General features: G+C 61.9%; 451 protein-coding genes, 1 tRNA gene, 3 pseudogenes and 5 riboswitches (3 of these 460 only partly in view). Of the genes and pseudogenes, 216 read left to right on the plus strand and 239 right to left on the minus strand.

The features are described 5' to 3' along the window. The 8 genes from CPI83_RS21340 to CPI83_RS21375 all read right to left on the minus strand — a co-directional run. Positions 1-9: the 5' end (the start) of an alpha/beta hydrolase gene (locus CPI83_RS21340; RefSeq protein WP_097387669.1), read on the minus strand. Its footprint begins 1,011 nt before the window's first position; the window shows 9 of its 1,020 coding nt (coding positions 1-9); its start codon is at positions 7-9; its stop codon lies off the left edge, out of view. A 68-nt stretch (positions 10-77) separates the two neighbouring features. Further along, positions 78-1,718, minus strand: a complete 1,641-nt coding sequence (locus tag CPI83_RS21345) for a class I adenylate-forming enzyme family protein (RefSeq protein WP_020906734.1) — start codon at positions 1,716-1,718, stop codon at positions 78-80. Positions 1,719-1,727: 9 nt separating this feature from the next. Continuing rightward, positions 1,728-2,432 (minus strand): ATP-binding cassette domain-containing protein, encoded by a 705-nt coding sequence (locus CPI83_RS21350; RefSeq protein ID WP_042951161.1) that lies wholly within the window; start codon positions 2,430-2,432, stop codon positions 1,728-1,730. A 1-nt stretch (position 2,433) separates the two neighbouring features. Continuing rightward, positions 2,434-3,207 carry an ATP-binding cassette domain-containing protein gene (locus CPI83_RS21355; protein ID WP_046378188.1) on the minus strand — a complete coding sequence of 258 codons (774 nt, stop codon included), beginning with the start codon at positions 3,205-3,207 and terminating at the stop codon, positions 2,434-2,436. Then, positions 3,204-4,163 (minus strand): branched-chain amino acid ABC transporter permease, encoded by a 960-nt coding sequence (locus CPI83_RS21360; RefSeq protein WP_223257992.1) that lies wholly within the window; start codon positions 4,161-4,163, stop codon positions 3,204-3,206. Before CPI83_RS21360 ends, CPI83_RS21355 begins: the two co-directional genes overlap by 4 nt. Before the next feature lie 68 nt (positions 4,164-4,231). Continuing rightward, positions 4,232-5,107, minus strand: a complete 876-nt coding sequence (locus CPI83_RS21365; protein ID WP_046378187.1) for a branched-chain amino acid ABC transporter permease — start codon at positions 5,105-5,107, stop codon at positions 4,232-4,234. Between the two features lie 15 nt (positions 5,108-5,122). Continuing rightward, positions 5,123-6,307, minus strand: a complete 1,185-nt coding sequence (locus CPI83_RS21370) for an ABC transporter substrate-binding protein (protein WP_021343387.1) — start codon at positions 6,305-6,307, stop codon at positions 5,123-5,125. Positions 6,308-6,433: 126 nt separating this feature from the next. Then, positions 6,434-7,228: a TetR/AcrR family transcriptional regulator gene (locus CPI83_RS21375; RefSeq protein ID WP_097387670.1), complete on the minus strand. Its 795-nt coding sequence runs from the start codon at positions 7,226-7,228 to the stop codon at positions 6,434-6,436. A gap of 267 nt (positions 7,229-7,495) precedes the next feature. Between CPI83_RS21375 and urtA the strand changes: the two genes are divergently transcribed. From urtA to CPI83_RS21405, 6 genes are read left to right on the plus strand one after another with little or no spacing between them, the layout of a single operon-like run. Next, on the plus strand, positions 7,496-8,752 hold the full coding sequence (gene urtA, locus CPI83_RS21380; RefSeq protein ID WP_019744446.1) for an urea ABC transporter substrate-binding protein: 1,257 nt from the start codon (positions 7,496-7,498) through the stop codon (positions 8,750-8,752). 54 nt (positions 8,753-8,806) lie between these two features. Then, complete coding sequence (gene urtB / locus CPI83_RS21385) at positions 8,807-9,691, plus strand: urea ABC transporter permease subunit UrtB (RefSeq protein WP_003941514.1); 885 nt, start codon at positions 8,807-8,809, stop codon at positions 9,689-9,691. Further along, positions 9,688-10,794, plus strand: a complete 1,107-nt coding sequence (urtC, locus tag CPI83_RS21390) for an urea ABC transporter permease subunit UrtC (protein WP_021333894.1) — start codon at positions 9,688-9,690, stop codon at positions 10,792-10,794. The genes urtB and urtC overlap by 4 nt, the downstream gene beginning before the upstream one ends. After that, positions 10,791-11,627, plus strand: coding sequence for an urea ABC transporter ATP-binding protein UrtD (gene urtD, locus CPI83_RS21395; RefSeq protein ID WP_019744448.1), 837 nt, complete (start codon positions 10,791-10,793; stop codon positions 11,625-11,627). Before urtC ends, urtD begins: the two co-directional genes overlap by 4 nt. A 3-nt stretch (positions 11,628-11,630) precedes the next feature. Next, a complete protein-coding gene (urtE, locus tag CPI83_RS21400; protein WP_097387671.1) occupies positions 11,631-12,323 on the plus strand; it encodes an urea ABC transporter ATP-binding subunit UrtE in 693 nt (230 codons plus the stop codon). Between the two features lies 1 nt (position 12,324). Beyond that, entirely contained in the window at positions 12,325-13,014 is a 690-nt protein-coding gene (locus CPI83_RS21405) for a GntR family transcriptional regulator (RefSeq protein ID WP_097387672.1), read from the plus strand. On the opposite strand, the gene CPI83_RS31020 is transcribed toward CPI83_RS21405, so the two are convergent. The 4 genes from CPI83_RS31020 to CPI83_RS21425 are packed head-to-tail and all read right to left on the minus strand — an operon-like array spanning position 13,015 to position 16,282. Next, a complete protein-coding gene (locus CPI83_RS31020) occupies positions 13,015-14,412 on the minus strand; it encodes a hypothetical protein (RefSeq protein WP_097387673.1) in 1,398 nt (465 codons plus the stop codon). Next, a complete protein-coding gene (locus CPI83_RS21415; RefSeq protein WP_030535532.1) occupies positions 14,409-15,017 on the minus strand; it encodes a signal peptidase I in 609 nt (202 codons plus the stop codon). The genes CPI83_RS31020 and CPI83_RS21415 overlap by 4 nt, the downstream gene beginning before the upstream one ends. A gap of 10 nt (positions 15,018-15,027) precedes the next feature. Next, positions 15,028-15,645, minus strand: a complete 618-nt coding sequence (locus tag CPI83_RS21420; RefSeq protein ID WP_020906724.1) for a hypothetical protein — start codon at positions 15,643-15,645, stop codon at positions 15,028-15,030. A gap of 7 nt (positions 15,646-15,652) precedes the next feature. Continuing rightward, positions 15,653-16,282 (minus strand): SipW-dependent-type signal peptide-containing protein, encoded by a 630-nt coding sequence (locus CPI83_RS21425; RefSeq protein WP_019744453.1) that lies wholly within the window; start codon positions 16,280-16,282, stop codon positions 15,653-15,655. A 227-nt stretch (positions 16,283-16,509) separates the two neighbouring features. On the opposite strand from CPI83_RS21425, the gene CPI83_RS21430 reads away from it, so the two are divergent. The 6 genes from CPI83_RS21430 (at position 16,510) to atzF (ending at position 22,644) form a co-directional block, all read left to right on the plus strand. Beyond that, positions 16,510-17,499, plus strand: coding sequence for an LLM class flavin-dependent oxidoreductase (locus CPI83_RS21430; RefSeq protein WP_020906723.1), 990 nt, complete (start codon positions 16,510-16,512; stop codon positions 17,497-17,499). Between the two features lie 9 nt (positions 17,500-17,508). Further along, positions 17,509-18,705: an MFS transporter gene (locus tag CPI83_RS21435; RefSeq protein WP_097387674.1), complete on the plus strand. Its 1,197-nt coding sequence runs from the start codon at positions 17,509-17,511 to the stop codon at positions 18,703-18,705. Between the two features lie 97 nt (positions 18,706-18,802). After that, positions 18,803-19,609: an SDR family NAD(P)-dependent oxidoreductase gene (locus CPI83_RS21440; RefSeq protein ID WP_097387675.1), complete on the plus strand. Its 807-nt coding sequence runs from the start codon at positions 18,803-18,805 to the stop codon at positions 19,607-19,609. After that, a complete protein-coding gene (locus CPI83_RS21445; protein ID WP_097387676.1) occupies positions 19,606-20,139 on the plus strand; it encodes a carboxymuconolactone decarboxylase family protein in 534 nt (177 codons plus the stop codon). The genes CPI83_RS21440 and CPI83_RS21445 overlap by 4 nt, the downstream gene beginning before the upstream one ends. A 76-nt stretch (positions 20,140-20,215) precedes the next feature. Continuing rightward, positions 20,216-20,917 (plus strand): GntR family transcriptional regulator, encoded by a 702-nt coding sequence (locus CPI83_RS21450; protein WP_024487732.1) that lies wholly within the window; start codon positions 20,216-20,218, stop codon positions 20,915-20,917. A gap of 17 nt (positions 20,918-20,934) precedes the next feature. Continuing rightward, the gene (gene atzF, locus CPI83_RS21455) at positions 20,935-22,644 is read left to right on the plus strand and encodes an allophanate hydrolase (RefSeq protein ID WP_097387677.1); all 1,710 of its coding nucleotides are present in this window, start codon (positions 20,935-20,937) and stop codon (positions 22,642-22,644) included. 3 nt (positions 22,645-22,647) lie between these two features. Here the strand turns inward: atzF and CPI83_RS21460 are convergent, their stop codons facing one another. Next, a complete protein-coding gene (locus tag CPI83_RS21460; protein WP_019744460.1) occupies positions 22,648-23,223 on the minus strand; it encodes a TetR family transcriptional regulator in 576 nt (191 codons plus the stop codon). 68 nt (positions 23,224-23,291) lie between these two features. Between CPI83_RS21460 and CPI83_RS21465 the strand changes: the two genes are divergently transcribed. Continuing rightward, on the plus strand, positions 23,292-24,893 hold the full coding sequence (locus CPI83_RS21465) for an MFS transporter (protein ID WP_097387678.1): 1,602 nt from the start codon (positions 23,292-23,294) through the stop codon (positions 24,891-24,893). 52 nt (positions 24,894-24,945) lie between these two features. On the opposite strand, the gene CPI83_RS21470 is transcribed toward CPI83_RS21465, so the two are convergent. Beyond that, positions 24,946-25,797 (minus strand): SDR family oxidoreductase, encoded by an 852-nt coding sequence (locus tag CPI83_RS21470; protein WP_097387679.1) that lies wholly within the window; start codon positions 25,795-25,797, stop codon positions 24,946-24,948. 118 nt (positions 25,798-25,915) lie between these two features. On the opposite strand from CPI83_RS21470, the gene CPI83_RS21475 reads away from it, so the two are divergent. Then, positions 25,916-26,365: a helix-turn-helix domain-containing protein gene (locus CPI83_RS21475; RefSeq protein WP_020906720.1), complete on the plus strand. Its 450-nt coding sequence runs from the start codon at positions 25,916-25,918 to the stop codon at positions 26,363-26,365. On the opposite strand, the gene CPI83_RS21480 is transcribed toward CPI83_RS21475, so the two are convergent. From CPI83_RS21480 to CPI83_RS21490, 3 genes are all read right to left on the minus strand, one after another. Continuing rightward, a complete protein-coding gene (locus tag CPI83_RS21480; protein ID WP_019744462.1) occupies positions 26,341-27,333 on the minus strand; it encodes an iron-siderophore ABC transporter substrate-binding protein in 993 nt (330 codons plus the stop codon). The two genes, CPI83_RS21475 and CPI83_RS21480, sit on opposite strands and share 25 nt — an antisense overlap. Before the next feature lie 182 nt (positions 27,334-27,515). Then, positions 27,516-28,919 (minus strand): dihydrolipoyl dehydrogenase, encoded by a 1,404-nt coding sequence (lpdA, locus tag CPI83_RS21485; RefSeq protein WP_003941477.1) that lies wholly within the window; start codon positions 28,917-28,919, stop codon positions 27,516-27,518. Between the two features lie 49 nt (positions 28,920-28,968). Continuing rightward, positions 28,969-29,955: a membrane dipeptidase gene (locus CPI83_RS21490; RefSeq protein WP_060939301.1), complete on the minus strand. Its 987-nt coding sequence runs from the start codon at positions 29,953-29,955 to the stop codon at positions 28,969-28,971. 233 nt (positions 29,956-30,188) lie between these two features. Between CPI83_RS21490 and CPI83_RS21495 the strand changes: the two genes are divergently transcribed. The 3 genes from CPI83_RS21495 (at position 30,189) to CPI83_RS21505 (ending at position 34,646) form a co-directional block, all read left to right on the plus strand. Next, the gene (locus tag CPI83_RS21495) at positions 30,189-31,238 is read left to right on the plus strand and encodes an alpha/beta hydrolase family protein (RefSeq protein ID WP_021343370.1); all 1,050 of its coding nucleotides are present in this window, start codon (positions 30,189-30,191) and stop codon (positions 31,236-31,238) included. 255 nt (positions 31,239-31,493) lie between these two features. Further along, positions 31,494-32,510, plus strand: coding sequence for an alpha/beta hydrolase family protein (locus CPI83_RS21500; RefSeq protein WP_046378180.1), 1,017 nt, complete (start codon positions 31,494-31,496; stop codon positions 32,508-32,510). 84 nt (positions 32,511-32,594) lie between these two features. Next, positions 32,595-34,646, plus strand: coding sequence for a prolyl oligopeptidase family serine peptidase (locus CPI83_RS21505; RefSeq protein ID WP_029254801.1), 2,052 nt, complete (start codon positions 32,595-32,597; stop codon positions 34,644-34,646). Between the two features lie 4 nt (positions 34,647-34,650). Here CPI83_RS21505 and CPI83_RS21510 read toward each other — a convergent pair whose 3' ends face one another. Both CPI83_RS21510 and ppk2 read right to left on the minus strand, forming a co-directional pair. Next, on the minus strand, positions 34,651-35,484 hold the full coding sequence (locus tag CPI83_RS21510) for an alpha/beta fold hydrolase (RefSeq protein WP_020906717.1): 834 nt from the start codon (positions 35,482-35,484) through the stop codon (positions 34,651-34,653). A 51-nt stretch (positions 35,485-35,535) separates the two neighbouring features. Further along, the gene (ppk2, locus tag CPI83_RS21515; protein WP_024487730.1) at positions 35,536-36,450 is read right to left on the minus strand and encodes a polyphosphate kinase 2; all 915 of its coding nucleotides are present in this window, start codon (positions 36,448-36,450) and stop codon (positions 35,536-35,538) included. Positions 36,451-36,595: 145 nt separating this feature from the next. On the opposite strand from ppk2, the gene CPI83_RS21520 reads away from it, so the two are divergent. Then, positions 36,596-36,799, plus strand: coding sequence for a PspC domain-containing protein (locus tag CPI83_RS21520; RefSeq protein ID WP_003941534.1), 204 nt, complete (start codon positions 36,596-36,598; stop codon positions 36,797-36,799). Between the two features lie 94 nt (positions 36,800-36,893). On the opposite strand, the gene CPI83_RS31025 is transcribed toward CPI83_RS21520, so the two are convergent. The 10 genes from CPI83_RS31025 to CPI83_RS21560 form a co-directional block, all read right to left on the minus strand. Continuing rightward, positions 36,894-37,037, minus strand: a complete 144-nt coding sequence (locus tag CPI83_RS31025; protein ID WP_003941503.1) for a hypothetical protein — start codon at positions 37,035-37,037, stop codon at positions 36,894-36,896. Between the two features lie 63 nt (positions 37,038-37,100). Continuing rightward, a complete protein-coding gene (locus tag CPI83_RS21525) occupies positions 37,101-37,286 on the minus strand; it encodes a hypothetical protein (protein ID WP_223304379.1) in 186 nt (61 codons plus the stop codon). Positions 37,287-37,498: 212 nt separating this feature from the next. Then, the gene (locus CPI83_RS21530; RefSeq protein ID WP_097387680.1) at positions 37,499-38,944 is read right to left on the minus strand and encodes a wax ester/triacylglycerol synthase domain-containing protein; all 1,446 of its coding nucleotides are present in this window, start codon (positions 38,942-38,944) and stop codon (positions 37,499-37,501) included. Between the two features lie 136 nt (positions 38,945-39,080). Then, positions 39,081-40,541 (minus strand): wax ester/triacylglycerol synthase domain-containing protein, encoded by a 1,461-nt coding sequence (locus CPI83_RS21535; RefSeq protein ID WP_097387681.1) that lies wholly within the window; start codon positions 40,539-40,541, stop codon positions 39,081-39,083. A 375-nt stretch (positions 40,542-40,916) separates the two neighbouring features. Then, the gene (locus tag CPI83_RS21540; RefSeq protein ID WP_020723597.1) at positions 40,917-41,111 is read right to left on the minus strand and encodes a hypothetical protein; all 195 of its coding nucleotides are present in this window, start codon (positions 41,109-41,111) and stop codon (positions 40,917-40,919) included. A gap of 298 nt (positions 41,112-41,409) precedes the next feature. Then, positions 41,410-41,541, minus strand: a complete 132-nt coding sequence (locus tag CPI83_RS31345; protein ID WP_255246887.1) for a hypothetical protein — start codon at positions 41,539-41,541, stop codon at positions 41,410-41,412. Positions 41,542-42,263: 722 nt separating this feature from the next. Next, entirely contained in the window at positions 42,264-43,043 is a 780-nt protein-coding gene (locus CPI83_RS21545) for a hypothetical protein (RefSeq protein WP_157920620.1), read from the minus strand. A 585-nt stretch (positions 43,044-43,628) separates the two neighbouring features. Further along, complete coding sequence (gene groL, locus CPI83_RS21550; RefSeq protein ID WP_003941476.1) at positions 43,629-45,254, minus strand: chaperonin GroEL; 1,626 nt, start codon at positions 45,252-45,254, stop codon at positions 43,629-43,631. 273 nt (positions 45,255-45,527) lie between these two features. Then, on the minus strand, positions 45,528-46,085 hold the full coding sequence (locus tag CPI83_RS21555; protein WP_019744475.1) for a DUF6764 family protein: 558 nt from the start codon (positions 46,083-46,085) through the stop codon (positions 45,528-45,530). An 81-nt stretch (positions 46,086-46,166) separates the two neighbouring features. After that, positions 46,167-46,952, minus strand: a complete 786-nt coding sequence (locus CPI83_RS21560; RefSeq protein ID WP_019744476.1) for an HAD-IIA family hydrolase — start codon at positions 46,950-46,952, stop codon at positions 46,167-46,169. Between the two features lie 82 nt (positions 46,953-47,034). Between CPI83_RS21560 and CPI83_RS21565 the strand changes: the two genes are divergently transcribed. Together CPI83_RS21565 and CPI83_RS21570 are read left to right on the plus strand one after the other, a co-directional pair. Then, a complete protein-coding gene (locus CPI83_RS21565) occupies positions 47,035-48,180 on the plus strand; it encodes a PucR family transcriptional regulator (RefSeq protein WP_019744477.1) in 1,146 nt (381 codons plus the stop codon). Between the two features lie 156 nt (positions 48,181-48,336). Then, the gene (locus tag CPI83_RS21570) at positions 48,337-49,590 is read left to right on the plus strand and encodes an FAD-dependent oxidoreductase (RefSeq protein WP_019744478.1); all 1,254 of its coding nucleotides are present in this window, start codon (positions 48,337-48,339) and stop codon (positions 49,588-49,590) included. Here the strand turns inward: CPI83_RS21570 and CPI83_RS21575 are convergent. Then, positions 49,562-50,953, minus strand: coding sequence for an amino acid permease (locus tag CPI83_RS21575; RefSeq protein ID WP_019744479.1), 1,392 nt, complete (start codon positions 50,951-50,953; stop codon positions 49,562-49,564). The genes CPI83_RS21570 and CPI83_RS21575 overlap by 29 nt on opposite strands. Positions 50,954-51,142: 189 nt before the next feature. Between CPI83_RS21575 and CPI83_RS21580 the strand changes: the two genes are divergently transcribed. From CPI83_RS21580 to CPI83_RS21610, 7 genes are all read left to right on the plus strand, one after another. Beyond that, entirely contained in the window at positions 51,143-51,613 is a 471-nt protein-coding gene (locus tag CPI83_RS21580) for an SRPBCC family protein (RefSeq protein WP_003941500.1), read from the plus strand. A gap of 34 nt (positions 51,614-51,647) precedes the next feature. Next, complete coding sequence (locus tag CPI83_RS21585; protein WP_019744481.1) at positions 51,648-52,100, plus strand: hypothetical protein; 453 nt, start codon at positions 51,648-51,650, stop codon at positions 52,098-52,100. Further along, positions 52,090-53,109, plus strand: coding sequence for a MerR family transcriptional regulator (locus tag CPI83_RS21590; RefSeq protein WP_097387683.1), 1,020 nt, complete (start codon positions 52,090-52,092; stop codon positions 53,107-53,109). The genes CPI83_RS21585 and CPI83_RS21590 overlap by 11 nt, the downstream gene beginning before the upstream one ends. Before the next feature lie 72 nt (positions 53,110-53,181). Continuing rightward, on the plus strand, positions 53,182-53,895 hold the full coding sequence (locus CPI83_RS21595; protein WP_003941540.1) for a phosphatidylserine decarboxylase: 714 nt from the start codon (positions 53,182-53,184) through the stop codon (positions 53,893-53,895). A 59-nt stretch (positions 53,896-53,954) separates the two neighbouring features. Beyond that, entirely contained in the window at positions 53,955-54,785 is an 831-nt protein-coding gene (locus tag CPI83_RS21600) for a phosphatidylcholine/phosphatidylserine synthase (protein ID WP_029254795.1), read from the plus strand. 21 nt (positions 54,786-54,806) lie between these two features. Next, on the plus strand, positions 54,807-56,984 hold the full coding sequence (locus CPI83_RS21605) for an AAA family ATPase (RefSeq protein ID WP_003941536.1): 2,178 nt from the start codon (positions 54,807-54,809) through the stop codon (positions 56,982-56,984). A gap of 9 nt (positions 56,985-56,993) precedes the next feature. Further along, positions 56,994-58,616 carry an amidohydrolase gene (locus tag CPI83_RS21610; RefSeq protein ID WP_097387684.1) on the plus strand — a complete coding sequence of 541 codons (1,623 nt, stop codon included), beginning with the start codon at positions 56,994-56,996 and terminating at the stop codon, positions 58,614-58,616. A 90-nt stretch (positions 58,617-58,706) separates the two neighbouring features. Here the strand turns inward: CPI83_RS21610 and CPI83_RS21615 are convergent, their stop codons facing one another. After that, on the minus strand, positions 58,707-59,615 hold the full coding sequence (locus CPI83_RS21615; protein ID WP_097387685.1) for an aminoglycoside phosphotransferase family protein: 909 nt from the start codon (positions 59,613-59,615) through the stop codon (positions 58,707-58,709). A gap of 251 nt (positions 59,616-59,866) precedes the next feature. Here CPI83_RS21615 and CPI83_RS21620 point away from each other — a divergent pair, with 251 nt between their 5' ends. After that, positions 59,867-61,105 carry an HNH endonuclease signature motif containing protein gene (locus CPI83_RS21620; protein WP_097387686.1) on the plus strand — a complete coding sequence of 413 codons (1,239 nt, stop codon included), beginning with the start codon at positions 59,867-59,869 and terminating at the stop codon, positions 61,103-61,105. Between the two features lie 88 nt (positions 61,106-61,193). Here the strand turns inward: CPI83_RS21620 and CPI83_RS21625 are convergent, their stop codons facing one another. The 3 genes from CPI83_RS21625 to CPI83_RS21635 are packed head-to-tail and all read right to left on the minus strand — an operon-like array spanning position 61,194 to position 64,283. Continuing rightward, a complete protein-coding gene (locus CPI83_RS21625; RefSeq protein ID WP_019744487.1) occupies positions 61,194-62,213 on the minus strand; it encodes a DUF2804 domain-containing protein in 1,020 nt (339 codons plus the stop codon). Positions 62,214-62,215: 2 nt separating this feature from the next. Next, positions 62,216-62,968 (minus strand): isocitrate lyase/phosphoenolpyruvate mutase family protein, encoded by a 753-nt coding sequence (locus CPI83_RS21630; protein ID WP_097387687.1) that lies wholly within the window; start codon positions 62,966-62,968, stop codon positions 62,216-62,218. A gap of 46 nt (positions 62,969-63,014) precedes the next feature. Continuing rightward, entirely contained in the window at positions 63,015-64,283 is a 1,269-nt protein-coding gene (locus CPI83_RS21635) for a cytochrome P450 (RefSeq protein WP_019744488.1), read from the minus strand. A gap of 128 nt (positions 64,284-64,411) precedes the next feature. On the opposite strand from CPI83_RS21635, the gene CPI83_RS21640 reads away from it, so the two are divergent. From CPI83_RS21640 to CPI83_RS21660, 4 genes are read left to right on the plus strand one after another with little or no spacing between them, the layout of a single operon-like run. Next, entirely contained in the window at positions 64,412-65,047 is a 636-nt protein-coding gene (locus tag CPI83_RS21640; RefSeq protein WP_020968862.1) for a TetR/AcrR family transcriptional regulator, read from the plus strand. Positions 65,048-65,056: 9 nt separating this feature from the next. Further along, positions 65,057-66,469 (plus strand): hypothetical protein, encoded by a 1,413-nt coding sequence (locus tag CPI83_RS21645; protein WP_097387688.1) that lies wholly within the window; start codon positions 65,057-65,059, stop codon positions 66,467-66,469. Between the two features lie 13 nt (positions 66,470-66,482). Then, entirely contained in the window at positions 66,483-67,895 is a 1,413-nt protein-coding gene (locus CPI83_RS21650) for a hypothetical protein (RefSeq protein WP_097387689.1), read from the plus strand. A gap of 48 nt (positions 67,896-67,943) precedes the next feature. After that, a complete protein-coding gene (locus CPI83_RS21660; RefSeq protein WP_020906696.1) occupies positions 67,944-69,323 on the plus strand; it encodes a hypothetical protein in 1,380 nt (459 codons plus the stop codon). On the opposite strand, the gene CPI83_RS21665 is transcribed toward CPI83_RS21660, so the two are convergent. Then, positions 69,280-69,705 (minus strand): NUDIX domain-containing protein, encoded by a 426-nt coding sequence (locus tag CPI83_RS21665; protein ID WP_007730102.1) that lies wholly within the window; start codon positions 69,703-69,705, stop codon positions 69,280-69,282. The genes CPI83_RS21660 and CPI83_RS21665 overlap by 44 nt on opposite strands. Positions 69,706-69,895: 190 nt before the next feature. Here CPI83_RS21665 and CPI83_RS21670 point away from each other — a divergent pair, with 190 nt between their 5' ends. Genes CPI83_RS21670 through mnhG form a run of 6 tightly spaced genes read left to right on the plus strand, consistent with a single transcriptional unit; the run spans position 69,896 to position 76,250 of the window. Further along, positions 69,896-72,733, plus strand: a complete 2,838-nt coding sequence (locus tag CPI83_RS21670) for a Na+/H+ antiporter subunit A (RefSeq protein ID WP_019744494.1) — start codon at positions 69,896-69,898, stop codon at positions 72,731-72,733. Next, entirely contained in the window at positions 72,730-73,362 is a 633-nt protein-coding gene (locus tag CPI83_RS21675) for a Na(+)/H(+) antiporter subunit C (protein WP_019744495.1), read from the plus strand. Before CPI83_RS21670 ends, CPI83_RS21675 begins: the two co-directional genes overlap by 4 nt. Further along, positions 73,359-75,074, plus strand: coding sequence for a Na+/H+ antiporter subunit D (locus CPI83_RS21680; protein WP_019744496.1), 1,716 nt, complete (start codon positions 73,359-73,361; stop codon positions 75,072-75,074). Before CPI83_RS21675 ends, CPI83_RS21680 begins: the two co-directional genes overlap by 4 nt. Then, positions 75,071-75,643, plus strand: a complete 573-nt coding sequence (locus CPI83_RS21685) for a Na+/H+ antiporter subunit E (protein ID WP_003945063.1) — start codon at positions 75,071-75,073, stop codon at positions 75,641-75,643. Before CPI83_RS21680 ends, CPI83_RS21685 begins: the two co-directional genes overlap by 4 nt. Beyond that, positions 75,640-75,909: a monovalent cation/H+ antiporter complex subunit F gene (locus CPI83_RS21690; protein WP_003945061.1), complete on the plus strand. Its 270-nt coding sequence runs from the start codon at positions 75,640-75,642 to the stop codon at positions 75,907-75,909. Before CPI83_RS21685 ends, CPI83_RS21690 begins: the two co-directional genes overlap by 4 nt. Then, the gene (gene mnhG / locus CPI83_RS21695) at positions 75,909-76,250 is read left to right on the plus strand and encodes a monovalent cation/H(+) antiporter subunit G (protein WP_085989592.1); all 342 of its coding nucleotides are present in this window, start codon (positions 75,909-75,911) and stop codon (positions 76,248-76,250) included. The genes CPI83_RS21690 and mnhG overlap by 1 nt, the downstream gene beginning before the upstream one ends. Here mnhG and CPI83_RS21700 read toward each other — a convergent pair. The 5 genes from CPI83_RS21700 to CPI83_RS21720 all read right to left on the minus strand — a co-directional run bounded on the left by CPI83_RS21700 (position 76,216) and on the right by CPI83_RS21720 (position 80,701). Then, a complete protein-coding gene (locus tag CPI83_RS21700) occupies positions 76,216-77,583 on the minus strand; it encodes a phosphatase PAP2 family protein (protein ID WP_021333973.1) in 1,368 nt (455 codons plus the stop codon). The two genes, mnhG and CPI83_RS21700, sit on opposite strands and share 35 nt — an antisense overlap. 105 nt (positions 77,584-77,688) lie before the next feature. Further along, positions 77,689-78,813, minus strand: a complete 1,125-nt coding sequence (locus CPI83_RS21705; RefSeq protein WP_003945034.1) for a glutamate--cysteine ligase — start codon at positions 78,811-78,813, stop codon at positions 77,689-77,691. A 90-nt stretch (positions 78,814-78,903) separates the two neighbouring features. Further along, positions 78,904-79,605: a superoxide dismutase family protein gene (locus CPI83_RS21710; RefSeq protein ID WP_097387690.1), complete on the minus strand. Its 702-nt coding sequence runs from the start codon at positions 79,603-79,605 to the stop codon at positions 78,904-78,906. A 95-nt stretch (positions 79,606-79,700) separates the two neighbouring features. Beyond that, positions 79,701-80,297, minus strand: coding sequence for a LytR C-terminal domain-containing protein (locus CPI83_RS21715; RefSeq protein ID WP_097387691.1), 597 nt, complete (start codon positions 80,295-80,297; stop codon positions 79,701-79,703). A 53-nt stretch (positions 80,298-80,350) separates the two neighbouring features. Beyond that, positions 80,351-80,701, minus strand: a complete 351-nt coding sequence (locus CPI83_RS21720; protein ID WP_007730120.1) for a DUF3263 domain-containing protein — start codon at positions 80,699-80,701, stop codon at positions 80,351-80,353. 244 nt (positions 80,702-80,945) lie between these two features. On the opposite strand from CPI83_RS21720, the gene CPI83_RS21725 reads away from it, so the two are divergent. Genes CPI83_RS21725 through CPI83_RS21735 form a run of 3 tightly spaced genes read left to right on the plus strand, consistent with a single transcriptional unit; the run spans position 80,946 to position 83,314 of the window. After that, the gene (locus CPI83_RS21725) at positions 80,946-81,545 is read left to right on the plus strand and encodes a peptide deformylase (protein WP_019744501.1); all 600 of its coding nucleotides are present in this window, start codon (positions 80,946-80,948) and stop codon (positions 81,543-81,545) included. 40 nt (positions 81,546-81,585) lie between these two features. Beyond that, positions 81,586-82,497: a GNAT family N-acetyltransferase gene (locus CPI83_RS21730; RefSeq protein WP_097387692.1), complete on the plus strand. Its 912-nt coding sequence runs from the start codon at positions 81,586-81,588 to the stop codon at positions 82,495-82,497. Positions 82,498-82,513: 16 nt separating this feature from the next. Further along, positions 82,514-83,314, plus strand: coding sequence for an exodeoxyribonuclease III (locus CPI83_RS21735; RefSeq protein ID WP_019744503.1), 801 nt, complete (start codon positions 82,514-82,516; stop codon positions 83,312-83,314). A gap of 44 nt (positions 83,315-83,358) precedes the next feature. On the opposite strand, the gene CPI83_RS21740 is transcribed toward CPI83_RS21735, so the two are convergent. Next, the gene (locus tag CPI83_RS21740) at positions 83,359-83,790 is read right to left on the minus strand and encodes a GNAT family N-acetyltransferase (RefSeq protein WP_223257849.1); all 432 of its coding nucleotides are present in this window, start codon (positions 83,788-83,790) and stop codon (positions 83,359-83,361) included. A gap of 149 nt (positions 83,791-83,939) precedes the next feature. Beyond that, a riboswitch (TPP riboswitch) is annotated at positions 83,940-84,048 on the plus strand. Here CPI83_RS21740 and thiC point away from each other — a divergent pair. After that, entirely contained in the window at positions 84,039-85,670 is a 1,632-nt protein-coding gene (gene thiC / locus CPI83_RS21745) for a phosphomethylpyrimidine synthase ThiC (protein WP_097388227.1), read from the plus strand. Its footprint overlaps the riboswitch before it by 10 nt. Continuing rightward, positions 85,667-86,509 (plus strand): bifunctional hydroxymethylpyrimidine kinase/phosphomethylpyrimidine kinase, encoded by an 843-nt coding sequence (thiD, locus tag CPI83_RS21750; protein WP_003945044.1) that lies wholly within the window; start codon positions 85,667-85,669, stop codon positions 86,507-86,509. The genes thiC and thiD overlap by 4 nt, the downstream gene beginning before the upstream one ends. A 4-nt stretch (positions 86,510-86,513) precedes the next feature. On the opposite strand, the gene CPI83_RS21755 is transcribed toward thiD, so the two are convergent. The 7 genes from CPI83_RS21755 to thiO form a co-directional block, all read right to left on the minus strand. Beyond that, on the minus strand, positions 86,514-87,365 hold the full coding sequence (locus tag CPI83_RS21755; RefSeq protein WP_019744506.1) for an adenylate/guanylate cyclase domain-containing protein: 852 nt from the start codon (positions 87,363-87,365) through the stop codon (positions 86,514-86,516). Between the two features lie 97 nt (positions 87,366-87,462). Next, a complete protein-coding gene (locus CPI83_RS21760) occupies positions 87,463-88,917 on the minus strand; it encodes a M20/M25/M40 family metallo-hydrolase (RefSeq protein WP_198586311.1) in 1,455 nt (484 codons plus the stop codon). 132 nt (positions 88,918-89,049) lie between these two features. After that, positions 89,050-89,820: an ABC transporter permease gene (locus CPI83_RS21765; protein WP_019744508.1), complete on the minus strand. Its 771-nt coding sequence runs from the start codon at positions 89,818-89,820 to the stop codon at positions 89,050-89,052. Next, positions 89,820-90,824, minus strand: a complete 1,005-nt coding sequence (locus CPI83_RS21770; RefSeq protein WP_097387693.1) for an ATP-binding cassette domain-containing protein — start codon at positions 90,822-90,824, stop codon at positions 89,820-89,822. The genes CPI83_RS21765 and CPI83_RS21770 overlap by 1 nt, the downstream gene beginning before the upstream one ends. A 129-nt stretch (positions 90,825-90,953) precedes the next feature. After that, a complete protein-coding gene (locus CPI83_RS21775) occupies positions 90,954-91,706 on the minus strand; it encodes a thiazole synthase (RefSeq protein ID WP_097387694.1) in 753 nt (250 codons plus the stop codon). After that, entirely contained in the window at positions 91,699-91,914 is a 216-nt protein-coding gene (gene thiS / locus CPI83_RS21780; protein WP_003944402.1) for a sulfur carrier protein ThiS, read from the minus strand. The genes CPI83_RS21775 and thiS overlap by 8 nt, the downstream gene beginning before the upstream one ends. Further along, positions 91,911-92,990, minus strand: coding sequence for a glycine oxidase ThiO (gene thiO / locus CPI83_RS21785; RefSeq protein WP_060939860.1), 1,080 nt, complete (start codon positions 92,988-92,990; stop codon positions 91,911-91,913). Before thiO ends, thiS begins: the two co-directional genes overlap by 4 nt. Then, a riboswitch (TPP riboswitch) is annotated at positions 92,990-93,136 on the minus strand. (Overlaps the previous gene by 1 nt.) 26 nt (positions 93,137-93,162) lie before the next feature. On the opposite strand from thiO, the gene thiE reads away from it, so the two are divergent. Both thiE and CPI83_RS31350 read left to right on the plus strand, forming a co-directional pair. Beyond that, a complete protein-coding gene (thiE, locus tag CPI83_RS21790; protein ID WP_019749516.1) occupies positions 93,163-93,858 on the plus strand; it encodes a thiamine phosphate synthase in 696 nt (231 codons plus the stop codon). Between the two features lie 248 nt (positions 93,859-94,106). Next, positions 94,107-94,238: a hypothetical protein gene (locus tag CPI83_RS31350; protein WP_003944354.1), complete on the plus strand. Its 132-nt coding sequence runs from the start codon at positions 94,107-94,109 to the stop codon at positions 94,236-94,238. A gap of 79 nt (positions 94,239-94,317) precedes the next feature. Here CPI83_RS31350 and CPI83_RS21795 read toward each other — a convergent pair whose 3' ends face one another. Continuing rightward, positions 94,318-94,962, minus strand: coding sequence for an NUDIX hydrolase (locus CPI83_RS21795; RefSeq protein ID WP_070797253.1), 645 nt, complete (start codon positions 94,960-94,962; stop codon positions 94,318-94,320). A 158-nt stretch (positions 94,963-95,120) separates the two neighbouring features. On the opposite strand from CPI83_RS21795, the gene CPI83_RS21800 reads away from it, so the two are divergent. The 3 genes from CPI83_RS21800 to CPI83_RS21810 are packed head-to-tail and all read left to right on the plus strand — an operon-like array spanning position 95,121 to position 99,818. After that, positions 95,121-96,482 carry a hypothetical protein gene (locus CPI83_RS21800; RefSeq protein WP_097387695.1) on the plus strand — a complete coding sequence of 454 codons (1,362 nt, stop codon included), beginning with the start codon at positions 95,121-95,123 and terminating at the stop codon, positions 96,480-96,482. A 14-nt stretch (positions 96,483-96,496) separates the two neighbouring features. Then, positions 96,497-97,483 (plus strand): glutamate ABC transporter substrate-binding protein, encoded by a 987-nt coding sequence (locus CPI83_RS21805; RefSeq protein ID WP_198586379.1) that lies wholly within the window; start codon positions 96,497-96,499, stop codon positions 97,481-97,483. Between the two features lie 7 nt (positions 97,484-97,490). After that, on the plus strand, positions 97,491-99,818 hold the full coding sequence (locus CPI83_RS21810; protein ID WP_097387697.1) for a serine/threonine-protein kinase: 2,328 nt from the start codon (positions 97,491-97,493) through the stop codon (positions 99,816-99,818). Positions 99,819-99,833: 15 nt separating this feature from the next. Here CPI83_RS21810 and CPI83_RS21815 read toward each other — a convergent pair whose 3' ends face one another. From CPI83_RS21815 to CPI83_RS21840, 6 genes are all read right to left on the minus strand, one after another. Next, the gene (locus CPI83_RS21815; protein ID WP_097387698.1) at positions 99,834-101,033 is read right to left on the minus strand and encodes an acetate kinase; all 1,200 of its coding nucleotides are present in this window, start codon (positions 101,031-101,033) and stop codon (positions 99,834-99,836) included. A 2-nt stretch (positions 101,034-101,035) separates the two neighbouring features. Then, positions 101,036-103,114 (minus strand): phosphate acetyltransferase, encoded by a 2,079-nt coding sequence (pta, locus tag CPI83_RS21820; RefSeq protein WP_003944313.1) that lies wholly within the window; start codon positions 103,112-103,114, stop codon positions 101,036-101,038. A gap of 146 nt (positions 103,115-103,260) precedes the next feature. Then, positions 103,261-104,274 carry a glucose-6-phosphate dehydrogenase (coenzyme-F420) gene (gene fgd / locus CPI83_RS21825; protein WP_003944371.1) on the minus strand — a complete coding sequence of 338 codons (1,014 nt, stop codon included), beginning with the start codon at positions 104,272-104,274 and terminating at the stop codon, positions 103,261-103,263. 108 nt (positions 104,275-104,382) lie between these two features. Further along, positions 104,383-104,730, minus strand: coding sequence for a DUF202 domain-containing protein (locus CPI83_RS21830; protein WP_019749510.1), 348 nt, complete (start codon positions 104,728-104,730; stop codon positions 104,383-104,385). Next, positions 104,727-105,200: an RDD family protein gene (locus tag CPI83_RS21835; protein ID WP_019749509.1), complete on the minus strand. Its 474-nt coding sequence runs from the start codon at positions 105,198-105,200 to the stop codon at positions 104,727-104,729. The genes CPI83_RS21830 and CPI83_RS21835 overlap by 4 nt, the downstream gene beginning before the upstream one ends. Beyond that, positions 105,200-105,907 carry a hypothetical protein gene (locus tag CPI83_RS21840; RefSeq protein WP_019749508.1) on the minus strand — a complete coding sequence of 236 codons (708 nt, stop codon included), beginning with the start codon at positions 105,905-105,907 and terminating at the stop codon, positions 105,200-105,202. Before CPI83_RS21840 ends, CPI83_RS21835 begins: the two co-directional genes overlap by 1 nt. A 115-nt stretch (positions 105,908-106,022) precedes the next feature. Here CPI83_RS21840 and CPI83_RS21845 point away from each other — a divergent pair, with 115 nt between their 5' ends. Further along, positions 106,023-106,964 (plus strand): alpha/beta hydrolase family protein, encoded by a 942-nt coding sequence (locus CPI83_RS21845; protein WP_029538606.1) that lies wholly within the window; start codon positions 106,023-106,025, stop codon positions 106,962-106,964. Between the two features lie 30 nt (positions 106,965-106,994). On the opposite strand, the gene CPI83_RS21850 is transcribed toward CPI83_RS21845, so the two are convergent. The 14 genes from CPI83_RS21850 to CPI83_RS21915 all read right to left on the minus strand — a co-directional run bounded on the left by CPI83_RS21850 (position 106,995) and on the right by CPI83_RS21915 (position 121,725). Next, positions 106,995-107,360 carry a nucleoside deaminase gene (locus CPI83_RS21850; protein WP_153210914.1) on the minus strand — a complete coding sequence of 122 codons (366 nt, stop codon included), beginning with the start codon at positions 107,358-107,360 and terminating at the stop codon, positions 106,995-106,997. Positions 107,361-107,388: 28 nt separating this feature from the next. Next, positions 107,389-108,531, minus strand: coding sequence for an LLM class flavin-dependent oxidoreductase (locus CPI83_RS21855; protein WP_097387700.1), 1,143 nt, complete (start codon positions 108,529-108,531; stop codon positions 107,389-107,391). Then, positions 108,528-109,352 (minus strand): DUF1684 domain-containing protein, encoded by an 825-nt coding sequence (locus CPI83_RS21860; RefSeq protein WP_097387701.1) that lies wholly within the window; start codon positions 109,350-109,352, stop codon positions 108,528-108,530. The genes CPI83_RS21855 and CPI83_RS21860 overlap by 4 nt, the downstream gene beginning before the upstream one ends. Then, positions 109,349-110,719 (minus strand): NtaA/DmoA family FMN-dependent monooxygenase, encoded by a 1,371-nt coding sequence (locus CPI83_RS21865; protein ID WP_029254772.1) that lies wholly within the window; start codon positions 110,717-110,719, stop codon positions 109,349-109,351. The genes CPI83_RS21860 and CPI83_RS21865 overlap by 4 nt, the downstream gene beginning before the upstream one ends. Positions 110,720-110,743: 24 nt before the next feature. Continuing rightward, positions 110,744-111,862, minus strand: a complete 1,119-nt coding sequence (locus CPI83_RS21870; protein ID WP_019749502.1) for an LLM class flavin-dependent oxidoreductase — start codon at positions 111,860-111,862, stop codon at positions 110,744-110,746. Further along, the gene (locus CPI83_RS21875; RefSeq protein ID WP_097387702.1) at positions 111,849-113,471 is read right to left on the minus strand and encodes an ABC transporter ATP-binding protein; all 1,623 of its coding nucleotides are present in this window, start codon (positions 113,469-113,471) and stop codon (positions 111,849-111,851) included. The genes CPI83_RS21870 and CPI83_RS21875 overlap by 14 nt, the downstream gene beginning before the upstream one ends. Continuing rightward, positions 113,468-114,358: an ABC transporter permease gene (locus CPI83_RS21880; protein WP_007726838.1), complete on the minus strand. Its 891-nt coding sequence runs from the start codon at positions 114,356-114,358 to the stop codon at positions 113,468-113,470. The genes CPI83_RS21875 and CPI83_RS21880 overlap by 4 nt, the downstream gene beginning before the upstream one ends. After that, positions 114,351-115,349, minus strand: coding sequence for an ABC transporter permease (locus CPI83_RS21885; protein WP_003944382.1), 999 nt, complete (start codon positions 115,347-115,349; stop codon positions 114,351-114,353). Before CPI83_RS21885 ends, CPI83_RS21880 begins: the two co-directional genes overlap by 8 nt. 2 nt (positions 115,350-115,351) lie before the next feature. Then, complete coding sequence (locus tag CPI83_RS21890; protein WP_003944291.1) at positions 115,352-116,989, minus strand: ABC transporter substrate-binding protein; 1,638 nt, start codon at positions 116,987-116,989, stop codon at positions 115,352-115,354. Between the two features lie 235 nt (positions 116,990-117,224). Then, positions 117,225-117,319, minus strand: a riboswitch (SAM riboswitch). Positions 117,320-117,336: 17 nt separating this feature from the next. Continuing rightward, the gene (locus tag CPI83_RS21895) at positions 117,337-117,912 is read right to left on the minus strand and encodes a GNAT family N-acetyltransferase (RefSeq protein ID WP_020968836.1); all 576 of its coding nucleotides are present in this window, start codon (positions 117,910-117,912) and stop codon (positions 117,337-117,339) included. 23 nt (positions 117,913-117,935) lie between these two features. Continuing rightward, positions 117,936-119,045 (minus strand): FAD-dependent oxidoreductase, encoded by a 1,110-nt coding sequence (locus CPI83_RS21900; protein WP_097387703.1) that lies wholly within the window; start codon positions 119,043-119,045, stop codon positions 117,936-117,938. Between the two features lie 10 nt (positions 119,046-119,055). Beyond that, positions 119,056-120,027, minus strand: coding sequence for an ABC transporter substrate-binding protein (locus tag CPI83_RS21905; RefSeq protein WP_020968834.1), 972 nt, complete (start codon positions 120,025-120,027; stop codon positions 119,056-119,058). A gap of 34 nt (positions 120,028-120,061) precedes the next feature. Then, positions 120,062-120,820, minus strand: coding sequence for an amino acid ABC transporter ATP-binding protein (locus tag CPI83_RS21910; protein ID WP_269456395.1), 759 nt, complete (start codon positions 120,818-120,820; stop codon positions 120,062-120,064). A 23-nt stretch (positions 120,821-120,843) separates the two neighbouring features. After that, on the minus strand, positions 120,844-121,725 hold the full coding sequence (locus tag CPI83_RS21915) for an amino acid ABC transporter permease (RefSeq protein ID WP_153210940.1): 882 nt from the start codon (positions 121,723-121,725) through the stop codon (positions 120,844-120,846). 285 nt (positions 121,726-122,010) lie between these two features. Then, positions 122,011-122,105: riboswitch (SAM riboswitch) on the minus strand. A 199-nt stretch (positions 122,106-122,304) separates the two neighbouring features. Between CPI83_RS21915 and CPI83_RS21920 the strand changes: the two genes are divergently transcribed. The 8 genes from CPI83_RS21920 (at position 122,305) to CPI83_RS21955 (ending at position 128,756) form a co-directional block, all read left to right on the plus strand. Continuing rightward, entirely contained in the window at positions 122,305-123,072 is a 768-nt protein-coding gene (locus tag CPI83_RS21920) for a sulfite exporter TauE/SafE family protein (RefSeq protein ID WP_003944404.1), read from the plus strand. A gap of 37 nt (positions 123,073-123,109) precedes the next feature. Further along, entirely contained in the window at positions 123,110-123,925 is an 816-nt protein-coding gene (locus CPI83_RS21925) for an HAD-IIA family hydrolase (RefSeq protein ID WP_029254768.1), read from the plus strand. Positions 123,926-124,212: 287 nt separating this feature from the next. Next, a complete protein-coding gene (locus CPI83_RS21930) occupies positions 124,213-124,770 on the plus strand; it encodes an alternate-type signal peptide domain-containing protein (RefSeq protein WP_020906667.1) in 558 nt (185 codons plus the stop codon). Positions 124,771-124,774: 4 nt separating this feature from the next. Continuing rightward, on the plus strand, positions 124,775-125,341 hold the full coding sequence (locus tag CPI83_RS21935; RefSeq protein ID WP_097387704.1) for a hypothetical protein: 567 nt from the start codon (positions 124,775-124,777) through the stop codon (positions 125,339-125,341). Further along, positions 125,338-125,982 carry a signal peptidase I gene (locus tag CPI83_RS21940; protein WP_097387705.1) on the plus strand — a complete coding sequence of 215 codons (645 nt, stop codon included), beginning with the start codon at positions 125,338-125,340 and terminating at the stop codon, positions 125,980-125,982. The genes CPI83_RS21935 and CPI83_RS21940 overlap by 4 nt, the downstream gene beginning before the upstream one ends. Before the next feature lie 28 nt (positions 125,983-126,010). Then, positions 126,011-126,568, plus strand: coding sequence for a SipW-dependent-type signal peptide-containing protein (locus CPI83_RS21945; protein ID WP_157920621.1), 558 nt, complete (start codon positions 126,011-126,013; stop codon positions 126,566-126,568). 5 nt (positions 126,569-126,573) lie between these two features. Then, positions 126,574-128,160 carry a signal peptidase I gene (locus CPI83_RS30755; protein WP_198586312.1) on the plus strand — a complete coding sequence of 529 codons (1,587 nt, stop codon included), beginning with the start codon at positions 126,574-126,576 and terminating at the stop codon, positions 128,158-128,160. Further along, on the plus strand, positions 128,160-128,756 hold the full coding sequence (locus CPI83_RS21955) for an alternate-type signal peptide domain-containing protein (protein ID WP_046378152.1): 597 nt from the start codon (positions 128,160-128,162) through the stop codon (positions 128,754-128,756). Before CPI83_RS30755 ends, CPI83_RS21955 begins: the two co-directional genes overlap by 1 nt. A 44-nt stretch (positions 128,757-128,800) precedes the next feature. On the opposite strand, the gene CPI83_RS21960 is transcribed toward CPI83_RS21955, so the two are convergent. The 3 genes from CPI83_RS21960 to CPI83_RS21970 are packed head-to-tail and all read right to left on the minus strand — an operon-like array spanning position 128,801 to position 130,921. Then, the gene (locus tag CPI83_RS21960) at positions 128,801-130,024 is read right to left on the minus strand and encodes an O-succinylhomoserine sulfhydrylase (RefSeq protein ID WP_020968824.1); all 1,224 of its coding nucleotides are present in this window, start codon (positions 130,022-130,024) and stop codon (positions 128,801-128,803) included. Beyond that, complete coding sequence (locus tag CPI83_RS21965) at positions 130,021-130,449, minus strand: rhodanese-like domain-containing protein (RefSeq protein WP_007726822.1); 429 nt, start codon at positions 130,447-130,449, stop codon at positions 130,021-130,023. Before CPI83_RS21965 ends, CPI83_RS21960 begins: the two co-directional genes overlap by 4 nt. Positions 130,450-130,495: 46 nt before the next feature. Then, positions 130,496-130,921 (minus strand): hypothetical protein, encoded by a 426-nt coding sequence (locus tag CPI83_RS21970; protein WP_019749485.1) that lies wholly within the window; start codon positions 130,919-130,921, stop codon positions 130,496-130,498. A gap of 230 nt (positions 130,922-131,151) precedes the next feature. Here CPI83_RS21970 and CPI83_RS21975 point away from each other — a divergent pair, with 230 nt between their 5' ends. Together CPI83_RS21975 and CPI83_RS21980 are read left to right on the plus strand one after the other, a co-directional pair. Next, positions 131,152-132,549, plus strand: coding sequence for an FAD-dependent oxidoreductase (locus tag CPI83_RS21975; protein WP_019749484.1), 1,398 nt, complete (start codon positions 131,152-131,154; stop codon positions 132,547-132,549). 109 nt (positions 132,550-132,658) lie between these two features. Beyond that, the gene (locus CPI83_RS21980; RefSeq protein WP_024487914.1) at positions 132,659-133,498 is read left to right on the plus strand and encodes an amidohydrolase family protein; all 840 of its coding nucleotides are present in this window, start codon (positions 132,659-132,661) and stop codon (positions 133,496-133,498) included. Here the strand turns inward: CPI83_RS21980 and CPI83_RS21985 are convergent. The 6 genes from CPI83_RS21985 to CPI83_RS31360 form a co-directional block, all read right to left on the minus strand. Beyond that, entirely contained in the window at positions 133,402-133,884 is a 483-nt protein-coding gene (locus CPI83_RS21985; protein ID WP_019749482.1) for a DUF456 domain-containing protein, read from the minus strand. The two genes, CPI83_RS21980 and CPI83_RS21985, sit on opposite strands and share 97 nt — an antisense overlap. Then, positions 133,881-135,116, minus strand: a complete 1,236-nt coding sequence (gene purT, locus CPI83_RS21990; RefSeq protein ID WP_020906658.1) for a formate-dependent phosphoribosylglycinamide formyltransferase — start codon at positions 135,114-135,116, stop codon at positions 133,881-133,883. Before purT ends, CPI83_RS21985 begins: the two co-directional genes overlap by 4 nt. A 40-nt stretch (positions 135,117-135,156) precedes the next feature. After that, a complete protein-coding gene (locus tag CPI83_RS21995) occupies positions 135,157-136,662 on the minus strand; it encodes a GGDEF domain-containing protein (RefSeq protein WP_232816781.1) in 1,506 nt (501 codons plus the stop codon). Between the two features lie 240 nt (positions 136,663-136,902). Continuing rightward, a complete protein-coding gene (locus CPI83_RS22000; protein WP_003944356.1) occupies positions 136,903-137,049 on the minus strand; it encodes a hypothetical protein in 147 nt (48 codons plus the stop codon). A 362-nt stretch (positions 137,050-137,411) separates the two neighbouring features. Beyond that, positions 137,412-137,534 (minus strand): hypothetical protein, encoded by a 123-nt coding sequence (locus CPI83_RS31355; protein WP_258955654.1) that lies wholly within the window; start codon positions 137,532-137,534, stop codon positions 137,412-137,414. Between the two features lie 210 nt (positions 137,535-137,744). Then, entirely contained in the window at positions 137,745-137,867 is a 123-nt protein-coding gene (locus CPI83_RS31360) for a hypothetical protein (RefSeq protein ID WP_003944443.1), read from the minus strand. Positions 137,868-138,187: 320 nt separating this feature from the next. Here CPI83_RS31360 and CPI83_RS22005 point away from each other — a divergent pair, with 320 nt between their 5' ends. The 3 genes from CPI83_RS22005 to CPI83_RS22015 all read left to right on the plus strand — a co-directional run bounded on the left by CPI83_RS22005 (position 138,188) and on the right by CPI83_RS22015 (position 143,192). Continuing rightward, the gene (locus CPI83_RS22005; RefSeq protein WP_019749475.1) at positions 138,188-139,921 is read left to right on the plus strand and encodes an ABC transporter ATP-binding protein; all 1,734 of its coding nucleotides are present in this window, start codon (positions 138,188-138,190) and stop codon (positions 139,919-139,921) included. Continuing rightward, on the plus strand, positions 139,918-141,984 hold the full coding sequence (locus tag CPI83_RS22010; RefSeq protein ID WP_019749474.1) for an ABC transporter ATP-binding protein: 2,067 nt from the start codon (positions 139,918-139,920) through the stop codon (positions 141,982-141,984). Before CPI83_RS22005 ends, CPI83_RS22010 begins: the two co-directional genes overlap by 4 nt. 107 nt (positions 141,985-142,091) lie before the next feature. Further along, positions 142,092-143,192: a CaiB/BaiF CoA-transferase family protein gene (locus CPI83_RS22015; protein ID WP_097388229.1), complete on the plus strand. Its 1,101-nt coding sequence runs from the start codon at positions 142,092-142,094 to the stop codon at positions 143,190-143,192. Between the two features lie 59 nt (positions 143,193-143,251). Here CPI83_RS22015 and CPI83_RS22020 read toward each other — a convergent pair whose 3' ends face one another. Both CPI83_RS22020 and CPI83_RS22025 read right to left on the minus strand, forming a co-directional pair. Further along, entirely contained in the window at positions 143,252-144,355 is a 1,104-nt protein-coding gene (locus CPI83_RS22020; RefSeq protein ID WP_020906655.1) for a class I SAM-dependent methyltransferase, read from the minus strand. Positions 144,356-144,402: 47 nt separating this feature from the next. After that, a complete protein-coding gene (locus CPI83_RS22025) occupies positions 144,403-145,878 on the minus strand; it encodes a PLP-dependent aminotransferase family protein (RefSeq protein WP_019749471.1) in 1,476 nt (491 codons plus the stop codon). Between the two features lie 61 nt (positions 145,879-145,939). Between CPI83_RS22025 and CPI83_RS22030 the strand changes: the two genes are divergently transcribed. Both CPI83_RS22030 and CPI83_RS22035 read left to right on the plus strand, forming a co-directional pair. Beyond that, positions 145,940-146,170, plus strand: a complete 231-nt coding sequence (locus CPI83_RS22030) for a hypothetical protein (protein WP_021343262.1) — start codon at positions 145,940-145,942, stop codon at positions 146,168-146,170. 45 nt (positions 146,171-146,215) lie between these two features. Then, on the plus strand, positions 146,216-146,686 hold the full coding sequence (locus CPI83_RS22035) for a hypothetical protein (RefSeq protein ID WP_092765806.1): 471 nt from the start codon (positions 146,216-146,218) through the stop codon (positions 146,684-146,686). Between the two features lie 51 nt (positions 146,687-146,737). Here the strand turns inward: CPI83_RS22035 and CPI83_RS22040 are convergent, their stop codons facing one another. Next, positions 146,738-148,027, minus strand: coding sequence for an adenylosuccinate synthase (locus CPI83_RS22040; RefSeq protein WP_097387707.1), 1,290 nt, complete (start codon positions 148,025-148,027; stop codon positions 146,738-146,740). A 283-nt stretch (positions 148,028-148,310) separates the two neighbouring features. Here CPI83_RS22040 and CPI83_RS22045 point away from each other — a divergent pair, with 283 nt between their 5' ends. The 3 genes from CPI83_RS22045 to CPI83_RS22055 all read left to right on the plus strand — a co-directional run bounded on the left by CPI83_RS22045 (position 148,311) and on the right by CPI83_RS22055 (position 150,311). After that, the gene (locus CPI83_RS22045; protein WP_019749469.1) at positions 148,311-148,985 is read left to right on the plus strand and encodes a hypothetical protein; all 675 of its coding nucleotides are present in this window, start codon (positions 148,311-148,313) and stop codon (positions 148,983-148,985) included. After that, complete coding sequence (locus CPI83_RS22050; protein WP_019749468.1) at positions 148,982-149,752, plus strand: site-2 protease family protein; 771 nt, start codon at positions 148,982-148,984, stop codon at positions 149,750-149,752. Before CPI83_RS22045 ends, CPI83_RS22050 begins: the two co-directional genes overlap by 4 nt. 70 nt (positions 149,753-149,822) lie before the next feature. Then, entirely contained in the window at positions 149,823-150,311 is a 489-nt protein-coding gene (locus tag CPI83_RS22055; protein ID WP_007726792.1) for a GNAT family N-acetyltransferase, read from the plus strand. 97 nt (positions 150,312-150,408) lie between these two features. Here the strand turns inward: CPI83_RS22055 and CPI83_RS22060 are convergent, their stop codons facing one another. Together CPI83_RS22060 and CPI83_RS22065 are read right to left on the minus strand one after the other, a co-directional pair. Next, positions 150,409-151,647 carry an HNH endonuclease signature motif containing protein gene (locus CPI83_RS22060; RefSeq protein ID WP_097387708.1) on the minus strand — a complete coding sequence of 413 codons (1,239 nt, stop codon included), beginning with the start codon at positions 151,645-151,647 and terminating at the stop codon, positions 150,409-150,411. 92 nt (positions 151,648-151,739) lie between these two features. Continuing rightward, complete coding sequence (locus CPI83_RS22065; protein WP_003944415.1) at positions 151,740-152,237, minus strand: helix-turn-helix domain-containing protein; 498 nt, start codon at positions 152,235-152,237, stop codon at positions 151,740-151,742. Between the two features lie 58 nt (positions 152,238-152,295). On the opposite strand from CPI83_RS22065, the gene CPI83_RS22070 reads away from it, so the two are divergent. Both CPI83_RS22070 and CPI83_RS22075 read left to right on the plus strand, forming a co-directional pair. Next, entirely contained in the window at positions 152,296-153,711 is a 1,416-nt protein-coding gene (locus tag CPI83_RS22070) for an MFS transporter (RefSeq protein WP_029254758.1), read from the plus strand. Then, positions 153,708-154,877: a thiolase family protein gene (locus CPI83_RS22075; RefSeq protein WP_097387709.1), complete on the plus strand. Its 1,170-nt coding sequence runs from the start codon at positions 153,708-153,710 to the stop codon at positions 154,875-154,877. Before CPI83_RS22070 ends, CPI83_RS22075 begins: the two co-directional genes overlap by 4 nt. A gap of 28 nt (positions 154,878-154,905) precedes the next feature. Here the strand turns inward: CPI83_RS22075 and CPI83_RS22080 are convergent, their stop codons facing one another. Beyond that, complete coding sequence (locus tag CPI83_RS22080; RefSeq protein WP_097387710.1) at positions 154,906-155,562, minus strand: methyltransferase domain-containing protein; 657 nt, start codon at positions 155,560-155,562, stop codon at positions 154,906-154,908. A gap of 240 nt (positions 155,563-155,802) precedes the next feature. Here CPI83_RS22080 and CPI83_RS22085 point away from each other — a divergent pair, with 240 nt between their 5' ends. Next, positions 155,803-156,744 (plus strand): DUF808 domain-containing protein, encoded by a 942-nt coding sequence (locus CPI83_RS22085; RefSeq protein WP_097387711.1) that lies wholly within the window; start codon positions 155,803-155,805, stop codon positions 156,742-156,744. Here CPI83_RS22085 and CPI83_RS22090 read toward each other — a convergent pair whose 3' ends face one another. Beyond that, positions 156,745-157,695, minus strand: coding sequence for a YafY family protein (locus CPI83_RS22090; RefSeq protein WP_097387712.1), 951 nt, complete (start codon positions 157,693-157,695; stop codon positions 156,745-156,747). A 64-nt stretch (positions 157,696-157,759) separates the two neighbouring features. On the opposite strand from CPI83_RS22090, the gene CPI83_RS22095 reads away from it, so the two are divergent. Next, positions 157,760-158,224 carry a pyridoxamine 5'-phosphate oxidase family protein gene (locus tag CPI83_RS22095; RefSeq protein WP_029254754.1) on the plus strand — a complete coding sequence of 155 codons (465 nt, stop codon included), beginning with the start codon at positions 157,760-157,762 and terminating at the stop codon, positions 158,222-158,224. Here the strand turns inward: CPI83_RS22095 and CPI83_RS22100 are convergent. From CPI83_RS22100 to CPI83_RS22110, 3 genes are all read right to left on the minus strand, one after another. Continuing rightward, on the minus strand, positions 158,214-159,143 hold the full coding sequence (locus tag CPI83_RS22100; protein ID WP_019749454.1) for a cation diffusion facilitator family transporter: 930 nt from the start codon (positions 159,141-159,143) through the stop codon (positions 158,214-158,216). The two genes, CPI83_RS22095 and CPI83_RS22100, sit on opposite strands and share 11 nt — an antisense overlap. 91 nt (positions 159,144-159,234) lie before the next feature. Beyond that, complete coding sequence (locus CPI83_RS22105; RefSeq protein ID WP_019749453.1) at positions 159,235-160,380, minus strand: FUSC family protein; 1,146 nt, start codon at positions 160,378-160,380, stop codon at positions 159,235-159,237. Next, a complete protein-coding gene (locus tag CPI83_RS22110; RefSeq protein WP_003944361.1) occupies positions 160,367-160,783 on the minus strand; it encodes a DUF3151 domain-containing protein in 417 nt (138 codons plus the stop codon). The genes CPI83_RS22105 and CPI83_RS22110 overlap by 14 nt, the downstream gene beginning before the upstream one ends. 125 nt (positions 160,784-160,908) lie before the next feature. Between CPI83_RS22110 and CPI83_RS22115 the strand changes: the two genes are divergently transcribed. Then, complete coding sequence (locus CPI83_RS22115; protein WP_097387713.1) at positions 160,909-161,814, plus strand: nuclear transport factor 2 family protein; 906 nt, start codon at positions 160,909-160,911, stop codon at positions 161,812-161,814. A gap of 79 nt (positions 161,815-161,893) precedes the next feature. Here the strand turns inward: CPI83_RS22115 and fbaA are convergent, their stop codons facing one another. After that, the gene (gene fbaA, locus CPI83_RS22120) at positions 161,894-162,931 is read right to left on the minus strand and encodes a class II fructose-bisphosphate aldolase (protein ID WP_019749450.1); all 1,038 of its coding nucleotides are present in this window, start codon (positions 162,929-162,931) and stop codon (positions 161,894-161,896) included. A 180-nt stretch (positions 162,932-163,111) separates the two neighbouring features. Here fbaA and CPI83_RS22125 point away from each other — a divergent pair, with 180 nt between their 5' ends. Both CPI83_RS22125 and CPI83_RS22130 read left to right on the plus strand, forming a co-directional pair. Next, positions 163,112-163,849, plus strand: a complete 738-nt coding sequence (locus tag CPI83_RS22125) for a VTT domain-containing protein (protein WP_029254751.1) — start codon at positions 163,112-163,114, stop codon at positions 163,847-163,849. 29 nt (positions 163,850-163,878) lie between these two features. After that, positions 163,879-164,541: a DedA family protein gene (locus CPI83_RS22130; protein ID WP_019749448.1), complete on the plus strand. Its 663-nt coding sequence runs from the start codon at positions 163,879-163,881 to the stop codon at positions 164,539-164,541. An 11-nt stretch (positions 164,542-164,552) separates the two neighbouring features. Here CPI83_RS22130 and CPI83_RS22135 read toward each other — a convergent pair whose 3' ends face one another. After that, on the minus strand, positions 164,553-165,680 hold the full coding sequence (locus tag CPI83_RS22135; RefSeq protein ID WP_047888713.1) for a GTP-binding protein: 1,128 nt from the start codon (positions 165,678-165,680) through the stop codon (positions 164,553-164,555). A gap of 44 nt (positions 165,681-165,724) precedes the next feature. Next, positions 165,725-167,077: an LLM class flavin-dependent oxidoreductase gene (locus CPI83_RS22140; protein ID WP_097387714.1), complete on the minus strand. Its 1,353-nt coding sequence runs from the start codon at positions 167,075-167,077 to the stop codon at positions 165,725-165,727. Positions 167,078-167,168: 91 nt separating this feature from the next. On the opposite strand from CPI83_RS22140, the gene CPI83_RS22145 reads away from it, so the two are divergent. After that, the gene (locus tag CPI83_RS22145) at positions 167,169-168,167 is read left to right on the plus strand and encodes a GNAT family N-acetyltransferase (protein WP_230091106.1); all 999 of its coding nucleotides are present in this window, start codon (positions 167,169-167,171) and stop codon (positions 168,165-168,167) included. On the opposite strand, the gene CPI83_RS22150 is transcribed toward CPI83_RS22145, so the two are convergent. The 5 genes from CPI83_RS22150 to CPI83_RS22170 form a co-directional block, all read right to left on the minus strand. Next, positions 168,130-168,837 (minus strand): alpha/beta hydrolase, encoded by a 708-nt coding sequence (locus CPI83_RS22150; RefSeq protein WP_097387715.1) that lies wholly within the window; start codon positions 168,835-168,837, stop codon positions 168,130-168,132. The two genes, CPI83_RS22145 and CPI83_RS22150, sit on opposite strands and share 38 nt — an antisense overlap. Positions 168,838-168,848: 11 nt before the next feature. Further along, the gene (locus CPI83_RS22155) at positions 168,849-169,970 is read right to left on the minus strand and encodes a glycoside hydrolase family 76 protein (RefSeq protein WP_019749443.1); all 1,122 of its coding nucleotides are present in this window, start codon (positions 169,968-169,970) and stop codon (positions 168,849-168,851) included. 57 nt (positions 169,971-170,027) lie between these two features. Next, positions 170,028-170,720, minus strand: coding sequence for a TrmH family RNA methyltransferase (locus CPI83_RS22160; RefSeq protein WP_069146150.1), 693 nt, complete (start codon positions 170,718-170,720; stop codon positions 170,028-170,030). Further along, complete coding sequence (locus CPI83_RS22165; protein WP_020968805.1) at positions 170,720-171,319, minus strand: DUF6636 domain-containing protein; 600 nt, start codon at positions 171,317-171,319, stop codon at positions 170,720-170,722. Before CPI83_RS22165 ends, CPI83_RS22160 begins: the two co-directional genes overlap by 1 nt. 67 nt (positions 171,320-171,386) lie before the next feature. Beyond that, positions 171,387-172,169, minus strand: coding sequence for an SDR family oxidoreductase (locus CPI83_RS22170; RefSeq protein WP_097387716.1), 783 nt, complete (start codon positions 172,167-172,169; stop codon positions 171,387-171,389). Between the two features lie 34 nt (positions 172,170-172,203). Between CPI83_RS22170 and CPI83_RS22175 the strand changes: the two genes are divergently transcribed. Further along, positions 172,204-172,647, plus strand: coding sequence for a hypothetical protein (locus CPI83_RS22175; protein ID WP_097387717.1), 444 nt, complete (start codon positions 172,204-172,206; stop codon positions 172,645-172,647). A 4-nt stretch (positions 172,648-172,651) separates the two neighbouring features. Here CPI83_RS22175 and CPI83_RS22180 read toward each other — a convergent pair whose 3' ends face one another. Both CPI83_RS22180 and CPI83_RS22185 read right to left on the minus strand, forming a co-directional pair. Then, positions 172,652-173,365, minus strand: coding sequence for a lysoplasmalogenase (locus CPI83_RS22180; RefSeq protein ID WP_097387718.1), 714 nt, complete (start codon positions 173,363-173,365; stop codon positions 172,652-172,654). A gap of 49 nt (positions 173,366-173,414) precedes the next feature. Next, positions 173,415-174,095 carry a lysophospholipid acyltransferase family protein gene (locus tag CPI83_RS22185; RefSeq protein ID WP_003944312.1) on the minus strand — a complete coding sequence of 227 codons (681 nt, stop codon included), beginning with the start codon at positions 174,093-174,095 and terminating at the stop codon, positions 173,415-173,417. 63 nt (positions 174,096-174,158) lie between these two features. Here CPI83_RS22185 and CPI83_RS22190 point away from each other — a divergent pair, with 63 nt between their 5' ends. Genes CPI83_RS22190 through CPI83_RS22200 form a run of 3 tightly spaced genes read left to right on the plus strand, consistent with a single transcriptional unit; the run spans position 174,159 to position 176,479 of the window. Continuing rightward, the gene (locus CPI83_RS22190; RefSeq protein WP_097387719.1) at positions 174,159-174,722 is read left to right on the plus strand and encodes a TetR/AcrR family transcriptional regulator; all 564 of its coding nucleotides are present in this window, start codon (positions 174,159-174,161) and stop codon (positions 174,720-174,722) included. Positions 174,723-174,755: 33 nt separating this feature from the next. Continuing rightward, a complete protein-coding gene (locus CPI83_RS22195; protein ID WP_019749435.1) occupies positions 174,756-175,199 on the plus strand; it encodes a MarR family transcriptional regulator in 444 nt (147 codons plus the stop codon). Positions 175,200-175,222: 23 nt separating this feature from the next. Next, complete coding sequence (locus tag CPI83_RS22200) at positions 175,223-176,479, plus strand: MFS transporter (RefSeq protein WP_097387720.1); 1,257 nt, start codon at positions 175,223-175,225, stop codon at positions 176,477-176,479. 51 nt (positions 176,480-176,530) lie between these two features. Here the strand turns inward: CPI83_RS22200 and pyrE are convergent, their stop codons facing one another. The 5 genes from pyrE to clpB form a co-directional block, all read right to left on the minus strand. Further along, the gene (pyrE, locus tag CPI83_RS22205; protein WP_019749433.1) at positions 176,531-177,064 is read right to left on the minus strand and encodes an orotate phosphoribosyltransferase; all 534 of its coding nucleotides are present in this window, start codon (positions 177,062-177,064) and stop codon (positions 176,531-176,533) included. A gap of 74 nt (positions 177,065-177,138) precedes the next feature. Next, positions 177,139-177,939, minus strand: a complete 801-nt coding sequence (locus tag CPI83_RS22210; RefSeq protein WP_029254745.1) for an SDR family oxidoreductase — start codon at positions 177,937-177,939, stop codon at positions 177,139-177,141. Between the two features lie 46 nt (positions 177,940-177,985). Further along, the gene (locus tag CPI83_RS22215) at positions 177,986-178,873 is read right to left on the minus strand and encodes a hypothetical protein (protein ID WP_030535971.1); all 888 of its coding nucleotides are present in this window, start codon (positions 178,871-178,873) and stop codon (positions 177,986-177,988) included. 86 nt (positions 178,874-178,959) lie between these two features. After that, entirely contained in the window at positions 178,960-179,931 is a 972-nt protein-coding gene (locus CPI83_RS22220) for a hypothetical protein (RefSeq protein WP_060939127.1), read from the minus strand. 158 nt (positions 179,932-180,089) lie between these two features. Then, a complete protein-coding gene (gene clpB, locus CPI83_RS22225; protein ID WP_020906630.1) occupies positions 180,090-182,642 on the minus strand; it encodes an ATP-dependent chaperone ClpB in 2,553 nt (850 codons plus the stop codon). A gap of 182 nt (positions 182,643-182,824) precedes the next feature. Here clpB and CPI83_RS22230 point away from each other — a divergent pair, with 182 nt between their 5' ends. Both CPI83_RS22230 and CPI83_RS22235 read left to right on the plus strand, forming a co-directional pair. Continuing rightward, entirely contained in the window at positions 182,825-184,021 is a 1,197-nt protein-coding gene (locus tag CPI83_RS22230; protein ID WP_046379818.1) for an FAD-binding oxidoreductase, read from the plus strand. A gap of 16 nt (positions 184,022-184,037) precedes the next feature. Further along, positions 184,038-184,784 (plus strand): FAD-binding oxidoreductase, encoded by a 747-nt coding sequence (locus tag CPI83_RS22235; RefSeq protein ID WP_030535968.1) that lies wholly within the window; start codon positions 184,038-184,040, stop codon positions 184,782-184,784. Between the two features lie 3 nt (positions 184,785-184,787). On the opposite strand, the gene CPI83_RS22240 is transcribed toward CPI83_RS22235, so the two are convergent. Next, positions 184,788-185,948, minus strand: a complete 1,161-nt coding sequence (locus CPI83_RS22240; protein ID WP_029254742.1) for a globin domain-containing protein — start codon at positions 185,946-185,948, stop codon at positions 184,788-184,790. A gap of 235 nt (positions 185,949-186,183) precedes the next feature. Here CPI83_RS22240 and CPI83_RS22245 point away from each other — a divergent pair, with 235 nt between their 5' ends. After that, positions 186,184-187,371 (plus strand): nitric oxide synthase oxygenase, encoded by a 1,188-nt coding sequence (locus CPI83_RS22245; RefSeq protein ID WP_020906627.1) that lies wholly within the window; start codon positions 186,184-186,186, stop codon positions 187,369-187,371. 6 nt (positions 187,372-187,377) lie between these two features. Here the strand turns inward: CPI83_RS22245 and CPI83_RS22250 are convergent, their stop codons facing one another. Continuing rightward, on the minus strand, positions 187,378-188,763 hold the full coding sequence (locus CPI83_RS22250) for a citrate:proton symporter (protein WP_003944372.1): 1,386 nt from the start codon (positions 188,761-188,763) through the stop codon (positions 187,378-187,380). Positions 188,764-188,856: 93 nt separating this feature from the next. Next, positions 188,857-189,864, minus strand: a complete 1,008-nt coding sequence (locus tag CPI83_RS22255; RefSeq protein WP_232816782.1) for a tripartite tricarboxylate transporter substrate-binding protein — start codon at positions 189,862-189,864, stop codon at positions 188,857-188,859. 179 nt (positions 189,865-190,043) lie between these two features. Here CPI83_RS22255 and CPI83_RS22260 point away from each other — a divergent pair, with 179 nt between their 5' ends. Both CPI83_RS22260 and CPI83_RS22265 read left to right on the plus strand, forming a co-directional pair. Next, a complete protein-coding gene (locus CPI83_RS22260; protein WP_230091105.1) occupies positions 190,044-191,696 on the plus strand; it encodes a sensor histidine kinase in 1,653 nt (550 codons plus the stop codon). Further along, complete coding sequence (locus tag CPI83_RS22265) at positions 191,693-192,376, plus strand: response regulator (RefSeq protein ID WP_020906624.1); 684 nt, start codon at positions 191,693-191,695, stop codon at positions 192,374-192,376. Before CPI83_RS22260 ends, CPI83_RS22265 begins: the two co-directional genes overlap by 4 nt. Before the next feature lie 24 nt (positions 192,377-192,400). Here the strand turns inward: CPI83_RS22265 and CPI83_RS22270 are convergent, their stop codons facing one another. Beyond that, positions 192,401-193,975 (minus strand): AMP-binding protein, encoded by a 1,575-nt coding sequence (locus CPI83_RS22270; RefSeq protein ID WP_080910223.1) that lies wholly within the window; start codon positions 193,973-193,975, stop codon positions 192,401-192,403. Between the two features lie 222 nt (positions 193,976-194,197). Between CPI83_RS22270 and CPI83_RS22275 the strand changes: the two genes are divergently transcribed. The 5 genes from CPI83_RS22275 to CPI83_RS22295 all read left to right on the plus strand — a co-directional run bounded on the left by CPI83_RS22275 (position 194,198) and on the right by CPI83_RS22295 (position 199,264). Then, on the plus strand, positions 194,198-194,743 hold the full coding sequence (locus tag CPI83_RS22275; RefSeq protein ID WP_020968793.1) for a hypothetical protein: 546 nt from the start codon (positions 194,198-194,200) through the stop codon (positions 194,741-194,743). A 126-nt stretch (positions 194,744-194,869) separates the two neighbouring features. After that, on the plus strand, positions 194,870-196,066 hold the full coding sequence (locus CPI83_RS22280) for a Rieske 2Fe-2S domain-containing protein (protein WP_097387721.1): 1,197 nt from the start codon (positions 194,870-194,872) through the stop codon (positions 196,064-196,066). Positions 196,067-196,117: 51 nt separating this feature from the next. Continuing rightward, positions 196,118-197,299, plus strand: coding sequence for an acyl-CoA dehydrogenase family protein (locus CPI83_RS22285; RefSeq protein WP_019749417.1), 1,182 nt, complete (start codon positions 196,118-196,120; stop codon positions 197,297-197,299). Between the two features lie 39 nt (positions 197,300-197,338). Beyond that, complete coding sequence (gene bphC / locus CPI83_RS22290) at positions 197,339-198,250, plus strand: biphenyl-2,3-diol 1,2-dioxygenase (RefSeq protein ID WP_020968791.1); 912 nt, start codon at positions 197,339-197,341, stop codon at positions 198,248-198,250. A 231-nt stretch (positions 198,251-198,481) separates the two neighbouring features. Next, positions 198,482-199,264: an IclR family transcriptional regulator gene (locus tag CPI83_RS22295; protein WP_020968790.1), complete on the plus strand. Its 783-nt coding sequence runs from the start codon at positions 198,482-198,484 to the stop codon at positions 199,262-199,264. 1 nt (position 199,265) lies between these two features. Here CPI83_RS22295 and CPI83_RS22300 read toward each other — a convergent pair whose 3' ends face one another. Further along, positions 199,266-199,967 (minus strand): PadR family transcriptional regulator, encoded by a 702-nt coding sequence (locus tag CPI83_RS22300; RefSeq protein ID WP_020968789.1) that lies wholly within the window; start codon positions 199,965-199,967, stop codon positions 199,266-199,268. Positions 199,968-200,206: 239 nt separating this feature from the next. Here CPI83_RS22300 and CPI83_RS22305 point away from each other — a divergent pair, with 239 nt between their 5' ends. From CPI83_RS22305 to CPI83_RS22315, 3 genes are all read left to right on the plus strand, one after another. Next, a complete protein-coding gene (locus tag CPI83_RS22305; protein WP_020906617.1) occupies positions 200,207-200,707 on the plus strand; it encodes a flavin reductase family protein in 501 nt (166 codons plus the stop codon). A gap of 115 nt (positions 200,708-200,822) precedes the next feature. Next, positions 200,823-201,209, plus strand: a complete 387-nt coding sequence (locus CPI83_RS22310) for a nuclear transport factor 2 family protein (RefSeq protein ID WP_020906616.1) — start codon at positions 200,823-200,825, stop codon at positions 201,207-201,209. Then, positions 201,209-201,454 (plus strand): hypothetical protein, encoded by a 246-nt coding sequence (locus CPI83_RS22315; RefSeq protein WP_020906615.1) that lies wholly within the window; start codon positions 201,209-201,211, stop codon positions 201,452-201,454. The genes CPI83_RS22310 and CPI83_RS22315 overlap by 1 nt, the downstream gene beginning before the upstream one ends. Here CPI83_RS22315 and CPI83_RS22320 read toward each other — a convergent pair. Continuing rightward, positions 201,427-201,912, minus strand: coding sequence for a flavodoxin family protein (locus tag CPI83_RS22320; RefSeq protein ID WP_020906614.1), 486 nt, complete (start codon positions 201,910-201,912; stop codon positions 201,427-201,429). The two genes, CPI83_RS22315 and CPI83_RS22320, sit on opposite strands and share 28 nt — an antisense overlap. Then, the gene (locus tag CPI83_RS22325; protein WP_020968788.1) at positions 201,909-202,109 is read right to left on the minus strand and encodes a hypothetical protein; all 201 of its coding nucleotides are present in this window, start codon (positions 202,107-202,109) and stop codon (positions 201,909-201,911) included. Before CPI83_RS22325 ends, CPI83_RS22320 begins: the two co-directional genes overlap by 4 nt. Before the next feature lie 92 nt (positions 202,110-202,201). Here CPI83_RS22325 and CPI83_RS22330 point away from each other — a divergent pair, with 92 nt between their 5' ends. The 3 genes from CPI83_RS22330 (at position 202,202) to CPI83_RS22345 (ending at position 205,091) form a co-directional block, all read left to right on the plus strand. Beyond that, positions 202,202-202,636, plus strand: coding sequence for a nucleotidyltransferase domain-containing protein (locus tag CPI83_RS22330; protein ID WP_046379814.1), 435 nt, complete (start codon positions 202,202-202,204; stop codon positions 202,634-202,636). After that, positions 202,633-203,244, plus strand: coding sequence for a uridine kinase (locus CPI83_RS22335; protein WP_046378131.1), 612 nt, complete (start codon positions 202,633-202,635; stop codon positions 203,242-203,244). Before CPI83_RS22330 ends, CPI83_RS22335 begins: the two co-directional genes overlap by 4 nt. Positions 203,245-203,648: 404 nt before the next feature. Then, a complete protein-coding gene (locus CPI83_RS22345) occupies positions 203,649-205,091 on the plus strand; it encodes an FAD-dependent oxidoreductase (protein WP_046378130.1) in 1,443 nt (480 codons plus the stop codon). 1 nt (position 205,092) lies between these two features. Here CPI83_RS22345 and CPI83_RS22350 read toward each other — a convergent pair whose 3' ends face one another. From CPI83_RS22350 to CPI83_RS22365, 4 genes are all read right to left on the minus strand, one after another. Further along, positions 205,093-205,395: a hypothetical protein gene (locus tag CPI83_RS22350; RefSeq protein ID WP_020906608.1), complete on the minus strand. Its 303-nt coding sequence runs from the start codon at positions 205,393-205,395 to the stop codon at positions 205,093-205,095. 82 nt (positions 205,396-205,477) lie between these two features. Next, positions 205,478-206,308 carry a mycofactocin-coupled SDR family oxidoreductase gene (locus CPI83_RS22355; protein WP_046378129.1) on the minus strand — a complete coding sequence of 277 codons (831 nt, stop codon included), beginning with the start codon at positions 206,306-206,308 and terminating at the stop codon, positions 205,478-205,480. 4 nt (positions 206,309-206,312) lie between these two features. After that, positions 206,313-207,110, minus strand: coding sequence for a mycofactocin-coupled SDR family oxidoreductase (locus CPI83_RS22360; protein WP_046378128.1), 798 nt, complete (start codon positions 207,108-207,110; stop codon positions 206,313-206,315). After that, a complete protein-coding gene (locus tag CPI83_RS22365) occupies positions 207,107-208,732 on the minus strand; it encodes an NAD(P)/FAD-dependent oxidoreductase (protein WP_046379813.1) in 1,626 nt (541 codons plus the stop codon). The genes CPI83_RS22360 and CPI83_RS22365 overlap by 4 nt, the downstream gene beginning before the upstream one ends. Before the next feature lie 218 nt (positions 208,733-208,950). On the opposite strand from CPI83_RS22365, the gene CPI83_RS22370 reads away from it, so the two are divergent. Next, positions 208,951-209,391 (plus strand): hypothetical protein, encoded by a 441-nt coding sequence (locus CPI83_RS22370; RefSeq protein ID WP_019749394.1) that lies wholly within the window; start codon positions 208,951-208,953, stop codon positions 209,389-209,391. Positions 209,392-209,398: 7 nt separating this feature from the next. On the opposite strand, the gene CPI83_RS22375 is transcribed toward CPI83_RS22370, so the two are convergent. Continuing rightward, on the minus strand, positions 209,399-210,058 hold the full coding sequence (locus CPI83_RS22375) for a response regulator transcription factor (RefSeq protein ID WP_019749393.1): 660 nt from the start codon (positions 210,056-210,058) through the stop codon (positions 209,399-209,401). A 176-nt stretch (positions 210,059-210,234) separates the two neighbouring features. Between CPI83_RS22375 and CPI83_RS22380 the strand changes: the two genes are divergently transcribed. Continuing rightward, positions 210,235-210,696: a hypothetical protein gene (locus CPI83_RS22380; protein WP_019749392.1), complete on the plus strand. Its 462-nt coding sequence runs from the start codon at positions 210,235-210,237 to the stop codon at positions 210,694-210,696. A 91-nt stretch (positions 210,697-210,787) separates the two neighbouring features. Here CPI83_RS22380 and CPI83_RS22385 read toward each other — a convergent pair whose 3' ends face one another. From CPI83_RS22385 to dnaK, 9 genes are all read right to left on the minus strand, one after another. After that, positions 210,788-211,963: an NADH:flavin oxidoreductase gene (locus tag CPI83_RS22385; protein ID WP_024487410.1), complete on the minus strand. Its 1,176-nt coding sequence runs from the start codon at positions 211,961-211,963 to the stop codon at positions 210,788-210,790. A gap of 132 nt (positions 211,964-212,095) precedes the next feature. Beyond that, on the minus strand, positions 212,096-212,815 hold the full coding sequence (locus CPI83_RS22390; protein ID WP_097387722.1) for an ABC transporter ATP-binding protein: 720 nt from the start codon (positions 212,813-212,815) through the stop codon (positions 212,096-212,098). Then, complete coding sequence (locus tag CPI83_RS22395; protein WP_097387723.1) at positions 212,815-214,665, minus strand: branched-chain amino acid ABC transporter ATP-binding protein/permease; 1,851 nt, start codon at positions 214,663-214,665, stop codon at positions 212,815-212,817. The genes CPI83_RS22390 and CPI83_RS22395 overlap by 1 nt, the downstream gene beginning before the upstream one ends. Position 214,666: 1 nt before the next feature. Further along, complete coding sequence (locus CPI83_RS22400; RefSeq protein ID WP_020906602.1) at positions 214,667-215,524, minus strand: branched-chain amino acid ABC transporter permease; 858 nt, start codon at positions 215,522-215,524, stop codon at positions 214,667-214,669. Continuing rightward, complete coding sequence (locus CPI83_RS22405) at positions 215,521-216,735, minus strand: ABC transporter substrate-binding protein (protein ID WP_047890168.1); 1,215 nt, start codon at positions 216,733-216,735, stop codon at positions 215,521-215,523. The genes CPI83_RS22400 and CPI83_RS22405 overlap by 4 nt, the downstream gene beginning before the upstream one ends. Positions 216,736-217,069: 334 nt before the next feature. Continuing rightward, positions 217,070-217,477, minus strand: a complete 408-nt coding sequence (locus CPI83_RS22410) for a helix-turn-helix domain-containing protein (RefSeq protein ID WP_020906601.1) — start codon at positions 217,475-217,477, stop codon at positions 217,070-217,072. Then, positions 217,477-218,649, minus strand: a complete 1,173-nt coding sequence (gene dnaJ, locus CPI83_RS22415; RefSeq protein ID WP_019749386.1) for a molecular chaperone DnaJ — start codon at positions 218,647-218,649, stop codon at positions 217,477-217,479. The genes CPI83_RS22410 and dnaJ overlap by 1 nt, the downstream gene beginning before the upstream one ends. Positions 218,650-218,671: 22 nt before the next feature. After that, on the minus strand, positions 218,672-219,268 hold the full coding sequence (gene grpE, locus CPI83_RS22420; protein WP_019749385.1) for a nucleotide exchange factor GrpE: 597 nt from the start codon (positions 219,266-219,268) through the stop codon (positions 218,672-218,674). Then, positions 219,265-221,118 (minus strand): molecular chaperone DnaK, encoded by a 1,854-nt coding sequence (dnaK, locus tag CPI83_RS22425; RefSeq protein ID WP_097387724.1) that lies wholly within the window; start codon positions 221,116-221,118, stop codon positions 219,265-219,267. The genes grpE and dnaK overlap by 4 nt, the downstream gene beginning before the upstream one ends. Before the next feature lie 262 nt (positions 221,119-221,380). Here dnaK and CPI83_RS22430 point away from each other — a divergent pair, with 262 nt between their 5' ends. After that, positions 221,381-221,956 carry a hypothetical protein gene (locus tag CPI83_RS22430; protein ID WP_019749383.1) on the plus strand — a complete coding sequence of 192 codons (576 nt, stop codon included), beginning with the start codon at positions 221,381-221,383 and terminating at the stop codon, positions 221,954-221,956. Next, positions 221,953-222,675 (plus strand): annotated as a pseudogene (locus CPI83_RS22435) (TIGR03617 family F420-dependent LLM class oxidoreductase); the annotation flags it as partial. The gene CPI83_RS22430 and the pseudogene CPI83_RS22435, both read left to right, overlap by 4 nt. 215 nt (positions 222,676-222,890) lie before the next feature. Here the strand turns inward: CPI83_RS22435 and CPI83_RS22440 are convergent. From CPI83_RS22440 to CPI83_RS22460, 5 genes are all read right to left on the minus strand, one after another. Then, positions 222,891-223,535: an NAD(P)H-dependent oxidoreductase gene (locus tag CPI83_RS22440; RefSeq protein WP_019749381.1), complete on the minus strand. Its 645-nt coding sequence runs from the start codon at positions 223,533-223,535 to the stop codon at positions 222,891-222,893. 23 nt (positions 223,536-223,558) lie between these two features. Next, a complete protein-coding gene (locus CPI83_RS22445) occupies positions 223,559-225,142 on the minus strand; it encodes an MFS transporter (protein WP_019749380.1) in 1,584 nt (527 codons plus the stop codon). Between the two features lie 104 nt (positions 225,143-225,246). Continuing rightward, the gene (locus CPI83_RS22450; RefSeq protein ID WP_097387725.1) at positions 225,247-226,731 is read right to left on the minus strand and encodes a dynamin family protein; all 1,485 of its coding nucleotides are present in this window, start codon (positions 226,729-226,731) and stop codon (positions 225,247-225,249) included. Continuing rightward, on the minus strand, positions 226,728-228,596 hold the full coding sequence (locus CPI83_RS22455) for a dynamin family protein (protein ID WP_097387726.1): 1,869 nt from the start codon (positions 228,594-228,596) through the stop codon (positions 226,728-226,730). The genes CPI83_RS22450 and CPI83_RS22455 overlap by 4 nt, the downstream gene beginning before the upstream one ends. Before the next feature lie 123 nt (positions 228,597-228,719). Beyond that, positions 228,720-230,999 carry an IniB N-terminal domain-containing protein gene (locus CPI83_RS22460; RefSeq protein WP_097387727.1) on the minus strand — a complete coding sequence of 760 codons (2,280 nt, stop codon included), beginning with the start codon at positions 230,997-230,999 and terminating at the stop codon, positions 228,720-228,722. Positions 231,000-231,333: 334 nt separating this feature from the next. Here CPI83_RS22460 and CPI83_RS22465 point away from each other — a divergent pair, with 334 nt between their 5' ends. The 5 genes from CPI83_RS22465 to CPI83_RS22485 all read left to right on the plus strand — a co-directional run bounded on the left by CPI83_RS22465 (position 231,334) and on the right by CPI83_RS22485 (position 239,849). Next, on the plus strand, positions 231,334-233,055 hold the full coding sequence (locus CPI83_RS22465) for an Hsp70 family protein (RefSeq protein WP_097387728.1): 1,722 nt from the start codon (positions 231,334-231,336) through the stop codon (positions 233,053-233,055). A 14-nt stretch (positions 233,056-233,069) separates the two neighbouring features. Then, positions 233,070-235,505: a LuxR C-terminal-related transcriptional regulator gene (locus CPI83_RS22470; RefSeq protein WP_097387729.1), complete on the plus strand. Its 2,436-nt coding sequence runs from the start codon at positions 233,070-233,072 to the stop codon at positions 235,503-235,505. Positions 235,506-235,616: 111 nt separating this feature from the next. After that, positions 235,617-236,864, plus strand: a complete 1,248-nt coding sequence (locus CPI83_RS22475) for a hypothetical protein (RefSeq protein WP_097387730.1) — start codon at positions 235,617-235,619, stop codon at positions 236,862-236,864. A 109-nt stretch (positions 236,865-236,973) separates the two neighbouring features. After that, positions 236,974-238,314: a S1 family peptidase gene (locus tag CPI83_RS22480; protein ID WP_020906592.1), complete on the plus strand. Its 1,341-nt coding sequence runs from the start codon at positions 236,974-236,976 to the stop codon at positions 238,312-238,314. Between the two features lie 224 nt (positions 238,315-238,538). Then, positions 238,539-239,849, plus strand: coding sequence for a S1 family peptidase (locus CPI83_RS22485; RefSeq protein WP_054187117.1), 1,311 nt, complete (start codon positions 238,539-238,541; stop codon positions 239,847-239,849). 79 nt (positions 239,850-239,928) lie between these two features. Here the strand turns inward: CPI83_RS22485 and CPI83_RS22490 are convergent, their stop codons facing one another. Next, positions 239,929-240,579 carry a hypothetical protein gene (locus CPI83_RS22490; RefSeq protein WP_097387731.1) on the minus strand — a complete coding sequence of 217 codons (651 nt, stop codon included), beginning with the start codon at positions 240,577-240,579 and terminating at the stop codon, positions 239,929-239,931. A 359-nt stretch (positions 240,580-240,938) separates the two neighbouring features. Between CPI83_RS22490 and CPI83_RS22495 the strand changes: the two genes are divergently transcribed. Next, the gene (locus tag CPI83_RS22495) at positions 240,939-244,136 is read left to right on the plus strand and encodes a (Fe-S)-binding protein (RefSeq protein ID WP_097387732.1); all 3,198 of its coding nucleotides are present in this window, start codon (positions 240,939-240,941) and stop codon (positions 244,134-244,136) included. Between the two features lie 177 nt (positions 244,137-244,313). Here the strand turns inward: CPI83_RS22495 and CPI83_RS22500 are convergent, their stop codons facing one another. Both CPI83_RS22500 and CPI83_RS22505 read right to left on the minus strand, forming a co-directional pair. Continuing rightward, on the minus strand, positions 244,314-244,769 hold the full coding sequence (locus tag CPI83_RS22500; protein WP_029254716.1) for a hypothetical protein: 456 nt from the start codon (positions 244,767-244,769) through the stop codon (positions 244,314-244,316). 60 nt (positions 244,770-244,829) lie between these two features. Beyond that, a complete protein-coding gene (locus CPI83_RS22505) occupies positions 244,830-246,107 on the minus strand; it encodes a DUF6745 domain-containing protein (RefSeq protein ID WP_097387733.1) in 1,278 nt (425 codons plus the stop codon). A 245-nt stretch (positions 246,108-246,352) separates the two neighbouring features. On the opposite strand from CPI83_RS22505, the gene CPI83_RS22510 reads away from it, so the two are divergent. Then, positions 246,353-247,285, plus strand: coding sequence for a hypothetical protein (locus CPI83_RS22510; protein WP_097387734.1), 933 nt, complete (start codon positions 246,353-246,355; stop codon positions 247,283-247,285). Here the strand turns inward: CPI83_RS22510 and CPI83_RS22515 are convergent. Next, positions 247,275-249,215: a prolyl oligopeptidase family serine peptidase gene (locus CPI83_RS22515; RefSeq protein ID WP_097387735.1), complete on the minus strand. Its 1,941-nt coding sequence runs from the start codon at positions 249,213-249,215 to the stop codon at positions 247,275-247,277. The two genes, CPI83_RS22510 and CPI83_RS22515, sit on opposite strands and share 11 nt — an antisense overlap. A 76-nt stretch (positions 249,216-249,291) precedes the next feature. Here CPI83_RS22515 and CPI83_RS22520 point away from each other — a divergent pair, with 76 nt between their 5' ends. Together CPI83_RS22520 and CPI83_RS22525 are read left to right on the plus strand one after the other, a co-directional pair. After that, the gene (locus CPI83_RS22520) at positions 249,292-250,545 is read left to right on the plus strand and encodes a pyridoxal phosphate-dependent aminotransferase (RefSeq protein WP_019747413.1); all 1,254 of its coding nucleotides are present in this window, start codon (positions 249,292-249,294) and stop codon (positions 250,543-250,545) included. A gap of 488 nt (positions 250,546-251,033) precedes the next feature. Next, positions 251,034-252,296, plus strand: a complete 1,263-nt coding sequence (locus tag CPI83_RS22525; protein ID WP_019747414.1) for a YibE/F family protein — start codon at positions 251,034-251,036, stop codon at positions 252,294-252,296. A gap of 9 nt (positions 252,297-252,305) precedes the next feature. Here CPI83_RS22525 and CPI83_RS22530 read toward each other — a convergent pair whose 3' ends face one another. Beyond that, entirely contained in the window at positions 252,306-253,982 is a 1,677-nt protein-coding gene (locus CPI83_RS22530) for an Hsp70 family protein (protein ID WP_232816783.1), read from the minus strand. A gap of 149 nt (positions 253,983-254,131) precedes the next feature. Further along, on the minus strand, positions 254,132-255,451 hold the full coding sequence (locus CPI83_RS22535) for a UDP-glucose/GDP-mannose dehydrogenase family protein (protein ID WP_029254713.1): 1,320 nt from the start codon (positions 255,449-255,451) through the stop codon (positions 254,132-254,134). Between the two features lie 108 nt (positions 255,452-255,559). Here CPI83_RS22535 and CPI83_RS22540 point away from each other — a divergent pair, with 108 nt between their 5' ends. Next, a complete protein-coding gene (locus CPI83_RS22540) occupies positions 255,560-256,084 on the plus strand; it encodes a protein-tyrosine-phosphatase (protein WP_020906582.1) in 525 nt (174 codons plus the stop codon). Here the strand turns inward: CPI83_RS22540 and CPI83_RS22545 are convergent. From CPI83_RS22545 to CPI83_RS22655, 23 genes are all read right to left on the minus strand, one after another. Continuing rightward, positions 256,056-257,480, minus strand: a complete 1,425-nt coding sequence (locus tag CPI83_RS22545) for a polysaccharide biosynthesis tyrosine autokinase (RefSeq protein WP_021333832.1) — start codon at positions 257,478-257,480, stop codon at positions 256,056-256,058. The two genes, CPI83_RS22540 and CPI83_RS22545, sit on opposite strands and share 29 nt — an antisense overlap. A gap of 130 nt (positions 257,481-257,610) precedes the next feature. Next, a complete protein-coding gene (locus CPI83_RS22550; protein WP_020906581.1) occupies positions 257,611-258,936 on the minus strand; it encodes a UDP-glucose/GDP-mannose dehydrogenase family protein in 1,326 nt (441 codons plus the stop codon). A gap of 53 nt (positions 258,937-258,989) precedes the next feature. Continuing rightward, positions 258,990-259,958 (minus strand): GDP-L-fucose synthase, encoded by a 969-nt coding sequence (locus tag CPI83_RS22555; protein ID WP_020906580.1) that lies wholly within the window; start codon positions 259,956-259,958, stop codon positions 258,990-258,992. After that, complete coding sequence (gene gmd, locus CPI83_RS22560; protein WP_019747421.1) at positions 259,955-260,986, minus strand: GDP-mannose 4,6-dehydratase; 1,032 nt, start codon at positions 260,984-260,986, stop codon at positions 259,955-259,957. Before gmd (CPI83_RS22560) ends, CPI83_RS22555 begins: the two co-directional genes overlap by 4 nt. A gap of 97 nt (positions 260,987-261,083) precedes the next feature. Then, positions 261,084-261,881 (minus strand): WecB/TagA/CpsF family glycosyltransferase, encoded by a 798-nt coding sequence (locus CPI83_RS22565; protein WP_019747422.1) that lies wholly within the window; start codon positions 261,879-261,881, stop codon positions 261,084-261,086. Between the two features lie 5 nt (positions 261,882-261,886). Continuing rightward, positions 261,887-263,053, minus strand: a complete 1,167-nt coding sequence (locus tag CPI83_RS22570; RefSeq protein ID WP_042951023.1) for a glycosyltransferase family 4 protein — start codon at positions 263,051-263,053, stop codon at positions 261,887-261,889. Continuing rightward, positions 263,050-263,946: a glycosyltransferase gene (locus CPI83_RS22575; RefSeq protein ID WP_019747424.1), complete on the minus strand. Its 897-nt coding sequence runs from the start codon at positions 263,944-263,946 to the stop codon at positions 263,050-263,052. Before CPI83_RS22575 ends, CPI83_RS22570 begins: the two co-directional genes overlap by 4 nt. Beyond that, positions 263,943-265,154 carry a hypothetical protein gene (locus CPI83_RS22580; protein ID WP_069146126.1) on the minus strand — a complete coding sequence of 404 codons (1,212 nt, stop codon included), beginning with the start codon at positions 265,152-265,154 and terminating at the stop codon, positions 263,943-263,945. Before CPI83_RS22580 ends, CPI83_RS22575 begins: the two co-directional genes overlap by 4 nt. Then, positions 265,151-266,362: a glycosyltransferase family 4 protein gene (locus CPI83_RS22585; RefSeq protein ID WP_069146279.1), complete on the minus strand. Its 1,212-nt coding sequence runs from the start codon at positions 266,360-266,362 to the stop codon at positions 265,151-265,153. Before CPI83_RS22585 ends, CPI83_RS22580 begins: the two co-directional genes overlap by 4 nt. A 1-nt stretch (position 266,363) precedes the next feature. Continuing rightward, positions 266,364-267,674 carry an O-antigen ligase family protein gene (locus CPI83_RS22590; protein ID WP_097387737.1) on the minus strand — a complete coding sequence of 437 codons (1,311 nt, stop codon included), beginning with the start codon at positions 267,672-267,674 and terminating at the stop codon, positions 266,364-266,366. Beyond that, positions 267,661-269,184, minus strand: coding sequence for a sugar transferase (locus CPI83_RS22595; RefSeq protein WP_180279671.1), 1,524 nt, complete (start codon positions 269,182-269,184; stop codon positions 267,661-267,663). The genes CPI83_RS22590 and CPI83_RS22595 overlap by 14 nt, the downstream gene beginning before the upstream one ends. Positions 269,185-270,009: 825 nt before the next feature. Next, positions 270,010-270,387: a GNAT family N-acetyltransferase gene (locus CPI83_RS22600; protein WP_326839287.1), complete on the minus strand. Its 378-nt coding sequence runs from the start codon at positions 270,385-270,387 to the stop codon at positions 270,010-270,012. 418 nt (positions 270,388-270,805) lie between these two features. Then, positions 270,806-272,251: a polysaccharide biosynthesis tyrosine autokinase gene (locus CPI83_RS22605; protein ID WP_097387739.1), complete on the minus strand. Its 1,446-nt coding sequence runs from the start codon at positions 272,249-272,251 to the stop codon at positions 270,806-270,808. 682 nt (positions 272,252-272,933) lie between these two features. After that, positions 272,934-274,259 (minus strand): UDP-glucose/GDP-mannose dehydrogenase family protein, encoded by a 1,326-nt coding sequence (locus tag CPI83_RS22610; protein WP_029254704.1) that lies wholly within the window; start codon positions 274,257-274,259, stop codon positions 272,934-272,936. Between the two features lie 52 nt (positions 274,260-274,311). After that, positions 274,312-275,280: a GDP-L-fucose synthase gene (locus CPI83_RS22615; protein WP_019747431.1), complete on the minus strand. Its 969-nt coding sequence runs from the start codon at positions 275,278-275,280 to the stop codon at positions 274,312-274,314. Continuing rightward, a complete protein-coding gene (gene gmd / locus CPI83_RS22620) occupies positions 275,277-276,308 on the minus strand; it encodes a GDP-mannose 4,6-dehydratase (protein ID WP_020968749.1) in 1,032 nt (343 codons plus the stop codon). The genes CPI83_RS22615 and gmd (CPI83_RS22620) overlap by 4 nt, the downstream gene beginning before the upstream one ends. A 100-nt stretch (positions 276,309-276,408) precedes the next feature. Beyond that, the gene (locus CPI83_RS22625; RefSeq protein ID WP_020968748.1) at positions 276,409-277,473 is read right to left on the minus strand and encodes a polysaccharide pyruvyl transferase family protein; all 1,065 of its coding nucleotides are present in this window, start codon (positions 277,471-277,473) and stop codon (positions 276,409-276,411) included. After that, on the minus strand, positions 277,466-278,677 hold the full coding sequence (locus tag CPI83_RS22630) for an oligosaccharide flippase family protein (protein WP_198586313.1): 1,212 nt from the start codon (positions 278,675-278,677) through the stop codon (positions 277,466-277,468). Before CPI83_RS22630 ends, CPI83_RS22625 begins: the two co-directional genes overlap by 8 nt. A 70-nt stretch (positions 278,678-278,747) precedes the next feature. Beyond that, complete coding sequence (locus tag CPI83_RS22635; RefSeq protein WP_080910161.1) at positions 278,748-279,287, minus strand: DapH/DapD/GlmU-related protein; 540 nt, start codon at positions 279,285-279,287, stop codon at positions 278,748-278,750. Then, positions 279,284-280,573 carry a glycosyltransferase gene (locus CPI83_RS22640; protein ID WP_097387741.1) on the minus strand — a complete coding sequence of 430 codons (1,290 nt, stop codon included), beginning with the start codon at positions 280,571-280,573 and terminating at the stop codon, positions 279,284-279,286. The genes CPI83_RS22635 and CPI83_RS22640 overlap by 4 nt, the downstream gene beginning before the upstream one ends. A 17-nt stretch (positions 280,574-280,590) precedes the next feature. Beyond that, positions 280,591-280,929, minus strand: a complete 339-nt coding sequence (locus tag CPI83_RS31240) for a DapH/DapD/GlmU-related protein (protein WP_024487404.1) — start codon at positions 280,927-280,929, stop codon at positions 280,591-280,593. A gap of 215 nt (positions 280,930-281,144) precedes the next feature. After that, on the minus strand, positions 281,145-282,302 hold the full coding sequence (locus tag CPI83_RS22650) for a glycosyltransferase (RefSeq protein WP_157920623.1): 1,158 nt from the start codon (positions 282,300-282,302) through the stop codon (positions 281,145-281,147). Between the two features lie 116 nt (positions 282,303-282,418). Beyond that, the gene (locus CPI83_RS22655) at positions 282,419-283,915 is read right to left on the minus strand and encodes a sugar transferase (protein WP_202023107.1); all 1,497 of its coding nucleotides are present in this window, start codon (positions 283,913-283,915) and stop codon (positions 282,419-282,421) included. A gap of 874 nt (positions 283,916-284,789) precedes the next feature. Between CPI83_RS22655 and CPI83_RS22660 the strand changes: the two genes are divergently transcribed. Together CPI83_RS22660 and CPI83_RS22665 are read left to right on the plus strand one after the other, a co-directional pair. Then, complete coding sequence (locus CPI83_RS22660; RefSeq protein WP_232816784.1) at positions 284,790-286,256, plus strand: hypothetical protein; 1,467 nt, start codon at positions 284,790-284,792, stop codon at positions 286,254-286,256. After that, positions 286,250-287,701 carry a glycosyltransferase gene (locus CPI83_RS22665; protein WP_029254697.1) on the plus strand — a complete coding sequence of 484 codons (1,452 nt, stop codon included), beginning with the start codon at positions 286,250-286,252 and terminating at the stop codon, positions 287,699-287,701. The genes CPI83_RS22660 and CPI83_RS22665 overlap by 7 nt, the downstream gene beginning before the upstream one ends. A gap of 2 nt (positions 287,702-287,703) precedes the next feature. Here CPI83_RS22665 and CPI83_RS22670 read toward each other — a convergent pair whose 3' ends face one another. After that, entirely contained in the window at positions 287,704-288,879 is a 1,176-nt protein-coding gene (locus CPI83_RS22670) for an O-antigen ligase family protein (RefSeq protein WP_097387742.1), read from the minus strand. A 348-nt stretch (positions 288,880-289,227) separates the two neighbouring features. On the opposite strand from CPI83_RS22670, the gene CPI83_RS22675 reads away from it, so the two are divergent. After that, positions 289,228-289,551, plus strand: coding sequence for a helix-turn-helix transcriptional regulator (locus CPI83_RS22675; protein ID WP_020968738.1), 324 nt, complete (start codon positions 289,228-289,230; stop codon positions 289,549-289,551). A gap of 99 nt (positions 289,552-289,650) precedes the next feature. On the opposite strand, the gene CPI83_RS22680 is transcribed toward CPI83_RS22675, so the two are convergent. The 4 genes from CPI83_RS22680 to CPI83_RS22695 form a co-directional block, all read right to left on the minus strand. Continuing rightward, on the minus strand, positions 289,651-290,574 hold the full coding sequence (locus CPI83_RS22680) for a UTP--glucose-1-phosphate uridylyltransferase (protein WP_020968737.1): 924 nt from the start codon (positions 290,572-290,574) through the stop codon (positions 289,651-289,653). Positions 290,575-291,145: 571 nt separating this feature from the next. Further along, positions 291,146-292,294 carry a beta-mannosidase gene (locus tag CPI83_RS22685; RefSeq protein WP_097387743.1) on the minus strand — a complete coding sequence of 383 codons (1,149 nt, stop codon included), beginning with the start codon at positions 292,292-292,294 and terminating at the stop codon, positions 291,146-291,148. 46 nt (positions 292,295-292,340) lie between these two features. Continuing rightward, positions 292,341-294,074 carry a glycosyltransferase family 39 protein gene (locus tag CPI83_RS22690; RefSeq protein ID WP_021343189.1) on the minus strand — a complete coding sequence of 578 codons (1,734 nt, stop codon included), beginning with the start codon at positions 294,072-294,074 and terminating at the stop codon, positions 292,341-292,343. Then, positions 294,071-296,032: a hypothetical protein gene (locus CPI83_RS22695; RefSeq protein ID WP_047890187.1), complete on the minus strand. Its 1,962-nt coding sequence runs from the start codon at positions 296,030-296,032 to the stop codon at positions 294,071-294,073. The genes CPI83_RS22690 and CPI83_RS22695 overlap by 4 nt, the downstream gene beginning before the upstream one ends. 306 nt (positions 296,033-296,338) lie before the next feature. On the opposite strand from CPI83_RS22695, the gene CPI83_RS22700 reads away from it, so the two are divergent. Next, complete coding sequence (locus tag CPI83_RS22700; RefSeq protein WP_097387744.1) at positions 296,339-297,061, plus strand: hypothetical protein; 723 nt, start codon at positions 296,339-296,341, stop codon at positions 297,059-297,061. A gap of 33 nt (positions 297,062-297,094) precedes the next feature. Here CPI83_RS22700 and CPI83_RS22705 read toward each other — a convergent pair whose 3' ends face one another. The 9 genes from CPI83_RS22705 to CPI83_RS22745 form a co-directional block, all read right to left on the minus strand. After that, a complete protein-coding gene (locus CPI83_RS22705; protein WP_019747449.1) occupies positions 297,095-297,292 on the minus strand; it encodes a CsbD family protein in 198 nt (65 codons plus the stop codon). A gap of 100 nt (positions 297,293-297,392) precedes the next feature. Continuing rightward, positions 297,393-297,656 carry a GlsB/YeaQ/YmgE family stress response membrane protein gene (locus CPI83_RS22710; protein WP_003943661.1) on the minus strand — a complete coding sequence of 88 codons (264 nt, stop codon included), beginning with the start codon at positions 297,654-297,656 and terminating at the stop codon, positions 297,393-297,395. Between the two features lie 409 nt (positions 297,657-298,065). Beyond that, the gene (locus tag CPI83_RS22715; protein WP_097387745.1) at positions 298,066-298,650 is read right to left on the minus strand and encodes a hypothetical protein; all 585 of its coding nucleotides are present in this window, start codon (positions 298,648-298,650) and stop codon (positions 298,066-298,068) included. Continuing rightward, positions 298,647-299,216, minus strand: a complete 570-nt coding sequence (locus CPI83_RS22720) for a DUF6286 domain-containing protein (RefSeq protein WP_019747451.1) — start codon at positions 299,214-299,216, stop codon at positions 298,647-298,649. Before CPI83_RS22720 ends, CPI83_RS22715 begins: the two co-directional genes overlap by 4 nt. Then, the gene (locus tag CPI83_RS22725; RefSeq protein ID WP_019747452.1) at positions 299,213-299,605 is read right to left on the minus strand and encodes an Asp23/Gls24 family envelope stress response protein; all 393 of its coding nucleotides are present in this window, start codon (positions 299,603-299,605) and stop codon (positions 299,213-299,215) included. Before CPI83_RS22725 ends, CPI83_RS22720 begins: the two co-directional genes overlap by 4 nt. Beyond that, positions 299,598-299,777, minus strand: coding sequence for a hypothetical protein (locus CPI83_RS22730; RefSeq protein WP_003943629.1), 180 nt, complete (start codon positions 299,775-299,777; stop codon positions 299,598-299,600). Before CPI83_RS22730 ends, CPI83_RS22725 begins: the two co-directional genes overlap by 8 nt. Before the next feature lie 38 nt (positions 299,778-299,815). Next, positions 299,816-300,004 (minus strand): hypothetical protein, encoded by a 189-nt coding sequence (locus CPI83_RS22735; protein WP_223258031.1) that lies wholly within the window; start codon positions 300,002-300,004, stop codon positions 299,816-299,818. Positions 300,005-300,074: 70 nt separating this feature from the next. Continuing rightward, entirely contained in the window at positions 300,075-300,359 is a 285-nt protein-coding gene (locus CPI83_RS22740; RefSeq protein WP_021343181.1) for a hypothetical protein, read from the minus strand. Continuing rightward, complete coding sequence (locus tag CPI83_RS22745; protein WP_003943699.1) at positions 300,356-300,820, minus strand: Asp23/Gls24 family envelope stress response protein; 465 nt, start codon at positions 300,818-300,820, stop codon at positions 300,356-300,358. Before CPI83_RS22745 ends, CPI83_RS22740 begins: the two co-directional genes overlap by 4 nt. Before the next feature lie 186 nt (positions 300,821-301,006). Here CPI83_RS22745 and CPI83_RS22750 point away from each other — a divergent pair, with 186 nt between their 5' ends. Further along, positions 301,007-301,585 (plus strand): RNA polymerase sigma factor, encoded by a 579-nt coding sequence (locus tag CPI83_RS22750; RefSeq protein WP_020968728.1) that lies wholly within the window; start codon positions 301,007-301,009, stop codon positions 301,583-301,585. Then, on the plus strand, positions 301,582-302,073 hold the full coding sequence (locus CPI83_RS22755; protein WP_225989303.1) for a hypothetical protein: 492 nt from the start codon (positions 301,582-301,584) through the stop codon (positions 302,071-302,073). The genes CPI83_RS22750 and CPI83_RS22755 overlap by 4 nt, the downstream gene beginning before the upstream one ends. 220 nt (positions 302,074-302,293) lie before the next feature. Here the strand turns inward: CPI83_RS22755 and CPI83_RS22765 are convergent, their stop codons facing one another. Further along, complete coding sequence (locus tag CPI83_RS22765; protein ID WP_019747457.1) at positions 302,294-302,542, minus strand: hypothetical protein; 249 nt, start codon at positions 302,540-302,542, stop codon at positions 302,294-302,296. A 165-nt stretch (positions 302,543-302,707) separates the two neighbouring features. Between CPI83_RS22765 and CPI83_RS22770 the strand changes: the two genes are divergently transcribed. From CPI83_RS22770 to CPI83_RS22785, 4 genes are all read left to right on the plus strand, one after another. Then, positions 302,708-302,896 carry a PI-type proteinase gene (locus CPI83_RS22770; protein ID WP_228117918.1) on the plus strand — a complete coding sequence of 63 codons (189 nt, stop codon included), beginning with the start codon at positions 302,708-302,710 and terminating at the stop codon, positions 302,894-302,896. A 259-nt stretch (positions 302,897-303,155) separates the two neighbouring features. Next, complete coding sequence (locus tag CPI83_RS22775; protein ID WP_019747460.1) at positions 303,156-303,575, plus strand: STAS domain-containing protein; 420 nt, start codon at positions 303,156-303,158, stop codon at positions 303,573-303,575. Then, positions 303,572-305,059, plus strand: coding sequence for a trehalose-6-phosphate synthase (locus CPI83_RS22780; RefSeq protein WP_019747461.1), 1,488 nt, complete (start codon positions 303,572-303,574; stop codon positions 305,057-305,059). Before CPI83_RS22775 ends, CPI83_RS22780 begins: the two co-directional genes overlap by 4 nt. Before the next feature lie 136 nt (positions 305,060-305,195). Beyond that, on the plus strand, positions 305,196-305,573 hold the full coding sequence (locus CPI83_RS22785; protein ID WP_019747463.1) for a hypothetical protein: 378 nt from the start codon (positions 305,196-305,198) through the stop codon (positions 305,571-305,573). Positions 305,574-305,597: 24 nt separating this feature from the next. Here CPI83_RS22785 and CPI83_RS22790 read toward each other — a convergent pair whose 3' ends face one another. Further along, entirely contained in the window at positions 305,598-305,900 is a 303-nt protein-coding gene (locus CPI83_RS22790) for a MerR family transcriptional regulator (RefSeq protein WP_003943719.1), read from the minus strand. A gap of 358 nt (positions 305,901-306,258) precedes the next feature. On the opposite strand from CPI83_RS22790, the gene CPI83_RS31030 reads away from it, so the two are divergent. The 5 genes from CPI83_RS31030 (at position 306,259) to CPI83_RS22810 (ending at position 308,477) form a co-directional block, all read left to right on the plus strand. Beyond that, positions 306,259-306,417 (plus strand): hypothetical protein, encoded by a 159-nt coding sequence (locus CPI83_RS31030; RefSeq protein ID WP_003943664.1) that lies wholly within the window; start codon positions 306,259-306,261, stop codon positions 306,415-306,417. An 84-nt stretch (positions 306,418-306,501) separates the two neighbouring features. Continuing rightward, positions 306,502-307,047 (plus strand): DNA starvation/stationary phase protection protein, encoded by a 546-nt coding sequence (locus CPI83_RS22795; protein ID WP_097387746.1) that lies wholly within the window; start codon positions 306,502-306,504, stop codon positions 307,045-307,047. Between the two features lie 73 nt (positions 307,048-307,120). Then, a complete protein-coding gene (locus CPI83_RS31365) occupies positions 307,121-307,255 on the plus strand; it encodes a hypothetical protein (RefSeq protein WP_020968725.1) in 135 nt (44 codons plus the stop codon). 48 nt (positions 307,256-307,303) lie between these two features. After that, on the plus strand, positions 307,304-307,975 hold the full coding sequence (locus tag CPI83_RS22805; RefSeq protein WP_097387747.1) for an ANTAR domain-containing protein: 672 nt from the start codon (positions 307,304-307,306) through the stop codon (positions 307,973-307,975). A 190-nt stretch (positions 307,976-308,165) separates the two neighbouring features. After that, positions 308,166-308,477 carry a WhiB family transcriptional regulator gene (locus CPI83_RS22810; protein WP_037120154.1) on the plus strand — a complete coding sequence of 104 codons (312 nt, stop codon included), beginning with the start codon at positions 308,166-308,168 and terminating at the stop codon, positions 308,475-308,477. A 9-nt stretch (positions 308,478-308,486) separates the two neighbouring features. On the opposite strand, the gene CPI83_RS22815 is transcribed toward CPI83_RS22810, so the two are convergent. After that, positions 308,487-308,924, minus strand: a complete 438-nt coding sequence (locus tag CPI83_RS22815) for a hypothetical protein (protein ID WP_029254688.1) — start codon at positions 308,922-308,924, stop codon at positions 308,487-308,489. Between the two features lie 236 nt (positions 308,925-309,160). Here CPI83_RS22815 and CPI83_RS22820 point away from each other — a divergent pair, with 236 nt between their 5' ends. After that, complete coding sequence (locus CPI83_RS22820; protein ID WP_097387748.1) at positions 309,161-309,595, plus strand: anti-sigma factor; 435 nt, start codon at positions 309,161-309,163, stop codon at positions 309,593-309,595. Positions 309,596-309,690: 95 nt separating this feature from the next. Then, positions 309,691-310,410 carry a SigB/SigF/SigG family RNA polymerase sigma factor gene (locus tag CPI83_RS22825; RefSeq protein WP_223258034.1) on the plus strand — a complete coding sequence of 240 codons (720 nt, stop codon included), beginning with the start codon at positions 309,691-309,693 and terminating at the stop codon, positions 310,408-310,410. A gap of 15 nt (positions 310,411-310,425) precedes the next feature. On the opposite strand, the gene CPI83_RS22830 is transcribed toward CPI83_RS22825, so the two are convergent. Beyond that, complete coding sequence (locus CPI83_RS22830; protein ID WP_020968722.1) at positions 310,426-310,674, minus strand: hypothetical protein; 249 nt, start codon at positions 310,672-310,674, stop codon at positions 310,426-310,428. A 317-nt stretch (positions 310,675-310,991) separates the two neighbouring features. On the opposite strand from CPI83_RS22830, the gene CPI83_RS22835 reads away from it, so the two are divergent. The 3 genes from CPI83_RS22835 to CPI83_RS22845 all read left to right on the plus strand — a co-directional run bounded on the left by CPI83_RS22835 (position 310,992) and on the right by CPI83_RS22845 (position 313,013). Beyond that, complete coding sequence (locus CPI83_RS22835; protein ID WP_019747471.1) at positions 310,992-311,429, plus strand: STAS domain-containing protein; 438 nt, start codon at positions 310,992-310,994, stop codon at positions 311,427-311,429. A gap of 86 nt (positions 311,430-311,515) precedes the next feature. After that, positions 311,516-312,493 carry a YhjD/YihY/BrkB family envelope integrity protein gene (locus tag CPI83_RS22840; RefSeq protein WP_003943713.1) on the plus strand — a complete coding sequence of 326 codons (978 nt, stop codon included), beginning with the start codon at positions 311,516-311,518 and terminating at the stop codon, positions 312,491-312,493. Positions 312,494-312,809: 316 nt separating this feature from the next. Then, positions 312,810-313,013 (plus strand): cold-shock protein, encoded by a 204-nt coding sequence (locus CPI83_RS22845; RefSeq protein ID WP_003943666.1) that lies wholly within the window; start codon positions 312,810-312,812, stop codon positions 313,011-313,013. A gap of 128 nt (positions 313,014-313,141) precedes the next feature. On the opposite strand, the gene CPI83_RS22850 is transcribed toward CPI83_RS22845, so the two are convergent. Beyond that, complete coding sequence (locus CPI83_RS22850) at positions 313,142-313,381, minus strand: CDGSH iron-sulfur domain-containing protein (RefSeq protein WP_019747472.1); 240 nt, start codon at positions 313,379-313,381, stop codon at positions 313,142-313,144. On the opposite strand from CPI83_RS22850, the gene CPI83_RS22855 reads away from it, so the two are divergent. Then, positions 313,382-314,431 (plus strand): iron-containing redox enzyme family protein, encoded by a 1,050-nt coding sequence (locus tag CPI83_RS22855; protein WP_029254686.1) that lies wholly within the window; start codon positions 313,382-313,384, stop codon positions 314,429-314,431. On the opposite strand, the gene CPI83_RS22860 is transcribed toward CPI83_RS22855, so the two are convergent. Next, positions 314,388-315,086 (minus strand): HemK2/MTQ2 family protein methyltransferase, encoded by a 699-nt coding sequence (locus CPI83_RS22860; RefSeq protein WP_060939089.1) that lies wholly within the window; start codon positions 315,084-315,086, stop codon positions 314,388-314,390. The two genes, CPI83_RS22855 and CPI83_RS22860, sit on opposite strands and share 44 nt — an antisense overlap. Before the next feature lie 110 nt (positions 315,087-315,196). On the opposite strand from CPI83_RS22860, the gene CPI83_RS22865 reads away from it, so the two are divergent. From CPI83_RS22865 to CPI83_RS22885, 5 genes are all read left to right on the plus strand, one after another. Next, positions 315,197-315,964: a GAF and ANTAR domain-containing protein gene (locus CPI83_RS22865; protein WP_047890189.1), complete on the plus strand. Its 768-nt coding sequence runs from the start codon at positions 315,197-315,199 to the stop codon at positions 315,962-315,964. A gap of 220 nt (positions 315,965-316,184) precedes the next feature. Beyond that, positions 316,185-316,889 carry a glycosyltransferase gene (locus CPI83_RS22870; protein ID WP_019747476.1) on the plus strand — a complete coding sequence of 235 codons (705 nt, stop codon included), beginning with the start codon at positions 316,185-316,187 and terminating at the stop codon, positions 316,887-316,889. Next, complete coding sequence (locus CPI83_RS22875) at positions 316,886-317,824, plus strand: acyl-CoA dehydrogenase (RefSeq protein ID WP_019747477.1); 939 nt, start codon at positions 316,886-316,888, stop codon at positions 317,822-317,824. The genes CPI83_RS22870 and CPI83_RS22875 overlap by 4 nt, the downstream gene beginning before the upstream one ends. Then, positions 317,821-318,576: a PIG-L family deacetylase gene (locus CPI83_RS22880; protein WP_232816785.1), complete on the plus strand. Its 756-nt coding sequence runs from the start codon at positions 317,821-317,823 to the stop codon at positions 318,574-318,576. The genes CPI83_RS22875 and CPI83_RS22880 overlap by 4 nt, the downstream gene beginning before the upstream one ends. Next, complete coding sequence (locus tag CPI83_RS22885) at positions 318,573-319,187, plus strand: SAM-dependent methyltransferase (RefSeq protein WP_019747479.1); 615 nt, start codon at positions 318,573-318,575, stop codon at positions 319,185-319,187. The genes CPI83_RS22880 and CPI83_RS22885 overlap by 4 nt, the downstream gene beginning before the upstream one ends. 52 nt (positions 319,188-319,239) lie before the next feature. Here CPI83_RS22885 and tatA read toward each other — a convergent pair whose 3' ends face one another. From tatA to CPI83_RS22900, 3 genes are read right to left on the minus strand one after another with little or no spacing between them, the layout of a single operon-like run. Continuing rightward, a complete protein-coding gene (gene tatA / locus CPI83_RS22890; protein WP_019747480.1) occupies positions 319,240-319,416 on the minus strand; it encodes a Sec-independent protein translocase subunit TatA in 177 nt (58 codons plus the stop codon). After that, a complete protein-coding gene (locus CPI83_RS22895; protein ID WP_020968713.1) occupies positions 319,416-320,087 on the minus strand; it encodes a Rid family hydrolase in 672 nt (223 codons plus the stop codon). The genes tatA and CPI83_RS22895 overlap by 1 nt, the downstream gene beginning before the upstream one ends. A gap of 39 nt (positions 320,088-320,126) precedes the next feature. Beyond that, entirely contained in the window at positions 320,127-321,707 is a 1,581-nt protein-coding gene (locus CPI83_RS22900; protein ID WP_092764911.1) for an FAD-dependent oxidoreductase, read from the minus strand. Between the two features lie 238 nt (positions 321,708-321,945). Here CPI83_RS22900 and CPI83_RS22905 point away from each other — a divergent pair, with 238 nt between their 5' ends. Next, positions 321,946-323,457 carry an APC family permease gene (locus CPI83_RS22905; protein WP_097387750.1) on the plus strand — a complete coding sequence of 504 codons (1,512 nt, stop codon included), beginning with the start codon at positions 321,946-321,948 and terminating at the stop codon, positions 323,455-323,457. Beyond that, positions 323,457-324,209, plus strand: coding sequence for an IclR family transcriptional regulator C-terminal domain-containing protein (locus CPI83_RS22910; RefSeq protein ID WP_021333867.1), 753 nt, complete (start codon positions 323,457-323,459; stop codon positions 324,207-324,209). The genes CPI83_RS22905 and CPI83_RS22910 overlap by 1 nt, the downstream gene beginning before the upstream one ends. A gap of 3 nt (positions 324,210-324,212) precedes the next feature. Here the strand turns inward: CPI83_RS22910 and CPI83_RS22915 are convergent, their stop codons facing one another. The 4 genes from CPI83_RS22915 to dcd form a co-directional block, all read right to left on the minus strand. Next, the gene (locus CPI83_RS22915; protein ID WP_097388230.1) at positions 324,213-325,736 is read right to left on the minus strand and encodes a hypothetical protein; all 1,524 of its coding nucleotides are present in this window, start codon (positions 325,734-325,736) and stop codon (positions 324,213-324,215) included. A 29-nt stretch (positions 325,737-325,765) separates the two neighbouring features. Further along, complete coding sequence (locus tag CPI83_RS22920) at positions 325,766-325,972, minus strand: hypothetical protein (RefSeq protein ID WP_097387751.1); 207 nt, start codon at positions 325,970-325,972, stop codon at positions 325,766-325,768. A 91-nt stretch (positions 325,973-326,063) separates the two neighbouring features. After that, on the minus strand, positions 326,064-326,348 hold the full coding sequence (locus tag CPI83_RS22925; RefSeq protein ID WP_019747487.1) for a hypothetical protein: 285 nt from the start codon (positions 326,346-326,348) through the stop codon (positions 326,064-326,066). Positions 326,349-326,373: 25 nt separating this feature from the next. Then, positions 326,374-326,943, minus strand: a complete 570-nt coding sequence (dcd, locus tag CPI83_RS22930; RefSeq protein WP_019747488.1) for a dCTP deaminase — start codon at positions 326,941-326,943, stop codon at positions 326,374-326,376. A gap of 306 nt (positions 326,944-327,249) precedes the next feature. Here dcd and CPI83_RS22940 point away from each other — a divergent pair. The 4 genes from CPI83_RS22940 (at position 327,250) to CPI83_RS22960 (ending at position 331,620) form a co-directional block, all read left to right on the plus strand. Continuing rightward, positions 327,250-327,323: transfer RNA gene (locus CPI83_RS22940), tRNA-Gly, on the plus strand. Positions 327,324-329,588: 2,265 nt separating this feature from the next. Then, positions 329,589-329,951: a GntR family transcriptional regulator gene (locus CPI83_RS22950; RefSeq protein ID WP_019747490.1), complete on the plus strand. Its 363-nt coding sequence runs from the start codon at positions 329,589-329,591 to the stop codon at positions 329,949-329,951. Continuing rightward, positions 329,948-330,883, plus strand: coding sequence for an ABC transporter ATP-binding protein (locus CPI83_RS22955; protein ID WP_020968709.1), 936 nt, complete (start codon positions 329,948-329,950; stop codon positions 330,881-330,883). Before CPI83_RS22950 ends, CPI83_RS22955 begins: the two co-directional genes overlap by 4 nt. After that, positions 330,880-331,620, plus strand: a complete 741-nt coding sequence (locus CPI83_RS22960) for a hypothetical protein (protein ID WP_020968708.1) — start codon at positions 330,880-330,882, stop codon at positions 331,618-331,620. Before CPI83_RS22955 ends, CPI83_RS22960 begins: the two co-directional genes overlap by 4 nt. Before the next feature lie 142 nt (positions 331,621-331,762). Here the strand turns inward: CPI83_RS22960 and CPI83_RS22965 are convergent, their stop codons facing one another. Together CPI83_RS22965 and CPI83_RS22970 are read right to left on the minus strand one after the other, a co-directional pair. Next, positions 331,763-332,254: an FBP domain-containing protein gene (locus tag CPI83_RS22965; RefSeq protein WP_029254674.1), complete on the minus strand. Its 492-nt coding sequence runs from the start codon at positions 332,252-332,254 to the stop codon at positions 331,763-331,765. A gap of 228 nt (positions 332,255-332,482) precedes the next feature. After that, complete coding sequence (locus tag CPI83_RS22970; protein ID WP_031331749.1) at positions 332,483-333,100, minus strand: hypothetical protein; 618 nt, start codon at positions 333,098-333,100, stop codon at positions 332,483-332,485. 182 nt (positions 333,101-333,282) lie between these two features. On the opposite strand from CPI83_RS22970, the gene CPI83_RS22975 reads away from it, so the two are divergent. From CPI83_RS22975 to CPI83_RS31035, 4 genes are all read left to right on the plus strand, one after another. After that, complete coding sequence (locus CPI83_RS22975; RefSeq protein ID WP_232816786.1) at positions 333,283-334,947, plus strand: hypothetical protein; 1,665 nt, start codon at positions 333,283-333,285, stop codon at positions 334,945-334,947. Between the two features lie 46 nt (positions 334,948-334,993). Further along, positions 334,994-336,271 carry a wax ester/triacylglycerol synthase domain-containing protein gene (locus CPI83_RS22980; RefSeq protein WP_069146113.1) on the plus strand — a complete coding sequence of 426 codons (1,278 nt, stop codon included), beginning with the start codon at positions 334,994-334,996 and terminating at the stop codon, positions 336,269-336,271. A gap of 280 nt (positions 336,272-336,551) precedes the next feature. Continuing rightward, positions 336,552-337,013, plus strand: coding sequence for an Hsp20/alpha crystallin family protein (locus tag CPI83_RS22985; RefSeq protein WP_069146275.1), 462 nt, complete (start codon positions 336,552-336,554; stop codon positions 337,011-337,013). Positions 337,014-337,071: 58 nt separating this feature from the next. Next, a complete protein-coding gene (locus CPI83_RS31035) occupies positions 337,072-337,215 on the plus strand; it encodes a hypothetical protein (RefSeq protein ID WP_175413820.1) in 144 nt (47 codons plus the stop codon). A 375-nt stretch (positions 337,216-337,590) separates the two neighbouring features. Here the strand turns inward: CPI83_RS31035 and CPI83_RS22990 are convergent, their stop codons facing one another. The 4 genes from CPI83_RS22990 to CPI83_RS23005 form a co-directional block, all read right to left on the minus strand. Beyond that, positions 337,591-338,007 (minus strand): hypothetical protein, encoded by a 417-nt coding sequence (locus CPI83_RS22990; protein WP_021343163.1) that lies wholly within the window; start codon positions 338,005-338,007, stop codon positions 337,591-337,593. A 12-nt stretch (positions 338,008-338,019) separates the two neighbouring features. After that, entirely contained in the window at positions 338,020-338,781 is a 762-nt protein-coding gene (locus CPI83_RS22995; RefSeq protein WP_019747504.1) for a pentapeptide repeat-containing protein, read from the minus strand. 243 nt (positions 338,782-339,024) lie between these two features. Then, positions 339,025-339,831 (minus strand): peptidoglycan DD-metalloendopeptidase family protein, encoded by an 807-nt coding sequence (locus CPI83_RS23000; protein ID WP_020968700.1) that lies wholly within the window; start codon positions 339,829-339,831, stop codon positions 339,025-339,027. Positions 339,832-340,529: 698 nt separating this feature from the next. Then, positions 340,530-342,227: a 3-ketosteroid-delta-1-dehydrogenase gene (locus tag CPI83_RS23005; RefSeq protein WP_020906521.1), complete on the minus strand. Its 1,698-nt coding sequence runs from the start codon at positions 342,225-342,227 to the stop codon at positions 340,530-340,532. Between the two features lie 187 nt (positions 342,228-342,414). Between CPI83_RS23005 and CPI83_RS23010 the strand changes: the two genes are divergently transcribed. From CPI83_RS23010 to CPI83_RS23030, 5 genes are all read left to right on the plus strand, one after another. After that, a complete protein-coding gene (locus CPI83_RS23010) occupies positions 342,415-342,873 on the plus strand; it encodes a hypothetical protein (RefSeq protein ID WP_081328981.1) in 459 nt (152 codons plus the stop codon). Between the two features lie 64 nt (positions 342,874-342,937). Then, complete coding sequence (locus tag CPI83_RS23015; RefSeq protein ID WP_069146112.1) at positions 342,938-343,486, plus strand: hypothetical protein; 549 nt, start codon at positions 342,938-342,940, stop codon at positions 343,484-343,486. Between the two features lie 122 nt (positions 343,487-343,608). After that, positions 343,609-345,003: an FAD-binding oxidoreductase gene (locus CPI83_RS23020; RefSeq protein ID WP_069146111.1), complete on the plus strand. Its 1,395-nt coding sequence runs from the start codon at positions 343,609-343,611 to the stop codon at positions 345,001-345,003. Positions 345,004-345,167: 164 nt separating this feature from the next. Beyond that, positions 345,168-345,590: a hypothetical protein gene (locus tag CPI83_RS23025; RefSeq protein WP_069146110.1), complete on the plus strand. Its 423-nt coding sequence runs from the start codon at positions 345,168-345,170 to the stop codon at positions 345,588-345,590. A 98-nt stretch (positions 345,591-345,688) separates the two neighbouring features. Beyond that, positions 345,689-346,939: an amidohydrolase gene (locus tag CPI83_RS23030; RefSeq protein ID WP_069146109.1), complete on the plus strand. Its 1,251-nt coding sequence runs from the start codon at positions 345,689-345,691 to the stop codon at positions 346,937-346,939. A 21-nt stretch (positions 346,940-346,960) separates the two neighbouring features. On the opposite strand, the pseudogene CPI83_RS23035 reads toward CPI83_RS23030, so the two are convergent. Further along, positions 346,961-348,181: pseudogene (locus CPI83_RS23035) on the minus strand (MFS transporter); the annotation flags it as partial. A gap of 49 nt (positions 348,182-348,230) precedes the next feature. On the opposite strand from CPI83_RS23035, the gene CPI83_RS23040 reads away from it, so the two are divergent. From CPI83_RS23040 to CPI83_RS23085, 10 genes are all read left to right on the plus strand, one after another. After that, positions 348,231-348,680 (plus strand): helix-turn-helix domain-containing protein, encoded by a 450-nt coding sequence (locus CPI83_RS23040; protein ID WP_097388231.1) that lies wholly within the window; start codon positions 348,231-348,233, stop codon positions 348,678-348,680. 62 nt (positions 348,681-348,742) lie between these two features. After that, positions 348,743-349,306 carry a hypothetical protein gene (locus tag CPI83_RS23045; protein ID WP_069146273.1) on the plus strand — a complete coding sequence of 188 codons (564 nt, stop codon included), beginning with the start codon at positions 348,743-348,745 and terminating at the stop codon, positions 349,304-349,306. Positions 349,307-349,807: 501 nt separating this feature from the next. Then, the gene (locus CPI83_RS23050) at positions 349,808-351,034 is read left to right on the plus strand and encodes an aminotransferase class I/II-fold pyridoxal phosphate-dependent enzyme (protein WP_007726454.1); all 1,227 of its coding nucleotides are present in this window, start codon (positions 349,808-349,810) and stop codon (positions 351,032-351,034) included. Then, the gene (locus CPI83_RS23055) at positions 351,031-352,230 is read left to right on the plus strand and encodes an MFS transporter (protein ID WP_097387752.1); all 1,200 of its coding nucleotides are present in this window, start codon (positions 351,031-351,033) and stop codon (positions 352,228-352,230) included. Before CPI83_RS23050 ends, CPI83_RS23055 begins: the two co-directional genes overlap by 4 nt. After that, positions 352,217-353,818 carry a carboxyl transferase domain-containing protein gene (locus CPI83_RS23060; RefSeq protein ID WP_069146106.1) on the plus strand — a complete coding sequence of 534 codons (1,602 nt, stop codon included), beginning with the start codon at positions 352,217-352,219 and terminating at the stop codon, positions 353,816-353,818. The genes CPI83_RS23055 and CPI83_RS23060 overlap by 14 nt, the downstream gene beginning before the upstream one ends. A 4-nt stretch (positions 353,819-353,822) precedes the next feature. Next, entirely contained in the window at positions 353,823-355,790 is a 1,968-nt protein-coding gene (locus CPI83_RS23065) for a biotin carboxylase N-terminal domain-containing protein (protein WP_097387753.1), read from the plus strand. 61 nt (positions 355,791-355,851) lie between these two features. Beyond that, entirely contained in the window at positions 355,852-356,682 is an 831-nt protein-coding gene (locus CPI83_RS23070; protein ID WP_042950994.1) for a rhodanese-like domain-containing protein, read from the plus strand. Then, the gene (locus tag CPI83_RS23075; protein ID WP_030535905.1) at positions 356,679-357,983 is read left to right on the plus strand and encodes an NtaA/DmoA family FMN-dependent monooxygenase; all 1,305 of its coding nucleotides are present in this window, start codon (positions 356,679-356,681) and stop codon (positions 357,981-357,983) included. The genes CPI83_RS23070 and CPI83_RS23075 overlap by 4 nt, the downstream gene beginning before the upstream one ends. Before the next feature lie 14 nt (positions 357,984-357,997). Beyond that, on the plus strand, positions 357,998-359,608 hold the full coding sequence (locus tag CPI83_RS23080; RefSeq protein WP_157920624.1) for an ABC transporter substrate-binding protein: 1,611 nt from the start codon (positions 357,998-358,000) through the stop codon (positions 359,606-359,608). Positions 359,609-359,667: 59 nt separating this feature from the next. Then, a complete protein-coding gene (locus CPI83_RS23085) occupies positions 359,668-360,645 on the plus strand; it encodes an ABC transporter substrate-binding protein (protein ID WP_097387755.1) in 978 nt (325 codons plus the stop codon). A gap of 30 nt (positions 360,646-360,675) precedes the next feature. Here CPI83_RS23085 and CPI83_RS23090 read toward each other — a convergent pair whose 3' ends face one another. Beyond that, positions 360,676-362,127 (minus strand): APC family permease, encoded by a 1,452-nt coding sequence (locus CPI83_RS23090; RefSeq protein WP_097387756.1) that lies wholly within the window; start codon positions 362,125-362,127, stop codon positions 360,676-360,678. Between the two features lie 157 nt (positions 362,128-362,284). Between CPI83_RS23090 and CPI83_RS23095 the strand changes: the two genes are divergently transcribed. Beyond that, positions 362,285-362,905 (plus strand): TetR/AcrR family transcriptional regulator C-terminal domain-containing protein, encoded by a 621-nt coding sequence (locus tag CPI83_RS23095; protein WP_020968683.1) that lies wholly within the window; start codon positions 362,285-362,287, stop codon positions 362,903-362,905. 23 nt (positions 362,906-362,928) lie between these two features. Here CPI83_RS23095 and CPI83_RS23100 read toward each other — a convergent pair whose 3' ends face one another. Next, positions 362,929-364,542 carry an amidohydrolase gene (locus CPI83_RS23100; protein WP_097388232.1) on the minus strand — a complete coding sequence of 538 codons (1,614 nt, stop codon included), beginning with the start codon at positions 364,540-364,542 and terminating at the stop codon, positions 362,929-362,931. A 122-nt stretch (positions 364,543-364,664) separates the two neighbouring features. Continuing rightward, positions 364,665-365,228, minus strand: coding sequence for an RGCVC family protein (locus CPI83_RS31415; protein ID WP_306305299.1), 564 nt, complete (start codon positions 365,226-365,228; stop codon positions 364,665-364,667). On the opposite strand from CPI83_RS31415, the gene CPI83_RS23110 reads away from it, so the two are divergent. From CPI83_RS23110 to CPI83_RS23120, 3 genes are all read left to right on the plus strand, one after another. After that, complete coding sequence (locus CPI83_RS23110) at positions 365,125-365,469, plus strand: nitroreductase/quinone reductase family protein (protein WP_019747516.1); 345 nt, start codon at positions 365,125-365,127, stop codon at positions 365,467-365,469. The genes CPI83_RS31415 and CPI83_RS23110 overlap by 104 nt on opposite strands. A 234-nt stretch (positions 365,470-365,703) precedes the next feature. After that, positions 365,704-366,435: a response regulator transcription factor gene (locus tag CPI83_RS23115; RefSeq protein ID WP_020906512.1), complete on the plus strand. Its 732-nt coding sequence runs from the start codon at positions 365,704-365,706 to the stop codon at positions 366,433-366,435. Beyond that, complete coding sequence (locus CPI83_RS23120) at positions 366,425-368,125, plus strand: GAF domain-containing protein (RefSeq protein WP_021343146.1); 1,701 nt, start codon at positions 366,425-366,427, stop codon at positions 368,123-368,125. The genes CPI83_RS23115 and CPI83_RS23120 overlap by 11 nt, the downstream gene beginning before the upstream one ends. A gap of 3 nt (positions 368,126-368,128) precedes the next feature. Here CPI83_RS23120 and CPI83_RS23125 read toward each other — a convergent pair whose 3' ends face one another. Beyond that, a complete protein-coding gene (locus tag CPI83_RS23125) occupies positions 368,129-368,509 on the minus strand; it encodes a VOC family protein (protein WP_020906510.1) in 381 nt (126 codons plus the stop codon). Between the two features lie 198 nt (positions 368,510-368,707). On the opposite strand from CPI83_RS23125, the gene ctaD reads away from it, so the two are divergent. Next, a complete protein-coding gene (gene ctaD / locus CPI83_RS23130; protein WP_097387757.1) occupies positions 368,708-370,450 on the plus strand; it encodes a cytochrome c oxidase subunit I in 1,743 nt (580 codons plus the stop codon). 233 nt (positions 370,451-370,683) lie between these two features. Beyond that, positions 370,684-371,535, plus strand: a complete 852-nt coding sequence (locus CPI83_RS23140; protein WP_020906508.1) for a universal stress protein — start codon at positions 370,684-370,686, stop codon at positions 371,533-371,535. Positions 371,536-371,552: 17 nt separating this feature from the next. Here CPI83_RS23140 and CPI83_RS23145 read toward each other — a convergent pair whose 3' ends face one another. The 4 genes from CPI83_RS23145 to CPI83_RS23160 form a co-directional block, all read right to left on the minus strand. Then, positions 371,553-371,690, minus strand: coding sequence for a hypothetical protein (locus tag CPI83_RS23145; RefSeq protein WP_019747522.1), 138 nt, complete (start codon positions 371,688-371,690; stop codon positions 371,553-371,555). 87 nt (positions 371,691-371,777) lie between these two features. Then, entirely contained in the window at positions 371,778-374,000 is a 2,223-nt protein-coding gene (gene katG, locus CPI83_RS23150) for a catalase/peroxidase HPI (protein ID WP_097387758.1), read from the minus strand. 36 nt (positions 374,001-374,036) lie between these two features. Next, entirely contained in the window at positions 374,037-374,480 is a 444-nt protein-coding gene (locus CPI83_RS23155) for a Fur family transcriptional regulator (protein ID WP_019747524.1), read from the minus strand. Positions 374,481-374,596: 116 nt separating this feature from the next. Beyond that, entirely contained in the window at positions 374,597-374,929 is a 333-nt protein-coding gene (locus CPI83_RS23160) for a hypothetical protein (protein WP_037119238.1), read from the minus strand. 73 nt (positions 374,930-375,002) lie between these two features. On the opposite strand from CPI83_RS23160, the gene CPI83_RS23165 reads away from it, so the two are divergent. Further along, positions 375,003-375,311, plus strand: coding sequence for an amphi-Trp domain-containing protein (locus CPI83_RS23165; RefSeq protein WP_024487387.1), 309 nt, complete (start codon positions 375,003-375,005; stop codon positions 375,309-375,311). A 27-nt stretch (positions 375,312-375,338) separates the two neighbouring features. Here CPI83_RS23165 and CPI83_RS23170 read toward each other — a convergent pair whose 3' ends face one another. The 10 genes from CPI83_RS23170 to CPI83_RS23215 all read right to left on the minus strand — a co-directional run bounded on the left by CPI83_RS23170 (position 375,339) and on the right by CPI83_RS23215 (position 388,935). After that, positions 375,339-377,636 carry a serine/threonine-protein kinase gene (locus tag CPI83_RS23170; RefSeq protein ID WP_069146096.1) on the minus strand — a complete coding sequence of 766 codons (2,298 nt, stop codon included), beginning with the start codon at positions 377,634-377,636 and terminating at the stop codon, positions 375,339-375,341. An 84-nt stretch (positions 377,637-377,720) separates the two neighbouring features. Further along, positions 377,721-379,133 (minus strand): FAD-dependent oxidoreductase, encoded by a 1,413-nt coding sequence (locus CPI83_RS23175; protein WP_097387759.1) that lies wholly within the window; start codon positions 379,131-379,133, stop codon positions 377,721-377,723. A 76-nt stretch (positions 379,134-379,209) separates the two neighbouring features. Next, entirely contained in the window at positions 379,210-379,989 is a 780-nt protein-coding gene (gene nagB, locus CPI83_RS23180; protein WP_020968669.1) for a glucosamine-6-phosphate deaminase, read from the minus strand. After that, positions 379,990-380,907: an N-acetylmuramic acid 6-phosphate etherase gene (gene murQ / locus CPI83_RS23185; RefSeq protein WP_070797291.1), complete on the minus strand. Its 918-nt coding sequence runs from the start codon at positions 380,905-380,907 to the stop codon at positions 379,990-379,992. It abuts the gene before it with no gap. Between the two features lie 71 nt (positions 380,908-380,978). Further along, entirely contained in the window at positions 380,979-381,854 is an 876-nt protein-coding gene (locus tag CPI83_RS23190) for a MurR/RpiR family transcriptional regulator (RefSeq protein WP_019747531.1), read from the minus strand. Further along, entirely contained in the window at positions 381,851-383,044 is a 1,194-nt protein-coding gene (locus CPI83_RS23195) for an anhydro-N-acetylmuramic acid kinase (RefSeq protein WP_019747532.1), read from the minus strand. The genes CPI83_RS23190 and CPI83_RS23195 overlap by 4 nt, the downstream gene beginning before the upstream one ends. Before the next feature lie 46 nt (positions 383,045-383,090). Beyond that, on the minus strand, positions 383,091-384,422 hold the full coding sequence (locus tag CPI83_RS23200; protein ID WP_019747533.1) for an MFS transporter: 1,332 nt from the start codon (positions 384,420-384,422) through the stop codon (positions 383,091-383,093). Between the two features lie 104 nt (positions 384,423-384,526). Beyond that, a complete protein-coding gene (locus CPI83_RS23205; protein ID WP_047890143.1) occupies positions 384,527-385,507 on the minus strand; it encodes a linear amide C-N hydrolase in 981 nt (326 codons plus the stop codon). Between the two features lie 17 nt (positions 385,508-385,524). After that, the gene (locus CPI83_RS23210) at positions 385,525-387,432 is read right to left on the minus strand and encodes an alkyl sulfatase dimerization domain-containing protein (protein ID WP_046378066.1); all 1,908 of its coding nucleotides are present in this window, start codon (positions 387,430-387,432) and stop codon (positions 385,525-385,527) included. A 96-nt stretch (positions 387,433-387,528) separates the two neighbouring features. Continuing rightward, positions 387,529-388,935 carry an MFS transporter gene (locus tag CPI83_RS23215; protein WP_097388233.1) on the minus strand — a complete coding sequence of 469 codons (1,407 nt, stop codon included), beginning with the start codon at positions 388,933-388,935 and terminating at the stop codon, positions 387,529-387,531. A gap of 110 nt (positions 388,936-389,045) precedes the next feature. Here CPI83_RS23215 and CPI83_RS23220 point away from each other — a divergent pair, with 110 nt between their 5' ends. Then, positions 389,046-389,648 carry a helix-turn-helix transcriptional regulator gene (locus CPI83_RS23220; protein WP_070797293.1) on the plus strand — a complete coding sequence of 201 codons (603 nt, stop codon included), beginning with the start codon at positions 389,046-389,048 and terminating at the stop codon, positions 389,646-389,648. Here the strand turns inward: CPI83_RS23220 and CPI83_RS23225 are convergent. Next, on the minus strand, positions 389,645-390,424 hold the full coding sequence (locus CPI83_RS23225; protein ID WP_021333887.1) for an IclR family transcriptional regulator: 780 nt from the start codon (positions 390,422-390,424) through the stop codon (positions 389,645-389,647). The genes CPI83_RS23220 and CPI83_RS23225 overlap by 4 nt on opposite strands. A 167-nt stretch (positions 390,425-390,591) precedes the next feature. On the opposite strand from CPI83_RS23225, the gene CPI83_RS23230 reads away from it, so the two are divergent. The 3 genes from CPI83_RS23230 to CPI83_RS23240 are packed head-to-tail and all read left to right on the plus strand — an operon-like array spanning position 390,592 to position 393,214. After that, positions 390,592-391,359: a CoA transferase subunit A gene (locus CPI83_RS23230; RefSeq protein WP_153211317.1), complete on the plus strand. Its 768-nt coding sequence runs from the start codon at positions 390,592-390,594 to the stop codon at positions 391,357-391,359. Continuing rightward, entirely contained in the window at positions 391,356-392,018 is a 663-nt protein-coding gene (locus CPI83_RS23235) for a 3-oxoacid CoA-transferase subunit B (protein WP_020906493.1), read from the plus strand. Before CPI83_RS23230 ends, CPI83_RS23235 begins: the two co-directional genes overlap by 4 nt. Continuing rightward, positions 392,015-393,214, plus strand: a complete 1,200-nt coding sequence (locus tag CPI83_RS23240) for an acetyl-CoA C-acetyltransferase (RefSeq protein ID WP_097387760.1) — start codon at positions 392,015-392,017, stop codon at positions 393,212-393,214. The genes CPI83_RS23235 and CPI83_RS23240 overlap by 4 nt, the downstream gene beginning before the upstream one ends. Before the next feature lie 72 nt (positions 393,215-393,286). Here the strand turns inward: CPI83_RS23240 and CPI83_RS23245 are convergent, their stop codons facing one another. Beyond that, on the minus strand, positions 393,287-393,502 hold the full coding sequence (locus tag CPI83_RS23245) for a BldC family transcriptional regulator (protein ID WP_019747227.1): 216 nt from the start codon (positions 393,500-393,502) through the stop codon (positions 393,287-393,289). Between the two features lie 111 nt (positions 393,503-393,613). Here CPI83_RS23245 and CPI83_RS23250 point away from each other — a divergent pair, with 111 nt between their 5' ends. Further along, positions 393,614-394,021, plus strand: a complete 408-nt coding sequence (locus CPI83_RS23250) for a Rid family hydrolase (protein WP_021333208.1) — start codon at positions 393,614-393,616, stop codon at positions 394,019-394,021. A gap of 22 nt (positions 394,022-394,043) precedes the next feature. Here CPI83_RS23250 and CPI83_RS23255 read toward each other — a convergent pair whose 3' ends face one another. Beyond that, positions 394,044-394,313, minus strand: a complete 270-nt coding sequence (locus tag CPI83_RS23255; protein WP_007734706.1) for a DUF4235 domain-containing protein — start codon at positions 394,311-394,313, stop codon at positions 394,044-394,046. Positions 394,314-394,495: 182 nt separating this feature from the next. Between CPI83_RS23255 and CPI83_RS23260 the strand changes: the two genes are divergently transcribed. After that, positions 394,496-394,711, plus strand: coding sequence for a hypothetical protein (locus tag CPI83_RS23260; protein ID WP_019747225.1), 216 nt, complete (start codon positions 394,496-394,498; stop codon positions 394,709-394,711). Between the two features lie 7 nt (positions 394,712-394,718). On the opposite strand, the gene CPI83_RS23265 is transcribed toward CPI83_RS23260, so the two are convergent. From CPI83_RS23265 to CPI83_RS23280, 4 genes are all read right to left on the minus strand, one after another. Beyond that, complete coding sequence (locus tag CPI83_RS23265; protein WP_097387761.1) at positions 394,719-395,876, minus strand: AI-2E family transporter; 1,158 nt, start codon at positions 395,874-395,876, stop codon at positions 394,719-394,721. Positions 395,877-395,940: 64 nt separating this feature from the next. Then, positions 395,941-396,417, minus strand: coding sequence for a hypothetical protein (locus CPI83_RS23270; RefSeq protein WP_097387762.1), 477 nt, complete (start codon positions 396,415-396,417; stop codon positions 395,941-395,943). 136 nt (positions 396,418-396,553) lie between these two features. Beyond that, entirely contained in the window at positions 396,554-396,709 is a 156-nt protein-coding gene (locus CPI83_RS31040) for a DUF6131 family protein (RefSeq protein ID WP_003945564.1), read from the minus strand. 164 nt (positions 396,710-396,873) lie between these two features. Further along, on the minus strand, positions 396,874-397,275 hold the full coding sequence (locus CPI83_RS23280) for a nuclear transport factor 2 family protein (protein WP_029537656.1): 402 nt from the start codon (positions 397,273-397,275) through the stop codon (positions 396,874-396,876). 99 nt (positions 397,276-397,374) lie between these two features. Between CPI83_RS23280 and CPI83_RS23285 the strand changes: the two genes are divergently transcribed. Beyond that, a complete protein-coding gene (locus tag CPI83_RS23285; protein ID WP_097388234.1) occupies positions 397,375-398,712 on the plus strand; it encodes a DUF1254 domain-containing protein in 1,338 nt (445 codons plus the stop codon). 52 nt (positions 398,713-398,764) lie between these two features. On the opposite strand, the gene CPI83_RS23290 is transcribed toward CPI83_RS23285, so the two are convergent. Beyond that, positions 398,765-399,556 (minus strand): SDR family oxidoreductase, encoded by a 792-nt coding sequence (locus CPI83_RS23290; RefSeq protein WP_020906486.1) that lies wholly within the window; start codon positions 399,554-399,556, stop codon positions 398,765-398,767. Positions 399,557-400,038: 482 nt separating this feature from the next. Between CPI83_RS23290 and CPI83_RS23295 the strand changes: the two genes are divergently transcribed. The 5 genes from CPI83_RS23295 to CPI83_RS23315 all read left to right on the plus strand — a co-directional run bounded on the left by CPI83_RS23295 (position 400,039) and on the right by CPI83_RS23315 (position 404,749). Beyond that, positions 400,039-400,896, plus strand: coding sequence for a siderophore-interacting protein (locus CPI83_RS23295; RefSeq protein WP_019747219.1), 858 nt, complete (start codon positions 400,039-400,041; stop codon positions 400,894-400,896). 40 nt (positions 400,897-400,936) lie between these two features. Continuing rightward, a riboswitch (cobalamin riboswitch) is annotated at positions 400,937-401,118 on the plus strand. A 57-nt stretch (positions 401,119-401,175) separates the two neighbouring features. Further along, positions 401,176-402,189, plus strand: a complete 1,014-nt coding sequence (locus CPI83_RS23300) for an ABC transporter substrate-binding protein (protein WP_021343124.1) — start codon at positions 401,176-401,178, stop codon at positions 402,187-402,189. After that, positions 402,190-402,942 carry a class I SAM-dependent methyltransferase gene (locus tag CPI83_RS23305; protein ID WP_097387763.1) on the plus strand — a complete coding sequence of 251 codons (753 nt, stop codon included), beginning with the start codon at positions 402,190-402,192 and terminating at the stop codon, positions 402,940-402,942. Further along, the gene (locus tag CPI83_RS23310; RefSeq protein ID WP_020906481.1) at positions 402,939-403,979 is read left to right on the plus strand and encodes an iron chelate uptake ABC transporter family permease subunit; all 1,041 of its coding nucleotides are present in this window, start codon (positions 402,939-402,941) and stop codon (positions 403,977-403,979) included. Before CPI83_RS23305 ends, CPI83_RS23310 begins: the two co-directional genes overlap by 4 nt. Then, complete coding sequence (locus CPI83_RS23315) at positions 403,976-404,749, plus strand: ABC transporter ATP-binding protein (RefSeq protein ID WP_019747215.1); 774 nt, start codon at positions 403,976-403,978, stop codon at positions 404,747-404,749. Before CPI83_RS23310 ends, CPI83_RS23315 begins: the two co-directional genes overlap by 4 nt. A 15-nt stretch (positions 404,750-404,764) precedes the next feature. Here CPI83_RS23315 and CPI83_RS23320 read toward each other — a convergent pair whose 3' ends face one another. After that, the gene (locus CPI83_RS23320) at positions 404,765-407,125 is read right to left on the minus strand and encodes an arylsulfatase (RefSeq protein ID WP_097387764.1); all 2,361 of its coding nucleotides are present in this window, start codon (positions 407,123-407,125) and stop codon (positions 404,765-404,767) included. A gap of 177 nt (positions 407,126-407,302) precedes the next feature. Between CPI83_RS23320 and CPI83_RS23325 the strand changes: the two genes are divergently transcribed. From CPI83_RS23325 to CPI83_RS23335, 3 genes are read left to right on the plus strand one after another with little or no spacing between them, the layout of a single operon-like run. Then, positions 407,303-408,280, plus strand: coding sequence for an HAD family hydrolase (locus CPI83_RS23325; RefSeq protein WP_051253136.1), 978 nt, complete (start codon positions 407,303-407,305; stop codon positions 408,278-408,280). Between the two features lie 12 nt (positions 408,281-408,292). Further along, entirely contained in the window at positions 408,293-409,159 is an 867-nt protein-coding gene (locus tag CPI83_RS23330) for a hypothetical protein (protein WP_097387765.1), read from the plus strand. Between the two features lie 55 nt (positions 409,160-409,214). Continuing rightward, positions 409,215-409,628 carry a PPOX class F420-dependent oxidoreductase gene (locus tag CPI83_RS23335; protein WP_030537614.1) on the plus strand — a complete coding sequence of 138 codons (414 nt, stop codon included), beginning with the start codon at positions 409,215-409,217 and terminating at the stop codon, positions 409,626-409,628. Positions 409,629-409,646: 18 nt separating this feature from the next. On the opposite strand, the gene CPI83_RS23340 is transcribed toward CPI83_RS23335, so the two are convergent. After that, entirely contained in the window at positions 409,647-411,023 is a 1,377-nt protein-coding gene (locus CPI83_RS23340; protein ID WP_031331360.1) for a wax ester/triacylglycerol synthase family O-acyltransferase, read from the minus strand. 369 nt (positions 411,024-411,392) lie between these two features. On the opposite strand from CPI83_RS23340, the gene CPI83_RS23345 reads away from it, so the two are divergent. The 5 genes from CPI83_RS23345 (at position 411,393) to CPI83_RS23370 (ending at position 416,117) form a co-directional block, all read left to right on the plus strand. After that, entirely contained in the window at positions 411,393-412,265 is an 873-nt protein-coding gene (locus CPI83_RS23345; protein WP_097387766.1) for a hypothetical protein, read from the plus strand. 70 nt (positions 412,266-412,335) lie between these two features. Beyond that, the gene (locus tag CPI83_RS23350; protein WP_097387767.1) at positions 412,336-413,124 is read left to right on the plus strand and encodes a hypothetical protein; all 789 of its coding nucleotides are present in this window, start codon (positions 412,336-412,338) and stop codon (positions 413,122-413,124) included. Positions 413,125-413,173: 49 nt separating this feature from the next. After that, complete coding sequence (locus CPI83_RS23355) at positions 413,174-413,788, plus strand: hypothetical protein (protein WP_097387768.1); 615 nt, start codon at positions 413,174-413,176, stop codon at positions 413,786-413,788. A gap of 646 nt (positions 413,789-414,434) precedes the next feature. After that, positions 414,435-415,310 carry a haloalkane dehalogenase gene (locus CPI83_RS23365; RefSeq protein WP_097387769.1) on the plus strand — a complete coding sequence of 292 codons (876 nt, stop codon included), beginning with the start codon at positions 414,435-414,437 and terminating at the stop codon, positions 415,308-415,310. Positions 415,311-415,478: 168 nt separating this feature from the next. Next, positions 415,479-416,117, plus strand: a complete 639-nt coding sequence (locus CPI83_RS23370; RefSeq protein ID WP_019747203.1) for a PAS and ANTAR domain-containing protein — start codon at positions 415,479-415,481, stop codon at positions 416,115-416,117. Between the two features lie 150 nt (positions 416,118-416,267). Here CPI83_RS23370 and CPI83_RS31045 read toward each other — a convergent pair whose 3' ends face one another. Beyond that, complete coding sequence (locus CPI83_RS31045; protein ID WP_019747202.1) at positions 416,268-416,414, minus strand: hypothetical protein; 147 nt, start codon at positions 416,412-416,414, stop codon at positions 416,268-416,270. 185 nt (positions 416,415-416,599) lie between these two features. Here CPI83_RS31045 and CPI83_RS23375 point away from each other — a divergent pair, with 185 nt between their 5' ends. From CPI83_RS23375 to CPI83_RS23390, 4 genes are read left to right on the plus strand one after another with little or no spacing between them, the layout of a single operon-like run. Next, positions 416,600-417,787, plus strand: a complete 1,188-nt coding sequence (locus tag CPI83_RS23375) for an alcohol dehydrogenase catalytic domain-containing protein (RefSeq protein WP_097387770.1) — start codon at positions 416,600-416,602, stop codon at positions 417,785-417,787. A gap of 50 nt (positions 417,788-417,837) precedes the next feature. After that, positions 417,838-418,365 (plus strand): SRPBCC family protein, encoded by a 528-nt coding sequence (locus CPI83_RS23380; RefSeq protein ID WP_020968645.1) that lies wholly within the window; start codon positions 417,838-417,840, stop codon positions 418,363-418,365. A 51-nt stretch (positions 418,366-418,416) separates the two neighbouring features. Then, entirely contained in the window at positions 418,417-418,992 is a 576-nt protein-coding gene (locus CPI83_RS23385) for a TetR/AcrR family transcriptional regulator (RefSeq protein ID WP_020906470.1), read from the plus strand. 8 nt (positions 418,993-419,000) lie between these two features. Then, positions 419,001-419,771: a glucose 1-dehydrogenase gene (locus CPI83_RS23390; RefSeq protein ID WP_097387771.1), complete on the plus strand. Its 771-nt coding sequence runs from the start codon at positions 419,001-419,003 to the stop codon at positions 419,769-419,771. Positions 419,772-419,815: 44 nt separating this feature from the next. Here CPI83_RS23390 and CPI83_RS23395 read toward each other — a convergent pair whose 3' ends face one another. Beyond that, the gene (locus CPI83_RS23395; RefSeq protein WP_021343112.1) at positions 419,816-420,301 is read right to left on the minus strand and encodes an RNA polymerase subunit sigma; all 486 of its coding nucleotides are present in this window, start codon (positions 420,299-420,301) and stop codon (positions 419,816-419,818) included. Between the two features lie 49 nt (positions 420,302-420,350). Then, the gene (locus CPI83_RS23400; RefSeq protein ID WP_021333190.1) at positions 420,351-420,689 is read right to left on the minus strand and encodes a hypothetical protein; all 339 of its coding nucleotides are present in this window, start codon (positions 420,687-420,689) and stop codon (positions 420,351-420,353) included. Between the two features lie 285 nt (positions 420,690-420,974). On the opposite strand from CPI83_RS23400, the gene CPI83_RS23405 reads away from it, so the two are divergent. The 4 genes from CPI83_RS23405 (at position 420,975) to CPI83_RS23415 (ending at position 425,784) form a co-directional block, all read left to right on the plus strand. After that, positions 420,975-421,862: an SAM-dependent methyltransferase gene (locus CPI83_RS23405; RefSeq protein WP_198586314.1), complete on the plus strand. Its 888-nt coding sequence runs from the start codon at positions 420,975-420,977 to the stop codon at positions 421,860-421,862. 184 nt (positions 421,863-422,046) lie between these two features. Next, the gene (locus CPI83_RS23410; RefSeq protein WP_069147091.1) at positions 422,047-423,453 is read left to right on the plus strand and encodes a serine hydrolase; all 1,407 of its coding nucleotides are present in this window, start codon (positions 422,047-422,049) and stop codon (positions 423,451-423,453) included. 257 nt (positions 423,454-423,710) lie between these two features. Then, positions 423,711-424,097 carry a hypothetical protein gene (locus CPI83_RS30760; RefSeq protein WP_139148492.1) on the plus strand — a complete coding sequence of 129 codons (387 nt, stop codon included), beginning with the start codon at positions 423,711-423,713 and terminating at the stop codon, positions 424,095-424,097. 517 nt (positions 424,098-424,614) lie between these two features. Further along, positions 424,615-425,784, plus strand: a complete 1,170-nt coding sequence (locus CPI83_RS23415; RefSeq protein ID WP_097387773.1) for a glutamate--cysteine ligase — start codon at positions 424,615-424,617, stop codon at positions 425,782-425,784. Here the strand turns inward: CPI83_RS23415 and CPI83_RS31050 are convergent. After that, positions 425,778-425,933 carry a DUF6131 family protein gene (locus CPI83_RS31050; RefSeq protein ID WP_003945912.1) on the minus strand — a complete coding sequence of 52 codons (156 nt, stop codon included), beginning with the start codon at positions 425,931-425,933 and terminating at the stop codon, positions 425,778-425,780. The genes CPI83_RS23415 and CPI83_RS31050 overlap by 7 nt on opposite strands. Positions 425,934-426,078: 145 nt before the next feature. Here CPI83_RS31050 and CPI83_RS23425 point away from each other — a divergent pair, with 145 nt between their 5' ends. The 3 genes from CPI83_RS23425 to CPI83_RS23435 all read left to right on the plus strand — a co-directional run bounded on the left by CPI83_RS23425 (position 426,079) and on the right by CPI83_RS23435 (position 428,678). Then, the gene (locus CPI83_RS23425; RefSeq protein WP_003945456.1) at positions 426,079-426,282 is read left to right on the plus strand and encodes a hypothetical protein; all 204 of its coding nucleotides are present in this window, start codon (positions 426,079-426,081) and stop codon (positions 426,280-426,282) included. Positions 426,283-426,359: 77 nt separating this feature from the next. Then, a complete protein-coding gene (locus tag CPI83_RS23430; protein ID WP_019747189.1) occupies positions 426,360-427,442 on the plus strand; it encodes a M48 family metallopeptidase in 1,083 nt (360 codons plus the stop codon). A gap of 201 nt (positions 427,443-427,643) precedes the next feature. After that, positions 427,644-428,678: a hypothetical protein gene (locus CPI83_RS23435; protein WP_097387774.1), complete on the plus strand. Its 1,035-nt coding sequence runs from the start codon at positions 427,644-427,646 to the stop codon at positions 428,676-428,678. 37 nt (positions 428,679-428,715) lie between these two features. On the opposite strand, the gene CPI83_RS23440 is transcribed toward CPI83_RS23435, so the two are convergent. After that, entirely contained in the window at positions 428,716-429,882 is a 1,167-nt protein-coding gene (locus tag CPI83_RS23440) for a MinD/ParA family protein (RefSeq protein ID WP_092765029.1), read from the minus strand. Between the two features lie 385 nt (positions 429,883-430,267). Next, positions 430,268-430,438 carry a hypothetical protein gene (locus tag CPI83_RS30765; protein ID WP_155277946.1) on the minus strand — a complete coding sequence of 57 codons (171 nt, stop codon included), beginning with the start codon at positions 430,436-430,438 and terminating at the stop codon, positions 430,268-430,270. Positions 430,439-430,825: 387 nt separating this feature from the next. On the opposite strand from CPI83_RS30765, the gene CPI83_RS23450 reads away from it, so the two are divergent. The 4 genes from CPI83_RS23450 (at position 430,826) to CPI83_RS23465 (ending at position 434,631) form a co-directional block, all read left to right on the plus strand. Further along, the gene (locus tag CPI83_RS23450; protein ID WP_097387775.1) at positions 430,826-431,356 is read left to right on the plus strand and encodes a hypothetical protein; all 531 of its coding nucleotides are present in this window, start codon (positions 430,826-430,828) and stop codon (positions 431,354-431,356) included. Positions 431,357-431,464: 108 nt separating this feature from the next. Beyond that, positions 431,465-432,895, plus strand: a complete 1,431-nt coding sequence (locus CPI83_RS23455; protein WP_097387776.1) for a PepSY domain-containing protein — start codon at positions 431,465-431,467, stop codon at positions 432,893-432,895. 25 nt (positions 432,896-432,920) lie between these two features. Next, positions 432,921-433,421 carry a copper chaperone PCu(A)C gene (locus tag CPI83_RS23460; RefSeq protein WP_097387777.1) on the plus strand — a complete coding sequence of 167 codons (501 nt, stop codon included), beginning with the start codon at positions 432,921-432,923 and terminating at the stop codon, positions 433,419-433,421. Then, positions 433,414-434,631, plus strand: a complete 1,218-nt coding sequence (locus tag CPI83_RS23465) for a Dyp-type peroxidase (protein WP_019747181.1) — start codon at positions 433,414-433,416, stop codon at positions 434,629-434,631. Before CPI83_RS23460 ends, CPI83_RS23465 begins: the two co-directional genes overlap by 8 nt. 80 nt (positions 434,632-434,711) lie before the next feature. Here CPI83_RS23465 and CPI83_RS23470 read toward each other — a convergent pair whose 3' ends face one another. Next, a complete protein-coding gene (locus tag CPI83_RS23470; protein ID WP_020968635.1) occupies positions 434,712-435,848 on the minus strand; it encodes a GIY-YIG nuclease family protein in 1,137 nt (378 codons plus the stop codon). A 45-nt stretch (positions 435,849-435,893) separates the two neighbouring features. Continuing rightward, a complete protein-coding gene (locus tag CPI83_RS23475; protein WP_232816787.1) occupies positions 435,894-436,481 on the minus strand; it encodes a TetR/AcrR family transcriptional regulator in 588 nt (195 codons plus the stop codon). Positions 436,482-436,659: 178 nt separating this feature from the next. Between CPI83_RS23475 and CPI83_RS23480 the strand changes: the two genes are divergently transcribed. The 3 genes from CPI83_RS23480 to CPI83_RS23490 all read left to right on the plus strand — a co-directional run bounded on the left by CPI83_RS23480 (position 436,660) and on the right by CPI83_RS23490 (position 439,865). Continuing rightward, positions 436,660-438,225: a hypothetical protein gene (locus CPI83_RS23480; RefSeq protein WP_097387778.1), complete on the plus strand. Its 1,566-nt coding sequence runs from the start codon at positions 436,660-436,662 to the stop codon at positions 438,223-438,225. After that, a complete protein-coding gene (locus CPI83_RS23485; protein WP_097387779.1) occupies positions 438,222-438,878 on the plus strand; it encodes a DUF305 domain-containing protein in 657 nt (218 codons plus the stop codon). The genes CPI83_RS23480 and CPI83_RS23485 overlap by 4 nt, the downstream gene beginning before the upstream one ends. Positions 438,879-438,941: 63 nt before the next feature. Then, positions 438,942-439,865 (plus strand): DUF2797 domain-containing protein, encoded by a 924-nt coding sequence (locus CPI83_RS23490; RefSeq protein WP_097387780.1) that lies wholly within the window; start codon positions 438,942-438,944, stop codon positions 439,863-439,865. Between the two features lie 7 nt (positions 439,866-439,872). Here CPI83_RS23490 and CPI83_RS23495 read toward each other — a convergent pair whose 3' ends face one another. Then, the gene (locus tag CPI83_RS23495) at positions 439,873-440,343 is read right to left on the minus strand and encodes a hypothetical protein (protein WP_020906455.1); all 471 of its coding nucleotides are present in this window, start codon (positions 440,341-440,343) and stop codon (positions 439,873-439,875) included. A gap of 704 nt (positions 440,344-441,047) precedes the next feature. Here CPI83_RS23495 and CPI83_RS31055 point away from each other — a divergent pair. The 3 genes and pseudogenes from CPI83_RS31055 to CPI83_RS23510 all read left to right on the plus strand — a co-directional run. Beyond that, positions 441,048-441,416: a hypothetical protein gene (locus tag CPI83_RS31055; protein WP_020906454.1), complete on the plus strand. Its 369-nt coding sequence runs from the start codon at positions 441,048-441,050 to the stop codon at positions 441,414-441,416. A gap of 112 nt (positions 441,417-441,528) precedes the next feature. After that, positions 441,529-441,894, plus strand: a complete 366-nt coding sequence (locus CPI83_RS23505; protein ID WP_269801276.1) for a pyridoxamine 5'-phosphate oxidase family protein — start codon at positions 441,529-441,531, stop codon at positions 441,892-441,894. Between the two features lie 78 nt (positions 441,895-441,972). After that, a pseudogene (locus tag CPI83_RS23510) lies at positions 441,973-442,707 on the plus strand (HNH endonuclease family protein); the annotation flags it as partial. 81 nt (positions 442,708-442,788) lie between these two features. Here CPI83_RS23510 and CPI83_RS31060 read toward each other — a convergent pair. The 4 genes from CPI83_RS31060 to CPI83_RS23525 all read right to left on the minus strand — a co-directional run bounded on the left by CPI83_RS31060 (position 442,789) and on the right by CPI83_RS23525 (position 446,359). Continuing rightward, positions 442,789-442,959: a hypothetical protein gene (locus CPI83_RS31060; RefSeq protein ID WP_020906453.1), complete on the minus strand. Its 171-nt coding sequence runs from the start codon at positions 442,957-442,959 to the stop codon at positions 442,789-442,791. A 354-nt stretch (positions 442,960-443,313) separates the two neighbouring features. Beyond that, positions 443,314-443,682 (minus strand): hypothetical protein, encoded by a 369-nt coding sequence (locus CPI83_RS23515; RefSeq protein ID WP_232816789.1) that lies wholly within the window; start codon positions 443,680-443,682, stop codon positions 443,314-443,316. Positions 443,683-443,970: 288 nt separating this feature from the next. Then, positions 443,971-445,089: an Ig-like domain-containing protein gene (locus CPI83_RS23520; RefSeq protein ID WP_020906452.1), complete on the minus strand. Its 1,119-nt coding sequence runs from the start codon at positions 445,087-445,089 to the stop codon at positions 443,971-443,973. A 55-nt stretch (positions 445,090-445,144) separates the two neighbouring features. Continuing rightward, positions 445,145-446,359 carry an Ig-like domain-containing protein gene (locus CPI83_RS23525; protein ID WP_097387782.1) on the minus strand — a complete coding sequence of 405 codons (1,215 nt, stop codon included), beginning with the start codon at positions 446,357-446,359 and terminating at the stop codon, positions 445,145-445,147. A 297-nt stretch (positions 446,360-446,656) separates the two neighbouring features. Here CPI83_RS23525 and CPI83_RS23530 point away from each other — a divergent pair, with 297 nt between their 5' ends. Genes CPI83_RS23530 through CPI83_RS23540 form a run of 3 tightly spaced genes read left to right on the plus strand, consistent with a single transcriptional unit; the run spans position 446,657 to position 449,264 of the window. Next, positions 446,657-448,156 (plus strand): SulP family inorganic anion transporter, encoded by a 1,500-nt coding sequence (locus tag CPI83_RS23530; protein ID WP_198586315.1) that lies wholly within the window; start codon positions 446,657-446,659, stop codon positions 448,154-448,156. A gap of 35 nt (positions 448,157-448,191) precedes the next feature. Next, positions 448,192-448,617, plus strand: coding sequence for a MerR family transcriptional regulator (locus tag CPI83_RS23535; RefSeq protein ID WP_020906449.1), 426 nt, complete (start codon positions 448,192-448,194; stop codon positions 448,615-448,617). Positions 448,618-448,643: 26 nt separating this feature from the next. After that, positions 448,644-449,264, plus strand: a complete 621-nt coding sequence (locus CPI83_RS23540; RefSeq protein ID WP_019747165.1) for an L-threonylcarbamoyladenylate synthase — start codon at positions 448,644-448,646, stop codon at positions 449,262-449,264. Positions 449,265-449,300: 36 nt separating this feature from the next. Here CPI83_RS23540 and CPI83_RS23545 read toward each other — a convergent pair whose 3' ends face one another. From CPI83_RS23545 to CPI83_RS23555, 3 genes are all read right to left on the minus strand, one after another. Continuing rightward, a complete protein-coding gene (locus CPI83_RS23545) occupies positions 449,301-451,214 on the minus strand; it encodes an alkyl sulfatase dimerization domain-containing protein (RefSeq protein ID WP_097387784.1) in 1,914 nt (637 codons plus the stop codon). A 99-nt stretch (positions 451,215-451,313) separates the two neighbouring features. Then, complete coding sequence (locus tag CPI83_RS23550; RefSeq protein WP_019747163.1) at positions 451,314-451,877, minus strand: TetR/AcrR family transcriptional regulator; 564 nt, start codon at positions 451,875-451,877, stop codon at positions 451,314-451,316. Beyond that, the gene (locus CPI83_RS23555) at positions 451,874-453,109 is read right to left on the minus strand and encodes a cytochrome P450 (protein WP_047889146.1); all 1,236 of its coding nucleotides are present in this window, start codon (positions 453,107-453,109) and stop codon (positions 451,874-451,876) included. Before CPI83_RS23555 ends, CPI83_RS23550 begins: the two co-directional genes overlap by 4 nt. Before the next feature lie 107 nt (positions 453,110-453,216). Here CPI83_RS23555 and CPI83_RS23560 point away from each other — a divergent pair, with 107 nt between their 5' ends. Then, positions 453,217-454,062: a glycosyltransferase family 92 protein gene (locus tag CPI83_RS23560; protein ID WP_097387785.1), complete on the plus strand. Its 846-nt coding sequence runs from the start codon at positions 453,217-453,219 to the stop codon at positions 454,060-454,062. Positions 454,063-454,175: 113 nt separating this feature from the next. Here the strand turns inward: CPI83_RS23560 and CPI83_RS30770 are convergent, their stop codons facing one another. Then, positions 454,176-454,334, minus strand: coding sequence for a hypothetical protein (locus tag CPI83_RS30770; RefSeq protein ID WP_019747160.1), 159 nt, complete (start codon positions 454,332-454,334; stop codon positions 454,176-454,178). 205 nt (positions 454,335-454,539) lie between these two features. On the opposite strand from CPI83_RS30770, the gene CPI83_RS23565 reads away from it, so the two are divergent. Beyond that, positions 454,540-455,301 (plus strand): SDR family oxidoreductase, encoded by a 762-nt coding sequence (locus tag CPI83_RS23565; RefSeq protein ID WP_060938327.1) that lies wholly within the window; start codon positions 454,540-454,542, stop codon positions 455,299-455,301. On the opposite strand, the gene CPI83_RS31065 is transcribed toward CPI83_RS23565, so the two are convergent. Then, entirely contained in the window at positions 455,283-455,420 is a 138-nt protein-coding gene (locus tag CPI83_RS31065; protein ID WP_003945592.1) for a hypothetical protein, read from the minus strand. The two genes, CPI83_RS23565 and CPI83_RS31065, sit on opposite strands and share 19 nt — an antisense overlap. A gap of 219 nt (positions 455,421-455,639) precedes the next feature. On the opposite strand from CPI83_RS31065, the gene CPI83_RS23570 reads away from it, so the two are divergent. The 3 genes from CPI83_RS23570 to CPI83_RS23580 all read left to right on the plus strand — a co-directional run. Next, positions 455,640-456,584 carry an alpha/beta hydrolase gene (locus tag CPI83_RS23570; protein ID WP_060938328.1) on the plus strand — a complete coding sequence of 315 codons (945 nt, stop codon included), beginning with the start codon at positions 455,640-455,642 and terminating at the stop codon, positions 456,582-456,584. A gap of 261 nt (positions 456,585-456,845) precedes the next feature. Next, positions 456,846-457,619: a VOC family protein gene (locus CPI83_RS23575; RefSeq protein WP_019747156.1), complete on the plus strand. Its 774-nt coding sequence runs from the start codon at positions 456,846-456,848 to the stop codon at positions 457,617-457,619. A 135-nt stretch (positions 457,620-457,754) separates the two neighbouring features. Beyond that, a protein-coding gene (locus CPI83_RS23580) for a nucleotide pyrophosphatase/phosphodiesterase family protein (RefSeq protein WP_042452555.1) crosses the window boundary here: on the plus strand, positions 457,755-458,897 show its 5' portion. 12 nt of this gene lie beyond the right edge of the window; the window shows 1,143 of its 1,155 coding nt (coding positions 1-1,143); it begins with the start codon at positions 457,755-457,757; the stop codon falls past the right edge of the window. Beyond that, a protein-coding gene (locus tag CPI83_RS23585) for a lipid II flippase MurJ (RefSeq protein ID WP_232816790.1) crosses the window boundary here: on the minus strand, positions 458,895-458,897 show its end. Its footprint extends 1,614 nt past the window's final position; only the last 3 of its 1,617 coding nucleotides appear in the window; the start codon falls outside the window, past its right edge; its stop codon occupies positions 458,895-458,897. The genes CPI83_RS23580 and CPI83_RS23585 overlap by 15 nt on opposite strands.

Here is a 458,897-nt window from a genome sequence, read left to right on the forward strand (position 1 = left end):
GTTCGTCATCGGGTTTCCTTCACTCTCGGCAAAATGTCCGGATCAGCGTAACGCGACGCCGGTACTGTCAGGCGCGATCAGCCGAGTTCAGCGATCCGCCGCTGCGCGAGTGCCTTGACTTCGCCCTTGGCTACTTTGCCGCCTGCCGCCATCGGCAATTCGGCGACCGTCATCACGTACTCGGGTATGTACTCGCGGGTCACTCCTCGGCTCTGCAGCCAGGCGGTCAGGTCCACCGAACTCAGATCGTCATCGGCGGACACGACGACCGCACAGACCTTCTCACCGAACAGCGGATCGTCGACTCCGACCACGGCGACCAGTTCCACCGAAGGATGCGCGCGCACGTACTCCTCGACCTCGACCGCGGAAATGTTCTTGCCGCCTCGAATGATGATGTCGGCTTTGCGCCCGACCACACGCACCCGCCCGGTCTCGTCGATCTCGACGATGTCGCCGAGAAGCATCCAACCGTCGTCGGTGTACAACTCGTCGTTTGCATCGACGTCGCCCCAATAACCCTGGCACATCAGCGGGCCGTTGACCGCAGGCTGACCGCGACGGACGGAGCCGGTCACTTCCTTTGCCGCATCGTCGAATACACGAACTTGCATGCGATCGATGACGTGGCCGCACGTCTTCAGTCGGGTATCGGAACCGTCCGAAACCGTCGTCACCGAGACGGCGCCGGTTTCGTTTGATCCGTAGAACTGCAGGACAGCCGCTCCGGTACGTTGTTCGAAGGCCAGTGCCTCCGAATACGGCACGGCTTCACCACCGGTGAACATGAAACGAAGTGACGAGAGATCGGCCGATTCCGCGGCCTCCGAACGCAACAGCATCTTGAATTGTGTACTCACACAATTCAAAGCAGTCACCCGTTCGCGCTCGATCAACTCGATCATCACCGAAACGTCGAAGCGTTCCATGACGACATTGCGAGCACCGAGTAGCGCCGGCAGGAAATGCGAAGTCCAGAGGCCGAATCCGAAAGGTGCCGGAACCGCGCCGAGGAACACCTCATCCGGACCGATCGCCGCCGCCTCGGCGGCAATCTCGGAGAAACCAACCCAACGATCCTCGGTTTGTGTGACCAGTTTGGGTAGGCCCGTTGTGCCGGACGTCGAGTTCAGCATCGAAACGGCTGACGTGACAAAACACGGACTGGTTGCGGGGAACTGCTTTAGCTCGACCGGCAACGAGGTGAGTTCGCCGTTTGCACTCACGCGTTCGAAACTCACGTCGGCGCGTTCGTCGGCGAAGACGACGTCCAGTCCGGGATGCTCTGCCCGCAGACTCGCCACGAGTTCGGCGGTATCGACGCCGCGCAGCGTGCGAGTGGTGACGAGTACGGAGGCTTCCGAGCGGGCGATCAGATGAGAGATCTCGCGAATGCCCGAGCGCGAACCGATTCCGACCGCGACGCGGCCGGTACGAAATGCTGCGCAGAGAGCCGCATGGAATACAGCGGTGTCGGGGAGCAACACGGCTACATGTCCGTATCCCTCACCAGCTAGATCCAGCGCCGACGCGATCGCATCGGCAGCCGCGTCGTACTGTTTCCACGACACCCTCGATTCCGGAGTGACAAAGGCGGTTTCGTCCGGGATGGTCTCAGACCAATGCCTGACCATTTCGCTGATGCTGACGCCGGCGAACCGGTCCGGATTCGTGGCGAATTCACCGACGGTGAAGTCGAGTGTCTTCGTTTCAAGCATGATCGTCGATCATCTCCCGTCGGCGCTGAGTACGCCCATCGATTGTTTGTACGCGTTGTCCAGTGTCGCTGCGGAATCGCATTCGCGGACGAGTTCGCCGCGCTGCATGACATATCCGCGGTCGACAACCGATTTCAGTGCAGTAAGTGCCGGTTCCGTCACGATGACGGTCACACCCTCGGCGGCCAGACCCCCGACCAGCGCTCGCAGCTCCGCGACGATTTTCGGTGCCAGTCCTGTCATCATCTCGTCGAGGAGCAACACCTTCGGGGTTTCCAGAAGGGCCCGCCCCAGAACCAACATCTGCTGCTCACCACCGCTGAGGACCCCGGCATAACTCTCGGAGCGTTCATGCAGGATCGGGAACCTCTCGAAAGCTGTTTCCACGGCTTCGGCTTTCAATCCCAGCAGGTCTGCGCCGACGCGTAGGTTCTCGCGAACGGACATTCGCATGAACAGTTGCCTGCCTTGGGGTACGTAGGCAAATCCGCTGCGGACACGATCCAGTGCCGATAATTTCTGGATCTCTCGACCATCGAATTTGATTGTCCCGGTGGCGGGAACCGAGCCGTAGATGGATCCCGCCAAGCTGGTCTTGCCTGCACCGTTCGGCCCGACGATCGCTGTCACTTCACCGGCGGGGGCGACAAGGGAGACTTCCCGGACGGCGACAGCGGATCCGTATCGAACTGTGACTCTGTCGAGTTCGAGCATGTCAGGCGCCTTCCTCGTATTCGGAACCGAAATAGACTTCTCGCATCGCGTCGCTGGCCAAGCACTCCTGCGGTGGTCCGTAGAACGCCACTGATCCGAAATTGAGCAGCACGATCTTGGTGGCGAGCGCCGCGATGAGATCGACGTTGTGATCGACCAGGACTACTCCTTTGCCCTGCGCGGCAATCGATCGCACGGCACCGGAGATGGCAGCGATGCCGTCGTGATCCGCGCCGGCAAACGGTTCGTCCAACAGGAGAACATCGGGTTCGGTCGCCATCGCCCGCGCCACCTCGACCAGACGCTGCGCCCCCAAACTGAGATCCCCGCAAGCACTCTCGACGTCGGTGACCGAGTATCGCGCAGCAATCTCCCGGGCCCGCTGTGCTGTCCGGTCCCAGTTCTCGAAAGGTCCTTTGATCGCCCACCACAGCGAGTGCAGAGGTGAGGTGATCTTGTGCCCGTACAGTCCCGGGATGATGTTGTCGACGGCGTCGAGTTCCGCCGCGAGCTGCGGATGTTGAAACGTGCGCGAGAGCCCTTGCCGTGCACGGCGCTCCGACGGCCCGGTCAAGGCAGCACCCGCGAGCGCGACGGTTCCGGAGTCTGCTTGCTGTGTGCCGAAGATGCAGTCCACCAGTGTGGTCTTGCCTGCCCCGTTCGGGCCGACCAGGCCGATCACCTCTCCCGGTCCGACGCTGAACGAGACATCGTCGACAGCGCGGACGCCGCCGTAGGACTTGTGGAGCCCGCTCACTTCGAGTAGCCGAGTCATCGATTGCCACGCTCCTTGTACAGACGGTTCATTCGACCCAGAACGTTCTGACTCCACCCGATCACCCCACCAGGCGCGACGATGAGGATCACCAGGACGGCTCCGGCAAGCAGGAGTTCGCCGCTTCCCTGGTAGCCGGGCATGTTCAGCGTCACGATCACCACGATCAATGCACCGAGCGGAGCACCCCACGCCGAACCGCGACCGCCGATGATCGGCATGAAGATTGCAAGGAAAACAATACTGAGAGTGAAGGTTTCAGGAGTGACAGCTTGCACCGACACGGTGAAAAGCGATCCGCCGGTCGACGCGATCGCGGCACCGATCGCCAGCGCCACGACGGTCAGGTGCGCAGGATTGACGCCGGAAGACCGTGCGACATTACGATTGTCGCGGGCAGCTTGCAACATCAGCCCCCACACCGATTTCCGGAGTCGATCGACAGCGACCGCGATCAGACACACGAACAAGATCGCGAACACGACCAATGCGTAGCGCGGTGGCTCCCAGCCGAACATCGTCACAGTCTCGACGCCCGAGATACCGGCCGATCCGCCGGTGAAACTCGGTCCGTCGATCAACCAGTGCTCGAAAGCGATACCGAACAACAAGGTCACCGCGGCAAGGTAGAAGCCGGAGAGTTTCTGTGTTGCCAAGCTGAGGAGTACTGCAACCGCTGCAGCGGCGAGGGCGCCGAGAATCCATCCCCACCACATCGACAACCCGGTCCGAACCGAGATCAGCGCAACGGCATACGCGCCGATCGCCGCATACGCGCTGTACGCCATCGACAGTGATCCCGCGAGCACGAATGGCACGTACATGCCGAGTGCGATCAGCGAATACGTCGCAGCGAGGAACACCAGATCCTGCCGGTACAGACTCGGCCCCATCCACAGCAGCACGGCAGCAACCACGACCACGGTGATCAGTGCTTCTCGTGACACGGCGAGCATCCTCGTCCGGGGACCGCCGGATGTAGCGGGCGGATTTGACGTCAGCGGACTGGTAGAAAGCGAGGCCATCAGACGCGAACCTTCCTCGAGAGCAAGCCTTCCGGACGGAAAGCGAAGAACACCAGGGCAATCAACAGAATCGCGGTTTGAGCAGCACTCGCACCGAAGTAGTACGGGGCGAATACCTGGACGACGCCCAACACCATTCCGCCGATCAGCGGAGCCCAACTCCGGCCGGTACCACCGATGACGAGTGCGATGAATGCCGTCAGCGTCCATGACAGACCGCTCGTGAACTGAACACCGGCCTTGGGAGCGAACAGAAGTCCGGCGACGGCGGCGATCACACCCGCGAGGGTGAACGCGATGAGGCGTACCCGATCCACCGGCAAGCCCAGGACGCGGGCGGCATCCGGACTGTCGCCGACGGCGCGAAGCAGACGGCCCGAGGTGGACCGGTTCAGCCACAGTCCGATACCGACGAAGATCCCGGCAGTTCCGACGACGAGTACAACGGTCGAACTGTCGACGGTGGCACCGAGCACCGATATCGGATCGAAGTCGAAGATCTTCTGCCCGGGAAGTGGTGTGCGGCCGAAGACAGTGCCGGCGAGCTGCTGGATCCCGAACAGTACTGCGGTCACAGCCACCAACGCCGGTAGTTCCCCACGACCCGATCGCTTCTGAACCTGTTTGACCACAAGCTTTTCCGTCAGGATCGACAGCGCCACCGCTACCGCGATCCCTAGCGGCATGGCAATCCAGAGAGCGAGCCCGTAATTGATCGCGACCCAACTCGACGCCATGGCCGCGGCCATCGCATACGGGCCCATCGCAAAATTGAAGAAATCGGCGCCGACCACCACGAGATACATTCCGAGGGCTATCAGTGAAAAGAATGCACCGATCTCGATGGCAGCGAGCCACAGTTGTGCGTCTGTCATGTCAAGGCTCCTCGGTTATCCACACGGGGGTTGGTAGGAATCCCACGGATGGGCCGGCTTGTTGTCCTCACCGAATTCGACGAGCACCAGTCCGCAGAGGCTGTCCGGAGCCAGGTGATCCTGCGAGGAGAACGACAGTGTCAATCCGTCCTGGCCGAAGCTGGCGGGAAGTGCCGAAACCTGTTGAAGAGCATCACGAACGGCCGTCCGATCTCGGTGGTCGCCGGCAATTTCGATTGCCTCGGCCAACATCATGACGGCGTCGTACGCCTGTGCGTCGTAGGCAGTCAGTTGATAATCAGGCCCCTTCACTGCCTGCACCTTGCGACGCAGTTCGGCGGTTCTCGGGTTGTTCTCACTGAGCGAGCCCATGTACACCATGCCGCTCAACGCCTTCGGGTCCGCCAAAGCCCAAGATGCGGGCTGGTTTCCGATGGAAGCGAGTGAGAAGCGTTGCGTCTGCGGGGTGATCTTCGACAAGGTGTTGTGCGCGAGGATTTCGAAGTGCCCGCCGATACTGGCGACCAGAATCGCGTCCGGTTCGGTTTCCGCGAGACGTGAGACCTGTGCGGTGATGTCCGCGGCATCGACCGGCGCCTTTTCGACGCCCGTCACTCTCGCGCACTTCTCGAGCGCCGGCCGCAGGGTCTTGATGATTCCGTCGATGGACGCACTCGCGTCACCGAGAATTCCCAGGGACTTGTACCCCATCTTCTCGAAAGCCCCGCAGTACACCTGCGCGTACTGCTTCAAGGAGTTCGGAATCATGAACGAGTAGTCGTTGTCGGGCGCCGAGGCAAAGGCGTCGCTGAGAACGACCGGAGCTATCGCGGGGATCTTCGACTGCTGGAGAATCGACTTGGCCTGCAGCACCGACCCGCTGCCGGTGGCGAGGATGACCGCACTTGATCCGTGATCGACCAACTTCCGAATGATCGACGGGGTCTTGGTGGGACTGCTCTCGTCATTCTCGACAACCAATTCCACCTGCTTGCCGTTGATTCCGCCGGCCTGGTTGATCAGGTCGACAGTCATACGCACGGTCTTGCCGGCGATCGTGCTGTACGACGCACCGGGCCCGGTGGAGTCCTCGTCCAAACCGATGACGATGGTGTCTTCGGGAATGACACCGGCAGATGCGCACGCGCTCGCCCCGAGGACCACTGCCGCGCAGACGGCAATCGCCTTTCCGAGTCTCACATCAATCTCCCGTCCAAACTCTGCTTGGTAAATCAAACAAGCGCTTGATTTACGAGTGTGGACAGAAGTATGCACTGGGTCACACCGATAGTCAAAATTCGAACTACACGCGCAGGAACTGCGGTGTTACGGCTTCTGCAGCTGCCGGATCGAGGAGCTGAGTTCGCGAATGACGGACTTCAATTCGTCGACGTCCGAACGGAGTTCGGCCATTTGGGAGTCCGAACGGAGTTCGGCCATTTGGGAGTCAGAGCGGAGTTCGGCAAATTCGGAGGCAGGAGATACGGTCTGCGCTTCCTTCTTCGTCGTGCGCCGCGCAATGCGTGCCACCGGCTCGCCGTCGACGGAACGTGCGGCGAAGCCGTCCAGGAATACCGAAATCAGATTGCGCTGCAGATCATCCGCCAACTCGGAAAGCTGCGGGCGATACTGCGCGACGGTGGACCAGACGGATTCACGCAGGAGACGGTGAAACTGTTCGGGATCGATGTCTTCCCGAAACTCCGCGTCGGCAATTCCGCGAGCGATAGCCGATCGCCAGTAGCTGTGTGCCTTCTGAACCAGGATGGTGATGGGCGCGTCCGCCGGTTGCGACGAAAGTATGGCTTCTCCCTGATAGACCTCCGTGGCATACGGGTGATCCACCGCCGATGCAAAAGACACCGAGACCATCGTTGCCAGGCGATCTCGGGCCGAACCTCCCGACTCGATCGAGTCTTCGTACCTGACGTTGAGGTCTTCGAGAAACCGGACGACGATCTCGTTGGCTATCGCATCCTTGGAGTCGAAGTAGTGGTAGAGGCTGCCGGAGAGAATCCCGACTTCGTCGGCGATGTCGCGTACCGTCGTCGCGGCGATTCCCCGCTCACTGAACAGCTTGGCCGCATGAGCGAGTATTTCGTCCCGTCGGGTCGAGCGCACGAGAAGATCCTTCCGACGTTCCGATCGTCAAGCGAGTGCTTGATCAATTTCTCGTCGATGCTAACACCGCACCCTCGCTGACCTGCGGTGTGAGGTCCTGGACATCCAATCGAAACACCGGACACACACTTGTCACCGACAGTCATTCCACCGCAACAACTTCCACCTACTCTGTGCACTCGACGAATACAGCGTTGTATACGCACTCCGGATACAGATCTGTCAGAGCCATTGTCTGCCAGAGCCATCGACACGAAAGGCCCGTACATGCGAACCTTCTCGAAGCGCACCCTTGCCGCGCCGGCCGCTCTCGCCGCGCTGGGCTTGGTTCTCACCGGCTGCGGAAGCAAGGCGACAGACACCGCATCGGGAGATTCGACGGCTACGTCGTGCGTCGACACCTCGGGGGACACGATCAAGGTCGGTTCTCTGAATTCACTCTCGGGCACCATGGCCATCAGTGAAGTGACGGTCCGCGACTCCATCTCGTTGGCGGTGCAGGAGATCAACGATTCCGGCGGTGTGCTGGGCAAGAAGATCCAGATCGTGGCAGAGGACGGCGCGTCGGAGCCGACAGTGTTCGCCGAGAAGGCCGAGAAACTGATCAGCAGCGATTGCGTCGCAGCAGTTTTCGGTGGCTGGACTTCCTCGAGCCGCAAGGCCATGCTGCCGGTGTTCGAGGACAACAATTCCTTGCTCTACTACCCGGTCCAGTACGAGGGGCTGGAAGATTCGAAGAACATCTTCTACACGGGTGCAACGACCAACCAGCAGATCATCCCCGCTCTGGATTACCTGAAGGAGAAGGGCGTCAAGTCGCTGTATCTGGTCGGCAGCGACTACGTGTTCCCGCAGACCGCCAACCGCATCATCAAGGCGTACGCGGCAGCGAACGGCATCGAGATCAAGGGCGAGGATTACACGCCATTGGGCTCGACCGACTTCTCCACCATCGTGAACAAGGTCCGCACAGCCGACGCCGATGCCGTGTTCAACACACTCAACGGTGATTCCAACGTCGCGTTCTTCCGTGAATACTCGAATGTCGGCCTGAAGCCCGCCGACATGCCCGTCGTCTCCGTCTCCATTGCGGAGGAAGAGGTCGGCGGTATCGGAGTCCAGAACGTCGAAGGCCAGCTGACGGCGTGGAACTACTACCAGACCATCGACTCCCCCGAGAACAAGAAGTTCGTCGAGGCGTACAAGGCGAAGTTCGGCCAGGACAAGCCCACGTCCGATCCGATGGAAGCGGCGTACACCTCCGTCTACCTCTGGAAGAACACAGTCGAGAAGGCCAACTCGTTTGCGGTCAAGGATATTCAGGACAACGCCGACGGTGTGACCTTCCAGGCACCCGAAGGACTCGTCACCATCGACGGCGACAACCACCACATCACCAAGACTGCCCGAATCGGCGAAATCCGTTCCGACGGACTGATCTACACGGTCTGGGATTCGGGACAGCCGATCGAGCCGGATCCGTACCTGAAGAACTACCCCTGGGCCGAGGGACTCGGCAGCTGATCGACGAAAGGCGGAATTGACGGAATCGACGAGTAGAGAGGTGGAGCGTCTGTCATGGATGTTGTGATCGGACAGTTGTTCACGGGTTTGAGTATCGGATCGATTCTCCTGTTGGCAGCGTTGGGATTGTCTCTCACGTTCGGGCAGATGGGTGTCATCAACATGGCACACGGCGAGTTCATCATGGCCGGCTCGTACACCGCATACGTAGTGCAGCAGGTGATCTCGAATGCAACGGGATCGTTGATCATTTCTCTGCTCGTCGGTTTTGTCGTCGGCGGACTGATGGGTGTCGTGCTCGAAGTGGTCCTGGTATCGCGGATGTACCACCGACCCCTCGATACCTTGTTGGTGACATTCGGCGTCGGATTGATCCTTCAGCAGTTGGCGCGCGACATCTTCGGCGCGCCGGCAGTCAATGTTTCGGCGCCGAGCTGGCTTTCGGGCGGGGTCGATATTTTCGGCGCCGTGGTACCGAAAACCCGCATCTTCATTCTGGTGTTGGCGATCGCAGCGGTGATCGCGCTTTCGGTCGCACTGAAGCAGTCGTCGATGGGTAGACGCATCCGGGCCGTCGTCCAAAATCGCGATCTGGCCGAGACGAGCGGAATCTCTTCTCGTCGTACGGACATCACGACCTTCTTCCTCGGTTCCGGACTCGCCGGCGTCGCGGGTGTCGCGTTGACACTCATCGGTTCCACCAGCCCGACCATCGGCCAGTCGTATCTGATCGACGCCTTCCTTGTTGTCGTCGTCGGCGGTCTCGGTCAGATGAAGGGAGCCGTGATCGCAGCCTTCGCCCTCGGCATCTTGAACTCGTTCATCGAGTACTCGACGACAGCGTCGATCGCGAAGGTGATCGTGTTCGTCATTATCGTCGTCTTCCTTCAAGTTCGGCCGCAGGGCCTGTTCGCAGTCAAGACGAGGAGCCTCGTATGAGCATCCTGAACAATTCCCGAATTCGGGTGTGGGGCGGTTTTGCACTTGCCGCGATCGTGCTGTTCGCCATCGCTCCGGCTGTGCTCTCGGACTTCAGGCTGTCACTGTTGGCCAAATTCCTGTGCTTCGCCATAGTCGCTGTCGGCATCGGCTTGGCTTGGGGCAGAGGCGGAATGCTCACGCTCGGCCAGGGCGTCTTCTTCGGAATCGGCGCATATGTGATGGCGATGCACCTCAAGATCGCCGATGCCGAACTCAAGGGCGACGCGGTACCGGACTTCATGTCCATCGCGGGCAAGACCGAACTTCCGGGATACTGGCAACCGTTCGCCTCGCCATTCGTGGCGATCTTCGCCATCCTTTTCCTGCCGGCCGCTGTTGCCTTTCTCCTCGGACTCGGTGTGTTCAAGCGGAGAGTCAAGGGCGCATACTTCGCGATCCTCTCGCAAGCACTCGCCGCGGCTTTCGCGATCCTCTTGATCGGCCAGCAGTCGATCGGTGGCAGCAACGGCCTCAACCGCTTTCGCACATTCTTCGGTTTCAACCTCAACGATCCGGCGAACAAGCAGATGTTGTTCTTCATCGCCGCCGGAGTTCTTCTCGCATCGGTCGCTCTGATTCGCCAGCTGATGAACTCCCGATACGGCGAACTCCTCGTCGCCGTCCGCGATCAAGAGGAGCGCGTACGTTTCCTCGGATACGATCCGGCGAACATCAAACTGGTCGCCTACGTGACCGCGGCGTTCCTCGCCGGTATCGCCGGTGCGCTGTTCGTTCCGATCGTGGGCATCATCTCCCCCGCCGACGTCGGGATCGTTCCGTCAATCGCCTTCCTCATCGGGGTCGCGATCGGTGGCCGCGCAACGCTTCTGGGTCCGGTACTCGGTGCGATCGGCGTCGCGTGGGCGCAGTCGACATTCTCGGAGAAACTCCCTTCGGGATGGATCTACGCACAAGGGTTGATGTTCATCGTCGTGGTCGGGTTCTTCCCGGCAGGTGTGGCCGGATTGTTCGCCCTGATGCGCCACCGCAAGAAGCGTGAGACCCCGGCCGACCCGCCGGTCAAGGTCTCCCAACCCGAACCAGTGGAGGTGTCGTCATGACCAACACAACCGCCACCAGCGAACCCACACCGGCACTGGGCGGCAACGCCGGAATGTCGTCCGAGTACCTCGAAGTACGGAACCTTTCGGTCAGCTTCGACGGTTTCAAGGCCGTCGACGGCGTCGACTTGACCCTCATGCAGGGCGACCTCAGGTTTCTCATCGGCCCGAACGGGGCTGGAAAGACAACGCTGGTCGACGCCATCACCGGACTCGTTCCCGCGACGGGTTCGATCACGAAGTCCGGCGAGCAACTACTCGGCAAGAAGGTTCACAAGATCGCCCGCCTCGGCGTCGGGCGAACCTTCCAGACGGCAAGCGTCTTCGAAGAACTCTCGGTGCTGCAGAATCTCGACATCGCGGCGGGAGCCGGTCGCTCGGCGTGGAACCTGCTCCGAAGGCGCAAAGGTGTGCTCCCCGAGATCGAGGAGGCTCTGGAGACAACCGGCTTGGAGCACCTCAGAGACACTCCCGCGGGCATTCTGGCGCACGGGCAGAAACAGTGGCTCGAAATCGGAATGTTGTTGGTGCAGAACTGTTCCGTGCTACTACTCGACGAGCCCGTCGCTGGGATGAGCCTGGAGGAGCGCGAGGAGACCGGAAACCTTCTGCGTCGCATCGGCGGTGCACGAACCGTCGTCGTGGTCGAGCACGACATGGACTTCATGCGATCGTTCGCCACGTCCGTCACAGTGCTCGCCGCTGGGAAAGTACTCGCCGAAGGAACTGTGGCGGAGGTTCAAGCCGACCCCAAGGTGCAAGAGGTCTATCTCGGCACAGCCGCTGCCGGAACCGATCTCGGCGCCGACACCGAACCGACCCCGGAGGACTGAATCATGCTCGAGCTCGTCGACATCCGCGCCGGCTACGGACGCACCGAAGTAATCCACGGCGTATCCTTACTGGTTCCCAGTGACGGGGTTGCGGCAGTCATGGGTCACAACGGTGCGGGTAAAACCACCTTGCTGCGCGCCGCCGTCGGTCTGATCAAACCTACGCGGGGAAAGGTACTTCTGAACGGTGAGGACATCGCCGGACTACGACCGAGCGCCCGCGTCGCTCGCGGACTTGCCTACGTACCGCAGGGTCAGCAGTCGTTCGGACAACTGACAACTGCCGAGAATCTTCGGGTGGTCGCCGACGGGCGCAAACGCGGAAAGGCACTCATCGCAGAGGCATTGGATCTGTTTCCCGCGCTCACCACACTCCTCGACCGTCGCGCGGGACTTCTCTCCGGCGGGCAGCGCCAACAACTTGCCATCGCCCGCGCATTGATCACCGAGCCCAAGATCCTCATCCTCGACGAACCAACCGAGGGCATTCAGCCCAACGTGGTCGCCGAAATCGAAAGAACCGTCATGGAACTCACCGAGCGCGGCGATCTCGGTGTCCTCCTTGTCGAGCAGCACATCGGTTTCGCGCTCCAATCTGCTCAGCATTACAGCATTCTCGCGGCCGGACACGTGACCTCGACCGGTGAGGGCGGCACCACGTCCACCGAGGCGGTTCGTCGAGCGATGGCAATCTGACATGAGTGTGCGGCCGCCGCTGCGCGAACAGGTTTACCGGTCGATCCGAAACGATCTGATGTCCGGTCAGATCGCGCCCTCGGAACGACTGGGCGAGGAACGCCTGGCCCATCTCTACGGTGTCTCGCGAACACCGGTGCGCGAAGCGCTCGCAAAGTTGGAATCCGACGGGCTGGTCGAGCGCGACGAACATGGACTCTTTCCGTACCGACCGCACCTCGACGAGTTGGGTGGCCTCTACGAGCTGCGCATACTCCTCGAGGTGCACGGGCTTCGTCGGGTACTCGACGGTGAGGCCCCCGCTCATGATCGAGACGCGCTCGGTTCCGAACTCGACAAGTGGTACGCATTTCTCAAACAGATGCCGGTACCGGACGCCGGTTTCGTGACGCTCGACGAGGAGTTCCACATCGCGCTCCTCGCCTCGTCCGGAAACCACGCGTTGGTCGACGCCTTGCAGGCCGTCAACGCGAAGCTGCGCCCCGTGAGGATGTTCGACTACCTGACTCCCGACCGTATGAAGGCCACCGTGGAGGAACATATCTCCGTCGTCGAACTGGTTCTGGACGGCAAGATTCCGCAAGCACACGAGGCACTGGCATCGCACATCGACATCTCTCGTGCGGTTGTCCTCGACCGTGCTCGTCAGGCCCTCTCGTTGGCCGCCATGGCCAATGCCGTGCGTAACTGATCAGCGTCGTGTCGCTGAGTTCAGGGTGACGACTCCGGTGACGTGGTCTCTCGTCAGGGGGATCCTGAGGTACTCCCCCGGTGCGGTTGGCTTCGGGCCGAGTTCAGAACCGGGGACCGTACCCGTTGTGCCGTCCGAGCATTCGACTGCAACTTCGCTCGTGTAGTCCGCATCAGGCGCAACGTCGCAGGTGAGTCCGTCATCCGTGGTGAAGGCGGAGATACTCGAACCGACGGGCCCCTGGATTACTGTCCCGATTGGGTCCGCCGGAGCCGGTGTACTCGTGGTTGGTGTAGCCGTCGTTGTCGGCGTTGCTGTCGATGTCGGCGTTGCTGTCGATGTCGGGATTGCTGTCGGTGTCGGCACAGACGCGGTGGTCGTCATCCCTGCAGTGTTCTCAGCTGCCGTGGTCTCAGCTGCTGTGGTCGAAGAATTCGTCGATGACGGGGGTTCGCTCACCGAAGTAGGCGTCGGGCTGACCGCACGCGCAGCAAATCCGGTTGGGAGGCTCAGCGGCGTGACCGGGTATGTCGCGTTGCCAATTCCGCATTGGGCCGTTACAAGATTGAACGTCACGTTTGTGGTGCCCAGTATCTGCGCCCCCAGAATCGCAAAAGCTGCCATCGAAAGACTTACGCTCAGCGTCGATTGCGCCGTTGTTGCCGTGGACGTTCGCGTGCTCACGAGCTTGATGTTCGTGTATTGAATCGTCGCCAAGCCAGCGGCGTTCACAGTGGCGTCCGCCCCTGTCACCGTCACCGATGCGTTCTCGGCAGGCTGTGGAATCGTGAGGACGCGAGATCCCACCGTCACCTGATTCGTGGGGCTACTCGCCGATACCGATGCCCTGTTCGAGGTATCGCACGCAGCCCCTGCCGTAATCGGCGATGCCACAGTGACTATCGGCGCACTGACCAGATCAATCCCCAGTAGGGACAGCAAGTTCACTGTCACGGTCATCGAGGTGAGTGTCGACGTCGCATCGGTATCCGAAACAATTGCCGACTGGCAGCGGCCGCTCGCAGGCTGCCCGACCGAGTAGGCAGCGCACGACGAGATCGATCCGGTCCGGGACAACGAGTTGACGCCCAGCAGCTTTGCAACCACAAGATTGGTTGTGTCCAGGTCCTTTCCAATCGTGTTCTGTTGTGAGACACCTTCGAACATCGAACTGCCGAAAAGATCTATCACGATTCCGCCACTGGACAACCCGAGCCCGCCGGCGCCTCTGCCGTACCCACTCGTCGTCCATGAACCGGTGGAAATCGGACCGGTCACGTATTCGGAGTCTGTCCACGCCGCTTCGGTCTCTCCGAACAGCGGGTGAGACGAGAAACCGGAGCCCAGAACAACCGCAACTGCCAATACGATGACTGAGAACAGGTGGCGACGCTTCATTGCCTCCCGCCGTCCGGCGGTAGAAGAACCTGAATGGGTTCGGTTTTCGGTTCGGCCAATTCGGCATCATCGTCGTCATCGGTATTGCGCGGCCAGAATACCGCAACCACCAAAGCGGCCATGGTCAGCGTGATCGCCCCCAGAACAAGAGGATTCGAGAAGTAGACGATCACCCGCGCCAATCCCGGAACGTGCCAGAGCACCTTTCGGACCGTGGTGACCTCGTATACCGCGGGATCAGCCGAAGCGTTGGCATCACCCTTGAGATCGAGAATCGTGATGCCGTTGTCCTGGGTACGAGCGGAGACGACCCGGTGGGTCACCGGCAGTTCGGACACTCCCCGATCGACGGTGACGACGTCGCCCACCTCGACGGAATCTGCCGGTACTTCCCGTACAACTGCCAGAGATCCGGTCGGAATGGTCGGCGACATCGATCCGGTCTTGAACATGATCAGTGTGATGTCGAAGGCGACGGCACAGATCACCAAAGCGATACAAACAACCCCACCGGCAGCGAGAACCTGAAGGATGCAGTCCCCGATGATCGTGGGGACCGAACGCTTCTTCGTCCGGGCATGTGTTGCCCGGGCATGTGTTGGCATTGCAGCTCCTTCAGGGTGTTGCACTGAACTGCCAAGTGGGAGTTGCCGTTTTACCGATCAACGCCGAGTTACTCCAATTAGCCGAGGTTCCGGGCAGCGAAATCTCGAAGCACAGCGCCACCGCGGCGCCCGGGGACGCTCCACCGGCGGGTAGCGCGATGGCCCCGACTGCGGAACCAGTTGAGAGCGACGGAAACACCGTCGCACTTCCCACCACGAATTGTGGTGTTCCCGTGGAGAAGGCTGACGCATCACAGGTCGTCGACTTGACCACCCGATACCGAAGCGCCGACGCCAGAGTGGAGTCGCCGGCAACCGTGGCCGCCTGCAGAGTGACGGATGCTGCCGGCGAGACCGGCACTGTTCGAAGAGATATCGGGCCGTACGAGAACGCACCGGGGCGAATCAGGAGCGCCGAGGGTGTGTACGTGAAAATGCCAGGGGCACTGGATGCATGCGACGACCATCCACCGCCGACGTTCGACTCGATTCCGAAGGTTCCGGTGCGAAACGATGCATCGCCCATCGTGCTGTCCACCCAACTGGCAGCCACGGTGGTTGCACCGATACCCAGGACGAGTCCCGAGGCCGCCAGTGCGTACACCTGACGCATTCGCCGTGTGACCACGCAGGCGTCAGGGGGTGGACTGGCCGGTGAACTGCCAGAGCAAGCGCCCGGTGTCCTTGCCCGACACGATCGAGGGGTCGACTCCGGCGGGCAGCGTGACCGCGAAGCACAGTTCGACCGGCACACCCGTGCCTAGCAAGGCGACATCCGAACCCGAACCTGCCGTCAAGGCCACCGGACTAGCTGTCGTGCCCACCCATGCTGTGCCTGCTCCAATTCCCGCCGCCGTGCAGGCCGTGGAGGAGACACCTCGATACACCGAGTACCGCAGGGCGGGTTTGAGATCGGCATCACCGCCCGTCGCACCGAGTAGTTGTACCGTCGCGCCGAAAGTGCTGGCCGTGGGACCGATCCGTAGCGCTACCGGCGCATATACCGTCGTTCCGGGTGCGAGTGTGTTGAATCCCGTGCTGAATTGGAAGTGGCCGGCGGAAGCGTCGACTTGATACTCACCCCAGGTCGTCAGTCCGTCGAAACTGCCCTGGAGATTCCAACTTCCCGTCTTGAACTGCGCGTCGCCGAAAACATTGTCTGTCCACGCTGCCAAGGTGACAGCGGCGCCGATACCGAGGACAAGTCCTCCGGCTAGTAATGCACGTACTTTGCGCTTGTTTACAGCCTTCCGATCAGTGGCCATGCTGGTCTCGATTCACTTGGAATGCGAAAGAACCTCCGATTCGGGAAATCTAGCCCCCACTTTCACCCGAAATATCCGAAATGACCGAAATTGAGACAAAGACTTGACGCCTTCTCCTCCTCGCCGCCATCTGTGGGCGTTGACCAGGGGGAAATAGGAAAGCCGGCCAGATGGTTGCACCTTCCAACGACGCTTGCGTTCTATTCGCTGAGAAAGGCTCCACCTCCATGGCCGTACCACTTTCCATCCTCGACCTCGCCCACATCGGGGACGACGAAACCGCCAAAGACAGCTTCGACGCCAGCGTGACCTTGGCGCAGCGTGCCGAGGAGTGGGGCTACAAGCGAATCTGGTACGCCGAGCACCACAACATGGGTTCCATCGCGTCTTCGGCAACCAGCGTTCTGATCAGCCACGTCGCCGCGAACACCAGCAAAATCCGCCTCGGCGCCGGTGGAATCATGCTGCCCAACCACGCACCGCTGACGATCGCCGAGCAGTTCGGCACCCTCGAGACTTTGCACCCCGGTCGAATCGATCTCGGTCTCGGCCGCGCGCCCGGTAGTGATCAGAAGACGATGCAGGCTTTGCGACGCGACCCGAGTTCTTCGGACAGCTTCCCGCAGGACGTACTCGAGCTTCAGGGCTACCTCGGCGACACCTCGCGCGTCCCCGGAATCAATGCCGTTCCCGGTAAGGGCACTCACGTTCCGCTCTACATTCTCGGATCGTCACTGTTCGGCGCCAAGCTCGCCGCGATGCTCGGCCTGCCGTATGCATTTGCCTCGCATTTCGCCCCCAACGCCCTGCGCGACGCCGTCGCAATCTACCGACGCGAGTTCAAGCCGTCGGAGCAGTTGGCGGAGCCGTACGTCATCGCCGGCGTCAACGTCATCGCCGCCGACACTCATGAGCAGGCTCAGCAGGACTTCCTCGCAGCCAAGCGTTCGCGCGTCAGTCTTCTTCTCGGGCGTGGACGCAAGTTCACGGACGACGAAGCGGACATGCTGCTCGACTCCCCCGCCGGTCAGCAGGTTCTGCAAATGACCAAGTACAGCGCCATCGGCACGCCCGCCGAGGTGCGTGCGTACCTCGACGAATTCACCGAGCATGCGCAGGCCGACGAGCTGATCACGGTGTCGACCGGCACCAACCGCGAGGCATGGTTGCGCACGTTCGAACTCCTCGCCGACGTGAGCGATCTGGTGCCCGCCTAAGCTGCCGGTATGGGCGATCCATCCCGTCGCGGGTTCATCTCAGTACTGGCCGTACTACTTTCGACGGGTTGGGCCGCCAACCACTTTGCTTCGCTCATCCCGGTTCTCCGGGTGGACGAGGGCCTTTCGCATACCGTGCTCGACGGTGTTTTCGGTATCTATGCGCTCGGACTCCTACCCGGCCTGTTGACCGGTGGAGCAGTGTCGGACCGCGTCGGCCGAGCTGTAGTCGTCCTTCCCGGAGCACTCATAGCCTCGCTCGGAACCTTGATTCTTCTTCTCTGGCACGACGCGCCCGGGCTCATGGTCGGGCGCCTCGTAGTCGGTATCGGTGCCGGTCTGGCAATCGGCGCGGGTACCGCGTGGGCGGCCGACCTTCGCGGCAAGTCCGGAACCGTGATGGCGGGCGTCGTACTCACCTCGGGTTTTGCACTGGGACCACTGTTTTCGGGTCTGTTGGCACAATTTGCCGCCTTCCCACTCGCTACGCCCTTTGTCGTCTCGGCCGTCTTGTCGGTGGGTTCGGTTGCCGCGGCAGCTGTGTGGAGTCGTACTCCTGCTCCCACCAAAGCTGCGATGTTCACACAGATTCCCGACCGTGCAGAGCGGTCGGGAGCCGGTGTGAAGGTCGCACTGCTCTGGGCACTTCCGTTGGCGCCATGGGTGTTCGCCAGCGCAACAGTGTCTTTCGTGACCATGACGGCCAGGCTCGGGGACCGCTACTCAGGTCCTCTCCTTCCGGGTTTCGCCGCGGCGCTGACTCTGGGTGCTGGAATCCTGGTTCAAACCGCTGCGCGCCATCGCAATTGGGGTCCTCAGGCCGGCACGGTCGGCGCCGCACTGGCGGCACTCGGATACTGCCTGGTCGCAGTCGGCGGCGCGCACCCCGCGCTCGGGTTGTTCATCGTCTGCGCGCTCGTCCTCGGTACGGCCTACGGACTGTGTCTGCGTGAGGGACTGCTCGACCTCGAGTCGCTGGCTCCCCCGGCCTCGCGGGGCGCTTTGACCGGGATCTTCTACGTCGGCACCTATCTCGGATTCGGACTGCCGGTGCTACTGGTTGTCATCGAACCCACGATGGGTCCGTCACTGCCGTTGGTGATCCTCGCCGCTGTTGCCGCCGTCGTTGCCGTGGTCCGATTCCGTCGATTGCGGTCGACCCAGGCTTCCACGTCACATCCGCGTCTCGAAGCCGCATCGGTCTGAACACCCGTTCGGACGGAGTTGGCGGTACTTGCAGTCGCAGCTACCCGGCGGTGTTAGCGTCGGAGGACCAGAAGGTAACTGCGTAGGGATACAGCACATGGGTAAGAGCGAGGCGGGCAAGGCCGAATCGGGCAAGAGCAGTGCCGACGATCTGACGGGTCGGCGCATCCTGATCACCGGCGCTGCCCGCAATATCGGTTCTTCGCTGGCCAGACGCCTGTACGACCGTGGCGCGTCCGTGGGACTGCTCGGCCTCGAGCCGGAACTTCTCGAGCAAGTCGCCACTTCCTGCGGCCGCGCGCCGTGGCAGTTGTGCGATGTCGCCGATCTCGAGCAGGTATCTCGCGGCGTCAGCTACATCGCTGAGCAGCTGGGAGGCATCGACGTAGTCGTGGCCAATGCCGGCGTGGAAGCGAACTCGTCGATCCTCGGCGGAGACGTCGAAGACATGCGTCGCGCAGTCGAAGTCAACCTCATGGGCACGTACTACACCCTGCGCGCAGCCGGTCCCCACATCAGTCACGAAGATGGTTACGCCCTGGTGGTCGCCTCGGCCCACGGCGCGGCGAAGCACCCGTTCCGCGGACCGTTCGGTGCTTCGCGCGCCGGTGTCGAAGCGTTGGGCGACGCGTTGCGCCTGGAAATGAAACACCTTGGTACCAAGGTGGGCGTCGCGTATATCGGAGACATCGACACCGATACCACCGCACTCTCTTTCGACGGCGCTCGCGGAACCCTCGCCAGCGCCGGCACCACGACCGTCACTGACGCCGTCGACGCGTTCGAGCGCGGTATCGTCGGCCGGAAGTCACGCGTACACGCGCCCCGCCGCAGCGCTGCGGTTCGCCACATCGCGCAACGAGCTATCGACCTCCGTCCCTCTCACATCCGTGGAGTCGCATGAACCCCCGCATCCAGCCCGGCCGATTCAAGGACCTCGGTCCGATCAACTGGGGAATCTGGCGTGTCCTGTCGAAGGCTGCCGGAGCACCCGATGCGCATCTGTTCAGCACCTTGGGGCGCACGGGTGGACTCTTCCGCGGTTGGCTGCACTACTCCGGCTCACTCATGCCCGGCGGCAAGATCTCTCGCCACGACACCGAACTGATCATCCTGCGGGTCGCGCACCTGCGGGACTGCGGTTACGAGATGGATCACCACATCAGGCTCGGCCGCAAAGCCGGAATCGACGCAGAAGAACTGGCCCGAATCATCGAGGGCCCTGGCGCTTCCGAGTTGAGTCCGCGTCACCGTGCGATCTTGACTGCGGTCGACGAGTTGGTCACCACCAAGGACATCACCGACAACACGTGGGGAACGCTCTCGCAGCATCTCGACGATCGTCGGTTGATCGAATTCACCTTGCTGGTCACTCAGTACGACGGCCTGGCCACCACGATCGGAACCTTGCGGGTTCAGCGCGACTTCTCCTGAAGTTCCGCGGCGGCCGTAACTCAGCTCTTACCCGAAGACATCTGGACGAAACACCTGATCAATAGCGTATACAGGTATGTCGACAGGGATGAATACGGCGCCGGAGCCACTGCGTGAGGTGGTCTACCGGGAACTACGCACCGAACTGGTCAACGGGACCATCGGGTTCGATCAGCGCCTGACGGAACCGAAGCTCTCCACGCGTTTCGGCATTTCTCGCACACCAGTACGGGAAGCCTTGACGATGCTGTGCGCCGATGGACTCCTGCGCCGGGAAGAGTACGGGTTCTCCGCCGTGCGCCCGAGCATCCCGCGGATCCGAGATCTCTACGAACTCCGAATCACTCTGGAACTACAAGGAATTACCCGGGCGATCGCAGATCCGACGATCCGGCACGACCGAACAATCCTCGACGACGAATTAGTGCGGTGGCGTGCCCTGGCTCTCGATCCGCCCGCTCAGGAACCGGGGTTCGTCGAACTGGACGAGGAATTCCACGTCGCCGTACTGAGGGCGTCGGGAAACAATGAACTGGTCGCGTCGCTGCTGTCGGTGAATTCCCGTATCCGGCACGTTCGGATGTACGACTTCATGGTCAACGGCCGCATCGACACCTCGATCGCGGAGCACATTCGAATCCTCGAAGAACTACGTGCCGGCAATCTGCCCGAGGCCCGCACGCTTTTGCACCAGCACATCGGCGAGTCTCTCGACGTCGTCCTCGACCGGGTGACCCGCGCGATCACCGCGCTCTCACTCGCCACCATCACGGACTGATCGGAGCAGTACACACCATGACCATCGCAGCAGAAGTTTTCACCCCGACAGCCCGGGTCGAGCAGGCATTCCAGCGGATCGAGGAAGTAGATCGCCCCGAAATCTGGATCACGTTGCGCCGCAAGGAAGATGTGCTTGCCGATGCCGCCTCGGTGGAGGCCAGAATCGCCGCGGGCGAGCATCTTTCCCTGGCTGGGCGCCTGGTCGCCGTCAAGGACAACGTCGACGTCGCCGGTCTGCCGACCACAGCGGCGTGCCCCGAATTCGCGTATGCGCCGGATGAAACTGCCAGTGCCGTTGCACGGTTGATCGAGCACGGCGCTGTTGTTCTGGGGAAGACCAATCTGGACCAGTTTGCCACCGGGCTGGTCGGAACGCGTAGTCCGTACGGAGCCGTTCGCTGCGCCTGGGACGAGAAGTTGATCTCGGGCGGTAGTAGCTCCGGATCCGCCGTCGCCGTGGCACTGGGGATTGCGGATATCGGAATCGGCACCGACACTGCCGGTTCGGGCCGGGTGCCGGCAGCGTTCCACGGGATCTACGGACTCAAGCTCTCGCTCGGCGTCATTCCCGTCCACGGAGTAGTGCCCGCCTGCATCGACTACGACGCTCTGACGGTGTTCGCCGGCCACCTCGAATCGGCAACCGCGGCAGCGGCAATCATGGTCGGCCACGAACCTCGAGATCCCCGCAGCCGCGTCTGGCCTTCCGACGTTCGTCTCGCGGCGGCGCCGAATCCCCGCGTCGCGGTGCCCCGAATCGAGGATCTCACTCAACTTAGCCCGTCGTATCTGGCAGCATTTCAGGACACTGTGACAGCTCTGGTAGCCGGCGGCGCCGAGACCGAGACCGTCGACATTTCCGGGCTGCTCGACGCGGCCCGATTGCTCTACGACGGCGCCGTGGTGGCGCAGCGGTACGCCGCTGCCGGCGAGTTCCTCGAAACCCGCCCTGCCGGAGCAGATCCCGCGGTGTCCGACATCGTGCTCGGCGCGAAGCACCCCACCGGATACCAGCTAGTCGACGATCTCGACGCTCTCACCCGCGCCAAGGCAGCCGCCCGGGCACTCCTCGCCGGGTTCGACGCCCTGCTGCTTCCCACCACCACCGAACATCCGACGATCGCCGCCGTGACCGAGGATGCGTTCGGAATCAACCGCCGGATGGGAACTTTCACCAACTTCTGCAACCTGCTCGACATGGCGGCCGTCGCGGCGCCCGGACACCGCACTGCCGAAGATCACCCGTTCGGCGTCATGTTCGTCGTACCCGCTTTCGACGACCAGATCGCCATCGACCTCGCTGCGCGACTCGGTGGTGTGCCTTCACCCGCCCTCGTCAATACCGGAATCGACCTCGCAGTATTCGGCGCTCACCTGCGCGGGCAACCGCTCAACACACAGTTGGTCGACCTCGGCGCGCGGTACGTCGAAACCGTCACGACCTCGGATGCCTACCGGCTCTTCGCTCTCGACACGACGCCCCCGAAGCCCGGCCTGGTCCGCCGTGGACCCGGCCTCGGGGCACCGGTCGTCGGCGAGATCTTCCGGATCTCACCGGCTGGCCTGGGAACGTTCCTCGCCGCCTTGCCTGCACCGATGGCGCTCACGAGCGTCGAGTTATCCGACGGCAGAACGACAGTCGGTTTCAGCTGCACTCATGACGCCGTAAACGGCGCAGCTGACATCACCGGCTACGGCGGTTGGGCCGCGTACCTCTCTCGCTGACAGTCAGGGCTTGCAGATTCGAGTGACGGCCTCGCGCACCACTTCACGGCGGCGCGCGATCTCGTCGGCGTCGACGTTCTGGTTGTCGGCCACACCGGGGGCCACTACCCAACCGAACACGAGGCCGAACAGCATCGTGATCAGGTCCTGGGGATCCCAGTGCTTCGAGATGAGGCCGTCTTCTTGAGCCTTGCGGATCGTGGCCATTCGCGGAACCCAGCTGGAATGTTCCTCGGCCAGCTTCTTCATCCGTGGTGCCTCACCCTGCAATTGACCCCAGATCATCATCCGTTGAATCTGTGGTTTGGCGAGCATTGCGTCGAACAGTTCGACGGCATGCGCGGGCATGTCTTCACCGGTGAACTCGACAGACTCCATCGCCTGCTCGAAGTCGACGTCGAGCACCGCGTGGAACAACGCGACCTTGTCACCGAAATAGGCGTAGAGGCGCTCCTTACTGGCGTTTCCGTTCTTCGCAATCCGATCGATGCGCGCACCGGCAAGCCCGTAGGTACCGAATTCTTCTTGCGCAGCGTCGAGGATTCGCTGTTTCGTCGCGGTCACGTCAGTGGGAGCCATAGTGATGATGGTAACCGAACGAACTATTTCGTTTGACTCACCTGAGAAGGCTGGAATACCTTTTTCCAATGACCACCACGTCCCACGTCGACGGCGGCACTCTGCCACCGATCCCGGCTGTCTCCGAGAATCCGAATCATCAACGTCGCTGGCTGGTGCTCTGCATCGTCGCGTTCGCTCAACTCATGGTGGTGCTCGACGGCACCATCGTCTCCATCGCCCTACCGGCAGCCCAGGAGGAACTGGGCATCAGCGACCTTGACCGCGCGTGGGTGGTCACGTCGTACGCCTTGGCGTTCGGTGCGCTGCTGCTCCTCGGCGGACGTATCGCAGACTACTGGGGCCGAAAGCGATCCTTCATCGTCGGCATGGCGGGCTTCGCGGTTGCCTCCGGCATCGGCGGCATCGCGCAGAGCGGTATCGAACTGTTCATCGCCCGCGCCGGCCAGGGCGTCTTCGCAGCATTGCTCGCGCCCGCTGCGCTGTCGATGCTCACCACCACCTTCATCGGAGAGAAGGAGCGCGCCAAGGCTTTTGCCGTCTACGGCGCGATCTCCGGCGGTGGCGCTGCCATCGGCCTGCTCCTCGGTGGAGTGCTGACGCAGTACGTCGACTGGCGTTGGTGCCTGCTCGTCAACATCCCGATCGCGCTGATCGCCATCGCTGCAGCCGTCCCGATTGTCAAGGAAACCAAAGCGCACGGCGACACGAGCTACGACCTTCCCGGCGCTGTCCTCATCGCCCTGGGGCTCGGCTCACTGGTCTACGGATTCACACGCGCCGAGCACGGCTGGGGTCAGGCGGACACTTTGCTGTTCATCGCACTCGGTCTGGTCTTCCTCGCGATCTTCGTGGTCGTCGAGAGCCGCAGCAAGAATCCGCTTCTACCGCTGAGCGTTCCGTGGCATCGTGATCGCGGCGCTGCTCTGATCGGCTCCATGCTGGTGGGCGCCGCCCTGCTCGGCGGCACGTTGTACCTGACGTTCTACCTGCAGATCGTGCTCGGATTCAGCCCGGTCATGGCCGGCGTCGGATCGCTGCCGATGGCATTCTTCATCGTCTTGGCGTCGACCATCGCAGCGCAGTTGTCCACCAAGATCGGCCCCAAGCCGCTCATGGTCGCCGGCCCGCTGGTGGCAGCAGTAGGACTGCTCATGCTGACCCAGATCGAGGTACACAGCTCCTACTGGACGCACGTGTTCCCCGGCCTCGCGATCTTCGGCTTCGGACTCGGTCTATTGATGGTGCCGATGCAGAACCTCGCACTGATCGGCGTTCCCGACCACGACGCCGGCGCTGCCAGCGCCCTGGTCAACGCCACCCTGCAGATCGGCGGCGCACTCGGAACCGCACTGTTCACCACGATCTACGCTTCGGCCAAGACGGCCTTCACCGCCGACAACGCGGCGCCGATCCCGCCGGAAGGCATTCCTGTCGACATGTCGAATGCGACCATCCCGACCGGGGACCAATTGGCGCTACTCCCCGAGCCGGTGCAGGACTTCGTCGCCTCGATGACGGACTACTTCTTCGGCGCCGAGGTATCCGGATACTCGGCCGCATTCGGTTGGGCGGCAATCCTGTTGGCGATCATCGCACCGGTAGTGCTGGTTCTGGTCCGCGCCAAGAAGGGTGATCTGCCCGCCGAGGGTGCAGTCCACATGGGATAACCCCCTGTGCGCCTTTATTAACCGCCCGCGGTTAATAAAGGCGCACAGCAGGTCAGGCCTTCCTCAACACCTCAGCCACCGGAGTGCTGCTGCGGCCGATCAACTTCTGCAGGTCACCAGACTCGGTGTCCAACGCCCCCTTGGCAATTGCAGCATCGGAATCCGCGAGAATCTCTGCGACCGGGGCAGGCAGGCCGACGCTCTCGAGAATCCCCTTGTATGCGTCCTCGCTCACGAACTGGTACGCGACAGGCTTGCCGGCAAACTCGCTGATCTTCTCGGCCAATTCGGCGTAGGTGAGCCTCTCGTCACCGCCCAACTCGTACACTGCACCTTCATGACCATCGGTGGTCGCGACTACTGCTGCGGCGTCGGCGTAATCCGCACGCGCCGCAGCCGCGATCTTGCCTTCCGCTCCCGCACCGACCAGTGCGCCGCGTTCGATCACACCGGCCAGGTCGTTGGTGAAGTTCTCCCAGTACCAACCGTTGCGCAACAGCGCGAACGGAATACCGCTCCGAGTGAGCACGTCCTCGGTCGCCTTGTGCTCGGCAGCAAGCTTCATCGGCGTGTCCTGAGCATTCAAGATGCTCGTGTAGGCAACGAATCCGACGCCGGCAGCCTTCGCCGCGTCGATGATGTTGGTGTGTTGCGCGAGCCGTGACCCCACTTCACTTCCCGAGATCAGCACCAGCTTGTCGACGCCCGCCAATGCGGTTTCCAACGCCGAGGCAGCCGCATAGTCCGCTTGACGTACAACTACTCCGCGGGCGGCGAGGCTTTCCGCCTTCTGTGGATTGCGGACGACTGCGACGATGTCGGACGCGGCGGTTCCCCGCCCGATCAACGACTCGACTACCAGTTGTCCGAGGTTTCCGGTTGCGCCGGTGACTGCAATGCTCATGCGAACTCCCGATCCAGGTTGAAGCGTAAATGCGTTCTGCAACCATCATGCACTTATTTTTCGTAAGTGCAACACGTCGAGTTAGCGCTATGGGATCGTGCAGTAGTAGCCTGGGTTCATGACCAGCACCGACTCACCTTCATGTGCTGCCCAGACTCCTGATCCGAATGCCGACGTCGTGGACCCGACGCTCGAGGCTGACGTCTTCGCTCGCGGGTGCAACTCTCGGGCGGCATTGCAGAATGCAACCGGACGCTGGGGCGCACTCGCGCTGGCAGCACTGAACGAGGGTCCGTACCGGTTCAGTGCCCTGCGCCGACGCGTCGACGGAGTCAGCGAGCGCATGCTCTCGCAGACCCTGCAAACACTCGAGCGGGATGGCCTCGTGCACCGTGAGGTACTCGAAACCATCCCGCCCAAAGTGGAATACAGCCTGACCGAACTCGGCGCCGACGTCGCCGCAAAGATCACGGCCCTGATCGAACTACTCGAATCGCAGGTGCCGAAAATCGTTGCGTCACAAGCGTCGTACGACGCCCGGAATCAGCTCAACTTGTCCGAAAGCTGAGCGATGAACTCGTCGAATGCGTAGGGAACGCTCAGCACCGTCGGAGCGGACGTAGCCATCGCGTAGTCCATTCCGACCAGACGAACCAGACGGCCGTTCGACACCGAGGTCATATTCGCGAACGGACCGAAGGACATCAGCTTGTCCAGGTTGGTGCCGTCGGCGTCGACGAGAATGAAGACGTCGGCGTCGAGTGTGTCGATGGATTCCATGCCCACGGACACCGAACTGTCGCCGGAAGTGCACACTGCGTCGACACCGGGCGAGGTCTTCACCCCGAGCTGGCCGAGAAGACGGATCCGCGGGTCGGTGCCGCAGAAGACGATCAGGCCCTCGTCGGTGCGCATTGCATACGTTGCGGTTTTGCCCTGGAACTGTGGGTGATCAGCGGCCTGCTTCTCGAAGTACGCCCCGGTTTCGTCGATCAGCGTCTGAGCCTGCTCCGGCTGTCCGAGCGCTGCACCGATCATGCTCATCTGCTTGTCCCACGCCGTATCCCACGGCTGGTCGGGGAACGCGACGGTCGGCGCGATGTCACTGAGACGCTTGTACTCGCCCTCGTCGATGCCGGAGTAGACGGCGAGGATCACGTCGGGATCGAGCCCGAGGATCTGCTCGAACGGGATATCGGGATTGGTCGTCATGAGAACGGGCTTGGCACCGTTCAGACGCGAAGCGTCCCAGGGCAGGATGTTGTTCTCGATGCCGTCGCCGGAGAAGCTCTCCATGGCGACCGGAACCTTGTTCAGCGCGATCACCGCATCCTGGCCACTCCATCCGATGGTCACGATGCGCATAGGCTCCGCGTCGATCGTCGTCGAACCGTAGGCGTGGTCGACGGTCACGGGGAACGCCCCCGCCTCGGCGGCACCCGAAGCTTCGGTGTCCGATCCGGAGTCACCTGAGGTTCCACAGGCGGAGAGCGTCAGCGCGACGCAAGCCGCGAGCAGTACGGAACGAGTTTTCATGAGTGGTCCTTCGAAAGCCGGATGGTCGACTCGGGACGCTAATGCGTTGCGCGCCTACACCCCGACTCGAAGGCCTCAGATGGCGGTTTCGCAACACAACTCGACACAAAAGACGAAAACCCCGTGTGCCTTTCCGGTAGTGCGAACTACCGAAAAGGCGCACGGGGCCGAAGGCCCTGCCGTCAGAAGTTGATCATGTGGCCGGCGAGGCCGTGGATCGCTTCCTGCAGTGCCTCACTGAGTGTGGGGTGGGTGTGGACGTTGCGTGCCAACTCGTTGACCGTGAGGTCCCACTTCTGGGCCAAGGTCAGCTCGGGCAGCAGTTCCGAAACGTCCGGTCCGATGAGGTGCCCGCCGAGCAGTTCGCCGTACTTCTTGTCGGCGATCAGCTTGACGAAACCGGTCGGGTCACCGAGACCGTGTGCCTTGCCGTTGGCGGCGAACGGGAAGTTCGCGACCTTGACGTCGTAGCCCTCGGCTTTGGCCTGCTCCTCGGTCAAACCGAACGAGGCGACCTGCGGCTGGCAGAACGTCGCACGCGGCATCATCCGGTAGTCACCGAGTGTCTGCGTCTCCGCGCCGCCGATGGTCTCGGCAGCGACGACAGCCTGAGCTTCTGCGACGTGCGCGAGCTGCAGCTTGGCGGTGACGTCACCGATGGCGAAGATGTGCGGGACGTTGGTGCGCATGTAGTCGTCGATCGCGATGGCGCCGCGATCGGTCAACGCGACACCGGTGTTCTCGAGACCGAAGCCCTCCACGCGCGGTGCGAAGCCGACGGACTGCAGAACCTTGTCGACGACCACGGTCTCGATCTCGCCGGACTTGTTGTCCTTGATCGAGACGGTGACCTTGCTGCCGTCGTCGCTGATGGACTGCACAGCGGCACCGGTCTTGATGGTGACGCCGAGCTTCTTGTACTGCTTGGCGATTTCCTTCGAGACGTCGGCGTCCTCGTTGGGCAGTGCCCGATCGAGGAACTCGACGATCGTGACGTCGACGCCGTAGTTCTTGAGGACGTAACCGAACTCCATGCCGATCGCGCCGGCACCGACGATCAGGATCGAACCCGGAAGGTCACGGGTGAGGATCTGCTCTTCGTAGGTCACGACGTTCTCGCTCAGCGAGGTGCCGGGCAGCAGCTTGGTGTACGAACCCGTCGCGATGATCGCGTTGTCGAACGTGATCGTCTCGGTGCCACCCTTGCTCAGCTCCACGCTGATGGTGTTGGCGTCGACGAACGTGCCCTTGCCGTCGTACTCCGGGATCTTGTTCTTCTTCATCAAGAAGTGAATGCCCTTGACTCGCCCGTCCGCGACCTTGCGGCTGCGATCGAAAGCGGAGCCGAAATCGAAGGACACGTCTCCGGACATGCCGAACGTCTTCGCTTCTTTCGTGAAGATGTGCGCGAGTTCGGCGTTACGGAGAAGCGCCTTGGACGGAATGCAGCCGACATTCAGGCATACACCGCCCCAGTACTTCTGCTCGATGATGGCGGTGCTCAGGCCCAGTTGTGCCGCGCGGATAGCAGCGACGTACCCACCGGGGCCGGCTCCGAGGACAACGACGTCATAGTGTGAGGTCACGATTCACCAGGGTAGTCCTGCATCGTTTCGCTGTCCCCAGATGGTCGCATTACCCGTCGGTAGCCCACACTTCTCGGGCAACTCGGGCGAAATTTCCGCCGTACACGGCCTCGATCGACGGCTCGTCGAAGCCCCGCTCACGCAATACCTGATCAAGTGTCAGCACGTCCTCCGGAGGAGTCCACTGCAGTGGCCCCCACGCGGTGTACGCCTCGGAGAACGACGACGGGTTCTGCTCGATCTCTTCGCGGAAGTCGTCGGCGTCGAAGGAGAAGTCGGAGCCGATCCCGACATGATCGATGCCGACGAGTCCCACAGCCTCTTCGATGTGGTCGGCCATCGCGGACAGCCGAGCCTGGTCGTCATCCGGTCCGTTGACGCCGAGGAATATGCCCACGCCGTTGATCCCGATGACGCCGCCGGTCTCCGCACACGCTCTGGCCTGATCGTCGGTGATGTTGCGCGGATGCTCCCACAACCTTCGGAGGTTCGAGTGGCTGTAGATCATTGCTCGCTGGGTGATAGCTGAGATGTCCAACCCCGTCTGTACCGAACAATGTGAGCCGTCGACCGTCATTCCGACGCGATTCATCTCGGCAACCAGGTCACGGCCGTATCCACTCAACCCCGTGTCCGCCAGGTCCAAGCAGCCGCAGCCGGCAGCGTTCATGTAGTTATACGTCGGCAACATCGAGCGGACTCCGAGGTCGTAGAAGTACGAGACGTTGGCCAGGTCTCCCTCCAGCGGATTCGAGTCCTCCAGGTCGAAGGCCAGGGCGATTCCGCCGGACTCCTGAATCTCGACGACGCCGTCGACGGTGAAGACAGGGGTTATCTCCGGGAACTCGACCCGCGCCTGCCACGCGAAACTCTTGGCGATTGCCGTCGAGTCCGCGCGAGTCTGCGGCGAGTAACCGACGTTCACCGAAACGTAACTCCCCGCTGGGCGCTGATATCGGAGAAGATCTTCGACAGACGCGTTCGACTGCAGAGGTAGGCAACAATGTTGTTCCCATAGTGGATATGTCCGGTTCACTCACTAATCCCGTCGATGATCAGGGAAATTCACCTGAAACTGGTCGTACGTTCAGCAAATCTCTGGTTCACTGGCGGATAACGCACCGATGCGGTAGAACTTACAAGACTCACACGCCCTGTACCTATCGACAGAGCATGTACCCAGCATGAATTCCCGCACGGGAACAGCAACAAAGGACCGTTCACTCCTGGGCGGATTCGAAGGAATTTTAGGTGGAGGTTTCTGAACGTATGCGTGCTCGCACTTTCAAGCGTGGCCGTCTGGTCGCCGCTGTAGCCGCAGTATCCGTGCTGCCGATGCTGATCAGCCCTGCAGTGTCGTCCGCAGGCGGAGATCCGTCGACCACCACGGCAACTGTTGCCAAGGCAAACACAACGGGTTCCAAGCTCTCGAGCCGCACGGACAACGGGCGCATCGCCACCATCAAGGTGTACTCACCTTCCATGGGACGCGACATTCCGCTCGAGGTCATCCTCCCAGCAGACGGCAGCGAACCCCGCCCGACGCTCTACCTGCTCAACGGTGCAGGCGGCGGCGAAGACCGGGCGACGTGGCAGCGTCAGACCGACGTCAACGAGTTCTTCGCTGACAAGAACGTCAACGTCGTCACCCCGCTCGAAGGTGCATTCAGCTACTACACCGACTGGGTGAACGACGACCCGTCCCTCGGCCGTCAGAAGTGGCAGACGTTCCTGACCCAGGAACTCCCGCCCGTCATCGACGCCGAGTTCAACACCAACGGCGTCCAGTCGATCTCCGCGATCTCGATGACCGCGACCTCGGTCCTCAACCTCGCCATCGCAGCTCCGGGCCTCTACAAAGGCGTCGGTGCATACAGCGGATGCGCCGAGACCAGCACACCGGTCGGCCAGTCCTCCATCGAACTGGTTGTGGGCATGCGCGGCGACGCTGACGTGACCAACATGTGGGGCCCCCTCGACGGCCAGGGCTGGATCGACAACGACCCCGTCGTCAACGCCGAGAAGCTCCGCGGCACCGAGCTCTTCATCTCCACCGGCTCCGGACTCCCCGGCCCGCACGACACCCTGAACAACGAGGCGATCAACGGACAGGTCGGCACACTCGCCAACCAGGTGATCGTCGGCGGCGTCATCGAGGCAGCAGTCAACTACTGCACCCACAACCTCGCCTACCGCCTCAACGATCTCAAGATCCCGGCCACCTTCGACTTCAAGCCGACCGGCACCCACTCGTGGGGCTACTGGGAAGACGATCTCCACAACTCCTGGCCGATGCTCGCTCGTTCGATGGGCATCTGACCGAAATCGTTCCGACTCGACCCCGCTCCCTGCACTTCCGGGAGCGGGGTCGAGTGCTTGTCTGGGCCGATTCGGGGGTTAATTCGGGGGTTAATTCCGGGGCCAATTCAATTGTCAGGCAATCGAATCGCGTCACTTTCTGCGCTCGCTCTGCTTTACTGACACATAACAAAAAGTGAACCTGTTCCAGTAAGGGCTCACAGGCACTTCGATCCGTTCCGGATCCGAAGACATTCAGGTGGAGGATCCGAACGTATGCGTGCTCGAATTTTCAAGCGTGGCAGTGTGATCGCAGCTCTCGCAGTGGCCACGGTGCTGCCGATGCTGATCAGTCCGGCGACAGCTTCTGCGGGCGGTGACACGTCCGGATCGCACGTCGTGAGCAACACCAAGACCGGCGACCGCAAGGTCACCATCTCGGTCTTCTCCCCGGCGATGGATCGCAACATCCCGCTCGAGGTCATCCTCCCAGCAGATGGCAGCGAACCCCGCCCGACGCTCTACCTGCTCAACGGTGCAGGCGGCGGCGAAGACTCGGCGACCTGGCAACGCAAGACCGACGTCATGAACTTCTTCCAGGACAAGAACGTCAACGTCGTCACTCCACTCGAAGGCGCATTCAGCTACTACACCGACTGGGTGAACGACGATCCGGTTCTCGGTCGCCAGAAGTGGCAGACGTTCCTGACCCAGGAACTCCCGCCCGTCATCGACGCCGAGTTCAATACCAACAAGGTCCAGTCGATCTCCGCGATCTCCATGACCGCGACCTCGGTCCTCAACCTCGCCATCGCGGCTCCCGGCCTCTACAAGGGCGTCGGCGCGTACAGCGGATGCGCTGAGACCAGCACCCCCGTCGGTCAGAGTGCGATCGAACTTGTCACAGGTACCCGCGGTGGAGCTGACATCACCAACATGTGGGGCCCGCTCGACGGGCAGGGATGGAAGGACAACGATCCGGTCCTCAACGCCGAGAAGCTCCGCGGCACCGAGCTCTACGTCTCCACCGGCTCGGGACTCCCCGGCCCACACGACACTCTCGCCAACCCCGCGATCAACGGTCAGGTCGGTGCGCTCGCCAACCAGGCGATCGTCGGCGGCGTCATCGAGGCAGCGGTCAACTACTGCACCCACAACCTCGCCTACCGCCTGAGCGATCTGAAGATCCCGGCCACCTTCGACTTCAAGCCGACCGGCACCCACTCGTGGGGCTACTGGCAAGACGATCTCCACAACTCCTGGCCGATGCTCGCTCACTCCCTGGGCGTCTGACCCGATTCGTTCTCACTCGACCCCGCTCCAGTGTTTCGGGAGCGGGGTCGAGTGCTGTCGGGAGCGAGCAGTAAGAATGGACGTATGACTTCCGATCAGCAGCCCACCACCGGCGACGACCCCTACCTCTGGCTCGAAGACGTGACCGGTGAGTCTGCACTCGATTGGGTCCGTCAGCACAATGCCGTGACCGAGGAGCAGCTCACCGACAACGAGCGCTTCGATCGACTGCAGAGCGACGTGCGCGAGATCCTCGATACCGACGCGCGAATTCCCTACGTCCGCCGTCGAGGTGAGTTCCTCTACAACTTCTGGCGCGACAGCACCCACGTTCGCGGATTGTGGCGACGCACGACGTTCGATCAGTACGTCACCGACGACCCGGAATGGGACGTCCTGGTCGACCTCGACGCCCTGGCCGAGGCCGAGGGCGAGAACTGGGTCTGGAAGGGCACGCAACTTCTACGGCCACACCGCAACCGTGCATTGATCAGCCTCTCCCGCGGTGGGGCAGACGCGGCGGTCGTTCGCGAGTTCGACATCGACAAGCGCGAGTTCCTCGCTCCCGAGGGCGAGAATCCCGGCTTCTACCTTCCCGAGGCCAAGACCGACATCGACTGGATCGACATCGATACCGTCTACGTCGGAACGGATATCGGACCGGGGTCGCTCACCGATTCCGGATATCCCCGTCTGGCCCAGCGGTGGAAGCGCGGCACTCCCCTCTCCAGCGCCGAGACCGTCTACGAGGGCCAGGCCACGGACGTGGCCATCTCGGCTTCGCACGATCCGACGCCCGGGTTCGAACGAGACTTCGTCACTCGCTCGGTCGATTTCTACAACTCTCAGCATTTCGAAGTTCGCCCCGACGGTGAATTGGTGCTCGTGGACGTCCCCGAGGACGCCGGGATCTCGATTCACCACGAGTGGTTGTTGATCCGCACCAAGTCCGTGTGGGCCGTCGAGGACACCGAATATCCGACCGGCGCACTGCTTGCCATCCGTTACGACGATTTCCTTGCCGGCTCACGAGCACTGACATCGATCTTCGAACCCGACGCACATTCCTCACTCGAGCACTACACCTGGACACGCGATCATCTGATTCTCGTGGTACTCACCGACGTCCGCACCACGCTGCGCATCCTGACACCGGGCGAAAACGGCTGGGAGGATCGACCTTTCGAAGGGCTTCCAGAACTGACCAGTATCGAAATTCTCGACACCGACCCCGATGTCAGCAATGAATACTTCGTCAACTCGAGTGGATACACCTCCCCTGCAACTCTTTTGCACGGCGTGATCGGCGAAACCGAACCCACTGCCCTCAAGCAGGCTCCCTCGTTCTTCGATGCCGAGGGCATCACCACAGAGCAGTTCTTCGCCACCTCTGCCGACGGCACCCAAGTTCCGTACTTCGTGGTGCGCAGTCCGCGTAACGAGCCCGGCCCCACCCTGCTCTACGGGTACGGCGGATTCGAGATCTCGCTGACGCCGTCGTACAGCGGTTCTCTGGGCCGTGCCTGGCTGACGCAGGGCGGCACCTACGTGGTTGCGAACATTCGTGGTGGCGGCGAGTACGGACCCGGTTGGCACACACAGGTTCTCAAGGCCGGTCGCCACAAGGTGCACGAAGACTTTGCTGCCGTCGCGAGGGACCTCGTCGATCGCGGAATCACGACCCCGGATCTTCTGGCAGCTCAGGGCGGAAGCAACGGCGGCCTGCTGATGGGCATCATGCTGACCAAGTACCCCGAGCTCTTCGGCGCCATCGTCTGCCAGGTTCCGCTGTTGGACATGCGGCGATTCCATCTCCTGCTGGCCGGCGCTTCGTGGATGGCCGAATACGGTGACCCCGATGTCCCGGAGGAGTGGGCATTCATCTCGGAGTACTCGCCGTATCAGAACATCGACGCCGCCGCGTCGTACCCACCGATCCTGATCGCGACGTCCACCCGCGACGACCGCGTCCACCCCGCGCATGCCCGCAAGATGGCCGCACGGCTGGAAGAGCTGGGCAAGCCGGTGCTGTATTTCGAGAACATCGAGGGTGGCCACGGCGGCGCCGCGGACAATGCTCAGCTGGCCTTCAAGACTGCGCTGACCTACGAGTTCCTCTGGCAGAAACTCGGCTGATCTTTCAGCGGTCGCGCAACCACGCGACGACGCGCTCGCTCACAGCGGTGGGATTGCGTATCCAACCGTTGTGACCGAGTGGTTCGTCGATGTGCGTCATCGTCACTTGGGCCCCGGAGAGCTTGTCCACCAGGTTCTTTGCCGACCGGCGTGGAGCGAGATCGTCCCCTTCGATCGTGATCGACAGAACCGGCAAGGTCAGGCGAGCGATCCGCTCCTCGTAGTCGATATCCGCACCGACGGGTTCCATGCGACCGGTCCTGGCGAACCGGGCCCAATCGGTGATCAGTACTTTCGACTGTCGACCGAAGCCGCCGACGTTGACCCGGTCTCCCGGCCAGAAGCCGGCGATGTTGGCTGTCACCGACATCGCGGACGAGCCCAGATAGAGTCCGGGCGCACGGATTCCGGGGAATCCGCGGTGATACGGCGATCCGGAGGCAACCAGGATCAGTCCGCCGAGCCGGCCCCGAATCCTGGACGCGTACATGACCCCGATCTGGCCGCCCATGCTGTGCCCCATCAGAAATGGTGTGCTGGCCGGAAACCGCTCACGCACCACCTCGAACGTCGCCGGACAATCGATCGAGACCAGTTCCTGATATCCGAAAACACTCGACGCGCTCGGGCGCGGTTTGCTGTCACCTTGGCCACGCAGTTCACCGATGGCCGCATTGAAGCCGGCTTCGACCAGGGCCTGCGCCACCGGATCGTAGAACCCGGCGGGAACTCCGAGCCCGGGCAACATCACCACCACGGGTGCGTCGTCGTTCGGTCCGGGAAACAGACGGATCGGGGTCACGGTGCCGTCGGGGAGTTGGATCGGTACGGTCTCCATTCAACTCACACTAACCACCCACGCCGCGGATGGGCAGAGCCCACGCGCCGACTATTCGAGGCTTCCCACGATCAGCGGATCCGGAGTACCCACGATCTCGTAATCCTTGTTGTCGTAATCGAACTGACTGAGCACGTGACGCATCGCGTTTATCCGCGCGCGTTTCTTGTCATTGCTCTTGATGACGGTCCACGGAGCGGTGTCGGTATCGGTGAACCGAATCATCTCTTCCTTCGCCGCTGTGTACGCATCCCACTTGTCCAGAGAAGCGATGTCCATCGGCGAAAGCTTCCACTGCCGAACGGGATCGACCTGTCTGATCGCGAACCGCGTGCGCTGCTCCAGCGGTGAAACCGAGAACCAGAACTTGATCAAGCTGATGCCGTCGTCGACGAGCATCTGCTCGAACAACGGCACCTGGCGCAGAAAACGCTCGTGCTCCTCGTCGGTGCAGAAGCCCATGACCCGCTCGACCCCGGCCCGGTTGTACCAAGACCGATCGAACATCACCAGTTCCCCGGCTGCGGGAAGGTGCTGCACATAGCGCTGGAAGTACCACTGCGTCGACTCGCGAGCCGACGGCTTCTCCAATGCGACGACCCGTGCGCCGCGAGGATTGAGGTGCTCCATGAATCGTTTGATCGTTCCGCCCTTGCCGGCGGCGTCGCGTCCTTCGAACACTATGGCGTGCCGTGCGCCGGTTTCTTTCGACCAGTTCTGCAGCTTGAGGAGTTCGATCTGCAGCAGACGCTTGGACATTTCGTACTCGTCCCGAGGCATCCGTGCGTCGTACGGGTAGCCCTCCCGCCAGGTGTCGACCTCGAAACCGTCCGGCGACGTCAGCAGCACCGGATCGTCGTCGTCATTGTCGTCGACGGTGAAGGCGGCGGTGTCGGCCAGATCGACGGCGGTCGAGAGATCCGCGAAGGCGCTGAGGAACGGTCGGCGTTCTGCTAAATCGGTCACCGCCGACAAGTTAGTCTCCCGCAGCAACTGTTCGGTGAAGCTGGGATGAACTACCGGGGTATGACACGGCGGCCTCAAAAGATCAGGGTGCAGATGGGGGTCGTCCCCGATGGTGCGCGGCGCCATCTCGCTTCAGAATTGAAGCATGACATTCGAAAGCAACACACCTCGCCCCTTCACCCGTTCCAACGACAAGAAAATGTTCGCCGGAGTGTGCGGCGGAATTGCAGATTACTTCGGCGCCGACGTAAATCTTGTCCGTCTACTCGCGGTTATCGCCGCTATTTGCACGGGTGGAACCGCGGCTTTGGTATATCTCGCCGCCTGGATGCTCATGCCGTTAGGTTGAGAATTCCGGCAATTGACATGGCGAGAATTACGCGCCGACAAAAAGGTATTTCGGGGCCTACGCGCCAACACGAGCAGGCCCCGAAATCGACAATCTACTTGGCGGCCTTCAACTCTCCACCGCTGAGCGCAGCGAGGGCCTCGAGACCCTTGACGGCCAGGCCACTGACGCTGCCCAACCCCTGACCGATGATCGCACCGACTGAGCCGGCAGCGTCCATGACAGATCCTTCAAGCATGACGTTCTCCTTTAGATGTTCAGTGGTTCACTTGGGACGAGCAAATGACGCCGATCAGAAAACTCAGGGAACGACAGGCGGCGTAAAGCTGAGGGTGTCGAGAGATCCGAAGATTCCACCGGCGGTGTCAGCCAGTGAACCGAAGAGGTTTGCACCGACATTGTCCAATCCCAGCAGCATTGTCAGCAAAGCCTGCATCGGTGCACCGTCCCCATTCGGACCACCGAGAATATCCATCAACGAACCCATGTTCAGCTCCTCGCGTAGGTGATTCTTTTTACCGTCGGTGACGATTATCGAACCAGTCCGGCGGTAGACACTCGACGTGTCGACAGTCACATTAATCCGCGAGATAACGACTCGACACCACTACGGACAATTACCTTAATTAGGATGAATTCGACAGAAATTTCCCGAACACAAATCGTCGATTCACCACAAGTTCCGACGCAAGTTGCTCTTTATCGTTCGCCTACCTCACGATTTTGGTCAGAAACTGCCTGCAGAAGCGTCGTGAACCCCACCCGCAACAATTCGACGTAGTGCTCGATATCCGGCATCGTCTCTTGCGAGACGATGACATTGAGCGTCAGAGAACCTCCACGCGCGGCAATGAGGAAGTGGCGCAGAATGTCTCCGTCGACCGGCGCCTGCCCGCCGAGAACTGCCACCGCCGGCGCACCTTCGAAAACATTGCCGTCGACTGATACCGGGACATTGCTGATCGTCGTGTTCTGAATGACCTTGTGCGAAGGGTCCAGCTTGTTGAGCCGACGCGAGAGACCGGTGAGTCTGAGCAGAGCCGCAGGCGAGGTTTCGATGCGTGTGCCGTAACGACGGACGGCTGGGTGTGAACTCCGCCCTTTGGCCCTCAGCGCCGAATCTCTGATTCGTGTCAGCCGCTCGACCGGATCTTCGACGTCTGTGTGCAGATCGACCGTCAACAGCGCCAGTTGGTTGGCCGATTCCCATTCGGCTATCTTCCGCATTGATCGGGGAACCATCGCCGCCAACCCACTGGCCGATTTCTCGCCCTTCTCCGACAGGTATGCGTCGAGAGCACCGGCGACGACGGTCAGGAAGATGTCGTTGACCGTCACGTCCGGAACGGCCGCTCGGATCGCTTTGATGTCTGCGCCGTCCAGCGTCAGGAAATCGATCGTGATGTCTCCGCCCAGCACGCCGTTGAATCGGGTCGGTAGGCGGTCGGCCGAGTACGTAGGTAGCTCTCCGGCCTCTTCCGCCTCCCGAACCGTCTCGGCCGCAACCTTTGTCACGGACAGACCCCGGCCGAAGCGGATCGCCTGGCCGGGCAAACCGACGACCGTGCGCCCGATCAAATCCAGCGACGAAAGCCCCGAACCGGCACGCTTCGTCTCCGGCTTCGGCGGACCGGAGAACAGAAGGTTGGTCAGATCGCGGATCGCCAGACCGTCACCGGCCCCGTGGTGGGTCTTGAGCATGATCAGCGTCAGATTGCCCGGCAGCTCGTGGATCCCGTGCACGCCGGTCATGACGTGCAACTCCCAGGGCGGCCGGGACAGGTCCATCGGCTCCCCGAGCGAGCGCCCGAGCAATTCACGAACCGGCGCCCACCCGGCAACAGGGGCACGATGGACGTGCACGTGATCATCGACGTCGAAATCGGCCGGGACCCAATAGGGATAGTCCAGATCCAGCGGAACTCGCTGGAGTCGACTCGTGAACAGTGGCCAGTAGCCGAATCTTTCGGTGATCCACCGAACCGCGTCGTCGTGCGTCATCTCTGCGAGCGGATGGCCCGTCGTGTCGAAGAAGTAGGCGCAGACCATGTGGCTCAGATGTCCGCCGGACTCGTTGTAGACGAACTCCGCGTCTCGCGGTCCCATCTGAGATACCGCGGCTGGCAACGAGTTCCGAAAGATCATACATGCCCCTCAATTCCGACGCTGAACGAATGTCCGAATTGTAGCGAGCTGACATGCAGATCCTCGGGGTTCTGCTCGGAATCGTTGGGTATCACCGGATCCAGCAATCAGAGAAGGTGCCTGCGATTCCGATCGATCAGGAGGCGACCTCTTGGTTAGGTGAATCCGCCGTCTGCATTGCGGCTGCCGCCGCCAAATCATCGAAACTTGCTCGCAGTAGTTCGATGTAATGGTGGAGATCGGGCATGGTCGCGGTATCCGCGATGACGTTGAGGGTCAGTCCCCCACCTGCTGCGGCGACCATGAAATGCCGTAGCCCGTCGCCGTCAACCGGGGGCTGGGTTGCCAGCACGGCTGCACCCGGTGCACCGTTCAATGTCAGCCCTTCAACAGAGAGCGGAATATTGCTCACCATTGTGTGCTGGTAGCGGGGACGAGTGACATCGTGGGAATTCCTACTTCGCGCAAAAGCAATGAATCTCAGCAGGAATGCCGGCGCCGTTTCGATCGCGGCGTCCACACGGCGCGTGGCAGGGTGGGAAGTGCGTACCTTCTCCGAACGCGAGGATTGCGCGATGAGTGCCAATCGTTCCAGCGGCGCCGCAACGGACGTGTGCATATCGACTGACAAGGTCACCAGTTGATTGGCAGACTGCCACTCCTCGACCTTGCGCATCGAGCGAGGCACCATTGCCACCAAGGATCCCCCTGGCGGCTCACCATTTTCTGTCAGATACCGCGACAGCGCACCACCGACGATCGCCAGGAGAACATCGTTGACAGTGGCGCCTGGAACCGCGTGTTTGACCCCACCGATTACGGCACCTGGAAGGGTTAATTGCTGCAGCGTTCCCGATCCGCTGACTTTGCCGTTGAACCTGGTAGCCGGACGTTCGTTGAGGCTCTCGAACCATTCACCGGCCGATTGGGCCGCGTTCGCACTTCGTTGAGCAGCGCGATTCCCTGGAACGCTCCGGGCGAATCTGAACATCTGGCTGGGAATGCTCGCCAACGATTCGAGGAGTACACGCACCTTCAATAGTCGAGGTACTGGAACGTGTCGGGCGGCTCGCTCTTCACCAGAGAAGATGGATTCCCCCAACATCCGGATTGCTATCCCATCCGCTGCGCTGTGGTGGGACTTGAGCACTACGGCGGTCAGCCTCCCGTCCAGATCGTCGAGACCTTCGATTCCGTTGAAGAAGTGCAACTCCCATGGCGGACGGGTCAAGTCCATCCGTGAAGTCATCAAAGCACTCAAAGGCTTCTCTAGTGACGCCCAACCAGGCTCCGTGAGGTCTGTGACGTGTACGTGGTCACGGATGTCGAAGTCATTGACTGGCATCCAGTACGGATGATCGAGTCCGAGCGGGATACGACCTACCTTGTGGGTGAACATGCGATGGTGGCCGAGCCGTGCGGTCACCCATTCGACTGCTTGCTCGCGCGAGAACTCCGACTCAGGGCGCTGAGAAGTATCGAAGAAATACACCCCTATCAAATGCCCCAGATGGCCGTCCGCCTCGTTGTAGATGAAATCGGCATCACGCGGGCTCAACCGCGCCACCTGCACCTCAAATTTGCTGGGCAATCGCATCGACAATACCTCGTCTCACTGCATCGGTGATCGTGACCGGAACTCGAAACCGAATGATCCCCGAGGCGTACGTCAGCCTCGGGGATCATTCGGACTCGGTGGCGTATTCCAATTCAGACTCCACCAAGAATTTCCTACTTCGGATTCTGAAGCATCTTGCTTCCGGCGGAGGTGAGGCCCGCTGTGTCGATAACCCATTGCACGATCGAAGTCAGGTATCTTTCAAGCATTGTGCATTTCCTTTCATCACACTGGGAAGGACGAAAGCGCGTTCAGGTATTTCCCGATCGTGCCCACGAGATCAACCGACCCGAAACTGACGAGATCGGACAGGTACGTCAATGATCCGTTCAACATTTCTTTCTCCTCTTCGGATTAGGTGCCGGCTATGGAGCCGAGGCCGGATTGGATCGATCCGGCTGACGCAGCGGATCCTGTGACACCCAGTTCAATGAAAGAAGAGATAGCTGCGAAAACTCCCTCGATGATTCCCTTGAGAGCCGCCAAAGGCAACTGGACCGAGTTCGCGTCGATGCTGCCGACCGCGTCGATCAAACTTGCTGTATCCACTGTACTTCCACACTCCTTGGAATTCGTTCGTTCGGGTTTCGAAAAGAAAAACAGCGGAGTCCATCAGATCTGCGTGGCCGTTATCCAAACACGCGGGTCTTGACGATTCCGAATTACGGCAGAGGGGGAACCTGCCATCCCAGGTCGATCGACGACATTATCGGCGCGAAAATGATGCCCGCAATGACCGACTTGATCAACCCTCCCATTTCGCCTTCGAGCACATCAGCGACCGATCCCAAACTACCCATCATTCACTCCCACTGTCAGAAAGATCCTCGGAAATTGAAACTATCGATCAGCTGAGTTCGATAGCGGATACCAACGAGCCTGTGCCGGCCTCTACGCCCGGCAGCATCGACCCGCTCCATGTGTTGGCCAGCAGATCGGTGAACAATTGCGCAGTCGCTTGGAGGAACATGACGATCATACTGATTCCCACCCTTTCGTAGGTCTTGGATTACTCATAGGACGTTTACATCGGACCGCTTGCAGTAGCCCACAAAGAACTGGTCCGAGCAGCAGAGAGAAAGATTTTGCAAACCAGGTAACCGATATTCTTCGGGGCGTACGCGCCCTTTCGCGGCTGTGGGGTGACATCAAGGTAGTGCAGAAGAGCCCGATTTGGGGAACTTTCGGCTAAACATTTTGAAGCTTTCTGAAACCTGTTCCATTTTTGCAGGTCGCGGGCCCGAGCCGGCCACAATTTCTACTGAAATCCATCAACACACCGCACTCAATAGCTTCGGCAACGCGGCACTACACACTGCAACGTATCTGCCGACGAGTGCAATCGATCTGCCCACCAATACTTTTCGACGGCAACGCGCTGCAGTCGCCGCAGAGCAAAAGTACTAGTACTCGAGGAGGTACCCCTCCCGAAATACCGCCGAAAGTGCTAGCGCCCGTGTAGATCTCACACGGAACAGATTTGAACGTGCCCATGCGTCCGATCACCCCTGGGCATGCAGACCCTCCCAGCCAAATTGCCCTAGTGCGCGCTCCCACCTCACCTGAGAGCCGGAAGCGCCACATCGGTTGCGCGCACCCGATATTTAACTTCCTCCACAATATGGTTACCTTCATCCAGAAATTGAATGAAGGTAACCATTTCATTGGTGTGTACTAATACTGTCGATCACCAATCTTCGTTCAGGGGTGCAGGTCCCCGCCCAAATCGTTGGTTGCCAACACACTTCCGATATCGGAGTCGGAGCGAGCACTGACATCAGTAGCGAGACACATTGTCGCGGCTTTTTGCTCGAAACCAAGGAAAGTTGCGACCGACGTGAAGGTCAGGAAGTTCTTCGAATTGGCATACTTTCCTGCATCGCCATCACGGTTGATCTCCAGGTACAGATCGGCATCGTCAGTCTGATTGATCGTGATCCCGGGCTGAACGAAAGACGTTGTCGCTCCTGCTACCGCAGGCACGGTGATTCCACTCAAGAGCAGATAGGACCCCGTCGCGCTGGGCGCGAGGGTAGCGTCAACACGAGTGACGGCGGGCGTCCCTGTGTAGCCGCTTCCTGCAGTACCCACCGCGGCCGACACAAACTTGGACGTGTCGGTGATCTTGTACACCATTCGCACATTTTCAAGTCGCTTCATGGCAAAGGGGGTGGAGTTGTTGAAAACCTGCGTGCCTGGCTGCACATGAAAAGTGTTTGCCGTGGGATGCGTGACATTTTCAGTGAACGCGACCAAACTCTGGTGAACATTCGCAATTCCGGACGCTACCGGATCACCCATGCACGCCATGTTATCCGTGGTGGCAACCGTGTGAGCCGATGCGGGCGAAACTGCAGCAAGCACCAGCCCTATCGCAGCTGCGGGTATTGCGACGCTGGTAGCAATTTGACGAACAGCTGAATGACGCATCTTCTTCATCGTTCCTTCATCTCTCTCGAATTTAATTCCAGATTTCATCATGAAGTAATCCCCAATAAAAGGGATAGACGGATGAAGCAGTTGAAGGTATCAGGATATCTTCAACTACCGAAAGCATGCTTCACTCTCTGCAGCACACAATCACTGCTATCGAGAACCGAGCATGTGCATCAAACATTCGAAGAAACTGAATCAGAACCGCGCGCACCGGCCTGTTCGAATTTTGACGCCCGATCCGCGTTGCCCGAAGCGTCGACTCTGGGGGCTATGCGGCATTTGCGAGCGTAGACCATACTTCTGAAACGTGTACCAGTTTTCCTGGAGCAGCTCTAAACTCCCGAATTCTCGACAACATTAGCGAAAGCAAGGGTATCCGTTTAGCTAGACTTAAGTAGCAAGAAAATTCGCCGTCAAGGCCCAGAATATCCTACAAAAGTACGAACCTGAGGGCATTTATCGTGGCCTTACTACTTTTGTACGAACTTGAATTTGATCCGGAATCGGTGGACAGCCAAACAGCGCAATCGCGTCGCAGTAGTCGACAAAATGCCCGCATTATCTCCAGACAAGCAAAAGCCCGGCCCACCGAATGGTGGGCCGGGCTCTAGGAGCTAGGTGGAGATGGACTCAGAAGTCCATGCCGCCCATGCCGCCGGTCGGATCGCCTGCAGGCGCTCCGGCCTTCTCGGGCTTGTCAGCGACAACGGCTTCGGTCGTCAGGAACAGAGCCGCGATGGACGCTGCGTTCTGCAGTGCCGAGCGGGTGACCTTGACCGGGTCGTTGATGCCTGCAGCGAGCAGGTCGCCGTACTCGTTGGTCGCAGCGTTGAGGCCGTGACCTGCGGGCAGGTTGGAGACCTTGTCCGCAACAACGCCGGGCTCGAGGCCTGCGTTGAATGCGATCTGCTTGAGCGGAGCGGACAGTGCAACGCGAACGATGTTCGCGCCGGTTGCCTCGTCACCTTCGAGCTTGAGGTCGTCCAGTGCGGGAGCTGCCTGGAGAAGTGCAACGCCACCACCGGCGACGATGCCCTCTTCGACGGCTGCCTTTGCGTTACGCACTGCATCTTCGATGCGGTGCTTGCGCTCCTTGAGCTCGACCTCGGTAGCAGCGCCGGCCTTGATGACTGCAACGCCGCCGGCCAGCTTGGCCAGACGTTCCTGCAGCTTCTCACGGTCGTAATCCGAGTCGCTGTTCTCGATCTCGGCGCGGATCTGGCTGACACGACCGGCGATTGCGTCGGCGTCGCCGGCACCCTCGACGATGGTGGTCTCGTCCTTGGTGATGACGACCTTGCGTGCCTGGCCGAGGAGCTCGAGGCCTGCGGTCTCCAAGGAGAGTCCGACCTCTTCGCTGATGACCTCGCCACCGGTGAGGATGGCGATGTCGGCGAGCTGAGCCTTACGACGGTCACCGAAGCCGGGAGCCTTGACGGCAACAGACTTGAAGGTGCCACGGATCTTGTTGACCACGAGGGTGGAGAGAGCTTCGCCCTCGACGTCCTCGGCGATGATCAGGAGCGGCTTGCCGGACTGGATGACCTTCTCCAGCAGGGGCAGCAGGTCCTTGACCGTGGAGATCTTGGAGCTGACGAGCAGGATGTACGCGTCTTCGAGGACGGCTTCCTGACGCTCTGCATCGGTGGCGAAGTACGCCGAGATGTAGCCCTTGTCGAAGCGCATGCCCTCGGTGAGCTCGAGCTGCAGGCCGAAGGTGTTGGACTCCTCGACCGTGATGACGCCTTCCTTGCCGACCTTGTCCATAGCCTCGGCGATGAGCTCACCGATGGACGGGTCGCCGGCGGAAATACCGGCGGTAGCAGCGATCTGCTCCTTGGTGTCGATCTCCTTGGCGGTCTCGAGCAGGCGAGCTGTGACAGCCTCGACAGCCTTCTCGATGCCGCGCTTGAGGCCGAGCGGGTTCGCGCCGGCTGCGACGTTGCGCAGGCCTTCACGGACCAGAGCCTGTGCGAGAACGGTAGCGGTGGTGGTGCCGTCGCCAGCGACGTCGTCAGTCTTCTTGGCGACCTCCTTGACGAGCTCGGCGCCGATCTTCTCGTACGGGTCGTCGAGTTCGATCTCCTTGGCGATGGAAACACCATCGTTGGTGATCGTGGGGGCGCCCCACTTCTTTTCGAGAACGACGTTGCGACCCTTGGGGCCCAACGTCACCTTGACAGCGTCGGCGAGGGCGTTGAGCCCTCGCTCGAGGCCACGACGTGCCTCTTCGTCGAACGCGATGATCTTTGCCATTGCGAAGTGATCCTCCGGATAGGGGGTGACACACAAGGTGACCGCTCGTCGGGTCACCTCATCGGCACAAGGCGACCGTTTGACCAGTCACCTCATTACACGGGCGACCGATTTGCCTGGTCACCCATCTACGCCTGTGGTCTAGTCAGTGCCCGCGACGGACGACCGGGGGTGTCTATGGTTCCCGGTCTCACTGCCTCGACCTGGCACTCACGGTTCGCGAGTGCCAACTGCATTTTTAGCACTCGAGCGTGCCGAGTGCAAGGTTGAGCCTCAGCCCGCGATGCAGAACTGTCCGTTACTCAAATTGACCGCAAACGAGAGCACTCCGACGCAGTCGACGCCGTTGGCATCGGCCGTAGCGCCCGCTCCGTAACCGGCGATGGCGAAGGTGACGTTGCCGTCAGCCGCCCCGGCCCGCGCGATACCGCCGCCGAGCGCAAATGCCTGCGCCTGACCGTTACCGCGAGAAGCCCCCAGCGCGGTTCCGAAGCCGTTTGCATATGAATTGGAGTAGCCGTTGTCGGCGGCGACGCTCACAGCGGTACCGCTCTCGGCAGCACCGGCCTGCGAACGGCCGGCTCCGACGGACTGCGCGCCGCAGCTCGCGGTCTCTGAGACCTGGATATCATTGGCCGACGGCGGCGAGACACACGTGACGGGGGCTGCCGAAGCAGCTCCCGCACCGGTCAGCGCCAGCCCGGCGGCGAGCCCCATACCTACAGTCATCACAGCCCCTGTTCTCGCCAGGCGGCCCCCCAACCGACTACTGGAAATTCCGCTGACTCGAGAGGATGAGCGACGGAACCAGACTGACGAGATCAAGGGCATAGAAAACTCCTTCGTGGAACAAGTTCATTGGATTCGGGCGCGAGAGTACCCGCTCGAGTGAAGTCCGTCACCCCCGCCTGGTCAAGCCTCGAGGACGACCCCGAGAAGGGCCGGAAGATCCGCGACCGAATCGATGACATGATCAGGCTTCTGAACCGACAGGTCGAGCACTGTTTGCCGAAACTTGCCTGTGCGCACCAGAACTCCGGTCAGGCCGACCCGCTGTGAGGAGAGGACGTCCCCGATCAGGTCGTCGCCGACCATCACCGTCGCCTCAGGTTCGACATGCATCAGCTCCGTGGCTGTCAGGAACCCCGTGAGAGACGGTTTACCCACTGCGGCGATATTTACACCTGCCACTTCCTCGAAGCCCGGCAAGTACGTTCCGGTGTCGATCCGAAGGCCGTCTACGGTCTCCCACATCATCCCGCGGTGCATCGCGACGACGGGCACACCGGCGAGCAGAAGTTCGAGCACTCGGCTCAGCGCCTCGTGGCTGAACTCCGGGCCGGCGCCGCCGAGAATCACGACCTCCGGATCGGCGTCGTCGAATTCGATTCCCTCGAGATCGGCAGACACGTCACCGTGATTGAGGACCCACGCCCGCGCGTCCGGGTACGTCGCCCGCACGTACTCCCCTGTGAGCCTGGCGGCAGTAACTATCTGGCTCGCCTCGACCTCGATACCGGCGTCGCACAACCCCTGCGCGATGAGCGTCGAACTGCGCGAGGTTGTGTTGGTCAGAAATCCACAGGCCAATCCGCGCCGCCGAACTTCGCGTACTGCTTCCCCTGCTCCCTCGATCGGCTGCCAGGACGTGAGCAGGACTCCGTCGATATCGAACAGAACACCTTCGATGTCGGCCATTGCACCAGCCTATATTCGCCATCGAGGTCCTGCCGAGGCGTCGTAACCCGAAATCCGTCGATCGCTCAGTAGGCTCCCACCCATGGACCTGCGCGACGACGACCTCTTCTCCGTTGCCGGTTCTCTGGCCGAATTGCTCGGCGCTCCCGTCACGATCGAGGACGAGAACTCGACTGTCCTCGCGTACTCCGGCGGCGAGCAGGCCGTGGACGAAGCTCGCATCGGCACGATCCTCGGCCGGCAGGTACCCAGCCGATTCCGCCAATTACTCTCCGATGCAGGAGTATTCGATCGCCTCCACCGAGAGAGCGACCCCATCTACGTCGATCTCGAAGACCCTGCGATCACGCCGCGACTGGTCATCGCAGTTCGCGAGAACGATCACCCCGTCGGCTCGATCTGGGTCGCACTCGCCGGAACACCGACGCCCACACAGGAATCGATACTTCGATCCGCGGTATCTGTCGTGGCCGAGAGAATCGCCTCGGAGCGTGACCGGGTCGACAGCACACGCCGTCGTCAATCCCAGCGCGTCCAGGCTCTGATCGGTGGTGGCGAACCCGCATTCCGCGCCGCCGACGACTTGCGGTTGGCAGGCCCGCTCACCGTCGTCGCCGTCGGAACCGTTGCGGGACCACTGCCGGCGGGGTTGGTCGCGTCCTTGAGCTTGTACCTCGACACTCTGGCCGTCGACGCCGTTGCCGCTCAACTGTCCGAGACCATCTACCTTGTCATCGCGACAGACGAGACCAACGCTCGCCGATTGTCCGCCGACTTCCTCACCCGCGCCCGTGGCCGCGAATTCCTGGCAGTGGCCGTCGGCCGGACCGTGAAGTCTGCAAGCGAATCACATCTTTCGCGCTCGGACGCCGACCATGTTCTCGGAGCGCTTCGTCATGGCCGGTCCGGCGGAACCGTCGCGGGAATGAGGGACACGTTGGCCTCCGTTCTCGCCCTGCACGTCGCCGACATCATCGACGGACTCGGCGACTCCACACCACTCGGAAGCCTCGAACGTCACGACTCTCAGCACGGCAGCGATCTGGTCGCGACGGCAAAGGCCTTTCTCGAGCACGGCGGTGACGTGGCGAATTCTTCTGCCGCACTGCATGTTCACCCCAACACGCTCCGCAACCGCCTGCGTCGAGGCAAGGAGATGTGCGGCGTCGATCTCACCGATGCCGACACCCGCCTCATTCTCATGTTGCAGTTCAAACTCGCTCGCTGAGCAGGCGTGGCGGCGCGTTGTGCGAATCCACAACGCGGCAGCTCCGACGATGGCCGAACGGCCAGTCCTTTTGCCGCCCCCGCGATTCATGCTTGAGAGAAGAGCCGGATGTGACCGGCGTCTCGGTTCGAGCAGAGTCTGTAGAAGGAGTGCGTCATGGGAACTCGTCAGAGCCCCGATCGTGTGGTCGTGGTCGGTGCGGGTGTTGTCGGATTGTCGACGGCCTGGTTCTTGCAGGAACGTGGAGTCGAGGTCACCGTCGTCGATCGCGACGGCGTCGCAGCCGACGCGAGCTGGGGCAACGCCGGTTGGCTTGCCCCCGCATTGACGCTTCCGCTGCCCGAACCCGCAGTGCTCCAATACGGCTTGCGCGCGATGCTCAGCCCGTCGTCCCCGGTGTACGTGCCACTGACCACCGATCTGAAGCTGATTCGGTTCCTGGTCGGGTTCGCGCGCCACTGCACGCCGTCGAAGTGGCAGGAAGCGATGTCGGTCTACACCGAGGTCAACCGAACAGCCTTGGGCGCGTACGACGAACTCGCCGACGGTGGCGTCAAAGAGCTGACCCGCCTGGCCGATCCTTTCCTCGCCGCGTTTGCGTCCGAGAAGGACCGACAGACTTTGGTGGACGAGTTCCATCACGTCGAGGCCGCGGGCGGCGAGGTCGACTTCGACCTCCTCGACTACGACGCGATTCACTCGCTCGAGCCTTCACTCGGTCAGGGTGTGAAAGCCGGTTTGCGTCTGCGTAATCAGCGTTTCATCGATCCCCCGTTGTTCGTGAACTCGTTGGCGGACGCGGTTCGTGAACGTGGTGGAGAAATCGTCAGCGGTTTCGACGTCACGCAGATCGACGATCGGGTCGGCGGAGTCACTGTTCGCAGTGCACACGGTGATTCACGCGACGGCGACGCCGTGGTCATCTCGAGCGGTGCCCGCTTGAACAAGCTCGCAGCAACGTTCGGTGTGCGCAAACTGGTGCAGGCCGGACGCGGATACAGCTTCAGTGTCAAGCCCGAGCACCTCCCCAAGAACCCTGTGTATTTCCCCACCCAGCGCGTCGCATGCACTCCGTTGCACGATCGCTTCCGAGTGGCCGGAATGATGGAATTCCGCAGCCCTGACGCGCCGCTGGATCCGCGCCGCGTGCAGGCGATCATCGATGCGGCCAAGCCGATGCTCAGCGGCATCGACTGGACTGCGCGGGAAGAGGAATGGGTGGGATCACGACCGTGCACTACCGACGGCTTGCCGTTGATCGGAGCCACGAAGTCGCCGCGGGTGCACGTCGCCGGTGGTCACGGGATGTGGGGAATCGCCCTGGGTCCGTTGACCGGAAAGATGGTGGCCGACTCGATGACCGGCGCTCAGACGCCGACCGTCATGCGCCACTTCGATCCGCTGCGCTGACAGCCGGTTTCACCCACTTGTAGTACGCGCCCGTCAGCAGAACCAGCCATCCGGCACCGACGAGCAGCGCAACTCGGGTATCGGCGATGACGCCGAGCAACACGATGACAAAAGCCAGGAACACGATCGCGAAGATCTGACCGTACGGCCACAGCGGCACTGGAAACTTCAGTGCCGCTGTTTCGTCTGCACTCATCTGAGCGCGGGAACGGAACTGCGAGAGCAGGATCATGATCCAGACGAAAATCGTGGCAAAGGTGGCCAGCGAGGCGATGACGAGGAACACCTGGTCCGGGATCAGGTAGTTGAGCAGTACTCCCACCAACAGGGCACCGGTCATGATGACAACGGTCATCCACGGAACACCGTTGGCGGAGACTCTCTTCATCACCTGCGGGGCCTGACCGGCATGCGACATTCCGAACATCATGCGACCCGCACCGAAAACGTCGCTGTTGATGGCGGACAGGGCCGCGGTGATGACAACGATGTTGAGGATCGATGCGGCCGTTCCCAATCCGAGGTTCTCGAAGATCTGGACGAACGGGCTGTTGTCGGAGTTGATGGTCTGCCACGGAATGATCGCCATGATGACGGCGAGGGTGCAGATGTAGAAGAGAATGATGCGCACCGGGACCGTGTTGACGGCTTTCCTGATGGTCTGCGCCGGATCCTCGGCTTCGCCCGCGGTGATACCGATGATCTCGGTGCCACCGAACGCGAACATGACGATCGCGAAACACGCGACGAATCCGCCGAAGCCCGTCGCGAAGAACCCGCCGTCCGACCAGAGGTGGCTGATTCCGGCATCGGTGTCGTGAACGCCGAATCCGAACACGATGATCGCGATGCCGCCGGCGATCATCGCGATGATGGCGGTGATCTTCACGAGCGTGAACCAGAATTCCAGTTCGCCGAACACCTTGACGCTCAACAGGTTTATCGCGCCGATGAAGAAGACGACAGCCAGAACCCAGATCCATCTCGGTACGTCCGGGAACCAGAACTGCATGTACAGCCCGAAGGCGGTGACGTCGGCGAGGCACACGATCACCATCTCGAACGTGTACGTCCACCCGGTCATGAAACCGGCGAGTGGTCCGAGGTGCTTGTTCGCGTACTCGCTGAACGAACCGGAAACCGGGTTACGGACCGCCATCTCGCCGAGCGCTCGCAACACCAGGTAGACCGCGATACCGCCGATCAGGTAGGCCAGGAGCACCGACGGGCCGGCTCGTTTGATGGCCTCGGCGCTGCCGTAGAACAGTCCGGTTCCGATGGCTGATCCGAGGGCGATGAAGCGGATATGGCGCGCTGTCAGCCCTCGCTTGAGGCCATCCTGCGTCGCGGCGTCGCTGTTCACTTCTCGGTACTCCAGTCGGATGGATCGTCATACGTGCGCGAACCATTGTCCGCTACCACCGCGCGTGTTCCCGCACGACCCTGTTGGACGGCCGTACAGTGACCTGACACACATGGTCCATTGACGGATCGCTTACGATCGACAAAAGTGTTTGTAACTTTACGTAGCATCAACTCGACTGGAGAGACTGTGTCCAACACCCTCGAAGCAAGCATCGACATCGACGCATCACCGCAGGACGTGTGGGCAATCGTCGCCGACCTGCAGCGCATGGGCGAATGGAGCCCCCAGTGCAAGGTGATGAAGGTAATCGGCGGGACCGTGCGTGAGGGCGCCAAGACGATCAACGTCAACCGCAAGGGCCTGCTGGTCTGGCCGACGTCGTCGAAGGTCGTTCGCTTCGAGCCCAACAAGTCGGTGGCGTTCCGCATCGCGGAGAACCGCACGATCTGGTCCTACGAACTCGAGCCGACCGCTACCGGCACCAAAGTGACCGAGCGTCGCGAGGCTCCCACCGGAACGTCGAAGGTCTCGCAGTTCCTCGTCAAGACCGTCCTGGGCGGAAACGCCGACTTCGAGGTCGAGCTCGTCGAAGGCATGAATGCCACCTTGAAGCGTGTGAAGAGCGAGGCCGAGGCGGCTGCACGCACCTCTGCTTGACCCTCGACCTGGTCGAGGCATCAGGATCCGTTCCATGGATCCCGTGATGACACAGATAGCGCAGGCACAAGAATTGGCGAGCTCCGGCGATCGAGCCGGGGCTCGCTCTGCGTTCGAGAAGATGTGGGAAGAGATCAGCGCCGCCCCCGATGCGCTCCACATCGTCTCCCTCGCGCACTACATGGCCGACGTTCAAGACGATCCGGCTCAGGAGCTCTGCTGGGACCTGCGCGCCCTCGACGCTGCCGATTCGTTGACCGACGCGCGAGCCCAGGAACACCACGCATCGCTGCAGGTCGCCGGTTTCTATCCATCGCTGCACCTCAACCTGGCTGCCGACTACCGCAAACTCGGACGCGACACCGAGGCCGTCGAGCATCTGACGAAGGCCGAGGCGTCGGTCGGCACACTCGCCGACGACGGTTACGGCCGGATGATCAGGGGCGCTATCGAGCGACTGCGGGCAGAATTGATCCGTGACCACTAGTTCCGCCCTCTTGACGATCGGCGAGATGTCCAGGGCGTCGGCGCTCCCGATCAGCGCTCTGCGGTTCTACGACAAGGAAGGCGTGCTCGTCCCGCATTCCGTCGATCCGCACACCGGTTACCGCTGGTACACCGACGATCAGCTCCGCGACGCCCGCATGATCGCCGGTATGCGACGCGTCGGTGTTCCGATCCGCGACATGATGGCCGTCCTGACCGGGCCGGAACCGCATTCGTGCCTGGACGCCCATCTGCGCAACCTCGAGGACGGTCTCGCCGACGCCCGCGCCGAACTGGGGCGAATTCACCGGCTGATCGATTCGCTACCTGCCTCCGGCGGCGTGGACATCGACTCGTGGGATCTACGACGCGCACTCGACGCCGTGCTGTTCGCCGTGAACGAGGAATCGGAGTTCCCGATACTTCGCGGCGTCCACCTCGACATTCACGACGGCGTCGCTGCGTTTGTCACCACTGATCAGTTCCGGCTCGCGGTCGCCGAGGTGAAAGTTCACTCTGCTCTGACGGTGTCCGCTGTCGTTCCCGTGGCCTTCGCGCGATTGTTGCGCGATGTCGCCGGCGTCGTGACGCTGACTTTCTCCGCGCGCACGGTGACTGCGTCGTATCCGGGAGGTGAGGTGTCCAGCCCGCTGATCGAGGACGGCGAGTTCCCCGATCACCGAATCCTGCGCGAGCACCACGACGCGGTCGAACTGAGCGGCGACCAACTTGCCGCCCTGCTCAACGGCACCGGACACGGAGCCGTCGTCAGCATCGGCGAAGACGGTGGTGCCCGGGTGGATCCGGGTGGAATGGATCCCCGTGAGAGGTTCCGCGTACTGGTCGACCGGCAGCGACTGCGCGACGCCGCCGCAGCCCAACCGGGGCGGCAACTGGTGATCCGAGTAAGCGGCGCGACGCTCCCGCTGGCGATACGCACAGGCGACTGTGTCGGGTACTACTCGTACTTGATGCCACTACAGCCTGTAGGAGAGAAGGCGTTCACGTAATCTATGGATGCTCTACCACCCCGTACTGTCAGTGCGACCAGCAGAAGACCTACCGAGTAGTTAGAGGAGCCTGTGGCACGCCGACCCACACCCCCCGGAACCCCGCAACCCACCGGGATCGGACATATCGTCGATCTGGTTCGCCATGCGATTCCGCCACTTCATCCCGCCGGCCTGCCGTTCGTGCTGGCCCCGCTGGGAGTTGCAGCTCTAGGCCGCAACCGTAAGTGGGTGCGCCGAGCCGGTCTGACCACCGCCGCCGCATGCGCCACGTTCTTCCGTCACCCGCACCGGGTGCCGCCGAACCGCATCGGCGTCGTCGTCGCGCCCGCCGACGGCGAGGTGGCGCTGGTCGACAACGCCGTTCCGCCCGCCGAGCTCAATCTCGGAAGCGAGCCGCGCCCGCGCGTCAGCATCTTCCTCTCGGTTCTCGACGTGCATGTCCAGCGCAGCCCTGTCGGTGGAACGGTCAAAGAGGTCGTTCACCAGGCAGGCAAGTTCCTCTCCGCAGATCTCGCCGACGCCAGCGAGGTCAACGAGCGCAACAGCATGCTGATCGAAACCGCCGATGGTCACGACGTTGCGGTTGTCCAGATCGCGGGACTGCTCGCGCGCCGCATCGTCTGCTACGCCGGTGTCGGTGACGTCCTGCCGATCGGCGACACGTACGGACTGATCCGTTTCGGCTCACGCGTCGACACGTATTTCCCCGCCGGAACCACACTCCTGGTCGAGCCGGGACAACGCACGATCGGTGCTGAAACAGTTATCGCGCAACTGCCGTGAAGACGCCGAAGATGAAGTCAGCCGTGAAGAAGCCGGGAGCCGCCCAACCCGGCGCGAAGATGCCCAAACGCACCCAGGCGGTGCGGTTGCTGCCGTCCGTCATCACCATCCTGGCGCTGTGCGCCGGGCTGTCCGCCGTCAAATTCGCTCTCGATGGACAACCCGGCACCTCGCTCGCGATGATCGGCGCCGCTGCCGTCCTCGATTCACTCGACGGCCGCATCGCGCGACTGCTCGACGCCACCAGCAAGATCGGCGCCGAACTCGACTCACTGGCCGACTCCATCTCCTTCGGCGTCGCCCCGGCCCTGGTCCTGTACGTGACCTTGCTGGACGGCACCAGCATCGGCTGGATCATCGCGTTGATCTACGCGGTCAGCATCGTGTTGCGACTCGCACGTTTCAACACTCTGCTCGACGACGACGACGTCCCCGCGTATGCACGTGAGTACTTCGTCGGCGTTCCGGCTCCGGCCGGCGCACTCATCGCCCTCACTCCCCTGGCCGCGACGGCTCAGTGGGGTGACGGCTGGTGGTCTTCGCACTTCGTCGTCATCGTGTGGACGCTCTTCTCGGCTGCACTGATCGTCAGCCGCATCCCGACGCTGGCGATGAAGTCGGTATCCGTGCCGCCGCACATGGCGGCCGGCCTGCTCGTCCTGGTGACGTTGGCTGCGGCCGCACTCATCACCTACCCGTACATCCTGCTGATCGTTCTCATCGCGATCTACCTGGTGCACATCCCGTTTGCCGTGCACTCGAAGCGGTGGGTGGCAGCACGTCCCGAAACCTGGGACATCAAGCCTTCCGAACGCCGCGCGATCCGACGCCAACCCAACGTCGGTGGCCGCCGCTCGGCCGCTCGTCTCGGATTGCGGCGACCCCGCTAGTCCACGACGTACTCTCGAGAGGTGACTTCGCCGGAACTCGCCCTCACCGTTCGACTCAACACCTCTGCCGCCGACCTACGCCGCGGGGTCGTGCGCTTGCACCCCGAAGCGTTGGCGGCGTTGGGCATCCGCGAATGGGATGCCATCGCACTCATGGGAGCCCGCGGCACCGCGACCGTCGCGGGCCGTGCGCCCACCGGAACCCCGGCAGGCACGATCCTTCTCGACGACGTCACCATGTCGAACGTCGGCCTGACCGAGAACTCATCCGTCGTGGTCGGTCCGGTGACGGTGTACGGAGCGCGATCCGTCTCCGTCACCGGCTCGTCCATGGCAACAAATTCGATCAGCTCGACGGTTCTGCGACAAGCCCTTCTGGGCAAGGTCGTCAGCGTCGGCGACACGGTCTCGCTCCTCCCCCGCGATCTCGGTCCGGGTACGAGCACTTCCGAAGCCACCCAAGCGCTTTCCCGTACCTTCGGCGTCGCGTGGACATCCGAACTGCTCACCGTCACGGCCGTCGAACCTGCCGGTGGTCCGGTCAGCGTCCAGCCGAATTCGGCGGTCAACTGGGGTTCCGGCTCGGCGGGCACACTGACACCGAGTGCGCTTGTTTCCAGTCCGGCCGCCGTCGCAATCGAGCCTGCACCGTCGGTTCCGCTGGATCACCTCGTCGGCGCGCAAGCGCAGGCAGCCAAGCTGACCGAGTGGCTCGGCCTGGCACTCGACGAACCAGAACTGCTCCGTACGCTCGGCGCCTCCCCGCACCTCGGCGTCCTCATCACGGGCCCCGCCGGCGTAGGCAAAGCCACGTTGGCCCGCTCGGTCCTGTCCTCGCGCAAACTTGTCGAACTCGACGGCCCGGGAGTCGGTGCCACCGAGGCGAATACCCGCCTGCAGCGAATCGTCGACGCCGTTGCTGCCGTGCGCGGCGGTGGTGTACTGCTGATCAGTGACATCGACGCTCTGCTTCCAGCCACCGCGGAACCGGTGTCCGCACTGATCCTCGAACAATTGCGCAGCGCCGTCGCAACCCCGGGCGTGGCATTCGTCGCGACCTCCGCCCATCCGGAGACCGTCGACGCGCGCCTTCGCGGCCAGGATCTCTGCGACCGGGAACTCGCACTTACCCTGCCGGACGGCGCAACCCGCAAGGCGTTGCTCGAACTCCTGCTCCGCCGCGTGCCCACCGGAACCCTCGAACTCGACGCCATCGCCTCGCGCGCACCCGGATTCGTGGTCGCCGACCTCGCGGCGCTCTGCCGTGAAGCCGCTTTGCGAGCGGCGACGCGGGCGTCCAAATCCGGTGATTCCCCGGAGATAACGCAGGAAGATCTTGTCGGCGCCCTCGAAGTGATTCGGCCACTGTCTCGTTCGAGTACCGAAGAACTGTCGATCGGCAGCGTCACCCTCGACGACGTCGGCGATATGGTCGAAACCAAACAGGCGCTCACCGAAGCAGTTCTGTGGCCGCTGCAGCACCCCGACTCCTTCGCACGCCTCGGTGTCGACCCACCCCGCGGCGTGCTCCTCTACGGCCCTCCCGGCTGCGGCAAGACGTATCTCGTTCGTGCCCTTGCCAGCTCAGGTCACCTCAGCGTCCACGCCGTCAAAGGTGCTGAGCTGATGGACAAGTGGGTCGGCGCCTCCGAAAAGGCCGTGCGCGAGTTGTTCCAGCGCGCACGCGATTCGGCGCCCTCGCTGATCTTCCTCGACGAGATCGACGCCCTTGCACCGCGTCGTGGTCAAAGTTCCGACTCCGGGGTGTCGGATCGCGTCGTAGCCGCGTTGTTGACCGAACTCGACGGCGTCGAACCGCTACGCGACGTCGTGGTGTTGGGCGCAACCAATCGACCGGATCTGATCGACCCTGCCCTCCTGCGCCCCGGCAGACTCGAACGTCTCGTATTCGTACCGCCGCCGGATGCGGAGGCTCGCAAAGCGATTCTGCGTGCTTCCGGCAAGTCGGTACCGCTCGCCGAAGATGTCGATTTGGACATTCTGGCCGTCGATCTCGAGGGATACTCGGCAGCAGACTGCTCGGCTCTCCTGCGTGAGGCTGCACTCGCCGCCATGCGTCGGAGCATGGACGCGGCCGACGTGACGGCCGCGGACGTGGCAACCGCCCGTGAGAAGGTACGTCCCTCACTCGATCCCGAGCAGGTGGCACACCTACAGGCGTACGCGGACAACCGATAAGGACTGACCATGGCTGCTGATCTGGTTCTGTACGGCGACATCGTGACCATGCACGAGGAATCACCACGCGCCCAGGCGCTCGCCGTGACGGGCGGCCGGATCACGGCCGTCGGCGCGCGCACGGACGTCGAGAAACTGGTGGGGCCGGATACCCGCGTCGTCGACGTCGGAGGTGCCGCTGTTCTGCCGGGGTTCATCGAACCGCACGGTCACCCCCTGGAAGAAGCCATCGTGCTCGGGCCTGACGTCGTCGACATCCGGCCTGCCACGATCGCCGAGGCGGATGCCGTAGTTGCTGCCGTCGTCGACACGGTTCGTTCGCGAGGCGCTGCCGGCGCTTCTTTGAACGGTTGGGACCCGTTGCTGCAGAAGGGCCTACCCGATCCGACCATCGACTGGCTGGACTCCGTAGCGCCGGAGTACCCCCTCGTGATCATGCACAACTCGGGACACGTCGCGTATTTCAACACGGCGGCAGCAGTGCAGGCCGGCATCACCCGCGATACCCCCGATCCGATCGGCGGATCGTACGGCCACGACGCGACGGGCGCACTCGACGGAGCCGCGTACGAAATGCCTGCGGTGTTCGCAGTCGCGGGCCACGCAGTCACCATCGGTGACGACTTCCCCGCACTGGTGGCGGCCGAATGCGCCCGGCTGAACGCCGCGGGTATCACCACCATCGCCGAATTGTCGTTCGACCCCAAGATGCGACCGGCCCTTGCAGCGATAGCCGACGCCGGACTGCTCACCACACGCTTGCGGCTCTACGAAATGTCCAACGACGCACGCACTACCGAGGCGTCACCGGGCGACGGAAACGACCTGGTGCGCCAGATCGGCATCAAGGTCTGGTCCGACGGTTCACCGTGGGTCGGCAACATCGCCACCAGCTTCCCGTATCTCGATACCGAAGCCACCCGCGCGCTCGGGATCGCCTGCACGCACGGGCACGCCAACTACACCGGCGAACAAATCCACGACATCAGTTCCGCCTACTTCGCCAAAGGGTGGCAGATGGCGTGCCACGCGCACGGCGACGACGCGATCACCATGGTTCTCGACGCGTGGGAGCAGCTACTGAAAGAGCATCCCCGGCCCGATCACCGGTTGCGTCTCGAACACGTCGGCGCGATGCGTCCGGATCAGTTCGCCCGCGCAGCGGAACTGGGCGTCACGGTCAGCATCTTCATCGACCACTTGCACTACTGGGGTGACGTTCTGGTGGATGACCTGTTCGGCCCCGAATACGGATCCGTTTGGGCCGCAGCAGGTTCTGCACTCGCGGCCGGGCAACGGTTCACCTTCCACAACGACGGTCCCGTCACCCCCGCCAATCCGCTACGGAACATGCAGGACGCTGTCACCAGGCTTTCGCCCAGCGGCCGCGTCGTGGCACCCCAGGAACGGATCCCCGTGGACGCCGCCGTGCGCGCCCATACGGTCAATGCCGCGTGGCAGCTGTTCAGCGAAGATCACATCGGGTCCATCTTTCCCGGCGCCTACGCGGATCTTGTTGTGCTGTCAGCAAATCCCCTCGACGTCGAGCCGACCAGGCTGGCCGACATCACGGTGCTCGCCACCATCCTGGAGGGTCGGGCGGTGTACGGAGACCTGAGCGCGATCGGCTGATCGGTCGCCGAACGCCGTGGACAAAGGCCGATAACCTTCTCTGCTCGAGTTCCAAGGATTGTTGCGAAAACGGAGACGGCACAAGTGGTCTCAGGGTTCAGTGCGGATGTCGTCAATGACCTGGGCAATCGCATGTTTCGCCCAGGCCGTGATCTGCTCGTTCGTGTCGCGGTAGTACGGCAAGGCAACCAATGCAATTGACAGAGCCCATGCGCGGCCACGCGTCCAAGTGCCCTCGTCCACGTCAACACGAAGCCGGAATGTATGCCGAGTGCTCGGCGTCAGCAGAGTCCATGCAATGAGGCAGTCGATTGCCGGGTCTCCGAGAGCGAGTCCACCCCAATCGATCACGGCCGAAAGGCTGCGGTCGCTCACCAAGATGTTTCCCGGGTGCAGATCCGAGTGCATCCACACCGCTGGGCCTGCGTAGTCGATGACGTGGCGCGCCTTTTCCCACGCCGCCTCCGTCAGCGCTCCGTTCAGCAGGTCGCCACACGCTGCAATACTCGCTCGAGTCGCTGAATCTCGTCGCTCAATCGGATCGGCCCGGTAGGAATGCAGCGATCCCTGTGGGCGCAATCCGATTGTGTCGATCCGACGTAGACTGTTCACGAAGTCTGCGAGTTGGATGGCCAGGTGGTCATCGACCATGCCGGGCACAGGGTTTCGCCCTGGCACCCACGGGTGCACCGACCATTGCCACGGGTATCCGAAGGCCGCCTCACCCACACCTACCGGAACGGGCACGGGGACCGGTAGGTGTGGAGCCAGATGCGGCACCAACTGTTGCTCCTTCGTGATTCCCTCTGCCGCACCTGGGGTGCGGGGCATACGGATTACGAGTGAATCGCCTACTCGGATCATGACGTTGTCGGTGCCGATCGACTCGACCAAGCGCAACGGCAGATTGGCCCACTGTGGCATCTGACTCGAGAGCAATCGCCGCACCAACGCAACATCGATGTCTGGTTCCTCCATGTGCAACTTCCGAATCTGCATGACATGAGCAAACCACTCCCGCACATTCCGGCGATCAAGAAGTCATGAAGAAGACAGCAGTCGCACAGTGCCGACAATGTCCGTCCGCATCACCCACCGCGACACATCCAGACCTCCTTCGCCGTGACTGCCGCAGATCGAATGAAGATTCGAAAAGTCCCAAAAATCGGAATTGTCGAAAATTATTGCATAGGAACAGTTTTCGAGATACAAGTCTTGTGTTCGAAACTTTGTTCGATTAGACTTTCGGCATGAACAGTCGGGAAGCATGGCAGCTGGATGGTGAGGACCTCAAGAGTGAGGTTCTGGATCTGGTGCGCGCCCGGCACGAGTTGCAATCGCGGATGGTGTTGCTGATCGTGGAGATGTTTTCCCGGGAGGTTCTCGGTGGGAAGGGTTTTCGGGCGATCGCGCAGTGGTTGCATGGTTCGACGAATTTGGAGATCGGTGAGTGCAGTCTGCTGGTCGGGTTGGCGCGGTTGTTGATGCTCGAACCTGTTGTGGGCGATGCGTTTCATCGTGGTGATGTGGATGCGTTGAAGGCGCGTCAGGTGGCGTCGTTTTGTCAGCATCCGCCGAAGAACATGACGCTGGCGGATGTCGGCAAGGCTCGCGGGATTTTGTTGGGGTTGGCGTCGAAGAACATTGTGGATTGTGATGCGGTGCGGGCGGCGATTCGGCGGATCGAGAAGCAGTACGGCAAGCGTGAGGACGGTGTTCCGGTCGGGGAAGATTCGGAGCGGAACGAGTTCTACGCCTCGAAAGGCCTGTACGGCAGAGTAACTGTGAAGGGTGATCTGGATGCGGTCAACGGGGCCCGTCTGATCACGCTGTTGTCGAGCCTGTCTGCTCCGACACCGGAGAAGGACGGTGTCAAGGACACCCGCACGCCAGCACTACGGCGCGCGGACGGGTTCTGCGAACTCCTGCGCCGCTACGAGCGAGCGGGGTTGGGCCCGATCGAAGGCGGAGTGAAACCACACATCACGGTCACTGCCAGTGCGAAAGACATGACGGACCTGCAAGCTTTGAAAGACCTCCTGCCGTCCACGGAGGAACTCGGGTTTGCGTGGACGGATTGGGTGGGTCCGATCAGTATCGACACTGCCCGGATGTTGGCGTGCGACTGCACCGTGACGCGGATTTTGTTGGATGAGAATGGTGTTCCGCTCGAGTGCGGTAAGGAAGCGAGAACGGCGACGGTGCCGCAGCGGCGGGCGTTGGCGGTTCGTGATGGTGGGTGTGCATTTCCGGGGTGTGGGACTCCGTCGGGGTGGTGCGATGCTCATCATATTGTTCACTGGAACGATGGTGGCCCAACGGATCTCGACAACCTGGTTCTGTTGTGCGGTCATCATCATCGGACGATGCATCACACGGAGTGGCGGGTGGAGATCGGCCCGGATCGAAAGACGGTGTTCTATCCGCCGATGTCGGTTGATCCGTATCAGCAGCCGATCGGCGGGAACAGCCCACCAACAGCAGCCTGAAGTGAAATAACTCGAGACGCGAGCACCGGGGCACGATCATGCCCCGGTGCCCATGCTGCGTTCCGTCATCTTCGCGGAGATGTACGGCCTACCAGCGGTTCCGAACCTCCTCGGCAAATCCGAGGAGATCTCGAACGACCACGGAGGTACCGTCGTCGAGGATCACTGTGCCGGAGAACTTTCCGAACACCTGATGCTGAATCGAACGCAGTACCCCGACGTCGAAAGTCGCGGCACGGTCGATGATCGGCTCGAAAGTCATCTCGAAGCGACCATCGTTGCTCGAGAAGTTCCACGGCGCGCCGTCGTACTTTCCCTGCGGGATGCCGAAGTCGATCCTGTCCAGTTTGTGTGCCCGACCGCCGACAAACACGATGTTCTCGCTGGCCGCCGTAGTGTCGCCGAAGCCGTAACCGATGTTGAATCCGAACCGCTCGCCGTTCACCAGTCCGGATGCAGAACCCCAGTACCAGGTGTTGTCGTAAGTCCAGACTCCCCTACCCCAATCGAGAACGCCGAACGAGTCTTCCGAGCGAAATGTGAAGTCGTCGCTCCCGATTCGCACAGTCCCGGCAGCGGGCAGGCAGTTGATCTTCTGGTTGTAGTAAAACGATCGGGACGCCTTCGGAAACGGTGTGGCGATCACCATCCGGTCATCGGCAGGACTCGCCAGGAACAAATCGGCATGAAGGCCTCGCCCACCGTCGAAAGCCGGGTAGTCGACAATCAGGTGGCGCCCACCGTCCACATGGCGAAACTCGAAGCGAGCTTTACCTTTCGACACCACCACATCACCGTCGTCCGCGCTTTCGGGCAGACCGAGCCTTCCCATCGGGAACGGCAGCATCACGTTTTCGGTGATCTCGTGTGGTGTTCGGAAATCGAGCCAGGAGACTCCGAGCAAGCCCATGTACCCGTTGTCGGCGACGGTCAACGCGATGCCGTAATCCGCAGTGAGAACGCAGTAGTAGTCCCACTCCTTGATCCGGAACTTGGGAGCGGTGATCGCAGAGCGTCGATACTTGCGAATCTCCGATGGGGCCCAACCCGTCTCGACCAAATGTCCGCGATCGTCGAGAAGCGGGCCGGGCGACATCAGTGTCTGCATTCTTACTTCCAGCGTCCCAAGATCTCGTTCGCACGGTTGGCCAATGCCATCTGGAAGAACGGACCGAAGCTCACACGTGCCACTCCGAGCGGACCGAAACTTGCCGGATCGTCCTGGTCCGGGATTCCGATCGCATTGATCGGAAGTGGAAGTTCGGACGTCAGGCGGCGCTGGGTCGCGTCGTCATGCCGCCCGACGGGGTAAAGAACGTCGGCGCCGGCGTCGGTCGCCAGCTTGAGGCGTGCGATGGCGCGATCGACACGATCGGACTCGTCACCGACCTGCTTCACGAACAGGTCGGTGCGCGCGTTGACGACAACGTGAACTCCGGCTGCGTCGGCGGCCTGACGAAGCCCACCCACGAAGTCGGCGTGCTCCTGCGCCTCACGCAAGCGTCCGCCTTCACTGTGGACGGTGTCCTCGATGTTGAGTCCGACAGCGCCGGCATCGATCAACCCGTCGATGAGAACTGCCGGCTCGAGCCCGTAACCACCCTCGATGTCCACCGAGATCGGGGCGTCGACCGCACCGGTGATCTGCTTGATCCGGTGCAAAAGTTCGTCGAAGGTGATGCCCTCGTTGTCCGGCTTGCCGATGGAATCGGAAACCGGGTGGCTGCCCACCGTCAGGGCTGCAAAACCGGCAGCCACCGCAAGATTCGCCGACCACGCGTCCCAGACCGTCGGGAGAATGACCGGGTTACCTGGCTGGTGCAACGCCAGTAGAGCAGTTGCCTTGTCGTTGATCGAAGTCATGCGGTGGCTCCTCGAGATCGTGGGGTGTACCTCTCACCTACCGACTCTAGTGAGCGACCGGGCAGCCTGTGCTCTTGTAATCGACCTGGAACTCCTTGATGCCGTTGATCCAACCCGAGCGCAGACGGCGCGGATCACCGATCTTGGTGATGTCCGGGACGTTGTCGGCGATGGCGTTGAACATCAAGTCGATCTCCATGCGAGCGAGGTTGGCACCGATGCAGAAGTGCGCGCCCGTTCCGCCGAAGCCCAAGTGCGGATTGGGGTTACGAGTGATGTCGAACGTCATCGGGTTCTCGAACACGTCCTCGTCGAAGTTCGCGGAGCTGTACAGCATCACCACGCGCTGCCCCTTCTTGATCGACACTCCTGCCAGCTCGGTGTCCTCGAGCGCGGTGCGCTGGAACGCGGTGACCGGTGTCGCCCACCGGACGATCTCGTCGGCCGTCGTCTTGGGACGTTCCTTCTTGTACAGCTCCCACTGCTCGGGGTTGTCCAGGAACGCGATCATTCCGTGCGTGATGGCGTTGCGGGTGGTCTCGTTCCCTGCGACCGCCAGGATGAGCACGAAGAACCCGAACTCCTCCGGGCTCAAAGCGTCGCCGTCGATGTCGGCCTGGACCAGAGTCGTGACGATGTCATCTGCCGGACAGGTACGACGCGCGTCTGCCATTTGGTACGCGTATCCGAGGACCTCGGTGGACGCGACTGCCGGATCACCCTGGTATTCCGGGTCGTCGTAGCCCATCATCTCGTTGGACCACTTGAACAGCTTGTCCCGATCGTCCTGCGGGACACCGATCAGATCCGCGATCGCCTGGAGCGGCAGCTCGCTGGCAACCTGCTTCACGAAGTCGCCCGGGCCTTCGCTCACAGCGGTGTCGACGATGCTGCGCGCACGACGATCCAATTCGTCGCGCATGCCGTTGATCGCGCGCGGCGTGAACAGCTTCGAAATCAGCTTGCGGAGCTTGGTGTGCTCCGGCGCATCCTTGTTGAGCAGAAGATGCCGGAGCATCTCGACGGCCTCACGTGGCATGTCGTCGGCGAAACGCGCGATCGCGGTGTTCTCCCAGCTCGAGAACACATCGCTGCGCTGGCTGACCTCTTTGACGTCAGCGTGACGCGAGACCACCCAGTAGCCCTCGTCCTGGAATCCACCAACGGTCGGCGGCTGCTCACACCACCACACGGGCGCGCTTCGACGCAGTTCGGCGAATTCTTCGAAAGGGATCCGCTCCCCGAGGACAGCAGGATCGGTGACGTCGAATCCGGCCGGTAGGTCAGGCGTGCGAGTTGTGTCCGAGATGGTCATGGCGTCCTCTGATCGGTCGATTGTGCGCTACACCACAGAGTAGCTTTCACTAACAGACTGTCAAGTGAAAGACGGAGAGTCTCGTGCAACTGACCCGTGAGAGCCCCCGCGGCACTAGGATCCCGGTAATGACAGATACCTCCGGCAGACTGACGCTGCGAGAGAAGCAGAAGCAGCGAACCCGCGCAGACCTCGTGGATGCCGCCGGCGCGCTCTTCACCGAACGCGGATACGCGGCTGTCACCGTCGAGGACATCGCCGGCCGGGTCGGTTGCAGCCGCGCCACCTTCTACCTGCACTTCCCCGGCAAGATCGACATACTCAAGGCCCTCGGCTCGAACACGGTCGTATCCAGCACGCTCGCGATATTCCAGGATCTCGACCACGTACTCGATTCCGGTTCGCGCGAAGAATTCGCCGGCTGGATCAACCGCGCTCTCGACTGGTGCCGCGATCACCACCACATGATGCGGGCGTGGGACGAGGCCATGGTCCTCGAACCCGAATTCCGAACACTGGCACGTGAAGGCATCTCCGCACTGCCCAACGCGATGCCGTCGTACCTGGCACGCTGGCCGCAGAGCCGACACGACGAGGCGAAACTCCGGGTCGAGCTCCTGCTGACACAGATCGAGCGCTTCTTCATTCGGTGGGCGGAACAGGGCGCGATCACCGCGGGTGCGGACGTCGCAGCAGACGTTCTCACCGACATCTGGTTTCCGGCACTCACGCCGCCCACGACCGATGTTGCGGCGCCGCGATAGGTTGGCCCGATGCCACTCGACCTTCGAGCGATCCTCACCACCGTCGCTGCACTCCTGTCCGGGATACTCGCGGCGCTGGCCCTGACCAATCCCGTTCTTCGCGACTGGGCCATCGTGGCCTCCCCGTCGGAAGTAGATCGCTGGATCAGCAGCGGACCGACTGCTGTCGGCCTCGGCGCCGTGATCGCCGTGCTTGCCTGCGCCATCTCACAGCGTCGCGGGTCCCGTCGGGCGGCGTGGATCGCGATCGCCGTCGGCGTCGCCGTCATCGCGATCGTTCGGGCAGTCGTACCCGAAGTTGCGTCACTGGACCTGCTGATCGCATTGATCATCGTCAAAAGTGTTGCAGCCGGCACCATTCTGGGCTGCGTGGTTGCCGTCAGTTGGGACCGCACTGCCACGAAGAACGCGACACTCCTCGGCGTGCTCGCCACCTTCCTCGCGATCCGCACGTTCGCCGGTGGGACAGCCAGGATGACGACTTCTTCGGTGGGCGAGCCGTCGTGGTGGCTGATCGGCGCCACGGCCGCAGCAGCAATCGCCTGTGCAGTGACCGCGCAAGCCGGCTTCCGGATTCGCAAGCCGGACTCGGGTGAAATCCGCATCGCTCTCGTGGTGATCACCGCGCTGGCGATCGGGCATCGAGTGCTCGGCGCCGTGATCGACCGCCAGCAATACGCGTCCGAGGCGACCGCCTGGATCGTCATGGTTTTGGCGGCAGGCGCTGCGCTCGCCTTGACGTGGATCGCCGCTTACCGCCTCGGCGACGCCTCCGGTGCTGGTGGCAAGTTCCTCTGGGCGGCAACCGCACTGGCCGCTGCGTCGGCCCCGCTCTTCGTCGACATCGCGAAGGGTTCCGGCCACTGGGGAGACCTGAAGTCCCCTTGGGTACTGGTGCTTTTCGCGGCCCTGCCGGTTGCCGTCGGATTGAGACTGCACAAGCAGGTGCCAAACCTAGTGCCCATCGCCGTTCTCGTTGCGGTTCCACTGTCGGAACTACTGCCCTTCGACTCCGCGCACGGCGTCTGGTCAATCGCGCTGAAGATCGCCGCGCTGGGCCTCGCCGCCGGTTTACTGTTCGGTTCCCTTGCTCCCGGCAGCCTGGTCGACGCCACACTCGGACTCGCCATTCCCTTTGCCGCGATGACCTTCTCGTCGATCGCCATTCTCACCGATCAGCTCTCTTTCCCACCGATGATGACGTCGATATACATCCAAGGCCAGCTCGACATCGATGCGGTCTCTCCCCACGGCGACGGAGGATTATTCGAACGCGGCATCGGAATCACCGTCGACTACGTCACCGCTCAGACTGTCGGCACTGCAATCCTCTTCGCCCTGATCATCGGCTTCTGTGGTGCGGCGATCCTTCGACGATCCCACCCACCCGTCGAGGTATCGGAACCCACCGAGACCGCCTGATCGGGACAGACCGATGACCATCGACCTCCGGTCATGGACCGGCGCCCTCGCAGCCTTTCTCTCGGGAATCCTTGCCGCCCTGGCGCTGACGAACCCAGCGCGAATGAGATGGCCTGTTACCGAGCCGCAGTCGAAGATCGACCAATGGATCAGCAGCCAATCCACCAGCGTCGTGGTGGGCGCCATCGTCGCCGTAGGGGCCTGCGCGTATCTCCAGCACCGCGGTTCTCGCAGGCGTGCGTGGGCGTTTGTGTACTCGGGCGTCGTCGTGTTGATTCTGATCAGATTCCTCGTCGCCGAAGAAGTCGGTCTTGATCTGCTGAGCGTTCTGGGTTTCGCCAAAACCATTGCAGCCGGACTCATCCTGGGCGGCGCTGTCGCCGCATCGTGGGACAGCCGCCTCGGACGCAACCTGCTGATCATTGGCGTGGTGTCGACGTGGTTGGCCGCGCAATCGTCCACCGGCGATTTGATACCCGTCAGCACGTCGTCCATCGGCGAACCTGCCTGGGCACTTCTGTTGCTGACCCTGATCTGCGCAGTGGCGTGCGCAGTGACAGACGACTCCGAATTGCGGATCAGCGAAAGCGAACCGGGCGTCGCCGCAGCCGCTCTGGCAGTTGTCACCGGCCTCGCCCTCACCCAACGGATTCTGAGTTCGGTCGTCGACCGGCAAGAGAACCCACCGACGTTTTCGGGTTGGCTGGTCATGGTCGCGTCCACCGTCGCCGTCCTCACCCTGACCTGGTTCTGCGTGAGGAGACTGGACACAACTTCAGGCAGTGGCGGATTCCTTTGGGCTGCAACCGCTGTTGGAGCCGCCGCCACGACGGTGTTCGCGGATCTGACCGACCGCTTCTTTCTCGACGGTGACCGAACCTCGCCGTTGGTGATCGCTGCCCTCGCGATCATCGCGGTCGTCTTCGGATTGTCGCGTTCCCGACACCGAGATCGCACGATCGCAGGCCTGGCACTGCTGGCCGCGATCCCATTGTCGGAGTGGATCTTCGACGGCGAACACGAACTGGCTCTGTTGCTCCGCATTGTCGCGCTGGGCGTCGGGTCGGGATTGCTGCTCGGATCCGTTCTGCCCTCGAATCCCGTCATCGGGGCGCTGGGGTTGACGATTCCTTTCACTGCCCTGGTCTTCATGTCGATCGGGCAGCACGAGATCGAGACAGTGTCGTCAACGTACGTCCGGCACGATCCGCCCTCGACGTACGTCGAGTACAACTCTGAATTGCGAGCCTACGTCGACGCGAGCGAGCCCGACGCAGCCTTCCGGGCCGAGGCCGCGACCATTGCCTACGCGTACGAGGCGCCGCCACGCTCCGACGGCGCGGCACTCCTGATGTGTGTAGTCGTCGTCGCCACCGGGATCGCGCTCCGCCGCCGCAGCCCCGTTGACACACCGTCACCGGACTGAGACCTCCTATTGCGGTGCAACTGGTACCGGATTGACTATTTTGGAGCAGTGCCCATCGCCCGCAGGACGCTGCTCGTCGCACTGAGTGGTGTGACGGCATTCGTCGTCACCGTCGTCGCTTTGGCACCGTTCGTGAACAGCCAGTCGACGTCGATTTCGACGGGCGACCGATTCTGGTCCATCTCGACCATCGGCGCCGGCGTCTTGGCTGTCGTCGCGGTCGGTACAGCCGCGATGATGGCCCGTTGCCGATTGCGGACCGCGGCCATGACGGTCTTCGGCGGCCTCCTCCTCGAACTGCCCGGGCTCTACGATCACAACTTCGAGGCACTCTCGCCCGTCGGTGCGGGAGTCGCTGTCGGCGCGGTCACGGTTGCCGCCGCTCCTCGGGTTCGAGCTGCCTCGGTCGCGGGAACGATTGTGGCTGTGCATGTCTCGGATTCACTCCTGGACGAAGACGCAATTCCTCGGCGGTACGCGGACTACATCGCCGACAACACCAACCAGTTTCAACCACCGGTGTTGGGGGCAACACTGCTCGCGCTCGCTTTGGCCGCCGCCTGCGTCGCCGCGTTCTGGTTCCACGATTTCGACAAGGACCACCCCAAGGAACGGATGGCCGTTCGGCCGGTGACTATCGCGGCGGTGCTCACTCTCTTCGGGGTCGCGGCAAATTGGTGGTTCGAGATCACCACCGTCACCGCGGCCGTACCCCTTCTACTCGTCGCGCTCGTAATCACGGTGATCTGCGCGCGGGTGCTGGGCGACGGCGGTCGAATCCTGCTGATGTGTACCGCCGCCGTCGCAACTCTGGCGGCGGTGTCGGCGAACCGTCCTGCAACCGAAGCCATGGAATGGTCGAAAACCCCCGCCTCGACCGCCGTCGTGATCGGCGTCGTCATCGTCGCCGCGGCAGCAATCGGCGCGATCGCTCCCTCGCGGGTCGTCGGCTACGGATTGCTCCTGACGGTGACGGTCGCCGGGATCGTCAGCTACGCCACGTCGCCGTCGCCGAAGATCGGTGACGTTCTCACGATCAGCGATCTTCTTGTCGCCTTCACCTCTGCGGTCGTCACGTACGCGATCGCCAGCGCGATGTACCGAGAGCCACCGCGGACCGGAGCGTCACGAGCCCTCGTCGGACTCGGTGTCATCTTCGGCCCGACGGCGCTGGCCCTGCTCGTCTATCCGCAGTTCGACTACGGATGGACCGCGTACACGCCGCTCGACGAGAACAAGCCCTTCAACGGCATCACGACGGTCGGCCCGTTCGAAATCTCGACCGACATCCTGATACTCGACGCCGTGGCACTGATCATCGTGGCCGTCTGCGCCTATGCAAGTCTGCGCTTGGGGCGAGTCAATCGATCCGTACCTCCGCCGATCAGTCGATCAGATCCATCGACGCCAGGCGATGGAACACTTTGAGTGATCCCGGCGCCACCTCGTCCATCGCTGCGTACTCGGCGAGCGTGAAGTAGCGGAACTCGGCGATCTCGCTGGTCGGGTGCGGGTCTCCGGCCATCTCCGCCAGATAACAACTCATGTGCAGGCCCGTGTCCGCGGAATGTCCGAAAGCGTGAGCCTCGAAAACGTCGAGGAACGTCACCGTCCCGTCGACCAGATCGACGTCGAGTTCCTCCCGAATTTCGCGGTGCAGTGCCTGCTCGGGCGTCTCACCCGGGTCGATCTTTCCGCCGGCCATGTAGAACGCGGTCTTGCCCACGGAGCGGGTCTGGATCAGCTTGCGGTCACGAATGTGCGCAAGGGCGGCGGTACGGATGATCGTGGTGGGAGTCGACGAATTCACGTCGTCCAACTTACGTGTATCAGCGAGTGCCGATGATGTCCGAATCGACTCGCTGCACATCGAAACTGCCACGCCCGGTAATATGTACGCAAAGACAACCTCTCCGACAAGGTGAATTGTCTCGTTAATCCGATAGGTTCGATTTTGTTCGGACACCCCGCCGCCCGCTGACAACACGACGGAGTGCCTTTTGCTCGCTATCTTGCTTGCCCATGCCGTTGCCGCCCTCTTGGCTCCGCTTGTGGTGCGCAGGTTAGGGCGAAACGGCTTCTTCCCCCTCGCGATAGTCCCCCTCGCCAGCCTCGGCTGGGTCATCGACAAATGGGGCACCGTCGAGACGCTGCACATCACCTGGGTTCCCGGCCTGTCGATGGACATCGACTTCAGGTTCGACGCGCTTTCCGCCATCATGGCCGTGCTCGTCCTGGGCGTCGGCACGCTGATCCTGATCTACTGCGCCCGCTACTTCAACGACGACGAACCTCGACTCGGCATCTTCGCCGCCGAGATGGTCGCCTTCGCGGGTGCCATGTTCGGACTCGTGACCAGCGACAACATGCTGCTTCTCTACGTGTTCTGGGAACTGACGACGGTCTTGTCGTTCCTGCTCGTGGGTCACTACGCCGAACGCGCCACCAGTCGCCGCGCCGCGACCCAGGCACTGCTGGTCACCACCGCCGGTGGTCTGGCGATGTTGGTCGGCATGATCATCCTCGGCCAGGTCGGCGGCAGCTACAACCTGTCCGAACTGGTCGCGAACCCGCCGACGGGGTGGCTCCCGTCCGTCGCGATCGTCTTGATCCTGATCGGTGCGCTCTCCAAATCGGCAATCGTGCCCCTGCACTTCTGGCTGCCAGGTGCGATGGCCGCGCCCACCCCTGTCAGCGGTTATCTTCACGCGGCAGCAATGGTCAAGGCCGGTATCTACCTCGTCGCTCGCCTGGCTCCCGGGTACGCCGATTCGCCGCCGTGGCGCATCACCATCATCAGTTTGGGTCTGCTGTCGATGATCCTCGCCGGTTGGCGAGCCATGCGCGCTTACGACCTCAAACTCGTCCTCGCCTTCGGAACCGTCAGCCAACTCGGCTTCATGATGGTCCTGGTCGGCATCGGCACGCGTGACGCCGCCCTGGCCGGCATGACGATGGTCGTGGCGCACGCGATGTTCAAGGCCGCACTCTTCATGGTCGTTGGCATCATCGATCACACCACCGGCACCCGTGACCTGCGCAAACTTGCTCACCTGGGTAAAGCGGCACCCGCTCTCGCGATCATCGCGAGCCTCGCTGCCGCCAGCATGGCCGGTCTACCACCGCTACTCGGATTCGTCGGCAAGGAAGCCGCACTCGAATCAGTTCTCGAAACGAACGCGCTCGGCCACTGGTCGTCGATCGCCGTCGTCACGGTGATCGTGTTGGGCTCGATCCTGACCGTCGGCTACAGCGTCCGGTTCATCTGGGGAGCCTTCGGGCGCAAGACCTTGAGCAAGCCGAGTCCGGCCGTGAGCAAGATGCACAAGCCGGGTTGGCTGTTCCTGTTCGCGCCCGGCCTACTCGCGGTTCTCGGTCTGGCCGCCGGCATTCTCTCGCCCCAACTCGAGAAGCTGCTGACGCCGTACTCGACCACACTGGCCCCCGGACCGCACGCCGATTACCACCTCGCGCTGTGGCACGGATTCAACACTCCGCTGCTGCTCACCTGCATCGTCATCGCCGGCGGCATCGCGCTCTACATCGCGCAGCGTCAGATCAGCCGCCTGCACTTCGAGCACCCGCCGCTCGGCAACGCCGACCGCATCTACGACGCGACCCTGCGCGGCATGGACACCATCTCGATGCGCCTGACCGGTGCCACTCAGCGTGGTTCGCTCCCCCGCACGCAGTCGACGATTCTTGCGACGCTGGTCGTGGTGCCACTGTTCCTGCTGATCATCGACACCGATGGCGGCGGAGTCGACCTTCGGATGTGGGATTCACCCATCCAGTTCACTATCGCGCTGATGATGATTTCGGCCGCCATCGCCGCGACGCTGATGCGCAACCGACTCGCCAGCGTCATCCTCGTCGGACTCACCGGCTACGGCTGTGGCGTGTTGTTCGCGCTGCACGGCGCACCCGACCTCGCGCTGACCCAGTTCCTCGTCGAAACCTTGACCCTCGTGATCTTCGTGCTGGTACTGCGGAAGTTCCCCGCAGAGGTCGACGAGAGCAAGGCAATCGGCTTCAAGTGGCCGCGTGCCGCACTCGCCGTCGCCGTCGGTATCACCGTCACCACCATCGCGGCTTTCGCGACCAATGCGAGAAACACTCGTCCGATCTACGAACTGCTTCCCGACGCGGCCTACGACCTGGGCAACGGCAAGAACGTCGTCAACGTCCTACTCGTCGACATCCGCGCATGGGACACGCTCGGTGAGATCTCGGTCCTGCTGGTCGCGGCAACCGGCGTCGCCAGCCTCGTGTTCCGCAACCGCCGCTTCGGTATCGCGCCGCGAGTCGCGGACGCCCCCTCCGTCATCGTCGACAAGGCAGCGGCCAACTCGGACACGACGTGGTTGCGCGGCGGAGACCTCATCGATCCTCGACACCGTTCGCTGGTTCTCGAGGTCACCACGAGGTTGATCTTCCCGACCATCATGGTGTTGTCGATCTACTTCTTCTTCTCCGGTCACAATGCCCCCGGCGGCGGTTTCGCCGGAGGCCTGACGGCGGGCCTCGCCCTCGTGCTGCGTTACCTCGCCGGTGGCCGCTACGAACTCGGTGAAGCCGTACCCATCGACGCGGGCAAGATTCTCGGCCTCGGTTTGGCACTGGCCGCGGGCACCGCCCTGGTGTCTCTGTTCCTCGGCGCCCCGGCACTCTCGTCCGCCGTCTTCGAGTTCACGCTCCCGCTCATCGGCCATGTCAAACTGGTCACCGCACTGTTCTTCGACCTGGGCGTCTACCTCATCGTGGTCGGCCTGGTCCTGGACGTACTCCGAAGTCTCGGCGCCCGCCTCGACGCAGAAATCGAGGTGAAAGCACCATGAGCGCAAATATCGGAATGCTGATCCTGATCGGCGTCCTCACGTCGGCCGGTGTCTACCTGCTGATCGAACGAAGCATCACCCGGATGCTCCTCGGACTGCTCCTGTTCGGCAACGCCATCAACCTCTTGATCCTGACCGTAGGTGGATCGGACGGGAATCCGCCCATCGTCGGCCGAGATTCCGTCCACGAGGAGATAGCGGATCCGCTCGCCCAGGGCATGATCCTGACGGCCATCGTGATCACGATGGGTATCGCCGGCTTCGTTCTGGCACTGGCATACCGGTCTTACAAGATCAACACCGCCGACGCCGTCGAGGACGATCCCGAGGACACCAAGATCCTCAAGCGTCGCCTGCCTGCCGACGCTCCCGACCACGACCGCTCCGACGACCCGGTCACCGGTGCCCCGAGCATCGGCGGCGACGCATTCGACAAGGACGGAAACCCTATTCCCCTCGAACAACTGGTCAACCTCGAGGACATCGAATGCTACGACGACCTCCACGACGGCGACTTCGAGGACGAACCGGTACCCGACTGGGCCACCGACCTTGCTCGTAAGAAGGAATCCGAGAAGCGGCGCAAAGACGCTCGCCAGACCAAGATCGAGGGAGGTGGCGGCGCATGACCATCTCGGACAACCTGATGGGAGCCCTTGCGCCCCTGCCCGTCCTGATCCCGATGCTGGCCGCAGCTGCGACGCTGGTTGTCGGCCGACGTCCGCGTTTCCAGCGTGTCATCACACTGATCGCGCTCATCGGCGTCGTCGCGGTGTCTGGCTTGCTGCTCTACCTCGCCGACCGCGACGGTACGACGGCCGTTCAGGTCGGCGGCTGGGACTCCCCCATCGGCATCACACTCGTCGTCGACCGTCTCTCGGCGATGATGCTCGTGGTCTCGTCGGTGGTGTTGCTCGCCGTCATGATCTACGCGATCGGTCAGGGTATTCGCGACGGTAGCGAGGCCCAGCCGGTCTCGATCTTCCTGCCGACCTATCTCGCATTGACCGCCGGTATCTCGAACGCGTTCCTCGCCGGTGACCTCTTCAACCTGTACGTCGGATTCGAGGTTCTGCTCGCCGCGAGTTTCGTGCTCCTGACGCTCGGTGCCAGCGCCGACCGCGTTCGGGCCGGTGTCTCGTACGTGATGGTCTCGATGGTGTCTTCGCTGATCTTCCTGGCGGGCATCGCCTTCGCCTATGCGGCGACCGGCACCCTCAACATGGCCGACATGGCCCTGCGCTTCGACAACATTCCGCCGGGCACACGAACCGCCATCTTCGCTGTCCTGCTGGTGGCGTTCGGCATCAAGGCTGCGGTCTTCCCGCTGTCGGCGTGGCTACCGGACTCGTATCCGACCGCGCCCGCACCGATCACCGCCGTCTTCGCCGGGTTGCTCACCAAGGTCGGTGTGTACGCGATCATCCGCGCGCACTCGTTGCTGTTCCCGCAAGGAGAACTCGACAACGTACTGATGGTGTGCGGTCTGCTCACGATGGTGGTCGGCATCATGGGTGCCATCGCGCAGAGCGACATCAAACGTCTGCTCTCGTTCACACTGGTCAGCCATATCGGTTACATGATCTTCGGTATCGCACTGTCCACGACGTCCGGGCTGTCCGGCGCGATCTACTACGTCGCCCACCACATCATCGTGCAGACGACTCTCTTCCTCGTCGTGGGTCTGATCGAACGACAAGCCGGGTCGTCGTCGCTGCGCCGACTCGGCGGTCTGGCGGCCGCCAGCCCGATCCTCGCGATCGTCTTCCTGATCCCGGCACTGAATCTCGGTGGTATCCCGCCGTTCTCGGGCTTCATCGGCAAGGTCGCGCTCCTGCAGGCCGGTGCGGCCGACGCCAGCGCGCTGGCCTGGATCCTCGTCGCCGGCGGCACGATCACCAGCTTGCTGACGCTCTACGCCGTCGCCCGCGTGTGGACCAAGGCCTTCTGGCGAGCCCGCGCCGACGCGCCCGAAGGTGACCTCGCCGACGTCAGCCCGTCAGCACTGATCGACGAGTCCGAAGAGGACATCGCGTTCGTCGACCGCGAGGACGTCGGCAAGATTCCGGTCTTCATGCTGATTCCGACGGTCGGACTCGTCATCGTCGGCCTGGCACTGACGGTGTTCGCAGGCCGGATCATCGACATCAGCGACAGAGCGGCGAAGGATCTGCAAGACCGGTCCATCTACATCGACGCGGTTCTCGGCAACCACCGACCCGTGCCGGTCGACGAAGCTCCCGTCGCTGCAGACGACCCTGCTGTAGCTCCCAGTACCGATGCCCCGAACAGCGATGTCCCGAACACCGACGCCCCGAACACCGAGGAGGCTCCGCGATGAAACGCGAACAGGTACTCCGCGTCGGGATCCTGCTGTGGCTGATGGTCGTATGGATCCTGTTGTGGGGCAACATCAGTTTCGGCAACATCTTCGGCGGACTCGCCGTCGGCCTGATCATCATGGTCCTGCTTCCCCTCCCTCGCGTACCGGTCGAGGGTCGGGTACATCTGTTGTCGATTCTGCGCCTGCTGTGGATGATCGTGTACTACGCGATCCAGTCGAGTATCCAGGTCGCGTGGCTGGCGATCCGTCCGTCGCCGCCGCCGGTCACCGGAGTTCTGCGGTACCAACTCGGGATCAAGTCCGACCTGGTTCTCACGCTGTGCATCGACGTACTGAACCTGATCCCGGGCACCATGGTTCTCGAGATCGACCAGAACCGGCGCATCGTCTACGTCCACGTGCTCGACGTCGGATCGCAGAAAGCCGTCAGCGCGTTCTACCGCTCGGTGGAGGATCTCGAGCGGTTGTTCATCGCGTCGTTCGAACGTGATTCGGACTGGCAACCCAGCCCATGGCACCAGCGCGACTACGAATTCGATGCACCCCGGCAGGAGGACCAACCATGAACGGGTTCATCACCACGATCTTGATCATTTCCGGAGTGATTCTGCTGATCGCCGCCGTACTGACCACGTTCCGATTGCTCGACGGTCCGAGCTCACTCGACCGCCTCGTCGCTCTGGACACGATCATCGCGGTCTCGATGTGTGGACTCGCCGTCTGGGCCGCGTACAGCAAAGACACCACGATCGTTCCCGCGATCGTGGCGCTGGCACTGGTCGGCTTCATCGGTTCCGTGTCCGTCGCGCGCTTCCGGGTGAGTGACCAGTGATCGGCAACATCCTCGACACGATCGGGGCCATCTCCATCTTCCTCGGCGCGCTGCTCGCGCTGACCGCCGCGGTGGGAATCGTTCGCTTCCCCGACACCCTGCGTCGTATGCACGCGGCCACGAAACCTCAGGTGGTCGGACTGATCCTGGTGCTGATGGGCGCCGTGTTCCTGCTTCGTGGGAGCGTCGACATCTGGATGTTGGTCCTGGTGGGCATCTTCACGCTGCTGACCGCGCCCGTGATCGCGCACAGCGTCGGCCGAGTCGCCTACCGCGAACAGCGCGAAGAGGACGACCTCATGAAGATCAACGAGCTGGAAGACCCGGACTCTCTCCTGTAGCGGCATCCCACTCGCCGTCGCGCTCGCCCCACACCGCAAGTGCAGTGCCGGGGCGGGCGAAGAAGGTGGCGAAGTACGCGACCGACATGAGAACCAGGACAGCCATCAGCAGCGGCCCGAAGATCGCCGGGTACTCGGCCATCTGCACCGCAGCGAACCGGTACGAGAGCAACAACCCCGCGAGTAGTGCCGAGCCACCGATCAACAGACGCACTCGGAACCACCCCCAGCCTCGCTCCGGATCCCGTAGCGCCGCATCGAGGGTCAAGCACAGGACGGCACCGGCAATGAGGTCGACGCCGTAGTGGAATCCGAAGCCGAGCGTCGCGGTCAGGGTCGCAACGAGCCAGAACGATCCCAGGCTGCGAATCCACCACGGTCCGCTGCGCGAGTGGATGAACAATGCGACCGCCCACGCGGTGTGCAGGCTCGGCATGCAGTTTCGCGGTGCGGCGTCGTCGAACGGCAGCGACGACGGTGATGCGAAGTCGAAGTTGGGCACGATGTTCGGCCAGTAGTCACCGATCTGGAATCCGAACCCACGCGGACCGAAGGCGAACACCGGGCCGACCACCGGGAACAGGACGTAGAAGATCGGGCCGATCAGCCCGATGAGCAGGAACGTGCGCAGCAGGTGATGCGACGGCCATCCCTTACGTACTTGATAGAGAGCAACCACGATCACCGCGACCGGCAGTTCGACGTAGATCCAGTCGAGGGCTGCTGCACCGACGGGGCCCATGGCGTCGACGATCTGGCCCATAACCCACGACGGATTCCCGAGAGCCTGGTCGGCGAGGAACACGTACTCGTCCCACACGTCGGTGCCGACAAGAATGGTGATCTCCAGCCACGTCTCGGCAACCTTGGCGGCGATGATGAGCAACGCGCCGAGAGCGACGCCGTGCAGAACGCTGAGTCGACGCTCGCCGGACAACTTCCACACCGCGTACACCGCGATGGCCGTCAGCACCCAGGTGCCGCCGGTGCCCATAGTCAGCGGTCCACCCGAGAACCAACGGATCGCGCCAACGACCACGTCGATGACAACGGCCGCGGATACCGCGTAGATGCGTTCTTTGTTGTTCAGTCCAACCAGCGCGAGAGCGAGACCCACCCAGGGCATGGTCGCCGAGCGAGGAACGAGGAAGTAGTCACCGAACAGGCTTTCCACCGGACCGAGATAGCCCTTGTACGACGCGAACGCCTGCACACCCAGGACCAGCACGGTCAATGCTGCTGTGCCGATCAGAAGGAGTCGATGAGAACTCGACCACGAACGATCCGACTGTCCGGGTACGCCCCCTCGTTGGGACCAACTGTCTATCAACACCGGACAATAGTAAACGCCGTGTGAACCGAATATGGACGCAGACTGGACAATCGGTCTGTATGCCCGTATTTCGACCCTACGAAACCATCGGCAACACGGAGTGCTCTAAGTACCCAACTCCGCGACCAATGCGTCGACTACCGCAACCAGATCGCCGCCCGTCGCTTCCGCGACACGGCGTTGACGCTGGTAGGAGGCACCGCGACGGGGAATGTCCGCCACCGACGCCAACTCGTCCGCGCAGCCGAGTGAGACCGCAATCGGCGCCAAGTCGTCGAGCAGGCGATCCAGATCGTCAGTGACGAGGCACTCGTTTGCGTCGGAGTCGAGGATGATCTCGGCGTCCAGTCCGTATCTCGCTGCGCGCCACTTGTTTTCCTTGACGTGCCACGGCTGCATGTTCGGCAGAGTCTCACCGGCACTCAGTCTGCGGTCCAGATCGACGATGAGGCAGTGGACCAGAGCAACGAGAGCACCCAGTTCAGCGCGTGTCGAGACGCCGTCGAACACCCGGACCTCGATGGTTCCCCACTTCGGCGCGGGACGGATGTCCCAGTGCATGCCACCGATCTTGGTGATCACACCGGTCTTCATCTGGTCGTCGATGAACGACTCGTATTCGGCCCAGTTCTCGAACTGGTACGGAAGGCCCGCGGTGGGCAGCTGCTGGAACATCAACGCGCGATTGGACGCATAGCCGGTGTCCACACCGGCCCACATCGGCGAGGACGCCGACAGCGCCAACAGGTGCGGATAGCGCTGCAGCAGTGCGTTGATGATCGGGAAAACGCGATCCGCGGACGAGACACCCACATGAACGTGCACGCCCCAGATCAGCATCTGCCGACCCCACCACTGCGTGCGTTCGATGAGTTCGTCGTAGTCGGGTGTCCGGGTGACCAGCTGCGTCGACCATTGCGCGAACGGGTGCGTGCCCGCGCTGATGAGGTCGACGCCGAGCGGATTCGCAGCGCGGCGAAGCAGATCCAGTGACCTGTCGAGATCACTCATCGCCTCGCCGACCGTCGAGTGAATACCCGTGACGAGTTCGACGGTATTTCGCAGTAGTTCCTTGGTGATGTGCGGGGTTTCCGAGCCGGCAAGCTCTTCGACCGCCGAAAACACCTCGGCTGCTGTGTTGGAGAGATCTCTGGTCTTGCGATCGACCAGCGCGATCTCCCACTCCACGCCCAGCGTCGGGCGCGGCGAACCTGGAAATGGAACTACCACGCAGAGAATCCAATCACAGTGTCGGTAAAAACACCGTGCTGGCTACTGCGTGGTAGTCGCCGGAAGTGATGCAAAACTCAGGTGAGTTTGTCAGCTCTTGGTGATGACACCGCAAGCAACGCGTCCGCCGGCGTCACCGGTGTCGAGCGTCTGCTGATCCGGTGCCGGCGCGTAACGCGTCGGGATGTTGCCGAAGTTGTCCGCACCGGCGTGGATCATGACGGATGTTCCACCGTTTGCGACCAGTTCGTCGACGGTGAACGCGTCGGTCGTGGTGACCAGCGTGGCGGTGCCGTCTTCGAGGACCTGAACCGAAGTGAGGTCACCGCTCGCCGGGTGGCCCGTGTGACCCTCGGCCTGGAAGTGTCCGCCTGCCGAGAGGAAGTTACCCGGCTCTCCGCCGCTGGGGGCTACGGAATTGGTCTCGCACTTGGCGACCTGGTGAACGTGGAATCCGTGGAAGCCGGGGGTCAGGCCCTTGGCGTCGAGGGTGACCTTGACGTCGCTACCTTCCTGCGCGAACGTCACCGTTCCGACCTTGGCGCCGTCGGTGCCGTTCAGCGTTGCGGTGACAGTCTCGGCAGAAACGCCGGCGTGAGCCGTCTCGGAACCGTGGCCGCCCGCGCTTTCGTGCGCGCTGGGATCGGCTGCACCGGTCCACACCGGAGGAGTCGTGCCGGGGACGCTGCTGGGCTCTTCGCTGTTACTGCAAGCGGTCAAGCCGAAAGCGGCAATCGCGACTACAGGGGCAACGACGCGCCAGGACATACGCCGGGTGCTGCTGGGGGCCATCGAACCGCTCCTTTGAGGTGGCGAGAAAGTGCTTCTGATCATAACGGCGCGTGTAGTAGCTGGAACCGACGGGTCAGTTCCACCTTCACGACCGGTCAGTTGGAGGTCACGATCACGATCACGCCAGGTGACGCGTTCGCGATGCCGGCGAATCGAGGTTCTGCGGTGACTCCGAGTTCAGCTGCGATCTTCTGCGCCGCTGCCTTCTCCGCCGCGGACGATCCGTAGTACACCGTCGTCGTACTGACGGTGCCCTCGCTGTAGTTACCCGTCTCCTCGACGTTCCAACCTGCAGCCGTCAATTCCTCGGCAGTGCCTGCTGCCAGACCCGAGACGGTGCTGTTGTTGAGAACTCGAACGCTGATATTCGACGTGTCGACGCCGCTCGCGGAGCTGGAAGTCGTGGTCGTCGAAGATCCAGAGGGACGCGACGTAGTGGTGGTATCGCCCGAAGCGGGTTGCGTCGTCGCTGCCGGCTTGGAAGTGGCAGGTGCCGGCGCGGGGGCGCTCGTCGTGGCAGACGCCGAGGATTCGGTCTGCTCTGCTGCGGTGTTCTCGTCGCCCGATCCACCGTCGCTCGATCCACCCAGTGAGGCTGCTCCGAGACCGATGAACACGATCGCCAACGCGATCAACACCATGGCGATTGCGCGAAGCGGAGGTCCGGACGGCTGCTCTTTCGGGGTACTCACGATGTCGACCTTATCGCCAGTGTGTGGACTGCCCGATCATATGTACGCGTGATTCAGGTGACCTCGAAGCCGAGGCGACGGGCGGCCCTGGCCTTCTGACGGCTGGCACGCAGACGACGCAGGCGCTTGACCAGCATGGGATCAGCCGCCAAGGATTCGGGGCGATCGACCAAGGCATTGAGAACCTGGTAGTAGCGGGTTGCCGACATGTCGAACAACTCCTTGATGGCTTCTTCCTTCGCACCGGCGTACTTCCACCACTGGCGCTCGAAGGAGAGGATGTCGTGCTCCCGGCGGGTGAGGCCGTCTTCGCCCACCTCGTGCATGCCTGCTGTATCTACTACCGAATCGTCGGCGCCAGTGCCTTCGGACTGGTTCCGACTACGCGCGGTTGCGCCGTCCATGTCACTCCTCGACTGCTGTGCTCGGCGTCAGCGAGACTCGTATGCCCGGTGTTCTTTTCCGACCGATATTCTCGCGGCCGTGAGTTTCCCGGTCCCCTGGCCCGAAGGTAACTCACAATTTCCCCCGCGGCCCACGTTCCGACCGAGCAACGAATTACATCGCTGTTCTTCAGCAACCATTGAACCATGATCGAGTGTGCGGGCCGTGATAACTACGCGGGCGCGCCGCACTATCCTTGTCCGCATGGCTATCCTCCCCATCCGAATCGTCGGCGACCCGGTACTGCACAAGGCGACAGAGCCGGTCACTCAGTCCCCGGCCGAGATCGCCGAACTGATCGCAGACATGTACGAGACGATGGACGCCGCCAACGGCGTCGGTCTGGCGGCCAATCAGGTCGGCGTTTCACTCCGAGTCTTCGTCTACGACTGCCCCGGTGACGACCGCAGCAGCGAGCGTCGTCGCGGCGTCGTCGTGAACCCGGTACTCGAGACGTCCGAAATCCCCCAGACGATGCCCGACCCGGAAGAAGACTTCGAGGGTTGCCTTTCCGTTCCCGGCGAGCAGTTCCCGACGGGCCGCGCCGATTGGGCGAAGGTCACCGGCACCGACGCCGACGGCAACCCGATCGAGGTCGAGGGCACCGGATTCTTCGCACGGATGCTCCAGCACGAGACCGGGCATCTCGACGGTTTCCTCTACACGGACGTGCTGATCGGCCGCAACGCGCGCGCCGCCAAGAAGATCATCAAGCGTTCCGGTTGGGGCAAGCCCGGTCTGACCTGGACGCCGGGCACCGTCGACGATCCGTTCGGTCACGACGACGACGATTACGAAGACTGAGAATTTCGCTCTGAACGGCAACATTTCGATCGGTAGCCGGGTGGTTTTGCGATACAAGCTCCCACCCGGCTATTCGCATCCCATGACCGACGTCATCGGCATCCTCGAGGGTGCCGATCCCATCGCCGTCCGCAGCGGCGACGGTCGGCTGGTCCAGGTCTCCGCCGATCAGGTGATTGCACTCAAGACTCTCTCGGCCCGTCCGATTCGCATCGGCGAGATTCGAAACCTCGAAACGGCTGCTGCGGCGGCGTGGCCGGGGGTCGAGCAGGCGTGGATCGACGGTTGGTTGCTGCGCGCCGGTCACGGCTTCACCGGCCGCGCCAATTCGGCTTTGCCGCTCGGTGGTGCGGGGACGGTTGCCGGCTTCGACGCGAGCACCATCGAGCGGATACGCCAGTGGTTCGGTGACCGCGGCCTGCCGACCCTGCTGCTCCTCCCCGATCGACTCGGCACCGCTCCGGACGGGTGGACCAGCGAGAAGGAAACCATCGTGATGGCCGCCGATCTGGGCAGTGTCACGCTGCCGCTCGGTCCTCCGGTCACCTCGTTCGCCGACCGCCCCGACCACAACTGGCTGTCGACGTACGACGCCCACGGAGATCCGGCGTACGTCGAGGCGGTCCTCACGGCTGTCGTGGGCAGTGCAACTTTCGGCGCGATCGGAAACACCGACACGACGCTTGCCATCGGGCGCGCTGCGCTCACCGAGGCACCCGATGGCAAGCGCTGGGTAGGACTGACCGGCATTCACGTCGCCCCTGAACACCGTCGTCACGGAATCGGGTCGCTGATCTGCGGAGATCTACTCTCCTGGGGTCTCCAGAACGGTGCGACGCACGCGTACCTCCAGGTTTCGGCGGAGAACTCCGCGGCGATCGCGCTCTACGAGCGGCTCGGATTCGTCGAACACCACCGCTACCGATACGCCACCGATCCTGTCGGCGGCTGACGCTAGGCTTGCCCTCGTGCGCATCGCTACTTGGAACGTCAACTCCGTCCGTGCCCGTACCGACAGGATCATCGACTGGCTCGGTCGATCCGACGTCGACGTCCTGGCAATGCAGGAAACCAAGTGCAAGGACGAGCAGTTTCCGTACGAACGCTTCAAGGAAATCGGCTACGAGGTCGCCCACGTCGGGTTGAGCCAGTGGAACGGTGTCGCCATCGCTTCCCGCGTCGGCTTGGACGACGTGCAGATCGGATTCGAGGATCAGCCCGGGTTCGACAAGGATCCCGAGGCAGACCCGGTCCGTGAGGCCCGTGCGATCGGTGCCACCTGTGGTGGTGTGCGGGTGTGGAGCCTGTACGTCCCCAACGGCCGTGAGCTGGAAGACCCGCATTACGCCTACAAGCTGGATTGGCTGGCCAAACTGCGCGACGACGCGGAGGGCTGGCTCAAGCAGGATCCCGACGCGCAGATCGCCCTGGTCGGTGACTGGAACGTCGCTCCTACGGACGACGACGTGTGGGATCCCGCTTTCTTCGAGGGCAAGACCCACACGTCGGAGCCGGAACGAGCTGCGTTCACCGCCTTCGCCGAGTCCGGGTTCGCGGACGTCGTTCGCCCGTACACCCCCGGCCCCGGTGTGTACACGTACTGGGACTACACGCAGCTTCGCTTCCCGAAGAAGCAGGGCATGCGAATCGACTTCATCCTCGGCTCTCCGGCATTCGCAGCGCGCGTCGAGGCGGCCGAGATCGATCGAAACGAGCGAAAAGGCAAGGGCGCCAGCGATCACGCTCCGGTGATCGTGAATCTCGGGTAGTTGTAAAGCTCGGAGCCTGATCGTCTGTTTGCAACCTCCGGCGGCTAGTCCTCGACGAGCAGTTCCAGATACTCGGGATGCTCGCCGAGGTACCGCTGAACATAGGTGCACACAGGCCGCACCGACCATTCACGTTCACGGGCGCAGTCCATCGCGAACTGCACGAGTACGGCTGCCAGTCCCTGCCCGCCGTACTCCTCCTTGACGACGGTATGCATGTACGCAACCACGTCGCCCGCTTCGGCTCCGCTCCCCGAAATCTCGTCCTCGTCGCGGTATCCGAGGATGCCGACCAACTCGTCGTCGGAGAGCAGTTCGAATCGTTCGTGCGACGGATTGTCCACGAGCGTGACTTCCGGTGAGGTTCCGGTTCTCGAGTTTTCGATGTCGTTCATTGCGGCGACCTCCACGGCACGATCTGCAACTGCGCGATCTGCGACTGCTGCGTTCGCACGCTCTCCATAACTGTGATCCATGCCACTCATAGAATCAGCTACCGACGACGCTGTCCCGGGTTCGACCAATTTTTGCACCGCGAACGACTCCACCGCAATCGCAGTGAAACGCTTTTTCGGGGTTGAGATAGAGTCGCCCGGTGCCGCTGTGACAGCGGGCACAAATTTCATACAACCACCACGGGGGCTCGCACCAGCGGGCTGAGAGGACGGCTAGGGCCGTCGACCGGATGAACCTGACCGGATAATGCCGGCGTAGGGAGCGCACCATGCAGGAGAAGTCTGTCCGTACGGCTGTTCACGCGACTGTCCACACCGCTGTGACAACCGGCCCGATCGAGGGCAGTAGCAAGCATTACGTCGAATCGGATTCTCTCCGGATCCCACTTCGACGCGTCACTCTCACCAATGGTGAGCATCTGGACCTGTACGACACGTCAGGTCCTTACACCGACACGGACGCCGACATCGACCTCGATGCAGGGCTCCCGACGACCAGGGACACCTGGGAACGCCCGGAAAGCAATCGGACGCAATTGGAATGCGCCCGAGACGGTGCGATCACCCCGGAGATGCGCTATTGCGCTGCACGCGAGGGCGTTTCAGCCGAACTGGTGCGTTCCGAGGTGGCTCGCGGGCGGGCGGTAATTCCCGCGAACCATCGCCACGGCGAGCTGGAGCCGATGATCATCGGCAAGAAGTTCGCCGTCAAGATCAACGCGAATATCGGGAACTCGGCCGTAACCTCCTCTGTTGCAGAGGAAGTCGAAAAGATGGTGTGGGCGATCCGCTGGGGCGCCGACACCATCATGGACCTGTCCACCGGCAAGGACATCCACCTGACCCGTGAATGGATTCTGCGCAACTCACCCGTACCGGTCGGCACGGTACCGATCTACCAGGCACTCGAGAAAGTCAACGGAGATCCCACTGCTCTGACATGGGAAATCTACCGCGACACGGTAATCGAGCAGTGCGAGCAGGGCGTCGACTACATGACCGTGCATGCCGGTGTAAGAATCGGTTACATCGCTCTGACTGCTGGTCGCGTCACGGGAATCGTCTCGCGCGGCGGCGCGATCATGGCCGCGTGGTGCATGCACCACAGGCAGGAATCGTTCCTCTACACCCACTTCGACGAACTGTGCGAGATCTTGCGCCGATACGACGTCACGTTCTCCCTCGGTGACGGGCTTCGACCGGGATCGATCGCCGACGCCAACGACGCCGCCCAATTCGCGGAGCTTCGCACTCTGGGAGAACTCACGAAGATTGCGAAATCCGCAGGAGTCCAGGTCATGATCGAGGGCCCCGGACACGTTCCCATGGACAAGATCGAGGAAAACGTCCGCCTGGAAGAAGAGCTCTGCGACGAGGCACCGTTCTACACCCTCGGACCGCTCGCTACCGATATCGCGCCGGCGTACGACCACATCACCTCCGCCATCGGTGCGGCGATGATCGCACGGGCGGGAACGGCGATGCTCTGTTACGTCACACCCAAGGAACACCTCGGCCTGCCCAACCGAGACGACGTGAAAACCGGTGTGATCACCTACAAGATCGCTGCCCATGCAGCAGACCTGGCAAAAGGGCACCCGAATGCACAGGCCCGCGACGACGCACTGTCCAAGGCGCGCTTCGAATTTCGCTGGTTGGACCAGTTCGCTTTGTCACTCGACCCGGACACCGCCAGGGAGTTCCACGACGAGACACTACCGGCCGAGCCCGCCAAGACCGCACATTTCTGCTCGATGTGCGGGCCGAAGTTCTGCTCGATGCGGATCTCGGCGGACGTACGTCAGTACGCGGAAATCCTGGAAGCGGAAATCCCGGAAACCGAGTCCATCCGGACCGAGCTGCCGTTTCCCCAGGTCCGGTCGGTAGGCTCGTCGTCGTGAAGCTGCTGCCCCTGACCCCCGCCGGACAGACCCCGATTCGGGCATTGACCATCGCCGGAACCGACTCCGGCGGCGGAGCCGGCATTCAAGCCGATTCCCGCACGATGGCGATGTGCGGAGTACACGCCTGTGTGGCCGTCGCCGCTGTGACGGTCCAGAATTCGGTGGGCGTCAGCGGATTCCACGAGATCCCGCCGGAGATCGTCGCCGACCAGGTGCGCGTCGTGGTCTCGGACATCGGCGTCGGCGCAGCGAAGACGGGAATGCTGGCCTCGACAACGATCATCGAAGCGGTAGCCGCAGTTGCCGCCGAGGTGGGGATCGGCCGCGACCGACCGATTCCGCTGGTGGTCGACCCCGTGTGCGCGTCGATGCACGGCGATCCACTGTTGCACGAAGAAGCTCTCGACGCGGTCCGCAACACCTTGATTCCGGCTGCCACGGTGGTCACTCCGAACCTCGACGAGGTTCGGTTGATCACCGGCATCGAGGTCGTCGACGACAAGAGCGCCCGCCAAGCGGCAGAAGCGTTGCATGCGCTCGGCGCTCAATGGTCCATCGTCAAGGGCGGCCACCTTCGTACTTCGGAGTTGTCCACCGATCTGTTGTTCGACGGCGACCGTTTCCTCGAATTCAGCAGTGCCCGGATCGACACCGGCAACGATCACGGCGGCGGAGACACGCTGGCCGCTGCGATCACTTGCGCTCTCGCACATGGCTATTCCGTTCCGGACGCGGTGGCGTTCGGCAAAGAGTGGGTGACCAAGTGTCTCGAGGCGTCGTACGACCTCGGCGCGGGACATGGTCCGGTGTCCCCGCTCTGGCGGCTCCAGGTCTAGTGCGCTAGTTCCGGCGCACGCGCCAGATTCCCAGGTCGACGGGAACTCCGTTTGGCGTGGTCGCGAAAAACCCTCGCCGCCATGGCCGGATCGTGAGATCGAGATCCTCCAGGGTGCCGGCTTCGAGTTCCTCGAGAGTTGTCGCCGACATCATGACGTTGCCGTCGCCGCCCAAGCCCATCATCCGGGCGGCGATGGTCACGTCGACGCCGAGCCAGTCGTCGCCGATCTGGCGCGGAGTACCCGTGTGGAGGCCGACGCGCATTCGTGGGGTGTATCCGTCGAGGTCGACTTCCGCGAGTGCGTCCTGCGCGGTGAACACCGCCTTCAAAGCCGCATCCGGGCGAATGAACACGGCCATCAGACCGTCGCCCATCCGTTTGACGACGTGTCCGCCGTTGTCGGTGATCGGGGTTTCCACGGCCTGCGCCACGGCACGCAGGAGCGTCAGCGTGGCGCCGTCACCGGCTTCGAGTGACCAGGTGGAGAAGCCAACCAGATCGGTGAAGACGATGGTCAGTTCTTGATCACCGCGGCCGCGGCCCATCTTTTCCAGCGCCGCCTGCCACACCTGCAGTGCTCCGAGGCTCACTTCGCGAGTGGCCGCCGGCTTCTGATCGAGCAATCTGTCAGCGACGCGGGCCACGGCGCGGGCACCGCCAGGACCTGCCAGCGAGAGCGGATCTCCGAAGCCGGGATCACCGGGTAGTGCCCGCCTCAGCCGTCGTAGCGCGTCGATGAGCTGCTGCCGACGGTTCAGTTCTGCCGCAGAGTTCAAGACGACGTCGACGACGCCTCGAACCGAGGAGGAAGGAGCACCTGTCGTGTCGGTGCCCTCCGGGGACAGATCAGCCATAACTCAAGCGTAACTCAGAGTTACAGACAGTGTGCTGCCGCCGTTCTCGCACAGTGGCCTCCTGGTCGCTCGCACAGTCGATCATTCGGTCAGTCGATCATTCGGTTCTGGCCTGCGTTCGAGCATCGCCGACGGGAACGCCGTTCGGCCCGCTCAAATCCTGGGCATACGTCGCAACTCCGAAGGCTACTGCAGAAGCGTTGGCCGCGAGCGCTTCGCGATCGATGTTCGCGAGGTTGTCCTGTGCACTGTGGTAGTTCGGGTCGAAGGTCTCGTCCGCTTCGCCGCCCCACTTCTCGGCCTGAGCCGGCGTCTTGCGTTCGTCCGCGCCGCTGAACACTCCGCCCGCCGGGATTCCGATCTCGATGAACGGGCCGTAGTCGGAACGCCCGTCGAAGTCAGTTCCGTCCGCCGCAATCCCTCGCCCGCCGAGAAAATCGACGAAGGTGCGCTCGATGCCCGCCGACCCCTCGGGCCCTGGCCCCTCCCCGACGGCATCCGAGTTGTCACCGTCGTAAGCCAGGTATCCGGCATTGGGCGAACCGAGCATGTCGAAATTCAGATACAGGGCGATGTCGGCCCGTTCCTGATCGCTCAGACCTTCCACGTAACGGGTGGAGCCGACCAATCCCACTTCTTCCGCTCCCCAGAAAGCGAAACGCACGGCATTCTCGATGCTCGGTGAGCTTCCCATCTGCAGCGCGGTTTCCAGCACGGCTGCGGTGCCGCTTCCGTTGTCGTTGATTCCGGGACCTTCCGGCACACTGTCCAGGTGGGCGCCCACGACAACCACGTTGTCGGTCGCGCCGGTCTTGGTCTGTGCAATCACGTTGCGCGACTTCGTCGTTTCCGTCGACGTGTCGAGAATCAGCGTGAGGTCTCCGGGCGCTACGGCAAGAGCCTCGCCCGACGCCTTGCTCACCCCGCCGGTCGGGATGCGGGCGTCTTCGGGTTCACCCAAGGTTGCCCCGCCCAGCATCGCGTCCTCGTTGTTGGCAACCAACAACGCTGCCGCGCCGCGGTCAGCGGCGATCTTCTGCTTGTCGCCGAACGGGCACACTCCGCGGGTGACCAGCACGATTGCACCATTCACGTCACGGCCGTCGTAGTCGGTGGCCTCGCAACCTGGTGTCTCGTCGGCGGGAATCACCACCAGGCGTGCCGTGATTCCGGTCGGTCCCGTGGAGGGGGAATATGTCAACGCCCGCACCGGAACATCGGAGCCGTCAGTAGCTTTCAGGGATTCGGTGCCGGGATCGAAGGAGCTGAAGTCGAATTCCGGGGTACTGACGTCGAAGCCCTTGTCTTCGAGCAGGTTTGCCACGTAGTCGACACTGGCGTCGTAGCCGGGGGTTCCGGCCGATCGATTGCCGTCGTTGTTACCGGCGATCTTCTCGAGTTGCTCCAGATGCCCGGTCACGGCGTCGACCGTAACGGTCTCGGAGAATGCCACCGGATCTGCCGGGACGGCTGCTTCACTTCCTGACGACGAGCATCCACTCACCACGAGTGCTCCAGCCATTCCGACCACAACCACACCGAAGAGTCTCATCTTCGGAGGATATCGGCCGAAGCACAGGAAAGGGACCCAGTACGAATGGTTTTTCGTACTGGGTCCCTACTCTGCTGTCACTCCTCGTTCTCGGTAGGTCTCCCGACAACACCTACCGAGGGAGCGACAAGATCAGGCGTCGCGACGATTCACGATGACAATACTTGCTCCGAAAATCACCAGAACGAAGGCCGCGAAGTAGATCAGACTGCCCCAGGGTCCCCAGTGGAAATCAAGGCTTCCGCCGCCAGGGCTGAGGAAGTGGTTTGCGTTCGCGAACGGCAGGAACGGGGTGATCTTCTCGCCGACACTGCCGAACAATCCGAACAGGCTCTCGATGAGTAGCGGCCAGAGCAGGAGCAACGCAATAGCGCCCGCCGACTGGCGGATGATCGATCCGACGCCGACAGCAAGAATCACGCAGAGGAAGGCGTACACCGGGATGCCGTAAATCGCACGCCAGTCATCGCCGGTCGACAGGGTCAGGCCCGTGCTGGCCTCGGTACCGGCCATGGCTTTGGCCACCGCGTAGGACCCGAAGGCGAGGACAAACGTCAGCACCGCGCCGAAGGCACCGATGAGGCCGGCTTTGGCGATGAGAACCGAGGCACGGTTCGGAACTGCCTGGAAGGTGGTGCGGATGGTCCCGAAGCGGTACTCACTGGTGACCGCGAGGGCCGCCATGATCATGAGAACCATGATTCCGAAACCCGAGATGCCGGCCGTGGCAACGGCGGTGTCGAGGTCCGGTGCTCCCTGGACGTCGGAGGACGTCAGAGCCGACTTGGCAACCGCGCCCATGATGGCCGCGAAGCCGAGAGCGAGCACGACGATGATGACCGAGCACCAGAGCGGCGACTTGGTCGTGGTGATCTTGATACGTTCAGCACTGAGAACAGCCATTACAGTGCACCTCCCATAGCCTGCTGTGTGTTTGCCTGCTGTGTGTTTGCCTGCTGTGTACTTGCATGGTGTGCACCAGCACCCGGATCGATACCGGACGCGTGGTACTGGACATCGTCTCCGGTCAACTTCATGAACGCATCCTCGAGCGACCCCTGCTGAGACGCCAACTCGTACAACACGATTCCCTGCGAACCAGCCAAACCACCGATCACATCAGTCGTCGAATCCACGACCACCAACGCCGGCGCAACACCGGAACCGTCCTCACGCACCGTCAACCCCTGCGAGAGCAACACACTGCGCAACGCATCGAGCTGAGGACTGCGCACCCGCACCGTCGACTCCGACGAACGATCCACGAACTCCGCCACCGTCGAATCCGAAATCAACCGACCCCGACCGATCACCACCAACTGCTCCGCCGTCAACGCCATCTCCGAGAGAAGGTGACTCGACACCAACACCGTGCGGCCCTCGGCCGCCAACCGCTGCATGAACTTACGAATCCAGACGATGCCCTCCGGATCGAGACCGTTGACCGGCTCGTCGAACAACAACACCTTCGGATCCCCCAACAACGCACCCGCCAACCCGAGACGCTGCGACATACCCAACGAGAACCCGCCGGCCTTCTTGCCCGCCACCTCGGACAACCCGACCAACCCGAGCACCTCGTCCACGCGGGACTTCGGGATCCCGTTCGAAGCAGCCATCCACTGCAGATGCGCTCGCGCACTGCGATTGGGATGCACCCACTTCGCATCCAACAACGCGCCCACCGTCCGCAGCGGCGTCTTCAACTCCCGGTACGGCTTGCCCTCGATCAACGCCGCACCCGACGTCGGCTGATCCAAACCCAGGATCATCCGCATCGTCGTCGACTTACCCGCACCGTTGGGGCCCAGAAAGCCCGTCACGATGCCCGGCTTGACCGTGAACGACAAATCGTCCACCGCTTTCGTCGGTCCGTAAACCTTGGTCAATCCCCTCAGTTCAATCATGAGGAGAACTCTGCCCTACCGGCAATAACCAGCACATCGGCCACAGGTCTAGTTCCGAGTGGTACTCAGGTAGGACATGAGTCCGGGCAATTCGGGCAGAACCCCGAGAAATCAGCCGGATCTCGTCCCTCAGGACGACGCTTGAGCCCAGAATCGCTTGGGGATCCGGCCGGCGTGCCGCGCCTCGAAACCTGCCACGACAGCGTGACGCATCGCCGACGCCATCAGCGCGGGATTTTTGGCCCGCGTCACCGCTGTCGCAAGTAGGACGGCGTCGCAGCCCAACTCCATGGCAAGGGTGGCGTCGCTGGCCGTTCCGATCCCGGCGTCGAGGATGACGGGCACCCCGGCGCGCTCGACGATCATCTCGATGTTGTGCGGATTCGCGATACCCAGCCCGGTGCCGATGGGTGAACCGAGCGGCATGACCGCGGCGCAACCAACCTCTTCGAGGCGAAGCGCCAGCACGGGATCGTCCGTCGTGTACGGCAGAACGGTGAATCCGTCGTCCACCAATTGTTCTGCGGCGGAGACGAGTTCGATTGCGTCGGGCAGCAGTGTCCGCTCGTCGGCGATGACTTCGAGTTTGACCCAGTTCGTCTCGAGCGCTTCGCGTGCCAACTGCGCCGTCAGGACCGCTTCGGCGGCGCCCCGACACCCGGCGGTGTTCGGCAACGGTTCGATTCCGAGGCGACGAAGCAGGTCCAGAACGCCGGTGCCGCCGGCCGCGTCGACTCGCCGGATCGCGACGGTGGTCAGTTCGGTGCCGGAGGCGACAAGCGCTTCCTCGAGCACCGCAAGGTTGGCGGCGCCGCCTGTTCCGGTGATGAGCCGGGAACCGAAGCTGCGGCCAGCGATGGTGAGAAGGTCCTGCTCAGCCACCCTGCACCGCCGTGAGGATCTCGATTTCCCAACCACGTCCGACGGATTCGTCCCAACGCCCGCGAGGAAAGAGCGCACCGTCGACGGCGACGGCGATACCCTTGCTCGGCAACTCGAGGTGCGTCAGTAGCTCGGTCACCGTGACTGCTCGATCGAACTCGAGATCTTCGCCGTTGACGGTGATCCCGATCGGGACCTGCTCACTCATGAATTTTCCTTAACTACTGCGAACCGCTCGGGTTCGGTTCCTTTTACCTCGACCAAAGATGTGCCGTTCAGCAACGCGACCGTCGCATCGGCGGTGACGGGCGTCAGCAGGACACCGTTGCGTCCGTGTCCGGTGGAGACGACAACACGATCGGACACGCGCCCGATCAAGGGCAGGTTGTCCGGCGTCATGGGACGCAGGCCTGCCGCGCATTCGTACAGTTCGTATTCGCCGATCGCCGGCATCAGTGCCTCGGCGTCGTTGATCAGGTCGCGTACTCCGGCCATCGTGACCTGTGTGTCCTCACCGGACTCGTATTGTGTTGCGCCGACGACGATTCCGTCACCGCGCGGGACGAGGTAGGCGGGCCGCCCGTGGACGCTTCCGCGGATGGTGCGGCTGGGCGCCGGGGTGACTCCAGGCCTACTCCGCAGGCGAAGGATTTCGCCCTTGACCGGGCGTACCGGTAACCCGGGCCACAGCTTGGGTGACGCGATACCGGCGGTGAGCACGATCTGATCGGTGTCGAGTTCGGCGAGGTCGTTGACGGCACGCGCGATCAATTCGACGCCGGATTCCGCACAGGCCTTCTGCAACGCCTCCAGCAGAAGTCTGTTGTCGACGGCGGACTCACCGACAGCCATCAGTCCCGACCGGATGCCCCGGCCGAGCATCGGTTCGAGTTCGCGGATGCGGGCGCGACCGAGAACTTCGAGTTCATGGCCCTGCGCGGTCACCCACTCGGCGATGGTCTGCAGGTCCTGCGCGTCGGCCGCATCGAGTGCAACCGTCAGCGAACTGTCCGCGGTGAAGACCGATGGCCCGAACTTTCCGAGCTCCTCACCGAACGTCGGCCACCGTGCCAGGGACGCTGCACCAACCGTCAACGCTGTCTCTTCACCCGGCCAGCCTTCGGAAAGCGGGGCGAGCATTCCGCCCGCCACCCACGAAGCACCTGATCCAATGGACGGGTCGTACAACCGAACGGACCACCCGTCGCGGGCTGCTCGCCACGCAATGGCGAGACCGATGACACCGCCGCCGACAACCGACACCGTACGAGCGTGTGTACTCACGAAACTCCACCTCCACTTCCTGCGCCGGCATGATCCGGGTCAGGTCTGACGGTCGGGATCTGGTCGCGATCCCCTCTCAGCCCCACGAACCTCGCAGTCACGACAAAAAGTGACGGCGACGTTTCAGGACTCCCGTGTCGAACCTTGCTCCCTAGAGGCTACCGTTTGCTCCGTGCACCCCACACATCCCAGTAACGTCATCGACCGGCGCGAGCGCCTGGCAGCAGCACGGCTGTACCTGTGCACCGACGCGCGCCGCGAGAAAGGCGACCTCGCGCAGTTCGCCGAGGCAGCATTGTCCGGCGGAGTCGACATCATCCAATTGCGTGACAAGGGCTCTGCCGGTGAGCGCGAGTTCGGCCCGCTCGAGGCCAAGGACGAACTGGTAGCACTGGGCATTCTCGCGGCCGCAGCGCGACGCCACGGCGCATTGTTGGCCGTGAACGATCGCGCGGATCTCGCGATGGCTTCCGGTGCCGACATCCTCCACCTCGGGCAGAACGACATTCCCGTCCCCTACGCACGAACGGTTGTCGGTGAAGACGTCGTCATCGGGCGTTCGACGAGTAGTCGCGCGCAGGCGAGTCTGGCCGCAATCGAAGAGGGCGTCGACTACTTCTGCACCGGGCCGGTCTGGGCGACACCGACCAAACCGAATCGAAGTGCGTCCGGTCTGGAACTGGTTCGATCGACCGCCGACGCCGCACCGCCGCGCCCATGGTTCGCAATCGGCGGCATCGACGAGGAACGCCTGCCGGAGCTGCTCGATGCCGGTGCCACGCGCATCGTCGTCGTGCGTGCAATCACGCAGGCGTCGGATCCGCAGGCGGCTGCGCAGCGCCTCGCCGCGGCCGTCGCTGGACGCTGAAAACCGGTAACTGGCGACCGTCAACTGTTTGCCGGGCGATTTCCACACAGTTACGGGTCAGCACGCCTGACTCGAAACATGAACGGAAGTTGTCCGATCAGACAACAAACCCCCAGTTCCTAGGTGCGATTGGATGTCCGAAAAGTCGGATTACGTGATCTTGATCACAGTTGTTTCGATTGCGTGTCACATCCCATTCGGTTTGTTGTAGTTTACCTCCAGTTACTAACTGAACCTAGGAGCACTAAATGGGATCCCTCGACACCGGCTCGCTCAGCACCGAATCGCTCGAAGACCTGAACCTCGGCAAGATCAGCGAGCTGCTCAAGCTCGGTATCACCGCGGTCAGCTTCATCACGGCGCTGAACTCGCTCAGCTGAGCCTCGTTTCGGTCGGGAGACCGAAACACAGAAGGGCCGGACTCCTGAGGAGTCCGGCCCTTCTGCTGTATATGCCCTGTTAAGACTGCGTACTCGACGCCTCGGACAGGTTCTGGTCACTGCCTGACTGCTCACTGCCTTGGTGGGAACTGCCTTGGTGGGAACTGCCTTGGTGCGAGCTGCCCGACAACCATCCGAAGCCACCGTCTTCGAGTACGACGGTGTGTGGGTCGCCGGTCTGTAGGTCTTCGGTCTCGGCTGGTACAGGCGCAGTCCGGAGCTCGGGCCACGAGGAACCGAATCCCGGATGCAATGGCAGCGAATCGACGTCGGCTTCACGCACCCACCGCAACTCGGTGCTCTCACCGTTGGCAACCGTCGACAGTGGATGTGCCGCATCAGCCACGACGGTGGTGTAGGTCCACCCGCTCTCCGCGTGCATCGTCACTACCTCACCGCGGACGCGAACGGCGTCTTCGGCGATTCCGGCTTCTTCGTGTGCCTCCCGGACAGCGGCGTGCGTCGTGCTTTCGTGTGAGTCCCGTGCTCCACCGGGCAATGCCCAGGTACCACCTTGATGGCTCCACGCCGCACGATGCTGCAGCAAGACCAGGGGCGATCCGTCCGAATCGGGGGCGCGCAGAAGCAGTCCAGCGGCTCCGTGTTTACCCCAATGCCGAGTACCGTCCGGTCCGATCGACCAACCGTCACCGTCACCACGCATCGACTACCTCGCTCCGCCTGCTCTCGCCGTTGTCCCACACTAACCGTTTCAAACTGCTCCAGGTGTAGGTGATGCTTATATGCTCGCGAAGATGCCCTGAATCATTTCTCGGCGGCATCATTTCTCGGTAGCCCGCCTACAGCGAAGTGAGGTGCTCGATGGTCGACCGTGTCGTCCCGTCCATCGAACCCCGGTCGCTGCCGCCCTCCGAGGGCACTTCGGTATCGGCGGAGGACGAGCGAGCACTTCTGCGGCGCGAACTCCAGGCATTCATGTCCTCGACGCCTGGCCGGTTGACCGTCGTCGGAGTGATCTTGATTGCGATCACCTTGATCGCCGGACTCCTCGCCACCGCAGCGATCGAGAACCGACAGGCGAACCTCGACCTCCTCCTCGTCGAAACCGAACCTCTCGCCAACTCGGCCCAGAACCTCTACAGCGCGTTGTCTTTGGCAGACGCCGCCGCGGCCACCGCCTTCATCTCCGGCGGCCTCGAACCCGCCGAAGTACGCGACCGATACACGCAGTCGATCGGTGAGGCGTCGGCGGAGATCGTCCAGGCGTCGGCCGGTCTCGACTCGACTGATCTTGCCGGGCACAGCGCGTTGACCACCATCTCGACCGACCTCTCCGTCTACACCGGGCTGGTCGAAACTGCACGGGCGAACAATCGCGTCGGAAACCCGGTCGGGGCAGCATATTTGAGCGAGGCCTCGCAGTTGATGCAGACCTCGCTGCTGCCGATGGCTCAGCAACTGCACGCCTCGCAGGAGACCCTGGTCTCGCAGGTACAGCGCGATTTCGAGACTCCACCGTGGTGGCCGATCGTGGCATTCGTCCTCGTGATGTGCGCGCTGGTGGCAACACAGGTGTACTTCTCCCGCAAGAGTCGCCGACGCTTCAATCTCGGGTTGATCCTTGCCTCGCTCGCCGTCGCGGCTGCGCTGCTGTGGCTGCTCACCGTCGGACTGGTGTCCGCACTTGCCACCGGACGTGCACTCGACGCGGGCGCCGAGCCACTGCACGAACTGACCGAGGCCCGGATCATGGCACAGCAGGCACGTACCGTCGAAACCCTCACGTTGGCGAGACGGGATTCAACTGCCGAGGACAACGTGACGTTCACTCGCAAGGTCGACGCCCTGCGCGACATCCTCGAGGGCCTACGCAGCGACGAACGCGCCCGAGTGAACAACGAGGTGCTGACCGCCGCACTGGATTCGCGCGAGCAATGGGTGGCTGCGCACACGCGCATGTACGACCGTCTCGCGACCGGCGACTTCACTTCCGCTGCCGCCATCACCATCGGCTCCGGAGAACAGGATTCGGCCGCGGAATACGGAAAGCTCGATCACGAACTGTGGCAAGGAATCGTGGATTCGCGCACAAATCTTCGGTCCGACGTCTCGTACGCCTCACGTGTGTTGGCTGCCTCTGCACCGGGCATGACTGTATTGGCAGTTCTCGGAGTTGCCGGAATCTTCATCGGGTTCTGGCCCCGACTGCGGGAGTATCAGTGACGGGAGTACCGGAGATGCGGAGGAAGCTCCCGGCCGTGTGCGTCGCGGTTCTGGCAGCGTCCGTGCTGGCGCTCGCCGGTTGCGGTGCAGATCGAGCCGAAGACCTGAACAACGCGGCCGCCACGTCGTACACGGAACCGCCGCTGCCGGCCGAGGCCACCATCGCGCCCAGTCCGACACCGACGACTACCTCGTCGTGCACCAACCTCACTGCAAGCCTGCGCCCCACACCCGCAGACGCATCTCCGCAGCCACCCACGCCGAGCCTCGACGCCATCCGCGCCCGCGGGCGGCTGATCGTGGGTCTGGACACCGGTTCCAACCTCATGAGCTTTCGCGATCCGGCGACCGGACGCCTCGAAGGCTTCGACGTGGACATCGCCCGCGAGATCGCCCGCGATCTGCTCGGCGACCCGGAGAAGATCGAGTACCGAATCCTGACCTCGGACGATCGGATCGCCGCACTCCAGGAATCCATGGTCGACGTGGTCGTCAAAACCATGACCATCACGTGCGAGCGGCGCGAGAAGGTCGACTTCTCGACGCAGTACTTCTCCGCCGAGCAACGAATTCAGGTCCTGCAGGGTTCACCGGTACGCGGCATCGCCGATCTCGCAGGCAAGCGAGTCTGCGCTGCCCGGGGAACGACGTCGGCTACGCGAATCCAGGAGCTCCAACCCGAAGCCACCGTCGTGACCGTCCCGATGTGGTCCGACTGCCTCGTCGTCCTCCAGCAGGGGCAGGTGGACGCGATCAGCACCGACGACACGATTCTCGCCGGACTCGCCTCGCAAGACCCGTATCTCATGATGGTCGGTGGTTCGTTGGGCGTCGAGCCCTACGGAATCGGAGTGAACAAGGACAACCCCGACTTGGTCCGATTCGTCAACGGAACCCTCGAGCGGATCCGGGGTGACGGGACCTGGAACCGTATCTACGACCGTTGGCTCAGCGTCCTCGGTCCGTCACCCGGTCCCCCGCCGGCCGTCTACCGGGATTGAGGCTGACATGACCGAAGAATCCGGCCCCGAGCCCGACGCCACGCAAGCCTCCGTACGCCCCGAGCCTGACTCCACGCAGGCATCCCTACGCTCCGAACCCGAAGCCACCGGTGCCTACGAGCGCCTCGAACCGACCTCGGCCCAGATACGAGGAACCACGCCGTCCGCATCCTCCTCCCCTACCGGCCGCTCCACTCGATCCCGCCGCAGCCGGTCGGGACGAAAGCTGCGCCTCGGCGGCGGCCTGGTCGAAGTTCCCCCCGTCCCGCAGATCGACCCCGCATCTGCGGTGATGAGTGACCCGACGGTCCCCGAGCGCAAACGGTTCTGTTGGAAATGCAACGAACCGGTCGGCCGTAAGAGCGCAAGCACCAAGGCAACTCAGCACGGCACCTGCCCCAAGTGCGGTTCCACTTTCGACTTCCGCCCACTCCTCGAAGAGGGCGAATTGGTATCAGGTCAGTACGAGGTTCAAGGGCCCATCGCGCACGGCGGCCTCGGATGGATCTACCTCGCGATCGATCGTAATGTCAGCGACAGGTGGGTAGTTCTCAAGGGACTCCTGCATTTCGGTGATTCCGAAGCGCAAGCCGTTGCGGTGGCCGAGCGTCAGTTCCTCGCCGAGGTCGCCAACCCCAGCATCGTCAAGATCTTCAACTTCGTCGAGCATCCGCGCCCGGACGGGACACCCATGGGGTACATCGTCATGGAGTACGTGGGCGGACGATCATTGCGCGAGGTGCTGGCCGAATTCCCGGACGGCAAGCACATGCCGATCGAGCAGGCAATCGGCTACGTACTGGAAATCCTTCCGGCGCTGAGCTATCTGCATTCCACCGGCCTGGCGTACAACGACCTCAAACCCGAGAACGTGATGGTCACCGAGGACCAACTGAAGCTGATCGACCTCGGCGCCGTGTCCGGGATCGAAGACTACGGATACCTGTACGGCACTGCCGGCTATCAAGCGCCGGAGATCATCGAGACCGGCCCGACCATCGCCTCCGACATCTTCACCGTCGGAAGAACACTCGCGGTTCTCACCCTCGACATGCCCTCGAAGCACGGACGGTACCTCGACGGCCTTCCCGAACCCGAGGACGAGCCACTGCTGCGGGACAACGAGTTCTTCCACCGCCTGCTGCTGCGCGCCACCGACCCGGATCCGAAGAAGCGTTTCCAGTCGGCCGAGGAGATCGCGGGCCAACTCACCGGCGTTCTGCGAGAAATCCTCGCGGAGCAGACCGGGCAGGAGAATCCCGGGCTCTCGCTCGTGTTCAGCAGGCAGCGAACGTCTTTCGGCACCGATGAATTGGTCGGGCAAACCGATGTGTACGTCGACGGTGTCAGCCACGACGCTGCTCTCGATCCGCGCGAAGTTGCGCACGCACTTCCCATCCCGTTGGTCGACCCCACCGATCCCAGCGCGCCGTTGCTGGCGGCAGCGGTGCACAGCGAACCGTCTCAGACTCTCGATGCGTTGAAACACGCCCGCGAGAACGGAATCGACCGAACGTCAGGCACACCGGCGGCCGCCATCTCCGGCGAGGTCCGACTGGCCGAGGCCAAGGCTCATCTCGATCTCGGCGATCCGGAGACCGCGCTGAGTGTTCTGGACGAACTCCAGCAGAGCATCGGTGATCACTGGAAGATCGAGTGGTATCGAGGGCTTGCAGCGTTGCAACTGGACCGATTCGAGCCCGCCTTCAGTCATTTCGAGACCGTCCTGACGGCTCTGCCGGGCGAGGCTGCACCCAAACTCGCGTTGGCGGCGACAGCAGAACTGATCCTCCAGCATTGGGAGAGCGACGACCCGGACCAATGGTGCCACTTCTCGGAGAAGTACTACCGCACCGTCTGGCGGACCGAACGGAACTACGTCAGCGCAGCATTCGGGCTCGCCAGGCAACTCGCCGATCACGGCAACAAGAAGGCAGCCATCGCCGCCCTCGACGAAGTTCCCACGTCTTCCCGGCACTACAACGTCGCACGGATGTCGAGCGCTCTGACGATGCTGTCCGGCGTTCCGATCGCCGAACTCGACGAATCGACTCTGAGGGAAGCCGCCCGTCGCGTTCGCGCGCTACCGGCCGAGGAGAGCCGAAGTCTGCAGATGCGAACCCTGGTGTTGGGTACGGCACTCGATTGGATTCGCTACGGAAACCGCTCGCACACCGAACTCGAACCCATCCTCGACCTGCCATTCACCGAGCAGGGTCTGCGCACCGGAGCCGAAGCCTGCCTTCGCGCCCTCGCCCGCGCCACGACCTCCCGCACGCACCGCTACGCCCTCGTGGACCGGGCGAACGCGGTGCGTCCGCGCAGCAATTTCTGACGCGCTCCCCGAGATTTACAGCGCGGCCACCAAAGCCTTCGCCGCGCGGGCGATCGCCAACTCCTCGTTGGTGGGGACCACCAGCACCTCGACGGCCGACGTGGATGCGGAGATACGACGCTCGTCGCGGCTCTTCGCCTCGTTGAGAGTCGGGTCGACCTCGATTCCAAGACGGGAGAGGCCGGCCAGGCTGTCGCGTCGTACGTCGATGTTGTTCTCGCCAACACCGCCGGTGAAGGTGATGACGTCGACGCCACCGAGTTGAACGATGAAGGCGCCGATGTACTTACGGAGCATGTGTACGTAGACGTCGTAGGCAAGTTGTGCGTCTTCGTCGCCGCCCTCGATCAGTGCGAGCAGGGCACGGAAATCGTTGACTCCCGACAGCCCCTTCAAACCGGAACGACGGTTGAGGAGGTCGTCGATCTCGTCGACCTTCATTCCCGAGTTGCGGTTGAGGTGCAAGATGATGCCTGGGTCGATGTCGCCGCTGCGGGTGCCCATGACAAGACCCTCGAGCGGGGTGAGGCCCATCGTGGTGTCGATAGCCTTGCCGCCCTTGATTGCCGAGGCCGAAGCGCCGTTTCCGAGGTGCAGAACAATCTGATTCAGCTCGGCCGGATCCTTGCCGAGGAAGTCCACGACTCGTCCCGACACGTATTCGTGTGAGGTCCCGTGGAAGCCGTATCGACGAATCTGGTTGGCCTTGGCCACATCCCGATCGATCGCGTAGGTCGACGCTGCGGCGGGCAGCGTGTGAAAGAAGGCAGTGTCGAACACTGCTACGTGCGGAACGTCTGGCAGTTCTTCGCGCGCCACCTCGATACCGATCACGTTGGCCGGATTGTGCAGCGGCGCAAGGTTCGACAAATCCTCGATGGCTTTCACGACGCCGTCGTCGATGAGCGTCGGCGAATAGAAGATGTCACCACCGTGCACGACTCGGTGACCGACGGCGATGATTCCTGCCTCGCTCAGCGGCCGTCCGACCTCGGCGACGATGTCGAGCACCATCTTCAGTCCCGCACGGTGATCGGCGATGGGGAGGCTGCGGTCTTCGACTCCGGTGCGGTGGTTGTAGACGATGTGGCCGTCGGGTTCACCGATCCGCTCGATGAGGCCGTGCGCTACCGATTCCGCTGTATCCGGATGCACGAGTTGAAATTTGATCGATGACGAGCCGGAATTGATGACCAGTACGGTGCCGTCGCTCACGCTTACGCTCCCTGTGCCTGTATTGCCGTGATAGCCACGGTGTTGACGATGTCCTGGACCAACGCTCCACGCGAGAGATCGTTGACCGGCTTGTTCAGTCCCTGCAGAACCGGGCCGACGGCGATAGCGCCGGCGCTACGCTGCACTGCCTTGTAGGTGTTGTTGCCGGTGTTCAAGTCCGGGAACACGAACACCGTGGCCTTGCCCGCCACCAGAGAATCCGGCATCTTCTTGTCAGCGACACTCTGCTCGACGGCCGCGTCGTACTGAATGGGCCCTTCCACCAACAGGTCCGGTCGGCGCTCGCGCACCAAAGCGGTCGCGGTGCGAACCTTGTCGACGTCGGCTCCACTGCCCGAATCGCCGGTGGAGTACGAGAGCATCGCAATGCGCGGATCGATACCGAACTGCGACGCCGTCTGTGCGGACGAGATCGCGATGTCCGCCAACTGCTCCGACGTCGGGTCCGGAACCACGGCGCAGTCACCGTAGGAGAGAACGCGGTCGGCCAGGCACATCAGGAAGATGCTCGAAACCGTCGAAACTCCGGGGGCCGTCTTGATGATCTCGAACGAGGGCCGGATCGTGTGAGCGGTGGTGTGGGCGGCACCGGAGACCATGCCGTCGGCAATACCCAAGTGCACCATCATCGTTCCGAAGTACGAGATGTCGGCGATCACCTCGCGTGCCCGCTCGATGGTCATGCCCTTGTGCGCCCGCAGCGCGGTGTATTCCTGTGCGAAGCGCTCGGTGTACTCGGACTGCGCGGGCGCGAGGACCTGCGCGCCGCTGATGTCCACGCCGAGTTCCGCTGCGCGTCGACGCACACTGGGTTCGTCGCCGAGGATCGTCAGGTCGGCAACCTGGCGCTGCAGCAGCCGGCCGGCCGCGCGCAGGATCCGGTCGTCGTCACCCTCCGGGAGGACGATGTGCTTGCGATCGCGTCGAGCGCGGTCGATGAGCTTGTACTCGAACATCTGTGGGGTCACGACCGACGGAATCGGCAGTGCCAGTCGGTCCATCAGGACGTCGGCGTCGACGCGCTGTTCCATCAAGCTCAGCGCAGTGTCGACCTTTCGCTGCGAACCGACTGCCACGCGTCCGCGGGTTTGGGCTGCAGCGCTTGCGGTGTCGAAAGTGCCGAGGGTTGTCGTGAGGATCGGAAGACGCTGTTTGAGGCCGGCCATCAACGCCGCGATGGCCGGGTGCGGCGTGATCCCGCCATTCATGATGATGCCCGCGAGCGACGGAAATCCCTCCGCCTCATGCGCATTGAGCAACGCGAGCAGCACGTCCGAGCGGTCACCCGGTGCGATGACGACCATGCCCTCGACCAGACGCTCGAGGATGTGCTCGGCGGTCATTCCGCCCACCATCACCTTCAGTGCCTCGCGGTGCAGCAGTTCCGGGTCACCCGAGTACAACTCGCCGCCGGTGGCTTCCATCAACTCGGCCATCGTGGGTGAGACGAGCAACGGAATCTCCGGCAGGCTCCACGTCGGAACACCGATGTCGGACAGGGCTGCGGTGACCTCGTCGAGCTTGTCGGGATCGCAGCGATTGGCGACGACCGCGAGCAGGTGAGCGTGGTTGGCGGCCAACTCGGCGGCGCACAGGTGCGCGAGCTGAGCAACCTCCTCGACGCTGCGCCGAGCGCCTCGAACCGCCAACAGGACCGGCGCTCCCAGGTTCACGGCGATGCGGGCGTTGAAGCTCAGTTCGCTGGGGCTTGCGACGTCGGTGTAGTCACTTCCGATGATCACGACGGCGTCGCACTGCTCGGCCACGGTGTGGTACTTCGCCACGATGTCGGCCAGTGCAGCTTCGGGATCGGCGTGAACCTGCTCGTAGGTGACGCCGAGTGCGTCGGCGTAGGAGAGATCGGCCGTGGTGTGCTCTAGCAGCAGTTCGAGGATGTAGTCGGTTTCCTCGGTCGAGCGGGCGATCGGGCGGAAGACACCGACCCGGGCGACGGTCGCGCACAACATCTGCAGCACGCCAAGCGCGATGGTGGATTTTCCGGTGTCACCTTCAGGGGAGGCGACGTAGACACTCGACACGGCAGCGGGCGCTTCTGGCATGCCCAACAGCCTAGTGTGGGCCGCCGCCCACCTTGCCACTGATCGTGGTCACGCTCACGCTCGTGCCGACAACCGGCCGCTACGAGAAAGACGAACGGTGCCTGCCACGCGTCGAGTGGCAGACACCGTTCAGTTGATCTCGAGGATCAGCCCAGAGCACGCAGGCGGGGCGCGAGGTCACGCTCGAACAGTTCGAGGAAGCGGCGCTGATCGTGGCCCGGTGCGTGGAACACCAGGTGATTGAGACCGGCGTCGACATAGGCCTTGACCTGCTCGACGGCGTCGTCGGGATCGGAAGCGACGATCCAGCGCTTGGCCACCTGCTCGATGGGCAGAGCGTCGGCAGCTGCTTCCATTTCGATCGGGTCTTCGATGCTGTGCTTCTGCTCCGGTGTCAGGGACAGCGGCGCCCAGAAGCGCGTGTTCTCGAGTGCAGCCTCGGGGTCGGTGTCGTAGCTGATCTTGATCTCGATCATCTTGTCGATGTCGGCGACGTCGCGCTCGGCCTTGGCTGCGCCCTCGGCTACGGCGGGAAGCAGCTTCTCGGTGTAGAGCTCCATGCCCTTGCCGGAGGTGCAGATGAAGCCGTCACCGGCACGTCCCGCGTACCGGGCGACAACGGGTCCACCGGCCGCGATGTACACGGGAATCCCACCCTCGGGAACGTCGTAGATCGACGCGCCACGAGTGGTGAAGTACTCGCCTTCGAAGTCGACACGATCGCCCAGCCACAGCTCACGCATCAGCCGCACCGACTCACGCAGGCGCGCGAAGCGTTCCTTGAACTCGGGCCACTCGCCCTGGAAGCCGGTGGCGATCTCGTTGAGAGCCTCACCGCTGCCGACGCCGAGCATGATGCGCCCCGGGTAGAGACATCCCATCGTCGCGAACGCCTGAGCGATGACCGCCGGGTTGTAGCGGAACGTCGGCGTCATCACGGACGTGCCGATCTGCACGCGCTCGGTGCGCTCACCGACGGCCGTCATCCAGGCGAGCGAGAACGGCGCGTGTCCACCGTTGTGGCGCCACGGCTGGAAATGATCGCTCACCGCAACGGAATCCATGCCGTGCTGCTCTGCCAGAACTGCCAGCTCTACCAGTTCGCGAGGGCCGAATTGCTCAGCCGATGCCTTGTATCCGAGCTTGAGTTCCTGCGCCACCGTGCACTCCCTTGTCGTCTGTTTCGTTTACTTCTCTGACGTGCTTCTCGTTCTTTGCAGACTATCCAGACACCGCTCGGACTTCTCTGCGTATCTCAGCGAGGTATCTCAGCGAGCGAGGCTGGTAACCACCGTTGCCACACCGGCCGCGACGGCAACCCCGGCCAATGCCAGTGCGAACAGCCACAGCGCATGCGGTTCCGGCATCGCCGCTCCGTCCTCGAGCGCCTTCTTCACCTGTAGCCAGCGTCGCATACCGACGAGGGCGGCTGCTGCCGAGAGTGCGATCAATGTCAGACCGAGCGCCGTGCGAACCCACCCTGTACTCCACTCGGGGACCAACTGGACGACGGCAATGCCGCCCGCCAGCAGGGCAAGCGAGCTACGCATCCACGCGAGGAAGGTGCGCTCGCTGGCAAGGGTGAATCGCTCGTCCGGGCGGTTCGGTTCACTCATGCGTGCTCGCCTCCGTGGGGTGCCACCAGATCCGGGTCCTGACGCCAGTCGTAGACGACCTCGGTGCGCAGAACGATGTCCTGCAACGATCGTCGCCGTCGATCGACCGCCGACCACAGCAATCCGAAGGCGAAGAGCACACAGAGCACCGCACGGATGAAGGCGAGCGGCCAACGGACCAACCGGTGGCCCGACGTGATCACCCGCAACCCCATCACGAGGGAGCCGACAGTTCGGCCGGTGGTCGCCCAGCAGGCAGTCAGGTAGGCCACCGAGACGCCGAGAAATGCCGTCGTGGACAGGAAGATTCCCGGTTCCGAGAACGTGAAACTCTGCGGCGAGAAGAGCAATCGAACAAAGGCCAAGGCCACGTATACGGAACCCATCAGGATCAGCACGACGCCCAGGTCGATCAGTCCGGCGAGGCCGCGGGTGACGATTCCGGCCGGGCCGGAATTCTCCTGGGCCACTAGCGTTCACCTGCGTTCGTGTCCGGATGCGGCTCGTGTGAGGGTGGTGCGTTGTCGCGGCCGAACAATCGTCCGACGAACCCGGCGACAGCGTCGTCCGCCTGCATCCCCTGCACGCGCGCCCCGTGCACGGCTTCGGTGGAGAGTGAACCGGTCGATTCACGAATCATCTGTGGGAGGTCGACACCCTCGATGACCTGGTCGGCGATCTTGAGGAGGTCGACGCGGTCGATCTGGCGCTCGAGGTCGACGCTGTCGACGATGCCGTCGAGGTCGAGGCGATCGATCACTGCTTTGACGTCGAGTCGGCTTGCGATCGCATCGACGTCGACGCGATCGATGATCGGTTCGAGCGAGACCCGTTCGGCAATCTTGTCCACGTCGATGTTCTCGGCGATCTTGTCGATGTCCACGTGGTCCACGACGATCTTCGTGATGTCGACTTCGGCAAGAGCAGCGTCGACGACAGCTTTGATCACCGTTCTCAACGTGGAATCGGCAAATTCCGCTGTCGAGCGAATCGCTTCCGTGCCGCGGGTGGCGACCTGGGTGATCGCGTCGTCGAGTGCGTCACCGACAACGGGGATCCGCTGCACCGAATCAATGGCGAGACCAGCGGTTCTGCGCGCCGCACCAGCCGTGATCGCGGCCAGGCCGAAGGCCAGCCGAATCACGTCGGATTCGGGGTGATGCGACTGCGATCCCACGCAATTGTCTCCATCTTCTTACCGGACTGTTATCCGGACATTCGTCACTCTCCTTCGCATTGTGCCACTGTTGGTAGGCACAAATACGCTGTCCGGCTTGCGCCAGGGGGAAATAATGAAGGCACGTCGATTCACGGTCCGATTGACGATGGCGGTGGCCATGGCTGCCGGCTTTCTCGGCCTCAGCGCGCCGACCGCGAGCGCGGATTCAGTGGTCAGCCGCATCGATGTCTACTCCCCCTCCATGGACCGCTGGATCGCCAACGACGTGATTTCCCCGGCCGGCGGTGGCCCCGCCCCGACCTTCTACCTGTTGACCGGCGTCGGCGGCGGTGAGGACGGGATCTCTTGGTTCAATAACACCGGAGTTCGTGACTTCTTCGACGACAAGCACGTCAACGTGGTCATGCCGGTCGGCGGCAAGTTCAGCATGTACACCGACTGGAACGCCGACGATCCGGTGCTCGGCCGCAACAAATGGCAGACGTACCTCACCAAGGAACTACCGGCAGCGGTCAACGCTCGGTACAACACGACCGGGGTCAACGCACTCGGCGGCGTGTCGATGGCCGGTGGACCGGTTCTGGACCTCGCGATCCAGTCGCCGGGCACCTACCGCGCCGTCGGCTCGTACAGCGGCTGCCCGCGCGCCGGCGACCCGCTCGGCCAGGCTGCGGTGCGCTCGATGGTCGAGATACTCGGCGGAGGAAACGCGGCCAACATGTGGGGGCCGTGGGGTAGCCCGCAGTGGGCTGCTCACGACCCGCTGATCAATGCCGAGAAACTGCGCGGCACAGCGCTGTTCATCTCCACCGGCAACGGCCTTCCCGGTCCGGTGGACGGAATCAACTCATTGGCGATGGCTGCCGGAGTCGTTCCCGGCGCTGTGCTCGAAGGCATCACCAACATGTGCACCGCTGCCCTACAGGGTCGATTCGGTCAGCTCGGCATTCCCGCGACGTTCAGCTTCCGACCTGAAGGCACCCACACCTGGGGACTCTTCGAAGCCGACATGCGTGCGTCGTGGCCGATGATCGCGGGCGCGATCGGGGCGTAAGCCTCACGGCCCGCCTTTCAAGCCATGGCGTCAGGTGAGACTGCGCGCCCAGTCCCGCATCCCGGCGGGGCCAGTGCCAGTGGCGTATTCAGCGAACCACACCCGGGACACGCCGAGTGTGATCGCGGCACCCATGCACATCAGGCATGGTTCGAGATTGACCGCCAATGTCAATTCTCCTGACGCTCGAGTGAACCCGAGAGCCTCGTCGGCCTGCAAGAGCGCTTGAAGGTCCGCATGCACTACCCGTCGGCCGAGTGCCCGTTCTTGCGTATACGCCCGCCCGAGCACACGGTCGTCGTCGAACACGACTGCCCCGATCGGCATCTCCCCGAGTTCCATGCCCTCACGCGCTACGTCAAGAGCAAGCGAAAGCGCATCTCGGGGCGAAAACATCACTCGACACTAATGGACAAAGGCAAGCTCATGCTGCCAGTAGTGCGGGTAGTCCCCATTCCTTGGCAAGCAGCTCGTACGAGCGCAGGCGATCCTCGTGCCGATGGGTCACCCCGGTGATCACCAATTCGTCCGCTCCGGTGAGCTTCTGCAAACTGTCGAGCCTGTCGGCGACGGTGGTGGGTGAACCGACGAACTGCGTGATCAGCCGATCCTCCACTACTGCTTTGTCGGCATCGGAAAGTGGGAGCGCTGTGGCCGGATCGGGGTACGGGATGGCGCCGTGCCCGCTGCGAATGCTGTGCGTCCAGTGCGCGAACGTCGACGCCAACTCTCTCGCCGTCGCATCGTCCTCTGCGGCAACAACATCCGCGGAGACGACGACATACGGCTCCGACAGAACTGCCGACGGCCGGAATGCTGCACGGTATGCCTCGACGGCATCAAGCGTACTCGAGGGCGCCACATGGTAATTCGCGCCGAACGGCAATCCGAGTCGTCCGGCGAGTTCGGCACTGGGGCCTGCGCTGCTTCCGAAAACCCACAATTCGACGTCGGCGTCCTCACCGGGACTGGCGTGCAATTCGATGCCGTCGCGGGTGCGGTGGGTGCCGTTCAGGAGCGAGAGTATGTCGTCGACCTGCTGCTCGAAATCGGGCGCCTGTGCGCCCGGAAACGCCAATGCCTCGAACGACGCCTGCAATCTCGGTGACGTGAGAAGACCGGTTGGATCGAAGGGCGCCGGGATCACGACGCCGTCGCGTACGACGGTCTCCCGCTTCGATTCTGCCGGGGCAGGCGTTCCGGCAGCGACGGCACGAAGTGCCTCCACCCGACGCTGCCCGCTGCGCCCGATACCGAGATCGATACGACCCGGATACAACGCTTCGACGGTACCGAAGGCCTCGACCACCTGAGCTGCCGTGTTGTTGCCCAGCAGCACGGCGGCCGAGCCGACGCGAATGGTGTTGGTCGCGGCCGCAATCAGTCCGACCAGAACGGCCGGTGACGAGCTGGCTACGCCGACAAAGTGGTGTTCGGCGACCCAGTACCTCTTGTATCCCCACGCTTCGGCAGAACGAGCGAGGTCCAGCGAGTTCCGCAAGGCCTGGCGGGCCGCTTCACCCTCACTGATCGGAGAGAGATCGAGTACGGACAGCGGCGCGCTCACCTCGGTGCGCTTCCGTCGCGGGTATTCGGTGTCTTCTCGCCGGCTTCCACCGCGAACGGCAAACGATTCTCGGCGGGGGCGACGGGGCACGTCGCGTAATCGGTGAAGGCGCAGGGCAGGTTCGACGCCCGATTGAAATCGAGGGCTACCGCACCACCGGGCTCCGGTGCACTCACGTGCAGCGAGCGTGCGGCCGGGTAGGTGGATACACCACTGGTCGCGTCGGTGAACAGGATGTGAAAGCCGTTGTCCTTGCCCGCGAACGCAATCAGCGTATGCGTTGCACCATCGTGTTCGAAGCTGATGGTTCCGCGGGCGTCGTGATGATGCTCAAGGCGCTCGACGACCGCACCTGTCGTCACCGTGCGAGCCTCCTCGAAAGCTGTGAAGACACCCTCGATGCGCCACTGCGGGTTCGGCTCGAAGGTCGGGATACCACTGAACTGCGCCAATGCCGGGGCCGACGAATCGTGGATCCGCAGAGCCACCTCGCCGGTGCGGCGGATGACCTCGACCAACCGCGCGCCCTGCTTGACGATCAGTCCCGGCGCACCCTCGATCGGATTCAGAGTGACTGAACCGTCCACTGCGACGCCGTCGATCGAGAGGTCGTCGGCCGGCGTCGCGGTGACGACAACGGCATTCGCGTCAGCGCGCCACGCACCGGGCAGGTCCGCGAAGGTGGAGTCGGTGTCAACCAGCCAATGCAACGCAGTCAGGCTCAGCCAGCCGAGTGGTTCACTGAAGGTGGCGTCGCGCGAGGCATGCCAAGCATTCCACTCGTCGGTGAAGGTGCTGGTGGAAGTGTCGGTAACGGTCATGATGCGCGGACTCCTTCAGCCTGCTCGTATGGGTGGCGCAGCCCGAGATGGCTGCGCAGGGTGGTTCCTGAGTATTCGGTCCGGAAACTGCCGCGGTCCTGTAGTTCTGGTACGACGGTGTCGATGAACTCGTCGAGGCCCGCGGGGGTGATGTGGGGAACGAGGATGAATCCGTCGCTCGCGTCGCCCTGGACGTAGGTGTCGATCTCGGCAGCCACCTCCGCTGCACTACCCACGAACTGTTGGCGGGCAGTCACTTCGATGATGAGTTCACGGATGCTGAGGTTTTCGGCCTCGGCCTTGGCACGCCACTGATCTGCGACCGCTCGCGGATCCTTGACGTGGCGGACGCGTCCGCGGGTGATGTTGACGTCGTCCGACGGATCTTCCTTCGGCAACGGGCCGTCGGCGTCGTACTGGGAAAGGTCTCTGCCCCAAACCTGTTCGAGAAAAGCGATGGCAGTCTGGGGTCCGACCTGCTGCCGCCGGATGTGATATGCCTTCTCCTGTGCGTCCGCGGCGTTGTCACCGAGCACGAAGGTGGCGGCGGGGAGAATCTTGAGGTCTGCGTGCGTGCGTCCGTACTTGGCCAGGCGTCCCTTCACGTCGGCGTAGAACGCCTTGCCTGCTTCGAGCGTTCCGTGCCCGGTGAAGATGGCGTCCGCCTTGGCGGCGCCGAACTCGCGTCCTTCGTCGGAATCGCCTGCCTGCAGCAGAACTGGGTGTCCTTGGGGACTCCGAGGAACTTCGAAGCGTCCGGTGATGTCGAACTGCTTACCGGAGTGTTGGAACTGACCGACCTGCTGGTCGGTGGCAAAAATGCCGCGCTCACGGTCGACGATCGGACGATCGATGCTCCAACTGTCCCACAGAGTCCGTACTGCGTCGACCAACTCGTTTGCGCGTGCGTACCGCTCGGAATGCTCCAGATACCCACCGCGGCGGAAGTTCTCACCGGTAAAGGCATCCGAAGAGGTGACCAGGTTCCACGCGGCGCGGCCGTCGGAGAGATGATCGAGCGTCGAGAACTGCTTGGCCAACTCGTACGGCTCGTTGAACGTGGTGTTGATCGTCCCGGCCAGACCGAGATGCGTTGTCACACCGGCAACCGCGTTGAGAATACTGAATGTATCCGGGCGACCGACCACGTCGAGGTCGTGAATCATGCCCTGATGCTCGCGCAGGCGCAAACCCTCTGCGAGGAAGAAGAAGTCGAACAATCCGCGTTCGGCACTGCGGGCGAGATGCTCGAACGAGCTGAACTCGATCTGGCTCTTGGACGCCGGATCGGTCCACACCGTGGTGTTGTTCACGCCGGGGAAGTGAGCACCCAGGTGAACTTGCTTGCGAATCCTGTTCTGTGTCATCGGTGTTCCTGTTCTCTGTTCGCGCTACGCGAACTGATTGACGGGCAACTCGAAACCCAACCGCTCGCGCAGAGTCGGGCCGGTAGTCGGTCGCGGATTGAGAGTCGGCACCACGTCCGCCGCGATCTTCTCCACTGCGGCAGCCAAAGCCAAGGGACGCAGGACAACACCGTCGACCCCGGCCAGCCCACCGATCTCGCGAAGGAGGACAGTCAGGCCGGCGCTGTCACCGCGGTAGAACAGCGAGTGCGGGGCGTACGGTGCTCCCGCCCATTCCTCGAGTTCCGCCAGAGCGTCGTCGGCGGCTCCGCGATCAGCGCCGAGAAGCACGTCGACGTCGAGGAGAACCCTGACGCTGCGCCCGAGGGCAGCGGCATTCGCGTGGACCAGCTTGGCCGTGGCGTTGGCCTCGCCGAGGTCGGTTGCCGAGATCCGAATCAGATCTCCGCGCGCAACAGCGAGCTCGCGTGCCTCCGGCCTGCTCGCGTCGACTGCGATCAGCGGCTGCCCCTGCGGGGAGCGCGGCGTGATGGACGGCCCCTTGACGGAAAAGTTCTTTCCCTCGAAGTCGATGTAGTGCAGCTTGTCTCGATCGATGAATCGTCCGCTCGCAGCGTCCCGTATCTCGGCGTCGTCCTCCCAGCTGTCCCACAGCCGACTGACCACCTCGACAGCCTCGGACGCTTCCTCCCACGCGGACTCGGGGCCCTGCACTGCCTTTCGGCCGAATAACGACGCCTGCTCAGCGGTGTCGGACACCGCGACCTGCCAGCCGGCCCGCCCCGCTGAGGAGTAGTCGATACTCGCGACGGCCTTGGAGATGTGGAACGGCTCGGTGTGCGTGACTGTCGCGGTGGGAATCAGGCCGATACGCGAGGTCACAGCACTCAGCCGCGCCGCAGTTGCAACTGCCTCCAATCTGCCCCGCACTGCGTGCTGGCCCTCGGATTGCAGTCCGAACGAGTCAGGGAGGAACGCCAGATCCACCCCACCCCGATCCGCGGCGGTCACCAGGTCCACCCAGTACGAGGGCGTGAACAGATCTTCGGCGCGCGAATCCTCGCGTCGCCAGGAGTACGGATGAGCTCCGGTTCCCTCGAATTCGAGGCCGACCAGGAATGCTCCGGAACTACGCTCGGACATGTTCGGCCTTTCGTGTCGAATGATCCCGCCCGGGGATCGCGTCGAGAAGTGTGCGTGTGTACTCGTTTCGGGGATTGTCGAAAATCTCGGTGGTAGTGCCGATTTCGAGCAATCGCCCGGCCTGCATGACGCCGACGACGTCGCTGATCTGGCGAACAACCGCAATATCGTGGGAGATGAAGAGATAGGTCAGGCCCAGTTCGCGCTGCAACTCGTCGAGTAGCGCCAGAATCTGCGCTTGCACCGAGACGTCGAGAGCGGACACAGGTTCATCGAGAACGAGCAGGTCCGGCTTCAACGCAAGCGCACGAGCGATCGCCACCCGTTGACGCTGGCCGCCCGAGAGTTCGGCCGGTTTGCGGCTCAGGAACTGCTCGGGAAGTGCAACCTGATCGAGCAACTCTGCTGCACGACTCTGCTGCTGGCTGCGTCCACCAACCTTGAAGGCCCGCAGCGGCTCCGCAACGATGTCCTGGACGGACAATTTCGGGTCAAGTGATGCATAGGGGTTCTGGTACACGAGCTGGATCTTTCGGCGCAGCTCGCGCAGATCGCTGCCCTTGACCTTCGTGATGTCGTGTCCGTCGAAGGAGATGGTGCCGGCATCCGCCTGCTCCAACCGCACGGCGATGCGCGCCGTGGTCGACTTGCCGGAGCCCGACTCCCCCACCAACGACACCGTCTGACCACGCGGAACAGTCAGCGATACCTCGTTCACCGCGGTGATCGAACTCCCGCGTCCGACGTTGAAACGCTTGGTGATTCCGGTCAACGTCAGCAGCGGGCTCGTATCCTGACGGACCGGCCGATCGACCGGTCCCGAGGACAGGCTCGGAGCCGAGTCGAGCAGCTTCTTCGTGTACTCGTGTCGCGGGTTGTCCAGAATATCTGCGGTGCGGCCGGATTCGACGATCCTGCCGCCCTGCATCACCAGGATCCGGTCCGCGCGGTCTGCGGCCACTCCCAGGTCGTGCGTGATCAGGAGCACGGCGGCACCGGATTCGGCGATTCGCTCGTCCAAGTGGTCGAGGATGCGTCGTTGAACCGTGACGTCCAGAGCACTGGTCGGCTCGTCGGCGATGATGAGGGCGGGGTTCGCGACAAGCGCGATACCGATCAGAACTCGTTGCCGCATACCGCCGGAGAGCTCGTGTGGGTACTGGCGTGCTCGGATTTCCGGCCGGTCGATACCCGCGCGCTCGAGCACCTCGACGGCGTCCAACCGGGCTTTGCGACGGTCTGCGAGGCCGTGGATCCGGAGGACTTCTGCAACCTGGTCGCCGATCCGCGTCACCGGGTTGAGCGAGGTCGTCGGATCCTGCGGCACCAAACCGATACGCGCGCCGCGGATTCGCTGCCACGCACGGTCGGAATACGAGTCGATCTGTTCACCCTCGAACTCGACGGTCCCGCCGGTGACGTGGCCACTGCCGGCGAGCAGACCCAATATCGCGTGTGCCGTGGTCGACTTACCGGAACCCGATTCCCCGACCACCGCAACTACTTCGCCCCGACCGACGGTGAAGCTCACGCCGGATACCGCGGGCTCGGCGCCGTAGGCGATCTGTAAGTCGGTGACGGAGAGCAACTGTTCCTCAGTCGTGCTCATCGCCGGTTGTTCCTTTCGATCTCGTGGCCGATACGGTGTGCCGAGATGACCACGGCGACAATCGCGAGACCGGGAAGTGTTGTCATCCACCAGGCATTGGCGAGGAAATTACGTCCCTCGGATACCAGCGATCCCCATTCCGGGGTAGGCGGAACGGCGCCGAATCCCAAGAAGCTCAGAGCCGACACGGCCAGTACTGCCTGCCCGAACTCGACAGCGGACAGCGCGACCACCGGCGCGTAGGAGTTGGGAAGCACGTGCCGACGCAGGACACCGAGCCACTGCACACCTGAACTGAACGCAGCCTCGACGTACTGAGCTCCGCGCACCCGCATCACTTCGGCACGCATCACTCGCGCGAAATTGGCGACCATACTGACGCCGACAGCAATGGCGACGTTGATGGTGCCGAAGCCGAGTGCGGTGACAAGGGCCAACGAGAGCAGCAGTGCCGGAATGGACAGCAGCACGTCGACAATACGCATCAGCACGGCGTCGACGACGCCACCGACAAAGCCCGCGAGCAAACCGATTATCGATCCCGCCACCAATGCGATTCCGACCGCCACCAAGGTTGCGGTCAGGGACAGCGCGGCGCCGTGCACGAACCGTGTGTACAGGTCACGTCCGAGATTGTCGGTTCCGAACCAGTGAGCCAGGCTCGGGCCCTGCAGTTTGTCCGCCGGGACACCGGACAACGGATCGCCGCTGGCGAAAAATCCGGGTGCGACGGCAAAGCCGATGGCAAGCAACACGATCAACACCGGAATCACCAAGCCGGGCTTTCGGATCCAGCCAATGGCCGTGGACTTTCGGCGCGAAACAACAGGTGCCTTCGCCTCGACGCTCGGATCGAGGAGTAGGGGTTCGATCAATGTGTCAGACATGAGCCGGCTCCAGATCGGTCGAGCTTTCGGTATTCGACTTCTCGGTGTGACTCTTCTTCGTCTGGATGATCCGTGGATCTATCAAGGGGTAGAAGAGGTCGACCGCGAGGTTGACGAGCACGAACACGAGAGAGGCGAACACAACGACTCCCTGCACCACCGGGATGTCCTGCGCCATCACCGACGTCTGTGTCAGACGGCCGACGCCCGCGCGAGAGAACACCGTTTCCACAACCACCGAGCCGGCGAGCAGCGTGCCGACCAGCACACCGGCAATGGTGAATGCCGGAATGCTCGCCAGTCGCAACGCGTGACGGGTCTGCACGCGCCAACGGCTTGCGCCCTTGGCGTACGCAGTCTCCACGTGCGGCGAACGTAGCGTCGACTGCAGGCTGGTCGTGAGCACCTGCGCGATCACCGCGCCGGTCGGGATCGCCAAGGTGATCGCCGGAAGAATCACCGTTGCGAATCCCTTGTCTCCGAATGCCGGGAAGATGTGCAGACGGAACGAGAAGAGTTGCAGAAGAATCAGGCCCACCCAGAAAGTAGGCACTGCCACACCCAGCGGCGGCAGAGAGAACAACAGGTTCGCGAGCCACCGCTTGCGGGTGTAGGTAGCGAAGAACGCGATCGCCACTCCGAACAACACGGCCAGAACCAAAGCGGTGGTTGCCAGCACCAGAGTGCTGGGCAGCGCCGAGAAGATGGCATCCGTCACCGACTGACCGGTGGAGATCGATGTACCGAAATCGCCGCGAAGAGCATTCGTCAGCGACGTCCAGTACTGCACCCACACCGACTGGTCCAAGCCGTACCGCGCCCGAAGCTGATCGAGCGCAGCCTGATCCACTGCAACACCCTGACCGGACGAGTCGGCAGCCATGCTGACGGGATCACTGGGCAGGAGGAACAGAATCACGAACGAGATGGTGAAGGCGGCCCACAGAACCACTGCGGCCTGACCCAGTCGGGTGAGTACGTATCGAGTCATGATTACTTACCCGACAACCATGCGTCGTAGAACTGCAGGCGCGAGGAGGCTTCGAAGTTCAGGTCCTGCACACTCGATCCGGCGCCGATGGCCTGCGAGAGCTCGATGGTGGGGATGGAGAGTCCACGGTCGAGGATCAATTCCTGTGCAGTGGATACCAGTTCGCCGCGTTGGCCGTTGTCCGTGGCTGCAAGCTGGTCTGTGAGTACCTTGTCGAGCTCCGGATCTGCGCCGCGACGGTTCAGGTTGCGGCCTTCGGTGCTGAACGATGCCCGCAAGATGTCGGCGTCCGCGCGAGTGCTGTTGTAATACAGCGAATCGTAATCACCCGATACTCCCTTCTCGGTCCATTCACCGTTCGAGACCAGGTTGAGCTGCAGGTCGACGCCGACCTTCTTGAGCTGCTGCTGCACCAGCTCGAGGATGGCCTGGTTACCCGAGAACACCGGACTGAAGGTGACGCTGAAAGTGAGCTTCTGCCCGTCCTTCTCGCGGATACCGTCGCTGCCGGTCTTCCAACCAGCCGCGTCGAGGAGTTTCGCCGACTTGTCGGCGTCGTACGTCACGACACTGGATTCGTCGCTGTAGAGCGGAGTGGTGTGAGCCAACGGGCTCGTGGCCGGGAAGAACGACGGATCCAGAACGGTGTCGACGAGTTCTTGGCGGTTGATTGCGGGAATGATGGCCTGGCGAACAGCCTGATCGGCGAGAACGCCGCGACTGACGTTGGGCTGGAAGAAGAAGCTCACACCCGGGTTCGGCCTTGTGAGGATTCGTCCGCCTGCGCCCTCGATCTGCGGCGCATCCTGCGGAAGCGCATCGCTGACCGCATCGAGCTGGCCGGAGGCCACGCTGCCTGCCCGCACACCGGATTCGGGGACCACAGTGAAGTCGACGCCGTCGAGGTAGGCCTCGCCCTGATGCGCGACCGCGTCCGACGCCCAGTTGTATCCCGCACGCTTGGCGATCTTGACGCTCTTGTCCTGCTGCCAGTCGGTGTACACGAACGGTCCGGAGGCGATCACCGCTGCACCGGGGCAGCGCTGCTCGGATGCCAGCGCGGTGGTGGAATCGGCGAGGATTCCGAGCTGTGGCGTCGAAGTTGCCTGCAGGAACTGAACATTGGGTCCGGAGAAATTGATCTTCGCCGTGTGAGCATCTACGACGTCGGTACCGGTGTACGAGGACAGGTAACTCTTCGCCAACGACGCGTTCGGTCCGAGATTCTTGACCGAGTCGAAGGTCTTCTTCACCGAATCCGCCGTCACCGGGGTGCCGTCGCTGAAGGTGGCGTCGTCGCGAAGGACGAACGTGAAGCTAGCGGCGTCGGGGCTGATCTCCCAGCTCTTGGCGAGCCACGGGGTGATCTCTCCGGTGTCGGGATTTTGATCGGTCAGCGAATCCACCACGGTCCGAGTGACATACACGGTCTGGTTACTGCCGGCCTGGGCCGGATCGGCGCACGTCGGCGCCTGCGACAGACCGTAGCGAAGGGTTCCGCCGGACTGGGCGGGGCCTGCGTCGGCAGCACTGTCACTCCCGCTGCTGCAGCCGGCGAGGACGGTGCCGAGAACCGAGACAGCACCGATACCGGCGATTACGGTCGCGCGTTTGCGGGCACCGAATGAGGGCGAAGACACCAAGAACTCCTAAAGAGGCATGCCGAAGAGCGCACCCGTCGCCTGAGACGAGAAAGGCGATCGAGCACGAATCACTTGTGAGAGAAGAGAAAACAGACTTGTCGACGACTCGCCTGAGTGTGAATGACTGACCGAGGTCAGTTGGTACAGAAAGATCCCGCGGTGCGGCACAGGTCTACGTGACGACGCGACCAGGCGGTATCGAAACCGCCTTCGACTGCCTTCATTTCGTGTTCCTCCATCGGTCCTGGCGGTAGCACCCGCACCCGATCACTCGGGGGGTTGCTGCGACTTCAATGAGCCAGGTCTCTCGGTCGCTCTGGATGGTCGTTCGCAAGTGTACGAGGTTAAACCCGGGTGTTGTCAACCCGGTCGGTAGGAATTGCTGCTCGAGTCACATTTTCGAGGACCCGAAGTTGTTTCTCGAACGGGTGGATGCCCACCTCTTCGGGCGAGAGTGACGCGTCGTAAAGCGGTGTGTATCCACTGGACAGATACAGCGCGACGGCCTCGGGTTGCCGAGGACCCGTCGTGAGAAACACCCGGTTGTATCCACGAAGTTCGATCTCTCGTTCCAACTCGCGAACGACGGCCTTGCCGAGGCCGCGCTTCCGATAGTCGACCGATGTCCAGATTCTCTTCAGTTCGGCAGTGGTGGAATCGAATTGACGAAACGCACCACCGGCGATCGGCAGACCGTCGTGGGTGAGCACCAGAAGCGCACCCTGCGGGTAGGCAAATTCTTCTGCCGGATACGTCGTGAGATCCTCGAGCATCGCTTCGCGAGTCCCGCCGTAACGCGAACTGTATTCGAGTGCCAACTCCGCGATCAGTGGAGCTGCCAAGGGATCGTCCTGCGATACCGAATAGACCTCTACCGCTCCGACACCCTCGAGCTGTCGAGTTCCGAGCTCCAGTGCCACAACACTTTCCTCCATGAATCTGGTCAACGCTCCCCCAGCCTGAAAACTTCCGGAGCGAGGGTGGTTCCGTCGACGAGGTCCGCCACAAGTTCACCCAAGGCCGGACCGAACTTGAACCCATGCCCCGAGAACCCCGCCGCCACTGTGACGGCGCCGACTCGGTCGATGACGAAGTTACTGTCCGGCGTGCTCGTGTACAGGCAGGTGAGCGACTCGACACGGGTGGAATCGACACCGGGCAACCACGACTCGGCGTACTCCACCAATCGCTGCTCTCCGTCGACATCAGGGGTGTAGTCACGGGTCTGCGGAGTCACCACCGGCCCGGTCGCGTGTTCGCCGATCTTGATCCCGTCCTCGGAACCGAGCCCGTAGATCCCCGCGGTCTCCAATTCTGCGCCGGTGTGGTGGACGAAACTCGGCCACTCGACTCCGGGATCGAGCGGTGCAAAGTGGGCCGGTTGTTCCTGCGTCGTGCGCAGCGTCGGCAATACGATCTCGGAGCCGAGACCGCTGTCTGCGATCAGATCCGCAGTCCACGCACCGGCCGCGATCACTACCTGACGAGCTGCGAGCGTTCCACTGTCCGTCACCACGTCCACGCCGTAGGACGCCCGCGCGAGTGCCAACACCCGAACATCGTGACGGACCTCGGCGCCGGCAAACACCGCTCCCGCCTTCAGAGCGGTCACGGCGCGGTCCGCGTGCAACCGGCCTGCATCGGGGTGATGGAGCACCGTGGTGTCGAATCGCAGCCCCGGCCAACGGGCGGACGCCTCGGCAGGGGTGAGGATCTCGCCCTTGATGCCCGCCTCGAGAAGTATCTTCGCCTTGGACTGCACTGCCTGCGGCAGGCCGTGATCAACGGCACCGGTGAGTTCCAGGAACCCGATGTCCGTCGTGGTCTCCAACTCCCGCCACAGCGGCAGCGCGTCGGCCGCCAACCCGGTGTACAGGTGATTGTCGTACGCCTGACGGTAGATGCGCGAAGTACCGTGCGACGCACCGTGCTTGTGCCCCGGCCCGAACTGTTCCAGCTGAACGACGCTACGTCCGCGCGCCGCGAGCCGCCAGGCGGCGGAGGACCCGACGAGTCCTCCGCCGATGACGATCGCATCGAAAATCTCACTCATGGACGAGAGCTCACTTGGTCTTCGGAAGGCCGGGCGGGTTGATCAGGGACGTGTCGACAGCTTCACTCGTGATGTTCCAGCGCTCGAGGATCTGCTGGTACGTGCCGTTCTCGATCGTGTGGTTGATCGCGTCGTTGATTGCCTTGATCAGGCCATTGTCCTTCTTCACCAGAACCGCGATCTGACCCTGCAGCGTGTCGCCTGCACCGGAGAACTCACCGACAACTTCGGTTTCACCCGACTGCTTGGCATGGAACTGCGACGACGGGTTCGGTCCGAAGTAGGCGTCGATCCGGCCGGACTGCAGCGGCAGGTAGTAGTCGGTGGTGTTCTGGTAGTAGGAGATGTCGGTGGGCGCCAGGCCGGCCGCGACGTTCTGCTCACTCCATTTGACCAGCAGCGCTTCCTGATTGGTGCCCGAGGAGACGGCGATCTTCTTACCCGCGACGTCCTTGGGCTCCTTGATGGAGATCCCGGCTCCCTTCTTGGCTTCGAAGGCGAGGGTGTCGAGTCGGTAGGTGGCGAAGTCGTACTTCTCCTTACGCTCTTCCGTCACAGTCACATTGGACAGGAATGCATCAGCCTCGCCGGAATCGACGCGAACGAAGTTCTGTGCCCAGTCTGCGGTCTGCAGGTCGACCTTCAAACCGAGAACGTCACCGATCAAGTAGGCGAAGTCGGTCTCGGAACCGATGAGAGTGGTGTCGTCGTCGGCGTAGAAGCGGAGCGGCGGAGCGGAACCGGCACTGCCGGTGACGCGCAGCGTGCCACGATCGCGGATGTCCTGAGGTAGCTCGGCGGCGATGGAATCCACCTTGTCGGTGGTAATGCGGTTCTGATCGGCCGTGAGGTTGTAACCCGCAGCAGCGGTGACCTGGGCGCCGTCGGACTCGGCGTCCGCACTGCTGCATGCAGCGCTGAGCAGTCCGACTGTGGCAAGAGCCGAGATCAGAAAAGTCGCGCGACGGGATGGGGAGAACATCAATTTTTCCTTCCGGGAATGAGTCTGGGTCGCGTCAGAGGACGCGGGAGAGAAAAGCTTTGGTCCGTTCGTGGACCGGATTGTCGATCACCTGCGAAGGTGGGCCCTGTTCGACGATGACGCCGCCGTCCATGAAGACCGCAGTGTCCGCCACTTCCCGAGCAAATCCGACCTCGTGTGTGACGATCACCAAGGTGGCGCCGTCACGGGCCAGCTGAGCGAGGACTTCGAGAACCTCGCCGACCAGTTCCGGGTCGAGCGCCGACGTCGGCTCGTCGAAGAGAATGACCGCCGGCCGCAGTGCCAGCGCTCGCGCTATCGCGACGCGCTGTTGCTGGCCACCGGAGAGTTGGCGGGGATACTCGTCCGCCTTGTCCCCCACTCCCACTCGCTCGAGCAGTGCGCGGGCCTCGCGGTACACCTCGTCACGATCACGCTTCTGGGCCGAGAGCGGCGCTTCCACCACGTTTTCCAGCGCGGTCAGGTGCGGAAACAGATTGAAGTTCTGGAACACGAATCCGATGTGCGAACGCTGTTTCAGGATCTCGCGGTCACGCAGTTCGTGGAGCCGATTTCCCTTGCGCCGGTACCCGATCAGTTCTCCGTCGATCCGCACGGTCCCGCGGTCGACCTTCTCGAGGTGATTGAGGGTGCGCAGCAAGGTGGACTTACCGGAACCAGACGGACCGAGAATGACGGTCACTTCGCCCTTGCGGACCAGGAGATCAACGCCTGCAAGTACTTCCAGCGTGCCGAACGACTTGTGAATTCCGCGTGCTTCGACGGCGTACACCGTCTCTTCGGTCAGTTCTGCGGTCATCGGGTCGCACCTCTCGGAATATCGAGACGCGCATCGCGAATCTCTTCGAACTTCTTGCGCGCCTTCTGTACCGGAGTCAACGGAAGCGCACGGGCGGATCCTCGTGCATAGTGGCGCTCCACGTAGTACTGACCGATCGAGAGCAACGTCGTGAGGATGATGTACCAGATCGTGGCGACCATCAGCAGGGGCACGACTCGTCCGTTGCGGCCGAAGATGACCTGCACCTGGTAGAACAGTTCGGCGATTGCCATGGTGGAGACGATCGACGTTCCCTTGAAGAGTCCGATGACCTCGTTGGCGGCATTGGGGAGGATCGCTCGCATTGCCTGCGGGAGAACGATCTTGAAGAACTGGCGACTGCGCGGAATACCGAGCGAGTGAGCAGCTTCGATCTGGCCGTGATCCACCGAAATGATTCCGGAGCGGATGATCTCGGCCGAGTATGCAGCCTGGTGCAGCGCCAAACCGATGACTGCCGCGGTGAATCCGCCGATCACACCGCTGACCTGGAAGGTGAAGAACTCGGGCCCGAAAGGTATTCCGAGAGAAAGCGTCTGGTACAGGTATGTGATGTTGAACCAGAAGAGCAGCTGCACGATGAGTGGAATCGAGCGGAAGGCCCAGATGTAGGTCCAAGCGATCACCTGCAGGACCGGGTTTTTCGACAACCGACCGAGTGCCAGGAAAACACCGAGACCGAATCCGAGGATCGTCCCCCACAGCGTCAGTTTGATCGTCATCCACAGCGCGGCGAGCACTGATTTCGCGGTGAAGTATTGCGCGAAGGTCGGCCAGTCCCAGCCGGGGTTGACGACGAGTCCGTGGATGAACTGAGCAAGCAGTACCAGCACGACCGCACTGATCACCCAGCGCAGCGGGTGCCAGGTGCGAGCAACGACAAGCTCCGAGTCCGGAAGTTGCGGCTCGGACACCGACTTTTCGGGGCGGACATCGGTGGGCGCGCTCACGGCGCGCTACCTGACGGAGTGGACATGACGAATAGACCTTTCGGGGAAATGGGAACGCAGCTGTGGTCTCGAGTTGGTGAGCTCGAGTTGCGAAGACGACGGTTCGGTCAGCGACAGTGACACGAAGCGGTGCGGCACAGATCGATGTGGCGGCGCCTGTGCGGAGCGTGCGAAGTGGAACCCATGTGATGCCTTCCATCGGTCCTGGCGGTAGCACCCGCTCCCGATCGCTCGGGGGGTTGCTGCGACGTCGACGAGCCAGGTCTCTCGGTCGCTCTGGATGGTGAGCAAAGACTAGACCCGAAATGTCTAGTCGTCAAATGTTGTATTTCCCTGCACTGCAAGGGAAATGAAAGATCAACCAGGTTGGAATCGCACTGATTCCAACGGTGTCCGAAGCCGCGTTAGACGTGTTCAATGGAGTGTTCGAACGAAGACCGGGACCGCCGTCTGTACCGACTTTTCCTCTGCCGTACCGTCTGCGGAGTGAGTGGACTCGACGCATTCTTCATATTGCTGGCCGGCATCGGCGCGGGCGCGATCAACGCCGTGGTCGGCAGTGGAACGCTGATCACGTTCCCGACGCTGGTCGCCTTCGGCATGCCGCCCGTGACCGCGACCATGTCCAACGCGGTCGGGCTCGTCGCCGGCGGAGTTTCCGGCACCTGGGGCTACCGACGCGAGCTGTCCGGACAGTGGGATCGACTGAAGTGGCAGATTCCGGCGTCACTCGCCGGGGCACTACTCGGTTCCTGGTTACTCATGCATCTACCCGAGAAACTGTTCGAAACCATCGTTCCGGTGCTGTTGGTCCTCGCCCTCGCGCTCGTCCTCCTCCAACCACGCATCCAGGCGTGGGCCAAGAAGCGTTCCACCGAAGAAACGACGCTGTCCACCAAGAGGCTGATGCTCCTGACCGCCGGCACCTTTGCAGTCGGCATCTACGGCGGATACTTCACTGCCGCGCAGGGCATCCTTCTCATCGGTGTGATGGGTGCCATCCTCCCGGAAACCCTCCAACGCATGAACGGCGCGAAGAACCTGCTCTCACTGCTCGTCAACATCGTTGCAGCGGGGATGTACATCACTCTGGCGTTCGATCAGATCAATTGGGCAGCAGCCGGTTTGATCGCTGTCGGCTCGCTCGGCGGTGGCGTCCTCGGCGCCCGCTACGGACGGCGCCTGTCCCCCACTGCATTGCGCTACACGATTGTCGTCGTCGGCCTGATCGGGCTGTGGCGCCTTCTCGCTTGATCGCCCACATCGGGCGGCACCCGCACATACTGGAGTCATGACCAGTACAGAAGATCAGACCGGTTGGACCTACCTCATGGACATGGACGGGGTTCTCGTCCACGAGGAGCACTTGATACCTGGAGCGGACACGTTCCTGGCAGAGCTGGCGTCGAACGACATCCCGTACATGGTGCTCACCAACAACTCCATCCGAACCCCGCGTGACCTGCGAGCACGCCTGCTCAATTCGGGACTCGACATCCCGGAGAAGTCGATCTGGACGTCAGCGCTCGCTACCGCGACGTTCCTGGCCAACCAGCGGCCAGGCGGCAGCGCCTACGTGGTCGGCGAATCGGGCCTGACCACTGCCCTGCACGACATCGGTTACGTCCTGACGGACAGTGACCCCGACTACGTCGTCCTCGGCGAGACGCGCACGTACTCGTTCGAGGCGATCACCACCGCCATTCGCCTGGTCGAGCGTGGTTCGCGGTTCATCGCCACCAACCCCGACGCCACTGGGCCGTCGCGTGACGGCTCGCTGCCGGCCACCGGCTCGGTCGCCGCTCTCATCACCAAGGCAACCGGACGCGATCCCTACTACGTCGGCAAGCCCAACGCCTTGATGATGCGCTCTGCCCTGCGGTCCATCGGCGCTCATTCGGCTAACACGTTGATGATCGGCGACCGGATGGACACCGACATCGTCTGTGGCCTCGAAGCCGGACTGCAGACGATTCTGGTGATGACCGGGATCTCGACCCGCGCGTCGGTGGAGCTCTTCCCGTACCGACCCACAGTCGTTCTCGAGTCGGTCGCCGATCTTGTAGGAATGACAACCGATCCATTCCGTAGCACCGCAAACAATTGATTCAATTGCAAAACAAAACCGCGAGTCGGTAATTAACTGGTAAAAAACACTAGATTTGCCAGGATCCGACTCGTCCACTTTGTCCAACTGGACAAACAATCGGTTTTCTTCACTCCAAAATTACATACTGATAGTTATCTGCAGGTCAGAAGGCAATTTGTTCGACAGAGAAAGGTGGATCACAGTCGAAAAATAAATTTCGAAAAAGTAGTAACGAATCGTTTGCCGTGGCTGATACTCATGTCTGAACGACCCATTTCGGGTCCCAGACATGAAATGAGATTTTCATGAAGAAGCAGACCAAGGGCGCGATCGCTGCTGCGGCGGCCGGCGCCCTCCTCCTCGGCGGTGCGGGCTCGCTCGCTGTGTGGAGCGACTCGGCCGACGTCAGTGGCGGCGGACCCGTCACTTCCGGTGCACTCGACCTGAGCGCCTGCGCACCGGTCGGCGGCGGTTGGAACTCCCTCAATCCGACGAAGACCGCGATCACCAACATCTCGGCTTACCGCATCGTCACCACCGAGAGCATCGAATACACCTGCGACGTCACAGTGACCGCAGTGGGCGATCGTCTCGCGGCTGTTCTGACCGCTGATACGGCCGGCATCGTTCCAGGTGCCAACAGCGCCGAACTTGCCGCCGCTGTACAGCCGGTTACGACCATCAAGGACGCTGGTGGCAACCCGATTTCACAGATCACCAAGGTACAGAACGGCACGATCGTGCACGTCGGAGTCCGTCTGAACTTCACCGAGGTGGCCAACCAGGTCGCGCAGAATCAGTCGCTGAACTTGGCGGCGATGAAGCTGGTCGTCACTCAGACAGCGCTGACTCCGGCTCCGTAATTTCATGAGGAAAAAGGTCTGGGGAGCGATCGCAGTCGCGGTGGCTGCTGTAGCGGTGTTCGCATCGTCACAGCAGTCGCTCGCGCTGTGGTCCGATTCGGCGAGCGCGAGTGGTGGGACCGCAACCGCTGCAAGCGTCAACCTCACCGTTGGTACATCGGCCGGAACCAGTGCGGCGTACACCCTGGCGAATTTGACGACGGCCACGACGCCTGTGGTCCCGGGAAACACGGTGCAAGCTCCGCTCACCGTCAAGAATTCGGGGTCTGATCCTCTGCAGTGGCGAATGCAGTCGACGAGCGCACTTCCGGGATTCACGTTGACCACGTACGGAGTCGCCAACGAAAGCGCCTGCCCGGCCGGCGTCAACACCGCGGCTCCGGCAGTAACCCCAGTGACGTCCGGATCGATGAATGCATCGCTGCAGTACCCGGTTTCCCCCGCGTACATGCCGACTCCGCTCGCAGCCGGTGGCACCTACATCCTGTGTCTGCGGCTCACGGTGGGTGTTGGTGCGGTTTCCGGTCAGACGACCAACGCCACCTTCACGTTCCAGGCAGGGGCGGCATGACGAAACACTCGACCAAACGCGGTGAACGTACCGGCCCTCTGTGGTGGGTCACCTCTATCGTCAGTTGGACACTGCTGCTGGCGATTTCGGCAGTCATCGTCGCAACCATTGTCATCCCCTTCTTCGCGGGAGCGCAGCGCTTCACGATTCTGACCGGTTCGATGCGCCCGACGTACAACCCTGGATCACTGGTCGTCGTCAAACCTGTCGATCCGTCCGAACTGGGGATCGGTACACCTATTACGTACCAGCTGGAATCGGGTCAGCCGACCGTCGTCACGCACCGGATCATCGCCACAAGTGAAAACCAAAAGGGTGAACGAACTTTCATCACCCAGGGCGACGCGAATGGTGAACGCGACGAGAAAGAAGTACGGCCAGTACAGATCCGGGGAAAGGTCTGGTACAGCCTTCCGTATCTCGGCTACGTCAACACTTGGCTCACCGGAGAGCAGCGCACCGTGATCGTGGTGATAGTCGTGACGGCACTACTGCTGTACGCGGCCTACATGATGATCAGCGGCATCCGTGACGGCCGGAAGGAGCGAGCTCGAGCCCGATTGGCGCCTGACCCTGCAGCTTCCAACCTCACCGACCCCGTCCAGATCGAGAAAGGCCAGCACGATGCCCTCGCGCCCTGACCGTCCGGCCCACCGGATTCGTCACCTGTTGACCAGCACGCGTTTTCGCGCGCTGCTCGCGCTGGGGATGGTGCTTGGTGTCGGCGGTGTAACCACGCTCGCGGCCTGGACGTCTTCGGCGATGGCGACTTCGGGAAATATCACGACCGGGTCGATCAATCTGCAGTTGAATACCACAATCCAACCCACGCTGACCACGACACTGAACTTCAGCCAACTCGGCAAAACCGGGATGATTCCCGGCGACTCGAACTCCGCCATCGTCAAAGTCAACAACGTGGGGGCAGGCGTGAATCTTCCTCTGAAATACACGATTACTTCCACCAGCGGCGGCGCGCTGACGACCTACTTGCGGATGACTGTGTCGTTGAACGGAACTGTGGCCAACAAATGCACAGATGGCAGCAATGTGGTGTTGTCCTTACCGCTGACACTCACCACAAATCAGGCGGTCGGTGCGCCCGACCGTTCTCTGGCTATCGGGGCAACCGACAATCTTTGTGTCTCGGTGACGCTTCCGACGAGTCCGACCCCACCGACGAGCAGCTCGTCGAGCATCGTCCTGAACTTCTCGGCAAAGGTGTGAGCGCCGTGTCACGACACACGAAGATGTCACCGAAAGCCTCGACGCCACGTCGGATTCACGAACTTCTGCTCACCCTCGGTGCCCTCGCCGGTCTGGCATCCATCGGATTGTTCATTGCCGGCTTCGCTTTCGGTATCACTCCGCTGATCTTCAAGAGCGGATCGATGTCTCCCACGATCGAGACCGGTGCTCTGGCATTCGCGCGCACCGTGCCTGCTTCGGAAGTTCAGGTCGGTGACATCGTCAGTGTCTACGACAACCAAGGCGTTCGAATCACCCATCGTGTCGAGACGGTCGAGCAGCAAGACAACAATCTTGCAATTGCACAGCTGCGCGGCGACGCGAATCCCGTCACAGACCCAGATCCTTACGTCATCACCGAAGCGGATCGAGTTTTCTTCAGCATCAACCGCCTCGGCTACGTGGCCGTCTGGCTGTCCGGACCGAGTGGGCTTGTGCTTGGTGCGATTGCTGTCGGAGGACTGCTGTACATCGCATTTCGCCCACGGAAAAGACCGGATGAAGGGGAACCCAGGCTGGATCGTCAGGACGCACACGGCGATTCCCACGCCTTCAAGGCAATCATCGCATTGGCAACGGTCGGTCTCAGCGTGGCGGGCATTGCGAACATCGGCGGAACACAGGCCGCCTTCACGGGCATGGCGACAGCGGGAAGCATTTCGTTCACCACTGCTGCGAGCTTTCCGAAACCTCCCGCGTCAATGACCTGCTCGGACAAGGGAACTTCCGTCGTGCTCGCTTGGCCTGGCGTTGCCACGGATACATTTCGAATCATCGTCCGAAACGCAACCAACACCACCCAACCTCCGCTGATCAGAGACGTGACCGGCCTCTCGACGACCCTGACGTTGTCCGATCTGCCGAGCGGCGGGATTCTCCTGTCGAACACGAACTACGACGTCGAATTACACGGACTCGTTGGAACTTACGTGACACCGGAATACACCGGGTACCGCATCAGCAGTTCGACACTGCTCATCATCCTCAATGACATGGCGTGTGTATCCGGACCCACGAGCGGAACCACGGCAGCCTCAGCTCCGGCCGCTCGTTCGGCGCTGGTTGCACAAGCTCCGAGTGCGACGACCACCACCTCCACCGCAGCGGTCAGTTCGACCACACCTTCACCCACGACTACTCCGAGCGCATCAACAACCTCGCAGGCCACGACAACCACCAGCACAACTACACCTTCGACAACCACCTCGTCACCGGCTACAACTACTCCGTCCACAACGACAACAACAACGACCATGACAACGACACCCACAACAACTACGCCCACCCCGAGCGAGGTTCCCATCGACGCCCCGGCGGCCACGACCGGCTTCAGCGCACAGAAGCTCTCGACTGCCAGTGGAACCGTTGTATCCGTGTCGAATTCATCGGGCACCGAGGTGTATCGGGGTGCCGTGGACAATGACGCTGTACTGCATTGGCTCACCGGTACCGATCAGTTGTACGTGATCACCACGTCCGGAGTCACCGCCATCGACACGTCAACGGGAGTCTGGGCCGAATCTCCTGCCCCGAGCGAACTTCCGGACGAAGTCAAGGCGCTGGTGCCGTGATGAAGAAGACGACGAAGGCTGCAATGGCAGTCGCCGCGGCCGGAGCTGTATTGCTCGGCGGCTCGGGCACATTGGCGAAATGGACGGACAGTACGACCCTGACGAGCGCCGCTGTCCAGTCCGGGACCCTGGATCTGGGAGCATGCGTGACCACGAGCGGCGGGGGGTGGTATTCGCAGGTCTACGTCAACGCGCCCACCAATCCGAATCCACTCGTATATATCCCGGACATCACTACCTACCGACTCAAGCCCGGATTCAACTACACGTATTTCTGCGATTCGAAGGTGATGGCCACCGGCCCACGTCTGAAAGCGAACGTGACGGTCGACAAGACCAAGTTGAGTGGCGGGCTCGCGACCGCCAGTGTCGATCTCCGCACGTACGTCACGGATCAGAGCAACAATCTTCTGTACGACAGCACGGCACCGACGCCGAACCTCATTCCGGTCACATCGGCGTTGAACAACACCAACCTGACCGCGCAGGTGCTGTTCACGATCTACCCCGCCGACACGACAAGCTCAGGTCTCACACTGAATACGACGGCGTTGACGATCGACGTCAAACAACTGGGTCTGACACCTTCGCCGTAGAACGCCTCGCCAAACGAAGTTCGAGGGCAAGGCGTTCTACCGGATCAGCCGAGGGCTCGCTTCAGATCAGCCAAGAGATCGGCGGTATCTTCCAGCCCCACCGACAAACGCACAACGCCGTCTGTAAGACCCACTGCTGCACGGCCTTCCGGACCCATGGCCCGGTGCGTTGTGGTTGCGGGGTGGGTGATCAACGACTTGGAATCACCCAAGTTGTTGGAGATGTCGATGACGCGCAGGCCGTTGAGAACCTCGAACGCCCGCTTCTTGCCCTCGCCGTCAGGCGCATTGAGCTCGAACGTGACTACAGTTCCGCCGCCGCTCATTTGAGACTTCGCGAGCTCGTGCTGCGGGTGCGAAGTCAGGTACGGATACTTGACCCACTTGACGCCGGAGTGCCCTTCGAGGAATTCGGCGATCTCGAGTGCCGAAGCCACGGAATGCCGAATACGGACCGGCATGGTCTCGAGACCCTTGAGCAGAGTCCACGCATTGAACGGGCTGAGCGCAGGACCGGTGTGCCGCATCAGTTCTCGGACGGGACCGCTGATGTATTCCTCGGTGCCGAGGATCGCGCCGCCGAGCACGCGGCCTTGACCGTCGATGTGCTTGGTACCGGAGTACACCACGACGTCGGCGCCCAGATCGAGGCTGCGCTGCAGAAGCGGCGTCGCGAAGACGTTGTCCAGCACTACCTTTGCACCGGCAGCATGAGCAAGCTCCGACACCCGCCGAACGTCGACGAGGGACTGCATCGGGTTGGACGGCGTCTCGAAGAACACGGCAGTGGTCGGCACGGACAGCGCCTCTTCCCACTGCGCGTTGTCCTCACCGTCGACGAAAACAACCTCGACGCCCCAGCGCGGAAGTATCTCGTTGCACACGACAAAGCAGGATCCGAAGAGGCTGCGCGCGGCAACCAATCGGTCGCCGTTGGCCAACAGTGCGCCCAACGCCGTGAAGACTGCCGACATTCCGCTGGCCGTCGCAAAGCACGCTTCTGCGCCTTCGATGAGACGCAAACGCTCTTCGAACATCTTGACCGTCGGATTGCCATAGCGGGAGTAGACAAAATGATCCACCTCGCCGGTGAAGGCTTGTTCGGCGGCTTCTGCACTCTCGTAGACGAATCCGGAGTTGAGGAACAGCGCTTCGGAAGTCTCCTCGAACCCGGTACGCATCAGTCCACCGCGAACACCGAGAGTGCCGAGACCGACGTCGTCCGGCAGCGCTCGTTGAAATGCGCCACCCTGGGGAATTCCGCTCACTGCTGCCTCCATGGCAAGCCGATGGCCCGCCAACCTACAAGTCCGCGATGTCCGTCGGCACCCAATGCGCCTTCGAACCCGTCGAGCACGTTGTACGACGGGCCGATGCCCGCCGCAGTCGCAGCTTCCGCCGCACCGATGGAACGTTGTCCGGATCGACACAGGAAGATCACCGGACGCTCCGACCCGGAGGAATCGGCGGTGATGCCGGCTTCCTTCAACTGGTCGACGAAGTTGTCATTGCGCGCGCCGGTCGGGTGGCTCACCCATTCGATCAGTGCGGCCTGCTTGCCGAGGGAGGAAACATCGGGGACACCGACGTACTTCCACTCCGCATCGGTCCGCACGTCGACCAGCACGGCGTCGGGGTTTTCGCGGAGCAGCTCCCAGGCTTGCTCCGGCGTCAGATCGCCTGCGTAACTCACGTAGTCCATGTTTTCACAAGACTGCCGTGAGCGCCTGAGCGGGCCGTCAGTTACAGACGACCCAACGGTTGCCATCACGGGTCAGGGCCCAGGTCGAGACCCGCTCGCCCGCTCCGCCGCCGGTGATCGTCACGTCGGCCCTGGCGCGATCCCCGTTGACCACGACCCCGTCCACACCCTTCAGTTCGACCGTCCCGTCGACTCCGGCCATCGGACCAGTGCTCGAATTGAAGCTCGCGCAGGTCAGGGTCTTGACCGTCTCCGCGTCATTTCGATTCTCGGCATCGACGTAGTCGGTGACGGAGCGGCTCACGCGGTCCGACTCGGTGACGTTCTCCTCGGCCGGCGAGATCCACGACGCGACGAAGATTCCACCCAGAATCAAGGCGACGATGGCAACAGCCAAGAGGAACGGCCCCGCAGACGCCTTCTTGCCATCGATGTTGTCGGATTCGCGAAGCTCGTCACTCATAACGCCAATACTCCCCCACAACTTGAAATTGTGGCCCGTCAAGGACCAGGCCCCTACCCCGAATACCCGAGACAACGGGAGAATGGGAAGAAAGAATAGGTTTACCCACAACCGATCGAGTGAGAGTGTGGATCCGTTCGGCCGCAACCGAGGCACTGTGCTTAGGTTCGGCTAAATTGGATACTTGTCGATATGTTGTCCGAACTTCGAAGAAGGTAGCTGTCCTCACGATGACTGACTCCAACCGCCCACTCCGGGTCGCGATCGTCGGCGCCGGCCCCGCCGGCATCTACGCCGCCGACGCCCTCATGAAATCCGACACCGCAGTCTCCGGCCGCGGCGTCAGCATCGACCTCTTCGAGCGCATGCCCGCGCCCTTCGGCCTGATTCGTTACGGCGTCGCGCCTGATCATCCGCGCATCAAGGGCATCATCACCGCTCTGCACAAGGTGCTCGACAAGCCTCAGGTCCGCCTGCTGGGCAACATCGACTACGGCACCGACATCACCCTCGACGACCTGCAGTCGTTCTACGACGCGGTCATCTTCTCGACCGGCGCCAACGCCGACCGCGCGCTCGGCATCCCGGGTATCGAACTCGACGGCAGCTATGGCGCGGCCGACTTCGTCTCCTGGTACGACGGCCACCCCGACGTACCGCGTACGTGGCCGCTCGAAGCCGAGAAGGTCGCTGTCCTCGGCGTGGGCAACGTTGCGCTCGACATCGCCCGCGTCCTAGCCAAGACCGGCGACGAACTGCTGCCGACCGAGATCCCCGCCAACGTCTACGAGGGCCTCAAGAACAACAAGGCCGTCGAGGTTCACGTCTTCGGACGCCGTGGCCCGGCCCAGGCCAAGTTCACGCCTCTCGAACTGCGTGAGCTCGACCATTCCCCGACCATCGAGGTCATCGTCGACCCCGAGGACATCGACTACGACGAGGGCTCCGAGCAGGCTCGCCGCAACTCCAAGCAGGTCGACATGGTCGCGAACACGCTGCAGGACTGGGCAATCCGCGATGTCGGAGCCCGCCCCCACAAGCTGTTCCTGCACTTCTTCGAATCTCCCACGGAGATCCTCGGTGAAGACGGCAAGGTCGTCGGCCTGCGCACCGAGCGCACTCAGCTCGACGGCACCGGCAACGTCAAGGGCACCGGCACGTACAAGGACTGGGATGTCCAGGCCGTGTACCGCGCCGTCGGTTACCTCTCGCAGAACGTCACGCAGCTGCCGTTCGACGACCAGGCGGGCACCGTCCCCAACGACGCCGGACGCGTCGTCGCCGACGACAACGCCGAGGGCGCAGCCCGGTTCATGCCGGCCACCTACGTCACCGGCTGGATCAAGCGCGGCCCCGTCGGCCTCATCGGCCACACGAAGGGTGACGCCAACGAAACCGTCGCGAATCTTCTCGAGGATTCCGTCGGCTTCGCCGGCGCCGCGAACCCCGACGAGAACGCTGTCATCGAGTTCCTCGAAGGCAAGCAGGTGCCGTACACGACCTGGCAGGGCTGGTACCGCCTCGACGCGCACGAGCGCAGCCTGGGCGAGCCCGAAGGCCGTGAGCGCATCAAGGTCGTCGAGCGTCACGACATGCTGAAGGCGTCCGAGCCCGACCGCGCGAACTGAGTGCGCAGAAGTAACTGAACAGAAGCCCTCCACCGGCCCGACGCGACCCAGGTCACATCGGGCCGGTGGTGTGTGCGGGGACCCAGGGCAACAGGGCAAAATAGACCCCGTGTTTGACGCCCACGTGCATATCATCGACCCGCGCTTCCCGCTGGTCGAGAATCACGGGTACCTGCCTGAGCCCTTCACCGTGGCCGATTACCGGGCCCGGCTTGCCTCACTGAAGGGCCTGAGTGTTGACGGCGGCGCTGTGGTGACCGCGTCGTACCAGGGCAATGACCAGGAATACCTGAAAGCCGCCTTGTCCGAACTCGGCGAAGGCTGGGTGGGCGTCACTGCTTTGCCGCTCGATGCGACGGACGAAGACATCGTTGCGCTGGACGCGCTGGGAGTGCGCGCCGTCCGATTCAATCTGCGCCGAGGCGCCACCGACCTGCGTCTACTCGCCGATCTCGCCAACCGCGCATTCGATCTGGTCGGCTGGCACGCCGAGTTCTACGTCGATGCCACGCTGTTGCTGTCGCTGGAACCCGTCTTCGCCAAATTGCCGGCGGTGAGCATCGACCACTTGGGAATGTCCACCCGCGGACTGCCGTATCTCCTGAACCTCGTCGACCGCGGGGTACGCGTCAAAGCCACCGGGTTCGGACGCACCACCATCTCCGACGTCGGCGACGTGCTTCGCCAGATCCACGCGGTCAACCCCGCTGCGCTGATGTTCGGCACCGATCTACCCGGCACACGGGCACGTCGAGCGTTCGAGGTCCACGACCTGGACGTGATCGCCGAAGCTGTCGGCGACGACCTGTCCGCGGTCATGTGCGACAACGCCCGCTCCTGGTACCGCTGCGCTCAAGTGAACGCGACGGCTCCCAGCCACAGCCCCGCCGCGATCAGCGCTCCGAACAGTTCCACCAGCATGGACAATCCGACTGCCTTCACCGCGTGAAGCGTCGACGACCAGGCGATGTCGTAACGGCGCAGCCGCGCTAGTTCGGCGAAATACGTTCCGACGATGAATCCGAGGAACAAGCCCACGACCGGAATCACGAAGAACCCGATGATGCCGACGACTCCGCCGACCACCACCGACAGGTTGGGCACTCCCCCGGACTTCATCCGCTTGCCTGGCCAGGTGTACTTCACGATCCCGGTGACCACCAGTGCCAGCGTCGACAGCGCGAACACCGTCCACGCCGTCGCGCCACCGGTCATGATCGCCCACACCAGAATTGCACCGAAAACGAGAAGTGTCCCCGGAAGAATCGGAACGACGACACCGATCAGACCGACCAGGATGACCAGCCCGACGAGGACCTCGGCCACAGGACTCATCCGACGGGACGCACCTTCGACGCGGCCTCGCGAGCACGGGCGCGTGCAGTCGGCACATCGGCGGCCGTCGACACTGCAACACCCATGCGACGACGCGTGAAGCTCTCGGGCTTGCCGAAGAGCCGCAGGTCCGTCTCGGGAACCGAGAGTGCCTCGGCGACGCCGTCGAATCCGATCCCCTTGGCCTCCATTCCGCCGTAGATCACCGCCGATGCTCCCGGCACCGTGAGCGTCGTGTCGACCGGCAAGCCCAGGATCGCGCGGGCATGCAGCTCGAACTCCGAAAGTCGCTGCGTCCGCAGAGTCACCAATCCGGTGTCGTGCGGCCGTGGGCTCACTTCGGAGAAGAAGACGTCGTCGCCCTTCACGAATAGCTCGACGCCGAAGATGCCTCGCCCGCCCAGAGCCGTGGTCACCTTCTCGGCGACGTCTCGGGCCGAGGCGAGGGCAACTGCGGACATCTGCTGCGGCTGCCACGATTCGATGTAGTCACCGGCTTCCTGCAGGTGCCCGATCGGCTCGCAGAACGACGTCTCGACCTGACCGCTCTCACCGACGGCGCGAACCGTCAATTGTGTTATCTCGTAATCGAAATCGACAAAACCCTCGACGATCACCCGGCCGTGATTCACACGACCTCCGGCCATCGCGTAATCCCATGCGGCGTCGAGATCTTCGGCGGATCGAACCGTCGACTGTCCCTTCCCCGACGAGGACATGACGGGCTTGATGACGCACGGGAAACCGATTCGGTCTGTCGCTGCCTGCACTTCGGCAAGCGAGTCCGCGAAAGCGTACGGCGAAGTGGGCAGGCCCAACTCCTCGGCCGCGAGCCGACGGATCCCCTCACGGTTCATCGTGAGCTGGGTGGCGCGGGCGGTGGGAATGACCACCGCGGCCCCGCGTTCTTCAACGAGTGCAAGCGCATCCGTCGCAATGGCCTCGATCTCAGGAACCACGAAGTGAGGCTTTTCCAACTCGATGACGGCAAGCAGCGCTTCCGGATCGGTCATGTCGACGGTATGCGCACGATGAGCCACCTGGTGTCCAGGGGCATCGGGATACCGATCCACCGCAATCACTTCGACGCCCAGACGCTGCAACGCGATGACAACTTCCTTACCCAACTCGCCTGATCCCAACATCATCACGCGGATGGAGTTCTCGGTCAGGGGAGTTCCGAATCGGAGCGGAAGCGTCGGCAGGGGCGAAGGCGTCGAATCAAGCTGCATGGGTGCGACTATATGCCAATCCCGATGCAGGTCAGCGCAGTTATCGGCCGTCCACCACACCTTCGCGGCCAAATCCTCGCCTGATCGTTCGTGGTATGTCAGGTTTGCGATAGGTGCGGGTGGCCATATCCGGCTCGGAATTCCGTTGCGGCAATGCATCGTTGCCGAGCCGGCGCACTTTCACGAGGTTGCGCCCGGCGCGCTTGGCTTCGTACAGAGCCTCGTCCGCGACGCTCATGAGGGTGGTCAACGCCGGCGTCGCATGATCGACCCACGCGACGCCGACACTGACGGTGCTCGTCACTTCTGATTCGGCCGAGTACTCGACTTGCGCGCCGCGGACCGCCTCGGCCACATCGACTGCTCGCGCGTAGCTGCAGTCCGGAAGCAGAATGGCGAACTCCTCGCCGCCGAGCCTTCCGATCAGATCGCCGTCCGACAATCGGTCAGCGGCCCGTTCGGCGAAGTTGGCGAGAACGCTGTCACCGGTCATATGTCCATGCGTGTCGTTGATGCTCTTGAAGTGGTCCAGGTCGAGCATCAGCAGGCCGACCGGGGATTGTGTGCGAGCCGCGGCGGCAAGCTCCGATTCCGCATGCCCGAGAAACGCACCACGCGAGAGGACCCCGGTCAGATGGTCGAATTCGACAGCAAGGAAGAGCTCACGCTCGGCAGCGCGACGTTCCTCGGTCGCACAGGCAACCGCGATCGGACCCAACGCGATCAGCGTGACGGCAATGGCCGTGATGACGTCCTCGTTCCACGTCGAGGCGGCTTGATCTCCGATATCGAGTCGACCGCTACCCGCCATCATGAGCGACCACACCGACCAGACCACGGAAACGAAGGCAGTGCTCGGAACCGAGATGCGAGTGGCGCACCACAGGAGAGCCGGAATCGGAAGGACCAGCGCGATCGGCCCTTCGATACTGAGGGCGATCGGCACGCAGGCTGCAGTGGCGAGTAGCGGAACGCTCATAGCGGCGACGGTTTTGGCAGTCAGTTTGCTGCGGAACTCAGCAAGGCTCGACGGGATGGTGAGAGTGAGAATGAGAGGAAGGACCAGCAGGTACGCCATGACCTCGGTGGCGCCCCAGTGGAAAAACGTGTCGGTAAATGACTGACCGCGTAAGAGCCGGTCCAAGGCGCCGGCAGTGGCCGCGGTACCAGTCGCCGCGACGAACGAGACGAAGACCATCCACACCAGCGACTGCGAATCGACCAATCGGAACGGTGTGCGCTTCAAGTAGTACAGAACAAGAACACCGACTGTGACTCCGGCGAGGTTCGCCCCGTTCAACTGCACCGCAAGCGAGAGCGAGTTGCCGGTGATCAGGTCAGCGCAGACGTATCCGACAGCCGCAGCGATCCACGTCGGCCACTCGATCAGGACCGGCCATCTGACCATCATTCCCAGCAGAATGGCGTTGGCGCACCAGAATGTCGCGAGCAACCCTGGTGGGCGCGTGAGGATGCCGATCAACGAAGCCGCAAGTACAACGGCCAGCACTAGGAGAAGGCGCAGAAAGCGACTCGTCCCTACCATGCGTCACCTCGCGGTCGGCTACCTCTGAATTCGGGAGCACCGGACGTCGCGGTGACCGTATGCCGATGTCGTCGAACCATCGTACGCAGGTGCTGCCACTCACAGTTCTGTGTTCACACGCCAAAACGGCAACTACGAAGATCTCCGCAAACGCGGGTGCCCTCCGGCCACGACAGTGGACAGAGGGCACCTGCATGCAATCCGATTGGCAGAGCCGAATGGACCTGCCGGAAGGGATGACTACTCGGCGGATCCGCTGGACAGACCCGAGAGTGAACCGGTGGACGAGCCCTCGCCCTCGCCGGACAGCGATTCGGTGGGAACGGACTTGAGGAAAGCTCCGAGCGCGGTGAGCAGGGGTCCGAGGGTGCTGAGTGATCCGAACATAGGAGGTTCTCCTGTTTGTGAGGTGGTGTGATGTTCCAGCGCCATTCCGGCCGCAGGCGGTGGCCGAGATGGTTCGGGAACTTCTGCCGCGCGGATGGCTGAACCGCCCCCCGAACAACATCCCGAGCTGTGATGTAGCGCACTAACTTGGCGCTGCCTGCATTTATAGACTGACTGCCCACACTTGTCTAGCTACCGAATAGCTACCAACTTGAACTGTCGGTAACACCTTCTGGCATAATTGCAGTTCAGAGGCCAAATAGACGGTTCGAAATATCCTATAATGCGATTTAGCTCACAATTGAAATGCAAAAAGTGTGGCCCGCAGACAACCGCGAGCCACACTTTCGGACAAACGGGACTTACTTGTCAGCCGCCGATCCGCTACCCGGGGTGAGCGAGCCACCACCGAGTGCCGTGAACAGGTCCTTGAGTACCGGAATGAACGTCTTGACGACGCCGCTGAAGTCTTCGAATGAACCCATGTCGGGCCTCCTTATGTCGGGATGCAGTTGAAATGAAGTGGGGACCGAGAATTACTCGGCAGTGGAACCAGCCGAACCCGAGCCGTCCGCCGATCCCGCGTTCAACTTGGTCACGAATGCGAGAACGCTCTTAAGGAAGGCGTCGAGATTCTGAATCGAGGTCATGCGACTACTCCTGTGTTGTTTCGGAAGAATTGTTGTGGTCGAACGTCAGGAGTTCGAGCTCGCGGTGTCCAGCCCCTGAAGGGTCTTCAGCATGTTGACCAGGGGAAGAAGCTGGAGAATGCCCCAGCCCATGCCGTTGGCCTTGAGAAGGTTTCCGAGGGATCCCATGTGTGACTCCTTGCATGAATATCTATGACGCGGCGCACGTTTTGTTCGCTCCGCCTCTTTGTAGCCAAGCTAAATACGTACGTCCAGTTTGTTTCTATCCAAGAAGGACCGTGACATATTGGAGCAATGTGTAAACCAGCAGTTCAGGCCCTGTGACCTGAAACCAATATCGAATTCAAGTGTGTTGGACATCACATTCGATTTGGACAAATGGATGCAATCGTCAGAGTCGGTGCCAACCTCGACCACGATCTGTCATACCGTGTGCTTGTGATCAATCGCGAACGAGCGGCAACCGAAGCAACTCACCGGGAACCGTCGTGCTAGCAAAACTCCTCAAGGCGTACCTGCCGCCGTACCGCTGGTTGCTTGCCGGGGTCCTCGCACTTCAACTCTTCGGGGCCATCGCGTCGTTAGTCCTCCCCACGCTCAACGCTCGGATCATCGACGACGGTGTCGCCCGAGGCGACACCGGATTCATCATGTCCACCGGCGGGATCATGCTGCTGGTCTCGCTTGCGTCGATCATCGCGTCGGTCGCGTCGACCTATCTGGCGGCAAAATCGTCGATGGGCTTCGGCCACGACGTTCGAGGCGCCTTTTACAAGGCCGTCGGCAGCTTCTCTGATCGCGAATTCAACAGTTTCGGTGCGCCGACGCTGATCACACGGAACACCAACGACGTCCTGCAGATCCAGGCCCTGGTCATGCTGACGTCCTCGATGCTCGTCAGCGCCCCACTGATGTGTATCGGCGGCATCATCATGGCGCTGCGCGAGAACCTGCAGATGTCCTGGCTCCTGACGATTTCGGTACCACTGCTCGGCATCACCGTCTCGGTCGTGGTGGCCAAGCTGATCCCGCATTTCCGGACGATGCAGACGCGGATCGACAACATCAATCGATCACTGCGCGAACAGCTCACCGGTATGCGTGTCATTCGCGCATTCGTTCGAGAACCCGACGAGACGATCCGCTTCGACAAAGCCAACAAGGAACTGACCGACACCTCGCTCCTCATCGGTCGTTACCAGGCGGTTCTGCTGCCCACCGTCATGTTGATCGCCAACCTGTCGAGCGTCGCGGTGCTGTGGTTCGGCGCGCATCTGGTCGATACCGGCGACATGCAGATCGGGCAGATCAGCGCCTTCCTCGCCTACGTCATGCAGATCCTGATGTCCGTGGTAATGGCGACCATGTTGGCCGTCGTGATCCCCCGCGCGGCCGTGTGTGCCGACCGCATCACCGAGGTACTCGACACCGAGCCGACCGTGCCCGCGCCGGCCCAGCCCCTTCGCCCGACCAGCCCCTACGGCGTTGTCGAGTTCGGTGGAGCCGGATTCACGTATCCGGGAGCCGAAACGCCGGTCCTGTCGAATGTCTCGATGCGATGCATGCCAGGAACGGTCACCGCGATCGTTGGCAGTACCGGTAGTGGCAAATCGACCCTCGTCTCACTCATCCCCCGACTCTTCGACGTCACGGCCGGCGCCGTCTTGGTCGACGGCTTGGACGTGCGTGGCTGGGATCAGGACGAACTCTTCGCCAACTTCGGATACGTGCCCCAGAAGGCGTACCTGTTCGCCGGCACGATCGCGAGCAACATCCGCTACGGAAACCCGACCGCCACCGACGACGACATCTGGGCAGCCCTCACCATCGCCCAGGCAGACGACTTCGTCCGGGAACTGTCCGACGGTCTCGAGTCTCCGATCGCGCAGGGCGGCGGCAATCTCTCGGGCGGACAGAAACAACGTCTCGCCATCGCCAGAGCTGTGGTCCGCAGACCCCGGATCTTCGTCTTCGACGATTCGTTCTCCGCACTCGACATGCACACCGACGCCGCGGTCCGACGCGAACTCCGCACGGTATCGACTCATTCGACGGTCATCATCGTCGCGCAGCGCGTCGCGTCCATCATCGATGCCGACCAGATCATGGTCCTCGAAGACGGCGCTCCGGTCGGTCTCGGCGACCATCAGTTCCTTCTGGCCAACTGTCCGACGTACCAAGAGATCGTGGCTTCCCAGATTCCCGCGGAGATGAGCGCATGACCAGCCCGCAGGACCCGACGTGGGGCAGCCCCAACAGCCAGTACTTCGACGATGCCCCGACGGTGGTGTTCGCCAAGATCCCGAGCGAACCTGAATCCGCGGACGGGGATGCGAAGTCGAGTAACCCCGAGAACCCCGACAAAGAGCCGAAGCCCGCGCTGACCGCGACGGACACCAAACCTCGCCACTTCAAGGCGACGATGAAGCGGCTTCTCTCGCTTCTGCAGCCACACAAGTTTGCGGTCGTCTGTGTCGTCGTTGCGACGATCGCCAGCATCGCGCTCTCCGTCGCGGTGCCGAAGATCCTCGGTCACGCGACAGACCTCATCTTCGCCGGGTTCATCGGCAAGAGCCTGCCCGCCGGACTGACCCGCGATCAGGCAGCAGAGGCGATCCGCGCATCAGGAAATTCGACGTTCGCCGACCTCGTCGCCAACTCGACCGACGTCGTTCCCGGTGTAGGTCTGAACTTCGACGCCATCGGCAAAGTCGTCATGCTCGCGATCGTCGTGTACTTGCTCTCGTCGCTACTTGCCTGGTTGGAAGCATTCCTCCTCAACATCATCGTCCAGAAGACCATCTACAACCTGCGTGCCTCGGTCGAGGCGAAGCTTCACCGTCTCCCCCTTCCATACTTCGACAAGACACCTCGCGGCGAGATCCTCAGCCGCGTCACCAACGACATCGACAACATCTCGTCGACGTTGTCGTCGACGTTGACCTCGCTCCTGACGTCGGTGCTCACCGTCCTCGGCGTCCTGACAATGATGTTCGTCATCTCTCCGATGCTCGCCCTGATCGCACTGATCGCGGTGCCGGTATCGGTGCTCCTCGTTGCCAGGGTCGCCAAGCGTGCACAGGTGTTGTACAAGGCTCAGTGGACCGAGACGGGCAAGATCAACGCACAGATCGAAGAGAACTACAGCGGTCGCGACCTGGTACGCGTGTACGGGCATCAGGCCGAAGCCGAGCGTGAATTCGCCGAGCAGAACAAGAAACTCCTCGACGCGTCCTTCGGCGCACAGTTCCTCTCCAGCCTGATCATGCCGGTCATGAACTTCGTCGGAAACATCACCTACGTGCTGCTCGCTGTGGTCGGCGCACTCAAGGTCGCCAGCGGCAACATGTCACTCGGTGACGTTCAGGCGTTCATCGTCTATTCGCGCCAGTTCAGCCAACCACTCACGCAGATCGCGTCCATGTCGACGAGCCTGCAGTCCGGAGCAGCGTCGGCCGAGCGGGTCTTCGAGCTTCTCGACGAACCCGAGCAGTCGCCCGACATCGACGTGCCACTAATGCCCGAGCCTGCCGGACGCCATCGCAACGTCGGACACATCGAGTTCGAGAACGTCTCGTTCCGCTACGAGCCGGACAAGCCGTTGATCGAGAACGTGTACCTGACGGCTCGGCCCGGGCAGATGGTCGCCATCGTCGGACCCACCGGTGCCGGCAAGACCACCTTGGTCAACCTGCTCATGCGCTTCTACGAAGTCGACTCGGGCCGAATCACTCTCGACGACGTCGACATCTCGCAGATGCGCCGCTCCGACTTGCGCAAGCACGTCGGCATGGTCCTGCAGGACACCTGGCTCTTCGGCGGAACGATCCGCGACAACATCGCGTACGGCCGGCTCGACGCCAGTGAATACGAGATCCACGAAGCCGCACGCGCTGCCTTCGTCGACCGCTTCATCCACACGCTCCCGGACGGGTACGACACCGTGCTGGACGAGGAGGCATCGAACATCAGCTCCGGCGAGAAGCAGCTCATCACGATTGCCCGAGCATTCCTGTCGGAGCCGTCGCTGCTGATTCTCGACGAGGCGACCAGCTCGGTCGACACACGTACGGAACAGCTTGTGCAGCAAGCAATGTCCGCGTTGCGCGTCGGGCGCACCAGCTTCATCATCGCGCACCGGCTCTCCACCATCCGTAACGCCGATCTGATCGTCGTGATGGAGGCGGGCAAGATCGTCGAGCAGGGCACACACGACGAACTCATCGCAGCGGCGGGCGCGTACTTCCGTCTCTACAACGCTCAGTTCGAGGGTGCCGCCGTCTAGTGATCGGCGCCTCCCTCGGCGGACACAGTGCCCCGGAGCACACCTGACCGATTCGACACGTTACCGTCGAGTCAGGAGTGTTGTCACCGTCTGAATTGGGAGTGCGTGTGTCTGCAGAAGCTGTGGAGAAGAAGGGCCCGCTCGCGGGCATTCGGATCGTGGAATTCGCTGGATTGGGACCGGGCCCGCACGCCGCGACGCTTTTGGCGGACATGGGCGCCGACATCGTCATCGTGCAGCGCGCAGGGCAGATTCCGCAGGACTCGAACGCAACCGACCAGATCAAGCGCGGCCGCCGCATCGTCGAGGCCAACCTGAAGGATCCGGCCGACGTCGCCAAGGTTCTCGATCTCCTGGGCCGCGCCGACGTCCTCATCGAGGGCTTCCGCCCCGGCGTCATGGAACGCATGGGACTCGGACCCGACGTGGTGTCGGAGCGCAATCCGCGCCTCGTTTACGCCCGTATGACGGGCTGGGGACAGGAAGGACCGCTCGCCAACGCCGCCGGTCACGACATCAACTACATCTCACTGACCGGTGTCCTCAACGCCATCGGACGCAAGGGTGAACGCCCCGTCCCGCCGCTCAACATGGTCGGCGATTTCGGCGGCGGTTCCATGTTCCTGATCTTCGGCATTCTGTCGGCTCTCGTCGAGCGCTCGACGTCCGGTAAGGGCCAGGTCGTCGACGCGGCGATGGTCGACGGAACCCTCGCGCTCTCGCACATGATGTGGGCATTCCGCGGTCGCGGCGTCTGGTCCGACGAGCGCGGCGTCAACCTCCTCGACACCGGCGCTCCGTTCTACGACACCTACGAGACCTCCGACGGCAAGTACATGGCCGTCGGATCCATCGAACCGCAGTTCTACGCATTGTTGCTCGAGGGCCTCGAACTCGATCCCGCGACGCTCCCTCACCAGATGGACACGTCCAAGTGGGACGACATGAAGACGCTCTTCACCGAAAAGTTCTTGTCCAAGACTCGCGACGAGTGGGCCAAGATCTTCCTCGGCACCGACGCCTGCGTCTCCCCTGTCCTGACTTTCGCCGAGGCTCCGTCCAACGAACACATCGCGGCCCGCGGTTCGCTCATCGAACTCGACGGCGTCACTCAGCATGCTCCCGCACCGCGCTTCTCGCGCACGCCCACCACGATGCCTGCTGCGCCGGCGCGTGAGGCGACGGATATCGACACGGTCTGGACCTAGGGCCTTCGGCCCCGTGCGCGGTTAAGGAGCCTCAGGACTCTCTAACCACGCACGGGGCGTCAGCCCAACCTGTAGAACCTGAACATCTCGTGCTCGATCGGCAGCACGTCAACCCGCTCGAAACCGGCGGCCTTGGCATAGCTTTCGAGTGTCGAGTGCCTCATCACCGTCCCGGTGGCAACGCTCCCCGGATGCGACAGGCTGTCCGGTAAGCAGCAGGTCAGCGAAAATCCGTACAGCAATTGCTCGATCGGACCCGCCTCGGGATCGAACACATCTGCCGTTCGTTCGTCCATGACGATCACCGGAGCGCCCGGCTGGGCAATCGCCCGAGCCGTGGACAGAAATCCCACCGGATCCGGAACGTCGTGAAGGCATTCGAAAGCGAAGACGGCATCGTAGGTCCCGGCATCGACTCGCCCGGCCTCAGGAGCCTGTCCGGCGACGTCGACCAACGAGAAATGTACTCGGTCGTCCACCCCACGATCGTGGGCGTTACGACGGGCAGCGTTCACCGATGCCGCGTCGACGTCGAAGCCGTGCACTTCGATCTTCGGGTATCCGAGGGCGAGCGCGATCGACGACCAGCCCTCCCCCATCCCGAGATCAGCGACCTGCCCGCCGCCGACAAGTATGGCGTGCAGGTCGGTGACTACCGGCAGGAACTGCTGACAGAGCTGCTGGAGATACATCGGCCGGTTCAGCAGCGCCTGGCCCTCGCGAGCATCGGGGCCCATCGATTCCCACGTGACTCCCCCGCCGTGACGATAAGCGTCGAGTAGACGCGGCATCGACGACGTTGTCGCGACGAACAGCCTCGCCAACGGCGCCAGGAAAAGCAGGTTCTCGTCGTCGACCAGAACATCGGCGTGGGCCTGCGGCAGGCTGTACCGGCGATCGGCATCCGAATTGACCTCCACATAACCGGCGACGGCCTGCTGCTCGAGCCACTCCCGCGCATACCTTTCGACGGTCCCGGTCCGGTCCGCCAGCTCCGTCGACGTGAGCGGGCCGTGATCGCTCAGCGCGCGGTACCAGCCCAGCCGGTCGCCCAGATACACAGCCTGCAGCTCCGACGCCCCGAGCGTGGCCGCGAACAATCGTTCTGCGAGCGCGTCCGCCGCACTTGTTCCCGCTGCGCCTGTACCGTCTACCGCCGTCATGCCCTACCTCCTGGTTTCACACCACTTTCAGGGTGTGTACCCAGTTCTCAGACGACGACCATTCGTTGGTCTGCCGTGTCGCGATCCGTCGCGAGGGTGTCGTACGCAGCGGCGATGGACGCGACGCCGCGAATGAGGTCCTCGGGAGAACGTGCGTACGGCACGCGGATGAATCGTTCGAACGCACCTTCGACGCCGAAACGGGGGCCGGCGGCAAGGAGTACGCCGAAGTTGGGTGCCACCGCCGCCAACGCCGTCGAGACTGGCGCGGACATTCGCATCCACACCGACATTCCGCCGGAGCCGATGGTGGGACGCCAGTCCGGCAGATGCTCTGCCACTGCACCGAGGAGTACCGCACGCTGTTCTCGCAGAACTTCGCGACGCTGTTCGAGCAACGAGCGGTCGTCGGCGAGCAAGTAAGCGGCTGCCAACTGATCCATGACGGGAGTACCGAGGTCGACCGCGGCACGCGCCCCCACCAACTGGGTGATGAGCGCGGCATCGGCGCGAATCCAACCGACACGTAGCCCGCCCCACAGCGACTTCGCGGTCGAACCGAGCGTCACCACTTCGGTTTTCGCCGCGCCTCGCCCATGTGAGGCGACCGGCGCCGGCGGCGGTGCGTCGAGCCACAGGTCCACCATCGTCTCGTCGACGACCAGAGTCATTCGCGTTTCGTGCGCAATCTTCGCAAGCTCGGCGCGGCCGGAAGAGTCCATGCAGAGGCCGGTCGGGTTGTGAAAGTCGGGAATCAGGTATGCCATTCTGGCAGCGGTTTGCCTTGCTGCACTTCGAATCCCGTCGAGATCCCAGGCTCCGGCCGCCGCGAACTCCGGTCGGACCGGAACCGGCACGGGCCGAGCACCGTTTCGCCGAATCGCTTCCAGCGCATTGGGGTACGTCGGATGATCGACCAGCACTCGCTCGCCGGGTGAGGTGAGCACCGACAGCAACAACCGAAGCGCGTGCTGCGCACCCGAGGTCACCATGATCTGTTCGGCGGTGGTGGGAAGACCCCGCGCCGTGTAGCGCTGCGCGATCACGTCACGCAAGTCGGCGATCCCGACCGGTTCCATCCCGTGCGTGGGCAGGAAGTTCGGAAGTTCCTGCAGCGCAGACGCATACGCCAGTTCGACCTGAGCGGCGGGAGCTGCCATCGCCGCGTAACTGAGGTCGACGACGGGCCCACTCGGCCCCGGTTGGTGGGAGCGGAACATCAACCCGTTCGGCCGCGCGCCGGCGGGCAAAGCCACGGTGCTTCGCGAACCCTGCCGGCTGATCAGATACCCCTCGTCTCGCAGCACCGAGTACGACGACGTGATCGTGGTTCGACTGAGTTCGAGCACCGCCGCAAGTTCACGCTCACTCGGCAGTGCGACCCCCAGCGGAACGCGACCGTCGTGCACGAGCAGGCGGATACCGTCGGCGAGCGCACGGTACGCAGGCCTGCGTCCGGACTCTTCCTGCCAGGACCCCAGATCGCGCGCAAGCGAACGGGCACCGAGAACTCGAGTCATCATGCAGTCCAGTATCGACAACTTGGCTATGTAACTCAATACCAGTCGAGTTGATCATATGTCCATGACTACCTTCGCAACCCTGATCGGCATCGGACTCTTCGTGGCGCTCGTCTACTTCTTCGCGCCCGCCGAAGGTGAAGGTACTTACATTCGTTTGGAGCAGTTTCGCCTGGCAGCACCCCTCGGCGGCATCTTCCACGACAAGACTTCAGACCGCGAGATCAACTCTGTCAGACCCCCGTGCGATTGTGATCAGGGGGAAGAATTCACTGATCTCAGTCCAGTTGCGTAAAACTGGACTCTTTTCGCACTCAGAAAGTCTCCAGAGAGGGTTCCCATGCCGGCTTCCAAAAAGATTCTCTACATCGATCTCGACAACACCTTGGTCAACTTCCAGTCGGGCATCGATCGCCTGACCGACGGCGTCCGGGATAAGTACAAGAACGACCTCGACGAAGCGCCGCACATCTTCTCTCGCATGGATCCTCTCGACGGTGCTATCGACGCCTACCACCAACTGGCGCAGCAGTTCGACACCTACATCCTCTCGACAGCGCCGTGGAAGAACGCCACAGCCTGGCACGACAAGGTTCTGTGGGTCCAAGAGCACCTCGGCATGGAGGAGGGCAGCGTCGCGTACAAACGTCTGATCCTCTCGCACCACAAGCACCTCAATCGAGGCGAGTACCTCGTCGACGACCGCGGAGCAAACGGCGCAGATCGATTCGAGGGCGAGTGGATCAAGTTCGGCAGCACCAAGTTTCCCGACTGGAAGACCGTCACCGCGCACTTGTCGAAGCTGGCTTGAAACACGAATCCCCGCTCCTGCTTGCAGGAGCGGGGATTTCGAGGGAACGAACTAGCGGACGATCTCGCGCCGGACGATCGTCTCGTCGCGGCCGGGACCGACACCGATGCAGGAGATGAACGCACCCGAAAGCTCTTCGAGCCGAAGCACGTAGTTCTGCGCATTCTGCGGCAGTTCCTCGAAGGTGCGAGCCTCCGAGATGTCTTCCCACCAGCCTGGCATCTCTTCGTAGATGGGCTTGGCGTGGTGAATGTCGCTCTGCGACATCGGCATTTCGTCGTGGCGGACACCGTCCACCTCGTACGCGACACAGATCGGCACGGTGTCGAGGCTGCTCAACACGTCCAGCTTGGTGAGGAAGTAGTCGGTGATGCCGTTGACGCGCGTCGCGTAACGCGCGATGACAGCGTCGAACCATCCCGTACGACGAGCGCGTCCGGTGGTGACACCGACCTCGCCGCCCTGCTTCGCCAGGTATGCGCCGTGATCGTCGAACAGCTCCGTCGGGAACGGACCGGAACCGACACGCGTCGTGTACGCCTTAAGGATTCCGAGCACCGTGGTGATCTTGGTGGGACCGATGCCCGAACCGACCGCCGCACCACCCGAGGTGGGGTTGGACGAGGTCACGTACGGGTACGTGCCGTGGTCGACGTCCAGCAGAGTGCCCTGCGAACCTTCGAGCAAGACGGTCTCGCCGCGCTCGAGGGCGAGGTTGAGCTCCAGGCGCGTGTCCGAGATGCGGTGCTTGAAACCCTCGGCCTGCGTCAGTACCTCTTCGACGACCTGCTCCGGGTCGAGTGCCTTGCGGTTGTAGATCTTGACCAGCACCTGGTTCTTGAATTCGAGTGCCGCTTCGACCTTCTGGGTCAGGATCTTCTCGTCCAGGACGTCCGCAGCACGGACACCGACACGGGCGATCTTGTCCTGGTAGCACGGGCCGATACCGCGGCCGGTCGTGCCGATCTTCTTCGCTCCCAGGAAGCGTTCGGTGACCTTGTCGATGGCCACGTGGTACGGCATGATCAGGTGCGCATCAGCAGAAAGCAGCAGGCGGGACGTGTCCACGCCGCGCTCTTCCAGGCCTGCCAATTCGGTCAACAACACACCCGGGTCGACGACGACACCGTTACCGATGACGTTGTTGACGGCGGGGGTGAGGATTCCGGACGGGATGAGGTGCAGTGCGAACTTGTCACCGTTCGGCAGAACCACGGTGTGTCCGGCGTTGTTACCGCCCTGGTATCGCACGACCCACTGAAGCTGCTCGCCCAGTAGATCTGTAGCTTTGCCCTTACCTTCGTCGCCCCACTGGGCGCCGATCAGGACGATTGCCGGCATGACGTTGTCTCCTACGGTCGACGTGCAGCAGTTGTCCCGCCGCATTGGTACTGCCTGGCTTCCGCGCACATGATGCAGCGCCGAACTGTTGCAGTGACCGAAGGAGCAGTCTAGCCCAGAGCACCAGACCAGACCTGACGGTCCAGAATTTGGCCGGTGACCATCACGATTGCGAGTCGACACAGAGACTCGCACTAAGATCGTCGGCAGTGATTCGGACGGCCATTTCGGGGAAGGGTGGCGAGGTCCCACTACCCGAGAAGAAGTCTTGATCGAGCTAGGAGTGGCTTTGACCCCTGTGGTGCTCAAATGTGGCGATTCGCCGGTTCCACTCCCCCTGGGTGAACTCACGTCGTTCACTGTCCCTGAACTTCCGGAGAAGCAGGACTTCGACGAGGCCCTGTCCCAACTGCAGGTCGTCACGGAGCCTCGCTTGATCGTCGTGGGTAACGACGGCGCGTTTGCCGCGGCATTGACACGGTTGATGCGACTGGAGCGACTCAACGTCGAACTCGCCTACGTCACCGAGAACAGGTCCGACGCAACCGACGCGTACAAACTCGCAACCGGTGCCCGGGCGGCGCGCACGGCGTTGAAAGGCACAGTCCACACCGTGCCGCTCATTCGCGACGACGCCGGAATCGCGCTGGTCGGTGCGGCAACTGTCACGGGTCCGGCCGATGCCGCCGAATTGATCGGCGAGGCGTATGTCGACGACAACAAGCTGTTCTCCGGCACAGTCCCCGGTATCCGGATTGTGCCGAGCCCCAAGCTCCCGGGGATCAAGGCATCGGTCGACCGCAAGAGTCGCTGGAGCGGGCGACGCTGGCTGGAAGGACGAGCGATTCAGCTGGGCTCGCCGGCAGCGCGCCTGGTTCGCGACGGGGTGGCCAACCCACGCGATCTCAAGCGTTCGACCTTCTACCGGCACGACAAGACTTGGTTGTTGGTCAGGTGAGAACCGGAGCAGCACGGTCGGCGGTTCGTCCGAGCCCTGTCTTCCTGGGCGTAGTTGCGATCACCGTCATCGCCGGAGTTGTCGCCTGGAACTCGACGTGGGGTTCCATCGCGGGCCGTGCGGGTGTTTTTGTCCTCGTGGTCGCAGGCTGGGTGGTCACGCTGTGCTTGCACGAGTTCGCCCATGCATATCTGGCGTGGCGTCACGGAGACACCGACGTCGAGGCTCGTGGTTATCTGACGCTCAACCCGCTCAAGTACAGCCATCCGATGCTCTCGATCGGTCTGCCGGTGCTGTTCATCGCCTTGGGCGGCATCGGGCTTCCCGGCGGCGCCGTGTACCTGCGCACCGGGATGTTCCCGCCCAAGGTGCAGGCGCGAATATCGCTCGCCGGTCCGTTCACGAACGCCGTCGCCGCGGTAATTCTCCTCGTCGTCATACGTACGTACGGCTCATCGGCCGAGCATCTGACGTTCTGGGCCGGCCTCAGTTTCCTGGCCTTCTTGCAGGTCATGGCAACAGTTTTGAACCTGCTCCCAGTCCCCGGTCTGGACGGTTACAACGCACTGGAGCCCTACCTCGCACCCAACACACGGCACCAACTCGACCAGTTCAAGCCGTACGGACTGCTCCTGCTGGTTGCGCTCCTGTTCGTCCCACAGATCAATGTCGTCTTCTTCGACGCGATCTACTGGATCTTCGAACTGAGCGGTGTGTCCGACTACTACGCCATGCTCGGTAACGCCCTCATGCGTTTTTGGACGTGATCGAGTGCACTGGAGGAGACTCGTGAGAGTCTGACATTTCAGACATTCATTCTTCTTCAGGAGAGCATCGATGATTGCGACGTCATTTCAGTCCGGCGGAGTGGAGTACACCCTCACGCGGGCCGAGATTCGACACGTGGAAGCACTGATCGACTTGCTCGCCGACGACCCGATCGGGAGCACCCGGGAGACGACCAACCCCGAGGCCCGAACGATCTACGAGGACGCATTCAAGCGAATCGACGAGGATCCGGCGCAACTCCTCGTCACCGTTCTGGTCGGTGACGCGGTAATCGGCACCATGCAATTGACCTTCATTCCGGGTATGAGCCGAATGGGGGCGACACGACTGCAGATCGAAGCTGTTCGCGTCCACGAGGATTACCGGAGCAAGGGCATCGGCAGTTCGATGATCCGTTGGGCCTGCGAAGAAGGTGCCCGGCGCGGCGCGTTCCTGGCGCAGCTCACCTCGGATCAAACTCGCAAGGAAGCCCACGACTTCTACGAGCGACTCGGATTTGTCGCCTCCCACGTCGGGTTCAAGAAGTCGCTGAGCTGACACACAGCCACCCAGCCAACCACCCAGACTCCCAAACGCGGGCTCGAGCACCGGGGCATGGTTGTGCCCCGGTGCTCGGGTCTCGAGTTGTTTCACTTCAGGCTGCTGTCGGTGGGCTGTTCCCGCCGATCGGCTGCTGATACGGATCGATCGACATCGGTGGATAGAACACCGTCTTCCGATCCGGTCCGATCTCCACCCGCCACTCGGTGTGGTGCATCGTCCGATGATGGTGACCACATAACAAGATCAGGTTGTCGAGATCTGTTGGGCCACCATCGTTCCAGTGAACAATATGATGAGCATCGCACCACCCCGACGGCGTCCCGCACCCCGGAAACGCACACCCGCCATCCCGAACTGCCAACGCCCGCCGCTGCGGCACCGTCGCCGTTCTCGCTTCCTTACCGCAGTCGAGCGGAACACCATTCTCATCCAGGAGGATCCGGGTGACGGTGCAGTCGCAGGCGAGCATCCGGGCGGTGTCGATACTGATGGGGCCTACCCAATCGGTCCACGCGAATCCGAGTTCATCGGTGGACGGCAGGAGGTCTTTCAGAACTTTAAGGTCCGTCATGTCTTTCGCGCTGGCGGTGACCGTGATGTGTGGTTTCACGCCGCCTTCGATCGGACCCAACCCCGCCCGCTCGTACCGGCGCAACAACTCGCAAAACCCGTCCGCCCGTCGTAATGCCGGCGTGCGGGTGTCCTTGACACCGTCCTTCTCCGGCGTCGGAGCCGACAGGCTCGACAGCAGCGTGATCAGACGCGCCCCGTTGACCGCATCCAGATCACCCTTCACAGTTACTCTGCCGTACAAGCCTTTCGAGGCGTAGAACTCATTCCGCTCCGAATCTTCCCCGACCGGAACACCGTCCTCACGCTTGCCATATTGCTTCTCGATCCGCCGGATCGCCGCCCGCACCGCATCACAATCGGCAATGTTCTTCGACGCCAACCCCAACAAGATCCCGCGGGCCTTGTCCACATCCGCCGGCGTCATGTTCTTCGGCGGATGCTGACAAAACGACGCCACCTGCCGGGCTTTCAACGCATCAACATCACCCCGGTGAAACGCATCGCCCACCACGGGTTCGAGCATCAACAACCGCGCCAACCCGACCAGCAGACTGCACTCACCGATCTCGAGATTCGTCGAACCATGCAACCACTGCGCGATCGCCCGAAAACCCTTCCCCCCGAGAACCTCACGGGAAAACATCTCCACGATCAACAACACCAACCGCGACTGCAACTCGTGTCGGACACGCACCAGATCCAGAACCTCACACTTGAGGCCCTCGTCATCCAGCTGCCATGCTTCCCGACTGTTCATACCCAAAGTTTAATCGAACATACTTTCGAGAACCAGAGCCAAAGCGGACAACTTCGAGAAGATCTACACTCGAGAGCTGTTGAGATGCATTGCTATTCGCGCAACCGCCGACGCGATTCGTTGACAGAGACTCGCAACTCCCCCAAAGGCACTTCACGACCCGACTCACTGCGCACCTCGACGCGAACACGCTCGCCAGTGGCGTCGTCCGCCACCTCCAACGGTCCACCTTTTCCGCCGTGCAGATACTTGTCCCCCCACTGCATCAGCGCAAGAACCGCCGGCAGCAGGTCACGACCCTTCTCGGTGAGCACGTACTCGTGCCGCGTCCGCTTTCCAGGCTCCTTGTACGGCACACGCTCGAACAGTCCCGCCTCAGTGAGTTCTTTCAGCCTTGCCGACGCAACCGCCTCGGTGATGCCGACTCGCGACGCGAAGTCGTCGAAACGCGTTGTGCCGTAATAGGCCTCTCGCAGAATGAGCATCGCGGACCGGGTGCCGACCACTTCCATCGCCCGCCCGATCGAACAGTGCGTGGCCCGCCAGGCGTCGCGATCTTCGAGCACTCCGGTCAGTCGTACAGCGTCCATGCAATTCACCATACCCCCTGGCTTGCCATAACCATAGCCAGAGTCTAGATTGCTGACTATGGAACTTCATAGCCAGCCAGTGCGGACTGGGCCGCTCCTCGCAATTCTGTCGGGAGCGCCGTTTGTCGCCAGCCTCGATCTTTTTGTGGTCAACGTGGCCTTCGGCGACATCGCCAAGAGCTACCCGGGCCACTCGCTCGGCGAGTTCAGTTGGATCCTCAACAGCTACGCGATCGTCTACGCCGCGCTGTTGATCCCCCTCGGACGCTGGGCGGACCGGATCGGGCACAAGCGCGCCTTCATCGCCGGCCTCGCACTGTTCACCCTCGCCAGCGCCGCCTGCGCTTTCAGTCCGTCATTGTGGGCACTGGTGGCATTCCGCATCGTTCAGGCAGTCGGCGCCGCAGCGCTCACCCCGGCCAGCCTCGGCCTCCTGATCAGTGCACTCCCGGCTGCGAAACGTCAATCCGGCGTACGCATCTGGGCGGCAGCCGGCGCGGCCGCTGCGGCATTCGGCCCCGTCGTGGGCGGCATTCTCGTCGAGGCGTCGTGGCGCTGGGTCTTCCTGATCAATGTTCCAGTCGGGATCGTATTGCTCTACTTCGCAGTCCGACTCGTCCCGGATACAACACACAAGGACTCCGATGCCGGGATCGACTTCGTCGGCGCCGCCCTCCTCACCGTCGGAATCGGCTCTCTCGCGCTGGCACTCGTCCAGGGACCTGATTGGGGATGGACCGACAACCGCGTTCTGATCGCCTTCGCCGTCGCCGTCGCGACCCTACTTTCGTTCTGGTGGAGCAACTCTCGCCATCGCACTCCGTTGATTGCTCCCGATCTTCTGAAGATCCGCTCCTTTGCCTGGTCCAACGTCACCGCCATCTTGTTCAGCGCGGCATTTGCTGCCGGACTGCTCTCGAATATCCTCTGGCTGCAAGAAGTTTGGGGATACTCGGCATTGCGCACCGGCTTCGCCGTCTCGCCGGGTCCGCTTCTGGTTCCGCTGTTCGCGATCGCCGGTGGATCGCTTTCGCGCAAGTACTCGGCGGGACGCGTCGCCGCACTCGGCAGCCTTCTGTGGGCAGTCGGAACCGTACTCGTTCTCGTCTCGGTTGATTCGACGCCCAACTACGCGACCGGACTCCTGCCGGGCTGGATCATCGCCGGAATTGGTGTCGGCCTTGCCCTGCCGACCATTCTGTCGCAGGCCACGGCGGATCTTGCACCGGCCCGATCGGCCACCGGTAGCGCTATCGTCAGCATGAGCCGACAGATCGGAACCGTTCTCGGCGTGAGTGTTCTGATCGCGGTTCTCGGCTCCTCCGTCGACCCCGACACCTTCCGCCAGGCCTGGTGGGTGATCTTTGCCGTCGCGCTTGTGTCTGCCCTGGCATCGCTGGGAATGACGCCTGCGACCACACCCACCCCAGTTGTCCCTGCTGAATCCGCCATCCCTGAAAGGAATTTGTCATGAGAGACGCAGTTATCGTCGAAGCCGTTCGCACTCCGATCGGCAAGGGAAAGGCGAACGGCGCCCTGCACGGCATCAACGCCGTCGACCTCCTCGCCCACAGCCTCAAAGCGGTAGTCGAGCGCACCGGGATCGATGCCGCGCTGATCGACGACGTCATCGGCGGCGCGGTCAGTCAAGTCGGTGAACAGAGCCAAAATGTCACTCGCACTGCCCTTCTCGCCGCCGGCTACCCTGAGTCGGTACCGGGAACCACCGTCGACCGACAGTGTGGAAGTAGCCAACAAGCAGTTCATTTTGCTGCTCAGGGCGTTATTGCCGGTGCGTACGACATCGTTGTCGCTGCCGGAGTCGAGTCGATGAGCCGAGTCCCGATGGGCTCGAGCAGCGTCGGGCGCGAGTCACTCGGTGTAGGTTTCGAAGAGCGTTACCCGGACGGACTGGTACCGCAGGGCATCAGCGCCGAATTGATCGCTGCCAAGTGGGGACTGAGCCGCACCCAACTCGACGAATTCTCGGCGTCGAGTCATCGGAAAGCCGCGCTGGCAACCGAGAGTGGTTACTTCACCAAGGAACTCGCCACGCTCCCGCAGCTGTCGGTCGACGAGGCCATCCGCCCCGGTACCACGGTCGAGACCCTTGCCGGCCTACGGACCGCCTTCGAATCCGACTACTACGCCCAGCGATTCCCACAGATCGACTGGTCCATCACCGCGGGCAACAGCAGCCCGCTTTCGGACGGCAGTTCGGCGGTGATGATCACGACCAGTGAGATCGCCGCGAAACTCGGCCTCACCCCGAAGGCACGGCTGCACAGCTTCGCTGTCGCCGGCGACGATCCGCTGTACATGCTCACGGCGGTCATCCCGGCCACCGAGAAGGTCTTGGCCCGTGCGGGGTTGACGGTCTCGGACATCGATCTGTTCGAGGTCAACGAGGCCTTTGCCCCCGTCGTTCTCTCGTGGGCAGCGGACACCGGCGTCGATCTGTCCAAGGTGAACGTCCACGGCGGCGCCATCGCGCTCGGCCACCCACTAGGTGGCAGCGGAACGCGGATCATGACCACCCTGGTCAACGCGATGGAGCAGCGCGGCGCGCGCTACGGACTCCAAACCATGTGTGAGGCAGGTGGGCTGGCCAACGCAACCATCCTGGAGCGCTTGGGCTGAGCGGGCACCGCTGGACGGCACTCGGACACTAGTGACCGAGTGCCGTCCATTCGGGATCCGGCTTGCGCGCAACGACCCGGAACACGATTCCACCCCGTCCACTGCGCTGCACCTCGTCGATCAGGAAGCCTGCGTTTTCGAGGTATCCGACCGGTTCGCGGGTGAGGTGATCGGCACCGAACCGTACAGAAAGCGGTTCGACGGCCTTCATCAGCGCCCGTACAACCGTGTTGGTGCTCGGCCCGTGCTCAGCGAGCACGAATCGACCACCAGGCACCAGCACTCGAAATGCTTCGCTGGCAACTCGGCCCGGATCGGGGATCGTGCAGAACGCGTAGGTGGAGACCAATGTGTCCACGCATTCGTCAGGAACATCGAGTGCTTGCACGTCTCCGAGTCGTAGGTCGACTTCGGTCTTCACTCCCTCGGAGACCTTGACCCTGGCCTGATCGAGCATCGCAGTCGAGATGTCCACGCCGATGACGTAGTCGACGTCGTCCCCGTAGAGCGGCAGGTTCAGCCCGGTGCCCACGGCAATTTCGACCACGCGCCCATGCGCCTGATCTACAGCCCATTTCCGGGCGTCACCGAGCACAAAGCGCTCGAAGCGCCCGATCTGTCGGTCGTAGTGCGCCGCCATTGCGTCGAAAGTCTTGGCGACCTGTGCAGTGTCTGGTTCACGCATAGTGCCCCGTTTCGATCGATCTTCTGTGCAGTCTTACACGCGAGCACCGGGTCGGGAAGACCTTTCGTGACGAAGAGCGACCCGCCGCGCGACGCAGTCCCTGACGGATGACCCCGGTATCGTTCCAGGTGACCTGACCTCACCAACGACCATCATGGATAGAGACCTCGTGCGATCAAGTAACTGCGTCACCGGATCGGTCCGGCCACCTTTTTCCACTGATTCCACTGGAGGTCTGTGATGGCCGGAGGACTCTTCGCCCTGCTCGACGACGTCGCAGCCCTGGCTCGTATGGCTGCCGCCTCGATCGACGACGTTGCCGCCGCAACCGGTAAGGCGACCGCCAAAGCGGCAGGCGTCGTCATCGACGACGCAGCCGTCACGCCGCAGTACGTCCGTGGGCTCGCCGCCGAACGCGAGTTGCCCATCATCAAGCGCATCGCCATCGGATCGCTGCGCAACAAGCTGCTGATCATTCTTCCGATCGCTCTGCTGCTGAGTCAGTTCCTCCCCTGGCTGCTGACGCCACTGTTGATGGTCGGCGGCTGTTACCTCAGCTACGAAGCGGTTCACAAGATCTGGGGTGCAATTTTCGGCCACGGTGACCACCACGAGGCCGCCGACGAGCATCCTCGCGACGAAGAAGCAGTGGTTTCGGGTGCCATCCGCACCGACCTGATCCTGTCGGCCGAGATCATGGTGATCGCCCTCAACACCATCGCGGGCGAAGGTTTCTGGAGCCGGTTGGTGATCCTTGCCGTCGTGGCGGTCGTCATCACCGTAGTCGTCTACGGCGTCGTCGGACTGATCGTGAAGATGGACGACATCGGATTGAAGATCGCCGAGACGTCGTCTGGCTTCACCCACAAGGTCGGCCGAGGCCTCGTTCGCGGCATGCCTCACGTGATGTCAGTGCTCTCGGTCGTGGGTACCGCCGCGATGCTGTGGGTCGGTGGCCACATCCTGTTGGTCGGCATCGACGAACTGGGCTTCCACCCGCTGTACGACGCCGTTCATCACGGCGAAGAAGCAGTCAGTGACATCGCCGGAGTCGGCGGGGTACTGGCGTGGATCGTCAACACCCTTGCGTCGGCGGCACTGGGTCTGGTGGTCGGCGCCATCATCGTCGCAGCTCAACTGGGTATCACCCGCCTGCTCGCAAAGCGTTCTGCAACGGCCTAGTCACTGCGAGTTGTGGCGGAGCACCATCTGCTCCGCCACAGCCCGCAGTCCTTCACGCAACGACCGTGGCTCGAGCACTTCGACGTCCGCTCCCAAACCGATCAACTGCGAGAGCGCGACAGCTTCGCTCTCGAGTTTCAGCTCGGCACTCACCCATCCATCGTTGTCCTCTGGCCCCACTTCGACGGCAGCGGCAAGCTCGCCCACCACATCGGGGAGCCGGCGCCTGCCCTCTGGTGACAACCGCACGCGACACTCGAAGCGAAGCAGCGAACGGTCGAACTCGGCCATCGACGCCGCCCACCACGACGGCAGATCGAAATCCACCGGCCGAGTGAACGAATCATCTTCTACCACGGCATTTTTGATGCGCCCGACTCGAAACGACAGCGTTCGACCGTTCATCCCCGCCACCAGATACCAAACACCGGCTTTGATGACCAGACCCAGCGGATCGACCGTCCGCTCGCGATCACGATAGGCGAAGCGCAGTCGACGCGAGTCCAGCACAGCGGATGTGACGATCGGAAGCGCAGAGATGTCGTCGACGCCGCCGAACCAACCCGGAACGTCTACCAGGATTCGGTCCTGCCACAGTCGTGCACTCTCGCGCAGGGGACCGGGCAGTGAGCGGAGCAGTTTGGCCCCCGCCGAACCGACGGCGTCGGATCGCCCGAGATCTGCAGCGATGGACGGCACGCCCAACAGCATGAGTGCGGACGTCTCGTCGTCGGTCATACCGGACAGCTTGGACTGCCAACCGTCGAGCAGACGGATGCCACCACCGGGGCCGCTCTCGGTCCAGATCGGCACGCCGGCAGCCGACAACGAGGCCACGTCGCGGTAGATCGTCCGCACCGAAACGCCGAACTCTTCGGCCAACTGATCGGCGATAACGCCGCGACTCCCCTGCAAACGCAGCATGAGTTGGAGCAACCGCGCGGATCTCATGGACCGAACATTACCGAGAATCACTGACAGAAGTTGTCAGGAATAGGGGTGCACAATGACCGTCATGGTCACTTGGAAGCAGTTCTCCGAAGAAGTACCCGCTCTTGCCGACGCGGTCCAAGCACGATTCAAAGCCCACAAGCATCACGTCCTCGCAACGCTGCGCAAGGACGGTTCACCGCGCGTGAGCGGCACCGAAGTCGAAATCCTCGACGGACGTCTGGTCCTCGGTTCGATGTTCGGCGCACTCAAGGCGAAGGATCTCATCCGTGACGGGCGCTACGCCCTACACAGCAATCCCGGTGAGCACACCATGGAGGGCGGCGATGCGAAGATCGCCGGAATCGCACGCGAGGTGACCGGCGACGAGTTCGAAGCCGTGCTCGCAAGCTACACCTACGAGGTTCCGAAACCCCTGCACCTCTTTGTCCTCGACATCGACGAGGTGGTGCACACGACGGTCGACGACGAGCACATGTACGTCGATCTCTGGAAGCCGGGCAAGGAGATCACCCGCTTCACCAAGTGACGTTCTTCTCGCAATGCTCGCCGTTGGCACACGATTCCACCTGAACGGTGGCGTGGGAAAGACCGTGACTCTCGAGGACGGTGCGCGCGGATTCCAGAACGTTCGACGAATTCGCGTCACTGGTCAGGTGGACTGTCGCGACATCCATGCCGGTGGTGAGCGTCCAGACGTGTAGGTCGTGAACACCCATCACGCTCGGCAGCGCCGCCAGGTCGGCCTCGACCGCTTCGACGTCGACGTCGGCCGGCGACGCCTGCGTCAGAATGCGCAGCGATGCTGCGGCCAGTTTGATCGCACGCGGCACCACCCAGAGCGAGATGAGAACACCGACGACGACGTCCGCCCACGTCCAGTTGAACAGCAGGACAAGGCCACCGGCAATCAGAACTCCGACGCTACCGACGGCGTCTGCAAGCACTTCGAGGTAGGCGCCACGCACCGCGAGGCTGTCCTTGGAATCGCCGCGCAGCATCAGCATCACGACGATGTTCGCGGCCAGACCGGCGGCCGCAGTGATGATCAGGGCGCCGCCCGGGATCTCGGGTTCGTTACCGATGCGGCCGATTGCCTCGTAGAAGACCCAGGCGGCGACGGCCAGCAGCATCACGGCGTTGGCCATGGCGGTCAGCACTTCGGCGCGGTGCCAACCGAAGGTCCTGGCCGCGGTGGTGCTGCCCTTCTTCGCGAGCAGCAAAGCCGTCAATCCCATGGCCATGCCCACCACGTCGGTGAGCATGTGGCCGGCGTCGGCAAGCAACGCCAGCGAGTTGATCAGAATGCCGACCGTAGCTTCGAGTACGAGAAATGCAACGAGGATCGCAAGCGCGATCGCCATTTTCTTGATGCGTTGCGGTGACGGCCCTACTCCGACCGAATCTGCTGCCGAGTGGCCGTGTGAATGGCCGTGCCCTGCTCCCATTTGTCCTGTTCCCTCCCAAGTCCTCCTCAGAGCATATGCATACATTCGCATACATACAATGAGTTGCTCAGTGAGCGGGAAAAGGCAGAGGTCAGTGATCCGGCTCGTACGCCGGGTGCGGCACAGTGGGCGGCAGAGTGGCGATCGACGAGATGCGCTTCATGCCTGCTACCTGCAAGAGGTCGACGACCAGCGATCGAATCTGGGCAAACACCACCGTCGAGGACAGGCCCGCGTTCTCGACTATCGCCGGTTTCAGTTCCTTCGCCACCGAGCGCAGGACGCGCGCTGCCTCGGCCTGATCAGGCTGCTCCCCCGGCTCCGCCAGGATCATGTCCTTGAGAACTTCGACGGCTTTCGACAAGCGCTCGACCTGAGCCACCAGACGAGGATCGAGGATCTCGTCGTCCCTGACCAACGTCAACGAACGACGCGCGAGCACTCGAATGTTGCGCATCGCGTTGTCGATGGGATCGGCTGTCGCCATGAGCCTTTCGAGGCGCGGTCGACTGTTCCAGTACAGCGGGGAGATTCGGCTGATCTCGCGCCCGCCGAGGAGGTTGCTGCGCAATCCGTCGATGGCACCCTGAGTTGCGCGCGCCTTCTGCAGCGCCTTCACGATCGGGTCCGGATCGTTCGCGACGAGGCCGTCTGCCACCAATTGCAGTACCTCTGACGCTGTTCCGAGAATCGATGCAGCGTCCTTGCGTGCGCGTCGTACCGGGTGCGTGGGGATGATCGCGACCACCGCGATGCCCACCAAACCACCGACAAGGGCGTCGATCATGCGATCGGGCCCGCCGCTGCCGCCCGGTGGGATCAGCGTCGCCACCAGCACGGCCGAGTTTCCGGCCTGCATGGAGAAGATCGGCCCGCTGTTCAGTAGCACCGCGACGGACATCGCCAGCACGACAACCAAACTGATCTGCCAGGGTCCGCTCCCGATGCCGGAGATGATCAGGTCACCGATTCCGATACCGACCGTGACACCCGCAACCAACTCGAACGAACGTCGTAGTCGGGCGCCCAACGACAGACCGAGCGAGACCACGGCGGCAATCGGCGCGAAGAACGGCGCATGGTGCCCGATCACCGTGGTGGCAACCCACCACGCCAATCCGGCCGCCAAGGCACATTGAATGATCGGTAGCGCCGACGTCTGAAGCCGACGCACCGATTTGCGAGCACGGTCCTTGATACCGGCCCGGCTCGGACGGAAACTGCTAACCGAGGCCAAGCGCTTCGGCGGCGTTGGGATCGCAGTCTTCGAGCAGATCTAGGCAGCGTGCGTACTCGTCGGCCTCACCGATCGTCTTCGCGGCCTTGGCCAAGACAGCGACGCAACGGAGGAATCCGCGGTTCGGTTCATGGCTGTAGGGCACAGGACCGAAACCCTTCCAACCGTTACGACGCAGTTGGTCGAGTCCGCGGTGGTAGCCGGTACGCGCGTAGGCGTAGGCAGTGATGGTTTCGCCCTTGTCCAGGGCAGCCTCGGCGAGGTAGGCCCACGCGATGGAGGCAGTGGGATGGTCGGCCGCGACCTGGGCCGGGTCAGCGTGGTTGAGCAGTGCCGATTCCGCCTCGTCGTCGCCGGGAAGCAGAGTGGGCTTGGGTCCGAGCAGGTCACCGAATTGGGTCATGCGCTCATTGTGCCCGCTACGCCTTTCTGCCACAGGACCGCCTCGCCGACGGTCGGAGTTATGCCCGGTACATACCGGTCGTTACCCTGACATGGTCATTGCCGCATAAGACCGAAGGGTTACCCGTGCCGGACTCGAAAGACGACAACTCGAAAAAGAGCGCAGCCCCGAACGGTGCGCCCGAGAAGTCGGCCCCGACCGAACCTGCGACTGTGGCGATCCAGAAGGCAGACAAGAACTCGAAGGCGGGCGGCGACGCCAAAGCCGCCAGCGCGCCAACCGTCGCGATCCCCAAGGCAACTCAGGCACCCACAGCAACACCAGCAGAAACACCGGCAGCAGCACCGACACCCCAGCCCAAGCCGGAGCCCGCCACCGTCGCGATTCCGAAAGCCGCGCAGCCGACACCGCCACCCCGGCAAGCTCCAACCCCGCCGCCACGGCCACAGCGCTCCGCGCCTCAACCGCCACAGCGCGCCGCACCTCAACCGCAGCAGCGCGCCGCACCTCAACGTGTGGGTGTCGCAGCGACCCCACCGCCGGCCCAGCCGATGCCGACTCGCATCGAGCCCGCCGCGCCGGAAAAAACCAAGCGCAGCGGCAAGGGCTGGTACATCGCGGCAGCAGCGGCCGGCGTCGCCGTCCTCGCGGCAATCGGCATCGCAGTCTTCGTCTCGTCCAACAGCGGTAGCGGCGAAAGCTCACCTGAAGCCCAGGTTCAGACCGCCATCTCGACGTACGTCGATGCTCTTCAGACCGGTGATCTGGCAACGCTGCGAACGTCGACGTGTGGCGCGCTGGGCGAGTACTACCGCACTATTCCGGACGCGGCGTTCGCTCAGGTCCACGACAATGCCGTCGCTCAGAAGACGATCCCGCAGGTCGGAGCCGTCGATGCGGTGCGCATCACCGACGACACCGCGATCGCTCAGGTCCAGGCAAGTTTGCCGAGCACCGGCGAACAGTCGTGGCGCACGTTCGACCTCGAGCGCCAGGACGGCACGTGGAAGGTCTGCGATCCCAGCAAGTAAGCACCTGAACAGAAAATGCGCGCCGACGAGAAATTCGTCGGCGCGCATTTTGTTCTGTGTAGCTGAGTTGTGAAGCCGATCAGCCTGCGGACACCGAGCGTCCGGCCGACTTCAGGTCGTTGCACGCCTCGACGACGCGAGCCGTCATGCCTGCTTCGGCCTTCTTGAGGTAGCTGCGCGGGTCGTACGCCTTCTTGTTTCCGACCTCGCCGTCGACCTTGAGGACGCCGTCGTAGTTGGAGAAGAAGTGTCCGGCGATCGGACGGGAGAACGCGTACTGGGTGTCGGTGTCGACGTTCATCTTGACGACGCCGAAGTTCAGCGAATCCTCGATCTCGGACTTCAGCGATCCCGATCCACCGTGGAAGACGAAATCGAAGGGCTGCGAGCCGGCGGCCAGGCCGAGCTTGGCAGCGGCGACCTTCTGGCCCTCTTCGAGAACCTCGGGCTTGAGCTTGACGTTGCCCGGCTTGTAGACGCCGTGGACGTTGCCGAAGGTGGCTGCGAGCAGGTACTTGCCCTGTTCGCCGATGCCCAGAGCATCGACCGTCTTCTCGAAGTCTTCACTAGAGGTGTAGAGCTTGTCGTTGATCTCGGCCTCGACGCCGTCTTCTTCGCCGCCGACGACACCGATCTCGACCTCGAGGATGATGCGTGCAGCCTTGGAGAGGGCGAGCAGTTCCTTGGCGATTGCCAGGTTCTCGTCGATCGGGATAGCCGAGCCGTCCCACATGTGCGACTGGAACAGCGGGTTACGACCGGCGTCGACGCGCTCCTGCGAGATCGCGAGCAGCGGACGCACGTAGGTGTCCAGCTTGTCCTTCGGGCAGTGGTCGGTGTGCAGCGCGATGGTGACGTCGTACTTTGCCGCGATCACGTGTGCGAACTCGGCGAGCGCAACAGCGCCGGTGACCATGTCCTTGACGCCCAAACCGGAACCGAACTCGGCGCCGCCCGTCGAGAACTGGATGATGCCGTCACTGCCGGCGTCCGCGAAGCCCTTGATGGCTGCGTTGATGGATTCGGAGCCGACACAGTTGATGGCGGGGAAGGCAAAGGAATGCTCCTTGGCCCGACCAAGCATCTCGGCATAGACCTCGGGAGTTGCGATAGGCACGGCGGGAGTCCTCCATATACGTGTCGTTCGGAGCGCTCGGCGATGTGAAAGCGCTTCGTGTGGTCCTAGCAGTATGGCAAGTCCGACTCGTCACGTCTCTTTGCGGTCTCGGCCGCCGCCACCGACGCGATGACCTGCGGTGGTGGGAAACACTCAGATTCGGCCGGTACTCTGGCCCCCGTGAATGTGCAGGCAGCAACTGAATCCGTGACGAACCTGGCCTTGCTGCCCGGCTTCCTCGATCCCGTGAACCTCTTGAATTCCTTCGGAACGTGGGTTCTGGTGGGACTGCTTCTGGTGGTCTTCATCGAATCAGGGCTGCTGTTTCCGCTCTTGCCCGGCGATTCTCTGCTCTTCACCGCAGGGCTGATCGCGGCTTCCAAGTCCACCGAGATCGAACCGTTCGCGCCGCTGTGGGTGCTCCTGGTGACGATTCCGATCGCCGCGATTCTGGGTGACCAAGTCGGGTTCTACATCGGCGCCAAGGGCGGAACTGCCCTGTTCAAGACGGACGACGCGCGGTTCTTCAAGAAGAAGTACATCGACGAGTCGCATGCCTTCTTCGAAAAGCACGGCCCGATCACCATTATCCTGGCGAGGTTCGTGCCGATCGTGCGTACTTTTGCACCGGTTGTCGCGGGCGCCTCGAAGATGAAGTACTCACTGTTCCTGACCTACAACATCGTCGGCGGCATCCTGTGGGGTGCCGGTGTGACTTTGCTCGGCTACCTCCTGGGGCAGATCGAATTCATCCGCGACAATGTCGACTACATCTTCATCTTGATCGTCCTGGTGTCGGTTCTGCCGATCGTCTTCGAAATCGGAAAGCGAATTCTGGCGTCGAGACGTGGTGAATCGGCGAATACTTCCACTACGGACAATTCGACGGTGACAGTCCCCGAAGACCCCACCCCCTGATTGCAGAACGAGGCGAAGAACTGACCACGATGACGCTCGCATCCGGCAGTTTCTCCCCACTCGAGACTGCCGGGCCCCTGTTGGTCTGGATTATCGTCGTCACGTTCGTCTTCATCGAGTGCGCGATCATCCTCGGGTTGTTTCTCCCCGGCGACTCACTGCTGATCACAGCCGGAATCGTGCTTGCCGGTCACGAATCCGGTGCAGGCCACGTGTGGGCGCTGTCGGTGGGCGCGATGATCGCTGCCATTGCCGGCAACCAGGTCGGGTACGTCATCGGCCACCGGACGGGCAACCACATCAAAGCCCGTAAGGGCGGCAAGTACTTCACCGAGAAAAATCTGCACCGCGTCAACATCCTGTTGGAGAGACACGGGTTCTGGGCCGTCCTGATCGCCCGCTGGGTTCCGTGGGTTCGCACCCTGTGCCCGATGGTCGCAGGCGCAGCCAAGATGAACCACACGCGCTACACCATCGCGAGCACCATCGGCGCGATCATCTGGGCACCGGTACTCCTGCTGCTCGGTTTCTACGGTGGCTCGTTCCTCGATCGCGTTCCGTGGTTGCTGCCCGCCGTGCTGATCGTGATGATGGTCAGCTTGGTCATCGGCACCGCGTTGGGAATTTGGCAGTACCGCAAGGAAATGGCCCGACCGGCCGAAGACGTCGAGGTAGAAGAAGTCCTCGACTAGAAGCTGTCTGCTCAGTGCAGGTGGCTCTGGTCCCACGCCGGAAGCGGGTCCTCGTAGCGAGTCCAGGCCCGCGGTCCTTCGCGTAGTTCGTCATCGGTCAGCAGAGCCGGATCGAGGATTCGCGACGGCGTCGCCGGGTCGAGTTTCACTCCGATGAACACGATCTCCTGCCCTGGCACCTCCGCGGCCGACGCCCACAGTTGCGCCGGTTCGATGACGAGGTTGGGGCCTGCCTGCGACCAGATAGCGGCGAACTCGGGCCGACTGGCGATCCAGCAGAAGCCTTTGCTTCGCAAGAGTCCCGCGAACTGACCGAGCGCAGCCTCGAGTCGCGCCGGATGAAAGGGTCGCGAGGCTCGATACGTGACGCTGCGTATTCCGTATTCCTCGGTTTCCGGGGTGTGCCCGCCGGCCAGTTCCTCGTCCCAACCGGGTACTTGCGCAGCCAGTTCCGGGTTGTAGAGACCGGTTTCGAGGACGCGATCGAGGGTGACTTTTCCGTGGTCGGTCCGAATCAGCTGAGCAGTGGGGTTGAGCCTTCGAAGCGTCGCCTCGACGGTTCCCGCCGCCCGCGGACTCACCAAGTCGGTTTTGTTCAGCAAGATGACGTCGGCGAACTCCACCTGATCAACCAGGAGATCGGAGATGCTGCGTCCGTCCCCCTCCCCGGCTTCGAGGTTGCGCTCGTCCAGTCGCTCGCCTTTTGCCAGCTCGCCGAGGAAGGTCGACGCGTCCACCACGGTCACCATCGTGTCGAGCTTCGCGAGCGAGCCGAGACTGAAGCCGTCCTCGAATTCCCAGTCGAAGGTGGCCGCCACCGGCATCGGTTCGGAGATGCCGGTGGACTCGATCACCAACTGATCGAACCGCCCCTCGCGGGCCAGCGCGCCGACGGCGTCGATCAGATCCTCGCGCAGCGTGCAGCAGATGCATCCGTTGGTCAGCTCGACCAACTTCTCCTCCGTGCGATCGAGGTGGCCCTGGCCCGCGACGAGGGCCGCGTCGATGTTGATCTCGCTCATGTCGTTGACGATGACGGCGACCCGACGGCCGTCGCGATTGGCGAGGATGTGATTGAGGAGTGTGGTCTTGCCTGCGCCCAGAAATCCGGACAGCACGGTTACCGGTAGCTGCTTCATACCTTAATGATAACCATTGTCATTATCGACAACGGGAGGCGGGCCTACTGCACTGCGGACGCACTACCCGAGAACTGGCTCTCGGGCCTCGGCAACCCGAAATGATCACGAAGCGTCGTACCCGTGTATTCGGTCCGGAACAGACCGCGATCCTGCAGGATCGGGACCACACGTTCGGTGAAGATTTCGAGTCCACCCGGGTAGTACGGCGGCATGACATTGAATCCGTCAGCAGCATCGCTGGTGAACCATTCCTCGATCGTGTCGGCCACCTGCTCGGCGGTTCCGGCAAACACCCGGTGTCCGCGCGCACCCGCCAAACGATGAAGCAGGCCCCGAACCGTCGGACGCTCACGCTCGACTATGCCGGCGATCACCTGCAATCTGCTTTGCTTGTTGTCGGTGACATCACCTGCCGCCGCGAATAATTCGACAGGAACCGGTGCATCCAGTTCCAGATTCCGAACATCGGTCCCGGTGAGTGCACCGAGTTGCGCGAGCCCGTACTCCGGCGAAGTCAACTCGTTGAATTCTCGCTCCAGCGCCTTGGCTTGTTCCTCGGTGTCACCGATGAACGGGCTGATTCCCGGCAGAATCTTGACATGATCGGGGTTGCGCCCGAACTGAGCAGCCCTCGACTTGATGTCGGTGTAGAACGCCTGCGCATCGGAAAGTCTCTGGTGCGCTGTGAAAATCGCCTCCGCATACTGACCGGCAAACGCGCGACCGTCGTTGGACGCCCCGGCCTGCACCAGCACCGGGTATCCCTGCGGCGTTCGCGGTGCGTTGAACGGTCCCCGCACCCGAAGATGCCGGCCGACGTAGTTGATCTCGTGAATCTTGTTTCTGTCCGCGTAGATTCCGTTCTCCCGGTCCAGACTGATCGCGTCGTCCTCCCAGCTGTCCCACAACCGCACCACCGCGTCGACGAATTCCCTTGCACGCGAATACCGGTCGCCGTGGTCCGGATGCTTGGCCAGCCCGAAGTTGGCGGCAGCCAGATCCGTACCCGTGGTGACGATGTTCCACCCAGCGCGTCCGTTCGAGATGTGGTCGAGTGAGGCGAACAGCCGAGCCAGGTTGTACGGCTCGTAGTACGTGGTCGACGCCGTCGCGATCAATCCGATCCGCTCGGTTGCCACTGCAATGGCCGTCAACAAGGTGATCGGCTCCAACGTCCCTGCGGGACCGTGCTCGACGTCGCTGCGCAACGCGGGACCGTCGGCGAAGAAGATTCCGTCGAACTTCGCCGCCTCAGCAGTGCGAGCGATCTCCTGGAAATACGTGACGTCGAACAGACGTTCCGGTGTTGTCCACGGATGACGCCATGCCGCTTCGTGATGGCCGGCGGGGTGGATGAACGCGTTGAGGCTCAGTTGGCGCGGAGAATCAGACATGCCTGAATGCTGGCAACTGCCGCCGCAGTCCGACAGGGTTAGGGTTCGCGTGATTCCAACTCGGGGTTGGCAGCTCGGTATCGTCACATGGGTGAGCCGCGTAGTCGTAGCCGAGTTCGTACCGTCCGGATTGACAGCATCGGTTCTTCACCAGTGGTGTGAGGTCTTCGCCGAAGGCCAGCGTCACCTGTCCGGAACTGCGCCGACAGCGACGGTGCTGATGGAAATGATCGAGGCCGAGGACGGATCAGTCGATGTGTGGCGTTGGATCGCACGCGACGGCGGAACGGACGAGGTCCTCGGTATCGCCCAGGCGCGACGCAACTCGGCGGAACCTGATCTCGCAGAGTTTCGGATGTACGTGACACCCCACGCGCAGCGACGAGGGGTAGGACGAGCGCTTGCCGAACTCGCCGAAGTCGACATCGCCGGGTTCGGCGTGCGAAGAATCAGAGTGACGGCGCTCGTCGGAAGCGCAGCCGAGCATTTCCTGGGATCGTTCGACGGCCACCGTGTGTTGCTTCGGTTGGCCAACCAGGTTCAGCACCTCAGCCCTCCCACCGCACACAGCGCCCGCCCCGGCTATCGAATCGTCAGTTGGCGCAACCGAACCCCGGACGAGCTGGTCCACTCCTTCTCGGAGGCATTGAACCGACTCCTCGACGCGCCGGGCGCCGAACTGCAGATGCCCGAACGTAATTGGGGAGCCGACGAGGTCAGATCGTGGGAACAGAAGATGACGGGTGGCTCTCAAGTACTCCTGGTGTGCTGCGCGGTCGACGACAGCGTCGGCGAAGTAGCCGCAGCGACAGTGGTGACGGTGGACGAACATGACAGCACCCACGCATCACAGCACGACACCGTGGTACTTCCCCAGCACCGCGGACACGGTCTCGCTCGGTGGGTCAAGGAGCAACAAGCGTCTGTGTTGGCAGCTGAATTTCCCTCGCTGCAAAAGATTTACACAACGGTGAACGCGGAAAACCACCCGATGCTGACCGTCAATCGGAGCCTGGGATACCAGACCGTTGCGGAGCGGATCCTGGTGGAGATCAGGAGAGTCGAGAGTGCGTCGCACAAGCCTCGGTGACGATCTTCCTCCACAGGAGCGGGCGAGACTGCCAGAAGTTGTGCGCGACACCGTCGACGACCTCGAAACTACCGTTAGGCACGAGCTCGGCCAGTTGCTGCAACGGCCACGACGGGCGAATATCGTCGGCCGCCGCGAGAAATGTCATGGGCACGGGTGAGTCGGCCAACTGCCGAAACAGCTGTGGTTCATGGATCCATTCGATGAACGATTCTTGAAGCGATTGCCAGACAACAGGTTCCCAAGGTATGTGCGGGTCCGGCTCGATTCCCGCTTCGTACTGCTTCGACCAGGTCCGGTCCTTGTGGAGGCCGTGCCCCGCGATGCCGACGACGCCGGACACCGATTCCGGACAGTCGAGTGCGTACCGCACCGCCAAGTCGGATCCCCACGAGTGCCCCAGCACGACCCAGCTGTCGATCTCGAACGTGCGTCGGACGAGTTCGAGGTCCGCAACCGCCTGCGCCATCGTATGAGCGCCGCCACCGGACCGGCCGACTCCGCGTGGCTCAGGGCACCACGCGCGCATTCCTTCCGGAACCAGCTCGTCGTGAGCAAGATAGTGAACGCATCCCGGGCCGCCGGAGAGAACCAGAACGTCCGCGCCTGCCCCACCGACATCGATGTGAAGACGTACGCCGTCCGTGTCGACCACGTGCCGGGATTCCATGAGGGAAAAGCCTAACGCTTACGCGGGTATCCAGCCGCCGAGACGACAAAGGCCGCCTCCATGAGCATCCACCCACCCACCTGCACCGAGAGGTCTCGCTCGGGCACGCTCGACGAGCGCACGGTTCCGGCGGCAAAGGTGGCGATGTCGCCGGACAGACTCGGCAACTGAGCATCCTTGGTCCAGTCGTGCCCGAACAGCGGCAGACCTTCGATCTGCAGTCTGTTGTTCCAGGCAGCTTCCGCGGAGGACAGAACGATCTGCGCTGCGAGTTCGCGCGCTCGCAGGTCCTCGTGAGTCTCCCAGGACAGGTTCACCACCACGAACGCCAGGTAGCGAGCCAGGATTGCGTTGAACAGCCCGCCGTCGCCTCCGCCACCGCCCGTGATGACTCCGTACTCGGTCATTCCGTCGTACACCGCGTCGACGAGTTTGTGGACTCGCTCGCGGTGACGCGGCTCGCCCAATCGCGTCGACAACTCGGTTTCCAACCCCAGCGTGACGCCCTGACAGTACGAATAGATCGCGCGCTCGAGGGTGCCGTCGCGGCGGATACCGTCGAAGATCAGTCCGGAGTCCGGATCCCGCAGCGTCTCGTCGATCCAGTCGGCCGTTGCCTGCGCGCGCCAGAGTTTTCCGGTGCGCGCCAGCATGATTCCGGCGGGTCCGTTTGCCGGTGTGTTGTAGAAATCGGAACCTTTGCACCACGGAATACCGCCGCCGTCGGCCGGGGACCACGAATCGAAGAGTTGCGATTCGAGCGCCTGGACCGCGGTCCGGTGATCGACCGAGAACATACGTTGAGCACGTTCGAGCGAGAGGCCCAGCCACGCCATGTCGTCGTAATAGTTGTTGGTCCACGCCGAGACGTTGCGGACCCGCACACTGCGGGCGACCTTCGCCACCCGGCGACGACGCTTGGGCGTCGGGTCACGTTCGAGCGCGTCGATTGCAGTGTCAAGCAGGTGTGCTTGCCACCAGTAGTGCCACGGCTTGAACATCCGCTCGCGCCGAACAGCAGGCCAGGCAACCACGCCGAGTGCTGTCCGGGGCAGTCCCCACAGGCGCCGAAGGTGACGACTGACTATCGCGCCCTCAGCCGCATCGGCTCGCTCTGCCCACACTTCCTGCATAACTACCTATCCTGTCTGGTCGAGGCGCTACGCGCTAGCCGGAATTCGCGAGCGAGATCAGCGGGAATCGGCGAGATCGGCATGCTCACGTACCCACGCGTGCATCGCAATCCCGGCCGCGACACCGGCGTTGATGCTGCGAGTCGACCCGAATTGCGCGATCGAGACCGTCATGGACGCAACCTCTTTCGCATGATCGGTCACTCCGGGCCCTTCTTGACCGAACAGCAGGATGCACTCTCGCGGCAGGCTTGCCGTTTCCAGCGGCACCGACCCCGGGGTGTTGTCGACGGCAACGATCGTGAGTGAATTCTCACGGGCGTACTCGACGAGCTCGCTGATGTCGGCGTGGTGAACGATGTGTTGGTATCGATCGGTCACCATGGCGCCCCGCCGATTCCAGCGCCGACGCCCCACGATGTGGACCGCGGCCGCAGCAAACGCGTTTGCCGTGCGAACCACCGTGCCGATATTGGCGTCGTGCGCGAAGTTCTCGATGGCGACATGCATCGTGTGACGGCGCGAGTCGATGTCCTCGACTATCGCTTCCCGCGTCCAGTACCGGTACTCGTCCAAGACGTTTCGACGATCACCCTCGGCGAGGAGTACGGGGTCGTAGCGCTCGTCTGTCGGCGGTTCCGTGTCGTGCTCCTCGGCCCACGGCCCGACGCCGTTGGGGTTCTCGCCCCACTCGGTGGGTCCCGGTTCACCGGACCCACCGGAGACGTCGTCGGCTGCGACTTCGGTCATCAGTACACCTCGTTGGAATCTGCAGCCACCGTGAAGCCGTGCGTGGTCTGATCGTTGACACACGAGACGTCTGTCGCGGTGGTCGTACAGGTGAAACCCAGTTTGCTCAGCGGTTGACCGGCCGCCAACACCGGATCGGCGTCGGGACCGCCCGAGGTGTACACCTCTCCGCCCGAACACATGAAAGCACCCTCACCCTCGTCGGTGACGCGAATACCGTTGCCCCAGTTGACCATGCAGCTCTCCGGCCGCGGCGGAACCGGAGTGGTCGTTCCCTCGCACCCGGCTTCGATTCTGGTGGGCAACTTGATGATGCCGCACTGGAAGTTCCCGTCGGGAGTGGTGAAGTAGTACGACTCGTTGCGCTCGAACTGCACGTCCGTGAGCGTCGTCGTCGGTGGCAGCGTCGTGGTCGGTGGTTCGGTGGTCGTGGGGACGACGGGCGCGACGGTGGTGGTTGTCGTCGGCACTGCGGTAGTGGTGGTCGAACTTGGCTGCGCCGCTACGGTCGGCGCTGAATCCGCCTCCCCGCCGCACCCTGCGAGCACGAGCGCCGACCCGACGCCCAACAAGACGAACCCCACCCGAACACGAACCACCCGACTACCTCCACACACGTCATCTTGGCCCAGCAACAGCCGACAGTGCACTCTATCGTGTGGTCGACTAAGTGCTGGTGACGCGCTTGTTCATCAGCCGTGAGAGCCACGCGGGCGAGAACCGCGACGCACTGAGAAAGAGCTTTGCCTGAGTTCCGACCGGGTAGTGAACCTTGTGTACGCGTCCGGCGCCGCGTGTGGCCGCCCACAGTTCCTTCGCGACGTCGGTGGCAGTCAGCTTGATACCCAACGATCTGGTGGCTCCGGTGTCCATTCCAGTGACCATCGCGGTCTGGACGAACAACGGCCAGAGCGCGAGAACACGGATGTCGTGCTGTGCCCATTCCAGATCGAGCGCCTCGGTCAGGCCGCGGATCGCGAACTTGGTTGCACCGTACGTCGCCAGTTCGGGCTGGCCGTAGATCGCCGAAGCGGAGCACAGATTGACCACCTGAGCGCCGACGGTATCGCGGAGGTACGGGAAAGCCGTGTGCGTGCCGTTGAGGGTGCCGGTGATGTTGATGTCGACCATTCGGCGATGCGCCGCAAGAGAAATATCCTCGAACCGTCCCGAGGAGAGCACGCCCGCATTGTTGATCAGGATGTCCAGACGCCCGGACTCCCCGGCAAAATCGGCCAGACACTGCGCCCATCCCACCGGATCGGTGACGTCCAGGACACCCGTCACGACGCTGCCACCGAAACCGTCGATCTCGGCCTTCAAGGAGGCAAGGCCGGCGTCGGCGATGTCGAACGCGCCGACGCGGTATCCGTTGCGCGCGAACAACAGCGACGTCTCCCGCCCGATTCCAGCCGCAGCACCGGTGATGAAGACGTTCGGTTCGCTCATCCGGTCAGGCTATCCTGGATGTGGAGGAAATCTGATGAATCACCGTCGCGTCGTACACACCGTGTGTTTCATCGCGGTGGGATATCTGATCGTGCTCGCGGTGTGGCTCGGATGGCTGGTCGATCACACCCCACCCGGCACTCTGCCCTATCAGATCGGCGGACTACTCGCCGCCTTCGGCTCGGTACTCGGATTCGGAATGGCCTGGGCCAATCGACCGACCCGCGCCGAGCGCAAGCTCGAAAAGCACGGCCTCGAAGGGTGGGCACGAATCGACAAGGTCACACCCCTGCGCCGAACCGTCGACGGCGAGTTGGCCAAGCTCGCACTCCGCCTCACGGTTCCAGGTTCCGATTCGTACTCGGGCCGGATCGAGTACGAGATCCGACCCGAGTTCAAAGACAAGATCACTCCCGGATCCACGGTCACCGTCATGGTGGACCCGAAGAACCGAGACCGAATCATGCTGTGCCCGTGAAAAACTAGACGCTCTTCTTGCGTCCCAGCGCCAACATGCCCTCCACCAGCATCAGTTGCGCTCCCGCGTACGACGCCAGGATCACACCCTCGGCAGCGGCGCGGCCGGCGGTCCCACGGATGAACAGTCGACGCACCACGATCAGCCCGTCGGACGCGGTGAAGAGCACTCCGCCCAATCCGAGCCAGGAGCGTCGATCCTTGTTCGGGACGACAACGTCGAGCACGGCCTTGGACTGCGGTGCCAGAGCGGGGTCCGCCGACAACGTCGAGGTGGTTCCCAACATCAATCCGTATCCGGTGAGCGGCGTCGACACGCTCGGTGCCTTGGCACGGAGCAGACCGGACGCCGTCGACCAACCGCTGATGCGGGGTTTGAGGGCAGCACGGGTCGGCCGTGCCCCGCGGCGCAGGAGAAGAGCCGAGTAACTGGCCTGCATCACCGCGAACGACGACGCGCCCTTGACCAGACGAGCATCGTTGTCCGGGTCGATCATGAACACGTCGCCGACGGTCGCAGCGGCGAGGCCGGCGAGAAGCAGTGCGGTATCGGCAGTTTCCGTCTCCGAGCGCTTGCGCAGCACTCGGGCGGCCAGGGCGGGTGCGATCAACGGTTTCGCGATCTGCTGAACCCGCTCGTTACCGACCACTGCCCCGACCACCGTCGCTGCCGTCGCCGCCGCAAAAACTGCGTGCTCGATGCCCCACTTGCCCGCCATCACAATCCTCCTGTTGGTTACACGTCCAACAGCGACCGTACTGGGTCACTCAGGCAGCGTCGCCGGATTTGACGTCCGCGCCGTAGACATCGACGTATTCCTGCCCCGACTGGTCACAGAGCACCGCCATCAATTCGTCCGTCGCCGCGCGCACGACGGCCTGGTAGCCACGAAGTTCGCGGTACCGAGAGAAGTCGATCGGCTCCCCTACCGTGATCCGGACCTTGCTGAAGCGCCACATCCGCGTACCCGGCGGGTTGACTGCGTCGCCGCCGTGCACGACGACGGGAATGACCGGCGCCCCGGTTTCCAAGGCGACACGAATCGCTCCGGTCTTTCCCTTGTACAGGCATCCGTCGGGCGATCGCGTTCCCTCGGGATAGATCCCCCAGACGCCGCCTTTGTCGAGAATTCCGATGGCCGTGTCCAATGCCGCACGGGAGGCATCGGCGCCGCTACGGTCGATCGGCACCTGACCCGCCCCACCGAAGAACCAGCGCTGCATCGCGCCCTTCACACCGGTCCCGGTGAAATATTCACTCTTCGCGACGAAGGTGATGCGTCGGCGCACCATGAGGACCAGGAAGAACGAGTCGACGACTGCCCGATGGTTTCCGGCGAGAATCACCGGCCCTTTCTTGGGGATGTGGTGCTGCCCCTCGATCGTCGGCCGCCCGAACAGCCAGAGGACCGGGCCGATCAGAACGTATTTGAACAACCAATAGAGCACAGGGCATCACCTTTTCCGTCTAGTAGACAGTGTCTACGCCCAGAATAATAGACACTGTCTTCCATGACTGTCAGCAGCCTTCGCGAAACACTCGTCGCCACCGGCGTCGAGATTCTCGATGCCGACGGCGCCACAGAACTGACGCTACGGGAGATCGCGCGTCGTGCGGGCGTGTCGCACGGCGCCCCGCGGAGATACTTTCCGACCCACAACAGCCTGCTTGCCGCAATTGCCTCACACGGCCTGCGCGATCTCACCGAAAGACTCCAACCGACACTTGTCGGCAAACAACCCGCTCGTAGCCGATTGATCTCGGCAGCAATCGAATACGTGTCATTCGCCCAGGAGCGGCCGGCGATGTTCGAGTTGATGTTTCGCCACGACCTCCTCGAAGCCGCCGGCAGCAACCTCCGAGAGTCTTCACTCCCGCTCTTCGCCGCCCTGCAAGCCTTGACCGAAGAGGCCGACGCGTCCGATCCCACCACTTCTGCAGTGACCATCTGGTCCGGAACCCACGGCATCGCAGTGCTGGCGGCAAATCGAAGCCTCGCGCTCGTTGCACCCGGCCTCGACATCGCGGCACTGGTCACCACGAGTGTGACGGACCACCTTCTACGGACTCGTTGATTTACATAGTTACCCTATGCAATAATATTTTTCGTGACAGATGAAGAGCAGCAACTGCACGAACTACTCGTCAACCTCGTGAGCAACACGCACCGCTTCGCGAAGCTGGCAGGTTCTTTCGCGTCCGATCAGTACCCACGCGCCTGGCTGCGCGCGCTCTCACTCCTCGAGGAATACGGCGAAATGCGGATCAGCGATTTCGCTCGACTCGACAGAAGCTCGCAGCCCTCTGCCACTGCCCTACTGCGCAAACTCGGCGAGAACGGTTACGTCGAACGCCGCGCCGACCCGGAGGACGCCCGCGCAGTGCGCGTCGCCATGACCGAGAAGGGTCGAAAGATCCTGAACGACGGCCGAAACGAGATCGCCGACGCTCTAGTCCCCCACTTCGTCGAACTCGGGCCCGAGCAGATCAAGAAACTGGCCGACGGATTGGCCGAATTGCGGTCCATCATCAAGACTTCCGACCCCAGCTGAAATACCCACCACTGAAAAAGGAGGTGGCCGTGAGCAACACGACCGCGACATCAACGCACCAGAACGAGGCTCCGCCGAGCCTCCTGAAACAACCGAAAGCGGTGTGGGCGGTAGCCTTTGCCAGCGTCATCGCCTTCATGGGCATCGGATTGGTCGATCCGATCCTCAAGCCGATCGGCGAACAACTCGACGCCACACCGTCGCAGGTTTCGCTCCTGTTCACCAGCTACATGCTCGTCACCGGCGTGGCCATGCTCATCACCGGTGTGGTGTCCAGCCGCATCGGCGCCAAGAAAACGCTTCTTGTAGGCCTTGCCATCATCATCGTGTTCGCCTCTCTGGCAGGCGCTTCCAGCACCATCGGCCAGATCGTCGGATTCCGTGCCGGCTGGGGACTGGGCAATGCACTCTTCATCGCAACGGCACTGGCGGCCATCGTCGGCGCGGCCAGCGGCGGCGTCGCACGGGCGATCATCCTGTACGAGGCTGCACTGGGCATCGGTATCGCGGTTGGACCGCTGGTCGGCGGCGTTCTCGGTGACATCAGCTGGCGCGCACCGTTCTTCGGCGTCGCAGCCCTGATGGCGGTTGCTTTCATTCTCATCGTCGTGATGCTTCCGAGCGCACCCAAGCCCGAACACCACACATCCATCGCTGCACCGTTCCAGGCGCTGCGGCACCGCGGGCTACTCACCGTTGCCATCACCGCGCTGCTCTACAACTACGGATTCTTCACGCTGCTCGCGTACACACCGTTCCCCCTCGACATGGGGGCGTACCCGATCGGATTCATCTTCTTCGGCTGGGGCCTGATGCTGGCGATCTCGTCGGTTTTCCTCGCTCCTCGCCTGCAACGACGCTTCGGCACACTACCGATGATGATGCTGGCGCTGGCACTGTTCGCACTCGACCTCGGCATGATGGCGCTCTTCACCGAGAACAAGATCGTCTTGATCGTGGGTGTCGTCCTCGCCGGGTTGTTCCTCGGTGTGAACAACACACTCATCACCGAAACCGTCATGATCTCGGCTCCCGTGGAACGGTCGACCGCCTCGGCTGCTTACAGCTTCGTTCGATTCGTCGGCGGCGCCGCAGCTCCGTGGGTAGCCGGCAAGCTCGGCGAGTCCAACGTCCACATGCCGTTCTGGGTCGGCGCGGTGCTCACCCTCGCCGCCGTGTTCGTCCTGTCGAGCGGACGCAAGGTCCTCGCACACGTCGACGACCACGATCCCGCGCCGCACAGCGTCGACGAAGCACTCGCCGTCACCGTAGGCGACTGACCCCTGTGAGTGGTTGAGGAGTGCAGGGACCCCTTAACCACTCACGGGGCGTCAGCTCAGGTTCAGATCTTCCAGGCCCAGCAGCGATCGGTACTCGACGCCCTCGGCACCGATAATCGCGTCCGCACCCGTCGCGCGATCGACGACGGTAGCGACTCCGACCACTGTGGCCCCTGCCTCGCGCAGAGCCTTCACTGCTGTCAACGGAGAATTGCCCGTCGTGGTCGTGTCCTCGACAACCAGGACACGCTTGCCCACGATGTCCGGGCCCTCGATCTGACGCTGCATCCCATGAGCCTTCGCAGCCTTGCGAACGACAAACGCGTCGATCGGGCGTCCGGGAGCGTGCATCACCGCCATCGCAACCGGATCGGCGCCCATCGTCAAACCTCCGACTGCGTCGAAATCCCAGTCCGCGACCAGTTCACGCAGCAGCGAGCCGATCAGCGGCGCCGCCTTGTGGTGAAGTGTCGCGCGGCGAAGGTCGACGTAGTAGTCGGCTTCCTTGCCCGAAGACAGCGTCACCTTTCCGTGTACAACAGCCAATTCGCGCACCAGCGCAGCCAAATCCTCACGATCGCTCATGAGTGCTCAGCCTACCGACCACTGGCTTATGTTCGGCTTCTGCCTCTGGGCTACGTTCGGCTGCTGCCTCTGGGCTACGTGCGCCCGCGGCCTCGTCCAACGATGTTGGTCAACCGGCGAACCAGCCCCTTGGGAACCAGACGCCCGGCCGTCGTGAGGACCTTGTACTGAATTCCCGGAATGCTGATGACCTTGTCGTCACCGAGATCCTTCATCGACGCCGCAACCACCTGGTCGACGCTCAACCACATCGGCTTGGGGATCGTGGACATCTCGATGCCCGCACGCTCGTGGAACTCGGTGCGGATGAAGCCCGGGCACAGCGCCTGAACGCGCACTCCCGTCCCGGCCAACCCGCCGGAAAGCCCTTCGGTGAACGAGATGACATAGGCCTTGCTTGCCGAATACGTCGAACCCCGGCCGGACAGCAGGCCCGCGACGCTCGCCACATTGACAATCGTTCCGTGCGCCGACGCGATCATGCTGGGCAGCGCCGCACGGGTCAGCCGCATCACGGCGGTGACGTTGACGTCGAGTTGAGACTGAAGAAGCGCCGGATCTGCAGTCCAGAACTCGCCGGAGGTACCGAATCCGGCGTTGTTCACCAACACCTCGACGCCCTTCTCCAGACGAAGCGCGACGGTGTCGCGTCCAGCCTCCGATGCGAGATCGGCAACCAGAATCTCCGACTCGGTGCCGAACATCGTCTTCAACTCGGACGCGAGGTCGTGCAATCTGACCTCGTCACGTGCGACGAGAACCAGGTCGTATCCGAGGGAGGCGTATTTCTTGGCAAAACCGGCGCCGAGACCAGAGGTAGGTCCGGTCACCAGGGCAACGGGACGCACAGGGCGATCCGAGTGGGAAGTCGACATACCGGCCACGCTAGTGGTTATCGCGGCGGGACGGGAACCTTAAAGGTCAGTCGACCGGGCGAATTGTGCCCGAGCGCTGGGACGCCGGACGCTGAGCCGGCTTGTCAGCCGCCTCGGGCTTGCGCAGCGATTGGTCCTGACGTGGCGCAGATTCCCGCGGTGCAGGCTCACGCGGTGCGGACTCACGCGGGGCAAATTCACGCGGCGGAGCTTCACGTGGCGGCTGCTCTTGACGCGAACGGGGCTGTTCTACCGGATCCGGAGTTGGGCGAGACTTCTCGGCGCCCGGCCGCGGGCGGCTCGGATCGTGATCGACCTCGAGTTCGTTGGGATCGGTGACGGGAGGCAGGACATGCAGAATGCCGGACAGGCGCGCAACCGACTCGATTGCAGCGTCCCAATCCCGACCGTTGCTGGTTACGGGGAGCGAGCCGAGAGTCCACTGGCCTTCGCTCCACAGCATGCTGATCGACGGCGGAACCGATTCGGTGAACGCCACCATGCGCTGATCACAGACACGACGTGCGATCTCGAGATCGGTCGCGAAGACGACTCGTGAACCGATCGCACCCAGCAGGTTCAGGTCGCCGTCCTTGGGCGGAGCCGTCGATTTCAACCGAAGATCGATGTCGACGTCCGACCCGATCTCGCGGCGAACGGCGACGATGGTTGCGGTCTCTTCCAGGTCGAACAGCACGAACTGCTCTCCGCGACGACGGCCTCGGACGACGTCGGTGGCAGTCAGGTAGTCCTGCTTCGCCATGACCGCGCGATGCCATTCGCCCGCCAGCTGATCGTCAGTGGCCGTGTACGTGTATCCCTGTGCCTTGGCCCAGATCTGACGCACTCGCCCGGATTGATCTCGCCTCGTCCTGTCGACGTACAGGAGCGCACCCGCGCCTGCGAGTGCAATTGCTGCCAGTCCGAACCACATTCCAGTCATCACCCTCCAGGGTAGCGACTCGCGGCCTCAACCTCCCGCGACACCCTGGTGGACTCGCCTGATGTGTCGTGAACGACTCAGTTGCCGAACTTCGGCAACGACGTACTCAGAATCGTGTTGGCGGTCATCGTGCCGTTCTCCACCGGAGTTCCGTCGACGACGATGTTGTCTCCTGGTTGCAGATCGGCGATCGTGGCGCGGTTGAGCGCGATGAGGGTGGTGTCGGCTGTGGTCAGAACCGTCACCTGCGATCCACCGATCGAATCGATGACCAACGTGCCGCCGTCGTTCGACTTGACGGTGCCGACGGCTCCCCCGGCGTCGCCGATGACTTCGCCGAGCCCGCCCGGGAGCTGGCTGAGCGGGGAATCCGTCGTCGGAGTCGGTGCCGTGGTGCTCGCCTTCGGCGGTGTGGTGGTCGGCGCCTGCGTCGTAGTGGTCGGCGGAACGAAAGCGGTCTGGGTTCCCTTGTCGTTCGAACCGAACGCCGAGAACGCGACGATCGCGATCACGGCGACCAGGATCCCGACCACGCCGGCAGCCACCCACGTCGCGAGCTTGCGCTTCTTGCCGCCGCCCGACGACCCGTCTTCGATGAACGGCTGTTCCGGCGGAACTCCCCCGCCACCACCGGCAACCGGATACTGCTGTGTATTTCCGTACTGCTGTGTATTCCCGTACTGATCCGGGTTCCCGTACTGCTGGGCCGTGTACGGCGGATATGCCTGCGTCGCACCCGGCGGCGGGGCCTGCGGATCGAACTGCGGGTTGTAGGCGGGGAAGGCCTGCGTGGGATTCGGCTGCTGCCCCTGCTGCCCCAAGTACTCCGTGTTCTGATCCGGGCCACCGTAGGGATACTGCTGTGCCCCCGGATACTGCCCCGCCCCCGGCTGCTGACCGAAGTACTCCGTCGGCTGGTTCGGATTCTGGCCGGACACCGTCCCGTACTGCTCTGTCGGCTGGTCGGGCGTACGCCCCCACACCTCGGTGGCCTCGGGATCCTCACGGCGCGGCCCACCCGAGTTACGCGGATCGTTCTGATCGGTCATGCCTGGCTCACCTTCGGTTGGGACGAAAGAGCGTCGAAGTCGTTCGGAGAGGCGCGGGTGCAGACATCCCCAGTTCGAGCATCCAGCCATCCAGGGTAGAACAAAATGCGAATGCCCCGCCGATCCACTTGGATCGGCGGGGCATTCCACTTACCGAATCAGGACAGAACCAACTGATCCGCGTCCTCACTGACACCGACGTGCACGGTGTCGCCGTCCTGGACCTTGCCGGCCAGGAGCAGCTTGGCGAGCTGGTCGCCGATCGACTGCTGAACGAGTCGACGCAGAGGCCGAGCGCCGTACAGCGGGTCGTAGCCGCGCACCGCGAGCCACATCCGGGCAGCACCGTTCACCTCGAGGGTGAGACGACGCGCAGCCAGACGCTTCTGCAGCTGCTCGAGCTGGATGTCCACGATGTGCTCCAACTGCTCTTCGGAGAGCGAGTCGAAGACGACCACGTCGTCGAGACGGTTGATGAACTCGGGCTTGAACGCGTGGCGTACCGCGTCCATGACCTGCTCCCGCGTGCCACCGGATCCCAGGTTGGAGGTCAGGATCAGGATGGTGTTGCGGAAGTCCACCGTGCGGCCTTGACCGTCGGTGAGACGGCCTTCGTCGAGCACTGCAAGCAGGACGTCGAACACGTCGGGGTGTGCCTTCTCGACCTCGTCGAAGAGGACCACCGAGTACGGGCGTCGCCGAACTGCTTCGGTGAGCTGGCCGCCGGCTTCGTAGCCGACGTAGCCCGGAGGGGCACCGACGAGTCGGGCCACCGAGTGCTTCTCACCGTATTCGCTCATGTCGATACGGATCATCGCGCGCTCGTCGTCGAAGAGGAAGTCCGCCAAGGCTTTGGCGAGCTCCGTCTTACCGACGCCGGTCGGGCCGAGGAACAGGAAGGAACCGGTGGGCCGATTGGGGTCGGCGACACCTGCTCGGGCGCGGCGAACCGCATCCGAGACGGCGACGACGGCGTCGGTCTGGCCGACGACGCGCTTGCCGAGTTCGGACTCCATGCGGAGCAGTTTCTCGGTCTCGCCTTCCATCATCCGGCCGGCCGGAATGCCGGTCCAGGCTGCGACCACGTCTGCGACGTCGTCCGGCCCGACCTCTTCCTTGAGCATCACGTCACCGTCGGAGGCGGCTCCGGAAGCGACTGCTGCCTCTTCCAGTTCCTTCTCCAGCGCCGGGATGCGGCCGTAGCGCAACTCGGCTGCCTTGCCCAGATCGCCGTCACGCTCAGCGCGTTCGGACTCTCCTCGCAGGGTTTCGAGCTGTTCCTTCAGCACGCGCACCGAGTCGATGGCCTGCTTTTCGTTCTGCCAGCGGGTGCTGAGCTGATTGAGCTTTTCGCGATCGTCTGCGAGTTCCTGACGCAGCTTCTCGAGCCGAGCCTTGGACGCGTCGTCTGTCTCCTTCTCGAGTGCCACTTCTTCGATTTCGAGTCGGCGAACAGTGCGTTCCACCTCGTCGATCTCGACGGGTCGCGAGTCGATCTCCATACGAAGTCGCGATGCGGCTTCGTCCACGAGGTCGATGGCCTTGTCCGGCAGGAACCGCGAGGTGATGTACCGGTCCGACAGCGCGGCAGCAGCCACCAACGCGGAGTCGGTGATGCGTACGCCGTGGTGAACCTCGTAGCGCTCCTTGAGACCGCGCAGGATGCCGATGGTGTCCTCGACCGAGGGCTCACCGACGAGCACCTGCTGGAAACGACGCTCGAGTGCTGCATCCTTCTCGATGTACTTGCGGTACTCCTCGAGCGTGGTGGCACCGACCAGCCGCAGTTCACCGCGGGCGAGCATCGGCTTGATCATGTTGCCTGCGTCCATCGCGGATTCACCGGTGGCTCCGGCGCCGACGATGGTGTGCAACTCGTCGATGAAGGTGATGACCTGTCCGGCACTGTTCTTGATGTCGTCGAGAACTGCCTTGAGGCGTTCCTCGAATTCACCGCGGAACTTGGCACCGGCGACCATGGACCCGAGGTCCAGGGACACGACGGTCTTGCCTCGAAGCGATTCCGGGACGTCACCCGCGACGATGCGTTGGGCAAGGCCCTCCACGATCGCGGTCTTGCCGACGCCGGGCTCACCGATGAGTACCGGGTTGTTCTTGGTACGACGCGAGAGCACCTGCACGACACGGCGAATCTCGGTGTCGCGACCGATCACCGGGTCGAGCTTGCCGCTACGTGCAGCTTCGGTGAGGTCGGTGGAGTACTTTTCCAGCGCTTGGTAGGTGCCTTCGGGCTCCGGACTGGTGACGCGAGCGCTGCCGCGGACGGTGGTGAAGGCTTCACGCAATGCGTCCTGGGTAGCGCCATGACGTACGAGCAACTGCGCGACGTCGGAGTCGCCGCCGGCCAGTCCGTAGAGGACGTGCTCGGTGGAGACGTACTCGTCGTCCATCTCGGTGGCGAGGTGCTGAGCAGCAGTGAGTGCCGCGAGTGCCTCACGCCCGAGTTGCGGGGTGGAGCTTGCGCCGGTTGTCTTGGGCAGGCGATCGACGATTGCCTGTGCTTCACGGTGTACGACCGTGGGGTCGACGCCTACAGCTTTGAGTAGTGGGGCAGCGATGCCGTCGGTCTGGTCGAGCAATGCGACCAGCAGATGGGCAGGCCGGATATCGGGATTACCCGCCGACGACGCCGACTGCAGTGCAGCCGTCATCGCAGCCTGGGTCTTGGTTGTTGGTGTGAACGAGTCCACTTGTCACCTTTCTGGCGAAGTCGAACGGGAAGAGCCGCGACCGGTTGGTATTGCGACTGTGTCAATATGCTCAACGCGGACAAACTTGAGTCTATTCCGCTCAAGTTTGTTTTCGCCAGGCCGAGTTGGTTTCGTAGGTCACATTTTGAGCCGTACTAGAATTGTGGCGAGAGTTGCAGCTGGTGCGAAAGGGGGATGGATTGGATCCGACAGTGATCGCCCGTCTGCAATCCAGCCTCGATTCTCTGACCGACGACGAAGAGAGCCGTGCGCACTTCTCGGCAGTGTTCTACACCGGCCTCTTCGCGGAACATCCTCTGTACCGCTCATTGTTCCCGGCCGGGATGGAATCGCAGGGGCACCGTTTCTTCAGAGCGATCGAGTTCGTCGTCAAGAACCTTCCCCAGCATCGTCGGATCCGGAAGTTCCTCACCCAACTCGGCCGCGATCATCGCCGCTACGGCGTCGAGCGTGAGCACTACGAGGCTGCCGGTGTTGCACTCGAGCGCGCAGTTCGGTCGATGTACGGAACCAGCGCGCACAGTCGCTACAAGTGGACGCCGGAACTGGAGGACGCCTGGTCTCAGTTCACCGACCTCGTCGTGAGCACGATGGCCGACGGCGCCGAGTCCGATACGACCCCGGCACTCTGGGGCGCAACCGTGGTCAGCCACGAACGAGTCCTCGACGATCTGGCGATAGTGCGCCTCGAAGCCGACCCACCCATTCCGTACGGGGCGGGACAGTACGTCGGCGTTCAGATTCCCCAGCGCCCGAAAATGTGGCGGTACTACTCACCGGCGATTCCGACCAACCCTTTCGGTCAGCTCGAGTTCCACATCCGCAAGGTGTCGGGAGGATGGGTCAGCCCCGCGATCGTCAGCGAGACCAACGTCGGTGACCGCTGGGTCATGTCCACTCCCCTCGGCGGTCTCGAGGTCGACTTCACCAGCGACCGTGACGTTCTCATGATCGGATCCGGCACCGGCATCGCCCCACTGCGGGCACAGGTGATGGAAATGTCCCAACGTGCGCACAATCCGCGCGTGCACCTGTTCGTCGGCGGCCGGTATCCGTGCGACCTCTACGACCTCGAAACGCTCTGGCACATCTCGCTCAGTAATCCGTGGTTGACCGTCGTACCGGTTTCCGAAGAACCCGAAAACCCTTGGTGGCACAACGGACCGGTGCTGGAGCCACCCTTCGGAATGCACAGCCGACTGATCGGACCGATCGGAAAAGTGGTCTCGCAGTTCGGCTCGTGGGCCGACCGTCAGGTGCAGATCTCGGGGTCACCGTCGATGATCAAGACCACCGTCTACGCCTTGCGTGCCGGCGGAACTCCGCTCGACCAGATCCGGCACGACCCGCTCTACTGACTACAGGAGAACTTTCATGGCCCAGCGAACCTGGTCGAGCACAGTCGTCGAACATCACCGTCTCCGTGAGGATCTGGCGGTTGTTCGTCTTGTCGGCGACGTCGTCCCGTTCCGACCCGGCCAGTACGTCGACGTCAGCGTCCCGCAGAATTCGCGGTTGCTCCGTCGACTCTCCCCCGCACTGCCTCCCTCACACGACGGGAAGTTGGAGTTTCACGTCAAGACGGTTCCCGGCGGTTGGGTCAGCGGTTCGATAGTCAAGAACACCCAGCCTGGTGACGTCTGGCAGATCCTCGACCCGCGCGGCAACCTGTCCGTCGACGAGAACGGCCCCACCGTCATCATGGTCGCGGGCGGAACCGGCTTGGCCCCACTCCGGTCGATCATTCTCGATCTGGCTCAGACCCCGAACCCGCCGCAGGTGTACCTCTTCTTCGGTGGCCGAACGCTTCGCGATCTTTACGCAGCGGACATGTTGTGGCTGCTCGCCGATCAGTTTCCGTGGTTGCAGCCCATTCCCGTCGTCGAAGATCTCTCCGACGGCGGCCCGCCCGACGGGTGGTTCGACCGTTTGAACGTCGACATCGGATTCGGCGACGATCATCTCATCGAAGGCACGCTCGCCGACGTCGTCGCGTCGTACGGTGCATTCACCGAACATCAGGTCTTGGTGTGCGGATCAGCGGCCATGGTTCGATCGACGCGTGATCGATTGATCGAGGCCGGAACGCCGGCCGAGGTCATTCAGTTCGATCCGTACTGACGGTCAGTACGTCGGATCATTGCGAACGGTGTCGACGTCGATGCCCACCGCGCGAAGCCTGAATTTGGTGCTGTTGACCATGGATTCACTGCCGACGACCTGGATGTCGTAGCCCGCCCAGTCCCCGAACGAGGTCACGACCTTACCGACCTTGCCGACGATGCGCCTTGCCATGCCGATCGGCGGCAGCGGTTCCGGTTCGGTGTGCCACCACGGATTCTCGTCTTCTTCCGAGACCGGGATGATCGTGAGCCACGGGTGCTTCTCGGCCAGCTTCCACAGATGAGGAAGGTCGTAGAGATCGCACGGATGCTGTCCGGAGTAGAACAGTTGGACCTTGCGAGTGTTGCCGCGTCGGATCAGTTCGAGGATCTGAGCGCGAAGAGGCGCGACACCTGTTCCCGACGCGATCATCAAAAGGTCCTTGGAGTTCTCCGGAATCCCCAGGGCGCCGATGGGCGAACCGACCACCCAGGTGTCACCGACAGCGGTTTGGTTCACCATGACCGGGCTGACCCACCCGCCGGTGACCTGACGAACGTGGAACTCGAGGACTCCAGTCCCGTCGTACGGCGTGGCCGGTGAGAGGTAGCGCCACATCCGCGGCCTCGCGGCGACCTGCACGCTGACGTACTGACCGGCGCGGTATTGCATAGTCTGGTCGAGTTGCAGCCTGACGACGGCGACGCCCTTGATGACCGGGCGGCATTCGATGACGGTGGCACTCCAGGCGGGCGGGCCGTCCTCCGCGTTGGCGGCGTCCATCATCGCTGCCGAGATGATCGCGAGCGCGTTGCGCCATGCGCTGTCGACCTCGTCTGTCCACATTTCGGCGCCACCGAAAGTCTCGAGTGCTTCGATCAGGGCATTGCCGACTGCCGTGTAATGCTCGTCGGTGACGCCGTACTTGCGGTGATCGCGGCCGAGCTGCGCGAGGTACTCGAGTATCGCGTCGGACTCGTCGAGGCGTTCGACGACGTGAGCGATAGCGCCGACAAGCCGGTCCCGCTGCACATCCATCGCCGCCGGAAAGAACTCCCGCGTTTCGGGCGATCGAGCGAACAGGATCGAATAGAAGGTACGGGCGAGCCGTTCCGGACCATCTTCTACCGCAGCGACGGATTTGAAGCTCGACCGGACCAGAGAGATTGCTTGCGAATCCACGCTCATCCTCGTCCCGACTAGACGCGGCAAGACCCGCCGCGGAATTTCGTCTGCAGCTTATGTCACAAATGTCTGACTCGTAAATCATTCTGGACAAGTGTCACAATGCGACCCCATTTCGCGGTGTGACCGTCCCTTTCTTATTCTTGCGTGCAAGATAAACAAGAGCTTCGACACTCTCAATCGCCGAGCTAACGTTCAGCGAAATCTCAACCAGCCAAACAGGAGTCGTGCCGTGGATTTTGTTCGACAGGACGAATTGCCCACCGATAGCGGGCTTACGTCCCAGATCGCCTCCACCACCCCGACGCTGACCGAGCTTCAACGTCGGGAACTCGAGTGCGTCGAATTTTTCGACTCTCCGGAACTGGGCCACCTCCCGACGTCTCGGCGGCGCGAGGCCTTGCGTGAGCTCCACCGGACCGGTACCTACACGCACACAGCGGAGGAATTGCTCGTCGGCGCCAAACTCGCCTGGCGAAACCACGCCAGGTGCGTCGGTCGCGCGCATTGGCGGACCCTCAAACTCATCGACGCGCGCGATGCCGTCACGGCTTCCGCTCTCGCAGAAGCGTGCTGGGAGCACCTGCGACTGTCGACCAACGGCGGCGCTCTGCAGTCCGTCGTGACGGTCGGGCCGCTTCCCCGCGAGGACGGCCAGGAGTACCGCATCCTCAGCCCGCAACTGATCCGCTACGCCGGCTACCGGCAACCGGACGGCACCATCCTGGGCGACCCGTGGCACGTCGATCTCACCGCTCAGGTCACCGCGATGGGATGGAAGGGCGCCGGCACGGCGTTCGACGTTCTCCCCGTGCTGATTTCGGTTCCCGACGAACCCCTGCAGTACTTCGACGTCCCGACCGACCTCGTTCTCGAGGTCGAGATCGAGCATCCCGAATACAGCTGGTTCGCTGATCTGGGGCTTAAATGGCATGCCGTTCCCGCGGTCTCGGACATGAACCTCGACATCGGCGGAATCGTTTATCCCTGCACACCGTTCAGCGGTTGGTACGTCAGCACCGAGGTCGGTGCACGCAACTTCAGCGACACCGATCGCTACAACATGTTGCCGACCATCGGGGCGATGATGGAGCTCGACATGAGCCACGACCGCACGCTCTGGAAGGACCGTGCACTGGTCGAACTGAACCGCGCAGTTATCCACAGCTACCGCAAGGCCGGCGTCATCATGGTCGACCATCACACTGTCGCAAAGCAATTCATCGATCATATCGCGCGTGAGGACAAGGCCGGGCGCAAGTGCCCGACCGACTGGTCATGGGTGAACCCGCCCATGTCCAGCTCGCTCACGCCGACGTTCCACCGCCTGTACGACGAGCCCGATCTCGACATCCGGCCCAACTTCGTGACTAAAAAGAAGAAGGGCACCGACCAAGGCCGGTGCCCCTTCCACAACTGATCGCACTCAGAAGGGGATCTGCCCCAATCCGACACCGACCACGAGCATCGTGATCGAGATCAGGCCTGCTCGCCACAGGACCTTCTTGTGGTGATCCGCCAGGGACACACCGGCGAGCGTGACCAGCAGCAGGATCGCCGGGACCAGCGGACTCTGCATGTGCACGGCCTGCCCGGTGATCGAAGCGCGCGCCATCTCCACCGGCTCGATGCCGTACTGGGCTGCCGTCTCGGACAGCACCGGCAGCACACCGAAGTAGAACGCGTCGTTGGTCATGAAAAACGTGAGCGGAATGCTCAGGACGCCCGTGATGACGGCCAGATGCGGGCCCATCGCGTCGGGAATGACCTGGAGCAGCCACTCTGCCATCGCCTCGACCATGCCGGTTCCCTGGAAAACGCCGGTCAGCACCGCTGCTGCCAGCACCATCGCGACAACGGAGACGATGCTCGACGAATGGCGTGCGATTGCTTCGCCCTGATCCTTGACCGCCGGGAAGTTGACCGCGAGAGCGATCGACGACGCAATCATGAACAGCACCGGGATGGGCAGGATGTCCATCACGAGCACGACGAGAAGGATCGTCGTCAGCGCGGCGTTGAACCAGAGCAGCTTCGGTCGCAAGGTGTCCCGCTTGGGGTCGAGGCCGTCGATGAATCGTCCGGTGTCGCCGCCGTCGTCTTCGGAGTCGTTCGAGCCGCCGGTGCCGGCGCTACCGGTGCTGGAACTTCCACCGTTTCCGACCTTTTCGAGGATGCGCTCAGAAGTCAGGACCAAAGTCCCGATCCTGCGACGCTCCATGATCCCGAGGTGAATCGCGAATCCGAGCACCATGATCAGGCCGACGATCAACGACGGCACCATCGGGACGAACACGTCGGAGGGCGAGAGTCCCAGCGCGCTAGCCGCCCGCACGGTCGGGCCACCCCACGGAATGATGTTCATCGTCGCGTTGGACAAGCCGGCGATCACCGTCAGTACAACGGGACTGACACCGAGTTTGAGGTAGAGCGGCAGCAGCGCGGAGGTCACGATGATGAAGGTCGTCGAACCGTCTCCGTCCAGCGAAACCACCATCGCGAGCACCGCGGTGCCGACCACGAGCCGCATCGGATCGTCTCGCACCATCCGCAAGATGAGTTTGACCAGCGGATCGAAGAGGCCGACGTCGATCATGATTCCGAAGAAGATGATCGCGAAGAACAACAGCGCCGCGGTGGGTGCGAGCGACTTGATGCCGTCGGTGATCATGTCGCCGATGCCGAGGCCCGCTCCGGCGAGTAGTCCGAAGGCCACCGGCACCAGGGTCAGTCCCACCACCGGGGTCGCGCGTTTGGTGAGGATCAGGAACATGAACACCGCAACCATGAGGAAGCCGAGTGTGACGAGCATGATGAACTCCTTTTGTGCTGAGTTGCCGAGAAAAACGGCACGGCAAATCGAGCCGGTGACCTTCGTGGAGGTGAAACGAAACTTCGGTTGTGCTCAGTTGGTTCCGGGCGGATCGAGTGTCGCGTCGACGAACCGGGATTGTTCGGCGAGGAAGGCAGAGAACTCGGGTTCGGTGAGAACTGCGCTGTTCCAACCATTTCGGTCGGACAGCTCGTTCCACCGTGGACTTGCCGCAAGATTCCGCACTAAATTCTGTAAATGCTGACGCTGGTCGTCCGTCAATCCGGGGGGCGCCATGAGACCCCGCCAGTTGGTGAACGTGACGTCGACGCCCGACTCCGCCATGGTCGGTGCATCCACCGCCGGAGTGCGCTCCGGCGAACTGACCGCAAGGACCCGAACCGTGCCTGCCGCAATCTGATCCAGGTACTCCCCGATACCGGTGGCGGCGACGTCGACCTGCCTGGTCAGCAGCGCCGGAAGTAGTTCTCCGCCGCCGTCGTAGATTCGGTAAGGGGACAGCGACGGATCGACGCCGACCGCCCGTGCGAACAGAAGGCGGAACAGCCCGTCCGGTCCGCCTTCACTCGAACCACCACCGATCGAGATCGACGACGGATCCGCCACCCAGGCCTGCGTCAGATCTGCCAGAGTTTTGTACGGCGAATCTGCCGGCACCAGTACAGCTTCCGGTTCTTCGACCAGTCTCGCGATCGGTGTCACGTCGGAAAGGGTGTGCTCGGACGGCAGTATCTCGAGCGAACCGAGAACGCCGAGTCCCATGACCATGAGTAGATCGGGATTTCCGCGTTCGAGAGCCAACCGGTTGAGTCCGACGATGCCACCCGATCCGGGCAGAACTACGACGTCGGCGTCGACGGTCCCTTCGTCGGCCAGTGCCTGCACCATGGTCCGGGCGGTCAGGTCGTAACCACCACCGGCCACCGAGGGCACCAGTACACGCAGTTCTTCGGAAGTCTCACCCGCTCGACCACCGGCGAAGAAGGACTCGACCGGAGTGCATCCGGTCGAGAGCACGAGAGCCATCGCGCAAGCACCGAGCAGGGCGATATGCCTGCTCAGTCGCTTCGATGTCCTCATGGCCTTGTCCTTGTCTGCTGGCTGTCTACTGGCTGTCTGCTGGTACCGCTGTGTGAACAGGTTTCATACTGACGCACTTTGTGACTGGGGTCACCATTGGGAAAGCAAATTGATTTGTGCTCATTGTGCTCACGAACAACTGCTTTCCCGGCATCGAACCGAAGGCTAGGGTCTGGCTGGTGTCCTCAGGAAACGAGCAGGCCGAGCGAGAGCGCAAGTCGCCTCTGCGTGAGCGCCTGTTTCGGCGCCGGCACACTCTGGCGACCCAACTTCTCGAACTGCAACTTCTGATCGTCGTCGCAGTTCTCGTGTGTGTCACCGCCCTCTCTCTCGCTCAGTCGTCTGCGAGTTTCCAACGCGAGGAGGGACGTCGCGCACTCTCGGCAGCGGAATCACTAGCAGCCAATCCAGCGGTACGTGAACTACTCCCCCAGGCACAGACTCGTCTCCGCTCCGGACTACAAGGTTCGGTCGACTCGGTACGCGCCATCTCGGGCGTCACCTACGTCTCGCTTGCCGACGCCGACGGCAGTGTCGTCATTTCGACGCGTCCCGGCGATGTCGGCGTCGACGCACGTCAGACACAGGATCGGTCATGGACGGGTTTGGTCGACACGTCCTCCGGCAAGGCAGTGGAAGCGCACGTTCCGATTCTCGGCAGTGAAGGAGGGATCACCGGAACCGCGATCGTCGGCATCGAGTACCCCTCGATCTGGACGCGACTGCTGCAATCTGCACCGAACCTCCTGGTATACCTCGCGGTGGCCTCGCTTCTCGGGGGCGTCGGTTCGATCCTGTTGGCCCGCAGGGTCAAACGGCAGACCCTCGGCATGGAGGCCCGCGAGATCCTGGACCTGGTTCGCCAACGTGAGGCGATGCTGCGTGGCCTCAAGGAAGGTGTCATCGCATTCGACGCGCAGGGAAAGGTGGTGCTGATGAGCGACAGTGCCCACCAACTCCTCGACATCCCACGCGGGAGTGCCGGTAGATCTGTGCGGGACCTCGGTCTCGACGACCGACTCCAGAGTGTACTGACCTCCGGCACAACCGAATCCGATCAGTTGGTTCTTGTCGGAGATCGACTACTCGTCCTCAACACCGTCTTGATCGAATCGAAAGGCCGCACCATCGGGTCGGTCACCACCTTCCGCGACCGCACCGAATTGCGCTCCGTGGAAGAAGAACTCGACGTGACCAAAACCAGCACGGACGCGCTACGCGCCCACATCCACGAGTTCGACAATCAGTTGCACACCATTTCCGGCCTCATCCAGCTCGGCGAGTACGACGAGGTGGTCGGCTACGTCGAGGGCCTGACCATGGAGCGCGCACAGGTCAGTGCGGCCGTGACCGACAAGATCGCCGACGTCGGCACTGCCGCACTCGTGATCGCCAAGATAGGTGCCGCTGCACAGGGATTGGTCACCGTGGAACTGACCTCGGACACGCACCTGGACTCGGTTGATCGCCGACTCGGCCGAGACCTCGTGACGGTGGTCGGAAACCTCGTCGACAATGCCGTCGACGCTGTCGGTGAGATGCCGGAAGCGTCGCGCCGCAAGGTTCGATTGTCGATTCGGGGCCGTGGCACCGCCGTCGAAGTACGGGTCGAGGACGCCGGCCCCGGTATCGCGCCGGAGAATCGCGACAGGGTTTTCGGCCAGGGCTGGAGCACCAAGGGACAATCGAGCGACGGACACGGTTTCGGCTTGGCACTGGTACGCCTGACGTGTCGTCGACGCGGTGGCGACGTCACCGTGAGCAGTCGTTCGACAGAGGGCATCGAATGGACTGTCTTCACCGCAGTCCTACACGACGGAGAGGGCGCATGATCCGGGTACTGGTGGTCGACGACGACTTCATGGTGGCGAAGGTGCACAGCGGATTCGTCTCGCGGATAGACGGTTTCGAAGTGTGTGGCGTCGCCCATTCGGCCGAGGCCGCGCTGGCCGCAGTCGGTGAGTTCCAACCCGACCTGGTGCTTCTCGACGTCCACCTGCCGGGCACCACCGGACTCGATCTGATCGCCCCGTTTCGCGAGCTGGCACCGGAGCTGGATGTTCTTGTCATCACGAGTGAGCGCGAGGCCGGCTCGGTCAAGAAGGCGCTGCGCAGCGGCGTCGTGCATTACCTGATGAAGCCATTCACGTTCGAGGTTCTCCGTGAGCGTCTCGAGCGTTACCGATCGACATACGCGAATCTCGACAGCTCCGGCGAAGCAGAACAGACAGCAGTGGACGAGGCCTTCGGTGTGGCAGGTGGCGCGCCCGGGGCGTCGTCCCACAAAGGTTTGCCCAAGGGACTCAGTCCCGAGACTCTTCTGTTGGTCGAGACAGCTCTGCGAGACGACACCGAACCCGCCTCGGCAACAGACATTTCCGAGAGAGTCGGTATCTCGCGCGCGAGCGCGAGGCGCTACCTCGAGTACCTCTACGAGTCCGGGCGGTCCACCACCTCGCTGAAATACGGAGTGGTGGGCCGCCCGGAGCGTCGTTACGTCTGGAAACGCTGACCCTTCGCTACACGACGCTGGTTCCTAGACTGCGCGGGCGCTGGTCTCCCAGTACCGCGCGCGCAGTGCCTTCTTGTCCAGCTTGCCCAGCGGTGTCAACGGGAGTGAATCCACGAAGTCGATGCTCTTGGGAGCGTGAACCGAACCCTTGGCTGCCTTCACCTTGTCGACCAGTTCCTCGGTGTCCACGGTCAGTCCGGCACGAAGCACCACGCAGGCCTTGACGGCTTCGCCCCACTTGTCGTCCGGTACACCGACTACCGCCACCGATGCGACGGACGGGTGCGCCGAGATCACGTCTTCGATCTCGCGCGGGAACACGTTGAAACCACCGGTCACGATCATGTCCTTCTTGCGATCGACGATGGACATGAACCCGTCCTTGTCCTTACGTGCGATGTCTCCGGTGTGCAGCCAACCCCCACGGAACGCCTCGGCGGTTTCGGCCGGCTTCTTCCAGTAGCCCTTCATGATCAGCGGGCCGCGCACGCAGATCTCACCGAGCTCTCCCTGCGGCACCTCGTTGAGGTCGTCGTCGAGCAACCGGACGTCGAGCCATGGCACCGGCCGCCCACAGGTCGCGAGGCGGGCCGGATCGTCGGCGACGTGTTCTTCCTTGCGCAGCACCGAGATTGTCATGCCGCACTCGGTCTGACCGTAGAACTGGAAGAAGATCTGCCCGAACTTCTTGATGCCCTCTTGCAATCTGGCCGGGGACATCGCGGACGCTCCGTAGAACAGCGTTTGCAGACTCGATACGTCACGCTTGGGCAGATCGGGGTGGTCCATGAGCATGTAGATCATGGTGGGCACCAACATGGTTGCCGTGATCTTGTGCTTCTCGATCGCCTCGAGCACGGCCCCCGGTTCGAAGGCGGGCAGGACGATCAGAGCGCCGCCGCGCAGCAAAGTCGGGATGAAGAACGCCGCGCCTGCATGTGAGAGTGGCGTGCAGATGAGAAAGCGGTTGTCCTCGGGCCACTGCCACTCCGACATCTGGATCTGATTGAGCGCTGCACCCGAACGGAACGATCCCACAACACCTTTGGGCTTGCCGGTCGTTCCACCGGTGTAGACCATGCTGCTGGCGTCTTCGGCATCGACGTGCGCTGCCTTCAGCGGCGCAGGCTCGAATGTCGCGGCCAGAGCAAGGATGTCGATCCCCACTTCGGACGGGCCCATCGAGAGCACGTTGGTCAGCGAAGGCGACGACGCCTTCAACTCGGCGGCGCGCTCTTCGAAGGCGTTGGGATCGAAGATGAGGGTCTCGATCTCGGCGTCGTCGACGATGTACTTGTGGTCGTCGAGCGATCCCATCGGGTTCAAGGCACTCGCCCGGCAGCCGGTGATCATGGTCGCGCCCATGCTGATCAGCACCTCGGGGCGGTTCTTCGACAGCATCGCGGTGCTGGTGCCCTGAGTGATTCCCAACGACGCGAGAGCCTGGGCGAAGCAGCTGATCTGATCGCGCATCTGCCCTCCGGTGAGGATCACGTCTCCGAGGTACAGCGCAGGCTTGTCGTGATTGCGTTCCAGAGCGGTGATGAGCAGGTCCGGACCGTATACCGGTCGGTGCAGGTCAGCGAACTCGTCTGTCATCTGGTCTTCCTTCTGCTCGGCGCGTGCAGTCATCGAGATGTGCTCCCGGTCACGGATACGATATCCAGAATTGCACAAAACTGGAACAGGTTCCACCTCTTCGATCGAATCCGAGAATGCTCCCGATCAGCGGGAAGCCCGTCGTCACCCGCGAGAGCGGTGGTTAGCGTCGATGTACCCACCGAGACGACAGCGTCTCGGTCGCGTCCAACGGAGAGTGTCATGACTACCAACCTCGGTACCGCCCACTTCACGGCATCTGCTCCCCGTACGTCCACCACGCTCCTCTCGGATTTCGACTCGCTGTACGGCACCGTGCGCTCGGCACCCGACGGGTCCGTCGTCGAACAGGACGTCGTGTTCTTCGGGCGCCCTGATCCGGGCGCGCTGCTCACCGGATCCGTGAGGCCGCTGGGCTCGACTCTCGAGCGGATCACCGAATACCACGACCAGACCGGGCATCTGGTTGCCGAGGTCTTCGTCCGGGAAGCCCCGACAGCGGGCACCGGAACCGATTCCGTTGCTGCCCTTGCCGATTTCGCCGCTCGTCGTTACGGCTCGGCGTCGCTACGACGGTTCCGCGGACGTTGCACCGCAACTTCCGCGGGAGCAGATCTGAACTGCTCCGTGACGGTGCTCGCTACGTACGAGAAGGACCACGAGAGCGTCGCCGACGTAGCTCTGGTCGCCACCGATCCCACCGGGGTCGTCACCGCTCGGGCCTGGGCGACTTACGCGATCGACGATGTGGCGACACTCGCGAGCTGAATCTCTGCAGGTCACCGAGCGGGTGTTCCATCCAGCGGGAACTGCCGTATCTCCAGAGGACGCTTCGTCGTTGTATGAGACGGATCACATCACTGGAGCGTCGCAAGACGCGGCTCGGAGGAAGACATGGCACTCGGAACCGGCCCACTCACCACTACGGACGCCTCGACGCAGTCGGGCGCCGGCGAGGAAATTCGAGAAATCGAAGCGGCAGCGCCCCCGGCGCGGTTCGCGCGTGGATGGCACTGCCTCGGACTGAGCAATACCTATCGCGACGGTCAGCCCCACCAGATCGAGGCATTCGGCACCAGCCTTGTCGTCTTCGCCGACAGCAATGGCGACATCAAGATTCTCGACGCCTACTGCCGCCACATGGGTGGCAACCTCGCTCACGGAACCGTCAAGGGCGATTCGATCGCCTGCCCGTTCCACGACTGGCGTTGGGGCGGTAACGGAAAATGTACGGCGATCCCCTACGCACGACGCGTTCCGCCGCTGGCCAAGACACGGGCGTGGACCACACTCGAGAAGAACGGTCAGCTGTTCGTCTGGCACGATCCCCAGGGAAATCCCCCGCCCGCCGAGGTCACGATTCCCGACATCGAGGGCTTCGGAAGCGATGAGTGGAGCGACTGGAGCTGGAACACGCTCACCATCGAAGGCTCTCATTGCCGCGAGATCGTGGACAACGTCGTGGACATGGCCCACTTCTTCTACGTTCACTACTCGTTCCCCAAGTACTTCAAGAACATCTTCGAAGGTCACGTAGCGAGCCAGTACATGGAATCGGTGGGACGTGAGGACATCATCAGCGGCACCAACTACGGCGATCCCAACGCTGTTCTTCGTTCGGATGCTTCGTATTTCGGTCCGTCGTACATGATCGACTGGATCAAGAGCGAAGCCAACGGGCAGATCATCGAAACTGTATTGATCAACTGCCACTACCCCATTTCGAACAATGCCTTCGTGTTGCAGTACGGCGCGATGGTCAAGAAGCTTCCCGGTATGGACGACGAGTCCACTGCCGCGATGGCCGCGCAGTTCACCGAGGGCGTCGAGATGGGATTCCTTCAGGACGTGGAGATCTGGAAGAACAAGGCCCCGATCGACAACCCGCTGCTCTCGGAGGAGGACGGCCCGGTTTACCAGTTGCGGCGCTGGTACAACCAGTTCTACACCGATGTCGAGAACGTCACGGAAGACATGACGAAGCGCTTCGAATTCGAGATCGACACTACCCGCGCAGTGGAGAGCTGGAAGCGGGAAGTCGCCGAAAACGTTGCCGCACGTGACGCCCAGGCGCTCGAGACAACCTCCTGATTCGCAGTCGAAAATACTGCTGAGACAACCTGACTGAACGCAAGGAACAACATGACGTACGAAGTGCTCGAACAGATCAACGCGATGGCCGACGACATCTTCGCCGAAGGCATCGAGGCCGAGCGGATCGGCCGGGTGGCCGACGACACCGCCAAGAAGATGAAGGCAATCGGTTCCATCCGCATGCTCCAACCCAAGGAACACGGCGGAATGGAGGCGCATCCTCGCGAGTTCGCCGAGACCGTGATGCGCATGGCTTCGCTCAATCCCTCGGCCGGCTGGGTACACGGGATCGTCGGAGTTCACCCGTGGCAGCTCGCGTTCGCCGATCCCAAGGTGCAGCAGGAGATCTGGGGATCAGATCCCGACACCTGGATGGCATCGCCGTACATGCCCGGCGGAATGTGTATCCCCACCGACGGCGGCTACAAGTTCTCCGGCCGCTGGCAGTTCTCTTCCGGCACCGACCATTGCGACTGGGCATTCCTCGGTGCGATGGCGTGCGACAAGGACGGCAACATGGAGATGCCGCCGCGCATGCTCCATGTGATCATTCCGCGCACCGACTACGAGATCATCGAAGACTCGTGGGATGTCATGGGACTTCGCGGCACCGGCTCCAAGGACCTCGTGGTCAAGGATGCGTACGTCCCCGATTACCGCGTCATGGACTGCGACGAGGTCATCGACGGAACGGCGGTGCGCAAGTACGGTCGCACCGAGACGCTGTACCTGATGCCGTGGTCGAACATGTTCCCCCTCGGTATCACCGCCGCCACCATCGGCATCTGCGAGGGAATGCTCTTCCACGCCAACGAGTACCAGGCCGATCGCATCAACGCACAGGGCACGGCGGTCAAGGACGACCCCTACACCTTGTTCGCCATCGGTCAGGCAACTGCCGACATCCGGGCGGCCCGCGACACCCTGCTGGCCAACGTCGACCGCATGTGGGATCGAGTGGACGCTGGCAAGGAAGTGACCTTCGAGCAGCGCGCCGAGGGACGCCAGACTCAGGTGCAGGCCGCCTGGCGCGCAATCAATGCAATCGATCAGGTCTACCCGCGCTGCGGCGGCAACGCACTGCGGATGGACAAGCCACTTCAGCGATTCTGGCGCGACGCTCACGCGGGACAGCACCATGCAATTCACGTGCCGGGCACCGTATTCCACGCCGCCTCGCTGAGCCGTCTCGGCGCAGATCCGCAGGGTCCGCTGCGGGCGATGATCTGATCAGACTTCGACACAAGAAATCGACAGGAACAGAACACGATGACACACACTGACATCAAGGGACTTGGCTACGTCAAGATCTCGACCAACGACATGGCACGTTGGCGCACTTTCGCTTTCGATGTTCTCGGATTCGCCAAGGGCAGTGGGCCGGACGAGAACGCTCTCTACCTACGACTCGACGAGCGTGCTGCTCGCATCGTCGTCGTCGAGGGTGAGCGCGACGAGATCGTCAACATCGGTTGGGAGGTCGCCGATCACGCCGCACTGCGCCGCGTTCAGGAGTCCCTCGAAAAGAACGGCACCGAGGTGGAGCAGCTTTCGCTCGCCGAAGCGGATGCTCGACGGGTCGAAGAGGTCATCGCCTTCACCGATCCCGGTGGAGCAGCCATCGAGGTCTTCCACGGCGCGATCCTCGACCACAGCCCCGTGGTGACGCCCTTCGGCGCTCGATTCGTCACCGGCGCACAGGGTCTCGGCCACGTCGTGCTCCCGGTGATGGACAGTGCTGCGAGCTTCGACTTCTACACCGAGGTGCTCGGCTTCTACCCGCGCGGCGCCTTCCGCCTGCCGGCCCCGCCCGAATTCGGGCCGCTGCGAATCCGTTTCATGGGCGTCAACGAGCGTCACCACAGCTTGGCCCTGTGCCCGGCACCGCACGGCGGCGCACCCGGCCTGATTCACATCATGGTCGAGGTCGACACCCTCGACGCTGTCGGCCAGGCTCTCGACCGAGTGATGAAGGACGGATTCTCCGTGTCGTCGACCTTGGGTCGCCACACCAACGACAAGATGATCTCCTTCTACGTCCGCGCACCCGGCGGCTGGGACATCGAGTTCGGCACCGAGGGCGCGAAGGTGGATCAGGACTCGTACTCCTCCGAGGAGATCACCGCTGACAGCTACTGGGGCCACGACTGGTCCGGAAGCGAACCGCTGGCAGCTATGTAATACCTGCCGGCGACGATGTACTACCTGCCGGTGACGATGTAGTACCCGCCGGTAGTGAACCGACGAAGGGGCTTGCGCGAGCATTCGCGCAAGCCCCTTCGTCGTTTCCACCGTGACGCGCCCGAAAACAGACCGGTGATCCACTTCACAAATCCGGAACTCTATGACACTATTTCTAATTGAAATAGCCAGTTCACTGGTTGTGGAGCTCTAAGAGAAGTGAGGTACACGATGACACTGCAGGCTGTGGATGCTTTAGGCGCCGATTCGGCCCCGACAGCAATTCTCGATCGCGTCTCGCTGGTTCTCGACGCCTTCGACGGTCCCGGCAGGTTGACGCTCGCTCAGGTCGTTCGGAGCACGGGCCTGCCACGCTCGTCTGCCCACCGCATGCTCGAACGTCTCGTCTCGATGCGTTGGCTGCGCCGCGACGGCCGCGACTACGAACTCGGTATGCGCCTCGTCGAACTGGGATCGCTCGCGGTTCATCAAGACCGCCTCCACGCTGCAGCCATGCCGCTCCTCCACGAGCTCTACCGCGTTACCGGCTTCGTGGTTCACCTCGGCATCCTCGACGGGCCCGATGTGGTCTACATGGAGAAGATCGGCGGACGCCTCGCTGCCGCGGTGCCGACGCGTGTGGGTGGTCGACGCCGGGCCGAGACCACCGCGATCGGTCAGGCACTGCTTGCATTCGGTTCGCCGAAGTCCTCGGGCTACGCACTGCCCCACCTCGCCAGGATTCGCGAATCAGGGGTGGCATTCGAAACCGGAAACGGCCTACCGGGATTCAGCTGTCTTGCGGCACCGATCGGCCCCATCGGCCGCGCTGTTGCCGCGGTATCCATCTGCGCGCCGTCGAAGGCTCTCCGACTCGACCACGTCAGCGCAGCGCCGGTTCGGATGGCGGCCGCTGCCATTTGGCGCGGCATCGACGGCGGATCGCTGAGCGTCACTCCGACGTTGCAGCGTCGTCACCTGTTGCGCAACATGCCGACCGCAGCCGGGGCCTGACTCAGATATTCGAGCCGTTGCCGGTGAGCCCGGCTTGCTCGAGTGCCAACACGTATTCCTCGACGTTCTTCCATCTGCCGGGCGTCGAGGGCAACGGCGATCCCAGTCGGTCGTGCTCGGCGACGTTCGCGAACTCGGCGGATGCACGGTCGATGTCTTCGAGTAGTTCGCGAGCAAGGTCGATCTCGGCTCGGAAGTACCGTTCCGACCAGCGCAGTGTCATGACCGGGAACGACCAGGCCGGCTCGTTCTCGGCATGATCTGCGTGAAGTTTCGCGCGTCGAATTTGCTCTTCGACGTTGGCGATATGGGCTTCGACCAGTGCCTTCAGTCGCTCGGGTTCGTTGAGGTGTCCCATCCACAGACGCAACATGACGCCGTGCTTGAGCACCGGGACTTCCACCGGCGCCTCCCGTGACCACGTCCGGACGGCGTCGGTTCCTGATTGGGTGATCGAGTAGAGGCGCTTGCCCCGCACCCCGGGCTCGGAGACGACCCGGGACTCCACGAATCCGATGCTTTCGAGCTTCTTCAGCTCTGCGTAGACCTGGCTGATGGACGGGCTCCAGTAGAAGAAGCCGACACTCCAGTCGGCCCACTTCTTCAAATCGTTTCCGGTCAGTTCCTCCCCGAACGTCAGCATCCCGAGCACTGCCCAGCTGGTAGCGGGAAGTCCTCGGGACACGTCATCAGGTTCGGACATGCCCGAAGTCTAACAATCACTGGTGATTTGCTGGTTTCGTAGAATCCGAACGGACCGCTGAGCGGGATCAAATTTGCCCGAGACCCCTCCACCTGACACTCGCTCGGTCCGAACCCGTGGCGAGAAGCCATTGCTGCCATTGAGTGGGACTGCCGCTGGATTACGACCGCGGCGCCACACATCGTTGCTTCTGAAGCTGTTTGCAGAGTTTTGAACAGAGATTTGAACAAGGAGACGACATGACCGTGGAAAACGCCGAGCCGCCAGTTCTGGACGGACGCACACTTCGCAACGTGATGAGCAATTTCTGCACTGGCGTCACCGTCATCACCGCTCACGATGGAGATTCACCCCTCGGCTTCACCTGCCAGTCTCTGGTCTCGGTATCGCTCGATCCCCCGTTGCTTTCGTTCTGCCCGGCGAAGACGTCGACAAGTTGGCCGAAGCTTCGCGAATCCGGAACTCTCTGCATCAATGTTCTCGCCCACGATCAGCAGGACATGTGTTCGGCGTTCGCTCGCGGCGGGACCGACAAGTTCCTCGGCGTCGAGTGGGACGCGGCCGGCAACGGTGCTCCGGCGCTCAGCGGCGCACTCGCTCGCATCGAGGCCACCGTCGAGCAGGAGCACGACGCCGGTGATCACACCATCGTCGTCGCACGAATCACCGATCTGAACGTGCTGCGCCACGATGGTCCGCTTCTGTTCTACCGCGGCGGCTTCGGACGCTTCGACGCCTGAATTTCTTGCGGGCCGTCCCGCTGCGTGGGAGATTGCGACGCCGAATCGAGACGGCACCGATAGCGTCCGAAGTAGTTGTCAGACCCTGAACTTCTCGACTGATCGGACTAACTCGATGACCACTCTCGAACCAGACACCACGGCCGCGATCACGGCGACGGTTACCACCTACCTCGACGCCGTGGCTCGCGGATCGTCAGCGGACATCGCCGCCCTCTACGCCGAGAACGCGACACTCGAAGACCCGGTCGGCAGCGAACCCCGTGTCGGCAAAGCGGCGATCACCGAGTTCTACGGCGCTCTCGAGGGCGGTTCGCAAGAGACGGAGCTTCTCACCTTGCGGGTGAGCGGATCCAGCGCGGCCTTTCACTTCCGCGTCGTCACACCGGTGGGCGATCAGGTCTACGAGGTCGAACCGATCGACGTCATGACTTTCGACGCGGACGCCAAGATCACGAGCATGCGCGCGTTCTGGTCACCGGCCGATCTGATTGCACGCTGATGCGTCAGGTCAGCTGTCGGAACTGCGGAAACCGCGTTCTGGTCGAGAAATACAGCGAAGCGCACACCAGCGTTCAATGGCTCGAAGAGTCGCAAGTGGTGTGCCCGGAGCTGGGGCGTGAGAACGGTCGAGCCAACGCTCAGCGGACGTGTGGCGCTCTGCGTCAGACGATCAACGACCTTGCCGACGCCGGTGAGCTGGAGATGAGCCTGCGCAGCTACCCGGTGCCGGGCAAGCTGTCCTGAACGCTACCGCGTAGGACTTCGGCGAACGTGCGCGCCGATTCCAAGTCGTCGGCGTTCGGCCGCCCCTTCCGGATACCTCCGAACGGCTTGAACGGAAAATACGTATCCCACGCGCGGGACGAGAAGGCTGCGACCACATCGAAGCCCTTCTGCTCGAGCAGCTGAACCAGTGGACGCGAGAAGCGATGAATCCCCTTGTCGGGAAAACCACTGGTGGCGAAGACAAAAGCCTTGGATCGCCGTTCTTCGGGGAGTGCCTCGATGAACGAGCGTAGGTCTTCGTGGTACGAGCGTAGGTAGATGCCGGAGCCGAAGCCCACGAGGTCGTAGTCGGCGAGCTGCGCGGCGTCGATGTCACCGGGCTCGACCACGCGAGCATCGAGAACTTCTCCGATGACGTCGGCGATACGCTTCGTATTGCCATGGGAGACAGAGGTACACACGATGATTGCCTTCATCGACTGCCTTCTTTCGTCGCTGTGTGTGGGACGCCATCTACGTTCTCGCGCAGGTAGATCCAGGTGATGAATCCCCCGCAGATTGCAAAAATCACGGCGACAACCGAATATGCGTCGAGCGGAAGCCCAGTCCAGATCAAGCCTGCAACAAGGACCATCGCACCAACAGCCAGACCTGCCGATACTTCCTTGGACATACGCATCCCTCCCCTGGTTCATCACTGACAGTTCCAGGATAGAGGTACCAGCGAAGCTACGGACAGCCGTGACGGTGGGGAATGATGCCGGTATGTCAGCACGATTGAAAGGACGCAGGCGCGCGGTCAACGCTTTGCTCGTCGACGTCGAACGATGGGCCGCTGAGCACGATGACGTCAAAGCTGTAGCGCTGGTCGGGTCCTACGCGCGCGGCGCGGAGCGTATGGCGAGTGATCTTGATCTGATGATCCTGGCCGACGACGCGAACGCGCTCGCAAATGAAGACTGGTTCGTGCGGCTCCGCCCCGACGCGCGATTCATCAGAGCCGCAAACTGGGGGCCAGTTCGAGAACGACGCTTCCGCCTACGGTCCGGCCTCCTCGTCGAGCTGAATTTCGCGAGCGAGAGCTGGGCGGACGTTCCGCTCGACGCGGGCACTCGACGTGTTCTCGAAGACGGACACCGAATCCTGTACGACACGGGGCCTCTTCGTGTCGCTGCGAGTGCAGTAGGAATTGATCGATGAGCACTGCGTCGGTCTTCGAAACCTTAGCCGCCGAAATATCCGCGTTGCGCGGCTCGCCTCTCGTCTCGATCGACGGTGTCGATGGGAGCGGCAAGACAACCTTCGCTAAAAGCCTTACAGCGCAGCTGAATGCACGCCCCGTCATCGTCATTCACGTCGACGACTTCCTCAATCCGCCGGAGATTCGTCATCGCAGAGGTCGGCAATCGCCGGAAGGCTTCTGGCTCGACAGCTACGACTACGACGCCCTCGAACGCCATGTTCTCGACCCACTGACACCGGGAGGAACCCGCGAGTACCGACAACGGCGGGACAGCGACGCGTACCTGCATGCAGCCGATGGAGCGATCGTCCTCGTCGAAGGCCTGTTCCTGCATCGTGACGAGCTTGCTTCCCGATGGGACTACTCGATCTTTCTCGACGTGCCCTTCGAGGAGACCGCGCGGCGAATGAACCTTCGCGACGGAACGAACGCGGATCCAGATCATCCTTCGATGAACAGATATGTGGGCGGGCAACGGCTTTACTTCGCCGCTGCAAAACCCTGGACCCGAGCCGACTGCGTCATCGACAACTCCGACCCTGCCCTACCGCGCATCCTCTCCTAGTACCGCGTCGAGATCGCAAGCGATACTCGTATTTCGCCATCCCTCCCTGCCTGGGAATTCTCCCGAACGGTCGCGAGAAGTCGCGTAGGGTTTCTCAATGACGTCACCAACTGCCTCCCGCATCAGAACTCTGAACTGGATCGCATTCGGGATCGGGATTCTGCTGACTGCCCTCGCAATTTACGATCTCGTTCAAGGCGAGCGTTCAACCAGTGTATGGATCGCCGTTGTGTGTTGGCCGATTGTCGCAACACTCAGTGCGGTCCAGCTATTCAAGTCGAGACCCAACAGCTGAGTACCTGATGTGCACCCACTGATCCTCAGGCGAATGTCCGGAACAGGCCTTCTCTCGCTCACCGGGAAGGCACGTATGAGGCGCCACCATCCGACCATAGCTTTGTGACATGGACAACAACGTCGATGTCATTGTCATCGGATCGGGCGCTGCCGGATCCGCCGCAGCACTCCAAGCACACGCTGACGGCGCGTCGGTGGTGATTCTGGAGAAGAGTGGACGCGATACCGCGGGCGGCAACACTCGACTGTCCGGTAGTGGATGGTTCGTCAACCAGGACCCGGCTGCCGCCCGAACCTTCCTGCGTTCGTTGAACGGATCGTTCATCGTTGCCGACGACGTCATCGACGCCTGGGCAGAGAATACGCAAGGACTGTCCGACTGGCTCCGCAGGCTGGGTGCAACTGTAGCGATGACCGGCGATTTCCATTCCACGGCGGAGTACGGCGAACTCGACGGAAGTTCTTGTTACGCAGGGATGGATACCATCGAAGGGAAGATGGGCAATGAACTTCTCTACCGCTTCCTCGTTTCCGCTCTCGCTGAACGCGGCATCACAACTCTTTTCGACACCGAAGCCACCAGACTCTTGACGGATGAATCCGGAGCGGTGACCGGAGTCGAGATCCGTTCGGGTGAACAAACTTCGCAGATCCATGCGCGCCGAGGTGTCATCCTTGCCACCGGAGGTTTCGAAGCAAATCCGGCCATGGTGCGCGATTACCTACGCCTGGAGAATCCGAAGATCTGGGGCTCACCTTCGGCAACCGGCGACGGCCACCGGATGGCACAGGCAGTGGGCGCGGATCTATGGCACATGAACAACATGATGACCATTACGGGAATCCCCGGCGACCTCGAAAATCCGACTGGATTCTTCCTCGCACTGTGGAACGCGCACAACTATGTGTTCCTCAGCCGGGAAGGTCGACGCTTCACCGACGAGTCAGCCGAAATGCGGCACGGTCATGTGTTCAGAGAGGGTTCCTACCAACACTTTCCGGTGCAACCGATGAACATTGTGTTCGACGAGACGATGAGGTTGGCCGGGCAGCTGAGCCCCGGTCGCGACGCACTGCCCGTCGGACACATGGTCCTCGACGAAGGGTACGAGTGGAGTTCGGACAATCAAGCCGAGATCGACAAGGGTTGGATCGTCAAAGCGGACACGCTTGCCGAACTCGCCGGGAAGCTCGGCTTGGACCCCGCCGTCGTGGAAACAAGTGTGCACCGCTACAACGAGGCGTGCGCGGACGGCGTAGACCATTCCTTCGGCCGCAACCCGGAAACTTTGGCCCCGGTGGCAACCGCTCCGTTCTACGCCGTCTCCGGGCCACCGCTGCTGGGATGGAGTAGCGGTGGGCCGCGCCGCGACGGTCATTCCCGCGTCCTCGACACCGCCGGTAGCCCGATTCCGGGGCTGTATGCGGCGGGCGCAGTGAGTTCCACCTACAGCGCGGCGAAGGACGGTGGATTCCATATTGCCGACGCCTTCGCGTTCGGTCGTGTTGCCGGCGCCCATGCTGCCGCGCGCGCGACAGCGGGCGACTGAGTCACGTACGAGCGGCCTTGACCTCGTCGAAGAACGCGACGACGGCGGCTTCGTTCTCCGGCGGAACGGTGAGCGATGCCCGTGGACCCGCTACCGCGATGGAGTCGTCGGCGAGCCGGTTTCCAATGGTGAGCTTCAATCCCGATTTCGACGGTTTCGCCTTCACCGCAATGTGTTCGACATGCCAGCGAGCCACTTCGCTCGTGCTCGCGGCGGTGCGGTCGAAGACCTCCACCGTGCGGTGGTCGAGGACCATGACGATGTTGGTCCCGACGGTGACTTCCAGATAGCGTCGTTCCGCCACGGTGTGCGCCTTTCGGTTAGGTGAAACCGACGCTACACACCGTGGCGGAACCCAGCGCGACAAACCTCAGCTATTCAAAACTTCAGCGGGACGAACTCCCCGCATCCACCGGCAGGGCGACCGACGTGATGTAGCGGGCCTCGTCGGAGGACAGGAACAGTGCCGCATTCGCTACGTCCACCGGATCGATCCACGGAATGGCAAGCATGTTCATCGTCATCGCCGCCGCAGCGAATTCCTCGCGCGTCGGGTTCTCGAGATCGGGGCGGAACTTGCCGCGCACCAACGGGTTCTGAATCATCGGGGTGTCGACGTTGGTGGGATGGACAGTGTTGACCCGCACGTTGTGCGGCGCCAATTCCTTTGCCAGCGAACGCATCAGACCAACGACTCCATGCTTGGCTGCGGTGTAGTGCGCAACTCCGACCAGCCCCCGCAATCCGGCGATGGAACTGGTGAGTGTCATCGATCCCCCACCTCGCGCGATCAAGTGCGGCGCCGCAACCGTCGTGGTGTGCCACACCCCGGTCAGGTTCACGTCCAACATGGTCTGCCACATCGTTTCCGACATCGTCAGAGCCCCGTCGGAGGACGTGATACCAGCTGTAGCGCACACGATGTCGAGTCCACCGAGCGCTTCGACCCCCGAGTCCACCGCGCTGCGTAGTGCCTCGAGATCCCGAACGTCCACTACCGCAGATTCGACCTTTCGCCCCAGTGCCTCGATCTGGGCTACCGTCTCGGCGAGATCGGATTCCGACGCGGGCGGGGTGACTGTCGTTTCCACCGACGCGCACACGTCGATCGCGATGATGTCCGCACCTTCTTCGGCGAATCGCACGGCCTGAGCCCGGCCGATTCCTCGTGCCGCACCCGTGATCAGCGCGATCTTGCCTTCCAATCGAGAAGTCATCAATTCACACTTTCTGGGTCAGGCCGGCGTCGACCACCAACTGACAGCCGGTCATGAAGCGGGACTCCGCGGATGCGAGAAACAGGACGGCATTGCTGACATCCACCGGATCGACCCAGGGAACAGGTAACAGGTTGCGTGCGCTCAGTACTGCAGCGGCGTCTGCTTCCGTGGGATTCTCGATGTCCGGGCACAGGTTCGCGAACACTCGCTCGTTGATGATCATCGGGGTACGTACCGAACCCGGATGCACGGAGTTGACGCGAATACCCTCCGCGCCCAACTCGTTGGCCAGCGTTCTGGCCAGGCCCACCACGGCGTGCTTGGCGGCGCTGTAATGACTCGCTCCGGCAATACCTTTGATTCCCGCTGTCGAGCTGACCAGAACGACCGATCCACCGTCGCCGAAGTGCGGAACACAGGCCTTGACGGTGTGCCACGCCCCGGTCAGATTGACGTCGAGCGAGCGGTTCCACACCGCAGGATCGACGGTCCACGACGGTCCCGGCGTGTCGTACACGCCCGCATTCGCGACCACGACGTCCAACCCGCCGAGCTCGGCGACACAATCGGCGACTACCGCGGCGAGATCTTCGAAGTCACGAATGTCCGCGACGCCGGTGACCGCCACGCCTCCACGCTCGCGTACCGCCTGGGCGGTCTCCTCCAGCTCGGACTTTGCCTGCACGACATCCAACGCGATCACGGACGCGCCTTCGTCGGCGAGACGCTCGCAGTGTGAGCGGCCCATCCCGCCGGCCGCACCTGTCACGAGTATGCGGATACCCTCGAGGCGACTCATGCGTGCACCGCACTGTTCAGTTCGAAGCCTCGGTATCCCGCGGCTGCCACGTCTGCACAGATGTCAGAGTAGACACCGAATCCTCCGATGAATGGCATGAATATCCTCGGCTTTCCCGGAATGTTGGCTCCCATGTACCAGGAGTTCGCGGATGGAAACAGCGTCGCCGACGCCCGGCGTGAGCATTCGTCGAGCCAGTTGTCCACGGCTTCGGCACTCGGTTCGATGGTGTCGATGCCCGCCGAATCGAGGTGGTTGATCGCGCCCGCGATCCAGTCCACGTGCTGCTCGGCAGCGAGAATCATGTTGGACAGCACACTCGGGCTACCCGGCCCGGTGACGATGAACAGGTTGGGGAACCCGTGTACTCCGAGGCCTAGATACGTCCTTGGACCCGCAGTCCAGTTCTCGCGCAACGTCTCGCCATTGCGACCGCGGATCTCGATGCGATCGAGCGCTCCCGTCATCGCGTCGAACCCGGTGGCAAACACCAGCGCATCCAGTTCGTAGTGCGCATCGGCCGTCTTGATTCCAGCCTCGTCGATCGCCTCGATCGGTGCGGACTTGAGATTCACCAGGCTGACGTTGTCACGGTTGTAGCTCTGGTAGTAGTTCGTGTCCGTGACTATCCGCTTGGTTCCGATGGGGTGGTCGTTCGGAATGAGCAGGTCGGCGATCGCCTGATCCTGGACTTCCGAGCGGATCTTGCGTTCGGCAAACGCTGCCGCTGTCCCGTTGGCCTCGATGTTGCTCGTCTGGTCTGCGAAGGTCTTGGCGAACAGGACACCGCCGAGCTTCCACCGCTCCTCGTATGCCGCGTTTCTCTCGGCCTCCGAGACTTCGAGGGCGCTGCGAGGATCCGAAACGAACGGCGATCCACCGCCACTGCGCTTGGACAGCGCTCGACGCTCTGCGTAGCCGGCCTTGATCTCGGCGCGGCGCTTGTCATCGAGAGGCGTGTTTCCTGCCGGCACACTGTAATTCGCGGACCGCTGGAACACGTAGAGATGATCGGCCTGCTCGGCGATCAGCGGAATGGATTGGATGCCCGAGGATCCGGTGCCGATCACGCCGACGCGTTTACCGGTGAAGTCGACGCCCTCGTGCGGCCAGAAACCGGTGTGGAACACATCGCCACCGAAGGTCTCACGGCCCGCAATGTTCGGAACGTTTGCGGTCGAGAGGCTGCCCGTGGCGCACACGACGAAGCGTGAGGTGACGTCGTGACCGCCGTCGGTCTGTACTCGCCACGTGGCAGTACCCTCGTCGAACTGTGCGCTCAGAACGCGTGTGTCGAAGGTGAAGCCAGTGCGTAGGTCGAAGCGATCAGCCACGTGATCGAGGTACGAGAGGATCTCCGGTTGCGCGGCGTACTTCTCGCTCCAGTCCCAATCCTGTTGCAGCTCTTCGGAGAACGAGTAGGAGTAGTCGAAACTCTCGACGTCGCAGCGTGCGCCGGGGTAGCGGTTGAAATACCACGTGCCGCCCACTCCGGAGCCCGCCTCGAAGCCGTGGACACGCAGCCCCTGCTCGCGAAGTCGGTGCATGGCGTACATGCCAGCGACGCCGGCGCCGATGACTACGACGTCGAGTGGTGCGGTGGAGAAGTCAGGATCGGTCATGGTGGTCACGCTACGAGTGGACTGGTTGGTAGAGGAACGGGTTCTCCCGCTGGGTGGGCTACGGCAGTGGAGAGCGTTGGTGTCCACCGATCGGGGGACACCGATGTCATCCAGCACTCGGACCCGTAGGTGGACAGACCCGAAGGGATTTCGGGGCCATAGTTGTCTCATCACCGAAACACACGGTCACCGAGACCGACAAATCGAGGAGAAACATCATGGCTACCAACACAATTCGACCCGAAGCAATTTCCTTCTCCGGCCTCAGCATGGCAGCTCTGGTTGCCCGCGCCGCCGGTGCGAACGCGGTGAAGTCGATAACCGACACTTCCGTCACGACGGCGATGATCAGCAATTCGGGCTTCGGGGCCCTGTATCTGGTCGACGCATCCAATCCGAACGGTGACTGGATCGTCCCGCCGGCCGACTACATCCTGCCGAACATGAACGTCAACGTGGTCGCCACGAGCAAGAATCAGAACGACTTTCCCGTCGTGCTGACGTACCGCTCCGACGACGGTGGAGTGTTTGTCTTCAGCGCCACCAACTCGAAGACCAGGGCAGATGCCGGCGGAACGTACGCCCCCGACGGCCACGACGTCACGGTGACGATGACCTCGGGTTACCCGGCCATGAACGTCACATACGTACTGCGGTGACTCCCGTTCACTCCAACAGACCCTGCCGCATCGCGGCGGCGACGGCGGCACCTCGATCGTTGACTCCGAGTTTCTCGTAGAGGCGCTGCACGTGGGTTTTGACGGTCGAAGGCGCAAGAAAGAGCTGGGAGGCGATGGTGGGGATACTGGCGCCCTGTGCGATCAATCCGAGAACTTCACGCTCACGGGCGCTGAGAGTCGGGCCGGACGGCTCGCTACGGCGACGCACCTCCCCCACCAGTCCGGCAGCGATGCTGGGCGGCAACACATCTCGGCCCGCGGCGCAGTCGAGCACGGCGCTCACGATCTCGGCCCGGGTGGATTCCTTCGGCAGGAATCCGGCAGCACCCGCCTGCAGAGCCTGATACACGACGGACGATTCGTCGTGAGCACTGAGCAGGAGCACCCTGGTCGGCAACTCGTCTCGAACCACTGCTGCTGCCACCTGGGTCCCGTCCAGGTGCGGCATCCGGAAATCGATCAGCGCCACCTTCGGGCGTAATTCCCGAATCATTGCGAGCGCAGCTGCGCCGTCGTCGGCCTCGCCCAGAACGTCGATGCGGTCACTGCCGGTCAGGGCCCGAACCACGCCCTCACGAAACAACGGGTGATCGTCGCCGACCACCACGGAAACCTTGCCGACCACCGGCTTCGTGCCTTCTCGCATTGCTCACTTTCTCACGCCCGTACCAGCAATGCGAGCACTTGCGCCTCCCCCGATCGGGGGACACGCGATTCAACCCCGCCACGGCCCCGTCGGCGGACATACAGCAGCCCTGATTCGCGACAAGATTGATTCATCGCCGAGAACGGCAACCACACACCAGCCCAGGAGCAGACATCATGCGTACCAACACCACTCGCTTCGTAGCAGTCACCGCAATCGCCCTCGCCCTCGGCGGAACCGCACTGGGAACCGCGGCGGTCGCCAACGCCGGCACCATGCCGACGGACGGCCCGACGGTTGCCATGACCATCACCAACAACACCGACAACCCGATGCTGCTGGACAGCGCGTCCAACCCCTACGGACAGTGGATCAACGGCCCCCGCTCCTACCTGGCTCCGCACACGACCGAAATCGTCACCGCCTACAGCAGCGATCCCCGCGGCATCGGTGTCGACGTCACCTACAACGTGGCCGACGGAGTCCAGACCGTCATGGCAGCCAACAACTACGCCGGCAACCCCACCCTCGACGGGACCCGCATCATCGGTGACCCGACGCACGTCATCCTCACCGACTACATGGCCACCGGCTACCCCACGATGAACGCCTCCTACGACGTCTTCACGCAGAACTGAACCGAGCGTTGAAGCAACCACGAACTTGATCCGCTACGGCCCACGACCCGGTATCCGCATGGATGTCGGGACGTGGTGTGCGCTGACCAGCTCAGACGCGTTCGACCAACACGCAGCGGGCACCACTGAAGATCGTAGGCATGCACTTGTTGCAGTGGATGCACAGTGATTGGGTATCGGATTCGGCTGCGATCCGATTGATCAGATCCGGTTCTCTGAGCAGTGCCCGTGCCATGGCGACGAACTCGAACCCTTCCGCCATTGCGGTATCCATGCCCGCTTTGTCCGTGACACCGCCGAGCAGCACGAGCGGCAACTTCACCGCAGCACGGATCTGCCGAGCCTCTTCCAGCATGAACAGCGGCTTGTACGGATAGGCATGCAACATGCTCTTGCCCACCAACTGCACACCGAGTCGAACAGGTTGCGGCATCGCGGCGGCAAACTCGCGGATCGGCGCATCGCCCTTGAACAGGTACATCGGGTTGAGCAGTGAGCTACCCATCGTCAACTCGAGCGCATCGACGCTTCCGGATGCCTCGAGCCACTGCGCCACCTGGATTGCTTCGTCCACCCAGAATCCACCTGGCACACCGTCGTCCATGTTCAGCTTGGCCAAGATCGCGATCTTGTCACCGACGGCGTCGCGCACACTGCGCGCAGTTTCGAGTACGACGCGAGCCCGGTTCTCGAGCGATCCGCCGTAGGAGTCCTTACGACGGTTCAGTTTCGGACTCAGGAACGAGCTCGCGAAATAGTTGTGACCGAAGTGGATCTCGACGGCGTCGAATCCTGCTTCGACGGCAAGTCGCGCAGCGCTCCCGTGCGCCGCCGCAATTCTGGTGATGTCCGCTGTGGTGGCAGTGCGAATCATCCTCATGCTCAACGGATTGAACGAACTCGACGGTGCCAGCGCGGGCAGTCCGGTCGACTTCTGATTCGCGACGGGGCCGGCGTGCCCGAGCTGCGCCGATGCTGCTGCCCCTTCGGCGTGAATGGCATCGGTGAGTCGTCGCAGTCCGGGGAGGGCATCGGGCCGCATCCACAGCTGGCCGTATTCGGTGCGCCCTTCCGGTGCGACGGCGCAATACGCGACGGTGGACATCCCGACTCCGCCGGCTGCCGGGCGGCGATGGAACTCGATCAGCTCGTCGGTGACCAGGGCGTCGGGAGTTTTGCCTTCGAATGTCGCGGACTTGATGATTCGATTTCGCAAGGTCACCGGGCCCAGCTTTGCCGGGGCGAGCACGTCGGGAGCAGTCATCAAGTTTGCCTCTCGCAGGGGTTGTTTGCTGGACGGTAGATCGATGGTCCAGAGCTGGCCAGCCCCCGTGCCACGGAGCGGGAAAACAACTTCAGCCCGGCCGAGGTGGCCGGGCTGAAGTGACATCGGTGCAGATCAGATGCGTCCGAAGTACGCGTCCTTGAGCACTGCCAGGTCGTCGATGTCCTTGGCGTCGGCGTCGAGGACCACCTTGCCGATGTCGAGGACCGTCACGTGATCGGCGACGCTCATCGCGGCCTCCACTGCCTGCTCCACCAACAGAACAGCCAGGCCGGTTTCCTTGAGCTGCTGGACGCGGTCCATCACCTCACCGACGATCACCGGAGCCAGCCCGCCCGACGGTTCGTCGAGAAGGAGCAACCGCGGCTGCGCCATCAGCGCTGCGCCGATCGCGAGCATCTGCTGCTGACCGCCCGACATGGAACCGGCGGGAAGCGCACGCTTCTCCCCCAGGGTCGGGAACATCTCGTACATGGACTCGACGGATTCCATCAGCTCGCCGCGCTTTGCCTTGCGGGTGTACCCGCCCAGCAGAAGGTTCTGCTCGACGGTCTGCTTGTGAAAGACCCGCTTACCCTCCTGCACGTACGCCATACCCTGCCGCACCCGCTTGTGGGCGGGAACTCCGGTGATGTCGGCACCGTCCATTTCGACGGTTCCAGAGGCCACCTTGTTGAGGCCGGACAGAGCACGGAGCGTGCTCGTCTTGCCTGCACCGTTGCGTCCGAGCAGGGCTGTCACCTGACCGGGATAGACGTCGAACGAGACATCCCAGACGACGCGCAGATCGCCGTACCCGGTCTGCAGGTTACGGACCTTCAGAATCGGTTCCATCACTTCACCTCGCTGGTCTGATGGTCTACCGCGCCGATTTCTTCGAGCAGCGCATCCTCATCACCGGACTTGACTCCGAGGTATTCGCTCAACACGCGCGGGTGATGTTCGATCGTCGCCGCATCGCCGGTGGCGATCACCTGCCCCTGCGCCAGCACCACGATCTCGTCGGCCAGCGAGAGCACGAGGCGGAAGTTGTGCTCCACCAACACCACTGTGGCCCCGGCATCACGCAGTACCCGGATCAGGTCCGCCAGGCGTTCGAGTTCGTCCTCGTCGAGTCCGGACGCAACCTCGTCGAAGAGTACGACCCTCGGCTCGGCGATGACGGCGCGAGCAACTTCGAGCATGCGACGCATCCCCAGGGGCAGCGACGTCGCGATCTCGTTGCGCAGGTGCGACATCCCCACGAGCTCGAGAACACGCTCGGCCTCGACGATGTCGGCCTTCGCGATCCTGCGGAAGCTGGGCAGGCGAAGCACAGCCGACGCCATCGACGCGCGGTGCACCGAATACCGTCCGGACGCAACAGCTTCCAGAACCGTGATGTTCTCCGGAATCGTCGGAGTTTGGAACGTCCGCGCCACACCCACGCGCGCCACCTTGTGCGGCGACGACTGCGAGACCACCGTGTCACCGATTGTGATCACGCCGGCGTCCGCGGTGTAGAACCCGCAGATCATGTTGAGCATGGTCGTCTTACCCGAACCGTTTGGCCCGATCAACGCGGTGACCTTACCTGCCTCTGCGGTCAGGGTTGCCGCATTGAGAGCCTGGTTGCCACCGAATGCCTTGGACACTCCGTCGACCACCAACCGTGCGCCGTTGATCGGCGCCAGTTCCGGTGTTCCGCCGCTGTTCTCCTTTGCGACGACTACGCCCAGGCCGGCCCTGCGATCGAGTTTCGAGACGATCGCTCGCCCGACCTTGGTCAGCCCACCGGAGAGCAGCACACCGCCGATGATCAGGAAGCCTCCGTAGAAGATCAGCGAGTATTCCTGAAATGCCGTCGACTGGTTGGGACCGAGCTGCATGATCGCGGCACCGACTACGGCGCCGTACACACTTGCCGCACCGCCCAGGATGGATGCCGCCAGAACCGCTGTCGCAAAGGTGAACCCGAAGGCTTCCGGCGAGATGAACAGGTCGGTATTGGCGAACAACGCACCCGCCAGACCGGCCGGGAACGCACCGATCGCATAGCCGAGCAGTTTCATCCGGAACACCGACACACCCTGCGACGACGCCAGCACCGGCGACTGCTTGAGCGTGCGGAACGCGATGCCGTGGCGCGAGACCACCAGGTTGCGCATCACCGCGAACCAGAGGACGGTCACCACGACAACCACCATGTAGTACTGCTGGGTGTCGAGTTCGGAGCCGAAGAGCGTCGGCGGCTCCATACCGGTGAGGCCGTTTCGGCCGCCGGTCTTGCCGCCGAAGATCGCCAGTACGTCCGGTACCAGCAGGACCAGGAAGAACGACGTCATCGCCAGGGACCAGTTGCCCAGTCGCAGACCGGGAACGCCGGTCAAGATGCCGACGCCCAATGCCACGGCACCGGCCGCAGCGAGCTGGACCAGGATGTCGGTGTGACCGGCCTGGGACATCAGACCCGCGGTGTATGCACCCGCCGCGTACATCGCGGCCTGGCCGAGCGCCAGTTCACCGGCAAAGCCGAGGCTCAGGTTCAGGCCGCTGACCACAAGTGCCAGGATGCAGGCCAATTGAATCTGCCGTGATGTCGACAGGTCGAGCCCCATCACGGGCAGCAGCAAGATCACTACCGCCAGGACCAGCGGGATGATCCAACTCGGAAGGGAACGGAAAGTCCGCCACGCGCTTACCATTTCACACCACCCGTTCTCGGACGTTGCCGAACAAGCCGGCAGGTTTGACCATCAAGATGACGATCAGCACCGTGAAGACGGCGATATTGCTGTACTGACTTCCCGCCCACAGGGCGGTGAACGATTCCACCAGGCCGACGGTCAGGCCGCCGATCAAAGCGCCTGGCAGAGAGCCGAACCCGCCGATCGCCAACGCCACGAATCCCTTGAGGGCCAGCGCGGCACCCAACGTCGCAACTGCAAACGTCTTGGGGCCGACAAGGAGTCCGAGGACACCGGCCAATGCACCCGAGAAGGCAAACGCACCCAGCGCCAACCGTCGTACGTTGACTCCTCGCAGCATCGCCGCTTCACGATCCTCGGAGATACCGATCAGAGCCAGACCCGTCATGGTCTTCTTCGAGACGTAACTCAACCCGATGACCAGTGCGATCGCCGCAACAAGCAGAGCGATCTCGACCGGGTAGGTACGGCCGCCGAGTAGGGTGATCGGTTCGTTCGATCCGAAGAACGGAACCGTGAGAGGTTCACTACCCCAAATCAATTGAGTTGCACCATTGAGCAGAGTGGCAACGCCAAGCGTGGTGACCAGCTGGTTCTGGTGATCGGCCACCGGTCTGATCGCGACGATCTCCTCGACCGAGGCGAGGAGCATCACGGTCACGGTTGCCATGACGGCCACCACGAGAACGGGAAGTTTCAGGGTCACGAGACCCGTGTAGGCGACGAAAGTGCCCACCATCATCAGCTGAGCTTGAGCGAAGTTGAAAGTGTTGGAGGAAACGAAAACGATGTTGTACCCGATGGCAACCAGCACGTAGACCGCGCCGAGCGCCAATCCGGACCACAGAATGGTCATGACGCAGCCGGGTTTCCGAACTGACCGTTGAGGATCTTCGTCGGGCTGATGAACTTCAGCTCACTGGTATCCGGGTTCGGGCCGTGGTTGTCAGAGCTGAAGTTGTAGCGCGAGAGGAATGCGGTCTTGGCATTCTCCTGAACCTCTGCGGTTTCCAGTGCTTCGGCGAGCTTCTTCGGATCGGTCGAACTGCCGACCTTCTCCGCTGCTGCCGCGACGAGGGGGAATGCGTCGTAGTTGTCCGCGAGGATCAGCGTCGACGGGATCGAGCCCAGCGACGCCATCGTGTCCACCATCGTGTTGACGAGCGCGTTGTTCGGATCGAACACCGTGCTGGTGAACACCTGCGTCACCAGGTTCTTCACCTGCGGGGTGCCGAGCACGCCGGCGGGCGGATCATTGGCGATGAGGTTGGTGGCAGAGACCGACGTGTTGCCGATCAACGGCACGTCCCAGCCGAGTCGCTCCAGGCTCTGCAACACGTATCCGAGCGGGGCGCCGTACGCGTCCAACGCGATTGCCGTTGCACCGGCATTCTTGAGGGACTGCAACTGCGCCGTCATGTCCAGAGCAGCGGCGTCGTATTCTTCGTTGCCGGCAGCCTTCAGACCGACCTTCTCGAGCGCACTGGTCATCTCCTCGCCGAAGAGTTCACCGTAAGCGGTACTACCGTGCAGGACTCCGACGCTGCTGTAGCCCTTGGTCTTTGCATACTCGGAGATGCCGCGAGCGGTGTCGGTCGCGCCCGGAGCCAGGTCGAAGTTCAGCGGGAACTTCGAGGGGTCCGTGGAATCGGGAGAAGGCGCCATGCTCAGCGAGAGGATGTTGTTCTGCTTGAGGATCGGGAGAACCGCAGCCGCGATCGACGAAGGACCCGAGTTGAGGTAGAGGTCAGGCTTGTTCCCCGAGTTGATGGCTTCGCGCAGCTTGGTGACGGCGATGGTTGCATCACCCGCGTCGTCGACAGTGGTGAGCTCGATCTGACGGCCGCCGATGCCCCCGGCCTCGTTCTGGACCTGAACGCCGGCCTTCGTGGCCAGCAGGGAAGTCTGCGAGTTCGCCGCGAGAACACCCTGCGCACTGATCCCGCCGGTCAGCAGGACGCGGTACGGCGAATCCGCGCCACCTTCGGACTCCGAAGAACCACTACACCCCGCGAGAGCCAGAGCCGTCACGGCAACTGCCGCAACAAGAATGGGCCGACGATTCATGTCTGCACTCCTAGAACACATGTATGCACCGAACGTCAGGCGAATACCTGACGAAAGAAGGATCGGCCGGTGGGAACGCCTGATTTCGAGCACCAGCCAACCAAGCACCCGCTTGATGATCTAGCAAGCAGTTGCTTGGGTTGGAGCATAGAATGTGATCTGGATAACGTCAAACGCACAAAAGAGGAGTCATGGAAGCGGACGCTATGCATATTCGGGCGGCCTCGACAGACCGATTCCCGCTGGGTGGAAACGCCAAAACGGCCCCACACCCTGCGGGATTCGATGAGGTGAATCCGAGCAGGGCGTGGAGCCGTTTGCGTAAAGGTCTGAACTATCGCTGGTTTCGTGGCTTCCAAACCACCAACGCGTTGTTGCGTGGAATCGGAACGAGGTCCCGGCGATAGCCCGCATGGACTTTCGCGATTTCCTCGGCCAGTTCGCGGACGCGATGCTGCAGAGCCTCGACCTGGTTGGTCAGTTCGATGATCCGTTTGATTCCGGCGAGGTTGACGCCCTCGTCCTGCGAAAGCCGTTGCACTTCACGCAGAAGCGCAACATCACGCGGGGAGTAGCGTCGTCCGCCACCAGTGGTTCGGTGAGGGGTGACCAAACCGAGTCGATCGTAGTTACGCAAGGTCTGCGCATGCATTCCGGCCAACTCGGCTGCCACCGAGATCACGAAGATCTGGGCGTCAGGATCGACCGTCGCATCCCATTGATTCTGCGGTCGTTCGGTCATCATGCACCGGCCCACCCGGCCCGTGGATCGAACCCGCTCGCCTTCTCGGCTTCGAGATAGGTCTTCAGCGCTTCGATCGCCGGGTCGTCCAACTTCTGCGGGACGGATACCTTGACGGTGACCAGAAGGTCGCCGGCCCCCTCGGGACGCTTGGGGATGCCGCGTCCGCGAACTCGCAGAATGCGTCCGTCCACCGTTCCGGCCGGAACCTTCACTCCGACACGGCCGTCCAGGGTCGGCACGGACAGTGTCGTCCCGAGCACCAGTTCGCCGTAGCTCACCGGAACCGTCAGCGTCAGATCGTCGCCGTTACGGCCGAAGACATTGTCCGGCTTGACGCGGATGTTGACGAACAGGTCACCCGCCGGAGCTCCGCGGAGACCCGCTTCGCCCTTGCCCTTGAGTCTGATTTTCTGACCGTCGCTCACGCCTGCCGGCACGCGAACCGTGATGGTCCGTGTCCGGTTGGTGACGCCGCTACCGTGGCAGTCCTCGCAAGGCGAGTCGATGATCGAGCCGGTTCCCCGGCAGTCGTCACACGGCTCACTGAATCCGAATGCGCCCTGGTTGCGGCTGACCACGCCGGTTCCGTTGCAATGCGGGCACACTCGCGGGCTGGTGCCCGGCTTTGCGCCGCTGCCGTGACACGTGGTGCACGACGTCGGGCTGGTCAGACGAAGTGGGACGGTGACACCGAGCGCCGCTTCGCGGAAGGCGAGCGTCGTCTCGGTCTCGAGGTCCTTGCCTCGACGCGGGCGGTTGGGCGCAGCGGTGCGCTGGCCCGCTCCCCCGCGATTGAACAATCCGCCGAAGATGTCTCCGAGACCCGAGTCCTGCCCGCCGGCACCGCCGCCGAACAGGTCGTTGATGTCGAAACCACCAGCGCCGGGGTTGAATCCACCGCCACCTTGCGCACGGGGACCGAAGCCTCCGCTGGCAAAGAGGCGCCTGGCCTCGTCGTACTCCTTGCGCTTGTCCGGATCAGACAGAACGGCATGAGCTTCACTGACGGACTTGAAACGCTCTTCGGCCTTCGCATCGTCAGGGTTGGCGTCGGGATGAAGATCCCGGGCCAGCTTGCGATACGCCTTCTTGATTTCGTCGGCCGTCGCGGTGGACGAGACGCCCAGCTCCTTGTAGAAGTCCTTCTCGATCCACTCCCGTTGACTCACTGGGCGTCTCCTCCTCTCACTCTTACTTCGCTTCTTGTTCTGAACCGTCTGCAGGCTTGTCGCCTACCCGGTCCGTCACGGCCACCATTGCGGTCCGAAGGACCCGGTCGCCGAGCTTGTAACCCTTGCGCATGACCGTCCCGAGTACGGGGTCGTGGCCTTCGCCTTCATGCTGCACCGCTTCGTGGAGTGCGGGATCGAAATCGTCGCCCTCGTTACCGAAGTCGGTCAAACCCAGACCCGTCAGGGTCGTGTTGAGCTTGTCCGCGAGTGCACGCAGTGGACCTGATTCGAGGTCACCGTGTGCCCGAGCGCGATCCAGGTCGTCGAGGATTCCGATGAGTTCGGTGATGACCGAAGCGCGCGCGGTTTCCTTGATGACCTGCTTGTCACGCTCGACGCGACGACGGTAGTTGGTGAACTCCGCCTGAAGTCGCTGCAGATCCGCAGTTCGTTCGGCGAGCTGATCGGTGGCGGATGCTTCCTCCACGATCGACTCTGCTTCCTGAACTACCCCTGTGTCTTCCGAGTCGAGCGGCGGCAGGGATTCCCCCGCCGCCTCTCCCTGTGCACCGGTCTCGGGGTCGACCGGGTTGTTCTCGGAGTTGTCCGAGGTCACTTCTTGTCCGAGTCGGTGGGCTCGTCGACAACCTCGGCGTCGACGACGTCGTCGTCATTGCCTGCGCCGTCGGTGTTTCCGGCCTCGTTTGCAGCGGAAGCCTCGTAGATGGCCTGGCCCAGAGCCTGCGACTCGGTGCCCAGCTTCTCCACTGCGGACTTCACTGCAGCGATGTCGGTGCCTGCCAGGGCGTCGTTGACGTCCTTGACCGCTGCCTCGACCTTGGTCAGGATCTCCTCGGAGACCTTGCCCGCGTTCTCACCTTCACGCTGCTCCTTGACGAACTTCTCCGTCTGGTGGACCAGCGACTCGGCCTGGTTGCGGACCTCTGCCTCTTCGCGACGTGCCTTGTCTTCCTCGGCGTGAGCCTCGGCGTCCTTGACCATGCGCTCGATCTCTTCCTTGGACAGACCGGAGCCGTCCTGGATCTTGATCGTGTTTTCCTTGCCGGTGCCCTTGTCCTTCGCCGTCACGTGCACGATGCCGTTGGCGTCGATGTCGAAGGTGACCTCGATCTGCGGAACGCCACGCGGGGCGGGCGGCAGATCGGTGAGCTCGAAGGAGCCGAGCAGCTTGTTGTGCGAAGCGATTTCGCGCTCACCCTGGAAGACCTGGATCTGCACCGAAGGCTGATTGTCGTCAGCGGTGGTGAAGGTCTCGGAACGCTTCGTGGGGATGGTGGTGTTGCGCTCGATGAGCTTGGTCATCACGCCACCCTTGGTTTCGATACCGAGGGAAAGCGGCGTGACGTCGAGAAGCAGAACGTCCTTGACCTCGCCCTTGAGCACGCCGGCCTGGAGTGCGGCGCCGACTGCGACGACCTCGTCCGGGTTGACACCCTTGTTGGGCTCACGGCCACCGGTCAGTTCACGAACCAGATCGGAGACTGCCGGCATACGGGTGGAGCCACCGACGAGCACGACATGGTCGATGTCCTTGACAGCGATTCCGCTGTCCTTGATCACTGCCTGGAACGGCGCACGGGTGCGATCGAGCAGGTCCGAGGTGATCTTCTGGAACTCGCTGCGGGAGAGCTGCTCGTCCAGGAAGAGCGGGTTCTTGTCCGCGTCGACCGTGATGTACGGGAGGTTGATGGAGGTGCTCTGCGAGCTGGAGAGCTCGATCTTCGCCTTCTCCGCAGCCTCACGCAGACGCTGCAGGGCCATCTTGTCCTTGGTCAGATCGATGCCGTTCTGAGCCTTGAACTTGTCGACCAGCCAAGCGACGACGCGCTCGTCCCAGTCGTCGCCACCGAGGTGGTTGTCACCGGAGGTTGCGCGAACCTCGACGACGCCGTCGCCGATTTCGAGCAGGGAGACGTCGAAGGTGCCGCCACCGAGGTCGAAGACCAGAATGGTCTGCTCGGTGTCACCCTTGTCCAGTCCGTATGCCAGTGCAGCCGCGGTGGGCTCGTTGACGATACGAAGGACGTTGAGGCCGGCGATCTGGCCGGCTTCCTTGGTTGCCTGACGCTGTGCGTCCTCGAAGTATGCGGGGACGGTGATGACGGCGTCGGTGATGTCTTCGCCGAGGTAAGCCTCCGCGTCACGCTTGAGCTTCATGAGCGTGCGGGCGCTGATTTCCTGCGGCGTGTACTTCTTGCCGTCGATTTCCACGTTCCAGTCAGTGCCGATGTGGCGCTTGACGGAGCGGAGGGTGCGGTCGACGTTCGTGACTGCCTGGTTCTTCGCGGGCTGACCGACGAGAACCTCGCCGTTCTTGGCAAATGCGACCACCGAGGGGGTGGTACGTGAGCCTTCGGCGTTGGCGACCACTACGGGCTCGCCGCCCTCCAGCACTGCAACTACCGAGTTGGTCGTACCGAGATCGATACCGACTGCACGAGCCATAGTGTTCCTACCTTTCGTTCTGCGGTTCTCTGCCCGAGTGGTTGATCTCGAACATGACCGCGAGTTTTTCGCTTGGTGAGCGTCCTCCGCTCAAGTTTGCCTCCGACCGTGGCCGGGAGTCAACTCGAAGTTGAGCCGAGGGCGCTCAAGCTTGTCGAAATGGTCAACTACAGCCCACGTAGATTTGTTCCCGCCTTCCCCGAAAAGCCGAAAAAGTGCGCCACATCACTTCCGAATCTCTCCGAATGGCTACGATCGGCCGGTGACCGATCCCGACAATTCTCCCGTTCGACCTGCTCGACCGGCGCCGGCGCGCCCCGCACCCGAGCGACCCGACGTCTCGGTTCGGCCGCTCCGACCTGCAGCGAACGACGAGATGCCCAAGGCCGTGACCTTGTCCACCTCTGCCTGGATCGGCTCGTTCGTCGTCCTGGCCGGTATCGCCGGAGTGGTAGTCACCAGCCTCGACGACGTCCGGTCAGCCCTCGAAGAATCGACTGCGCGCGACAATCCCGGATACTCGTCCACCGACATCTCCGATGCCGTCACGGTCGTCCTGGCCGGCAGTGGCGGCGGCGCTCTCGTCCTGATCCTGCTCGCACTCATGAGCCTTCAACTCCTCCGTGCCCGCAAGAACGCCGGGCGGGTGATGACGGCGATCGTCGGAGCCCTCAGCATCGCGGCCGGGCTCGGCTTCATGTCTCTGGTCGACGGCGCCGCGGATATCGGCGCCGGAGTTCTGAGATGGGGTCCGATTCTCTACTGCGTCCTTGTTGCAGTGGCGGCGATCGCTCCGTTTGCTCCCGGTGTCAGCACCTGGCTGCGAGTACGCCGATGAAGGTTCACGTACAACTCGACTCCGCGCCAGGCGCGGGCGCTGCTCGCAGCCGCGAACTCGCGGAGACCGGCGCCGGTGGCCTGTTCACCTTCGAGGGACCACACGACGTGTTCTTCCCGCTCGTCGAAGCGGCATCGGCCGTCGACCTCGACCTGATGACCAACGTCGCCATCGCATTCCCCCGCAGTCCCATGCATCTGGCGCATTCGGCCAACGACCTACAGTTGCTCAGTCGCGGCCACTTTCGCCTCGGTCTCGGATCGCAGATCAAACCGCACATCGAAAAACGCTACAGCGCAACGTGGTCGCGTCCAGCGGCCCGCATGAAGGAGACGGTCGCAGCGGTCAAGGCGATCTTCACGGCGTGGGAGAACACCTCGACGCTGAACTTCCGCGGCGAGTTCTTCACCCACACTCTGATGCCCCCGACGTTCGATCCAGGCCCCAATCCCTATGGACCGCCGCCCATCCTGATGGGTGCGCTCGGACCGGTGATGACCCGGACGGCGGCGGAGGTGGCCGACGGACTACTGGTCATGCCGTTCCACACGCAACGCCATTTCCTCGAACGAACACTTCCGGCCGTCGATGCCGGCCTCCGTGAATCCGGCCGCACCCGAGACGAATTCACGATCATCCCGCAGGTCATCGTCGGCGTCGGCCGCGGCGACGATCAACTTGCCGCGGCCGCCCGAGGCGTCAGAGCCCTTGTCGAAGCGAGGTGGTTACGCCGACATGGCATCACTGATCACCGATCCGATGCTGACCACACTCGCCGTCGTCGGCACCCCCGAAGAGTGTGCTGCCGAGATTCGGCAGCGGTTCGGCGAGCATGCCGACGAAGTGTGCTGCTACTTCCCGGGTTACGACGTAGAACCGTCAGACGTGGCGTCGATGATCTCGCTTCTCACCTGAACCTGGTCGAACTTCCTGATCAGGCCCCCAAGGTACGGGCCAGCTCGGTCAACGACTCCCGGGCAGCACGCAGGCTCGCGTCACCCTGCTCGATCAGCGGTGCCATCGCCGGAATACGCTGCGCCAAAGTCAGTTCCGCGGTGATTACGGAGACATCCATTCCCATCGACACCCCGAGCACCTGAACGAGTGGCGGGACGGTGTGATCGTTGGCCTCGTTCCCCGAACCCGGCGCATAGGTGTTCCCACGGCTGGACACGATCACCACGGGCTTACCTGCGAGCGGCTGAGTGCGCGTGTCGAAAGGCACCGTAGTCCCCAGGACGTGCACGTAATCTATCCACGCCTTCAACGTGGACGGGATCGACCAGTTGTACATCGGCGCGCCGATCACGACTACGTCTGCAGCGGTAAGTTGCTCGATGACCCGAGCCTGTAGTGCTTCCGCGGCGGGATCCGGAATCTCTCCCTCGACCCGCAAACGTGGTGCATAGTGCAGAGCCGCGTCCGCGAGGTGCGGCAAGGGATCCCGGTGCAGGTCCACCGTCACCGTCGTGTGATCCGGACTGTTGTTCGACCACTGCTGAGCGAACAGGGCGGTGAGATCACGAGAGGTCGAGTTGTGGAGTTCGGCAGACGAATCGATGTGAAGTAGCTGTGGCATCCTTCATCAGTACCAGAGCGCGCTCAACTCTTCTCCGCGGCGAGATCGGATTCTGCCGCGTACTGCGCCAGCAGGACACGTTCGCGCTCGCGGCGCGGATAGAAGAACGTCACCACCGCGGCACCGGCACACACGATGATGATCGCCGCGATGTAGGCGTTTGTATCCCCGTCCAGGAAGGCGTTTTTGGCGGCGGTCATGATTTGGTCCGCGTATTGCGGGTAGCGTTCCGCGAGAACTTCGGCGCTGGAGAAAGATTTGGTGAGCGCGGCCTGAGTTTCGGGAGTCACCTCGGATGCGTTCGGCGAGGACGAGATCGCATTCCCCAACGATTTTGCGTACCCGGCCGTGAGTATTCCGCCGAGAATCGACTGCATGATGGCGCCGCCCAGGTCGCGTTGCAGGTCCGAGGTTCCCGACGCCATACCAGCGCGGTGCACGGGAACGGATCCGGTCAGCGAACGCGATGCCGGTGTGCCTGCCAGGCCGACCCCGATCCCGACAAGCGCATAGGCCAGCGCGACCTGCCAATACTGTGTGCTTTCGTTCCACAGGAAAAGCGCGACAAACAACCCGAGAACCACGAACAGGTAGCCGGAGAGCAGCGTGACGCGGGCGCCGTACCTTTCGATCATGGTCGCCGAGCGCGGCGCAACGATCACCATCGCCAGCGCAGCCGGAATGATGGCCGCACCGGCTGCCAGCGTCGAGTAGCCGAGGACGTTCTGCAGGAACTGCTGGCCGATGAACATCGCGCCCATGAGCGAACCGAACACGACCAACCCGCCCACCGCCGCGACCCAGAAGGTCGGGCGCGCAGCTACGTGAAGATCGAACAGCGGATTGACCGCGCGTCGCTGTTGCAGGAAGAACCCGATACCCGCGACGACCGCTATCGCCCCGAGCACCAGAGCCAACGTGCCCGAACCCTTCACCGGCGCAAAGTTGATGGACAGCACCAGCGCCCCGATGAAGACGATCGACACTATGCCGCCGAGGTGATCAACTCGCTCGGTCGTCTCGTTGACGTGCGCGGGCACCAACACCAGCGAACAGATCAGTGCCACGAGAGCCAACGGAAGGGTGACGAAGAAGACCGAACCCCAGTGAAACTGCTCGAGCAGCGCCCCCGAGACGATCGGACCGAGTGCTGAAATCGCGCCACCGATTGCGGACCACATGGCAATCGCCTTGGTCCGTGCCGGTCCGGCCCACAGCGCCGTGATGATCGCCAGCGTGGTCGGGAATGCAAGACCTGCCGAGACGCCTCCGACTATCCGAGCAAGGAACAGCACTTCGAAGTTCCCGGCGAATCCAGCCACGATCGACGCCGGAATAGACAGCGCCATGCCGGTGACCAGCAGCATCTTGCGGCCGTATCGGTCTCCCAACGCCCCAAGGTAGAGCACCGTTCCGGCCAGGCCCAACGAGTACCCGACCGCGATCAGGTTCAGTTGTGTCTGGCTGGCGTCGAAGGCCCGCCCGATGTCCGGCAGCGCGACATTCGCGACCGAGAGATTGAGATTCGCGACCGCAGCGACCAGGATGAGCGTCCCCAGGACGAGGGTGGCTCGATCCGGTGAAGCGGACTTGATGTCACTCGCCATGCGCGTGCTCCCATCGAGGTGGGACCCGAACCTGGGAGTTATGTCCGGGTCATCCCGAACTCAAGATAGAACCCTCTCCAAGCGCTCGCACAGTGAACGGGTCCCTATTCGGGCACAATTTCAGCCAAGACGCCCTCGGCGCTGCGGGCAGCAACCAGGCAGGCGCGGGAGGTGAACCTGTCGAAGAGCGGATGCCTGGACAACTCGCGCCATCGCCGGACAGCCGCGGTAGCCCGCGCACGCTGCACCTCCGGCGATTCTTCCGGTTCGCAGCCCAACCGGTCACTGGCCCGGATTCCGTAGCCACCGATCAGCCTTTGTAGTTGTGCCAGGTCGTCGGGTGGCAGATCTGTGTGTACCGAACGAAGTCGCCCGAGCAGGCGAAGTTCGTGGAAACCGTGAACGTCGGCGAGCAACCGTTGTGCCTCCGCCGCGATCAGATCGCCTTCCTCACTCGGATCGGCTTCGAGGATTCGGCCCAACGTCACCAGCGCGGTGTGCGATTTCAGTTGATCCGCGCGCTGCCCGAACTGAACGTCGATCACCTGACGAAGTTCGTCCAGTCCGCTTCGCTCCAGCAATTCCGCGGCCAGAGACGGTGAATCAGTGGCCCCCAGCTTGATCGACGTCACGGCGAGGCGAATTCCGAAGAGCCCGAACCGATCGGCCAATTGCGCCCGCATCGCCGCGTCGACCGGGAGCGGACTGTCCTGCCTGGCAAAACGATCCGCGGAGAGCAGTGCCAGGCTCAGATCCTCGGATGAAACCTGCGCGAGCGCCGAGAAGGCAGCGAACTCGCTCTGCCGCATCGTCCGTGCGGCGAGTGCCAGCAGACCTGCCACGGGAACCACCGACTGGCACAGGCCGGTTCGCTCCAATTCCTCGGCAAATCGTGCCGCGACGTCCTTCGCCGAAGACAACGCGTCGAGCCTGCCTGCGCCGACCTCGTCGGCACGCGAGAGAACACCGATCACTCCGAGCGGGCCGGATTCTCCGCCGACATGATCAGCGATCTTCCCGAGGAACTGCATGTCACTGGCGTTCAGGGCGCGCAGCAGGTAGACCACCGCGTCCGCGCCGGCCGCACCACCATCGGGAACCAGCATGTCCCAGGTTCGGGCCGAAACCTCGGTCGAGAGCGAAGACGTACCTGGGGTGTCGATGATCGTTGTACGAGCCAATGCCGAAGACGGCCAGTCGACGTCGATGCGGTCCACCGAGTCTGCGGTGTACTCCCCCAGATCGAACGTGAGCCTGCCGTCGCGGCGCGTCACCGGCACGTTGAACTCGGCACCGTTCTCGGCCGTCGCAGTCACCTGGGGCGTTGTCCCGTTCCGATACCAGGTGACGACGCGCGTGCACTCCGTCGCGTCGGTAGGCGCTATGTCCTGTCCGACAAGCGAATTGAGCAGCGTCGACTTCCCCGCCTTGAGGGAGCCGGCGAGCGCCACTCGGAGTGGCTCGCCGAGTCGGGCAGCGCATTCGTCCAACTGGGCTCGCGTCTGCGGCTGGTCCGCGTAGACCCGTCTGGCCTGGTCGATCAGAGCATGTGCCGACTCCACAGCGGTCACGGCGGTCGTGGCACTCATGCGTTGGTCACCTTTGCCGAAGCAGGAGCGGGAGTTTCGCCGATCAGCGTTCCGGCAACGGCGTCAAGCTCTGCGACGACGCGCATGTCGGTCTCCAGACGCTTGATACGAGCGGCGTGTTCGCTCGACTCCAACTGCGCAGCTTCCTGCGTGGCGCGGAGGGATTCGTTGATCGAGCGCAGCGCCTGCTCGGCGATGTCGGTGAAATGATCCCGCAGAAGCCGCTGCACCAGGCGGAGGCGGTCCTTCGACTCCTTGCCCACCTGGAAGCTGACGTCGTCGGCAAACCGTCGGATAGCCGCTTTCGCCTCGGCCCGACGCTTGAGCACCTGTGCTTGTTTGTCTTCGCGATAAGCCTTGGTGCCCAGCAGAACCCCGGCTCCGATGGAGATCGGGTTGACCAGTGCCATGCCCATCATCGTGGTGATCAAGCCGAACATCAAGACGCCGCCGTACGAGCCGCGCATGCCGACCAGGACCTTCTGAGTGATGCCGATACGGCCGGATTCGAGGTCCGACAACGCGCCAACCGGTTCCAGGAAACCGTCGGTGTCGGCGACGTCGAGATGCGGGAGCGCGACGTCGCCGGTCTCCGCGAAGTGCTGCGCCACAACTTCTGCCAACCATTGAGCTCGATCGTGAGCCCACACGAAGTTGTCACCGATAGCGGTGGCGATCTCCTGTTCGAGCCACTCCCCCACTACGTCCCAGTCCTTACCTGGATCGCCTTCGTCGACCGTCTCCTCGGCCTGGCGGGTGACCCGGCGCAACCGGTCCCGGAGGTCGTGATCGATGTCGGCGGCAAGGTCTGCAATGCCGTCGCCGAGGCTCTGTTGCCAGAGCGAGGTCTTCTTGTGCAGTTCCTCGGCCGCTGCCCGGGCACGCTGCAGGCCGGCGACCGCCGCTTGAGCGGTGGACGGATCCTTCAGCGCCGCAAGCTCACTGCCCATCTCCAACGTCAGATGTGCTGCCGAGGAACGCACGTCCATCGCAACTGCGCGTCGCGTGTTCGACTCGGCACGCGCAACCACGTTGTCCCGCAGGAACTGATAGAGGTCCAGAAATCCGGATTCCGCCTCGAGTTCCTTGTCCCCCAGCCTCAGTGCGTGCGACCGCAGTACCGAGGAGATCGGAATGAGCGGCAGGTCCAACCCGGCGCGCTGGAGATGTCCGCGATCGGCGTCGAGGATCTGTCGCCAGTGCGGGTACAGATCGGTCTTGCTGATCAGACCGGCCACCGCAGGACACAGATTGACGACCTGGCGGATGAATCCCAGCTCGGGTTCGGTGAACTCCTGACTGGAGTCCGACAGAACCAACACGGCATCGGCCGCCGTGATCAATCCCAATGTTCCTGCAGCATGCGGATTTCCATGACCACCGACACCGGGGGTGTCGATCAGAACCAAACCGTCGGCCAATAGCGGACTGGGAACACCCACTTCCACACGCAGAACTTCACGCCCTTCGGCGCGAGGCGTGGCCGGGGTGATCCCCATCAGTTCTTCGAGCGGGAGGGGCACCCGGATGGGCGCCGCACCCGGATCGGCGAGAATCAATTCGGCGACCGCGGTCTCCGCGTACTGCACGACCGTCGCCACGGCAGTGGTCTCGTCGTCACCGACCGAACACACGTCGATGCCGAGCAGAGAATTGACGAACTGGCTCTTGCCCTGTTTGAGGGGACCGACCACCACGATACGAATACGTGGATCATTGACTCTGACCTGAGCATTCTCGAGTCGGCGCACCAGATCCGTGCGCCCGAAATCCTTCGCCACGACGGCTGTTCGTTCGAGCAACGACGCCGTCGACGGCGCGACGCGCGCCTTCCGACTGCTTACCTGACTCGCTGAATCACTCATGAGCTACGTTGACCCGCAATTCTTCCCGACTCGAATATCCGGCCCTGCGAACGCATAGCGCACGCAGGGCCGGATTTGTTACATCAGGTCATTTTGACCGATTTCAGTTCCTGCGTCAGCAGATCAGGGATGCAGGTGATCGACAACCGCAACCGGGTCGATGTGATCGACCGGTGCTGCAACCGAATCCTCGGCGAAGAGCGAGTGTCCGGTATCGGCGCTCAGTCCCGAATCGGAGCCCGCACCGAAAGCGTCGGTCGCATCGATCGACGACCACGGGTTCAGCGCACCGGTCATGGAACTTGTCAGGTCGGACACGCCGCTGACTGCTCCACCGAGGGATCCACCCAGGTCAGCGACTCCGCCGCCGCCAACGCTACCGTCGACGGTGCCACCGGCAGCCGCGGCTGCGTCGGCACCGATCGAACCTGTCACGTCGGTGACTGCTCCGACAGCCCCGCCGAGCGATCCACCGAGATCGGTGACGCCGTTCAGTGCTCCGCCGAGCGACCCACCCAAACCAGCCGCAGCGTTCGTGGCGGCGTCGAGACCTGCTGTTGCGTCGAGACCTGCTGTTGCGTCCAGAGCACCGCCCACCGTTGCTCCGAGGTCGCCGGTCACACCGCCGAGGTTCAGGCCGTCTGCCGCGATGCTTCCGAGGTCGACGGAAGGCAGTTCAGCGGAGATCGGGCCAAGGTTCACTGCGCCGAGGTCGACGGAGGGCAGGTCGGCGCCGATCGAACCGGTGTCGATTCCGCCGAGGTTCAGTGCCGTGTCCAGCGCTCCACCGAGTGCGCCTTCGGCACCGAGAACGCTGTCGAGAGAGCCCCCCAGCCCGAGGCCGGCTCCCAGCGCACCGTCCAGCGCGCCGGTGAGGTCCGTGCCCACGGAACCGACAGCACCCAAGCCGCCTGCACCTGCGAGAGCGGTGTCGAGAGCCGCAGCCACACCGGCTGCCAAGCCTGCTTCGCCGCCCAGCCCGAGTGCACCACCGAGGTCGATTCCGGTAAGTCCGCCTGCGCCCAGCGCTGCGTCGAGTGCGCCGCCGAGACCGCCCGCCAGCCCGGCATCGATGCCGAGTGCCGAACCGAGGACACCTTCGAGGGCCGTCGACAGATTCGCACCGCCGCCCAGAGCCGCTGCGAGGTCTGCGCCGAGACCGCCTTCGAGGTCGAGTGCTCCCCCGAGCAGTCCACCGAGTGCGCCGCCCAGGTCGGCTCCGACCGTTCCGCCGGCACCGAGGGCCCCGGAGAGTGCCGCGCTGAGCTGCGCGCCCAGGTCTGCACCCCCGCCGAGTACGGCGTCGAGGTCGAGTCCTCCGCCGAGGCCCAGTGCTGCGTCGAGTGCGCCGCCGAGTGCAGTTTCCAAGCCGCCGCCGACTCCGAGAGCTCCGCCGAGTGCGCCGCTCAGTGCAGCACCGAGATCGAGGCCGCCCGCGATATCGGTGAGAACGCTGATATCCGTGATCGCTCCGAGGACGCCGCCGAGTGATGCACCCAGATCGGCGCCGATCGTGCCGCCGGCTCCCAGGACACCGGAGAGCGCGCCGGACAACGCCGTGCTGAGGTCGCCCGTCAGAGCGCCGGCCAGATCGAGGCCGCCGCCCAGTGCAAGGGCGGATTCCAGTGCGCCGGTCAGGCTCGCGCCCAGTTCGCCGCCGATGTCGAGGAGACCGCTGAGGTCTGCTGCGCCGCCGAGGAGTCCACCGAGAGCCAGTCCGAGGTCGGCTCCGAGGTCGCCACCGATGGCAAAGACGGGTGCGAGGGCTCCGCTGAGCCCCGCCGTCAGGTCGAGTCCGCCGACCGCACCGATGGCGGCGTCCAGGGCTGCGCCCAGTTCCGCGGTCAGACCGCCGGTCACTCCGAGGGCGCCGCCCAGAGCCGCGCTGAGCTGTGCGCCCAGATCGAGAGCTCCTTCGAGATCGAGTGCACCGCCGAGGCCCAGGCCGGCTTCGATGACGGCGCCGAAGGCTGCGCCGAGGTCGGCACTGATCTCGCCGCCGATGGCAAGCGCAGCGCTGAGGGCTGCTGCGAAGTCGCCGACCAGGTCGAACTGGCCGCCGAGGGCGCCTCCGACTCCGAGGCCTGCACCGGCACCGAGACCCAGGCTGCCGCCGAGGCCGCCACCCAGTCCACCGGTGAGACCACCACCGATTCCGAGACCGCCGCCGATGGCACCCGCAGCGGACGCGCCGGCGTTGACGATCGCGGACAGGTCGGCGCCGCCACCGGCAAACAGTCCGGACTCGGCAACCAGCGGAGCGACGGCGACGATGTCGGCGGGGCTGACGTCGCACAGACCGGCAGCATTGAGTGCCGCGGTCGGGTTGGCGCAGTAGTTGGCAGCTGCCTCGTCGTCACGAAGTAGCCCGAGGATGAATTCGAGTACGGCGTTCGTTGCCATGGCGGGTTCTCCTGAAGTTCGTTGACCGGGTTGTTGCCGGTGGGTTGTTGCCGGTGATCCGGAAACTGGTGCGCTGCCAGAGGTAGCGAGTGGAATCAACGCTAAGAACTTTTGCGACTGGGGCCAACGGGGAGCACCCCCCTCTTCTGCGTGGACAGACGGGGAAGCCCCCTACGGGGTACGCCCGCTCGGAATAGGGGATTTGCTCCGATTAGGGGATCGGTCCCCTACTTCGCCGCGACGCCTCCGATCCGGTAACGATCCAGGTCCTGAAACCGACATCGCAGACAACCGCGACAGTCCTTCTGTCGCCCACGACCAGGGGAGTTCGTTCATGGCGGCAGGGCTCGGCATCAGCATCGGTTCGGCCACTCTCGTAGCTGTCACCGACGGCTCGACCGGTGAAACGCAACAGGTCCGCTTACCCAGTGCGCTGCAATTGGACGACGGATCCGTCATCACCGGATTTGTCGAGCGCGTCGGAGACCCGATCCCGATACTTGCCGCCGACGGTACCGAGTACCGCGGCGAGGCTCTCGCAGCGACAGCGGTAGGCGCGCTCGTCGGCCAGGCTGGCGGCGAAGAAGGTCCAGCTGTTGTCCTGGCTCACCCGGTGGGGTGGAATCGTCACACAGCACGAACCATGGAGTCCGCGCTGGACGACGCCGGGGTTCACGGGGCTACTCTCGTCGCCGAACCCGCGGCCGTCATGGCGTGGCTCGCCGCTTCCGGAAACGCTGCCAACGACGGTCTGACCGTCGTCTACGACCTCGGCGCTCGCTCGCTCGACGTCACGATGATGTCCACGACCGGCGGACGAAGCGAGATCTTCGGAAAGCCACTGCGCAGCGAGGACATCGGCGGCGACGAATTCGATCACCTCGTCACCGTGCACCTGCTCGATGCGGTTTCCGACCACTTCGCAACCCTTGATCCCTTTGCTCCCGAGACGATTGCAGCGCTGGAAACTCTGCGCGAGCAAGCCCGCGCAGCCAAGGAGGAACTTTCCACCGAGACGGAAACCGTTGCTCGCGTGACGCTTCCCGGCGCCGTCAGCGACATTCGACTGGTTCGTTCCGAGCTCGAGGATCTGATCAGGCCCGCCCTCACCGAATCGGTGGCCTTGGTGCGTGAAAGCCTGCGATCTGCCGGCGTCGAGTCCAGTGATGTCAATCAGGTTGTTCTGGCCGGCGGAAGCTCGTCCATTCCCCTTGTCGCCGAACTACTGTCCGCGGAGCTTCGTGTTCCGGTGATCGCCGACGCCGATCCCGCGTCGTGCGCGGCGTCCGGCGCCGCGGCACTCGCCCTCGACGCCCGAGACTCGCAAGTGCCGGCCGCCGCCACTGCAGTGATTCCCGCCGAGCCGTCGCGCAAGCCCGCACCGGTTCCTGCCTTCTCGACTCCGTTGCTTGCCGAGCCGACAGAGGAAGAGAACACGGCGACTCGACGCTCGTCGAGGGTGGGCGTCGTTGCTGCGGTGGTAGGAGCGTTCATCGTGCTCGCCGCAGGCGGACTCGGAATCGGAACGGCCATGGACAAGATCAACGTTCCGTCCAGTTCGGCGGACACCACCAGTGAGTCCACCTCGTCCACCGCTTCGACCACGCCGGGCTCTACCCCCGGCAGCACCACGGCAGCCGAAGCAGCAGGCAACGGATCCACGACTGCGAACAACGTTACTCAGAACAATCAGCCCGGCTCTCCTGCTGCCGCAGGCGGTTCGACGACGGCACCAGGGGCAGTTCCGGTTGCCGGCGCACCAGCTGGATCTGCTCCCGCACCAGGTGAGACCGCCCAGTCGGCGCCTGCACCTGCCGCACCCGGCGCCCCGGCGCCCGCACCGGCTCCCGCCCCGGCACCGGCGCCCGCGCCCGGAGCAGGCGTCGGAACCGGTATCGGTGATGCTGCGACCGGCATCGGCAACGGTGTCGGCGGTTTGGTCGACGGCGTCGGGGACGGTGTCGGCGGCGTGGTCGGAGGTCTCGGTAACGTCGTCGGTGGTGTCGGAAACGTGGTCGGTGGTGTCGTCGGCGGCGTCACCGCGCCGATCCGCTGACCGGCGGGCTTTCGATGAACCGTGACAGCGGCACCGAATCATCTTACATTGCAGGACTTTTGCGCGGCATCGACCTGACTGCATCGCCACTGCGCCTGTTCGTCACCGGGACCGATGCCAGCGCTCGGCCCCAAGTGACGAGGGCGGTGCGCAAGAGGATCGAATCTGGTGACAGACCCGTGGTCACCGTCGTCACGCATGACGCCCCGGCCGATGCGATTGTGGTGATCGCGGACGCGCAGGCTCTGACCTCCGACGAAATCCGTGCTCTGAACGAGCTGGTTCAACGTGACGACCTCGGAGTTGTCATCGCCTCCGATCGGATCGATCCTCCACTCGCACCGATCTACTCGAACATCTCGAGTTTCGGTACCGTCCTACATCTGAACCCGTTGAACCGGTCAGATATTCGGAAGATCGCCGCGGAGCGAAGAGTTCCGCTCGACGATCGTGCCGTGCTGACGCTCGAGCATCTGGCCGGTGGTTCCTTCGGGGCCATCGAAGCGTATTTCGCCGCCGCCTCGGCGGGCCGCCCGGAAATGGCGACAGCCGTACGCACACACATCCTCCATCAGGTCACCGCTCTGCATCCGATCGAGCGTGAGATCCTCGAGGTTTCATTCGCCGTCCCGGACATCGACGCTTTCGAGCTCGATCTGGGGCAGGAGAAGTTCAGTCTCACAGCGGCATTCGACCGAGCACTGGCCACCGGACTGTTCGGTTCGCGATCACCTCTCGTCGCGAGCGTTGTGGCAGAGTCGACCAGCACAGGACGTATCCGCAGCGAGCTGATCAGAATCGTCGAATCACGAGCGAACGCGAGAACCCTCGATATCGATACAGCACGAAGACTTTTCGACTCCGGCATCCGCCACCGCGATCTCACGGCTGTACTACGAGACGCAGTCGACGCGAGCACGCCGACGGTCGCGGCAGATCTTTTTCGTCGTGTGAATTCGATCGAGCCTCTCGGCGTGGCGGACACGCTGCTGTACGCCCAGGTTTCGGCTCGGAGTGGTGACCTCGACACTGCCTGCCGCCTGGCCGATTCCGTCATCGCCGAACCCGATCTCGACAACGCGAGACTGGCTGCGGCGGTGCGAATCCGCGCAGCTTCGTCCGCAGCATGCGGCCAACTCCGCGCCGCCGCAGATCTCTACACCTGGCTCGGGCCAGGGCGCACCGAAACCGAATCCCCCTTCGCCGCAATCACCTTCCTCGGCATCGGCAACGTCGATGACGCGAACGCGGCGCTCGCCGGGCATACTGGATCACCGTCGAGCTCCACGGTCGGCGCTGCCACACTGGCCAATGGACTGATGCAATCGGTCACGGGGAGTGCACCGAGTGCGCTCAACACGATGTCGCGCGCACTTTCGCTCCCCGGCGGCTCCGGCACATCTGAATTCCAGCCTGATTCCGCCCCGGCGCTGGTAGCTCTTGCACTCCTGCACAACGGCGCCCATGAACGGGCCGCCGCTGTCGTCGCGGCCGCGATCGCCGCCGACGACGCAAGCAGTCACACGTGGGCGCGACTTCACCTTCTCGACGCGTGGATCGCGATGACCCGTGGGCACGACACTGCTGTCGAAGATCTACCGGAGGAGGTAGTCCGCGGCCCCCTCCGTGAGCGTGACGCACTGTTTCTGCATGCCATGATCGTGGGTCTCGCTCGACGCTCCGGCGATCTCGCCCAGCTGCGGCGAGCCTGGTCGGGCGCAGCCGGCACCCTCTCGTCCTGCAGCGTGGATCTCTTCAATTTGCTTCCCATCGGCGAACTGTGGCTTGCGGCAGTACGACTCGACGAGGCCGAGCAGGTCGAGCATCTGGTCGACGACGCACGCACGCTCCTCCGAGCACTCGGCGAGCCTCCACTGTGGTCTTCGCCGCTGCATTGGTACGGTGTCCAGGCGTCGATCCTCTCGCAGTCACCGGCCGATCTCCTTCCACACGCCCATACACTCGCGGAATCAGCCAAAACCCACACTTACGCAGCCGGTTTGGCGACCGCCGGACGCCAATGGCTCCTACTCATGCAGGGCAGCGTCGACGCAGACGACGTGGAAGCTGCAGCGCGAACACTCAACCGCATCGGGCTGCCCTGGGACGCGGCCCGCTTGGCGGGCGAAGCAGCATTGCGCACACCGGACACCAAATCGGCCACAGCATTGCTCCACGTTGCGCGCTCGCTACGCACAACGTCGACGGCCGAGACGAATGCAACCGATTCGACCGACAGCGCGGCACCACCGTCGGTACTGACCGAGCGCGAACAAGAAGTTGCCGAACTCGTCGTCGTCGGCCTGACCTATCGGGAAATCGGCGAACGCCTCTACATCTCCGCTAAAACCGTCGAGCACCATGTCGCACGCATCAAGCGGCGCGTCGGGGCGCAGTCTCGTTCGGAACTGCTCACCATCCTTCGCAGCATGACACCGCCGAACAAATAGTTAGCTGCATATTGTCCGGAGGGTTGCGTATATCCGTTTAAGTGATAGTTTTCACAGGAATCAGGACATGCATGCCGAGCAAAGTTCGGTAACTGTGAAACGGGGATCGCTATGAAGTGGGGAGTCGAACTCGCCGTCGGCAATAAACGAAGCATTGCTGCGATCGCGAAACCCGACTCGGAACCAGTGATCCTCGAACGCGAATCGGTGCTGCACCACGCTCCTGACGGCACCGTGCAGCTAGGTGAAACCGCGTTGGGGTCAACCGGCTTGCGCGGGTTCCTCGACAGGGTCGGAACTGACGACACCGACAACTTCTCGGAGCACATGACGCGAGGAGAGGAACTCGTAGCGACAGCAATGTATTGCCTGGTCAAGGAGGTCCGAACACTCACTGATCAGAACCTGAACATCTCTGCGGTGATCCCGGCAGGTTGGTCGAGCGATTCCGTCGACGCACTGCGCGGCGCACTCGACAGCATGGATCTCGACGGCGTCGAACTGATTCCGGAAGAGAAAGCCTCCGCGGCCTGGCTCGCGGATCCGGATGCCGACGACAGTGCAGCCCGCGGAGCCGCAGCGTTGGCCGCGCCTTACTCGATCACCTCTACCTGTTCCGAACCCGAGCCAACCGATCTTGCCGAGCCAGAGGACACCCTCGAGGAGTTTCCGCCGTTCGTCCTGATCGAACCGGAGCCGGAATCCGGCGTGGAAGTACCGGGCACGAAAGCACCGAGCGTCGACGGTTGGCTGAATCGTCAGTGGCGGTCGGAGCGCCGACCGATCATCGCCGCAGCCGCCGCCGCAGTCTTTCTGACGGTGTCGGGGTGCGCGGCCGCGGTCATCATCGGACACACTCCGACCATTTCAGCGCCCGGGATTCTCGACGCACAATCTCCCCTGCCCACCGGCACCACGCCCGCCACTGCGGCGAGTCAGCCCGGCACGGTTTCGCACTCAGCGACCTCGCTCCCGTCGGAAGTACCCGCTCTCGGCGCGCAGCCGACGGCGCAGTCGTGGTCATCCGACGCGGAATCGACCTCATCCGAATCCCAGCCCATCCCGGCGAGTCCGGGCACCGGTACCGAGAAATCCACTACGGCGAACGTCCCCGCGCAACAGGGAACGCCGATCACCATCCAGCTCGACCCCCTTCGGATCGAGAACCTGCCGCCGGTCGTCGGACCGCTGAATCCGGTCGATCCGGCTACCCCGGACACTCCCGCCGTGACCGACCCCACTGATACACAGACAACGCCGACGCAGCCCTCCAACCCGACCGACACAACCGATCCGGTGGTGCCGAATCCCGACATGCCCGTCATGCCATTGGCCCCGAGACCCGGAATGCCAAGTTAGACAGAAAGATTGAACAGCCAGAGAGGAGGCGCATATTCCTCGTCGAAACTTTTCCCCTATGGTGGGTGCGGTACCTACCGGCTCGGTGCCGGGGACTTGAAGGGATTTCATGCGTAACTCGTTGGCGATCCGCACCGCTGTGGTCGGCGCCTCGGCACTACTGCTCGCAGCTCCATTCACCACGACGGCATCGGCAGAGCCCGCCTCCGACACGCATGTCGAACAGCTCGAAGCCGACCAGCTTCCGGCTGAGCTGGTCGAGGCGATCACACGCGATCTGAAGATCTCCCCACAGGAGTATCTCGACCGCGCTGCCAAAGCTCAGGAACTCGGCGCGTACGCCCAGGAATTCAAGTCCGAGCGCCCCGGCGACTACGCCGGATCGTGGATGGGACTCGACGGTCAACCCGTCGTAGCCGTCACCACCACCGAAGCTGCTCGAATCGCGGCCGACGACGGATACCGCACCCACGTCGCCCCCGTCTCCGCCGACACCCTCGAGAAGACGCTGGCCGACGTCAACGGATGGATCGCCGGGCTGCCCAAGGAAATATCACGCGCAGTCAATTCGGCGACTATCGACGTCTTGAACAATCAGGTCGTCATCGACGTTGCGAACAGCCCCGTCGGGCAGGCACTCAATCTTCCGACCCTGCTCGAGAACACCAAGATCGTTCTCAGCCCGGACGGTGGCGGATCGGTTGATCCCGGAGCGCTCGGCGGCGACACCTACATCACGTCGACGGGACCCATTCGCGAGACGCCGACCGAGAACATCTCGGTCTGCTCGTTCGGGTTCAACGCCGTCGACGATCAGAACAATGCACTCAATATCAGTGCCGGACACTGCAATCCGGCCGAGGGCTCGAAGTCGCCGGTCTACCTGCCGAATCACGCGAACGTCGACGACAGTCAGTTGATCGGCGCCTTCTCACAGTCTTCCGTCGGCAACAACGCCGGTGATCTCGATTACTCGGTCATCAAGTTCGACCAGTCGGGCATCGACGCGGGCCTCGACCGCGCTGCCGTCCGCGGTGCCAACGGGACCACCCTCGCGATCACCGGAACAGCACGTCCCGTGATCGGCGCTCCCATCTGCAAGTCGGGTCAGACGTCGTCCTTCACCTGTGGCGTCGTGGCAGCCGATCGCGTCGAAACACAACTGGTCATGGCTGACGGCGATTCACGAACCGTCCGCGGGTTCGCTGGTACCGCGTGCACCCTCGCCGGGGACAGTGGCGGCGCCATCGTCTCCGGAACCCTGGCGCTGGGCATCACCAGCGGTTCCAACAGCAGCGGCGCACCCAGTTGCAACGAAGCGAACCTGGTACTCGCGACCTCCGGTGGAACCTCGAATCTGGGTATCCCGGTCGGAGACATCCTCGACGCTGCAGATCGTGCATCCGGTGGCGGTATCGGTTCCGGAATCCGCGTTCGCACTGCGGGTTGACCAACGCCTGATTCACAGCACTGTGCCCGCCGATCTGTTCTGATCGGCGGGCACAGTGCTGTTGTCGGTCGGGGTCAGCGCTGTTTGCTCATGTAACGGGCGGGAATAGCGCGTTCGAACCCATATAGTCATGGTCGACTGTGATCGGCTCACCACAAGTCCGTGAGCCGTATCCGTGTGCTCCCAGGGGGGTGGTACGCGGTCAACGAAGTGGAAAGGCCCACATGCGAAGCTCCATCGCACGTCGCGCCGCAGTGTTCGGTTCGGCCGCGCTGCTGCTCCTCGGACCGATTACCGCGGTCGCGAACGCAGAACCGAATGAATCCGGGGTATCCGATCAGGCAGCCCATCTGCCCGTCGAACTCGCCGAAGCCCTACAGCACGACTTGGCGCTGACGCCCGACCAGTTCGTCTCGCGTTCCGAACTCGCGCAGAAGCTCGCGGAGTTCGCCGCCATCGCGCGCGTCCAGTTTCCCGACTCTTTTGCCGGAGTGTGGCTCGACGACCTCGGCAAGGGCATCGTCGCTCTCGCTGACGGTCGCGACAAGGATGCTGCCCGCGAGGCCGCCGAGAAGGCCGGTTTCGAGGTCAAGGACGTCGCGCAGAGCGAGCAGGCTCTGCAAGGTCAACTCTCGGCACTCAACACCTGGCTCGATTCGCAGCCTGCCGAGGTCGCAGACCTCGTGCGTGGCATCGCCGTCGACGTCGTCGGCAACGGAGTCGCCCTCACGGCCGATCCTGCCGCCGGCATCGAATTGCCTGAATTCCTGAAGCGGACCGTCGTCCATACCGCTGCTCCGCTACTGGTTCCCCCGATCGTCGCGGACCTCATCCCCGCAACCGGATCCGCAACCGGCGACGCTGCACTGGGCGGAGACGCCTTCGGCGCAACCTCCGGTAACACTGGACTGCGTTGTTCATTCGGCTTCAACGGCACCGACGGTTCAGGACGCACAGTCAACATCAGCGCCGGTCACTGCGATCCCAACCGTGCCGCTGCCGGCACCTCGAACTCCAGCCAGGTCTTCCCAATGGTGAACAACCAGACCGGGCCCCGCGTCGGGTACTTCGCCAAGAGCAGCTTCGACGGGCGCGACTACTCGATCATCAACATCGACGACAACGCGAAGTACCGCTTCGAGAACAACAGCGTGCGGGTCCCGTTCAACCGCTCGGTCAACATCACCGGTACCGCCGATCCTGTCGTGGGCGCCCCGGTCTGCAAGGCAGGATCGACCACAGGCTTCAGCTGCGGCGTCGTCACCGGCGTCAACCGCGTCGCAAAGGTTTTGGATCACACCCTCGACAACGGCTTCACCACCAACATCTGCGTCCTGCAGGGTGACAGCGGTGGCCCGATCGTCTCCGGAACGTTGGCAGTGGGCATCACGAGTGCGTCCAACGTCGCCACCTCTCCCCTGTGCGAGATCGCTCAGGCAGAGACACTGTTCGGGCAAGAAGCCCCGACCCAGTACGCGACGCCGATCAACGACATCCTCGCCGCCAACCCAGGCCTGAAGGTTCGCGACTACTGATCACACGCATTACTCGAGACAGCAAAACGGGCGCCACACCTTCTGAAGGTGTGGCGCCCGTTTCGGCGTTCGTGACGTTCTACTGGAAGAGAGTTGTTCCAGCCGGAGCGTTCAGAACCTTGATCAGGTCCAAGCCCGCGACGACGGCAGTTCCGCCGCCGGCGAGGATGGTACCGGCGACTCCACCGATACCGGCCCCTGTGACCATGCCGGGCAGGCAGCCGACGACCAGGCCGGGCAGACCCACGATGCAACCGATGACTGCACCGACGATCGTGCCGGTGAGGCTACCGATCTGCGTGGCAAGCCCGAGCTGTGACTGGAACTTCTCGATTGCCTTCTGATCCTCGTCAGGCGAAGCAACCGGGGTGAACTCGGCAGCGACCGGCTTCGGCTTGGAGCTGGCCGGGTCCAGATTCGGCTTGAGGGTGAGGGTCTTGCCGTCCTCACTGACGGTCTCGTCGAACGGGAACTGAACGTCCCCGAGGTTGAACGCGAGCGGCAGGCTCACGAGAGTTGCGCCCTGGCTGTTCTGCAAGTCGACGTGTGTGCCGTCACCCGATACCCGGAATGCCCCGGCATCGATGGTGGTGACAACAGCCTGGTCGACGACCTCGGCGGTGTACGAAACGTCGGGTGACGTCTCCGGAGCTGCGTAAGAAGTACCTGCAGCGATGCCCGTAGCGGCAATGGTCATCGCTGCGATGGCCGCAGCTTTACGAATGAACATTTTTGATCCTCCCCGGGAGCGAGCGGGCGCAAGTCGATGACTCACACCACCCGTTTCCCCTGTGCGTGACGGGCGTAACGATAACAGCCGGTCGGTTGTCCTCACCTGCCCGGAAACCGAGTTAGGGCTGCCTGACAGAAAGGAGCCCGACGGCCACCGCCTAACGTGACGACCAGACATGTCTGCGTTTGACCAAGCCCGTCCGACGCAGAAGATTGATCTCTCCAGGCCACGAGCGGTTACCAGTCGGTATCTACAGGCTGGTAATGCTAGTTACTGGCGGGTAACATAACGCAGGTTAGTATCAGTGGGCTGTCCCGAGGTGGCCGACGCGTCGCCCTGAAACGAAAGGCCGCGACATGAATGCCCTGACGATTACGTTGGGCACGATTGGTGCTCTGCTGAGCTTGGTGTGTTGGTACATCTTCCTCTCAGGCGCGCTGAGGATGTTCAACACCGTGCGCATCGGCCAGTCGGCACCCGATCGATGGCGCCCGTTCTTCCCTCGCTTCAAGCAGATGATCATCGAGTTCATCGCGCACACGCGCATGAACAAGTTCCGCAGCGTCGGCTGGGCCCACTGGCTCGTCATGGTCGGCTTCCTCGGCGGATTCCTGCTCTGGTTCGAGGCTTACGGCCAGACGTTCAACCCCGAGTTCCACTGGCCCATCTTCGGTAACACGTGGGCGTGGCACCTGTGGGACGAGATCCTGGGCCTCGGCACCGTCATCGGTATCACCACGCTGATTGTGATCCGTCAGCTCAACCACCCGCGCCTGCCTGCGCGCCTGTCCCGGTTCGGCGGCTCCAACTTCAAGGCCGCCTACGTCATCGAGGGCATCGTCCTGCTCGAGGGCCTGGGCATGATCATGGTCAAGGCCGGCAAGATCGCGACCTACGGTCACGCCAACCCGTGGACCGACTTCTTCACCATGCAGGTCGCCAAACTGCTTCCCGCCAGCCCCGTCATGATCTCGGTGTTCGCGTTCGTCAAGCTGATGACCGGCATGATCTGGCTCGCGATCGTGGGCCGCAACATCACCTGGGGCGTCGCCTGGCACCGCTTCTCCGCGTTCTTCAACATCTACTTCAAGCGTGAAGACGACGGCACCGTCGCGCTCGGCGCGGCAAAGCCCATGATGTCCAAGGGCAAAGTCCTGACGATGGAGAACGTCGACCCCGACACCGACACTCTCGGCGCCGGAAACATCGAAGACTTCTCCTGGAAGGGCTGGCTCGACTTCACCACCTGCACCGAGTGCGGGCGTTGCCAGTCCCAGTGCCCTGCTTGGAACACCGGAAAGCCGCTCTCCCCCAAGCTGCTCATCATGTCGCTGCGTGACCACGGCTACGCCAAGGCCCCGTACCTGCTCGCTGGTGGACGCAAGGACATGGGCGGCGACGAGATCGGACTCGTCGACAGCGAAGGCAACGTCAAGGAAGCCGCACTCGCAGCCATCCCCGAGGCCGCACGCCTCGAGGCCGACCGCAAGCTCGTCGGTGAAACCGTCGAAGGTGAGATGGCCCCGGTCATCGACGCCGAAACCTTGTGGAGCTGCACCAACTGCGGCGCCTGCGTCGAACAGTGCCCCGTCGACATCGAACACGTCGACCACATCATCGACATGCGTCGCTACCAGGTCCTGATCGAATCGGAGTTCCCCTCCGAGCTCGCCGGCCTGTTCAAGAACCTCGAGAACAAGGGCAACCCCTGGGGCCAGAACTCCAAGGACCGTCTCAACTGGATCAACGAGATGGACTTCGAGATCCCCGTCTTCGGCAAGGACGCCGACAGCTTCGAGGACTACGAGTACCTCTTCTGGGTCGGCTGCGCCGGCGCCTACGAAGACCGTGCCAAGAAGACCACCAAGGCCGTCGCCGAACTCCTCGCCACCGCGGGAGTGAAGTTCATGGTCCTCGGCGCCGACGAAACCTGCACCGGCGACTCCGCACGTCGTGCCGGCAACGAGTTCTTGTTCCAGCAGCTCGCAATGCAGAACATCGAGATGCTCAACTCGGTCTTCGACGGTATCGAGCAGAAGAAGCGCAAGATCGTCGTCACCTGTGCGCACTGCTTCAACGCCCTCGGCAACGAGTACCCGGAGGTGGGCGGCGACTACGAGGTCGTGCACCACACTCAGCTGCTCAACCGTCTGGTGCGCCAGAAGAAGCTGATCCCGGTTGCGTCCGTGAGCGAAGACGTCACCTACCACGACCCGTGCTTCCTCGGACGCCACAACAAGGTTTACGACGCTCCCCGTGAACTCATGGAAGCCTCAGGCTCCAAGCTGGTCGAAATGCCGCGTCACGGCGAACGTTCCATGTGCTGTGGTGCCGGTGGTGCTCGCATGTGGATGGAAGAGAACATCGGTAAGCGCATCAACGTCGACCGCGTCGACGAAGCGCTCTCCACCAACCCCAAGAAGATCGCCACGGGTTGCCCGTTCTGCCGCGTCATGCTCACCGACGGCGTCACTGCCCGCCAGGAGCAAGGCCAGGGCGAAGGCGTCGAGGTCGTCGACGTCGCGCAGTTGATGCTGAACTCCGTCACCCGCCTCGATCCCGCCCAGCTCGGCGAGAACATCAAGGTGATCCCGCGTGAGAAGGCCCCGGTCGCTGCTGAGGCAAAGGCTGAGACCGTCGAGCAGGATCGGGTCGCCGAAGTCGAGGAAGCCGCCGCGACTCCGGAAGCCAAGGCTGCACCGGCAGGCAAGGGTCTGGCCATGAAGGGCCTCGCCAAAGCACCAGGCGCAAAAGCTCCCGTCGCCAAGGCACCAGGCAAGGGCCTCGGAATGGCCGGCGGGGCAAAGGCTCCCGGCGCCAAGAAGGCGGCTCCCGCCGCAAACGCGGAAGCTCCCGCCGCCGAAGCTGCTGCACCGGCCACACCTGTGGCAAAGCCCAAGGGCCTCGGTCTTGCGGGCGGAGCCAAGGCTCCCGGCGGCAAGGGACTGCAGATGAAGGGCGCCGCCAAGGCACCCGGAGCAAAGGCCGCTGCCGCACCGGCAGCGGAAGCACCGGCAGCTGAGGCTGCTGCACCCGAAGCTGCTGCACCCGTCGCCAAGCCGAAGGGTCTGGGCCTGGCGTCCGGCGCCAAGGCTCCCGGCGGCAAGGGACTGCAGATGAAGGGCGGGGCCAAGGCTCCTGGCGCGAAGGCTGCACCTGCTGCTGAAGCACCTGCCGCTGCTCCGGCTGCACCCGCAGAGGCTCCGGCCGCCGAGGCGGAAGCCCCGAAGGCTCCACCGGTCGCCAAGGCCGGCGGACTCGGATTCAAGTCGGGCGCAAAGGCTCCCGGCGCTCGAAAGGCTGCTCCTGCTGCAGCCCCGGCGCCAGCTGCGGCACCGGCTCCCGAGGCCGAACCTGTGAAGGCAGAACCCGCCGCCGAACCTGTGAAGGCAGAACCCGCCGCCGAACCTGTGAAGGCAGAACCCGCCGCCGAAGCACCTGCTGAAGCGTCCGCACCCGCGGAAGCTCCGGCTCCTGCTGCCGCGCCGCCCGCCCCCAAGGCAGGTGGGCTCGGATTCAAGGCCGGCGCAAAGGCTCCCGGCCGCAAGAAGTAACCGCTAAACACGCGAATGCCCTCACCGTCATGGTGAGGGCATTCGTGTTTGTGTGGGGAGCCAATCCCGACCGAGCACCCTTTCCCTCGACTCAACACACCTTGCTCTACGCGGAAAGCGGTGCTCGCCGTGGACAAGTGGTGCTCACTCCCCCGCTGCCAAATCGAGGTCACCCTGTCAATCTGCGACAAGCATCACCGCACCGCGCGCACGCCCGACGCCCCTTTCCTGCTGCCGTCCGATGACGTATCGCCCCGGAGCGATTCCGGTCGCGCCGTGCTCCGGATGGATCAGGTACGCGGTCACTCGGGTGTCGAGCATGCCGAGCGCAAGGCCCCGAGCATCTTTCACCGGCGTCGACCACGTGCACTCCCCTTCGTCTGCAACCAGACTGTGGGGGTTACCGCCCGCCGCGCTTCGCAGCAGCTCCACTCCCGAGAGCGGCACTCTCACAGAGCGTGTCCACGGCAGAGGCGCCACGATATTTGCGAGCAGCGAAAACGGGATCACGATGAGATCGCCCTGCGCCTGAAGTCCGTCGATCACAGGAATGGACACTTCCTGGTCCAGGTAGTCGAAGACATCGAGGCCGGTGAGGGTGGTGAGAGCGGACAAGGTCATGTTCGAGTTCATAAGTATCACCAAGGGTTTGAGGATTGAGGGTTTGAGGATTGGGGCTTAAGGGGTCGAGATTCAGGTTCGACGAACGAGACGGGAGTAATCGGCGCCGGTGATGCCGTAAGTCCAACCGGCGGCATCCAACGCGGAGGTAAACCATCCGGGTACGTGAAGGCCGTATCGACGCCGATGCCCGTCGCGTTCGAAAGAACCGTTGACCGCGAGGAGAATGCGTCCACTTCGGCCCCAGCCCTCCGGGGACGCGTAGAGCTGCAGCAGGCAACCGGCATTACCGGGATCGTCGGCTTGGTCGACCAGTGTCAGGCCGGCCAGCTCGATGTAGGAATCCCACCCGATCCGCTCGATTGCACATCGACGGATCTCTACATTGCGCTCGTGTGCGATGCGTTCGGCGGTCGGGTCGAGCACTACCCAGTCGGGAACGATCGCTCCGTGCAGAACGAACGCCTTTGTTCCGTCTGCGAATTCGAGTGCCGGGGAATCAGAGTGGTGGAGTCGGCGTTCTCCCCGCGCACTGCCCGGTATCCGCTCCGAGTGCAAGACCCTGGGTCGTTCCGCCATGATGCACACGTCGTCGAACGCCCACCACCACCCGGTCGAGTCAGCCAGTGCGGTCTGCACATCGAGAAGTTCACGGTCTTCCGAGCGGAAGGTCGCAAGACCGTATCGATGGCATGTGTCGTAGTACGCGATTCGATGGGCGTCCTGCTGCCCGTACCAGGTCACTCCACCCGCCACCGGGGTCGACATCGTTCGTATCGCAGCTGCGACGCCGTCGAACAGTGTGGTGTGCAACGATTCCCAGATTGCGGATCTGATGATCCGCGCTGGATTGACGCGGCGCTGAGTCGAACCCCGCTGAGTCGACCCCCGCTGATCCGACCCCTCGGACACGCTGGCACCAACGCCCCCGGTCGCGCGACGTTCCATCTTCCAGCGTTCTATCTGCCAGTCAATGCTCCGACGTTCGATACGCGCGTTCATACGTCGGCGCGACGCCGAAAACATGCTCGCGATGTGCCCGCAAGCGCAGTCGAGTCCAGTGCCGTCGAAGGACATCTTGTTCGACAGACCTTCGGCGGCGATCAGATCCGATCCAGCAGAGGGCGACTGAACCCAGACGAACTCCGGTTTCGGGAGCCCGGATCGTCGGTATAGTTGCGCGACAGCAGATTCTGCCGTGGATCGATCGGCCGGACGTGTACACAGACCGCGTTCGAGCCATACGTCGCGGACTGTTTCCAAGGCCTGATTGTCTTCATCGAAGATATCGATGTTCTCGGTCGATGTCGCTCGACGTGACGTCGACGAGCGAAACGGTGCGGCGCTCACGCGACGGTGGCGGTGTCCGCCTTTCCTGTAGTCATAGTTCAACAGCCTGGCACGCAAACGCTCCGGACGCAAGGGTTGCCTAGAGTGCGACACCGAGAACCTGCCACCGCTTCCCCACACCCAACACCCTCTCCAGCGACGCGAAACCGGTTCGAACTGTGGACAAGTGGTGTTCACTCACGGCTATCCACAGCCCCGGGTTCACGGCTTCCTTTCCAGCGCCGGGCGCAGCAAGATCGATCGGTATGGGGGAACAAATACGCATCATCCGTCGGCCAGAGCAACTGTCGACAGGTCGTACCGATTCCGAGATCCGGCAGGCCTGCGCGAGTGGAAACTGGTCCAGAATCCATCGCGGTGCCTACGTACCCAGCGACCACCTGTCCCGCCTCGACGCCTACGGGCTACATCGATTGCGCGTCGAGGCTGTGGCCGGTACCGCTTCGGCACATGCAGCGGTCAGCCACATCTCGGCAGCGGTGGTGCACGGCTTCGAACTCTGGAACACTCCGCTCGAAGTTGTGCACCTCTCTCGGGACCGACGAGGCGGTGGCCGTAAATCCGCTCGACGACACGTGCACTCGGTATCGTTCACCGACGACGAGGTCACCCACGTCGACGGCCTGCGCGTCACGACTCCGGCACGAACTGTTGCGGATCTCGCGAGGACGCTCCCTTTCGAACCGGCTCTCGTGGTGGGCAATTCAGCGTTGCACCGTTCAGCGTTGACCAAAGATGCAGTTGCGGCCTCGCTTGCACTCAGCCCGAACCATCCGCGCCATCGACATGCGCTCCACGCGCTCACCGCGATGGACTCGCGCATCGAAAGCGTCGGTGAATCACGGAGCCTCGCATTGTTCCTGCAGGAGCACTTACCACTCCCCGAACCCCAGGTCGAAATCCACGACGCTCGAGGGTTGGCCGGCCGCGTCGACTTCCTGTGGCGTGAGCAGCGCACCATCGGAGAGTTCGACGGCCGCATCAAATACGGCCGACTGGTGCCCGCCGGTCGCAGCGCCGAGGACGTGCTCTGGAACGAGAAGCTCCGCGAAGACCGACTCCGTGACGCGGGGTGGAAGGTCGCGAGGTGGACGTGGGCCGACCTGTCGACCCCGTCACTGGTGGCAGGTCGGATCCTCGCGGCCTTTGCGCGCAGCCGCGGGGCCGTCAGCTACTGATCGCAGGCTTCCACAGCTCGAGCGTCGCAATGCCGGGTGGGGTGAATCCGAGCACCTGCCCGTAGAAGGACAGCTCGGCGTTGCGTGAGCTGATGATGGTCGACTGCTTGCGGAATCCGTGAGATTCACCCTCGTAGGCCAGGTAGGCATGCGGAATACCCTTGGTCACCAGAGCATCCCGGAATCGCTCCGCCTGCGAAGGTGGCACGATCGGATCGTCGAGACCCTGGAGCAGCAACACCGGGCAGTTCAACCCGTCGACGTTGTTGAGCGGAGCACGTTCCGCGTACAGGTCGGCAGATTCCGGCAGCGGGCCGATCAAACCGTCGACATAGCGCGATTCGAAATCGTGAGTTTCCTGCACGAACAGGTCCAGTTCGGCCACGCCGAAATAGGAAGCACCACAAGCGAACACGTCGGACGTCGTCAGTGCGGCCAGAACGGTCCATCCACCGGCAGATCCGCCTTCGATGGCAAGGCGGGCCGGATCGGCAAGCCCTTGCTCAGCCAACCCGGTGACGGCGGTGACGACGTCCTGCACGTCGACGACACCCCACTGTCCGCGCAGCCGGTTGCGGTACTCACGTCCGTAGCCGGTCGACCCGCCGTAATTCACATCGACGACGCCGATTCCGCGGCTGGTGAAGAAGGCGTAGACGAGGTTGAGGGCCGGGGCGACGTGCGCCGTCGGCCCACCGTGAACAAACGCAACGTATGGCGGCAGTTCGCCGTCGAGTCCTTTGTATCGCGGACTGCGCGGCGGATACGCAACGGCGTGAACTTCTCGCCCGTGTCCGTGAGCCACGACAGCTCGCGCTTCCGGAAGGTATGCAGACTCGGGTAATTCTTCGACCGACGAACGGATTTCGGTGAGTTCGCCGGTACCGAGGTCGAACTCGCGTAACGCGCCCGCCAGTTTCGCGCCTCCCGAGGTGAGCAGCAACCGATCGCCGCGAACCTGCATGAGGCCGATGCTGGTGACACCTGGAATCGCGATGTCGCGCAGTTCCCCCGACGCCGGATCGAGTACCGCCAGCGTGTCGGTTCCCACCGTGCGTGCGGTGAGAAGGTGCCCGTTGTCGAGTTCGACGAACCAGCGCGCACCGAAGCGCCACTGTGGGCCACCGAAATCAGCATCCACCGGGCAGATCGGGGTGATCTTGCCGCCGACGCGATAGATGTTCCACCAGCCGCTGCGATCACTGATTGCGTAGAGTTCGTCGTCGGTGATCCACTCCGGTTGCAGGACGGACTCTTCAAGTCCGCCGATCAGCACGGAGCAGTTCTCAGCGACGCCGTCGACGAGTGGAGCTACCCGCAGTTCGGTACCGTCCCAGGGCATTTGCGGATGGTTCCACGCGATCCAGGCTATTTTGGTTCCACTCGGCGAAAGCCTCGGTGACGAGAGGAAGTCCGAGCCGCCGACGATCGAGCGAACCTTGCCGGAACCGTCCAGCGGAATCGCGCAGATATCGCGAGTGATCGCCCCGCCCTCCGCGTGCGCTTCCCGAACCGCCCACACCTCACCGTTCACGATCTGCAGGTCTGCGTATCGCAACGCGGCCGGCGACGCGGGTTCAGGCGTCAGAGCCCGCGGAGTGACTCCTTCGAGGATGTACACCCGTTGATCGGAGAATTCACTGAAGACCAGTTTTCCGGACTCGGTGACGGTCCAGGCGCCACCGCCGTACTCGTGAACCCTGGTCCGCGCGTTCCACGGCGCAGGGAGGATGTCGACGGGTTGGTTGTCGAGACCGGATCGACGGATCGATGTCCGACCACCCTCGGTCGGACGAAGTTCAGCCCACCAGATCTCGTCACCGACGTATCGTCCACCCTCGACAGGGTGGCCACCTGCAGCCAGATCCGCTGCTCCGATCGGAGAAGTCCACGATCCGTACGGGGCTGCAATCTGCTCGCTGGGGGTCATCGCTCGACAATAGCCAACTGGTCGCGCGACACGGTCCCCGACAATGCACTTGCACAGTGGTGGAATCATGTAACTCGTGAGCACACCAGAACCCGTCCGCCATCGTCAGCCGCAGCGCGAGCTGGAGCAGTCGTCGAAGCTCCAGAACGTCCTGTACGAAATCCGTGGGCCGGTGCACGCGCATGCCGCCCGGTTGGAGGCGGAAGGACACCGGATCCTCAAGCTCAACATCGGCAACCCGGCACCGTTCGGATTCGATGCTCCCGATGTGATCATGCGCGACATGATCGCCGCCCTGCCCTATGCGCAGGGCTATTCGGAGTCGAAGGGCATTCTGTCGGCGCGGCGCGCAATCGTGACGCGTTACGAGCTGGTTCCCGGCTTCCCCGAGCTCGACGTCGACAACATCTACCTCGGTAACGGTGTTTCCGAGCTGATCACGATGACCATGCAGGCCCTCCTCAACAACGGGGACGAGGTTCTGATCCCAGCGCCGGACTACCCGCTGTGGACTGCGATGACGAGCTTGTCCGGAGGCACGCCCGTCCATTATCTCTGCGACGAGGCCAACGACTGGAATCCCGATATCGCCGATATCGAATCCAAGATCACCGACAAGACCAAGGCTCTCCTCGTCATCAACCCGAACAACCCCACGGGTGCGGTGTACTCCATGGAGGTTCTGCAGCAGTTGGTCGATCTGGCACGCAAGCATCAGCTTCTGCTGCTCGCCGACGAGATCTACGACAAGATCCTCTACGACGACGCAAAGCACATCTCGCTGGCAACACTTGCCCCGGACCTGCTGTGCCTGACGTTCAACGGCCTCTCGAAGGCCTACCGCGTCGCCGGCTACCGCTCCGGCTGGGTGGCGATCACGGGCCCGAAGGATCACGCCGCCGGCTTCCTCGAGGGACTCGACCTCTTGGCGTCGACCCGACTGTGCCCCAACGTCCCCGGACAGCACGCCATTCAGGTCGCCCTCGGCGGACACCAGAGCATCGAAGACCTGATCCTGCCCGGCGGCCGCCTGCTCGAGCAGCGCGACGTCGCGTGGGAGCGATTGAACATGATTCCGGGTGTTTCGTGTGTGAAACCCCGCGGTGCGCTCTACGCGTTCCCTCGTCTGGATCCGAACGTCTACGAGATCCACGACGACGAGAAGTTGGTTCAGGACCTGCTTCTCCAGGAGAAGATCCTGATGGTTCAAGGCACCGGGTTCAACTGGCCGAACCACGATCACCTTCGGATCGTCACCCTTCCGTGGGCCCGGGATCTCGCCGTGGCCATCGAGCGATTCGGCAACTTCCTCACCAGTTACAAGCAGTGATTTCGGCCCGTCGAATCGGGCAAAATCAGGTAAACAATTCGTTGTACAAATACCCCGTAAACGTAAAAGTGCGGGGTATTTGTGAGACCTTCGTCACAACATTCGCATACCAGGCGGTTTGATTGACACTTTAACTATTTAGTGACCTGCCCTGATGCGAAAACGGTCCAACCGGTACGTGATTCGTCGTGAAATTGGTAGTTGGACAACGCGCCAAACCCGATTGAAATTGGGTACATTGGTTATCAGCACTTCGGTGCCGCGAGCACCTGGTATCCCTCCCCCCCCTGTGGATACCAGGTTGGTGGCGGGGACAACCCCCCCTGTTCCCCGCCACCCAGCTCGACCAATCCCGGTCTCACCTCTTTCCCGGAAATCACCTGTGCCGACGCTGTCGGCGATCGACACTATCCGCAGAAGCTGACCATTCGCATCTGAGCCGATAACATTGCACCGGTGCAAATCCCCAGTCCGACACTCAGTTTCCGATGAGTCACGGCCACGGCCACGGTGGCCCCATCCAGATCGGCCCCACCGCATCACGCGTCGTCATCGGCTTGCTCGTCGTCATCGGCATGGTTGTCGTCGCGGCAGCTATCGCGCTGTGGCCGGACAAGAACACCATTCCCGTCCCGCTCCCCTTTCAGAATGCCGACGGCAGTTCGGTGGAGACCGAGGCGGGCACCGTCACGATGCAGGATCTCGGCGACTGCGGAAGTTCCTCCGCCGGAAGGGTATTCGTCGGTGCACCGCAACCGCCACCCACCTCCGCCTATCAGTGCCAGCGCAGTATCGTCGATATCGAGTCCGGGCCGAATGCCGGAACGAAGACACTCCTCGAGATCATCCCGGGTGCCGGACAACCGGATCTACGGGTCGGTGACCACATTCGCCTGGTGCGTCAGACCGACCCGAACGGAAACACGCAGTACTCCTTCGAAGACTATTCGCGTGGACTCCCGCTGGCGTTGATCGTCATCGCGTTCGCCGTCGTCATCATCGCCGTTGCGCGGTGGCGCGGATTGCGGGCTCTTGTCGGTCTGGTGATCGCCTTCGGCGTCGTCGTCGGGTTTCTTCTGCCCGCATTGCTCGACGGTAAGCCTGCGATACCGGTTGCACTGGTCGCCGGCGCGGTGATCTTGTACGCGGTTCTCTATCTGGCGCACGGTGTCTCACTCAAGACCAGTTCGGCTTTGCTCGGCACCCTTGCCGCGATGGTGCTCGCTGCCGTTCTCTCCTACCTCTGTATCGAACTGACGCACCTCACGGGATTGTCCGAAGAGCAGAACACCAATGTGCAGACATACATCGAGCACATCGACATCACGGGCCTGCTGCTGGCGGGCTTCATCATCGGATCGCTCGGTGTTCTCAACGACGTCACCATCACCCAGGCATCTTCGGCATTCGAGTTGGCCGAACTCGACAAGCACGCACCCCGCCGAAAGGTGTTCAGCGGGGCGATGCGGGTCGGACGCGATCACATCGCCAGCACGGTCTACACCTTGGTTCTCGCGTACGCCGGCGGGGCGTTGCCGCTGCTTCTGCTTTTCAGCGTCAGCGGGCGCCCTCTTCAGGACGTCCTGGTCGGTGACGCTGTAGCGATCGAAATCGTACGGTCCGCGGTCGGCGGGATTGCTCTGGCTCTATCTGTTCCGCTCACTACTGCTATCGCTGTGATTCTGGCTCGACCACCCGGTAGTGCGGTCAAGGCCGGCCCCACGTCAGGTGGCCGACACTCCAAACGCTGAAAACGAGCCTCAGAGTCCGGGAATCGGTGGGAGAACCGGTAACAGAATCGGCGGAAGCCCCGGGATGTAGATCGCGGGCGGTGGCGGCGCGGGAGCGGGCGCGGGCGGCACGTAAGTGTCCTGCACGACTGGCGGAGCCTCGACGACCGGAGGGGCTTCCTCCGTCGTCGTCGGGGGCGGGGTCGTTGTGGTCGTAGGCGGCGGGGTAGTCGTGGTCGTCGGCGGCGGCGTAGTCACCTCGGTTGCCACGGGTCCGGCATCCTCGGAATCGAAGACCTTTCCTCCGTAGCCCAATCCCAACCCCACGATCACGATCGCCGCGATCACACCGGCGCCGAGGCCAGCGAACCGTAGCGGGTTTCTCGGCTCTTTGGATGTCGATTCGACGGGTTGTGTCCCGGCGAGCCAGGACGGGTGTGCGGTTCCTGCCCCGGGTGCCTCGCCTTCGTACATCGCCGAGTACGCCTGGGCGTCAACCATCACAGCCTCGGTGTCGGCGTCATGTTCTGTGCCGAATCCGTCCGTGGCCTGGTCACTGTCGGCGACCGCGAGATCTGCGGCCGGATCGAATCGTTGCTCGTGTCGGTTCGGTCGCGGCTGAGGCAGTTCCGCCGCGTAAGGGCTCGGCACCTGTTCCTGCGGAACGGACTTCGTGCCGGAAGCGGCTTCGGACAAGGCATTCGGCCGCTCCGATTGCGCGAGCGTTGCGACCCCTCCGTGGCTGAACGCCTGAACCGGAACGGGTACCTCCGCCGGGGTGTGGATCGGATACGGCGCAAAGATCGGCGCTACAGCCGGAACCTGAACCGGGGCAGATACCGCGCGCGCCGATGGCGTCATCGACGACTCCGCGATCAGCGCAGCGCCTTGCGCAGTCACGAGTTCCGGCTGCTCGGGCGCGATGAGGGGGCACTCCAGCCACGCGGCGAGGGTCGCCCGCACGATCGGAATGCGTGCACCGCCACCGATCAGGAGAATCGCGTCGGGGTTACGGCCGGACGTTGCGATGACCTCTCGTATCTCGCGTGCGAAGGCCTCCACCGACGTGACGACCAACGAATCGAAAACTTCCCGCGACAGCAGGAGAAGCCCGCCGGGCCCGGGCAGGCACACCGCACTTCGTGAGGACAGCTGTTCCTTCGCGAGTCGGCATCGCGCCTGCAGTTCTGCATCGCCACCCGGGTCGGCCGGCGTAGCTATACGGCGACGCACGGTCTGATCCGAGTAGACGAGCTCGTCGAAGTGATCTCCGCTGACCCGCGTCGACCGGGCGGTGACGACGGTAGACCGCATCTGCCTGTCCACAATGCTGATCGTCGATCCAGAACTACCGATGTCGACGACGACGAGTGTGCTCTGGTCGGTCAGCGCACCGGACTCCTCGAGCATTCGAAGCGTCGCGACTACTTCGGGAACCAGCTCGAAGTTGTCGATGCCTTTCTGTTCGAACGCTGTTTGGAGTGCTCCGGCCTGCGCTTGATCCCGGTAGGCGACGACCGTATTGCTGCCGAGATCGGCATTCTCGGTCAAGGCCACGCCGGTTGCCTCCGCTGCGACTTCCTCCGGAATCTCACGACCGCGATCGACCGCTCTGGATCGGAACACCGGACCACTGTGGTCGGGCGTCCCCGGGCGCGCCAAACGCACAGCGCTGGCTCCCACCGTCACACCCAAAACCAAGTTCATGATCCACCTTCGTCGACCGGCGACGGGTTCCGTCAGCAGACCCCGTCATTCCCCGGCCGGAAGTCTACCCACTGGGCATGGTCTGCGAGGTTCGCGCATCTCACCTAAGGCCTTCTCACAGCTATTTTTTCGCAACCTGGACGGTCGACCTACCGCCCCAATCCGCGGTAGTTCCAACCGGCGCCGCGCCACAGGTCCGGATCGAGGCAATTTCTGGCGTCAACGATCACCCGCCGCCGAACGAGTGGTTCCAAATCGCCGGGCACGAGTGAGGCGAACTCGTCCCATTCCGTGGCGATCAAGACCACATCAGCATTTCTGCAAGCTTCTGACGTGGAGGTTGCATAGTGAAGGGTGGGAAACAGTCGGCGAGAATTGTCCATGGCCTTCGGATCGAAAACGGTGACCGCTGCCCCGTGCAACTGCATCATTCCGGCAACGTTGAGCGCAGGCGAATCGCGCACATCGTCGGATTCGGGCTTGAACGCGGCCCCCAGAACCGAGACGTTAGCTCCCAGCAAACTGCCTTCGCAGGCTGCCGTCACCAGCTCCACAGCTTTTGTGCGTCGTCGCATGTTGATGCTGTCTACCTCGCGGAGGAAGTACAGAGCCTGGTCGACACCCAATTCCCCGGCGCGTGCCATGAACGCCCGAATGTCCTTCGGCAGGCACCCACCGCCGAACCCCAAGCCCGCATTGAGGAACCGTCTACCGATCCGAGCGTCGTACCCGAGAGCGTCGGCCAACATCGTGACGTCGGCGCCGGTCGCCTCGCACACCTCCGCAATCGCATTGATGAAGGACACCTTGGTCGCGAGAAACGCGTTCGCAGATCCCTTGACCAACTCGGACGTCGCCAGATCGGTCACGAGGAACGGCACCCCCGCGCCCAGTATCTCGGCATACACCTCGCGAAGAACGCCTTCGGCGTTTCCCGGCCGGTCACGATCGATCCCCAGAACCAACCGGTCAGGGCTCAAGGTATCCGCGATCGCGTGTCCTTCACGCAGGAACTCCGGATTCCAGGCCACCTCTACCGAGCCACCCGCCGGCGCAGTCGCTCGGAGTCGCTCGCCGAGAGCCGCTGCCGTGCCTACCGGCACCGTCGACTTCCCGACTATCAGCGAAGGCTTTCGCAACAACGGCGCCAACATGTCGATCACCGAATGAACATGACTGAGATCTGCGGCGTACTCCCCCTTCTTCTGGGGCGTCCCCACACCGACAAAATGGATGTCGGCAAAATCCGCGGCATCGGCGTAGGAAGTCGTGAACTGCAGCCGACCCGACGCCAGATTCTTCTCGAGCATGTCGGTCAGACCCGGCTCGAAGAACGGGACCTCCCCACGAGACAACTTGTCGACCTTGGACTGGTCGATGTCGACTCCCAGCACGTCGTGACCAAGTTCGGCCATACACACTGCGTGGGTCGCCCCCAGGTATCCCGTTCCGAACACGGTCATCTTCATGTGTTGTTGGTATGCGTCCGAACTTTCCGAAACGCGTACGCCAGGTGGGCGCGAAACCAACATCGGGCGTACGACGAGTGCGTCGCGCGTGCAACCTATGCTTCTGGCATGCACGTTCTCTTCGTTTGTACGGGAAACATCTGCCGATCACCCACTGGCGAACGCCTTGCACGTGCTTATGCCGCCGAAGCCGGAGTTTCCGGATTCACCGCGTCGAGTGCCGGAACCCGGGCGATGGTCGGACACCCGATCGAGCCGACTGCTGCGAGGGTTCTCGCGGGGCTCGGCGGCGACCCCACGGAGTTTCAAGCCCGACGCATGACAACAGCGCTGGCCTCGGACGCCGACCTCATTCTCACGATGACCGAAAGTCAGCGAGACAAAGTCCTGGCGATGGCTCCGGCGCGGCTCAAGCGCACGTTCACACTTCGAGAAGCCGCACGGTTGGGCTCGCTCGCAGATGCAGCAACTGTCGAGGACCTCGCCGCCGCCAGACCCCGATTTCGTGCCGCCGAACCCGAGGACGTCATGGATCCGATGGGTAAGGAAGAGAACGTGTTTCACGAAATCGGACTTGAGATCGCCGATCTCCTCGGCCCGCTGCTCAGCCGACTTCGCTTCGGTGAGCGCTGAGAGCGGGCACCGCGGTCAACTGCGGTAGCGACTTGTCCGACTCGTAGTAGTAGCTGTACTCGTACGCATTGCGTCCGCGAGACGGCGTCATCGTGATGACAGTGCCCAGGACGTGTGCACCCACACTCTGTAGGTTTCCGACCGCGCGCGCCAGTTGATCGCGCTTCGTGGAGCCGTGTCGGGCGATCACCAGAGCACCGTCCGACATCGCGGCCAGGACCGCGGCATCCGTGACGGGTAGCAACGGCGAGGCGTCGATGATGACGTAGTCGTATCGCGCCCGCAGTTCATCGAGAACATGTTTGGCCGTGTCCGTGCCGAGTAGTTCGCTCGGGTTCGGCGGGATCGGTCCGGAGGCGAGCACTGTCAGCCCGTCGAATTCGGTCGGCTGAAGCACATCGTCCAGCGTCGCTTGACCGGAGAGCACCGAACTGACGCCGACGCTTCCGATCAACCCCAGATACTTCGACACTCGCGGCTTCCGGAGGTCGCCTTCCATCAGGCACACTGACTTACCGGCCTCCGCCAAGACAAGAGCGATGTTCACGGCGGTCGTCGTCTTACCCTCGGAGGGAAGCGAACTCGTGACGACGATGACACGCGGTGGATGATCCACCTCGAGGAACTGAAGGTTGGTGCGCAATTCACGGAAGGCTTCGGCACTCACGGAATTTCCGTCACTGAAAGTGATCGCATGGTTGACTTCGACGACTTTGTCGAACGGGATCGTGCCCACCATCGCCGCACCCGCAATCTCTTCCACCGTTCGACGATCCTTCACCGTGTTGTCGAGTCGATCGCGAATCAACGCAAGCGCGATTCCCGACACCAGTCCCGCCACTGCTCCGAGAGCGAGATTGCGCGAAGTCTTGGGCGAAACGGGAACAGACGGCTCTTGGGCCTGTTGCTCGACGACCACACGTGCAGGCGGCGTTCCGCCGTTCTCGGGTGTCTCCAGTTCCTTTGCCAGTGCGACGAATTCGGACGACAGAGTATTTGCGATCTCTCGCGCGAGCTCCGGTGAAGGATCCTTGACTCCGAGGTCGATCAACACAGTGTCGGGCGCCGACGTCGCAGTGACCTTGGAGGCCAACTCTTCAGCCGACATCCCGCCGACCACCCTCGGTCCCAGTTCGTCGATCGTCCGCTGCGCAAGTGTCCGGCCGGTCAGGAGTTTTGTATAGGACAGAACTCGCTGCTGTGAAAGTTGACTGCCCTGCAGTGCCTCGTTGACCGAGGTACCCGCCGACGTCGAAACGAACAGCCTCGTCGAGGCCTGGTAAACGGGCGTCGAAAGAAGAGAAGCGCAAAGGGCTCCCAGGATTCCGAGCACGGTTACAGCAGCGACTATTCGCCATCTGGCTTGCAATATCTTCAGGTAGTCGACAATTTCCATCTTGATGTCTCCTTCGGCTCACGCATGTCCACTGCGGGTCTGAGCGGTCTTTGCCGGTCAGACCGCGAGGGCGAACCGGGCTTTCTCAATTTCGATATCGATCAGCTGCGACGGACGAAACGTCCTGTGCTCACGGGCGTCCCAGTCCGCGGTAGTTCCAACCTGCGCCTCGCCACTCGTCGGGGGAAAGGCAATTGCGCCCGTCGACGATCACCTTCTTGCGAACGACTGCATCGAGATCGGACGGCTGCAACTTCAAGAATTCGGGCCACTCGGTCAACACCAGGACGACATCGGCGCCTTCGCACGCCTCCAACGCATTTGCCGAATAGGTCAACGTCGGGAACAGCGCACGCGAATTGTCCATGGCCTTCGGGTCGTACACGTTCACTGCTGCGCCTTGAAGCTGAATCTGACCCGCGACGTTGAGCGCCGGCGAATCACGAACGTCGTCCGAGTCCGGTTTGAACGCGGCACCCAGAACTGCGACTCTCGCACCGAGAAGCGATCCGCATGCCTCCCGCGCCAGTTCGACCATGCGTGTCCGTCTGCGCATGTTGATGTTGTCGACTTCGCGTAGGAACGTCAGTGCTTGGTCGGCACCGAGTTCACCGGCGCGAGCCATGAAGGCACGGATGTCCTTGGGTAGGCAACCGCCGCCGAAACCAATTCCCGCGTTGAGGAATCGACGTCCGATCCGAACGTCGTACCCGATCGCGTCGGCGAGCACTGTGACGTCGGCGCCAGCAGCCTCGCACACTTCGGAAATCGCGTTGATGAACGAGATTTTCGTGGCCAGGAATGCATTCGCTGACGCTTTGACCAACTCGGACGTAGCGAGGTCCGTGACGAGAAAGGGAATTCCCTCATCGAGGAGGTCTGCATAAACCTCGCGCGCAGCGGATTCCGCGCGACCGTGTCGACCGCGGTCGACCCCGAGCACCAGACGATCTGGATGCAATGTGTCCTGGACGGCAAACCCCTCGCGCAGAAACTCGGGATTCCATGCGACTTCGACGCCGTCACCAACCGGTGCCAGTTCCCGCGCGCGCTTACCGAGCCGTTCCGCGGTTCCCACCGGCACCGTGGACTTCCCGAAGATGACCGCGGGTTTGGTGAGCAGCGGTGCCAAAGTTTCGATCACGGCATCCACGTAGACCATGTCAGCGGCGAACTCACCCTTCTTCTGCGGCGTACCGACCCCGAGGAAGAACACGTCCGCAAATTCAGCGGCTTCCTCGTAAGACGACGTGAACTTCAGCCTTCCTCGATCGATGTTTCGTCGTAGGACCTCGCCCAAACCTGGCTCGTAGAAAGGAACTTCCCCTGCTGCCAGTTTCTCCAGCTTGGCCGCGTCGACATCCACTCCGAGGACCTCGTGACCGAGTTCGGCCATACACGCCGCGTGTGTCGCGCCCAGGTATCCCGTGCCGAAAACTGCTATGCGAGTGCTCATGTTGCTCGATCTGCTTTCTCGACAGTGTGTGAAGTGTTGATGGGATGGGTAATTCAGGTGCGTACGGCACCGATGTTGTCTCGGTACCACGAGACCGTCGACGCGATTCCTTCGCGCAATCCGATTGTCGGCCGCCATCCGAGTTCACGAATCATGCTCACGTCCAGAAGTTTCTGCATTGTTCCGTCAGGCTTCGAGGTGTCCCACCGCGTCTCGCCGGTGTATCCGACCTCGTCGGCGACCATCGAAGCGATCTCACGAATTGTGTGGTCCTCGCCGGTTCCCACGTTGACGTGCGATGCACCGTCGTAGTTGTCGAGCAGATGCAGACACGCCGACGCCAGATCGTCGACATGCAGAAATTCACGTCGAGGATTGCCACTCCCCCAGTTGACAACCAACGGCACTGCGGATGACTGCGCCTCGTCGTAGCGCCGAACGAGGGCGGGAAGTACATGCGATCCACGCGGCGAGAAATTGTCTCCCGGGCCGTACAGGTTGGTGGGCATCGCCGAGATCCAGGATCGACCATGCTGCCGCCTGGCAGCTTGAACATGGAGTATTCCCGCAATCTTTGCTATTGCATAGGCGTCGTTGGTCGGCTCGAGATGCCCGGTGAGCAGGTATTCCTCCTTGATCGGCTGCGGCGCCAATTTCGGGTAGATGCACGATGATCCGAGGAACAGGAGACGCTCGACGCCGTGTGCAAGGGCAGCGTCGAGCACGTTCACCTGGATACGGAGATTCTCCGACAGGAAGTCGACGAGGAACGTGCTGTTCGCCGCAATCCCCCCAACTTTTGCTGCTGCAAGGATCACGTTGGTCGGCTTTTCGCGGGCGAAAAAATCGAAAACAGCTTCACGGTCACGCAGATCGAGTTCGGCGGAGGTCTGTCCGAGCAACCGGGAGAAGCCGGCAGATTCCAGTTTTCGCCACACCGAAGAGCCGACCAGACCTCGGTGTCCAGCCACGTAGAACGGTGCGCCTCGATCGAGTGGTCGCGCTGCGAATGAATCACTCATCGCGTCGCCAACCAGTCGGGAAGTGCCGGAGTGTCGATCCACGGGCGCCCTTCATGTTCGAGCGCTTCGATGTCTGCCTCGACCATGATCCGGGCCAGTTCGGGTGTGTGCACGCCGGCCTTCCAACCGAGTTTGCGCTCGGCATGGCTCGGATCCCCGATCAGTGCGTCCACCTCGGTCGGCCGAAGATACCGTTCGTCGAATCGAACGTGGTTCTCCCAGTTCAGACCTGCGTGTTCGAAAGCGACTGTGAGGAAGTCGCGCACCGAGTAGTTGCCACCGGTGGCCAGCACAAAATCCTCAGGCTCGTCGACCTGCAGCATGCGCCACATTCCCTCGACATACTCCGGCGCGTACCCCCAATCGCGTATCGCATCGAGATTACCCATGTACAGATGATCCTCGATCCCGGCCTTGATACGGGCGACTGCCCGCGTGATCTTGCGCGTCACGAACGTCTCACCGCGCCTGGGGGACTCGTGATTGAACAGAATTCCGTTCACCGCGAAGATTCCGTACGCCTCACGGTAGTTCTTGGTGATCCAGTACGAGTACACCTTCGCCGCACCGTAGGGCGAGCGTGGATAGAACGGTGTCTCCTCGTTCTGCGGCGGTGGTGTGGCACCGAACATCTCAGAGCTCGACGCCTGGTAGAACCGGCAGTCGAGTCCGGCCATCCGAACCGCCTCCAGTAGTCGGATCGACCCGACACCTGTCGTGTTCCCCGTGTGTTCGGGTTCGTCGAAGCTGACTCTGACGTGAGACTGCGCAGCGAGGTTGTATACCTCGTCCGGTTTGATCTGCGCGAGCAGCGTCACCAGGCGCGCTCCGTCACTGAGGTCACCGTAGTGAAGGAAAAGCCGTGCATCCGCATGGTGGGGGTCCACATAGATGTGGTTGATCCTCGAAGTATTGAACGTCGACGATCGACGGATCAGTCCGTGAACCTCGTAGCCTTTGGAGAGCAGCAACTCGGCGAGGTAAGAGCCGTCCTGTCCCGTGATTCCGGTAATCAGTGCGCGTTTCATCCTGCGTTCCTTCCGTTGCGGGACAGCCCGCCTGATAGTTGCGAAACCACGGTTGTGGTCCGTATTCCTCCGAATCGCCCGGCAGTCTTGATCTCGCTCATGTGCGTCCCCCCGAACGGCCGAGGAACTTTCGAATGTCGCGCGATGCCAACCGAACGAATGTCGAGTTACCGAACAGGTAGCGCCGCCACAGACGTTTGGGTTCCGATGCAAGTCGATACAGCCACTCGAAACCCGAGTTCTGGACGAAAGATGGTGCTTCCGAAACAGTTCCGGCCAAAAAGTCGAAGGCCGCGCCGACACCGACGGCCACGTAGTCGGTTCGATCCGCTATCGCCTTCGTGACAAAATCCTGCTTCGGAGCTCCCAAGCCGACCCACACGATGTCCGGGGCCGACGGACCGACCTTCGTGATGATGTCATCGACGAACTCCTTGCTGAACGCGGCAAACGGCGGGGCATAAGTGCCAGCCACCTCGATGCCCGGGTATAACTCCTCGACTCGATCCGTCAAGAGGCTCAACGTCTCTTCTGTCGTACCGACAAAGTGGTGACGAAGGCCGTAGCGGCGCCCCTTGTCCAGGGTGGCCTCGAAGAACGACGGACCCCGGACTGGTCGAACACCGACGTGATCGGAAGCGGTGCCGCCGATCAGGCGCATCACCCAGTTGACCGGGGTTCCGTCTGCGAAGTTCACACCGGGACCCTTCAAAACCGCTGAGTAGTCGCGATCGCTGTGCGCCGCCGACACGCAGTAGGAATTCGACAACCTCACGGAGACTCCGGTTCCCGCTCCCTCTCGTCTGTCGTTGACTACCCAATCGGTAGCTCCCTCGAGATTGGTCGCGGCAAACGGAATGCCACCCACCTCGATGACCTCGAACGGACTGCTCATCTGTCTCACCACTTCTTCGAGTTCGTTTGTTGACGTTCATTGCACTGGCCGTAGCTGCGCGACAAGACCGATGTCAACCGAGATCGAGTCCAATCACGCTGCGGTTCAAAGAAAGAAAGTTCTGTCTCGACAACCGATCGAGCGATACGAGAGGCGAGAGTCGAGGCCGGAGCAACCGGGATCGCCACGGCGTTACTACCGGCCAGTGTCGGCACACCGCCGAGATCCAAACAGACCACCGGGAGGCCCACCGCAGCCGCTTCGGCCGCCACCCAGCCGCCCGAATCGTGCATGCTCGGGAAGAGCAGAACGGAGGAGGCCCCCATCTCGCCCACCACTTCCGATCTGTCGAGCCACCCGCGAAGCGTGACCTGACCGCGCCGATACGGAAGCGACTTCTCGATCCGCCCGCGGGCGGTTCCCTCCCCGACAAAGGTCATGGACCACTCGGCGCCCAAATGCTCGAGCGCGTCCAGAATCAGGTCGATTCCTTTGTACTGCAACAGTCTTCCTACGAACAAGAGCCTTCGTTTCGGCCGGGGTACCGCTTGCTTCTCGATTCCGTCGTAGTCCAGAACACAATTGGGTTGGATGACGACGTTGCGTGCCCGCGGTGCGCCACGCCCGCTGTCGGAGTTCATCGCGATGAAAGTGTCGACTCGTCCGGCCATGAAGACATGTGTCAGTGACCGAACGGCTTTCGTCGAGCAGGTTCGAACTGCCGTGGTTGCCAGATACCGCATACCGATGCGCTTGGCGAGCGGCATCGGCGGGTAGGTGTTGCCCCCGGCAGGCCCCCATACGAGTCGTGCGCCGCCGGCTCCACCGAACAGCACCGGTGGTGGCAGCCAGTCGGAGGCGAAAGTTGCATGGTGCAGGACGTCGAAGTTTGCCGCTTCACGCCGAACGAACAGTGAAGTGTGCCAGAGCCATCGGAGGTATCGACCGTACGATCCGGCTTCTTCCGCGGTCAAAGTCGCTATTCGCACGACACGAACTTCGCAACCGAGCTTTTCACACTCCGATTCCAAAGCAGGAGCCTCACCGGAGCGAGTCACCACCGTGATCGACTCACACAGTTCGGAAGCCGCCGAGAGAAGCGCCCAACCCGCACCGGATTCACTCCCCTGATTCGGATCGCAGGCGTATGCCGTCATCAACAACCGTGTCATCGCGCTACCACCAGCCTCTGTGCGCGCGGCTTCCGAGAATCGCGGCGGCTGAATCGCTCTGAGAACCAACCGATGTTGCGTGCACCGTGGTCGAGAACCACGCGTTTGATCCGTGGACTGATCAGGGCAACGGGGATCAACGTCGCCGACGCGAGTACGAGCAGAGCGCGTTTGGCACTCTGAGCCGTCAACAGTGGCAGGTCGAGCTGTCCTTGACAGACCGCGAGGATTCGTCCGTTGTTGACATACCGGGCGAAGAGCCAGGAGTCCCGACGCCGATCCTCGTCGACGGGTTCGTACGCAAGCGCCTCGTCGCACCACAACAACCGGACACCGCCGGCGCTCATCCTGAGCGTGAACTCGGTGTCCTCGCCGCCAGGTAGATCCCAGTCGTCACTGAAGTTCAAGCCGTTCAAAGTCTTCAGGTCCAACAACAGATTTCCGGCGCCTGCAGACGCAACCGGGGTGCCGGTCGAATGGCGAACGCGAGTGTGCAATGGAAGTTCTGAGGCAGGCAGACCCACCGGAATCACAGGACCGGCCACAGCACCTGCGTCGAAATCTGCGGCGCAGGTGAGGAGATTCGACAGCCAGTCGACATCGACGTACTCGTCGTCGTCGACGAAGACGATGTAACGACGATCTCGTGCACGGGCGAGATCGACCAGCGCACGTCGCGCCGGAGATACCCCGCCAAATCCGAGATGCAGTCGTTCGATCCCGTCGGCAACATACGTCGGTGTGGTGGATTCCGGATCATTGTCGCCTACTACGACCTGGGCGGAGACACCGGAAGCCTGGATCGATGCCCGGACGCTGTCGATGCATACAGCCAGTTCCGATTCGCGACGGAAGGTCAGAATCGCCACTATGACGCCGCTGGGATTCTTCATGAGAGGTCAACTTTCGGTCGGGCGCCACGGTTCATCGAGACCAGGAGTGCGACGCTCGCGCTGACGCACGCCGACGCGGCCAATGCTCCTGCGACGTGTACGGCGCTGTCGGTCAGTCCTGCCCCGAGAACGATCAGAAACTGCAGAGGCAACAGCAAGGCGCGAAATCTGTTGAGGTTTCCCGTCTTGTCCACGACGCGGATCGACGTGCCGACTCCCAGCAGAATCCCGTTGAACGCCACCGCCAACCCGCAGAGCAGAATGACCGGTATCAAGTTCGGAAAGTGCGGTCCGACCAGATGATCCATCAATCGCACTCCCGAGAGTCGAATCTCGAGTGTGAGACAGATCAGCGAAACGCAGATGATCGAAATCCAGAAGATCTGCAAGCCCACTCGGCGGCCGAGTGCCATGCACTCGCTCGCGCTCATCGCTTCGACACCACTGCCGAACTTACGCATCAGAATTGGCGAGATGCCCGCGAACATCAAGGACAGCGGACCGAGCAGTGTCTGGGCAGTTCTGATCTCACCGATCATCGAGATCGACGCCACCACGGTGAGTATCAAGAACATCGCCTGCTGCGCAGCTGATCCCATCAATATCTCGATCGCAAACGGCACGGATCTATATCGGTGAGTGCGCGAGTACCTGACCGACGGCACCGGCGGTACCAGACGCATGGATGCGTGACCGAGCGCGAGCGCGACGAAGACACCGACCGTATAGGTCACGAGTGCAAGTGTCAGATTCTCGACCAGGAAAGCTGCAATTAGGACGAACGAGAGTGTCACGATCTGTATCGACGCAGAGATCCAACTCGCTCCGTCGTGCATCAGCATCGTACGTATCACGTCCAACACCACGAAACCAGCTGCAGCCAAGGCGTATACCGTGAGATTCATCGAGTCCGAGCCGGCGATCAGGAACAGTGCCCACACCGATGTCACCGATACCGCCGCCAGCACGATCGTGGGTGCCAACGCCGGTCCACGCTCGTCGGACACCGCCCCTCGCGACAGCCAGACGTCGACGCCGATCGCTCTCCCCAGTGCCAGTGCCAACAGACCCGCCGATTGAATCACGGCAACCTGGCCGACTTCGATCGGACCACCGAGTCGTGCCACCGAGGTGAGAACGACAAAAGTGAGGACGCTCGAAAGCCCTTGATCGGCCATGAATGTCACATACCGAGTGCGATCGTTCACGATCTCACCTCGTTGATGAGCTCACGCATCGACGTCGCCGCCTTGCGCGATGTGAAGCGATTCGAGTAGTGACGATAAGCGGATCTGCGTATCGCCGATCGGTCGTCCGCTCCGAAGATTCGGTCGAGGGCCTCGCGTATCGACGACTCTTCCAAGGTATGGAGAGGCGTTCCGCCCGGTCCGACGATGTCCGCGAGTGCACCACTGGTTGCGTAGATGACCGGGGTGCCAACCGACATCGACTCGATCGCAACGCGTCCGAACGGTTCTGCCCACTGAGACGGCACCACGGACGCCGCACTGTCGCGGAGTATCTCGATCACATCTTCGTGTGAAGTGAATCCGGCCAGCGTGACGTTGTCGAGAGCTGCGCTTATGCTGGAGATCTCGCCGTACTGCGGTCCGTCACCGAGAACTGTGAGCGAGGGACTTCCAGCGCCCTGCGGCCAGTTGCGCACCAAGTCCAGGACGCCCTTCTCCGGTGTCAGTCGGCTGACGCACACGACCGAATCAGTGCTCCGGAACTCGGGTTCATTTTCTTCGAATCCGAAGTTCGGACGAACCACGACGCGGCCAGAATCGATCAGTCGTCCCTCGACCAGACGTGCTGTCATCGCGCTCGTTGCGACAAACCTGTGCTGCTTCCACCCCAAGACGCTGATCTTGACCGCCGCAGCGCTCAGGTAGCAGACAAGGCTCTGCAGTCGGCTGTTTCCGTAGCATCCGTTGCGGACACAACTCGTGAAGTAGTTGGTGGAACCGCATTCGGTGCACGTGCCATCTGCGCGCAACTTTGCTGACGGTGTGGCGAGGCGATAGTTCCGAACCGCCTGCAACGTAGGAATTGCGGCGGCTCGTGCGGCCACGAGCAACGAAGCCGAGAACGCCGGCCAGAGATTGTTCACGTAGACGATGTCCGGTCGCTCCGAACGAATGATGCGCAATGCATCGACGAGTACTCGAGGACTGAACACTGCGGTGACTGCCGCCCACGGTCCCCGGGAGATCTTGGAATTCTCGGTAGTGCACTGAACCGTCTCGTATCCGATCGATTCGAGGAGCTTGGATTCGTTCGCGAAGCTCTGCTCCTCACCACCCGGATTCCGATAGATCGCATGGAACATCAAGGCTTTCGGCGGCGTGGATCCACCGGCGGACGTCGGGTTCACTTCAGGCTTCGAACGCGCTACATCGAACGACTTGTACATCTCACTGACCTCCTCTTCGCTCCGGAGCGAACCCGTACGCACGACCCCTACAGATCGACAATTCGGCGTTGCCTGCACTGTGAGAGCGGTGCGTCGAGGGTCCGTACGGCGCCAGGAAGACCCATGCGATCAGCCACATGGCGCCGAAGAAGAGCGTCGACTCCGTCAAGTCCATCGAGAAGACGAGAACCATGATCGCGACGACGGCGATGTACTCCGTTCTGCTGCGAGCTCGCCCGAGCGCCGTGTTCAGAAGCAGGTAATAGCCGGCCAACAGCAGCAGGAATCCGATCCAACCGATCTGGAGACGAATGTCGAGCATTCCGTTGTGCGCGCTGGTCGCCGGAAAGGACAGCTTGGACCGGATCATCTGTCCGACAACGCTGTCAGGTGCCCAGACCGAGCCGAAGCCCCAACCGAGCAGGGGCCGCTGTTCGGCGTAGTACTCGGATACCGTCCAGAGATGTAGCCGGCCGGTCAACGTGACATCTCGCGAGAGTAGCGCTGCGACATCGGGTCCGAGCACCTTCATCGCGCCGGACACCCCGATGTACAGCCCGATGATCACCGTCGAGGCAAGGCGAGCGTTAGGTGTCCGTCGAAGGCACTTCAGAGCAAGCACTGTCGCCAGCGCAATCCCTGCAGCGACGAGACTGGTCTGGCTCCGGGCTTCGAACAACACGATGCCGGCGACAGCCAGTGCCGCCACCCACGGAATACGCTTGACGTCGGGAAGCATGAGCATGACAGCAACAAGGACAACTTCGATCGCAGCCATTCGGCCCAAAGTATTCTTGTGCGTGAAGATTCCGCGGTAGGCAACAGCGCGGGTATCCACATCGATGCCGGTCGAAGGATCGAGGACCACGACCATCAGCGACAGCACCAGTAGTACCAGCAAGGTGACGGCCACAGTCCGCACTCGCACCGGGAAGGTCAACTCGCGGGCGACCATGATTCCCGTGATCGCCAGGCACACGATGACGATGCCGGCGACGGCGGAGTTCCGGGGCAACGTCGACCAGTACCAGCTGGTTGCCGGAACGCCGGCCGCGATCAGAAGCGTGAAGACAGGCCAGGACGCGTTGCGTGAGTATCGCCGGTCGAGGAAGTAGACCAACGCGAGTGTCGCCGAGAGAACGGCCGAACCGTGTACGAGCAACGATCCGAGCGCTGTCTTCTGCGTGTAGGCCTGAAAGGCTCCGCTCGCGCCGATGACCGCGATCACCAATGCCGTTCGCAAGATCAGCGGATTGTTCGGTGCCTCATTTTCGCAAGGCGCCGGTGCCGCATTCTTGTCAGTAGGCGCCATCACTTCCCACCACCGCCTTGAGCGTCTTCGCGACGATCATGACGTCACCCATCATCGACCAGTTGTCGACGTAGGAAAGATCAAGGCGGACAGTGTCTTCCCACGAAAGATCAGAACGTCCGCTGACTTGCCACAGGCCGGTGACACCGGGCTTGACCAGTAGCCGGCGACTGACCGCACCGTCGTACATCTCGACCTCGCGCCGAAGCGGTGGCCGCGGTCCGACGACGCTCATCTCGCGCCGAAGAACATTGACGAACTGGGGCAACTCGTCGATCGAGTACCGACGCATGAAGCGACCGACCGTCGTCACACGCGGATCATCTCGCATCTTGAAAAGCACTCCGGCGCCTTCGTTCTCCTTCATCAGCGCCGTGACTTGAGAATCCGCATCCTGGACCATCGAGCGGAACTTGAGCATGGGGAACGGCTGCCCGTCCAGCCCCATCCGCTCGGACTTGTACAGAACCGGCCCCTTGCTCGTGAGCTTGACTGCGATCGCAGCCGCCAGAAGCACCGGACTGATCACGGCGAGTACCACGGTCGAGAAGACGATGTCGAAGGTCGTCTTCGTGAACTTCTGCGCGCCGTGATAGCGCGGACGCTCGACATGGATCAGCGGAAATCCTGCGACCGGGCGCATCGACAGCCTCGGTCCGGACACATCCAGAATCCCTGGTGCAACAACAAGGTCCACATGATCGCGCTCGAGATCCCAGGCCAACGTCCGCAGCCTTTCCGGTCCGAATCGCTCCGACGCCGTCACTGCCACCGTGTCGGCACCGACCTGTTCGATTGCGTCCGTGACACTGTGCTCATCTCCGAGCACCGGAATGTCCCGACCGTTCACTGTGACAACTTCGCCCACGTCTCCTCCGTAGCCAGGTACGCAGACTCCGACGACTCGGTATCCATGGGCATCGTCTCGCTCGAGGTTGCGTGCAAGATCGACAACCGCCCCTCGCACACCGACCACAAGTACGGCAGTTCGAAATTCACCTCGGGCTCGCTCACGAGCAATCACCCGTCGCCAGATCCAACGACTCGCGATCAAGGCGGTCAATCCCATCGGAAACGCCACGGCGAGGTACAGGCGCGCGATCTCCAGGTGAAGGAGAAGGCTGGCGATCGCAATCAGTCCGAACAGGCGGAGCGTTCCGACGGCGATCAATCGGTACTCTTCAGGGCCGCTTCCGATCACGCGAGGAGATCTGGTGCGAAATACTCTCAATACGGCGAACCAGCCGATAATCAGGGCGAAAGACAGTGCGGTGTAGCTGAAATGGCCGAATGCTTCACCGTCTACGACATCCGCGTCGCTACCGAATCGCCACCATTGAGCCAGAAACACAACTGCCGCAACAATGATCGTGTCGGTGATCGCCAGACGACGAAGATACGCAGATTGCCATTTCCTGCGTGCGGAAACTCCACCAGCCCTCTCCGGCGCTACTCGTCGGTGTTGTTGTGGCCGTTCTTTCGTGGGCGCGGCCATCTCGAGAACCGTCATGTGTTCAGAAACCTTTCCCCATGCACAAAATTCGGCCTGAAGCTGTTCGCCGGCCGAGGTCCATCGGACCGCCTTGCCGAATCCCGAAACTTCGACAGCGAAGCAACTGCTCCGCATTGCTGCGTTCAGTGCGAATGGTCGCATTACGTGCGCCTTGCAGTTAACCCGGCGACTGTTGTCAGGCCTCGGCCCAACTGTCGATTATTGCGGCATTGCCGCAGCTCACACCCCATGATTGAAGCAGAGTCCACTAACGACCCAAACACAGGACGATCGGCGATTTCTCATCGCCCGCTGACGTCGCCAGCCTCGATATTGTCAGGACTCACGTCTTGGCAATTCTTCGGCTAGCTGGTCAGTACCAGTGAGGAGTTTGCCACATTCCGGACAGTGTGGCAATAGCGCTTTCCGAACTTCTTCCGAACGCCAGCATTGAGGTCAGTTATTCACCCTCTAAGCAGGAGGGTGCGAACATTCCTCACCATTACCATTGCGTACCTATAGTTTTCATCGCCTTGATCAATTGGACTCCGCGTTTGGACGGAAACCAGCACGCAGTTGGTGAACGCTCTGCAAACCATACTTTGATGCGTTCGACATCGCCTCAGACCTGGACGATTGTCCGGCACTTGGCCTCTGCGCGCTTTACTTACGACTGGCCGGCAATGCGCGAACCTACGATCGGGCGACACCGAGAATTTAGGCATGCGAAAGGAGGAGCCTGGACCGCCACTGACCGTCTATGCGGTGCAGAAAAATCTGCAGCACAATCCAATTCGAGAAGGGGGAATTGTGCAGCCGTTCGACTACAAAGCGGGGCGACCGCTACCGACGGCTATGTCCATGGCAAGTGTGCGCGGCCATGGCAAGTGTGCGCGGCCGCGTATAGGTCAACTGACGCTCGACATGCTCGTTGGCGCCCAGTAGCGGAGCGTGTCTCTCGAACAGCCGAGGTTGCGGTCGACTGATCAGCTGGGCGCACGCTCGGAGTAGACACCCGCAAACCTCGATGGCCTTGCGTGAACCCACGTTCATCTCGTTGCGGGCAATCAGGACTCGACCGAGGCCCACCGGTTGCGTGGCACACGTGAGCATCTCCTGCAGAGCCGTCGACGCGATACCTTGCCGGCGTTCCGGCGGCCGGACTCCATAGCCGATATGACCACCGACATCGGCCAAGATCTCGTTCATGCTGTGCCGCATCTGGATAGCACCGAGATACCGGCCGCCGCGAGCGATCCACCAGCTGGTAGCCGGGACAATGTCGGGCCCCGTCCACGACTCTGGCTGCGCCAACAGCTACTGCACCCACTGCCTGAATCCAGCACGGGATGCCAGACCGAGATCTAGACGTTGCGCAACTCCAATCGCCGAACCGTGCTGGTCCGCCTGCGGTCCGCCACACTCGTCACACGACTCCGACAGGAAGCTCACAAGGGCTCGTCAGGCGCAACCAGATCGAAAGCCATAGCGGCACCGGTCAAGTAGGACAGGTCAGACCGCAGCGTCGCAGACTCAGAGGACCCGACTAGAGAATTGCGTCCGATTCACCACACGCCGAAGGGCCCTCGAGCATTGCTCGAGGGCCCTGTGAGGCGTCGGGATTTAACGTACGACCAGATCAGTTGACTGTCGACGTTACCCTTCGTTTGCCGACTGGATTGCTGTCCACGGAACCTCCCACGGCCACGTCTGCGACAACCGGATCGGAATCGTAGTAGTACTTGTACTCGTAGACACCACGACCGTTCAGCGGGGTCATCGTGATGACAGTGCCGAGAATTGTCGCGCCCACACTGTGGAGATTGCCGACCGCCCTGCTCAGCTGATCCCTCTTCGTCGAGCCGTGACGAGCAATCACGAGCGCACCGTCCGCCAGCGCTGAAAGCACTGCAGCATCCGTAACCGGAAGCAACGGCGAGGCGTCGATGATGACGTAGTCGAACCTTCTGCGGAGATCGGTAAAGACTGCATGGGCAGTGTCAGTCCCCAGCAGTTCGCTCGGGTTCGGGGGAATCGGACCTGAAGCAAGAACCGTCAGGTCAGCGTTGCTCGTGACTTGAAGTACGTCGTCGAGATCTGCTTGCCCAGCCAAGACCGAGCTCAAACCGACGCTTCCGATAAGTCCAAGGTACTTCGAAACGCGAGGCTTACGGAGGTCACCTTCGACGAGACACACCTTCTTGCCTGCCTCGGCCAGCACGAGTGCGATGTTCACCGCGGTCGTGGTCTTTCCCTCGGAGGGAAGAGAACTCGTGACGACGATGACACTCGGTGGACGATCCACGGCCAGGAACTGCAGATTGGTTCGCAGTTCGCGGTACGCCTCGGCACTTGCGGAGTTGCCCTCGTGGAAGTTGATCGCTTGATGAACTTCGCGTTCCTTGTCGAACGGAATTGTTCCCACCATCGCCGCGCCGGCGATGTCTTCGACCACCTTGCGCTCTTTGACGGTGTTGTCCAGGCGATCACGCACGACAGCCAATCCGATCCCCAGCAGAAGCCCGATCGCGGCACCGAGCGCCACGTTCCGCGAAGTCTTCGGCGACACCGGTTCCGCGGGAGTTTGTGCTCGCTGCTCGACAACGACGCGCGCCGGCGCTGTGCCACCATTCGCGGGCGTACCCAGATCTTTGACCATCACGACAAACTCGTCCGACAGCGCATTTGCGATTTCGCGTGCCAGTTCAGGCGACGCATCTTGCACGCTCAAATCGAGAAGTACAGTATCCGGCGCCGATGTGGCGGTCACCTTCGACGAGATCTCCGCCGCGGACAGCCCACCCAATCGATCTGACCCCACTGCATCGATTGTTCGCTGCGCGAGCGTCTCCCCAGTGAGGAGCTTGGCGTAGGAGGTGACCAACTGCTGTGAAAGCTGGTTGCCTTGGTAAGCCTCGTTCACGGTCGTTCCAGTGGAAGTCGACACGAACAGGCGCGTGGAAGCCTGGTAGACCGGTGTCGCAATCAACGAGGCACCCAAAGCGCCCAAGATCACAACCACGGTGACGACAACGACTATTTTCCACCGTGCCTGCAAGATCTTCAGGCAGTCCCGTACATCCATCGTCGAATCTCCTTCGGCTCGAGCACGTAGTACGTATTCGAGTAGTAATCGACAGCCGCTTGTCGAGCCGCTGCACTCAATCCAGGCTGAACGAGGCAGCCAATCTTTTTATCGCGCGTCCCTGCGTCACAGAGAGGTCGATCCCGAAACAGGCAGGGACAAGAAACCTTCGTGGCATCTCACGCATCTCAGTTCGTGGTCCACACTTGACGGCACGACTACATGTTGACGCAGCGGCGAACCTGCGACACGGACATCGGGTCCAGTTCTCTTCGTCAGCCTCATCGGCCGACACCGCCACCTGGAGTTCACTGCACATCGAAGAGAGCGGACGTAACGTGCAGCCAGGCTGAACTCTACTGTGTCGTGGTTCTTTTCACCACCGCAACGCAGCATCGAAACCCCTCGATTTCGCCAGCCGAATGTGCCGACCACGCGAAGATCACACACCCTCAGCCGGCCGTAGGACCAAAGTCCGCGAACATCCAACAACGCCCGCCGCCACCGGAAGCCGGTGCACACCAATCGAACAGGGCAAACACCACTCGCCCCGAAATCGACGGGCGGCGATCGAAGTTTCCACACCGGAATAGTTCATCTACTGACGGACCTTCGTCCCAGACACGCGGGCACTCCCCTCGACGCCGTGCAATAACCATCCCTCGCTGAGGGTTTCACCGATCTACGGCCTTCCAAGACCTCGATAGGTCCACCCTGCGTCGCGCCAGGTGGTCGGTTCCAGGCAGTTACGTCCGTCGATGATGACCTTCTTGCGGACGACCGCTTCGAGATCCGACGGCAACAACTTTCGAAACTCGGTCCACTCGGTCAGAACCAAGACGACATCAGCTCCTGCACACGCGTCAAGTGCACTCGAAGTGTAAGTGAGGGTGGGGAACAACGCCTTCGAGTTTCCCATGGCCTTCGGGTCATAGACATTGACGGCAGCGCCTTGGAGCTGAATCTGGCCGGCAACGTTCAGCGCAGGTGAGTCGCGCACGTCGTCGGAGTCAGGCTTGAAGGCTGCACCGAGAACCGCCACATTGGCTCCGAGTAGAGAACCACACGCTTCTCGAGCCAGTTCGACCATCCGAGTACGACGACGCATGTTGATATTGTCGACTTCGCGTAGGAAAGTGAGTGCTTGATCTGCTCCCAGCTCACCCGCACGTGCCATGAAAGCACGGATGTCCTTAGGTAGGCAGCCACCACCGAAACCGATTCCGGCGTTGAGGAATCGCCTACCAATTCTCTCGTCGTGGCCGATGGCATCGGCAAGAACGGTCACATCCGCGCCCGACGCCTCGCACACCTCCGAGATCGCATTGATGAACGAGATCTTCGTCGCCAGAAATGCATTGGCTGACGCTTTGACCAACTCCGAAGTCGCAAGGTCGGTCACAACGAAGGGAATACCTTCGTTCAAGAGCTGCTCGTACACTTCACGCGCAACCGATTCCGCACGTCCGGGTCGATTACGGTCGACCCCGAGCACAAGCCGGTCCGGGTGAAGTGTGTCTTTCACCGCGTAGCCTTCCCGGAGAAATTCCGGGTTCCACGCCACCTCGACGTCTTGTCCGGCAGGCGCCAGTTCCCGGGCCCGCGCACCCAATCGCTCTGCTGTACCAACTGGCACTGTTGATTTCCCGAAGATAACGGTCGGCCTGGTCAAGAGGGGTGCAAGCGTCTCGATCACCGAATCGACAAAACGCATGTCGGCCGCGAACTCCCCCTTCTTCTGCGGCGTACCGACGCCGAGGAAATGGATGTCGGCGAACTCTGCGGCCTCCTCGTAGGAAGCCGTGAATCGAAGACGTCCCGCGGCTATGTTGCGGCGCAGCACTTCCTCGAGTCCCGGTTCGTAGAAAGGAACCTCCCCAGCTTCGAGCATCGCGAGCTTGTTCGGATCAACATCCACCCCGAGAACCTCGTGACCCAACTCGGCCATGCAAGCTGCATGTGTCGCCCCGAGGTAGCCGGTGCCGAATACCGCAATACGAGAAGTCATAACGATGTCTGCCTGTCGAAGTCGGGTTTACGTCGAATAATGCTGTAGTACTTCATGTCCTGATCGAATCGACGTTCTGTCGATACCACTCCACGGTCGATGCGATTCCCGCACGAAGATCAATCCTGGGCTGCCACCCCAAATCTCGAAGCTTCCCGATGTCAAGCAACTTCCGCGGCGTCCCGTCAGGTTTCGAATGATCCCATTCGATCTCGCCGTCGAACCCGATCTCGTCCGCCACGATCGCGGAGATCTCCGCGATACTCTGGTCCTCGCCCGTACCAACATTGACGTGTTCTGCTCCGTCATAGTGGTCGAGCAAATGAAGGCAGGCATCCGCCATGTCGTCGACGTGGAGAAACTCGCGCCTCGGCGTCCCGCTGCCCCAGTTAACGACTGACGCAGCTCCATCACGGCGCGCGTCGTCGAAGCGCCTGATGAGGGCTGGCAGCACATGAGAGCCCTTGGCAGAGAAGTTGTCACCCGGGCCGTAGAGGTTCGTCGGCATCGCGGAGATCCACGGTCGCCCGAACTGCTTGCGAACAGCCTGTACCTGCAGGATTCCCGCGATCTTTGCGATGGCATATGCATCGTTCGTCGGTTCCAGATGACCGGTCAGCAGATATTCTTCGCGAATCGGTTGAGGTGCGAATTTCGGGTAGATGCAGGATGATCCGAGGAATAGAAGGCGATCTACGTCGAATTCGGCCGCCGCGTCCATCACGTTCACCTGGATGCGAAGGTTGTCGGAGATGAAGTCCACCGGCAGTGTGCTGTTCGCCAGTATCCCGCCCACTCTGGCTGCCGCGAGGACCACGTTCTTCGGCCTCTCAGCGGCGAAGAATTCGAACACGGCACCGCGGTCGCGAAGATCGAGTTCGGCCGACGTGCGACCGACAAGGCGATTGAAGCCGTCGGCTTCCAACCGACGCCAAATCGCTGAACCAACGAGTCCACGATGGCCCGCAACGTATACCGCGTCGCTCCGATCGAGGGACTTCTGCGTGTACTCCCCCGTCATCGAGCGTGCTCCCAATCCACCAGATTCGGACGGTCGATCCAGGGCTTGCCCTCACACGTCAGAGCCTCGATGTCCGCATCGACCATGATTCGAGCCAGCTCCGGGGTATGCACAGTCGCCTTCCAACCGAGCTTCTGCTCCGCCTTACCGGCATCTCCGATCAACGCATCTACTTCCGTCGGCCGCAGATAGCGCTCGTCGAAGCGCACGTGATCTTCCCAGTTCAGGCCGGCGTGCTCGAAGGCCACCGTCAGGAAATCCTTGACCGAGTAGTTACCGCCTGTCGCGAGCACGTAATCGTCCGGTTCGTCGGCCTGAAGCATTCTCCACATTCCCTCCACGTACTCCGGCGCATAGCCCCAGTCGCGGATTGCATCGAGATTGCCCATGTACAAATGGCTTTCCAGACCGGCCTTGATCCGCGCCACCGCTCGCGTGATCTTGCGAGTGACGAATGTTTCGCCTCGCCGGGGAGATTCGTGGTTGAACAGAATTCCGTTCACGGCAAAGATCCCGTACGCCTCGCGGTAGTTCTTGGTGATCCAGTACGAGTACACCTTCGCCGCACCGTACGGCGATCGCGGGTAGAAGGGAGTCTGCTCGTCTTGCGGAGGCGGTGTCGCACCGAACATCTCGGAACTGGACGCCTGGTAGAACCTGCATTCGAGACCAGCCATCCGGACTGCTTCGAGCAACCTGATCGACCCGATTCCCGTGGTGTCACCGGTATGTTCTGGCTCGTCGAAGCTCACCCGCACGTGGGACTGCGCTGCGAGGTTGTAGACCTCGTCCGGGCGTATCTGTGCGAGAAGAGTGACCAAACGCGCCCCGTCGCTGAGATCTCCGTAGTGAAGGAACAGTTTTGCATCCGGCGTGTGGGGATCCACATACATGTGATCGATTCGAGCTGTATTGAACGTGGACGACCTACGAATAAGTCCGTGGACCTCGTATCCCTTGCTCAACAACAGCTCGGCCAGGTATGAACCGTCTTGGCCTGTAATTCCGGTAATCAGTGCACGTTTCACTTGAAACTCCGTCCTCGAAGCAGATACTTGTCTGCGAGTAGTCATCGGCCGAATTGTGTTGTGTGGGAGTAACGAACCCACAACCAGAACTGAGAAACCCTCACGGCATTACTGCCCCCTTGATCCGCGATCTCAAATCCTCCAGTTCCGCGGCAGCGGAATCCATTCCGCGAGAGATACGGGTAGATTCGTCGTGCCCGAGATTCAAGCTGCCACCCGTCGCATCGTCCATCCAGGAGGCCTGCGGCGCGAGTACCGGTTCCAGCGAATCCCTCAGCTTCGGTACCGAACTGCTGCCCGCCATCACCGGTATCGATCCGCCTCGAGCGCTCAGGATCAAAACATGGAGGCGGTCACTGATGGTTACGGCAGCGCGCTCGTACAGGGCGCGGACAGCGGACTCCTGTTGCCGATGGGTCACGTCATCGTCCCATCCCACGTACTGAATACCCAGCGTTGCAGCAACTTCACGATTGTGGTTGTCGTCCTCGGCAACTTGGCAGCAGGCCACCAGATTCAAGCCGATTGCCTCGACCTGACTGTGGATCGACCGAAGAACCGCGTAGTTCACCGGTCGGTCATGCCGAAGTGAAAGCAAGGCTATTTCTCGGCTCGCAGATTCTCGGCCTGCAGACTTCGCTCCGTCGGATACGCCGGCCCGGAACGCGAGATCGGGATAGAACCGACTCTTGCCTCGCAGGTACTCACACGTCCTTTTGTCACGTGCCGCGTAGACGTCGGCTACGCCGACGAGGATCTTCTCGGGTACTGCCGCCATCGAGCTTCGCACCTCGATCGACCGTCCCAAAACGAGGACTCGTGTACCGAAAATGCGCAGCACCGCAAAGACTGTCACCAACAACGAGTGCTTGACGACGCTTGCTGCTGAAGCCCCCAGAACCGCCGGCCCAGGTGCCATCACGATCACTGCCCGCTTTCGGCGCACCGTATCGGACAAAATCGCTCGCCAGAAGCTGATACCCGAATCCATGACCTCGTCGGTTGGTTCCCAATCGAAGGCATCGACGTACTCCGCGCTCATACTGCCGGAAAAGACAACGGGTTTGAACCCCAGTTCACGCATGTAGTCGACTGCTGTTCGCCGTATCTCGATGTCACCCAGATTGCCCTGAGCTGCTGCGATACTCATGAAGAACCTACGCATGGGGATCCCTCCTCATTGCAACGACAACGACACAGGTCAGCAATGCGGTTTGAAGTACATAGCTGAGCGAGAGCGACCACCCCGCTCCGAGCGCCCCGTAACGGGGGGCAGCAAGCACGATTCCGACGAGGCAGATCAAGGTGCTCACAACCGTTATGTAGGAGACAATTTCAACTCTGCCCGTACCTTGCAGAATCGCATTCAATTGGGACGAGATCGCTGCGAAGATCAAACTGAAGCAGACGACCTGCATTACCGGTACCGCGTCTACGTACGCATCGCCCAAAATCGGTGGAACGAGCACAGGTATGGCAGCTGCGATCACACCGAAGATCACCGCGCTTGCGATGCATACGTACATCGCGGGTCGCAGAATGCCCTGGGTGATTCGCCCGGTCGTCGAGCGCGCCGCCGCCGGCATGAGAACTGCCGCAAATGATGTGGGAATCAGCCGCAACGGCGTGGTGATACGACTCGTCACGCCGTAGATTCCGGAGACGGCCGGCGACGTGACAAGTCCAACCAGCAGTACGTCGAAGTTGCGCGTCTGAGTAGCAACGGAATTCAACCAGAAGTGCGAAGACTTGCCGATGATCGACTTGTACGAGCGTCTCGATCTCACACGAGTGATCGCCGGTCCGAGCCGAATGGCCACGAAGACAGCGATCATCGAAGAGAACGCGAGGCCCACGGAATACCAGAACACTGCGTCGACTCCTGCGAGCCAAGCCGCCGCAACAAAAACGAGAGCAAGTGCTCGCCGGAGGAGCAACGACACCGCGTTCTGCCAGGTATTCCCGTCAGCGAGTGGTAGCGAGAGCAGCGTCTCGACGTAATTGTCCAGAACAACCCAAGCTGTCAACGGCACTACGAACCAAAGCTTCGGCTCGAAGACCGCGGCTACCGCCGCGGTAAATGCCAGCAATGCACCAACGGCCAGGTTGGCGCGGCGCGAGAACTCCAAGGTCGACGCGATGAGGGGGTCCTGGTCACCCAACGCACGGATCCGAACCAGAAATGGGGTGAACCCGAAGTTCAGAATGGTCTGAAGCACCAGTCCGACACCATAAGCCGCAGCGAAGATTCCAAAGCCGGACGGACCGGAGATACGCGCGAGTAGGACCGTACTCAGTGCCTGAATCAACGCACCGACAAGACGTCCGCCGGCGATTCCCGTGAACTGAACCACCAGGGGGTTCGTCATCACCTTCATGTTCCACCACCCGGGCACTCGAACGAGTGCGGAACCCCGGCGCAGCGCGGTCGTGCGCCCTTCATGGTCGTCCGATCGACGAAGCCGGGGCGCGGACGATCGAACTCGCCGGAACATCAGATGTAACAAGGCAATTTGCGCCGATAACCGAGTGGTCACCGACCGACGTGCCACGGAGAATTGTGGACCTGGCCGCAATCCACACTCCGTCGCCGATGACGATCGGTCCGTTGTCGAACTCGAAAGTCCGTGACTTTCTGCTGTGACTGCCCGCGCACAGAAAGACGTCCTGCGAGACACAACTGTTCGACCCGATACTCACCGGTTCGAGATTGAGGATCCATGCTCCCTCACCCACCCAAGTGTTATCACCGATCGACAGTTTCCACGGCCAATGGATCTTCACGCCGTGCCGAATCAGGACTGCATCACCGATCTGAGCGCCGAACAGTCTGAGAATGGCAACTCGTATGCGCGCCGGCACGAACCAGGCCCGGAACAGTGGTGCCACCGCGAGCCAGGCGACCTGCACTGATGCCGGACGTCCCTTGTCGTATCCTGCCCCGGTGAATTCACCGAGGGAGAGCTGCGGGTGTGTCATCGCGCTCGGGCTTGCGTCGGTCGAGTCGGCAAACTGTCTCGATTGATGAGTCCGTCGAAGAGGTCACCGAACGCCGTGGTGGCAGAGCCGGGAGACAAGGTTTCGTGCACGTACTCCCCCCCGTTTCGCGCGAGTTGAGTGGCACGGACGGGGTCGGATACCAGCATCTCTATTTCACGTACCAATGCTTCCGGATTTCCGGCGTCAACACGTACTCCCGCCCCGGACAGGGCGATCTCCTCGCCGGAGGCACTGTCCGAAGACGTAGCCGCGACGACGGGTACCCCTGAAGCGAAATACGATGTGAGTTTGCTCGGAACGGCCATACTGCGAAGATCGGCCAACTCGTTGAGAAGTAGTGCGTCCGCTGCTCGCAGCACATCGGTGAAGTCCTCGCCGCCAACAGGATCCATGAATTCGATCCCGGTGCATCCCTCGGACAGCTCTTCGAGATGGGCCCGCTGATTCCCATCCCCCATCAGCACGAATTTGATGTCGGACTGCCGCGGCCCAAGTAAACGCGCGGCGTCCACTACGTTCTCGAGCCCTTGCTTGGCACCCATATTGCCGGCATGCAGAACTATCTTCTGTTCCGGCCCCCAGCCCAATCGCTTTCGCGAATCTTCTCGGGTGCAGGCAGACTGGGAGAGATCCAGGTGGGTCCAGTTCCTGATGACTGTGACGCTGCTCGAGTCGACTCCGAGGTTGTCCTGAGCATGCTTCGCGAACCGCGGATGGATCACGACGACGTGATCGGACTTTCGCAAGATCCAGGATTCGGCTCGATCAACGAGAGACGACAGGCCTCCGCTCAGCTGACCGGTCTCGGACGCGCCCAGTCCGTAGAAGTCCTGCACCCACAGCACCACGGGTGTGCGCGACCGAAGGAGCCTGGTCCTGATGACAAATGCCGCCGAGGACAAAAGTGTAGGACTTAAACACAGTATGAGGTCTGCTCGATGGAAAAGAGTCGCCCAGGTCGCTCTCAAAGCGAAACTTGCCTCCATCAGAATTCTTCGCAGGAAGCTGGGATTCCGAGGGATGTAATGACGAAGTCTTTGAACCGTCAGATTTTCCGACTGCTCTACGGAGGACAGACCTGAGAAGCCATCCATCTTTCGCCAGAATGGATAGTGCGGATACCCTGTCACTACCCTGACGTCAGCACCGGCATCCGCTATCGCATTTGCCAAACCCTCCGTGTACGGAGCGATACCGGTTGGCTCAGGAGAATAGTTGATTCCCACGATCAGGATTTTATTTCCCTGATTATCCATCGTGCTCATTTCCCTTTTCAGCTAACTCAGGACGGCAGTCCGTGCACAGCTTGCAGGTGTGCACTTCTCTGCGTGTCACTCTCGAATCGTTCGGCGACTTTCCGTGCCGGAACTCCGACATTCACCGAGAAACTCTCGACGTCGTTCGTCACGACCGAACCGGCTCCGATAACCGCACCGTCACCGATCTTCACACCGCTCAATATCACCGAACAGGCGCCTATCCATACGTCTGTTCCAATTTCGACAGAATCGCGGGCACCAGGCTGACGGTCCCCCACCCACGTCGACGCGAGCATCGGAATACCCACCTCGTCGATCGCGTGGTCTTCGCGCCCCACGATGTAGACGTTCATTCCGATCATGACGTGGGATCCGATGGAGCCGTCTACCTGAATAACGGTTCGGGGTCCGACACTGACATTATCGCCGATATTCAGTCGGTGAGGCGCACTGATGATAGCTCCACGGCCGGCGTTGAAGTCGCGCCCTACTGAAACATTCCCGTTCGATATTGCGAGTCCATTCATAATTCCGCGAAGGGCTCGCCTGACACCTGACGGTAGGCGTGATCGGTTGCTCATCGTACGACCATCTCCTTGGGCCATCCCTCATTGTCGAATTCGACGACCTGACCTCGCAACGCAGCAGAGATCCCCGATGCCATGGTTTCGGCGGAATAGAGATCCCCGACCTTCGCTGAAACTTCCTCCGCTGGAACGGGATTGGAGACAAGATGCAGGAAGTAGTCTCGCAGCGCCGCAGCCAGCGACTCCTCGGTCGTCGGTGAGTAACTCTGCATAGGACCGACAGCAGCAAGTTCGATCTCGGGGGCGTGCGGGGCGTCCTCGGGGTACAGCATCGGGACTCCGAATCCCAAACTCTGAGTGACACTCAACCCGACGTATCCGGGAGAGATCGACATGATTGAGCGTGCGTAGATTTCAGCAAGTTCGATCGGACTTTCAATGCGACCGTGTACCACAACGGACTCTTCCAGACCTAAATCGAGAATTTGCCGTTCTATCGTTTCCACCGCATTGCCGAAACCCACGATTTCCAACACGGCACCCTCGTCTACGAGGCCCGATCGGTGGAAAGCTGGAACCAATTGATCGACGTTCTTCTCGGCAACCAATCGGCCGACATAGACAATTGATCTACGCGATTCGCCGATGTTACCAGCGTTGATGTCAGCGCGTTTGTACAGAGAATTGGGTGCAACCCAAACTGGTTGGCCTGGAACCTCGAGCTTGGCTGGGACCACACTGGCGTACCCGTAAAGAATGGTCCCCTGAGACAAGCGGCGCATCGTTCGCCGAAGGAAAGCCGTCTTCGACGAAGAACCTTGCCTGGGATGCAAATGGCCCCAAAGAAGAGTACGGCGACGCGCTATTCGTCGAAGGACCAAAATACTCCACGATGTGAGACTACGGGGATTCAAATCCAGGATAGTCACGGACGCGGAAAGCGGATTTTTCCAAGAACCCACCTGAAGAAGAACCTTGTCACCGAAGATTCCGATCCGTCGAACGCGGTCGTAGAAATCCTTGTCGATGCCAGTTCGCACCGTGGAATCCAGCCCGTAGTCCGAAGCGAGAATATCGAGATTTCCTTCTTCCATCTCACGCAACACCTCGATGCACGGATTCCGATAGGTTGGAATCACCGCCAAATACATCGAGTATTTTGTTGATGACATCGAGCCTGCTCCCCCAAAGTTCTCATCGAGCACCACCGATTGGCCAGTGTGCATTGCGCAGTTCCCTTACTTCGGATCCCAGGCAGAGTTCGCCGGGAATGGCGAATCGGATTCGCGATACGAATACGAATACGAAAGACTGACTGAACGGATCAGTATGCGCCGTCACTAGCCATTACGGCTTTGAGCGTCTTCACGACGATCATCACGTCCCCGACCATCGACCAGTTGTCGACATAGGACAGATCCAGCCGAACGGTTTCTTCCCACGAAAGATCCGAGCGCCCGCTCACCTGCCACAAACCGGTGATACCCGGTTTGACCAGCAGTCGCCTTTTGACGGCCCCGTCGTATGCCTCTACCTCACGCCTCAACGGCGGTCTCGGGCCAACTACGCTCATCTCGCGACGGAGCACATTGACGAACTGAGGCAACTCGTCAATCGAAAACTTTCGAATGACGCGCCCCACCTTGGTAACCCGAGGATCGTCACGCATCTTGAACAGGACGCCGGCGCCCTCGTTATCCGACAGCAGGCTGTCGACCTGCGTATCTGCGTTCTGAACCATCGATCGGAACTTCAGCATCGGAAAGGGAACCCCGTCCAATCCCATTCGCTCCGACCGATAGAGCACAGGACCCCGACTGGTGAACTTGACTGCCAAGGCCGTCACGATCAAAACGGGACTGATCAAAATGAGAATGACAGATGCGAAAACGACGTCGAAGGCTGTCTTGGCGAACCGTTGAGCACCATGGTATCGCGGACGTTCGACGTGAATCAGTGGAAGGCCCGCCACCGGCCGCATCGACAGTCGCGGACCGGAAACATCCAGGATTCCCGGTGCCACAACAAGATCGACGTCCTTACACTCCAGATCCCAGGCCAGTTTCCGCATACCGTCGTAGCCGAGGTGTTCCGTCGCCGTAACCGCCACCGCATCGGCACCGACCAAATCGAGTGCGTCGGTCACGTCGTGCTCGTCGCCTAGGACCGGTATTTCGTTGCCGTCGACCACTATGACTCTGTCGCGACGTCCTAGTTGACTGGGTTGGCAGACGCCCACTACCCGGTACCCATCACCGGGAGCTCGTTCGAAGGTCTGGGCCATTTTCTTGACTGCAACCGGGCTTCCCACGACCAAGACGGACGTCTGAAAATCGCCGCGAGACCGCTTCCGCGCGATCACCTTTCGCCAGATCCAGCGGCTCGCCATCAGTGCGGTCAGACCGACCGGAAATGCGAAGGCCAGATAGAGCCGTGCGATGTCCAACTGCAACAGCAAGCTGACAATCGCAATGAGACCGAAGAGGCGAACTGTCGCGACGAAGATTCGTCTGTACTCCTCGGGGCCGCTGCCGATCACACGAATCGAGCGAGTGCGGAAGATCCCCAAAGACGATAACCACATCGCCGCCAATGCAATTGACACACCGGTGTAGCTGAGTTGCCCGAGGATTCCGGGGCTTACCGCACGGCCGTCTCCGCCGAATCGTAGCCATTGAGCCAGAAAAACCGTCGCCACGATGATCACCGAATCGCCCAGGAACAGCCTTCTGCGGTATGCCGTTTCCCATTCCCTCCGAGAAGTCGATCCGCGGCGGAGGTCGGGCACTGCGCGGGGAAGCGTGTGCTTGGTCTTGCCCAGTGTGGACACGTCGAGCGCCGTCACGTGATCAGTCCCTTCCTCATTCGTGGAATCCGTGTGTCGTTGAATCCGTGTGTCGTTGACAGGTGTTGAGCGTGATTCACCAGATTTGAGCAATCCACTGGAACAGCAAATTGCTCGCTTCGATCCGAAGAGTGCAATTGTTCGAGAATCGGAACGCTCTCACGCTCCGATTGGATTACATTGCAGCACTGTCCGAGCGCAGGATCAAACGCAAAGTCATCCCAGTTCAGGCCTGTAGCCGCCCACACCCCCACCTATTCCAATATGGCCGCAGCGCAAGCGCTTTGCCTCTCGCCCTTCGGCGGCGGATCGACTGGAACAACTGGACGAGAGATCGATTCAGAAGCAACTATCGCGTTACTTCAACGAAAGTGCGGCAAACGGGAGGACCTTACTCGCCAGTAGGCGGTTGCCAAAGGGCACCGCATTACCGATACCGCCTGAACAGAGGATCATTTCCATTGGTAACCAACGCTATGACTTTCGCCGACAGAAGGTGCCTGCGCCGTTGGGGACCTACGTCCCCGACAGGGATCTTGGTCCCTATTGCCGTTTCGATGTGCAATTCGAAGGCGAATAGCACTACAGCCCTTGCTGATACAGGCATCAACATCAGAACAAGAACAGGTCGCTCGTCCAGTTCGCAACTAACCGGCCCCGAAAAGAAATTTTTCCTTCGTCTCAATATGTGAGATTCTTACCCGGCTTCGGCCATTCCGCATCGGCCGGTGTGCGGATTCGCACCTTGCGATCGATCACGTAAGGTCGACAAAAGTCGGGTTCGCTGACACAACCTCGCTGCAGCCGACACGGCCGGAGTAGACGACCAGTTCGAATAGGACTACATATCTTGAAGATTCGCGACCTACGCACGCAGTCGGGAATTATCCCCCGCCTCACAGTACGTTGGCTGATGATTGCAGCCGCGACAATCTTTGCTTTCTGGCCTACCTGGACCAATTTGTGGAGGAGCACCGCGAGCGGTACCGCCATCGGATACGTTTTTGTCCTCCCCTTGCTCTGCCTGATAGCCGCCGTCGGAACAGATTTGCGGCGAGGCCCGGACCTTCCGATCCACGACCGCGAGACGGACAAGATTGTCGGCGGTATCGGCTTACTTGTCTCTCTGGGTTTACAGGCACTCCTCATGCCACGTTTTGCCGAGAACTATGAACTGATGCATATCGATGTAATCGCGGCTTGGGTATTCGTCTGGAGCGCAGCGGTTCTCATGTTCGGGCTGCGTCCGGTGAACCGCTACTGGGCAATCTGGGTTGTTCCGATCGTCCTGGCGCCGCTCATCTACCGCACGCTGGCGACTGAACTCGGCGGCACTCGATTCGACTACAGCATCATCATGGTGCTGGTCGCTTCGGCCGCAACGACGATCGCCGTCAGTAGGACCTGGAGACGAGGATTCGCCGGGTTCGTCGGCTCGTCCGTCCTGGGTGCCGCCTTGGTCTACTATCTCTCCCGTCAGTACCCGACTGCACCCTTGTTCAGCATCCAGCTGCTACCAGCACTAGGTAGCGCTTTACTGGTAGGCGGGTTCTTCTACCTGTACGAGCGACGTGGAAGGTCATGGAAGCCGTTCGAGCGTCCGCTCCGGAATCCTTCGACGTCGACCAGCAACTGGACGATCCTGGTGGTGTTCGCCGCGGCGATCGTGATGTTCTTTACGCCGGTGCCCACCGCTCAGGGCGTTCCGGTCTCGGTAGGCCCGCCGGCGACTGCTGATCCACGCCTCATCGTCCCCGCTGGTTGGCGTGAAATCTCGACCAACGAATACGATTGGCCGAGAAAATACTTCGGTTCCACTTCGGCACTCACTCGCCAGACGATTCGTGCTGATACGCCCAATCCTGCCTGGGACACCCAGATGCGCCCACGCACTGTCCAAATGGACGTTGTTCAAGTGCGTCGCCCGTCTACTCTGTCTGTCTATCCGAGCAATACAACTTATGATCTCCAGAACGCACGTGTCAGCCCCACCGTACGAGTCGAGTTGAGTCGTGGAGTCGTCGCGGAAATGTACACAGTTGTCGACGACTCCCTCCTACTCACCTGGAGCAACCTCAATTTCGTGTGGACACGCGGCGACGGTGCCGCACAACGCGTCACACTCTTGACAGTGGACAATCATGAACCGAATGCCTTGTTCCCCGAACCGAAACCATCAATGGCTTCGAATGGAAGCAACACCTTGGCCGTTCTACTCAGAGGCCGGATATCGACTGTGGACAGCGAATCTCAGTACAAGGATCTAGGTATGCTCCAGTCACTCGGAAGGCTCGTCGTGGAGGCACAGAAGTGGTAGATCCCGATCTCTCGGTTGAGGGCGAAAGCTCCGAAGAATTCAAACGAGCCGCACTCCACGACGCTGTGAACGGACTGCGTGAACGCAAACCGATTTCATCGGCATCAGTTGCGTTCTATCCGTGGCAGCGCAACATCCTGCTCCTGATTCTCGTGATCACCATGGTGTGTCTGGTCTTCTTCCTTACTCCCACGCTGATCGTTCTCACATTGGCGTGCACTCTCGGTTACGTGTGGGCGATGGTTGATCGACTCGTGCTGTTCACAAGAGGTTTGGATGCTTCCTCGATCATGACGATCAGCGATCAAGAGGCAAGCTCGCTTTCGGACGAAGAACTCCCGCACTACACAATCCTTGTTCCGGCATACAACGAGCCGGAAGTAGTCGGAGACCTGATTTCCGCTATGCGCGCGATCGACTACCCCTCGGACAAATTGCAGGTGCTCTTGCTCCTCGAAGAGGATGACACTGTCACTATCGAAGCTGCGACTGCCGCCGGAGTCGATGCTGTGGTGAGTATCTTGAAGGTCCCTGCTGCAGATCCGCGCACCAAACCCAAAGCCTGTAACTACGGATTGCACTTCTCTACGGGCGAGATAATCACCATCTACGACGCCGAGGACTCTCCGGATCCGCTCCAGTTACGTCGTGTGGTAGCAACTTTCGCAAAACTTCCATCGAATACTGCGTGCGTTCAGGCGAAACTCGCATTTCACAACGGAACTCAGAATTTGTTGACCGCATGGTTCACGGCCGACTACGCCCTCTGGTTCAATTTCATCCTCCCTGGGCTGATGCGCAGTCAGTCACCGATTCCTTTGGGGGGCACGTCCAATCACCTTCGGCGAAGTGTGCTCGACGAGATCGGCGCCTGGGATCCCTTCAACGTCACGGAGGACGCAGATCTCGGAGTTCGCATCGCCGAGAGCGGCTACCGGACCGCTGTTCTGAACTCGACGACGCTGGAGGAGGCCAACAGCGACACGATCAACTGGATCCGACAACGCTCACGCTGGTACAAGGGCTACCTGCAGACTTGGCTGGTTCACATGCGTCAACCCGTGAAACTGTGGCGCGGACTCGGCACGGTCGGATTTCTACGCTTCACGATCTTGATGGCGGGTACACCCGTCGTGGCGACGCTGAACATGGCATTCTGGCTGATCAGTCTCGGATGGATCCTCGGCCAGCCTGAGGTCATCCACGACGTATTTCCCAACTACGTCTACTTTCCGGCACTCGTGTCACTCGTCTTCGGTAACGCTGCAGTCCTTTACATGAACTTGGTGGCGTGCCGCGAGACGCGGAATCCCATGCTGCTGATTGCCTGCCTCACCGCTCCGCTCTACTGGGTACTGATGAGCATCGCAGCCATAAAAGGCACCTATCAGTTGATACGCAATCCGTCGTACTGGGAGAAAACCTTCCACGGACTGAACACGTAGCCTCAGTTCCCGATCGGAGATTGTTGCGCCGGTTGAGCTTTGGAGCTCGCGGTCCGATCGCTGTCGGTCGAAAGACACGCAAACGCGAGTACGACCGGTAGCCAGTAGTATGCCTGCTCGAAAAATGCCGATGTCAGAGCGAACGTCATCATCGAGACCAGAACGCCTGCCGCGGCGGCGTTCTTGCCGGACTTCATCGATCTGAACGCAACCAATACCGACGCGCAGATGATCAGTGCCACAGCCAGGGCAAGCACCACCCCGCCTTGGTACCAGGATCGTAGAAACACATTGTGGACGACTGTGACGTTGTCGAACGAGGCCGCATTGGCCGCGTTCAAACCCACCCCGGACAGCGGATGCGCACGAATAGCGTCCCAAGCGAATCCGTAAGTATCGTTACGGATCTCTAGAGTGCTGACGGCCTTGGTCTGCCCTGTGACCTGAAGGTATCGATCGGCCGGCGTCTCCAGGTGCTTTCCGAACTCGGTGTAGGTGATTGCGATCCAGAAGAGGACGGAGGCACCGACAAAACTCTTGACGATGGTGGCGATCTTCACTCGCGAAGAAATCGCCACCACGATCAATCCGATCGCGCACGCCGACAACGAACTCAAGCTACCGGTTGCCAGCAGTCCCACCGCGTTCACAATCGAGATCAGCACCAGAACGACCCGATTTCCGACCTTTTGCACTGCAGCCCCCAGGCACAGAATCAGCGCAAGTGAGGACATGATGCCCAGAACGTTCGGGTGACCTGCCAGACCTGGAGCACGACCGTTCACAACACCGAAACCGAAGACGGATGAACCTGCCAATTGGATAGCGGCGACCAGAGCAGAAACCGATTGGCTTGCTATGAACGCAATACATACACGCCTGACAAATTCCGGATCGCGCCGGACATTGGCGACCATCACAAATATTCCGAGCCCGAGAACAATGAAGAGTTGGATTCCAACGTAGAGATTTCCGGTGACGTCACTGCCACGCGTTGCTGTTACCGTGGCGACAAGAGCGGCGTAGCCGGCGATCAACCAGACGCCGACAAACTGCGGCCGAGCAACTCGTCCCAGTGCTACTGACGCCACGATGACCGCAAGCACTGCCATCGCCCACAACTGCGTGACGGCGCCGGGCAACGAGCGGTATATCGGAACTACGACCGCGATCGCCATCCAGACGGCGGTAGTCGGCGACAAAGGAATTCTGCCTGTTCGCCCTGCCGTCGGAGCGGCATCATCCCGAAGGCCTTCAGGTCTGATTTGACTCGGCGTTGTCATTGAGTTCCTGCTTCCGACAATCGAATTTTATGCATTTCACCCTCAATTTCACCCTTCGCCAACGCCGGGCTGAATAATCCCCGCTCAGCGCAGAAGTCAGCCTCAGTCGGCGACGTCGCGTAACTGCAAATAAGCGAATCGTCGACGTAAAACTTTGCCACGACATGGCAGATATCCAATTGTCCTCGACTCGTGGCCGAAAGGAAGTGGCATATACCTCTCGGCTCAGGCAATATGACCGCTATGAGTGGTTTCTCCGCATGGGTCGAGAATCAACTGGAACTTCGCTCGTTCGGCGACATCCAGGAAGCTGCGCGTGCGCTGAAGATTCGACCTTCCGAGCTGAGTCGATGGCTGTCGGCCAAGCGCCCTCCCACGCAGGACACGATGCGGACGGCATGTCAGGTCTTCGACGCTCCGATCATGGAGGTCCTCGTAGCCGCCGGTTATCTGACCTCTGAGGAGGCGGAGCCTGGAACGACTCCACCGTCGGTCGTCGCGACGATTGCGACACAGTCCCTGGTGGACGAACTCACCCGACGCGGTATCGACAAACGCAGCGAATGAATCCGGGCTACCGACATTCACATACGCACTAACCGAAAATGGTGCGGATTCTCTTGCACCAAAACATATTCCGATCTCAGCTGTCATGGACGGCATTCTTCAGTACGTCAACTGCGGATCCGGCTGATCCAATCGTTCCTTGAGCCAGACTCGCAACTCCGGACCGTACTCGGTGCGACTGAGCGCATGGTCGAGAGATGCTCGCAGAAAGCCTCCCGGGTTACCCAGATCGTGGCGGGTTCCGTGATGGACGACGACGTGAACCGGATGCCCCTCCGCGATCAACAGCGCTATCGCATCCGTCAGCTGCAGCTCACCACCTTGCCCAGGCAAGATTCGCCGGAGCGCATCGAACACGGCGCGATCGAGCAGATAGCGTCCGGCTGCGGCGAGGGTGGACGGAGCATCCGCCGGGTCCGGCTTCTCCACCATGCCGACGACCGCGAGCACATCGGGGTCATCGCCTTCCTCAGGCGCTTGGACGTCGAATACTCCGTACGCACCCACACGATCGGGCGCGACGTCGAACGCGCACAGCACAGAACCACCACGCTCGGCACGGACCTTCGCCATAGCGTCGAGAACGCCGCAGGGGTGAACCAGGTCGTCGGGAAGCAGCACCGCGAACGAGTCCTCGTCGGCATCCAACACCGACTCGACAAGACCGACGGCATGACCCAAGCCGAGCGGGGTTTCTTGGACGACAGGCTTCACCGATATGAGGCCAGGTGCTCGACGCACACGCTCGAGCAGATGGTGCTTTCCACTCGCGGCGAGCTTGCCCTCGAGCACCAGGTCCTCGACGAAGTGACCGATCACCGATGCCTTGCCTGGCGCGGTGACGATCACCAAGCGTTCTGCACCGGCCTGAGCCGCTTCGCTGGCAACCAGTTCTATCCCGGGCGTATCCACGACGGGGAGTAGCTCTTTCGGGATCGTCTTGGTGGCCGGAAGGAAGCGGGTCCCCATCCCGGCAGCCGGTACCACCGCAGTCCTGAAAGGCCGTTCAGAGTATCCAGTCATCGTTCACCTCTCCGCTCACGCGATGCTCCACACACTTACCGTTACGCGCATGCAGCGGTCGTCCCCTCATTTCGACGACCGAAAGCTCACATCGCATGTACAGCCTGCGCACAAGGTCTACCGGGCAGCCGATGCCGTCGCAAGTCGACTCGAACTCGGAATTCGTTGCGCGCGAGAGCTACACACCACCCCACATTGTCACTTCCGCGAGGGCCGCACCGAACTCCGCTCACTACCCGTTACCGCGGCGAACGGTCGTGCCCGCATTTCGACGTCAATCGGAAAGGGACTGCTCTGTCAACCAAAGGGGCAGGTACAGCGCAACTTCCGTTGCCGGCGTCTCGATTGGACCGTCCTCGCACAACCGGACGTAGGTCCTGCGGGTGCCACGTCGATAGTCCTGCTTGGTCCCGCGGGCCTTCAAGTTCGGTTATCCGCAGGTGAATGCCACTGAATACCATTGGATGCAAACGAAATACGGTCATCACGTCACAACGCCAGGTTCAGGTTGTTATCAGATCGTGACCATACTCCCACTGGGCGGAACTCCTAGTGGACTACCAGCAGTGTCCTAACTTGCCAGTGAAGCGATCACGTCGAAGAGTGGATCGTCGGGCCCGATGTCCATTGTGCACTCGTTCGGCCGCGGATCCGGTACGAAGGCCCACAGGAGAGCTCCGGCCGTGCCGGCCGCCTTCTGCCCCGTCAGCTTCGTCTCGATATTCGTGGCTCGGGTTGCCAATGATTCACAACTGCCCGCCAATTCGCCTGTCTCAGCGACCAACAACGGCTTCGAGACGTTCGTGGCCTGTTCGATGCGACGCGCCAGTCCGTTCCACTGGTCGCCCGGAAGCGGAACCCCGTCTGCTCCGTAGTCGTGATACTGCAGAATGTCGACGAAGTCGGACTCGCTCACGTATTGGTAGTCGTCACCAGCAGTGCCGCACTGACCGCCCCCGACGTATCCCGCCGTGATCAGGGTGTTCGGATCGATCGCCCGAAGTTCGGCGCCTGCCGTGTCGAAGAACTCCCGCAACACCTGCGCGGAATCAGACGGGCACGTTCTTGTCCACCAATTGCAGGCGGCGTCGGTACACAGGCTCGGTTCCGGCTCCCCCACCAATTCCCACGCCGCGACGGAAGGCTCGTTCTTCCAACGGTCGACGGCGGTGTGCATCCAGTCCTGAAAGCTCATGGTGGCTCGACCTGGGATCAGGTTCGCAACCTTCCAGTCGTCGGTGTACCAGTCCCTGGATTTGAACAGCCCGTCATCACACCCGCTGTCCTGTGGTGAGAGCACCGGAATCGTGAACTGGTTGTGTCGCGCCGCAGCGTCGAACACCGCGTCCATCGGTCCGAAATCCATCTGCCCGGACACCTTGTTCACCGCGAGCGCTTGGAAGGCGTTGAAACGCGTGACGGAATTCGGTGGCAGAGAACCGAAGTAGGCATCGAGATCGACCATCGCGCCGCAGCCGAAGTTCACCGACCAATCAGTGGCCAGTTGATAAGCATTGAGCCCGGTGGGCCACCACGGCTGTCCGTCGAGTGTCAGTCCGCTCGACGACGCTCCGACCCGAACCGTCTTGGGCGAATCGGCAACCACCGGCGTCGTGAACATTCCTGTCACGACCGCGACGGTTGCAAAGCTGACTACAGCGGCAGCGATACGGCGACGCACTGTGCCACGCACACGCGGACGCGCTTCTTCAGAAGACATCTACAACCATCCACGTCATACGGACAATCCTCCCACACGAATTCCCTCATCGACCCGTTTGACGTTCACCGGTCACGCGATACAAACGCCAGGCCGAAGGGTCCATGCCGCCGTCGTTGGGCACCTCGAGCACCAGTGCTCCCACACCGCCGGCACCGGTGTCGTACATCGTCGGATAACGCCGATTGACCGCGTCCGACACACCGCGACCGGTGTTCGGAACCGACAGGATGTACTCGACGTGATGTTCGGCCGGGTTGTTCAGTACGCGCACGAAGTCCGCATCGGAAGGCACGACGAATTGCCGAGGGTTGTTCGACGACGCCACGACGGCATAGCTCTGCACGGTGTCGAGCAGAACCGACCCCTCCGGCAGAGCCAAGTCGTCCAGGTACCTGGCGATGCGACGCTCGGCCGCAAACGTGCGTAGATTCGTCTGCTCCTCCAGGTTCTGGCGGCCCGGAATGATCGCGCTGGCAATGGAATGCTCGAGCACTGCGATCCGCGCACTACCCATCGCGACAAACGTGACCAGCGTCGACCCGACCAGCAAGCACAGGGAGATCACAAGAGGTAGAGACGGTCCCGCCTGCTCGGGGTACGTCGACACCGAGCGCGACGCAGCAGCCCCTGGTCGACGCGTGATGACCGGCGCTCCGCGAGGAGCGATCAGGACGACCAATACGAAACACAGCGGAATGATCGAAATGTAGAAGCGCAGAAGAGGAAACGTCGATCCCATCAGGTAGAGCAACGTCTGCGCTCCGAGGATGGCGCCGAACAGCACAAGAGGCACCACCACTTCGGTGTCGCGCCGCCGAAGTGCGCAGATGACTGCCAGAACCACGAACACCGGGAGCGCCGGCCCGAGTACGGCCATTTCGGTAATCGAGAACGCAAGGCGGGCAACCGGTGAGTCGGTTCCGGCACCAGCCTGTTCCAGGATGGAACTGTTCCCGTACACCGACGAGAACTGTTGGAACGCTTGACCCGTGATGAGCCAACTGGCAAACGACCACAAGGCGAAGGCCAGGAATCCCGGCATCAGCACGACGGCACCGTCGAGGGCTGCTGCCCAGAGCCGCAAGCCAGGTCCTGCGCCCTCGCCCCGCTCCTCCGCTGTCGGTTGAAAACGAAGCCAACTCACCACGGTCACCAGCACCACCGCGACAAACAGGGGTGCCAATGCGTCGTATCGAGTGAGGTACGCCAGAGCGAACGCGAGGCCCGCACCGATGAGGTCGTGTACGTCGTCGCTGCGCATCCACCGAATCAGTCGACGTGTCGCCCACAGAACGAAGAAAAGGAACGGAGCTTCGCTCATTCCGCTCGCCGCGTACATGACGATCATCGGATTGACAGCGAACAGCACGGTAAGGACGACGGTGACCCATCGCGGACACCCACGGTCGCGGCTGATCCCGCGTATCTGAATCACCGCGCCAGCCATGAAGGCCGCGGACATCACGACCGCAGTGATGTTCCACCGCAGCAGATCCGGCCACCAATGACCCATCAGGCCCATCGGAATCTGGACTGCCGCCGTCAACGGGGTGAACACGAATCCGATCGCCGCGAAGTGCGGATCACGGCTGAGCAGCATCGCCGACACCGCGGCGACACGACTGAGCGAATCGGTGAAGATGAACCCGATACCCGCGTTCATCCATACGCCCAACGCGGTGTAGATCGCGAAGAGCACGACGAACATCCGCCATGGCTTCCGGCCCGGTAGATCGTGGACCGCGACGGACAGGGCCGGGCGATCGGTGACGGTCACTGTCCGCGACGCCGAGCCACGAGCACACCACCGACGGCAACAGCGATCAGAACCACGGTCCCGAATCCGATCCAGCCGATCGTGACCGCGCTCAGTCCGGTCTCTTCTTCGGCCGAGGTCGCAGTGCCCAACGGGGCGACGTCGACTCCGACGTCGAACGGCTCACCTCCGCGAGGTGCGACCAGTAGATCGCCGGTCAGTTCTGCGAACCGGTCTTTCCCACCTTCCAACCAGTTGAGCAGACCGTCGGCATCGGCCGCATCACCCTCAGACGTCAGCGCCACTACTTCGTTGTGCGAACCCGAAACCACCTGCAAGGCACCGTATTGTCCACCGAATTCCAGACCCTGCAAGCGCAGGAGACCTTGATCTGCCGTGTCCATGGGTAGAGCCACCGGAGTGGGCAGCGTCCCGTCCGCCGCGATCAACAACGCCGGCAGCGAACTGGTCGCCGCGTCGCCGAACGGGAGCACGCGCGGTTGCAGCGGCAGATAGCTCAACCGCTGCATCGCGACAACGAGGCGCTGGGCTCGAACGAGATCTGCGAAATCACCGTGACTCAAACCGACATCGAGTGTGGGCAGCATCGACTGAGGCAAGGACTGGAATCCTCCAGGCGTCGGCGGGAATCCGGTAGTGGACGTGATGGTGCTGGCCGGATCCACAGTGAGCGAAGAAGGGCTACTGGTGCCGCACTGGAAGTCGCCGGTCACATCCATCGAGACCTCGAACGTCAAGTCGCGACGCAGGAGTTCGTTCGGAACATCGACGCCGATGTCGAAGCGCCCTGTCTCGTTAACCGTCTGCGAGGCGAGTCGTCTATCCCCGAGTGAGATCGACAGTTCTCCGTTACGCGAATTCGGTAGCGGGACATAGGAACCAATCATTCGCACCGAGACATCCTTCATCGGACGCCCCAGTTGCGACTGACTGAACGGGACGTCGACCTCGATGTGATTGAGACCGGAAGCCGTCAGCGTTCCGAGCTTCAGCTCACCGACGGTGATGGCGTCCTGGGAAATCTGGGCAACCGCGTTGTCCGGTGACGCCAGCGCTCTGCTCGCCGCCCAGTAGCCGTCGAAGTTCGCCGCCAAGAGACTGACCTGAGGAACGAGAGTCTTGTCATCCCCTGAAATCCGCAGCACGGGTGAACCATTCGGCGCCGTCGCGAGATCGATGCCGGCGTCCCCACTGTTACCGAGCACTACAGCTCTCTCGAACAGTCCCGGCTCAGCGGAGGGCAGACTCTGACCGTTCGGCAGCTGCTCCACCACCACGGCGTCAGGCTGACTTCCGTACTTGTTGACAATCGCTGCACTCAGTTGCAAAGCCGCACTCTGCTGCGCCCCTGACGAACCATCCGTGACGTAGATGGTTGCCTTCCTCAAAATCGGCGGGAAGAAGGTTGCAACAGTTGTGGGCTGCCGCTCTGCACCGTCGTAGGCGACAAAGGCATCCCGGAGCGCGAGGGGCTGGTATCTCGTTCGGTCGTAGCAGCGGTCGTCGACGGGAACGAGGTGAGCGATCATCGACACGGTGACGCTACGGTCGACCACTTCGAGACCTTGCAAGGGAACCGAAATCGGTAACCCGGTCCCGGCCTGCCCGGCGTCGAAGTCGACGCGGCTCACCAATCTGCCGTCCGAAGTCACTTCGAGCCAGCCCCTACTGAAGTCGGTCGGGGCGGTCAGGATTCCGGTCACGGCTGTTGCAGTGAGTCCGTCCGGCACCGGCACGGTCACCAACACTGGTGCGTCATCGGAAGAGAACACGATGTCCGTTCCTCGGCCGAGTTCGGTGAAGGAGATCGGAGTTGTGGCTGCGGCAACCACCGAAGTATCTGCGTCGTCCTCGAAATCCTGGGCCGAGGCGACACTGCCGAGAGGAAGCAACAAAGTCACCGCGACAGCCACCGGCATTGCCAGCGCGCGCGTCAGCCAGGTTCGAGAGTGGCCCATCAGCGTGTCTCCTCGACATTTCTTGTTTCCGCGCAATCACCAAACACAAATCACGAGTAGCAATCTCGCCAGTTCGCGACGGTCGCAGGTCCGATCGCACCGTTACGGACAAACGAACCATAACGACCAATTTGTGCGTTTGGCTAATTATCCCGACCGGCGAGACTTTTGTTACGGCGCGTCACATGATTAGCAATCGCTGCCGCTGGGAAGCCGAAAGAAACCGTCGGCAAGCCCGTCAACACGCCTGAACGTCCGTCCAGTCTGGGCGCTTCGGGGGGCGGAGAATTCTCAGACAAGGAAGCTGTGACGCTCAATTCGATCATCCCCGCCGGCAAGAGCGCCATCGGAAAGCTGGTCGGCGCACCGTTCTACTTCGCATCATCGCTGCGCATGGCCAGGGTTTTTCACCCGCACGGGATCGAACTGAAGGGAACATTGAAGCCGGCCACCCCGTGGTGGCCGGTAACGGAGTCGTCGACGATTACCGTCACCGCTCGAATGTCGAAAGCACTCGGAATTCCGGGAGACCTACCCGACATACTTGGCCTGGCGCTTCGGTTGCACAATGTCGGCGCAGATGAAAACCCGTGGGACATTCTTCTCGCAACATCAGGACTTTCTACCTTCTCGAAAATGTTTCCAGCTCCGGCTTTCTCGTGGAACGGCGCGAGATACAGCACACTGGTTCCTTACTCACGCGCGGGCGGGGCCGCGGCGTGGCTGATCGTGACACCGCGCGGCGTCCACCCGGCCGGCACTTCTTTGTCTGCATTAAAAGCTGCGGTCGATCATTCCCCGCTGCACTTCTCCGTGTACCTCGCGAGAGTTCAACTTCAGTTGATACCGATCGGACATCTCTGTCTCGACGAAGTCGAGGACCACCCGGATTGCCTCCAGCCGTCCTTCGATCCGATCCTGAACAGGCCGGCACACATGCGCATGCTTCCGGAGTGGCTCGCGGAAACGCGGAAGCTAGCGTATCGCGGTAGCCGCGACGGCCGAGGAGACACACAAAAGCGCGGTTGACCGGACATGCCGGTCAACCGCGCCGAAACTCATTCAGCTTGTGAACTTGTCCTTGATATCCGAGACCTTGTCACTGACAGTGTCTCCGGCCTTCTTGACCTTTGCCTCGCCCTGATCGGCAACACCTTCGGCAGCCAGATCGTCATTGCCCGTGGCATTTCCGATCTTTTCCTTGGCTTCGCCGATGAGATCCTCAGCGCGGTGCTTTGCCTTGTCGATGAAGTCAGACATGTGTTTCTCCTTCTTGAATTCGGTGTGGATTCGGTCGTGCGTTCGGCCGTGGGATTCGGCCGTGGGATTCAGTCGAACTCGAACTGCGTGGACAAATGTGTCAGCGCTTTCCGGTGACTGCCTTGACCAGGAACAGCAAGATGACTGCACCGAGAAGGCAAGTGAGGAAGCTGAAGATCCAGCCTGCACCCTCGACATCGACGCCGAAGACTCGAAGCAGGAAACCACCGATCAGGCCGCCGATCACACCGACAACGATGTTGAGGAAGATCCCCTGCTGCGCATCGGTTTTCATGATCTTACTGCCGATCCAACCCGCCAGCCCACCGATGATGATCCAGGCGATGATACCGAGAGGAAGCATTTGAACTCCTTAGAGTAAAGAGGGACGGCGCAATGAGTGACTGCCGGTGAAGGGAGAGTTCCGAGCGATCGGCCCGCGCAACTAGACCGTGATCGCGGGTTGTGTTTGCACACAACCGGACTCTCCGCCGCACGACGCGGGGGATCGTGCACTCAGTAGCAGCCACATTGTCTGCTTACCTTTCTATCAGGTGTTCACGACAGAACCAAAATGACTGGCGATTCACCACATACGAGAAACGACACTCACCGACGCGCACATGATCAGCGTCACTACGATCGCGATCGCCATCGAAGTGACGGTCGCAAGGAGCACCGTGACACACAGTGCCACAGCAACATCCATGACTCTGTGCACGATCGGGAGGTCTACCAATACCCGGTCACCGGGAGGCTCAAACCTCGATTGATCAGAGAGTTCTCGGCTCATCGCGTTTCGCGCTTTCCACGGCGATGCGAGTTCTGGTCGCGACGGATGGATCACCGACCATCGACTCGACTTGATCCCCCGTGTCAGTGACGCGAGAAATCAACTCGGACAACGTTTCCGATCCGGATACGACGCTACGTGTCAATGTCACTCGCAAATCGATCGTGCGAACTCCACGATCGAGCAACGCTTTTCCTCGGACACGCGACACTTCGTCGAAGTCCTCCAGTGATGCGCTCGCCCCTTCCGCCACCGCACCCAGATCCGCGGTGATGGAATTGTGCGAGTTCGACCCAGGGACCGTGATCTCCTTCACCCGACGCAGCGGCACATGCGCGATCAACCACCGCAACGCGAGGAGGACTAGCAGTACTCCCCCAGCTCCGACAGCCCATGGCCACCACGAGTGATCGACAAGATCTTCAGCCCACGGGATCTCGATACGCGCCGGGAAATCCTTGATCACGTCGCGATTCCACAGGATCGCTGCAACTCCCAGCGCTATCGCGAGCATCCCCACGACGCATGTCGCCACGCGATCCATCGCCGTCGCCGTCCGAGTCATGACAGTGATCCCGTCTGGATACGAACCTTGATTCGCGGCGATGGTGACAGCGACCCGGCCAAGTCCCCCAGCACCGCACGGATTTCCGATTCAGCGGTGGCGGCTCCATCGGGCGTGACCGAGGCCTTCACTTCCAGCTTGCGCCGGGTCGCGTGGGACGAAGCGGATCGAACCTGGGCCAGTGACTCGACGCGAACAGACGCTATCGCCGCTACATCGGCGGGATCGATCCATGTATTCGCGACTCCGACCAAGGCATTGGCAGTCTTTCGTCGCGGTTTGAGTCCGAGGATGACGAACCACAGGCCGAGAACGACGGCTGCGATCCCCGCCGGCAACATCCAACCCTGGTACGCGAGCCCGTCCACATATGCGGCAGCACTTGGTATCCACTGCGACCCGGTGATCACGCCGGTATCCACCAGCGCGTCGCGGACGCCGACCACGCCGAGCGCAAGTAGCGCCGCGGCGATGAGGAATCCCGTGACGGCCGATCCGGGCGCCGCAAGGGGAACAGGAGCAGCAGCCCTCGAGGCAGTGGGTGGTGCGACCTTGTCGGCGGTCATCGCACTTTCCTTCCCGCGTCACGCTTGGTCGATGCCGGGAGAACGCTCACGATCGCCACGTCCACGCCGTCTACGTCCAGGCCCGATACAGACTGCAACTGGGTTGTCACGTTCTCTCGCACCGCGGTACCGATGACCGACAAGGATCCGGGCCACTCGATCGCGATGTCCACCTTGGCCCGTACCCGCTTGCCGGATACCAGCACTCGCGCCCTCGGCAATTCGCGCCCGGTCAGTTTGTCCATGCCGGCGGCGTGATGGCGCACCCCCGGGGTTCCGCGCGTCGCCTCGAGAACCAACTTCTGCGCGACTCTGTCTCGAATCGTCAGCGTTCCGCGATCGCCCGGCTCACCAAGCACAGACGACTCCGGTCGAGCTGTCTCAGCCACGTCCGCGACCCTTCAGCATCACACCGAGATCGAACTCGCCGTCACGCTGACCACCGACGAGGTATCCGATCACACCGAGAACCAGAGCGATGAGGAATCCGGTGAAACCGCCTGCAGCAGCTGCGACTCCGAGAAGTAGTCCTGCCAGTAGGCCGACAGTCGAGGTGGTCATGTGAATCCTCCGTTGTGGATGATGTTCGATGGTGCCTGTCAGATCTCGGTGTAGGTCTTTGCACCCGGAAACCGAGCGCGCACCCGGGTGTACTGGGCCCGAACGGGTTTGGCTATCTGTCGCATCGTGCCGCGCAGCGACGTGCGCACAACCACACCGATCGGGGATGCGAAGTCCCGGTCGACGCGTTCGAGTGCTCGATTGAGCGCGTCGGCAGATCCGCCCACGTCGGGGTGGTAGTTCCTGATCGCCTCTCGGCGTGCGGATCGTCGATCAGGACCTGAACCCCGAGAGTGCTCAGGCATCGCGTCCACGACCGACTACGTCTTCCACTGTCACGTTCACGGGGCCTGTAACGAGTCCTGAAACCGCTTGGCGGATACGTAAAGCCGTGTCTCGAACGGCGGCGTCGGCGAAGATGCACACATGGATGTCTGTCGACGACTCCGTCACCCGCACGCCGACGACGCGGCGACCGGGGAGGTACGTGCCAACCTCGCCGAACATTCCGGCATGAAGCGAGGCGACCCCAGGCACCCCCGTCACAGCCGCCGCGATGGTGTCAGCGATTTCGGAACTCACTGCACCCGTGCAGTCTTGGGCTCGCCCGTTTCGTCGTCGCTGCCCTCGTCGAGGTGGACGTCGTGAACTGTGATGTTCACCTCGGTCACCTCGAGACCCGTCATCCGTTCGAGCGCCGCAATGACGTTGCGGCGAATGCCGGTGGCCAGATCGGCGAGCGATACGCCGTACTCGGCCACGATGTCGATGTCGACCGCTGCCTGCTTTTCGCCGACCTCGACCGATACTCCCTGGGAGTGGTTGACACTCGCGCCGGGGATCCGCTCGCGCAGTGCCCCGACAACCCGGGACGCTCCGCCGCCAACGTCGTACACACCGCTCACCTCTCGCGTGGCGATGCCGGCAATCTTCGAGACAACGGTGTCGGCGATCGACGTCTTTCCTTGAGAGCTCACGAGAGCCGAGTCGTTCGATGATGCAACATCCTTCGTAGATGCTGTCGCAACCTGTGTGCTGACCATTGTCATCTCCTCCTGTTGATCGATCTACCTGTGTAGTCGTCACTCGAAGGCAAAACCGAATGCCCCAGTCAGGTGACGTGCATCACTGACACTTGTTAGTTACTGTCCGTAACATTCAACGCCCCGGCCGGGCGAACAATCTTCGAACGCAGCCGAGTTTTCCGCATTTCCGCGAGAGGAGCGACTGTGGCGTTACCGCACACACAGGGGCTCACCGAAGCACCTGACGGCTTGGACACCGCAACGGTGGACGCTGCGATACTCGGCGACCGAGAAGCATTCGAGTCACTGGTGCACTACTACGGACCTGCACTTCACCGCTATGCGCGTCGAATGCTCGCAGATGAAGGCGACATTCTCGAGGTAGTCCAGGACACCTTCGTGGCCGCGTGGCGCCGACTCGATTCATTTCGTGGCGAATCGTCGATGCGAACATGGCTTTTCGCGATCTGTTCCCGAAAGATCGTGGACAGCTATCGAATCAAGAGAGCGCAACCGATCGACGACAAGCTGCTGGATCCTCTCGTGCCGTCTCCCGAGGCCGGCCCGTTCGACACGACCTCGAACGCCGCGTTCCTGGAGGCACTGGAAGAAGCGTTGGGTGAATTGCCTTATCGCCAGCGTGCGGCCTGGACGCTGCGAGAGGTGGAGATGCTCACGTTCGTTCAAATCGGCAAGATTCTGAGACTCACTCCGGATGCAGTGCGAGGGCATCACCATCGTGCACGGGCTAACCTGAGTGAACGAATGACGAGGTGGCGATGACTGAATCACGAACCGACGCATTGATGGCGCACGCATCCGACGTCCTGCGGAACGCTCCCGAGCCAGGCTGGGATCGAATCAGCGACAAGGTGATCCGGGCGCTACGGTCGACCTCGGCGTCCGGTTGGCCGCTCGACGCACACGCGTCCGAAGGTCCACGTCTAGGCACGGTGTCGGTGAGCGATCACGTACTCCGCACCCATTTGGCCGCCGAGATACGTTCTCGACACCACTGCTCGCCGAGCAGTATCGAGTTCTTCGTCGACGGCCACGAAATACGTTCACTACGTATCGAACTGGCAGCGCCATACGGAGTGGATCTGGCCGAACTGTCGGACCGGGTTCGATTCACCGTCGTCGATGTCGTTCACCTGATCCTCGGTGACATGGACCCACCCGTCTCTGCAGAGAGCGTCCACATCGCCGTAGTCGACATCGTGGATGATCTACCTGCCGAGGAGAACACCAAAAGCCACTCCGAGCACTAGGTGTTTGTTCGGCAAGTGTTTGGGAACCCGGCACTCATGACCACGCCCCCACCACCGGATCCGGGCCCCGTCCCCGACCCGGGGTCGCCGACACCACCCGCGCCGGCACCACCCGATCCGCTGAATCCCCCGCCCGTGCCACCGACTCCGACGCCACCGAACCCGTATCCCCCGGATCCGATCCCGCAGATCTGAAGTCAGCTGCCCCGAACTTCAGACTTCAGCCGCCGAGTTCGGCGATCATCTCGCTCAACGATTCTGCGGCGATACGTAGTTCACCTTCGTCGGGGTTGTCGGGCGAGGATGGTAGGCGCTCGGCCAACTGCTCGCGAGTGACAAGCGAGATACCATCGAGGCCGAACCCTTCTTCATCGGGGACGTAGATCTCGATCTCACCCCCAACCGCTACCAATTCCGAATGGGGCCCGCTGCCCAGCAGTGCACGCAGGTGTTCGGTCGTCACGGTCATATGGTTCACGTGAAATCTCCTGCTTCGGTGACAGCTGACTTTGCTGGTATGGCTCGACGTGACGTACTGGCTCGACGTGACGTACTACCCCTATTGAGTACCCCTCGCGGGTGAGCAAGAAACGACAAGTACATGAACACCAACCTTCAGAGAGACGCAGCCACCATGAGTGAACGAAATTCCACCGACCGCACTGATCAGACGGACGAGCCGCAGACCACCGGCACCGACCACGGTCCCGGAACCGGGGCCGATGCCGCACACAAGGACGTTCAGACCGATCCGTCGGGCGAGCGTACGTGGGCCGACGAGGGTGGAGCCTCGAGTACCGGCCCGGCAACCGACACCGACTGATCGCGCAAGAGCTCAGTCATCGGGACCAAGGTCCCGTGGGCCGACGCTCACGGGTCCTTGAAATCCTTACGGATCTAACGCTTTTCACCTGGGTTTTCGCGATGCGGTAAGGTAGGCACTCAGCACGGTTGAGTACCCAGCCGTTGAAGACGAGCACGGTTCGTGCGTTGCTTCCCGTGCCGTTTCCCGGTTTCGAACGAAACCGTTTCGAACCAGACCGTTCGAACGAACCGTTTCGAGCAATCCGTCAGGAGTTTCGATGAACGAGTTTTCGAGAACTACAGATGAGCGTACGGACAGTCCCCCCACATTCACCACGACGTGTGCGGAAAACATTCAATCACTCGTGGTCAGCGGCGAGATCGACGTCCGGTCCCGAGCTGATTTCGCTGCCTGCGTCGACGACCTGATCGGTGAGCGTCACCCGTTCGTACTCGACTGCTCGGACGTCCAGTTCATCTCCGTCGGAGGTCTTTCCATCATCGAGACTCTGTCGGCCAAGGCACGAAGGCTCGGCGTTCCTTGGACGCTCGTCGCAGCGCACCCCGTCAGGCGCCCGCTGTCTCTTCTGAAGATGGACGCAGACATCGTGTTCACCGACTCGACAGCCGAGGCGGTCACATACCTGTCCTCGACCACCGTGCTGGACGAGACCCTGGCGGAGCCGATGTCGGCGTGAGTACCGATCTCGAAAAGCTCTCCGAATTCGTCGTCGTCGCAAACCGACTACCCGTCGATCTCGAAACCGACGAGGACGGTGGCAAGAACTGGAAGCGAAGTCCGGGTGGACTCGTCACTGCTCTCGAACCCATCCTGCGACAGCGAGACGGCGCTTGGGTCGGCTGGCCGGGCGTCGCGGACGAGAAGGTAGATCCCATAGTGGTTGACGGCCTTCGTCTGTTTCCCGTCGAGCTGACCTCTCAGGACCTCGCCGAGTACTACGAGGGGTTCTCCAACGACACGCTGTGGCCGCTCTACCATGACGTCCTGGTGGCACCGACGTTCGAACGGTCGTGGTGGCACACGTACGTCGCGGTCAACCAGCGGTTCGCCGAGGAAACCGCCCGTTGCGCCGCGGACGGAGCCACCGTCTGGGTGCAGGACTATCAATTGCAACTCGTGCCGGCAATGCTGCGCGAACTGCGCCCGGACCTGACGATCGGGTTCTTCCTTCACATTCCGTTTCCTCCGGTCGAGCTCTTCATGCAGCTTCCGTGGCGCAAGGAGATCGTCAAGGGAATGCTGGGCGCCGATCTGATCGGCTTCCACTTGCCTGGTGGCGCAAACAATTTCCTGTTTTTGGCCCGAAAACTACTCGGACTCAAGACAACGACCGCGGGCGTCGGTGTTCGAAGTGCGCTCGGGCATGTGGATTTCGACTCTCGCGTCGTCAAGGTGGGGGCATTTCCCATCTCCGTCGATTCGGCCGAGCTGGAGCGCCAGTCGAAGAGCGAATCGGTCCTGCGCCGCGCACGCGAATTGAAGGAAGAGCTCGGAAATCCCGAAAAAATCCTGCTGGGAGTCGACCGCCTGGACTACACCAAGGGCATCGACCTGCGACTGCAAGCCCTCAAGGAACTCCTCGACGAGGGCCGCTTGGATCCGGAGAAGTACACGATGGTGCAGCTCGCCACGCCCAGTCGTGAACGCGTGCAACACTATATCGACCTTCGCAGTGTCATCGAGGAACAGGTGGGCCGCATCAACGGCGACCACAGTCAGATCGGCCGCCCCGTAGTTCACTACCTGTATCAGCCGGTCGACCGCGAAGAACTGATCGCACTGTTCGTCGCTGCCGACGTCATGCTCGTGACGCCGATGCGTGACGGGATGAATCTGGTGGCCAAGGAGTACGTGGCCTGCCGAGGCGACCTCGGAGGCGCTCTCGTTCTCAGCGAGTTCACCGGTGCTGCAATGGAATTACGACAGTCATACCTGGTCAACCCGCACGATTTGGACGGCGTGAAAAATACAATCCTGACCGCAGTTCATCAGGATCCGAAAGAGGGCCGTCGCCGTATGGCTGCGCTGCATCGCCAGGTCATGACGCATGATGTGCATCAGTGGGCCGAGTCGTTCCTGACTGCACTTTCGCCGCCCGAACCGCGCCCGGACAATCAGTTCGTCACGGAGCGCGAGTCTGACTTTGCACGCAACAACTGACCCCGTGGGCTTGCGTCAAGGGTGAGCGGAGACTCGAGCTAGGATTGGTTTCAGTTCATCGTCAAGCAGCGGCTGCGAACTGATCTCCTCAACATAGCCGTGCAATGCTGCATCGGCCCAGAAAGACAGGCCGACCATGCCCCTCACGGTGAAGTACTCCGAAACCTACAACGACGCTCTCATCGCGCTCGCTGCTGCTACTCATCGGCCGGCCAATGTGGTGAACCTGTTCGGCGAGTACGCCATTCGTGTCGATCTCGAATACAACCGTTATCTTCTGGCGACCAATACCGCGGCCGGACTCTCCGATCGACCCGACAACGGAGAATCGTGGCTGGTGCGGTTCTTCCAATCCGAAAACACCGACACACCGGATCGCCTCCTCGCGGAAGCGTCGCATCAATGGTTGGTCGATGCTTTGGACGCCGCGCTCGAACAGATCGAAGCGGCAGGCAACAAGATCTCCGCCGACGCGGACTTCGGCGACCCTACCCGCACCGAAACTCCATCCTGAACGGCATCGTATGGAGCAACGCTACTAGTCACCCTCGGCGGTCAACTGGCTGATTCGAGCCGCTAAGACTGCATTTTCGGCCTCCAGGGACAGAATCAGACGGATACCGACCAGATTGACTCCGTCGTCGATCAGCGCGGTGATTCGTCCGAGCGTATCCAGGTCGGCCTCGCTGTAACGGCGTGTACCGCCATCCGTGCGGGTTGGTGTGAGCAGGCCCCTTCGCTCGTAAAGGCGCAGCGTCTGAGGTCCTACCCCGGACAGTTCTGACATCACTGAGATCCCGTATACGCCGCGCAGCGCCCGGGTCTGGGATTCCGACGTCACTGGAACCTCCTAGTTCGGTGTCGGCTGTCTCAATCGGCGTCATCCGACCTTAGCATCATCACGCAGTGAATCTGACGCCCAGGACATAGATTCAAGCGTGTCCAGGGCCACTCATGACAAAAATCGTCGAGCCGAGAAGGCATGTAATGGCAGATCAAAGCCGATTTCGACAAGATCGCACAGCGAGCTTCCTTTAGCTGTCGAATCGAAGTAGCCTTGCCAATTATCTACATCGGCTGATATAGATTTTGTAGCACTTGAAAGCGCCATAACCGGCACTCGAAGGTGTAGAACACCCAGACGTCGGAGTCGGTGGTTCAGCCGACTCCCTCACGGCACACTCTTCACCGGGAGCAAGATGACGACGATCGACATCCCGCCCACACAGGGCGAGAGCACCACCGGCATCGGAATCACTGTTGCAAGCGCGACTTTGACAACCGAAGAGGTCAAGCGCCGAATCGCGATGATGTACGGCGACCCGGTGACAGAGGAGCCAGTAGCACTCGCACACTGATCCTGACCGACACGCGATCCGATTGACGATGGCGCGAGACCGCCCCGTTCGCGGGCGATCCCCATCAAGACGAGAGGAAAACATATGTCCAAGTTCACCGTACCGGGACTGAGCAGCGCAGACGGTTCGTCCGTCGCCGATATTCTGCAGGAACGCCTCAGCGCCTACAACGACCTTCATCTGACGCTCAAGCACGTCCACTGGAACGTCGTCGGACCCAACTTCATTGGCGTGCACGAGATGATCGACCCACAGGTAGAGCTGGTTCGCGGCTACGCCGATGATGTGGCGGAACGTATCGCGGCACTGGGCAACTCCCCCAAGGGCACAGCGGGAGCGATCGAGCGCGATCGGACTTGGGACGACTACTCCGTCGGCCGCGACGACGCTCGCGCCCATCTGGCTGCGCTCGACCTCGTCTACACCGGGGTCATCACCGACAGCCGCACTGCAATCGACAACGTCGGCAAGATCGATCCGATCACAGAAGACATGCTGATCGGCCAAACGGCACAGTTGGAGAAGTTCCAGTGGTTCGTTCGTGCGCACCTCGAGAACTCCGGCGGCAGCCTCGTACACGAAGGCGCGTCCACCGAGCAGGATGCCGCAAACGAGGCGCGTCAGAACTGACGCTCCGTCCGCGATTTCGGCCGATCGGGGGTCGGCCGAAATCGCGATCCCCACAACAGGAAAGGGCAAGAGCATGTCTGCGGACTCGCGCGGCACGTCGGCACAAACGCGTCGCGAGTATCAGATGTTCGTGTTGCAACAGCGTTTGTTGTTCGGATCGATCGTGGCAGGCACCGCCCTTGGAGTTCTCGCGATCAATTACTTCTGAAATATCAGGGGCCGCAGCCGTCGAAGACAGGACAGAAACGACACAATCATGAGTTCGAGCACTCTCCGCTCGATCGTTCGAAGCGATCGATTTGCGGCAAGCACTTCTTCTCTTCTGCTCATGGACAGCGATTTCCGTATCCAGGGCGCAAACGACGAATACCTTGCCGTGTCCGGCCGCAGCCTCGATCAGTTGCACGGAGTGGAAGTGTTCGAAGCCTTCCCCGACAATCCCGACGACTCGTTTGCCGACGGAATCTTCTCGTTGACAGCGTCATTCGAGCGCACGATGCACTCCAGAACTCGGGACGCACTGCCGACTCAGCGTTACGACGTGCGCGATGAGCGAGGTAGTGGGCTGTTTGTCACGCGCTATTGGAATACGGTCAATTCCGCCGTCACCGATGATGACGGCAGGGTGATCGGAGTGCTTCATCGTGTGTACGAGGTTCAACGACCCCAGGCTCAGCAGTCCAGTTCAGCGTCAGACGTCCTCACCCGCCTTCGCGCGGAAAACGACGAACTGAGAAGAGCTTTGGATTCTCGGCCCGTGATCGAGCAGGCCAAGGGATTGCTGATGGCCGAGCGCGAGTGCTCGGCCGACCAAGCCTTCGACCTTCTGGTCGAGATGTCGCAGGAATGGAACGTCAAGTTGCGCGACATCGCCGGTGGTCTTGTCGCCGCAGCAGAGAGACGTGCCGTCGATCAAAAGAATTCCTGACGACCGGGATTCAAAGGTTGTACGGCTGGGTAATGACCGACCAGAGGTACCCCCGAAATCTTCCCCTCGAGGGAGGAGCCTCGAAGGTCCCGCCGGTTCAGGCCGGCGGGACCGAGCTTTGCCTTAACACCCGACCCGGATCCCCGATCCGAGTCGAGTTCGTCACGCAGCGAAGGGAACGTCCATGTTCATGCGCTCCTACACATCTCCCAGGCCCCTTGCCGACGAGTGGGATTGGCAGCTGTCCGGCACCTGCCGCGACACCGACCCCGCCCTGTTCTACGACGACACGAACGAGCGCGGCTCCAGGCGAGCGAAACGCGAGAGTTCGGCGAAGCTGGTGTGCGCCAGGTGTCCTGTCGTTCAGAGATGCCTCGTGCACGCCATCCAGACCGGGGAACCCCACGGTATCTGGGGCGGCATGACCGCGACCGAACGAGAATCGTTGCGTAAAGGTCGAACTGAACCACTGATCAGTGCCGCTGCGAACTCACCGGAGTAGGTGGCAACCTCAAGGCCTGGCCTCGTGATGTCGTAAACCGTGCGTGCGGCGTCGCTCCTTCATCTCGGCTTCGAAGAGGTGCGGCACTCCACCGGCCAGCTTGTCACGCACCACCTGTTCGCATTCGCGAAAGAAGGACCAGTAGTTCTCGTCGAACTCCTCGACCAGCTGGAAGGTCCAGCGCCCTTCGACCACGTTCCGGCCCATCAACTCTTTCTCGACCTGATCGGCCAGCTCGTCGTTACCGCTGGTTCGCAGTAGCTCTACGACCTCGTCGAGCATCAGATCTGCATGTCCGATCAGCTGATGGAAGTCGTACAGAGCGCCTCGCGCCCGCTCCACCGTTTCGAGGGCGTTCGACAACACCCCCGCTGCCTTCACCTCGTCGTCCGTGACGCCTTCCGGTCGTGCGTGTACGGGGATCTGCCTGTCCGCCTGAGTGCCCATGAAACGGACGTACCCGAACGGGTCACAAATGAAAGATGGGATTCGGTACGAGCGCACCACAGGTGATGTGTCTCACAATTCATCCTCTAGTTCGGGTAAAGAGGATTACTTCGCCGGGCGAAGGGTAATCGAAGGCCATGAATACTTCCGGGGTAGAGATGGCTGGCACGCATGGCCGGTACCGTTCCTTGCCTCGGTCCGCCGGAATTACGCCACATCTACCTACAGGAAGCCCCTTGATTCCTCTGTCGAGTCCGACCGAAGCCGAACTTACTCACGACTCCATTGCCTCGCTCCGCGTCCGAGCGTCGTACTCCCAACTGCCGACTCTGCGCGGAATCACCCGGACGGTTGCCAACAACACCGGATTGGACGTCGACGGGACAGCCGACCTTGCTCTGGCGATTGACGAAGTCGCGAGCATCCTCATCGGCCATGCGATACCGTCCAGCGACTTGACCTGCCGATTCGAGACCTACGGTCGCACTCTTCGGATCGTCGTGTCGGTGATCGCACACTCCGAAATACCCGACAAGTCCCACAGCTTCGGATGGTTCGTTCTCGAAGCACTGGTCGACTCGGTCCGTTTGGAGCAATCGGAAATCGACGCGGACGGTCACATCACCCTGACGATGACGCTTGAAAAGGGCTTGCTCCAGGAGCGTGCGTGACCGCTGTCCCACCGGACGATACTGTCCCACCGGGCAAGGCTGTACCACCGGACAAGAAGGACCAGTACGAACTAGCTGTCGAATTGTTCGTCTCGATGGCTTCGCTTCCACCGGATGATCCGACCCGAGAAAAGATCACCAACTCGATCATCGAACTGTGCCTACCGCTCGCCACCCACGTTGCACGTCGCTACCAGGGGCGCGGCCAACCTTTCGAGGACTTGGAACAAGTTGCGCGCGTGGGGTTGGTACAGGCTGTGCAGCGATTCGACGTAGACAAAGGATCGGATTTCCTGTCGTTCGCAGTCCCCACCGTAATGGGTGAGGTACGCAAGCATTTTCGCGATCACGGCTGGTCCGTACGCGTACCTCGCAGCCTTCAGGAACGACATCTTGCCCTCAACCGGGCGCTCACGTCGTTGTCGCAGACGCTCGGCCGTGCACCGACGGTAGCGGAACTTGCGACGGAGCTCGACATCGAGCCGGACGAGGTCGAACAGGGGTTGACCGCCGGAAATTCGTATCGAACCACACCGCTCGACACCGCGTCAGCCGGCGACGGGAGCGGACTGACTCTGATCGATACTTTGGGACAGTACGACGAAGCGATCAGTCGGATCGACAATCACGAAACCCTGCGACCCGCGCTCCTTGCACTACCGGAGCGCGAGCGCACGATCGTGGTTCTCAGATTCTTCGGTCATCTCACCCAGTCCCAGATTGCCGAAAAGATCGGCATCTCTCAGATGCATGTATCCAGAATCCTCACTCAGACACTGAAGCAGCTGCGCACCGAGATGGGTGAAATCTTCTGAAGTAGGTCCCCAGGATCAGATGTATTCCTGCGCAAGACGTTCCATCTCGTCTCGGTCAATGAGCCCGGGCTGGCCGATGTCGAGAGCCTCGAGATACTTGTTGGCGAGACGGTAATCGTGCCCCCACCGGCCGTGCTCGCCGTCCTGCTCGGTGCGCTGAACACTGGAACCGGGCGGAACCTCGTCCTGCAGACCGTTGGTCTCCGCGCCGATCAGTGTGTCGAGCTTGGTCGAGATGGCCGTGAGTGCATCGCGGTCGTTCATCTGAAATCCCTTCGTCAGGTGGCGCTGATCCCCAACCATACCGAAGTGTCGAGCCAAAAACATTGCACCGCTTAATGTTCGACTACAAGCCTGGACCGATCCAAGCCCTCGAGCTACACTGAGCGATACCGAGGTTGAGAATACAGCCGGGGCTGAAGCCGCTGGCGCTCGGTTCGCATCAGGACTCTGGATTCAGGTCACAACTTCCTGCGTACATCCATTGGGCTCAATGCTTTCCACACCTGGACTCTTCCACTTTCCGTGCCGCCAGGTCGGTCGTCAGCCTTTCGACGAAAAGCACACAGACCGGATCTGCCATGAATCTGAATGAACTCGACCACACAGCGATCGATTTCGTCGATCCCTCAACACAATTGGGTCCGATCGTGGACACACAAGGCTTCGCAGCCTGGCGGATAACGCCCTCGACAGTCCTGATCCAGGTCGACGTCGACCTCGATAAACTGTCCGCCCCAGAACTGAGAGAACTTCTCAACTCGTACGCTGCGGAGTGGTCCCGCGTCATTCTCGACCTGTCCAACTCACTGTTCGTCGGTGCGGTCTGCCTCGAACTGTTCGCCGAACTGAACTCCCGTTCACGAGCGCACGACTTCCAGTGGTCCGTCATCGGGTCACACCCGCTTCGACGCTTGCTTCGGGCCGCACGGGCGGAAGAGGAATTTCCGGTCACCAACTCTGTCGAGGGAGCAATGCGCGCGCTCGCCGAAGCAGAAAAGTCACTCGAAGCCTCCTGACGCCAAGCCTGCACCGGCGTCGAGCGCCGCGCGCTCGCAGCGACTAAGGTTCGTCGGGCTGTCCGACGAGCTGAGAGAGACCGAGAATGACAATCGCCAAGCGCCTCGATGCCTTGCAACAGAAGCATCCGGCCCTGGGGTTCCCGATAGCGGTCCTCTACAAGTTCCTCGACGATCAAGGTGTTTATCTCGCCGCGCTGATCGCGTACTACGGCTTCGTCTCACTCTTCCCTCTTCTTCTGTTGCTCTCGACCATTCTCGGCTTCGTGCTCTCTGGCAACCCCGAGCTTCAGCAACAAATCTTGGACTCCGCTCTGCATCAGTTTCCGGTGATCGGTGACGATCTGGGCAATGCGCAACAGATCGGCGGCGGTGTCACAGGGCTGGTGATCGGAATCGTCGGTGGTCTCTACGGTGGCCTCGGTGTCGCTCTGGCTTGCCAGAATGCGATGAACACGGTGTGGTCGGTGCCCCGAAACATGCGACCGGATCCCATCCGCGGGCGTCTTCAAGGGTTACTGCTCCTGGGCACCATCGGTCTCGCGATCTTGGGGACCACCGCTGTCTCCAACATCGGCGGTGCGCTTCATCTGGGCGGTTCGTTCAGCTTCCTGTTGACCCTTGCGGTAGTCGTCTTGAATGCAGGCATCTTCATCGTCGCTTTCCGGCTCACCTGCGCCCGCCCGCTCTCGGTAGCCGATGTGGCGCCTGGAGCGATCGCCGCTGCTGTTCTCTGGCAAGCACTTCAGTCCTTCGGTGCCCTCTACGTGACCTCCGTGGTGCGGGGTGCCTCCACCACCAATGGCGTCTTTGCCATCGTTCTGGGTTTGTTGGCCTTCTTGTTCCTCGCTGCCGCCTCGATCGTCATGTGCGCGGAAATCAACGTCGTGCGAGTCGACAAACTCCATCCGCGGGCGTTGTTGGCTCCGTTCACCGACAACACCGAACTCATCGAAGGCGATCGGCGTACCTTCGCCGATCAAGCAAAAGCCCAACGCGCGGTTCCCCACGAGAACATCCATGTGACGTTCGACGGGCACACCAAACCCGACGATTCGGACTGATCTCGATCCCGATCGAGTTGGGTATTTGGTCCCCTCCTGGGTATCAGGGTGGCATTCTGCGCCGCGAATCCAGATTTAACACAGGTGTTGTCATTTCGCGCTACATCGAAGCGACGAATACATCACAGCAGGTAAACGTGCATAGTTGAACAATCACCTGCTTCCGACGGGGTCCAGGAACGGGACAAACCCGTCAAATACTGCAACTCGCCATGCATGTAATTGGAGACAGAAAAAGAAGAGCATGGCAGGATCAGGTGTGAGACCGGACTCTCGATGGGAGGGCTCGGCTCGATGGATCCAGGAGAATTTGGTTATGGCTCAGGGCAGTGTCAAGTGGTTCAACGGTGAAAAGGGCTTCGGATTCATCGAGCAGGAAGGTGGCGGACCGGATGTGTTCGTTCACTACTCGGAGATCCAGGGCAGCGGCTACAAGTCCCTCGACGAGGGCCAGAAGGTCGAGTTCGAGATCGGACAGGGCCAGAAGGGCCCCCAGGCTCAGAACGTTCGCGCCATCTGAGTTCGATCCCAGTCTGACTTCAGACTGAAAAGGCTGGACGCTGCACCGCACGGTGCCGGCATCCAGCCTTTTCTTGGTTTCAGGGCCGTCTTGGTTTACGGGTCCGGCTCGTTCCGAGTTGGCCCCGGTTACGTCGCTCGCGCCCGCTTCTTCTTGTGGGAGCTGTCGCAGAACGGCGCGATGCCGGTCCGCCCGCATCGACACAAAGCAACCGTAGAGCGCTTGTTCTCTATCGGAGTGCCGTCGTCACGGAGCAACTCGAAGTCACCACGCACCAGCAGCGGGCCGTCCGAGCAGGCGGTTATGGTGGTGTTGTTACCGGCAACACTCGGTGTTTCGGCAGATGACGATTCGGGAAACGCGGTCATATGTCCTCTTCACTTCTCGATTCGGCCACTGGCGTGCCCACTTCCATGCCTGTTCCACAGGCTCGCGGCCCATTGAGCGCCACTCTCGTTTCCATTCTGCGCTCCTCGGCCGATCCGAGGGAGCTTACGGCTGCCGCTGACGCGTACGAGGTTGCACGGTCCATCGACCCCACCTACGACATTCTTCGAGACGACGACGCTCAGTTGACTCTGACGCTCCTCTACGAGCTTCATTTGCAGGGAATCGAGAACGTCTCGGACGCGTGGGAGTGGAATCTGGACCTGCTCGCGGCGAGGTCGCGTCTCGAGACGCATTTCGAGGCCGCCATCGTGGAACTCGTGGGAAAGGTTCCGTCGTCCGGTGACGTCGTAGCCGATTTGTGGGCGATGACGGCTCCCAGTGCAGGCCCCGGTCTGGCGTCCTTTATGGCGAAGGACGCCACAATCGATCAGTTCGCGGAGGTGCTGATTCACCGTTCGCTCAATCAGCTGCGTGAAGCGGATGTGCACACCCTTGGAATTTCGCGCCTCTCCGGTGCCGTCAAAGCAGCCCTCGTCGAAGTGCAGAGCGACGAGTACGGAGGGGGCAGCGCAGAGCGAATGCATTCGCGTCTTTTTGCCGACACCATGCGGGCTGTCGGCCTTTCGGACCGCTACGGCCACTACATCGATGCTGTTCCCGCGGTAACCTTGGCGTCGTTGAATGCTCTCTCGCTCTTCGGCTTTCATCGCCGACATCTCGGAGCGCTGGTCGGGCACCTGTGCGCCGTCGAGACCACGTCGGCGCTGCCGAGCAAACGGTACAGTGCCGGCTTGCGCCGACTCGGATTCGGTTCGGACGCGACACTGTTCTACGACGAGCACGTGGAAGCGGATTCCGTTCACGAACAGATCGCCGTTCGGGAACTTGCCGGCGGTCTTGCTTCTTCGCACCCGCACCGCACTGATGACATCTTGTTCGGCGCTGCAACGTGCCTCGCGTTCGACGACCTTCTCGGCGATCACCTCACATCGAGTTGGGAGAAGGGCGAGACTTCGTTGCGCGAATGATCACGAGTTGTTCGATTTCCTGACCGGTGGTGATCAACCCTCGTGCCTCGAGCATGGTGCGCCTCTCGCGCATCACGGGCCCGAAGGGAATGTACTTCCGGGCCGAGATCTCCACGGCCATACCGTGTTCCTCGAGTATCGCCCCGGTCTTGTCGACCCCACACAGTACCGACTGCAGAAGAAGTAGTGTGCCGCCGGGGACGAGTACCTCGTGAACGGTGGCCGCGATTCTGTCGATGAGGGCGCGTCCGTCCTTGCCTGCGTCCCAAGCCCGTTCGATTCCAGCGGTAGGTAGATCGTCTGCCAGTGCAGGGACGTACGGCGGGTTGGAGATCACCAGATCGAAGAGTTCGCCGTGTACCGCCTCGGTGAGGTCGCCGCGACGGGAATCGATCAAGGTTCCGTTGAGGATTCCGTTGAGACGAGCATTGGCACATGCTCGGCGAGATATGTCGACCGCGACGACGTGGCCTGCACCAGCCGCCGATGCCGCGACGGCGAGGGCGCCGGTCCCCGTGCACAGATCCAGGACCCGGCTGCGAGCGGTGAGGTGCTCGAACAGCAGCGCATCCGCCAGTAACGACGTGTCATGTTGCGGTCGATACACACCAGGTAGTCGCAGGATCATCATCGGCTCCTCTTTTTCAGGCGACATCGCACATCGCTGCGTGCGGCTACCCAGGAACCTCGGATTTCATGCGAACATCGCAGCATCGACTGCCCGGAACGGTTACATCGTCGCAGTTTGCGGAGTAGACCTGAGTCATGACAGGCAATGCGGACGCTCCTCAGGTAGCCGCGGCGTTTGCTTCCGCAGCAGATTCGCTCGACACACTCGCCGAAGCGATTGCCGGACTCCGGTCCAGTCTGAACACGGACGAGCATCTCGACTCCATGCTCCAACGTCTGGCCGAGACCGCGGTCAAAGCACTGCCTGACGCCGATGCTGTCAGCGTGACGGTGTTGTCCACCGATGGCCCACGAACTGCTGCGTCCACCGCGGACTACCTTTCCGAGATAGATGACGCCCAGCACTCCGCTGATCGTGGTCCGTGCGTTGACGCCGCGCGCACGGTGTCCTCGGTTCGGGCAAAGGTGGGTGATCACGTCGACGAATGGCCGGAATTCACCGACGAAGCCCGCAAACAAGGCGTCCGGTCCTACTTGTCCGTGCCGATCACCATGGGCGAAGGGAACACCGAGCTGCTCGGCGCTTTCAACGTCTACGGATTCGCCTCGACAGAGTTCAAGGCCTTCGACGAAGAGTTGATGAAATTGTTCACCGCCGGTGCGGGCGCGGCGATCGCAGATTCACGACGCTGGCGTCAAGCACACGAGCACATCGCACAGTTGCACTGCGCCATGGAATCTCGGGCCGAGATCGAACAAGCCAAAGGTGTCCTGATCGCCGTCCACGGCATCGACGCCGAGGAAGCATTCAGCCGTCTTGTGCAGCAATCGCAGAACACCAACGTGAAACTGCACGAGGTTGCCCGGATGCTCATCGATTCGGTGCGCCACCGCCGGCTCTGAAGATTCTTCGGTGCAAAACCCCGTTTTGCACCCGAAAACCCCGTCTTGTACCCCGAAGTCACAGTTCCCAAACGCATCCAGAGATGTTTCACCGAAACAGTTTTCGACCTGCGTGACTGCTGGCGGTCGAGCGGCGGCACTCGTCCGAAATGTGGTTATCTGTTGAGAACCGGGACGAAAGAAGACCCGACCGTACCAGGGTGAGGAAAGGATCGTCACTGTGCCAATCGACCAGGTTCTTGTCGTAGTTCCCGCCCACAACGAAGCCGAAGACCTCCCCAGTTGCCTTCGCGCACTCGCAACAGCGGCGTCGGCTTGCGTTGTCCCCGTCCGACTGGTTGCCGTCCTCGACAACTGTTCGGACGGAACCGCCGGTGTCATCCCCGACGGGGTCGAAGTACTTCGCGTCGAGCACCAGAACGTCGGACGTTCGCGAGCGACGGGCTTTTCCGAGTTCGGCCGAGAGTTGGGAGCTTCGGCGTGGTTCACCACCACCGATGCAGATTCGGTGGTCGGCCCCACCTGGATTGCGCGCCAATTGGAGTATGCGCGTACTGCGGACGTCGTCGCGGGAACCGTACGCATCGCGGATTGGGAAGGCCATCCACACTCCGTTCGTGAACGATACGAACGTATGTACCACGCACATCCATATGGCCGACACGGTCACGTCCACGGGGCCAACCTCGGTGTCCGCGCGGATATGTACTGGAGCGTCGGAGGATTCTCCGATCTCGAAGAAGACGAGGACGTCGATCTCGTCCGGCGGTTGAGCGAGGCTGGTGCCTGTATCGCATGGGCAGAAGACATTGCGGTCACCACGTCTGCGCGTCTCGACGGCCGAACTCCGGGCGGCTTTGCCGGACATATCCGTAACCTGGGTTGTACGACCGCCGATAACGAAGAAGCGGAGCTGGCACGATGAAACGACTACACACACTCCTGGACGCAGGTGGACTGTACTTGCCGCTTCCCGGCGGCGGCGCGACAGCCGCGCGGTGGACCTCCCTGGCAGAGCTCACGCGCGAGAATGTGGTTCTCGGGCGGATGGCTGAGGCTCACACCGATGCCGTCGCGATACTCACCGAACTCGACGGGCCGGATCCCGAACCCGGGCAGCTGTGGGGAGTGTGGGCGGCCGAGCCACCCGAACCTGTGGTGAATGCGTCTGAGCACGTAGGGATCTGGACGCTCACCGGCCGCAAATTGTGGTGTTCCGGTGCCAACACCTGCACGCATGCACTGATCACCGCCTTGGTCGACGGAGTACCCTCACTCTTCGCAGTTGAGCTCGGACTACCTGGGGTGCATCCCGTTCCCGATTCGTGGAAGGCCGTCGGTATGGCCGAAAGCGACTCCAGCGCGGTCGACTTCGACATGGTTCCGGCGATACCGGTCGGGACGGCAGGCGACTACCTGAGCAGGCCGGGGTTCTGGCACGGCGCGATAGGCGTGGCTGCATGTTGGTACGGCGGTGCCTGCGGCGTTGCAGATCCGTTGTACGACAAGGCTGCAAGCAGCGACGATCCCTACCTACTCGCCCACCTCGGCGCGGTCGATGCGGCGCTGGCCGCAGCGCGCAACGCGCTCGCAGTCGCGGCGGCGGAGATCGACGCCGATCCTTTCGACGAAAATGCCGAGGCCATGCAGCGGGCACTCCGTGTGCGGGCAATTGTCGAGCGCGCCGCCACCGAGACCCTGGATCGGGTGGGACGCGCTCTCGGCGCCGCACCGCTCTGCATGGACGCCGAGCATGCCGCGCGGGTAGCCGACCTCACCGTCTACTTGCGGCAGAGCCACGCCGAGAAGGATCTCGCCGAACTGGGCCGGATTGCGGCCAAGGGGAAACGGCCGTGGTGAACTCGAAACTATTCGCACAGAAGCCTGTCGACGATGGCGGCACTCCCGAATCGACATGGCAGGAGTGGGAACGCAGCTTTCCGGAACTGGATCTCACCGGGTGCTCGCGATTGATCGTCGTCGCTCCCCATCCCGACGACGAAATACTCGGACTGGGTGGAACTGCGCTTCTCGCAACGCTTTCCGGCATCGACGTTCACGTGGTGTCTGTCACCGACGGTGGAGCCTCACATCCCGATTCACCAACAGTGACTCAGCCTGAGATGGAACATCTCAGGCGGTCCGAGTCGGATCGAGCAGCGCGTGTACTCGGAATTCCCGCACCGGTTCGATTGAGCCTTCCAGACGGGAAGATCAGGGAGAACCGACAGGAGTTGACCGACCGTCTCAGCTCGATTCTCGGTGATTCCTCGACGGGTACCTGGTGCGCCTCGACATGGCGCGGGGACGGCCACCCCGACCATGAAGCCACCGGGGAGGCAGCGGCGAAGGCCTGCGCGGACACTGGATCACGATTGATCGAGTACCCCATCTGGGCGTGGCATTGGGCTGAGCCGGATCATGCAGCAGTCCCGTGGGAAAGGGCCAGAAGAGTGGCCTTGCCCTCCGACGTTCAGGCTGCAAAATCCGCTGCTGCCAATGAGTTCACTTCACAGATCGCCCCGCTTTCCGACCATCCCGCGGATGCCCCCATCCTCCCCCGACATGCGATGGAACGACTACTGCGACCGTACGAAACGGTGTTCGTATGACCGATCGTGAGCTTCCCGCGGACTACTTCGCCAAGATGTATGCGGCGCAATCCGATCCGTGGGACTTCGAATCCCGGTGGTACGAGCAGCGAAAGTACGCGCTCAGCGCCGCGATGCTCCCCAAACCTCGATACCGTCGCGCATTCGAACCGGGATGCTCGATCGGGGTTCTCACCGAGAAGTTGGCAGAGCGCTGCGACAGCGTTCTCGCCACCGACATCGTCCCGGCCGCACTCGAGAGCGCCCGTGCGCGGCTTACCGGACGTGATGCCGAATTTCGTCTGTGGGCGTTGGGTGACGACTGGCCCGACGAGACTTTCGACCTCGTCGTCATCAGCGAGGTCGGCTACTACCTGACCTTCGAAAAGCTGATCGAGGCAATGCTGCACGTCGTCGAGCATCTCGAGCCTGGTGGAACGCTGCTGTGCGCCCATTGGCGTCACGTCGTACCGGAGTATCCGCAGAACGGTGACGCCGTTCATTCGGCTGTGCGCCAGACACCGGGGTTGGCGCAGTTCGCGTCGTACCAGGACGAGGACGTGCTGATCGATGTCTTCGTGAAGGGTCCGCCGTCACCACCATCGGTAGCGCGTTCCGAAGGTCTGATCTAGAAGACCTGTGCGCGGTTGAGGAGTGTGGGGACTCCTCAACCGCGCACAGGGGTCAGTCTCGCTTCTCCAACGCGAGGTCCGTATCCGAGTGCAGTTCACCGACTTCGGTCTTGAGGATCCGCATCGACCTGCCAAGGCCGCGGGCCGCGTCGGGCAGCTTCTTCGAACCGAACAGCACCACGAGCACTACTGCGACGATTGCCCAGTGGGTCGGGCTGAGCGCGCCCATCAGGCGGGTTCCTTGCCATCGGGGTACACCGCGTCGACCTCTACCTCGACGAGCCAACCGGCAACGGGCAGTCCGGCAACCTCGAGGGCGAAGCGGGTGGGCCGAGCGCTGTTGCGCTCGATCGGAGCGATCGGCTCGGCAGTGCCCATCGGCACCAGCTCCGTATCACCGGTGTCGAGATTGGTATTGGCGAAGAACTGACGGTACGCGCGATTCCATCCTGTGTAGTCGGCCTTGTCCGACCCCGGCGCGTTGTCCAGGAAGACGCGCATCGTCACGACGTCTTCGAGACTCAATCCCTGGGCTTCGAGGTTGTCGCGGATCTTCTTGAGTACGTTGATGCCCTGCGCCTCGGTGACGGTGACCCCGGCAGGCAGAACTCCGCCGGAGAACTGGCCGTCGATGTACGACTCCGGCGAACCTTCCGGCGCCGCCTTGTTTCCTGCCGACGGGCCGATGCCGCTGGTCTTGTAGATCGCGGTGTCGCCGCCGATCGCGACACCCTGAGCGATCATCGGGTTTGCCTGCCCCGCTTCGAGAATCGATTTGGAGACGAACGAACTCGATGTGGTCTCGGCGTCCGCCTCATCAGACGAGCAGGCCGTGGCGAAGCCCAGTAGCGCGGTGGCGGCGAATGCCGCTGCAAGGACCTTGGTGCTGCGAGATTTCATGATGTGACCTCCAGAGAAAGTGATGGAAAACGAAGCACGTCAGGCAGTTTGCGCAACACGCTGATGCAGATGGGTGACGACGTCCTGCGCGGACGTGAAGGCCCCGTGCTGCCAGGCGATGGCGTTGGAGAGGTGATCGCCGGCGAAGTAGATCCGGTCGACGGGTTCGAGCAGCTTGGTGTACTCGGGAGTTGCCATGCCGCCGTGGGAATCTCCCGCGCCGGCCCATGATGCCCAGGCGGATTCCGAATACTTGGTGCGACGCCAGCTTCCGGAGAAGGACGACGAGATGTCGCGAGTGTATTTGTCGCCGTGGATTTCTGCGCCTTCGGCGATGGCCTTTGCCAGCCGCTGACGGTGGGTGAGCGATTCGAAAGCCTGTTGACGCTTACCCGAGCTGTAGTACGCGACCACGACGCCGCGGTCGGAGTTGTAGTGGTCGTAGGGGAACATGATCTGGGAGATGTCGCGGTCGGTGTTCGACGCGCCTCCGTAGATGCGGTCCTCCGTCTCCCACCACCGACGCGAGTATTCGATACCGAGCTTGCCCGACGACGACGGCTTGGCTGCATCCAACGCGAGCAGGATGTCGGAGGGCAGGTTGTTGTTCAGCCGCTTGATCAGGTGCGGTGGGATCGTGCAGATTGCGTAGTCGGCGGTGATCGACTTGGTTTTGCCATCGACGACGTAGTCGACGGTGACGCCTTCCGGCACGTTCTTCATGCCGCTGACCTCGGCGCCGAACTCGATGTTGTCCATCCCGATCGCGTCCTGGAACTTGTAGTAGATCCGGTCCATGCCGCCGACGGGGGTCATCATCGTCATGGCCTGGTCGTAACCGAACTCGAAGGAGAATGCACGTCCGATGCCGCCCTGGATGACATCGCTCATCCCGAATGGTTCGATCTCGGTTCCGAAGTTGAGGCCGGCGCCCGGCTCGGCGGAGTGTCCTCGACGCGAGGATCCGACGTAGCGGCCGTCGCTGGAGAGATCACCGAAGTCGGTGAGGAAGGACGAGAGTGCTTCTTTGTCTTCCTTGCTCAAGACCTGGTCGAGAGCGCCCTGATTGGTGGCCTTCTGCAGCAGCTCGGACATGTATCCGTAGGTGTCGGCTTTGGCTGCTCGGTAGGTGATCGACTGATTCGCCAGCGGCTTGTTGCCGGTGTAGTTGACGAAGGTGTTCGCATTCTGGTTTCCGAACATCTGCAGTTCGACGCCCAGTTCGCGGCAGTAGTCGATGGTGTTGTGATTTTGCGGAATACGCGTCGCACCGAGGTTGTAGAAGTGCCCCTCGGAGAACGTACAGGTCTGTGTCTCACCGTTCAGGTCGGTTTCTTCGGTGCCGTTGCGGATCGACCACACCCGACCACCCGGCCGGTTGCGCGCTTCGAGGACAGTGACCTTGTATCCGGCCTTCTGCAGTTCGTAGGCGGAGCACAGACCGGACGGTCCACCGCCGAGGATCACGACGGAGTGATTTCCCTTGACCTTTCCGATCAGGTCACCCGCGACAGGTGCCTGAAATCGCCTCGGCGTCGACGCCACCGCCGGCGCCAGGCCGATGGACGACATAGCACCGAGTGCCAGGCCAGCGCCGCCGGTGATTCCCAGACTGCGCATGAAAGATCTACGTGTGTATGGCATTCGAGCTCCCCAGTGTGCTCCCGGTGACCCGGGTGGTTGGTGTTGAACACAGACTTCAGGAGCGTTGGGTCCGGAACTTGACGCGCAGGAAACAGTCAGTGGGGACCGAGTGAGAAACCTGCGAGCATCGGCATCGGGCTCTCTCACCCGAGTGCGATCAGCGGAAGCATGTCCGCAATATCCGCGTTACAGAACCGGACTAGCGTGACGCGACATGTCCGCTCTCACCGAAGCTATCGCGCGGTCCTTCACCACGCGCGAGAAGCAGCCCCCGGCGCGATCACCGCTGCGCGCGTTGGGCCGTCGGCAACTCTCGGGCGCTGAAGTGCTGGCCCAGTCGGTGGCAACCACCGCCCCTGCTGTGTCGATGGTCGTTCTGCCCGTCACCATGCTGACACACGGCCGATTGTTGAGCGGGATGATCACCATCATCGCGGCCACCGTGCTGGTGACGCTCATCGCTTTCTGCGTTTCGCAGTTCACGCGCCGAATGGCAGCATCGGGCGGGCTGCACAGCTTCGTCTTTCGTGGCCTGGGCACCCGGGCAGCATTGACCACCGGCATCGCCATGCTGGTCAAGTACGTCGGCAGCGCGGTGATGACGCTCTATCACGGAGGACAGGTCGCAATCGCATTACTCGGCTTCGCGGGTGTGCACGTGGACAAGACTTTTCACGTCATCGCGCTCTATCTGGGGATAGCCCTGCTGATTCTCGGTGCCCTCGTTCGAAGTGTCAGATTTGCTGCTCTCGCGATCCTCGTCGTCGAAAGCTGTTCACTTCTGTTCATCGTCGGGCTCATGATTGTGGGCGGTTCCGGAAGTCAACAAGCACAGATCGTTCCGCCCACCTCCGGCCACGGGCTGTTACTCACCGCCCTGGCTGCCGTGTTCGCTCTCGCCGGATTCGAGAGCGCGGCCTTCTTCGGCCCCGAAGCTCGTCGTCCGCTGGTAACCGCCACCCGCACAGTCCTTCTCACCCCGATCATCTGTGGATCGCTCTTCATCTTTGCGGGCTGGGCCGCTTGGTCGGGACGTAGCGACACCCTCGTCAACGCCTATCTCCACGGAACAGCGACGGGTGTGAGTCCAGGTGTCGTCATCGCGCTCAACGTCGGTCTGGGGTGCTCGTGGCTGGCGTCGTCGATGGCGTCGTCCAATGCTGCGTCGCGACTGGTCTACTCGTTCGGCGTCGAACGCCTACTCCCCCGCCGGTTCGCCTCGGTTCACAGCGCATTTCGCACGCCCTACTTCGCGCTGACCGTCGTCGTCTGCACAGTTCTGGTGGGCGGCGGAGCCTTTGCCATCCTTGGACGCGGAGAGATTTTCGACGACGTTCGACTGACGGTTCGCGGTGCCGTCATCGTTGCCTATGCACTGGTGGCGATCGCATCGGTTGTCTTCCTGACGCGTATCGGAGAGCACACTCCCGGCGTTCTCGCAGCCGCGTCATGTGGAAGTGGTGCCGGTGCGATAGTTCTCGGTTACCTCGTTTACGCCAACACGATCGACCATGCGTACGTTGCACCGATCGCTGTGCTCGTGATCCTGACCTCGGGCACGCTCTGGCAGTTCTACCTGCGACGCCGAAGCCCCAAGAGCCTGCTGCACGTCGGCGCGTTCGACAGTCCCGAAACCGAGGACGTACTACCAGGAGCTGGGGTGTTCGCCACCGACGCAGCCGGAAACATCGTGCTGGTGGGCGAGCCGACTGCCGGCGCCCGCTGATGGTGGGCCGACCACGCGACCTCGGTGGGCACGAACCCCGAGCGGTTCAGCGCGCCCTTGCCCTCCTCGAGTCGGCGGCCAGGCTCGGATCGGGAGCCACCGCCAAGGACATTGCCGCCCTTGCCGACATCCCACCTGCCACTGCGTATCGGTTGCTCAACATCCTTGTCGCCGACGGTTACCTGGTTCGGATCGCCGACCTCTCCGGCTTCGCGCTGGGCCGACGCACCCGTGAATTGGCCGGGGCTGCCGCCGAACCCACCCCCGTCGACAATTCGGTGCTCCTCGAAGAACTCCGCGAACAGCTACGGTTCGGCGTCTACCTCGCGTCGTTTGCAGAGAACAGAATTCGACTGGTCGATCGCGATCCAGACCACGAGCTCAGCGGCGAACGGACGCTGGTCACAGCCGTTCACGCGTCGGCTATCGGGAAGCTGCTCCTCGCCAGCCGACCCGAATTGGCCGAGGCCCCATTGCGAAAGGTCACCGCACACACCATCACCGACGGCGACCAGTTGGAACTCGAACTCTCTCGGATCCGGCGCGGCGAGCCCGCCCGTGAGGTCGACGAGATTCGTGTCGGACGCTCCGCCGTCGCCGTCCCGATCCACGACGCGGAAAGGTGTGTCGTCGGTGCCTTGGCTGCGATAGGTCCGACCGGCAGACTTTCCGTCGACGACGTAGACCTGGTCGTGCTGTTGCGGGAGTACGCGGAACGCATCGTTGCACCGACGATGTCGAAGGCAAGCTGAAAATCAGAGGCCGAACACACGTTTGGCAAAGCCGAGATGCTCGTCAGCCCAGCCGATGACGCCGAGCGTGGAATCGAGATTCTGCGGCGGAGTGCGCACCAAGGTGTCGCGTCGGACGAGTCGGTCGAAATCGACCTGAGCGCGGTCGAACTGGACCCCGGCCGTGACCGTGATGTTCGCCAGTTCTTGCGCCATCACCCCGTACGCGACTGTCGTGGGATGAACGCCGTCGAGCGAGAAGAGGCCGCCCGACGCGCGGCCGCCGCGACCGTCGGCGGAGAGGAACAGCGAGTCCGGCACGGGTTGCAAGTCGGTCAGTGCTTTGGCGAGGGGGTACGGCGTCCACCATGACGGCCGCGCATTGACGTCGGTGACGTAGCGCCGTGAGGCCACGCGCTCGAGCAACCCGGCAATATCGCAGAGGTACCAGTCCTTCCCCACCCGACGGGCATTCGCGACGGCTTGCTCGATTCCGTCGTTGTACATGTCGATTGCGGTATCGACGGCCCACGCCTGCGCGCCGGTGATGTGTTGATCGCGCTGTGGGTCGAAGTCTGTGTCGCGCACCCACGGTCGCGCGTAGTACGGGAAATAGCGGGATCCGATTTCGATCTTGCCGCCGAGCCCGTGGGCGATCGGTGCGATGGTCACGTGTGGGACGGTGCAGAGGATGACGTGCTGGGCGTTGATCTTGCGGATCGCGGCCAGCACCTCGGCGTACTCCGACGCGAAGTGCTCGGGCTGCCACACCGTGTATTCGCGCTTGCCGTCCGGGTCACGGAAGTTGTTGCCGCTCCACTCGACTCGGAGTTCGGTGACGGTGCGGAGCGCATTGTTGGCCCCGAGAAAGACGATCAGAGTTTCGATGCCTTCCTTGCCCAGTTCCGCTGCCGCGTCGAACGCCGTCATGCGCTTCTCTGCCTCGGAGCCTCGCGGCAGAACTCTCAGTGCGGCGCGTTCGCCGTTGTTCTCGACGATCTGGCTGATCAGGTCGTCGTGCGGTTCGTGCAGGGCTGCCTCACACCCATGCGCGGTCTTGGTCAGAGCGTCACGAAGATCCCACCCGTAAACCGAAAGGTTGTGATTGATCGCCGAGAACGTCGGCGCCACGCTGCCCGGCCCACGCTCCCAGTAGTCCTCCACCTGATCCATGAACCCGCGTGCAGCAAAGAGTGCGAGCGGAACCTCCCAGAGGTCGAGCCGTGGGCCGAAGCGCTCTTCGAGGGTGCGGAGCAGCAGTTCGATGTTGAGTGGGAGCCCGCCCGGACCGCCGTATCGGGGAAAGCGGAACCGATCGAGCCAGCCCAACTGGTGAGCAATGATCGACGGATACGACAGATCGGTATTGAAGACCGCCCCGCTCTGAAATCCCTGCGACAGCGAGTCGCCGATGACCACCAACCGGTGTGGAGCATCTCCCGCAGGCGGAACTACCGGAATCCCGACTGTGGGATCGAACTGCGGAATCCTGGGTCCTCCGGCGGCTGCGGCCACAACGTCGTCGGGAGTATCGGATGGAAGTTCCACGCCCACTCACCTCCGGAAAGTCCAGCTGGTCAGCTGATCAGTGGTGGCTTACGCCGATCGGCATTGTCCTGATCCGATTGCTTCTCTATCGACCTGACAACCTCGTCGGCCCACTGTTGATTTCGGCCGTCGAATTCTGCGCGGTCCCGGCGCGCGATACCGCGTCCGACCATGATGGCAATCGGAATGGAACACACGACCCATACGAGTAGTACGCCTCCGACAATCCACCACATACTCAGTAATTGTGCCCGATTCGCCGACCGTTGTGCTCCAGGTCGAAACTTCTGTCCGAATCGTGGCGTTCAATTGAGGTGAGCTCGCAGGTCAGTAACGATCGGCGTCGACGGTTTCGCGGACCTTACGGACCTGATTCCAACCACGAGCGGCGATGCCGAAGGCAACAAGCGACATCAGATCCGAGACCGTCAGACCGTGTTCTCGATTCAACGACCACAAGACCTGACCTTCCAGCGGGCCGTTGAAGAAGAGCCACGCCACTCCTGCGCAGACGGTCGCAACAACACTGGCCTTCGACGGCTTCATCAAGCACACGGTGCTGGTCACGAACAACAAGTTCATGAACACCAGACCGTAGAAAATTCCGATCATGCCACTCCCCCCGAAGTTGGTTCGTTCAGCTGCGGTTGAAGTTCAGGTACGCCTTCGACGGAGTCGGGCCGCGCTGGCCCTGGTACTTGGATCCGGCCTCGGAGCTTCCGTAGGGGAACTCTGCAGCGCTCGACAGCTTGAGCAGGCAGAGCTGCCCGATCTTCATTCCCGGCCACAGCGTGATCGGCAGGTTTGCGACGTTGGACAGCTCCAGTGTGATGTGGCCGCTGAAACCCGGGTCGATGAAGCCGGCAGTGGAGTGCGTCAAAAGGCCCAGGCGCCCGAGGCTCGACTTACCTTCGAGGCGGCCGGCCAGGTCGTTCGGCAGTGAGCACACTTCGAGAGTCGAACCGAGAACGAACTCGCCGGGATGAAGCACAAACGGCTCGCCCTCTGCCGGTTCAACCAGGCTGGTCAGCTCGTCCTGGCGCAGTGCCGGGTCGATGTGCGTGTACCGCGTGTTGTTGAACACCCGAAACAGACCATCCAGGCGCACGTCGACGCTCGACGGTTGCACCATGGAATCGTCGAAAGGGTCGATACCCAGACGTCCAACGGAGATTTCGGCACGGATGTCACGATCGGAGAGCAGCACAGGTAGAGGTTACCGGTTCTGCGGGCAGTGCCGACCCATCGATGGGTGCGATCACACCGTGGTTACCGAACACGATGCGCGGGTTCTGGACTCCCACGGCAGAGCCCAGCCCCACCTGTCTCAAGTTCTCCATGCCGAAAGGCTTTCCCGCGCAGAACTTGTGGGCAAATCATTTACCGATGGCGCCGACTTCCACACGCCTGTGTTGATCAATGACGGCCGGGGGCACCGCTGCTTGAAAGCTCGTCTGATAATGTTCGGAAAGCACGTTGATCGGCGGTGAAAACACGTCCGGTCGGCTGCGACGCCGATGTAGTTCAATGGTAGAACATCAGCTTCCCAAGCTGAATACGCGGGTTCGATTCCCGTCATCGGCTCCACAGATTCTCCGCAGTTCAGAGTCCTTTTTGGGGCAGACGAACTTCGCTTGTTTGGGTCCCAAATCCTGTGACAGGTACACGGCAGGTACACAACCTCCTCCATTCAGTGATCAGTTAACGAGTATCCAACGCAAATGGGGGTGCTAGAGGACCGGATCTCGGAATTCTGCAGTTCATCGATGCCGTCCGACTGGTCGTGCCCCGGCCTAAATCGGTGTCCATTGAGCGCACTGTCAGGAGAGTGCTGTCGACCTCGAAGCCGATGGTCGCCGGTACCTCGGTTCGTTTGCCGTCCATCAGTGATTCGAGCGCGACTACCAACCGATGGGGTTGGAAACTGTCTCTGCTCGGGCACCGCGCGCTTATCAGTTTTTAAAACCGATCTGCCGTAGCGCACCCGGACACCGGGGACCACAACTCACGCAAGAATGCAGGTCTTCTCACAATCACAACTGTGAAAATACCCAAGTCCGTCAAAAATCACCTTCGAAAAGCATCAAGTACGTATTCTTCCTCAGTACCGGACAGCCCTAACCGTAAGCCCCAATGCACGACCATCGGTCTGCACATTAAAAACCCTCACCAACCTACATCTTGTGCCTGCTCGGATCATCCGTGGATCGACTCATACACTCCGGATCCGGAAGAGCCGGATAAATCTCGAAGAAATACCCCAGTTTGGAGGACTGTCACATTAGCGCCACGCTACCTTCCCGAAGATCTTAAAAAACCGGCAGGTTGGCCCCAATTCGATAGAAGGCCGTAGGTGTCCAGAGTCGAAACCTTATTACTCGCAAGCATTGCAGCGTCTTCCCTGGTTATGACGTTCGGAGCTACGGCTTCTCACGCAACTCCCAAACCGGGCAACTTAGGCGGAGGCAATTTTGGTGGACCTTGGTTGGTGGACTAAAACTCCTCGAACGGCCTCGGATATCAGGACAGTCACCTCATTCGGTCCAGGCTCGCCCGCTTACATTGCAGGTCCCAATTTCGATAGCATGGCCTCTGCCCTGTATGCAGTAGCGAATGCTGCCGGGCTCTAGGCGGAGAGAGGAGGTGAATTTGAAATGAATAGCGTTCTCTTTGCTATCGTCAACGTGATCGTGGCGATGGCGAACGGTTCCACGATCCCCTTCTCATTAGAAGGCGCAGGGCCACTAACCGCCCCCGACTTGTAGGAAGATCGGCCGACCGCATGTGAATGACAGTTTCAGCTCTGCCTGAAACCTGCATATCAGCAGATGCGTGGATCGTGCGGTGGTCACAAACACAATCTCCCCTACCTGTCCGGGAAGGGGAGATTGTGTTTGACAGGTCCCATGCCACGGTGAGGCAGCTACCGATCTCGGACGCGAGCGGGAGCTGTCTCCGATGTTGACCACGATGGACCTGTACCTAGTTGGCACAGAACCTAGTTGGCACAGACCACTTTAAGTCGTCGACCAGGTAGCCGGTGGAAGCGCTTCGGTCTTCGGCCTGATCACGGGCGGCCGCACTATTTGGTGAGAATCGGTCGGTCGCCTCTTGAAATGTAATTGGCGAATCGCTCAATTCCTGCTTGTGAGAAGCTCCCTCGGCCTGCGCGTTTCAGTGCGGCTTCGACGAATGGGAGCGGTTTCCTGCGGTATGTGCGGTAGATGCTGTCGAGTACTGGTTGCAGTGCCCGGCGTGCGAGGTCTGCTGTTTCCGGGTCTGAACCCCCGAACTTCACTGTCACATTCGGCATTGATACCCCTGTTGGTCGAGTGTCCGATTCCCTGGCCGGAAGCGTACGTATCGGGATCGCGAATCAGTACAGAAACACCAAAACGAGGCGCTAAGTCCCTACTTGCGGTGGATGCGATTCCGTCTTTGGGTTGACGAAAAACAGCCCGACCGCGGCGTGCGGTCCGGCTTCTGTTCTACGACTCCGGGTTACGCCCCGAAGCCGAGGCCGCGGGTTTCGTCTGTTCACGTTGGGTGGCGAATTGCCGATGCTGACGGGTGTTTCGGTCAACCCCGTCCCGTGGTCGACCACCTAGATCGGCGGTTCCACGGTTCCGCAGAAGCTCAATGCCTGTGCGCAGCGCCCCCGGGATCTGGAAGTCGTAGCTGGTCTGCATCCAAGCTGTTCCATCAGCCTCTGCGATGAATATCCCGATGGGTAGCGCTCGGAGACCCAAGGCATCGGTGCCAGATTCCGCGATCTCATTGCCAACATGCCCCACGACGTTCTATGGTTCATTACATGAGTAATGAACCAGTGAACACCGGGCGTCGATCATCGTGATCGACGACGGACGACCACTGTTCCAGCAGATCGCCGAGCAGATCGAAGGCTCGATCATCGACGGCTCACTGCCGGAAGACGGGCAGGTGCCCTCAACCAACGAACTGGCGGCGTTCCACCGAATCAATCCGGCGACGGCAGCCAAGGGCCTCAATCAACTCGTAGGCGAGGGGCTCCTCTACAAGAAACGGGGAATCGGAATGTTCGTCACCGTCGGCGCCCGCGACGCACTCAGGTTCAGACGACGAGAAGCGTTCGCGCGCCAATACATCGAGCCGTTGGTCATGGAGGCCGACCGCCTTCAGATTTCCCTCGACGAACTCAAATCCATGCTGGACGACAGGAAGGCGGACCGATGAACTCAAGCACGACAACGACCAAGTCGCACGTCAGGCGTTTCGACGAAACTGAACTCGTCGCCTCGATGCGAGCAGTGAACAGAAGCTACGGGGACGTCGATGCGCTCTCGGACGTCTCGTTCGAGATCGGCCAGAACAAGATCTACGGCCTGCTCGGCCGTAACGGCGCAGGCAAGACCACGATCATGCAGATACTGACCGGACAGGACCTGCACACCAGCGGCGACGTCGAGGTATTCGGCGCTGCCCCTTTCGAAAATGCCGACGTCCTGGCGAACGTGTGCTTCGTCAAGGAAAGCCAGACGTACCCCGAAGACCTCAAGGTCAAGCATGTACTCGTCGCCGCCGGTCATTTGCTCCCGAATTGGGACCACGCGTTCGCCGAGACACTGCTTGACGATTTCCAACTTCCCCTGTGCCGCAAGGTGAAGAAGCTCTCGCGCGGCATGCGGTCAGCGTTGGGAGTGATTATCGGACTTGCCTCCCGTGCACCGCTCACGCTATTCGACGAGCCGTATCTCGGCCTCGATGCCGTTGCACGCCAACTATTCTACGATCGACTGCTTGCCGACTACGCCGAACATCCTCGCACTGTAGTGCTTTCGACTCACCTTATCGACGAGGTAGCCAATCTGCTCGAGCACGTGATCGTCGTAGACAGCGGCCGGATTGTCGTCGACGAGGACGCAGACGCACTGCGAGGTCGCGCCGTAGTGGTATCCGGCCCCCTTGATGCGGTGGATGCTGTTGCCGCGTCCGGCAGGGTCCTGCGCCGGGAGACACTAGGCTCCCACAGCCGAATCATGTTGCAGGCCGATGTGACCGAGACCGAGCGAATCCGACTGCGGGAGGCGGGAGTCCAAGTGGAACCGGCATCTTTGCAGGAACTTGTCATCGCGACTTCGACGCAGCGCAAGGAGATCACCGCATGAGCATCGCAACGACAGCGCCCCGGACGGTCCCGAAGGCGCCCACCCGGTCCAGGATCGGTTCCGTCCTCCAACTGCACACGGTCGCGTGGCCGTTGCTGATCGCCTGGCCGGTGGGCATCCTTTTGATCTCTTTCCTCATCAGCTTCACCATCTACGCGATCGTCGGAAACGAGCAGGGTGAGGGATTCACCGGCAGTGTGTTCTCCGTTTACGGTTTCGTGCTGGCGTTCTACCTCCAGTCGATGACCCAGACGTTCCCGTTCGCGCTCGGGCTGAGCGTGACTCGCCGCGAGTTCTTCACTGCCACCACGATAATGGCGTTGGCACAGTCCGCAATCTTCGCAATCGCGCTACAACTGCTGTCAGTGGTGGAGTCCGCCACCAACGGCTGGGGTGTGCACATGCGCATGTTCGGCATCGCACGCTATTTCACCGACAGCGCAGCCGTTCAGTTGCTCGCGCTGTTCGCGACGCTGCTGCTGACCAGTTCGATCGCAATGCTGACAGGTGCGATCTACCAGCGATGGAGGACCACCGGTCTGCTCGCCTCTCTCACCGGTCTCTTCGGTGTGCTCGGCCTGTCAGCGATCGTAATCACCTGGGCCAGCTGGTGGCCGGCGATCGGTTCGTGGTTTGCCGATACTTCCCGAGTGGTGCCGATGGCACTACTTCCATTGGCCCTGGCCATCGCCTGCATAGCCGGAGCCTGGGTCACTTTACGTCGAGCAACGCCCTGACCGAGTAATCATGTGCGACGCCAGATGTCGCACCGTGTCCGAGTGCCCCTCGGATCGACACCGTCCAGGCAGTTCGGCCCCTTCCTCAGCCCAGGGAGGGGCCGAACTTCACAACAGGGATATCGCGTCCCCGGGGTCCCCTCTACTGCCGAGCCACTCGCTCGACAAAACTCGAAGCACGCAGCACCAGTTCATCTTTCCGGTCCTGGCGCGCAGCGCCGGCATCGTAGCCGGCATACGGGAGCGGGGGGTCGTTACGAACATTGGCCGAGCACTGGAAGTCTCGGCAGATCAGTGTTCCGACTGTGCTGCCACGTCGACCAGCGGGCCCGGCCAACTTGGCGCCGTAGAAGACGACCTCGTTGGGAAGGCGCGTGTCACGGCACCAGGAACACTGGGCACGCGACCGCGGAGTGGCTTGCGCTTGAACGAGCAAGACTCCGATGATCTCCCCGTCGAGTGTCGGGACGATCGCGTAGGCGCGTCGGCCCATTTTGGGATCTCGCCAGCCCAGATAGTCGAGAGCGTCGAAGTCGATGGTGTCGAAGCCATCCGGCAACGTGAGATCAGTCTTCTCCTTACGGCTCGCGTTGACGAGGCTGGAACGGGTAGATGTATCGGTCAAAATGATCATGGGTGTATGCCAATCGTGGATCGGTGAAGGTGGGTACAGCTCATGGCCCGACCAGCACCTAGTGCTGTCGGGTCCGAAATGCGCTATCTGCTGCCGGCGAAGACGACGCCGACAACCCCCTCACGCCCATGGGGCATCACGATGTCCACACCCCGATGGTAGCCACAGGTCCTCGACACGGGCCACTCGATTTATCGACGCACTTCATGCGTGAAATGGCGCGGTGAATCAGTCACGCCAGACCGCCGTGAACTCGTACCAAGGTCCGCCGAGGTGCTTTGCGGAGAAATCGTCGAACCCCGTTGGTGCGCCGCTGGGCGAGTACACCCATCCACTCGTGGTGGTGAACATGCTGTCGTTGTCGATGAAGTAGACCTCATCGGGACGTACGACATGGGCACTGCTGATCTCGAACTGGCCGATCTCGAGCTCTTCCACAGTCGATCCAGGCTGCTCCAGGAGAGCAATCGCGACGGTCTCGAACTCTCCGCTCTTGTCGAGGAAAGTTGCCGGCGGCATCAACAACACCGCAGCGACCGCGGCGATAACGGCAACCGGAGAGGGCAGGATCCACCACGACCACCGTCGGTCCTGGCCGAGAACGTAGAGCGTACGAACCGCCCACACCAGACCAACAACGATCAAGGTGAGCAGAGCCGCAGCGCTGACGAGGAGAGGATCGAACCACCTGAAGTCACCGAATGGCGAAGGCCACCACCCGTAATGCCGGCAGACCAACGCAATAAGCGGAACAACGGTGAATGCCAAAAGAATCGGCCCCGGTGGCTTGGACGACTCCGGAGGGTCAGCTACCAACCATTCACCCAGCGACTTCGGCCTTCTCATCACCCCACCGTATCTGCAGGTCATGGCAAACTCAGCTACACGGCGAATACCTTTGCAGTACAAGCACTCTCGTTCCACCCACAACAACCAACGCCGCGATCGGCACTCTCGCCGCAACCGACACAGATGGACAAACCTCACAATCCGCAGATTCAACGTGCCGATCATGCGACAATCGGACGGTGAACGAGACCGCGAGTGGAGTTTCGCACCCGTACCGATCGCGACTGTCGACCGTCGGCATCCTCTTCGCCGCCGGCCTGCTGTGGTCCACTCCCCTCTCCGCAGCCACGCCCACCGAAACCGGGCCGGCCAGTTGCGTACCATTCGGAACCGCCCAACTGCCACCCGGCGCACCCTCGGGAGGCGGACGAGTCGGGTTGGAAAACCTTCCGTTGTTCAACGGCACGGCCACCCCCTCTTCCATCGAAATTCGCACGCCAACAACCCAATTCAATCGATTCTGGGACTTTATACTGGTCGACCACGACTTACTCACTCGTCCGCGGGCGCCCGGCGAACCAACGACCGAGCCATGGCGTTTCGTACCGATGCCCGAATGCCTACGTGGACGACTGGTCGGGATATCACTGGACGACGACGAACTCGTCGCAGTCGACGACAACGGCTGGATTTACACGATGGACAACGCCTCCCAGGACCCGCTCGTGTGGAACTGGACTTCCGCGTGGGGTGCGCCCCTGTGGAGCGGCACAGGCCGACAACTTCCGGGAGACCGGCCGAACGGGTGGGCACTGAGCGTCTCGTCGCCTTGGGATAATCAAACTTTCACCGACATCGCAGGACGGATTCACTTCGTCGGACTCGCCAAGATGACGATGATCCCCACGCTGACCGCGGACGGCAGCCGAATAACCTACGCAGACCCGTGGCTGCCCAACGACGACAGCTACGAGATCGGCGGCCCGCTCGGCGGGCGATTCCAGGCGGACTCGCTGTCGGCGGCCGGATCAACCACTTTCGTGATGAACAAGTACGGCGACATGTACACCCGCACATTTGATTTCGATTCTTCGGGATCGGACTCGATCTTCTTCCGCTACAGCTGGGAAGATCAGTCGGACAAGCCGTCGGCACCCAACCTCGTGGCCGAAACGCTGGACCGCAGCACCGCCGCGATCCAACTTCCGGCACCGGACTGGGTGCACCAGCCCAAGATTCCCGGTGAAGTCACATCCGCGATCAGTGTGCACTCACTCGGCCCCGGCCCGAACCGGCGGGAGTTGCGTGTCGAGGGCCGCCGCGGCGCCGAATCCGGTTTCTGGCACAAGGATCTCGTCGGGGATGCTTGGGAGTTCACGCCGACTGGCGCGTCCCTCCTCGGCACACTGATCGAAAACGCGCCGACAGACCGGTCGACGGATACCCTGTCCCCCGCTGCCCCCTGGCACTTGTCCACGACCTTGCCCGCCCGCGACGGCGCCATCGACGGTCAGACTCTGATCGACATCGGGTTTCCGTACTCTGTGGTGGATCCGCGCATGCTGGACGCGATCGGCCAGTACGCACAACCGTCCGGATACCGACTGGACGTGGACCATTTCGACCCGGTCGCCACCACCCGGACCGCGACCGTGACTGCACCGGATGGCACGGTTCTTCCGGTCGTCCTGCACACCGCCGACGGACTACGGATGACTCCCCGCGCATCCGGCCTCGATGCCGATCCGCGCCACCTCGTCGGGGCAATCGAGATCCCGTCGGACGCGTACGCGGATCGGGCATCGAACCCCGCTCTGAACGCGTTCGTGCAGGACTGGATGCGCGGAAACCCCATTGCCGCGATCACGCTCAGCGCCACCGACCACGACTTGGTGATCCGCTAGCCGAAACCAGCGCCGTCCACCGTGTCGCCTCGATTAGGCTCAGCAGATGGTCGACACCACACCCGACGTGCCGATATCACCCGTCGACGCTGCGAGCTTCCAGCTCGGTGTGGATGTCCAGCCGTACCTGGTCACTATTGCCGGTCTGCTCTCTCCGGGCGGCTTTGTCGACAGCGACGGTCGACCGGATCTAGCGCATCTTCACCGAACACTCGCCGCGCAGATCGCGCAGGAACCGTTGTTGCGGCAACGACCGATTGTGCGGCATGGGTCATGGTGGTGGACGGAAAGCAACATAGAGGTCGACCTCCATGTCTCACTGGAGGAACGCGGTCCCACCGAACCCGACTTCGAAGCGGTTTGTGGTCGACTTGTGATGCAACCCCTTGACACCACCCGACCGTTGTGGCATATCGCATTGATTCCTGTAGCTCGAACTGGTCAGTGCGGCATCGTCATTCGAGTGCATCATGCGGTTCTCGACGGCGCCGGTGCCAGCGACCTTTTCGAGCGCTTGTTCGCCTCGCCTGATTCGAAAAAACCCGACCCAGGGGCGCCACCAACGGCGAAAACCGGCCACTCCCCCGAGCCACACATCCCCCAGAAGGCCAGTTCCCTGGACCTCCTCCGATTTCGAATCGGGACGTTCCTACATCGGCCGATCCGATCACGGGTACTCCTCGGCACAATCGGCACCACTAGATCCATCGCTTCCGTCAGCACCCGGACCGCTCCGGTCGTGCGCGGTGCGCAAAGTGTGGGAGGCACATTGAACGATGCCTACCTCGTTGCAGCGAGCACCGGACTGCGATTCATCCTCGAAGATCGTGGCGAGTCCATTCCGAAAACGATCGCCGTATCGGTCCCCGTCGCAGTCACAGCAATCGGAGACGCACGCAACGCCGTCGGATTCATGATCATCGACCTCCCACTTCAAGAAACAGACCTGGAACGTGCCGTCGCAATCGTCGCGAAGCAAACTGCGGCCGCAAAACCGTCCGCACGTGCGGCAGGAACAACATTTCGGTCGCCGCGTGTAGCCGGCATCTTCGACAAATTCGCGAAGCGACAGCACATGATCGGTGCAGTGGTGTCCAATGTTCACGGACCACGCGGTCCGCTCACGCTCGACGGGGCAGCGCTCGTCCAACTCTGGCCGCTCGGCCCGTTGGCGGGCAATGTTCGAATCGGCTTCACAGCAGCGTCCTACAACGACAAATTCTGGATCGGAATCCAGACCGATGCCGAGCATCTCCCTCCGGCAAGCAAGATCGCACAAGCCGTAGAACGAGCTCTCGACGAAATAGCTAGCACCACAAGCTGACTGGTACTTCATCACACTCGTTCGAGGCGGATCGAACCGAGGCATCTGCGGATTCTTGAACCCAGGTGTCCTGATCCAGCAGGACTCGAGTGATCGCGTGATCACCGAACAGCCACGCCCCCCAGATGCTCCCGAAAATCTAGCCGAAGTTCAGTCGAAGAATCTGGCACTCAAGGTTGCAGAGTGCCAGATCGGTTGGTTATCATGTTCTCGCACAGTGAGTTCGGTCGCCGTCGAGGTGACGGTGGCCTTTCTTAGACGATACGGGAGGTGTGTTGCTGTGCTTCGTTTCGATCCCTTCACCGACATCGACGCGATCACCAAGTCCTTGCTTGCTACCGGAACCGGCAGCAACCGAAGTCCACGTTTCATGCCGATGGACCTCTACAAGATCGATGATCACTACGTCCTTCACGCCGATCTTCCCGGCGTCGACCCAGGATCGGTGGACGTACAGGTAGATGGCTCGACCCTGACCTTGACCGCGCACCGCAGTGCTCTCTCCGAAGATGGAGTGACGTGGCTGGCCAGTGAGCGTTTCACGGGAACGTATAGAAGGCAGCTGTCCATCAGTGAGGACATCGACTCCGAGCGGATCGTCGCCTCGTACGACAACGGCGTGTTGACCGTGAGCTTGCCGATCGCAGAGAAGGCGAAACCGCGGCGGATCGAAATCTCGTCGGGGCCGCCGTCCAGCACTGCCAACTCCGAGGCAGAAACTCATGGACAGATCGAAGCCTGACCTGAACGGCTTGGCACGAAATCGACTGTACAAGAACCTTTCATCCAGGAGGTCCACTATGCCCGCGCCAATCATGGCCCCCACCGCAGCTCTGGCTGAACCGGTCGTCTGGAACGAAGATCCGCAGCGACAAAGGTGGTGGACGCGCATACTCGCGGCCGGCTCGCCGGAGAATTCATCCAACGACGAATTTCAACCCTGACAAGACCCGACCGCGATCGCCGAGTGCGTTCACCCGCAACTGAATTGAGGTCTTCCGTCCGTCTATTCGGGCGGACGGAAGGCCGCATTCAGTCGTCAAGCCCGGGCGAAGCCTGAGGATCGTTCCACGACGCAAGCCGAAGATTCACCAACCTCAGCTAGATGAAGAATCGCCCGAAATGGGCGGAGCGGGACGAAACACTCACACAACAAGGACGAAGCGCGCCGACACCGGCCACCCGTGACACGTACGGTTACAACGCATACACACATCGTATAGCCGGAATGTCCGGATTCATTGGGCCCACCGCAGTGCTTGATGCCAGAGAGTGACAACAGCCTGACGAATTTGGGAGCGCAGCATTTGTCATTGCCATCACAGCTTTGATTCGCGCTCGCCACTGTCATCGAGGATCAAGAACTCGATCTTCGCCCGCTCCCCGTCCGCATCGAAGACGTTGTCGCGGTCTGAGACACGCGCAATCAGCTCCGTCAGTGCCGCATGGATCGTCGTGTACAGAAATGTGCGGGGCTCGGACACCCCCATCACGTCGTCAGTGTTCATCTGAACCTGCGCCGTAGCGGTACGCCTGCCCAGAAACACACGTGGAAGCCGGATCCCGGTCGGATCGGTCACCACGGTGATGTCGCCACCAACGACAACAAACAGATCGAAGTCGTACTGCATCGCGATGCCCCTCAGCCGGTGTCTGAGCCGTGTCAATTCCTCGATGAAGTCGAGCGGCACCGACGGTCCACCGAATACTGTTCTGAACGTGACCCCGCGAGTCATCGATCTGCCCCTTTACGAATCATCCATTTCAGGATCGAGGGCCATACCCTCTGTGTCCCCCACGCCGAGTGCTCGGGCATATCGACCGGCATACCGCTCCAGTGCGACTGCTGAATCAGCCTCACCTGCCCATTGATCCGGAATCGCGGTGCCGTCACATGTTGTTCGCGACACTCGCGCCTCGGAGAACTCGACAGCGGTCCGGGTGAAGGAACACCGCACAAAACTCGTGGCCGCCGAGAATCGTGCGCCGCCGAAAGTGCACTCCACGAAAGAGGTATCGGCGAACTGCGCACCAGGCAGGTCTGTGTCGTCGAATGCACATCGTTCGAACACAGTATTGGGCACGGAGCGGAGCCCGCGTGCTTTGGCTCCAGTGAAATCGCAATCGACGACCCTCGGTCCGAGCGCCAGACGCGAGAGCGTGGCACCCCGGAAACTGCACCGTTCGAATCGGCGATTGAAACGGGTCTGTCCGGTCAGTGCCACGAAATCGAAACGACAGTCGAATAATTCGGATTCGAAGACGGAGATCGCACCCCGAGCGAAACTCAGATCAATCCGTTCCAACGTGAGATACCGGATGTCCAATCCACCGCTACCCGCTGTCAGGCCACGCACGTCGATCAGCCCGTCATCGGTCTCCGCCCATGGGGAGACGAGAGTGTGGGGCGGCTTGACGATCCGCGACTGATCGAGCAGCTGCGCCCGTAAATTGTCGACGCCCTCATCTGACCAACGTCGACGTAGGGAGGTGATCGCGGACCGGTTCACGGGCTCAATAGTATCGGCAAGATCCCCCGCGATTGGCCGTGGCTGCCCAAGAAGCGAACCGCCACGCATCAGCACTTCGGTAGGAATCACTTCTCGGAGCGCGCAAACAGCCGGACCGTGAAATACACGGCCCGGCTGCAGCGCTCACACGCACCAACTGGAACTCGGAGTTAACTCGGGTACTGGAACCGGTCGTATACGAATCTTTGACTCATCCCAGGATCAGTATCGAATTATCCACTCTCACAGATTGACTACGTCGCCCACAAAGATCTGGTCGGGATCGGCGATCTGTGGATTGATGTCCCACAGCTGCTGCCAGGTGAGACCTCGTTCTGCAGCGAGGCCGAACAATGTATCACCGGCCGCAACGACTACCTCTTCGCCAGACGCTGGAGCCTTCGACTCCGGAATGCTCTCTACCGGTGCAGATTCGGCTGCCTCAGAGTAGACAACGGGAACTGGCGCCGATTCCGGTGCGGATTCGGGTGCTACTTCCGGTGCCGGCACGGGTGCGGGTGCGGGCACGATACTCGACCCGGTATCGCACGCCCCGATCGAACTCAGGAAGGACATGGGATCGACGGCGCCACCAGTGTGAATGCGGAGGTGCAGATGTGGACCGGTGGAGCTACCGGTGTTACCCGTTGCCCCGATCTGGTCGCCTACCTCGACGTGCTGCCCCACACCGACCCAGGTTTCGGAGAGGTGGCCCATCTGAATCTGCTCGCCACTGTCCGCTTCCAACTGGATGTACGTTCCGTATCCACCCGGATCATTGGGTCCGGCAACAGAAATCGTGCCCGATGTCGGCGCGTGAAGCGCGGTGCCGACGTTGACAGCGAAGTCGACTCCGTCATGTCCCGCGTGGTACCCCTGCGAAAGTGATCCGCTTACCGGCCACTCCCAACTGCAACTCGCCGACCAGCCCTGCGCACCGGCGGTACCTGCATTGACAACTGCTCCGGCCCCCACAAGGGCGCCCAGTCCTGCAGTTACGGCGATGAATCGTTTTGTGCTGGAAGGCTTGTGTTTTCTGTGCTTACTCATATTTTCCTTGACTGATGTGCTCGGAGCCGGCGCAGGCTCTACCGCCAGACAGCACTCAGTACGTGCTGAGCTACGCGGTGCATCGCACCGAGACTCCGTTGGAGTGAAATTTTCGGATTGCGCCATGGAGAGAAGTACGGTGACCACTCTCGAACGCGATCGCGCGCATAGACCCGCAGGTCTGTATCTCCTGGTGACAGCACAGGAGATACGGGTTCTACTTCGAGGCAGTGCCTGAATCGATCGTTGATCGAGGATTACGAATGCCGGACCGAACTGAGGGCATTTTGTTCGAAGATCGACAGGGTGGGTGTCTACCCGGTTGGTCGGAAATGGGGTGGAACATGAAGATCCTTGCGTTGCGGATGAGGAATCACCTCATACGCTGTCGCTTCACGACGCTCCACGCCACGGTTGAATTACCTGGGTACGTACCTGTTTTTGCGCTTTCGACCCGACCGGTCGATATCAGGCGCCACTTCATTCCACGGCATCTGGTGAAAAAATCAGTGCCTCACATCACTTCTGGAGACGATACCGCGCCTCGGTCACCCGGCACGTCAGCGTTACCGAGATGGGACATACAGCTGGCATTGCTGCTACACGCCGAACGGGAGACCAGTGCACGTTCCGGCATCGGAAACGCGCGCTGATCTCCCGTCAGGTCGATCTACTAGCTAGTGCATCTACGGTTTGAGCTACTTCTCTGCTGCGTGATGGGCCGCGATGTATCCGTAAACCAGCCCCTGGCCGATCGTCGCGCCGGCGCCTGGGTAGGTGTGACCGAATGCGTTGGCCGCGGTATTGCCGATCGCGTACAGGCCGTCGATGACGCTGCCGTCCTCGCGAAGCACGCGTGCATGCTCGTCCGCCTGCACACCGCCGCAGGTGCCCAGGTCGCTGAGCGTCATCTTCACCGCATAGAGGGCGCTCTTGTCGAGCTGGCGCAGATTCGGGTTCGGAGACACTGTCGGGTCGCCGTAGTACCGATCGTATGCGCTGCCGCCGCGACCGAACTCCGCATCGCTACCTGCAGCAGCGGCCTCGTTGAACTTCTGGAAGGACTCGGCAAACGCATCCTCGGGGAGACCGACCTTGCGGGCGAGTTCGGCCGGACTGCTCGCCTGGTGCGCGATGCCGGACTCGAAGAACGCCTGCGGAAGGGGCTGACGGGGGAAGATACCGCCTGCGAACACGTAGCTGTTGCGGTACTCCTGGTCGAAAACAAACCACATCGACTCGGCCGGATCGCCAGCCTTTTCCCGTTCGAGCACGCGCTGGCCGAACGACATGTAGTCCGTCGCCTCGTTCACGAATCGACGACCGGTCTGGTCGACGATGAAAGAGCCGGGCAGCGCACGCTCTGCGAGCATCACCATCGGCGGGCGGCCCTTGATGCTTGCCACCGCGGGGAACCACCAGGACTGATCCATCGATCCGATACCTGCACCGAGCTCTTGTGCTGCCTCGATCGCTTCGCCGGTGTTGCCCTCTGCGCCCAGGCTCTCATGCTCACCGAGGCTCTCCGACTGGTACTTGTGGCGCCACTCCATGTTGTGGTCGAACCCGCCGGCTGCCAGGACGACACCGCGCCGAGCGGTCACCGTCACTTCACGTCCGTCTTGCACCACAACTGCACCCGTTACGCGGCCGTCTTCGGTGATGAGCCGAACCAACGACGTTTCCGTCCACACCGGGATACCGGCCTGGACCACACCGGCGAACAGTCCGGCGGCGAGCGCCTGACCGCCCGCGATGTATTCACGCTTGAGGACGTACTTGCCGTAAACGCCTTGCGCCAGGCGGCGGATGATGCGGGGAAAAGCCTTGCTCGGCTTCTTCACCATCAGGTTCATCCACTTGTAATCCGCACCCGTCACCGGCATCGGCAGTCCGGCTTCCATCAAACCGGGGCGCAGGCGACCGCGTTCCGCTCCCAGTACCGACGCGTCGAACGGCAGGCACTCGCAGGTACGTCCGGCGGCGCTACCGCCCGGCAGTTCGGGGTGGTAATCGGAGTATTCCTTGGCCCAGAAGAACTTCATGGGCGTCGTGCGGTAGAGCATGTCGACAGTGGCCGCACCGTTGTCGACGAATGCTTCTCCTCGTTGGGCAGGGGCAGTATCACCGACCACCGAACGCACGTATGTCTTCGCTCGCTCAACGGTGTCGCCCGCACCGGCTTTCGCCAAGATCGGGTTGGCAGGCATCCAGAACGCACCACCGGACCGCGCCGTCGAACCGCCGACGTACTGCGTCTTCTCCACGATCAGCGTGGACAAGCCGAGTTCGTTCGCGGTGAGGGCGGCAGCCATGCCGGTACCGGACCCGATCACCAGTAGATCGACAACGATGTCCTTGGCTTGTGTCGCGGGGGGTGCCTGATTCTTAGCCATTGAACAAATCCCTTCACGTGGTTATCGACGTAGAACGCTAAGGCAGTCGCGGCGCAGAAGGTTCCGGATGCCCAGTCAGCGGGACATTGCGAGTGGATTGGCGAAAAACAGCTCCTGCCACGGTTCGGACGTTGTGGCCGTCTCAGCAGAACTACGCCTTGCCCTCGTCAACCTTTAGGCTGCTCTCGTGACGACAGACTCTGGCTTCGGCATCACTGACGAAGCGCTCGGCACCCTTGTCCGCGGGCACTACATCTTGTCCGACGGTGAGCGATTGGACGACGACTACTACAGCCTGACCTGCAACCTCGACGGGCGAGCCGTCGGATTTATCGCCCACTCACTCGAGCCTGACACCGTACGCGGCATGCTGCCCCGCTTACGCCACGTCGTCGACCAGCACGAGGCTCTTCATCGTCTGGCTGTCGAAGCGATTGTCAACGAATTCAGCGAAGAAGCTCCGTCACGAGGCGAAGTGATCGATGCACTGCGCGATTTGGTGCTCGAGTCCGTCGAGGTCTTTCCCGACAACCACGTCGTCCTTGGTCTGACAGACTCGTGCGGTTTGCATTTCATGGACGGGTACTGGCCGGCGGTTCGTTTCAACGGCGACGACGGCGTGATCGAAGTGACCGTCGAATCCTGACCGCGATCCTCGTCTCGGACTATCTGCTGACGTTCCTCGGCACCGATGAAGAATAATCATCTACATGAAATGGAACACCCCTACAGAGACCGGCTGGTTCGTGAACCTTGCCGAAGGTGGTTCGACCGTATCGATATTCGATCCGTCGGGGAGCGTCCAAGGCGAACTGATTCCCGCACCCGACGACGAATTGGAGAGCGTTTCCGGCGGGCGGAAGAGGAAATCGTCAACAGCCGAGCAGGATCGACCAAGGCTCGCATTCCGCAAAGGCCGACCTGCATCACTTCGATTGTCCGACGGAACGATCGGGACTCTGATCGACCAGAGACCCAAGGCCATGCGCCGCAAGAACAAGCTGTGCGAAGTCGATATCGCGGGCAGAAGATACCTCTTCGTTCATTCATCGGGCCGAAAGGCAACAGCCCGACGTGACGGAATCGCATTGGCTCACATGGAACGTGGGCGATGGTCCGGTAGAAGTATCGTCACCAGAAGAACCCTCACGGCAACGGACACCCTTGACGAATGTGTCCTGACTCTGTTTCAGAAGGTAGTGACACCTGGACGTACCGGTGCCTTCGATCAGGTACTGACCGACCTCAGCAACATATGACGTACGCCACATTCGGTGGATCTCAACCGCACTCGAGATACTAACTTTCAACTCTTAGGTCCACGGACATGCCTTGGACACAATGAGTTTCACATCTCGGATCGGAAGGCTGAAGCCAGATCATGGTCAATGTCGACGCTTTGAACACGCTCGCCCGACGATTGTCGCCGGGTGCGATGATCACAGATCCAGATCTACTCCAGTCCTATCGGCAGGACTGGAGTTTCGATCCCGCAGCCGGCACTCCGATCGCCGTCGTACGTGCTTCGACGACGGCAGATGTCCAGGAGACCTTGCGCTTCGCCAACAGTAACAATGTCCCGGTCATTCCACGGGGCGCCGGCACGAGCGTCGTCGGCGGATCCACCGCCGTCGACGGCGCTATCACCCTCAGCCTCGAGCGAATGAAATCTATTCGAGTGGACGTCTCGTCACGAACCGCGATCGTCGAACCAGGGGCAATCACCAATGACGTCAAGGCTGTTGCCGCGCGCGAAGGTTTGTACTATCCACCAGACCCGTCGTCCTATGAAATCTGTTCCATCGGCGGTAATGCCGCCACCAACGCAGGCGGACCGTGCTGCATAAAATACGGCGTCACCAGTGATTACATCCTGGGTATGACGGTTGTGCTGCCTGATGGATCCGTCGCCGAACTGGGCGGAAAACGGATCAAAGACACCCCAGGGCTTGCATTGACCAAGCTATTCGTCGGCAGTGAAGGAACGCTCGGTGTGATAACCGAACTGACGCTGCGACTCATCCCTCAGCATCCGACTCCCCACACATTGGTGGCCTTCTTTCCACTCATGGCCGACGCAGTTGCCGCTGCCCGAGATATCACAAGTTCAATACGCCCTTCAGAACTCGAAATCCTCGACAACGCAGCCATCAAGGTGGCGGAAGAATTCCTCAACATGGAACTGGACACCGATGCCGGAGCACTCCTGATCGGGCGATCCGACGCCGGTAACGGCGCAGAGACAGAGATGAAATTGATGAGCACTCTCTGCGAAAAGCATCGAGCCACAGCTACATACGCTACCGACGACCCTCACGAAGGCGAACTGTTCATCCGCCCCCGCTATGCCGTTTACGAAGCCTTCGAGCAGAAAGGGGTGGTCATCGGCGACGACGTCGCGGTACCCATCGACAGACTCCCCGAGCTCACCGACGGTATAGCCGACATCGCGAAGCGCTACAGCACCACCATCGTCAGCTACACCCACGCCGCCGACGAGCTCACGCACCCAGTCCTCAACTACCCCATCGGAGACGTGGCCGCCGCTGAATCCGCCTCCGCGGCGCGACAAGAAATCTATCAACTCGTGAGCACTCTGGGCGGATTCGCAGCAACAGAATATGGTGTAGGACAAGATAAACGAGGTCGCTTGTCGAACTCGCTCGATCCCGTCGTCAGCAAACTGAACAGGACCATCAAGAACGCTGTCGACCCCAACAACATCTTGAATCCGCGCGTTCTGATCCCCTCGAGCGGTTCGACGGACGGCATCTGAGGCCGCTACAGGTATCGAATAGCGACGAGTACCTGAATTCTCCTGTGCAACCGGATATGGTGAGGCTGCCGTCTTCAATGCGGCGGTGCAAGAAGGGAAATTACGACCAAGACGTTATGTCGGGGAATAAGCAAATCGCCTGGATATGGCTGGAGGCCTCCGTGATGAATCTCGTTCGCCGACTGAGCGTCTGCACATCCGTCGTGATCACGTCGGCTCTGACGTCGGTAGCGCTCGCATCCGCTGCGGTGACCATTCCATTCCAGATCAACCCTGCGCCGTACGGCAACCCGAACGGCAGCTTCGACGCGCCGGCGGTCCGCTGCGTAGCTGTAGTCGGCGAACTACCCGGCACAGTGACGATCACCGGGGGCAAGGAAGACCGCTGGGGATGCCTGCTCTCGTCCGAAGTGCGCTGGCTGAACCTTTCGACCGGGGTCTCCGGCTCCGCTCGTCTCTCGGACGGTCTGAACGGAGTCCCGGCAGGGGCGATCGTGCAGACCGGGACCGGTCAAGTCGCTGTCGCCGTGATGTCTGTGGCCGGATCCATCATCACCCCAGGTGTCGCATCGTTCTACGTGCCGTAGCACCAGAACTCCGCATCGCGGACGCGGTGGGGCCTAAGGTCCTGTTTACCGACCCGTCATCCCGGTTAGCCTGAAAAGACGCTACCGAGAGGACTCTCATGACCTCGTCAGTGCACGAAACGATCGCAGTGGATCTGGATTTGATCGACCTGTACAAAGACCTCCACGGCAACCCGGAACTTGGATTTCACGAGCATCGAACATCCAGTCTGGTGGAAGGACATTTGACAGCACTGGGATTCGACACGACTACCGGCGTCGGGACAACCGGAGTCGTCGGAGTCCTGAAGAACGGAGCGGGCCCCACAGCGCTGCTGCGTGCGGACATGGACGCCCTCCCGGTTCGGGAAGAAACCGGATTGGACTACGCCAGCACCGTGACAACGACCGACGATCAGGGGAAGACCGTCTCGGTCAGCCACGCGTGCGGCCATGACCTGCATACGACCTGCTTACTCGGTGCAGCCCGGATCCTCTCGCAGGACACGACGACCTGGTCCGGCACTCTTGTCCTCGTCTTCCAACCGGCGGAGGAACTTGGCGCGGGTGCGCAAGCCATGGTCAACGACGGACTGTTCGAGCGATTCCCGAAGCCCGACATCGTTCTCGGCCAACACGTATCGCCGCTACCGGCAGGCACGATCGCCGGGCACGCCGGCCCCTCGTATGCGGGATCGGACTCACTTCGTGTGAGACTGGTCGGAAAGGGCGCCCACGGATCTATGCCGGAGAACTCGGTCGATCCCGTGGTCATGGCGGCCGAAACCGTGTTGCGTTTGCAAACTGTCATCTCACGCGAGGTCCCGAGTACTGCAACAGCTGTCCTCACCGTCGGCTCCATCCATGCTGGAGATGCCGCCAACGTCATTCCCGGCGAAGCAGAACTGCAACTCAACATCCGCAGCTACGACGCAGTTGTGCGTCAGCGCATCCTGGATAGCGTCGACCGCATCGTCCAGGGCGAAGCGGCCACCGCCGGCGCTCCCACCCCACCGACCATCACCGAGACGGAGCACTTTCCGATCGTCGTCAATGACCCGGCGGCGCTGGACAAGACACTCGATGCCTTCGCCGAATGGTTGGGGACGAACAAGATTCTCGATCCCGGCGCGGGAGCAGGTAGTGAAGACGTCGGCATTCTCGCGACCAGTGCCGGTGCGCCACTGTCGTACTGGTTGTTGGGCGGTACCGACCCTTCACTGTTCACGACAGGTGACATGACCGATCCGGCTTTGCGAACCGTGCCGTCGAACCACTCCCCGCACTACGCTCCCGTGATCGAGCCGACCCTGACCACCGGTGTGAACGCCTTGGTCGTCGCGGCCAGGACGTGGCTCCCAACTCCCTAGGGTGTTGCGGGTCCGCAATCGATCGATCGTCCATACGATCAAGGCTGCAAACGCGTAGGCGCCGCCGAGAATACTTGCAGCGCCCCACCCTGCCGCGTCGAAAACCATAGTGGTGGAAACCGCCCCAGCCGCGCTGCCCAACGAATAGAACACCATGTAACTACCGATGGTCCGCCCGGCCGATTCCGGTTCATCCGCGACGATCAGGTTCTGGCTCGAGACATGAACAGCCTGCACGGCGAAGTCCAACGCAACAACACCGACTACGAGTAACACCAGCGAGTGCGTCGCCTGCGCGTTGAAAACCCACGACAGCAAGAGAACGACCAACGACGCCCCGGTGACGCGTTGGGCTTTGCCTTGATCGGCCCAACGTCCGGCACCGACCGCGCCCAATGCTCCGACCAATCCGGCGATTCCGAAGAGCCCGATCTGTGTGGTCGACAATCGCCATGGCTCCTCGCTCAGTGGTAATGCCATACCGCTCCAGAGCGCACCGAAGGACGCGAACAGGAACAGGGTGATCAGAGCCCTCGTGCGAAATAGTCGGTTCGTAAGAGTCAATGTCACGACCGATCCCATGGCACGCGCATACGAACCCCGATCCGATTGCGAACGAAGGTCTTTCGGCAGCATCGTCAACGCGAGAGCCGCGATGAGGACCGAAATCAAGGTGGATCCGGCGTAGACCGCCCGCCAGCCTGCCAGATCCGCAACTGCGCCGGCGACAGTTCGAGCGAGGATGATGCCGACGACAACGCCGCTGGTGATCACACCGATGTTTGCGCCGCGCTCGTCTGGGTCGCTGATTGCCGCAGCGTAGGCGACTACGACTTGAACGACGACCGAGAAGGTGCCTGCGACGGCCATCCCGATCAGCAGTTGCAGATTCGTGGCGGCCACAGCAACAAGCATCGTTCCTGTTGCAGCAGAGACGATCTGGATTGCGATCAATTTTTTGCGATTCACGAGATCGCTCAGTGGCACCAACACGATCAACCCCACCACGTAACCGAGTTGGGCGAGTGCCACGACGAAGCCGAGGCCGGCCGGAGCAATGGAAAGATCTGAACCGATTTGCCCGAGGAGCGGCTGTGCGTAGTAGATATTGGCTACCGAGACACCGCAGAGCACCGCGAGCAACAGGCGAAGTCCACGAGGCATTTTGAACTTGTCCCGTGCGCTCTCGACAGTATGACGTGCAGTCACTTCCACCTCAATTTGGTTGCGTTTTGATACCATTTGAAGACTATGTCAATACAGTTTCAAAACGCAACCAATGAGGAATCCGATGCCTGATCGCACGCAATGGACGGACCCGCACTGCCCGACGGCCCGAGCGGCCGACATCATCGGCGACAGATGGTCGCTGTTGATCGTGCGAGACGCCTTCGACGGGTCGTCGAGGTTCAGTCAGTTTCAGCGAAACCTGGGCATCGCAAAGAATATCTTGACGGACAGGCTGAAAACCCTTGTCGAGCAAGGAATTTTCGAAGTCCGACCGAACGAGCAAGGTACTCGCAACGAGTACGTCTTGACCGAACGCGGTATGGATCTGTTCATCGTGATCACGAGCCTGCGGCAATGGGGAGAGCGCCACGCCTTCGATGACGGTGAGCCACACTCGATCTTGATCGACGACACCACGGGCGATCCGGCGCCCAGGCTTCGACTGATCAACGCACGGAATTTCGACCTGGACCCGACAAGTACACATGTGGAGAAGGTCGAGGAAGGTTGACCCGCAACTCGCCAGATCGGTAGATGGGCGCACAGGATTCGAAGTTCGCGCATACTCCGATCATGACTGTCGATCTCGAGTTTTCCTGGCCGCAGTTTCTCTGGATTGCCTTCATCTTCGTCGGCGTGCCCACAACTATCGGCGCGAGCATCATCTGGACAATCTGGCGTTCGGAACGAAGTGGCGTGGAGCACTCCACGACCGCCCTCGACGCCGGGCGCACGGGATCGGGCCCACTCGGACTGTGGCGCACCGGCCTGTTGGCCTTTGCGCTGGGCTTTCTGTCTTGTGTGGGCTGGCTCAGCTGGTCAGCCGACTACAAAGGCGGATTCCGCGGCCCCGGCCTGCCTGCCCCGACGCAGTTTCCTCCCTGGCAGGTGTTTGCCTGCGGATTAACGGTGATCCTCGCGTGTTTCGTTTCCGCACATCGGTCGCAATGGATGAAGGCAGGCGGCCTGACTGCAGCTGCCGGCACGGCTGCGGGATTCACCACAGCATTCAGTATCGACGCCAGTACTGATGTCACCGGTCAGGCAGGCGTGGGCGTCGCACTGTCCACGATCGGATGGGGCCTCACCCTTACCGCACTGATGGTTCTGCGCGGCAAGTGGTCGCGACGAGAATGAATCATTGCCGGATCATCCATCCGACGAGTAAAGAATTCGATAAGCGGACCTAACACGTCTTGAAATTCATTAAGAAGAAAATCGATTCCAGATACACGATCGCCTAATTGCCTGATTGCCGAACCTCCACGAGATCCTCGAAAAATATGAGACAGAAGCCTTATCGCTTCCATGCCAACCCTTTGACGCATGCGGATCATAATATTCTTCGGACATCACGTGGAAGCGCACACAAGCCTGTGACTCACGACATTATCCGATTTATCACGGGGAATCGTGATAATTCATCACCACCACTGAACTGGAACAACGGCTTAAGTTACAGATTCAACTAGTTCCAAACTACCGGGTTTCTTCCTTTTTCTCGGCGTCTCGATTCCGTAATGCTTGACATCGAATTGTCTTTCGTTCTCAATGAGCGATGTCAACTGACGATGATGCATCTCAGTGCATCAACGCAGTAATTCCGCTATCGAATCCAGTGAAGGGACCAGCCGCGAAATGACGGTTGCCGAGAGCTTGAAAGATAGGAATCTGTACTCCAACCTCAGGCGTGCTGCTGATTTGAGCAACCCATTCTGGGATCGCGCAGTCAGTGAGGGTCTGGCCGATATCACCGCCGATCGCGTCGCAGGTTTCGAACACCGGACGATCCAAGGATACGAATTCGAGAACTTCTCCACGTACTCGTATCTGGGGCTCGACACCGACGACCGAATTCGTTCGGGTGCGATCGCCGCTCTCGAGCGCGAACGAACGTTGAACAGTTCCATCTCGCGGATGAGAGTCCACTCCAGCCTTCTCGACGACACAGAGGCCGCGTTGAGCGAACTGCTTGACGCACATGTGCTCACCCTCGGATCCGCCGCAAACGCTGCGTGGAGTTTGCTCCCCCTCGTTGCGTCCGGATTGCTCACCGGCGGTGAACCTCCCCTCATGGTGTTCGACAAGAACGCACACTTCTGCCTCAATGCCATGAAGGCGAGCGTCGCCGACGAAACGACGATCGTGACCATTCGGCACGACGACGTCGATGAACTCGAAAGTCTTTGCCGAACAAATTCTCAGGTGGCATACGTGGCGGACACCGTCTACAGCACAGGCGGGAAGGCGCCGCTGAACGAACTGTTTGCATTACAGGCCAAATACGGACTGATTCTCGTTCTCGACGAGGCGCACAGCACCTCGGTCATCGGACACAACGGGCGTGGCGCGGTCCTGGATCTCATCGGCAGCCTCAATGATCGAACATTCTTGCTGACATCACTGAACAAGGGATTCGGTGCTTCCGGCGGCGCGATCGCACTCGGTCGGAACGGGGGCAGCCGAAATCGTGATCTCGCACTTCGCTACGGCGGCCCGTTGACGTGGTCGCAGCGTGTGAACGTAGCCGGGCTGGGTGCTATTGCGGCGTCCGTGGAGCTCCACCGCAGCGGAGAGGTCGACAAGCGGCAGCGGCAACTCCGCACGGTTGTCGAACTGTTCGATTCGCTCGTCGACACGCCGGCATCGGGCGATGGACTCCCGATCCGCTTCGTCACGCTCCACGAGGAAGAACAAACCATCACCGCAGCACAGAAACTGCTGGCTAGCGGTTTCTACACATCGGCGGTCTTCTTCCCTGTCATCGGCCGGGGCAAAGCCGGGCTGAGACTGATGCTTCGGGCGGACCTTCCACATGCAACGATCGAGCGCTTCGCCGACGTCCTACGAAGTGTCACGGAATGAGCGACGACCGCACTGTCGCAGTGACACCTCTGGCTTGTGCCGTCGTGTTGACAGCACAAATGGCCACGACCATCTACCTCCCTTCACTGCCGAAGATCGCGACGGATCTGGGCATCGAAGATTCCGTGGTGAAGTGGTCTGTGACACTCTTCGTGATCAGTGCCGCACTTCCGGTGGTCGTGTGGGGGCGGTTGGCAGATCGACTCGGACGCAGGACGGCACTGTTGTCCAGCTTAATACTGTTCGTGATTGCCTGCGTTGCATTGGCTTTGGTCCAGAGCGCCGCCGTACTACTGATCGGCCGGATCGTTCAAGGCATCGGAGCAGGGGGTGCGGCCATCATCGTGCGAATGATGGTGAAGGACAAGTTCACCGGTTCGGAGTTGGCTAGTCGATTGTCGCTGTTGTCGATGGCATTTGTGGTGGCACTGGGCGGTGGCCAACTGATCGGCGGCGCTCTCGCGTCGTTCACCTCGTGGCGAACCGGCTTCGGCGTGCTCGGAGTATTCGGAGCAGCACTCGCTGCGGTGGCACTGAGGACCGAGAACACCACAGTCCGCGACAACAACGAACGCGTTGTTCGGTGGAATGCCATAGTCCTGACACCGCAGTTCTACAAACCAGCCATTGCGGGGGGCCTGGGTTTCGGCGCGATAGTCCTTGTGCAGCAATCGAGCCCCTTCCTGTTCAGCGATCGATTCGACTTGCAACCGTGGGCATTCGGAGCCTTCGGAATCCTCTACGGAACCGCCTACTTCAGCGGCGCGCTTTACGTCAATCGAAGGGCCACAACCGTCGGTTCAGAGAAGTTAATGCGTCGAGGTGCGCTGTGCATGCTGCTTGCCGGCCTCGTCCTCATGCTCTGCTGGTATGCCCCACTCGGTTCCACGCCGTTGCTCGCGGTCTTCCTGCTCGGATACATCGCACTGACATTTGGGCAATCACTTCTCTTCCCGAACTCGGCAGCATCAGCAGTGACGCATTTTGCTGAAGGCGGAGCCATCGCCGTCGCGTACTGCGGACTCGTACAGCAGGGGATTGCCGGCATCGCCTCTGTAGTCGGACCTCTCGCATCCGATGAACACGTGTGGTCGGCAATCGTCGCACTGATCACTGCAGCAGCGACTGCGCTCGTATTCTCCCTCCGCACAGCTTCCTCCGAACCGACAGTAGGTACGTCCCATGCCCGTCATTGAACGCACCGCACAACTCGACCCCGGTACCCGCGAGCAAAACTTACTGGCATACAAGCAAATTCGCGAGCGAGTTGCGGACGCGCAACACTTGTCCGTTCACGGGGCACCCGAGCGGTCGGTCGCCAAGCACCGGGCTCGCGGCAAATTGCCCGCTCGCGAACGCATCGATGCTCTTCTCGACGTGCAGTCCCCGTTCTTCGAGATCGGACAACTGGCCGGATTCGAGGTGTACGACGAGCAACTCCCGTCGGCTGGTCTGGTCACGGGCGTAGGGCTCATCCGCGGCTCACTCTGCGCCATCTTCGCGAACGACGCCACCGTCAAGGGCGGCACCTACTACCCGCTGACCGTCAAGAAGCAACTGCGATTGCAATCCGTCGCTCGTCGGCTGAGGCTGCCGTGTGTCTATCTCGTCGATTCCGGAGGTGTTTTCCTTCCGATGCAGGACGAGATCTTCCCCGACGAGCACCATTTCGGCGAGATGTTCAAGAACATCGCCGAAATGTCGGCGGACGGCATCGTTCAGATCGCAGCGGTCATGGGTTCCTGCACGGCTGGAGGTGCATACATCCCAGCGATGTGCGACGAGACCGTCATCGTCCGCGGTACCGGCACCGTCTATCTGGGCGGCCCTCAGTTGGTCAAGGCTGCAACCGGTGTCGACGTCGAACCGCAAGAGCTCGGCGGCGCCGACGTGCACGGGGTGATCAGCGGCGTCGTCGATCACATCGCCAACGACGACATCGAGGCTCTGAGCATGATCGCCGACATCGTCGCCCGCGGTGATCGACGGGAGGTACGGGCGCCGTCACGATCTCCGCGACCACCTCTTCACTCCCCCGAATCGCTCGACACGGTGATCCCGGCTTCCTCGAAAACCCCGATCGTCGCGCGCGACGTTCTGGCCCACCTGCTCGATGCCAGCGAATTAGTCGAGTACCGAGCGAATTACGGCCGAACCATCGTCTGCGGGACCGGCCACATCGAGGGGTACACCGTCGGGGTCATCATGAACGACGGTGTGCTCTTTTCGGAGGACTCCCTCAAGGCCGCGAACTTCGTCGAACTGTGCTCACAACGAGACATCCCATTGTTGTTCCTGCACAACGTCAACGGATTCATGGTCGGGAAGCAGTACGAAGCGGAAGGTATCGCCAAACACGGAGCGAAACTGGTCAATGCCGTTGCCTGCGCCAGGGTTCCCAAGCTCAGCATCGTCATCGGCGGAAGCTACGGGGCGGGAAACCTCGCGATGTGCGGACGCTCGATAGGTCCTGACTTCATGGCCGTGTGGCCGAACGCGAAGACCACCGTGGTCGGTTCCGAGCAAGCAGCGTCGGTGATGGCATTGATGAAGATCGAATCTGCGCGCACACGCGGAACTCCGCTCACGGAAGAGGAAATCGAGGAAATCAAACGGCCGATACGCGAAGGTTACGACCGGCAGGGCGAGTCGGTGTACGTCGCATCCAGGCTATGGGTGGACGCGATCGTCGACCCGGTCGACACGCGATCCTGGGTTTCACTCGCGCTGTCCATGCTTCCCCGCAATCACGGAACTACGCGCTTCGGCGTCTTCAGGATGTGAGAACATGACTCGACTTCTCATCGCCAATCGGGGTGAAATCGTCACGCGCATCGCGCGCACGGCCCGTCGTCTCGGCATGTCGGTAGTGACGATCTCCTCCCCCGTCGATTCACACGCACAGTGGCATCGCCTCGCCGATCACACCGTGCTTCTGGACGGAGACATCCCCTCGGATTCCTACACCAATTCGGATCAAATCATTGCGGCCGCGCTGGCCGCGGATTGCGATGCCGTGCACCCGGGTTACGGATTCCTCTCCGAACACTCCGATTTCGCTGAAGCCGTCGTCGCTGCAGGTCTGACATTCGTCGGTCCGGCCGCTGAATCCATCGCTCTACTCGGAGACAAGGCAAGAGCGAAGAAGGCCGCCGCTGACGCCGGCATCCCGACTCTCACCGCGTGGGGCGAGGCAAGCGCCGATCCCGATACCGTCCTCGGTCACGTTCGATCTCTCGACGTGCCGGTGCTGCTGAAACCGGTGTTCGGGGGCGGCGGCAAGGGGATGGTTCGACTACATCCGGGTGATGACGCACGAGAGGTCATCACCTCTGCAATCGGTTTGAACGAAAGGAACTTCGGCCGCGGCGACCTGATGATCGAAACGCTGGTGGAGCGTCCGCGTCACATCGAAGTTCAGGTCCTCTTCGATTCCTTCGGTACAGGAGTTCACTTCTTCACCCGTGAATGCTCCCTACAGCGTCGGAACCAGAAGATCATCGAGCAGGCACCGGCAAGTTCTGTCCCCGAATCGGTCCTGGGAGCCATGCAGCACGACGCTCTGCGACTACTCGGAGGCGTCGGCTACGTGAATGCGGCAACCGTCGAATTTCTGGTTGACGCCGAAAACCGCTACTACTTCCTCGAAGTCAACACGCGCCTGCAAGTCGAACACACGGTCACCGAGGAAGTGACCGGCGTCGATCTCGTCGAACTGCAACTCGACATCGCCCTCGGCGCCCGTTTGCCGTTACGGCAGCGCGATATCGCGCTGCGGGGTTTCGCGGTGCAAGCCAGAATCTACGCCGAGGATCCGTCGAACGGATTTCGGCCCGCACCTTCACATTCCGTGGACGTAGCCTGGCCATCGGCAGTTCGCATCGACAGTGCTTTCGAGGGTGCCGGCAGCATTGCGCCGTTCTACGATCCGATGATCGCAAAGGTCATAGCAAGCGGTCCGACGCGGTCAACCGCACTGGAATCATTGGACCGAGCTTTGGCCGACTCCAGTTACTTCGGTGGAACCTCGAATATCGGTTTCCTCCGACTTCTCTTGGCGACACCGGCTGTGCGCGCGGATGACATTCACACTTCCTTCGTCGACGAGCACCTCACTCGGTTGATCCCGGATTCTGCAGAGCTCCAGGCCACCGCCGCTGCTGTTGCGATGGTGTGGACTTCCGTCGAGGAACAATCGCCGGTCACCGGGTCGTCATGGACCGGCCCCCACGGACTACATCGAGAGACATTGCGCAAGGTGGGATCCGACCCGATCGGACGCGAACTCATTGCCGACGGCCGCGTCGTGCCGACAACGGTCATCTCACAACGAAGCAACCACTGGATTGTCGCCGCCGACGGCCGGAACATTTCGGTGGTCGTCAGGGGCGGAACCGACGAAGTGACACTCAGCCTGGTCGCCGATGGTTTGACAACCACCGCTGGACGCCTCGGAGTCGGCACCGGTACATGGGTGTGCGTTGGTGGCTGGACCGTGAAGGTGATCGAGAAAGTCTATACAGCAAAGGATTCCGATCTCAGCGACGGAGAGATCACATCGAAGATGCCGGGAACCGTGCTGGCAGTGCTGCAGACTGGAACGCGGGTGTCGGAAGGTGATGTCGTCGCGGTCGTAGAAGCAATGAAGATGGAGACTGCCCTTCGTGCTTCCTCACCCGGAATCGTCTCGGCGGTGACAGTAACGGTGGGAGATGTCATCGATGCCGGACAAGTGCTGGCAGCCGTGGCGCCATGAGTAAAGATTGCCACGATCTTATCTCTTTCTTGACTGAAGCAATTGTTACACAATATCTTTCATGCCAGAAGCAGGGGGAATCGAGCGTCGCGCAGTCATTGTTTCCGCAACCGAACTCCGCGAACTCCTTCGTTCCGATCGGACGCTCGTCGTCGTCAACGTGGTACGAGACAACAGCGAGGGCGGAGCCGGAATCATTACTGCGCCGCAGTCCATCACATTGTCGATCAACGACTTTCAAAGCAGTGGCGGCGGGACTGAAGGGAATCGACCACTGCCAGATCTCGACGCATTCGGAAGAACACTGAACGATCTGAAAGTATCCGCCGATGCTCACATCGTGGTCTACAGTTCGGACAGCCCCCTGCTTGCGGCCCGCGCGTGGTTCACGCTTCGCTGGGCGGGACGTTCAGTGCGGTACTTGGACGGCGGATCGTCCGCATGGGCTTCATCCCGAAAACCCATATCGACAAACGATTCGATGCCCGTACCACCTTCCACCGCTAGCACGACACTCGCCGACGCAGAAGGCGCCCTGCGCGCGGCATCGGCCGGCAGATTGCTCGACGCCCGAGGATCGAGCAGTTTCCGCGCCGGCCACATCCCCGGATCTATCTCAGCGCCGGCAACTGACCTACTCGACGACAACGGCTTCCTACTTCCCGACCGCGAGTTACGAGAATACTTCCACCAGTTCGGAATAGAGCGTGGTGGCACCGTCGTGTCGTATTGCGGCGGCGGAGTTGCCGCGTCGCACAACGCACTGGCGCTTGCAGCGGTCGGCATCAGCTCCGCGGTCTACGTCGCGTCGTGGTCGGGGTGGAGCGCCGACCCCGAACGACCCGTCTCCACTGACATCCATCACACACCAAGGAATCCGGACCAGCGATGACACGACAGATGATCCTCGGCGCCTACATGGTGTTTCCGAGTATGCACAGTGCCGGAATGTGGCGACATTCGTACTCGGAGAATGCCTTCGAGGACAGAGCGCTCTACGAGCGATACGCGCAAGCCGCGGAACGAGCGAAATTCGACCTGATATTGATACCTGAGCGTGTGCACTACGTCGACGGCCACACCAAATACGGTCTGCTGACCGGCTTTCAACATGATCCGACGCAGTTGGCTGCAGTGGTGGCCGGCGCAACAAATCGTATCGGTCTCGGCGTAACCCTTTCGGCAAGCTTCAACAGCCCGTACAACCTGGCGAGAACTCTGGGCAGCCTCGACATACTCAGCGGTGGGCGCGCGGCCTGGAACATCGTGATGACGGCGCCCGGTCCGGCAAACGACAACTTTCCCGAAGTCGATCGGCTTCCGAGAGAAGAACTGTACGAGCGCGGCGACGAGGTTCTCGAAGCGACCACCGCACTCTGGTCATCGTGGGACGGCGACGCCGTATTGGCCGATCGCGACAGCGGAATCTACGCAGACACAAGCAAGATTCACGCGGCCGACTACAAGGGCAAATACTTGTCGGTGCAGGGTCCACTCACCTTGCCACAATCACCTCAGGGCCGCCCGGTCTTCATCCAGGCAGGTGAATCGGCGCGAGGGCGCGAGTTCGGTGGGCGGTGGGCAGATCTGGTCTTTGCGATCGACCCGTTGGAGGAAGATCTTCGAGCGAAGCGCCAGGCAATTCGCGGCTACGCGGAAGAGGCTGGACGCGACCCCGATTCGGTGCGCCTCGTCGCCGCCGTGCAACCGATAGTCGGCGAGACGACGAGCATCGCGAAGGAACGGCAGGAGTATCTGCGATCCCTGATCCATCCGGATGCAGCAATCGAGTGGGTCTCCCACTCCGCCGGACTCGATCTGTCGCAGTTCGATCCGACAACTCCGATCAACGACGTCGTCGATCAGGGAAAAGGTCCGTCGCGTCGTCTGGCGCGGCTGATCGACGCCCAGGATCTCACTATCGCCGAAGCCGCACAGTTGTTCGCGCGTAACGATCTCACTCCCGAGATTGTCGGCTCGCCGCAAGAGGTAGCGGACGAGTTGACACATCTCTTCGAATCGGGAGCAACTGACGGTTTCATCCTGACGGCTACCCACTTCCCCAGGGGGCTCGACGACTTCGCCAGTTCCGTTGTGCCACTTCTGCAAGATCGGGGCGTGTTCCGGCGCGAATACACCGGAACGACCTTGCGGTCCAACATCTTCGATTCCACTCGCACTTCCACACGATGAACGGAACTCAGTCCATGACGACGTCGCGGCTTTCATCCACACCGATCCGAGTCGCCATCCTGGCGTCGACGCTTGCAGTTGCGGCTGGTTGCAGCACTGCAATACCAACTGCCAGCGCGGACTCCGAGCCCGCGTCCGGGGGCGATCTGACCTTTGCCATCAATACGTTTCCACCGTGCATCGACAAGACCCTGAACGGTCAAACCGCTACGGCGTTCCATCCCCTCTACGACAAACTCGTCGACCAGAATCTCGACACCGGGGAGATCGTTCCTTGGTTGGCGACGTCCTGGGAGGTCCAGAACGACGGTCGACGATTCGTCTTCACTCTCCAGGACGGAGTTACCTTCAGCAACGGCGAACGTCTGGATGCACAGGTCGTGGCAGATAACTTCGAGAGCCAGAAAAGACTGGGAGACAGCGGTTTCGCAACCACTGCGAAATCTCATCTCGCGACCTTCATCGGGGCCGAGGTACTCGACCCCTCGACCGTCGCACTCGATTTCTCGGAACCATCGGCAGGATTCCTTCAAGCCGCCCGCTCCGACACGCTCGCCATCATCGCACCGGAATCCTTGAAGAAGACGCCCGAAGAACGCTGCGCCCAGGGCGTTATCGCTTCAGGTCCATTCGTACAGAAAGAACTGGAGACCAACGCGAAGGTCGTACTCGCCCGTCGGGACGGGTACCACTGGGGATCCTCACTCAACAAGAACAAGGGAGAGGCATATCTGGATTCGATCACCTTTTTGGTGGTCCCCGAATCCTCGGTGCGAATCGGCGGTTTGACGTCAGGACAACTGGACGCCGCGATCGACATTCCGAGCACAGACGTCGACCGCGCACAAAGCGCCGGACTCACTGTCATCCCGTCCATTGCTGCCGGCATCAACGACTCGCTCTTGCTCAACCCCACGTTCGCGCCGGTACTTGCGGACCTGAACGTGCGGCGCGCCTTGGTGAAGGGTATCGATACCCAACAGATCATCGATACCACCTACACACCGAGTGACGAGAAAGCACGCAGCATCCTGTCTGTGAAAGCGCCCGGCTACACCGATCTCTCGTCCGAGTACACCTATGATCCGTCGGGTGCGAAGTCACTGCTGGACGCCAGTGGATGGACAGTCGGCGGTGACGGATTCCGAACCAAGGATGGTGAGAAACTGAACGTGGAATTGGCCTACCGCAACCACCTCCCACAATCGCAGTTCGAACTGATCCAATCTCAGCTGCGCGACATCGGAGTCACGGTGAACTTGCAACCTCGCTCGACTGCCGAGGACAACGCCGCGAGAACCGACGGCACGTGGGAATCGATCTACTTCCAGAGCTTGCGCGCCGACGGTGACGTACTGCTGGTGTTCAGTCCCACTCTCGGCTCGACCAAAGGCATCGCCTCGACTCCCGAGCTGAATGCGTTGCTGGTCAAACAATCTCAGACCGTTGACATCGATGCGAGAAACGAAGTGTTGAAGGAGATTCAGGAGCTGATTGCCGATCAGGCACTGGCGATCCCGTTGCACGCCTCTTCGTTGATCTACGCGACGACTCCCGCGGTTCACGACCTGCGCATCCAAGCCGATCTCTACTCGGTGGACTTCGTGGATGCGTGGAAGAGCTAGTTCACACTTCCTCAACTCGACAACCTGCTTCGACAAACCCTTTTCTCGGAAGGAACCCGATGTTCACCCGTCCTCGCACCGCGACGCTTCTGATCTCTGTCCTGGCCATAGTTGCCCTCCTTGGTACCGCTTGCGGAAGCCCAGATGAAGAATCGACCGAGCAACACTCCGGTGCAACAACATCCGGTATCAACTTGTCGGCCGAGCAGAACCGCATCAGTACCGACAAGGTTGATTCGATCGCAGCGAAGGTCCCTCAGGAGTTCCGCGACCGGGGCACGATCCGAATCACCGGCAACGCTGGAACCGCGCCGCCGTTGCGCTTCTATGCCGACGACGACAAGACGGTCATCGGTTCCGAGACCGACTTCGCGTATTTGATTGCAGAGGTGCTCGGGTTGAAAATCGACCTTCAGGTCGCGGATTGGGCGCAGAATTCAGTGCGGATCGATTCGGGAGATGCAGATGCGTTCATCTCCAACGTGACGGTCACCGAAGAGCGTAAAGAGAAGTACGACTTCGCGACGTACCGCCTCGATACTCTCGCATTCGAAGTCAGAAAGGACAAGAATCTCTCACTCGAGAAGCCGGAAGACATCGCCGGACTGAAGATCGGAGTCGGCGCTGCCACCAATCAGGAGGCATTGCTTGTGAAGTGGAACGAGGACAACGTCGCGGCCGGGCGTGCTCCCGCTGAAATCACCGTGTACCAGAAGACCACTGACTACTACCTGCCGCTGTCCTCCGGTCGAATCGATGCTTACTTCGGCCCCAACCCGTCATCGCAGTTTCACGCTGCACAGACTGGCGAGAACGAAGTGATCGGCCAGTTCTCCGGGGCCGGTGAGGCCGCGTTGGGCCAGATCGGTGTACTGGTCAAGAAAGACAACGGCTTGGTACAACCGATCAGCGAAGCGATAGATCATCTCATCGAAAACGGCACATACGAGCAAGTTCTCGAGCGATGGAAGATCACCAACGAGGCAGTCGACAAGTCGCTGGTCAATCCCCCGGGCCTCCCGAAGACGAACAAATAGGAGAACACCACTGGTGGAGTAAAAGCCGAGTCAGGCCGAAGGACCGGCGTCGACGTCGGTAGTTCCCAGCCGGGCGAACTGCGCCGGGTCACGTCGTTCGAGTCGGGAGCCGAGTAGCCAGCCGACAGCCAAGCTGACCGGTGTGACGGCAACGAGCACCACGTTCACTGCCGTGCCGGCGGCAGTGATCAGCTCCATCTGATCAACGATCAAATACGTTGCGTAGACCAACATCAGGAGAGCGGATGCGGGCGCGATCAAGACTCTCCACACCGAATGCCCACGGCGATCTTTCCAGAAGAATGCGATGACAGCCGCGGCCGCCATGACCTGAAGCACGACGATGCCGACAATGCCTGGCGAGTTCACCCACAGCAGGAGTTCGAGGTACGGGTCTGCGCCGATGATCACGAACACGACGATCACCACCATCGCGAGGAAACTCTGGACTGCGCTGGCAACGTAGGGCGACTTGTAGACCGGATGTAGTTTGCCCAACGCTCGGGGCAGCACGCGTTCACGCGAGAGCGCAAAGACGTAGCGGGTGATCGCGTTGTGGAACGCGAGCAGACTGGCGAGAATGCTCGTGATGATCAACAGTTCCATCAAGGTGCTCGCCCAACCGCCGACGTACTGCTCGATCGCGTTGAAGTACATGCCGGCGGGGTCGGAAGCAGCAAGCGCGAGAGCCTGATCCGGGCCGTACGCCTGAATGATGATCCACACCATGAATGCGTAGAAGAGTCCGAGGAACGCGACGGCAATGTACGTTGCCCGCGGAACCGTCCGAGCGGGATCTTTTGCTTCCTCCCGATACAGGGCGGTGGCTTCGAATCCGATGAACGCAGCGAAGGCCAGAGTCAACACCCCGCCGAGGCCTGGACCGAAAACATTGGAAGGAGCAAAGGATTCGACATCGATTCCGACGGCTCCGCCTTGAAAGAGGACCGCTCCTGCGAGCAGAACCAGAATCCCTGTCTCCGCGGTCAGCAAAAGGATCAAAAATCGCGCCCCGAGGTGTACCGATCGAGATCCGAGGAACCACACCAATCCAACACCCAACAGCGACCACAATCCCCACGGCAGATCTACCCCGACCAGGTCCGCCATAGTGGTTTGAGCGAAATATCCTAGAGCCCCGAAGATTCCGATCTCGAGAGCGTTGTAGGACACCAACGCGAGTACTGCTGCGGCGAGCCCCCAGCGAGGCCCGAGTCCAACTGAAATGTAGGCGTAGAAGGCGCCTGCATTGTGGATGTACTTGCTCATCGCAGTGAAACCGATTGCGAACACTCCCAACGCGAGCCCCGCCAAGATGTATCCGCCCGGAGCCCCGATGCCTGCAATGTTCAAGGCCAGCGGCGCGACCCCTGCCATCACCAGCAATGGAGCCGCGGCGGCCACGACGAAGAAGACGATCCCGGCAGTGCCCAGGACGCCTCCTTGCAGCTGCACGGTGGGCAAGGTTTCAGATTTCTTCATGAGGCACTTCTCCAGTGAAGGAAGGGGGCATGACGAGGAGAAAACAGGAACGGGAATCACCGACCGGATTAATCGAATCAGTTTCGATTATGATAGATCCTTGTGACCGGCGCCACAAGGGCATAATCGAATCAACTTCGATTAGAGAGGTGGGACCGTGGGTAGACCTCGTATCGCACGCCTGGACCGCGAACGGATCGCAAAGGCTGCACTGGAACTAGTCGACCGCGACGGCGACTTCACGATGCCTGACCTGGCGAAACACCTGAATGTTCAAGTCTCGTCGATCTATCACCACGCCAAGGGCCGCGCCGCGGTCGTAGACCTGGTTCGTGATCGCGTCGTACGTGAAATCGACGGGTCGGCGTTCGAGCGCTTGCCATGGGACGAAGCGTTCTCCGAGTGGGCGAGGTCGTATCGAGCCGCGTTCAGTCGCCACCCCACTTCCATCCGCCTCCTCGCCACGGAGACGGTGCGCGACCCCACGTCACTGTCGGTGTACCGCGCTCCCGCTGCGGGTCTGTGCGAGGCGGGATTCCCGGACGACCACATCTTGGCCGTCATCACTGCATCGGAGAATTTTCTGCTCGGAGCGGCACTGGACGCGGCCGCACCGGAGGTCATGATCGAAGCGGACGCGACAACACCCGACGACGCCCTGACTCGGGCACTTGCCGCGGCACCGAGGGGACCGGCCAGGGCCGAGCAAGCCTTCGAACTCGGCTGGACGGCATTGCTTTCAGGTTTTCGACGCCTCTTGCATGAGGTGCACGAGTAGCCTTCGCGAATCCGGCCGGGAGGTCAATGAACGCGCTTACCCGCCAACCAGGTTCGGGACACGACCAGGTCACTGAGCTCCTTGGACGAAGCAAGGTGGCGGGGATCGACGGGCAGCTGGATCATGTCGGCTCGCATGCCCGGAAGGAGGCGACCCCACGAGTTCTCTTCGAACCCTTGATAGGCGATACCGGCCGAATACGTCGCGAGGGCCCAGTCGAGGCCGACGCGTTCACGAGGCAGCCATCCTTCGCTCGGAACTCCTGCAGACGTCTGGCGGTGAATTGCGGTGGCAATTCCCTTGATCGGTTCGTGGGCCGTGATGGGCCAATCGCTGCCGAATGCCACTCGCGCGCCTCGCTCGGCGAGACTTCCGATGCGATATTGCAGCTCACCGCGGTCGACGCCGATACGCGGAATGGTCAGTTCCGTCATCAGAGGATCGAGCTGAGCCCAGAGCGGCTGGAAATTGGCAATCACGCCCAATGATTCGAACCGGTCGAGGTCGTCGCCGTCAACCAATTGCAGATGCGCGATCGTGGCGCGCCGATCACGCGGGCCATTACATCTATCGACGTATTCGATCGCGTCGAGCGCCATGCGTACACCTGCATCACCGATGGCATGGATATGGATCTGAAAGCCCAACCGGTCCACTTCAGCTGCAACCCGACCGAGTTCATCCGTCGTCCAGTTACTGATTCCGTGCGAATGCGGGCAGTCCGAGTACGGCGCAAGGAGCGCTGCCGTGCCCGCCTCGATGACACCGTCGGCGAAGAATTTCACCGTTTCGGCCCTGACTGTGTCGCCGCCCCGTTCTGCAACTTTCTGCCGAGCCTCGACAAACGCCGGTAGGTCGGCTTTCCAGCTCTCAGGTGTTGCTCGGAAGGCAAGATTCACTCGCGTCGACAGGCGCCCGCTTTCAGCGGTGGCCAGCCAGATCTCGACATCGTCCAACTCGGTCCATGCATCCTGAACCCAAGTGATACCCGCTGCCGCAAGCATTTTCGATGCCGCAGCAAGCGAATCGACTCCGTCGTGAAGTGTTACTTCGGGAAGAAGAGCCAGTACCAGGTTGATCGCTCCCCATTCACGCAGCGTCCCCAGCAACTCGCCGTCAGCTGTTCGCACAATTTCCCCGCCGACCGGATCCGGGGTATCGCGCGTCAGACCGGCGCTCCGAAGCGCGGCGCTGTTGACCCACGCGGTGTGATAGTCCATCGTGCGCAAGACGACGGGCCTGTCTCGCACTACATCGTCGAGCCAGTGGGCGTCGAACAGTCCGCCCGGCGCCAGAGTGGGAGAGACGCCCTCTCCGAAGATGCACTCGGCGTCCGGATTCGCGTCCGCCCAGCGACGCACTTCCCGCACTACCTCGTCGATGCTGTCGCAATCACGAATCTTGGCGCCGCGCATTTCCAGGCCAGCCATCAACGGGTGAACATGGCCGTCGCCGAACGACGGTAGAAGCGCTCCCCCTGCCAAGTCGACAACTTCCGTACGGGCCGACTCCAACGCCCTGGCCGCATCCCCCAAAGCAACAACTCTGCCGCCTGCAACGGCCAATGCGTCACTGACACCGCGGGCCGAATCCCCCGTACGAATCGTGCCTCCGACGAACAGAAGTTCGGCCTCCACTTCCAGCACCTCCGCAATTAATCGAATTTGATTCGATTAATCTAGACCGCGTTTGTACCGCCGTCAATAGCGGTTCAGGCGTTGCGAATTGAAGGATCTCGGGCGCTGTTCAGCCCGAAAGCTCAGTATCGCGAATAGTGCTGCATCTCCTCACGATCGGCAGCGCAGATGCACTTTCGATCGAGACCGCGGTCGGCTGTCACTGCGCAGAACCGAACGCCGAGCGGATCGTGGGATTCCATACTGTGCTGACACGCAGGGCAGATGGACGGCGTTTTCTGATCCGCGTCTGTCGACTCGGCTTGCCCTGGTGCATTCGACACATCGGACGGGTTCGACGCCATACAGGCGCTCCAGTTCTCGGCCGTTCGACCACAGACCGGGTTGGCGTCGAGGACGACATGGCTTGACCGCGCATATACGAATGACCCTCGACGTACCCCCACGCTACTCGCTTCGGCGCACCGGTTTGTACCAATTTCTGCCACGCGACAATCACCGTCGAGCAGGATAGAACTACAGCACGCACCATTTCCGTGCAGCGTTCGAATCCGTGCAGCATCCGAAGCGAAAGGGCTTCTTGTGAACACTTTCCAACGTGTATCCGCCGCCGTCAACGTAGTGGTCCAACCACTGATCGGCGCTCCGATCGTGGGCAAATTACTCGGCCGTTCAATGACCGTCATCACCTACGTCGGCCGCAAATCGGGACGCACCTTCAGCGCGCCCGTGTCCTACAAAAGAAAAGGCGACCATGTGACGATCGGAGTTGCCATGCCGGACAAGAAAAGCTGGTGGCGCAATTTCTATCCGGAACAAGGCCCCATCGTTCTCCAACTGGACGGTATCGATCGTCCTGGCGAAGCCCTCGCACATCGAAAAGGCAAGGGAGTTTACGTTTCGGTCGAACTCGCGCCTACGGACTGAAACGATCGAAACGGCACCGGCGCAATCACATTCACTTCACACTGATCGCCTAGCCGTACCTCGGTGATCCATATCTCGTCGCGATCGGGACCTTTGACTCTGTGCAATCGACACTCGGTCTCGCACCGTTCGACGCGGGTTTTTTGTCGACCGTTTGACGAACAACCCGCCCTTGCCAGTACATTACCGTCCGGTAACATCGATGGCAGGCGCGAGCTGGAAGAGGTGACCACCGTGACGATCGGCATCTATCTGGTCGACGACCACGAGATCGTCCGTCGTGGATTGGCAGACCTGTTGAATCAGGTATCGGGATTCAACGTTGTGGGCGAGGCGTCGTGTGTTCGCGAAGCTTCGGATGGAATACCCGAATGCCGACCCGACGTGGTCGTCATGGACGTCAGACTTCCCGACGGCAACGGTGTGGAACTGTGCCGGGAACTGGCGTCGACCTGTCCGGAAGCGGCCACGTTGATGCTCACGTCGTACTCCGACGACGACGCCCTACTCGACGCCCTGATCGCCGGCGCACGCGGATTCGTCCTCAAGAACATCCGCGGCCACGACCTGGTATCCGCGATCCGTACGGTCGCCACCGGCAAATCGCTGTTGAACACTCAGGCGGTGGTCGGTTTGGTCCGGCGCATCCGATCCGAGCAGGAGTCGGGCACTGCGGCAGCACTGTTGACCGATCAGGAACTGTTGATCTTCGAGTTGATCGGCAAGGGGCTGAGCAATCGAGAGATCAGCACGCACGCGGAACTCTCGGAGAAAACAGTCAAGAACTATGTCTCACGCATCCTCGAAAAACTGGGTCTCGAACGTCGAACGCAGGCTGCAGTTCTGGCGACCAAGCTTCGTGCGGGCACTGCTTACCCGGATCCATCGGGACAGGCGACCACACACCTACTGACGCCGTCCGGTTCACCATTCTCCGCCACTACAGGCACACACCATGCCAGGTAGCCGCGACGCGCTCATGCTCAGCCTTTTCGGCGACATCGCCGGAAGCGCAGAGCTGACTGCCCTCAACCCGACTGCAATTCCCAAGCTGCTCAGTGCCGTATTGACAGTCGGGTCCACCCTCCAACTCGACGAAACGCTGCAACAGATAGTCGATGTCGCAAGACATGTGCTCGAAGCGGACTACGGTGCGCTCGGCGTGAAGTCTCCCGACGGCCGCTTGTCCCGCTTCATCCATTCCGGTTTGAATCAGGGGCAGGTTGCCAAGATCGGGCATCTTCCCGAAGGTCACGGACTGCTGGGCCTGGTCGTTCAAGAACCTTGTCCGGTTCGAACCGACCGAATCGCCTCACACCCGTCCTCGGCGGGGTTTCCAACCAATCACCCACCGATGGACACGTTTCTCGGTGTTCCGATCTTCGTCAGGGGCGAGGTGTTCGGCAGCATCTACCTCGCGGACAGCTCGGAACGGACTGCATTCGACGACCGTGACGAGGCCGTACTCCAGATTCTGGCAAACGCTGCGAGCATCGCCATCGACAATGCGCGTCTGTTCGAGGAATCCCAAACGCGGGAAGCGTGGCTCAAGGCCGTCGCCGCCGTAAACGCACGCCTGCTCAGTGGAGGATCTCGCGACGAGACACTGGCCGAACTGGTTCGCACGACGCGCCGTCTCACCGACGGCAATCTGGTGTGCATAGTTCGCTACGACCTCGGCGAAGGGCCGGGTGTTCACGTCGCAGAATCCCGGACTCGCGGGATGACCGTCTCGGACGGCACAGTTCTCGATCTTTCCGGAACCGTGATCGACGAAGCTGCCCGCAGCCGGCGAACGATTTCCGCCCCCAGCGCCAGTGCTGTTCCGGCACTGCATGTTTCCAGCGAGGAATCCGTCGTCGCACTCCCATTGTCGGGAACCTCGTTCGGCGGCGGCGTCCTCTTCGCGTCACGCCGCAGCGATCGTCCGTGGGGCGTCGATGAGATCGAGCAGCTGACGGCAATGGCCGACATCGCCGCTGTCACTGTCGAATTCGCCGAACAGCAACGAAAAGAGCGACTGGTCGACGTCCTCGAAGATCGAGACCGAATCGCGCGTGATCTTCACGACCACGTCATTCAGCAGTTGTTCGCCACCGGATTGAGTTTGCAGGGGGCATTGCAACGTCCCGGCGACGAGGAAACCATTCGCACGGTGTTGGACAACTCCGTTGATCAACTCGATCGAACGGTCCGCGAAATCCGCACCGCAGTCTTCGACCTCCACACGAGTGAGATGTCGACTCCCACAAGCCTGCGACGCCGATTACTCGACGCCGTCAACGGTCTGTCCGGTCACTCGTCGATCACTCCCAGCGTCACTTTCGAGGGGACCATCGACAGTTCCGTCCCGGCTCGACTCGCCCCGCACGCCGAAGCCGTTGTGCGAGAAGGGTTGAGCAATGCTCTGCGGCACGCCCATGCCAACGCCATCGACGTCACCATCCGGGCAACGGAAGATCTTGTCATCAGCATCGTCGACGACGGTGTGGGAATCGACCAGGCAACCAGAATCCACGGTCTCGACAACCTGGCGACCCGCGCTCGTCAGTGCGGCGGCTCGAGCAACATCACCAGCGAGAACGGCGTCACCGAATTAGTGTGGCGAGTTCCGCTGAGCCCCAGGCGAAGTCCGTTGTCAATCCAGCACCGTTGAGCGTCAGAGCGGATCCAGTTGGGCCTTGAGCAGGCAGAACTCGTTACCTTCTGGATCGGCCAGGACATGCCATTGTTCCTGCCCCGTCTGGCCGATGTCGGCCGGCCGCGCACCAAGACCCAATAGGCGTTCCAGTTCGGCTTCCTGATCGCGGTCGGTGGCGTTGACGTCGATATGCAGGCGGGGCTTACCCTTCTCCGGTTCGTCTCTGCGACTGAGGATGATCGTCGGCTGCGGACCGCCGAACCCTTCGCGCGGGCCGATCTCCAGAGAACCGTCGTGCATTCGATCGAGCACGACGAAGTCCAGGACCTCGCACCAGAACCGCCCCAGAACCTCAGGATCCCGGCAACCGAGCACCAATTCACTGATACGACATGCCATGACAACTCGCTTTCCATCCGCAAGGACAATTGTCTTTCGACCGTACCGGACCACGTGATCTACGCCATGCCGCCCTGTCCGATCCTCGGGACCTTTTCCCCTCGTCCGAGGTCGTGGCCGCCGCGATCATTGCGTTTATGTTCCACAGTCCCAAGAATTCTCGGTATTTCGTCACGTCGATGCGCACAGGCGGCCGTCGTGGTTGATCTCGCGCCCCGGCCGGTCGACGAGGTCGATATCCACGTCGGCGCAACTCCCCGGACCGCTCCGAAGGGTTCGAAACTGGTCGAGATCCTGAGGACCACCGATCACAAGATGATCGGGCTGATGTACATCGTGACATCGTTTGCCTTCTTCCTGATCGGCGGACTGATGGCGCTGCTCATGCGCATGGAATTGACTGTCCCGGGAATGCAATTCCTGTCAAACGAGCAGTACAACCAGTTGTTCACCATGCACGGCACGATCATGCTCTTGCTGTACGCGACCCCGGTCTTCTTCGGATTCGCCAACTACCTCATGCCGCTGCAGATCGGCTCGCCGGACGTGTGTTTCCCGCGGCTCAATGCGTTCAGCTACTGGTTGTATCTCTTCGGCGGCCTGATCGCCTCCGCCGGGTTCGTAACACCCGGTGGTGCAGCAGATTTCGGCTGGACCGCTTACGTGCCACTCACCAGCGAACTCCACTCCCCCGGTATGGGTGCCGACCTGTGGATCATCGGGCTTACTCTCGGCGGCGTCGGCACCATCCTCGGCGCAGTCAACATCGTTTCGACGATCGTCTGCCTGCGGGCCCCCGGGATGACGATGTTCCGCATGCCGATCTTCACGTGGAATGCGCTGGTCGCCAGCATGCTGATCCTCCTCGTTTTTCCGCTGCTCGCTGCTGCCTTGATCGGGCTGTGGGTGGACCGGCACCTGGGAGCGCATTTGTTCGACCCCGCGACAGGTGGAGTCATGTTGTGGCAGCACCTGTTCTGGTTCTTCGGCCATCCCGAGGTCTACATTCTGGCGCTTCCGTTCTTTGGCATAGTCTCCGAGATCTTCCCTGTCTTCAGCCGCAAGCCGATCTTCGGATACACCGGATTGGTCTACGCAACACTGGGAATTGCAGCTCTGTCGATCGCTGTGTGGGCGCACCACATGTACGCAACCGGCGCCGTTCTCCTCCCCTACTTCTCGTTCATGACCTTCCTCATCGCAGTTCCCACCGGAGTCAAGTTCTTCAACTGGATCGGCACGATGTGGAAGGGGCAGTTGACTTTCGAGTCGCCGATGCTGTTCTCCGTCGGCTTCCTGGTCACATTCCTGTTCGGCGGACTCTCCGGCGTAATTCTCGCAAGCCCGCCCCTGGACTTTCATGTCACCGACTCGTACTTTGTTGTCGCGCATTTCCACTACGTCCTCTTCGGAACAATCGCGTTCGCGACATACGCCGGAATCTATTTCTGGTTCCCGAAAATGACCGGCCGGATGTTGGACGAGAAGCTCGCCAAGATTCACTTCTGGTTGACACTGATCGGCTTTCACGCGACATTTCTCGTCCAGCATTGGCTCGGCGCTCAGGGTATGCCTCGGCGGTACGCGGATTACCTGCCGTCGGACAATTTCACTCTTCTCAACACGATCTCGACCGTCGGCGCGTTTGTGCTCGGAGCCTCGACGATTCCGTTCATCTGGAACATTTTCAAGAGCTATCGGTACGGACGGATCGTGACGGTCGACGATCCCTGGGGATTCGGAAACTCACTCGAATGGGCGACGTCCTGCCCGCCACCACGACACAACTTCACCGAACTCCCCCGAATCCGCAGTGAGCGGCCGGCATTCGAACTGCACTACCCCCACATGGTCGAGAGGATGCGCGACGAGGCGCACGTCGGACTGCTTGGTCACAAGCCGGTTTCCACGGTAAGCACAGAGGTGAAACGACATGAATGACGGCACGAAGTATCGAGCTTGGGCAGAAAGTCAGCAGGTTGAACGCCGAGCGAAACCCGGCCATCTCCTGATGCCGTTGCTCGTCCTCATGTTCGCAGTCACGACGCTCGTGTGGTTGCCCCTGACAACTGCCGCTTGCTCGATAGTAGTTGCAGGATTGCTGTTCGGCACTGTCCTGCAAGCCAGTTCGCATTCAGCAGAACCTTCGACAGACATAACGCGAGGAGCTCGGAATGACCTCCCAACTTTCGACTGACGTCTTCACCTCGGAGTGGTCCGCAGACGGAGCGGTCGTCGTGTGCATCGATGGATCCCCGCTGCGCACCGACGTGATCACGTGGGCGGCCGAGTTCGCGCATCGCCACAGTCTCTGGATGCGAATAGTTTTCGTAGCTCCGAACTCCGCAGATCCGAACACCGGCGATCCGAATACCTCGGCATCACCGACCGGCCTGTTCATGGAAGCCATTCAGATCGCAGAGTCGGTGTCGCCAGATCTTCGGATCCGGACCGATCTGATCTCCGGGGAGAACACCGCAATTCTCACCGCGTTGACGTCCGAGGCTGCCTTGATCGTCAACCCGCTGATCGTCACACCACAGGACGATCTCACTGCACCCGCCCCGGCATGTTCATTCGCAACAGTCGGAACTTCGTGTGAAAGCCAGGCTACGGCTGATCTTCCCGTTGTCGTCGGTTTGGACGGAAGCGCCTACAGCGAAAGCGCTTTGGCCATTGCATTCAAGGAAGCCGAGGCGGCGAGCACCGAACTGGTCGTCGTGCACGCTGCCCCGCCGGAGGCCGAGCTGAGTCGAAACTTCGCAGCCGGGCACGCGCCCCAGCATTCGACGCCGCTGACGTGGCAACTGTCAGGTTGGGCCACGCTCTACCCCGGCGTCACCATCCGACAGATCGAGTTCGACGGCCCTTCGGTTGCCATTCTGGAACAACTCTCCACCGAAGCAAGGCTTCTCGTCGTGGGCCGGCGCGGCCGAGGTTCGTTCGACGACACCGCTCTCGGCACCACGAGCAGTGCAATGATTCGAAAAGCTCACTGCCCGGTCATCGTTGCGAGCGAAGCCTGAATTGGATCCTCGCTCGGTCAGAAGCCGTAACTGTGGATGGGTGCGAGCTGACCGGCGTGGTGGGCTTCGATCACGAAACGCTCGTGGTCGACCAACTTCTCCGGGAGTTCGTCAACCGGCCACCACCGCAGATCTGCAGATTTCAACGGCTCCATCCGGCGTGGTTCACCCGACCACGTGCGGGAAACGGCGGCGCCCCGCGAGAACAAAGCTCGCGGGGCGCCGTCGGCTAATCTGCTGAATCAGTTGACGTCGAACCTGTCGAGATCCATCACCTTGGTCCAGGCGGCAGCGAAGTCCTCGGCGAACTTCTGCTTCGCGTCTTCGCTGGCGTACACCTCGGAGAGTGCGCGCAGTTGCGAATTCGATCCGAAAACAAGGTCGACCGCAGTTGCCGTGTACTTCGGATCTCCAGTCGCCCGATCAACCCCGTCGTAGACGTTCTCTTCCGTCTTCGACGGCTTCCACTCGGTACCCATGTCGAGAAGGTTGACGAAGAAATCGTTGGTCAACGTCTCGGGACGGTCGGTGAACACCCCGTGGCCGGTCTTGCCGAAGTTCGCGTTCAGCGCGCGAAGTCCGCCGACCAGAACTGTCACCTCGGGCGGGGTCAGCGACAGCATGTACGCGCGGTCGACCAACAGAATCTCTGCCGGAATCTTCTCCCCTCCCTTGAGGTAGTTCCGGAATCCGTCGGCCCGGGGTTCGAGTACCTCGAACGAGTCGACGTCTGTCTGCTCCTGAGTCGCATCCGTACGTCCCGGCGTGAACGAGACCGTGATGTCTTGTCCGGCGTTCTTCGCGGCCTGCTCGACTGCCGCTGTACCACCCAGAACGATCAGGTCGGCGAGTGAAACCTTGGCTCCACCAGCCTGGTTGAATTCCTGCTGAACTCGCTCGATGGTCTGAAGCACCGCGGAGAGGGCTGCGGGCTCGTTGACTTCCCAGTTCTTCTGCGGCTCCAAGCGGATTCGCGCACCGTTGGCGCCGCCGCGCATGTCAGTGCTGCGGAAGCTCGCGGCCGACGCCCACGCGGTCGATACCAACTGTGAGACGGACAGCCCGGAATCGAGAAGTCGACTCTTGAGGATCGCGATGTCCGCGTCCCCGATCAGTTGATCATCGGCCGAGGGAACGGGGTCCTGCCACAACTGCGGTTCGGGAACCCACGGTCCAAGGTAGCGCGTGACCGGTCCCATGTCGCGATGCAGGAGCTTGTACCAAGCCTTGGCGAACTCTTCAGCGAATTCTTCGGGATGATCGAGCCAACGCCGTGTGATTTTCTCGTACGTCGGATCCAGGCGTAGGGAGAGGTCGGTGGTCAGCATCGTCGGAGTACGTCCGGCCGACGAATCGAACGGATCCGGGATCGTGCCGGCCCCCGCGCCATCCTTCGGGATCCACTGCCACGCACCCGCCGGGCTCTTGGTCAGCTCCCAGTCGTATCCGTACAGAATCTCCAGGAAAGTGTTGTCCCACTTCGTCGGAGTGGGAGTCCACACGACCTCGAGACCACTGGTGATCGCGTCCTTACCCACGCCCGTACCGAAGGCGCTCTTCCAGCCCAGTCCCTGTTGCTCGACGGGTGCGCCTTCCGGTTCGGGTCCGACGAGGTCGGCCGGACCGGCACCGTGTGTCTTGCCGAAGGTGTGGCCGCCGGCGATCAGCGCGGCCGTTTCCACGTCGTTCATCGCCATGCGAGCGAAGGTTTCTCGGATGTCGCGGGCGGCCGCTACCGGGTCCGGTTGTCCGTTGGGTCCTTCGGGATTGACGTAGATCAGGCCCATCTGAACTGCGCCGAGCGGTCCGGACAGTTCACGGTCTCCGCTGTAGCGCTCGTCGCCGAGCCAGGTGTCCTCAGGACCCCAGTAGATCTCCTCGGGCTCCCAGATGTCTTCTCGGCCGAAGCCGAAGCCGAAGGTCTTGAACCCCATCGACTCCAGAGCGCAGTTGCCTGCGAACACCAGCAGGTCGGCCCAGGAAACCTGTTTTCCATACTTCTGCTTGACCGGCCAGAGCAGGCGACGTGCCTTGTCGAGGCTGGCGTTGTCCGGCCAACTGTTGAGCGGGGCGAAACGCTGAGCGCCTTGACCGCCACCGCCGCGGCCGTCTGCGATGCGATAGGTGCCGGCAGCGTGCCAGCTCATACGCACGAAGAGTCCGCCGTAGTGTCCGTAGTCGGCCGGCCACCAATCCTGCGACGCCGTCATCAGCGCGATGACGTCGCGCTTGAGCGCCTCGACATCGAGTTTGGCGAATTCCTGGGCGTAGTCGAAGTCGGCACCCATGGGATTCGACTTCGACGAATGTGAATGCAAGACAGAGAGATCCGGCTGATTCGGCCACCAGTCCCGGTTGGTTCTCGGACGATTCCCGGTCGGTGTCGGAGACGGGATCGCGGGGTTTTCACTTTCGCTGGTGCTCGCGGTGTTTCCATCGTGAGCAACCGGGCAACTATCGGACACGGTAATCCCTCCATGAGCGAGTAGAACGGACTTCGATCACGGGTGTGATCGCAAACTCTGAGTTGTCGAACAGTCGGCACACAGGCCCCAGTAGATGACCTCGGCTTCATCGAGGACGAAGCCGTTGTGCGCCGACGGCGTCAAGCACGGTGCCTCTCCGACTGCACAGTCGACATCTGCAACGGCCCCACAGGACCGGCAGACGACGTGATGGTGGTTGTCACCGACGCGAGACTCGTACAGCGCCACCGATCCGGACGGTTGGATCCGCCTGATCAGCCCGGCGTCGGTGAGAGCGTGCAACACGTCGTAGACCGCCTGCCGCGACACCCCCGGCAGAACAGCCCGCACAGCATCGAAGACAGTCTCGGTGGCTGCGTGTGGGCGTGCATGCACAACCTCGAGCACCGTGACTCTGGGACGAGTCACGCGAAGCTCAGCGTTACGCAGTTGGGCTGCATAATCCGGCGTCGAAGGCACCTTTCCACTATTGCGCAATCTTCTGGACTGAACCCAGACTTTCGCGAAAATCCTCGCCTACGCGGATTTGCCGACCGATTCGTCAGCGCTCCGAACAGGACGAACGGGCCCGGGAATCATGGGAGATGAACTGGGGGTAGGTCTTGTTGCGCCAGTCGCAGTTCAGCGGCGGCGATGACGCCGGGGAAGTAGTAGTGCCCCTCCGGCGACTGAACAAGAGATGCAGCGTCGATACCGTCGACTTCCCATACGTCAACCGCGCCGCCGGTGTTGTTCATTCTGACAAACCAGTCCCGTTCGCCCTCGTCGCTGGCGAGGAAGCATCCCTCCTGCTCTGCTCGTAGACTTCCTGCGATTCCGCGAGCTGAGCCCATTCGGCGCCAGTCCAATCCATACCGCTGGATCGACGCACGGTTCAAGGCGGAGGTGACGTGGTAGCGGGTCGACATCGTCCAAAGGTAACAATCTTCCGTTTGTTCCAACTACGGTGAAGGGGAGAATCCGCCGAGGTCAGGAGTGATCGTGCCCAAATTGGAGATCAAGAGGAAGTCACAACTCTCACGGCAGGAAGTCGCCGACCGACTCATCGCCCTCGGCCAGGCCCTCGCCAGTGGATCGGAAGTGGAACTGGGGTCGGGTGGGGACTCGATCGAAATCAGTGTTCCGGAACAGGTTCGGTGGGAACTCGAGATCGAAGTCGACGGCAACGAGGTCGAGATAGAAATCGAGATTCACTGGCGCGACGACCCTCAGGAAGAATCAGAAGAGAAGTCTCCGCCGCCCACCAAAGCAGTTCGTCGCAGCCGACCGCGCAAGAGCACTGCCAAATAGGCCAACCCGGGTGCGGTTGTCAGGCAATTACGGAGACGCCGACACCTCGAGAGACACAACGCGCAGCAGTGCTCGGAGATCACTTTCGATCCGTCGAAACAGTTGATACACAACGATGAAGCCCGCGATCCCGCCCAGACACAGCGCACGGACGGTTGCGTTGAGTTCCTCCCCGGCCCCGGAACCGACAAAACTGAGTCCCGCGATTCCCACCAGTGGAACCGACGCCGCGACTGCGAGGTAACGCGTGCTGCTCCGACCCAACGAGCGAATATCGCGTCCGTCGTCGCTTCGTAACTCGCCGTGTGACAACAAGATCGGATACAGACATCGAACCGAGTAGTACGTCAGGATGAAGAACGGATACGCGACTGCGACGGCGCCGCACACTGCCAGCGACGACATCAGGTGCACGTATGCTCGTTGCGGAATACCTCCGGCGGCAATCTGCAACGCAACTGGATATGCGATACCGGCCAGGACCCACAGACCGAATGCGATCACCACCGCGCGGTGTCCGACGTTCAGCGTCGCGGTACGGGCTTTGTTCAAGACCTCCGCGCTGTACGTCTGACCGTGACGCAGTCCGTGAGGCACAGTGAGCGCAAGCCGGCACCAATACAGGATCGCCGCGGCACCGAGCGAGAACGCGGCCACCCCGATGACCAGATGAACCTGCTCGAGGTGCTGCTGAGCCTGGGGCGAGAGTCCCGAGATGATCAGCATCTTGTTGTAGTAGTAGTTGTAGCCTGCCGCCAGGAGATTCGGAATTCCGATCGCGGCCAGAAGAATCGGCAGTGCCCATTTCCACAACGTCGAACGCGGGCTCCCTTCCGGCGGGTCCACCAGGTTCCGGGCAGACCGGTCCAGACACAGTGCGAACTGACGGGCAAGCTTTCGTCCGCCAGACCACCTTCCGTCCCTCTCGGGCGAAAGAGACTTCACCAGCACTCGGCGCAGCGCCGGCGGACAGTCGTCCGGTAACCGGGCCTCGGCCGCGGGATCCACCCCACGCCGACGTGCCTCGAGCGCCTTCTTGGGCGACGGTGGGTTCTCCCCCGTGCCGTCGTCCGTGAAAGGCCTACTCCCGGTGAGGAGTTCCCACAGCATCACGCCGAGTGCATAGATGTCGCTACGGGTGTCGAGTGTGCCGGGAGACCCCACGGCACAGGCCTCCAACTGCTCTGGAGACATGTAGGCAAGCGAGCCTCCGACAAAGCAGGCAGCATCCTCGGTCGAAACCTCCTCGCTCGAACTGACGTTGAAATCGGCGAGTTTGGGAATGCCTTCGACACTGAGAAGTACGTTCGCCGGCTTGATGTCCCGATGTAGTACGCCGTGCTCACGCGCGTACTCGAGGGCGTCGGCCAGTCTCATTCCCATCCAGGCCACGGTCTCCGGCCACGACATCGCTGCGATCTCGCTCCGTAAACTCGTCTCGCTCGGTTTCATCTCCCCCTTCTTCGCCAGGGTCTGATCGATGGCGTCGAGAAGTAGTTGTCCGGACCGCTGAGCCTGCGGTGTCACGCGGACAAGTTTGACCACGTCGAGCAAGGTCCCGCCTGGCACGTATTCCATGAACAGAACTCGCAGTGCGCGTTCCTCGAGCAGCCGTTGATCGAAGACACGAACGATGTTGGGATGGTCGAGTTGGGCGAGAGTCTGCGGCTCGACCCCGACGTTGCGCGAGATTTTCAACGCAACCCACCGCTGCATCGACAGTTGCCGTGCCAGGAACACTCGGGCGAATGCACCGTGCCCGAGTTCCAACACCAGTTCGAAATCATCGAGGCGCTGCCCGATCTCGAACTCGTCGAAACCCGAGAGCCCCAACATCATCACGTCTTCGCGGCCGGCCATCGAATCACGGTCGAACAACCGCTCGAAACCCTCTGCCTGCAAAGGGAACTCGCTGAGGTACTCGGCCGCTACGACGTCCTCCCCGCCCTGCTTCCGCAGCCGGAACTCCTCGTACAGAAGCTCGGCCGGTAGTGGCTCTTCGAGCAATTCCGGGTACTCGGCGCAATACTCCGTGAGTCGTTTCGGACCGTCATTCTTCAGCCAGCGGTACTCCATGTCGATTCCGACCAGTTCGATCAGCGCGCCCCGACGAATCTTGGCTGGATCGGGCAGATATTCACTCAGGTCGGACGGCGTTCGTCCCGCCTCCCAGTCCCCGACCAGGCGCCCGAGACCGTCGGCATCGTTCGATTCGCCACGTACTACTGGCAGTGCGGACAGGCGCAACTCGGTGACGGTGCCCCGTTCGGTCAGGGGCCCGCTCGCGACTGTCGCGTCACTGGCCTGCGCACCACGTTCATTCATGAGTTCTGCTCCGCACCTCGAGCACGATGAATCGAGGCGACTCATTTCAGCGTAACCCCGGCGGTACCTCTGACCCCAGCGAATCTATTCGGCGTGAACTGCCGACTTCGTGCCGATACGAACGAGTTCTTCGCGGTCACCGATCTTGACGCGTGGACGTCCGTGCTCGACACCGAGGTCCTTTTCGGCGGCATCGATACGAAGCCATCCTTCCCAATCGACGGGAAACAGATCGCCGGCCGCGAGGACCTCCTCGATCCGGCTGCGATCTGCTCGGCGCCCGCCGAACGAATCAAGTTGGCGCAGCATCGTTTCGACTGTTTGGCGGGCGTCTGGCCGCGCCGCACCGATCAGCCCCGCGGCACCGCGCTTCATCCAACCGGTCACGAACAAGCCCGCGATCGGTAGACCGCTCTCGTCGACCACCGCGCCGCTCCGGTGCGAAACTATGCCGCGCCCGTGATCGAAGGGCACCCCGGCAAGTGGCGTGCCGAGGAATCCGATTGCCCGGTACGCAGCTTGAACCGGATAGTCGGTACAGACACCCGAAGCGGTGACGTGACCGTAGCCGTCGGGGTCAGTCCGCTCGACGCGGAGTGCCTCGACTTTCCCGTTACCGAGAATCTCCACGGGCTGTCGGTAGAAGTGCAGGTGAACTCGACGCTGGGCAGTTCGGTCGGCAGGTGCAGTGTCCGCGAAACCACGGAGTGTCTCGACTGCCAGTCGGGCGTGCACCAACTGTTTTGTCATCCGCTCGATATGCCGGTCCGGCGCGACATCGGCAGCATCGACGACAACATCTACGCCGGGTAGTTCACCGAGAGCGCGCAACTCGTTCGGGGAGAATCGAGCGTCGGCGGGTCCGCGCCGGACAAAGATGTGTACTTCACGAACGCGACTGCCGGCGATCCCTTCCCGAACTTCGTCGGAGACGTCCGTGGCCTGCAGCGATTGCGCCTCTACGAGGAGCATCCGCGTGACATCGAGCGCGACATTGCCGCCGCCGATCACTGCCACCGACTCGGCGTGCAGGGGCCAATGTTGGGGGGCGTCGGGGTGATCGTTGTACCAACCGACAAAATCGGCGGCCCCGAATGAACCGGGAAGCTCGACGCCTGGAATGTCGAGTAGTGCATCCCGCGGCGCACCGGTTGCAATGATCACCGCGTCGTAGGAAGAACGTAGGTCCTCGACGGAAAGGTCCTTTCCGATCTCTACGTTGCAGAACAGCCGGAAGTCACTGGCGACCAGCACGGTGTGCAGAGAATCGACGAACTTTTCGGACTCGGCGTGCCCTGGGGCGAGACCGTAGCGCACGAGTCCGTACGGCGTCGGTAGACGCTCGAACATGTCTATCTTGGTGCCAGGAGCCAGTTCAGCGAGAGCGCCGGCAGCGTGGATTCCCGCCGGCCCCGCTCCGACGATCGCGACCCTGAGCGGTGGTGAGAAAATCCGGGGCGCCCGCGGGGATACCGCTGAACCTCTAGCGTTGATCATGCCCCGAGGCTAGGACCTCAACTGCGCTGGAGATCAAGTCCGCTTTTCAGTAGCCCGCTTTTCAGTAACCCGCTTTTCAGTAGCCCTGCTCGGCCGGCTTGTGCTCGGTTGTGTAGCGGTAGAAGTCCGCTAGTTGGAGTTCACCGGCCGCTGCCTCGTCGACGACGACTGTCACGTGCGGATGCAACTGAAGTACCGATGCCGGGCAGAACGCCGACACCGGACCTTCAATCGCAGCCCGGACCGCGGGGGCTTTGCGCGCCCCCTCCGCAATCAGCACAAGATGCTTTGCATCACTGATGGTTCCGAGACCCTGCGTGATCACGTGATGCGGCACATCGGCTGGGTCTGCGAAGAACCGCGCGTTGTCGGCGCGGGTCCTTTCGGTCAAGGTCTTCACTCGGGTACGCGATGTGAGTGAGGAGGACGGCTCGTTGAAGCCGATGTGCCCGTTGAGACCGATGCCGAGAATCTGCACGTCGATGGGACCGTTGTCGACGATGGCAGCGTCGTAACGCCGTGCAGCTTCACTGGGATCGGCGGCTCCGCCATCGGGGCTGAACACTCGCGCATTGTCGATGTCGAGGTGATCGACGAGTTCCGTGCGGATGGTGTGCGCGTAGGACTGCGGCTGATCGGGCGTGAGACCTACGTACTCGTCGAGAAGATACGCGCTCATCGCCGCGAACGACACTCCCGATTCTCGATGCCGCTTGATCAGCTCCCGATACGTGTGCAGCGGTGACGATCCCGTCGCGAGGCCGAGCGTCCGGGCTCCGTTTTCGATTGCGCCGCAAACGATGTCGGCAGCGATTCGCCCGCCGTCTTCCGGACTGGGAACTATGACGATTTCCATTCAGGCTTCCTCTCTGCTCTTGCCGGCTCCGACGATGGCCTCGCGTACGGAACCCGAAGCGCGATCCAACAATTCGGATGCTTCGGCGAAGTCGCATTCGGCCAACAACATGACGACCGCTGCCTTCACATGACCGTCGGCATTCTCGATGGTCTCCGAAGCGATCTCGGTATCCACTCCGGTGGCTGCCGCGACGATCCGGTTTGCACGATCGACCAGTTTGGCGTTGGTAGGCCGAAGGTCGACCATCAGGTTGTGAAACGCCTTGCCGGAACGGACCATGCTTGCCGTCGAAAGCATGTTGCACACCATCTTCTGTGCAGTCCCGGCCTTGAGCCTCGTCGATCCGGTGAGGATCTCGGGGCCGGTCTCCACTTCGATGGCCACTCCGGCGTGCGAACTCATTGCCGCATTTCGGTTGCACGAGACTGCCACTGTTGCGGCGCCGAGTGCGCGGGCATGATCAAGTCCCCCGATGACATAGGGAGTACGACCACTCGCCGCCAGACCCACCACGACGTCCGTGGCGTTCAACGAGATTGCGTCGAGGTCGGCCCCAGCCGCTCGCGGATCGTCCTCTGCTCCCTCGACGGCGTTCAGAAACGCTCCCGGGCCACCGGCGATGATTCCGATCACCTCGCCTGGATCGGTCCCGAAAGTCGGAGGGCATTCCACCGCGTCGAGCACTCCCAGACGCCCACTGGTCCCAGCTCCCAGGTAGATCAGCCGACCACCTTGTGCCCGAGCGGTGACGATCGAATCGACTGCGGCTTCGATGGCCGGTAACACCGCCGCGACCGCGTCGGCCACGATTGCGTCCTGCTGGTTCATCACCGTCAGCAGATCCGACACCGACATGACGTCGAGATCGCGGGTGAGAGGGTTCGGTCTCTCGGTAGACAGCATGTCCAATTGCATTGTGGCGAGTCCTCCTCGATCAAATTTCACTACGACGACTCCTCGTCAGTAATCACAGCGACGACTCCTCGTCAGTGACGCTTCGAAGCAATGGCATCATGACTTCGTTGCAGCGCAGACAGGGCGCTCGGCAGCGAGTGCGCGACCATCGCAAAAATTGTGTCGACTACCAACAACTGGCCGGTGCGGCTTGCCATTGCTGCCGACCGGAAACCGAATTCTCTACCGGCAGTGAGTAGAACGTGGTGTGACTGCACAGCGAGCGTCGACCGCGCCCCGCCGGTGATCGCGGCCGTCGACGCCCCGGTACGACGGGCAAGGGCAAGCGGTTCGACCACATCAGAAGTCTCGCCGGAATGCGAGATTCCCACTGCTATGTCGTCCGGCCCGAGCAAACTGGCGCTGACCATGGCCGCGTCTCGGTCGAGATGAACCCGGCAGTTGACGTCGATCCGCGAGAGCTTCAACGTGAGGTCTTGCGCGACGATGCCTGACGCGCCGATGCCGTACACCTCGACCCGGCGGGCGGATCGAATCCGCGACACCACTGCTTCGAGTGCAACAGGGTCAGTCAATTGTGCTGTGCCCTTGAGTTGTTCGGATTCGAACTCGGCGAGTTTGGCCATGACTTCACTGGCAGAGTCGGCGGCAACGATGTCCACACCGAGTGGAATCGAATCACTTGACGCGGAACCGCTGATGGCCGCCAATGCCAGACGAAGCTGGGGATACCCCTCGAAGCCGAGCCTTTTGGCTGTGCGGACCACTGTCGCCGTGCTTGTCGACGCTCGTTCGGCAAGATCGTTGACCGTCAGTGTGGACGCCAGGCTGGGGTCGGCTTCGATGATTTCGGCGATCCGCAGCTCGGCAGGTGAGAGGCTGCTCAGCGATGCGCGAATACGAGCAAGCAGGTCGACGGACGCCGGAGCACTCCGGTCCAAAGTCATAACGCCTCGATTCGCATCATTTTCGGAGCTGACGGCACCGATGTGATTCTAGGCAGCCCACGGCTTCCTGGCGTCAAAGATCCGAGCACACTGGCGTGACGCGCACCGGTGCACGAAGCAATACTGCCGGGCAATCCGTGTGCGGTGAGGAAGCCGAGAACCGCGAAAGCCAATGCTTCCTTGATGTCGGAGGTGACTCCGAGTTCGTCCGAAGAGACAAGCGCGATGTCGCCCAGTTCGTCACGGAGCATCGCCATCAACGTCGGATTCTTGGTGCCACCACCTGACACCACCACTTCGGTGGCCGCGAGTGCTTTGACGGAATCGGCGACGGTCCGGGCCGTAAGTGCAGTCAGAGTCGCGACGATGTCTGCCAGAGACAACGACTCGTAGCCCCGCAGAGCGGCGAGCAGATAGTCCCGATGAAACAATTCTTTGCCCGTGCTCTTGGGAGCGGGCTGCGTGTAATACGGTTCGCTCAGTAGATGTGCGAGCAGATCGACGTTCGGCGTGCCGGCTGCACCCAGAGCGCCACCGAGGTCGAACCACTGCTCCCCCGCAGTGAATTCGCTTACCGCCGCGTCGATCAGCGCATTTGCCGGGCCGGTGTCGAAGGCAATCGGTACTGCGGGACCATCTGCCGTCGTACCGCCGCCACCCGGAGCAGTGACGTTCGCGATGCCACCGAGATTGAGCGCGACGGAACCCGAAGTTCTTCCGTTGAGCCACAATACGTCGAACGCGCTGACCAATGGTGCACCCTGTCCACCCGTCGCCACGTCGCGAGAGCGCAGGTCCGACACGACGGTGCATCCGGTCTTCTCGGCTATCCAGGCCGGCTGCCCGAGTTGGAGAGTGCCCTTTACTTGCGCTCCTTCGACCCAGTGAAACATCGTCTGCCCATGTGAGGAGATCAATTCCGCACTGCCGCCACACAGTTCCGCGTTCGCCCGCGCAGCCACGGCCGCGAATGCCTGCCCGATCTCGGTGTCGAGTTGGCAGATCTGACCGACAGTGGTGGACGCAGGCGGTACCGCAGCGGCCACCGCTGCCCGCAACTCACCGGAATATGGTTCGCTGACCATCCCCAGTGGGGTCAGCACAAGAGTGTCCCCGTCGATCCGGATATCTGCTGCGGCAGCATCGATAGCGTCGTACGAAGTACCGGACATCAGGCCGATGACTCTCATGAAATTTCCCTTACTCGGATCGTTTCGGCATTCGGGCAAGCTGCGGTCAGTCGACGAGTGCCCGCTTGTGGGCATTTCCTCGCAAGGTACTCAAAGCGATCGCGCTGACGGCGCACGTTGCCATCACGAAGTAGGCCGGAATATCGAGATTGGAAGTTTCCTTGATCAGCCACGTGATTATCAGACCGGCGCAGCCCGAAAAGACCGCGTTGGACAGGGAGTATGCGAGTCCCAATCCGGTGTACCGGACCGAGGTGGGGAACATCTCGGAGAGCATGGCGGGTCCGGGTCCGGCGACAAGTCCCACTGCGGCGCCGGCGGCAAACACTGCAAATCCCTTGGCGGTCAGAGACGTCTGCTCATTCTGCAGGACGTTGAGCAGCGGCAACGCAAGGACCAAGATCAAAACGGTGCCGGTGAGCATGACCGCGCGTCTCCCGATGCGATCACTGAGCCCGCCCGCAAGCGGAATCGTCACTGCGAAGCCGGCATTGGCAAGTACCGAAGCAACCAGTGCCTGATGGAATGTCGCGTTGAGTGAACTCTGAAGATAAGTCGGCATCACGACGAGGAACGTGTAACCCGCCGCAGACCAACCCATCAACCGACCGATGCCGAGCAGGATCGCCCTGGCGGTCTCGCCGACGGTCGGCTGCACTACCGGCGTCGCCGCATCAACTGTCGGTTCGGACTGGACTGCGCGGGCACGCTCGAACGACGGCGTTTCTTCGAGTCGGAGCCTGAGCCACAGGGCGACCAGGCCCATCGGAAGTGCAAGGAGGAACGGGATGCGCCAGCCCCAGTCGTTGAGCTGACCGGAGTCGAGAACTGTCGCGAGGAGCGCCGCGATTCCGGCACCGGCGAGCAATCCGAGCGCGACCGTGAACGATTGCCACGACCCGTACAGTCCGCGTCGTCCCGGGGGCGCAAACTCGGTCATCACCGACACCGCGCCGCCGAACTCGCCTCCGGCCGACAGTCCCTGAAGGATCCGAAGAACCGTCAAGAGCAGCGGTGCCAGAATTCCGACGCTCTCGTAGGTGGGGAGCACACCGATCAGGGTCGTCGCACCCGACATCAGCAGAAGAACGATCACCAAGGTGGGGCGTCGGCCGATGCGGTCACCGAGTCGGCCGAACAGCGCGGCCCCCACTGGGCGGAAGAAGAAGGCCAGCGCAAACGACGCGTAGGTCTTGATCAGGCTTTCGAGGTCGCCGGAGCCGTCGGCGCTGAAGAAGTTCGACGCGATGATCGTCGCGAAGAACCCGTACACACCGAACTCGTACCACTCGATGAAATTTCCGACGGAGCCGGCGACGAGCGCCCTGCGCCGTTTGAGCTGCGCACCATCGTTCCGTGTCTGCACTGTGATGCCCATGCCGTCCTCCGTTGACGAAACCCGAATATGCAACAAAGTTTCATCTGAACGGAGTAGAAATGTCAAGAAGTTTCACAATTGGGTTTTCGTGGGTCCCCGAATCCCTACGCTCCTGCGAACGTGAATGCCTCCGCCCGTTCGAACTGGTCGGTGGAGTCTCCGGAGTAGACCGTGCTCTCGTTCGGGCCCAGCCCGAGCTTGCGGACGGGCGTCCCCTCCCCGAGATCCATCGACGCCACATCCACCCAGAACGTATTCGGGGTCATCGCGGACTCGAAGAAATAGAGCGCGCGTTTGTGATCGACCACCGTACGCCAGCGGGTCGACGAGATGTTGGGCTCGTCTGGAGTCGAAATACCCAGCGGCACCGAGACATTGCGAATGACACTGAACGTCGACGCCAACGCGGACCGCGGATCGTCCGTCTGCGGTATCGCATCCACGTAGAACGACGCGCGGGCGAATCTGTCAGCGGCACGGTTCGTTCCGGGCAGCATCACAGTCCCGTTGATCTGCTTCCAGTACTCGTTGACCGCGAGTTGCTGATCGAAGATCGGAGAATTTGTCATCACCTGGTACTCACGGCTGTGATGAATAGTCGCGCGTCCACCGACGTATTCGATGATCGCACTGTCTCCCCTGGCGTCCGAGAGTGACATGTGAAGGGTAGCGAGACGGTCTTCACCGGGAACAGCAGCAGTCACGACGGTGAACGGTTCCGCTGCCAAGACCTCGACTGCTTCCTGAACTGTCGCAAAACAATCCAGAACATACTGCGCCCACGCTGCGATGGACAGACCCGGAGTCGAGCCGTCGTATGCCGGGTACTCGGACTCGACCAACCACAAGAGATTTGCAGACAGTCCTGCCTCGTTGACCCCATCGGTTGTGCACATGTCGTAGGCCGTTGCGACAACACTTCCGTATTTCGACGTCCACTGAATCGAGTTCAAACCCGCGCAACCCTCGCGCGTCATGCCCCGCGGAAATGCCCAGAGATTGGTTCCGAGATCAACCTTCCAATCCATCGATCGAGCAGTGATCACAGTGTCGTTGGGCCCCAAGTAGACCAAGCGTGTACACATCGAAAACTATCCCTTCCTCACGGCGTGACGATATTGAAACTGGGATCGAAGGTATCCAGCAGCCCTCCCAATGTCTCCAGCGCCGATTCGTCTCCGGTGAGCGAAATCTTCCCGGCTTTGGCAAGTTCCGCAGCCGCGCCCGGTTGCAGAAGTGCGCCGATCAGTGCAGCTTTCGGCCCGGACACCGTCAGTTGCGTGTTCGACGCCGCGCCCCGGCGGGCATTGAGGACGCCGCGCCTGACCCAGGCCGTCCAGGTCTCGTCGTCGTGATCGGTGAACACGAAATCGATGTGGAGGTCGACGTCAGTTGCCTTGTCTCCGATGAGATGCACTGCTACGAAGTCGAACAAGATATCGATGGGCATCGCGAGGACGCTGTCTTCGCTCGCAGTGATGTACGGCGGGGGTTGCGAGCCCTCACGCAATTCCAACGCTGCCGAAAGGTAGATACCTCGCCACTGAGGTCCCTCGGCTTGATACCCCATCTGCTCGTAAACGTCAGCCTGAAGGTTCTTCGCCTCGGTGTTCTCCGGTTGAGCGAACACCAACTTGTGCAGGATCTCTGCCGCCCACCGGTAGTCTGCGGCGTCGAATGCTCGCTTACCCTCATCCAGGATCTTCTGCGCCCCAAGGAGATCGACGAACCTCTTCGCCGACTCGACCGGTGGATGTGGATGAAGCGTCACCGGATCGCCGTCCCACATTCCCAATTCCTTGGTGTACACGGCACGCACGTCATGATGCAAAGTTCCGTGGTAACCGCGGTTGTGCCACTTGCGGCCGAGTTCCTCGGGTAGCTCGATCACCTCGGCAGCTTCGAGCGGCGTGTATCCCTTGTTCGCCAGCCGGAGCGCCTGGTCGTGAATGTATTTGTAGGTATCCCTTTGTGATTCGATGAAGCCAACGAGGTTCTCGTTGCCCCACACCGGCCAGGTGTGCGGTCCGTAGTGAACCGCCGCGTCGTCGCCCCACCGTTCCAAAGTCTCGTCCAGGTATCGCGCGAAATTACGGGCATCGCGGGTACGCGCACCGCGCAGGGTCTGGATGTTGTGGAGTGAATGATTTGCGTTCTCCGCACACGTCAGTGCGGCGAGTTCGGGGATCCAGATGTGCATCTCCTCCGGAGCCTCGGTATCGGGTGCATAGAGGAATTCGAACTCCAGACCCGCAATTTCTCGCTTCGTTCCGGTTTCGGTGATGCCGTCGGTGGGGGAAATATACGAGATCTGAGGGCCTTTGGTGCTGAGCACGCCGATCCCGCACGAGACCGCCCCTTTCGGACCGAGGTCGAGCAATCCGCCGAAGGCATAGAACGACCGCCTCGCCATGGCATTGCCGGCGACAACATTCTCGCCGATTGCGAACTTGTCGAACGATGCGATCGTGCCCGGCGCGATGATCGGCACCTTTCCCGATGCAACGTCCTCGACGTCGATAATGCCTTTGACTCCGCCGTAGTGGTCGATATGGGTGTGCGTGTAGATGATCGCTGCAACCGGCTTGTCGCTGACGTGCTCGCGAATCATCTTCATGCCCTGGCGCGCTGATTCGACTCCCGCCATGCAGTCGATGATGATCAGGCCTTCGTCACCCTCGACGACCGTCAGGTTTGCGATGTCGTTGTTTCTCACCTGGTAGAGGCGATCCGTCACCTGGTAGAGCCCACCCCGGCGAATTACCTGACTCTGGCGCCACAAACTGGGATTGACGGTGTCCGGCGCCGGAACGTCGTCACCGATGTACGCCAATGCCTCGGGGTCGAAGACCACATGCCCGTCGTCGCCGAGAACATTGCCAGGCAACGGTGCGATCAAGCCACGATCCGCGTCGACAAAATCTTGCCGGTCATCCATGGCGTACCGCGTGACCGCTTCGCGGTTCACCGCCACGGTGGCCGGTGTTGCGTCCTTAGGTGTCTGGCACATGGCTCTCCCCGCTCGGATACGACGATCAGATACCCCATAATCTCTATCCGGCGGCAGCGGCGTTGGAATCACCCGCGCAGGGTGAACTCACGCTCCTCACCCCTTCGTCTTCTCGGAACCTCCCGACGCCAGGGCGATGACAAGAACCACGAGCCCACAGGCGACAACAAGGATCCAACCCGCTCTCGATGCCTCGGCGATGTCTGATTGTGCGCTGCCTGCGATCATGCCGCCGGCCAGCGCCACACCGAGAGCAGCGCCGAACTGCCTTGCACTGGAGGTGATCCCGCCGGCAAGGCCTGCCTGCGATCTCGGTAGTCCGTTGACGGCGGTGTTGGTGATCGGAGCATTCGAGAAACCGAAGCCGATACCGAGGAACAGGTACGCGACGAGCAACGTCGAAGTGCCTGTGCTGTTGTCGAGAGAGACCAGGCACAGTCCGCCGAGCGCGGTGAAGCTTCCGGCGATCAGCAACGGCAATCGTGCACCGAAGCGCCCGACGAGAATCCCCGACAACGGCGCACAGATGGTTGCGGCGACAGCCATCGGTAGTGTCATCGCGCCCGCGGCGGCGGGAGTCATTTCACGCGCCTGTTGAAGGTAGAAGGTGCCCAGAAGCAGCGTCGCGTTGAGTGCCACGAACACCACGATCGCGCCGAGTACTGCCCCGGTGAACGGTCGGTGCCGAAACAGCGAGGGGTCCATGAGCGGCTCGCTCTTTCTCGATTCGACCCGGACGAACGCTGCCAGCGCGGCGGCGACGGCGACGTAACCCGCGATTGCACCGGAGGCCAGCCACCCGATTCGTGGGCCTTCGATGAGCAGAGCCACGGATCCGCCCACGACGACCATCAGAAGCACCTGCCCCGGTAAGTCGAGACGTCGAGGTTGTTCAGCCCGGGACTGCGGTACGAACACCGCGGTCAGCACAAGAACCACCGCGATGACGGGCACGTTGATCCAGAAAACGGATCTCCAGCCGAAGCTCTCGATGAGGACTCCGCCGACTATCGGTCCTGCTGCCATGCTCAGACCGAAGACCGCAGCCCACACGCCGATCGCCTTGGCTCGCTCCTTCGGGTCGGTCATCACGTTGACGACGATCGCCAGGGCCACCGGACTGAGCATCGACCCACCGACTCCCTGCGCGAACCTCGCCGCAATCAGAACTCCCACCGACGGGGCCAGCGCGCAGACGATCGACGCCACCCCGAAAACGACCAGTCCGATCTGGAAAATCCGCCTTCTACCGAACCTGTCGGCCAGGGCGCCGGACGAGATCAGCAAGCTTGCCAAGACGAGTGTGTACGCGTTGACGATCCATTCGAGACCAACGGTTCCGACGCCGAATCCCTCCCCGATCGCGGGGAGAGCGACGTTGACGATGGTCGTGTCCAACCCGACGACGAACAAGCTCGTGCAGCAGATGGCCAGAATGCCCCACCGGCGGCGTGCGTCAAGTCCGATCACTTTCGGTTCGTCGATCCCGCTCGAAGGTTTCATCTCGGACTCCATCTCTCGAAGTGTTCTGCCGTGCTCGCCAGTCGAAAAGATCGTCGCAACCCGGCCCGCGAAGCCGGTAAGAAATTTGCAGAAACTGCAAAGATGAGCGCATGGACGCCGAACTCGAGCAGTTGCTTACCGATATCGGACCGAGACTGCGAACGCTTCGTCGGGATCGCGATCTGACCCTCGAGGCCCTGTCCGACGCCACCGGAATCTCCGTCAGCGCACTGTCGCGACTCGAATCGGGTAAGCGTCGTCCCACCCTCGATCTGCTGTTACCGCTCGCGCGTGCTCACCGGGTCGCGCTGGACCAACTCGTCGGCGCTCCCGCCACGGGCGATCCTCGGGTCCATCTCACCCCGAGCCGACGCAAGAACGGCAGTGCCGTCGTTCCGTTGACGCGCTATCCCGGACGCGTGCAGGTGTTCAAACAGGTGATCGGTCCACGTCCACCGAAGCTCGTCACCCACGCCGGCTACGAATGGCTCTACGTCCTCGCCGGGGATCTGCGTCTCATTCTGGGTACGAACGAGGTTGTCCTGCACCCCGGTGAAGTCGCGGAGTTCGACACCGCCGAGCCCCATTGGTTCGGGCCCGCCGACAACCAGATAGTGGAGATCTTGCATCTGTTCGGCCCGCAAGGCGAGAAGGCCCACGTGCGAACGAAGGCAAGAACTGCTGCTGCGCATGACGCAGTTCTCGAAAGTTAGACCACTGCATGCGTTTTCAGTCGGTTCGACAGTGTATGAGCGTACTCGAGAAGTAGCGTTCCCAACTCGGCATGACGTGTGGGCCGAAAGCGGGTTTCCACTCCGGTCAGACTCAGCGCCCAGTCCGGGCGCCCGTTGCGGTCGAACACCGCGGCACCCATCCCCCAGCTTCCCTCGACGATGAGGGCTGGATTGACGGCATAGCCGGTGACACGCGTCGACTCGATTCGCTCGCGGATTGATGCCTCACTGTGGATCTCACCCCATTCCGACTCCAGATTCACTCGGGCGAAATAGTCGTCGACGTCCCGCGTCGGTAGGTGACTCAAGATGGCAAGCCCCGCCGACGCGACCCCCAACGGGAATCGCTTCCCCTCGTGCAGCACGTGAGATCGCAGCGGAAAACTGCCTTCCTGACTCAAGATGCAGACGGTCTCGTCGCCGCGACGTGCCGAGAGGAATGCACTCTCCCCCGTGACCCGGGCGAGGTCGTCGACGATGTCGCGAGCGCGGTCGGTGATGTCGTACCGATTTCCGGCCGCGGCGCCCAGGAGGTACAACTCCGGGCCGAGAGACCACCGACCGGTTCGTGCGTCACGGTCGACCAGTCCTTCGGCAGCCAAAGACGTGAGCAGTCGGTGCGCGGTGGGCCGAGCGAGGCCGGTGACCTTGCCCAATTCCGTGGTGGAAATGCCCGTTGGCTCAGAGGCGCCGAGGGCTCGCAGAAGTGCCGCCACCCGCGCGACCATGGCCGGTGATTGCTCGTGAGTAGGCATGAGTTCATCCTAGCGTCCATTCAGTGAACGAATTTTCTTCAGATGGTCAGCAGTCGATCAGTTCTGTGTTGATATTCAAGATCCCTTGAACCTGTGAACTGGAGATAGTTCACTGGATAGCGAAGTGAGTGAGTGTCTACTCAATGAACGCCTGGCAGGGAGAAAACATGACAGCAAAGGTGTACGAGTCCGCGGCGGACGCGGTCGCCGACATCGTCGACGGAGCAACGCTGGCCGTCGGCGGATTCGGTTTGTGCGGCATCCCCGACGTATTGATCGACGCGATCGCAGCAACGAGTGCAACCGACCTCGAGGTGTTCTCCAACAACTGCGGCGTCGACGATCACGGTCTCGGAATCTTGCTGAGCGCCGGACGTATCCGACGGGTGACCGCGTCGTACGTCGGTGAGAACAAGGAGTTCGCCCGGCAGTACCTGGCCGGCGAACTCGAAGTGGAACTGACGCCGCAGGGCACGCTCGCCGAGCGTCTGCGCGCCGGCGGAACCGGAATCCCCGCATTCTTCACACCGGCCGGAGTGGGTAGCCCCATCTCCGACGGCGGAATGCCCTGGCGCTACGACGCCGACGGCTCGATCGCTATTGCATCGCCTCCGAAGGAGACTCGCGTCTTCGGAACCAAGCGTTACGTGATGGAAGAGGCGATCAACGCCGACTACGCACTCGTGCACGCTGTTCTCGGTGACACCGACGGCAACCTCGTGTTCGACAAGACCGCGATGAACTTCAACCCGCTCGCCGCGATGGCGGGACGGGTCACCATTGCTCAGGTGGAACGTCTGGTCGAGCCCGGTGAAATCGACCCGGCATCGGTACACCTGCCCGGAGTCTTCGTGCAGAGAATTGTGCACACCGGCCCTCAGAACAAGCGAATCGAAAAGCGAACCGTCAGCGCTTCGGAAGGAACCTCACGATGACCGCACCAGTGACAGTGACGGGTTGGACGCGCCAGCAGATGGCAGCGCGGGCGGCTGCAGAGATGATCGACGGCGAGTACGTCAATCTCGGAATCGGTCTTCCCACACTGATTCCCGGATACCTGGGGTCGGACGTTCGTGTGGTCCTGCACTCGGAGAACGGAATTCTCGGTACCGGACCGTATCCCACCGAGGACAACGTCGATCCTGACCTCATCAACGCCGGCAAGGAGACCGTGACCGTCAATCCCGGTGCGGCATATTTTGATTCGGCCCTCTCGTTCGGGATGATCCGCGGCGGCCACATCGACACCGCCGTTCTCGGCGGCATGCAGGTGTCGAAGACGGGTGACCTCGCAAACTGGATGGTCCCCGGCAAGATGGTCAAGGGAATGGGCGGCGCAATGGACCTCGTCCACGGTGCCCGGCGTGTCATCGTCGTCATGGAGCACAACGACCGCGACGGCAACCCCAAGATCGTCGACGCATGCACCCTGCCCCTGACCGGCCAGGGCGTGGTGAATCGGATCATCACCAACCTAGCCGTCATCGATGTGAGCGACGAAGGCCCACTCGTCCTGCGTGAACTCGCCCCCGATGTCAGCGTCGAAGACGTTGTCGCCGCGACCGGCACCGAACTGAAAGTTGAACTGGCATGACCGACACGACCACTGTGATTGTTGCGGGAGCTCGTACCCCGATGGGTCGACTCCTCGGATCGTTGAAAGACCTCTCCGGGTCCGACCTCGGCGGCATCGCCATCAAAGGCGCCCTCGACAAGTCCGGAGTCGCCCCCGAACAAGTCGACTACGTCATCATGGGACAGGTCCTCACCGCCGGCGCCGGCCAGATGCCCGCCCGCCAAGCCGCCGTCGCCGCCGGCATCCCCATGAACGTCCCCGCCCTGAGCATCAACAAAGTGTGCCTCTCCGGCATCGACGCCATCGCCCTCGCCGACCAACTCATCCGCGCCGGCGAATTCGACATCGTCGTCGCCGGCGGGCAGGAATCGATGTCCCGCGCACCCCACATGCTCGAAAAAAGCCGCGAAGGCTTCAAATACGGCGACGTCACCCTCCGCGACCACATGGCCTACGACGGCCTCCACGACATCTTCACCGACCAGGCCATGGGCCTGCTCACCGAACAAGTCAACCAACAAGAAACCGCCCACATCACCCGCGCCGAGCAGGACGCCTTCGCCGCCGCCTCACACCAGAACGCGGCCCGCGCCTGGAAAGACGGCTACTTCGACAACGAAGTAGTCCCCGTCTCCATCCCCCAACGCAAGGGTGACCCGATCGTCTTCGCGCAGGACGAAGGCATCCGCGCCGACACCACCACCGAATCCCTCGGCAAACTGCGTCCCGCGTTCAGCAAGGACGGCACCATCACCGCCGGCTCCGCCTCCCCGATCTCCGACGGCGCCGCCGCCGTGATCGTGATGAGCAAAACCAAAGCCGAAGAACTCGGCCTGACCTGGATCGCGGAAATCGGCGCCCACGGCGTCGTCGCCGGACCCGACTCCACCCTCCAGTCCCAACCCGCCCGCGCCATCGCCAAGGCCTGCGCCAAGGAAGGCATCGACCCCACCGACCTCGACCTCGTCGAAATCAACGAAGCGTTCGCCGCCGTCGGGATCGCCTCCACCCGCGAACTCGGCCTCGACCCCGCCAAGGTCAACGTCAACGGCGGCGCCATCGCCGTCGGACACCCCCTCGGCATGTCCGGCGCCCGCATCGCCCTGCACCTCGCCCTCGAACTGCAACGCCGCGGCGGCGGCATCGGCGCAGCCGCACTCTGCGGCGGCGGCGGACAAGGCGACGCACTCATCGTCCGCGTCCCCAAGGCGTAATTACTTCCTGCTGACCAGACAGGTCGCCGAGCCCTCATCGTGCTCGGCGACCTGTCTGTTTCATGTCGGAGGCTAGTTCGGATCAAGCGTCGTCGAGCGGTTGCGCAACAATGTCTCGATCTCCGAACGTCGGTATCTCCGATGTCCGCCAAGCGTTCTCAGAGTGCCGACCTTGCCCTCCCTCGCCCACCTGGACACCGTGGTCCTGTCGACATGGAACAGTGCGGCAACCTGTTTGGTTGTCAGCCATTCGTCGACAGATGCTGCGTGCTCTTCTTCTCGGCTCATTGACAGTGATTCGTAGCCGTAGCGTGGATGGATGGGTCCGACAATGAATTGGCAACCCCTGGCGCGCTGTGAAAGACTTGCTGCAAAACTTTACTATTCCTTGGGGAAAATATGTCGAAGTCGGTAACTCTGATCCGTTCCACATCACTCTCATCGGTCGCTGAATACGCCTATGCAGCAACGGCTCCCGCCGAGGCTCGACTGATCTTCCTGGCCGGATCCTGCCCGTTGAACGAGGACGGCTCCACTGCCGCCATCGGCGACTACGCAGGACAGGCAGCCAAGGCCGTCGACAACCTGAGAACAGCTCTCTCGGACGCGGGCGCGTCCGTCACCGACGTGATCAACACCCGCGTCCTGGTGGCGTCGAGCAATCAAGCCGACCTCGTTGCGGCGTGGGAGGTAGTCCGCGACGCGTTCGGTGATCACGACGCCCCAAGCACTCTGATGGGTGTGACCGTTCTCGGTTACGACGATCAACTGGTCGAGATCGAGGCAATCGCGGCCGTCGTCGACTGAACTCGAACCGAACCGGGCGTTCCTACCGGGGATCTTCGTGAGCAAGGGCCTGGTAGCCCTTTGCCCCCGCACGATCCACAGCGGCTCGCACAACAGCGAAGATGGCTCCCTGCAGGGCGGCGGCGATCAGGACTTCCTTACTCGACCTGCTCAAATCTTTTGGCTCGGGCGCATTCTTGTCGTCACCGATGCGCTTCCACACCTGCTGGAAGACGGCACCGGCCAAAATGCCGCCGAGGACGCTCGTCGCCAGTGAGAGTGGCTTGTACATCGCTTTCGATACTGCGCTCATTGCGCGGATCCTCCATGGTTCGATTCGTACCGCCTGAGCGGGCTGACCGACTCTCACTACCCCACAGGCGAACTGTCGAAACATTGCACCGGCGCGAAGTTGACTGTCGCACGTTATGTTCCACGGTTTGCCATTTCGCGGGCCGGGTAGGATCGTCTTAGCGAAAGAAGGTTGTGTAAGTCATGGAAAACTACAGAATCGAACTACCGGACGGTACTACGGTGATGGAAGATTTCGTCTCGGATCGCGCCGCCATCGCATACGCGGTCGATCTGAATCACGGGTGTAGCGAGAAAGTATCGGTATTCCGTATCACCGACGAAGGGGAAACCATCCCGACTCGGATGTGCCCCAAGCCGAATCCTGGTTCGCGGCGTCGCGCGCGAAGCGTCCGATAGAAACCCGTCAAGAAGCGTCGAGGCGGGGGAAGAGCGTTTCTCTTGCGAGCAACAGCAAGGCCGCAGCGACCGGAATCGCCAGCAACGCACCGACAATACCGAGCAACGCTCCGCCCAACAGGACCGCGACCACAGTCACCAACGCCGGGACCGCTACCGTCTTCCCGATGATCTTCGGAACGAGCAGGTAGTCCTCGAGCAGACGTAACGCGATGAAGAATGCAACTGTCGCCAATGCCGTTGGGACAGAGACTGTCAGGGAGACCAGGGCGACGATAACCCCTGCGATCGTGGAACCGACTATCGGGATCAGATCGAGCAGAGCGACCAGCAGCGCCAGGATCAACGGGTACGGCACGTCGAAGATCAACAACCACGCGAAGGTGCACACTGCGGTGATCACGGAGATCAGAACATTGCCGAGGACGTACCCACCCACACCTGCCAGTATCTGATCACCGATGGCGATTGCTCGGGGCCGCCGCGAATGTGGCACCAGCCGATACAGATTCGTGCGGATTCGTGGATAGTCGAACAAGAAGTACGTCGTCAGTACAGCAACGATTCCGGCGTCGGCGACTGCGCTGAACACCGCCCGCCCCGCACCGAGCAAACCCGTCGCGAGCGCAGAACCCGAACCATCCAGTTGCGTGGTGAGGTGCTGCTCGAGGTGATACTTCTCGTCGAGGTCGTTGACGATCGGGTACCGGTCACGAATGTGTGTCAGGAGTTCGGGAGCGTGCGATGCAAACTGACGTCCCTGCTCGACCAGCGGGGTGATCGCAGCAACGAGAAACAGCGCCAACATCACTGCAATTCCGAGGAGTACCACGGTGACTGCGATCCAGCGCCGGAAATGTCTCCGCTCCAGCCAGACGATCATCGGTTCGATGCCCACCGCGAGAAACAGCGCGACCACGATCAGGATCAGCATGCCTCGCGCCGCAAGCAGCACTTCGATCACCGCATAAGTCACGGCAACTCCGGCCGCGGCGCTCAGACCGATGAAGAACGGTGACCGACGGTCGAATCTCGGTCCGGGCTCACCCAGCGGCCGGACAGGCGTCGCCAATGCTGCGGCTTCGCGTTCCGCTTCCACCATCGGATCTACGGCTTGGACTTCACTTTCGGAGTCCGGTGAACGGTCTGCGGAACTGGGATCCATTCAAGCCACCTCACGATCCGCGCGACTTCCCGGCACGGGAGTGAGTACCCGTGCCGTAGTCGGATCAACCTCGAGGCCTCTCCGCTCCGCTTCGGGTCAGTGCCAGCCCGGTTCCCACAACTCCGATGATCGACACTGCGATGGCGATACTGGGCCAACCGTCGCTCTGCCAGTAGACGTCGTCGAGAGTGATCAGCAACGCGGCCTCGTCGACGATGAGCCCGAGTGCAATACCCAACGCGATGCCCATCCATGTTCGTGCGCGAGGGCTTCGGTCTACGAGGCCGAAGATCGCCACCCCGGCCAACAGGAGAATTCCCCACAGGTAATGGTGAAGGTGCGTCCCACCGGCACTGATGTCGCCGACGTCCCTGGTGTCGATCTGGATCAACCAGGTCACCAGACGTGCTCCACCGAACGTCAGTGTGAAGGCCACCCACGCCAACACCAAACCGCGGCGTGACTCGTCAACTTGATTCCATCTGCGAGGAAACCTGAATCTCTCCACAGGTTTCTCTTCCGCATGATCTCGAGAAAACATCCTTCATGTTTACCCGACGCAGCTCAGAGCGATACTTTCGGGTAGAGACACCGAAAATCAATTGGAGAACGAAAAAGCGGTACTCGATCTCCGAAGAGATCAGGTACCGCCTTCTCAGCTACTCGCGCAGTATCGATCAATACCAGACTTTTCGTCCGCCCACTGCACGCCCGGTAGCACCGAGGATGGACAAAACTGCACCTACGACGACCAAAATGATGCCGACGGTGGTCAGAATGCTCAACCCCGTGAAAAAGCCGATCAACGCCAGAATAATGCCGAGAACAATCATGTGAGAACCTCATCCGGTATGCGTATAGAAATGATCTACTCAACTGACGCTACTACAAAAACTTCACAATCAAGAAATCCGATAATCGACATCATCAATACGAAACTCGTATTACTACCCAATAATGTCGGCGTTAAAACATTGGCCTTTCTTTTTCTTATCCCTCACGGTTCGATGCCTTCGATCTTGGCCTCGACGGCCGGCGTGATGTGGCTCAACACGCAGCGCCAACGACCGTCTCGCCGGGCGAACACGTCGGTGGTCCACTCCTCGGCGTCGTACTGCCTTCCGTCGTAGTGCGCAGTATTGGTGATCCGCGTGGTGAAAAGCGCAACGTCACCGAAGAAACGCACGCGAGCGCGCCCGACGCGATCCATCGCCGAATGAGTCAGGTCGCCAGAGGCCACGAAACCCAGAAACTCCGCCTTGGTGGATACCCCGGATTCCGACACGATCACCCAGTCGTCGGCCATGAAGTCGCCGATCCGTTCGGCGTCGTTCGAGCACATCGCGACGTTCCACTCGTCTGCAGTTGCAGTCAGCACCGCTGTTTCCTGATCCGACATGGCCTCTCCCTCTACCGTCGTCACCCTCGGCGGGTGATGCCTCGACGGCAGGGTTCCCGCAAGGTGGACGTCGAACCGACGAACTACGAGAGGGCAGAGATGACAGACACCAGTCGCACCGAGCTTGCAGCTCAGGCGTACATCTACGGATTTCCCCTCGTTTTCAATCTCGACCAGGTCCATCGGTACGTTCACGACGGTGTCGGAGCGAACCCCGCCGCACCTTTCAACACCTTCAGTCACGCCCGCACACTCGCCGGCCCGGCAGATACTTTTGTCACGATCAACAACGACACCGTGTATTCCATGGCGCAGATCGACCTTTCTGTCGGTCCCGTTGCGCTGCACGTCCCCGATACCGATGGCCGTTACTACGTCCTCCAGTTCGTCGACGCCTGGACAAACAATTTCGCTTACGTCGGGCACCGTGCCACCGGCACCAAGAGCGGAGACTTCCTTCTCGTCCCACCCACCTGGACCGGAACCCCGACCGCCCAGACCACAGTGATCAGATTTCCCACGACCGTTGCATCGATCGTCGGTCGGTGGGCGTGCGGCGACGACGACCTCCCCGCCGTGCATGCCTTGCAGGACGCCACCACCCTGACCGTCGTCGACTCCGCCGGGGCTCCGGCCGGTCTACCGGTCCCCGACTCCGAGGTCAGCCAGGACCTCCTCTTCCTCGAGAAACTCCGCATCTGGTCGCAGGCCTTTCCGCCGGCCCCGCGCGATCGAGAACTCCAGGATTCGTTCTCACCGATCGGAGTCACCGAGCACGGGGCCTCTCCCTATGTATCGCTGTCTGCCGACGACGCTGCGGCGCTCGCGGACGGGTTGACCGCCGGAGAGAAGAATCTGCACGAAGCACTCACGCACGGCTCCAGCCCCGAGGCCAACGGTTGGAAGCTGACTTTCCACGCCTTCGACTACAACCTCGACTACTTCGAGGTCGGTGCAATCGACGATCCACAATTCAAGATCGCCGATCCCAGGTTGCGAATCATCGAACGAGCGGCGGCGGCCAAGGGCGGGCTGTGGGGCAACCACCCCTACGAAGCGGCGTACATCTTGACCTACGTCGACGATCAGGGAACGCAATTGAACGGAAACCGCACCTACACGATCAGACTCGACCCCACTCCGCCGGTGAGCGCCTTCTGGTCGCTGACGATGTACTCGGTGCCGGACTTCTTCCTCGTGGCGAACCCCATCGACCGATACTCGATCGGCGACCGCACTCCCGGCATCGTCCACGACGCCGACGGTGCGTTGACGATCACAATCAGTCACGAGGAGCCGAAAGATGCCACGGCGAAGGCGAACTGGCTCCCCTGCCCGCGCGGAGACTTCCGACCGGTCCTGAGAATGTACGAACCTTCGCCCGCCGTACTCGATCAGTCCTACGTCGTCCCCGCTATCACTCGCTCGCGAGAATGACGGCTCACGTCTGACGGCCTGCCCCAGGCCAGGCCGTCAGACGGACACAGAATCAGGCGTGAGTGCCGCCGTCCACACGGATCTCCGTGCCGGTGATGAAGGCACCATCGTCGGATGCCAGCATCGCGATAACTCCCGCAACACTTTCCGGCCCGGCCATGGGAGCACCACCGGACTCCAGATCAGTGCTCAGAATTGGCGACAGCTTGCCGAAGAGCGACCAGTCGGTGTCTTCCGGCAGGTACGACGCCGTGGTGTCGGTGATCCCGCTCTTCACACTGCCCGGAGCTACCGCGACGGCGCGCAGACCCTGCTTGCCGTATTCGAGAGCCAGTGCGTGAGTGAAGGACTGGATTCCTCCCTTACTCGCCGCATATGCGGCCATGTACGGGTGCGCGAAGGCTGCGGAGGTGGAGCTGAAATTCACCACCACTGCGTTGCCGGTGGCCAGGAGAGCTGGCAGTGCCTGACGAGTGACGAGGAAGGTGCCGGTCAAGTTCACGGAGATCACCTGATTCCACAAGTCCAGTGAGGTCTCGTGGGTGTGCCCGCCTCGCAATATCCCGGCGGCGTTGACCAGTACGTCCAATCCCCCGAGAGCCGAAATTGCCTGACCCACAACCGTGATGACGGAACTCTCGTCACCGATATCGACGACGACGGTGTCGAGACGACCCTCCGTCGAGGCATGTTCAGCCGACCTCCGGGTGTCTGCCAGACCCTTCTCGGAGATGTCGGCAGCGACCACGCGGCCACCTTCGGCGAGCAACCGCAGCGCGGTGGCCTGCCCGATTCCCGATCCTGCGCCGGTGACGAGAATACGACGACCTTCGAAACGATTCATTGCTGTGTACCTTTCACGAAAACGAGTTGGCTGGTAATCCAGGCTCGGCGGCGCCGACACTCACAACTCACCCGCGAGAAACTTCAGGTACGGGAAATACGCAGCACTGCAACAGGTGTGGCACTGCGAAATCTCAGCGAGGTAATGCTCGCCGAAGTGGCGAATGTCAGACGGATCCGGCCGGTGCGGCCAAGGCTCTTTCGATCCAGACAAGACCAGAGGGGCGGCGGTCGATCGCCTTACGCCCCCGGCGGAATGTCGCTACGCCGAATCGGGCCGTGCGCAGTGCACGGCCGGAATCGAGAGTACAGCGACGTATGGACATCACAGGCACCGTAGCAGCGCGAGTACAAGTCGCTCAAACGCGTTGTTCGCGACGCAGGTTTGATTCAGGTAATCAGATGTCACTTCTGGACAACTGTGCCGACTTAGGCAGCACTAACCTGATGGCATCTCGAAAACCCGATCCAGGAGCACAGTCGATGACACATGCAGACGCCACGAGCACAACAACTCCCCGGGCGAGCGTCCTACGAACCGCTGACCACAATCGCGGACTCAACGACGTTCTCGCCGTCGTCGAAGCAATGGAGCGACCGAGCGACCACCTGCTGCGGATCACGGCTCGTTTGACGGAGTCGACCGACGATCCGACCTGGTCACGCCCGAACGTCACCGTACGAATGAATCTCGGGCCCAATTTCGACGACGCTTCGCGTGTGTACACGGTGCGTTCCTACGATTCCGCCACCGGATCGATCGTCATCGACGTGGTCCTGCACGGACAGACCAGCCCGATGATGAGGTGGGCAGCGGCGTTGACCATCGGTGACACCTTCGGTCTCACCGGTCCGCGACCACACTTCTTGGTCCCCGACGTTCCAGGTCGACGGATCGCACTTTTTCTGGACGGCACCGCAATACCTGCGCTGTACTCGATCATCGAGCAGCTACCTACCGACGTGGTCGGAATCGGCTGGGTCACAACAGATGACGAGGTCGCTTTCGCCGAACTGCCCGCCCTCCCCGGCCTGGAGCTTCACCGCGTGAGCGCAGATCTCGCCGAGCCCGACGGCCCACTGGCGGTACGAGCACGCGAGCTCGCCGATCCCGCGAGCTACGTCGTGTGGGGAGCCGGTGAACGCAACGAGATGCGCGCAATCCGTAAGCACTTTCGGTCGACCGTCGGACTCGACAAAGACGACGTCGCGATATTCGGTTACTGGAAGCGCGGCATCAGCAACACCGAAATCGACCTCCGTCGGCGCGAGAACTACGAGCGAATCCTCGCCGGCGGTGGAACCCTGACCGACATCGACGACCTGGCCATCGAGATCTGATCGCGTACACCGGCCGACCTGACCGGCCGTGCACTGCGGTGATAAGTTCCTCTGTGCCAGCGGACCTCCACACAGGGGGTCAGGGAATCCGGTGTGAATCCGGAACTGACGCGCAGCGGTGAGGGTGACCGCCCGGGCTTACGCCACTGGATGAAAATCTGGGAAGGCGCTCGGGTGGGGCGATCTCGAGTCCGAATACCGGCTGGCAGCAGGGGTCAACAGGCGCCTGTTCACACGGTGACGGGCTCCGCGAACGAGCCCCTGCGAGAACGAGATTCCATGCGTCTGTCCAGACTTCGCCTACCCGCCGCTGCCGTCGCGGCCTTGTTGAGCGCGTCGTTGGTTGCCTGCTCCTCCGACGACAGTGCTGCCCGACAATCCAACTCTTCCGAACAATCGCGCGTGACAGTCCAGAACTGTGGCCGAGACGTCACGGTGGAGCGACCGATCGAACGGGCGATCGCGGTAAATCAGCCTGCGGCCGAAATGCTGTTCGCACTGGGAGTGCAGGACCGGATGGCCGGCTACGCCATGAGCGACGACGACGTACTCCCCGAGTTACGTGAGGCACGCGGTCAGGTTCAAGCTTTCGACACCGAGTTCCCGTCCTTCGAGAGTGTCCTCGAACGCGAACCGGACATGGTCTACACGACCTTCAATTACACGTTCACCTCGGAAGGCATCGCCGACCGGACCAAGTTCACCGACCTCGGGGTCGCGACGTACCAGTCGCCCAGCGAGTGCACCGGTCAGGATGCCGAGCAGAGCAAGGCCCTCACACTCGACGACTTGTACGCCGAAATCGGCGACGTGGCAACACTGTTCGACGTCAAGGACAAAGGTGTCGAGCTGACCGAGAGTTTGAAGGATCGCGCGGCCACCGCCACGGCGTCGCTGGGAGCCGAAAACGTGACGCTGGCGTGGTGGTACGCAGCCACGAAGACTCCGTACTTCGCCGGGTGCTGCGGTGCACCGGGAATCATGACCGACGCGGTGGGCGCGAAGAACGCCTTCGACGACAACAAACAGTACTGGCCCGAAATCGGTTGGGAGAGTGTGCTCGATCGAGACCCGACCGTGCTGGTGCTCGCAGATCTCGACCGCGGCGGAGACGGCGACAGTGCCGCAGACAAGATCGCGTTCCTCGAATCGGACCCGGTCGCCAGCAAGCTCACCGCAGTGAAGAACAAGCGTTACATCATCCTCGAGGGAACGACGATGGATCCCTCGATCCGCAATGTCGGTGGCATCGAACAGCTCTCCGACGGGCTGCGCCAGTTGGGTGTGGTCTAGATGTCCGCGGAGATCAGTGAACTGGTGCGTCAGTGGGACGACCAGCAGTCGGCATACATCGCCGACCGCGAAAAGCGATTCGACGCGATTCTCGACGTTCTCGAATTGCAGTACGCGCACACCCCGTTCACGGTTGTCGACCTGGCCTGCGGACCGGGCTCACTGAGCGCCCGGATCCTCGAGAAGTTCAAGCACGCGAGCGTTGTGGGGATCGATTACGACCCGATGCTGCTGGAAGTCGCCCGCCAGTCGTCGACTCGTTTCGGAGACCGACTGCAGCTGGTCGACGCAGACCTGCTGAGCACCGATTGGCCGACTTCGGTGACTGCACCGGTGCAGGCGATAGTGTCGACAACAGCGCTGCACTGGTTACAACCACAACAGCTCGTCGAGGTGTACCGGCAGTGCCGCGAACTGCTGAGTCCTGACGGAGTCCTGCTCAACGGTGATCACTTTCGCTTCGACAGCCGCTCCCCTGTCATCGGTCGATGGGCGAAGGCTCACGACGAGCAGACGCAACGCTCCGCCTTTGCTGCCGGCGCTCCCGAGTGGGACAGCTGGTGGGAGGAGTTGCGGGCAACTCCCGGCATCGGACCACTGACCGACGAGCGTGAGCGCAGATTCGCCGGACGCGACGCTACCGCGCCCACTGCCGTCGACTTCCAGTTGGCGGCGCTCGCGCAAGCAGGTTTTCGAGAGTCGGGAACGGTCTGGCAACTGTTCGACGACTACGTGGTCTACGGCGTGAGATGACGACAAGAGTTCGCCTGCGTGACAACCCGACGACCGTCACCCTGCTGTGGGTGATCGGTGTTGTCACACTGGCCGGGTCGGCCGCCGTGGCGATCACGTTGGGGCCGGCCGGTCTGTCGGTCGGTGAGGTGGCCTCGATCGTCGTCGGCCATCTCGGCGGTACCGCGGCGGACGTCACCCCTATCCGCGACGGCATCGTGTGGGATCTTCGTCTGCCACGTACTCTGCTCGCCGCGCTCTGCGGTGCGGGCCTCGGGCTGTGCGGGGCGATCATGCAGTCTCTGCTTCGCAATCCACTGGCTGATCCATTTGTCCTCGGTATCTCGTCCGGCGCCTCGACCGGTGCCGTACTGATCGTGATCCTCGGAGTCGGGTCGGGGGTGATCGGCTTGTCGAGCGGCGCCTTCATCGGCGCGGTGATCTCCTTCGCCCTTGTGTTGCTGCTCGCCCATGCGGCCGGCGGCACGCCGGATCGGGTGATCCTGGCCGGAGTCGCCGCGACCCAACTGTTCTCGGCGCTCACCTCGTTCATCGTGATCACCTCGGCCGATCCCGAGCAGACTCGCGGCGTGATGTTCTGGCTCCTGGGCTCACTCGGCGGCGCCGACTGGCTCGACGTCGCGCTCTGCGCTGCGGTGGTCGCCGTCGGCCTCGTGGTCTGTCTGACCCACTCCCGCGCACTCGACGCCTTTGCCTTCGGCGAGGACGCGGCGTCGTCGCTGGGGGTGAACGTGTGGCGAGTGCGCGTGACCCTGTTGTTGGCAACAGCTTTGATGACGGCGGTGATCGTGAGCGTCGCAGGCGCCATTGGCTTTGTGGGCCTCGTCCTCCCGCATGCGGCACGGGCTCTCGTCGGTCCGAGCCATCGGCGACTGCTGCCCGCGTCCGCACTGATCGGCTCGATCTTCCTGGTCTGGGTCGACGCCGTGGCACGTACAGCCATTGCGCCGCAGGAACTCCCGGCCGGTGTGGTAACCGCGTTGGTCGGCGTGCCTGCGTTTGCCGTCATCCTCTGGAGACGAAAGGCCAGGCCATGACACTCGAAGCGGCCGGCGTCAGCTGGCGGGTCGGCGGGGCGCTCATAGTCGACGCCCTCGACGTGTCCCCCACCGTCGGAAGTACGGTGGGGCTTCTCGGCCCCAACGGTTCGGGAAAATCGACACTGCTGAAACTGCTTGCCGGGCAGAACCGTCCGACAATCGGGGAGGTGACCCTGGACCGAACTCCGTTGCCTGACTGGAAACGCCGAGATGTCGCGCGTCGGATTGCCACCGTCGATCAGCACAGCAACACGGAGATCGACCTGACGGTAGCCGAGGTCGTCGAATTGGGACGCACCCCGCACCGCGGATTGTGGGGCGGGCATTCAGGTTCCGACCGCGACGCCGTCCGCGCGGCGATCGAACACACCAACCTCTCCGGGATGCTCGACCGGTCGTGGCACACCCTGTCCGGCGGGGAGCGCCAACGCGTGCAGATCGCGCGCGCCCTCGCTCAGGAACCTCACGAGTTGCTGCTCGACGAACCGACCAATCACCTGGACATCAACCATCAACTCGAATTGCTCGCGCTCGTGCGTCGCCTGCCCACTACCACGATCATGGCATTGCACGATCTGAATCTGGCCGCCATGTTCTGCGATTCGATAGTGATGCTGAACCGTGGCTCCATCGTTGCCCACGGAAGCCCGACCGAGGTCCTCACCGCCGACCTGATAGCCGAGGTCTACCAGGTCGATGCCGAAGTCCGCCTGGACGGTCCCGGCGGAGTACCCACCGTGAGATACCTTCCACCCAGCTCGGATTAGACGCACGCGGATCTGTCATTCACGCGAGAGCATCGCCACTGCTTCGCGTTCGAGGTCGACGTACGGTTCCCCACTGACGTCGATCGCCACCCGGCTGAGCGTTCCACCGGTAAACGCCCATGGTGAGGTACCCGGGTAGTCGTCGGTCACAGGCTCCCCGCTGTCACGGCCTGCATTGAGCCCTTCGCCACCGCCGATGCTGAACTTGCCTGGCTGAGTGCGGATTCTGCCCTCACCGACTTTCCGATCGCCGTAGTAGAGGCCGAGCACCCCGTGCGCAGTGCCCGGCGGATCCTCACCTTCCTTGTCGAAAGTTGCTGCCAAGATTACATTTTCGCCGATGGGAAGGTCTTCGGTGGCATCGATCTTCTGCTGTTCACTGCCGAGGAAGTTGTACACGTAATGCAGTCGGCTGTCCTTGACGTACAGCGAGTGACCACCGAACCTGCCGCCATGCGAGAACAGCACACCGGCCGCACCCGGTTCGGCCAAGTCGACAACTGCCCCGATCGAGTATGAACGATTACGAAGGTTGACAGCGACGGCTTCCGGTACCTCGGCTCCCCCTGGACGGTAGACGTACCGGTTGCGCGGCGGAGCCAGCTGGGGGCGAGGTGTGGTGAGGAGTTCGACGCCGGACCGATCATCCAGTGGCAGAGCTTGATTGGCGCCGGCCTCGTGGAACCACAACCCCACGAGCTCGGCGAGCCTGCCGGGTTCTTCGCCGGCAAGGTTCCGGAGCTCGGCTCGGTCCACCTCCGTGTGGTAGAGCTCCCAGGTGTCTTCCGAGAAATGACCCCACCCGCTCAGAGTCGGGTGCGTGGTGACGGCCTTCCACCCGTCATGCCAAATCCCTCGTCCTCCGAGCATCGAATAGAACTGGGTGTGCTTGGCGGTGGGGATGTTGCCGGCGTCGAAGCTGTACCGCATGCTCACGCCTTGGATCGGGTGCTGGGTGTATCCCTTCACCGTGTCGGGCAAGTCGACACCGACGCAGTCGAGCAGAGTCGGGACGACGTCGATGGCATGGTGGTACTGATCTCGAATCTCGCCTCGGGCGTCGATGCCCTCCGGCCACGAGATGATGCAGGGGTCGCAGGTTCCGCCGTTGAACGAGTACCGCTTCCACATCTTGAAGGGCGTGTTGAACGCCATCGCCCACCCGTTGGGATAGTGGTTGTACGTCTCGGTGCTGCCCAACTCGTCCAGCTTTGCCAGGTTCTCGGCGAGGTCGTCGGGTACCCCGTTCGCGATTTTGTTCTCGTTGACTGATCCGTCGGGTCCGCCCTCACCGCTGGCACCGTTGTCGGAAACCACCACGATGATCGTGTTGTCCAGCTGCTCGATTTCTTCGAGGTATTCGAGCAAGCGTCCGATCTGATCGTCGCAGTGCGAGAGGAAGCCCGCGTACACCTCCGCCATCCGTGAGAACAGTCGTTGCTCGTCAGCGGAGAGGGTGTCCCAGGGGCGGGTGAAATCCAGCGGCGGGAACGGTTCGCCGTCAGGTCCGGTGCGGGTGTCAGGAGTGCCTATCGGGTTGAGTGAGGGCAGAGTCGTGTCGTTCGGGACAAGTCCCATGTCCTTCTGCCTCGCCAGAATCTCATCCCGCATGGCTTCGTACCCTGCGTCGAACCTGCCCGCGTAGCGATCGGCCCATTCGCGGGGCGCGTGATGTGGAGCGTGTGCGCACCCGGGTGCGTAGTAGAGAAATACAGGCCGGTCCGGAGCTATCGACTTCACGTCGCCGATGTATTCGAGCGCTCTGTCGGTGATGTCGACGCTGAAGTGATACCCCTCTTCAGGCGTCGACGGCTGTTCGACGGGGTGGTTGTCGTGGACGAGGTCGGGATACCACTGATTGGTCTCGGCACCGAGAAAGCCGTAGAACCGCTCGAATCCGCGACCGACCGGCCAATTCCGTTTCGTGGAAGCAAGATTCATCTCGTCTTCGGCGCAGAGGTGCCATTTGCCGACCATCGCGGTACTGAACCCCTGCTCGACCAGAACCTCGGCGAGCGTGGCACATTCGGGAGGGATGTGACCGTTCCCGCCGGGAAACCCGACCGCGCACTCACTGATGCAAGCCATTCCGTTGGTCGTGTGGTTCCGGCCGGTGAGCAGACACGATCGCGTCGGTGAGCACAGCGCTGTGGTGTGCCACTGCCCGTACCGCAATCCGTTGCCCGCGATGCGGTCGATGTTCGGCGTCTCGATCGGTCCCCCGTAGCAACCCAAGGCGCCGAATCCGACGTCGTCGAGAACGATGTAGAGAATGTTCGGCGTGCCGGCGGCAGCCTTCGGCTGCTCGTACGGGCTCCAGTCGGGAATCGAATCGCGAATATCGAGGTTGACGACGCCTTTGAATGCGTTGGCCATGACCTGGCTCCTTGTAGGTGATCTGAATGCCAGCCTCTACGGCTGCATGGTCAATCGCATACCCCGATTGTGCTCACCGAAGCGCTGTCGCCCGAAATGGGCGATGCCATCTTCGGCAGGAGGTCCGAGTATGAAAGTGCCGGGTCTGTCATCACCTCACTGGAAGCCAGGGACCACATGAGCAGTCAATTCGTTGAAGCCTCCACCTCCGATAACCCTGACCCGCTTCCGAGCTGGCAGGACGGCACGTCGAAACAAGCCATCAGGCGATTCGTCGAACGCGCGACGACTGAGGGAAGTCCGGACGAAATCGCACCGGAAGACCGGATCGCAGTCTTCGACAACGACGGAACCCTGTGGTGTGAGAAGCCGATGCCGATCCAACTCGACTTCATCTTGCGCCGCCTCGTCGAGATGACCAACCAGGATCCGACTCTTCGCAACCGTCAACCGTGGCAGGCGGCCTTCGAGCAGGACTACGCCTGGTTGAACGATGTGATCTCGAAGCACTATCGCGGCGACGACAGCGCACTGAAGGTGCTCGCGGCCGGTGTCCTGGCGGCATTCGCCGAAGTCACAGTCGACGAATTCGAAACCCACGCCGATACCTACCTGCGCACTGCTTCGCATCCCACTCTCGATCGCAAATATTTGCACTGCAGCTATTCGCCCATGGTGGAGTTGCTCGATTACCTTGCGGCCAAAGGCTTCTCCAACTACATAGTCTCTGGCGGCGGACGTGATTTCATGCGGCCGATCAGTCAGGAGGTCTACGGCATCCCCCGAGATCGCGTCATCGGCAGCGGCGTGGCATTGACGTGGAAGGACGACGGCCACAGCGGCACGATCCTTCGTCAGCCCCAAACCGATGTCGTCGACGACGGGCCGGCCAAGCCCGTACAGATATGGAACCGAATCGGTCGACGACCCGTCATCGCGGCCGGAAACAGCAACGGTGACCTACCTATGTTGCAGTTCGCCGAACACCCGAACATTCCGGCACTTCGTCTTCTAGTGCTCCATGACGATCCGGAACGCGAGTTCGACTACGTGGACGGAGCCGAGCACGCACTCGACGCCTCGCGCACAAACGGGTGGACAGTGGTGAGCATCAAAAACGACTGGAAGACAGTCTTCGAACCACTCGCCGAATGACAGTATGGACGTGTGACCCTCGATGATGTCGCCGACGAACTCTACGGCCTCGACCCCGGCGAGTTCGTCGAGGCGCGTACAAAGCATGTGAAGGCTGCCCGGGAGGACAACGACCGCACACTGGCCGCGGAGATCGGAAAACTTCGGAAGCCAACCACCGTGGGATGGTTGGTCAATCTCATTTCGCGCAATCTATCCGAAGATCTGGATGCACTTCTCGCGCTTGGCGAATCGCTACGCGACGCCCAACGCCATCTCTCAGGTCAGGACTTGCGACGGCTGACGACACAGAGGCAGCAGGTGGTGCGAAGTCTCGCCCACAAATCCGGTGAGATCGCGGCTTCGCGTGGAAAGAATGCCGGTGAGGATGCGTTACGTGATGTCGCGCAGACCCTCAATGCCGCCCTGTCCGACGAGGAGACTGCCGCGCAGGTCCGACTCGGACGAGTTGTGACCGCTGCCAGTTACAGCGGTTTCGGGCCGGCGGGACTTGCTGTAGTGGAGGAGGATTCCGTACACGATGCCCCTGCGATCCACACCGAAGACAACGCTCCGGCCAAATCCACTGCTCCGGATCACAAGGCCGAACAAGCCAAGGCGAAAGCAGAATTGACGGAAGCCAGGGCAGACCTCGAGAAAATCCGACGACGGGTCAAGGCCGAGACCGCCCAGTTCGAGGATGCCAGGTCAAAGCTGTCCGACCTCGACCGCCGCATCGAAGAACTCCGCGCCGATCTCGAACACGCAGAACAGGAACGACAGTTCGCCAAGAACACCGAGAAGGCTGCCGGCGTCGCGGTTCGAGAGTCCGAGGATGAGCTTCGCGAAGCCGAGCGCCGGGTCGACGAAGCAGAAGAGGGCCTTGACGAGACGGAATGAGTTGCACGTTCGGAGATCTTGACCTCTACAGCAGTTCAGGTTCTAGCGTGATTTCATGACATTCACCCGAATCGAACTCGACTACCTGGCCACACAGACTCTCGGACGCCTCGCGACGGTTCAACGGAATGGAACGCTGCAAGTCAGTCCGGTCGGATTCCACTACAACCCGGATACAGCCACGATCGACATCAGCGGTTACAACATGACGGGCAGCCGTAAGTTTCACAACGTCGCGGAGAACGGGCGGGTCGCGTTTGTCGTGGACGACATCGCATCTGTAGATCCATGGCGGGTCAGGTGCGTCGAAATCCGTGGACGGGCAGAGGCTTTGGATGTTGCGGGCGCTGGTGCGCATGGTCTCGACGCACCGATCATCCGTATCCACCCCGAACGCATCATCAGCTTCGGCCTCGACGACAAAGAACTGGACGTCCACCAGTTGGTCGTGAACGGACGTGACGTCTGAATGCCCGAATCGAATTGATCAGCCTGCGGCGGCTTCGAGTTCACTCAGTGATTCCTCGAGGTGGCCCAGGAGCCGCTGCAGGTGCGGAACATTGCGGCGGCAGCCGACGAGACCGAACTGCATGGTGTCCGCGTAGCCGATGACGGTGATGTTCATTGCCTGCCCGTCCAACGGAATCGATGCCGGATAGCAGCTCTCGAGCTTCGCGCCGTTCCAGTATCGCGTCGTCGTCGGGCCGGGGACGTTGGAAATCACCAGATTGAAGACTGGGCGCCCGGTGATCAGTCGGGATGAACCAGGGATCAGCGGCAACCCGAGGCCGGCAACATTCAATGCACTGAGCGCCGTGATCTGCAGGGGCGTCAGGCCCGACATCAGGGACTTGGCGCTACTCATCGAGTCGTGAACTCTCTGAAGTCTGGCCGCCGGATCCGCCAATTCGGTTGCCAGATCACACAACACCGCACCAACAGCATTGCCGGAAGCCTCACCCTCATCGCCTTTACGAAGTGATACCGGCACCATCGCGATCAACGGTTTGTCCGGCAACTCGTCCAGTTCGATCAGGTAACGCCGCAGCGCGCCCGCGCACATAGCCAACACCGCATCGTTGAGCGTCACGTCTGCAACGCAACAGACCTTGCGCAGGCGCTCGATCGGCCACGACTGCGCGGCGACACGCCTCGCGCCGGTGATCGGGACGTTGAAGATCGATTTCGGAGCAGCGAACGGTAACGGTGCGACGTGGTCCTTCACCGCCGAGGCAGCGGCGTTCACAATCGCTGGGCCCACCCCGACCACATCTTGCACGGTCTCGATCACGGAGCCCACCCGCCTCTGCAGGTCCAGCCCGCGACTGGCTCGAACCCGCCCCGAAGAAGGTCGCTGCGCCCACGGAGGCATCGATTCTCGATCGAGCGGGTCCGACGAGAGGCTGCGGTACCACGCCTGAACAGCAGACACACCATCCATGAGTGCATGGTGCGTCTTCATGTACACGGCAACTCGGCCGTCGGCGAGACCTTCGATCACGTACGCCTCCCACAGCGGCCGGTGCCGATCGAGCAGCGTGCCGTGGAGCATGGAGGTCAGCTCGAGCAATTCGCGGACTCGTCCCGGCTTGGGCAGCGCGAGCAACCGGACGTGATACTCGAGATCGACATCCGTGTCCTCCGTCCAACGCACCGGCGCGAAGTTCGACAAGAACTGCACCGGCTTGCGGCGGAAGAGGGGGCGAATCGAGTCGACGTCGGTGAGCGAACGGTAGAGCGACCTGGCGAATTCGCCGTCGTCTCCTTCCGGCGGAACGAAAAGCGACAGTCCACCGACGTGCATGGGATGCTCTCGTGACTCCATCAGCAGGAACATCGAGTCGAGCGGCAGCATCAGCGTCATGGCGATCCGTTCTCTCGGGCAGCTGCCCGGAGTACCGATCAGCCGCTGTTCGACAAAGTTACTCGCCCTGACTTCCCACATTGGCGACTCCGACAAAACATTGCCCCCTCGATTTCGACAGGAGTCCGATATTCCCGTCGACGAACGCCTTTTCGGGTCGTAGCACCTCACAGAGATTCGTGGGTGAATGACGAGACACAGAGCACTGCAACAAATTTCAATCCTCACAGCCACAAGTAGTAGCGAAGGCGATCGCAGTAATACTTTTGTCGGAATTGTTTCAAATTGTCTGTACATCCAAGTTACACGTGACTACCGTCACTCATCATCACAATCCCGACTGGTCGGTTGTAACCAAAGGAGAAATACATGTCCCGACGTTCGACGTCGCGTGGGCTTTTCGGCGCACTCGCCACCGCAACTGTGTTCGCCACCGTCACAGCGGTGGGAAGCTTGTCAGCAGGTATTGCAGGAGCCGCCCCGGCAGCGGAGATCCCCTTCGGCGGTTGGGATTCATGTCCGATCGACAATCCCGAGACCAGCACCTGTATGGACGTCACGGTTACCGGCGGAAACATGAAGATCGGCAAGCTTTCCGTCGGCATTCCCGCCGGGGCGATGCGCATCGCAGGCGGAGTTGCATACCGGGAGAATCCAGAGGCTGAATTCGGATTCGACCAAGTCTTCATCCCACCGAACGACAACAGTCGGGGGATCTACGCCGAACCTATCGACATCCCCGGGGGCGCACTCGGAATCGACCTACCATTCAACAATCTCTTCGGACTGAACAAGGCCTCGGCCACCGTCGAGTCGACGTCTGCACTCCCCACCGTGGATGCATTTCAGCTTGGCGTGAAGCTACCCGTCAAATTGAAGATCGCGAACCCTCTCCTCGGCGGCAAATGCTACCTGGGCTCGGACAACAACCCCGTTCAACTCAACTTGGATGTGACCGAATACGGCGTCCTCGAAGAGGTTCCAGGTTTCCCGGATACTGCCGTCGTTCGAAACACCGGGCACACCGGACAGCCCTTCGCCGTCCCGACAGCTTCCGGATGTGGCCCGTTCGGCGTTCTGAATCCAATCGTCAACTGGCGCGCCGGGCTTCCCTCGTCCACCACGTCCAACTCCCTCGCCACGACGAGTGACGTCTACAACATCGGTGCCGACAGCCTCAGGCCACAGCCGGCCGGCTCACCCGAACCCGCTGCCGTCATTGCCGAACGTAGCGCCAACTAGCAATCCAACCCACTGCCACAGAACCGTCATCGACGACAGATTGCCACCTCGAAACGGAGTTCACTTGTCCATGCGCACAATACGATTCAGAGCCGCGCTCGCCGTCGTCGCAGCGGCAGTCCTCACTCTCGGGGCGGTGTCTACCGCGACGGCGGCCCCGCTGCCCAATGCGCCGTTCGGGGGCTGGGGAAAGTGCCCGATAGCAAATCCGGAGACAAGCACCTGTGTCGACGTCGTCGTCAAAGGCGGCGAAATGAACATCAACGGGCTCAAAGTACCGATTCCTTCCGGCTCGTTGAATATCGCCGGCGGTGTCGCCTATCGCGAGAACCCCGACGCAGAATTCGGGTTCGACCAGATCTTCATTCCTCCCACTGACGGCACCAAAGGCGTCTATTCCAGCCCCATCGAGGTACCAGGAGGAATCTTCGGGCTCGGTAGACCGTTCCCCGGCGGCTTGACCACCATCAAGGCAACAGTCGAACCGGTCGCGTTGCCGACAGTCGACGCATTCCAACTCGGTGTCACACTTCCGGCAAGATTGAAGATCTCCAACCCCTTGCTGGGCGGCAACTGCTATCTGGGTTCTGCGAGCAACCCGATCATGTTCAAACTCGGAGTGTCCGAAAATGGTGTCCTGGAGGAAGTTCCAGGATTTCCGGATACCGCCGCCGTCAGAAACGTGACGCACGCCGACCAGACGTTCGCGGTACCGGGCGCATCTGGATGCGGACTGTTCGGCGCATTGAATTGGGCAGTCAATCTTCGCGCCAACGTTCCGTCTTCGAGTGGTCACAACTCGTTGACCACCACAAGCGATGTGTTCAACATCGGCGCCGACAGCCTGCGGACGCAGTAGAGCAAGCACCGGCGACTCACGAAGTATCACCGACAACAAGGAGATATCGATGTCCCATGCAGTTCGCCGCACCACCTTCGTCACAGCTGCCGCAGTAGCCGCGATCGCGGTCGCAGCCGGCACCGCTTCGGCTTCGACCGTCGTCACTCCCGCGGGACAAGCCGTGACTGCCTCGAGCAGCAATCTCAGTATCAAGACTGGCACGATCACGCTTACCTGCTCCAGCACGACGGGATCCGGAACCATCCCAGCGGCGCCGGGTAACTCCACCACCGGCACGGGCGGGATCAACGTAAACATCGGCACCCCCAGCCTGACCGGGTGCAAGGCTAACGGCCTACCCGCTGTGGTCACGACCTCCGGCTCGTGGCTATTGAACGTCTCGGCAGACACCGGATCGGTCCAGGGATCCCTGGTCATTCCTGCAGGAGGCGCAGTCGTCACGATGCCCGGATCCACGTGCACAGTCACCGTCGGGGCCAGCACTATCGGACCGCTACCATTCGATATTCCCAACCAGCGCGTCGTTGCAAGCAACACCGGCACTGTGAACTACACGCGTACCGGCACCGGGCCCGTCTGCCCCGCCGCGGCCACTGGCACGGCAACCATGTCCGGCACACTGCAGTTCGCATCGGCCACACCGATCAACGTGACACCGTGACGATCGACAGCTAGACAATAGGGCTCGTTGGGGGATCGACGCTTCCGTCGCTCCCCCAACGAACGTCCTATGGACCGAGTCAGCACACGATCACCATCGGTTGCGCCACGAAGCGGACCGGCGCATTATCCATCTCCTGCTTCGGTGGCGTCGAGTAACGCACCGAGGGCGCGGTGGAGCTCGGCCAGTTCCCGCCCACCGGTTTTCGTCAGCACTTCCGTATTCTTTGCATCCAATTGGCGGACAATGTCTTTAGCGAGTTCTATGACTCGTTTCCCCTCGTCACTGAGATCGAGGCAAACGGCTCGCGCATCGCGACTGTCTCGTTCGCTGACAACAAACCCGCTCTTCTCCAACGCTCGCACGAGCTTGGATATGTAGATTCGCTGCAACCCCGTGTGCGCGGCGAGTTCTCGCTGACTAGGCCTCTCCCCCGCACTCACCAGACCATGGAGAGACGCGAGCACCGAATACTGGGCGTGGGTCAACCCGAGGTGCGCGATCGCTCGGTCAACCCCCGCCCGCCAGCGCAAGCCAAGGTGCCACACCAGCGACCCCGTCGTCCATATTTCTCGATCTTGCATTCAAATAGAATACATGGCTACTATCTAAATTAGGGTACATGGAAACTATTTGAGGAGTCGCAATGCCCACAATTCCCGTGCTCGACTCGACTGTGGCCTACCGCTCGTGCGGAGACGGAACACCCTTCGTACTTATCCACGGGAACCCCACATCCTCCTACCTGTGGCGAAACATCCTCCCGCAGATAGGAAATCTCGGCCAAGCGCTTGCCCCTGACCTCATCGGAATGGGCGCGTCGGGCAAACCGCCAATCGACTACGGTTTTCTCGACACCGCCCGCTACCTCGACGCATGGTTCGACCAGATGGATCTCGACGACGTCGTACTCGTCGGACACGACTGGGGCGGGGCACTTGCACTGGACTGGGCTGCCCGCCATCCCGAAAGCGTTCGAGGTGTTGCCTTCTTCGAAACGATCCTGCGTCCGATGACCTGGGACGAGCACTTCCCGGGAGACGCACGAGCGCGGGTCGAGGCCCTGAGAGCTCCCGGTATCGGCGAGACCAAGGTACTCGACGAAAACTTCTTCCTCGAAATTGCGCTTCACAGAACAGTTCTCGGAGAACTGTCCGAAACCGATGCTGCAACCTATCGCGCCCCTTACCCCTCGCCGGAGAGTCGCCGGCCCCTTCTCGAGTGGCCACGGTCCTTCCCCGTCGAAGGAAGTCCCGGCGACGTGAATGCACGAGTGGCGGCGTACAGCGATTGGCTCGCAGAAAGCAGCGAGGTACCCAAACTCCTTCTCACCTTCAGCGGCCCCGCCGAACTTCTCATGATCGGACCTGACGAAGTCGCGTGGAGCCGATCGAATATCGCAAACCTCGAGGTGAAACAGTGCGGTCCCGCAGGACATCTCGCCCCGGAGGATCAGCCTGCGGCCATCGCGGCGGCGATCACCGAATGGACACAGCGGCAACACTGCTTCAGCCGCGACTGAAGTGGGACCGTCGCCACGTACTCTGAGCGCCGGTTTCCCCGACCCATGCGGTAGCGATCCAGACGGTGCTCCGAAATATGGGACCGACACCACCTCCGCCGGATTTGTCCGATATAACTAACTGGCGAGTACGCCGGTTGGGACGAGGTCGAGAACGAGGGGGCGTGTGTGGTGAACGAGGACGGGTTGGGGCGAACGTCGGGATCGGGGGCTCCACACCGGGTGGGCGGCTTTCTTTATCACCGCAACGGCGACCGGTGGGAGTGGTCGGACGAAGTCGCACGGATTCACGGATACGAACCCGACCAAGTGGCTCCGACGACGGAATTGATGCTCGCGCACAAGCATCCCGACGACCGAAGACACGTTGCCCAAACACTGCACGCCATCCGCACTTCAGGCGGCCCGTTCAGCAGCCGCCACCGCATCATCGACACCGCAGGGGACACTCACTCGGTAATCGTCGTCGGCGACAGCGTCGTGGACGAGTCGGGTGCTGTGGTCGGCAGCTCAGGCTTCTACATCGACGTCACCGAAACCCTGGACAGCACGGTGAAAGCATCTGTCGACGTGCTGGTCAACGAAATCACTGCTTCTCGCGGGGTGATCGAGCAAGCCAAAGGCATGCTCATGGTGATCTACGGAATCTCTGCCGATCGAGCTTTCGACATCCTCGTGTGGCGTTCGCAGGAGACCAACGTGAAACTCAGGGATGTTGCCGAGCAGTTGATAGTTCGCACGCTGGACGATTTCCGGGTCCCGACACTTCTGCGGACCCGGTTCGATCACTTGCTGTTACAGGGTTGAACTTCTAACCCGGCTGAACCACGAACTGGGAGATGCTTAAGGCGGTTCCCGTGGCTGGCTGCTCAACCTCGAGGAACCTCGCCCGCATTGATTCCGGGACGGTCCGATGCGGCCTATCCCCGTTGTTACCCAACGCGGAGTAAAAGGAAACTACTTGTCGTCAGACTTCTTCTCGGAGGTCTCCTCGACCAGTTCAGGCGCCTGTTCTCGAGTTGCCATTCCGCCGTCGCCGCCCTTGTCCACGGGCCCTGGGTGCCCACCCTTGGGCGACTGGTCGTTGTTGTCTTTCTCGGTCATGCGGTCATCCCCGTCATTCGGTCCTGTCAGTCATACGGCGTGCGGCCTTTCAGGAGCCTCGGCCCGCCTCCCTCTCAATCTAACGCTCTCAGCACTTCCCGCAACCCTCACCGGTTTTGTTTGCATTTCAGCGCTTTCGGGCAGGTGACTGCGAACAGCATTTCCGCGATGAGAGGTCGATCCCAGTGCGCGCAGTGACTTGGCAAGGCAAACGAAAAGTAAGCGTCGATACGGTTCCGGACCCGAAGATCGTCGAACCCAGTGACGCGATCATCAAGGTCACCACGACGAATATCTGCGGATCCGATCTGCACCTGTACGAGACTCTGGGTGCGTTCATGAATGCCGGCGACATTCTCGGTCATGAACCGATGGGCATCGTCGAAGAAGTCGGCTCGGAAGTCACGAATCTCGAGATAGGCGACCGCGTCGTGATCCCGTTCCAGATCTCGTGTGGCAACTGTTTCATGTGTGATTCGAGCCTCTACACACAGTGCGAGACGACTCAGGTCCGCGATCAGGGAACGGGCGCAGCGTTGTTCGGCTTCTCCGAGCTGTACGGCTCGGTGCCAGGCGGGCAGGCCGAGTACCTTCGAGTACCGCAAGCACATTTCACACACATCAAAGTTCCCGAAGGTCCCGCAGATTCGCGATTCGTCTACCTCTCCGACGTGCTTCCCACAGCCGGGCAGTCGGTTGAATACGCCGACATCCCGCCGGGTGGGTCCGTGACCATCCTCGGTCTCGGACCGATCGGTGACATGGCGGCCCGCATCGCTCACCACAAGGGATTTCGAGTAATCGGCGTGGACCGTGTACCCGAACGCCTTGCACGCCTTGCCGAACGCGGGATCGAAACCCTCAATCTCGACGACTACGGCAGCAAGATCGGTGACGCAGTCAGAGATGCGACGAACGGCCGTGGAACCGATTCGGTGATCGATGCTGTCGGAATGGAAGCTCACGGGTCTCCGATCGGAAAGCTCGCGCAGCAGTTCGTCGGACTCCTTCCCGATGCTCTTGCCGCGCCTGCGATGCGTAACGCAGGAATCGATCGACTCGGTGCGGTCTATTCGGCCATCGACATCGTTCGGCGCGGGGGGACGATTTCTCTGATCGGTGTATACGGCGGCATGGTTGATCCACTGCCGCTGATGACTATGTTCGACAAGCAGATTCAGCTCAGGATGGGTCAGGCGAACGTCAAGAAGTGGGTAGACGACATCATGCCTTTGCTCACTGATGACGACCCACTCGGCGTCGACACCTTTTCCACTCATCAGCTGCCGCTCGATCAGGCGCCACACGCCTACGAGATCTTTCAGAAAAAGCAGGAAGGCGCGGTCAAGATCCAACTGAAACCGCACGGGTAATAATCAGCACCGATTCCATCCACGTTCGACAGAAAGAAACTGAAACCGAAATGGCTCGCGAACTCACCGTCTCCGACAGCGTCGTCGTCAATGTCGACGCGCTTTCTCTCTACGAGCTCATCAGCGATCCCACTCGCATGGGCGACTGGAGTCCCGAAAACCTGGGAGCTACCTTGCGGGGAGACCGCGAAAGCGCTTTCCTGGGTATGGAGTTCGACGGGCACAACAAACGTGGGCGCGCGCAGTGGACCACAAGATGCACCGTCACCGCTGCCGACACCGGGAAACTGTTCGAATTCCGTGTTCACAAGATCGGCCTTGCCACGCCACGGATCTCTGCCGCTATTGCAACCTGGCGGTACCGATTTCAGCCCGTCCCCGGTGGAACCCGAGTTACCGAAACGTGGATCGACGACAGACGGGGCTGGCCGGATTTTGCGGCCGACATATTCGACAAGGTTGCCACCGGCGGAATGACGTTCGCCGACTTTCAGCGCGGCAACATCCGCAAGACGCTGCTGAACATCAAGAGCGCCGTTGAGCAGGAGGTATCCGGCATCGAAGGCAGCACCGGCTGACCGACCGGCACAGCTTGTGGCAGTTTCTGCCACTTTTGGTACAGTGCGGATATGGCAACAGCCCGCCGCACTGCACTACTTCTCCGCGTCTCGCAGAGTTGCGCTGCCGCTTTCGTCGAACGCGGCGACACTTCGACGACCATCGCGGAGCTCGCCGAACGGGCAGAAATCTCCGAGCGCACCTTCTATCGCTGCTTTGCCACCAAGGAAGAGAGCATCTGGCCGATGCTCGACGAGGGAAACCGCAGTCTTGCCACCGCCCTCAGCGCGCAATCCCGCGAATTCGGACTCTCAGCGGCAGTGAAGACGGCCTTTATCGCATCGGTCGGCGAGTCCTTCGAGCCGATGACTCGGTCACTGATGCCCATCATCTTCGGCGACGCGGCGCTCCGGAGAGTTTGGGAATCAGCAACTTTCGAGACGATGGAACTGATCCGCCCAGAAGTTGCACGTCTGATCGATCGGCCAGAAGGCTCGCTCGACACGACAGCGGCTTCGGGCCAGGCAACACTGGCGGTAGTGGCCGCACTGCGCGAGATGGCAGACCTCCGGACCCCCGCACCCAAGGCCATCACCCGCGCGCTCGGCGCGTTCTCGAAGCCATATCTCGCAACACCAACAGGTTAGGAACAATCATGACTCAGGATCTCTCCGGAAAAATCGTTCTCGTCACTGGCGGCGCACGCGGCCTGGGCGAAGCGTTTGCGCGCGGCATCGTCGCGGGTAACGGCCGCGTCGTCATCGGCGACCTACTCGACGACGACGGCCGAGCAGTGGCCGAATCTCTCGGCGACGCAGCACGTTACGTTCACCTCGACGTCACCGATCCGACGTCTTGGAAGTCCGCCGCCGAGTACGCGGTATCCGAATTCGGCGCGATCAACGGTTTGGTCAACAATGCCGGAATCTCGGCTTCCGGCCAGACGGTCGCCGAAGAACCGCTCGAGACGTTCCAACGCATCATCCAGATCAACCTGGTGTCCGTACACACCGGTATCCACACGGTGGTGCCGTTCATGAAGGCAGCAGGCGGCGGATCCATCGTGAACATCTCCTCGGCCGCCGGCCTGATGGGCATGGCCCTGACCAGCGGTTACGGCGCAGCCAAGTGGGGCGTGCGTGGGCTGAGCAAGATCGCCGCCGTCGAACTCGGTCGCGACAAGATTCGGGTCAACTCCGTACACCCCGGCATGGTCCTCACCCCCATGACTGCGCCGACGGGCATCAGCCTCGAAGAGGGCGCATTCCCCAACAATCCGTATCGCCGTGTCGGTCGCCCGGAGGAGTTGGTCGGTGCGGTCACCTACCTACTTTCCGACGATGCCTCGTACACAACAGGTTCCGAGATCGCCGTCGACGGTGGTTGGACCGCCGGACCGTCGATCGAATACATCGCCGGCCGGTAAGGCAGGGATCCGTTCCCGCCTGAACCTGCGCATTCCGAACGTCCTCAGGTAGATACCAACGTCTCCCTGATTGCATTCGGAGAACTCAACTTTCGCAGGCGCTGCAGCGCACGATGCAGGTCGAGTGACACCTGGCCGGTCGTACGGGCGAGCGATGTTGCCGTCGCCTCACTGTCGAGGCCGACGATCAACCGCAACACCAGGACATCGCGTTCGACAACCGGGAGCGCTGTTGAAGGCGGGAGCGGCCCACTGCTGAACCGGTCGGATGCCGCCCGAGCAATCGCGACGCTTGTACTCACGTACAGCAGGCGCAGGAAAGGCTGATTCGCCGCCGATCCGTCACGAACTGCCGTGAGAACAGAGATGCATGCAGCATCCGCGGCGGAGTCGGAGACGGCCCGATCAAGCTCGGCGCGGCACCGCAGCACAACCATCGGGCGAAACACTGCGTACAAATCGGTCAAGGCTTCATGGCTACCGCTCCGTGCCGCGGCGGCCAACATCTCGAGCGAGCCTTCCTGCAACATGGGCTTACAATCTCTCTCTCGACCCGAAATTCGTCGTGTAGCCGGGGGATCAGCTGGATCCGAACAGTCCGGCGAAGGGGTTCACTGTCGGCGCGGGTGCCTGATCTTGCCCGCCTTGCCATTGGTTCTGATTGCCCCAGTCGTTGCCCTGATTCCAGTTACCACCCTGGTTCCAGCCGCCGTTTCCACCACGGTCCCAATCGTGCGAGTGATCGCCCCCCTGATCTCCGTACCAACTGTTATCGGCCTGTGTTACATCATGATTCACAGTATCTGCCGAGGCCGGTGCGGCGAGCACGGCAATGGGTACGGTCAATACCGCACCCGTCACCGCGAGCTTGGTCCAGAAGTACTTCCTACGTTGTTCCGGTGCGGATAGTCGTGTCATGATCGATCCCTTCTCCGAAGATTTCTCCAGACGCTCTCTGGCTGTCCCGAACGGGGCACACACCAGTGAAGTCCTGCATCCTGGCCGTCCACTGGCACAACCCTGGCAGATTCCTGGCAGGGCTGACTTCAAACCGAACGCCTTGCACTACAAAATGTTCCGATGCCGGCTCGTTGTTGTTCGCGCCCCAGTTCCGACCGTTCCGTTCCAGGCGGCAAGGGGTCGCTCGGGCGTAAAGTCGAGAGGGTTCGGCTCAGTCGTCCAGAGCGGAAGGACACCCAGAAAATGCGGAGCGATGGAGATACGTGGGACATCGTCAGTAGCGTCGGACTCACCGCGCTTGCAGTGGCGACCTTCCGCGCATTGGAAAGCGCCCGCTCGGACGCGATCATCGAAGACAAGTTCGCATCGTGGTTCGTAGAAGCTGCAGCGGAGCCGCATTTCACAGCTCTTCTGAAAGATCCGGCACTCCTCGACGACACACCCTTCGGCGGTTTCATGGGATTGCGAACCAGGTTCTTCGACGAATTCTTCTTGTCGTCAACCGAATCCGGAGTAAAGCAGGCGGTAATCGTTGCGGCGGGGTTGGATTCGCGTGCGTACCGGCTGGATTGGAACTCAGAATCCACAGTGTTCGAAGTAGATCAACCAAAGGTACTGGAGTTCAAAGCCGAAGTGCTCGCGGCGCGCGACGCCCAGCCGAAAACTGATCGACGCACTGTGCCTACGGATCTGCGCAACGACTGGCCGGCTGCGCTCGCGGAGGCGGGTTTCGATCCGAAGGAACCTACTGCATGGTCCGCAGAAGGCCTGCTCGCTTATCTCCCCGGCCCGGCCCACGACGCCCTGTTCGAGCGGATCGACGAACTCTCGGCCACTGGTAGTCGGTTGGCAGTGAACGACTTTCCGGCCGGCACGGACCCGAAGAAGCTGGCGACCATCAGATCCAAGTACTTTGCCGAGAACCCGTTCGGAGACCTGGACATTTCGCAACTGTTCTACAGCGACAAACGATCCGATCCAGGCCGGTGGCTCACTGAACACAATTGGACCGTCCGACGCTTCAGCTCGATGGAGTTGGCAGATCTGTACGATCGCCGGATTCCTGATCTCCCCGAAGAGATCGCCGCACTGTCGACGCAGCCTTCTTTCCTGGCCGCGACCAAGAACTAACTCGGGCAGTCCTCACGAAAGTTACTCGGGTGCAGTATTTCTCCGTTTTGTCCAGCTTCACTATGCGTGTCACCACGACAAGTAGTTGACGGTACTCGAGGATGAACCGATTCAGTACTTCAGGCTGAGTACGTCTACACCTCAGACGGACGCGCGCCGAAGAGAACGCTGATGAAATGAGTCCATGAAACTCGAACACACACGCAGGAAGAGTCGCCCGCTCACGCTGGTGGCACTTGCCTCCGCAGCGGTATTCGCCCTCGCCGCATGTACTTCCGGGCCGGATTCTGCACAAACCTCGGACAACAGCACAAAGGTCTCCGCCACCGAGACACCCACGACAGTCACGATCCCCGACAGCCCCGTCGGCAAGCAGATCAGCTGGCTTCTCAGTGCGTTCAACACGAGCGCGCCATTGCCCCAGGAAGAAATCGCCGAGCACTTCGGACCCACCGCACCAGTTGTCCTGACGCCTCCGGACTTCGACTCCATCCGAGCCGGACAGCCCTGGACAACAGTGAATTACAAGGGAGGCGATACCGACGGCACCGTTTCCATCACCAGTACCACCGGCGGCGCGTTCGACATAAACGTCGTCGTCGACGGCAACGGGTTGGTCCTTGGAATGGCGATAACACCGACCAAAGACGACCATGTGCCTGCCGCATCGTGGCAAGAGCTCGAGGCAGCTGTCAAAGCACTTCCCGCGCCGACGAACTTGACCGTCACCGAGGTCACCGGCGGAAAGAACGCCGAAGTCTTCGGCGTCGGCGACACCTCACCACAGCCCACAGGGTCAACGATCAAGCTGTACGTTCTCGGCGCGGTCGCGACGGCTGTCCAGAACGGGACACTCTCGTGGGATCAGAAGCTCACCATCACCGACGACCTCAAGTCGATGCCCGGCGGGACAATGCAGGACCTGCCGTCGGGAACCGAAGTCACGGTCCGGGAGACCGCCGGCAAGATGATCTCGATCAGCGACAACACCGCCACCGACATGCTGATCGCTGCTGTCGGGCGCGAGCAGGTCGAGGCCGAGTTCGCCCCGATGGGCATGGCGGATCCTTCGCTCAACATTCCACTGAAGCCGACCCGCGCACTGTTCCAACTCGGCTGGGGCAACGATGGCGCACAACGTATCGCCTGGCGCGACGGAACCCCAGACGAGCGTCGAGCAATACTGGCGGCACTACCTGGCGGCCTGGTGGACATCCCGGCGTCAGCATTCACCACCCCCGCATGGCCTTTCGACATCGACTGGTTCGCCTCGCCCGCCGACCTGCGTGCCGCGTTGGTCTCGTTGCAAGAGATGGCGAAGACCGAGAGCGGTGCACCGGTTCGAGACATACTGGCCGAAGATCCGGCGCTCGGTGACGAGTCCGCGAAATGGTTCACCTACGGCGGATTCAAGGGCGGCAGCTCCATCGGGGTCCTTGCGGGTGCCTACTACGTGGAACACGACGATCGCGCCTGGGTCGTCACCATGCAAACTCATGGTGACGACGCTGCCCTGGTTGCCGATCCGGCTCTGTACTTCGATCCGGTCGACGACGCGATGCTCCTGATCCAGAAGGATGCGACCAGCTAGAACGATAGAAGGTTGAGATTTCGCGACAGTCTCCGACTGGGTTGACAGATGAGGTCCGGATACAGAGAAGCCGCTGTGCTTCCAGTGTCATCCGGATGCACAGCGGCTTCGCCAAGTCTTAGCCCGTGGGGGGCTCGGTCTCGTCCGACGAGAATCCGTCGAAGAATGCGATGACCTTCTGAAGAAGTGCCGCGATGTCGAAATCTTCCAAGCTACCCATTGCGTTCGTCCTTTCGTTTAACACTGGAGGATGAAACGTGCATCTTGCAATTTCCAATGTAAAGCATGAAAAGCATTATTTCTCGACCACGTGGCACCTCGGTTGCAAATATCTCACTCAGCAAGATATGAGCAAATCACCGCAAATAACAGCTCCCACCCGCAATATTTCCACTTTCCACAACCCATTAAATTCCCTAATTCGCAAGTGGGTAAATCTTGAGAAAAATTTCCGGACGCGTCGATTACGAAAGATCCTCCTGGTGAAACTCTCAATCCAAGACCACAAGGCAGAGGAAGTTGCGACACGGATGACACGCAGTTTTCCCGCTTCCAAGAGGCGCCATCCACATACATGGTGGGCATTCGGCGACGATAACGAACCGTTAGCAACACAAACCCAGGCACTTTCTCCCACCTTCTGACTTTCACCCATGACCACTGGATATTCTCGCAGATGAAGCGCAATACCAGTTCGAAAATTACATATCTTCAGTGGATACTGTGCACGCGATTAACTGATCAAATGTCTGTTGACTCACCGAGTCCCCACACTTCGCCAGAACTTCACATCCGAATGCTGGACGTTAGTTTAGATGGGTTCGTATTTCTCGAAATCTGCCCGATAAAGGCGGCCCCACGGATAAACCGCGACTGGACCGCCGCAGGCCACCAGGTCACGATCCGCGCCTCGACGAAGGGCGTGCAGGCACCCTCGCATGAGGGTGAAATCGGGGGTGAGACATGCCTTGGGGTCTCGTTTTACCGAGTCCGACACAGTACGTTTTCCCAGGCACGCCAGTCCCCAGATTCATACGGTGTGCAAGGGCTCGTTGACGCTTCCGAGATGTTGGCAAGACCGACCACAGGCCCCGTTCTCCCGACGAGAACGGGGCTTCCTCGGGTCGGTTTCCGCCTTCGACCGACCGGGTAGACGCGAGCATGGGCGCCACCTGCTCGACCGGATCCACCGCTGGCCGCTACGAATCGACGACCCCGACCGTCGGCGTCGAAGAAGAATTCATCCTCGTCGACCCGACATCCTGGCTGCCGTCCACCGACAATGCCGCGGTTGCGGAAACCGCGTCGACACTCGGTTTGGATCTTCAGCTCGAGTTGTCCTGCTGCCAAGTCGAGACCAACTCTCCCGTGTGCCAGAGCATCGACGAACTCCGAACCCACTTGATCGACATGCGTCGGCTCGCGGCGAAAGCGGCAGAGTTGAACGGCTGCAGGCTGTTGGCCGTCGGCGCACCGCTTTCGGGGCCTTCGCGTTTCGAGATCAGCGACTCCCCTCGCTACCGCCAGATGGGCGAACACTTCGGCGCCCTCGCCGCCGAACAAAGTATCTGCGGTTGCCACATCCATGTGGGCGTCGCTGATCAAGTAGAGGCCGTGCAGGTCTGCAATCACGTGCGCATCTGGTTGCCTGCCCTGCTGGCACTGAGCGCCAACTCCCGTATCCACCAAGGAGTCGACACCGACTTCGCGAGTTGGCGGGCGATCCAATGGTCCCGGTGGCCCGTCGCCGGGCCGCCGCCGTACTTCGAGACCGCCGGGGACTTCGACACCGCGGTCGCGAAGATGGTGGATTGCGGCGTGATGCTCGACAAGCGGATGGCCTACTGGGATATCCGGCCTTCCTGCCACCTACCGACCGTCGAGATCCGGGTCTGCGACGTTCAGCCGACGGTCGACGACACCGTATTGCTTGCAGCACTTGTGCGCGCGCTGGTCGCCACTGCACTGCGCGCCGTCGAACGAGGAGTCGTCGCTCCGCGCACTTCCCTCGAGAACCTCCGCCTCGCAACCTGGGTGTCCGCGAAGGAAGGCGTCCTGGGAGCGTCGATCGATCCGGTTACCACACAAAGAATCTCGGCCACGGAACAGTTGCACCGACTCCTGATCCATGTCCGTGACTCCCTCGACGAGACAGGCGAGTACACGAGCGTGGAATCAGCACTGCGCGACAAATGCGTGACCGGCGGCGGCAGCGACTGGCAACAGCGAACGCTTCGCCAGGTCTGCCTGCGGAAACTGATCGCACGTGCGGTTGAGCGCACCGTCCCGACGGGCACGGATACGCATGACGGGTCGACCCCTGATCAGTAGTAATGCCTCCGACCACCGATAGCGTGCCCGGCCGCGCCCAGCGCGTACAGGATGATTCCGATCACCAACAAGACGACACCGATCGTCCAGAGGATCGGAATGTTCACCACGAAACCGATAATCAGCAGGATTACGCCGAGGATGATCATCACAAGCTCCTTCAGTGCGTTCACTCGGGCGGATACGCCCGCCTCGAGCCGCATACATCAGGGATACCCGTCGGCTGAGCGTTTCATACCCACTCTGACCGGGTATTTCGCTGGGCACCATAATATTTGAAGAATCGAGCCCGCCATGATGAGAATTGTGACTCTGATCGTTCTGATCTGGCTGATAGTCGGGGCCGTCGCGGCCGGCCAACGCGGCTACTACAGCAGTTCGCCGACCAACTGCGCCGGCGTCGGGACCATCGCGCTCACGGTCATCGCCGGCCCGCTGAACTACTTCGGCGTCAACCCCAAAGTCACGGATTGCACGCTCCCCCAGCCCACCGAGTGAGCTGCCGGAAATCCGCGCTAAACCGACTAGTCGTTACCCTGGAGGTGAGTCGACACACATCGAAGTGAGGGGCCACCATGACCACTGCACCAGATCGCACCCGAATCGAGTTCCCGGACATCAGCTCGCGTGCGTGGGAACACCCAGCCGATCGGGCCGCATTGGTGACGCTCCGGACGCTTCGGGGGTTCGACACTGTTCTGCGGACGCTGTCCGGACTGCTCCAAGAACGTCAGCACCGCCTCATGTACCTCGCCACGTCAGTGCGAGTCGACGAACGCCAGTTCAGTGACCTGAACGATCTGCGCCGTGACTGCGTCGAGATCCTGCAGGCCGACGAGACACCAGAGCTGTTCGTACTCCAGACCCCGATGGTCAACGCCTTCACCATCGGCATGGACAAGCCGTTCATGGTGGTCACTACTGGTCTGCTGGACGTGATGAACTACGAGGAGCAACGGTTCATCATCGGCCACGAACTAGGCCACGCACTGTCCGGCCATGCCGTGTATCGCACTATCTTGATGCATTTGATGCGACTGGCCGGAACCATCGGATGGCTGCCGGTCGGCGGATGGGCACTGCGCGCGATCATCGCCGCCCTGATGGAATGGCAACGCAAGTCCGAACTGTCCGGCGATCGTGCAGGACTACTGTGCGGCCAGGACGTACACACAGCGATTCGCGTGCAGATGAAATTGGCCGGCGGATCCCGAGTCAGTGAAATCGACATCGACGCGTTTCTTGCCCAGGCCGCCGAGTACGACGCCAGCGGCGACCTCCGCGACGGTGTACTCAAGCTCCTCAACATCGAACTGCTCTCTCACCCGTTCTCGGTGCTTCGCGCCGCCGAACTCAAGAAGTGGGTGGACAGCGGAGACTACGCCGCGATTCTGCGCGGAAACTACCCCCGCCGCGGCGATGACGACGGAGCGAAGATCAGCGACGAGTTCAAGAATGCAGCCAAGACGTACAAGCAGAACTTCGACGAGTCGGAAGACCCCTTGGTCCGGATGGTGCGCGACATCGGTAGCGGATTGGGCGGTGCCGTGGGCGCCGTCGGGAACGGCGTCGGCGACGTAGCGACGGACATCAAGGAACGATTCACTCACTGGCGCAAGAGTTCCGACAGGTCGAAGGGCACTGACGACGCCGATTAAGCAGAATCGGGACCTGCCACCGAAGGCAGTCGGCGGCAGGTCCCGGGTTCTTGGCGTGAAGGTGATGCAGGCTTCCCTCTGCACCACCCTCACGTTCACAGACAGTACCAGCAGTCGAACAAACGTGCGAACTGAAAGCGGTCGTGTCGAATCACCAGTTGTCGGGTACGCGGCATAGGACCACTACAGAAGGGAGCCGACATGCATGCTGGGCGGCTGAAGAAGGTCGGTTCGAGTGACGGCCCGTTTGCCTCCGTGTACTTCGAAGACGTCCGCAACCGGGAAGATGCACGCGAGCGCTTCGAACTCGAATGGCGCTCGATGCGCAATCAACTGACGAAACAGGGAGCATCGGAATCGCTGATCGCGCGACTGGACGAGGTGAAGGACAACCATCACGGCATCTCAGGTCGCGCCGGACGCGCGATCGTCGCCACATCCGAGGCAGTGCTGATCGACGATATTCTGCTCGAACCTGCCGGCTCCACCATCGCGACCTTGGGCGAACTGCCCTACTTGATTCCACTGATCGCACACGGATACGACACCGAACCGTTCCTCATCGCAAAGGTCGACCACACCGGCGCGGACCTGTGCGTGCGCGATGCTCGCGGGCGTGACGTGTACGGCGAAACGGTAGACGGCGACGGCTTCCCGGTCCACAAGGCACACGTGGGCGGCCAGGAGCGGTACACCGACAGCCAAAGCCTCGTGGAGGAGAACATCCGAAAGAACCTGACACAGGCCGTGGAGCGCGCGGCGGCGCTCGCCCGCGAACACAAGGTCGCACTGGTGGTCGTGATCGGAGAAGTACAGTCCCGCAAAGCTTTTGCACAGCTCCTACCGTCGACGCTACGGGTGGTGGACGTCGAAAAAGGTTCGCGTTCAGTCGGTTCGACACCCGCCGAGGTGTCGAAGTCGATTCGTGAACTGATCGACACGCAGCGACTGCGCAGAATGGATGGGGAAACCGAACGCTACGTCGCAGAGCAGGGCCGGGACTCCGGCCTCTCCATCGACGGGACCGCACGCGTCCTCGACGCCCTCGAACAGGGCAAGGTCGAGACACTGCTGCTCACCGATCCCGACGACAAGGAAGTCACCAGTGGAAAGCTGATCGGGCCCGCCGATCGCGTACTCCCCTACATCGCAATCGGGACCGGCACCGAGCTGGTACAGATCGACGAACGCCTCGTTCTCGCCGACGGATACGGCGCGATACTTCGGCACCCCTGAACACCGGCCTGATGATCAGATTCGGGGGCGAGCACGTTCAGCGAGAAGCGTGCTTGCCCACCGAGTCCGGGAAACCATCGGCAATCGCTGCGACGAGTTCCAGATATGCCCGTGCAGTGCGCTTGTTCAACAATTTCAAGTCGATCGGACCGCCCTCACCGAGGTGATCGTCATAGGGCAACGTCTTGACCGCTCGCACTCCACGCTGAGCGAAAACGTCCTCGAGTTGGTCGAGGTCGAGCGAAGACGAACCCGGCCGCGTCGCATTGATCGCCACGACCGACCTGCTCACCAGATCTGCGTATCCGTGCTTGGTCAGCCAACTGAGCGTTGCTGCAGCACTACGGGCACCGTCCTGCGCCGTCGGGCTGACGACTACCAAAGCGTCTGCTTCGTCGAGAATTCCGTACATGGCCGAGTGCATGATTCCGGTGCCACAGTCGGTGATGACGATGTTGTAATGCACCTCGAGAATTCGCAGAGTATCGAGGTAGTCCTGCTCGTTGAAAGACTCCGAAGTTTCCGGATCTGCCTCACTCGCAAGGATTTCGAGTCGACTGTCGCCTTGCGAGGTGTAGTAGCGAACATCGCTGTACGTACGAATGTCACCGTCGGCCAACAGATCACGAACGGTCAGGTGATGTTCACGTCGTTCACGATCAGCCAGAGTCCCCAGGTCGGGATTGGCGTCGATGGCTACGATTCGATCGCCACGGATCGACGCGAACGTCGAACCGACGGTCTTTGCCGCCGTGGTTTTTCCCACACCACCCTTGAGTGAGATGAAAGCAATCTTGTACACGCCGCGCACTGTTCGGTTGGCACGGCGCACCAGAGCTTGATGTTCGAGTTCGGCGGCCGACTGCCCGGTGTTGATCCGACCCCCGGTGAGTTTGAACAACACACTGCCCAAACCGCGTTCGGGTGGACGCTTCGCCCGCTTGATGATGTCCAGATCGTCGACAGAGGTCATAGCCCTGGGCGTCGAGGTCCGAAAATCGGTCGGCTCTTCACGACGTTGCTGGCGCATCCGCTGACTGGGCAACGGTTTTGCCGCAGGTTCGTCGAATTGCGGCGTGAAGGTGACGGTTCGAATCGACGTTGCGTAACCGTCGTCGGACGCGTCGAAAAGGCCGTCGCCCTGAGTCGTTCCGGAGTTGTTCCCCAAGACTCCGCCATTCGAACCGTTGTTATCGCTGCGCACCGTTTTCCTAGGTCGAGTTCGGAATCATTTCGGACATAGCCTCTCGGACGCTATCACTCTGGCGGGCTTGCCGTTCTCTGCTCAATACCGTCACGGCACAACAGACCGTTACACCCGCACTTCGATGACTTTGGTCCCCACGCCTGTGCCGGTCTCAGCAAATACGAACGTCGTAACGATATGCGGCACAGATATCTTCATCTGCCGCTGAAAACAGCCTTCCGCAATGTCAGGGCAAATCCCTTGGTAACAAACGAAAAAAGGGAGGGTGATCACCTGGGTGATCACCCTCCCTTCATGGACAAGTGTTCAGCTGCTGCAGAATTCCGCACTCTCGAACGAAGTGCCCCCAACCCTACGGATCACTCGTACCATTCGACCGTCATCACGGGCAGAGCTCACTCTTCACGTATGCAGCACTCGGCTTGACGGTGCCGTCCGACCTCACTGCGCCGAAATACGACTCTCGATCCGTCGTCGCTCCGTAAGGTGCGTAGTCGTTGAGACGGTAAAAGATGAGCGGCCCCAACCAAGGCTTGGATTGTTTGTCTGCCATCGCTGCCTGATAGATCTCGAGTTGACGTGCTTCGCTGACGCTGTCCGGAGTCCCACTTGTAGGCGCCCCGAACTCGGTAATCCAAATCTTTTTTGCAGAATCTCCGTGGCAGTCATGATTCCGCGAAGGCTCGGCCGAACGATCCCGCCGCCCGCGAACGACTCGACACTCATCTGAGACCACGAGTTCCAGTCATGTTCATCTGTAGGCAGCGCCGGATACGAGTACGGATGATGACCGACAGCGTTGAACGATGACCGTGCACCATTCGTATACAGGGATTGCAAGAATGTGAGTGGCGCGACCTGACTGCCGTCGACGGCGTCAAACCGACTCGGCCGGGCTCGACTACTAGTCCTCGTAGTAGCTGCCTGTATCCTTTCGCGTATGACGCCGGGTCCGAAAGATGTCGCGCAGCTGCGCGGCGCTTTCGTGGGCGGTACCTCCGGCGCGGTTTCCGTCGCAGCCCACGCGCTCGGTGGCGGCGGCATGGCCCCGTCCGAGAGCGCGGTGGTGTTGTTGATCCTCGCGTGCGCGAGCGTCGGCGCGGTGGTCACGTCCATCGACACTCGCCGATCCCCTGCCCTCTTGCTCGCCCTTATGCTCGCTGCGGGTCAGGCCATCGGTCACGCGACATTGACCATCGCTTCGGATCATCAACACGGCCTGCTCCTGTCGCTTCCGATGCTCGCAGCGCACATCGCTGCCGTCGGAGTGTGCGCAGTTCTGATCCGCGGCGCAGAACGCGGGTACGTCGTGGCGGCATCGACGGTGGCGGCAATCGTCGCCGTCCTATTGCGCCCGTGGGCACCTGAACCCTCGCCGTTCACTGCGCGCACTCGATACCGCGCCAAAGTTGTTCTGCGTCAACTTCTCACCTCAGGCCTGGGCACTCGCGGCCCACCGACATTCGTGTAACTCACCTTCCCTTTCCTCTCACGCACGTGAATACGTGCGCCACTTTGCTGTGCGCCTTTATTAACCGCCCGCGGTTAATAAAGGCGCACGGCGGGATCGAGTACACGCATGTCCGCACCCGAATTGGAGCGCGCACAGACACGCGCTTCCAACGACAGCTCTCCCCCGAAGAAGCAGGTCGGCGGCGCCAGACCGCTGATTCTGCGCCTGCACTTCTATGCCGGAATCCTCATCGGGCCGTTCATCCTCATCGCCGCGCTGAGCGGTGGTCTCTACGCGATGGCGCCCACCATCGAGAAATTCGTCTACAGCGACTACCTCCAGACCGACACCACCGGACAAATCGCGTCGCTGAACGACCAGATCCGTTCCGCCCAGCAGTACCGCCCTGACCTGACCGTCTCGGCAGTACGTCCGTCCCCTGCGGCCGGAGAAACCACGCGGGTCCTGTTCACCGATCCGTCGTTGGGCGAATCGGAGAGGCTCGCAGTCTTCGTCGATCCAGTGCTTGCACAGCCGGTCGGCGAGCTGGCGGTATACGGAAGCAGTGGTTCGTTGCCACTGCGCACCTGGATCTCTCAGCTGCATCGCCACCTTCATCTCGGTGAACCTGGCCGCCTCTACAGCGAATTGGCCGCGTCGTGGATGTGGGTGGTCGCACTCGGTGGCGTCTACCTGTGGTTCCGTCGATACCGCACCGCTCGGAACGCTCGTCTACTTACGATCGACCGAGCGTCCACCGGACGAAGCCGGACCCTGAACTGGCACGGTGTCGTCGGCATCTGGATAGCAGTTGCGTTGGTGTTTCTCTCGGCGACCGGACTCACGTGGTCGACGTACGCCGGAGAGAACGTCAGCAATCTGAGAACCGCATTGAGTTGGACGACACCCTCGGTCGTGAAAACTCTCGGCGACGCTCCACCACCCGCAACGGGCGGGCACGAGGGTCACGACATGGCTCCCGCCGCCGCCGGCACGCTGACAGACACCAACGTCGGACGTGTCGACACCGTCCTCGGTATCGCCAGGTACAACGGGATCACCGGTCCGGTCGAAGTATCGATACCCGCGAACGCCGAGACGGCGTTCACCGTCGCCCAGACGCGTCAGCCGTGGGTTTACAGCAACAACACCATCGCAATCGACGGAGCGACGCAGAAGGTCACCGACGAGTTGTGGTTCTCGGATTGGCCACTCGCAGCCAAACTTTCGGCTTGGGGAATCCAGCTCCACATGGGCCTGCTGTTCGGCCTTGCCAACCAGATCGCACTCACCGCACTGGCACTCGCGTTGGTCAGCGTGGTCATTCGTGGCTACATCATGTGGTGGCGCCGACGCCCCACCCGCGGCTCCGACTGGGCTGTCGGCCGGGCCCCTGCCCGCGGCGGGATTCGCAACCTCTCCCCGCTCGGCATTGTTGCGCTCGTTGCGGTAACCGCACTGGTGGGCTGGTTCGTTCCGCTACTCGGCATCAGTCTTCTCGCATTCCTGCTGATCGACGTTTGCATTGCGGCGTTCAAACGCCGCGCCACCACCTGACACCTCACGAATCACGGAGACACACATGACTGTTCGAACAAAGATATTCGCAACTGTTGCACTGACCGCAGCTCTCGCCTTGACCGGCTGTTCTTCGAACTCCGACAAGGAAACCGAAGCCGCACAATCCATCACAGTTCAGGATCAATGGGTCAAGGCAGCACCCGAGGGAATGAGTGCGGCGTTCGCCGAACTCGTCAACTCCAGCGACAAGGACGTACGGGTGGTCTCGGCAACCAGTCCCGCGTCATCGCGACTGGAACTGCACGAGGTCGTGACCGGGGACGGCGGCACGATGACGATGCGCCCCAAGGACGGTGGGTTCCTGGTCCCTGCCAACGGGTCCGCCAGCCTCACCCCGGGCGGTGACCACCTGATGTTCATGGACCTGTCCGCGCCGCTGCTCCCAGGCGCAGAAACCGACCTCACATTGATCTACGACGACGGTTCCAGCGCCACGTTCACAGCCCAGATTCGCGACTTCTCCGGTAATCAGGAGAACTACGACCCGAATCACGGTGGCTGAGAACACGAACCCGCCCAGCCGAGCACTCAGCCGGCGGCGCCTTCTCGGAGGAGGCGCCGCCGCGCTCGGCGTCGCGGGAATAACTTGGGGCGCAACCACAGTGGTCGAGCGCAGCGAACACGAGCAGCAAGCAGGCAAGCTGGTGGAACCGTTCTACGGCGTCCACCAGGCTGGGATCGCCACCACTCCGCAAGCGCACGGCACGTTCATCGGGTTCGACCTCTTGCCTGGAGCCGATCGAGCTGTGGTCGTCGGGATCATGAAGATGTGGTCCGAGGATGCGTCACGGCTGACCGCCGGTAACCCGGCGTTGGCGGATACCGAACGGGAACTGGCCGTGGATCCGGCCCGCTTGACGGTGACCGTCGGCTACGGCCCTGGCCTGTTCACCAAGCTGGGATTGCAAGCACGTCAACCGGACTGGTTCGAGCCGTTGCCGAGCTACGAGATCGACCGACTTGACGATCGATGGGGCGGATCGGACCTGTTGCTGCAGATCTGCGGCGACGATCCGGTGACCATTGCTCATGCTGTGCGAGTTCTGACCAAGAACGTCCGATCACTGACGACAATCCGGTGGACACAAAAGGGATTCCGCAACGCTCGCGGCACCACGCCCGAGGGAACCACGATGCGCAATCTCATGGGCCAAGTGGACGGGACGGTCAATCCGGCTCCGGGAACAGTGGATTTCGATTCACTGATCTGGCACGACGGCGCCGGTCAACCGTGGCTGGCGGGCGGAACCTCGTTGGTACTACGACGCATTCGCATGGAAATGGATACCTGGGACGAACTCGATCGCTCGGGGCGTGAACTCACCATGGGGCGCACGTTGTCCAATGGCGCTCCGCTCAACGGAACCAACGAATTCGACGAAGCGGATTTCACACTCACGGACAAGTTCGGCATTCCGGTGATCCCGCCAGGATCACACATCGCGCGAGCCCACCAGACGCATGAGAAGGAGCAGTTCTTCCGTCGGGCATACAACTACGACGACGCACCCGAGGGCGGGCAGACCTCGAACTCGGGATTGATCTTCGCAGCATTCCAACGGGACATCGCCGAGCAATATCTACCGGTCCAACAGCGATTGAGTGACTTCGACGCACTCAACGAGTGGACGACGCCGATCGGTTCTGCGGTGTATCTCATTCCGCCGGGATGCACCGAGAACGACTATGTGGGAAGCGGATTGCTCGGCTGACAACCCCGGGTAACGACATTGTGGGGGCGGGATCCGTTCGGATCCCGCCCCCACAATGTCTTCTACCTGAAGTTGTTGCGTTACTTGGACTTACGAGGTCCCGGCAAAACCGCCCCCGGACGAGCGGTAGTCAACCTCGTGACCCAACCGCTGACGGGCCACTTCTTCAGGCCGACGTTGTGCGGGGTCACCTCGGTTCCGACGTACTTGGTAGCGAGCTCGTCGTCGACGGTTCCGTTGAACCGCCACAGTTGGCTTCCGTCGGCATTGCGAGTGGACACCTCCCATGACTGAGCGCGGAATGCACCACGAATGATGCTGTCGGCAAACACCAGAACGGGGATTCCGATCTCGGCACGAACAGCTGCACCGGCAGACCACTCGGCGCGCGCGAGTTCGTAGATCTCTTCCGGCGTTGCTCCCGGACGAGCGGAGGCCGGCACGTGGAGGACGATGCTCGGCGTCGGGAGTTCCGGCGCGGGATCGGCCGAGTAGCGCAACGCGAGTTCCTCGACGCGGGTCGCACGGGCGTCCTTGTCCGATGTATCGCCCGCGAGGTTGGTCAGGCCCTCGCCCGCGTCGGTGATTCGCAAGGCTTCCACGATGCCGCGGACGACCTCGTCGGTAGTGGCGGCCGAATCCGTGGCGGCAGCGACCGAGCGGAGAAGAACGAAGTGCTCCACCGCCGAACCCGCGTCGTAGATTTCACGGATGCGGGCGATCTTGGCTGCTGTCACAGCAGCATTCGGCTCGGCTGGGCCGTCCGCTCCTTCGAGATTCGCAAGTTCACCGAGCGCTTCGAATACCGGCGCGAACACTTGATTTCCCGTGCCGTGCCCGACATGGAACACCTGATCGTTGCGCGGGTCACGCAGGGCAAAGACGTACTGCCCCAGTCTCTTCCCAACCTTTTCGGTGAACGGCTGCGGAGCCGGCTTCCTGACGACCACCTCGGTGGACAGAGTGCGCATCACGGCCAGACGGAGTGCGTCGGGCACGCTGGTGGAACCGGCAGCACCGGAAAAGATTGCCGCCGAAGCAGCGCTGATCGAGGTGAACGTGCGGCCGACTTGCTTCTCGAGAGATGCAGAGACCGTACCGACCGCAGTCAGTTTTGCATCGAGGGTGCCGTCACCCTCGACAAGGAACTCCTTGATCAACGGAGCAACGAGCAGGGTGGAGCCGATAGCGCGAGGAACTGTCCAGACAATAGCCATGCCACGAGCCTAGGCGATCACCTCGAGACGCGAGGCGAACGCGACTCAGCCCGCCGCTGCCGGCCCGGCCAGTCCCTGCACAAGAAGGTTCCAGGCCGAGTGCGCGACTTCTTTCCGCGAGCTCTCGGCAGTCCGTTCCATGATCGCGGCGAACATGGCGATCGCCAGGATCACGTCTTCAGCAGTCACGGACTCTCGTATCTTCCCAGTTCGACGCGCCTCGTCGAGGCGCCCTTCGAGGAGATCGGTCAAACGGGCGCCGGCCGAATTCAGTCGCGAGTCGCCGAAGGAGACCGGCTTGATGACCTCCACGAACACGATGGAGGTAGTGATCTGGTCGACCAACAAACGAAAAAGATCGTCGAGAGTCGAATCCGGATCAGCCGCCAGATCGTGCAGCTCGACGATGTTCTCGTCGAACACCGCGAGTGCGAGACTTTCACGAGTGGGAAAGTGCCGGTAGAGGCTGCCCTGGCCGACGCCGGCCGTGCGGGCGATCAGGCTGAGCGGAGCAGCAAATCCCTGGGTGGCGAACACCTCGCGAGCTGCTGCAATGAGTGCAGCACGATTGCGCGCCGCATCTCTCGGCCCTCTGTTGAGAGATCCGCTATTGACGCGGCCAGACGATGTCACGCACACTACGATACCAACCGGACAGCATTGTCCGGTTGGTTGCGGCCCGACACCGGTTCACACCCCGACCCGATCGTCGTGAGCGCTCGAACACGCGCCTGCCCTCCGTGCTGCCTGTCCGTGAGATACGTCTGCCCGTGAGATACGAAAGGCAATCCCGCACCGGGAGTTGGACTCGATGAAATCGTTCACGACCATCAGAACCAGATCTGCCATCGCGCTCGTCACCTTGATCACCGTCCTTCCGGTGTGCGTCGCTTCTGCTGAGCCCGCCACTGCCCCGGGCTCGATCCACGAGAACCCGGGTGTCGCTTCCAACGCTGCAAGCCGCGCCGAATGCGGCCCGGGCTCGATGCCCGAGACCGGGTTGCAGGGTGATGTTCCGGCCGAGGACCGAAACAGCGGACGCAGCCGAGACGGGTACAGCTGCAACATGTCTCAGATCGGCCGTTACTCGGGTCGCGGCGGCGGGATCACGTCCACCAACTTCGAACACTGCTCGTACATCGGCAGCTTCTTCCCCGGGAACCTCCTGGGCCCCGCGCAGGGCGTGCAAGTTCTCGACGTGTCGGATCCTGCCAATCCTGCTCTCACCGCCACGCTGACCGAACCTGCGATGCTGGCCGGAACGTGGGAGAGTCTCAAGGTCAACACCGCGCGAAAGCTGCTGGTGGGCACTGGCGTTCCGCTCTTGACCGGCGTCGGCCTGATGTCGGTCTACGACATCTCCGATTGCGCGCACCCGAAGCTGCTCAACCCCGGACCAGGAACCGATCTGGGGATGCTGCTGCCCATCACCAATCACGAGGGTGGATTTTCACCGGACGGGAACACCTACTGGTCTTCCGGCACCGCTCCCGGCGTGGTGAGCGCCGTCGATCTCACCGATCCCGCCAACCCGCGTGTCGTCTGGCAGGACCTCATCGGGTTGTCGACCCACGGCTTCGGAATCACTCCAGACGGAAATCGCATGTACTTGTCGAACAATCTCGGCGGAATACATGTTCTCGACATCAGTGAGGTTCAGCGCCGCGTCCCGAATCCTCGGGTGCGCCAACTGTCCCAGCTCTCGTGGACCGACGGTTGGGCCACCCAACACAGCATTCCGGTCACCTACGACGGTTCGCCGTACCTGTTCACCGTCGACGAAGGTGGTTCCGGCGGAGTGAAATTGATCGACGTCTCCAATGACGACGAACCGGCGGTCGTCAATTCGGTGAAGCTCGAGATCAATCTGCCGGAGAATCAAGATGCTGCGCTGGCGTCTGCTGCCGGGGGATCGCTGTTCGCGTACGAATCTCACTACTGTTCGGCCGATCGCCCGGTCGACCCGACGGCGCTGGCATGCGGATGGATCTCGAGCGGGATTCGGGTCTTCGATGTTCGAGATCCCTTCGACGTCCACGAAATTGCGTACTTCAACCCACCCGCTCGGACCGGCGACAATGTCGAACTCGCCAACTCGCCGCACGCTCTCGCCTCGCTCATCGGGGTACCCATTCTCAGCACGCCGGCAATCGCGCAGTCGATCGCGCAGGGCCAGTTCGACCCCGGCCAAGCGCTGAGTTCGCGATCGGGCATGCTCGCTCTCGGCGACATCTCGACCGATTGGTGCTTCTCCCCACCCGAATGGCGCGGTACCACGTTGTGGGCGACGTGCGCCGACAACGGCTTTGTTGCCATGCAACTCGAAAACGGTATCTACACACCACCCGCTGACCAGAAGACGACCGTGGGATCATGACGGCGCCGCGATCGGTCAAAGCCGTCGCACTCGTGGCTGCGGCACTGATGCTGCTCGTACTCGGCGCAGCATTACGTCCACTGTTCGCACCCGAGAACCACACGCAGACAGCTGTTCTGAGCGAAACCGAAATCGGATTCGTGCATGACATGGCGGCCCACCATCAACAGGCCCTCTTCATTCTCGCGCGTCTGAGTCCCGATGTGGACCCGGCGGTTACGAGACTGGCCCAGCAGATCGACGATGTTCAGAGAACGGAAATCGGTGTCATGCTCGGTTGGCTGAGGTTGGCCGGTGTCCCGCCGAACAGTAGAACGCCGATGGCGTGGATGGAGGCGTCACCGAGCGGCGCTGGCGACTCTCATCATCACCCGGCAACGCCGGAAACAGAGGCCGACTCCATGCCGGGTATGGCTACGACCGAAGAACTCGAGAAACTGAGTAGCGCTCGCGGGTTCGACGCCGAGGTTGTGTTCCTTCAACTGATGGAACGCCACCACCGTGGCGGGATCGCTATGGCGCAGGCCGCCGATGCTCTGCTCGAGCGCGGACCGGTGAAACAGTCGGCCCGCGACATGATCAATTCCCAGAGTCAGGAATCCGGGCTGATGACACTGATGCTCGGACAACGTGGGGCGCAACCACTGCACTGAACCGCATCTGCACTGACTAGCATGGGTGTCGACCTGTGAACTACAGAAGGAATCGACACTTCAATGACCCTGCTCGTTCGCGGAATCGAATGGTCGAACCCGACAGCACCGCGGATCCGATGCGTCGACGACACCACTTCCGCTACGACCTTCTACACTCACGACTCGGTTCTGCGATTCTCCGTCGACGAGAAGAAGGGCCGCCGCTGCCTCGGCTGGCGAGATCTCACCGCAGAAGGTCGAGGACACTCGCCGTGTGACCGCGGGGCCACGGTCGTTACCGGGCGCCAGTGCGATCGGTGCCGAAATCGTGAGGGATTCACCACCGTTCATCAGGCACATGTCAGCGGCGCGCACATTCATCCGAACGTGCGCACCTATCTCACGCAACCACAATGGCTCTACATCGACATCTTCGCCGGCGGTCAGATGAAGGTGGGGACGGCGGCCGAGTTCCGCAAGCATCCGCGAGTCGCCGAACAGGGAGCGGTCTGCGCATTGTTCGTAGCGCGGTCGACGGACGGTTACAACATTCGTTCCCTCGAAGCCCGAGTTTCGGAGCACTTCCACTTGAGCCAGGCCATACGTACGTCTCGGAAGATCGAAGCGCTGACAGGACCCTTGGATCGCGAGAAACTGCGAAAGTCGTTGCACCACTTCGTATCGTCGATCAAAGACGAGCTGAATGACATCGGATCGGACATCGACGGAATCGAGATCCTGGAGGCTCCCGAAGAATGGACGGCGCCGGCGTGCGCCGACGTTGTCTTCGATGCGGCACCGTTGATCGCGTATCCGCACACTTTCGAGTCCGGGGAACATTCCTTGTACTTGGAGGGCCTTGCCGGTTCGATCGCCTCGCTGCGGATCGACCCCGATCCTGAATCGCCACGCTTCGTCGCGGATGTGTCCGGACTGGTCGGTCGAACCATCACCGTCGGCGAGTTCGAGTCCCCTGGCGTGGCGATTCAGGAATCGTTGTTCTGAAAGTAGGTCAGCAACTTCCCGCGGTCGCTGCGGCGAATCCGCGAGTGACCTCAGCCTGCTCGTCGGCAGACAAGCTCGACCATTCGGGATAAGCCTGGATGGAGGTCAGCATGTCGTTTGCCAATGATTCACGCGTCATGCCCATTTCCTCGCCCGACTCGTCAATTGCCGGCTGGTATGCGTCGAGGTACCGGAGAACGTCGGAGCACGCCTGCGCGTAGGTCCGTGGCAGTGCCGAACTCACATTCGGGTCCGACGGGACCTCAGCCGGGACGCTCGAGTCGACCGACGGTGCCTCGGTAGTCGATTCCGACGATGTCGCCGGAGCCTCGGATGACGTCGTCGGTGACGCAGTGGTGGTCGCCGAAACGGAGGAAGTGAGTGTTCCGACCTCGGTCGGCTTGTCTCCGTCAGAACCGCAGGCAACCAGCGCCACCAGCGAGCAGGCACCGATGAACCCGGTGATCGTTTTCTTCATCCTTCAAGGATGCCAGAGGGCGTCTGGCGCTCGAACGGACCGGCATCGTCGACCGGCGAGAATCGTCCGGGCAGCCTGTCGATTCCGAGCGCCTCGTCGGCCCGCCTACAGGATTGGACCATATGCCCCGTCTGCGAACCCATGCTACGGTGACTTAACTGCAAAGTAACTATGGGTGGGATTGTCCGGTCTGCCGCGTTCATCCGGAACGCTCTGATCGGAAATAGTTCGTCTTTAAGGGGCTGGAACGAGTGGGACTTTTTCGTCGACGAGGCTCCCGGGAGGAAGACGACGATCGCGGGCAGAACCTCGATCGCAGCGACCCCGGGTATGCCGCCTGGTTCGCGAACGTCTCCGACGCGGGCGGTCAGCCGGTTCCGTACAAGCGGCCGCTTACCGCGCCGGTGTATCCGCAACTTCAGACGCCGGTGCCGGACTTCGAGACGGATACGAGATGGCCGCTCAGCGCACCCCCCGGGGACGGCTGGCTGCCCGCAGACCGCATCGACGAATTCGAGTCGTCGAATGGCCGCTCATCTGCACCGAACGGAACGAGCCCACAAATCTCACAAGCTGAACAGTTGCCGCCCAGCCCACTCCCGACACCGCAACCAACGATTCCACCTCGAAATGTACCGATGACTTCATCACCGAAGCATCACCTGGAGTCGCCCCGCGCGACTCTGCCCTACCAAGGAGAAGCAATGAGCAACATCGACAAGATCCTCGGCGAACTGATGCGCATCGACGGTGCCAGCGGTGCAGCCGTAGTCGACGCCGACAGCGGGATGGTTCTCGGTATGAGCGGCAACCCGTCATTCAGCCTCGAGTACGCCGGCGCCGGCAACTCCGAGGTTGTGCGAGCAAAGCTCCGCACGATGAGTAACTTGGGGATTACCGACACCCTCGAAGACATTCTGATCACCCTGAGTAACCAGTACCACCTCATTCGCGTCCTCGAGACGCCCGGACTGTCAACGCTGTTCGTGTACCTGGTTTTGGACCGCGCGCGTGCGAACCTGGCACTGGCCCGCCACAAGCTGGGCGAACAGACACCCAAGATCGAAATCTGACGCTTCCACTCCCTTCCCGACAATGCCCGGTCCTCGCCAACGGTGAGGACCGGGCATTGTTCGTTCCGCACCGTCGATTGGTGAACGTCGCGCCGGCACCGATACTGGGACAGTGACTATCGCGGATACTCCTTGCGTGTGGTTGACCACCCTTCGAAGCGACGGCTCGCCGCACACGACCCCGGTCTGGTTCTTACTGCGTCAGAACACATTCTGGATACCGAGCGCCGAGCAGAATCGGAAGGTCCGGAACCTGCTGGACGATCCTCGGGTCTCGTTGGCAGTCGACGGATCCTCTCACGACCCGTGGGTCGCACAGGGGTCCGGGACAATTCATCACAACGTCGGCGAGTTCGGCGATCTCCTGAAACTTTTCGGCGAGAAGTACGACGGCTGGGATGCCGCAGACGAAACTCGTGAAGGTCCGCGAGTTCTCGTGTCGGTTCCGGTGACGCGATGGCTACTTCGACCGGACTGACAGACAGTGCCGGTTCAGCCCGAAATGTCGTGAATGACATACTTGTAGTTCATCTCTCGCAGAAATGGACTCTCACACATGGCACGCACGGCACATCACAGGCGCGGCATCACCGGCGTCACCATCGGCATTGCTGCCGTGATCGTGCTGGGAGGTTGCGCCAATTCCAACGCCGACGCACCCGAAACATCTTCTCTCGGTTCGGGAATCGGATCCGGCGTCACGACGACGGTTACGGCCGGAACTTCGGCTCCCTCGTCCGCCGCAATTGAACTGCTGGCACAGATCCCCATCAAGGGACGCGCACCCAAGACCGGATACGACCGTGCACTGTTCGGTACCGCCTGGACCGACGACGTCACCGTCGAGTTCGGCCACAACGGCTGCGATACCCGAAACGACATCCTGCGGCGTGACCTCACCGACCTGACATTCAAAGACGGCTCCAAAAGCTGCTCGGTCCAAACCGGTACGCTCCGTGACCCGTACACGAACAAGACCATCGCCTTCACCCGCGGCCAGGACACGTCTTCTGCAGTCCAGATCGACCATGTTGTCGCACTCTCAGACGCCTGGCAGAAGGGCGCGCAGCAGCTCGACACGCAAACGCGAACCAATCTCGCCAACGACCCTCGAAACCTACGCGCTGTCGACGGGCCCACCAACCAGAAGAAGTCGGATTCCGACGCGGCGTCGTGGCTGCCGCCCAACAAGGCATACCGCTGCCAGTACGTGACTGCTCAAGTGGAAGTGAAAGCGGCATACGGTTTGTGGGTTACCCAAGCCGAACACGACACCATCGCAGACATTCTCGCGACCTGCTGAACTCTTGCGGTGATCAGCGACATTTGATCAGAGGACTCTGATCAGCGACATTTGATCAGAGGACTCTGATCAGCGACCTTTGATCAGATACCGCACAATCGCCATCCCGAGCGCGAGGCCCAACACGGTGGCCAGCGCTGCAACCAGACCGTGGCCGGTCAGTGCGACGAACACACCGGTTATGACTGCGACGACGGCAATGATCCCCGCGTCCACTCTGCTTTGACCACGTTCAGGCATGGCACTCTCTCGTGCTGTCAGGTCCGTCCGCTCCCCTCGTAGCGGACGGACCCAGCGGCAATCTGTCGAAATGCGCGAACTCTGGTGGCCTCACCGGGCTGACTTTGCGGGCGGTCCTGCGAGGCCGGCACGTCCCCCGGAGCCAACTCACATCGGTTCACGAAGTCCGTACCTTCGCAGAATATACCGATTGGTAGGTAATTACTGAGGGCTAAAGTCCCTGGTCATGGACTCGTGCGACGAGTGGTCGAAAACTCGAGACGAACGAGCGCATCCGCGAGCCGAGCGTTCAATCGAGATGGCAGAGGGCCGTGGTCACCTCCAGAGGTCCATCTCGACATAGAGCGGAGACGTCTAGGACCCGAAAAGCGATCCGAGATCCAACGATCCGACTGACGACACTCTCTTCCAATCAGCGCAATACGCGGTGGTGAAGCGAGAATCCGTCAAGAGAATGGTGACTGTCGCCGGTTCGAGGGTGCTTTCGAACTCGAGGACATTCAATTCACCGTCGCCGTCGACTTTTGCCCGACCGTATATGCACGGCATATCAGCTGATACGGGTCCAGACGTCGTGTAGGTTCCCGGCAACACCTCCCACGGCACGTCGAACAGCCCATGACCGGGAATCGTTCCCGGCGCTGCTGAGGCCGTAGACGTCCCGATCATTGCCACACCGACAGCTACTGCTGCAGCGGACGCGAGCAAACTAACCTTGCGCATTTTCCCTACCTTGTTCATACCTGAACCGCAGCGGCGAGTTCGAAGGCTTGTTGATGTAAGAACCCGCGGTTCGCGCAGTTCTTCAACTAACGGTAGTAAAAGGGCACGAGTTTTGGTGAGCTACCTTTTGTGGTTCTGGCCCGATTTCCGTGACGGAGACTCCCATTGAGAAAAATAGGGAACGCCGGCGTTGCGGCTCTCGGCATGATTCGAACCTGTCATTCCAGTATTCGATCACACAACCGTATTCGAGCCGAAACGTCGACGCTCCCCTGCCGTTTGGGTGACTCAGCCTCCAAGTGAGCCCGTCGGCAGCTTCGAGAAGATGTCCCCGAGGCTTCCGGTTCCACCAGGAGTTTCCGGTTCCGTCGGATCCACCGGCTCGACGACGATGACGCCGGGCACGGTGACGGTCACGGTCTTGTCCGCAGATTCCGAAGAACTGAACTTCTTGGTACCCAAGAACTTTGCGGTGATGCGATGCTCGCCCTGGTCGCGGAACGGCCAGACCAGTTCTGCATGGCCATTGGAATCGACTGTGGCGCTACCGATCTTCGTATCGCCGTCGAAGAACTCGACCGTGCCCTCACCCGGGTTCGGGTCGATACTCGCCGCAATCTTGACGTCTTCGCCCGTCAGTGCCTCCAGTGCGACAGCGACCGTCGTCTCGGTCTGGTTGGTCGCGAATACCTCGGTAGTCGAGAGGGCGCTGCGTCCCTCGCCCGAAGCAACACAATACCCAGCGGCATTGACCCACCGGGACTCACCGAAACTCATGCTCGTGTCTTTGATCTTGATACTCGGGCTCGTCGCCCCGGCGCGCAGGTGCGTCGTCGCGTTTCCCTCGTCGGACCGAGCTTCGAGTTTCAATTCGACTGCCGGCAAACGAAAGTCCGTGTTGGCCTTGACTTGCAGCCCTTCCTTGGGCTTGTTGTCGCTGGCGCTCGGACCGTCGTTGACTGTCTTGTTGCCGGTGCCGGTAATTCGCAGGTACTCACCCGCCGGGTTCGCGTTTCCGTCTGCGCCCACCCGGAGCAGCACCGCAGTCTCGCCGGTCAAGTTGGACGACGAATCACCGACGAGGGAGTACGACACCAGGGTTGCCCCTTGCGGTAGTGCGATGTCGTACTTGATACGACCGGTGTCCGAGTCCGAACTACGCATGGTGCCCGGATGCAGTTTCACTGTGAACTGTTCGCCGGGACGCACGGACGTGGGCGCCGTGACCTCCAGGTTGTCGGAGAACGACGAATCCCAATCGGTGGCGCCGTCGACCCGGCACTTGTGTTCGAAGGAAACTGTTCGCGTCACGGTATCGGAAGCCGCTGCTACCGGAGCGGACACAGCGAGGAGTCCGGCCGCGACAGCTGGTACGACTGCGCAAACAGCCAGAGAACGGGAGTTCATATGTTGCCTTTCAAAAAGACTCGGTCATCGAGTGTTCGGTGAAGTAGGACCGTGATCACTTGCCACCGAGCGAACCTGTGGGCAGCTGCGGCAGAACGGACTCGAGGCTGCCGAGACCACCCGGAGTGCCCGGATCGGTCGGGTCGGGATCGACCGGGCCTGTTGAATCACCGGTCACCGTGAGCATGTGTGCCGCCGACGTGTACTTCGCCTCGTCGCCGGTAGCTGTGAAGACTGCGGTCACGGACTTGGTACCCGCCTTACCGAAGGTCAGATCCAGGCGGGCAATACCGCGAACCACCGGCCGCGGGTCACCGACGGGCTTGCCGTCGACCATGAACTGTACTGTTCCCGTTGCGTTTTCCGGATCGACGTGAGAAGCAAAAGACACCTTGGTACCGGTAGCGGCCGTCGTCGGTCCTTCGAGCGTCGTCACGATGTCTGCTCCAGGCTCGGGATCAACAGGTCCGAGGTCTCCGTCGATTTTCGTGGATGCCAATGCGCCGGCACCGGCGTTGAGGGGACCCGTCTCACCGTCGCGAGGAGAACAGGATGTGGGCGCCCAGATGGTTCCCGCGAGCCAGTGACTTACCTGAGGGAGGAAGGTCAAAAACGACTCCGGCCCGCCGAAAGTACCTGCAGCACCCGAAGTCCGGACATTGGTTTCGACTGCGCCGGACGGCCCGGCCTTTACGGTGATTCTGATCTTCGGAAAGACGATGTTGGTCTCGGCTCCGGACTGAGCGTTGATCGCAAGCCCGCCGTGCGCACCCGACGACGATGACGGACTGTTGCCGATCGCTTCGTTTGCGCCGGACAACCGGAGTATCGGACCGTCCGCTGCGGGAGTGCCGTCTTCGTTGACACGAATCACCGAAGCAGGTTTCCCGGCAACAACATTGCCCGGATCGGTGACCGTCGCCGAGACGAACTCCGCGTTGGTCGGAATCGGCAGATCGATCTTCAGACGCGAGATCTTCTTGACACTGGCGCCGCTCACATCGTTCGGGATCTGGACGCTACCCGGATCCACGTCGATGTCGAAGACTTGACCTGGCGCCACGACCGAAGGAGCCGAAACTCGCACCGTAGCAGGCTTTCCGTCTGACGAAGGACCGGAAAACGCACTCGGAACTGCGCGGCACGTGACCTGAAACGTTGTCGACGTGGTTACTGCAACGGGCGCCGCGGTCGCCGGAATCACGGCCACAGCGGTTCCACCGGCAAGGAGGCCGGTAAGGAGCGCAGCATTCAGTAGGCGTTTTGACATGATGTCCTCTCGGAACAACCTGATTGACGTTTGCCGCCGAACTGTAACGGAGCCAGCGCCCGAGTTGACCCGTTTTCAATAAACAAAAACCACACAGTAGGTAAATACTTGGCAAGGGTTACTGGTCGTCACATCTGACCGTCACCGCGAGCCTTGCCCCTCTCGATCAATCTCGCGATTCGAGATTGACTGCGGGGAAACATAATTCGACAGAAATCCGCGCCGTAGTGAGAACTCTGTTCATACTCTACCCTTACGGGAGGGTAGAGTATGAGAACCTCGTCAGGACGGAATCTCATGGCAGTAACCATCGCTTCATCCACCAACGACAATTCGGTACGGGCCGCGCTCCGGTCACCTCGCCGTCTCAAAACGGAAGTTTTGGCCGGACTGGTCGTGGCGTTGGCACTGATTCCCGAGGCGATCTCGTTCTCGATCATCGCCGGCGTCGATCCGCGGGTAGGACTGTTCGCGTCGTTCACGATGGCAGTGACCATCGCCGTCGTCGGCGGACGACCCGCAATGATCTCCGCAGCTACCGGCGCCGTCGCACTGGTCGTCGCTCCACTGACGCGCGAGTACGGAATCGACTACCTGATTGCGACAGTCCTTCTGGCCGGCTTGCTCCAGCTCGTGTTGAGCCTCCTCGGCGTCGCCAAGCTGATGCGCTTCATCCCGCGCAGCGTCATGGTGGGATTCGTCAATGCACTGGCCATCTTGATCTTCATTGCCCAACTCCCCCACCTGATCGATGTTCCGTGGCTGGTCTACCCACTTCTGGCCGTCGCCCTCCTGATACTCGTATTCCTGCCGAAACTGACCAGCGCGGTCCCGGCTCCACTGGTGGCGATCGTGCTACTGACCACCGCCACAGTCGTTTTCGCGTTCAACGTCCCCAATGTCGGCGACGAGGGCGAGCTTCCGTCGAGCCTGCCGACGCTACTGTTCCCCGACGTCCCTCTGGACATGCACACACTGTCGATCATTGCTCCGTATGCATTGGCCATGGCGCTCGTCGGCCTCCTCGAATCGTTGATGACGGCCAAGCTCGTCGACGACGTCACGGATACTCACTCGAACAAGACCCGAGAAGGGTGGGGCCAAGGCGTCGCGAACATCGTCACCGGCTTCTTCGGAGGCATGGGAGGTTGCGCGATGATCGGCCAGACCATGATCAACGTCAAGGTCTCCGGCGCTCGCACTCGAATCTCGACCTTCCTGGCGGGCGTGTTCTTGCTGATACTCGTGGTCGGCCTCGGCGATGTCGTGGCGTTGATTCCCATGGCCGCATTGGTAGCCGTCATGATCATGGTCTCGGTCGGCACTTTCGACTGGCACAGCGTCAATCCGAAGACCCTGCGCCGCATGCCGATCGGCGAGACAGTGGTCATGCTGGTCACCGTGGCGGTCACCGTCGCGACCCACAATCTTGCCTACGGCGTGATCGTCGGAGTGATCACCGCGATGGTCATCTTCGCCCGCCGCGTCGCGCATCTCACCGAAGTAATCGACGTCGCGCATCCGGACGAGGACACCCGTGTCTATGCGGTTCGAGGCGAGCTGTTCTTCGCATCCAGCAACGATCTGATCTACCAGTTCGACTATGTCGACGACCCGACGAACATTGTCATCGATCTGTCCGAGTCTCATGTCTGGGACGCGTCGACCGTGGCGACACTGGACGCGATCACCACCAAGTACGCGGCCAGAGGCAAGAATGTCGAGATCGTGGGGCTCGACGACGCATCGGCCGAGCGCCATCTGCGCCTGTCCGGACGCCTGGGTGACGGTCACTGAGAGTATGGAAGCCCAGCGCGACGAAAGTAGGAGTGATGTCTGAGCCGGAACATGCGGTCCAGGGACAGAACATGCAGATCGGGCAGGTTGCCGAACGCACCGAACTGTCGATCAAGACGATCCGTCATTACGACGAGGTCGGTCTGGTCACTCCATCGGAGCGGACCGCCGGAGGATTCCGCTTGTACACCGAGGCGGACGTCCAACGGCTACTGGTAATCCGACGAATGAAGCCGCTCGGATTCAGTCTCGAAGAAATGAAACAACTCCTCAATTCCCTGGCAGTGCTCGGCGACGAAGCTTCCGACGCGTCAACGCGAACCGCTGCAACCGAATTCGTCACCGATTGCCACACCCGGGCGGAAGAAAGCTGCACACACTTACGTAAGCAACTCGCCTACGCCGAAGAGCTGACGGGATTGCTCGCCGACCACAGTCTGAACGGTGAACGGCATTCGTGATCTTCAAGCTGAACTAAGCTGGGTTGATGGCCCGATATTTCGACGTTCACCCGGAAAACCCGCAGCCGCGCGCGATCAGCCAGATCGTCGAAATGCTGCGCAACGACGCGGTCATCGCCTACCCCACCGACTCCTGCTACGCCCTGGGTGCCCGAATGGACAATCACTCGGGCACCGATCGGATCCGCGAGATCCGTCACCTGCGGTCGGATCACCACTTCACGCTGGTCTGTGCCGACTTCGCGCAGCTCGGGCACTTCGTCCACGTCACCAACTCGGCGTTCCGGGCGGTCAAAGCGGCTACGCCTGGGCAGTACACGTTCATCCTTCCCGCCACGAAGGAAGTTCCGCGTCGACTGGCACACGCCAAGAAGAAGACCGTCGGAGTGCGTATCCCCAGCCACCCGGTAGTGCGGGCGCTCTTGCAAGAGTTGGGTGAACCGATCCTCTCCAGCACCCTTCTCCTGCCCGGCGCCGAGGAGCCGATGACGGACGGCTGGCAGATCAAGGAAGAACTCGACCACCAACTCGACGCCGTCATCGACTCGGGTGACTGCGGCACCGAGCCCACCACGGTGGTCGACTATTCGTCCGGTGCCCCCGAGATCGTGCGCGTCGGCGCGGGAGATCCTTCCCGTTTCGAATGATCCCCCCGCCCGTGCCACATCACGGATGGCAACGTGTCACGGCGTCACGATGTCGAACCACAGATCGAAGTCCTCCAGCAGCGAGATGAACGTCTCCAGTTCAGACTGATCTCCCACAGCTTTTGCCGTTCCGGCCTTGATGGATTCGGTGAGCGAGGTCGTTCCCAGATACACCTCGTTGAACACGGCACGGGTCAAGGTCAGAGTCAGGGCGGCCGAAGCATCTGCCTTGTCCGTGTCGTAATTCAGCACGCCGTTGCGCACTGTGACCATGACGTTGTCCGCAGTGTCCGACAACACGAATCGCAACGACAGGTCGACGTCGGCAGCTTTGGGACCGTCGAGGCGAACTGCCCAGAAGTCCAGCATCTGCTCGAGAGGCATCACGGCGACAACGGCCGGGCCGGTGGGGTTGTTGGACGGCATCGGTGCCAGCGGATGCCGCAATTCCATCGCTCCGACCAGGTAGAAGTTGCGCCACGTACCGTTCTCGGCTTGGTAGCCGAGTTGTTCGTACGTGTCCGCCAACAACTCTCGCGCTTTCTGGTTACTCGGATCGGCGAACACCAGATGGTTCACCAGCTCGGCCGCCCAGCGGTAGTCGCCGTCGTCGAACGCCTGCTTGCCCTTGGTCAGAAGCGCGTCCGGTCCGCCGACGGCTTCGACGTAGCGCTTGCCGTTCTCCACCGGCGGATGAGGATTGAGGTGAGCGGGAACGCCGTCGAACCAACCGAGATAGAAGGTGTAGATCGCTTTGACGTTGTGACTGAGCGAGCCGTAGTACCCGCGGTTGTACCACTGCTTTCCGATGGCGTCGGGTACCTCGATCTGGTCGGCAATCTCTACCGGTGTCAGTCCCTTGTTGGCAAGACGCAACGTCTGATCGTGCAGATACTTGTACAGGTCTGCCTGATCCGACATCAGCTTCAAGATCTTGTCGTTGCCCCACGTGGGCCAATGATGCTGCGCGAAAATGATTTCGACGTCGGGGAAAAGTTCCATCGCCAGACGAACGTAGTGCGACCAGGCCTTGGCGTCGCGAGTTTTGGCGCCGCGCAACGTGTACAGGTTGTGCATTGTGTGCGTGACGTCCTCCGCTGACCCGAGCGCCTTGAAATCGGGTAGATAGAACAACATTTCGGACGGCGCTTCGGTGCCCGGCGCGAGCATGAACGTCACTCGCACGCCGTCGATGACTTCTTCGTGTACCGGTTCGGTGATGACGTCGGTCGGCACCGCGAACGTCGACGTGCCGTGCGACGTGGACAGTCCGAGACCACCGGAAACCTGCCCCTGCGGGCCTGGACGCAGGAATGATCCGTACATGTACATTCCGCGACGCGTCATCGCCGTTCCGGCGAGCACGTTCTCGGAGATCGCCTCCTCCGTGAAACTGTCTGGTGCATAGACTTTTACGGCACCGGACTCGATCTCTTCGTCGGTGACAAATCCTTTGACTCCGCCGAAGTGATCGCCGTGGGAGTGTGTGAAGATGATCGCCTTGACCGGGACCTTGGGGCGGTGCTGGTAGTACAACTCCAGCGCAAGAGCGGCTGTTTCCGCGGACATCAGAGTGTCACCGATGATCAACCCGGTATCGCCCTCGATGATCGTCGTGTTCGACAAGTCCTGGCCGATCACCTGGTAGAGGCGATCGGCAAGCTTGAAGAGCCCGCCGCCCTTTCCCATCAAAGTGGCTTGGCGCCAGAGACTCGGGTTGACGGTGTCCGGCGCTTCGCCGTCGGCGAACCCGTAGGCGTCGTAGGAGAAGATGAACTGTCCTTTGTCACCCTTGACCAACCCTCCGTCGATGAGCGGCGCTACCAGACCTCGAGAAATCAGTTCGAAGTCGAATGTGTCATCGAACGGAAGATCACGGAGGACCTGGGCATTCGCAAGGCGAGTCGCTTCGGTAGCTGGCTTGGGGTCGAGTTCGGATGGTGTAGTCATCTTCTCTTACGCTCCTCGGGAACTCGCGGTGTCCTGTGTCTGGATACCGGTTCATCCTCGATCCCCACGCAGTCCTCGCACATCACCCGGAAGGGATGATCACGTGGTTCGTCCAGCGTTCAACAGCGCAGCAACGAACTCACGCACCAACGTCCGCTCGTCGTTCTCGTCCGCACCCGGCACCATGAGCAGCGAGAGGATCACTCGCACGATCCAGCGGGCTCGTGACGCTGTGCCTGCTCCGATTTCACCGAGCATCGCGACGCCCAGTCCGTTGATGACGTCGGATGAATTGGCAAGTTCACCTGCAAGACTCGCATCACCCGGAGTGAACCATGCAGCCAACGTCGGAGTGCTGCGCACCGCGGACACTGCGGTGAGCATCGCCGTTTCTAGACGCTCGCTCGGATCATCGATGGTCGCTACCGATTCCGCGATCGCAGTTCCCAGTCTGCGCGCTTCGCGGTGAACGAATGCAATGTGAAGGGCCTGCCGATTCTCGAAGTACCGATACAGGGTGGCCCGGGAACATCCTGCAGCAGAGGCTATCTCCGCCATACCGACGGCGTTGACACCTTTCTCGACGAACAGTTGCGCCGCACTGTCGAGGATCTTCTCGGCTGCCGCCAAGGCGCGCCCCTCACCGAGCCAGTCGTTGCTCACGGCCGGGCCACCGACATGGGCGCTGTGAGTGGACGGCGCACGTAGTTGCCCGGCGCGTATTGCATCGCTTCGATGTCGATATGGAAATCTGGAATCCGGGAGAGTAACTCTTCCAACGCAACTCGAGCCTGCATCCGAGCTGCCGACGCCCCCAGACAGTGGTGGGCGCCATGACTGAAGGTGAGAATCTTCTGCGGTCGACGCAAGACGTCCAACTCCGCCGCGTCGGGTCCGTACTTTTCGGGATCACGATTGGCCGCACCGTACATCAGCAGAACCTTACGTCCTGCCGGAATCACTTTGCCACCCAAGGTCACATCTCGCGTCGTGGTGCGTGCCAGTCCTTGGACCGGTGAGGTGAGTCGAAGCAACTCGTCGACCGCGTCGGTGATCAATGCGGGATCGTCCAGCAGGATCTGACGCTGGTCGAGGCGTTCGGTCAGCATCGCCACCGAACCACCCAGCATTCCTGTCGTGGTGTCGTTTCCACCGGCCACCATGGTGAAGGCGAAGCCCAGAATCGACAGCAGGCCGGACATGTCGCCGTCTTCACCGAGTCCAGCGGCGAGTAGGTGCGAAATCGTGTCGTCACCCGGTTCGACCTTGCGGCGTTCGATCAGCGAAGCGAAGTACATCATCAACTCACCGGTGGCGGCCTGCGCCGTCGTCGCTGCCGCGGCCACGCCACCTGCCGAATTGGCAGCGACAATGGCCTCGGTCCAGCCGTCGAACTGGTCACGGTCCGATTCCGGCACACCCAGATAGTGTGCGACAACCATCGACGGCAACGGTTTGAAGAGCTCGACGACGATATCGCCACTGCCACGCGCTTTCAACGCTTCGATACGCTCGACGACGAATTCGCGGACCATCGGCTCGACCGCCGATACCTGACGCGGAGTGAATCCCTTCGACACCATGCGCCGGAACTCCGACTGCACGGGCGGGTCCTGCATCACGAACGGCGGATTGTCCTGCATCCCGATCTGCTCGAGCTCACCATAGACGGTGGTCAATCCCTTTGCCGACGAGTACGTCTCGTAATCACGAGCGGCGTTGTAGACGTCTTCGTGACGGGTGAGCACCCAGTAGTCGTCCTGCGGCGAGGCTTCCGGCACCACGTTGTGCACCGGGTCGTTCTCTCGCAATGCGTCGTACATGGCCCAGGGCGAACGCCAGGACTCCCCGGTGGAAGGAACAAACCGTGGCGAATGTGACACAGATGTTGTCATGACTCGACTATGAGACAAATTGATAGATGTGTCAACGTTTGACGACTGAAATTTCTGCGATCAATATCGAGTAACCCGCTTCCACGCAGAGCACTATCGTGTGTCGGGTGATCACGGATCCGAAGAACCACCCGAACAGCTCTGACACCGGACGCCGCGCCGTGGTTGCGGTCCTGCTCCCCCGCGAACATCTCCCCTTCATCAGAGACTGGTGCCTGCACCACATCGAGCAGGGCTGGGAGGTTGTTCTCTACGACAACACCGGTTCCGTCGGGTCCACCCGCAAGACAAGCGCATTCAGCCTCAACCGTTGGCACGGCCGCAGCGAGGACAAGAGAGGCAACTCTTACGGCGCCTTCACCCGATCGATGTCGGACAGTGAAGTTCAGGTCGCATTCCGCAAAGAACTGCACGACCTTCCGGTGACGATCGTCGACTGGCAACCGCGCGACGCGGACGGTCGGATCGTGCACGGACAGGTAGAGGCCTACGTCGATTACGTGAGCCGGTACCGCGACACCGTCGCGTGGGCAGCATTCGTCGACGCCGACGAATACCTCGAACACGCACCAGGATTGGACTGGGAGGTTCTACTTGCCGGAGTTACTCAGGCGGATTCACACCGTGTTGTTCTCGACGCCCTGGTCTACGAATCCAGGTGGACGCGCGACGGGCAACTGCGAGACGTCGAGGAATTGAAATGCCTTGGGCTACAGAGCCACGGCTGCAAGAACATCGTGAGGCTGTCGAAGATTCTGCGAGCGGACGTCCACTGGGGATGGAAGACAAGCGAACCGGACAGCCTGGTGCGGCCCGACCGATCCCTCTTCTACTTCCGCCATTACCGCGGTTCGGAGGCGGCACTCGACTTCACTCCGCTGCCGAACTTCGGACCCCAAGTCCACGAAGAAGGTGTGGATGTTCCGGCGGCAATTGACGTATCACAGAATTGAATGTGCCTGCAAGACACAGGTATTCAGGTACAGATAAACCTCCGGCCCGCATCCACGAAGGCAATGCCTTCAGAATGCGGGCCGGGGGCCGTAAATCCGGTTCAGCGAAGCAATCAAGCCTTCGGCTGCGAGCTTCCTGCGCCACCGATTGCGCCGAGAAGACCAGCAACTGCGCCGATGCCGACGAGAACGCCGCCCAGGCCTGCAATGATCTTCTGGAAGTCGCCGAGCTGTGCCAGGTCCGTCTTGCTGCTGCCAGTGGTGAATGCCATGTCTAGCTCCTCATCATGGAATGTGTACGCGGTCCGCGCGCCCGGTATGTAACGGCGCTCACAATATACGTAAGACAGCCGAAATTTGAAGCGGTGCCGTTGAGTGGGACGTAACTCACATCTCATCCAGCGGGAACCCACGAGTAACAATGCGCGATTCGGACAACGCTTCGGGAACCGTTGAATGACGAGCAGGAGAACAGCAGTGGGCAAGTTGGATGGAAAAGTGGCCCTGATCACTGGCGCAGGGCAAGGCGTCGGCCAGGGTGTTGCGTTTGCGCTTGCCAAGGAAGGTGCTTCCGTCGCGGTGGCGGGCCGCACTGAGTCGAAACTCGTCGTCACATGTAACGAGATCACCGAACGCGGAGGCCATGCCGAACCGGTGCTCGTGGATATCGCCGACGCGGGTTCCATCACCGCTGCCGTGGCGCGAACCGTGGAACTGTTCGGCGGCGTCGACATCCTGATCAACAACGCCAGCCTCAACCCGCTCGGCAACGTCCTCGACCTCACTCCGGAGCGCCTTGCCGACGGGTTGACTTCCGGTCCCGTCGCGACGCTGCGAACAATGCAAGCCTGCTACCCGTTCATGAAGGAACGCGGCGGCGGGGCGATCATCAACATGGTCAGTTCCGTGGCCGTCCGTTGGGACGCCGCCGGCTACGGCGGATACGCGGCCGTGAAGGAATCCGTCCGAGCCCTCAGTCGCGCAGCAGCGTGCGAATGGGGCGTAGACGGGATCCGAGTCAACGCGGTTGCTCCTCACGCATCCTCGCCCGGGCTACAGCGTTGGGCAGATGCACGCCCGGAAGAGGCTGCCGCTTTTGTTGCCGGGATTCCGCTACGGAGGATCGGGGACTGCGAAACGGACATCGGCACCGCGGTGGCTTTCCTGGTCGGCCCGGATGCCGCGTATCTGACTGGAGCAACAATTCCGCTCGACGGTGGTCAGTCGCGCTGGGGCTGAGAGCTGGCGTCGTCGAAGGCAAGCACCGCCGACTTGGCTTCGGCGATCGGGCGGCGGAAAACGAAACCGACCAGAACGGATGCCAAAACCAGCGCGGCCAGAACAATGAGCCCGACCATCCACCACATGGTTTTCAGTATGCCCGAACCGATCTCCGCCGGACGCGCGCCACGGCCGTCGGAAAGCGATCACAACCGCGAAAAGTGCTTGACACCAATCAAATTCCGTTTTGCCCGTTTCCCGAGCTTCCCGATAATCCGTGATCGAGGACACAGTTTCGGATACCGAACCGGGACGATCGCGTGACTGGAACCGCGCCTCGGTGCATCCTGTCAGGTATGGAATCCGCTGTTTCGGCCGAACTCGCCGACGGAAGCACCCTCACACACCCGTGGGGCGGGACAAGCAACATCACCGATCTCGGCGGTGATGTTCACTGGATCGACTTCGGCGGTCCCAGCGGAGCGCCGCCCATCGTGCTCGTTCACGGACTGGGCGGCTCGCACCTGAACTGGGTGCGGGTGGCACCGACGCTGGCGGCGCGCACGCGTGTGTACGCACTGGACCTCGCCGGATTCGGACTCACCTCTGCCCGTGGACGGCACACCGGCGTCGACGCCAACGCAGCACTCCTGAATCGCTTTCTCGAGACAGTAGTAGGTGAACCTGCCGTCCTGTTCGGCAATTCGATGGGGGGAATGGTCTCGGCAATCTCGACCCATGCCAATCCCGAATCAGTTGCCGGCCTGGTGCTGGTGGATCCGGCGCTCCCACTGCCCGTCCAACTTCCCGATCTGACCGTCGCCGCCCAATTCGCGCTCTACTCGATGCCGTACGTCGGTGAGCAGGTTCTCGGCTTCGGACGCCGGAAGATGTCCGACCGGCAGTTGGCCGCTCAGATGACCAGATTATGTTTTGCCGATCCGACGCGAGCAGACCCCGCGGTCCTCGACGCGGGCGCTGCCTTGACTGCGATTCGTCGCGGCGAACCCACTCAGGATGCCGAGTTCCTGCAGGCAGCACGGTCACTGCTGATGACCCTCGCCCGTCCGGCCGCCTATCGAAAGACACTGCGAGAGATCACGACTCCGACGCTCCTGATACATGGCGATCGCGATCGGCTTGTCCCGGTCGAGGCCGCCCGGGCAGCCGCCGCCGCACATCCACACTGGACCACCATCATTCTCGGCGACACGGGTCACACCCCTCAGTTGGAGATTCCGGACGAGTTTTCACGTCACGCGCTCGCATGGCTCGACCGCACGGGGCTGATCACGAGCTGACACGTACCGGCACTACACCCGCGGAACGGCCTCGCCGATCGAGCAAGTGCCCCATCAACTTCGGCGTATCAAGGACGATTCGGCGATCGACTACGTCGGCAGGTCCGGCCCACCGGTAAGCGCGAACGGTCAAATACTCCAAAGCTCTCGAGCCCTGGGAATGTGTCGGGGTACGCGCGTAGCGTGAGATTCGCGCTTTCCTCGGCCAAGCATTTGCGCGACCCGTACTTGTGTATCCGTTTCGGTAAAGGAGAGTTTCAGATGCCCGCACGCACAGCGCTCGACGGAACACCCTGTTGGATCGACCTCACCAGCTCCGATACCGAGGTCGCCAAATCCTTCTACACCAACGTGTTCGGTTGGCAGACTGACACAAACGACGACCCGCAGTACGGCGGCTACGCGATCTTCAGCAAAGACGGGCAGCCCATCGCCGGGCTCGGACCTCAGCAGGAGGGAAACCCGTACGGCAACGTCTGGACCACCTACATCTCCTCGACTGATGCGGCAACGTCGGCGTCCAAGGCCGAAGCCGCGGGCGGAATGATCATGATGCCGTCGATGCAGGTCGGTCCCCAGGGCAGCATGGCGATCGTGGGCGATCCTGCCGGTGCAGTCGTCGGTATCTGGCAGGCAGATCAGCACCACGGCTTCGGTCTGGTCGGCGAGGCCGGAGCCCCGGTGTGGCACGAGACTTTGTCCAAGAACTACGCCGCGGTCCTGCCGTTCTACACCGACGTGTTCGGCTGGACTTACGAGTCCATCGGCGACAGCGACGAGTTCCGGTATTCACAAGCCAAGCAGGGCGACACCGTCGTCGCCGGTTTGATGGATGCCAGCTCGTTCCTCCCGGCAGAGGTGCCGTCGTTCTGGCAGGTGTACTTCGGGGCGGACGACACCGATGCGGCCGTCGCCAAGGTCGTCGAATTCGGCGGCAGCGTCTTGCGCGATCCCGAGGACACGCCCTTCGGCCGTCTCGCGTCGGTGGCCGATCCACTCGGTGCCAAGTTCCAGATCTCCACGATCATGGAGTGAATCTCCGCGCAGAGGCCGCACCGGCCCGCGGTCTCTGCGCGCTGATCATCTGGAAAGTCCCGATTTGACCGCACGGATTTGAACACTCGCCCAGAAGGTATGCAGTTTTCTGCGTCCAACGCCTAATCTCATGGGATGCCCGCCCCCGCCCCTCTCCTCGATGTGTACTCGCAGCCGACTCTGTCGACGCTTGCGCCGTCGGTACTCGCTTCTCTCGGAGTGAGCGGCGAAGCGAACCGTCTCGATCTACAGCCCAGCAAGAAGACTGTAATTCTGCTGGTAGACGGGATGGGCGCGAACTTGCTCGCCCGCAACGCCGAACACGCACCATTCCTGAACTCACTGATCGGAACGCCCATACGGGCAGGATTCCCCACGACGACGGCCACCAGCATCGTCTCGTTGGGGACCGGGCTGCCCTCGGGGGCGCACGGAATCACCGGCTACCAGTCTTACGTCGAAGAAGCCGATTCGGTGTTCAACTGGCTGGGTTGGCACAGCGCGGGCAAGAAGGAATCTCAGACCGACTCCATCGTCCCGGAGACCCTGCAGCCGCAGGCCACGACCTTCGATCGTGCCGCGGCCGCCGGCATCACCGTCACTACCGTCGTTCCGTCCAAATTCGACGGCAGCGGCCTCACCCGGGCGGGAATGCGCGGTGCCCAGTTCGCCGGAATCCAGGCGTACGGAGACCTCCTCGCTCGCACCGTGGCCGCGTCGAAATCTGCCGACCGTACGTTCACGTACTGCTACATCAGCGAGATCGATGCACTCGGCCACGTCTACGGCCCCGAGTCCGAGCCGTGGATTTTCCAACTGATGCTTGTCGATCGACTGGTCGAGCAACTCGCCGCCGCTCTCGGTCCGGACGTGAGATTGCTGGTGACGGCAGACCACGGAATGGTCGACGTGTCGGACGAGAACAAGATCGACTTCGACAACACTCCGATTCTGTCCAAAGATGTACTCGCTCTTGCCGGTGAACCTAGATGTCGTCACATCCACACCCGAGAAGGCGCTGCACAAGATGTTGCGGACCGCTGGCGCGCCGAACTGGGTGACCGCATGTGGATCGGGACGAGATCCGAGGGCATAGTCGCAGGATTGTTCGGGCCTGCAGTGCATTCCGAGTATCACGGCCGGATCGGTGATGTCATCGCCATTGCGTCCGGGGACGTGGCCGTCGTACGTCGATCTGTCGAATCGGGACTGTCCGGCCTCCGTGGACAGCACGGCGCCCTCACTCCGGACGAACTGCTGGTACCGCTCTTGTCCTCA

The sequence above is a fragment of the Rhodococcus sp. H-CA8f genome, from assembly GCF_002501585.1.
Taxonomy (GTDB): domain Bacteria; phylum Actinomycetota; class Actinomycetes; order Mycobacteriales; family Mycobacteriaceae; genus Rhodococcus_F; species Rhodococcus_F erythropolis.

What these genes read in the sequence shown, in the direction of transcription:
- CPI83_RS22000 (WP_003944356.1), bottom strand. Translation starts at nt 137,049, where the DNA reads ATGTTCGGATCACTCAGCACCCTCGGACCCCTGCTCACCGCGCTCGGA.
- CPI83_RS22715 (WP_097387745.1), bottom strand. Translation starts at nt 298,650, where the DNA reads ATGACTCGGACGGCGACGGCGATGGATCGCGTGGCGACATGCGTCGTG.
- CPI83_RS31350 (WP_003944354.1), top strand. Translation starts at nt 94,107, where the DNA reads ATGGGATCCCTCGACACCGGCTCGCTCAGCACCGAATCGCTCGAAGAC.
- CPI83_RS22390 (WP_097387722.1), bottom strand. Translation starts at nt 212,815, where the DNA reads ATGGAACCGATTCTGAAGGTCCGTAACCTGCAGACCGGGTACGGCGAT.
- CPI83_RS21995 (WP_232816781.1), bottom strand. Translation starts at nt 136,662, where the DNA reads ATGGTAGGGACGAGTCGCTTTCTGCGCCTTCTCCTAGTGCTGGCCGTT.
- urtB (WP_003941514.1), top strand. Translation starts at nt 8,807, where the DNA reads ATGGATGTTGTGATCGGACAGTTGTTCACGGGTTTGAGTATCGGATCG.
- CPI83_RS23460 (WP_097387777.1), top strand. Translation starts at nt 432,921, where the DNA reads ATGACTGTTCGAACAAAGATATTCGCAACTGTTGCACTGACCGCAGCT.
- CPI83_RS23305 (WP_097387763.1), top strand. Translation starts at nt 402,190, where the DNA reads ATGTCCGCGGAGATCAGTGAACTGGTGCGTCAGTGGGACGACCAGCAG.
- bphC (WP_020968791.1), top strand. Translation starts at nt 197,339, where the DNA reads ATGACACACACTGACATCAAGGGACTTGGCTACGTCAAGATCTCGACC.
- CPI83_RS22990 (WP_021343163.1), bottom strand. Translation starts at nt 338,007, where the DNA reads ATGACTCGCGGGGTCACGTTCAGAACAGTATTCGGTGGACCGTCGGTG.
- CPI83_RS22275 (WP_020968793.1), top strand. Translation starts at nt 194,198, where the DNA reads ATGACTACCAACCTCGGTACCGCCCACTTCACGGCATCTGCTCCCCGT.
- CPI83_RS22365 (WP_046379813.1), bottom strand. Translation starts at nt 208,732, where the DNA reads ATGACCGATCCTGACTTCTCCACCGCACCACTCGACGTCGTAGTCATC.
- CPI83_RS22845 (WP_003943666.1), top strand. Translation starts at nt 312,810, where the DNA reads ATGGCTCAGGGCAGTGTCAAGTGGTTCAACGGTGAAAAGGGCTTCGGA.
- CPI83_RS22375 (WP_019749393.1), bottom strand. Translation starts at nt 210,058, where the DNA reads ATGCGAGAAGGCACGAAGCCGGTGGTCGGCAAGGTTTCCGTGGTGGTC.
- CPI83_RS22785 (WP_019747463.1), top strand. Translation starts at nt 305,196, where the DNA reads ATGCCCCTCACGGTGAAGTACTCCGAAACCTACAACGACGCTCTCATC.
- CPI83_RS22510 (WP_097387734.1), top strand. Translation starts at nt 246,353, where the DNA reads ATGGGGGAACAAATACGCATCATCCGTCGGCCAGAGCAACTGTCGACA.
- CPI83_RS21465 (WP_097387678.1), top strand. Translation starts at nt 23,292, where the DNA reads ATGACCACCACGTCCCACGTCGACGGCGGCACTCTGCCACCGATCCCG.
- CPI83_RS22720 (WP_019747451.1), bottom strand. Translation starts at nt 299,216, where the DNA reads ATGACCGCCGACAAGGTCGCACCACCCACTGCCTCGAGGGCTGCTGCT.
- CPI83_RS23575 (WP_019747156.1), top strand. Translation starts at nt 456,846, where the DNA reads ATGCCCGCACGCACAGCGCTCGACGGAACACCCTGTTGGATCGACCTC.
- CPI83_RS21345 (WP_020906734.1), bottom strand. Translation starts at nt 1,718, where the DNA reads ATGCTTGAAACGAAGACACTCGACTTCACCGTCGGTGAATTCGCCACG.
- CPI83_RS22810 (WP_037120154.1), top strand. Translation starts at nt 308,166, where the DNA reads ATGCGCTCCTACACATCTCCCAGGCCCCTTGCCGACGAGTGGGATTGG.
- CPI83_RS22920 (WP_097387751.1), bottom strand. Translation starts at nt 325,972, where the DNA reads ATGTGGTGGATTGTCGGAGGCGTACTACTCGTATGGGTCGTGTGTTCC.
- CPI83_RS23320 (WP_097387764.1), bottom strand. Translation starts at nt 407,125, where the DNA reads ATGGCCAACGCATTCAAAGGCGTCGTCAACCTCGATATTCGCGATTCG.
- CPI83_RS21680 (WP_019744496.1), top strand. Translation starts at nt 73,359, where the DNA reads ATGACCATCTCGGACAACCTGATGGGAGCCCTTGCGCCCCTGCCCGTC.
- CPI83_RS21435 (WP_097387674.1), top strand. Translation starts at nt 17,509, where the DNA reads ATGGGCGATCCATCCCGTCGCGGGTTCATCTCAGTACTGGCCGTACTA.
- CPI83_RS23085 (WP_097387755.1), top strand. Translation starts at nt 359,668, where the DNA reads ATGTTCACCCGTCCTCGCACCGCGACGCTTCTGATCTCTGTCCTGGCC.
- CPI83_RS22805 (WP_097387747.1), top strand. Translation starts at nt 307,304, where the DNA reads ATGAGTTCGAGCACTCTCCGCTCGATCGTTCGAAGCGATCGATTTGCG.
- CPI83_RS21460 (WP_019744460.1), bottom strand. Translation starts at nt 23,223, where the DNA reads ATGGCTCCCACTGACGTGACCGCGACGAAACAGCGAATCCTCGACGCT.
- CPI83_RS23040 (WP_097388231.1), top strand. Translation starts at nt 348,231, where the DNA reads ATGCCTGATCGCACGCAATGGACGGACCCGCACTGCCCGACGGCCCGA.
- CPI83_RS22010 (WP_019749474.1), top strand. Translation starts at nt 139,918, where the DNA reads ATGACCAGCCCGCAGGACCCGACGTGGGGCAGCCCCAACAGCCAGTAC.
- CPI83_RS23540 (WP_019747165.1), top strand. Translation starts at nt 448,644, where the DNA reads ATGGCCCGATATTTCGACGTTCACCCGGAAAACCCGCAGCCGCGCGCG.
- CPI83_RS21930 (WP_020906667.1), top strand. Translation starts at nt 124,213, where the DNA reads ATGAAGAAGCAGACCAAGGGCGCGATCGCTGCTGCGGCGGCCGGCGCC.
- CPI83_RS22630 (WP_198586313.1), bottom strand. Translation starts at nt 278,677, where the DNA reads ATGACGAACCCCCTGGTGGTTCAGTTCACGGGAATCGCCGGCGGACGT.
- CPI83_RS21805 (WP_198586379.1), top strand. Translation starts at nt 96,497, where the DNA reads ATGCGGAGGAAGCTCCCGGCCGTGTGCGTCGCGGTTCTGGCAGCGTCC.
- CPI83_RS22970 (WP_031331749.1), bottom strand. Translation starts at nt 333,100, where the DNA reads ATGAGAAGGCCGAAGTCGCTGGGTGAATGGTTGGTAGCTGACCCTCCG.
- CPI83_RS21870 (WP_019749502.1), bottom strand. Translation starts at nt 111,862, where the DNA reads ATGTCCGAGCGTAGTTCCGGAGCATTCCTGGTCGGCCTCGAATTCGAG.
- CPI83_RS21710 (WP_097387690.1), bottom strand. Translation starts at nt 79,605, where the DNA reads ATGGCCCCCAGCAGCACCCGGCGTATGTCCTGGCGCGTCGTTGCCCCT.
- CPI83_RS23535 (WP_020906449.1), top strand. Translation starts at nt 448,192, where the DNA reads ATGTCTGAGCCGGAACATGCGGTCCAGGGACAGAACATGCAGATCGGG.
- CPI83_RS22850 (WP_019747472.1), bottom strand. Translation starts at nt 313,381, where the DNA reads ATGACCGCGTTTCCCGAATCGTCATCTGCCGAAACACCGAGTGTTGCC.
- CPI83_RS21430 (WP_020906723.1), top strand. Translation starts at nt 16,510, where the DNA reads ATGGCCGTACCACTTTCCATCCTCGACCTCGCCCACATCGGGGACGAC.
- CPI83_RS23250 (WP_021333208.1), top strand. Translation starts at nt 393,614, where the DNA reads ATGTCGAAGTCGGTAACTCTGATCCGTTCCACATCACTCTCATCGGTC.
- pta (WP_003944313.1), bottom strand. Translation starts at nt 103,114, where the DNA reads ATGCCAGAAGCGCCCGCTGCCGTGTCGAGTGTCTACGTCGCCTCCCCT.
- CPI83_RS21675 (WP_019744495.1), top strand. Translation starts at nt 72,730, where the DNA reads ATGAGCGCAAATATCGGAATGCTGATCCTGATCGGCGTCCTCACGTCG.
- CPI83_RS22795 (WP_097387746.1), top strand. Translation starts at nt 306,502, where the DNA reads ATGTCCAAGTTCACCGTACCGGGACTGAGCAGCGCAGACGGTTCGTCC.
- CPI83_RS31025 (WP_003941503.1), bottom strand. Translation starts at nt 37,037, where the DNA reads ATGCTTGAAGGATCTGTCATGGACGCTGCCGGCTCAGTCGGTGCGATC.
- CPI83_RS21860 (WP_097387701.1), bottom strand. Translation starts at nt 109,352, where the DNA reads ATGACCGTTACCGACACTTCCACCAGCACCTTCACCGACGAGTGGAAT.
- CPI83_RS23285 (WP_097388234.1), top strand. Translation starts at nt 397,375, where the DNA reads ATGACAGACACCAGTCGCACCGAGCTTGCAGCTCAGGCGTACATCTAC.
- CPI83_RS23325 (WP_051253136.1), top strand. Translation starts at nt 407,303, where the DNA reads ATGAGCAGTCAATTCGTTGAAGCCTCCACCTCCGATAACCCTGACCCG.
- CPI83_RS23020 (WP_069146111.1), top strand. Translation starts at nt 343,609, where the DNA reads ATGGTCAATGTCGACGCTTTGAACACGCTCGCCCGACGATTGTCGCCG.
- CPI83_RS21690 (WP_003945061.1), top strand. Translation starts at nt 75,640, where the DNA reads ATGAACGGGTTCATCACCACGATCTTGATCATTTCCGGAGTGATTCTG.
- CPI83_RS22865 (WP_047890189.1), top strand. Translation starts at nt 315,197, where the DNA reads ATGACAGGCAATGCGGACGCTCCTCAGGTAGCCGCGGCGTTTGCTTCC.
- purT (WP_020906658.1), bottom strand. Translation starts at nt 135,116, where the DNA reads ATGCAGCTTGATTCGACGCCTTCGCCCCTGCCGACGCTTCCGCTCCGA.
- CPI83_RS21725 (WP_019744501.1), top strand. Translation starts at nt 80,946, where the DNA reads ATGGCTATCCTCCCCATCCGAATCGTCGGCGACCCGGTACTGCACAAG.
- CPI83_RS23530 (WP_198586315.1), top strand. Translation starts at nt 446,657, where the DNA reads ATGGCAGTAACCATCGCTTCATCCACCAACGACAATTCGGTACGGGCC.
- urtC (WP_021333894.1), top strand. Translation starts at nt 9,688, where the DNA reads ATGAGCATCCTGAACAATTCCCGAATTCGGGTGTGGGGCGGTTTTGCA.
- CPI83_RS31020 (WP_097387673.1), bottom strand. Translation starts at nt 14,412, where the DNA reads ATGAAGCGTCGCCACCTGTTCTCAGTCATCGTATTGGCAGTTGCGGTT.
- CPI83_RS23435 (WP_097387774.1), top strand. Translation starts at nt 427,644, where the DNA reads ATGCATGCTGGGCGGCTGAAGAAGGTCGGTTCGAGTGACGGCCCGTTT.
- CPI83_RS21875 (WP_097387702.1), bottom strand. Translation starts at nt 113,471, where the DNA reads ATGAGCACGACTGAGGAACAGTTGCTCTCCGTCACCGACTTACAGATC.
- CPI83_RS22360 (WP_046378128.1), bottom strand. Translation starts at nt 207,110, where the DNA reads ATGAGTCGCCTCGAGGGTATCCGCATACTCGTGACAGGTGCGGCCGGC.
- CPI83_RS22020 (WP_020906655.1), bottom strand. Translation starts at nt 144,355, where the DNA reads ATGACGGCGGTAGACGGTACAGGCGCAGCGGGAACAAGTGCGGCGGAC.
- CPI83_RS22490 (WP_097387731.1), bottom strand. Translation starts at nt 240,579, where the DNA reads ATGTTCATTCGTAAAGCTGCGGCCATCGCAGCGATGACCATTGCCGCT.
- CPI83_RS23205 (WP_047890143.1), bottom strand. Translation starts at nt 385,507, where the DNA reads ATGTGTACACGCTTGGTCTACTTGGGGCCCAACGACACTGTGATCACT.
- CPI83_RS21760 (WP_198586311.1), bottom strand. Translation starts at nt 88,917, where the DNA reads ATGAGACTCTTCGGTGTGGTTGTGGTCGGAATGGCTGGAGCACTCGTG.
- CPI83_RS23240 (WP_097387760.1), top strand. Translation starts at nt 392,015, where the DNA reads ATGACCGACACGACCACTGTGATTGTTGCGGGAGCTCGTACCCCGATG.
- CPI83_RS22150 (WP_097387715.1), bottom strand. Translation starts at nt 168,837, where the DNA reads ATGGAATCCCGGCACGTGGTCGACACGGACGGCGTACGTCTTCACATC.
- CPI83_RS21900 (WP_097387703.1), bottom strand. Translation starts at nt 119,045, where the DNA reads ATGAGTGAGATTTTCGATGCGATCGTCATCGGCGGAGGACTCGTCGGG.
- CPI83_RS22925 (WP_019747487.1), bottom strand. Translation starts at nt 326,348, where the DNA reads ATGATCGGAATTTTCTACGGTCTGGTGTTCATGAACTTGTTGTTCGTG.
- CPI83_RS23140 (WP_020906508.1), top strand. Translation starts at nt 370,684, where the DNA reads ATGACCTCCCAACTTTCGACTGACGTCTTCACCTCGGAGTGGTCCGCA.
- CPI83_RS21510 (WP_020906717.1), bottom strand. Translation starts at nt 35,484, where the DNA reads ATGGAGACCGTACCGATCCAACTCCCCGACGGCACCGTGACCCCGATC.
- CPI83_RS23220 (WP_070797293.1), top strand. Translation starts at nt 389,046, where the DNA reads ATGGACGCCGAACTCGAGCAGTTGCTTACCGATATCGGACCGAGACTG.
- CPI83_RS22980 (WP_069146113.1), top strand. Translation starts at nt 334,994, where the DNA reads ATGGTCGACACCACACCCGACGTGCCGATATCACCCGTCGACGCTGCG.
- tatA (WP_019747480.1), bottom strand. Translation starts at nt 319,416, where the DNA reads ATGGGCGCGCTCAGCCCGACCCACTGGGCAATCGTCGCAGTAGTGCTC.
- CPI83_RS23430 (WP_019747189.1), top strand. Translation starts at nt 426,360, where the DNA reads ATGACCACTGCACCAGATCGCACCCGAATCGAGTTCCCGGACATCAGC.
- CPI83_RS23000 (WP_020968700.1), bottom strand. Translation starts at nt 339,831, where the DNA reads ATGAGTAAGCACAGAAAACACAAGCCTTCCAGCACAAAACGATTCATC.
- CPI83_RS21925 (WP_029254768.1), top strand. Translation starts at nt 123,110, where the DNA reads ATGACCAGTACAGAAGATCAGACCGGTTGGACCTACCTCATGGACATG.
- CPI83_RS23260 (WP_019747225.1), top strand. Translation starts at nt 394,496, where the DNA reads ATGGAAAACTACAGAATCGAACTACCGGACGGTACTACGGTGATGGAA.
- CPI83_RS22410 (WP_020906601.1), bottom strand. Translation starts at nt 217,477, where the DNA reads ATGACCGAACGACCGCAGAATCAATGGGATGCGACGGTCGATCCTGAC.
- CPI83_RS21800 (WP_097387695.1), top strand. Translation starts at nt 95,121, where the DNA reads ATGGTCGACCGTGTCGTCCCGTCCATCGAACCCCGGTCGCTGCCGCCC.
- CPI83_RS22140 (WP_097387714.1), bottom strand. Translation starts at nt 167,077, where the DNA reads ATGTCTGATTCTCCGCGCCAACTGAGCCTCAACGCGTTCATCCACCCC.
- CPI83_RS22355 (WP_046378129.1), bottom strand. Translation starts at nt 206,308, where the DNA reads ATGACTTCTCGATTGGAAGGCAAGATCGCGCTGATCACGGGTGCGGCA.
- CPI83_RS23295 (WP_019747219.1), top strand. Translation starts at nt 400,039, where the DNA reads ATGACACATGCAGACGCCACGAGCACAACAACTCCCCGGGCGAGCGTC.
- CPI83_RS23525 (WP_097387782.1), bottom strand. Translation starts at nt 446,359, where the DNA reads ATGTCAAAACGCCTACTGAATGCTGCGCTCCTTACCGGCCTCCTTGCC.
- CPI83_RS21365 (WP_046378187.1), bottom strand. Translation starts at nt 5,107, where the DNA reads ATGACAGACGCACAACTGTGGCTCGCTGCCATCGAGATCGGTGCATTC.
- CPI83_RS22450 (WP_097387725.1), bottom strand. Translation starts at nt 226,731, where the DNA reads ATGAGTGCCACGACCGCCGTGACCGCTGTGGAGTCGGCACATGCTCTG.
- CPI83_RS22310 (WP_020906616.1), top strand. Translation starts at nt 200,823, where the DNA reads ATGACCACTCTCGAACCAGACACCACGGCCGCGATCACGGCGACGGTT.
- CPI83_RS22550 (WP_020906581.1), bottom strand. Translation starts at nt 258,936, where the DNA reads ATGAGCACTCGCATAGCAGTTTTCGGCACGGGATACCTGGGCGCGACA.
- CPI83_RS23025 (WP_069146110.1), top strand. Translation starts at nt 345,168, where the DNA reads ATGAATCTCGTTCGCCGACTGAGCGTCTGCACATCCGTCGTGATCACG.
- CPI83_RS22565 (WP_019747422.1), bottom strand. Translation starts at nt 261,881, where the DNA reads ATGAGCAGTCCGTTCGAGGTCATCGAGGTGGGTGGCATTCCGTTTGCC.
- CPI83_RS21405 (WP_097387672.1), top strand. Translation starts at nt 12,325, where the DNA reads ATGAGTGTGCGGCCGCCGCTGCGCGAACAGGTTTACCGGTCGATCCGA.
- CPI83_RS22075 (WP_097387709.1), top strand. Translation starts at nt 153,708, where the DNA reads ATGAGAGACGCAGTTATCGTCGAAGCCGTTCGCACTCCGATCGGCAAG.
- CPI83_RS22070 (WP_029254758.1), top strand. Translation starts at nt 152,296, where the DNA reads ATGGAACTTCATAGCCAGCCAGTGCGGACTGGGCCGCTCCTCGCAATT.
- CPI83_RS21720 (WP_007730120.1), bottom strand. Translation starts at nt 80,701, where the DNA reads ATGGACGGCGCAACCGCGCGTAGTCGGAACCAGTCCGAAGGCACTGGC.
- CPI83_RS22475 (WP_097387730.1), top strand. Translation starts at nt 235,617, where the DNA reads ATGAAGTGGGGAGTCGAACTCGCCGTCGGCAATAAACGAAGCATTGCT.
- CPI83_RS21415 (WP_030535532.1), bottom strand. Translation starts at nt 15,017, where the DNA reads ATGCCAACACATGCCCGGGCAACACATGCCCGGACGAAGAAGCGTTCG.
- CPI83_RS21970 (WP_019749485.1), bottom strand. Translation starts at nt 130,921, where the DNA reads ATGAGTGACGAGCTTCGCGAATCCGACAACATCGATGGCAAGAAGGCG.
- CPI83_RS31065 (WP_003945592.1), bottom strand. Translation starts at nt 455,420, where the DNA reads ATGGTCGGGCTCATTGTTCTGGCCGCGCTGGTTTTGGCATCCGTTCTG.
- CPI83_RS22315 (WP_020906615.1), top strand. Translation starts at nt 201,209, where the DNA reads ATGCGTCAGGTCAGCTGTCGGAACTGCGGAAACCGCGTTCTGGTCGAG.
- CPI83_RS23315 (WP_019747215.1), top strand. Translation starts at nt 403,976, where the DNA reads ATGACACTCGAAGCGGCCGGCGTCAGCTGGCGGGTCGGCGGGGCGCTC.
- CPI83_RS31055 (WP_020906454.1), top strand. Translation starts at nt 441,048, where the DNA reads ATGAGCAACATCGACAAGATCCTCGGCGAACTGATGCGCATCGACGGT.
- CPI83_RS30765 (WP_155277946.1), bottom strand. Translation starts at nt 430,438, where the DNA reads ATGGCAGACAAACAATCCAAGCCTTGGTTGGGGCCGCTCATCTTTTAC.
- CPI83_RS23015 (WP_069146112.1), top strand. Translation starts at nt 342,938, where the DNA reads ATGAAATGGAACACCCCTACAGAGACCGGCTGGTTCGTGAACCTTGCC.
- CPI83_RS22175 (WP_097387717.1), top strand. Translation starts at nt 172,204, where the DNA reads ATGAATCACCGTCGCGTCGTACACACCGTGTGTTTCATCGCGGTGGGA.
- CPI83_RS31360 (WP_003944443.1), bottom strand. Translation starts at nt 137,867, where the DNA reads ATGGGATCCCTCGGAAACCTTCTCAAGGCCAACGGCATGGGCTGGGGC.
- CPI83_RS22400 (WP_020906602.1), bottom strand. Translation starts at nt 215,524, where the DNA reads ATGACCATTCTGTGGTCCGGATTGGCGCTCGGCGCGGTCTACGTGCTG.
- CPI83_RS23235 (WP_020906493.1), top strand. Translation starts at nt 391,356, where the DNA reads ATGACCGCACCAGTGACAGTGACGGGTTGGACGCGCCAGCAGATGGCA.
- CPI83_RS23515 (WP_232816789.1), bottom strand. Translation starts at nt 443,682, where the DNA reads ATGCGCAAGGTTAGTTTGCTCGCGTCCGCTGCAGCAGTAGCTGTCGGT.
- CPI83_RS31030 (WP_003943664.1), top strand. Translation starts at nt 306,259, where the DNA reads ATGACGACGATCGACATCCCGCCCACACAGGGCGAGAGCACCACCGGC.
- CPI83_RS22840 (WP_003943713.1), top strand. Translation starts at nt 311,516, where the DNA reads ATGACAATCGCCAAGCGCCTCGATGCCTTGCAACAGAAGCATCCGGCC.
- CPI83_RS23425 (WP_003945456.1), top strand. Translation starts at nt 426,079, where the DNA reads ATGATGAGAATTGTGACTCTGATCGTTCTGATCTGGCTGATAGTCGGG.
- CPI83_RS23195 (WP_019747532.1), bottom strand. Translation starts at nt 383,044, where the DNA reads ATGAGAGTCATCGGCCTGATGTCCGGTACTTCGTACGACGCTATCGAT.
- CPI83_RS22065 (WP_003944415.1), bottom strand. Translation starts at nt 152,237, where the DNA reads ATGGACGCTGTACGACTGACCGGAGTGCTCGAAGATCGCGACGCCTGG.
- urtA (WP_019744446.1), top strand. Translation starts at nt 7,496, where the DNA reads ATGCGAACCTTCTCGAAGCGCACCCTTGCCGCGCCGGCCGCTCTCGCC.
- CPI83_RS21565 (WP_019744477.1), top strand. Translation starts at nt 47,035, where the DNA reads ATGGACCTGCGCGACGACGACCTCTTCTCCGTTGCCGGTTCTCTGGCC.
- CPI83_RS21615 (WP_097387685.1), bottom strand. Translation starts at nt 59,615, where the DNA reads ATGCAGATTCGGAAGTTGCACATGGAGGAACCAGACATCGATGTTGCG.
- CPI83_RS23340 (WP_031331360.1), bottom strand. Translation starts at nt 411,023, where the DNA reads ATGACGCTGATGCTGCCGCTCGACTCGATGTTCCTGCTGATGGAGTCA.
- CPI83_RS23200 (WP_019747533.1), bottom strand. Translation starts at nt 384,422, where the DNA reads ATGGGCATCACAGTGCAGACACGGAACGATGGTGCGCAGCTCAAACGG.
- CPI83_RS22680 (WP_020968737.1), bottom strand. Translation starts at nt 290,574, where the DNA reads ATGACTGGATACTCTGAACGGCCTTTCAGGACTGCGGTGGTACCGGCT.
- CPI83_RS22480 (WP_020906592.1), top strand. Translation starts at nt 236,974, where the DNA reads ATGCGTAACTCGTTGGCGATCCGCACCGCTGTGGTCGGCGCCTCGGCA.
- CPI83_RS23310 (WP_020906481.1), top strand. Translation starts at nt 402,939, where the DNA reads ATGACGACAAGAGTTCGCCTGCGTGACAACCCGACGACCGTCACCCTG.
- CPI83_RS22250 (WP_003944372.1), bottom strand. Translation starts at nt 188,763, where the DNA reads ATGCTCGTCACACTCGGCTTCCTCATGGTTGCGGTGTTCATGTTCCTG.
- CPI83_RS22625 (WP_020968748.1), bottom strand. Translation starts at nt 277,473, where the DNA reads ATGCGTAGGTTCTTCATGAGTATCGCAGCAGCTCAGGGCAATCTGGGT.
- CPI83_RS22470 (WP_097387729.1), top strand. Translation starts at nt 233,070, where the DNA reads ATGAACCGTGACAGCGGCACCGAATCATCTTACATTGCAGGACTTTTG.
- CPI83_RS21985 (WP_019749482.1), bottom strand. Translation starts at nt 133,884, where the DNA reads ATGAGTCCTGTGGCCGAGGTCCTCGTCGGGCTGGTCATCCTGGTCGGT.
- CPI83_RS21610 (WP_097387684.1), top strand. Translation starts at nt 56,994, where the DNA reads ATGGCTGCTGATCTGGTTCTGTACGGCGACATCGTGACCATGCACGAG.
- CPI83_RS22280 (WP_097387721.1), top strand. Translation starts at nt 194,870, where the DNA reads ATGGCACTCGGAACCGGCCCACTCACCACTACGGACGCCTCGACGCAG.
- CPI83_RS23065 (WP_097387753.1), top strand. Translation starts at nt 353,823, where the DNA reads ATGACTCGACTTCTCATCGCCAATCGGGGTGAAATCGTCACGCGCATC.
- CPI83_RS22180 (WP_097387718.1), bottom strand. Translation starts at nt 173,365, where the DNA reads ATGGCGGGCAAGTGGGGCATCGAGCACGCAGTTTTTGCGGCGGCGACG.
- CPI83_RS22300 (WP_020968789.1), bottom strand. Translation starts at nt 199,967, where the DNA reads ATGTCCGAACCTGATGACGTGTCCCGAGGACTTCCCGCTACCAGCTGG.
- CPI83_RS31345 (WP_255246887.1), bottom strand. Translation starts at nt 41,541, where the DNA reads ATGATCGTCATGTTCCTCCAAGCGACTGCGCAATTGTTCACCGATCTG.
- CPI83_RS21810 (WP_097387697.1), top strand. Translation starts at nt 97,491, where the DNA reads ATGACCGAAGAATCCGGCCCCGAGCCCGACGCCACGCAAGCCTCCGTA.
- CPI83_RS21555 (WP_019744475.1), bottom strand. Translation starts at nt 46,085, where the DNA reads ATGCCCTTGATCTCGTCAGTCTGGTTCCGTCGCTCATCCTCTCGAGTC.
- CPI83_RS23145 (WP_019747522.1), bottom strand. Translation starts at nt 371,690, where the DNA reads ATGGAGCCGTTGAAATCTGCAGATCTGCGGTGGTGGCCGGTTGACGAA.
- CPI83_RS21355 (WP_046378188.1), bottom strand. Translation starts at nt 3,207, where the DNA reads ATGACTCGGCTACTCGAAGTGAGCGGGCTCCACAAGTCCTACGGCGGC.
- CPI83_RS23280 (WP_029537656.1), bottom strand. Translation starts at nt 397,275, where the DNA reads ATGTCGGATCAGGAAACAGCGGTGCTGACTGCAACTGCAGACGAGTGG.
- CPI83_RS22755 (WP_225989303.1), top strand. Translation starts at nt 301,582, where the DNA reads ATGACTGAATCACGAACCGACGCATTGATGGCGCACGCATCCGACGTC.
- CPI83_RS22495 (WP_097387732.1), top strand. Translation starts at nt 240,939, where the DNA reads ATGAATGCCCTGACGATTACGTTGGGCACGATTGGTGCTCTGCTGAGC.
- CPI83_RS22545 (WP_021333832.1), bottom strand. Translation starts at nt 257,480, where the DNA reads ATGGAAATTGTCGACTACCTGAAGATATTGCAAGCCAGATGGCGAATA.
- gmd (WP_019747421.1), bottom strand. Translation starts at nt 260,986, where the DNA reads ATGAAACGCGCACTGATTACCGGAATCACGGGACAGGACGGCTCTTAC.
- CPI83_RS22905 (WP_097387750.1), top strand. Translation starts at nt 321,946, where the DNA reads ATGTCCGCTCTCACCGAAGCTATCGCGCGGTCCTTCACCACGCGCGAG.
- CPI83_RS23060 (WP_069146106.1), top strand. Translation starts at nt 352,217, where the DNA reads ATGCCCGTCATTGAACGCACCGCACAACTCGACCCCGGTACCCGCGAG.
- CPI83_RS21740 (WP_223257849.1), bottom strand. Translation starts at nt 83,790, where the DNA reads ATGGATCACAGTTATGGAGAGCGTGCGAACGCAGCAGTCGCAGATCGC.
- CPI83_RS22335 (WP_046378131.1), top strand. Translation starts at nt 202,633, where the DNA reads ATGAGCACTGCGTCGGTCTTCGAAACCTTAGCCGCCGAAATATCCGCG.
- CPI83_RS23410 (WP_069147091.1), top strand. Translation starts at nt 422,047, where the DNA reads ATGAAACTCGAACACACACGCAGGAAGAGTCGCCCGCTCACGCTGGTG.
- CPI83_RS22040 (WP_097387707.1), bottom strand. Translation starts at nt 148,027, where the DNA reads ATGCCGGCAATCGTCCTGATCGGCGCCCAGTGGGGCGACGAAGGTAAG.
- CPI83_RS23350 (WP_097387767.1), top strand. Translation starts at nt 412,336, where the DNA reads ATGCGCACAATACGATTCAGAGCCGCGCTCGCCGTCGTCGCAGCGGCA.
- CPI83_RS22160 (WP_069146150.1), bottom strand. Translation starts at nt 170,720, where the DNA reads ATGACCGAAGTCGCAGCCGACGACGTCTCCGGTGGGTCCGGTGAACCG.
- CPI83_RS22255 (WP_232816782.1), bottom strand. Translation starts at nt 189,864, where the DNA reads ATGAGGACATCGAAGCGACTGAGCAGGCATATCGCCCTGCTCGGTGCT.
- CPI83_RS21935 (WP_097387704.1), top strand. Translation starts at nt 124,775, where the DNA reads ATGAGGAAAAAGGTCTGGGGAGCGATCGCAGTCGCGGTGGCTGCTGTA.
- CPI83_RS21845 (WP_029538606.1), top strand. Translation starts at nt 106,023, where the DNA reads ATGAAGGCACGTCGATTCACGGTCCGATTGACGATGGCGGTGGCCATG.
- CPI83_RS22320 (WP_020906614.1), bottom strand. Translation starts at nt 201,912, where the DNA reads ATGAAGGCAATCATCGTGTGTACCTCTGTCTCCCATGGCAATACGAAG.
- CPI83_RS21850 (WP_153210914.1), bottom strand. Translation starts at nt 107,360, where the DNA reads ATGTTTTCGCCCCGAGATGCGCTTTCGCTTGCTCTTGACGTAGCGCGT.
- CPI83_RS30770 (WP_019747160.1), bottom strand. Translation starts at nt 454,334, where the DNA reads ATGGCATTCACCACTGGCAGCAGCAAGACGGACCTGGCACAGCTCGGC.
- CPI83_RS21640 (WP_020968862.1), top strand. Translation starts at nt 64,412, where the DNA reads ATGACAGATACCTCCGGCAGACTGACGCTGCGAGAGAAGCAGAAGCAG.
- CPI83_RS22500 (WP_029254716.1), bottom strand. Translation starts at nt 244,769, where the DNA reads ATGAACTCGAACATGACCTTGTCCGCTCTCACCACCCTCACCGGCCTC.
- CPI83_RS23480 (WP_097387778.1), top strand. Translation starts at nt 436,660, where the DNA reads ATGAAATCGTTCACGACCATCAGAACCAGATCTGCCATCGCGCTCGTC.
- CPI83_RS23225 (WP_021333887.1), bottom strand. Translation starts at nt 390,424, where the DNA reads ATGCCTACTCACGAGCAATCACCGGCCATGGTCGCGCGGGTGGCGGCA.
- CPI83_RS22305 (WP_020906617.1), top strand. Translation starts at nt 200,207, where the DNA reads ATGACCGTGGAAAACGCCGAGCCGCCAGTTCTGGACGGACGCACACTT.
- CPI83_RS22615 (WP_019747431.1), bottom strand. Translation starts at nt 275,280, where the DNA reads ATGACGGGGGAGTACACGCAGAAGTCCCTCGATCGGAGCGACGCGGTA.
- CPI83_RS22295 (WP_020968790.1), top strand. Translation starts at nt 198,482, where the DNA reads ATGACACTGCAGGCTGTGGATGCTTTAGGCGCCGATTCGGCCCCGACA.
- CPI83_RS22900 (WP_092764911.1), bottom strand. Translation starts at nt 321,707, where the DNA reads ATGCGCAGTCTGGGAATCACCGGCGGCGCTGGCCTGGCACTCGGTGCT.
- CPI83_RS22060 (WP_097387708.1), bottom strand. Translation starts at nt 151,647, where the DNA reads ATGAACAGTCGGGAAGCATGGCAGCTGGATGACGAGGGCCTCAAGTGT.
- CPI83_RS22955 (WP_020968709.1), top strand. Translation starts at nt 329,948, where the DNA reads ATGAACTCAAGCACGACAACGACCAAGTCGCACGTCAGGCGTTTCGAC.
- groL (WP_003941476.1), bottom strand. Translation starts at nt 45,254, where the DNA reads ATGGCAAAGATCATCGCGTTCGACGAAGAGGCACGTCGTGGCCTCGAG.
- CPI83_RS22130 (WP_019749448.1), top strand. Translation starts at nt 163,879, where the DNA reads ATGACGCTCGCATCCGGCAGTTTCTCCCCACTCGAGACTGCCGGGCCC.
- CPI83_RS31355 (WP_258955654.1), bottom strand. Translation starts at nt 137,534, where the DNA reads ATGGGTTCATTCGAAGACTTCAGCGGCGTCGTCAAGACGTTCATTCCG.
- CPI83_RS22155 (WP_019749443.1), bottom strand. Translation starts at nt 169,970, where the DNA reads ATGCAGGAAGTGTGGGCAGAGCGAGCCGATGCGGCTGAGGGCGCGATA.
- CPI83_RS22210 (WP_029254745.1), bottom strand. Translation starts at nt 177,939, where the DNA reads ATGTCGACTTCCCACTCGGATCGCCCTGTGCGTCCCGTTGCCCTGGTG.
- CPI83_RS22960 (WP_020968708.1), top strand. Translation starts at nt 330,880, where the DNA reads ATGAGCATCGCAACGACAGCGCCCCGGACGGTCCCGAAGGCGCCCACC.
- CPI83_RS22095 (WP_029254754.1), top strand. Translation starts at nt 157,760, where the DNA reads ATGGTCACTTGGAAGCAGTTCTCCGAAGAAGTACCCGCTCTTGCCGAC.
- CPI83_RS22600 (WP_326839287.1), bottom strand. Translation starts at nt 270,387, where the DNA reads ATGCGGCACAGCATGAACGAGATCTTGGCCGATGTCGGTGGTCATATC.
- CPI83_RS23380 (WP_020968645.1), top strand. Translation starts at nt 417,838, where the DNA reads ATGGCTCGCGAACTCACCGTCTCCGACAGCGTCGTCGTCAATGTCGAC.
- CPI83_RS22875 (WP_019747477.1), top strand. Translation starts at nt 316,886, where the DNA reads ATGAAACGACTACACACACTCCTGGACGCAGGTGGACTGTACTTGCCG.
- CPI83_RS22460 (WP_097387727.1), bottom strand. Translation starts at nt 230,999, where the DNA reads ATGGCAACGAACGCCGTACTCGAATTCATCCTCGGGCTACTTCGTGAC.
- CPI83_RS22830 (WP_020968722.1), bottom strand. Translation starts at nt 310,674, where the DNA reads ATGAACGACCGCGATGCACTCACGGCCATCTCGACCAAGCTCGACACA.
- CPI83_RS22380 (WP_019749392.1), top strand. Translation starts at nt 210,235, where the DNA reads ATGCGTACCAACACCACTCGCTTCGTAGCAGTCACCGCAATCGCCCTC.
- CPI83_RS31035 (WP_175413820.1), top strand. Translation starts at nt 337,072, where the DNA reads ATGCCCGCGCCAATCATGGCCCCCACCGCAGCTCTGGCTGAACCGGTC.
- CPI83_RS23355 (WP_097387768.1), top strand. Translation starts at nt 413,174, where the DNA reads ATGTCCCATGCAGTTCGCCGCACCACCTTCGTCACAGCTGCCGCAGTA.
- CPI83_RS21440 (WP_097387675.1), top strand. Translation starts at nt 18,803, where the DNA reads ATGGGTAAGAGCGAGGCGGGCAAGGCCGAATCGGGCAAGAGCAGTGCC.
- CPI83_RS23335 (WP_030537614.1), top strand. Translation starts at nt 409,215, where the DNA reads ATGACATTCACCCGAATCGAACTCGACTACCTGGCCACACAGACTCTC.
- pyrE (WP_019749433.1), bottom strand. Translation starts at nt 177,064, where the DNA reads ATGAGCGATCGTGAGGATTTGGCTGCGCTGGTGCGCGAATTGGCTGTT.
- CPI83_RS22190 (WP_097387719.1), top strand. Translation starts at nt 174,159, where the DNA reads ATGACTGTCAGCAGCCTTCGCGAAACACTCGTCGCCACCGGCGTCGAG.
- CPI83_RS23070 (WP_042950994.1), top strand. Translation starts at nt 355,852, where the DNA reads ATGCCAGAAGCAGGGGGAATCGAGCGTCGCGCAGTCATTGTTTCCGCA.
- CPI83_RS23345 (WP_097387766.1), top strand. Translation starts at nt 411,393, where the DNA reads ATGTCCCGACGTTCGACGTCGCGTGGGCTTTTCGGCGCACTCGCCACC.
- CPI83_RS23050 (WP_007726454.1), top strand. Translation starts at nt 349,808, where the DNA reads ATGACGGTTGCCGAGAGCTTGAAAGATAGGAATCTGTACTCCAACCTC.
- CPI83_RS23395 (WP_021343112.1), bottom strand. Translation starts at nt 420,301, where the DNA reads ATGTTGCAGGAAGGCTCGCTCGAGATGTTGGCCGCCGCGGCACGGAGC.
- CPI83_RS22265 (WP_020906624.1), top strand. Translation starts at nt 191,693, where the DNA reads ATGATCCGGGTACTGGTGGTCGACGACGACTTCATGGTGGCGAAGGTG.
- CPI83_RS21600 (WP_029254795.1), top strand. Translation starts at nt 53,955, where the DNA reads ATGCCCAAACGCACCCAGGCGGTGCGGTTGCTGCCGTCCGTCATCACC.
- CPI83_RS21530 (WP_097387680.1), bottom strand. Translation starts at nt 38,944, where the DNA reads ATGATCTTTCGGAACTCGTTGCCAGCCGCGGTATCTCAGATGGGACCG.
- CPI83_RS22885 (WP_019747479.1), top strand. Translation starts at nt 318,573, where the DNA reads ATGACCGATCGTGAGCTTCCCGCGGACTACTTCGCCAAGATGTATGCG.
- CPI83_RS22605 (WP_097387739.1), bottom strand. Translation starts at nt 272,251, where the DNA reads ATGGATGTACGGGACTGCCTGAAGATCTTGCAGGCACGGTGGAAAATA.
- CPI83_RS22235 (WP_030535968.1), top strand. Translation starts at nt 184,038, where the DNA reads ATGGCCCAGCGAACCTGGTCGAGCACAGTCGTCGAACATCACCGTCTC.
- CPI83_RS23255 (WP_007734706.1), bottom strand. Translation starts at nt 394,313, where the DNA reads ATGAGCGCAGTATCGAAAGCGATGTACAAGCCACTCTCACTGGCGACG.
- CPI83_RS22895 (WP_020968713.1), bottom strand. Translation starts at nt 320,087, where the DNA reads ATGAAATCTCGCAGCACCAAGGTCCTTGCAGCGGCATTCGCCGCCACC.
- CPI83_RS22170 (WP_097387716.1), bottom strand. Translation starts at nt 172,169, where the DNA reads ATGAGCGAACCGAACGTCTTCATCACCGGTGCTGCGGCTGGAATCGGG.
- CPI83_RS22025 (WP_019749471.1), bottom strand. Translation starts at nt 145,878, where the DNA reads ATGATGACTCGAGTTCTCGGTGCCCGTTCGCTTGCGCGCGATCTGGGG.
- CPI83_RS21360 (WP_223257992.1), bottom strand. Translation starts at nt 4,163, where the DNA reads ATGCTCGCCGTGTCACGAGAAGCACTGATCACCGTGGTCGTGGTTGCT.
- CPI83_RS21500 (WP_046378180.1), top strand. Translation starts at nt 31,494, where the DNA reads ATGCGTGCTCGAATTTTCAAGCGTGGCAGTGTGATCGCAGCTCTCGCA.
- CPI83_RS22730 (WP_003943629.1), bottom strand. Translation starts at nt 299,777, where the DNA reads ATGACCACCTCGACTGTCGGCCTACTGGCAGGACTACTTCTCGGAGTC.
- CPI83_RS22110 (WP_003944361.1), bottom strand. Translation starts at nt 160,783, where the DNA reads ATGACCCAATTCGGTGACCTGCTCGGACCCAAGCCCACTCTGCTTCCC.
- CPI83_RS21795 (WP_070797253.1), bottom strand. Translation starts at nt 94,962, where the DNA reads ATGCGTGGTGACGGTGACGGTTGGTCGATCGGACCGGACGGTACTCGG.
- CPI83_RS23450 (WP_097387775.1), top strand. Translation starts at nt 430,826, where the DNA reads ATGACGCCGGGTCCGAAAGATGTCGCGCAGCTGCGCGGCGCTTTCGTG.
- CPI83_RS22745 (WP_003943699.1), bottom strand. Translation starts at nt 300,820, where the DNA reads ATGGTCAGCACACAGGTTGCGACAGCATCTACGAAGGATGTTGCATCA.
- CPI83_RS22675 (WP_020968738.1), top strand. Translation starts at nt 289,228, where the DNA reads ATGAGTGGTTTCTCCGCATGGGTCGAGAATCAACTGGAACTTCGCTCG.
- CPI83_RS23075 (WP_030535905.1), top strand. Translation starts at nt 356,679, where the DNA reads ATGACACGACAGATGATCCTCGGCGCCTACATGGTGTTTCCGAGTATG.
- CPI83_RS22570 (WP_042951023.1), bottom strand. Translation starts at nt 263,053, where the DNA reads ATGACACGGTTGTTGATGACGGCATACGCCTGCGATCCGAATCAGGGG.
- CPI83_RS22640 (WP_097387741.1), bottom strand. Translation starts at nt 280,573, where the DNA reads ATGAGCACGATGGATAATCAGGGAAATAAAATCCTGATCGTGGGAATC.
- CPI83_RS22345 (WP_046378130.1), top strand. Translation starts at nt 203,649, where the DNA reads ATGGACAACAACGTCGATGTCATTGTCATCGGATCGGGCGCTGCCGGA.
- CPI83_RS23470 (WP_020968635.1), bottom strand. Translation starts at nt 435,848, where the DNA reads ATGGCTATTGTCTGGACAGTTCCTCGCGCTATCGGCTCCACCCTGCTC.
- CPI83_RS21955 (WP_046378152.1), top strand. Translation starts at nt 128,160, where the DNA reads ATGAAGAAGACGACGAAGGCTGCAATGGCAGTCGCCGCGGCCGGAGCT.
- CPI83_RS22220 (WP_060939127.1), bottom strand. Translation starts at nt 179,931, where the DNA reads ATGACCGATCAGAACGATCCGCGTAACTCGGGTGGGCCGCGCCGTGAG.
- CPI83_RS22585 (WP_069146279.1), bottom strand. Translation starts at nt 266,362, where the DNA reads ATGTACAAGTCGTTCGATGTAGCGCGTTCGAAGCCTGAAGTGAACCCG.
- CPI83_RS21450 (WP_024487732.1), top strand. Translation starts at nt 20,216, where the DNA reads ATGTCGACAGGGATGAATACGGCGCCGGAGCCACTGCGTGAGGTGGTC.
- CPI83_RS23520 (WP_020906452.1), bottom strand. Translation starts at nt 445,089, where the DNA reads ATGAACTCCCGTTCTCTGGCTGTTTGCGCAGTCGTACCAGCTGTCGCG.
- CPI83_RS23485 (WP_097387779.1), top strand. Translation starts at nt 438,222, where the DNA reads ATGACGGCGCCGCGATCGGTCAAAGCCGTCGCACTCGTGGCTGCGGCA.
- CPI83_RS31365 (WP_020968725.1), top strand. Translation starts at nt 307,121, where the DNA reads ATGTCTGCGGACTCGCGCGGCACGTCGGCACAAACGCGTCGCGAGTAT.
- CPI83_RS21585 (WP_019744481.1), top strand. Translation starts at nt 51,648, where the DNA reads ATGGATCCCGTGATGACACAGATAGCGCAGGCACAAGAATTGGCGAGC.
- CPI83_RS23215 (WP_097388233.1), bottom strand. Translation starts at nt 388,935, where the DNA reads ATGAAACCTTCGAGCGGGATCGACGAACCGAAAGTGATCGGACTTGAC.
- CPI83_RS22540 (WP_020906582.1), top strand. Translation starts at nt 255,560, where the DNA reads ATGCACGTTCTCTTCGTTTGTACGGGAAACATCTGCCGATCACCCACT.
- CPI83_RS21865 (WP_029254772.1), bottom strand. Translation starts at nt 110,719, where the DNA reads ATGACACAGAACAGGATTCGCAAGCAAGTTCACCTGGGTGCTCACTTC.
- CPI83_RS22085 (WP_097387711.1), top strand. Translation starts at nt 155,803, where the DNA reads ATGGCCGGAGGACTCTTCGCCCTGCTCGACGACGTCGCAGCCCTGGCT.
- CPI83_RS23230 (WP_153211317.1), top strand. Translation starts at nt 390,592, where the DNA reads ATGACAGCAAAGGTGTACGAGTCCGCGGCGGACGCGGTCGCCGACATC.
- CPI83_RS21470 (WP_097387679.1), bottom strand. Translation starts at nt 25,797, where the DNA reads ATGAGCATTGCAGTCACCGGCGCAACCGGAAACCTCGGACAACTGGTA.
- CPI83_RS22535 (WP_029254713.1), bottom strand. Translation starts at nt 255,451, where the DNA reads ATGAAGATGACCGTGTTCGGAACGGGATACCTGGGGGCGACCCACGCA.
- CPI83_RS22330 (WP_046379814.1), top strand. Translation starts at nt 202,202, where the DNA reads ATGTCAGCACGATTGAAAGGACGCAGGCGCGCGGTCAACGCTTTGCTC.
- CPI83_RS21475 (WP_020906720.1), top strand. Translation starts at nt 25,916, where the DNA reads ATGACCAGCACCGACTCACCTTCATGTGCTGCCCAGACTCCTGATCCG.
- CPI83_RS22135 (WP_047888713.1), bottom strand. Translation starts at nt 165,680, where the DNA reads ATGAAGCAGCTACCGGTAACCGTGCTGTCCGGATTTCTGGGCGCAGGC.
- CPI83_RS22440 (WP_019749381.1), bottom strand. Translation starts at nt 223,535, where the DNA reads ATGCCACAGCTACTTCACATCGATTCGTCTGCCGAACTCCACAACTCG.
- CPI83_RS23400 (WP_021333190.1), bottom strand. Translation starts at nt 420,689, where the DNA reads ATGACACGACTATCCGCACCGGAACAACGTAGGAAGTACTTCTGGACC.
- CPI83_RS23080 (WP_157920624.1), top strand. Translation starts at nt 357,998, where the DNA reads ATGACGACGTCGCGGCTTTCATCCACACCGATCCGAGTCGCCATCCTG.
- CPI83_RS21765 (WP_019744508.1), bottom strand. Translation starts at nt 89,820, where the DNA reads ATGGCTGTTCTCAGTGCTGAACGTATCAAGATCACCACGACCAAGTCG.
- CPI83_RS23495 (WP_020906455.1), bottom strand. Translation starts at nt 440,343, where the DNA reads ATGAAGAAAACGATCACCGGGTTCATCGGTGCCTGCTCGCTGGTGGCG.
- dnaK (WP_097387724.1), bottom strand. Translation starts at nt 221,118, where the DNA reads ATGGCTCGTGCAGTCGGTATCGATCTCGGTACGACCAACTCGGTAGTT.
- CPI83_RS21545 (WP_157920620.1), bottom strand. Translation starts at nt 43,043, where the DNA reads ATGATGAAATCTGGAATTAAATTCGAGAGAGATGAAGGAACGATGAAG.
- CPI83_RS23125 (WP_020906510.1), bottom strand. Translation starts at nt 368,509, where the DNA reads ATGGCATGTCGTATCAGTGAATTGGTGCTCGGTTGCCGGGATCCTGAG.
- CPI83_RS21645 (WP_097387688.1), top strand. Translation starts at nt 65,057, where the DNA reads ATGCCACTCGACCTTCGAGCGATCCTCACCACCGTCGCTGCACTCCTG.
- CPI83_RS22285 (WP_019749417.1), top strand. Translation starts at nt 196,118, where the DNA reads ATGACGTACGAAGTGCTCGAACAGATCAACGCGATGGCCGACGACATC.
- CPI83_RS22965 (WP_029254674.1), bottom strand. Translation starts at nt 332,254, where the DNA reads ATGATCATTTTGACCGATACATCTACCCGTTCCAGCCTCGTCAACGCG.
- CPI83_RS22590 (WP_097387737.1), bottom strand. Translation starts at nt 267,674, where the DNA reads ATGGCGCCTACTGACAAGAATGCGGCACCGGCGCCTTGCGAAAATGAG.
- CPI83_RS22515 (WP_097387735.1), bottom strand. Translation starts at nt 249,215, where the DNA reads ATGACCCCCAGCGAGCAGATTGCAGCCCCGTACGGATCGTGGACTTCT.
- CPI83_RS22325 (WP_020968788.1), bottom strand. Translation starts at nt 202,109, where the DNA reads ATGTCCAAGGAAGTATCGGCAGGTCTGGCTGTTGGTGCGATGGTCCTT.
- atzF (WP_097387677.1), top strand. Translation starts at nt 20,935, where the DNA reads ATGACCATCGCAGCAGAAGTTTTCACCCCGACAGCCCGGGTCGAGCAG.
- CPI83_RS21620 (WP_097387686.1), top strand. Translation starts at nt 59,867, where the DNA reads ATGAACAGTCGGGAAGCATGGCAGCTGGATGGTGAGGACCTCAAGAGT.
- CPI83_RS21880 (WP_007726838.1), bottom strand. Translation starts at nt 114,358, where the DNA reads ATGTCTGACACATTGATCGAACCCCTACTCCTCGATCCGAGCGTCGAG.
- CPI83_RS22215 (WP_030535971.1), bottom strand. Translation starts at nt 178,873, where the DNA reads ATGTGGTTCGGACTGGCAGCAATTGCACTCGCAGGCGCGGGTGCGCTC.
- CPI83_RS22855 (WP_029254686.1), top strand. Translation starts at nt 313,382, where the DNA reads ATGTCCTCTTCACTTCTCGATTCGGCCACTGGCGTGCCCACTTCCATG.
- CPI83_RS22090 (WP_097387712.1), bottom strand. Translation starts at nt 157,695, where the DNA reads ATGAGATCCGCGCGGTTGCTCCAACTCATGCTGCGTTTGCAGGGGAGT.
- CPI83_RS22080 (WP_097387710.1), bottom strand. Translation starts at nt 155,562, where the DNA reads ATGCGTGAACCAGACACTGCACAGGTCGCCAAGACTTTCGACGCAATG.
- CPI83_RS22595 (WP_180279671.1), bottom strand. Translation starts at nt 269,184, where the DNA reads ATGACGGTTCTCGAGATGGCCGCGCCCACGAAAGAACGGCCACAACAA.
- CPI83_RS22405 (WP_047890168.1), bottom strand. Translation starts at nt 216,735, where the DNA reads ATGAATCGTCGGCCCATTCTTGTTGCGGCAGTTGCCGTGACGGCTCTG.
- CPI83_RS23160 (WP_037119238.1), bottom strand. Translation starts at nt 374,929, where the DNA reads ATGTCGACCCGCTACCACGTCACCTCCGCCTTGAACCGTGCGTCGATC.
- CPI83_RS23045 (WP_069146273.1), top strand. Translation starts at nt 348,743, where the DNA reads ATGACTGTCGATCTCGAGTTTTCCTGGCCGCAGTTTCTCTGGATTGCC.
- CPI83_RS21445 (WP_097387676.1), top strand. Translation starts at nt 19,606, where the DNA reads ATGAACCCCCGCATCCAGCCCGGCCGATTCAAGGACCTCGGTCCGATC.
- CPI83_RS23545 (WP_097387784.1), bottom strand. Translation starts at nt 451,214, where the DNA reads ATGACTACACCATCCGAACTCGACCCCAAGCCAGCTACCGAAGCGACT.
- CPI83_RS22445 (WP_019749380.1), bottom strand. Translation starts at nt 225,142, where the DNA reads ATGGCGAGTGACATCAAGTCCGCTTCACCGGATCGAGCCACCCTCGTC.
- CPI83_RS21525 (WP_223304379.1), bottom strand. Translation starts at nt 37,286, where the DNA reads ATGGGTTCGTTGATGGATATTCTCGGTGGTCCGAATGGGGACGGTGCA.
- CPI83_RS22100 (WP_019749454.1), bottom strand. Translation starts at nt 159,143, where the DNA reads ATGGGAGCAGGGCACGGCCATTCACACGGCCACTCGGCAGCAGATTCG.
- CPI83_RS23290 (WP_020906486.1), bottom strand. Translation starts at nt 399,556, where the DNA reads ATGAATCGTTTCGAAGGTCGTCGTATTCTCGTCACCGGCGCAGGATCG.
- CPI83_RS22465 (WP_097387728.1), top strand. Translation starts at nt 231,334, where the DNA reads ATGGCGGCAGGGCTCGGCATCAGCATCGGTTCGGCCACTCTCGTAGCT.
- CPI83_RS22270 (WP_080910223.1), bottom strand. Translation starts at nt 193,975, where the DNA reads ATGACAGACGAGTTCGCTGACCTGCACCGACCGGTATACGGTCCGGAC.
- CPI83_RS21625 (WP_019744487.1), bottom strand. Translation starts at nt 62,213, where the DNA reads ATGCAGACACTGATGTCGCCCGGCCCGCTTCTCGACGATCGCGGACAT.
- CPI83_RS22910 (WP_021333867.1), top strand. Translation starts at nt 323,457, where the DNA reads ATGGTGGGCCGACCACGCGACCTCGGTGGGCACGAACCCCGAGCGGTT.
- CPI83_RS23455 (WP_097387776.1), top strand. Translation starts at nt 431,465, where the DNA reads ATGTCCGCACCCGAATTGGAGCGCGCACAGACACGCGCTTCCAACGAC.
- CPI83_RS22395 (WP_097387723.1), bottom strand. Translation starts at nt 214,665, where the DNA reads ATGGTAAGCGCGTGGCGGACTTTCCGTTCCCTTCCGAGTTGGATCATC.
- CPI83_RS22035 (WP_092765806.1), top strand. Translation starts at nt 146,216, where the DNA reads ATGCCGGCTTCCAAAAAGATTCTCTACATCGATCTCGACAACACCTTG.
- thiS (WP_003944402.1), bottom strand. Translation starts at nt 91,914, where the DNA reads ATGAGTGAGCAGGTCCCGATCGGGATCACCGTCAACGGCGAAGATCTC.
- CPI83_RS23005 (WP_020906521.1), bottom strand. Translation starts at nt 342,227, where the DNA reads ATGGCTAAGAATCAGGCACCCCCCGCGACACAAGCCAAGGACATCGTT.
- CPI83_RS23120 (WP_021343146.1), top strand. Translation starts at nt 366,425, where the DNA reads ATGCCAGGTAGCCGCGACGCGCTCATGCTCAGCCTTTTCGGCGACATC.
- CPI83_RS22610 (WP_029254704.1), bottom strand. Translation starts at nt 274,259, where the DNA reads ATGACTTCTCGTATTGCGGTATTCGGCACCGGCTACCTCGGGGCGACA.
- CPI83_RS31040 (WP_003945564.1), bottom strand. Translation starts at nt 396,709, where the DNA reads ATGATTGTTCTCGGCATTATTCTGGCGTTGATCGGCTTTTTCACGGGG.
- CPI83_RS23175 (WP_097387759.1), bottom strand. Translation starts at nt 379,133, where the DNA reads ATGATCAACGCTAGAGGTTCAGCGGTATCCCCGCGGGCGCCCCGGATT.
- CPI83_RS21770 (WP_097387693.1), bottom strand. Translation starts at nt 90,824, where the DNA reads ATGATTGAACTGAGGGGATTGACCAAGGTTTACGGACCGACGAAAGCG.
- CPI83_RS22575 (WP_019747424.1), bottom strand. Translation starts at nt 263,946, where the DNA reads ATGAAGAATCCCAGCGGCGTCATAGTGGCGATTCTGACCTTCCGTCGC.
- CPI83_RS22555 (WP_020906580.1), bottom strand. Translation starts at nt 259,958, where the DNA reads ATGAGTGATTCATTCGCAGCGCGACCACTCGATCGAGGCGCACCGTTC.
- CPI83_RS21480 (WP_019744462.1), bottom strand. Translation starts at nt 27,333, where the DNA reads ATGAAAACTCGTTCCGTACTGCTCGCGGCTTGCGTCGCGCTGACGCTC.
- CPI83_RS31415 (WP_306305299.1), bottom strand. Translation starts at nt 365,228, where the DNA reads ATGACGGTCATTGAACGGCCGAGTAATTTGCCCACGATCGGAGCGCCG.
- CPI83_RS23570 (WP_060938328.1), top strand. Translation starts at nt 455,640, where the DNA reads ATGGAATCCGCTGTTTCGGCCGAACTCGCCGACGGAAGCACCCTCACA.
- CPI83_RS21975 (WP_019749484.1), top strand. Translation starts at nt 131,152, where the DNA reads ATGACTGACTCCAACCGCCCACTCCGGGTCGCGATCGTCGGCGCCGGC.
- CPI83_RS23030 (WP_069146109.1), top strand. Translation starts at nt 345,689, where the DNA reads ATGACCTCGTCAGTGCACGAAACGATCGCAGTGGATCTGGATTTGATC.
- CPI83_RS23365 (WP_097387769.1), top strand. Translation starts at nt 414,435, where the DNA reads ATGCCCACAATTCCCGTGCTCGACTCGACTGTGGCCTACCGCTCGTGC.
- CPI83_RS22685 (WP_097387743.1), bottom strand. Translation starts at nt 292,294, where the DNA reads ATGTCTTCTGAAGAAGCGCGTCCGCGTGTGCGTGGCACAGTGCGTCGC.
- CPI83_RS23055 (WP_097387752.1), top strand. Translation starts at nt 351,031, where the DNA reads ATGAGCGACGACCGCACTGTCGCAGTGACACCTCTGGCTTGTGCCGTC.
- CPI83_RS22770 (WP_228117918.1), top strand. Translation starts at nt 302,708, where the DNA reads ATGAGTGAACGAAATTCCACCGACCGCACTGATCAGACGGACGAGCCG.
- CPI83_RS21350 (WP_042951161.1), bottom strand. Translation starts at nt 2,432, where the DNA reads ATGCTCGAACTCGACAGAGTCACAGTTCGATACGGATCCGCTGTCGCC.
- CPI83_RS23170 (WP_069146096.1), bottom strand. Translation starts at nt 377,636, where the DNA reads ATGAATGAACGTGGTGCGCAGGCCAGTGACGCGACAGTCGCGAGCGGG.
- CPI83_RS23270 (WP_097387762.1), bottom strand. Translation starts at nt 396,417, where the DNA reads ATGTTTTCTCGAGATCATGCGGAAGAGAAACCTGTGGAGAGATTCAGG.
- CPI83_RS21535 (WP_097387681.1), bottom strand. Translation starts at nt 40,541, where the DNA reads ATGCGATTGCCCAGCAAATTTGAGGTGCAGGTGGCGCGGTTGAGCCCG.
- CPI83_RS23245 (WP_019747227.1), bottom strand. Translation starts at nt 393,502, where the DNA reads ATGAGCCGAGAAGAAGAGCACGCAGCATCTGTCGACGAATGGCTGACA.
- CPI83_RS23265 (WP_097387761.1), bottom strand. Translation starts at nt 395,876, where the DNA reads ATGGATCCCAGTTCCGCAGACCGTTCACCGGACTCCGAAAGTGAAGTC.
- CPI83_RS22860 (WP_060939089.1), bottom strand. Translation starts at nt 315,086, where the DNA reads ATGTCGCCTGAAAAAGAGGAGCCGATGATGATCCTGCGACTACCTGGT.
- CPI83_RS21630 (WP_097387687.1), bottom strand. Translation starts at nt 62,968, where the DNA reads ATGACTTCGATCAACGACAAGGCAACTGCTCTACTGGCGTTGCACCAG.
- CPI83_RS22710 (WP_003943661.1), bottom strand. Translation starts at nt 297,656, where the DNA reads ATGCTTCCTCTCGGTATCATCGCCTGGATCATCATCGGTGGGCTGGCG.
- CPI83_RS22370 (WP_019749394.1), top strand. Translation starts at nt 208,951, where the DNA reads ATGGCTACCAACACAATTCGACCCGAAGCAATTTCCTTCTCCGGCCTC.
- CPI83_RS31060 (WP_020906453.1), bottom strand. Translation starts at nt 442,959, where the DNA reads ATGCCTGAACGTGGTCAAAGCAGAGTGGACGCGGGGATCATTGCCGTC.
- CPI83_RS21940 (WP_097387705.1), top strand. Translation starts at nt 125,338, where the DNA reads ATGACGAAACACTCGACCAAACGCGGTGAACGTACCGGCCCTCTGTGG.
- CPI83_RS22825 (WP_223258034.1), top strand. Translation starts at nt 309,691, where the DNA reads ATGGCTTCGCTTCCACCGGATGATCCGACCCGAGAAAAGATCACCAAC.
- CPI83_RS21570 (WP_019744478.1), top strand. Translation starts at nt 48,337, where the DNA reads ATGGGAACTCGTCAGAGCCCCGATCGTGTGGTCGTGGTCGGTGCGGGT.
- CPI83_RS22695 (WP_047890187.1), bottom strand. Translation starts at nt 296,032, where the DNA reads ATGGGCCACTCTCGAACCTGGCTGACGCGCGCGCTGGCAATGCCGGTG.
- nagB (WP_020968669.1), bottom strand. Translation starts at nt 379,989, where the DNA reads ATGGAAATCGTCATAGTTCCCAGTCCGGAAGACGGCGGGCGAATCGCT.
- CPI83_RS21830 (WP_019749510.1), bottom strand. Translation starts at nt 104,730, where the DNA reads ATGAGTGAACCGAACCGCCCGGACGAGCGATTCACCCTTGCCAGCGAG.
- CPI83_RS21495 (WP_021343370.1), top strand. Translation starts at nt 30,189, where the DNA reads ATGCGTGCTCGCACTTTCAAGCGTGGCCGTCTGGTCGCCGCTGTAGCC.
- CPI83_RS23385 (WP_020906470.1), top strand. Translation starts at nt 418,417, where the DNA reads ATGGCAACAGCCCGCCGCACTGCACTACTTCTCCGCGTCTCGCAGAGT.
- CPI83_RS21505 (WP_029254801.1), top strand. Translation starts at nt 32,595, where the DNA reads ATGACTTCCGATCAGCAGCCCACCACCGGCGACGACCCCTACCTCTGG.
- CPI83_RS22055 (WP_007726792.1), top strand. Translation starts at nt 149,823, where the DNA reads ATGATTGCGACGTCATTTCAGTCCGGCGGAGTGGAGTACACCCTCACG.
- CPI83_RS22530 (WP_232816783.1), bottom strand. Translation starts at nt 253,982, where the DNA reads ATGAACTTGGTTTTGGGTGTGACGGTGGGAGCCAGCGCTGTGCGTTTG.
- CPI83_RS22525 (WP_019747414.1), top strand. Translation starts at nt 251,034, where the DNA reads ATGAGTCACGGCCACGGCCACGGTGGCCCCATCCAGATCGGCCCCACC.
- CPI83_RS23390 (WP_097387771.1), top strand. Translation starts at nt 419,001, where the DNA reads ATGACTCAGGATCTCTCCGGAAAAATCGTTCTCGTCACTGGCGGCGCA.
- urtE (WP_097387671.1), top strand. Translation starts at nt 11,631, where the DNA reads ATGCTCGAGCTCGTCGACATCCGCGCCGGCTACGGACGCACCGAAGTA.
- CPI83_RS22705 (WP_019747449.1), bottom strand. Translation starts at nt 297,292, where the DNA reads ATGTCTGACTTCATCGACAAGGCAAAGCACCGCGCTGAGGATCTCATC.
- CPI83_RS21560 (WP_019744476.1), bottom strand. Translation starts at nt 46,952, where the DNA reads ATGGCCGACATCGAAGGTGTTCTGTTCGATATCGACGGAGTCCTGCTC.
- CPI83_RS21685 (WP_003945063.1), top strand. Translation starts at nt 75,071, where the DNA reads ATGAAACGCGAACAGGTACTCCGCGTCGGGATCCTGCTGTGGCTGATG.
- CPI83_RS21650 (WP_097387689.1), top strand. Translation starts at nt 66,483, where the DNA reads ATGACCATCGACCTCCGGTCATGGACCGGCGCCCTCGCAGCCTTTCTC.
- urtD (WP_019744448.1), top strand. Translation starts at nt 10,791, where the DNA reads ATGACCAACACAACCGCCACCAGCGAACCCACACCGGCACTGGGCGGC.
- CPI83_RS23415 (WP_097387773.1), top strand. Translation starts at nt 424,615, where the DNA reads ATGGGCGCCACCTGCTCGACCGGATCCACCGCTGGCCGCTACGAATCG.
- CPI83_RS22775 (WP_019747460.1), top strand. Translation starts at nt 303,156, where the DNA reads ATGAACGAGTTTTCGAGAACTACAGATGAGCGTACGGACAGTCCCCCC.
- CPI83_RS21885 (WP_003944382.1), bottom strand. Translation starts at nt 115,349, where the DNA reads ATGACTCGATACGTACTCACCCGACTGGGTCAGGCCGCAGTGGTTCTG.
- murQ (WP_070797291.1), bottom strand. Translation starts at nt 380,907, where the DNA reads ATGCAATTGGACATGCTGTCTACCGAGAGACCGAACCCTCTCACCCGC.
- CPI83_RS23210 (WP_046378066.1), bottom strand. Translation starts at nt 387,432, where the DNA reads ATGTGCCAGACACCTAAGGACGCAACACCGGCCACCGTGGCGGTGAAC.
- CPI83_RS22635 (WP_080910161.1), bottom strand. Translation starts at nt 279,287, where the DNA reads ATGACACACCCGCAGCTCTCCCTCGGTGAATTCACCGGGGCAGGATAC.
- CPI83_RS22485 (WP_054187117.1), top strand. Translation starts at nt 238,539, where the DNA reads ATGCGAAGCTCCATCGCACGTCGCGCCGCAGTGTTCGGTTCGGCCGCG.
- CPI83_RS22670 (WP_097387742.1), bottom strand. Translation starts at nt 288,879, where the DNA reads ATGGCGATCGCGGTCGTAGTTCCGATATACCGCTCGTTGCCCGGCGCC.
- CPI83_RS23090 (WP_097387756.1), bottom strand. Translation starts at nt 362,127, where the DNA reads ATGAAGAAATCTGAAACCTTGCCCACCGTGCAGCTGCAAGGAGGCGTC.
- CPI83_RS22455 (WP_097387726.1), bottom strand. Translation starts at nt 228,596, where the DNA reads ATGAGTGATTCAGCGAGTCAGGTAAGCAGTCGGAAGGCGCGCGTCGCG.
- CPI83_RS23300 (WP_021343124.1), top strand. Translation starts at nt 401,176, where the DNA reads ATGCGTCTGTCCAGACTTCGCCTACCCGCCGCTGCCGTCGCGGCCTTG.
- CPI83_RS23555 (WP_047889146.1), bottom strand. Translation starts at nt 453,109, where the DNA reads ATGACAACATCTGTGTCACATTCGCCACGGTTTGTTCCTTCCACCGGG.
- CPI83_RS23190 (WP_019747531.1), bottom strand. Translation starts at nt 381,854, where the DNA reads ATGACTTTGGACCGGAGTGCTCCGGCGTCCGTCGACCTGCTTGCTCGT.
- CPI83_RS21635 (WP_019744488.1), bottom strand. Translation starts at nt 64,283, where the DNA reads ATGACCATCTCGGACACAACTCGCACGCCTGACCTACCGGCCGGATTC.
- thiC (WP_097388227.1), top strand. Translation starts at nt 84,039, where the DNA reads ATGCAGGAGAAGTCTGTCCGTACGGCTGTTCACGCGACTGTCCACACC.
- CPI83_RS31050 (WP_003945912.1), bottom strand. Translation starts at nt 425,933, where the DNA reads ATGATCATCCTCGGCGTAATCCTGCTGATTATCGGTTTCGTGGTGAAC.
- CPI83_RS22765 (WP_019747457.1), bottom strand. Translation starts at nt 302,542, where the DNA reads ATGACCGTGACGACCGAACACCTGCGTGCACTGCTGGGCAGCGGGCCC.
- CPI83_RS22030 (WP_021343262.1), top strand. Translation starts at nt 145,940, where the DNA reads ATGACTACCTTCGCAACCCTGATCGGCATCGGACTCTTCGTGGCGCTC.
- CPI83_RS21425 (WP_019744453.1), bottom strand. Translation starts at nt 16,282, where the DNA reads ATGGCCACTGATCGGAAGGCTGTAAACAAGCGCAAAGTACGTGCATTA.
- CPI83_RS31240 (WP_024487404.1), bottom strand. Translation starts at nt 280,929, where the DNA reads ATGATCGGAATGAACGTCTACATCGTGGGGCGCGAAGACCACGCGATC.
- CPI83_RS23405 (WP_198586314.1), top strand. Translation starts at nt 420,975, where the DNA reads ATGCGGAGCGATGGAGATACGTGGGACATCGTCAGTAGCGTCGGACTC.
- CPI83_RS21755 (WP_019744506.1), bottom strand. Translation starts at nt 87,365, where the DNA reads ATGGCTGATCTGTCCCCGGAGGGCACCGACACGACAGGTGCTCCTTCC.
- CPI83_RS21520 (WP_003941534.1), top strand. Translation starts at nt 36,596, where the DNA reads ATGACATTCGAAAGCAACACACCTCGCCCCTTCACCCGTTCCAACGAC.
- CPI83_RS22835 (WP_019747471.1), top strand. Translation starts at nt 310,992, where the DNA reads ATGAATCTGAATGAACTCGACCACACAGCGATCGATTTCGTCGATCCC.
- CPI83_RS31045 (WP_019747202.1), bottom strand. Translation starts at nt 416,414, where the DNA reads ATGACCGAGAAAGACAACAACGACCAGTCGCCCAAGGGTGGGCACCCA.
- CPI83_RS23490 (WP_097387780.1), top strand. Translation starts at nt 438,942, where the DNA reads ATGACCCTGCTCGTTCGCGGAATCGAATGGTCGAACCCGACAGCACCG.
- CPI83_RS22815 (WP_029254688.1), bottom strand. Translation starts at nt 308,924, where the DNA reads ATGGGCACTCAGGCGGACAGGCAGATCCCCGTACACGCACGACCGGAA.
- CPI83_RS21905 (WP_020968834.1), bottom strand. Translation starts at nt 120,027, where the DNA reads ATGTTCTCCCCATCCCGTCGCGCGACTTTTCTGATCTCGGCTCTTGCC.